Annotated in this window: 381 protein-coding genes, 1 tRNA gene, 14 pseudogenes and 1 riboswitch (1 of these 397 running past the window's edge); of the genes and pseudogenes, 187 read left to right on the top strand and 209 right to left on the bottom strand. The window is 64.2% G+C overall.

Annotated features, from left to right (window positions below; translation table 11 throughout):
- Positions 1–494: the 5' portion of a quinohemoprotein amine dehydrogenase maturation protein gene (gene peaB / locus VA602_RS21360; protein WP_197889663.1), read on the bottom strand. 937 nt of this gene lie to the left of the window's left edge; only the first 494 of its 1,431 coding nucleotides appear in the window; its start codon is at positions 492–494; its stop codon lies off the left edge, out of view.
- Positions 495–542: 48 nt separating this feature from the next.
- Complete coding sequence (gene peaA / locus VA602_RS21355; protein ID WP_323454257.1) at positions 543–2,108, bottom strand: quinohemoprotein amine dehydrogenase subunit alpha; 1,566 nt, start codon at positions 2,106–2,108, stop codon at positions 543–545.
- A gap of 483 nt (positions 2,109–2,591) precedes the next feature.
- On the opposite strand from peaA, the gene VA602_RS21350 reads away from it, so the two are divergent.
- Both VA602_RS21350 and VA602_RS21345 read left to right on the top strand, forming a co-directional pair.
- Complete coding sequence (locus tag VA602_RS21350) at positions 2,592–4,085, top strand: aldehyde dehydrogenase family protein (RefSeq protein WP_323454256.1); 1,494 nt, start codon at positions 2,592–2,594, stop codon at positions 4,083–4,085.
- Between the two features lie 83 nt (positions 4,086–4,168).
- A complete protein-coding gene (locus tag VA602_RS21345) occupies positions 4,169–5,482 on the top strand; it encodes an alginate export family protein (protein ID WP_323454255.1) in 1,314 nt (437 codons plus the stop codon).
- 55 nt (positions 5,483–5,537) lie between these two features.
- On the opposite strand, the gene qhpG is transcribed toward VA602_RS21345, so the two are convergent.
- Genes qhpG through VA602_RS21325 form a run of 4 tightly spaced genes read right to left on the bottom strand, consistent with a single transcriptional unit; the run spans position 5,538 to position 11,146 of the window.
- Positions 5,538–6,878 (bottom strand): flavin-dependent monooxygenase QhpG, encoded by a 1,341-nt coding sequence (qhpG, locus tag VA602_RS21340; protein ID WP_323454254.1) that lies wholly within the window; start codon positions 6,876–6,878, stop codon positions 5,538–5,540.
- Positions 6,832–7,509: a subtilisin-like serine protease QhpE gene (qhpE, locus tag VA602_RS21335; protein WP_323454253.1), complete on the bottom strand. Its 678-nt coding sequence runs from the start codon at positions 7,507–7,509 to the stop codon at positions 6,832–6,834. The genes qhpG and qhpE overlap by 47 nt, the downstream gene beginning before the upstream one ends.
- Positions 7,499–9,232: an ABC transporter ATP-binding protein gene (locus tag VA602_RS21330; protein ID WP_323454252.1), complete on the bottom strand. Its 1,734-nt coding sequence runs from the start codon at positions 9,230–9,232 to the stop codon at positions 7,499–7,501. The genes qhpE and VA602_RS21330 overlap by 11 nt, the downstream gene beginning before the upstream one ends.
- Positions 9,233–9,235: 3 nt before the next feature.
- Positions 9,236–11,146, bottom strand: coding sequence for a sigma-54-dependent Fis family transcriptional regulator (locus VA602_RS21325; protein ID WP_323454251.1), 1,911 nt, complete (start codon positions 11,144–11,146; stop codon positions 9,236–9,238).
- A 284-nt stretch (positions 11,147–11,430) separates the two neighbouring features.
- Here VA602_RS21325 and alkB point away from each other — a divergent pair, with 284 nt between their 5' ends.
- The gene (gene alkB / locus VA602_RS21320) at positions 11,431–12,075 is read left to right on the top strand and encodes a DNA oxidative demethylase AlkB (RefSeq protein ID WP_323454250.1); all 645 of its coding nucleotides are present in this window, start codon (positions 11,431–11,433) and stop codon (positions 12,073–12,075) included.
- Positions 12,076–12,291: 216 nt separating this feature from the next.
- On the opposite strand, the gene VA602_RS21315 is transcribed toward alkB, so the two are convergent.
- Both VA602_RS21315 and VA602_RS21310 read right to left on the bottom strand, forming a co-directional pair.
- Positions 12,292–13,227 (bottom strand): peptidylprolyl isomerase, encoded by a 936-nt coding sequence (locus VA602_RS21315; RefSeq protein WP_323454249.1) that lies wholly within the window; start codon positions 13,225–13,227, stop codon positions 12,292–12,294.
- Positions 13,224–13,694 carry a YbjN domain-containing protein gene (locus VA602_RS21310; RefSeq protein WP_065862836.1) on the bottom strand — a complete coding sequence of 157 codons (471 nt, stop codon included), beginning with the start codon at positions 13,692–13,694 and terminating at the stop codon, positions 13,224–13,226. The genes VA602_RS21315 and VA602_RS21310 overlap by 4 nt, the downstream gene beginning before the upstream one ends.
- Positions 13,695–13,988: 294 nt before the next feature.
- Here VA602_RS21310 and VA602_RS21305 point away from each other — a divergent pair, with 294 nt between their 5' ends.
- Together VA602_RS21305 and nemA are read left to right on the top strand one after the other, a co-directional pair.
- Positions 13,989–14,996, top strand: a complete 1,008-nt coding sequence (locus VA602_RS21305; protein ID WP_054891328.1) for an aldo/keto reductase — start codon at positions 13,989–13,991, stop codon at positions 14,994–14,996.
- Positions 14,997–15,232: 236 nt separating this feature from the next.
- The gene (gene nemA, locus VA602_RS21300) at positions 15,233–16,339 is read left to right on the top strand and encodes an alkene reductase (RefSeq protein WP_323454248.1); all 1,107 of its coding nucleotides are present in this window, start codon (positions 15,233–15,235) and stop codon (positions 16,337–16,339) included.
- A 78-nt stretch (positions 16,340–16,417) separates the two neighbouring features.
- Here the strand turns inward: nemA and VA602_RS21295 are convergent, their stop codons facing one another.
- The 3 genes and pseudogenes from VA602_RS21295 to VA602_RS21285 form a co-directional block, all read right to left on the bottom strand.
- On the bottom strand, positions 16,418–16,696 hold the full coding sequence (locus tag VA602_RS21295; RefSeq protein WP_054891326.1) for a DUF6555 family protein: 279 nt from the start codon (positions 16,694–16,696) through the stop codon (positions 16,418–16,420).
- A gap of 128 nt (positions 16,697–16,824) precedes the next feature.
- Positions 16,825–16,980, bottom strand: a pseudogene (locus tag VA602_RS21290) (general stress protein); the annotation flags it as partial.
- A 230-nt stretch (positions 16,981–17,210) separates the two neighbouring features.
- Positions 17,211–17,762: an ATP-dependent Clp protease proteolytic subunit gene (locus VA602_RS21285; protein ID WP_323454247.1), complete on the bottom strand. Its 552-nt coding sequence runs from the start codon at positions 17,760–17,762 to the stop codon at positions 17,211–17,213.
- Positions 17,763–18,013: 251 nt separating this feature from the next.
- Here VA602_RS21285 and VA602_RS21280 point away from each other — a divergent pair, with 251 nt between their 5' ends.
- On the top strand, positions 18,014–18,925 hold the full coding sequence (locus tag VA602_RS21280; protein WP_054891430.1) for a LysR family transcriptional regulator: 912 nt from the start codon (positions 18,014–18,016) through the stop codon (positions 18,923–18,925).
- A gap of 22 nt (positions 18,926–18,947) precedes the next feature.
- Here the strand turns inward: VA602_RS21280 and madM are convergent, their stop codons facing one another.
- The 9 genes from madM to mdcA are packed head-to-tail and all read right to left on the bottom strand — an operon-like array spanning position 18,948 to position 26,165.
- Entirely contained in the window at positions 18,948–19,712 is a 765-nt protein-coding gene (gene madM, locus VA602_RS21275; RefSeq protein WP_054891323.1) for a malonate transporter subunit MadM, read from the bottom strand.
- Between the two features lies 1 nt (position 19,713).
- Positions 19,714–20,136, bottom strand: coding sequence for a malonate transporter subunit MadL (gene madL / locus VA602_RS21270; RefSeq protein WP_063544829.1), 423 nt, complete (start codon positions 20,134–20,136; stop codon positions 19,714–19,716).
- A gap of 59 nt (positions 20,137–20,195) precedes the next feature.
- A complete protein-coding gene (gene mdcH / locus VA602_RS21265; protein ID WP_323454246.1) occupies positions 20,196–21,116 on the bottom strand; it encodes a malonate decarboxylase subunit epsilon in 921 nt (306 codons plus the stop codon).
- Positions 21,113–21,727, bottom strand: coding sequence for a malonate decarboxylase holo-ACP synthase (locus VA602_RS21260; protein WP_323454245.1), 615 nt, complete (start codon positions 21,725–21,727; stop codon positions 21,113–21,115). The genes mdcH and VA602_RS21260 overlap by 4 nt, the downstream gene beginning before the upstream one ends.
- A gap of 1 nt (position 21,728) precedes the next feature.
- Positions 21,729–22,520, bottom strand: coding sequence for a biotin-independent malonate decarboxylase subunit gamma (gene mdcE / locus VA602_RS21255; protein ID WP_323454244.1), 792 nt, complete (start codon positions 22,518–22,520; stop codon positions 21,729–21,731).
- The gene (locus VA602_RS21250) at positions 22,520–23,365 is read right to left on the bottom strand and encodes a biotin-independent malonate decarboxylase subunit beta (RefSeq protein ID WP_323454243.1); all 846 of its coding nucleotides are present in this window, start codon (positions 23,363–23,365) and stop codon (positions 22,520–22,522) included. Before VA602_RS21250 ends, mdcE begins: the two co-directional genes overlap by 1 nt.
- Complete coding sequence (locus tag VA602_RS21245) at positions 23,358–23,657, bottom strand: malonate decarboxylase subunit delta (protein WP_200602514.1); 300 nt, start codon at positions 23,655–23,657, stop codon at positions 23,358–23,360. Before VA602_RS21245 ends, VA602_RS21250 begins: the two co-directional genes overlap by 8 nt.
- A 1-nt stretch (position 23,658) precedes the next feature.
- On the bottom strand, positions 23,659–24,504 hold the full coding sequence (locus tag VA602_RS21240) for a triphosphoribosyl-dephospho-CoA synthase (RefSeq protein ID WP_323454242.1): 846 nt from the start codon (positions 24,502–24,504) through the stop codon (positions 23,659–23,661).
- Positions 24,504–26,165 carry a malonate decarboxylase subunit alpha gene (mdcA, locus tag VA602_RS21235; protein ID WP_323454241.1) on the bottom strand — a complete coding sequence of 554 codons (1,662 nt, stop codon included), beginning with the start codon at positions 26,163–26,165 and terminating at the stop codon, positions 24,504–24,506. Before mdcA ends, VA602_RS21240 begins: the two co-directional genes overlap by 1 nt.
- Before the next feature lie 322 nt (positions 26,166–26,487).
- On the opposite strand from mdcA, the gene VA602_RS21230 reads away from it, so the two are divergent.
- Entirely contained in the window at positions 26,488–27,243 is a 756-nt protein-coding gene (locus tag VA602_RS21230) for a PIG-L deacetylase family protein (RefSeq protein ID WP_112898179.1), read from the top strand.
- 25 nt (positions 27,244–27,268) lie between these two features.
- Here VA602_RS21230 and VA602_RS21225 read toward each other — a convergent pair whose 3' ends face one another.
- Complete coding sequence (locus VA602_RS21225; protein WP_054891313.1) at positions 27,269–28,168, bottom strand: helix-turn-helix domain-containing protein; 900 nt, start codon at positions 28,166–28,168, stop codon at positions 27,269–27,271.
- Between the two features lie 199 nt (positions 28,169–28,367).
- On the opposite strand from VA602_RS21225, the gene VA602_RS21220 reads away from it, so the two are divergent.
- The 3 genes from VA602_RS21220 (at position 28,368) to VA602_RS21210 (ending at position 32,230) form a co-directional block, all read left to right on the top strand.
- Positions 28,368–29,726: a glutamine synthetase family protein gene (locus VA602_RS21220; RefSeq protein WP_054891312.1), complete on the top strand. Its 1,359-nt coding sequence runs from the start codon at positions 28,368–28,370 to the stop codon at positions 29,724–29,726.
- Between the two features lie 105 nt (positions 29,727–29,831).
- A complete protein-coding gene (locus VA602_RS21215) occupies positions 29,832–30,920 on the top strand; it encodes a polyamine ABC transporter substrate-binding protein (RefSeq protein WP_065862826.1) in 1,089 nt (362 codons plus the stop codon).
- A gap of 14 nt (positions 30,921–30,934) precedes the next feature.
- Positions 30,935–32,230, top strand: a complete 1,296-nt coding sequence (locus VA602_RS21210) for an NAD(P)/FAD-dependent oxidoreductase (RefSeq protein ID WP_323454240.1) — start codon at positions 30,935–30,937, stop codon at positions 32,228–32,230.
- On the opposite strand, the gene VA602_RS21205 is transcribed toward VA602_RS21210, so the two are convergent.
- On the bottom strand, positions 32,231–32,536 hold the full coding sequence (locus VA602_RS21205) for a helix-turn-helix domain-containing protein (RefSeq protein ID WP_323454239.1): 306 nt from the start codon (positions 32,534–32,536) through the stop codon (positions 32,231–32,233).
- 198 nt (positions 32,537–32,734) lie between these two features.
- Here VA602_RS21205 and VA602_RS21200 point away from each other — a divergent pair, with 198 nt between their 5' ends.
- Positions 32,735–33,412: a DUF3313 domain-containing protein gene (locus VA602_RS21200; protein ID WP_323454238.1), complete on the top strand. Its 678-nt coding sequence runs from the start codon at positions 32,735–32,737 to the stop codon at positions 33,410–33,412.
- Positions 33,413–33,447: 35 nt separating this feature from the next.
- Here VA602_RS21200 and VA602_RS21195 read toward each other — a convergent pair.
- The 4 genes and pseudogenes from VA602_RS21195 to VA602_RS21180 all read right to left on the bottom strand — a co-directional run.
- Positions 33,448–33,699, bottom strand: a pseudogene (locus VA602_RS21195) (C4-dicarboxylate transporter DctA); the annotation flags it as partial.
- Positions 33,700–33,707: 8 nt separating this feature from the next.
- Positions 33,708–34,589, bottom strand: coding sequence for an alpha/beta fold hydrolase (locus VA602_RS21190; RefSeq protein WP_323454237.1), 882 nt, complete (start codon positions 34,587–34,589; stop codon positions 33,708–33,710).
- 127 nt (positions 34,590–34,716) lie between these two features.
- Positions 34,717–36,024: a serine/threonine transporter gene (locus VA602_RS21185; protein ID WP_323454236.1), complete on the bottom strand. Its 1,308-nt coding sequence runs from the start codon at positions 36,022–36,024 to the stop codon at positions 34,717–34,719.
- Between the two features lie 107 nt (positions 36,025–36,131).
- Positions 36,132–37,508 carry an L-serine ammonia-lyase gene (locus VA602_RS21180; RefSeq protein WP_323454235.1) on the bottom strand — a complete coding sequence of 459 codons (1,377 nt, stop codon included), beginning with the start codon at positions 37,506–37,508 and terminating at the stop codon, positions 36,132–36,134.
- Between the two features lie 146 nt (positions 37,509–37,654).
- Between VA602_RS21180 and VA602_RS21175 the strand changes: the two genes are divergently transcribed.
- Positions 37,655–38,590 carry a LysR substrate-binding domain-containing protein gene (locus VA602_RS21175; RefSeq protein ID WP_151924758.1) on the top strand — a complete coding sequence of 312 codons (936 nt, stop codon included), beginning with the start codon at positions 37,655–37,657 and terminating at the stop codon, positions 38,588–38,590.
- A gap of 243 nt (positions 38,591–38,833) precedes the next feature.
- The gene (locus VA602_RS26880; RefSeq protein WP_407682525.1) at positions 38,834–39,415 is read left to right on the top strand and encodes an Ig-like domain-containing protein; all 582 of its coding nucleotides are present in this window, start codon (positions 38,834–38,836) and stop codon (positions 39,413–39,415) included.
- Positions 39,416–39,514: 99 nt separating this feature from the next.
- On the opposite strand, the pseudogene VA602_RS26875 reads toward VA602_RS26880, so the two are convergent.
- A pseudogene (locus VA602_RS26875) lies at positions 39,515–39,753 on the bottom strand (hypothetical protein); the annotation flags it as partial.
- Between the two features lie 31 nt (positions 39,754–39,784).
- Between VA602_RS26875 and VA602_RS21170 the strand changes: the two are divergent.
- Positions 39,785–40,096, top strand: a pseudogene (locus VA602_RS21170) (LysR substrate-binding domain-containing protein); the annotation flags it as partial.
- 997 nt (positions 40,097–41,093) lie between these two features.
- Here the strand turns inward: VA602_RS21170 and VA602_RS21165 are convergent.
- The 5 genes from VA602_RS21165 to VA602_RS21145 form a co-directional block, all read right to left on the bottom strand.
- Positions 41,094–42,428, bottom strand: coding sequence for an LLM class flavin-dependent oxidoreductase (locus VA602_RS21165; RefSeq protein WP_323454234.1), 1,335 nt, complete (start codon positions 42,426–42,428; stop codon positions 41,094–41,096).
- A 16-nt stretch (positions 42,429–42,444) separates the two neighbouring features.
- The gene (locus VA602_RS21160; protein WP_323454233.1) at positions 42,445–44,553 is read right to left on the bottom strand and encodes a TonB-dependent receptor family protein; all 2,109 of its coding nucleotides are present in this window, start codon (positions 44,551–44,553) and stop codon (positions 42,445–42,447) included.
- Between the two features lie 400 nt (positions 44,554–44,953).
- Complete coding sequence (locus tag VA602_RS21155) at positions 44,954–46,369, bottom strand: aspartate ammonia-lyase (protein ID WP_323454232.1); 1,416 nt, start codon at positions 46,367–46,369, stop codon at positions 44,954–44,956.
- Positions 46,356–47,345, bottom strand: coding sequence for a LysR family transcriptional regulator (locus tag VA602_RS21150; RefSeq protein WP_323454231.1), 990 nt, complete (start codon positions 47,343–47,345; stop codon positions 46,356–46,358). Before VA602_RS21150 ends, VA602_RS21155 begins: the two co-directional genes overlap by 14 nt.
- Positions 47,346–47,367: 22 nt before the next feature.
- On the bottom strand, positions 47,368–48,720 hold the full coding sequence (locus VA602_RS21145; RefSeq protein WP_323454230.1) for an MFS transporter: 1,353 nt from the start codon (positions 48,718–48,720) through the stop codon (positions 47,368–47,370).
- Between the two features lie 268 nt (positions 48,721–48,988).
- Between VA602_RS21145 and VA602_RS21140 the strand changes: the two genes are divergently transcribed.
- Positions 48,989–49,306, top strand: coding sequence for a DUF2388 domain-containing protein (locus tag VA602_RS21140; RefSeq protein ID WP_054891299.1), 318 nt, complete (start codon positions 48,989–48,991; stop codon positions 49,304–49,306).
- An 81-nt stretch (positions 49,307–49,387) separates the two neighbouring features.
- Here VA602_RS21140 and VA602_RS21135 read toward each other — a convergent pair whose 3' ends face one another.
- Positions 49,388–50,206, bottom strand: a complete 819-nt coding sequence (locus VA602_RS21135) for an AraC family transcriptional regulator (RefSeq protein WP_323454229.1) — start codon at positions 50,204–50,206, stop codon at positions 49,388–49,390.
- Between the two features lie 124 nt (positions 50,207–50,330).
- On the opposite strand from VA602_RS21135, the gene VA602_RS21130 reads away from it, so the two are divergent.
- From VA602_RS21130 to VA602_RS21110, 5 genes are all read left to right on the top strand, one after another.
- The gene (locus VA602_RS21130; protein WP_323454228.1) at positions 50,331–50,849 is read left to right on the top strand and encodes a carboxymuconolactone decarboxylase family protein; all 519 of its coding nucleotides are present in this window, start codon (positions 50,331–50,333) and stop codon (positions 50,847–50,849) included.
- A 166-nt stretch (positions 50,850–51,015) separates the two neighbouring features.
- On the top strand, positions 51,016–52,029 hold the full coding sequence (locus tag VA602_RS21125; protein ID WP_125929807.1) for a zinc-binding alcohol dehydrogenase family protein: 1,014 nt from the start codon (positions 51,016–51,018) through the stop codon (positions 52,027–52,029).
- A 191-nt stretch (positions 52,030–52,220) separates the two neighbouring features.
- Positions 52,221–53,462 carry a multidrug efflux RND transporter periplasmic adaptor subunit MexE gene (gene mexE / locus VA602_RS21120; RefSeq protein ID WP_065862810.1) on the top strand — a complete coding sequence of 414 codons (1,242 nt, stop codon included), beginning with the start codon at positions 52,221–52,223 and terminating at the stop codon, positions 53,460–53,462.
- A gap of 12 nt (positions 53,463–53,474) precedes the next feature.
- Complete coding sequence (locus VA602_RS21115) at positions 53,475–56,654, top strand: efflux RND transporter permease subunit (RefSeq protein ID WP_054891294.1); 3,180 nt, start codon at positions 53,475–53,477, stop codon at positions 56,652–56,654.
- The gene (locus VA602_RS21110) at positions 56,651–58,066 is read left to right on the top strand and encodes an efflux transporter outer membrane subunit (protein WP_054891293.1); all 1,416 of its coding nucleotides are present in this window, start codon (positions 56,651–56,653) and stop codon (positions 58,064–58,066) included. The genes VA602_RS21115 and VA602_RS21110 overlap by 4 nt, the downstream gene beginning before the upstream one ends.
- 120 nt (positions 58,067–58,186) lie before the next feature.
- Here the strand turns inward: VA602_RS21110 and VA602_RS21105 are convergent, their stop codons facing one another.
- Entirely contained in the window at positions 58,187–58,735 is a 549-nt protein-coding gene (locus VA602_RS21105) for a TetR/AcrR family transcriptional regulator (protein WP_063544805.1), read from the bottom strand.
- A gap of 185 nt (positions 58,736–58,920) precedes the next feature.
- Between VA602_RS21105 and leuC the strand changes: the two genes are divergently transcribed.
- The 3 genes from leuC to VA602_RS21090 all read left to right on the top strand — a co-directional run bounded on the left by leuC (position 58,921) and on the right by VA602_RS21090 (position 62,368).
- Positions 58,921–60,345, top strand: coding sequence for a 3-isopropylmalate dehydratase large subunit (gene leuC / locus VA602_RS21100; protein ID WP_197889637.1), 1,425 nt, complete (start codon positions 58,921–58,923; stop codon positions 60,343–60,345).
- 3 nt (positions 60,346–60,348) lie between these two features.
- Positions 60,349–60,957 (top strand): 3-isopropylmalate dehydratase small subunit, encoded by a 609-nt coding sequence (gene leuD, locus VA602_RS21095; RefSeq protein ID WP_323454227.1) that lies wholly within the window; start codon positions 60,349–60,351, stop codon positions 60,955–60,957.
- 82 nt (positions 60,958–61,039) lie between these two features.
- Positions 61,040–62,368 (top strand): 2-hydroxycarboxylate transporter family protein, encoded by a 1,329-nt coding sequence (locus tag VA602_RS21090; RefSeq protein ID WP_323454226.1) that lies wholly within the window; start codon positions 61,040–61,042, stop codon positions 62,366–62,368.
- A 32-nt stretch (positions 62,369–62,400) separates the two neighbouring features.
- Here the strand turns inward: VA602_RS21090 and VA602_RS21085 are convergent, their stop codons facing one another.
- Together VA602_RS21085 and VA602_RS21080 are read right to left on the bottom strand one after the other, a co-directional pair.
- A complete protein-coding gene (locus VA602_RS21085) occupies positions 62,401–63,315 on the bottom strand; it encodes a LysR substrate-binding domain-containing protein (protein ID WP_323454225.1) in 915 nt (304 codons plus the stop codon).
- A gap of 82 nt (positions 63,316–63,397) precedes the next feature.
- Complete coding sequence (locus VA602_RS21080; protein ID WP_151924765.1) at positions 63,398–64,717, bottom strand: Na+/H+ antiporter family protein; 1,320 nt, start codon at positions 64,715–64,717, stop codon at positions 63,398–63,400.
- Between the two features lie 243 nt (positions 64,718–64,960).
- On the opposite strand from VA602_RS21080, the pseudogene VA602_RS26870 reads away from it, so the two are divergent.
- From VA602_RS26870 to VA602_RS21065, 4 genes and pseudogenes are all read left to right on the top strand, one after another.
- Positions 64,961–66,256 (top strand): annotated as a pseudogene (locus VA602_RS26870) (HAMP domain-containing protein); the annotation flags it as partial.
- A 102-nt stretch (positions 66,257–66,358) separates the two neighbouring features.
- Positions 66,359–67,114: a methyl-accepting chemotaxis protein gene (locus VA602_RS26865; protein ID WP_407682529.1), complete on the top strand. Its 756-nt coding sequence runs from the start codon at positions 66,359–66,361 to the stop codon at positions 67,112–67,114.
- 122 nt (positions 67,115–67,236) lie between these two features.
- Complete coding sequence (locus VA602_RS21070) at positions 67,237–68,262, top strand: ABC transporter substrate-binding protein (RefSeq protein ID WP_063544799.1); 1,026 nt, start codon at positions 67,237–67,239, stop codon at positions 68,260–68,262.
- Positions 68,263–68,412: 150 nt separating this feature from the next.
- Entirely contained in the window at positions 68,413–69,498 is a 1,086-nt protein-coding gene (locus tag VA602_RS21065; RefSeq protein ID WP_323454223.1) for a TerC family protein, read from the top strand.
- A gap of 23 nt (positions 69,499–69,521) precedes the next feature.
- Here the strand turns inward: VA602_RS21065 and VA602_RS21060 are convergent, their stop codons facing one another.
- A complete protein-coding gene (locus VA602_RS21060) occupies positions 69,522–70,751 on the bottom strand; it encodes an acyl-CoA dehydrogenase (RefSeq protein ID WP_112898160.1) in 1,230 nt (409 codons plus the stop codon).
- A gap of 142 nt (positions 70,752–70,893) precedes the next feature.
- On the opposite strand from VA602_RS21060, the gene VA602_RS21055 reads away from it, so the two are divergent.
- From VA602_RS21055 to VA602_RS21040, 4 genes are all read left to right on the top strand, one after another.
- Positions 70,894–71,832 (top strand): LysR family transcriptional regulator, encoded by a 939-nt coding sequence (locus VA602_RS21055; protein WP_054891282.1) that lies wholly within the window; start codon positions 70,894–70,896, stop codon positions 71,830–71,832.
- Positions 71,833–71,925: 93 nt separating this feature from the next.
- The gene (locus VA602_RS21050; protein WP_125929799.1) at positions 71,926–72,969 is read left to right on the top strand and encodes a hypothetical protein; all 1,044 of its coding nucleotides are present in this window, start codon (positions 71,926–71,928) and stop codon (positions 72,967–72,969) included.
- 159 nt (positions 72,970–73,128) lie between these two features.
- Positions 73,129–74,283 carry a cysteine desulfurase family protein gene (locus tag VA602_RS21045; protein WP_323454222.1) on the top strand — a complete coding sequence of 385 codons (1,155 nt, stop codon included), beginning with the start codon at positions 73,129–73,131 and terminating at the stop codon, positions 74,281–74,283.
- A gap of 105 nt (positions 74,284–74,388) precedes the next feature.
- Positions 74,389–75,021, top strand: coding sequence for a LysE family translocator (locus VA602_RS21040; RefSeq protein WP_153773542.1), 633 nt, complete (start codon positions 74,389–74,391; stop codon positions 75,019–75,021).
- Between the two features lie 6 nt (positions 75,022–75,027).
- Here VA602_RS21040 and VA602_RS21035 read toward each other — a convergent pair whose 3' ends face one another.
- Genes VA602_RS21035 through VA602_RS21015 form a run of 5 tightly spaced genes read right to left on the bottom strand, consistent with a single transcriptional unit; the run spans position 75,028 to position 81,527 of the window.
- Complete coding sequence (locus tag VA602_RS21035) at positions 75,028–75,405, bottom strand: response regulator (RefSeq protein ID WP_054891278.1); 378 nt, start codon at positions 75,403–75,405, stop codon at positions 75,028–75,030.
- 44 nt (positions 75,406–75,449) lie between these two features.
- Positions 75,450–76,676 (bottom strand): hybrid sensor histidine kinase/response regulator, encoded by a 1,227-nt coding sequence (locus tag VA602_RS21030; protein WP_063544794.1) that lies wholly within the window; start codon positions 76,674–76,676, stop codon positions 75,450–75,452.
- Complete coding sequence (locus VA602_RS21025; protein WP_323454221.1) at positions 76,670–77,245, bottom strand: chemotaxis protein CheB; 576 nt, start codon at positions 77,243–77,245, stop codon at positions 76,670–76,672. The genes VA602_RS21030 and VA602_RS21025 overlap by 7 nt, the downstream gene beginning before the upstream one ends.
- Positions 77,242–78,063 (bottom strand): CheR family methyltransferase, encoded by an 822-nt coding sequence (locus VA602_RS21020; protein WP_323454220.1) that lies wholly within the window; start codon positions 78,061–78,063, stop codon positions 77,242–77,244. The genes VA602_RS21025 and VA602_RS21020 overlap by 4 nt, the downstream gene beginning before the upstream one ends.
- Positions 78,060–81,527 (bottom strand): response regulator, encoded by a 3,468-nt coding sequence (locus VA602_RS21015; protein ID WP_323454219.1) that lies wholly within the window; start codon positions 81,525–81,527, stop codon positions 78,060–78,062. Before VA602_RS21015 ends, VA602_RS21020 begins: the two co-directional genes overlap by 4 nt.
- Before the next feature lie 260 nt (positions 81,528–81,787).
- Between VA602_RS21015 and VA602_RS21010 the strand changes: the two genes are divergently transcribed.
- Entirely contained in the window at positions 81,788–82,138 is a 351-nt protein-coding gene (locus VA602_RS21010; RefSeq protein WP_063544790.1) for a response regulator, read from the top strand.
- 8 nt (positions 82,139–82,146) lie between these two features.
- On the opposite strand, the gene cobF is transcribed toward VA602_RS21010, so the two are convergent.
- Together cobF and VA602_RS21000 are read right to left on the bottom strand one after the other, a co-directional pair.
- On the bottom strand, positions 82,147–82,896 hold the full coding sequence (gene cobF / locus VA602_RS21005; RefSeq protein WP_323454218.1) for a precorrin-6A synthase (deacetylating): 750 nt from the start codon (positions 82,894–82,896) through the stop codon (positions 82,147–82,149).
- 65 nt (positions 82,897–82,961) lie between these two features.
- The gene (locus tag VA602_RS21000; RefSeq protein WP_323454217.1) at positions 82,962–84,251 is read right to left on the bottom strand and encodes an OprD family porin; all 1,290 of its coding nucleotides are present in this window, start codon (positions 84,249–84,251) and stop codon (positions 82,962–82,964) included.
- Positions 84,252–84,604: 353 nt separating this feature from the next.
- On the opposite strand from VA602_RS21000, the gene VA602_RS20995 reads away from it, so the two are divergent.
- The 3 genes from VA602_RS20995 to VA602_RS20985 all read left to right on the top strand — a co-directional run bounded on the left by VA602_RS20995 (position 84,605) and on the right by VA602_RS20985 (position 86,069).
- Entirely contained in the window at positions 84,605–84,973 is a 369-nt protein-coding gene (locus VA602_RS20995; RefSeq protein WP_197889625.1) for a histone-like nucleoid-structuring protein, MvaT/MvaU family, read from the top strand.
- 227 nt (positions 84,974–85,200) lie between these two features.
- Positions 85,201–85,728: a lactoylglutathione lyase gene (gene gloA, locus VA602_RS20990; protein ID WP_153773538.1), complete on the top strand. Its 528-nt coding sequence runs from the start codon at positions 85,201–85,203 to the stop codon at positions 85,726–85,728.
- A 98-nt stretch (positions 85,729–85,826) separates the two neighbouring features.
- On the top strand, positions 85,827–86,069 hold the full coding sequence (locus tag VA602_RS20985) for a hypothetical protein (protein ID WP_054891269.1): 243 nt from the start codon (positions 85,827–85,829) through the stop codon (positions 86,067–86,069).
- Between the two features lie 42 nt (positions 86,070–86,111).
- Here VA602_RS20985 and VA602_RS20980 read toward each other — a convergent pair whose 3' ends face one another.
- Complete coding sequence (locus VA602_RS20980) at positions 86,112–86,933, bottom strand: shikimate 5-dehydrogenase (protein ID WP_323454216.1); 822 nt, start codon at positions 86,931–86,933, stop codon at positions 86,112–86,114.
- A gap of 161 nt (positions 86,934–87,094) precedes the next feature.
- Here VA602_RS20980 and VA602_RS20975 point away from each other — a divergent pair, with 161 nt between their 5' ends.
- The 3 genes from VA602_RS20975 (at position 87,095) to pbpG (ending at position 88,920) form a co-directional block, all read left to right on the top strand.
- Positions 87,095–87,433 carry a hypothetical protein gene (locus VA602_RS20975; RefSeq protein ID WP_323454215.1) on the top strand — a complete coding sequence of 113 codons (339 nt, stop codon included), beginning with the start codon at positions 87,095–87,097 and terminating at the stop codon, positions 87,431–87,433.
- 105 nt (positions 87,434–87,538) lie between these two features.
- Positions 87,539–87,721, top strand: coding sequence for a hypothetical protein (locus VA602_RS20970; RefSeq protein WP_054891266.1), 183 nt, complete (start codon positions 87,539–87,541; stop codon positions 87,719–87,721).
- Positions 87,722–87,993: 272 nt separating this feature from the next.
- Positions 87,994–88,920, top strand: coding sequence for a D-alanyl-D-alanine endopeptidase (gene pbpG / locus VA602_RS20965; protein WP_153773534.1), 927 nt, complete (start codon positions 87,994–87,996; stop codon positions 88,918–88,920).
- Positions 88,921–88,967: 47 nt separating this feature from the next.
- Here the strand turns inward: pbpG and VA602_RS20960 are convergent, their stop codons facing one another.
- Together VA602_RS20960 and VA602_RS20955 are read right to left on the bottom strand one after the other, a co-directional pair.
- A complete protein-coding gene (locus VA602_RS20960; protein WP_323454214.1) occupies positions 88,968–89,399 on the bottom strand; it encodes a hypothetical protein in 432 nt (143 codons plus the stop codon).
- A gap of 65 nt (positions 89,400–89,464) precedes the next feature.
- Entirely contained in the window at positions 89,465–90,166 is a 702-nt protein-coding gene (locus VA602_RS20955; protein ID WP_323454213.1) for an NrtR DNA-binding winged helix domain-containing protein, read from the bottom strand.
- A gap of 135 nt (positions 90,167–90,301) precedes the next feature.
- On the opposite strand from VA602_RS20955, the gene VA602_RS20950 reads away from it, so the two are divergent.
- From VA602_RS20950 to VA602_RS20935, 4 genes are all read left to right on the top strand, one after another.
- Positions 90,302–90,952 (top strand): nicotinamidase, encoded by a 651-nt coding sequence (locus VA602_RS20950; protein WP_112898154.1) that lies wholly within the window; start codon positions 90,302–90,304, stop codon positions 90,950–90,952.
- On the top strand, positions 90,949–92,151 hold the full coding sequence (gene pncB, locus VA602_RS20945) for a nicotinate phosphoribosyltransferase (RefSeq protein ID WP_054891261.1): 1,203 nt from the start codon (positions 90,949–90,951) through the stop codon (positions 92,149–92,151). The genes VA602_RS20950 and pncB overlap by 4 nt, the downstream gene beginning before the upstream one ends.
- Before the next feature lie 121 nt (positions 92,152–92,272).
- Positions 92,273–93,646 carry a nucleotide 5'-monophosphate nucleosidase PpnN gene (gene ppnN / locus VA602_RS20940; RefSeq protein WP_054925383.1) on the top strand — a complete coding sequence of 458 codons (1,374 nt, stop codon included), beginning with the start codon at positions 92,273–92,275 and terminating at the stop codon, positions 93,644–93,646.
- A gap of 244 nt (positions 93,647–93,890) precedes the next feature.
- Positions 93,891–94,517 (top strand): TIGR04211 family SH3 domain-containing protein, encoded by a 627-nt coding sequence (locus tag VA602_RS20935; RefSeq protein ID WP_054895397.1) that lies wholly within the window; start codon positions 93,891–93,893, stop codon positions 94,515–94,517.
- A 5-nt stretch (positions 94,518–94,522) separates the two neighbouring features.
- Here VA602_RS20935 and VA602_RS20930 read toward each other — a convergent pair whose 3' ends face one another.
- Positions 94,523–95,443 (bottom strand): LysR family transcriptional regulator, encoded by a 921-nt coding sequence (locus VA602_RS20930; RefSeq protein ID WP_323454212.1) that lies wholly within the window; start codon positions 95,441–95,443, stop codon positions 94,523–94,525.
- A 123-nt stretch (positions 95,444–95,566) separates the two neighbouring features.
- Here VA602_RS20930 and VA602_RS20925 point away from each other — a divergent pair, with 123 nt between their 5' ends.
- Both VA602_RS20925 and VA602_RS20920 read left to right on the top strand, forming a co-directional pair.
- On the top strand, positions 95,567–96,301 hold the full coding sequence (locus VA602_RS20925; protein ID WP_323454211.1) for an SDR family NAD(P)-dependent oxidoreductase: 735 nt from the start codon (positions 95,567–95,569) through the stop codon (positions 96,299–96,301).
- Positions 96,302–96,319: 18 nt separating this feature from the next.
- On the top strand, positions 96,320–96,526 hold the full coding sequence (locus VA602_RS20920; RefSeq protein ID WP_054895394.1) for a tautomerase family protein: 207 nt from the start codon (positions 96,320–96,322) through the stop codon (positions 96,524–96,526).
- Positions 96,527–96,613: 87 nt separating this feature from the next.
- On the opposite strand, the gene VA602_RS20915 is transcribed toward VA602_RS20920, so the two are convergent.
- A complete protein-coding gene (locus VA602_RS20915) occupies positions 96,614–97,495 on the bottom strand; it encodes a LysR family transcriptional regulator (RefSeq protein ID WP_063544776.1) in 882 nt (293 codons plus the stop codon).
- Between the two features lie 130 nt (positions 97,496–97,625).
- Between VA602_RS20915 and argC the strand changes: the two genes are divergently transcribed.
- Positions 97,626–98,561: an N-acetyl-gamma-glutamyl-phosphate reductase gene (argC, locus tag VA602_RS20910; RefSeq protein ID WP_063544774.1), complete on the top strand. Its 936-nt coding sequence runs from the start codon at positions 97,626–97,628 to the stop codon at positions 98,559–98,561.
- Between the two features lie 84 nt (positions 98,562–98,645).
- Positions 98,646–99,332 (top strand): GNAT family N-acetyltransferase, encoded by a 687-nt coding sequence (locus tag VA602_RS20905; protein ID WP_063544772.1) that lies wholly within the window; start codon positions 98,646–98,648, stop codon positions 99,330–99,332.
- A gap of 60 nt (positions 99,333–99,392) precedes the next feature.
- Here the strand turns inward: VA602_RS20905 and VA602_RS20900 are convergent, their stop codons facing one another.
- The 3 genes from VA602_RS20900 to VA602_RS20890 form a co-directional block, all read right to left on the bottom strand.
- Positions 99,393–100,712 (bottom strand): LLM class flavin-dependent oxidoreductase, encoded by a 1,320-nt coding sequence (locus VA602_RS20900; protein WP_054895390.1) that lies wholly within the window; start codon positions 100,710–100,712, stop codon positions 99,393–99,395.
- Between the two features lie 9 nt (positions 100,713–100,721).
- The gene (locus VA602_RS20895; protein WP_323454210.1) at positions 100,722–101,675 is read right to left on the bottom strand and encodes an ABC transporter substrate-binding protein; all 954 of its coding nucleotides are present in this window, start codon (positions 101,673–101,675) and stop codon (positions 100,722–100,724) included.
- 75 nt (positions 101,676–101,750) lie between these two features.
- Positions 101,751–102,821 (bottom strand): LLM class flavin-dependent oxidoreductase, encoded by a 1,071-nt coding sequence (locus VA602_RS20890; RefSeq protein WP_323454209.1) that lies wholly within the window; start codon positions 102,819–102,821, stop codon positions 101,751–101,753.
- Between the two features lie 259 nt (positions 102,822–103,080).
- Between VA602_RS20890 and VA602_RS20885 the strand changes: the two genes are divergently transcribed.
- Both VA602_RS20885 and VA602_RS20880 read left to right on the top strand, forming a co-directional pair.
- The gene (locus tag VA602_RS20885) at positions 103,081–103,689 is read left to right on the top strand and encodes a cysteine dioxygenase family protein (RefSeq protein WP_054895387.1); all 609 of its coding nucleotides are present in this window, start codon (positions 103,081–103,083) and stop codon (positions 103,687–103,689) included.
- Entirely contained in the window at positions 103,686–105,269 is a 1,584-nt protein-coding gene (locus VA602_RS20880) for a rhodanese-related sulfurtransferase (RefSeq protein WP_323454208.1), read from the top strand. The genes VA602_RS20885 and VA602_RS20880 overlap by 4 nt, the downstream gene beginning before the upstream one ends.
- 31 nt (positions 105,270–105,300) lie before the next feature.
- Here the strand turns inward: VA602_RS20880 and VA602_RS20875 are convergent, their stop codons facing one another.
- Together VA602_RS20875 and VA602_RS20870 are read right to left on the bottom strand one after the other, a co-directional pair.
- Entirely contained in the window at positions 105,301–106,209 is a 909-nt protein-coding gene (locus VA602_RS20875; protein ID WP_063544762.1) for a LysR family transcriptional regulator, read from the bottom strand.
- On the bottom strand, positions 106,206–107,171 hold the full coding sequence (locus VA602_RS20870; RefSeq protein WP_323454207.1) for a GlxA family transcriptional regulator: 966 nt from the start codon (positions 107,169–107,171) through the stop codon (positions 106,206–106,208). The genes VA602_RS20875 and VA602_RS20870 overlap by 4 nt, the downstream gene beginning before the upstream one ends.
- Positions 107,172–107,273: 102 nt before the next feature.
- Between VA602_RS20870 and VA602_RS20865 the strand changes: the two genes are divergently transcribed.
- Positions 107,274–108,059, top strand: a complete 786-nt coding sequence (locus tag VA602_RS20865; protein WP_112898144.1) for an SDR family NAD(P)-dependent oxidoreductase — start codon at positions 107,274–107,276, stop codon at positions 108,057–108,059.
- Between the two features lie 341 nt (positions 108,060–108,400).
- A complete protein-coding gene (gene pdxR, locus VA602_RS20860) occupies positions 108,401–109,834 on the top strand; it encodes a MocR-like pyridoxine biosynthesis transcription factor PdxR (RefSeq protein ID WP_323454206.1) in 1,434 nt (477 codons plus the stop codon).
- On the opposite strand, the gene VA602_RS20855 is transcribed toward pdxR, so the two are convergent.
- A complete protein-coding gene (locus tag VA602_RS20855) occupies positions 109,827–111,023 on the bottom strand; it encodes a cyanate transporter (protein WP_323454205.1) in 1,197 nt (398 codons plus the stop codon). The genes pdxR and VA602_RS20855 overlap by 8 nt on opposite strands.
- The gene (locus VA602_RS20850; protein WP_063544752.1) at positions 111,020–111,478 is read right to left on the bottom strand and encodes a nucleoside deaminase; all 459 of its coding nucleotides are present in this window, start codon (positions 111,476–111,478) and stop codon (positions 111,020–111,022) included. Before VA602_RS20850 ends, VA602_RS20855 begins: the two co-directional genes overlap by 4 nt.
- Before the next feature lie 207 nt (positions 111,479–111,685).
- On the opposite strand from VA602_RS20850, the gene VA602_RS20845 reads away from it, so the two are divergent.
- The gene (locus VA602_RS20845) at positions 111,686–112,123 is read left to right on the top strand and encodes a carboxymuconolactone decarboxylase family protein (RefSeq protein WP_054895379.1); all 438 of its coding nucleotides are present in this window, start codon (positions 111,686–111,688) and stop codon (positions 112,121–112,123) included.
- Between the two features lie 36 nt (positions 112,124–112,159).
- Here VA602_RS20845 and VA602_RS20840 read toward each other — a convergent pair whose 3' ends face one another.
- Positions 112,160–113,173 carry an AraC family transcriptional regulator gene (locus VA602_RS20840; protein ID WP_323454204.1) on the bottom strand — a complete coding sequence of 338 codons (1,014 nt, stop codon included), beginning with the start codon at positions 113,171–113,173 and terminating at the stop codon, positions 112,160–112,162.
- A 169-nt stretch (positions 113,174–113,342) separates the two neighbouring features.
- Between VA602_RS20840 and VA602_RS20835 the strand changes: the two genes are divergently transcribed.
- Genes VA602_RS20835 through VA602_RS20825 form a run of 3 tightly spaced genes read left to right on the top strand, consistent with a single transcriptional unit; the run spans position 113,343 to position 115,986 of the window.
- Positions 113,343–114,527 carry an acetyl-CoA C-acyltransferase family protein gene (locus tag VA602_RS20835; RefSeq protein WP_323454203.1) on the top strand — a complete coding sequence of 395 codons (1,185 nt, stop codon included), beginning with the start codon at positions 113,343–113,345 and terminating at the stop codon, positions 114,525–114,527.
- A gap of 13 nt (positions 114,528–114,540) precedes the next feature.
- Positions 114,541–115,389: a 3-hydroxybutyryl-CoA dehydrogenase gene (locus VA602_RS20830; protein ID WP_323454202.1), complete on the top strand. Its 849-nt coding sequence runs from the start codon at positions 114,541–114,543 to the stop codon at positions 115,387–115,389.
- Between the two features lie 12 nt (positions 115,390–115,401).
- Positions 115,402–115,986, top strand: coding sequence for a TetR/AcrR family transcriptional regulator (locus VA602_RS20825; RefSeq protein ID WP_063544744.1), 585 nt, complete (start codon positions 115,402–115,404; stop codon positions 115,984–115,986).
- 40 nt (positions 115,987–116,026) lie between these two features.
- Here VA602_RS20825 and VA602_RS20820 read toward each other — a convergent pair whose 3' ends face one another.
- Complete coding sequence (locus VA602_RS20820) at positions 116,027–117,019, bottom strand: bile acid:sodium symporter family protein (RefSeq protein WP_063544742.1); 993 nt, start codon at positions 117,017–117,019, stop codon at positions 116,027–116,029.
- Between the two features lie 127 nt (positions 117,020–117,146).
- On the opposite strand from VA602_RS20820, the gene ampC reads away from it, so the two are divergent.
- A complete protein-coding gene (gene ampC / locus VA602_RS20815; protein WP_407682524.1) occupies positions 117,147–118,286 on the top strand; it encodes a class C beta-lactamase in 1,140 nt (379 codons plus the stop codon).
- 697 nt (positions 118,287–118,983) lie between these two features.
- On the top strand, positions 118,984–119,319 hold the full coding sequence (locus VA602_RS20810) for a hypothetical protein (protein WP_054893774.1): 336 nt from the start codon (positions 118,984–118,986) through the stop codon (positions 119,317–119,319).
- Between the two features lie 85 nt (positions 119,320–119,404).
- Here VA602_RS20810 and VA602_RS20805 read toward each other — a convergent pair whose 3' ends face one another.
- The 4 genes from VA602_RS20805 to VA602_RS20790 form a co-directional block, all read right to left on the bottom strand.
- Positions 119,405–119,599: a hypothetical protein gene (locus VA602_RS20805; RefSeq protein WP_054893773.1), complete on the bottom strand. Its 195-nt coding sequence runs from the start codon at positions 119,597–119,599 to the stop codon at positions 119,405–119,407.
- A gap of 140 nt (positions 119,600–119,739) precedes the next feature.
- A complete protein-coding gene (locus tag VA602_RS20800) occupies positions 119,740–120,060 on the bottom strand; it encodes a YbjQ family protein (protein ID WP_063544738.1) in 321 nt (106 codons plus the stop codon).
- Positions 120,061–120,121: 61 nt separating this feature from the next.
- Positions 120,122–121,009, bottom strand: coding sequence for an EamA family transporter (locus tag VA602_RS20795; RefSeq protein WP_323454201.1), 888 nt, complete (start codon positions 121,007–121,009; stop codon positions 120,122–120,124).
- A gap of 313 nt (positions 121,010–121,322) precedes the next feature.
- Positions 121,323–122,234: a LysR substrate-binding domain-containing protein gene (locus tag VA602_RS20790; protein WP_323454200.1), complete on the bottom strand. Its 912-nt coding sequence runs from the start codon at positions 122,232–122,234 to the stop codon at positions 121,323–121,325.
- Between the two features lie 96 nt (positions 122,235–122,330).
- Here VA602_RS20790 and VA602_RS20785 point away from each other — a divergent pair, with 96 nt between their 5' ends.
- From VA602_RS20785 to yghU, 8 genes are all read left to right on the top strand, one after another.
- Positions 122,331–123,422, top strand: coding sequence for a tartrate dehydrogenase (locus VA602_RS20785; protein ID WP_323454199.1), 1,092 nt, complete (start codon positions 122,331–122,333; stop codon positions 123,420–123,422).
- A gap of 288 nt (positions 123,423–123,710) precedes the next feature.
- Positions 123,711–124,052 carry a BCCT family transporter gene (locus VA602_RS20780; RefSeq protein ID WP_323454198.1) on the top strand — a complete coding sequence of 114 codons (342 nt, stop codon included), beginning with the start codon at positions 123,711–123,713 and terminating at the stop codon, positions 124,050–124,052.
- Positions 124,037–125,311 (top strand): BCCT family transporter, encoded by a 1,275-nt coding sequence (locus tag VA602_RS20775; RefSeq protein WP_323454197.1) that lies wholly within the window; start codon positions 124,037–124,039, stop codon positions 125,309–125,311. The genes VA602_RS20780 and VA602_RS20775 overlap by 16 nt, the downstream gene beginning before the upstream one ends.
- Positions 125,312–125,456: 145 nt before the next feature.
- The gene (locus VA602_RS20770; RefSeq protein ID WP_323454196.1) at positions 125,457–126,578 is read left to right on the top strand and encodes an aromatic ring-hydroxylating oxygenase subunit alpha; all 1,122 of its coding nucleotides are present in this window, start codon (positions 125,457–125,459) and stop codon (positions 126,576–126,578) included.
- 60 nt (positions 126,579–126,638) lie between these two features.
- Positions 126,639–127,613, top strand: coding sequence for a PDR/VanB family oxidoreductase (locus VA602_RS20765; protein ID WP_054893766.1), 975 nt, complete (start codon positions 126,639–126,641; stop codon positions 127,611–127,613).
- Between the two features lie 82 nt (positions 127,614–127,695).
- Positions 127,696–128,751 carry a GlxA family transcriptional regulator gene (locus VA602_RS20760; protein ID WP_323454195.1) on the top strand — a complete coding sequence of 352 codons (1,056 nt, stop codon included), beginning with the start codon at positions 127,696–127,698 and terminating at the stop codon, positions 128,749–128,751.
- Positions 128,752–128,983: 232 nt separating this feature from the next.
- Entirely contained in the window at positions 128,984–130,186 is a 1,203-nt protein-coding gene (locus VA602_RS20755; RefSeq protein WP_323454194.1) for an NAD(P)/FAD-dependent oxidoreductase, read from the top strand.
- 169 nt (positions 130,187–130,355) lie between these two features.
- On the top strand, positions 130,356–131,195 hold the full coding sequence (yghU, locus tag VA602_RS20750; protein ID WP_323454193.1) for a glutathione-dependent disulfide-bond oxidoreductase: 840 nt from the start codon (positions 130,356–130,358) through the stop codon (positions 131,193–131,195).
- 70 nt (positions 131,196–131,265) lie between these two features.
- On the opposite strand, the gene VA602_RS20745 is transcribed toward yghU, so the two are convergent.
- A complete protein-coding gene (locus VA602_RS20745; protein ID WP_323454192.1) occupies positions 131,266–133,236 on the bottom strand; it encodes a BCCT family transporter in 1,971 nt (656 codons plus the stop codon).
- A 251-nt stretch (positions 133,237–133,487) separates the two neighbouring features.
- On the opposite strand from VA602_RS20745, the gene VA602_RS20740 reads away from it, so the two are divergent.
- From VA602_RS20740 to VA602_RS20730, 3 genes are all read left to right on the top strand, one after another.
- On the top strand, positions 133,488–135,191 hold the full coding sequence (locus tag VA602_RS20740) for an amidase (protein ID WP_112898130.1): 1,704 nt from the start codon (positions 133,488–133,490) through the stop codon (positions 135,189–135,191).
- A gap of 78 nt (positions 135,192–135,269) precedes the next feature.
- Positions 135,270–135,974, top strand: coding sequence for a helix-turn-helix transcriptional regulator (locus tag VA602_RS20735; RefSeq protein ID WP_323454191.1), 705 nt, complete (start codon positions 135,270–135,272; stop codon positions 135,972–135,974).
- Between the two features lie 14 nt (positions 135,975–135,988).
- Positions 135,989–136,900: a pyridoxal-phosphate dependent enzyme gene (locus tag VA602_RS20730; RefSeq protein WP_323454190.1), complete on the top strand. Its 912-nt coding sequence runs from the start codon at positions 135,989–135,991 to the stop codon at positions 136,898–136,900.
- A gap of 58 nt (positions 136,901–136,958) precedes the next feature.
- Here VA602_RS20730 and VA602_RS20725 read toward each other — a convergent pair whose 3' ends face one another.
- The 3 genes from VA602_RS20725 to VA602_RS20715 all read right to left on the bottom strand — a co-directional run bounded on the left by VA602_RS20725 (position 136,959) and on the right by VA602_RS20715 (position 141,983).
- Positions 136,959–138,635: an MFS transporter gene (locus tag VA602_RS20725; RefSeq protein WP_323454189.1), complete on the bottom strand. Its 1,677-nt coding sequence runs from the start codon at positions 138,633–138,635 to the stop codon at positions 136,959–136,961.
- A gap of 185 nt (positions 138,636–138,820) precedes the next feature.
- Entirely contained in the window at positions 138,821–139,249 is a 429-nt protein-coding gene (locus VA602_RS20720) for a VOC family protein (RefSeq protein ID WP_323454188.1), read from the bottom strand.
- A gap of 262 nt (positions 139,250–139,511) precedes the next feature.
- A complete protein-coding gene (locus VA602_RS20715; RefSeq protein WP_323454187.1) occupies positions 139,512–141,983 on the bottom strand; it encodes a UvrD-helicase domain-containing protein in 2,472 nt (823 codons plus the stop codon).
- A 220-nt stretch (positions 141,984–142,203) separates the two neighbouring features.
- On the opposite strand from VA602_RS20715, the gene VA602_RS20710 reads away from it, so the two are divergent.
- On the top strand, positions 142,204–142,902 hold the full coding sequence (locus VA602_RS20710) for a pirin family protein (protein WP_323454186.1): 699 nt from the start codon (positions 142,204–142,206) through the stop codon (positions 142,900–142,902).
- Positions 142,903–142,972: 70 nt separating this feature from the next.
- Here VA602_RS20710 and pgm read toward each other — a convergent pair whose 3' ends face one another.
- The 6 genes from pgm to VA602_RS20680 form a co-directional block, all read right to left on the bottom strand.
- Positions 142,973–144,610 carry a phosphoglucomutase (alpha-D-glucose-1,6-bisphosphate-dependent) gene (pgm, locus tag VA602_RS20705; RefSeq protein WP_323454185.1) on the bottom strand — a complete coding sequence of 546 codons (1,638 nt, stop codon included), beginning with the start codon at positions 144,608–144,610 and terminating at the stop codon, positions 142,973–142,975.
- Between the two features lie 80 nt (positions 144,611–144,690).
- Complete coding sequence (locus tag VA602_RS20700) at positions 144,691–146,952, bottom strand: ATP-dependent DNA helicase (protein ID WP_323454184.1); 2,262 nt, start codon at positions 146,950–146,952, stop codon at positions 144,691–144,693.
- Positions 146,949–148,601: a VRR-NUC domain-containing protein gene (locus VA602_RS20695; protein WP_197889599.1), complete on the bottom strand. Its 1,653-nt coding sequence runs from the start codon at positions 148,599–148,601 to the stop codon at positions 146,949–146,951. The genes VA602_RS20700 and VA602_RS20695 overlap by 4 nt, the downstream gene beginning before the upstream one ends.
- 78 nt (positions 148,602–148,679) lie before the next feature.
- The gene (locus VA602_RS20690) at positions 148,680–150,050 is read right to left on the bottom strand and encodes an aminotransferase class I/II-fold pyridoxal phosphate-dependent enzyme (RefSeq protein WP_323454183.1); all 1,371 of its coding nucleotides are present in this window, start codon (positions 150,048–150,050) and stop codon (positions 148,680–148,682) included.
- The gene (locus VA602_RS20685; protein ID WP_323454182.1) at positions 150,050–151,390 is read right to left on the bottom strand and encodes a hypothetical protein; all 1,341 of its coding nucleotides are present in this window, start codon (positions 151,388–151,390) and stop codon (positions 150,050–150,052) included. The genes VA602_RS20690 and VA602_RS20685 overlap by 1 nt, the downstream gene beginning before the upstream one ends.
- 473 nt (positions 151,391–151,863) lie before the next feature.
- Positions 151,864–152,886, bottom strand: coding sequence for a zinc-dependent alcohol dehydrogenase family protein (locus VA602_RS20680; protein WP_063544696.1), 1,023 nt, complete (start codon positions 152,884–152,886; stop codon positions 151,864–151,866).
- 209 nt (positions 152,887–153,095) lie between these two features.
- Between VA602_RS20680 and VA602_RS20675 the strand changes: the two genes are divergently transcribed.
- On the top strand, positions 153,096–154,010 hold the full coding sequence (locus tag VA602_RS20675) for a LysR family transcriptional regulator (RefSeq protein ID WP_054893748.1): 915 nt from the start codon (positions 153,096–153,098) through the stop codon (positions 154,008–154,010).
- 83 nt (positions 154,011–154,093) lie between these two features.
- On the opposite strand, the gene VA602_RS20670 is transcribed toward VA602_RS20675, so the two are convergent.
- From VA602_RS20670 to VA602_RS20655, 4 genes are read right to left on the bottom strand one after another with little or no spacing between them, the layout of a single operon-like run.
- On the bottom strand, positions 154,094–155,005 hold the full coding sequence (locus tag VA602_RS20670; RefSeq protein WP_323454181.1) for an SdiA-regulated domain-containing protein: 912 nt from the start codon (positions 155,003–155,005) through the stop codon (positions 154,094–154,096).
- Positions 155,002–156,435 carry an ArnT family glycosyltransferase gene (locus VA602_RS20665; RefSeq protein ID WP_323454180.1) on the bottom strand — a complete coding sequence of 478 codons (1,434 nt, stop codon included), beginning with the start codon at positions 156,433–156,435 and terminating at the stop codon, positions 155,002–155,004. Before VA602_RS20665 ends, VA602_RS20670 begins: the two co-directional genes overlap by 4 nt.
- Positions 156,432–157,373 carry a glycosyltransferase family 2 protein gene (locus VA602_RS20660; protein ID WP_323454179.1) on the bottom strand — a complete coding sequence of 314 codons (942 nt, stop codon included), beginning with the start codon at positions 157,371–157,373 and terminating at the stop codon, positions 156,432–156,434. The genes VA602_RS20665 and VA602_RS20660 overlap by 4 nt, the downstream gene beginning before the upstream one ends.
- A gap of 7 nt (positions 157,374–157,380) precedes the next feature.
- A complete protein-coding gene (locus VA602_RS20655) occupies positions 157,381–157,809 on the bottom strand; it encodes a GtrA family protein (protein ID WP_323454178.1) in 429 nt (142 codons plus the stop codon).
- A gap of 288 nt (positions 157,810–158,097) precedes the next feature.
- Between VA602_RS20655 and VA602_RS20650 the strand changes: the two genes are divergently transcribed.
- The 5 genes and pseudogenes from VA602_RS20650 to VA602_RS20630 all read left to right on the top strand — a co-directional run.
- Positions 158,098–158,775, top strand: coding sequence for a response regulator transcription factor (locus tag VA602_RS20650; protein WP_323454177.1), 678 nt, complete (start codon positions 158,098–158,100; stop codon positions 158,773–158,775).
- Positions 158,759–159,973, top strand: coding sequence for a sensor histidine kinase (locus tag VA602_RS20645; RefSeq protein WP_323454176.1), 1,215 nt, complete (start codon positions 158,759–158,761; stop codon positions 159,971–159,973). The genes VA602_RS20650 and VA602_RS20645 overlap by 17 nt, the downstream gene beginning before the upstream one ends.
- Before the next feature lie 81 nt (positions 159,974–160,054).
- Positions 160,055–160,792: a cytochrome b gene (locus VA602_RS20640; protein WP_323454175.1), complete on the top strand. Its 738-nt coding sequence runs from the start codon at positions 160,055–160,057 to the stop codon at positions 160,790–160,792.
- Positions 160,793–161,073: 281 nt separating this feature from the next.
- Positions 161,074–161,192: pseudogene (locus tag VA602_RS20635) on the top strand (IS3 family transposase); the annotation flags it as partial.
- Between the two features lie 18 nt (positions 161,193–161,210).
- Positions 161,211–161,497, top strand: a pseudogene (locus VA602_RS20630) (type II toxin-antitoxin system YhaV family toxin); the annotation flags it as partial.
- Positions 161,498–161,692: 195 nt separating this feature from the next.
- Here the strand turns inward: VA602_RS20630 and VA602_RS20625 are convergent.
- The 3 genes from VA602_RS20625 to VA602_RS20615 all read right to left on the bottom strand — a co-directional run bounded on the left by VA602_RS20625 (position 161,693) and on the right by VA602_RS20615 (position 163,072).
- Complete coding sequence (locus VA602_RS20625) at positions 161,693–161,917, bottom strand: hypothetical protein (protein WP_065863576.1); 225 nt, start codon at positions 161,915–161,917, stop codon at positions 161,693–161,695.
- A 72-nt stretch (positions 161,918–161,989) separates the two neighbouring features.
- Positions 161,990–162,703: a DUF72 domain-containing protein gene (locus VA602_RS20620; protein ID WP_323454310.1), complete on the bottom strand. Its 714-nt coding sequence runs from the start codon at positions 162,701–162,703 to the stop codon at positions 161,990–161,992.
- A 150-nt stretch (positions 162,704–162,853) separates the two neighbouring features.
- Positions 162,854–163,072, bottom strand: coding sequence for a hypothetical protein (locus VA602_RS20615; protein ID WP_323454174.1), 219 nt, complete (start codon positions 163,070–163,072; stop codon positions 162,854–162,856).
- Between the two features lie 304 nt (positions 163,073–163,376).
- Between VA602_RS20615 and VA602_RS20610 the strand changes: the two genes are divergently transcribed.
- Positions 163,377–164,705, top strand: a complete 1,329-nt coding sequence (locus VA602_RS20610) for an SDR family oxidoreductase (RefSeq protein WP_323454173.1) — start codon at positions 163,377–163,379, stop codon at positions 164,703–164,705.
- 117 nt (positions 164,706–164,822) lie between these two features.
- On the opposite strand, the gene VA602_RS20605 is transcribed toward VA602_RS20610, so the two are convergent.
- On the bottom strand, positions 164,823–165,347 hold the full coding sequence (locus VA602_RS20605) for a cupin domain-containing protein (RefSeq protein WP_323454172.1): 525 nt from the start codon (positions 165,345–165,347) through the stop codon (positions 164,823–164,825).
- Positions 165,348–165,491: 144 nt separating this feature from the next.
- On the opposite strand from VA602_RS20605, the gene VA602_RS20600 reads away from it, so the two are divergent.
- The gene (locus tag VA602_RS20600; protein ID WP_323454171.1) at positions 165,492–167,279 is read left to right on the top strand and encodes a thiamine pyrophosphate-requiring protein; all 1,788 of its coding nucleotides are present in this window, start codon (positions 165,492–165,494) and stop codon (positions 167,277–167,279) included.
- 130 nt (positions 167,280–167,409) lie between these two features.
- Positions 167,410–167,508 (top strand): annotated as a pseudogene (locus VA602_RS20595) (general stress protein); the annotation flags it as partial.
- A 295-nt stretch (positions 167,509–167,803) separates the two neighbouring features.
- Here VA602_RS20595 and VA602_RS20590 read toward each other — a convergent pair.
- On the bottom strand, positions 167,804–167,962 hold the full coding sequence (locus VA602_RS20590; protein WP_172964773.1) for a hypothetical protein: 159 nt from the start codon (positions 167,960–167,962) through the stop codon (positions 167,804–167,806).
- Positions 167,963–168,021: 59 nt separating this feature from the next.
- Positions 168,022–168,174 carry a hypothetical protein gene (locus VA602_RS20585; protein ID WP_155738204.1) on the bottom strand — a complete coding sequence of 51 codons (153 nt, stop codon included), beginning with the start codon at positions 168,172–168,174 and terminating at the stop codon, positions 168,022–168,024.
- Positions 168,175–168,193: 19 nt separating this feature from the next.
- On the opposite strand from VA602_RS20585, the gene VA602_RS20580 reads away from it, so the two are divergent.
- The 5 genes from VA602_RS20580 to VA602_RS20560 all read left to right on the top strand — a co-directional run bounded on the left by VA602_RS20580 (position 168,194) and on the right by VA602_RS20560 (position 171,320).
- Positions 168,194–168,733 carry a type 1 glutamine amidotransferase domain-containing protein gene (locus VA602_RS20580; RefSeq protein WP_323454170.1) on the top strand — a complete coding sequence of 180 codons (540 nt, stop codon included), beginning with the start codon at positions 168,194–168,196 and terminating at the stop codon, positions 168,731–168,733.
- Between the two features lie 87 nt (positions 168,734–168,820).
- On the top strand, positions 168,821–169,678 hold the full coding sequence (locus tag VA602_RS20575) for an SDR family oxidoreductase (RefSeq protein ID WP_323454169.1): 858 nt from the start codon (positions 168,821–168,823) through the stop codon (positions 169,676–169,678).
- A 166-nt stretch (positions 169,679–169,844) separates the two neighbouring features.
- Entirely contained in the window at positions 169,845–170,348 is a 504-nt protein-coding gene (locus VA602_RS20570) for a CinA family protein (protein WP_323454168.1), read from the top strand.
- A 66-nt stretch (positions 170,349–170,414) separates the two neighbouring features.
- A complete protein-coding gene (locus tag VA602_RS20565; RefSeq protein ID WP_323454167.1) occupies positions 170,415–170,867 on the top strand; it encodes a hypothetical protein in 453 nt (150 codons plus the stop codon).
- 9 nt (positions 170,868–170,876) lie between these two features.
- Positions 170,877–171,320 (top strand): DUF421 domain-containing protein, encoded by a 444-nt coding sequence (locus tag VA602_RS20560; RefSeq protein ID WP_063544662.1) that lies wholly within the window; start codon positions 170,877–170,879, stop codon positions 171,318–171,320.
- Here VA602_RS20560 and VA602_RS20555 read toward each other — a convergent pair.
- Complete coding sequence (locus VA602_RS20555) at positions 171,317–171,457, bottom strand: hypothetical protein (RefSeq protein ID WP_176717975.1); 141 nt, start codon at positions 171,455–171,457, stop codon at positions 171,317–171,319. The two genes, VA602_RS20560 and VA602_RS20555, sit on opposite strands and share 4 nt — an antisense overlap.
- A 376-nt stretch (positions 171,458–171,833) precedes the next feature.
- Between VA602_RS20555 and VA602_RS20550 the strand changes: the two genes are divergently transcribed.
- Entirely contained in the window at positions 171,834–172,298 is a 465-nt protein-coding gene (locus VA602_RS20550; RefSeq protein WP_054893723.1) for a hemerythrin domain-containing protein, read from the top strand.
- A 117-nt stretch (positions 172,299–172,415) separates the two neighbouring features.
- On the opposite strand, the gene VA602_RS20545 is transcribed toward VA602_RS20550, so the two are convergent.
- The 8 genes from VA602_RS20545 to VA602_RS20510 form a co-directional block, all read right to left on the bottom strand.
- Positions 172,416–172,811, bottom strand: coding sequence for a hypothetical protein (locus tag VA602_RS20545; RefSeq protein ID WP_063544660.1), 396 nt, complete (start codon positions 172,809–172,811; stop codon positions 172,416–172,418).
- Positions 172,808–173,398 carry a hypothetical protein gene (locus VA602_RS20540; protein WP_151924516.1) on the bottom strand — a complete coding sequence of 197 codons (591 nt, stop codon included), beginning with the start codon at positions 173,396–173,398 and terminating at the stop codon, positions 172,808–172,810. Before VA602_RS20540 ends, VA602_RS20545 begins: the two co-directional genes overlap by 4 nt.
- 338 nt (positions 173,399–173,736) lie before the next feature.
- A complete protein-coding gene (locus tag VA602_RS20535) occupies positions 173,737–174,960 on the bottom strand; it encodes an MFS transporter (RefSeq protein ID WP_323454166.1) in 1,224 nt (407 codons plus the stop codon).
- 95 nt (positions 174,961–175,055) lie between these two features.
- Positions 175,056–175,913, bottom strand: coding sequence for a LysR family transcriptional regulator (locus VA602_RS20530; RefSeq protein ID WP_323454165.1), 858 nt, complete (start codon positions 175,911–175,913; stop codon positions 175,056–175,058).
- A gap of 184 nt (positions 175,914–176,097) precedes the next feature.
- A complete protein-coding gene (locus VA602_RS20525) occupies positions 176,098–176,445 on the bottom strand; it encodes an MliC family protein (RefSeq protein ID WP_323454164.1) in 348 nt (115 codons plus the stop codon).
- 106 nt (positions 176,446–176,551) lie between these two features.
- Positions 176,552–179,470 carry a S8 family serine peptidase gene (locus VA602_RS20520; RefSeq protein ID WP_323454163.1) on the bottom strand — a complete coding sequence of 973 codons (2,919 nt, stop codon included), beginning with the start codon at positions 179,468–179,470 and terminating at the stop codon, positions 176,552–176,554.
- A 169-nt stretch (positions 179,471–179,639) separates the two neighbouring features.
- The gene (locus VA602_RS20515; RefSeq protein ID WP_323454309.1) at positions 179,640–180,293 is read right to left on the bottom strand and encodes a glycosyltransferase family 25 protein; all 654 of its coding nucleotides are present in this window, start codon (positions 180,291–180,293) and stop codon (positions 179,640–179,642) included.
- Between the two features lie 249 nt (positions 180,294–180,542).
- Positions 180,543–181,736: a D-alanyl-D-alanine carboxypeptidase family protein gene (locus VA602_RS20510; protein WP_323454162.1), complete on the bottom strand. Its 1,194-nt coding sequence runs from the start codon at positions 181,734–181,736 to the stop codon at positions 180,543–180,545.
- Between the two features lie 284 nt (positions 181,737–182,020).
- Between VA602_RS20510 and VA602_RS20505 the strand changes: the two genes are divergently transcribed.
- Both VA602_RS20505 and VA602_RS20500 read left to right on the top strand, forming a co-directional pair.
- Positions 182,021–182,404, top strand: a complete 384-nt coding sequence (locus tag VA602_RS20505) for a DUF4398 domain-containing protein (RefSeq protein ID WP_323454161.1) — start codon at positions 182,021–182,023, stop codon at positions 182,402–182,404.
- A 39-nt stretch (positions 182,405–182,443) separates the two neighbouring features.
- Positions 182,444–183,232: an OmpA family protein gene (locus VA602_RS20500; RefSeq protein WP_323454160.1), complete on the top strand. Its 789-nt coding sequence runs from the start codon at positions 182,444–182,446 to the stop codon at positions 183,230–183,232.
- 55 nt (positions 183,233–183,287) lie between these two features.
- Here the strand turns inward: VA602_RS20500 and VA602_RS20495 are convergent, their stop codons facing one another.
- From VA602_RS20495 to VA602_RS20440, 12 genes are all read right to left on the bottom strand, one after another.
- On the bottom strand, positions 183,288–183,971 hold the full coding sequence (locus VA602_RS20495; RefSeq protein WP_323454159.1) for a glycosyltransferase family 25 protein: 684 nt from the start codon (positions 183,969–183,971) through the stop codon (positions 183,288–183,290).
- Positions 183,972–184,157: 186 nt separating this feature from the next.
- Positions 184,158–185,111 carry a retropepsin-like aspartic protease gene (locus VA602_RS20490; RefSeq protein WP_323454158.1) on the bottom strand — a complete coding sequence of 318 codons (954 nt, stop codon included), beginning with the start codon at positions 185,109–185,111 and terminating at the stop codon, positions 184,158–184,160.
- A 33-nt stretch (positions 185,112–185,144) separates the two neighbouring features.
- Positions 185,145–186,848, bottom strand: coding sequence for a peptidoglycan D,D-transpeptidase FtsI family protein (locus VA602_RS20485; protein ID WP_407682523.1), 1,704 nt, complete (start codon positions 186,846–186,848; stop codon positions 185,145–185,147).
- Positions 186,845–187,246, bottom strand: coding sequence for a peptidoglycan-binding domain-containing protein (locus tag VA602_RS20480; RefSeq protein ID WP_323454156.1), 402 nt, complete (start codon positions 187,244–187,246; stop codon positions 186,845–186,847). Before VA602_RS20480 ends, VA602_RS20485 begins: the two co-directional genes overlap by 4 nt.
- A gap of 53 nt (positions 187,247–187,299) precedes the next feature.
- On the bottom strand, positions 187,300–187,788 hold the full coding sequence (locus VA602_RS20475) for an OmpA family protein (protein ID WP_323454155.1): 489 nt from the start codon (positions 187,786–187,788) through the stop codon (positions 187,300–187,302).
- Positions 187,789–187,837: 49 nt separating this feature from the next.
- Complete coding sequence (gene dsdC / locus VA602_RS20470) at positions 187,838–188,779, bottom strand: DNA-binding transcriptional regulator DsdC (protein WP_323454154.1); 942 nt, start codon at positions 188,777–188,779, stop codon at positions 187,838–187,840.
- A 233-nt stretch (positions 188,780–189,012) separates the two neighbouring features.
- On the bottom strand, positions 189,013–190,203 hold the full coding sequence (locus tag VA602_RS20465) for a pepsin/retropepsin-like aspartic protease family protein (RefSeq protein ID WP_323454153.1): 1,191 nt from the start codon (positions 190,201–190,203) through the stop codon (positions 189,013–189,015).
- 27 nt (positions 190,204–190,230) lie between these two features.
- Positions 190,231–190,464, bottom strand: a complete 234-nt coding sequence (locus VA602_RS20460; RefSeq protein ID WP_156343784.1) for a hypothetical protein — start codon at positions 190,462–190,464, stop codon at positions 190,231–190,233.
- Between the two features lie 118 nt (positions 190,465–190,582).
- On the bottom strand, positions 190,583–192,916 hold the full coding sequence (locus VA602_RS20455; RefSeq protein WP_323454308.1) for an ATP-binding protein: 2,334 nt from the start codon (positions 192,914–192,916) through the stop codon (positions 190,583–190,585).
- A gap of 23 nt (positions 192,917–192,939) precedes the next feature.
- Positions 192,940–193,632 (bottom strand): response regulator transcription factor, encoded by a 693-nt coding sequence (locus tag VA602_RS20450; RefSeq protein ID WP_323454152.1) that lies wholly within the window; start codon positions 193,630–193,632, stop codon positions 192,940–192,942.
- A gap of 139 nt (positions 193,633–193,771) precedes the next feature.
- Complete coding sequence (gene cprA, locus VA602_RS20445; RefSeq protein ID WP_407682522.1) at positions 193,772–194,923, bottom strand: cationic peptide resistance protein CprA; 1,152 nt, start codon at positions 194,921–194,923, stop codon at positions 193,772–193,774.
- 78 nt (positions 194,924–195,001) lie between these two features.
- On the bottom strand, positions 195,002–196,408 hold the full coding sequence (locus tag VA602_RS20440; protein WP_323454150.1) for a YadA family autotransporter adhesin: 1,407 nt from the start codon (positions 196,406–196,408) through the stop codon (positions 195,002–195,004).
- A gap of 1,186 nt (positions 196,409–197,594) precedes the next feature.
- Here VA602_RS20440 and VA602_RS20435 point away from each other — a divergent pair.
- Complete coding sequence (locus tag VA602_RS20435; RefSeq protein WP_063544656.1) at positions 197,595–198,086, top strand: DUF1543 domain-containing protein; 492 nt, start codon at positions 197,595–197,597, stop codon at positions 198,084–198,086.
- 29 nt (positions 198,087–198,115) lie between these two features.
- On the opposite strand, the gene xth is transcribed toward VA602_RS20435, so the two are convergent.
- Together xth and VA602_RS20425 are read right to left on the bottom strand one after the other, a co-directional pair.
- Complete coding sequence (gene xth, locus VA602_RS20430; protein WP_323454149.1) at positions 198,116–198,913, bottom strand: exodeoxyribonuclease III; 798 nt, start codon at positions 198,911–198,913, stop codon at positions 198,116–198,118.
- Positions 198,910–199,152: a hypothetical protein gene (locus VA602_RS20425; protein WP_054894654.1), complete on the bottom strand. Its 243-nt coding sequence runs from the start codon at positions 199,150–199,152 to the stop codon at positions 198,910–198,912. Before VA602_RS20425 ends, xth begins: the two co-directional genes overlap by 4 nt.
- 248 nt (positions 199,153–199,400) lie before the next feature.
- On the opposite strand from VA602_RS20425, the gene VA602_RS20420 reads away from it, so the two are divergent.
- Both VA602_RS20420 and VA602_RS20415 read left to right on the top strand, forming a co-directional pair.
- Positions 199,401–200,603: a zinc-dependent alcohol dehydrogenase gene (locus VA602_RS20420; protein ID WP_054894653.1), complete on the top strand. Its 1,203-nt coding sequence runs from the start codon at positions 199,401–199,403 to the stop codon at positions 200,601–200,603.
- 13 nt (positions 200,604–200,616) lie between these two features.
- Complete coding sequence (locus VA602_RS20415) at positions 200,617–200,850, top strand: PLDc N-terminal domain-containing protein (protein ID WP_054894652.1); 234 nt, start codon at positions 200,617–200,619, stop codon at positions 200,848–200,850.
- 90 nt (positions 200,851–200,940) lie between these two features.
- Here VA602_RS20415 and VA602_RS20410 read toward each other — a convergent pair whose 3' ends face one another.
- From VA602_RS20410 to VA602_RS20400, 3 genes are all read right to left on the bottom strand, one after another.
- Positions 200,941–201,465 carry a hypothetical protein gene (locus tag VA602_RS20410; protein WP_323454148.1) on the bottom strand — a complete coding sequence of 175 codons (525 nt, stop codon included), beginning with the start codon at positions 201,463–201,465 and terminating at the stop codon, positions 200,941–200,943.
- A gap of 171 nt (positions 201,466–201,636) precedes the next feature.
- Entirely contained in the window at positions 201,637–201,798 is a 162-nt protein-coding gene (locus VA602_RS20405) for a hypothetical protein (RefSeq protein ID WP_172964774.1), read from the bottom strand.
- A 78-nt stretch (positions 201,799–201,876) separates the two neighbouring features.
- Positions 201,877–202,764 carry a MerR family transcriptional regulator gene (locus VA602_RS20400; RefSeq protein WP_323454147.1) on the bottom strand — a complete coding sequence of 296 codons (888 nt, stop codon included), beginning with the start codon at positions 202,762–202,764 and terminating at the stop codon, positions 201,877–201,879.
- Between the two features lie 153 nt (positions 202,765–202,917).
- Between VA602_RS20400 and VA602_RS20395 the strand changes: the two genes are divergently transcribed.
- The 7 genes from VA602_RS20395 to VA602_RS20365 all read left to right on the top strand — a co-directional run bounded on the left by VA602_RS20395 (position 202,918) and on the right by VA602_RS20365 (position 208,421).
- The gene (locus tag VA602_RS20395) at positions 202,918–203,364 is read left to right on the top strand and encodes a PAS domain S-box protein (RefSeq protein ID WP_112898072.1); all 447 of its coding nucleotides are present in this window, start codon (positions 202,918–202,920) and stop codon (positions 203,362–203,364) included.
- Positions 203,365–203,464: 100 nt separating this feature from the next.
- Positions 203,465–203,887 (top strand): nuclear transport factor 2 family protein, encoded by a 423-nt coding sequence (locus VA602_RS20390; RefSeq protein ID WP_323454146.1) that lies wholly within the window; start codon positions 203,465–203,467, stop codon positions 203,885–203,887.
- Entirely contained in the window at positions 203,884–204,639 is a 756-nt protein-coding gene (locus tag VA602_RS20385) for an SDR family NAD(P)-dependent oxidoreductase (protein ID WP_153774692.1), read from the top strand. Before VA602_RS20390 ends, VA602_RS20385 begins: the two co-directional genes overlap by 4 nt.
- 3 nt (positions 204,640–204,642) lie before the next feature.
- Complete coding sequence (locus VA602_RS20380; RefSeq protein ID WP_323454145.1) at positions 204,643–205,890, top strand: NAD(P)/FAD-dependent oxidoreductase; 1,248 nt, start codon at positions 204,643–204,645, stop codon at positions 205,888–205,890.
- Positions 205,887–206,696, top strand: a complete 810-nt coding sequence (locus VA602_RS20375; RefSeq protein WP_323454144.1) for a DUF1365 domain-containing protein — start codon at positions 205,887–205,889, stop codon at positions 206,694–206,696. The genes VA602_RS20380 and VA602_RS20375 overlap by 4 nt, the downstream gene beginning before the upstream one ends.
- Positions 206,671–207,933 carry a cyclopropane-fatty-acyl-phospholipid synthase family protein gene (locus VA602_RS20370; protein ID WP_323454143.1) on the top strand — a complete coding sequence of 421 codons (1,263 nt, stop codon included), beginning with the start codon at positions 206,671–206,673 and terminating at the stop codon, positions 207,931–207,933. The genes VA602_RS20375 and VA602_RS20370 overlap by 26 nt, the downstream gene beginning before the upstream one ends.
- Positions 207,933–208,421 carry a DUF2878 domain-containing protein gene (locus tag VA602_RS20365; protein ID WP_153774696.1) on the top strand — a complete coding sequence of 163 codons (489 nt, stop codon included), beginning with the start codon at positions 207,933–207,935 and terminating at the stop codon, positions 208,419–208,421. Before VA602_RS20370 ends, VA602_RS20365 begins: the two co-directional genes overlap by 1 nt.
- Here VA602_RS20365 and VA602_RS20360 read toward each other — a convergent pair.
- From VA602_RS20360 to VA602_RS20340, 5 genes are read right to left on the bottom strand one after another with little or no spacing between them, the layout of a single operon-like run.
- The gene (locus VA602_RS20360; RefSeq protein WP_112898067.1) at positions 208,359–208,541 is read right to left on the bottom strand and encodes a DUF2256 domain-containing protein; all 183 of its coding nucleotides are present in this window, start codon (positions 208,539–208,541) and stop codon (positions 208,359–208,361) included. The two genes, VA602_RS20365 and VA602_RS20360, sit on opposite strands and share 63 nt — an antisense overlap.
- Complete coding sequence (locus tag VA602_RS20355; RefSeq protein ID WP_323454142.1) at positions 208,538–210,064, bottom strand: cryptochrome/photolyase family protein; 1,527 nt, start codon at positions 210,062–210,064, stop codon at positions 208,538–208,540. The genes VA602_RS20360 and VA602_RS20355 overlap by 4 nt, the downstream gene beginning before the upstream one ends.
- Positions 210,065–210,072: 8 nt before the next feature.
- Complete coding sequence (locus VA602_RS20350) at positions 210,073–210,378, bottom strand: DUF6482 family protein (RefSeq protein WP_323454141.1); 306 nt, start codon at positions 210,376–210,378, stop codon at positions 210,073–210,075.
- Positions 210,375–210,911: a DUF3833 domain-containing protein gene (locus tag VA602_RS20345; RefSeq protein ID WP_323454140.1), complete on the bottom strand. Its 537-nt coding sequence runs from the start codon at positions 210,909–210,911 to the stop codon at positions 210,375–210,377. Before VA602_RS20345 ends, VA602_RS20350 begins: the two co-directional genes overlap by 4 nt.
- 2 nt (positions 210,912–210,913) lie before the next feature.
- Positions 210,914–211,450 carry a chalcone isomerase family protein gene (locus tag VA602_RS20340; protein WP_323454139.1) on the bottom strand — a complete coding sequence of 179 codons (537 nt, stop codon included), beginning with the start codon at positions 211,448–211,450 and terminating at the stop codon, positions 210,914–210,916.
- Positions 211,451–211,675: 225 nt separating this feature from the next.
- On the opposite strand from VA602_RS20340, the gene VA602_RS20335 reads away from it, so the two are divergent.
- Both VA602_RS20335 and VA602_RS20330 read left to right on the top strand, forming a co-directional pair.
- Positions 211,676–211,903, top strand: coding sequence for a hypothetical protein (locus VA602_RS20335; RefSeq protein WP_054894638.1), 228 nt, complete (start codon positions 211,676–211,678; stop codon positions 211,901–211,903).
- A 76-nt stretch (positions 211,904–211,979) separates the two neighbouring features.
- Positions 211,980–216,107 carry a CheR family methyltransferase gene (locus tag VA602_RS20330; protein ID WP_323454138.1) on the top strand — a complete coding sequence of 1,376 codons (4,128 nt, stop codon included), beginning with the start codon at positions 211,980–211,982 and terminating at the stop codon, positions 216,105–216,107.
- Positions 216,108–216,283: 176 nt separating this feature from the next.
- Here VA602_RS20330 and VA602_RS20325 read toward each other — a convergent pair whose 3' ends face one another.
- Positions 216,284–216,679: a low affinity iron permease family protein gene (locus VA602_RS20325; protein ID WP_054894636.1), complete on the bottom strand. Its 396-nt coding sequence runs from the start codon at positions 216,677–216,679 to the stop codon at positions 216,284–216,286.
- A 300-nt stretch (positions 216,680–216,979) separates the two neighbouring features.
- Here VA602_RS20325 and VA602_RS20320 point away from each other — a divergent pair, with 300 nt between their 5' ends.
- From VA602_RS20320 to VA602_RS20290, 7 genes are all read left to right on the top strand, one after another.
- The gene (locus VA602_RS20320) at positions 216,980–217,123 is read left to right on the top strand and encodes a hypothetical protein (protein ID WP_153774704.1); all 144 of its coding nucleotides are present in this window, start codon (positions 216,980–216,982) and stop codon (positions 217,121–217,123) included.
- 74 nt (positions 217,124–217,197) lie between these two features.
- A complete protein-coding gene (locus VA602_RS20315) occupies positions 217,198–218,142 on the top strand; it encodes a DUF72 domain-containing protein (protein WP_239502749.1) in 945 nt (314 codons plus the stop codon).
- Positions 218,139–218,912, top strand: a complete 774-nt coding sequence (locus tag VA602_RS20310) for an endonuclease/exonuclease/phosphatase family protein (RefSeq protein ID WP_200602599.1) — start codon at positions 218,139–218,141, stop codon at positions 218,910–218,912. The genes VA602_RS20315 and VA602_RS20310 overlap by 4 nt, the downstream gene beginning before the upstream one ends.
- Positions 218,909–220,111 (top strand): cardiolipin synthase ClsB, encoded by a 1,203-nt coding sequence (gene clsB / locus VA602_RS20305; RefSeq protein WP_323454137.1) that lies wholly within the window; start codon positions 218,909–218,911, stop codon positions 220,109–220,111. The genes VA602_RS20310 and clsB overlap by 4 nt, the downstream gene beginning before the upstream one ends.
- On the top strand, positions 220,111–221,070 hold the full coding sequence (locus VA602_RS20300; RefSeq protein ID WP_323454136.1) for a lysylphosphatidylglycerol synthase domain-containing protein: 960 nt from the start codon (positions 220,111–220,113) through the stop codon (positions 221,068–221,070). The genes clsB and VA602_RS20300 overlap by 1 nt, the downstream gene beginning before the upstream one ends.
- Before the next feature lie 27 nt (positions 221,071–221,097).
- On the top strand, positions 221,098–221,526 hold the full coding sequence (locus VA602_RS20295; RefSeq protein WP_323454135.1) for a hypothetical protein: 429 nt from the start codon (positions 221,098–221,100) through the stop codon (positions 221,524–221,526).
- Positions 221,527–221,543: 17 nt separating this feature from the next.
- Positions 221,544–221,921 (top strand): Rho termination factor N-terminal domain-containing protein, encoded by a 378-nt coding sequence (locus tag VA602_RS20290; RefSeq protein WP_323454134.1) that lies wholly within the window; start codon positions 221,544–221,546, stop codon positions 221,919–221,921.
- A 1,981-nt stretch (positions 221,922–223,902) separates the two neighbouring features.
- Here VA602_RS20290 and VA602_RS20285 read toward each other — a convergent pair.
- Entirely contained in the window at positions 223,903–224,133 is a 231-nt protein-coding gene (locus tag VA602_RS20285; protein WP_081255230.1) for a metallothionein, read from the bottom strand.
- Positions 224,133–224,594 carry a hypothetical protein gene (locus VA602_RS20280; protein ID WP_054894177.1) on the bottom strand — a complete coding sequence of 154 codons (462 nt, stop codon included), beginning with the start codon at positions 224,592–224,594 and terminating at the stop codon, positions 224,133–224,135. Before VA602_RS20280 ends, VA602_RS20285 begins: the two co-directional genes overlap by 1 nt.
- Positions 224,595–224,749: 155 nt before the next feature.
- Here VA602_RS20280 and ligD point away from each other — a divergent pair, with 155 nt between their 5' ends.
- From ligD to VA602_RS20255, 5 genes are all read left to right on the top strand, one after another.
- Positions 224,750–227,221, top strand: coding sequence for a DNA ligase D (ligD, locus tag VA602_RS20275; RefSeq protein ID WP_323454133.1), 2,472 nt, complete (start codon positions 224,750–224,752; stop codon positions 227,219–227,221).
- Positions 227,221–227,469 carry a hypothetical protein gene (locus VA602_RS20270; protein ID WP_323454132.1) on the top strand — a complete coding sequence of 83 codons (249 nt, stop codon included), beginning with the start codon at positions 227,221–227,223 and terminating at the stop codon, positions 227,467–227,469. The genes ligD and VA602_RS20270 overlap by 1 nt, the downstream gene beginning before the upstream one ends.
- Positions 227,466–228,506, top strand: a complete 1,041-nt coding sequence (locus tag VA602_RS20265; protein WP_323454131.1) for an acyl-CoA dehydrogenase family protein — start codon at positions 227,466–227,468, stop codon at positions 228,504–228,506. The genes VA602_RS20270 and VA602_RS20265 overlap by 4 nt, the downstream gene beginning before the upstream one ends.
- A 68-nt stretch (positions 228,507–228,574) precedes the next feature.
- Positions 228,575–229,174: a class I SAM-dependent methyltransferase gene (locus VA602_RS20260; RefSeq protein WP_323454130.1), complete on the top strand. Its 600-nt coding sequence runs from the start codon at positions 228,575–228,577 to the stop codon at positions 229,172–229,174.
- Positions 229,171–229,833, top strand: a complete 663-nt coding sequence (locus tag VA602_RS20255; RefSeq protein WP_323454129.1) for a glycosyltransferase — start codon at positions 229,171–229,173, stop codon at positions 229,831–229,833. The genes VA602_RS20260 and VA602_RS20255 overlap by 4 nt, the downstream gene beginning before the upstream one ends.
- Positions 229,834–229,847: 14 nt before the next feature.
- On the opposite strand, the gene ku is transcribed toward VA602_RS20255, so the two are convergent.
- The 10 genes from ku to VA602_RS20205 form a co-directional block, all read right to left on the bottom strand.
- Positions 229,848–230,684 (bottom strand): non-homologous end joining protein Ku, encoded by an 837-nt coding sequence (gene ku, locus VA602_RS20250; protein WP_063544596.1) that lies wholly within the window; start codon positions 230,682–230,684, stop codon positions 229,848–229,850.
- A gap of 9 nt (positions 230,685–230,693) precedes the next feature.
- The gene (locus VA602_RS20245; protein ID WP_172964775.1) at positions 230,694–230,831 is read right to left on the bottom strand and encodes a PSPA7_2676 family Cys-rich small protein; all 138 of its coding nucleotides are present in this window, start codon (positions 230,829–230,831) and stop codon (positions 230,694–230,696) included.
- An 80-nt stretch (positions 230,832–230,911) separates the two neighbouring features.
- On the bottom strand, positions 230,912–231,817 hold the full coding sequence (locus VA602_RS20240; protein ID WP_323454128.1) for an SDR family oxidoreductase: 906 nt from the start codon (positions 231,815–231,817) through the stop codon (positions 230,912–230,914).
- A gap of 85 nt (positions 231,818–231,902) precedes the next feature.
- Positions 231,903–233,027 carry a carboxylate-amine ligase gene (locus VA602_RS20235; RefSeq protein ID WP_323454127.1) on the bottom strand — a complete coding sequence of 375 codons (1,125 nt, stop codon included), beginning with the start codon at positions 233,025–233,027 and terminating at the stop codon, positions 231,903–231,905.
- Between the two features lie 5 nt (positions 233,028–233,032).
- Positions 233,033–233,986 carry a class I SAM-dependent methyltransferase gene (locus VA602_RS20230; RefSeq protein ID WP_323454126.1) on the bottom strand — a complete coding sequence of 318 codons (954 nt, stop codon included), beginning with the start codon at positions 233,984–233,986 and terminating at the stop codon, positions 233,033–233,035.
- Positions 233,986–235,311: an iron-containing redox enzyme family protein gene (locus VA602_RS20225; RefSeq protein ID WP_323454307.1), complete on the bottom strand. Its 1,326-nt coding sequence runs from the start codon at positions 235,309–235,311 to the stop codon at positions 233,986–233,988. The genes VA602_RS20230 and VA602_RS20225 overlap by 1 nt, the downstream gene beginning before the upstream one ends.
- A 14-nt stretch (positions 235,312–235,325) precedes the next feature.
- A complete protein-coding gene (locus VA602_RS20220; RefSeq protein WP_054894166.1) occupies positions 235,326–235,511 on the bottom strand; it encodes a hypothetical protein in 186 nt (61 codons plus the stop codon).
- A gap of 126 nt (positions 235,512–235,637) precedes the next feature.
- The gene (locus VA602_RS20215) at positions 235,638–236,147 is read right to left on the bottom strand and encodes a flavin reductase family protein (RefSeq protein ID WP_323454125.1); all 510 of its coding nucleotides are present in this window, start codon (positions 236,145–236,147) and stop codon (positions 235,638–235,640) included.
- 78 nt (positions 236,148–236,225) lie between these two features.
- Complete coding sequence (locus tag VA602_RS20210) at positions 236,226–237,257, bottom strand: methionine synthase (protein WP_323454124.1); 1,032 nt, start codon at positions 237,255–237,257, stop codon at positions 236,226–236,228.
- Between the two features lie 29 nt (positions 237,258–237,286).
- Positions 237,287–238,270 (bottom strand): DUF1852 domain-containing protein, encoded by a 984-nt coding sequence (locus VA602_RS20205; RefSeq protein ID WP_323454123.1) that lies wholly within the window; start codon positions 238,268–238,270, stop codon positions 237,287–237,289.
- 247 nt (positions 238,271–238,517) lie between these two features.
- Here VA602_RS20205 and VA602_RS20200 point away from each other — a divergent pair, with 247 nt between their 5' ends.
- Positions 238,518–239,654 (top strand): MFS transporter, encoded by a 1,137-nt coding sequence (locus tag VA602_RS20200; protein ID WP_323454122.1) that lies wholly within the window; start codon positions 238,518–238,520, stop codon positions 239,652–239,654.
- A 15-nt stretch (positions 239,655–239,669) separates the two neighbouring features.
- Here the strand turns inward: VA602_RS20200 and VA602_RS20195 are convergent, their stop codons facing one another.
- Together VA602_RS20195 and VA602_RS20190 are read right to left on the bottom strand one after the other, a co-directional pair.
- Positions 239,670–241,100 carry an aldehyde dehydrogenase gene (locus VA602_RS20195; RefSeq protein WP_407682528.1) on the bottom strand — a complete coding sequence of 477 codons (1,431 nt, stop codon included), beginning with the start codon at positions 241,098–241,100 and terminating at the stop codon, positions 239,670–239,672.
- A gap of 104 nt (positions 241,101–241,204) precedes the next feature.
- Positions 241,205–242,587 carry an aspartate aminotransferase family protein gene (locus tag VA602_RS20190; RefSeq protein ID WP_323454120.1) on the bottom strand — a complete coding sequence of 461 codons (1,383 nt, stop codon included), beginning with the start codon at positions 242,585–242,587 and terminating at the stop codon, positions 241,205–241,207.
- Between the two features lie 372 nt (positions 242,588–242,959).
- On the opposite strand from VA602_RS20190, the gene VA602_RS20185 reads away from it, so the two are divergent.
- Positions 242,960–244,330 carry an APC family permease gene (locus tag VA602_RS20185; RefSeq protein ID WP_323454119.1) on the top strand — a complete coding sequence of 457 codons (1,371 nt, stop codon included), beginning with the start codon at positions 242,960–242,962 and terminating at the stop codon, positions 244,328–244,330.
- Positions 244,331–244,388: 58 nt separating this feature from the next.
- Here the strand turns inward: VA602_RS20185 and VA602_RS20180 are convergent, their stop codons facing one another.
- The 11 genes from VA602_RS20180 to VA602_RS20130 form a co-directional block, all read right to left on the bottom strand.
- Positions 244,389–245,192, bottom strand: coding sequence for a helix-turn-helix domain-containing protein (locus VA602_RS20180; RefSeq protein WP_054894158.1), 804 nt, complete (start codon positions 245,190–245,192; stop codon positions 244,389–244,391).
- A 153-nt stretch (positions 245,193–245,345) separates the two neighbouring features.
- Positions 245,346–245,966: a hypothetical protein gene (locus VA602_RS20175; protein ID WP_407682521.1), complete on the bottom strand. Its 621-nt coding sequence runs from the start codon at positions 245,964–245,966 to the stop codon at positions 245,346–245,348.
- Positions 245,966–246,664, bottom strand: coding sequence for a Fic family protein (locus VA602_RS20170; RefSeq protein ID WP_323454118.1), 699 nt, complete (start codon positions 246,662–246,664; stop codon positions 245,966–245,968). The genes VA602_RS20175 and VA602_RS20170 overlap by 1 nt, the downstream gene beginning before the upstream one ends.
- A gap of 97 nt (positions 246,665–246,761) precedes the next feature.
- Positions 246,762–247,523 carry a phosphate ABC transporter ATP-binding protein PstB gene (gene pstB, locus VA602_RS20165; RefSeq protein ID WP_054894178.1) on the bottom strand — a complete coding sequence of 254 codons (762 nt, stop codon included), beginning with the start codon at positions 247,521–247,523 and terminating at the stop codon, positions 246,762–246,764.
- A gap of 74 nt (positions 247,524–247,597) precedes the next feature.
- Complete coding sequence (pstA, locus tag VA602_RS20160; protein WP_054894155.1) at positions 247,598–248,491, bottom strand: phosphate ABC transporter permease PstA; 894 nt, start codon at positions 248,489–248,491, stop codon at positions 247,598–247,600.
- A complete protein-coding gene (gene pstC / locus VA602_RS20155) occupies positions 248,491–249,456 on the bottom strand; it encodes a phosphate ABC transporter permease subunit PstC (RefSeq protein ID WP_054894154.1) in 966 nt (321 codons plus the stop codon). Before pstC ends, pstA begins: the two co-directional genes overlap by 1 nt.
- A gap of 71 nt (positions 249,457–249,527) precedes the next feature.
- Positions 249,528–250,556, bottom strand: a complete 1,029-nt coding sequence (gene pstS, locus VA602_RS20150) for a phosphate ABC transporter substrate-binding protein PstS (RefSeq protein ID WP_323454117.1) — start codon at positions 250,554–250,556, stop codon at positions 249,528–249,530.
- 179 nt (positions 250,557–250,735) lie between these two features.
- Complete coding sequence (locus VA602_RS20145; RefSeq protein WP_323454116.1) at positions 250,736–251,443, bottom strand: anti-sigma factor; 708 nt, start codon at positions 251,441–251,443, stop codon at positions 250,736–250,738.
- A complete protein-coding gene (locus VA602_RS20140; protein WP_065863514.1) occupies positions 251,440–251,979 on the bottom strand; it encodes a sigma-70 family RNA polymerase sigma factor in 540 nt (179 codons plus the stop codon). Before VA602_RS20140 ends, VA602_RS20145 begins: the two co-directional genes overlap by 4 nt.
- 100 nt (positions 251,980–252,079) lie before the next feature.
- Positions 252,080–252,601 carry a DUF3455 domain-containing protein gene (locus VA602_RS20135; protein WP_112898043.1) on the bottom strand — a complete coding sequence of 174 codons (522 nt, stop codon included), beginning with the start codon at positions 252,599–252,601 and terminating at the stop codon, positions 252,080–252,082.
- A gap of 120 nt (positions 252,602–252,721) precedes the next feature.
- Positions 252,722–254,575 carry an ABC transporter ATP-binding protein gene (locus VA602_RS20130; protein WP_323454115.1) on the bottom strand — a complete coding sequence of 618 codons (1,854 nt, stop codon included), beginning with the start codon at positions 254,573–254,575 and terminating at the stop codon, positions 252,722–252,724.
- Positions 254,576–254,873: 298 nt separating this feature from the next.
- Between VA602_RS20130 and mrdA the strand changes: the two genes are divergently transcribed.
- Entirely contained in the window at positions 254,874–256,769 is a 1,896-nt protein-coding gene (mrdA, locus tag VA602_RS20125) for a penicillin-binding protein 2 (RefSeq protein WP_323454114.1), read from the top strand.
- A gap of 48 nt (positions 256,770–256,817) precedes the next feature.
- On the opposite strand, the gene VA602_RS20120 is transcribed toward mrdA, so the two are convergent.
- The 5 genes from VA602_RS20120 to VA602_RS20100 are packed head-to-tail and all read right to left on the bottom strand — an operon-like array spanning position 256,818 to position 262,582.
- On the bottom strand, positions 256,818–257,519 hold the full coding sequence (locus VA602_RS20120) for an NAD(P)H-dependent oxidoreductase (protein WP_323454113.1): 702 nt from the start codon (positions 257,517–257,519) through the stop codon (positions 256,818–256,820).
- Positions 257,516–259,159, bottom strand: a complete 1,644-nt coding sequence (locus VA602_RS20115; RefSeq protein WP_323454112.1) for an ABC transporter ATP-binding protein — start codon at positions 259,157–259,159, stop codon at positions 257,516–257,518. The genes VA602_RS20120 and VA602_RS20115 overlap by 4 nt, the downstream gene beginning before the upstream one ends.
- 2 nt (positions 259,160–259,161) lie before the next feature.
- A complete protein-coding gene (locus VA602_RS20110) occupies positions 259,162–259,989 on the bottom strand; it encodes an ABC transporter permease (RefSeq protein ID WP_054894145.1) in 828 nt (275 codons plus the stop codon).
- Positions 259,990–259,992: 3 nt separating this feature from the next.
- The gene (locus VA602_RS20105; RefSeq protein ID WP_054894144.1) at positions 259,993–260,952 is read right to left on the bottom strand and encodes an ABC transporter permease; all 960 of its coding nucleotides are present in this window, start codon (positions 260,950–260,952) and stop codon (positions 259,993–259,995) included.
- 28 nt (positions 260,953–260,980) lie between these two features.
- Positions 260,981–262,582: an ABC transporter substrate-binding protein gene (locus tag VA602_RS20100; protein WP_323454111.1), complete on the bottom strand. Its 1,602-nt coding sequence runs from the start codon at positions 262,580–262,582 to the stop codon at positions 260,981–260,983.
- 162 nt (positions 262,583–262,744) lie between these two features.
- Between VA602_RS20100 and VA602_RS20095 the strand changes: the two genes are divergently transcribed.
- Positions 262,745–263,185 (top strand): RrF2 family transcriptional regulator, encoded by a 441-nt coding sequence (locus VA602_RS20095; RefSeq protein WP_063544552.1) that lies wholly within the window; start codon positions 262,745–262,747, stop codon positions 263,183–263,185.
- A 51-nt stretch (positions 263,186–263,236) separates the two neighbouring features.
- On the opposite strand, the gene VA602_RS20090 is transcribed toward VA602_RS20095, so the two are convergent.
- From VA602_RS20090 to VA602_RS20045, 10 genes are all read right to left on the bottom strand, one after another.
- Positions 263,237–264,430 (bottom strand): pyridoxal phosphate-dependent aminotransferase, encoded by a 1,194-nt coding sequence (locus VA602_RS20090; protein WP_323454110.1) that lies wholly within the window; start codon positions 264,428–264,430, stop codon positions 263,237–263,239.
- A 12-nt stretch (positions 264,431–264,442) separates the two neighbouring features.
- A complete protein-coding gene (locus VA602_RS20085) occupies positions 264,443–266,050 on the bottom strand; it encodes a 5-guanidino-2-oxopentanoate decarboxylase (RefSeq protein ID WP_323454109.1) in 1,608 nt (535 codons plus the stop codon).
- Between the two features lie 10 nt (positions 266,051–266,060).
- A complete protein-coding gene (locus VA602_RS20080) occupies positions 266,061–268,160 on the bottom strand; it encodes an acetate--CoA ligase family protein (protein ID WP_323454108.1) in 2,100 nt (699 codons plus the stop codon).
- Between the two features lie 18 nt (positions 268,161–268,178).
- Positions 268,179–269,339: an acyl-CoA dehydrogenase family protein gene (locus tag VA602_RS20075; protein ID WP_065863505.1), complete on the bottom strand. Its 1,161-nt coding sequence runs from the start codon at positions 269,337–269,339 to the stop codon at positions 268,179–268,181.
- Between the two features lie 43 nt (positions 269,340–269,382).
- Complete coding sequence (locus tag VA602_RS20070; protein ID WP_112898035.1) at positions 269,383–270,165, bottom strand: enoyl-CoA hydratase/isomerase family protein; 783 nt, start codon at positions 270,163–270,165, stop codon at positions 269,383–269,385.
- A gap of 217 nt (positions 270,166–270,382) precedes the next feature.
- On the bottom strand, positions 270,383–271,795 hold the full coding sequence (locus VA602_RS20065) for an amino acid permease (RefSeq protein WP_323454107.1): 1,413 nt from the start codon (positions 271,793–271,795) through the stop codon (positions 270,383–270,385).
- 163 nt (positions 271,796–271,958) lie between these two features.
- A complete protein-coding gene (locus VA602_RS20060) occupies positions 271,959–274,211 on the bottom strand; it encodes an ATP-binding protein (protein WP_323454106.1) in 2,253 nt (750 codons plus the stop codon).
- On the bottom strand, positions 274,208–274,981 hold the full coding sequence (locus VA602_RS20055) for a substrate-binding periplasmic protein (protein WP_323454105.1): 774 nt from the start codon (positions 274,979–274,981) through the stop codon (positions 274,208–274,210). The genes VA602_RS20060 and VA602_RS20055 overlap by 4 nt, the downstream gene beginning before the upstream one ends.
- Positions 274,982–274,985: 4 nt before the next feature.
- Positions 274,986–275,702, bottom strand: a complete 717-nt coding sequence (locus tag VA602_RS20050; protein WP_323454104.1) for a response regulator — start codon at positions 275,700–275,702, stop codon at positions 274,986–274,988.
- Between the two features lie 70 nt (positions 275,703–275,772).
- Positions 275,773–276,417, bottom strand: a complete 645-nt coding sequence (locus VA602_RS20045; protein ID WP_063544536.1) for a TetR family transcriptional regulator C-terminal domain-containing protein — start codon at positions 276,415–276,417, stop codon at positions 275,773–275,775.
- Between the two features lie 97 nt (positions 276,418–276,514).
- On the opposite strand from VA602_RS20045, the gene VA602_RS20040 reads away from it, so the two are divergent.
- From VA602_RS20040 to VA602_RS20025, 4 genes are all read left to right on the top strand, one after another.
- Positions 276,515–277,255 carry an enoyl-CoA hydratase gene (locus VA602_RS20040; protein WP_323454103.1) on the top strand — a complete coding sequence of 247 codons (741 nt, stop codon included), beginning with the start codon at positions 276,515–276,517 and terminating at the stop codon, positions 277,253–277,255.
- A 298-nt stretch (positions 277,256–277,553) separates the two neighbouring features.
- Complete coding sequence (locus VA602_RS20035; protein WP_323454102.1) at positions 277,554–279,881, top strand: bifunctional diguanylate cyclase/phosphodiesterase; 2,328 nt, start codon at positions 277,554–277,556, stop codon at positions 279,879–279,881.
- Positions 279,869–280,741: a phosphate/phosphite/phosphonate ABC transporter substrate-binding protein gene (locus VA602_RS20030; RefSeq protein ID WP_323454101.1), complete on the top strand. Its 873-nt coding sequence runs from the start codon at positions 279,869–279,871 to the stop codon at positions 280,739–280,741. Before VA602_RS20035 ends, VA602_RS20030 begins: the two co-directional genes overlap by 13 nt.
- 66 nt (positions 280,742–280,807) lie before the next feature.
- On the top strand, positions 280,808–281,356 hold the full coding sequence (locus VA602_RS20025; RefSeq protein WP_054894128.1) for a lipocalin family protein: 549 nt from the start codon (positions 280,808–280,810) through the stop codon (positions 281,354–281,356).
- 10 nt (positions 281,357–281,366) lie between these two features.
- Here the strand turns inward: VA602_RS20025 and VA602_RS26860 are convergent.
- From VA602_RS26860 to VA602_RS20010, 4 genes and pseudogenes are all read right to left on the bottom strand, one after another.
- Positions 281,367–281,801, bottom strand: a pseudogene (locus VA602_RS26860) (methyl-accepting chemotaxis protein); the annotation flags it as partial.
- Positions 281,802–281,909: 108 nt separating this feature from the next.
- Positions 281,910–282,602: pseudogene (locus VA602_RS26855) on the bottom strand (PAS domain-containing protein); the annotation flags it as partial.
- A 693-nt stretch (positions 282,603–283,295) separates the two neighbouring features.
- The gene (locus VA602_RS20015) at positions 283,296–284,435 is read right to left on the bottom strand and encodes a glycerate kinase (protein ID WP_323454099.1); all 1,140 of its coding nucleotides are present in this window, start codon (positions 284,433–284,435) and stop codon (positions 283,296–283,298) included.
- 120 nt (positions 284,436–284,555) lie between these two features.
- Positions 284,556–285,653, bottom strand: a complete 1,098-nt coding sequence (locus tag VA602_RS20010; RefSeq protein WP_054893964.1) for a sugar diacid recognition domain-containing protein — start codon at positions 285,651–285,653, stop codon at positions 284,556–284,558.
- 161 nt (positions 285,654–285,814) lie between these two features.
- On the opposite strand from VA602_RS20010, the gene VA602_RS20005 reads away from it, so the two are divergent.
- The gene (locus VA602_RS20005) at positions 285,815–287,143 is read left to right on the top strand and encodes an MFS transporter (protein ID WP_054893963.1); all 1,329 of its coding nucleotides are present in this window, start codon (positions 285,815–285,817) and stop codon (positions 287,141–287,143) included.
- Between the two features lie 49 nt (positions 287,144–287,192).
- Here VA602_RS20005 and VA602_RS20000 read toward each other — a convergent pair whose 3' ends face one another.
- Positions 287,193–288,893 (bottom strand): sulfatase-like hydrolase/transferase, encoded by a 1,701-nt coding sequence (locus VA602_RS20000; protein ID WP_323454098.1) that lies wholly within the window; start codon positions 288,891–288,893, stop codon positions 287,193–287,195.
- Between the two features lie 385 nt (positions 288,894–289,278).
- Here VA602_RS20000 and VA602_RS19995 point away from each other — a divergent pair, with 385 nt between their 5' ends.
- From VA602_RS19995 to VA602_RS19920, 16 genes are read left to right on the top strand one after another with little or no spacing between them, the layout of a single operon-like run.
- On the top strand, positions 289,279–290,643 hold the full coding sequence (locus VA602_RS19995; RefSeq protein ID WP_063544520.1) for a UDP-glucose dehydrogenase family protein: 1,365 nt from the start codon (positions 289,279–289,281) through the stop codon (positions 290,641–290,643).
- Positions 290,640–291,704, top strand: a complete 1,065-nt coding sequence (locus VA602_RS19990; RefSeq protein ID WP_153774920.1) for an NAD-dependent epimerase — start codon at positions 290,640–290,642, stop codon at positions 291,702–291,704. Before VA602_RS19995 ends, VA602_RS19990 begins: the two co-directional genes overlap by 4 nt.
- Positions 291,701–292,447, top strand: coding sequence for a sugar transferase (locus VA602_RS19985; RefSeq protein ID WP_054893959.1), 747 nt, complete (start codon positions 291,701–291,703; stop codon positions 292,445–292,447). Before VA602_RS19990 ends, VA602_RS19985 begins: the two co-directional genes overlap by 4 nt.
- Position 292,448: 1 nt before the next feature.
- Complete coding sequence (locus VA602_RS19980; protein WP_323454097.1) at positions 292,449–293,096, top strand: CpsD/CapB family tyrosine-protein kinase; 648 nt, start codon at positions 292,449–292,451, stop codon at positions 293,094–293,096.
- A gap of 22 nt (positions 293,097–293,118) precedes the next feature.
- Positions 293,119–294,138 carry a polysaccharide biosynthesis/export family protein gene (locus VA602_RS19975; RefSeq protein WP_054893969.1) on the top strand — a complete coding sequence of 340 codons (1,020 nt, stop codon included), beginning with the start codon at positions 293,119–293,121 and terminating at the stop codon, positions 294,136–294,138.
- A gap of 14 nt (positions 294,139–294,152) precedes the next feature.
- Complete coding sequence (locus tag VA602_RS19970; protein WP_323454096.1) at positions 294,153–295,727, top strand: GumC family protein; 1,575 nt, start codon at positions 294,153–294,155, stop codon at positions 295,725–295,727.
- Complete coding sequence (locus tag VA602_RS19965) at positions 295,724–296,869, top strand: glycosyltransferase family 4 protein (protein WP_407682520.1); 1,146 nt, start codon at positions 295,724–295,726, stop codon at positions 296,867–296,869. The genes VA602_RS19970 and VA602_RS19965 overlap by 4 nt, the downstream gene beginning before the upstream one ends.
- Positions 296,866–298,236 (top strand): O-antigen ligase family protein, encoded by a 1,371-nt coding sequence (locus VA602_RS19960; RefSeq protein WP_323454095.1) that lies wholly within the window; start codon positions 296,866–296,868, stop codon positions 298,234–298,236. Before VA602_RS19965 ends, VA602_RS19960 begins: the two co-directional genes overlap by 4 nt.
- Positions 298,233–299,198, top strand: a complete 966-nt coding sequence (locus VA602_RS19955) for a glycosyltransferase family 2 protein (protein WP_323454094.1) — start codon at positions 298,233–298,235, stop codon at positions 299,196–299,198. The genes VA602_RS19960 and VA602_RS19955 overlap by 4 nt, the downstream gene beginning before the upstream one ends.
- The gene (locus VA602_RS19950) at positions 299,191–300,327 is read left to right on the top strand and encodes a glycosyltransferase (protein ID WP_323454093.1); all 1,137 of its coding nucleotides are present in this window, start codon (positions 299,191–299,193) and stop codon (positions 300,325–300,327) included. The genes VA602_RS19955 and VA602_RS19950 overlap by 8 nt, the downstream gene beginning before the upstream one ends.
- Before the next feature lie 9 nt (positions 300,328–300,336).
- Positions 300,337–301,347 carry a polysaccharide deacetylase family protein gene (locus VA602_RS19945; RefSeq protein WP_323454092.1) on the top strand — a complete coding sequence of 337 codons (1,011 nt, stop codon included), beginning with the start codon at positions 300,337–300,339 and terminating at the stop codon, positions 301,345–301,347.
- Entirely contained in the window at positions 301,344–302,648 is a 1,305-nt protein-coding gene (locus VA602_RS19940; protein WP_323454091.1) for a lipopolysaccharide biosynthesis protein, read from the top strand. Before VA602_RS19945 ends, VA602_RS19940 begins: the two co-directional genes overlap by 4 nt.
- A complete protein-coding gene (locus VA602_RS19935; protein ID WP_323454090.1) occupies positions 302,645–304,555 on the top strand; it encodes a hypothetical protein in 1,911 nt (636 codons plus the stop codon). The genes VA602_RS19940 and VA602_RS19935 overlap by 4 nt, the downstream gene beginning before the upstream one ends.
- A 34-nt stretch (positions 304,556–304,589) precedes the next feature.
- Positions 304,590–305,279 (top strand): GNAT family N-acetyltransferase, encoded by a 690-nt coding sequence (locus tag VA602_RS19930; protein ID WP_054893951.1) that lies wholly within the window; start codon positions 304,590–304,592, stop codon positions 305,277–305,279.
- Positions 305,280–305,282: 3 nt separating this feature from the next.
- Entirely contained in the window at positions 305,283–306,443 is a 1,161-nt protein-coding gene (locus VA602_RS19925) for a GNAT family N-acetyltransferase (protein ID WP_323454089.1), read from the top strand.
- Positions 306,415–307,176: a ChbG/HpnK family deacetylase gene (locus tag VA602_RS19920; protein WP_323454088.1), complete on the top strand. Its 762-nt coding sequence runs from the start codon at positions 306,415–306,417 to the stop codon at positions 307,174–307,176. The genes VA602_RS19925 and VA602_RS19920 overlap by 29 nt, the downstream gene beginning before the upstream one ends.
- Here VA602_RS19920 and VA602_RS19915 read toward each other — a convergent pair.
- The 4 genes from VA602_RS19915 to VA602_RS19900 form a co-directional block, all read right to left on the bottom strand.
- Positions 307,173–307,526: a hypothetical protein gene (locus tag VA602_RS19915; RefSeq protein WP_323454087.1), complete on the bottom strand. Its 354-nt coding sequence runs from the start codon at positions 307,524–307,526 to the stop codon at positions 307,173–307,175. The two genes, VA602_RS19920 and VA602_RS19915, sit on opposite strands and share 4 nt — an antisense overlap.
- A 136-nt stretch (positions 307,527–307,662) precedes the next feature.
- Positions 307,663–308,973: a hypothetical protein gene (locus tag VA602_RS19910; RefSeq protein WP_323454086.1), complete on the bottom strand. Its 1,311-nt coding sequence runs from the start codon at positions 308,971–308,973 to the stop codon at positions 307,663–307,665.
- 67 nt (positions 308,974–309,040) lie between these two features.
- A complete protein-coding gene (locus VA602_RS19905; RefSeq protein WP_323454085.1) occupies positions 309,041–309,925 on the bottom strand; it encodes an Ig-like domain-containing protein in 885 nt (294 codons plus the stop codon).
- 72 nt (positions 309,926–309,997) lie between these two features.
- On the bottom strand, positions 309,998–314,047 hold the full coding sequence (locus VA602_RS19900; RefSeq protein WP_323454084.1) for an RCC1 domain-containing protein: 4,050 nt from the start codon (positions 314,045–314,047) through the stop codon (positions 309,998–310,000).
- A 297-nt stretch (positions 314,048–314,344) separates the two neighbouring features.
- On the opposite strand from VA602_RS19900, the gene VA602_RS19895 reads away from it, so the two are divergent.
- From VA602_RS19895 to VA602_RS19880, 4 genes are all read left to right on the top strand, one after another.
- Positions 314,345–318,229 (top strand): leucine-rich repeat domain-containing protein, encoded by a 3,885-nt coding sequence (locus tag VA602_RS19895; protein ID WP_323454083.1) that lies wholly within the window; start codon positions 314,345–314,347, stop codon positions 318,227–318,229.
- 151 nt (positions 318,230–318,380) lie between these two features.
- Entirely contained in the window at positions 318,381–320,000 is a 1,620-nt protein-coding gene (locus VA602_RS19890) for an NADP-dependent glyceraldehyde-3-phosphate dehydrogenase (protein ID WP_323454082.1), read from the top strand.
- A 100-nt stretch (positions 320,001–320,100) separates the two neighbouring features.
- On the top strand, positions 320,101–320,568 hold the full coding sequence (locus VA602_RS19885) for a VOC family protein (protein WP_323454081.1): 468 nt from the start codon (positions 320,101–320,103) through the stop codon (positions 320,566–320,568).
- Between the two features lie 91 nt (positions 320,569–320,659).
- Positions 320,660–321,847: a hypothetical protein gene (locus VA602_RS19880; RefSeq protein WP_323454080.1), complete on the top strand. Its 1,188-nt coding sequence runs from the start codon at positions 320,660–320,662 to the stop codon at positions 321,845–321,847.
- A gap of 47 nt (positions 321,848–321,894) precedes the next feature.
- On the opposite strand, the gene yiaY is transcribed toward VA602_RS19880, so the two are convergent.
- The 3 genes from yiaY to VA602_RS19865 all read right to left on the bottom strand — a co-directional run bounded on the left by yiaY (position 321,895) and on the right by VA602_RS19865 (position 325,371).
- Positions 321,895–323,043 carry an L-threonine dehydrogenase gene (yiaY, locus tag VA602_RS19875; RefSeq protein WP_323454079.1) on the bottom strand — a complete coding sequence of 383 codons (1,149 nt, stop codon included), beginning with the start codon at positions 323,041–323,043 and terminating at the stop codon, positions 321,895–321,897.
- Positions 323,044–323,178: 135 nt separating this feature from the next.
- On the bottom strand, positions 323,179–324,741 hold the full coding sequence (gene ilvA, locus VA602_RS19870) for a threonine ammonia-lyase, biosynthetic (protein WP_065863476.1): 1,563 nt from the start codon (positions 324,739–324,741) through the stop codon (positions 323,179–323,181).
- A 195-nt stretch (positions 324,742–324,936) separates the two neighbouring features.
- Positions 324,937–325,371 (bottom strand): PACE efflux transporter, encoded by a 435-nt coding sequence (locus tag VA602_RS19865; RefSeq protein ID WP_054893942.1) that lies wholly within the window; start codon positions 325,369–325,371, stop codon positions 324,937–324,939.
- Positions 325,372–325,521: 150 nt separating this feature from the next.
- Between VA602_RS19865 and VA602_RS19860 the strand changes: the two genes are divergently transcribed.
- Positions 325,522–326,712 carry an MFS transporter gene (locus VA602_RS19860; RefSeq protein ID WP_323454078.1) on the top strand — a complete coding sequence of 397 codons (1,191 nt, stop codon included), beginning with the start codon at positions 325,522–325,524 and terminating at the stop codon, positions 326,710–326,712.
- Here the strand turns inward: VA602_RS19860 and VA602_RS19855 are convergent.
- Both VA602_RS19855 and VA602_RS19850 read right to left on the bottom strand, forming a co-directional pair.
- Entirely contained in the window at positions 326,662–327,717 is a 1,056-nt protein-coding gene (locus tag VA602_RS19855) for an alpha/beta hydrolase family protein (protein WP_323454077.1), read from the bottom strand. The two genes, VA602_RS19860 and VA602_RS19855, sit on opposite strands and share 51 nt — an antisense overlap.
- 129 nt (positions 327,718–327,846) lie before the next feature.
- Complete coding sequence (locus VA602_RS19850; RefSeq protein WP_323454076.1) at positions 327,847–328,458, bottom strand: FMN-dependent NADH-azoreductase; 612 nt, start codon at positions 328,456–328,458, stop codon at positions 327,847–327,849.
- Between the two features lie 133 nt (positions 328,459–328,591).
- Here VA602_RS19850 and VA602_RS19845 point away from each other — a divergent pair, with 133 nt between their 5' ends.
- Positions 328,592–329,494: a LysR substrate-binding domain-containing protein gene (locus tag VA602_RS19845; RefSeq protein WP_323454075.1), complete on the top strand. Its 903-nt coding sequence runs from the start codon at positions 328,592–328,594 to the stop codon at positions 329,492–329,494.
- Positions 329,487–329,849 carry an MmcQ/YjbR family DNA-binding protein gene (locus tag VA602_RS19840; protein WP_323454074.1) on the top strand — a complete coding sequence of 121 codons (363 nt, stop codon included), beginning with the start codon at positions 329,487–329,489 and terminating at the stop codon, positions 329,847–329,849. The genes VA602_RS19845 and VA602_RS19840 overlap by 8 nt, the downstream gene beginning before the upstream one ends.
- A gap of 18 nt (positions 329,850–329,867) precedes the next feature.
- Here VA602_RS19840 and VA602_RS19835 read toward each other — a convergent pair whose 3' ends face one another.
- Both VA602_RS19835 and VA602_RS19830 read right to left on the bottom strand, forming a co-directional pair.
- Complete coding sequence (locus VA602_RS19835; RefSeq protein ID WP_323454073.1) at positions 329,868–330,302, bottom strand: DUF1294 domain-containing protein; 435 nt, start codon at positions 330,300–330,302, stop codon at positions 329,868–329,870.
- Positions 330,302–331,132, bottom strand: coding sequence for an undecaprenyl-diphosphate phosphatase (locus VA602_RS19830; RefSeq protein ID WP_054893935.1), 831 nt, complete (start codon positions 331,130–331,132; stop codon positions 330,302–330,304). Before VA602_RS19830 ends, VA602_RS19835 begins: the two co-directional genes overlap by 1 nt.
- 201 nt (positions 331,133–331,333) lie before the next feature.
- Between VA602_RS19830 and VA602_RS26850 the strand changes: the two are divergent.
- The 3 genes and pseudogenes from VA602_RS26850 to VA602_RS19820 all read left to right on the top strand — a co-directional run.
- Positions 331,334–332,203 (top strand): annotated as a pseudogene (locus VA602_RS26850) (cache domain-containing protein); the annotation flags it as partial.
- Between the two features lie 138 nt (positions 332,204–332,341).
- Positions 332,342–333,076, top strand: a complete 735-nt coding sequence (locus VA602_RS26845; protein WP_370671098.1) for a methyl-accepting chemotaxis protein — start codon at positions 332,342–332,344, stop codon at positions 333,074–333,076.
- Positions 333,077–333,186: 110 nt separating this feature from the next.
- Positions 333,187–334,920: a DUF2599 domain-containing protein gene (locus tag VA602_RS19820; protein WP_323454071.1), complete on the top strand. Its 1,734-nt coding sequence runs from the start codon at positions 333,187–333,189 to the stop codon at positions 334,918–334,920.
- Positions 334,921–335,011: 91 nt separating this feature from the next.
- On the opposite strand, the gene VA602_RS19815 is transcribed toward VA602_RS19820, so the two are convergent.
- Complete coding sequence (locus VA602_RS19815; RefSeq protein WP_323454070.1) at positions 335,012–336,253, bottom strand: DUF2599 domain-containing protein; 1,242 nt, start codon at positions 336,251–336,253, stop codon at positions 335,012–335,014.
- 196 nt (positions 336,254–336,449) lie between these two features.
- On the opposite strand from VA602_RS19815, the gene pnuC reads away from it, so the two are divergent.
- From pnuC to VA602_RS19770, 9 genes are all read left to right on the top strand, one after another.
- On the top strand, positions 336,450–337,016 hold the full coding sequence (pnuC, locus tag VA602_RS19810) for a nicotinamide riboside transporter PnuC (RefSeq protein WP_323454069.1): 567 nt from the start codon (positions 336,450–336,452) through the stop codon (positions 337,014–337,016).
- Positions 337,013–337,534, top strand: coding sequence for an AAA family ATPase (locus VA602_RS19805; RefSeq protein WP_323454068.1), 522 nt, complete (start codon positions 337,013–337,015; stop codon positions 337,532–337,534). Before pnuC ends, VA602_RS19805 begins: the two co-directional genes overlap by 4 nt.
- Before the next feature lie 331 nt (positions 337,535–337,865).
- Positions 337,866–338,318, top strand: a complete 453-nt coding sequence (locus VA602_RS19800) for a hypothetical protein (protein WP_323454067.1) — start codon at positions 337,866–337,868, stop codon at positions 338,316–338,318.
- Positions 338,319–338,320: 2 nt separating this feature from the next.
- Entirely contained in the window at positions 338,321–338,902 is a 582-nt protein-coding gene (locus VA602_RS19795; RefSeq protein WP_153774901.1) for an adhesin, read from the top strand.
- Positions 338,903–338,953: 51 nt separating this feature from the next.
- A complete protein-coding gene (locus tag VA602_RS19790; RefSeq protein ID WP_323454066.1) occupies positions 338,954–339,919 on the top strand; it encodes a heme utilization protein in 966 nt (321 codons plus the stop codon).
- A 60-nt stretch (positions 339,920–339,979) separates the two neighbouring features.
- Entirely contained in the window at positions 339,980–340,660 is a 681-nt protein-coding gene (locus tag VA602_RS19785; RefSeq protein ID WP_186710429.1) for a C39 family peptidase, read from the top strand.
- Between the two features lie 35 nt (positions 340,661–340,695).
- A complete protein-coding gene (locus VA602_RS19780; RefSeq protein WP_323454065.1) occupies positions 340,696–341,442 on the top strand; it encodes a hypothetical protein in 747 nt (248 codons plus the stop codon).
- Positions 341,443–341,488: 46 nt separating this feature from the next.
- Positions 341,489–342,769, top strand: coding sequence for a transporter (locus VA602_RS19775; RefSeq protein ID WP_323454064.1), 1,281 nt, complete (start codon positions 341,489–341,491; stop codon positions 342,767–342,769).
- 145 nt (positions 342,770–342,914) lie between these two features.
- Complete coding sequence (locus VA602_RS19770) at positions 342,915–345,110, top strand: LTA synthase family protein (protein WP_407682527.1); 2,196 nt, start codon at positions 342,915–342,917, stop codon at positions 345,108–345,110.
- Between the two features lie 86 nt (positions 345,111–345,196).
- Here the strand turns inward: VA602_RS19770 and VA602_RS19765 are convergent, their stop codons facing one another.
- The gene (locus tag VA602_RS19765) at positions 345,197–346,522 is read right to left on the bottom strand and encodes a sigma-54 dependent transcriptional regulator (RefSeq protein WP_054893925.1); all 1,326 of its coding nucleotides are present in this window, start codon (positions 346,520–346,522) and stop codon (positions 345,197–345,199) included.
- 332 nt (positions 346,523–346,854) lie between these two features.
- On the opposite strand from VA602_RS19765, the gene VA602_RS19760 reads away from it, so the two are divergent.
- On the top strand, positions 346,855–347,124 hold the full coding sequence (locus VA602_RS19760; RefSeq protein ID WP_054893924.1) for a hypothetical protein: 270 nt from the start codon (positions 346,855–346,857) through the stop codon (positions 347,122–347,124).
- A gap of 102 nt (positions 347,125–347,226) precedes the next feature.
- On the opposite strand, the gene VA602_RS19755 is transcribed toward VA602_RS19760, so the two are convergent.
- The 5 genes from VA602_RS19755 to VA602_RS19735 form a co-directional block, all read right to left on the bottom strand.
- Positions 347,227–347,841: a vWA domain-containing protein gene (locus VA602_RS19755; protein WP_323454305.1), complete on the bottom strand. Its 615-nt coding sequence runs from the start codon at positions 347,839–347,841 to the stop codon at positions 347,227–347,229.
- 53 nt (positions 347,842–347,894) lie between these two features.
- Complete coding sequence (locus tag VA602_RS19750) at positions 347,895–348,893, bottom strand: ATP-binding protein (RefSeq protein WP_323454062.1); 999 nt, start codon at positions 348,891–348,893, stop codon at positions 347,895–347,897.
- A 1-nt stretch (position 348,894) separates the two neighbouring features.
- Positions 348,895–352,644 carry a cobaltochelatase subunit CobN gene (gene cobN, locus VA602_RS19745; protein WP_323454061.1) on the bottom strand — a complete coding sequence of 1,250 codons (3,750 nt, stop codon included), beginning with the start codon at positions 352,642–352,644 and terminating at the stop codon, positions 348,895–348,897.
- Between the two features lie 3 nt (positions 352,645–352,647).
- Positions 352,648–353,715, bottom strand: coding sequence for a cobalamin biosynthesis protein CobW (gene cobW, locus VA602_RS19740; protein WP_054893920.1), 1,068 nt, complete (start codon positions 353,713–353,715; stop codon positions 352,648–352,650).
- Between the two features lie 99 nt (positions 353,716–353,814).
- Positions 353,815–354,012, bottom strand: a riboswitch (cobalamin riboswitch).
- 45 nt (positions 354,013–354,057) lie between these two features.
- Positions 354,058–354,939 carry a LysR substrate-binding domain-containing protein gene (locus VA602_RS19735; RefSeq protein ID WP_054893919.1) on the bottom strand — a complete coding sequence of 294 codons (882 nt, stop codon included), beginning with the start codon at positions 354,937–354,939 and terminating at the stop codon, positions 354,058–354,060.
- Positions 354,940–355,102: 163 nt separating this feature from the next.
- Here VA602_RS19735 and VA602_RS19730 point away from each other — a divergent pair, with 163 nt between their 5' ends.
- Positions 355,103–355,750, top strand: a complete 648-nt coding sequence (locus VA602_RS19730; protein WP_323454060.1) for an ankyrin repeat domain-containing protein — start codon at positions 355,103–355,105, stop codon at positions 355,748–355,750.
- 130 nt (positions 355,751–355,880) lie between these two features.
- On the opposite strand, the gene pobA is transcribed toward VA602_RS19730, so the two are convergent.
- Positions 355,881–357,065: a 4-hydroxybenzoate 3-monooxygenase gene (gene pobA / locus VA602_RS19725; protein ID WP_323454059.1), complete on the bottom strand. Its 1,185-nt coding sequence runs from the start codon at positions 357,063–357,065 to the stop codon at positions 355,881–355,883.
- A 165-nt stretch (positions 357,066–357,230) separates the two neighbouring features.
- Here pobA and VA602_RS19720 point away from each other — a divergent pair, with 165 nt between their 5' ends.
- From VA602_RS19720 to VA602_RS19700, 5 genes are all read left to right on the top strand, one after another.
- On the top strand, positions 357,231–358,115 hold the full coding sequence (locus VA602_RS19720) for a helix-turn-helix domain-containing protein (protein WP_323454058.1): 885 nt from the start codon (positions 357,231–357,233) through the stop codon (positions 358,113–358,115).
- 53 nt (positions 358,116–358,168) lie between these two features.
- A complete protein-coding gene (locus VA602_RS19715) occupies positions 358,169–358,561 on the top strand; it encodes a MerR family transcriptional regulator (protein WP_054893249.1) in 393 nt (130 codons plus the stop codon).
- A gap of 20 nt (positions 358,562–358,581) precedes the next feature.
- Positions 358,582–359,481, top strand: a complete 900-nt coding sequence (locus tag VA602_RS19710; protein WP_323454057.1) for a hydroxymethylglutaryl-CoA lyase — start codon at positions 358,582–358,584, stop codon at positions 359,479–359,481.
- Between the two features lie 120 nt (positions 359,482–359,601).
- Entirely contained in the window at positions 359,602–360,510 is a 909-nt protein-coding gene (locus VA602_RS19705) for a LysR family transcriptional regulator (RefSeq protein ID WP_323454056.1), read from the top strand.
- Between the two features lie 136 nt (positions 360,511–360,646).
- Positions 360,647–361,441, top strand: a complete 795-nt coding sequence (locus VA602_RS19700) for a class II aldolase/adducin family protein (protein WP_323454055.1) — start codon at positions 360,647–360,649, stop codon at positions 361,439–361,441.
- A gap of 39 nt (positions 361,442–361,480) precedes the next feature.
- Here VA602_RS19700 and cuyB read toward each other — a convergent pair whose 3' ends face one another.
- Together cuyB and VA602_RS19690 are read right to left on the bottom strand one after the other, a co-directional pair.
- Entirely contained in the window at positions 361,481–362,941 is a 1,461-nt protein-coding gene (cuyB, locus tag VA602_RS19695) for a cysteate racemase (RefSeq protein ID WP_323454054.1), read from the bottom strand.
- 13 nt (positions 362,942–362,954) lie between these two features.
- Positions 362,955–364,238, bottom strand: a complete 1,284-nt coding sequence (locus VA602_RS19690; RefSeq protein WP_323454053.1) for a dicarboxylate/amino acid:cation symporter — start codon at positions 364,236–364,238, stop codon at positions 362,955–362,957.
- Between the two features lie 365 nt (positions 364,239–364,603).
- On the opposite strand from VA602_RS19690, the gene VA602_RS19685 reads away from it, so the two are divergent.
- Positions 364,604–365,506 (top strand): LysR substrate-binding domain-containing protein, encoded by a 903-nt coding sequence (locus VA602_RS19685; RefSeq protein ID WP_323454052.1) that lies wholly within the window; start codon positions 364,604–364,606, stop codon positions 365,504–365,506.
- A 50-nt stretch (positions 365,507–365,556) separates the two neighbouring features.
- Here the strand turns inward: VA602_RS19685 and VA602_RS19680 are convergent, their stop codons facing one another.
- The 6 genes from VA602_RS19680 to VA602_RS19655 are packed head-to-tail and all read right to left on the bottom strand — an operon-like array spanning position 365,557 to position 417,105.
- Entirely contained in the window at positions 365,557–368,535 is a 2,979-nt protein-coding gene (locus tag VA602_RS19680; protein WP_323454051.1) for an autotransporter outer membrane beta-barrel domain-containing protein, read from the bottom strand.
- Between the two features lie 45 nt (positions 368,536–368,580).
- On the bottom strand, positions 368,581–369,567 hold the full coding sequence (locus tag VA602_RS19675; RefSeq protein ID WP_323454050.1) for an alpha/beta hydrolase: 987 nt from the start codon (positions 369,565–369,567) through the stop codon (positions 368,581–368,583).
- Positions 369,568–369,627: 60 nt separating this feature from the next.
- Positions 369,628–378,225 carry a non-ribosomal peptide synthetase gene (locus VA602_RS19670; RefSeq protein WP_323454049.1) on the bottom strand — a complete coding sequence of 2,866 codons (8,598 nt, stop codon included), beginning with the start codon at positions 378,223–378,225 and terminating at the stop codon, positions 369,628–369,630.
- 12 nt (positions 378,226–378,237) lie between these two features.
- On the bottom strand, positions 378,238–390,618 hold the full coding sequence (locus VA602_RS19665) for a non-ribosomal peptide synthase/polyketide synthase (RefSeq protein WP_323454048.1): 12,381 nt from the start codon (positions 390,616–390,618) through the stop codon (positions 378,238–378,240).
- The gene (locus VA602_RS19660) at positions 390,618–401,621 is read right to left on the bottom strand and encodes a non-ribosomal peptide synthetase (protein ID WP_323454047.1); all 11,004 of its coding nucleotides are present in this window, start codon (positions 401,619–401,621) and stop codon (positions 390,618–390,620) included. Before VA602_RS19660 ends, VA602_RS19665 begins: the two co-directional genes overlap by 1 nt.
- Before the next feature lies 1 nt (position 401,622).
- Entirely contained in the window at positions 401,623–417,105 is a 15,483-nt protein-coding gene (locus tag VA602_RS19655; RefSeq protein WP_323454046.1) for a non-ribosomal peptide synthetase, read from the bottom strand.
- A 597-nt stretch (positions 417,106–417,702) separates the two neighbouring features.
- On the opposite strand from VA602_RS19655, the gene VA602_RS19650 reads away from it, so the two are divergent.
- The 8 genes and pseudogenes from VA602_RS19650 to VA602_RS19615 all read left to right on the top strand — a co-directional run bounded on the left by VA602_RS19650 (position 417,703) and on the right by VA602_RS19615 (position 423,784).
- On the top strand, positions 417,703–418,899 hold the full coding sequence (locus tag VA602_RS19650) for a PepSY-associated TM helix domain-containing protein (protein WP_197891524.1): 1,197 nt from the start codon (positions 417,703–417,705) through the stop codon (positions 418,897–418,899).
- Positions 418,896–419,439 (top strand): annotated as a pseudogene (locus VA602_RS19645) (thiamine pyrophosphate-binding protein). The gene VA602_RS19650 and the pseudogene VA602_RS19645 overlap by 4 nt, the downstream one beginning before the upstream one ends.
- The gene (locus VA602_RS19640; RefSeq protein ID WP_054893234.1) at positions 419,439–419,759 is read left to right on the top strand and encodes a hypothetical protein; all 321 of its coding nucleotides are present in this window, start codon (positions 419,439–419,441) and stop codon (positions 419,757–419,759) included. Before VA602_RS19645 ends, VA602_RS19640 begins: the two are co-directional and overlap by 1 nt.
- The gene (locus VA602_RS19635; protein WP_323454045.1) at positions 419,756–420,325 is read left to right on the top strand and encodes a DUF6162 family protein; all 570 of its coding nucleotides are present in this window, start codon (positions 419,756–419,758) and stop codon (positions 420,323–420,325) included. The genes VA602_RS19640 and VA602_RS19635 overlap by 4 nt, the downstream gene beginning before the upstream one ends.
- A gap of 15 nt (positions 420,326–420,340) precedes the next feature.
- A complete protein-coding gene (locus VA602_RS19630; protein WP_054893232.1) occupies positions 420,341–421,243 on the top strand; it encodes a metal ABC transporter substrate-binding protein in 903 nt (300 codons plus the stop codon).
- Positions 421,240–421,986 carry a metal ABC transporter ATP-binding protein gene (locus tag VA602_RS19625; RefSeq protein WP_323454044.1) on the top strand — a complete coding sequence of 249 codons (747 nt, stop codon included), beginning with the start codon at positions 421,240–421,242 and terminating at the stop codon, positions 421,984–421,986. Before VA602_RS19630 ends, VA602_RS19625 begins: the two co-directional genes overlap by 4 nt.
- The gene (locus VA602_RS19620) at positions 421,986–422,885 is read left to right on the top strand and encodes a metal ABC transporter permease (protein ID WP_054893230.1); all 900 of its coding nucleotides are present in this window, start codon (positions 421,986–421,988) and stop codon (positions 422,883–422,885) included. Before VA602_RS19625 ends, VA602_RS19620 begins: the two co-directional genes overlap by 1 nt.
- The gene (locus VA602_RS19615) at positions 422,882–423,784 is read left to right on the top strand and encodes a metal ABC transporter solute-binding protein, Zn/Mn family (RefSeq protein ID WP_323454043.1); all 903 of its coding nucleotides are present in this window, start codon (positions 422,882–422,884) and stop codon (positions 423,782–423,784) included. The genes VA602_RS19620 and VA602_RS19615 overlap by 4 nt, the downstream gene beginning before the upstream one ends.
- 148 nt (positions 423,785–423,932) lie before the next feature.
- Here the strand turns inward: VA602_RS19615 and VA602_RS19610 are convergent, their stop codons facing one another.
- Positions 423,933–424,256, bottom strand: coding sequence for a hypothetical protein (locus tag VA602_RS19610; protein ID WP_323454042.1), 324 nt, complete (start codon positions 424,254–424,256; stop codon positions 423,933–423,935).
- A gap of 252 nt (positions 424,257–424,508) precedes the next feature.
- The gene (locus VA602_RS19605; RefSeq protein WP_323454041.1) at positions 424,509–425,423 is read right to left on the bottom strand and encodes an AraC family transcriptional regulator; all 915 of its coding nucleotides are present in this window, start codon (positions 425,421–425,423) and stop codon (positions 424,509–424,511) included.
- Between the two features lie 334 nt (positions 425,424–425,757).
- On the opposite strand from VA602_RS19605, the gene VA602_RS19600 reads away from it, so the two are divergent.
- Positions 425,758–426,492, top strand: a complete 735-nt coding sequence (locus VA602_RS19600) for an SDR family oxidoreductase (RefSeq protein ID WP_323454040.1) — start codon at positions 425,758–425,760, stop codon at positions 426,490–426,492.
- A 99-nt stretch (positions 426,493–426,591) separates the two neighbouring features.
- On the opposite strand, the gene VA602_RS19595 is transcribed toward VA602_RS19600, so the two are convergent.
- The 3 genes from VA602_RS19595 to nikR form a co-directional block, all read right to left on the bottom strand.
- Positions 426,592–427,143 carry a P-loop NTPase family protein gene (locus VA602_RS19595; RefSeq protein WP_323454039.1) on the bottom strand — a complete coding sequence of 184 codons (552 nt, stop codon included), beginning with the start codon at positions 427,141–427,143 and terminating at the stop codon, positions 426,592–426,594.
- Positions 427,144–427,207: 64 nt separating this feature from the next.
- Positions 427,208–427,759 carry a GNAT family N-acetyltransferase gene (locus VA602_RS19590; RefSeq protein WP_323454038.1) on the bottom strand — a complete coding sequence of 184 codons (552 nt, stop codon included), beginning with the start codon at positions 427,757–427,759 and terminating at the stop codon, positions 427,208–427,210.
- Positions 427,760–427,855: 96 nt separating this feature from the next.
- Entirely contained in the window at positions 427,856–428,275 is a 420-nt protein-coding gene (nikR, locus tag VA602_RS19585) for a nickel-responsive transcriptional regulator NikR (protein ID WP_063544420.1), read from the bottom strand.
- Positions 428,276–428,417: 142 nt separating this feature from the next.
- Here nikR and nikA point away from each other — a divergent pair, with 142 nt between their 5' ends.
- From nikA to VA602_RS19555, 6 genes are all read left to right on the top strand, one after another.
- Positions 428,418–429,935, top strand: a complete 1,518-nt coding sequence (gene nikA, locus VA602_RS19580; RefSeq protein ID WP_407682519.1) for a nickel ABC transporter substrate-binding protein — start codon at positions 428,418–428,420, stop codon at positions 429,933–429,935.
- A gap of 1 nt (position 429,936) precedes the next feature.
- Positions 429,937–430,878 carry a nickel ABC transporter permease subunit NikB gene (nikB, locus tag VA602_RS19575; RefSeq protein ID WP_323454036.1) on the top strand — a complete coding sequence of 314 codons (942 nt, stop codon included), beginning with the start codon at positions 429,937–429,939 and terminating at the stop codon, positions 430,876–430,878.
- Positions 430,875–431,720 carry a nickel ABC transporter permease subunit NikC gene (gene nikC, locus VA602_RS19570; protein ID WP_323454035.1) on the top strand — a complete coding sequence of 282 codons (846 nt, stop codon included), beginning with the start codon at positions 430,875–430,877 and terminating at the stop codon, positions 431,718–431,720. Before nikB ends, nikC begins: the two co-directional genes overlap by 4 nt.
- Positions 431,721–432,491: a nickel import ATP-binding protein NikD gene (nikD, locus tag VA602_RS19565; protein ID WP_323454034.1), complete on the top strand. Its 771-nt coding sequence runs from the start codon at positions 431,721–431,723 to the stop codon at positions 432,489–432,491.
- Positions 432,488–433,312, top strand: coding sequence for a nickel import ATP-binding protein NikE (gene nikE, locus VA602_RS19560; RefSeq protein WP_323454033.1), 825 nt, complete (start codon positions 432,488–432,490; stop codon positions 433,310–433,312). Before nikD ends, nikE begins: the two co-directional genes overlap by 4 nt.
- Before the next feature lie 114 nt (positions 433,313–433,426).
- Positions 433,427–434,653, top strand: coding sequence for an MFS transporter (locus VA602_RS19555; protein ID WP_323454032.1), 1,227 nt, complete (start codon positions 433,427–433,429; stop codon positions 434,651–434,653).
- Between the two features lie 42 nt (positions 434,654–434,695).
- Here the strand turns inward: VA602_RS19555 and VA602_RS19550 are convergent, their stop codons facing one another.
- The 7 genes from VA602_RS19550 to VA602_RS19520 all read right to left on the bottom strand — a co-directional run bounded on the left by VA602_RS19550 (position 434,696) and on the right by VA602_RS19520 (position 440,510).
- Positions 434,696–435,748 (bottom strand): DUF1615 domain-containing protein, encoded by a 1,053-nt coding sequence (locus VA602_RS19550; protein WP_323454031.1) that lies wholly within the window; start codon positions 435,746–435,748, stop codon positions 434,696–434,698.
- Positions 435,749–435,774: 26 nt separating this feature from the next.
- Entirely contained in the window at positions 435,775–436,326 is a 552-nt protein-coding gene (locus VA602_RS19545) for a hydrolase (RefSeq protein ID WP_323454030.1), read from the bottom strand.
- Between the two features lie 61 nt (positions 436,327–436,387).
- A complete protein-coding gene (locus tag VA602_RS19540) occupies positions 436,388–437,107 on the bottom strand; it encodes a thioesterase II family protein (RefSeq protein WP_153775006.1) in 720 nt (239 codons plus the stop codon).
- A gap of 3 nt (positions 437,108–437,110) precedes the next feature.
- Entirely contained in the window at positions 437,111–437,332 is a 222-nt protein-coding gene (locus VA602_RS19535) for an MbtH family protein (RefSeq protein WP_054893211.1), read from the bottom strand.
- A 181-nt stretch (positions 437,333–437,513) separates the two neighbouring features.
- Positions 437,514–438,932 (bottom strand): short-chain fatty acid transporter, encoded by a 1,419-nt coding sequence (locus VA602_RS19530; RefSeq protein ID WP_323454029.1) that lies wholly within the window; start codon positions 438,930–438,932, stop codon positions 437,514–437,516.
- A gap of 188 nt (positions 438,933–439,120) precedes the next feature.
- On the bottom strand, positions 439,121–439,777 hold the full coding sequence (locus VA602_RS19525) for a CoA transferase subunit B (protein ID WP_197891504.1): 657 nt from the start codon (positions 439,775–439,777) through the stop codon (positions 439,121–439,123).
- 34 nt (positions 439,778–439,811) lie between these two features.
- Positions 439,812–440,510, bottom strand: coding sequence for a CoA transferase subunit A (locus tag VA602_RS19520; RefSeq protein ID WP_054893208.1), 699 nt, complete (start codon positions 440,508–440,510; stop codon positions 439,812–439,814).
- Positions 440,511–440,631: 121 nt separating this feature from the next.
- On the opposite strand from VA602_RS19520, the gene VA602_RS19515 reads away from it, so the two are divergent.
- Entirely contained in the window at positions 440,632–441,543 is a 912-nt protein-coding gene (locus VA602_RS19515) for a LysR family transcriptional regulator (RefSeq protein ID WP_063544394.1), read from the top strand.
- 103 nt (positions 441,544–441,646) lie between these two features.
- Here VA602_RS19515 and argE read toward each other — a convergent pair whose 3' ends face one another.
- Positions 441,647–442,807: an acetylornithine deacetylase gene (argE, locus tag VA602_RS19510; RefSeq protein WP_323454028.1), complete on the bottom strand. Its 1,161-nt coding sequence runs from the start codon at positions 442,805–442,807 to the stop codon at positions 441,647–441,649.
- A complete protein-coding gene (locus VA602_RS19505) occupies positions 442,800–443,477 on the bottom strand; it encodes a DUF1028 domain-containing protein (protein WP_323454027.1) in 678 nt (225 codons plus the stop codon). The genes argE and VA602_RS19505 overlap by 8 nt, the downstream gene beginning before the upstream one ends.
- A gap of 281 nt (positions 443,478–443,758) precedes the next feature.
- On the opposite strand from VA602_RS19505, the gene VA602_RS19500 reads away from it, so the two are divergent.
- The gene (locus VA602_RS19500; protein WP_054892747.1) at positions 443,759–445,078 is read left to right on the top strand and encodes a flavin-containing monooxygenase; all 1,320 of its coding nucleotides are present in this window, start codon (positions 443,759–443,761) and stop codon (positions 445,076–445,078) included.
- On the top strand, positions 445,078–445,494 hold the full coding sequence (locus VA602_RS19495; protein ID WP_323454026.1) for a RidA family protein: 417 nt from the start codon (positions 445,078–445,080) through the stop codon (positions 445,492–445,494). Before VA602_RS19500 ends, VA602_RS19495 begins: the two co-directional genes overlap by 1 nt.
- 64 nt (positions 445,495–445,558) lie before the next feature.
- Here the strand turns inward: VA602_RS19495 and VA602_RS19490 are convergent, their stop codons facing one another.
- From VA602_RS19490 to VA602_RS19475, 4 genes are all read right to left on the bottom strand, one after another.
- Positions 445,559–446,464: a LysR family transcriptional regulator gene (locus tag VA602_RS19490; RefSeq protein WP_197891494.1), complete on the bottom strand. Its 906-nt coding sequence runs from the start codon at positions 446,462–446,464 to the stop codon at positions 445,559–445,561.
- A 152-nt stretch (positions 446,465–446,616) separates the two neighbouring features.
- On the bottom strand, positions 446,617–449,010 hold the full coding sequence (locus VA602_RS19485; RefSeq protein WP_063544386.1) for a TonB-dependent receptor: 2,394 nt from the start codon (positions 449,008–449,010) through the stop codon (positions 446,617–446,619).
- A gap of 67 nt (positions 449,011–449,077) precedes the next feature.
- Positions 449,078–450,025 (bottom strand): FecR domain-containing protein, encoded by a 948-nt coding sequence (locus VA602_RS19480; RefSeq protein ID WP_323454025.1) that lies wholly within the window; start codon positions 450,023–450,025, stop codon positions 449,078–449,080.
- The gene (locus VA602_RS19475; protein WP_323454024.1) at positions 450,022–450,537 is read right to left on the bottom strand and encodes a sigma-70 family RNA polymerase sigma factor; all 516 of its coding nucleotides are present in this window, start codon (positions 450,535–450,537) and stop codon (positions 450,022–450,024) included. Before VA602_RS19475 ends, VA602_RS19480 begins: the two co-directional genes overlap by 4 nt.
- A 212-nt stretch (positions 450,538–450,749) precedes the next feature.
- Between VA602_RS19475 and VA602_RS19470 the strand changes: the two genes are divergently transcribed.
- Positions 450,750–451,874 carry a mechanosensitive ion channel family protein gene (locus tag VA602_RS19470; RefSeq protein ID WP_323454023.1) on the top strand — a complete coding sequence of 375 codons (1,125 nt, stop codon included), beginning with the start codon at positions 450,750–450,752 and terminating at the stop codon, positions 451,872–451,874.
- A gap of 190 nt (positions 451,875–452,064) precedes the next feature.
- On the top strand, positions 452,065–452,553 hold the full coding sequence (locus tag VA602_RS19465; RefSeq protein WP_323454022.1) for a DUF1097 domain-containing protein: 489 nt from the start codon (positions 452,065–452,067) through the stop codon (positions 452,551–452,553).
- A 33-nt stretch (positions 452,554–452,586) separates the two neighbouring features.
- Here VA602_RS19465 and VA602_RS19460 read toward each other — a convergent pair whose 3' ends face one another.
- From VA602_RS19460 to VA602_RS19450, 3 genes and pseudogenes are all read right to left on the bottom strand, one after another.
- Entirely contained in the window at positions 452,587–455,262 is a 2,676-nt protein-coding gene (locus VA602_RS19460; RefSeq protein WP_323454304.1) for a TonB-dependent receptor, read from the bottom strand.
- Positions 455,263–455,478: 216 nt separating this feature from the next.
- Positions 455,479–455,607: pseudogene (locus tag VA602_RS19455) on the bottom strand (FecR/PupR family sigma factor regulator); the annotation flags it as partial.
- 11 nt (positions 455,608–455,618) lie between these two features.
- Entirely contained in the window at positions 455,619–456,128 is a 510-nt protein-coding gene (locus tag VA602_RS19450; protein WP_323454021.1) for a sigma-70 family RNA polymerase sigma factor, read from the bottom strand.
- A gap of 360 nt (positions 456,129–456,488) precedes the next feature.
- On the opposite strand from VA602_RS19450, the gene VA602_RS19445 reads away from it, so the two are divergent.
- The 6 genes and pseudogenes from VA602_RS19445 to VA602_RS19420 all read left to right on the top strand — a co-directional run bounded on the left by VA602_RS19445 (position 456,489) and on the right by VA602_RS19420 (position 460,491).
- Positions 456,489–457,019 carry an autoinducer binding domain-containing protein gene (locus VA602_RS19445; protein WP_323454020.1) on the top strand — a complete coding sequence of 177 codons (531 nt, stop codon included), beginning with the start codon at positions 456,489–456,491 and terminating at the stop codon, positions 457,017–457,019.
- 170 nt (positions 457,020–457,189) lie between these two features.
- A protein-coding gene (locus VA602_RS19440) for an IS5 family transposase (protein ID WP_323454019.1) occupies positions 457,190–458,031 on the top strand; the annotation gives its coding sequence in 2 pieces (ribosomal slippage) (positions 457,190–457,528 and positions 457,531–458,031; 840 coding nt in all).
- A gap of 467 nt (positions 458,032–458,498) precedes the next feature.
- The gene (locus tag VA602_RS19435) at positions 458,499–458,984 is read left to right on the top strand and encodes an autoinducer binding domain-containing protein (protein ID WP_323454018.1); all 486 of its coding nucleotides are present in this window, start codon (positions 458,499–458,501) and stop codon (positions 458,982–458,984) included.
- Between the two features lie 272 nt (positions 458,985–459,256).
- A pseudogene (locus tag VA602_RS26840) lies at positions 459,257–459,558 on the top strand (conjugative transfer ATPase); the annotation flags it as partial.
- Positions 459,559–459,806: 248 nt separating this feature from the next.
- Positions 459,807–460,262: a DsbA family protein gene (locus VA602_RS19425; RefSeq protein ID WP_323454017.1), complete on the top strand. Its 456-nt coding sequence runs from the start codon at positions 459,807–459,809 to the stop codon at positions 460,260–460,262.
- Positions 460,263–460,281: 19 nt separating this feature from the next.
- Entirely contained in the window at positions 460,282–460,491 is a 210-nt protein-coding gene (locus VA602_RS19420; RefSeq protein ID WP_323454016.1) for a DsbA family protein, read from the top strand.
- A gap of 288 nt (positions 460,492–460,779) precedes the next feature.
- Here VA602_RS19420 and VA602_RS19415 read toward each other — a convergent pair.
- Both VA602_RS19415 and pgsA read right to left on the bottom strand, forming a co-directional pair.
- Positions 460,780–460,855: transfer RNA gene (locus VA602_RS19415), tRNA-Gly, on the bottom strand.
- A gap of 58 nt (positions 460,856–460,913) precedes the next feature.
- Positions 460,914–461,373: CDP-diacylglycerol--glycerol-3-phosphate 3-phosphatidyltransferase (gene pgsA, locus VA602_RS19410; protein ID WP_323454015.1), on the bottom strand; the 460-nt coding region annotated here is incomplete at its 5' end.

The raw sequence follows: 461,373 nt of genomic DNA, 5'->3' as shown, positions 1-461,373 counted from the left end.
AGCGGCTCGCCGCCGAAGAACACCACGCTGTAGCGGGTTTCGTCGGGGGACTCCTTGAGCAGCATCTCCACCGAAGCCTCGGCGGTGGCGGCGCTCATCTTGCGCCCTGCCGAAGGTTTGTCGAGGTCTTCCTTGTAGCAATAGGTACAACTCAGGTTGCAGCCCGTGTTGACGTTGAGCACCACCGTATTGAGTGCGGTGCGCTCGACCTGCTTGAGGGCGATTTCCGGGGTCAGCGGCGAACCGTCGCTGACCAGCTCCAGGGCAATCAGCTCGCGCAGGGTTTCCTGGATATCGTCGCCCGCGAACTGCTCGCCGAGGCGCTGCATCAGCTCTTCGGCCGAGCAGCCCTGCTGGCGCAGGGTGTCGATGATGCCGCCAGTCACCGCGTCGGCGGTGAACAGCGAACTGCTGGGGATATGGAACAGCATGCGGTCGGCATCGACCTGCACTTCATGCAGATTGCGTTCGACCAGATTCAGTAGTGCGCCCATGGTGATCTCCCGATAATCGATCCGTTGGAAAAACCGTGCCTGCTGCCCTTATGGCAGCGGCGGGTTGTTCCAGCGCTGGACGGTGACGATCATGTGGCCTTCACCCGTCTGCCCGCCGTCAGCCAGCGTGGCGATGACTTTCAGGTTGCCGGCGTTGTTGGTCATCATCTTGCGCGCCGGGTTCGGACCGGCACCGCCGGGTACGAACACGCCGTCGGCCTGCATCTGCCCGGCGAACTTGACGTCTTCGTCCTCGACGGCGCGCTCGTTGAACGGCTCGACCCTCCAGGTGGCTGGCAGATAACCAATGCGCAACGGTTGGCCATTGTCGTCCTTGCCCCAGGCCTCGGCCTCGAAGCGCCCCTGGACCTTGGGTACCGAAGCACCGTTCTCGCCGATGCGGGCAATGGAGAACGCCGGCACCACCTTGACCTCCTCGACCTTGTCGTAGACCGCAAGATTCACGCCCTTGAGCGTGCCCAGCGTCACCTCGCGCTGGCCAGGTGCGGCATCGGCTGCGGCGCGGGCCTTGAGCCGAACCAGGGTTGGGGTCTGCTCCAGAATCTCGGTCACCTGCACACCGGCACCCAGCTCGGGCTTGCCGGACAAGCCGTTGCCCACCAAGGTGATCTCGCGCTCGTCCCCGGCCTTGATGAAGGCCGGCTGCACCGCCAGCAGGCGAGCCTTGCCCTCCTTCGCTGCGGTGAAATCGAGGCCGCGCTCGTCGTGCTCGGCCTCGAACATGCGCCCTTTCATCTCGCCATCGAGGGCCGCGAAGACCTGGCGCATCGTGCTGTCGCCGATCTTCACGTTACCGCGCCACTCATAGCCGTTGTAGAGGATCGCCGAGCCGCTGCCGTTGAACGGCGTGCCGTCGGCGTACTGCCCCTTGACCTCGACCTTGAAACTGTCGCCCTGGTCGGCACTGACCGTCATCACGCCCCGGACATCGCCTTTGGCAAGCATATGACCACTGAACGCCCACTGCCCCGGCAACGCGTCAGCCTGGGGCTTGGCCTTCTGCCACGCGCTCCAGGCGGGGCTATCGAGCGGGAAGCGCTTGGCCAGGTCCGGCACCACCTGCTTGAGTGCGATTTCCAGCCAGTCACGGTCACGTGCCTGGGCCTGGTATTCGAGGGACGGCCACTGGCCAAGGTGGAAGTTGACCAGGTGTTCCCATTCCTGCGCAGGGCGCCGCTGCAATGCGACACGGGCACCGGAATGGCAGCGGCCGCAGGTTTCGGCCAGTTGCGTATCGAAGTGTTCGACGGTATTGAGCCGGCGTTCCATGGCATAGCGCACGCCATCAGTCTCGCTCGGCGCCAGGCCCTGCTTGTCGGCCAGGTACTTGACCAGGGTGCGGCGCTCGTCGTCGCTGATCTGCAGGCCGTGCATCACCTGCATGCGGGCGATGCTCATCAACCAGCCTTCAGGGGTCTTGCGCTGGTGGCTGATACGACTGTAGGCATCGTTGCCCTCGGGGATGTGGCACCCCATGCACTTGTTCTGCAAAATCGCCGGGCCCGGTTCGGCCGCCATGGCCTGGGCGCTCAGCAGGGCGGCGGCGACCAGCGCCAATGTGCCTGCCTGCTGCCGGAGTCGAGTCGTCTTCAAGATCAGACCTCCACGGTGTTGTTCTTATCGTTATCGCACGCTTGGGTACCGCCGGTGCATGTGACGGTGGCAATACAGAAAGCGTGCCAGGTGTTTGAAAGTGGCGTTTTTTCAGTGACTTGAGCTGCTTTGAGCGGTCTGCCCCGGTCAGTGGCGGCGGGTCGGAACGTCCCAATTCGCGACAGGTTGTTTCAGGTTGAGACAGGGGGTATCGGTGGTGGTCTTTTCGCGGGCAAGCCCGCTCCCACTGGTTGGTGCAGGATTCAATACCTGTTGGAGTGGGCTTGCCCGCGAAAAGGCCAGCGCGGTCTACCTGTTTCACCACCGTCTCACACCGTCTCAATGTGCAACAGCACAGCGCCGCAACCCACCCTATGCGTCAGAACAAAAATTAGCCTGATCAACGAGTTAAGCCCGCCAACCCACCTTGGCACGGCCATTGCGCCGCCCTTGCCACACTCCAATGACAAGAGGCACCGCCCCATGCTTTCCGACCTGCCCATCCTGCCCGATACCCAGGCGTTCCTCGCGCGCAAGCTGAAGATGCGCATCGGCGCCGACTGGCAGGACGCTGCCAGTGGCCGCACCTTGAGCTTCCGCAACCCGGCCACCGGCGAGATACTCGGCGAGGTTCCCTCGGCCGACAGCGAGGACGTCGACCGTGCCGTGCGCGCAGCCCGCCAGGCCTTCGACGACTCGCCCTGGAGCCGGATGCGCCCTCGCGAACGGCAGAACCTGCTGTGGCGCCTGGCCGACCTGATGGCCCGTGATGCCCGCGAACTGGCCGAGCTCGAATGCCTGAACAACGGCAAGAGCGCCAACGTCGCCCAGGTCATGGACGTGCAACTGGCCATCGACTTCCTGCGCTACATGGCCGGCTGGGCCACCAAGATCGAGGGCAGCACCGTCGAAGCGTCGATGCCGCTGATGCCCGACGAGCAGTTCCACGGCTTCATCCGCCGCGAAGCAGTAGGCGTAGTCGGTGCGATCGTCGCCTGGAACTTCCCGCTGCTGCTGGCCTGCTGGAAACTCGGTCCGGCGCTGGCCACCGGCTGCACCATGGTGCTCAAGCCTGCCGACGAAACCCCACTGACGGCGCTCAAGCTCGCCGAGTTGGTCGATGAAGCCGGTTATCCGGCTGGCGTGTTCAACGTGGTCACAGGCACCGGGCTCAACGCTGGCGCCGCCCTCAGCCGCCATCCGGGCGTGGACAAGCTCACCTTCACCGGCTCCACCGAAGTCGGCAAGCTGATCGGCAAGGCCGCGATGGACAACATGACCCGCGTCACCCTGGAGCTGGGCGGCAAGTCGCCGACCATCGTCATGCCCGACGCCAACCTGCAGGAAGCCGCCGCCGGCGCGGCCACGGCGATCTTCTTCAACCAGGGGCAGGTGTGCTGTGCAGGGTCGCGCCTGTATGTGCACCGCAAGCATTTCGACAATGTGGTAGCCGACATCGCCGGCATCGCCAACGGCATGAAACTCGGTAGCGGCCTGGACCCGGCGGTGCAGATGGGGCCGCTGATTTCCGCCAAGCAGCAGGATCGGGTCAGCAGCTACATCGCCTTGGGCCGCGAGCTCGGCGCGACCATCGCCTGCGGCGGTGAGCGCTACGGGCCGGGCTACTTCGTCAAGCCGACCGTGATCGTCGATGTCGACCAGCGCCATCGCCTGGTCCAGGAAGAAATCTTCGGCCCGGTGTTGGTGGCGATGCCCTTCGACGATATCGACGAGGTCGTGCGCATGGCCAATGACAACCCTTCCGGGCTGGGCGCGAGCATCTGGTCGAACGACCTGGGCGCCGTGCACCGCATGATTCCGCGCATCAAGTCCGGTTCGGTCTGGGTCAACTGCCACAGTGCGCTGGACCCGGCCCTGCCTTTCGGTGGCTACAAACAGTCGGGCGTCGGCCGGGAGATGGGTGCCGCGGCGATCGACTACTACACCGAGCTCAAGTCGGTACTGATCAAGCTCTGAACCTGAGCTGCCCCGGCCTCTTCGCAGCTTTGCCGGCAGAGAGGCCGACTTCCTGAAAACAACAAGAAAACATGGAGCACACCATGAGGCATCCGCTCGTCTGCGCACTGGCCCTTCTGCTGGCCACTCCCCTCACCCAGGCCCACGAGCTCTACAACCAGGATGGCACTGTCCTCAACGCCAACCTCGAGGCCTTGTTCGGCATCTTTCACAGTGACGAAAGCTTCAACCAGGCCGGCAACCGCTCGCCTGGCAGCAGCAACTGGCGCGAGGGCTACGTCAAATATGGCCTGAGCGCGAGCCAGACCTTGGCCGACACCGGCTCACTGTACGGCGCCTTCAGCCTGCTCAGCTCCGCCACCTGGGGTGACGGCGATGCCGCGGGCCTGACTCTTGGGGACGAACGCCGCACGGCCGTCGAGGATGCTTATCTTGGCTGGCGCTCGGGCACGCTGTTCCCGCTGCTGGGTGACGACGGCATCGATATTTCCGGCGGCCGCCAGGTGGTCACTTTGGGGGACGGCTTCCTGATCCAGGGCGATCCCGTCAACCTCGGCAAGGTCGACCTGGGTGCCAATTTCAATCGCGGCGGCGCCTACTACCTGGCGGCGCGCAAGGCCTTCGACCGCACCGCCGTGCTGCGCCTGGGCGGCAGCCAGGGTTGGCGTGGCGACCTGATGTGGCTCAAGTCCGATAACCACTATCAAGCCGACAGTTCCATGGCTGTCGCCAACCTGGAGCACGTCGGCGACGCGGGTACCGTTGGCCTGAGCTGGATTCACGGTCTGGATGTGGACCGTCGCTATGCCCAGATCATGGGCCTGGAGCACCGCGATGGCATGGACACCGTCAGTCTGCGCGGGCGCGGCAGCCTTGGCGTCCAGGACCTGGAAGTCGCGGGCGAATATGTCACCCAGGACCAACGAGGCACCCGTGAGAACGCCTGGTACCTGGAAGGCAGCTGGACCTTCTCGCAGCTGCCATGGACACCCACCGCCACCTATCGCTACAGCCGCTTCTCCAAGGACTTCGACCCATTGTTCTACGGGCTCAGCCGGGGTTACGGGACCTGGTTCCAGGGTGAAGTCGCCGCCAACTATGCCGGCCCGTTCAACACCAACACCCAGGTCCATCATGTGGGCTTGAAGGCCAAGCCGCGCGACAACCTGACCCTTGGCGCGCTGTACTTCGATTTCGACACGCTGGACACCGACCAGGGCAATGTCGGCGGGCGGGAACTGGACCTGTATGTGGAATGGATGGTCAACGATCACCTGCTGGTCAGCCCGGTGCTGGGTTTCTACAAGCCTGAGCGCAATGCCGACAATGGCGGCATGCAGCTGGGTAGTCGGGATACCGGGACCTATCTGCAACTGGTGATCGGGACTTTCTTCTGAGCCTTCGCCAAGCGTCGTGCAGGCGCTTGATTACTCGCAAAAGTATACGCGGCCCTCAGCGATAACCCTGCTCCAGCAACCAGCGCCGCACCATGGCGTGTGCCTGTTCAGGCTTGTCTGCCAGCGCCTCGACCAGACCCGAACCCGCCTGCAGGGCCCGCACAACCGGCGCCAGTTCGATGCCCTGCAGGTGCCATACCCCCAGCGGCTGGTCGGCCGTCACCACCACCTCGGCCTCGTCCACCCAGCCTTCGCGCAACACTGGCCTGCGTTCAACTCGAACCGCCTGCCAGTTTGCGGCCTGGTGCATGCCCTGGTCATCAGGCCATCTCTGGCGCGGTACCCAGAACCCCGCGTCGGCATGTCTTTGTTCCAGTCGATAGAAATCCCGCCCTGTGCGGGCAAAACGCAGGAACAACTGCTCGACCCGTTGCTGGTGGAAGCGTTGCGCCAACGCCGACCGCTCCGGTCGCCTCAACAAGGTGTTGATCACCACCGGCGCCTGCAAGGCCGACGACAGTGACTGGAAGATCCCGTTGCCCGACAAAGGATCGACGGCCATCGCCGCATCGCCCACACGCAGCCAGTCCGCGCCGGCACACTCGCCGGCAAGAATCGCCGTGCTGCTGCGTGCATGCACCTGAGCGGGCTCCAACGCCTGGGCATCGAACAACTGCGCAACCCCTGCCGACTGCCGCCGCCGGGTCGCGCAATACTCAGCCAGGGCGGCCTTGCCCGGCAGCGAGGCCGCGCTGGCATCGAGGGTGATCTGCCAGTAGCAACGCCCGTCTGCCAGGCGCGCCATCCATGCCCAGCCATCGTCGAGGCTTTCCACTGCAGAAGCTGGCGTGCCGCCTGCTGTCGATTGCCAGAGGTTGAGCAGGCTGACGGTTTCCGGGCCACGCAGGCGGCTGGCAGGCAGGGGCGCCTGGCGACCACGGGCTTCGACCAGAAAATCGCCGTGCAGCACCTGGCCGTCGTCGAGCTGCGCCTGGTATCGCCCGTTCTGCGTCAGCTCGCGGACACGCCCGTGAATGACATTCACCCCGGCGCACAGCAGATCCTCGCGCAGCGCTCGATCGAAGCGCGCACGATCGAGCAGAAATTCCTGATTCATCTGCATCCGTTCGCCGTTCCATTGCACCTGGCGCGCGGCAGCAACCGTCGCCACCCCCAACGCCAGGCCAAGCCCTGCGTGGCGCAGGCCGTCCAGCACCCGCTGCGATACCCCTTCGACGGCATCGAAACGGCGCCAGTCCGACACCAGCGTGACCGCATAGCCCATGCGCCGCAGGCCTATGGCGGTTGCGGCCCCGGCAGGGCCTGCACCAAGCACGAGGATCTGCGGGTCACGGCTCATCGACACCTCGACGCTCAGGCCCGACGAAAGCCGCATGCGCCTGCAGCCAGGCACGTAGCTGTGCAGGTTGCAGCTCGGGATGCTCGCGTAACAGTGCGCACATTCGCCCGGTCAAGGCCGCGCACGCCAGGCTGGCCCCTGCCTGGGCATTCCCCCCCACCGGCGCGCCGAAGTCGGCCTGCGCCGTGCCCAGCCATGACCACTGGCCTGCGCGGCAACGGGCGTCGCCCGTGATGCGCAGCACGTTCGGGTAGCTGGCCGGATACACCGCAGCGCCACGGGCTGGGCTGGCCGCGCACAACACGACGCCGGCAGCCTGGGCGGCGGCGCAGGCCTGGCGCAGCACAGCACGGTCCTGCTGCAGCCCCAGGCTCAGATTGACCAGAGTGGCGCCCTGCTCCACCAGCCACAGCAATGCTGCAGCCACCTGCAAGGCGCTGGTCCGCCCTTGGTCGCTGAACACCTGGGCTACCAGCACCGGTACATCACCGGCCCCCTCGCGCAGGCACTCCAGGACCGCACGTCCATGGCCAAGGGCATCAGGCTGCGCCTCGCCCTCCTGGAGCAGTCCCTCTTGCAGCCAGAAGCGCCGTGCGGCCACCACCGTCGGCATTTGCGACAACGTGCAGCCGCTATCGATCACCCCCAAACGCAGTTCAGTGGCCATGATCGACACGTACCTGCTGCAGAATCCGCAGTTGGCCGTCCTGCAGCTGCAGATGCAGGTCTGCATCGGCCAGGGTCGACGGCCTGTGGCTGATGAGAATGCGCGTGCGCCCGGCAAACAGCTGGTCGATAGCGGCAATCACCTCGCGCTCGGTCGCCTCGTCCACGGCCGAAGTCGCTTCGTCCAGTACCAGGATCGCCGGATCCTGTAGCAAGGCGCGGGCGATGGCGATACGTTGTTTCTGCCCGCCGGACAGCTGCTGGCCGCGCTCGCCGAGGGCGCCATCGAGCCCCATCGGCAGGCTGTGCACCAGGCCCTCCAGGCGGGTCAGGCGCACCACCTGCTCCAGTGCGCTGCGGCTGGCGTCAGGTGTGCTGTAGGCGAGGTTCTGAGCCAGGGTGCCACGAAACAGTACGATGTCCTGGCTGACCACCGCGATGCGACGGCGCAGTGCAGCCAGGTCGAGTTGGCGCAGGTCGACACCGTCGAGCAGGATACGCCCACGATCCGGGTCGTAAAAACGCTGCAGCAGGTCGATCAGGGTCGACTTGCCCACCCCCGAGGCTCCGCTGATAGCCACCTTCAGCCCAGCCGCGACGATGATATCGACCTGATCGAGCACCGCCCCTTGGCGGCCATCATGGGCGAAGCCAACGCCTTCCAGGCGCAACTCACCCGGCCCGTCGGGCATCGGCGTGGGCACCTGTGGCTCGCTGACCGCCACCGGTTCGCGCTTGAGCTCCATGACCCGGCCCAGGCTCACCGCCATCCGCTGCACCGCGACATACAGGCCAAGCAAGCTCTGCACCGGCCCCACCGCCATGCCCAGGTAGGTCGAGAAGGCGATCAGCGCACCCAGTTGCCATGTGCCCTGGATTACCCACCAGCCGCCTACCAGAAAGGCACAGGCGCGACACCATGAAGTCAGGGTGCCGGGCACGGCCTGGGTGAAGAATTCGGTGATCTGTACCTTGAGCAGTTGCTTCATGTAGCCCTGCCCCAGCTGATCCAGGCGCCCCGCTTCACGCCCCTGCTGCCCGGCGGCCTGGATGAACTTCATCGCGGGCAGCGTCTCGACCAGGAACGACGACACGTCTGCCGAACGCTCACGCAGGCTGCGCACTTCGCGTTCGACCTTGCGCCGCATCCAACGCAACCAGAGCACTTCGATCGGTACGAGCAAGGCCAGCAACAACGACAGTCGCCACGACAACATCAGCATCAAGGCCACCGCGCCAAGCAGGCCGATGACGCTGGAGACGGCCGCGAACAGCGAATCCACGGCAAAGCGCTGGATCTCGGCCACATCACCGTCCAGGCGCGAAAGGATATCGCCCGTACGGCGTCGCCCATAGAACGTCGGCGACAGTTGCTGCAAGTGTCGATAGAGGTCGTCGCGCAAGGCGAACAGGATGCGCCCCGACAAGCGCGTATGCAGGTAGCGGTTGACCCCCGACAGCACGGTACCCAGCACCCCGGCACCGATCATCAACGCCGCCATGTGCCAGAGCGTCTGGTAATCGCGTGCCAGCAGGCCCTCGTCGATCAGCGTCTTGACCAGCCAGGGCTGGGCCAGGGCCAGCAGCGAAGCGACCAGCGACAACCCCAGCAGCACGGCGATGGCCCGGCGCTGGGGCCGCACGAAACCGTACAGCCAGGCCAGGGCCTGGCGCATGAGCACGGGGTCGCCAGACTCGATCAGGCGCGAGAACACTCCGCCCATGGTCTATCCGCGCAACTGCTTGAGCTTGCGGTACAGCGTCGCGCGACTGATGCCCAGCGCCTCGGCGGCGGCCGATACATTGCCCTGGTGGCGCGCCAGGGCGCCCCGAATCAATTCCAGTTCATTCTCGCGCAGGCTACCGGCAGCAGGCGTACCACTGGACAACTCGTCGAGCAGGCAATCGGTCAGGTGATCGAGCCCGAGCACCTGCTCACCCGTCTCGCGCATGGCCAGCGCGGTGCGCAATACCATCTCCAGTTGGCGGATATTGCCCGGCCAGTCGAAGCCTTCAAGCAGGGAGGTCAATGCCGGATCCAGGGTGACGCCGCGGGCGCCGAGCTTGTCCAGCACCCCGTCGATCAGGGCGCCGAGGTCATCACGCTCGCGCAGGGCCGGCAGGCGCAGGGACACGCCGTTGACCCGGTAGTACAGGTCCTCGCGAAAGTGCTGTTCGGCTACCTGCCGCTTGAGATCACGGTGCGTGGCGCAGATGATCGCCACGTCGATGTCCTGCTCCTCGCCGGCCCCCAGCGGTGCCACACGGCGCTCCTGCAGCACGCGCAGCAGCCGGGCCTGCAGGGCCAGTGGCATGTCGCCGATTTCGTCGAGAAACAAGGTACCGCCATGGGCCTGCATCAGCCGACCGACCATGCCGCCGCGGCGCGAGCCGGTAAACGCGCCGTCGCGGTAGCCGAACAGCTCGGACTCGATCAGCCCTTCGGGAATCGCTGCGCAGTTGACTGCAACGAACGGTTTGTCCGCGCGCGGGCTGGCTTGGTGCAGGGCACGCGCCACCACTTCCTTGCCTGTCCCGGTTTCGCCCAGCAGCAGCACCGGCAGCCCGTTGACCAGGCCCTGGCGAGCCATGCGCAAACCCCGCGCCAGACGGCTGTCGCCACCGCCCAGTGCATCGAGCGCCGACCACTTGACCGCCGCAACAGGCTTTGTCGCGACGGTCGCGCCCAGGTTGCCATGGCGCGGCAGTTGCAGCACCCGAACGAAGAATTCCCCTTTGGCGGTCTGCACACTGCTCATCCCGCCCTGCAACAGGCGGTTGAGAAAGGCCGGCGAACGCTCGCCGAGCAAGTCGCTGCAACGTCGGCCGATCAAGCCAGGGCGCGGCAGCCCGAGCAACTGGCAGGCATTTTCGTTGGCCGCCATCACCTCACCATCAAGGCTCAGGGCCAGTAGCCCATGCCAGGCACTGCCCAGGTACTGCGGGCGACTGTGGAACGCCAGCATCAACTGCTCGGGGTGGTACAGGCCGAACAGCCGACTCTCGATGTTGCCGGCGGCAAGCATCAGGGTCGAAAGGCTGTCCTGCGGCTGGCTCATCACCCCTTCGCGGGTGATGTCGAGCACGCCGATCACTTCGCCGCGTGGATCGCGCAGGGGCACGGAGGTGCAGGAGAACGGGCTGAGGCGATCGAGGTAGTGTTCACCGCAGTTGATCAGGGTGGGCCGCCCTTCGACCACGGCGGTGCCGATGGCATTGGTGCCGCGCAGCGCCTCGCTCCAGCAACTGCCGGGGTGCAGGTCGCGCAGGCCATTGCGATTGAGCACATGGGTCTGCCCTTCGATGGCCAGCACATTGGCCTGGGCATCGCCGAGAATGATGATTCCGCCCTTGCCCTGGCGCTCGACCAGGTAGTCGAGTTCGGGGGTGACGGCGTCAATCAGCGTGCGGTTGAGCTCGAGCAGGGTCTGCAGGTTCTGGCCGTGCTCGACGCCAAGGCCGACCTGTTCGCCTTGCAGGCAGTCCAGGCCATGGCCGTGGCTGCGGCGCCATGAGGCATCGATCTCTTCGCGCAGCATGCCGGAAGGCAGCTCGCCCTCGTTGGCCAGGTGCAGGCGGACCTGGCGGGATTGCTGCATCGGGTCGTGGGCGTCTGTTATGGGTGATTGTCGCGCCATCGTTTACTCCAGCTGTACCCCGGAACTCTGCGCAGTGTGCGTCAGCCTGACGCATACGTAAAGCGGGCTGCGGCTGTGGGTGGCGCAGGCTGTGCCGGTGTCTGCGGGCAAGCCCGCTCGCACGACGAAAGCGCCCGGCCACCGCGTCTTTTTCGATCCGCGGGTGCACAGGGTCGCTTGCTCGGCCCGACCGAACCTGCGCTCAGGGCGCCCTCCGACCATTTGCCATGGGCTGGACGAATCAACAGCGTTACAATCCAGGCTTACCCACGCCAGTGCCCGCCATGATCCAGTCAGACCTCGACCTCTTCGGTTCTCAGCCGCAATCGCTGGCCAGCCAGGTCATGCTGCTGCCAGGCTTTGCCCTGCCCGAGGTCGAAGTCCTGCTCGATGCCCTGCGCCCAGTGTTGCGCGCGGCACCCTTTCGACACATGCAGACGCCCGGCGGGCTGCACATGGCCGTCGCGCTGAGCAATTGCGGCAGCCTGGGCTGGGTCAGCGACGCGCGTGGCTACCGCTACAGCCCGCTGGATCCGCTGAGCGGCAAGCCCTGGCCGGCGCTGCCCGAGGTGCTGTTGACACTGGCTGCGCGAGCCGCCTCCCAAGCTGGCTTCGAGGGGTTCGTGCCGGATGCGTGCCTGGTCAACCACTACCTGCCCGGTACACGTTTGAGCCTCCACCAGGATCGCAACGAGCAGGATTTCAGCCAGCCTATCGTGTCGATCTCGCTGGGGCTGCCCGCCGTATTTCTGCTCGGCGGCATGCAACGCAGCGACCGGCCGCAGCATGTGCCGCTCAGTCATGGCGATGTCATGGTATGGGGTGGCGAGGATCGCTTGCGCTTCCATGGCGTGCTGCCGATCAAGCCGGGCAAGCATGAGCGGATGGGGGAACGACGGATCAATCTGACGCTGCGCAAGGCAGGTTGAGTGGCCGTACCGAATGCAGATTCGGCACGATCACCCCTAGGCTCTGTACGAAAAGCCTTGATACTCGGTGATGCTGCGTTGAAAACAGCCTGGTGCGCCAGCCCGGTCGGAATGCTCATTTACAACCCGTAAAGTCGAGCGCGACTCCGACCGTTCCTCGGCTGTTTTCGCCTTGCCTGACCTTCGTCTCAAGACTTTTCATACAGACCTAGAGCATCAGCGACTGGCCTCCAGCACCTGGTTCAATGCCGCCCCGTCGATACTCAAGGTCGCCGAATCGAACATGCCGTTGACGTAATTGCGCACCAGTTGCTCCTGGCGTTGTGCCCTGAGCAGTTGGGTCAGTTGCGGTGTCACCTCCTCCAGGGTTGCCGCCCGCGCCGGTTGCTGTTCGACCAACTTGATGATGTGCAGGCCTGCCGCCGTGCGCACCGGTTCACTCACTCCGTCGACCTTGAGCCGCGTCACCACCTCGCGCACTTCAGGTAGCAACTGGTCGAGCGCCTGCAGCCCGCTATCGCCGCCTTGGGCGGCGGTGCCGGTGTCCTGGGAGTGCTCGCGGGCGAGCGTGGCGAAATTGCCGTCGCGTGCTTGCTTGGCCAGGGCCTGGGCCTGCTTGACCACTGCCTCGTCGTCCTTGGGATTTTCAACCCGCAGGAAAATCTGGCTCAAGCGATAGCGTACCGGCAGGCGCAGTTCGTCCTTGGTGGCTTGGTACGCCTGCTCAAGCTCTGCCTGGCTCGGGTAATCGTCAGGCACTCGGGTGACCGAAGCGAGGTAGTCGCGCAATACGATCTGTTCGCTCACCGCACGGGTCTGCGCCTCGACATCTGGACGCTGTGGCCAGCCCTTGGCTTCGGCCTGGCGATACAGCGCCTTTTCTGCCAGGCGTGCGCGAATCCATGCCTCCAATGCCGGACGATCGCCACGCAGGTGCTCGCGGGTCGGCTCCGGTAACTGCGCCAGCAGCGTCTTCAGCTCGTCGCTGCCGACCTTCTGTTCGCCCAGGCTGGCCAACACCGGTCCTTTGACCTCGGTCGCCGCCGGGTGCGCTGCGGCGATCGGCTCCTCCCCCGGACGTAGAACAAGGGCGACAGCCACGGCAATGACGGCCAGCGCACCCGTGCCGGCCCAGAAGGTACGGGAAGTCACGAAGCAGTCGCCGCGCCGGCTACCTGTTCGGTCTGGTCAGCGACATTGCGGCTGTAGTCGCGCAGGTAGACGATGAACTCCTGCAGCAGGCGATCCCACAGCACCAGGCTACCCAGCAGATGCTTCTCGCTGACGCCATCGGCCACCACCACGTCCTTTTCCATCACCAGGAACTCGCCCTGCACCGACAGCCGGGCGAAACGACGGCTGGCGTTCCAGCGCTCGGCCAGCCCGGCCGGCAGCTCGCCCTGGATGCGCAACGCGCAACTGAAGGTAAAGTCGAGGAACTCGCCCTCCTGGTCCTTGGCTCGATTGCCGAACCGTACTGCGTAACCCACGCCCTGGCTGGCGCTGAGCAGCTGCACGACGGCATTCTGCTCGCTACGATTGACCCGGCAGCCGGCATCCTGCAGCAGCTTGGTCAGGGAATCGGCGCTCACGGTTTCGATCAGGGTGACTTCGGTCATGTGTAGCCTTCCTTGTGGTGATGAAACAGCTCGGATTCATTCACGCGCAGCAGGAAGACGGCTATAGCGGGGGCTGGCAAGACATCAGCGCTGGCGAATTCCCTGCCTCTGCGACCGTCCATCTGCAATCGCGCGTGTCGATATCAAGTAGTAGCACAAGGATTGCGCTCGGCCAGAAATTCTCTTTGCCCTGGCATCGGCACATCGCGGCGAACCCTATCCTCCGCCCTTTCAAAGCCCGGTGCTTGTGTGTAAAACGGTCCAACCATCTTCTTCGACGCAAGGACCTCCAGCATGCGCTACCGCCCTCTCGGCCGCTCCGGCCTGCAAGTCTCAGCCCTGACCCTGGGCAGTATGATGTTCGGCGAACAGACCGATACCGAGGCTTCGCTGCGCATCATCGACCGCGCCTGGGACCAGGGCATCAACTTCATCGATACCGCCGATGTCTACAACGCCGGGCGCTCCGAGGAGATCGTCGGCGAAGCGGTGGCACGCCATCGCCAGGACTGGATCGTTGCCTCCAAGGCCGGCTACGGTCCGGCAGACGGCCTGCCCAACCGCAGCGGGCTGTCACGCAAGCACCTGTTCAATGCGCTGGAGGCAACACTGACGCGCATGGACACCGACTACCTGGACATCTACTACCTGCACCGCGAAGACCACAAGGTACCGCTGGAAGAGACCGTGCGAGCCATCGGTGATCTGCTGCAGCAAGGCAAGATTCGCTATTGGGGCGTGTCCAACTTCCGCGGCTGGCGCATCGCCGAGATCTGCAACCTGGCCGAACGCCTCGGGGTGCCCAAGCCTGTGGTGAGCCAGCCGCTGTACAACATCGTCAACCGCCAGGCCGAGCCCGAGCAACTGACCGCCGCGGCCTACCACGGGCTGGGCGTGGTGCCGTTCAGCCCCCTGGCCCGTGGCGTGCTCAGCGGCAAGTACGCGCCAGGCTCGACCCCTGACGCCGGCAGCCGCGCCGGGCGCCAGGACAAGCGGATCATGGAGGTGGAGTGGCGTCAGGAGTCGCTGGCCATCGCCCAGAAGATCCACGCCTACACCGACGCCAAGGGCGTGGGTATCGTCGAATTCGCCATCGCCTGGGTGCTCAACAACCAACTGGTCAGTTCGGCCATCGTCGGGCCGCGTACCGAGGCGCAGTGGGAAACCTACGCCGGAGCGCTGGAGGTCAACATCACCGCCGAGGACGAAGCCTTCATCGACTCGCTGGTAACACCGGGGCATGCCTCGACGCCGGGGTTCAATGACGTCGCACACTTTGTCAGCGGACGCTTGGCGCGCTGAAGTGCGCCGCCGTTCCTCCCGAACGAAATCGATGATCGCCCGTGACGCCGTCGACACTCGTCGGCGGCTCAGGTACTACAGATAGCCTCCCGGATAGGCGACTTCTGCTACTGGATACGCCCGAAACGCTCTATTGCAGGCCATTGGGGAGCGACAAGCGGGGATACCGGTCCCCCCTTTCCCCAATGGGACAGGTATGGTGCAGCCCATCGTATTTACTGCACCCAGAGGCTTCAATGACACTCGAGCACCTGTTCCGCCCCGTTCAAGTCGGCCCCCTCACCCTGCCAAACCGCGTCTTCATGGCGCCCCTGACACGCCTGCGCAGCCTGGAACCGGGCGATGTACCCACGCCGCTGATGGCCGAGTACTACAGCCAGCGTGCCAGTGCCGGGTTGATCATCAGCGAAGCGACACAGATTTCCTTCCAGGCTAAAGGCTATTCGGGATCACCCGGTATCCACACCGACGAGCAGATCGCCGGTTGGCGCCTGGTCAACGAACGCATCCATGCAGCAGGTGGGCACAGCGCGGTGCAGGTCTGGCACACCGGGCGCATTTCCCACACCTCGCTACAGCCCGGCCAGGCCGCGCCGGTCGCGCCCTCGGCATTGCCCGCTGATGCCCGCACCTCGCTGCGCGACGCACAGGGCAACGTGATTCGCGTCGAAACCTCCGCGCCGCGGGCCTTGAGCGAAGCCGAAATCGCCGACATCGTCGCTGACTTCGGCCAGGCCGCCCACACTGCGCAGCACGCAGGCTTCGACCTGATCGAACTGCACGCCGCCCATGGTTACCTGCTGCACCAGTTCCTCTCGCCCAGCGCCAACGTGCGTGAAGACCGCTACGGCGGCAGCGTCGAGAATCGCGCACGGATCGTGCTGGAAGCGGTGGACGCCGCCATCGCCGCCTGGAGCGCCGACCGCGTGGCGATCCGCATTTTCCCGCTGGGGCCGTTCAATGGGGTCGACAACGGTGAGGATCAGGAAGCCGCAGCGCTGTACCTGATCGAAGAACTGGCCAAGCGCAACCTGGCTTACCTGCATCTCTCGGAGCCGGATTGGGCCGGTGGCAAGCCGCTGCGTGACGAATTCCGCGAGGCGATTCGCGCCGTGTATCCGGGGGTGATCGTAGCGGCTGGCGGCTACACCCCGGAAAAAGCCGAGGCGCTGATTGCGCGAGGGCTGATCGATGCGGTGGCCTTCGGGCGCAGCTATATCGCCAACCCGGACCTGGTGGAACGCCTGCAGCAGCAAGCGCCTTTGAACGAGCACCGCGCACAGTTCGATTACGCCAATGGCGCCGAAGGCTACACGGACTACCCCGCGTTGCGCCGGGCTTGATACCGGAGCTATGCAGGCGCGGACTTGGCCGCGCCTGCAGGTGATAGCTGTGTGAAAGCAGGTTCAGCTGCGAAGCCGTTATCCCGCTGCGTGATCGGGTTTGCGTTCGCCTTGAGCAGGTGCAGGCTTGCTCCCAGACAACCGCCAGCTCACCCCGGTCACCCCATAACGCTCGGCCATGGGTCGACTCACCTTCTTGATCTTCTCTCGTCCGAACTTCGGAATGATCCCGACCCCTGCATCACAACTGGCCCAATGCCAAGCCTCGGCATTGTCCATTCGCTCCGATCGAATGATGAAGCTGCGCGCCTCGTCGTGCAGCGTGTATTCGATGATGTACAACTGTGGGGCTGGCATCACGGGCCTCCTCTTCTCCATGGATGACTACTGATTGATCAGGGTTTTCCGTGAAGATTCAAAAGATTATCGAACCCGCTGAAAAACCCTGCCAAGGCTGCACCGTCTGCAGCTGAGCAGCCGCTTGCTCATTGACTGCGACCACCGCCGTGGCTGTTCTGGCCACCCCGGCGCCCGGCTTCGGAAGCACGAGCTCGATCATTGGCGAAGTTGCCCCCCGAATTCTTGCCGCCCTTCTGGCCTGCACGGGAAGCCCGCTCGCGGTCGTTGGCGAAGTTGCCAGGGTTGGTTTCCTTGGTGCCACCACGTTGGCTTGGGCGATCCTGGTCGTGTGCCATGTCATTTCTCCTTTACGGTCTGTGGCGTAAGGCACGAATGCGCGCCCCACAAGAGTTCCGAGCGGATGTGCGACGATCTGCTCCATCACATTGCAGACGGGCTGACCGGCGGCGCTAAAAGGCGGCGATAGCGAACGCTTGCGCACCAACCTCTTGGCCGCCCTCCAGCGCAGGCTTCAGGCATGCACGCTCCACTGCACCACATCGGCCGCGACCGGCAGTTCATCGATGGCATGGATCATTCCGCTGGCCAGGGCCTCACGTGGCCCGAGGATGCGTGGATAGGCCATCAGATAGCGCACCACATCCAGGTCCTCGGCCGAGCCTTGCGTACGTTCGGCGACGATCTCGGCATACAGACGCAGGTCGTAGTCCAGGCTCATGGCGTACTCGGCCATGCGCGAGTGGTCCACCGAGCCGTGCAGGGTCCAGTGGAACGGGTGAAAGAGGAACTTGCTGTACTGGCAAGCCGTACGATGGCTGCCGGCAAGAAACAGGATATTGCCCATCGACTCGACGGTGCCGAGGTTATGGGTGTGCACCGGCACCGGCTGGCCAAGCAGGAAGTTGTACAGCGTGAAGCCATAGCTGCACTCGCCGCCCATGGTGGCGATGTTGATCTGCAACAGCTCGGCGCCCTGCTGCACGGCACGTGAGCAGGTACTGATCAGGTTGCCACAGGTCGAGGAATTGATCGGGCCGGTGAAGTGAATGATATGTCGGGCCATGCATACCTCCAGGGTCGTCCATCGAAGACGATGGTTCAGTCGGTCGGGCTGGCGATACCGGAGGCAGCGTGCAGCCGCTGCAGAAGGTCCGGCATTCGGTGGAATCGTCTGGCCCGGCAAAGTTCCCCCTGCAACACCCAGCCCCACGCCTGCCAGCGGACACCGACGGCGGCGCGCCCCTGCGCAAGGCTGCCTGGGCCGCGCCGTGCTGTGGCATCATCGGCGCTCCGACCGCCCGCGAGCGCCTGTGCATGCTGATCGACGAAGAACTGACCCTGAAGAAGCTCGAGACCTTCCTCGCCTTCATGCGCAGCGGCAACCTGGGCCGTGCCGCCAGCGAACTGTCGACCAGTGCGGTCAGCGTGCACCGGGCGATCCACTCGCTGGAAAACGCCCTGCGCTGCCCGCTGTTCAAGCACGAAGGCCGCCAGCTGATACCGCTGGAAAGCGCCTATGTGCTGGAGAAAAAGGCCCGACAACTGTTGCAGGACGCCGAGCAGATGGTGCGCCAGACCCGCGAGGCCGCAGGTTTCTATGCCGAACGCTTTCGCCTCGGGGCGCTGTACTCGCTCACGGTCAAGACCGTGCCCAAGCTGGTCATGGGCCTGAAGCTGCGCCGCAGCGAGCTGAACATCGACCTCACGCTCGGCTCGAACGTCGACTTGCTGCACCGTCTCAAGAACCATGAACTGGATGCCATCCTGGTCTCGCTCGACGACAGCATCAACGATCCGGCCTGCGAACACCTGGCGCTGTTTTCCGACGATATCTTCCTGGCCGTGCCGACCGACTCGCCGTTCGCCGAGCAGGCCGAAGTCGACCTGGCGGACCTGGCCGACTCCACCTTCATCACCCTCACCCAGGGTTTCGCCACCCACCGTGACGGCGCGCGGGTGTTCGAGCAGGCCGGCTTCGAACCGAAAGTGGCGATGCAGGTCAACGATATCTTCACCCTGCTGAGCATGGTCAGTTCCGGGGTGGGCTATGCGCTGCTGCCGGGACGTATCGCCGCGGTGTACGAGAACCGCGTGCGCTTGATCGCGCTGCAACCGCGCTACCGGTTGCAGCAGCACATCGGTGCGGTGTTTCTCAAGGCACGCGAGCGCGAGCCGAACCTGCTGGCGCTACTGGCTGAATGCCGGATGTACAGTCGCGAAGGGTGACAGCCCAGGCCGACTGTGCTCCTCATCCCACCAGGCCGCGTACACAGAAATACAGGATCGACGGCCCCATCAAGCACCCCAGCCCGGTATGGAAAGTGGCGGTCAGCGCACCATAAGGCACCAAGCGCCGATCCGTTGCAGCCAGCCCGGCCGTCACACCGGAAACGGTCCCGGCCAGGCCGCCGAACACCATCGCCGAGCGCGGGTTGTCCAGGGCCAGCATACGTGCCGACACTGGCGTGAACACCATCACCAGGATCGCCTTGATCAGGCCTGTTGCAATCGACAAGGCCATCACATCGGAGCTTGCACCCAGCGCCGCCCCGGTCACCGGTCCGACGATATAGGTCACAGCGCCCGCGCCGATGGTGGTGATACTGACCGCATCGCGATAACCAAAGGCCCAGGCCACCGCCGCGCCGACGATGAACGGCAGCACAGTGCCCAGCAACAGCGCCACCGCGCCAATCATCCCGGCCTTGCGCGCTTCGGTGGCCTGCACTTCGAAGGCGGTGGCGACGATGGCAAAATCACGCAGCATCGCTCCCCCCATCAGCCCGATCCCGGAAAACAGCGTCACGTCCGCCAGGCCTTTCTGGCCGCCGGTCAAGTTGCCGCCGATCCAGGCCAGCACCAGGCCGATGACGATGGCGATGGCAGAGCCGTGCACGCGGCCGAAGGTGAGGTATTTGGAGAGCATCACCGATACCCACATCACCGCACCGACGACGGCGAAAGCGGTGATCAGGTCATTGTGTTCCAGGGCTTTCTCAATGAGCGGCCACATATCAACGACCTCCCGCAGGTGCAGGCTGCACCGAGGCTGGCGGTGTCGCATCGAGCGCCGGCAGCGGCTCGCCGCGGTGACTGCGGCTGATCAGCGCGATGGTCGCGCCGCACACCAGCACCGCACCGACCGCGGCCACCACGGCCACAGGCCCGCCGTGCAGGGCAGTGACCACATTCTGCTGGGCCGCCATGGCCACCACTACCGGGATGTACATCGCGCCCCAGAACCCGACACCGAACTCGCACTCTTTGCTCATGCCACCCTTGCGATGCATGTACAGCCGCGCACAGATCAGCAGGATCATGGCGATGCCGACCCCGCCCACATTGGATTTGACGCCCAACAGCACGCCCAGGAAGTCGCCGACGATAACGCCGGCCAGCGTGCACACCGCCAGCAGAGCCACACCATAGATGATCATTGTTATTGTCCTCAGTTGTATCGAAGTTGTTTGTTGTTGTCCTTCGAGCTACAGCGCGGTCATCGGTTGTCGGCCACCTCCTGACGCAACAGTGCATCGATGCTGTCGGCACGGGTGGACTCCACGCTCAGCACCTTTCCAGGCTCGAAGACTCGCCTGGCAAGACCCGTGAGTACGCTGCCCGGCGGCAATTCGAGGTGCAGGCGCACACCGCGCTCCCAGGCGCCGCGCAGGGTCGCGCGCCAGTCGACGATGCGAGCCATGTTGCCGGCCAGGTCGTCGCGCAGGCGTGCCGGATCGAAAATCGGTCGTGCCGTGCTGCCGCTGAGGTAGGTGATGCGTGGGCGACGCAATTCGACCTCGCAGAACGCTGCGGCCAGGGTAGCCGCAGGCGCCGCCAACAGAGGGCAATGCGACGGCACACTGACCGCCAGGCGCCGGGCCACGCCCTGCCCCAGGCTGCGCGCGCGCGCGGCGACCTCTGTCATCGCTGCATCGCTGCCGGCGATGACGATCTGGTTGTCGCTGTTGAGATTGGCGAGGTACACCTCCCCCCCGACCGCCTCCAGCAAACGCTCGACACTGGGCAGGTCGAGGCCGCTCAAGGCCGTCATGCCGTAGCCTGTCGGATAGGCCTGCTGCATCAGCTCGCCGCGCAGCGATACCAGGCGTACGGCGTCCTCCAGTGCCAGCACATCGGCGGTGACCGCCGCGGCATAGGCACCGATCGACAACCCGGCCACATACTCCGGCGCCGGGCTGCGTCGCATCAGCCAGCGCGCCCATGCCACGCCGGTCAACAGCAGGCACAGCTGCACGGCGCGGGTATGGCGCAACGCCTCGGCGCTGTCGAGGGTTAGCACCTGCTCGCCCAGCGCCTCGCTGGCCGCTTCGAGCAGATCCGAACTGCCCTCCGGCAGGCAATGAAGCATCCCCACCTGCTGGGCGCCCTGCCCCGGGAACGCGAACAGGCTGCTCATGCCGCATCCTCCTGCAATTGCCACGGATCACTCACCAGACGCACGCCAGCCGCCGACTTGAGCAGCACCCGACGCGCCCCGCTGGCCCATTCGCGCAAGGCAACCGCCCCCTCGGGTGTTTCCAGTTGCGCATCGACGCGACAGGCCGCGCCTTCCAACTGTTTCAGCAGTCCAGCGGCCTGCTCACGAGGTATCGACACAGGGGCGCGCAGCAGCAGATCAAGATCGCTGCCAGCGTGCAGCACCTCGATCCCCGTCGCGAGCTGGAAACCCGTGCTGCCGGTAGGTCCCCACAGCCAATCGCGGTCGTTCAACCAAGCGCTGACCTGCGATAACGCACGCAAGGCTGGCGACGACAACTCGCCCTCCCTGCGCAGCGCTTCGGGGCTAACCCAGCGCTCGATGTCCAGCAGGCGCATCTGCCAGGCAAAACGCTGCTCGCGCCCTCTGCCGCGTACCCCGACCGCCACCTGGTCCGGTGCCACCAGCGCCCGGCGCACTACCACCGGCTCGCCGGCTGCCAGCACCGAGTGCACCCAGGCAGGCGCATCGGCAGGCAGCATGGCCGGAGTCATGCCCCAGAGCAGGTCATGTGGGCGCGGGGCGTACATCTCAGGCCTCCTGCCATTGGCTGCGCAGGCGCTCACGCACCTCGCGGGAGGCGCTGCGATGCTCGCCGTTCAGGCGACTACGCAGGTCGGTGGTATCGCCAATGTCGCGCACGACATCGATCAGGCAGGCACGAACCTGTGCCAGATCCCGGGCGGTCGGCGCCTGCGCGTTATCCACGGCAAGACGCGTGTGCAGCAGCCCCAGTGAGGCGTAGCTTTTCAGGTCGTAGGCCATCGGTGGCACTTCGGCGGCCAAGGCTTCCAGGTCCTCGACACTGCGCAGGGTGATACGCGCCGCTGCCGCCTTGCCCATCGCATGCACCATGACGCCACTGTCATCCAGCGCGATCAATCGTTGCGCCTGGTAGCCGTGGGCAAGAAACGCCCCGGACATCGCCTTGCCCACCAGCAGCCCGATCACCGGATGCCCGGCCAGGCGCGCCCGAGCATACGCTTCCACCGCACCGGCCAGGGCCTGGTGGATGCCCAGCGCTTCCTCACGCCGCCCGTAGGCCTGGCTGGGTACATCGATCAGCGCAACCAGCACGCGCTTCTCACTGTCACGATCGGCCTCCACCGCCTCGGCGACCGCCTTGGCCAGGCCCCAGCCTTCAAGCAGGCCAACCTCGCCGCTACGGGCGCGTACAAAGGGATTGCGCGCATCGGGCACCACGGCGATAAAGCGCGCCAGGCGATTGTCCAGCTCGCCATCGACCACCCGCACCGAGGCGGGGAAGCCCGGCAGCGACTCGCCGCTGGCAAGGCCCTGCAACCAGTTCTGGGCACGGTTCATCAGGCATCTCCTTGATACAGGGCACGCACGGCGGCGGCATCGAGTTGCGGGCAGTCATCACCCAGTTGCGCCAGGCGCTCGAGAAACCACTGATGGCGGCTGGCACGCTGCGCAGAAGGTGCGTCCAACAACGCCAGCAACTGGCTGCGAACAGCCTCGACGTCATCGGCGACGTAGCCGTCCGCCAAGCCGCTGGCGTGGCGCTGCTCGCCACCGGTCAGGCTCCAGATGAAAGGCCGGTCACGCGAGTCGTACTCACCGATCCCCGCTTCCTGCTCGATCACCTGTGGGCCATTGAGACCCAGGCGTGCTTCGCGGGTTACCAGCAGATGGCTGCACAGCCCGGCGGCAATGGACATGCCGCCGAAGCAGCCGACAGAACCCGCGATCACGCCGATGACCGGTTGGTAGGCACGCAGTTCGACGATCGCGGCCTGGATCTCGGCAATCGCCGCCAGGCCCAGGTTGGCCTCCTGCAGGCGCACGCCCCCGGTCTCCAGCAACAGCACGGCGCAGGTGGGGATGCCGTTACGGTTGTCTTCGGCGGCCAGTTCCAAGGCGCCGGCGATCTTCGCGCCTCCCACCTCGCCCATGCTGCCGCCCTGGAACCCGCCTTCGATGGCTGTGACCACGGCGGGACGGCCGTCGAGCGTGCCCTTGGCGATGACCACGCCGTCATCGGCCTGCGGCACGATGCCTTGGCGTGGCAGCCAGGGCGACATCAGGCGGTCGAAGGGGCCAAGCAGCTCGCGGAAACTGCCCGCATCGAGCAAGGCCCTGGCACGCTGGCGGGCCCCCAGTTCGACGAAACTGCGGCTGTGCAACAGGCGTTCGTTATCAGTCATGGCCGATCTCCTCGAAGCCTTGTTCCAGGCGCAGGCGCACCACGCCGGGCGTGGCGCCGAAATCATGGATGTCGATCTTCAGCGCGGGCAAGTTGCGGCCGTCGAACAGGCGCTGGAACAACTGGCTCCAGCGTGCCTGGCTGCCGTTGACCGAGGTCACGACCTGGATATCGAGGCTGCCGGCCTGGCCGGGCTCGATCAGCACCTCCAGGTCGCCGGAGCTGACGCAGCCGACCAGGGCACGGCCACGGCCCGGTTGCGCAGCGGGGAATTGAAAGTTCAGGGTTTCCATGTCACAGGCTCCCGGCTTTGTCGAGGAACAGGCAGGCGGCCAGCAGATCGGCAGCACCGCCTGGAGAGGCATTGAGTTGCAGCAGGCGCGCATCCAGGGCGCGCAGTTGACGGCGACCCGCCAAGCTCGCGCTGCCGCCTGCATCGAGCACCGCACGGGCCCCTTGCTGCAGGGCATCCAGGCCTTGCTGACCGGCACGCCACAGCACGCAGGTGTCGCCCAGCGAAGCCATGATCGCCAGCAGCGCATCCAGGCGTGCATGGGTCTCGCTGGCGCCAGCGGCGCGGCTGCGCCAGAGTTGCGGCAGAGCGTGACCGGTGATCGCCGGAAAGCCTTGCTGGGCCTGCTCGCGCGCACCACCTGCGCCATAGCGGCGGCGCACCTGGGTGCCGTGGCTGTCCTGTGCGGGGGCGGCCGGATCATCGATCAGCGCAAGGCGCCCGGCACGGGCGGCAAGAGTATGCGGGTCACTGCTCAGCGGGCTCAGCGCCCGCGCCGCAACCAGCAGCCCCAGCGCCCAGATAGCACCACGGTGGGTATTCACCCCGGCCGTGGTGGCGAGCATCGCCGCCTCGCCTTCGCGCCCAAGGCGCCCCAGCTCTGCACGCAGCGGCGCTGCAATCTCGCCATGGCGTTGCGCCGCTTCGGCCATCTGTCGCAGGCACGGCCACAGCGACAGCGCCGAGGCATGCATCAAGGCCAGGTTCATGTCGCCATGGGCGCCGCTGCCGCGCCGGTCCACCAGCCCAGGCTTGGGCGACAGGTCGGCCTCATCGATCAGGGCTTCGACGGCCAGGTCCGCCAGCTGGTCGGGCAAGGCCAGGGGCTGTAGGCAAAGTGCTTTCATCACCAGCTCCTGAAGCGTGCGGGCGGGTTGTACAGACCACCGGACCACTCCACCAGGTCGGCGATGCTGCGTGCGGCGAGCAACTCACGGGTGGCGTCGGTGCGGCGAATGCCCAGGTCTTCTGGCAAGGCCACCAGCCCTTCGCGGCGCAGGCGCTCGGTATCCTTGGGGTCATGGCGCAGGCCAATGGCGGTGACCCCGGCCACCGCCGCGATCATCTGCTGGCGTTCCTGCAGGCTGCGCGCATTGTACAGGTAGGCGATGCCCTCTTCGGTGAGCAGGTGGGTGACGTCATCGCCGTAGATCATCACGGGTGCCAGCGGCATGCCGGCCTTCTTCGCCACCTCGACCGCATCCAGGGTTTCGACGAAGGTAGGTTTACCGCCCTCCTGGTAGGTCTCGACCATCTGCACCACCAGCTTGCGCCCGCGCTCGAGCAGGGTGTCGGGCACGGTCATGTCCAGCCAGGCCGGCGTCGCGTGGCGTCGCCCGCGTGGGTCGTGGCCCATGTTCGGTGCCCCGCCGAAACCGGCCAGGCGGCCACGGGTGACCGTCGAAGAATGCCCGTCGCCATCGACCTGCAAGGTGGCGCCGATGAACAGGTCCACCGCGTACTGCCCTGCCAGCTGGCACATCAACCGGTTGGAGCGCATCGAACCGTCGCGCCCGGTGAAGAACACGTCCGGACGCTGGGCAATGTAGTCTTCCATGCCCAGCTCGGTGCCGAAGCAGTGCACGCTTTGTACCCAGCCGGTTTCGATGGCCGGGATCAGCGTCGGGTGAGGATTGAGGGTCCAGTTGCGGCAGATCTTGCCCTTGAGCCCCAGCGACTCGCCATAGGTCGGCAGGATCAGCTCGATGGCGGCGGTATTGAAGCCGATGCCGTGGTTGAGCGACTGCACCTGGTGTTTTTCATAGATGCCGCGGATCGCCATCATCGCCATCAGCACGTGCACCGGCTTGATATGACGCGGGTCGCGGGTGAACAACGGTTCGATGTAGAACGGCTGGTCGGCGACCACCACGAAGTCGATCCACGAGGCAGGAATGTCCACCCTGGGCAGGTCGTCGACACGGTCAACCAACTGGTTGACCTGGGCGATGACGATGCCATCGCTGAATGCCGTGGGCTCGACCAGCGCCGGAGTGTCCTCGGTGCTCGGGCCGGTGTAGAGGTTGCCATCGCGGTCGGCAGTGAAGCCTGCCACCAGCGTGACGTTGGGGATCAGGTCCACCAGCAGGCGCGAGTAGAGCTCGATGTAGGTGTGGATGGCGCCGACTTCGAGCAGACCGTCTTCGAGCAACTGGCCGATGCGCTGGCTCTGGGGGCCGGCGAAGGAGAAGTCGAGCTTGCGGGCGATGCCACGTTCGAACAGGTCCAGGTGCTCGGCGCGGCTGACGCTGGGCATGATCAGGTGCAGGTCGTGGAGACGGCCAGGGTCGGCCTTGGCCAGCGAGCGCGAAAGAAAGTCCGCCTGCTTCTGGTTGTTGCCTTCGAGCACCACACGATCACCCGGGGCGATCAGCAGTTCGAGGGCCTCGACGATCCGCTCGGTGGGCAGTACCACGCCATCGGCGAGGTGACTCACCCGCTCGAGACGGCGCTGCTTTTCGGCGCGCCTTCTCGACCATTGCGGCGGTGGATTCTTCGTTGTGGTCATTGGTGACTCCACGGGTTCGCTGTCGTGGGGTCACCTTAGGCCTGGGGATGGGAGGCATCAATCAAGCACGGTGGTTGATCGTTACGGTGAGCGTAATGTTTTTAACGTAAGGACTTGGGCCCTTGTCTTTCGCAGCAGTGTCTTGTTCGCGGCTAAATCCACTCCCCCGTCCTCGCCAGCTTTTTTGAACTCTCCCCTCACCTACTCCCTCAATTCTTCAGAGACCCGGGAGTCGTCCCGAAACCCGCCATGACCAAGCCGCAGCAGCATTACCAGCGCCAGGATTGGTTTGAGTTCGACTGACAGCAGGAGCTTGGCAACGATGAACGAGCACATGATCCAGGCTGACGCGGGAACCCCTTGGAGCGAATGGCAGAAATCCGCGCACCTGGCCCGGGCCGCCTGGATTACCCCCGAACAACTGTGCCCGCCGGGTCGGCGCCTGGTGTTGGTAGCGCCGCATCCGGATGACGAGGTGCTCATGGCGGGCGGATTACTGAGTGACTTCCATGGCCGCGAGCAGGATCTCGTGCTGATCTCTGCCACCGATGGCGAAGGCAGCCACCCAGGCTCGGCACAATGGACTGAACGACGCCTGCGCCACCAGCGCCCACTGGAGAGCCGCCATGCCTTGCAGCAGCTCGATCTGCGGGTCGGCGATCTGGATTGGCGACGGTTGAACCTCAAGGACGGCGCCTTGCCCCGGGACGAGGCCTTCCTGGTCAATTACCTGAACCAGTTACTGCAACCCGGCGATCTGCTGATGTGTCCCTGGCGCCACGACGGTCATTGCGACCATGACGCGGTGGGCCGTGCCTGCGCACAGGCCGCCCAGGCGCGCGGGGCAACGCTGGCCGAAGCGCCGATATGGGCGTGGCGCTGGTCGACGCCGGACGATCCTCGGCTACCTTGGCAACGCGCGCGTCGTATCCAGCTCGACGAAGCGAGCCTCGCGCGCAAGCGCCAGGCCATCGCTGCCCATGTCAGTCAGATGGAGGCGGATGCGGACACGCCGCCCGTGGTGCCGCAACAGCTGCTGGAATGCCTGCTGCAGCCTTTTGAACTGGTCTTCATCTGACAGCCAACCCCTCGCAGATGCCCCTTCAGCGCCCGCGCTTGAGCGTCTCGCTCGGCAATTCGCGGAACAACTGGCGATAGCTCTCGGAAAACCGCCCCAGGTGCCAGAACGACCAACGCATCGCCACTTCCGCTACCGTCACGTCGCTGGCGCGGCGCAGGAGGTCGCGGCGCGCACCGTTGAGTCGGCGCAGACGCAACCAATGCGCCGGGGGCATGCCGGTAAAGGCCTTGAAGGCCTCCTGCAATTGACGCAACGACACCCCGGCCACCTGCGCCAGCTCCATGAGATTGAGCGTCTCTTCTGGGCAGTCCGCCGCCCATTCGCTGACCCGCTGCATGATCGCCCGCTCTTCACCGCGCTTGCCCAGTGCCTGGCCTTGCAGGCGCTGGCAGGCGTTGTCGAGGATGAACAGGCAGTCATCGAGCAGTTGCTCGGCCAAGGCCTGCCCTTCGAGTGGGCAGTCAGCCTGCGCCAGACGTGTCAGGGTCGCGCTCAGCCAGCTGCCGAACAGCGCATTCTGGCCGCTGCCCAGCGGCACCATGAACAACCCCTGCAAACGCTCCAGATCCAGGCCGTGCCGCTGCAGGAACGGCTGGTCGAACACCACCGCCACTTCCTGGTAGTTCTCCGGGGTTATCCAGATGTTGCGGCTTTGTTCGTTGAGCAGGTACAGGCTGTTCTCGACCTGGTCGAAGCAAAAGGTCAGCGAGCCGCTCGGGGCGCGGAAGAACTGCTCGACTCGGGTATTCAGGCGCTCTTCGTACACCTCGACGCCATCGAGCCCCAGGCAGCGCAGCTGGCCGCTGAAATGCCCGGGTGACATCTGCCGGTACTGCTGCTGCCAGCCAGGGGTGGCACGCACCTGCTCGGTGACATCGGTGGTGTTGAAAGCCTGGACCTGCAAGGCGGTTTGCGTATTCACGCGACGTCCTATATGCACTCTTTTGGTGCATTGATTGACGGAGAAAACGGATAGATCACCCCGAGGGGCAGCGCCCAAGATAGTCCTCAGCGTGACCTGTGGGAAGTGGCGCCGTGAAAAGGTTTGTAATACCTCCTGGAGGTCGACGGCCTTCACGCGCTGCACATGCCCACCACCAAAACCCAACCAAGAGGTCTGTATGAACGCCCCCTTCGATCAGCTGTCCGCCTGGCTGAAAGAACACCGGATCACCGAAGTCGAATGCGTGGTCAGTGACCTGACCGGCATTGCCCGCGGCAAGATCGCCCCGACCAACAAGTTCCTCAACGAGCGTGGCATGCGCCTGCCCGAGAGTGTGCTGCTGCAGACCGTCACCGGCGACTTCGTCGATGACGACATCTACTACGGCCTGCTCGATCCGGCCGACATCGACATGATCTGCCGCCCTGACCCGGCGGCGGTGTACCAGATCCCTTGGGCGATCGAACCGACCGCCATCGTCATCCACGACACCTTCGACAAGCACGGCAACCCCATCGAGCTGTCGCCGCGCAACGTCCTGAAGAAAGTCCTCAAGCTCTACGCCGACAAGGGCTGGCAGCCGATCGTTGCGCCCGAAATGGAGTTCTACCTCACCCAGCGCTGCGAAGATCCGGACCTGCCGCTGCAGGCGCCATTGGGCCGTTCGGGCCGTGCCGAGAGCGGCCGGCAGTCGTTCTCCATCGATGCCGCGAACGAATTCGACCCGTTGTTCGAGGACGTCTACGACTGGTGCGAAATCCAGTGCCTTGACCTGGACACGCTGATCCACGAAGACGGCCCGGCGCAGATGGAGATCAACTTCCGTCACGGCGACGCCCTGGACCTGGCCGACCAGATCACCGTATTCAAGCGCACCATGCGCGAGGCGGCGCTCAAGCACAATGTCACCGCCACCTTCATGGCCAAGCCGATCACCGACGAGCCGGGCAGTGCCATGCACCTGCACCAGAGCGTGGTCGACATCGCCACCGGCAAGCCGGTGTTCGCCAATGAAGACGGCAGCATGAGCGAGCTGTTCCTGCACCACATCGGCGGCCTGCAGAAGTACATCCCCAAGGTACTGCCGATGTTCGCGCCGAACGTCAACTCGTTCCGCCGCTTCCTGCCGGACACCTCGGCGCCGGTGAACGTGGAATGGGGCGAGGAAAACCGCACCGCCGGCCTGCGCGTCCCGACCTCCAGCCCCGAGGCGATGCGCGTGGAGAACCGCCTGCCGGGCGCCGATGCCAACCCTTACCTGGCGATCGCCGCGAGCCTGCTGTGCGGCTACCTGGGCATGATCGAGAAGATCGAGCCGAGCGCGCCGGTACAGGGCCGCGCCTACGAGCGCCGCAACCTGCGTCTGCCGATCACCATCGAGGATGCGCTGCAGCACATGGAAGACTGCAAGGTCCTGGAAGACTACCTGGGGCGCCAGTTCGTCCAGGGCTACGTCGCGGTCAAGCGCGCCGAGCATGAGAACTTCAAGCGGGTGATCAGCTCCTGGGAGCGCGAGTTCCTGCTGCTGAGCGTCTGACCCCATGGAGGGTTTCTGTGGGAGCGGGTCGATCCGCTCCCACAGGCAACGCGCTGCCCCTGCTTCCGTTTCGAACCCGAAGAACAAGTCCAACGAGGTGCCGACATGCGTCATTTGCAAACCCTGATTCCCGCAGCCTTCGCCCTGATGTTCGGCGCGGCCGCCCAGGCCGAGCCCACGGTCAGCGTGTACAACTGGACCGACTACATTGGCGAGACCACCCTGGCCGACTTCCAGGCCAGTACCGGGATCAAGGTGGTCTATGACGTCTTCGACTCCAACGAAACCCTCGAGGGCAAGCTGCTCGCCGGCCGCACCGGCTACGATGTGGTGGTGCCCTCGAACCACTTCCTCGCCCGCCAGGCCAAGGCCGGCGCGTTCCTGCCACTGGATCGCAGCAAGTTGCCGAACTGGCAGCACCTGGACCCGAAACTGCTCAAGCAACTGGAGCAGAACGATCCGGGCAACAAATACGCTGTGCCGTACCTGTGGGGTACCAATGGCATCGGCTACAACGTCGAGAAGGTCAAGGCCGCGCTGGGCATCGACAAGGTCGACTCTTGGGCCGTGCTGTTCGAGCCAGAGAACCTGAAGAAACTCAAGCAATGCGGCGTGGCCTTCATGGACTCGCCCGACGAGCTGTTCCCGGCCATGCTCAACTACCTGGGCATGAACCCACGCAGCGAAGACCCGAAAGACTACGCCAAGGCCGAAGCACGGCTGATGGAGCTGCGCCCGTACATCACCTACTTCCACTCCTCCAAGTACGTCTCGGACCTGGCCAACGGTGACGTGTGCGTGGCCTTCGGCTACTCCGGCGACGTGTTCCAGGCGGCCAACCGCGCCGTGGAAGCCAAGAACGGCGTGAAAATCGCCTACAGCATTCCCAAGGAAGGCAGCAACCTGTGGTTCGACCTGCTGGCCATCCCGAAAGACGCCAGCAATCCAGACCAGGCCCTGGCCTTCATCAACTACCTGCTCGACCCGAAAGTGATCGCCAAGGTCAGCGCCACGGTCGGCTATGCCAATGCCAACCCTGATGCCAAGGCGTTCATGGACAAGTCGCTGGTGGAGAATCCCGAGATCTATCCGTCCCAGGAGGTTCTGGACAAGCTCTACGTCTCCAGCACCCCCAGCCCGCAGATCATGCGGGTGATGACCCGCTCCTGGAGCAAGATCAAGTCCAACCGCTGATTCGAGTGTTTCCGATGCCTCATCAAACCGAACACACCACCTCCTACTACGCCGCCACGGCCCGCGCCACGGCGCCCTACCCCGAACTCGAAGGCGAGTTGAGCGCCGACGTGTGCGTGGTCGGCGGCGGCCTGACTGGCGTCAACACCGCGCTGGAGCTGGCCGAGCGTGGCCTGTCGGTGATCCTGCTGGAGGCCCGCCGCATCGGCTGGGGCGCCAGTGGGCGCAATGGCGGGCAGCTGATCCGTGGTATCGGCCATGACGTTTCGGGCTTTGCTCGCTACGTGGGCCAGGACGGCGTGCGTTACCTCAAGCAGGCAGGCCTGGACTCGGTCGAGCTGGTGGCCAGGCGCATCGAGCAATACGGCATCGAGTGCGACCTGCGCTGGGGCTTCTGCGAGCTGGCCAACACCCCGGCGCAGTTCGCGGCGTTCAACGACGAACTGCAGGACCTGGCCGAACTGGGCTATCGCCATGAAATCCGGCTGATCGCCCCAGCGCGCATCCACGACATCGTCGCCAGCGACCAGTACGCCGGCGGCCTGGTGGACATGGGCTCCGGCCACCTGCACCCACTGGACCTGGTACAGGGCGAGGCCCGCGCCGCCAGCAGCCTTGGCGTGCGAATCTTCGAGCAGAGCGCTGTGCAACGCATCGAACACGGGCCCACCGTCACCTTGCACTGCGCACGCGGCAAGGTACGGGCCAAGAGCCTGGTGCTGGGGTGCAATGCGCACCTGGACGAGCTGGAGCCGCGCTTGACCGGCAAGGTGCTGCCCGCCGGCAGCTACGTGGTGGCGACCGAACCGTTGCCCGAGGCTCTGGCGCGCAGCCTGATTCCGCAGAACATGGCGCTGTGCGACCAGAAGGTCGGCCTTGACTACTACCGCCTGACCGCCGACCGCCGCCTGCTGTTCGGTGGCGCCTGCCACTACTCCGGTCGCGACCCGAAGGACATCGCCGCCTACATGCGCCCGAAAGTGCTGAAGGTGTTCCCGCAACTGGCCGATGTGCGCATCGACTTCCAGTGGGGCGGCATGATCGGCATCACCGCCAACCGCTTCCCCCAGGTCGGCCGCCTGAGCCAGCATCCGAACGTGTATTACGCCCAGGGTTACTCCGGGCATGGCCTGAACGTGACCCACTGGACCGCCAAGCTGCTGGCCGAGGCCATCGCCGTCGGCCACAGCCAGGGCCTGGATATCTTCAGTGCCGTACCGCACCTGACCTTCCCCGGCGGCAAGGCCCTGCGCTCGCCGCTGCTGGCCCTGGGGATGTTGTGGTATCGCGTGCGGGAGGTGCTGGGATGATCAGAGGATGGCCTGCAGGCCCTTGTCGGCAATGACATTGAGCAGTTTCAGCGCTGGCCCGGCTGGCCGTGTCTCACCCTGCTCCCATTTGCGTACGGTAGACGCACTGGTATGCAAATGCAGTGCGAAAACCGGCTGGCTGAAATTGAGCGCTTCGCGCTGGCGCCTGATATCTAAAGCGGTGAAGTCCCTGACAGGCGCAGGGCAGATGGCTTCGAATTCACGCATCGTCACCTTGCCGACAGCACCAGCCTGGTAAAGCACGGACAGATCGTCACGCAACGACTCAATCAACTTGCTGGTCACAAAGAGATCCTCAAAACATACCCGTAACGGGCATATATTTGCAGTCTTGCCGGTAATGTGACAGTACGACGGTTGAAGATTTCATGTGGGAATTCACATCACACAACAATGACGCCTACCAACCCACCTGCAAACTGGCCAATCGCCAAGCACCTGCTAGCGTTGATCTGGCCTCCCCCTCAATGGACGCTACCCATCATGAAACCGCTGCCTCGCGCCACCCTGCTGTGCGCTGCCGTGCTTGCCCTGGCCGCCTGTTCCAGCAACCGCGTCGATCCGAGCCAGTATTCCGGGTTTCTCAAGGACTACAGCCGGCTCAAGCCGGCGGAAAGTATTTCCGGGGCATCGGTAATGCGCTGGATCGACCCCGGGATCAAGGCCAGCCAGTATCGACAGGTCTATATCGAGCCCAGCCAGTTCTACCCCAGACCACAACCCACAGCGGTGATCTCGGCGCAGACCCTGCAAGCGATCACCCGCTACTTCGACGACGCCATGCGCCGAGAACTGGGCAGCGTGCTGACGGTGGTCAGCGCTCCTGGCCCGGGAACGATCGTGGTACGCCCGGCGATCACCGCGGTGTCAACCAAGACCGAGGGGCTCAAGCCCTATGAAGTGGTGCCCATCGCCCTGGTGGCCGCAGCGGTGAACACTGCGGCCGGTGGTCGTGACCAGGAAGTGGACATCGCCGTGGAAGCGGCCTTCCTCGACGGCGCCAACCAGAAGGTGCTGGCCCAGGTGGTGCGCAAGGGCACCGGCGAGGCGCTGGAGAACGACACCGCGCAGCTCAAGCTGGAGAACGTCAAGCCGGTGCTCGATGGCTGGGCCAGCGACATGCGTCGTAGCGTCGTGGAACTGCGCAAGAAAGGCCAGTAAACGGCGTCGGATCAGTCTTTCGCCGCAGGCATGCCCTAGGTTTCAGTCGTGGTCTGGGCGCTGGCAACCGCGCCCGGGCTGCGGCTGATTACCGCCAGCCGGTCCCTGTCGAGTTCGCCCTCCCAGGCTGCAACAGCCAGGGTCGCGACCGCATTGCCGATGATGTTGGTCAGCGACCGGCATTCGGCCATGAAGCGGTCGCCGCCCAGGATCAGCACCATTGCCGCGACCGGTACGCTCGGCACTACCGCAAGGCTTGCGACCAGCGCAACGAAACCCGCGCCGACAGCCCGTATCAGGCGTGCAGCAGGAACGGCAGGGCGTGCTCGAGCAAGGCTTGCGGGGCTTCTTCAGGAATGTAGTGACCACAGGGCAACTCGCTGCCGCGCACGTCCTCGGCACAGGCGCGCCATTCCTTGAGCGGTTCGAAGCACTTGCCGATGACGCCGTCACGGCCCCACATCACCAGTAGCGGAGTCTTGACTGTGTTCCCGGCATCGATATCGGCCTGGTCATGCTCCAGGTCGATGCCTGCAGCCGCCCGATAGTCTTCGCACACGCCACGCGCCGCGCCCGGTAGCGACAGGCAACGACGGTACTCGGCGAACGCCTCGGCGGTGAACGGCGCAAGGCCGGCACTGCGCCCACCCATGACACTGCGCAGGTAACCTTCCGGGTTGGCTTCGATCAGGGTTTCAGGCAGTGGCGCCGGGCGAATGAGGAAGAACCAGTGCCAGTAGGCACGGGCGAAGGCTTCGTTGGTCTGGCGGTACATTGCCAGGGTTGGCGCGATGTCCAGCAGCACCAGGCGGGTCAGGCGCTGGGGATGGTCGAGCGCCAGGCGGTGCGCGACCCGCGCGCCGCGGTCGTGGGCCATCAGGGCGAATTGCTCGAACCCCAGGGCATGCATGAGCCCGACCATATCTGCGGCCATGCGGCGCTTGGAATACGCCTCATGCCGGTCGTCGGCCTCAGGCTTGGCCGAATCGCCGTAACCGCGCAGATCGGCAGCGACCACAGTGAACTGCTCGGCCAGCTTCTCGGCCACCTTGTGCCAGATCACATGGGTCTGCGGGTGGCCGTGCAACAGCAGCAACGCCGGGCCCTTGCCGCCGATACGGTAGGCGATCTCGATACCTTCGACGTGCTGGAAGGCTTTCTTGAAACCCTGGAACATGCCAATCACTCCGTTCGTGTGCACTCAGGCCGTAAGACGACCCTTCAGGTGCCGAGCATAGCTGCGGCACCGAAGGCATCAACAACACAAATGCAGAGCGAAGCAACACGAATCGTGAAGCATGGCCTCAGGCAAAGAAGCCGTAGAAAATCGCAGACAAGGTGATCAACCCCACCAGCACGACGAACACGTTCGACAGCGCGCCCGAATACTTGCGCAGCGAAGGCACCTTGCGCACGGCATACATCGGCATCAGGAACAGCAGGCACGCCAGCACCGGGCCACCGAGGCTTTCGATCAGTCCGAGGATGCTCGGATTGAGGGTCGCCACGATCCAGCAGCCCAGCACCATGAACAGCGCGGTCACCCGCTCCAGGCGCTTGGCCGACCAGCTTTTACCGCGGCTGCGCAGGCTCTTGACGATCATGCCCTGGAAGCCTTCGCTGGCACCGATGTAATGACCCAGGAACGACTTGGTGATCGCCACCAGAGCAATCAGGGGGGCGACGAAGGCGATGACCGGCGTCTGGAAGTGGTTGGCCAGGTACGACAGGATCGAGATGTTCTGCACCTTGGCCGCTGCCAGGTCGGCAGGGCTCAGGGCCAGTACGCAACTGAAGCAGAAGAACATCACCGTCAGCACCATCATCACGTGGGCGGTGGCCAGGGTACGGCCGCTCTTGCGGTCGGCATCGGCGCCGTAGCGATGCTTCTGGTCGACGGCGAAGGCCGAGATGATCGGCGAGTGGTTGAACGAGAACACCATCACCGGAATCGCCAGCCACAGGGTCAGCAGCAGCTTGGAGGCGCTCAGGCCTTCGCTGGCCTGGGCGAAGAAGGCGCCGTTCCAGTTGGGGATCAGGCTCAGGGCCAGCAGCAGGAGCGAGGCGACGAAGGGATAGACCAGCACGCTCATGACTTTGACGATGATCTGCTGGCCGCAACGCACCACCACCATCAGGCCGGCGATCAACAGCAGCGACAACAGCGCACGCGGTGGCGCGGTCACATGCAGTTGGTGCTCGAGGAAGCTGGTCAGGGTATTGGTCAGGGCCACGCTGTAGACCAGCAGGATGGGGAAGATCGCCAGGAAGTAGAGCAAGGTGATGAGCTTGCCGGCACCCACGCCGAAATGCTCCTCGACCACCTCGGTGATGTCTTCGTTGCCGCCACGGCGCCCGGAAAGCACGAAGCGGGTCAGCGCACGGTGCGCATAGAAGGTCATCGGGAAGGCCAGCAGCGCGAGGATCAGCAGCGGCCAGAAGCCCCCTACCCCGGCGTTGATCGGCAGGAACAGGGTGCCGGCACCGATGGCGGTGCCGTACAGGCCCAGGGCCCAGGTGGTGTCGTGGCGGTTCCAGCTGCGCGTGGCTGTGGTCGAAGCCGGCGCAGCCGAATCCGCACGAACGGTCGTGGTGTTGTGTACATCAGTCATGGGTTTCGCCTTTGTAGTTGTTTTTGTTGCTCGGTGCAGCGGGTGTTGCAAATGGGTTCAGGCTTGTTGAGTCGAACGCCTACAGGAGCGGGTTTGAACCAGAGAACTCAGCACTCGACAAAGGCAACGGCCAGGCCGCCGCGCGAGGTTTCCTTGTAGTTGGCGTGCATGTCCGCGCCGGTGTCGCGCATGGTGCGGATCACCCGGTCGAGGGAGATGAAATGCTCGCCATCACCCCGCAAGGCCATCTGCACGGCATTGATCGCCTTCACGGCGGCGATGGCGTTGCGCTCGATGCACGGCACCTGGACCAGACCGCCGACCGGATCGCAGGTCAGGCCGAGGTTGTGCTCCAGGGCGATTTCAGCGGCGTTTTCCAGTTGCGGCGGGGTGGCGCCGAGCACTTCGGCAAGGCCTGCAGCGGCCATGGAGCAGGCCGAACCGACCTCACCCTGGCAACCCACTTCGGCGCCGGAGATCGATGCGTTTTTCTTGCACAGGATGCCGACCGCCGCAGCGGCCAGCAGGAACGCCACCACGTCGTCGTCGCAGGCCGCGGGGTTGAACTTCATGTAGTAGTGCAGCACCGCCGGGATGATGCCGGCCGCGCCATTGGTCGGTGCCGTGACCATGCGCCCGCCAGCGGCGTTCTCTTCGTTGACCGCCAGCGCGAACAGGTTGACCCACTCCATCGCGCTCAGGGTCGAGCCGATCACGTTGGGCTTGCCCAACTCCTGCAAGCTGCGGTGCAGGCGCGCAGCGCGGCGCTTGACCTTGAGCCCACCCGGCAGGATGCCTTCGTTGCGCAGGCCGTTATCGACGCATTCGCGCATGGCGGCCCAGATGCTCAGCAGGCCGCTGCGGATCTCGTGTTCGCTGCGCCAGGCGCGCTCGTTGGCCATCATCAACTGGCCAACGGTCAAGCCATGGGTCTTGCACAGCGCCAGCAGCTCGGCGCCTGAGGAAAACTCGTACGGCAGCTCGACGTGCACGTCGGCACTGGCCGGTGCATCGATTTCGGCCTGCTCGATGATGAAGCCGCCGCCAACGGAGTAGTAGGTCTGGGTCAGCAGGCTGCCCTGCCCCCCCAGTGCTTCCAGGCTCATGGCGTTGGGGTGGTAGTCCAGGCTCTCGTCGAGCAGGCGCATGTCGCGGCTGTACTGGAACGCCACCGGATGCGAGCCATCGAGCATCAGGCACTGCTCCTGCATCAACTGGTCGATGCGCGGCTCGATGCTGTGCGGGTCGATGCGGTCCGGCCACTCGCCCATCAGGCCCAGCAGGCAGGCGCGGTCGGTGGCGTGACCGATGCCGGTGGCCGACAGCGAGCCATACAGGCGCACCTCCACCCGCTGCACCTGGGCCAGCAGGCCATGTTCGCGCAGCCGTTGGGCAAAGGTGGCGGCGGCACGCATGGGCCCCACGGTGTGGGAGCTGGACGGCCCGATGCCGATCTTGAAGAGGTCGAAAACACTGATAGCCATGCTAATGCCTGACCGCTGCGACGTTGTTTGCCGCTGCGCGGCCCTCCGGAAAAATTGATGGGTGCTGCGAATTTGCGCGATACTGCCGCGCTCGCCTGGCGATGACCAACGAAAATTCCTAAGCAAGCCTTTAGCAGGACTAAACAATGAAAGGGCAACTCAACGGTCAGGTATTCGTCTGGCTGCATGTGTTCTCCTGTGCGGCACGGCATCTGTCGTTCACCCGCTGTGCCGAAGAACTGCACATCACCCCCGGGGCGGTCAGCCAGCAGATGCGCCAGCTTGAAGAGCGCCTGGGCTTCGCCCTGTTCCTGCGCCGCGCCCGTGGTGTGGAACTGACCGCCGAGGGGCAGCGCCTGGCACAGACTGTCGCCGAGGCCTACGGCAGCATCGAAGCCGAATTGCTGCGCCTGGACGCAGGCGAAATTCGCGGCACCTTGCGCCTGCGCTCGATCCCTTCGTTCCTCGCCAAATGGCTGACCCCGCGCCTGCCTCGCTTCCAGCAGCGCTACCCGGACATCGAGCTGCGCCTGGTGGCCGAAGACAGCAAGCAGGCCCTGCATGACGGCGACTTCGACCTGGCGATCGACCTCAATGACGGCAGCTATCCCGGGATGCTCTCGACGCCACTGCTGGACGAGCAGATCTTTCCGGTCTGCTCCCCCGCTCTGCTGCGCGGCCGCCCGCCGCTGCACGGGCCGGCCGACCTGGTCCACTACCCGCTGCTGCACGACATTACCGCCTGGCGCGGCAGTTCGGAGTACGCGGAGTGGGAGTTCTACCTGGAGGGCATCGGCGCAGGCGGCCTGAACGTGCGCCGTGGCCATACCTTCAACCGCAATCACCTGACCATCGAGGCGGCGATTGCCGGTATCGGCGTCGCGATTGCGCGCCGTACCTTGCTCAACGACGAGCTCGAGCGCGGCACCCTGATCGTTCCGTTCGGGGTACCGATCCCCAATCACAAGCGTTATGTGCTGCTCTACCCGCCTGGCGGCCTGACCCAACCCGGCGCCCGCGCGGTGCACGATTGGCTGGTGGAGGAGGCGCAGACCTTCCGGGCCCTGCATCCGCTGATGTAATACCGCTCCTGGCAAGCGCGTTCGTGCGTTATCACCCCCTGCCAACGCCTGCCAGGATCACTCGGGCGCACAACCGACACCTAGCATTTTTGTCAGTTTCGACCGATTTCAAGTCGGGCAATACTGCTGCCAGGATCACAAGAACCCCAGGAGCAGCCATGAGGTCGGTGATAGCAATGCCATCAACTACATCCAGAGCGTCCGAGCCTTTGCGCTTCAAGGTGGAGAGGTCGTTGTCCCTCGGTGGTGACCATAGCCAGACCCTGGGGACCGATTACATCATCGTTCAGACGCGTCCCCCTAACCCGCCCCGCCCCCCAAATCAATGCCTCTTATCGTCGGGCGGCGACAGGTGGTACCCCTCCCTATCGATATGCATCGAGCGACGAAGCTATCGCAGTTGTAAATCCGAACGACGGCACCGTGGTGGCAACGGGATCCGGCTCCGCACGCATTACCGCTACTGATAGTGTCGGCAATCACGCCAGTTACAACATTACGTTCCAGGGTGTCGTGCGCCTTGTGGAGCGACGCGATAACCAAACTTGGTTTTACCCTGTAGGTCATCCGAAACGACCCGAGATACATGCATTGACGCGAAGTCAAATGGACGCGTTCTGGCGGGTATATCGGGAGGAAGATCTCACGCGGTCAGTGCCGGCGATTCTGGGATGGGCTGCCGATACCATCTACTGGACGGGGGAAAACTACCTGCAGGACACCACCGCTTGGACGGTGAACTTTGGCGCAGTAACGCCTAATTTCGGTGGCGCTCTATATCACGGGTCAACTCCTTACCCTACCGTTTCCCGAGTAGGCTGGTAGCGTAATCAGGCCACAGCAAGGCCTGTGGCCTGACTTCTCCATCCGAGGTTGTGCTATTGCGCCGTAGGGGCAGTAGGCGGCACCTCGTTGGTCACCCGCAGGGTCCCCAGGGTTGCGCTTGCCGACGCTTTCCAGCGGGTAGGTCGCGCGGTGGAAAGTGCCGTCGGGGTTGGGGCCCATGACGATTGCGTCGGTTTCGCTGCTGAGGATCTCGTTGCCATCGACCATGGCAATGATCGGTTTGCGGCCTTGCCTTCGGCGATCCGCGGTTGAGCCTGCTGGTAGTGTAGCTCGTAGTCGATCACCTGCTGGCCGGTGGCGGTGCGGCCGGTAGTGGCCGCGATGTCGGCAACGCTTTTGACTGCCTGCAAGTGGGAGTTCTACCTGGAGGGCATCGGCGCGGGTGGCCTGAACGTGCGCCGCGGCCACACTTCAACCGCAATCACCTGACCATCGAGGCAGCGATTGCCGGTATCGGCGTCGCGATTGCGCCGTACCTTGCTCAACGATGAACTGGAACGCGGCACCCTGATCGTGCCTTTCGGGGTGTCGATCCCCAATCACAAACGCCATGTGTTGCTCTATCCGCCCGGCGGCCTGACTCAACCCGGCGCCCGCGCAGTGCACGATTGGTTGGTGGAGGAAGCGCAGACCTTCCGGGCCCTGCATCCGCTGATGTGATACCACTCCCGGCAAGAGCGTGGCCGCGTTACCACCCACGCCCCAAATGCCTGCCGGGACCACAAGCACCAGGGAACAGCCATGACATCGTCGATAACTGCGACACCCAGAATATCCGAGCCTTTGCGTTTCAAAGTGGACAACTCGTTGTACATCGGTGGTGACCATCGCCATGCCATAGGGCCCGATTACATCATCGTTTGGCAACGCCCCCCCGGCTGTACCTGCGCCCCAGTTCAATGCTTCTTTCCTGCGCTCAGCTAAAGGTGGACTCCCCCCCCTATCGCTATTCATCGAGCAACGGAAATATCGCCGTGGTGGATCCGAAGAGTGGATATGTGGTGGCCACAGGAATCGGCACTGCACGCATCACGGTGACAGACAGCCTCGGCGCCCAAGCCGGTTACAACATCACGTTTACCGGTATCGTACGTCCGGTAGAACGAATCGATAATCAAGGATGGCCACCTCCCGCCTCAGACCCAACACGTCCTGAGCACCATTCGTTGACTCGAGCTCAAATGATGGCGTTCTGGAATGTGTATAGGCTGGAAGACCCGAGACGATCAGTGCCACAAATTCTAGGGTGGCCTGAGTCAGACTACTGGTCAGGCGAAAACATTATTCCTGGCAGCTTTGCGTGGGCGGTGGAGTTCTCCAAATTATCCCCTGACTTTGAAGGTATTAGAGTACACGGGGGGTCCGTCTGCCGTCCATTAAACGGATAGGCTGGTGAACTAACAGCCAGACCAGAACATCTGTAGCCTGAGCTGCCCTCGAGCGCCCTCCATCATGTGCCGCACCACTGCGCTACGGCAGTAGTCGGCGGCAGTCGGTTGGTCATTGGCCGTCAGGTTGAGCTGGCACTGCGCGGTCGACGCGAGTGACGTCAGGATAGAGCCTCTGGGCGGGGCCTAATGTTGCACTTCCGGTACATTGGAAGTTCGCAGGGATCGCAGTAGGGAAGACTCCCCACTGCCACTCCCTTTATCTGGGATCACCTGCGCAGCGCGTAGTGATTCACCGCCTTGGGCAGGCCAAGGTGCTCACGCAGCGTGCTGCCCTGGTATTCGCGCCGGAACAACCCGCGCCGCTGCAGCAACGGCACCACTTCCTCGACGAACACCCGCGCGCCTGAAGGAAACATGTCGGGCATGATGTTGAAACCATCTCCGGCTCCGGCCAGAAACCACTCGACCAGGGTGTCGGCGACTTGCTCGGGCGTACCGACCGCCAGCCGATGGCCTACCAGGATGCGTCGCGACAACTGGCGAATGGTCAGGTTTTCGCGCCGGGCCAGGTTCAGTTGTGCCTCGAGAAAGCCATGGGAACCCTGCTCGAACGCAGCCACCGGGCCGATCCTGGCCCAGGGCAAGGGCGCATCCGGGTCCAGCTCGCGCGCATCGATACCGATGCGTCCGGCCACTTGCTGCAACAGGCCATGCTCGCCATGCCAGGCGTTGAGCTCGTCGAAACGCGCATGGGCCTCGGCCTCGGTGCTGCCGATCACCGTCGACAGGCCGGGCATGATCTTCAGGTGCCTCGGGTCTCGCCCCCAGGCCTTGGCGCGGGCTTTCATCTCCCGGTAGAAGGCCTGCCCGTCAGGCAAGGTGGTCTGGGTGGTGAAGATCGCATCGGCATAGCGCGACCCCAGCGCCTTGCCGCCTTCGGAAGAACCGGCCTGGACCAGGACCGGACGCCCCTGGGGCGAGCGCGGCAGGTTCAGCGGACCTTTGACCTGAAAGTGCCGGCCCTTGAAGTCGACGGTATGGACCTTGTCCGGGTCGGCGAAGCGCCCGCCTGCCCGGTCGCCGATCACTGCATCCTCCTCCCAGCTGTCCCACAGCTTGAGCGTCACCTCGAGAAATTCCTCGGCGCGACCATAGCGATCGACATGCAGCGGCGCACCCGCCAGGCCGAAGTTCTGCGCGGCAGCGTCGCCGGCGTTGGTGACCACGTTCCATGCGGCGCGCCCACCGCTGATGTGGTCCAGCGAGGCGATGCGCCGGGCCAGGTTGAACGGTTCGTTGTAGGTACTCGAACAGGTGGCGATCACACCAATGTGCTCAGTGGCGGCGGCCACGGCGGTCAGCAGCAGGGTCGGCTCCAGCCGCCCGCCCGGCTGGCTGGCGACATCGCCGGGCAGTGCCGGGCCATCAGCGAGAAAGATCGCATCCAGGCAGCCCTTTTCCGAAAGCCGGGCGATATCGCGGTAGTAGGCGACATCGACATACGCGTCGATGGCCGCCTCGCCCTGGCGCCAGGCCGCAGCATGGGCGCCGAACCCGAGGATGTTCATGCCCAGGCTCATCTGCGCTTGATCTGTGCTCATGAGACTCTCCCCGCACTCAGAATCGGAAGGCAACGCCAGTGGTCACGTTGAACGCATCCCCTGGGTAGAAGTTCGCAGAGTCGCGCCCGCCTGCGTCATAGGCGGTGTTGGTGGCGCTGGCATAGCGCTGGTTGGTGAGGTTGCGCAGATCGGCGAACACCTCCCACTTGCGGCTCGGCGCCTGGTAGCCGAACTTGGCGCCCCACAGCAGGTACGACGGCGTCTGCCAGGTGTTGGCGTAGTCGATGTAATAGCTGGACGCGGCACGCAGGTTAAGCGAGGCGTAGAACCCGCTGGCCTGGCGATAGGCGAGCTCGGCCTGGTAGACCTGACGCGGCAGGCCGGGCAGTTGGTTGTCGCCGAAGCGTTCGTCGTGGCGGTACTTGAAGTCGTTGAGGGTGTAGGCCTGGCGCAGGTCGAGGGTGTCGCCGTTGGCACCGGTCCACAGCAAGGCATTGAGCCCCGCTTCGATGCCTTGATGAAGGGTCGGGCTGGCATTGGAGGTGGCCGTGAGCTGGTCCTGGGTGGCGGTTGCCTGTTGCACGACCACGGTCAACAGCTCTTTCTGCACCCAGGAGCGGTACAGGGTCAGGCTGCCATCGAAGATCCCATGGCTGCCGCGTACCCCCACCTCGAAGGTGGTGGCCTTCTGCGGCCGGACATCGTAGAGGAAAGGATTGCTGGTGCTGCCCAATTGCCAGGTCACCGGCGGGTCGATGCTGCGGCTGACGTTGCTGAACAGCTGGAATTCGGGATTGATTTGGTAGCGCAGTCCCAGCCGCGGCGCCAGGTCGTTCTCGACGTATTCGACGCGGGTGGGGAAGTTGCTGGGGTTGGCCGCGGTCAGGGTACTCGCCTCGATCTCGCCCTTGCGACGGATGTTGACGAACGACAGCCCCGACGACAACCACAGGTCTTCGGCCAGTTGCAGCTCGTTGGCCAGTGTCAGCACAGTATCGCGCGAGCCGGTGTAGTTGGTTTCCTGGGTCCTGAGCCCGGTGGCGCGGCTGTGCGCCTTGACATCGGCCAGGTAGGCGCGGGTGTTGCTGAAGATCACGCTGCTGTCACTGGGCAGGCCGAGGAAGGTGTCGCCGGTACGCAGGTAGCGCAGGGTCAGGTTGATATCCTTCGAGCGCCAATCCTGCGGCGCCACGGCATAGCGCCAGCCATTGAGCAGCGGATAGTTGTTGTACGACGCGCCGACTTCGAGCCTGGCGCCATCGTCGAAGGTGTAGGTGGTCTTGTTGCCGATGAAAGTGGTGCCGTCCTTGCGCCGCCCGGTGGGCACCAGGTTGCTGCGCGGGTCATGCTTGAGCTGTGCGCGGGTCAGGGTGTTGCCGTTGATCAACTGCTCTTCGCGGTACTTGAAGAACATGCGGGTCTGCAGCTTGGGGCTGAACACGTGGCCGAAGTTGGCGGCAATGCCGCGACCTTCGTTGCTGGCGTGGTCCTGGTAGCCGTCGCGCTCGTTGTGCAGCACGTTGATGTAGTAGTCGCTGTCGCCCACCACACCGCCCGTGCTCAGCTGCTGCTTGCGGTAGCCATAGCTGCCGACCTCGAAGCGTGCATAGTTGCCAGGGTCGGTACGGCCGGTCTTGCTCACCATGTTGATCGCCCCGCCCAACGCCAACGCGCCGTACTCGTAAGCGTTGGCGCCGTAGAGCACCTCGGTGTGATCCACCGCCTGCATGTCGAGGAAGTCTTCCTGGGTGCCGCCGGGGCCGGTGATCGGCAGGCCGTCGAAGAGGAACTTGGTACCCAGCACGTAGCCTTGGTAGAAGGTGTTCAGGCCCGAGCCGCGGATCGAGATCTTGTTCGCAGCGGTACCGCTGGTGCCCTGGGCGAACACACCGGGCTGCAGCGCCAGTACGTCCTCGGCGTTGGCCGCACGGCCCTGCTCGACCTTGCGGTTGTCGACCACCGCGGTGTTGCCGGCAACCTTCTGCAGGCGCTTCTGGTCCTGCTGGGCGCCGGTTGCCGCGGCGCCGGTGACCGTCACCGTGCCCAAGGTGGATTCCTCGGCGGCCAGCGTTGCCGGGCTGAAGGCGGCCAGTAACAACGGCAGGCTGGCGGCGGTCACCAGGCTGAAACGCGGCTGAGTGGAAAATCGAACTTTCGCACGCACTACTGATACTCCCCATTTATATACAGTGGCCATGTTTCGCTGTTGTTCGCGACGTGCGGCCGGGTATTCAAATGGGGTTATTGCAGTTGTTGTGCCAAGGTACTAAGCACAATGTTTCAGGGCTTCATGTGTTGGATGACGGGCTATTTGTGCAACCCGCTGTTCAATAAACAACAGTTCAGGGCCACACGAAGAAATTCAGCTTTGATTCGGGTATTTCGATATAACGACCGCTGTTCGAAACTCAACAACCGGTCAACAGAAGTTCTCTGGGAACACAGAACCTTCAATCTATTCACGCGCTGTATTGGCCGTTCCGGCGCTTTCGTGGGCAAGTCGGGGCGCCGAACCGCCGCGCCGGCAGCCGGTGGTGACCTGTCTGCAGGCGCGGGTTCATCAATCAGCGCTGCTCGAACACCGGATACGACGCCTGCTCGATCGCTGCCATGGCCTGCGCCTCGGTCATCACACCGGACTCGGCCAGGATCGCCAGCAGCGAGCGCCCTTCACGCACCGACTGACGCGCCAGCTTGCTGACCTGGGCATAACCCAGGCGCGGCACCAGGGCCGTCGCCACCGCCATCGAATCGGTCAAATGCGCCAGGTTGCGGGCTTCGTCAGCCTGGATGCCGGCCACGCACTTCTCACGAAAACGCTGGATACCCTGGGTGAGCAAGGTGATGCTGTCGAACACCCGCGAGGCCACCACCGGCTCGAAATGGTTGATCTCGAGCTCGCCGTACTGCACCGCCTGGGCCACTGCCACATCGTTGCCAATGATCGCGAAGCTCAGCTGAATCATCGCCATCGGCAGCACCGGATTGACCTTGCCGGGCATGATCGAGGAGCCGGCCTGGGCTTCTGGCAACTTGAGCTCGCCCATGCCGCCCACCGGCCCCGAAGACAGCTTGGTCAGGTCGGCGGCAATCTTCGCCAGCGAGGTGGCGCAGGTACGCAGCTCGCCAGATACGCGGCCGAACACATCCATGTTCTGCATCGCATCGAAGGGGTTGGCTGGCGCCTGGTAGGCGACACCGGTGATCGTCACCAGATGCCGGTAGACCGCCGCGCGGTAAGCCTTCGGCGCGCCGAAACCGGTGCCGATGGCGGTGCCGCCCAAAGGCAGTGTGTGCAGCTTTTCACGCACGGCGACCAGTTCGTCGGCCAGGCGGTGAGTCAGCGCGGCGTACCCCCCGAACAACTGCCCCAGGCGCATGGGCTGGGCGTCCTGCAAGCAGGTGCGGCCCAGGTGCAGGATATCGGCGAAGTGCAGCGCCTTGGCATCGAACACCTGGGCCAGCAGGCGTACCTGCTCGATCAGCCCGGCAAGCATGGCGTGGGTGGCGATCTTCAACGCCGCCGGGTACACGTCGTTGGTGGACTGCGAGATGTTGACGTGGTCGTTGGGGTGCACCACCTCGTAGCTGCCTGGCGCATGGCCGAGGAACTGCTGGGCGCGGTTGGCGATGACTTCGTTGAAGTTCATGTTGGTCGAGGTGCCGCCTGATCCTTCCAGCAGATCGACGATCAGCGAGCCGTCACATGCACCGGCGATAACCGCCTGGCAGGCTTGGGCAATGGCGTCGGCCTGGGCCTGGGCGATCACCCCGCATTCATGGTTGGCCAGCGCTGCGGCCCACTTGCACTGGGCGAAGGCATCGCGAAAGGCCGGGTAATGGGCGATGCTCAGCGGCGACACGCTCAGGTTGTCGAAGCCGCGCAGCGAATTCACGCCATAGAGCTTGTCGGCAGCAATACGCACTTCGCCCACATAATCCTGCTCGACGCGTGCATCGAGGTGATCAAAAGTACTCACGGGTATTTCCCTCATCGAATTTGACTAATGCCTCGACGCCCTTGCCCAGCGCCGCCAGGCGCGGCAGGAAGCCATCGAGGATGACAGCACGCGCCGACTCGCAGGCATCTGCGAAGAAGGCGCCGTATTCGTTGCGCCGCGCCACCAGATAGAGCGAGCGCTCCAGGCTCAGCTCAGGGGTCAGGTGCGCGGTGACGTTGTCGACCCAGGGCATGGCCTGCAGAAAGCACATCGGGCTGGTCACCGCCCAGCCGATGCCTTCGGCGACCATCGCGGTCAGGGCGTCGGCGTTGTCCAGCTCCAGGCGGTTGGGCACCCGCACATTGAGGCCGCGCAGGTGCCGCTCGATCTGCAGGCCGACCTGCGACAGGCGATTGAACCGCACCACCGGCAGCACATTGGCCAGCGCCCGCACATCGTCGAGGCTGTGCAGCGCTCGCCCCAGCGCCTTGGGCGTAATCACGAAATAGCGCTCGGTGAACAAGCGATAGCGGATCACGTCGTTGGAATCCATCAGCGGATCGCTGGTGACGATCAGGTCCAGGTCGCGGCGCAGCAACGACTCGCCCTGCTGCGGGCTGAGGCCGGTACGCACCGACAACTGCGTGACCTGGCCAAGCATCTGCCGGGTGAACATCGAGCCACAGGTAGCGGCGAAGGAATCGACCAGGCCAATGCGCAGGTCCGGTTTGACCCCGCGCCCGGCATCGAGCACCTGCGCCTTGAGGTTGGACAGCTCCTCGCTGAGCAGCGCGCCTCGGTTGCGCAGGGCCAGGCCGAACGTAGTCAGGGTCAGCGGCCGCGTGGTGCGGTCCACCAGCACCACGCCAAGATCGTCCTCCAGCTGGCGTACCAGCTGCGATACCCCGGATTGGGAGATGCCCATGCGACTGGCCGCACCGGACATGCTGCCCTCCTCGGCCACAGCGATGAACACCTGGACCGCGTACATGTCGATGAGTCTGTTGCCAGGCATGCTCAAGCTCCCGTGTGGGTGATCAATGGGCGTTCAACGGCCGCTCTTCAGGTTTGCCGTCGCCCTCCTCCGGCGTGACCGCCGCCAGGCGCTCCTGGCTGGTTTCCGGGGCGAACAGGTGGCAGAACACACCGCCAAACAGCAGCACCCCGACGCACACGCCCAGCGCCGTATGCACCCCCAGATGCTGCACGGCGATCGGCAACAGGAAGGTGGCGAACGCCGAGCCGAAGCGGCTGGCGGCCACGGCCAGGCCGATGCCCGAAGCACGCAGGTGGGTGGGGAACAGCTCCGGCGGGTAGACGAACTCCAGGTTGACCGCTGCCGCCAGCACGCACGCGAAGAAGCCGAACGCAATGATGGTGCCCAGCGCCCCGAAGTTGGCCCAGGCCAATACGGCCAGGCCCACGGCGCTCAGGTAGAAGGTGCCGATCAGGAAGCTGCGGCGCGAAATGCGGTCGATGATCAGCAGGCCGAACAGAGCGCCCAGCATCAGCAACACGTTGTAGACCAGCCCGCCGACGAACTTGTCTTGCACGTTCAATGCTTCGAGCACACGCGGCGAGAAGGTGCCCAGGGCGAAGAAGGGAATCACCTGGCAGGTGTAGAACACGCAACCGACCAGGGTGTTCTTGCGCCAGCGGCGGCTGAACAGCACGCTGAAGCTGCCGCGTTGCTGCGCCGCTGCCGGTGGCGCGACGGGCAAGGTCACGTGCGCACCGAACTTGGCCTGGACGATGGCCAGCGCCTCGGCACTGCGACCGCGCGCCATCAGCCAGATCGGCGATTCCGGCACACCCAGGCGCAACGGCAGGATCAACAAGGCCGGCACACCGCTCAAGGCCAGCATCAGGCGCCAGGCGTCCGGGCCGATATCACGGATGGCGAAGCCCACCAGGTACGCGGCGACGTAACCTGCGGCCCAGGCGGCGGCCAGTACACTCAGTAAACGCCCGCGATATTGGCGTGGGGCGAACTCGGTGACCAGCGACTTGCTCACCACATAGTCGAACCCCAGCACCAGCCCGAGCAGCAGGCGCAGGGCCAGAAGTTGCTCGGGAGAAGTAACGAAGAACTGCGAAGCTGAAATAACCGCGAACAGCAACATGTCCCAGGCAAAGATACGGCGCCTGCCGAACTTATCGGCCAGGGGCCCTGCAAACAAACTGCCGAGAAACAGACCGGCCAGTGACGCCGCGCCGAGCAAACCCATCCATAGCGCATTCAATTGCAACGGCCCCGCTGCCATGCTGACCGCGATGCCGATAATCCCTAGCACGAATCCGTCACTGAATTGACCGCCCGTACCACTGAACACCGTCTTGATATGAAAACGGCTGAGTGGGAGGTCTTCGAACGAAACTTGGCTACTCATTCGTGTCTCCACTTGCTTCTTGTAGTTATGAGCCGGCTCGGATGGCCGGTTACGAATAAGTCTACGGTCACAACTTCAGCAAAACAGCAGGTGCGCTGACAGTATCAAGAATGCTGATAGTGTAAGCCGCAATTGTTGATGAAATCGGGCGGCCGATATGCGGTCGCTCGTCTGGCAATTGCTCGCAGGGGGAACTCTGGCCAATGGCCGCACCTCTTAATTGCATGCACGAGATCCCTTGGGCTGTGATGCTTCTGGAGGACTGATCATGCGTTATTCACTGCTTGTTCCGGCACTGCTGCTGTGCATTCCCGCAGGGTCCGCCCTGGCCCGTGTCGACGCGGGCGATGTGGCCACCTCGGCAGGGGTTTCTGCGTCGCTCTACTCCACATTCAAGGATGACAAACGGATCATTCCGGCGCGCGACGAGCTGTCTGCGTTCGTGGCCAGTGGTGGTGCGATTCGCGGGGCGTATGTGGAGTCGGCGCTGGAGCAGGTACGCCAGAGCCATCCAGGATTGCAGGCCAGTGATGAAGAACTGGCCAAGGCGCTGTTGTCGCAGGATGAGGTTGTCGCGGATCATTGATGACTGTGGTGTTCTTTTCGCGGGCAAGTCGCAGCGGCGGTTCACAGCTGCGACGTGCCCGCGAAAAGAATACCCATGATCTCAGGCTTCTCCACGCCACTGCGAAGGGCTCACCCCGGTCTTGCGCCTGAACACTCTCGCCAACGCCGAAGGGCTCTGGTACCCCACCTCATCCGCCACCAGCGCCAGCGGCCTGCCCTCGCGGATACGCTTCTGCGCAAGCCCGATGCGCCAATCCGCCAGGTAGTCCCCCGGGGTGCTGCCCACCACCGCGCGAAAGTGCGCGGCAAAGCTTGCCCGCGACATCCCCGCCAACGATGCCAGCGCCTCCACGCTCCAGTTGTGCGCAGGGGCGTCATGCATCGCCACCAGCGCCCGCGACAGGCGCTTGTCGGCCAGCCCGGCCAACATGCCCGAGGCCATCTGGCCATCGCCGAGCAACTGTCGCAACAGCTGGATCACCATCAGCTCGAACAACCGGTTGAGCACCAGTTCGCGTCCGCAATCATCGCCGAAGGCTTCGGTGAACAGCCAGTCGCTGCTGGCCTGCAACCCGGTCAGGGCGCTCAGCGGGCTGACCAGCGCGTCCGGCAATGCACGGGTCAGCGGATTGTCCGGGCCGCCGGTGAAATCCAGGGTGGCGCAGACCAGCTCGGCGTTATCCGACTCGCTGGCCAGCAGTTGGTGGGTCTGCGGCCGTATCAGCAAGATCAGGCTGGGTTCTTCCAATATCTGCTCGTACCCGGCCGGGCCTCTGAAACGCAGACGCCCTGCGCGCAGCAGATGCACATGACCACTGCGCTGCTCGCCATCGAAGCGCGATATGCCGCAGAAACCACCGTGGTGAAACGTCGAAGCGTTGAAGTCGAAATGGTTGAGCAGCGTGGCGAGGCGGTCCATGGCAGGTCCATATTTAGACGATCAGTCGCATAAGCTGGACGATCTGAACCCGAAAGGCAATTCCTGCTGGGTAATCTGTACCCAAGCTTGAACAACAAGCTCCCACTCAGACAGGAGATTCACCATGACTCGCATTGCCGCCCTGACCATCGAACAAGCCCCTGGAGCCGCCCGTCCTGCCCTGCAAGGCGTGGAGAAGGGCCTGGGCTTCCTGCCCAACGCCTTCGCCACCATGGCCCATTCGCCGGCCGCACTGAACGGCTACATGGCGCTGGCCCAGGCCATGGGCAAGAACAGCCTGACCCCGGCCGAACGCGAGGTCGTGGCTCTGGCCGCATCCCAGGTCAATGGTTGTGAGTACTGCGTGGCTGCGCACAGCTTCTTCGGCGGCAAGTCGGGGCTGAGCGAGGCTGATATGCAGGCAGCACGCGCCGGCACCCTGAGCCCGGTGGCCGTGCTTGCCCGCGCAGTGACCCTGAACCGCGGCCAGGTGCCCGACGGTGTGCTGGCCGAGGTACGCGCCGGTGGGTTGGACAATGCGCGGATCGTCGATGTGATTGCCCAGGTGACGCTGCTGACCTTGACCAACTACCTGAACAATGTGGCGCGGACCGAAGTGGACTTCCCACCACGCGGTGCTTGATTGGCCAACAGCAGCAGCCCTCTCGCGGGACAAGCCGCGAGGGGGCTGCTCTGTCAGCGCACACTTTCAAAAAAAAGCCGAAAGTCTAACTTCCATAACGATGTTTTTCAGCCAAACCGCGTTAGCTAAGGTATCCCCATCGCCCATCGATACCCAAGGAACCCCCATGAAAGCCATCGTCTTCACCGAACACGGTTTGCCCATCGACAGCGCCCAAGCCCTGTTCGACAGCGAACTGCCCCGCCCCACCCCAGGCCCACGCGACCTGCTGGTGGAGGTCCAGGCCATTTCAGTCAACCCGGTCGACACCAAGATCCGCGCCGGCGCCGGCAAGACGGCCCCGCGGGTGCTGGGTTGGGATGCGGTCGGCACCGTCCGTGAAATCGGCACCGAAGTCACCCTGTTCCAGCCCGGTGACCAGGTCTATTACGCCGGAGCCATTGATCGCCCCGGCAGCAACAGCCAATTGCACCTGGTCGACGAACGCATCGTCGGCCACAAGCCCCGCAGTCTGGACAACGCCAGCGCTGCAGCACTGCCGCTGACGTCGATCACCGCCTGGGAATTGCTGTTCGACCGATTGGGTGTCGTTGAAAACGCAGGCCACGGCCAGAGTTTGCTGATCATCGGCGCGGCCGGCGGCGTGGGTTCGATCCTGCTTCAATTGGCACGCCAGCTCACCGGCCTCACCGTGATCGGCACCGCCTCTCGCCCCGAAACCCGTCAGTGGGTGAGCGAGCTGGGCGCGCACCATGTGATCGATCACAGCCAGCCGCTGGTCGAGCAACTGAATGCCATCGGCTACCCCGAGGTTGACCTGGTGATCAGCCTGACCCACACCGATAGTCACTTTGCGCAACTGATCGCGGCGCTGCGCCCGCAGGGCAAGCTGGCGCTGATCGACGATCCGGCCAGCCTCGACGTGGTGCCGCTCAAGCGCAAGTCGCTGTCGCTGCACTGGGAACTGATGTTCACCCGTTCGCTCTATCAGACCAGCGACATGATCAAGCAGCACGAGTTGCTGGAGCGGGTGGCGAAACTGATCGACGATGGTGTGCTCAAGACCACGCTGGGTGAGCATTTCGGCACCATCAATGCCGCCAACCTGCGTCGGGCCCACGCGCTGATCGAAAGTGGCCGGGCCAAGGGCAAGATCGTGCTGGAGGGGTTCGGGGACTGATTTCAGTCATGCGGTGAGGGGGGCGCGAGCACGTCGCAACGCCGCTGCCCCCCACTGCCACATGTGTCGCCATCGATAAACAGGCTCGACATATCATTCCGCGTGATAATGACCTTCGCGCCATTCGATTCGTTCCTGTAACGCAACACACTCATGATCCGCCCACTATCAATACAGTGGCGGAGTTCTCCATGGAATATTCATTCAAGGCCCTGCGCTATCCCCTCGCTGCCCTGGCAGTGGCGGTGATCAGCGCTTGCGGTAAAACCCCCGACGCCATGCAGGCTCCCGCCGCCCCCAAGGTGAGCGTGGCCAAGGTGATCGAGCAGCCGATCAACGAATGGGATGAGTTCACCGGACGCCTGGAAGCCCCGGAAACCGTGGAAGTCCGCCCGCGCGTCTCCGGCCAGATCGATCTGGTGGCCTTCACCGAAGGCGCTCAGGTCAAGAAAGGCGACCTGCTGTTCCAGATCGACCCGCGCCCGTTCCAGGCTGAAGTCCGTCGCCTCGAAGCCCAATTGCAACAGGCCAAGGCCACCGCCATCCGCAGCGCCAACGAAGCCCGCCGTGGCGAGCGCCTGCGCGACAGCAACGCCATCTCCGCCGAGCTTGCCGAATCGCGCACCAGCGCCGCCGCCGAGGCTCGCGCCGGGGTGGATGCGATCCAGGCCCAGCTCGACCTGGCCCGCCTGAACCTGAGCTTCACCCGCGTCACCTCGCCGATCAGTGGCCGCGTCAGCCGTGCCGACTTCACCGCTGGCAACATCGTCACCGCCGACGTCACCCCGCTGACCAGCGTGGTGTCCACCGACAAGGTCTACGCCTACTTCGACGCCGACGAGCGCGTGTACCTCAAGTACACCCAGCTTGCCCGCCAGGGCCAGCGCGGCCAGACCACCCCGGTGTACCTGGGCCTGACCAACGAGACCGGCAACCCGCACCTGGGGCAGATGAACTTCGTCGACAACCAGGTCAACCCGCGCACAGGCACCATCCGTGGTCGCGCCGTGTTCGACAACCGCGATGGCCAGTTCACCCCAGGCCTCTACGCCCGCCTCAAGCTGGTCGGCAGCGCCAAGTACGACGCCGTGCTGATCAATGACGAAGCGGTCGGCACCGACCTTGGCAAGAAGTTCGTGCTGGTCATGGACAAGGACAACAAGGCCGCCTACCGCGCGGTGGAATTGGGTCCGAAGCTCGAAGGCCTGCGTATCGTGCGCAGCGGCCTGAGCAAGGACGACCGCATCGTGGTCAAGGGCCTGCAGCGTGTGCGCCCAGGCTCGCCGGTCACCCCGGAGGAAACCCCGATGGCCAGTGAAGAAACCCTCGCTACCCTCGCCCGTCAGCGCCAGGCGCTGGAAGCCAGCAATCCGGCACCGGCGGTGGCAGGTTCGAATGTGAAAGTCGCCAGTGCCCAGGCACCGCGCGGTTAAGGGACAACATCGATGAACTTCTCGAAATTCTTCATCACCCGCCCGATCTTCGCCGCCGTGCTCTCGCTCGTGCTGCTGATCGCCGGTGGCATCTCGCTGTTCCAGTTGCCGATCAGCGAATACCCTGAAGTGGTGCCACCGACCGTGGTCGTGCGCGCCAACTTCCCGGGCGCCAACCCCAAGGTGATCGGCGAAACCGTCGCCGCACCGCTTGAACAAGCCATTACCGGTGTCGAGAACATGCTCTACATGTCCTCGCAGTCCACCGCCGATGGCAAGCTGACCCTGACCATCACCTTCGCCCTGGGCACCGACCTGGACAACGCGCAGGTGCAGGTACAGAACCGCGTGACCCGGACCCAGCCCAAGCTGCCCGAGGAAGTGACGCGCATCGGTATCACCGTCGACAAGGCCTCGCCCGACCTGACCATGGTCGTGCACCTGACCTCGCCGGACCAGCGCTACGACATGCTCTACCTGTCCAACTACGCCATCCTCAACATCAAGGATGAGCTGGCGCGCCTGGGCGGTGTCGGTGACGTGCAACTGTTCGGCATGGGCGACTACTCCCTGCGTGTGTGGCTGGACCCGAACAAGACCGCTTCGCGCAACCTGACTGCCAGTGACGTGGTCGCGGCGATCCGCGAACAGAACCGCCAGGTCGCCGCCGGTCAGTTGGGCGCACCGCCCGCCCCCGGCTCGACCAGCTTCCAGTTGTCGATCAACACCCAGGGCCGTCTGGTCAGCGAGGAAGAGTTCGAGAACATCATCATCCGCGCCGGCGCCGACGGCGAGATCACGCGCCTGAAAGACATCGCACGCGTCGAGCTGGGCTCCAGCCAGTACGCCCTCCGCTCGCTGCTGAACAACCAGCCGGCGGTAGCGATCCCGATCTTCCAGCGCCCTGGCTCCAACGCCATCGAGATCTCCGACGAAGTACGGGCGAAGATGGCCGAGCTGAAGAAGGACTTCCCGGAAGGGATGGACTACAGCATCGTCTATGACCCGACCGTGTTCGTCCGCGGCTCGATCGAAGCGGTAGTGCACACCCTGTTCGAAGCCCTGGTGCTGGTCGTGCTGGTGGTGATCCTGTTCCTGCAGACCTGGCGCGCCTCGATCATCCCGCTGATGGCCGTACCCGTCTCGCTGATCGGTACCTTCGCGGTGATGCATCTGTTCGGCTTCTCGCTCAACGCCTTGTCGCTATTCGGCCTGGTCCTGGCGATCGGGATCGTGGTGGACGACGCCATCGTCGTGGTGGAGAACGTCGAGCGCAACATCGGCCTGGGCCTGCAGCCCATGGAGGCCACGCAAAAAGCCATGAGCGAGGTGACCGGCCCGATCATCGCCACCGCCCTGGTACTGTGCGCGGTATTCGTACCGGCGGCGTTCATTTCCGGCCTTACCGGGCAGTTCTACAAGCAGTTCGCCCTGACCATCGCCATCTCCACCGTGATCTCGGCGTTCAACTCGCTGACCCTGTCGCCGGCCCTGGCCGCGGTGCTGCTCAAGGACCACCACGCGCCCAAGGACCGTTTCTCGCGGTTCCTGGAGAAACTGCTGGGCAGCTGGCTGTTCGCACCGTTCAACCGCTTCTTCGACCGCGCCAGCAACAGCTACGTCGGTGGCGTGCGCCGGGTCATCCGCTCCAGCGGCATCGCCCTGTTCGTGTATGCCGGCCTGATGGGCCTGACCTACCTGGGCTTCTCGTCCACGCCGACCGGCTTCGTCCCGGCGCAGGACAAGCAGTACCTGGTGGCCTTCGCCCAGTTGCCTGACGCCGCCAGCCTCGACCGCACGGAGGCAGTGATCAAGCGCATGAGCGAAATCGCCCTCAAGCAGCCAGGCGTTGCCGACTCGGTGGCCTTCCCGGGCCTGTCGATCAACGGCTTCACCAACAGCCCCAACAGCGGCATCGTGTTCACCCCGCTCAAGCCGTTCGATGAGCGCAAGGACCCGAGCCAGTCGGCACAAGCCATCGCCGCAGCGCTGAACGCGCAGTTCGCCGATATCCAGGACGCCTACATCGCGATCTTCCCACCGCCGCCGGTACAGGGCCTGGGCACCATTGGCGGCTTCCGCCTGCAGATCGAGGACCGCGGCAACCTGGGCTACGAGGCGCTGTACAAGGAAACCCAGAACGTCATCGCCAAGAGCCGCAGCGTGCCTGAGCTCGCCGGGTTGTTCACCAGCTACCAGGTCAACGTGCCGCAGGTCGATGCTGCCATCGACCGGGAAAAGGCCAAGACCCATGGCGTGGCGATCACCGACATCTTCGACACCCTGCAGGTCTACCTGGGCTCGCTGTACACCAACGACTTCAACCGCTTTGGCCGGACCTACCAGGTCAACGTCCAGGCTGAACAGCAGTTCCGTCTCGACGCCGAGCAGATCGGCCAGTTGAAGGTGCGCAACAACCTGGGCGAGATGATCCCGCTGGCGACCTTCCTCAAGGTCAGCGACACCTCCGGTCCCGACCGCGTGATGCACTACAACGGCTTCATCACCGCCGAAATCAACGGTGCCGCAGCCCCAGGCTACAGCTCCGGCCAGGCCGAGGCGGCGATCGAGAAGCTGCTGAAGGAAGAACTGCCCAACGGCATGACCTACGAGTGGACCGACCTGACCTACCAGCAGATCCTCTCGGGCAACACCGCGCTGTTCGTGTTCCCGCTCTGCGTACTGCTGGCCTTCCTGGTGCTGGCTGCCCAGTACGAAAGCTGGAGCCTGCCACTGGCGGTGATCCTGATCGTACCGATGACCCTGCTGTCGGCCATCACCGGCGTGATCATTTCCGGGGGTGACAACAACATCTTCACCCAGATCGGCCTGATCGTACTGGTGGGCCTGGCGTGCAAGAACGCGATCCTCATCGTCGAGTTCGCCAAGGACAAGCAGGCCGAGGGCCTGGATCCGCTGGCCGCCGTGCTGGAAGCCTGCCGCCTGCGTCTGCGTCCGATTCTGATGACCTCGATCGCCTTCATCATGGGTGTGGTGCCGCTGGTGTTCTCCTCCGGTGCCGGTGCCGAGATGCGTCATGCCATGGGCGTGGCGGTGTTCTCGGGGATGATCGGGGTGACCGTGTTCGGCCTGTTCCTGACGCCGGTGTTCTTCAACCTGATCCGCCGTCACGTCGAACGTCGCCAGGCCCGCAAGGCCGAGCGTGTGCAAGCGCTGGAGAATCATGCATGAACCTGCTCAAACCCCTGACTCCTAGCCTTCTGGCGCTGGCCCTGGCGGCCTGCGCGGTGGGCCCGGACTACAAGACCCCAGACACCCAGCCTGCGCGTTTCGATACCGAAACGCCGGCCAAGGCCCTGGACCGCAGCCGCTTCGAAAGCAGCTGGTGGAAGCAGTTCGACGACCCGACCCTGAACCAGCTGGTGCAGGCATCGCTGCAGGGCAACCGTGACCTGCGCGTGGCCTTCGCCCGCCTCAAGGCCGCACGCTCGATCCGCGAGGACGTCTCCAACGACGACCTGCCGGTGGTCACCAGCCGTGCCAGCAGCGACATCGGCAAGGGCCAGGTACCCGGCCAGACCGATCGCCGAGTCAACACCGAGCGCTACGACCTGGGCCTGGACATGGCCTGGGAGGTCGACCTGTTCGGCCGCATCCAGCGTCAGATCGAGGCCAGCAAGGCTCAGGAGGACGCCGCCGAAGCCGACCTGCAACAACTGCAGGTCAGCCTGATCGCCGAGCTGGTCGATGCCTACGGCCAGCTGCGTGGCGCCCAGTTGCGCGAAAAGATCGCCCTGGCCAACCTCAAGACCCAGCAAGACTCGCGCAGCATCACCGTGACCCTGCGCGACACCGGGGTCGGCAACGAGCTGGATGTGGTGCGTGCCGATGCCCGCCTGGCGGCGGTCGAGGCCACCGTGCCGCAACTGCAGGCCGAGCAGGTGCGGGCACGCAACCGTATTGCCACCCTGCTGGGTGAGCGCCCGGACGCGCTGAGCGTGGACCTGTCGCCCAAGCAACTGCCTGCAATCGCCAAGGCGCTGCCGGTGGGTGATCCGGGTGAACTGCTGCGCCGCCGCCCCGACATCCGCAGCGCCGAGCGTCAACTCGCCGCCGCCACCGCCAATGTGGGCGTCGCCACCGCCGACCTGTTCCCACGGGTCAGCCTGAGCGGCTTCCTGGGCTTCACCGCTGGGCGTGGCTCGCAGATCGGTTCGTCCGCTGCCAATGCCTGGGCACTGGGCCCGACCATCAGCTGGGCCGCCTTCGACCTGGGCAGCGTGCGTGCCCGCTTGCGCGGCGCCAAGGCCGACGCCGAAGGCGCGCTGGCGACCTATGAGCAACAGGTGCTGTTGGCACTGGAAGAGTCCTCCAATGCGTTCAGCGATTACGGCAAGCGCCAGCAGCGCCTGCTGTCGCTGATCCGCCAGAGCGATGCCAGCGGCAAGGCGGCAGAACTGGCCTCGGTGCGCTACCGCGAAGGCACGGTGGATTACCTGGTGTTGCTCGATGCCGAGCGCGAAAAGCTTGCCGCCGAAGATGCCCAGGCCCAGGGCGAAGTCGAGCTGTATCGCGGCATCGTCTCGATCTACAAGGCCTTGGGTGGCGGCTGGCAGCCAGACACCGTGGCCAGCGTGAAGTAACCCTCACGCGATCCGTTGCAACGACTCCTTTGGTTGGTCCCTCCCCCAACCCTTTGCCCCGCCGACCTTGGTCCGCGGGGCTTTTTTTTGCAGCCCTGGCCGTGCGCACCGGCGTCAGGCTCATGACACCGCGCGGATCAATGCCAGGATGTCGTCCCGGCTTACCACCGTGCGGCTCAGCGCATTGTGAATGGTGAAGCCTTCGATCAGCGCATCCAGCGCCCGCGCGGTCTTCTCGTCGAAATGCACCTGCAGCGCCGCCCGCGAGCGCGCCATCCAGTCGTCCATGATGTAGGTGTAGTCGGGGTGGCGCGAGACGAAGGCATAGAGTTCGAAGATCAGCAGCATCTGCCCGGAAGCTTTCCACAGCTCGCCACAGATCAGGTCGGCCAGCAGTTCGCGGGCATGCTCGGCATCACGCGCATCGCCCAGGCGGGTGAAGTACTGATCGGCGATGCGGTTGGTCATCTTGACGAAGGCTGCCGCGACGATCTCCTGGATGGTGCTGAAGTGGTAGGTCATGGTCCCTGGCGAAACCCCGGCCTCGCTGGCGATGCGCCGGTAGGTGGCGCACACCGAACCGTCGCGCTGGATCACCCGCAATGCGGCATCGATGATCTGTGCCTTGACGTCGCTGTCGCTGCTGTCCTGTTTTCGCGGCCTTGCCATGGTGGTCTCTTGAGGTGGGTTCGCTGCAGAGCATACCAGCCAGGATGCTCGCCCGGCATGCTGCACGATTCGTGCAGCACAGCATTACGTTGGCTGCGTTGTTCCACGATCCGAACGGAATAAGCTGGACCCAGGCGCTTACCGTGACGCCTACGCCCATGACCATTCGATCGCGAGTGACAGCCATGCATCGCCCCAGAACGCTCTACGACAAGCACCTCGACGCCCACACCGTCTGCACCCTGGACGACCAGGGCCATGTGCTGCTGTACATCGACCGCCAGGTCGCCAACGAATACACCAGCCCCCAGGCCTTCAGCGGCCTGCGCGAAGCCGGGCGGCAGGTCTGGCGCCCGGCCTGTACGCTGGCGGTGGTCGACCACGTCAACCCCACCGCCCCCGAACGCATCGCCACCATGCCTGACGCTGGCGGCGCACTGCAGGTCTCCTACTTCGAGCAGAACTGCCGCGACTTCGGCATCGAACTGTTCGATGTGCTGGACAAGCGCCAAGGCATCGAGCACGTGGTGGCGCCCGAGCAAGGTTTCATCCTGCCCGGCATGGTGGTCGCTGCCGGCGACAGCCACACCACCACCTACGGCGCGCTGGGCGCCTTCGGTTTCGGCATCGGCACCTCGGAGATCGAGCACCTGCTGGCCACCCAGACCCTGGTCTACAAGCGCCTGAAGACCCTGCGCGTCACGGTGACCGGCGAGCTGGGCGCAGGCCTGGTCTCCAAGGACATCATCATGCAATTGATCCGCCGCATCGGTGCCTCCGGTGCGACCGGCTATGCCATCGAGTTCACCGGCCCGACCATCAGCGCCCTGAGCGTCGAGGCGCGCATGACCATCTGCAACATGGCCGTGGAGGCCGGTGCCCGAGGTGCCTTCATGGCGCCCGACCAGAAGGTCTACGACTACCTTGCCGACAAGCCCCGCGCGCCCAAGGGCGAGCTCTGGGAGCAGGCAGTGCAGAACTGGCGCGACACGCTGTTCAGCGACCCGGGCGCGCAGTTCGACCTTGAGGTTGCCCTCGATGTCGGCGAGCTGGCGCCCATGGTGACCTGGGGCACCAGCCCCGACCAGGCCGCCCCTATCGACCAGCAGGTGCCCGACCCGCTGCACGAACCTGACCTGATCCGCCGCCAGGACCTGCAACGCGCCTTGCGCTACATGGACCTGACACCCGGCATGCAGCTTGACCAGATCCCCATCAGCCATGCCTTCATCGGCTCGTGCACCAACGCCCGCATCGAAGATCTGCGCGATGCCGCCCGCGTGGTGCGCGGACGCCAGGTCGCGGCAGGGGTGCGCGCAATGATCGTGCCCGGCTCCACCCAGGTGCGTGAACAGGCCGAGCGCGAGGGCCTGGCGCAGCTGTTCGTCGATGCCGGTTTCGAATGGCGCCAGTCGGGCTGCTCCATGTGCCTGGCAATGAATGACGACGTACTCAGCCCCGGTGACCGCTGCGCGTCGAGCACCAACCGCAACTTCGAGGGCCGCCAGGGCGCCGGTGCACGTACTCACCTGATGAGCCCAGCGATGGTCGCCGCCGCAGCCGTCAGCGGCCACCTGATCGATGTCCGCACTTTCCCCCTGGAGGCCTGAGCCATGCAACCCTTCCTCACCGAAACGGGTATCGCCGCCCCATTCCTGGCCGCCAACGTCGACACCGACGTGATCATGCCCAAGCAGTTTCTCAAGGGCATCGATCGCAATGGCCTGGACCGTGGGGTGTTCTTCGACCTGCGCTTTGCCGCGGGCGGCGCGCCGAACCCTGAGTTCGTGCTCAACCAGGCACCCTGGCAGGACGCGCGCTTTCTGGTGGTCGGCCCCAACTTCGGCTGCGGCTCGAGCCGCGAACACGCGGTATGGGGCCTCAAGCAACTGGGGATCCGCGCGTTGATCGGCAGCAGCTTTGCCGGGATTTTCTTCGACAACTGCCAGCGCAACGGCGTGCTGCTGATCCAGCTCGAGGAGGCCCAAGTCAAAGAGATCGGGCAATGGGTCAGCGAACCCGGCAGCGCTGAACTGAGCATCGACCTGGAGCGACAACGGATCGCGCTGCACGACGGTCGCAGTATCGACTTTGAGATCGATCAGTTGCGCAAGCAGGCGTTGCTGCTGGGGCTCGATGCCATCGGCAGCACGCTGCAACGTACCGAACAGATCCGCGCCTTCGAAGCACGGCATCTGCAGGCTAATCCGTGGCTGGCCTGAGCCGCCAGGGACGACACAAGCCCGCCCGGACACGGGCGGCGCTTCACGGCTCCTCGTACAACAACAAATAGAGGACATGCACATGAACAAGACCCTGGCGCCCAGCGCCGAACACACGCCCGCCCAGCGCCGGCTCAACGCGCTGCTCACCTACCCGATCGGTGTGATTCCCCTGCCCTATTTCATCGGCATCGCCCTGATCGTGTTCTGCTCGGCACACTTCGGTTACCTGCCCAAGACCATGATCGGCGGCCTGGCGGTGATCATGACCATGGGCGTGTTCTTCGGCCAGCTCGGCCAGCGCCTGCCACTGCTCAAGGAAATTGGTGGCGGTGCGATCCTCTGCCTGCTGTTGCCCTCGGTGCTGGTGTTCCATGGCTTCTTCGGCAGTGCCACGCTGGATGCGACGAAGATGCTGATGAAGGATGCCAACTTCCTTTATTTCGTCATCGCAAGCCTGGTGGTGGGCAGCATCCTGGGCATGAACCGCTTCATCCTGGTCCAGGGCATGATGCGCATGTTCGTGCCGCTGGTGGCCGGCACCCTGGCGGCGATCGCGGCGGGAATACTGGTGGGCGTGCTGTTCGGCTATTCGGTCCACCACACCTTCTTCTACATCATCGTGCCGATCATCGGCGGCGGCATCGGCGAAGGCATCCTGCCCTTGTCGCTGGCCTATGCACACATTCTCGGCGGCAGCCCCGAGCAGTACGTGGCGCAACTGGTGCCAGCAGCCGTGGTGGGCAACATCGTCGCGATCATCTGCGCCGGCGCCCTCGCGCGCCTGGCCGGCAAGCGCCCGCAGCTCAGCGGTGACGGCATGCTGATCCGCGCTCGCGAAGAAAACGACAAGTTCAATGAGCAGGCCGACGACGAGGCCATCGACTTCCGCTACATGGGTGCTGGTGTGCTGCTGATCTGTACCTTCTTCGTCCTCGGCGGCCTGCTGGAGAAGCTGGTGCACATTCCGGGGCCGGTGATGATGATCGTGGTCGCGGTCCTGTTCAAATACCTGCGCGTACTGCCCACGCACTTGGAAAAAGGCAGCAAGCAGTTCTACAAGCTAGTGTCGACAGCCTTCATCTGGCCGGTGATGATCGGCCTGGGCATGCTCTATGTACCCCTGGAAAGCGTGATGGGCGTGTTCTCCATCGGCTATGTACTGGTCTGTGCCTCGGTGGTACTGGCCATGACCCTGGCAGGATTCCTGATCGGCAATCTGCTGAAGATGTATCCGATCGAGTCGGCCATCGTCACCTGCTGCCACAGTGGGTTGGGCGGCACCGGCGATGTGGCGATTCTTTCGGCATGCAACCGCATGGGGCTGATGCCCTTCGCGCAGATCTCCACGCGCCTGGGCGGCGCCGCGACGGTGATCGGCGCAACCCTGCTGCTGGGCCTGTTCAACTGAACGCAACAGGGGCCACCCCGTGGCCCCTGGCTTCACCCCAGCAACACCTTGAAGTGCCGCTCGAGAAACTCCACGCACACGCGCAGTTTCGCCGAGTCCGCCAGGCGCGTCGGGTACACCGCCCAGACGTTGGCACTCTGGGTGTAGTCGTGCAGCACCTGCACCAGCCGACCGCTCTCCAGCAGTGGCCGTACATCCCAGTACGAACGCAGCAGGATGCCCCGCCCGCCGAGCGCCCACTGCAGAACGATCTCACCATTGTTCGACGACAGCGGCCCGCTGACCCGCACCGTTTCGTCGCGACCGGCATGCTGCAACTGCCACACACCGAACGGGTTGTTGCGCTCCTTGAGCACCAGGCAGTCGTGATTGTCGAGATCCTTGAGGTTCAGCGGCGTACCACGCTGGGCAAGGTATTCGGGAGTGGCGCACAGCACCCGCTGGTTGCTCGCAAGCTTGCGCCCGATGTGCTGCGCCGGCAGGTCGTCGCCGATACGGATTTCAAGGTCGAAGCCTTCGGCGACGATATCCACCACGCGGTCGAACACATCCAGGCGAATCTCCAGAGCCGGATACGCCGCCGACAACTGCGCCACCGCAGGTGCGACATGGTTGCGGCCGAAGCCGAAGCTGCTGCACAGGTGCAGCACACCGCGCGGCTCCTGGCGCACCTGTTTCATCTCGCCGACGAAGTCGTCCATGTCACCGAGAATGCGGATGGCCCAGCGCTGGGCACGCTCTCCGGCGTCGGTGAGGGCAATGCTGCGGGCGTTGCGGTGCAGCAGCCGCGTGCCCAGCGCCACCTCCAGCAAGCGGATGCGCTTGCTGACATAGGCTGGCGACAAGCCCAGTTCGTCCGCCGCCGCTGCAAAACCTGACTTGCGGATCACCGTGAGGAAGACCCGCAGGTCTTCCGGCAGCGGCGATTCGGCACGAGGTGTGTTCATTGGAGGTGCTCCCGAAGCGATTGATTCACGCTTCGGGCATGATGCCAGCCCTACCGGTTAGCGACAATCGATCCGATCGGGCCTAAAGCACCATCGCCGCTACCCAGCCAAACGCCAGCAGCGGCAGGTTGTAATGAATGAAGGTCGGCACCACCGTGTCCCAGATATGGTGATGCTGGCCATCGACGTTCAGGCCCGAGGTCGGCCCCAAGGTCGAGTCCGAGGCAGGCGAGCCAGCGTCGCCCAACGCACCGGCCGTGCCGACGATGCACACCGTGGCCAGCGGGTCGAAGCCCAACTGCACACACAGCGGCACGAAGATCGCGGCAAGAATCGGCACGGTGGAGAAGGACGAGCCGATGCCCATGGTCACCAGCAACCCCACCAGCAGCATCAGCAAGGCACCGATACCCTTGCTGTGGTCGATCCACTGCGCCGAGGTCTCGACCAGACTCTTCACCTCGCCGGTGGCCTTCATCACTTCGGCAAAGCCCGAGGCCGCGATCATGATGAAGCCGATCATGGCCATCATCTTCATGCCCTCGGTGAACAGATCGTCGGTCTCGCGCCAGCGCACGATGCCCGACAGCGAGAAGATCAGGAAACCGACCATCGCACCGATGATCATCGAATCCAGCCACAACTGGATGATGAATGCCGCAGCGATGGCTGCGCCGGCCACCAGCAACGTCAGTGGGTTGTACTGCACACTGACCTGCTCGACCTCTTCGATGCGCGCCAGGTCGTAGTCACGCTTGCGCCGGTAGCTGATGAACACCGCCACCAGCAGGCCAACCAGCATGCCCGCCGCCGGGATGGCCATGGCGTGGGTGACGTTGACGCCGCTGATGTCTACGCCCGCGCGGCTGACGTTGGCCAGCAGGATCTGGTTGAGGAAGATGTTGCCAAAACCCACGGGCAGGAAGATGTACGGAGTAATCAGGCCGAAGGTGATCACGCAGGCGATCAGGCGCCGGTCGATGCGCAGGCGTGTCAGCACGTACAAGAGCGGCGGCACCAACAGCGGGATGAAGGCGATGTGAATCGGCAGAACGTTCTGCGACGACACCGCAACCACCAGCATCAGGCCGATCAACAGCCACTTCAGCTTACCGCTCTGTGCCTGCCCCTGGCGGTCGATCATCGCCAGGGCGCGGTCAGCCAGGGCGTGAGCCAGGCCTGACTTGGCGATGGCCACGGCGAAGGCGCCGAGCAACGCGTACGACAACGCCACCGTTGCGCCGCCGCCCAGGCCGCCATTGAAGGCCGCGAGCGTGCCCTCGATCCCCAGGCCACCGACCAGGCCCCCGGTCAGGGCGCCAACGATCAGGGCGATGACCACATGCACGCGGGACAGGCTCAGTACCAGCATGATACCGACCGCGGCGATCACTGCATTCATGGTGTGCAATACCTCATTACGACAGACAAAAAGCGGGCGCTCCGGCGACAAGCTGCGCTGGGCAGCGGCCGGACCAGGGGTGTTGTTATGGAGGGCGCACACTCTGAAGCACTGGGGGGAGGATGTCAAAACTGCCGAGGGATGGCGTTTGTATAGGCGCTTTTATCTTTATTGAACGTTCATATAAAGAAAAACCCGATTCCGCCGAAACAGTCGTCAGCCCCAGCTCTACTATTACAAGGGATGTACACCATGCCGTTGCGTCAACTTTCCATCCAATGGAAGATCACCCTGCTCGCCGGGCTGTGCCTAGCCAGCATCGTCACATTGCTCGTCGGCCTCTCGTTGTATCGCATGGACCACAGCTCGGATCTGGTCAAAGCCAGCAGCTCGCAGATGCTCACCGAATCCGCCCAGGCCCGTATCGAATCTCAAGGCGAGGTCCAGGCCCTGAGCATTCGCCGTCAGTTCATGGACGCCTACCAGTACGGTGCCGGCTTCGCCCGTCAGGTCCTGTTCCTGCGCGAACAGGCCGAAAAGCGCTTCATCGACGCCCACGACCTGCGCCAGGACATGACCGCCCAAGTCCGCGCCGCCCTGCAGGCCAACCCCGAGCTGCTCGGCCTTTCGCTGGTATTCGAAGCCAACGCCCTGGACGGCAAGGACAAACTGTTCAGCGGCCTCGCCGAGCTTGGCAGCAACGAAACCGGGCGCTTCGCCCTGTACTGGTCGCAGCCGCGCGCGAGCCAACTGACCGCCATGGCGTTGCCCGAGCGTGATATGGCCAACACCCAGATCGGCCCCAGCGGCGAGGCGGCCAATACCTGGTGGGCCTGCCCGCGCAGCACCGGCAAGGTCTGCGTGATCGAGCCCTACTTCTATGAGATCGCTGGCCAGCAAGTGCTGATGACCAGCATCGTCTTCCCGCTGATGGTGGACGGCAAGGTGATCGGTACCCTGTCCATCGACACCAACCTGAACAGCTTGCAGGCCCTGAGCGAAGACGCCAGCCGCAGCCTCTACGAAGGTCGCACCAAGGTCGGCATCCTCAGCCCTGCGGGCCTGTTGGCCGGCTACAGCCCGGACGCCGGCAAGCTGGCCGAGCGCTTCGACCAGGTCGATACCCGCCAGGGCGCCGAGCTGGTGCGCAAGCTGACCGCCGGCAAGCTGCAGGTGCTTCACGACCAGCAACGCCTGAAGGTACTGGCCGCGTTCGCACCGATTCCCGGCGGCAAGCCTTGGGGTGTGCTGCTCGACGTACCGGAAAGCGCCCTGACCGGCCCTGCCGACGCGCTCAAGCGCGAACTCGACGTGCTCAACACCAGCGGCACCCTGCTCGAGCTGGGCCTGGGCCTGGCTGCGGCGATCGCCGGCCTGCTGGCGGTGTGGCTGATGGCGCGCGGGGTAACCCGGCCGATCCTCGGCGTGGCAGCGATGCTCAAGGATATCGCCAGCGGCGAAGGTGACCTGACCCGTCGCCTGAACTACGACAAGCGCGACGAACTGGGTGAGCTGGCCGGCTGGTTCAACCGCTTCCTCGACAAACTGCAACCCACCATCGCCGAGGTCAAACGCTCAGTGCAGGCAGCACGCGGCACGGCCGACCAGTCTGCTGCCATCGCCAGCGAAACCAGTGCGGGCATGGAGCAGCAGTACCGCCAGGTCGACCAGGTCGCGACCGCCTCCCACGAAATGAGCGCCACCGCCCAGGACGTCGCCCGCAGCGCGGCCCAGGCAGCGCAAGCCGCGCGCGATGCCGACCAGGCCACCCGCGAAGGCCTGGCCGTGATCGATCGGACCACTGACAGCATCGATGCGCTGGCCGCCGACATGAGCAGCGCCATGGCCCAGGTCGAGGGGCTGGCGCAAAACAGCGAGACGATTGGTTCGGTGCTGGAGGTGATTCGCTCCATCGCCGAGCAGACCAACCTGTTGGCCCTCAATGCGGCCATCGAGGCCGCGCGCGCCGGGGAAGCCGGGCGTGGTTTCGCAGTGGTCGCCGACGAAGTCCGCAACCTCGCGCGGCGTACCCAGGAGTCGGTGGAAGAGACCCGCCAGGTGATCGAGTCGCTGCAGGCCGGCACCCGTGAAGTGGTTGGCGCCATGGACAGCAGTCATCGCCAGGCCCAGGGCGGCGTGGAGCAGGTCGGCCAAGCGGTCACCGCGCTGCAGCGCATCGGCCAGGCGGTCACCGTGATCAGCGACATGAACCTGCAGATCGCCTCGGCCGCCGAGGAACAGAGCGCGGTGGCCGAAGAGATCAACAGTAACGTGGCCACCATCCGCGACGTGACCGAATCGCTGTCAGGTCAGGCCAATGAGTCGGCGCGGGTCAGCCAGTCGCTGAACAGCCTGGCCAACCAGCAGCAGGGGCTGATGGACCAGTTCCGGGTCTGAACACGCCTGCGCGGTGCCAGCCTGGCATCGCGCAGGGATCGGCGCCAGCCGCCGAACCAAGCCACTGGCCTCGTCGTCTACACTTTGCCCGACCCCACGAATTGGCAATCGACGAGGCCATCATGAAGAAAATTCCAACCTTGCTGGCCGGCCTGATGCTTGCGCTGGGCCTGGCCAGTACCGACAGCGCCGCACGCGCCGAGTCAGCCAAACCCATCCAGTTCGGCGCCATTGGCTGGGAAAGCGGCGCCCTGACCACCGAAATCCTGCGCCTGATCGTCGAGAACGGTTACGGCTACCCCACCGATACCCTCCCCGGCAGCACCGTCAGCATGGAAGTCGCGCTGGCGAAAAACGACCTGCAAGTGATCGCCGAGGAATGGGCCGGACGCAGCCCGGCCTGGGTCGAGGCCGAGAAAAAGGGCGAGGTGTTCGCCTTGGGCGACACCGTGAAGAACGCAGTCGAAGGCTGGTATGTGCCGGCATACGTAATCGAAGGCGACCCGGCGCGCAACCTGAAGCCGCTGGCGCCAGAACTCAAGAGCGTCGCCGACCTCAAGCGCTATGCGCAGGTATTCAAAGATCCCGAGGCGCCGACCAAGGGTCGCTTCCTCAACAGCCCAAGCGGCTGGACTTCAGAGATCGTCAACAGCCAGAAGCTCAAGGCCTACGGGCTCGATGGGCTCTACAGCAATTTCCGCACCGGCTCAGGCGCCGCCCTCGACGCCGAGGTCAGCTCGGCTGTTCGCCGTGGCCAACCGGTACTGTTCTATTACTGGAGCCCGACGCCGCTGATGGGCCGCTTCGATTTCGTACGCCTGGAAGAGCCACCTTATGACGCCCAGGCCTGGGCCACCTTGACCGATCCGGCCAACCCCGCCCCACGTGGCAGCAGTTCGCTGCCCGCCAAACTGTCGATTGGTGTGTCGAAGGCCTTCAAGACCCAATACCCGGACCTGGTGGCCTTGTTCGAAAAGGTCGACTTGCCGATCGACACCCTCAACCAGGCCCTGGCCATCATGAGCGAGAAACGCCAGGACCCGCGGGAGGCGGCCAAGGTATTCCTGCGCGAGCATCCGCAGGTCTGGAAAGCCTGGATGCCGCCCGCAGTGGCGCAGAAAGTCGGCGACGCGCTTGGGAAACCGTGATCAGGCAAAGAAATGTAACACCCCTCCCCCTTGGCTCCGGCCCTCCATGGACTAGGCTTACACCCATGTGATGCCGGGCCCCTCTGACGGTTTGCGCCGCCATGTCGGAATCACTGTTGCCATGCAACGTCGACAATCAAGGAGGGGCTCATGACAGCTCTGCAGACATTCCTCACAACACCCCTGCTCGGCACCAGCACCTGGCTGTGGCTGGTATTCGTCACCATCGTCATCGCTCTGCTGGTCCTCGACCTGGGCGTGCTGCACCGCCAGGAACGCGAAATCGAAATGCGCGAAAGCCTGCTGCTGTACTCGGGCTACTTCAGCGTGGGCGTACTGTTCGGGGTATGGGTGTGGTACGAGCTTGGCGCCCAGTCGGCATTGGAGTTCTACACGGGCTTCCTGGTCGAGCAGTCGCTGTCGATGGACAACGTGTTCGTCATGGCGATGATCTTCAGCTTCTTCGCCATCCCTCGCCGTTACCAGCACCGCGTGCTGTTCTGGGGCATCCTCGGCGTGGTAGTGCTGCGTGCACTCATGATTGGCGTGGGCGCCGCGCTGGTACAGAACTTCGCCTGGGTACTCTACCTGTTCGGTGCGTTCCTGCTGTTCACCGGGGTGAAGATGGCGCTTTCCAAGGAAGACAGCCATCCGGACCTGGCCAACAACCCGGTGCTGCGCTTCGTGCGCAGGCACATGCGGGTCACTGACCAGATCCACGGCAAGCACTTCTTCGTCCGTCTCACGCCCCCCGGCCAGAGCAAGGCGCTACGTTACGCCACCCCACTGTTCCTCGCCCTGGTGCTGATCGAGCTGGCCGACCTGGTGTTTGCCGTCGACAGCGTGCCGGCGATCTTCGCCATCACCCAGGACCCGTTCATCGTCTACACCTCGAACATCTTCGCCATCCTCGGGCTGCGCTCGCTGTACTTCGCCCTGTCAGCCTTGATGCACCGTTTCGTCTACCTCAAGTACGCCCTGGCGATGGTGCTGATCTTCATCGGGTGCAAGATCTTCTATCACGGGTTGGTGGGCAAGGTGCCGGCGCTGCTGTCGCTGGGCGTGACATTCGGCTTGCTGCTGGGCGGCGTGGTGCTGTCGCTGTTCAAGACTCGAGGCAGCGAAGGACAAGAACCTGCCTTGGCCCAGGACAGCCCGAGCAAGGCCGAAGCGGAACCTGGCGACGCCGCGCCAGGGTCATCCACGGCCTCCACCACGAACCACACCGGTCCTTGACGGCAAGCACCTGCCCAGCGGGCTCACTGCCCGCCGCGCAGCATCTCCTTGGGCACATACTTGCCGATCTCGTACTTGCCGATCGCGGCCCGATGCACTTCGTCGGGCCCGTCGGCCAGGCGCAGGGTGCGCTGCATGGCATACATGTAGGCCAGCGGGAAGTCGCCGCTGACGCCCGCACCGCCATGAATCTGGATTGCCCGGTCGATCACCTTGAGCGCGACGTTCGGCGCCACCACCTTGATCTGGGCAATCTCGCTACGCGCCACCTTGTTGCCAGCGGTATCCATCATGTACGCCGCCTTGAGGGTCAACAAGCGCGCCATATCGATTTCCATCCGCGAGTCGGCGATCTTGTCGACGTTGCCGCCCAACCGGGCCAGCGGCCGACCGAAGGCGGTACGGCTTACCGCACGCTTGCACATCAGCTCCAGGGCACGCTCAGCCATGCCGATCGAACGCATGCAATGGTGGATACGCCCCGGCCCCAGGCGCCCCTGGGCAATCTCGAAACCGCGCCCTTCGCCAAGGATGACGTTCTCGTAAGGTACGCGCACGTTGTCGAACAGCACCTCGGCATGACCATGGGGTGCGTCGTCGTAACCGAACACCGGCAGCGGGCGAACGATCTTCACCCCGGGGGCGTCGGTGGGCACCAGCACCATCGAATGCTGCTGATGGCGCGGGCCATCGGGGTTGGACAGCCCCATGAAGATCATCACCTTGCAGCGCGGGTCGCAGGCGCCGGAGGTCCACCACTTGCGTCCGTTGATTACCCACTCGTCACCATCACGCACGGCGGTGGCAGCCATGTTGGTGGCATCGGAGGAAGCCACATCAGGTTCGGTCATGGCAAAGGCCGAGCGGATCTCGCCACGCAGCAGCGGTTCCAGCCACTGCTGCTTCTGCGCCTCGCTGCCATAACGCACCAGCACTTCCATGTTGCCGGTATCCGGCGCCGAGCAGTTGAACGGCTCTGGCCCCAGCAGCGAGCGCCCCATGATCTCGGCCAGCGGTGCGTACTCCAGGTTGGTCAGCCCCGCGCCGTACTCGGACTCAGGCAGAAAGAGGTTCCACAGCCCTTCAGTCCGGGCCTTGGCCTTGAGCTCTTCCATGATCGCGGTGGGCTGCCAGCGGTCACCCTCGGCAACCTGGCGCTCGAACACCGCTTCGGCGGGATAGACATAGGCGTCCATGAACGCTGTGACGCGCTCGCGCAGAGCCTGGACCTTGGGCGTATAGGCGAAATCCATCTGGGCTACCTTTGCGGAATGAAGAACATGCAGCAGAGCCTAGAGCAGTGCAGGTCAATCCACCTAGTCTATTTTCGGCGTGTATTAACATTCATAACCGATATATGATCGGCGAATAACATCAACAACGCGTGGCGCCCTTATGAACCTCAGCAAGGTCGATCTCAACCTGTTCATCGTCTTCGACGCCATCTACACCGAAGCCAACCTGACCCGTGCCGGGCAGATCGTCGGCATCACTCAGCCTGCCGTATCCAATGCCCTGTCACGCCTGCGCGAAACCTTCAACGACCCGCTGTTCGTGCGCACCGCCCAAGGCATGGTGCCGACACCGATGGCACAGAACATCATCGGCCCGGTGCGTAATGCCCTGGCCCTGCTGCGTACCTCGGTGCAGGAAAGCCGAATCTTCAATCCGCAACAGGCCAGCAAGACCTTCCGCATCAGCATGACCGACCTCACCGAAGCGGTGGTCTTGCCGCTGCTGTTCCAGCGTTTGCGCCGCCTGGCGCCGGGGGTGGTGATCGAGAGCTTCCTGTGCAAGCGGCGCGAGACCACCAAGGAGCTGGCCGCAGGTCGCCTGGACTTCGCTGTCGATGCCCCGCTGAACACCGATCCACAGGTGCGCCACGTCAAGCTGATGCAGGACCGCTATGTCTGTGCCCTGCGCCAAGGCCACCCCTTGGGCGAGGCCAAGCTGACCCTCGACAGCTACCTGGGCATGACCCATATCCATATTTCCAGCCGTCGCAACGGCCTGGGCTACGTCGATCTGGCACTGGGCAAGATGGGCGTGCAGCGCAAGATCGCGCTGCGCTCCCAGCACTACCTGATGGCCTCGCAGGTGCTGCAGCAGACCGACATGGTGATGACCGTCCCTGAGCGTTTCGCACGCCGCCATCAGTTGCGCTACCTGACGCTGCCGGTAGAAGTCCCGCCACTGGAAACGCACCTGTACTGGCATGAAAGCACTGACCAGGACCCGGCCAACCGCTGGATGCGCGAGCAGATCATCGAACTGTGCCAGCAGGTGGTGGCGCAGGATGAGCGGGAGATTGCCGCGCAGGCCGCTGCCGACTGAGCGAAGGCGGTGCATTCGATGATGGCACACTGGACGAACGGTGCCATCACCTCTAGCATCTGCGCCGCCCTCACCCAACGCTCAAGGACGATCATGCTCGCCACCGCAGCACGCTCCATCACTCTGGTTGCCGCTTGCGCACTGCTCGGCGCCTGCAGCTTCAACGGCACCTACCAGGACAGCAGCCGCACTGACGCGGCAAAACTGCGCTACGTCTCCAACACCTCCAACTCGACGCTGGATGTCTACCGGGGTCCCCGATGCGAGGGCAGCACCACCGGCCTGCTCAACAACTTCCTGGCCAGAGACACTCGCCGTCGCGCCGACATGCGCGTGCCGCCCACCGCCGACACCCGTGGCTACCTGGAGATCCGCCTGGAGCCCGACCAGCCACTCTATCTGTTTGTCAACACCTTGAGCACCGGTGGCGCGCCCTGCTCGATCGGGGTCACCTTCACCCCCGCCGCCGGTTCGGAGTACGAAGTGAGCGTCGACCGCAGCGACGGTTACTGCATGCTTCAACTCACCCGCCTGCAACGCATCGACGGCAAGGATGTACGCATCCCCTACCCGCTGAACGATGAGCCCCTGGCAAGCTGTAGCGGCACCTCGCCGCTGTTCCCGCTACCGCCCACTCCGCTGCCTGCCTCCGTGCAACGCAGCGCGATGATCGAAAGCCTCATCAATGACAGCCTGGCCTCGTCCGGCGCAGTGATCGACATACTGCAAGCCGGCAACCTGCAGCAACCTCCGGCCGATCAGCAGATCGCCGAACGTCGCAAGGCCTTGGGCAATGCCACGCTGCCCGATGCCTACTGGGACCAGTACCGCGCCAATCTGCAGCATTTCGAGCAAGCCCTTGGCCAGGTCAAGCCCCTCGCCCAGGCCAGATTCCGCGACAATAACCGCAAGTACCTCAACAGCGTGCAGGACCAGCAGTTGCAGATCTGGGCGGGTCTGGAGTTGGGTAACCGCTACAATAGCCGCGAGGTTCGCATGCGCGACATGAGCCGTTACTACGCGCGGGTCTACCGCCAGATCACCGCTGAAGCGAAGCTCGAACACCTGCGGGCCATGGCGCAGCTTGACCGGCAATACGGCGTTTGCGAACGCTTCGAAGGGTGCTGGAGGCTTTGATGCAACGGCCAGCCAGAATAGTTTTCTCCTGGCTGGCCTCAAGGAGAAAAATATTTCTACGGAACACTGAGAAAGGCGAAAACAAGAAAAACTTCTTCCCTCGCGGCTCCCCTAGCATGCTCACATCATTCTTCAGCCTCTGCTCGCACGGTCCCACCTATGCCCAACTCGCCGCTGTACCTCGACTACGCCGCCACCACCCCAGTCGATGACCGGGTCATCGAAAGCATGCTTGCCTGCATGGGCCGCCAGGCGCATTTCGGCAATCCTGCGTCCAGCGGTCACGCCTTCGGCCAGACCGCCCGCGAGTTGGTGGAACAGGCCCGTCGCCAGGTCGCCGAACAGGTCGGCGCGGCGCCCGAATCGCTGGTATGGACGTCCGGTGCCACCGAGTCGAACAACCTCGCCCTCAAGGGCATCGCCCAGGGCGCCGGCCAGCCCGGTCACTTGATCACCAGCCAGTTGGAACACAAGGCCGTGCTCGACACGGCCGCCGAACTGGAGCGCCAGGGCTGGGCGGTCACAAGGCTGGCGCCGGGTGCACAGGGGCTGATACAGCCCGAAGCCGTCCAGGCCGCCCTGCGTGCCGACACCCGCCTGGTATCGCTGATGGCGGTCAACAACGAGCTGGGCACCACCACCGACTTCGGCCGGATCGGCGAATGCGTACGCGCACACGGCGCACTGTTGCATGTGGATGCCGCCCAGGCCGTGGGCAAGGTCAGCATCGACCTGGCGCGCCAAGCCGTCGACCTGATGTCGTTTTCCGCACACAAGGCCTATGGCCCCAAGGGCATTGGCGCACTGTACGTCGGCAGCCGCGCGCGCCCCAGCCTGCAGGCGCAGATGCATGGTGGCGGCCATGAAGGCGGGCTGCGCTCCGGAACGCTGCCGGGGCATCAGATCGTCGGCATGGGAAGTGCCTTCGCCCTGGCCGGCGCCCTGGCCGCAAGCGAGCACGAGCGGATCAAGGCACTGTCGCAACGCCTGCGTGACGGCCTGCTGGCCTTGCCGGGTGTGAGCCTCAACGGTTGTGCCGAACACCGTATCCCGCACACCTTGAACCTGTGCATCGAGGCCAAGGGCTTCAGCAGTGCGGCATTGGCGAGCGAACTGGCCATTTCCACGACCTCGGCGTGCAACTCGGCCAGTAACGCCGCATCCCACGTGCTGCTGGCCCTGGGGCTGAGCGAGCAGCAGGCACGCAGCAGCGTACGCATCAGCCTGGGGCGCTACAGCACCGAGGCCGATGTGGACAAGGCGCTCGAGGTGTTCGGGCGGGTCATTGCAGCGGGCGCCGTGGCGCTCTGGTAGCGACGCCTTCTATCAGGTACGGACAGTGAAGAAAAACCCATTGCCATGGCATCCGGCGCCGATTACTGGCATCTTGGCGCTTTCCCCTGCGAAGGAACGCGTTCCATGGCATTGCATCTCTGGCTGACGTTTTCCCTGGCCTATCTGATCACCTCGCTCACCCCGGGCCCCAACGTCCTGCTGACCGTACGCAACGCTCTGCGTTACGGCCCGTCCGGCATGGGCATGACGCTGCTGGGCAACCTCAGTGCGCAGTTGCTGCTGATCAGCGGTGTGGCGATGGGCGTCGGTGCGTTATTGATCTCGCTGCCGGCGGCATTTCTGGCGTTGAAGCTGGTGGGTGCGGGGTATCTGATCTATCTGGGCCTGCGTCAGTTGCTGTCACGGGACAAGCCCAAGCTGCCCGCAGGCGAGATCACCCCGGTAGCGCCACGCGCGAAATGGCGGATCGGTGTCGAAGCCTTCCTGGTGTCGGCGAGCAACCCCAAGACCTTGGTGTTCTTCTGCGCCTTCCTGCCGCAGTTCCTTGAACCTGGCCGGCCGATCTTCGGCCAGTTCGCAGCAATGTTCATCAGTATCGCGGCCATCGTCGGGCTGGTGCATTCGTTCTACTGCTTCACCGCCTACCGCTTCGGCCAGCGCCTGAAGGCCTCGCGCCTGGCAGCCTGGTTCAAACGCGCCACCGGTGCGCTGTTCATCGGGCTGGGTGTGCGATTGCTCAGCACCAAGGCGGTGTAAGGCGCGTTATCTGAGCAATGCCTGGATCTGTTCATGCAGGGTGTCGAGGTCGAACGGTTTGGCCAGGATCGGCGCCTTGCGCGCGATCGGGCTGCCAGACTCGAGGATCTCCGCGGGATAGCCGCTGATGAAGATCACCTTGAGGTCCGGGCGCAGCTTGACCGCAGGCTCGGCGATATCAACCCCGGAAATCCCGCCTGGCAGGCGAAAGTCCGTGACCATCAGGTCCAGGTGCGGCTTGCTCGCCAGAATCGCGAACGCCTGCTCACCATTCTCGGCCACCAGCACGTGATAGCCCTCGCCCGCCAGGTAGTCGCGCAGGATCATCCGGATGACCGGTTCGTCCTCGACCACCAGCACCACATCTTGTGCATCTTCGCTCATGACAACGCCTTGAATTTCAAATAGTTGGCCATCTGACCACCAGGTCACACAGAGGTTGCCTGCGCCTGGTCACTTTGTTGATCGGCCGTCGCCAGCGGCAGCAGGATGCTGAACGTCGCACCCTGCCCCTCTTGGCTCTCGACCTGGATTCGTCCACCGTGGGCCTGCACGATCTGCTCGGAAATATACAAGCCAAGCCCCAATCCACCACTGGCCTGGTGCGCCGCAACCCGCTCGAACTGCTGGAAGATCCGCTGCTGGTTGGCGGCACTGATGCCGATGCCGTGATCCTGGACCTGCACACAGGCCATGCCGGTTTGTTCGAACACCCGCACCTGGACTGGGCGTCGCTCGCCATAGCGCAAGGCATTGGACAGCAAGTTGGCGAGCACCTGCTCGATACGGAACTCGTCCCACTCCCCCTGCAGCGCGTCGCAGCGTTGCAGCTCGATGTGGGTGTCCAACGCCGTTGCCTGGGCCGAGAAGTTCTCCACCAGGCCGCGCACCAACTGCGACAGGTCGAACAGCCGCGGGCGGATCGACAGCTTGCCGGTGCGGATGCGCGATACGTCGAGCATGTCCTCGATCAGCCGGATCAAGCTGTTGATCTGCCGTTCGTCACGCTCGACCATCGCATGCAGGTGGGTTTCGCTGAACGCCGCGAGGTTGCCCCGCGACAAATGCATCTTGCGCAGCTGGGTCTCCAGGATCAGGCCGTTGAGCGGCGTGCGCACTTCGTGGGAAACGATCGACATGAAGTCATCGCGCATGCGCACCGCACGCTCCAGCTCGCTGCGTGCCACCTGCAGCTGGGCAAGCAGTTGCTCCTGCTCCTGCCGGCTGCGCTCGAGCGCTTCCAACTGACGCCCGAGCACCTGGCGCTGGCGATAAAGGTCGACGAACACCGACACCTTGCTCTTGACCGCCTGGGTGTCCAACGGCTTGTGCAGGAAGTCCACCGCGCCGCTCTCGTAGCCCTTGAAGGCGTAGTTCATCTCGCGGCCAGCAGCGCTGACGAAGACGATCGGAATGTTCTTGGTCTTCTCCATGCCGCGCATCAGCTCGGCCAGCTCGAAACCATTCATGCCCGGCATCTGCACATCGAGGATGGCCAGGGCGAACTCGTGCTCGAGCAGCAGCGACAAGGCCTGCTCGGCCGACTGGGCGCGGTGCACCTCACGGTCCTCACCCTGGATCAGGGCATCGAGGGCCAGCAGGTTTTCCGGCAGATCGTCGACGATCAGCAGTTTGGCGATGATGTGGCTTAGCATGCGCTGGGTTCCAGGGTGGCGAGCAACTGCCCGATACCGCTCAGAGAAAGAATATGGTCGGGGCGATGCAGGGCCAGTGCGGCCTCCGGCATCAGCGCAACCTGTGCGTCGCGGGGGTCCTGGACCACGGTCCGGCCTCCGCACTTCTTGATGTAGGCAAGGCCCTCGGCGCCATCTTCGTTGGCACCGGTGAGCAGCACGCCGAGCAGCCCTTCGCCATAGGCATCGGCAGCCGAGGCGAAAAGGAAGTCGATCGCCGGGCGCGAAAAGTGTACCGGTGCCTCCTGGCTCAGCGACAGGCTCAGGTCGCACTCCACCGACAGGTGATAACCGGGCGCTGCAACATAGATCTGCCCGGCCTCGATCCGTTCCTTGTCACGAGCCTCGCGCACCGGGCGATGCAACCGGCGCTGCAGCACCTGGGCCAGTTGGCTGTGACGGTCATCCGGCAGGTGCAGCACACACAGCACCGGCTGGGCGAAGCCCTCTGGCAAGCCGCCAAGCACCTCGAACAAGGCCGCGACGCCGCCGGCCGAGGCGCCGATGACCACTGCGCGCACGCCGTTCATGTCTTGCGGTAGATCCGCTCGGGCCTGACCAAAGGCTCGAAGCGGTTGCTGTAGGCCGAAAAATCCACCGACTCCTTGCCGCCCAGGAACAGGAAGCCGCGATGGCACAACGACTCGTGGAACAGCCCCAGGGCACGGTCCTGCAAGTCTTTGTTGAAGTAGATCAGCACATTGCGGCATGACACCAACTGGGTTTCGGAAAACACGCTGTCGGTGGCCAGGCTGTGGTCGGCGAAAGTCACGTTGTCGCGCAGGCTGCTGTCCATGATGGCGTTGCCGTAGGCGGCAGTGTAGTACTCGGAGAAGTCGCGCCGCCCTCCGGCCTTGCGGTAGTTCTCCTCGTACTCGCGCAGGCTTTGCATCGAGTAGATGCCCTGCTTGGCCTTCTCCAGCGAGCTGGGGTTGATGTCGGTGGCGTAGATGATGGTGCGCTCCAGCAACCCTTCCTCGCGCAGCAGGATGGCCATGGAGTACACCTCCTCTCCCGTGCTGCAACCGGCGATCCAGATCTTCAGTGAGGGCCAGGTGCGCAGCAGCGGCACCACCTCCTCGCGCAAGGCGAGGACGTGGTCGGGGTCGCGGAACATCTCGCTGACCGGGATCGTCAGGTATTGCAGCAACTGCATGAACATGCCCGGGTCGTGCAGTACCCGCTCCTGCAGCGCAGTCACGGTACGACAGTCGAACTGTCGCAGGGCATGGAGGATCCGGCGCTTGATCGACGCGCCTGAGTAGTCACGGAAGTCGTAGCTGTACTTGAGGTAGATCGCCTCGATCAGCAGCCGGATCTCGATATCGGTGTTGCGTTCGCTAGTCAAATTCGCTCCAGTTGCGGCAGCCAGACGCGGATCAGGGAGAACAGGCGATCAAGGTCGATCGGCTTGGCCAGGTAATCGTTGGCACCCGCCTGCAGGCAACGCTGCTGGTCATCCTTCATGGCCTTGGCCGTCACGGCGATGATCGGCAGCTTGCGCCAACGGGGCTGCTGGCGGATCAGCCGGGTCGCTTCATAGCCGTCCATTTCCGGCATCATCACGTCCATCAGTACCAGGTCGACATCATCGTGCTGCTCAAGACGCTCCAGCGCTTCACGGCCGTTGCGCCCGATCTCGACGATAGCGCCCTTGTGCTCCAGGGCACTGGTCAGGGCGAAGATGTTACGCACATCGTCGTCCACCAGCAGGATCTTGCGCCCCTCGAACACCTTGTCGCGGCTGCGCGCGGTCTTGAGCATGCGCTGGCGCTCGTGGGACAGTTGCGACTCGACCTTGTGCAGGAACAGCGTCACTTCGTCGAGCAGGCGCTCCGGCGAGCGCGCGCCCTTGATGATGATCGAACGCGAGTACTTGAGCAGGTCGGCTTCTTCTTCGCGGGTCAGGTTCCGCCCGGTGTAGACGATCACTGGCGGGAAGCTGCGGATGTCTTCGGCCGTCATGCGCTTGAGCAGCTCGTTGCCGAGCATGTCGGGCAGCTTGAGATCGATGATCATGCAGTCGTAGATGTTCTCGCGCAGCAGCTCCAGGGCCTCCTGGGCCATGGCCACGGCGGTGATCTCGATGTCGTCGTCGCCGATCAGGCGGGCGATGCTCTCGCGCTGCAGGTCGTCGTCCTCCACCAACAGGATGTGCTTGAGCTTCTGCGTCAGCTTGGCTTCCAGGCGGTTGAACACCTCCTTGAGCTCCTCGCGGCTGGCCGGCTTGACCGCGTAGCCCACCGCGCCCATGTGCATGGCGGCCTCGACGCGGTCTTCCACCGAGATGATGTGCACGGGGATGTGCCGGGTGTTGGCCTGTTCCTTGAGGCGCTGTAGGACAGTGAGCCCGGAATGGTCGGGCAGACGCATGTCCAGCAGCACGGCATCAGGCACGTACTGTGCCGCCAGGGCGAAGCCTTCGTCGGCGCCATGGGCGACCAGGCAGTTGTAGCCCAGTTCATGGGCCAGGTCGTAGAGGATCCGGGCGAAATTCGGCTCGTCCTCGATCACCAGGATGCAGCGATTGGCGAACGGCGCCTGCTCGCGATCGTCGGCAAATGCGGGAATCGGCAGCGGCTGTTGAGGTGCAGCCAGCGCGCGCGGTGGCGGCGGCAATTGATCGAGGGTCGGGCGCAGGCTGTGGGCCTCTTCCTGTCCATCCACCGATTCGTAGCGCTCGGGAATGATCAGGCTGAACACGCTGCCCTGGCCGGGACTGCTGTCGACGCTGATCTGGCCACCGAGCAAGTGCGCCAGGTCGCGTGAGATCGACAGGCCCAGACCGGTGCCACCATAGCGGCGGTTGCTGGTGCCGTCGACCTGATGGAAAGCACCGAAGATTGCCTGTTGCTGGTCGGCGGCGATACCGATGCCGCTGTCACGCACGGCAAAGACGATGCCCATGCCGACCTGATGACTGATGTTCAGGCTTACCTGACCACGCTCGGTGAACTTGATGGCGTTGGACAGCAGGTTCTTGAGGATCTGCTCCAGACGCTGTCGGTCGGTGAACAGGGTCGCCGGCACCTGCGACTCCAGCTTCACCTCGAAACTCAGGCCCTTGTCATCGGCCAGCGGCTGGAACATGCCGCGCAGTCCTTCGACCAGGCGCACCATCTGGGTGGTCTCAGGACGCACTTCGAGCTTGCCCGCCTCGACCTTGGCGATGTCGAGAATATCGTTGATCAGGTTGAGCAGATCGTTGCCAGCCGAATAGATCGACTCGGCAAACTTGACCTGTTCCTGGCTGAGGTTGCCCTCGCCATTCTCGGCCAGCAGCTTGGCCAGGATCAGCGAACTGTTGAGCGGCGTGCGCAGCTCGTGGGACATATTGGCGAGGAATTCGGACTTGTACTTGCTGGAACGCTGCAAGTCCTCGGCACGCGCCTGCAGTTCCACTTGCGCAGCATTGAGCTCGCTGTTCTTGCGGTCCAGGGCGACGGTGCGCTCGGCCAGTTGCTCGTTGGTCTGCTCGAGCTCGGCCTGCTGGGTCTCCAGGTGGGCCTGGGACTCCTTGAGCACCCGCGACTGCTCTTCAAGCTCCTCGTTCGCCGTCTTGAGCTCCTCTTGCTGGACCTGAAGTTCTTCATTCAATTGTTGAGTTTCGGCAAGCACTTCCTGCAGGCGCTGGCGATAGCGCGCGCTCTCAAGGGAGATGCCGAGGTTTTCGCTGATCCGTTCCAGCAATTCGACATCACGCTCCTGCAGCGGTCGCAGGAAGCCCAGTTCGAGTACGCCATTGACCTGGTTGTTGTCACTGGCCGGCGCCAGCAAGGCACTGCGCGGCAGCCCGCTGCCCAGGCCGGAGCTCAGCCGGTAGTAATCCTGCGGCAGGTCATCCAGACGCAGCACGCGACGCTCGCGCACCACCTGGGCCAGCAGTCCATCGTGCTCGGCCATTACCTGCTCGCGCCCCTGCTGTTCGGCATCGAGCCCATAGCTGGCCACGCGCACCAGGCGCCCATGACTGTCACGGATATACAGTGCACCGACCACACTACCCAAGTAGCCGGCGAAGAAGCGCAAGATGTTGTCCCCCAGCATGGTCAGCGTCAGTTGCCCAATGACCTCCTGCCCCAACTGGGTCTGCCCGTTGCGCAACCAGGCCTGGTGTTCCAGACGCTCGGCCGAACGCTGCTGCGCCTGCAGGTTGCTGACATAGCTTTCGGACAGTGCCAACAAGTCACGCCGCCCCAAGTAGGCCAGCAGCGCACTGAGGCCGACGATGAACAGCACGAATGCGCTGATCGCGGTGATGGTGACCGTGCTGACCTTCTCGTTGCGCGCCATGCGCAACTGCTGTTCGGTGGCAACGAAGTCGTCGAATTCCTTGCGGATCTCGTCAGTGATGCGCTTGCCGCGACCATTGCCGATTATGCCGCGAAAATCGCCCTGGTCGCGGCGCACCTTGATCAGTTCGCTACCGAACTCGTTCCAGGCACGCTGAAGGGCCACCAGCCGGTCGATGCGATCGACCTGCGGTGGGTTGTCCAGGACCATGCCACGCAGGCTGTCCAGACTGCTGAAGATTCTCGGCTTGGCCACCTCGTAGGGGTCGAGGAAGCGCTCGTCGCCGGTGATCAGAAAACCGCGCATGCCGGTTTCCATGTCGATCGACAGCTTGACCGTTTCGTTGGCATTGCCAATCACCCGATCAGTGTGCTCGACCCACTGCATGGCCGAGAGCAAATAGTTGATCACCGCAACGAAGGCGACGGCGCCCAGCAGGCCGACACCCAACGGGAGGCCGACGTTACGGCTCAGCAGCTTGCGAAAACTGCGTTGATCCATGGAGGCTGCTTGAATCATCTGATAACGCCCGAGCGAAATAAGTCCATTGAACAGTGTGTGGCCACTACATTCAGTAATTGTTGTATGCCGCTGCCACCCCCGCACCTGGTGCGAGTCTAACCAGCTTTGCCTGATCTGGCAGGGCATTTAGCCAGTATTTGAAGCTCTCCGCAGCCAATCGTTCCATCCGATTGCAGGGGCCGCTATCCTGACGGAACTTCTGCCTGTGCAACAGGCACAGAGTAAAGACATTTCCCTTACGTGACAGGATTCAAACCATGCACCTTCTGGTAGTCGAAGACGACGACATCGTTCGTATGCTGATGGTCGACGTGCTCGACGAATTGGGCTACACCACCATCGAGGCGCAGGACGCCACCACAGCCTTGAGGATTCTCGAGGATGGCACGCAACCCCTGTCGCTGCTGATGACCGATGTCGGCCTTCCCGACATGCGCGGCGAAGCGCTGGCCGCCAAAGCCCGGGAAATCCGGCCGCTGCTGCCGGTGCTGTTCGCCAGTGGCTACGCCGAGAACGTCAATGTCCCCGAGGGCATGCACCTGATCGGCAAGCCATTCAGCATCGACCAACTGCGCGATAAGGTCGTGGAAATCCTCGGGACGCCCTGACGCGGGCCTCACCCCTCACGGCGCAACAGGTAGGTATCCATGATCCAGCCCTTGCGCCGCCGCGCGTCCTCGCGCACTTGCACGATCTGTGTCTTGACCTCCACCAGCTTGCCCGCCACCAGGATCTCGTCTGCCGTTCCCAGATAAGCCCCCCAGTAGATCGTCAGACCCGGGTCGTCCAGCGCGGTGAACGCGCACTGTCCATCGAGCATGACCACGACGTTGTCGATCACTGCCTGCTCGGCCAGGCGCCGCGCCGGCAGTACGATCAGGGGTTCGCCAATGCGGTTCAGCGCGATCCGGTGTCGCGCGGCCAAGGCCTGGACACTGCTGATCCCAGGGATGATTTCAAGCTGCAGCGCCACCCCGCGCTCGCGCACCAGGTCAAGAATGCGCAAGGTGCTGTCATACAGCCCCGGCTCGCCCCACAACAGGAAGGCGCCGATATCGTCGTCCGCCAGTTCATCCTCGAGCATGCGGGCGTACAGGGCTGCGCGCGCGCGGTGCCAGTCCTGCACCGCACCGACATAGTCCTGGTGCTGCCCGTCCCGCCGCGGATCCTCCAGTTGCACCAGGCGATACCCACCCTCAGGGACATAGCGCTCGAGCATGAGTTTGCGCAGTTGCAACAGCTCATGCTTGTCGCCACCTTTATCGAGCACGAAGAACACCGTGGCGCGGCGCAACGCGTCGACGGCCTCGAAAGTGACCTGACGGGGGTCGCCCGGGCCTATACCGATCAACAGAAGTTGCTTCATGGCATTGCCTCGCTACCCGTACCGCCGTTCATTGTTCATCGCCCAGGGGTATTTGGCAAAGTGCTTCAGAACACCGAGAAGTTGTAACTGACGATGACCCGTGTCTCGTCCATGTCACGCGCCCATCGTTCGTAGTTGCTGCGATAAGTGGAGTTGCGCAGACGCACGCTGAGATCTTTGAAGGTGCCGCTCTGGACCTGGTACTTGAGTTCGCTGTCACGCTCCCATTCCTTGCCTTGGGCGCTGCTGCCCGGCACCTGGATATGATCACCGTTGATATAGCGAGTGAAGAAGCTCAAGCCAGGAATGCCCAACGCCTTGAAATCGTAGTCATACCGCAATTGCCAGGAACGCTCATCGGCGGCTGCGAAGTCGTTGACCTGAGCGTAATTGACCAGATAAGGGTTGCTGCCATCCAGATAAGGCATGGCGCTGTCGCCATACATGCGTTGCCAGCCGGCACTGAACTTGTGCCCGCCCAGGCTGTAGCCGAGCATGCCGCTTAACGCCCGATGCTCGATCTCACCGGCGCGCGCGTTGCCGATATCGTCGCTCTTGATCAGGCGCACGTCCGCAGAAAGCGCGCCCACCGCCAAAGGTTGCGCGGCGACCAGCCCGAGGAAGTGCTGGCGGTAGATATTCTCGAGCTTCGACACCTGGTACTGGACACTGAGGCGATCATTGACGCGGTAATCGACGCCCGCCAGATCGAAGTGGTCGGCCTGGATATCGCAGGCGTAACGCTTGTTCTTGCAGTGCACGCGAATATCCTGGCGATCACTGGAGTCTCGCGCGGTGTACTTGTCCAGACGGGCCACGGTGAACTTCAGGTCGCGCAACTCTTCGGACGTCAGCATTGCACCATGGAACAGGGTGGGCAGTAGACGACCATCGTTGTACTTGAGCAGCGGCACGTCCGGCATCATCGCGCCATAACGCAGTACCGTCCAGGACACCTTCATCTTTGCCGCCACGCCCAGCTTGGCGTATTGATCGGCAGAATGGCGCGGGTCATGCCCACTTGAGGGCAGCAGACCACTGTTGCTGTCGGCGGAGCTGGAATCGAGCTTGAAACCTAGCATGCCCAGCGCATCGACACCGAACCCGAGCGTGCCGTCGGTGTAGCCGGAACGGACATCGAGAATGAAACCCTGCGCCCATTCCTCGCGCTTGGAAGCACCCTGGGCGGAACTGCTGTGGCCGTCACGAAAGTCCCGGTTGAAATAGACATTGCGCGCCTCGACCTTGGCGTGACTGTCTTCGAAAAAACCATCGGCCTGCGCACCGGCTGCCGCGCACAACAAGGACAGGCCGGCAATACTGCGGCCAGGGGCGATAGGAAAGGGAGAGCACATGCAGGGGAACATCCAGAAGAGGCGAGAAACATGCCGATGCACTATCGGGCACACATGCCGCGAGGCACTCGACATTAAACGAAGACGACGCGCCATTTTCACGCGGGCGTTCTAGTCGGGCCATTGGACCATGGTATGAACGCTGTTGCAGAGGCCTGGAAAGCGCACTGAGTTTGCGGTTCGTGACGCCCAGAAAGTTCCTTACTTGCCGCTAAAAGTTTGAGGTTTACCGAACACTGGGCCACGTCTACACTCTTGTTCAGCGAACAGTTTCACCCATCCGCGTGGCCGGCGTTTATTACTGTTGCATGTTCGTCACGCCATGCCACGGCCGACTGACAGGAGTGATGAAAGTGTCCAGACTTGCAGAGTTTCGTGCGGCCGAAAAAGCACTTCAGGAGCAAATCGCGCAACTGGAGACAATGAAAAAGGACGCCAGCCTTAAACGCGAGATCGAATTCGAGCAGAAACTACTTGGGCTGATGAAAAGCTATGACAAGGGCTTGCGTGACATTGTCGCGATCCTCGACCCCAAGGGCGTGAAAGCCAGCGCGAAAACCTCGACCAGCCCCGTCAAGCAGCAACGCCGTCCGCGCGTGGTCAAGGTCTACGAGAACCCGCACACCGGCGAGCTGATCGAGACCAAGGGTGGCAACCACCGTGGCCTGAAAGCGTGGAAGGAACAGTACGGTGCGGCCACGGTGGAATCCTGGGTACGCTGATGAAACATCCACGCCTGCTTCACAGTTTTTTCACATCGGCTGGGCGAGTATCGAACCAGCTAAAGGACTAGCGACCCCATCACGCGCCCGCACATGCGGGCCTCTAATTCCAGCGCCCTGCCTTCGTGCAGGGCGCTTTCATTTGCGCAATCGCTTCACTGCCGTATCATGGCCGTCCTGTTTTCACCGTCGGCGCGGTCTGCGCCGGCCTTGTCTCTGGAGCCCCCATGAGCCTGAACGATCTGCAAACCCTGCCCGGCGTCACCGCCCAGCCCGACACCGCCACCGCAAAATTCGTCTTCAATCACACCATGCTGCGGGTCAAGGATATCGAGAAGTCGCTGGACTTCTACACCCGCGTGCTGGGCTTTCGCTTGGTAGACAAGCGCGATTTCCCCGAAGCGAAGTTCAGCCTGTACTTCCTGGCCCTGGTCGACCCGACGCAGATTCCTGCCGATGACGCCGCGCGTCACCAGTGGATGAAATCCATTCCGGGCGTGCTGGAGCTGACCCACAACCACGGCACCGAGAGCGATGCCGAGTTCGCCTACCACAACGGCAACACCGATCCGCGCGGCTTTGGTCACATCTGCATCTCGGTGCCGGACGTACGTGAGGCCTGTGCACGCTTCGAAGCGCTGGAGGTGCCCTTCCAGAAACGCCTGCAGGATGGCCGCATGAACCACCTGGCGTTCGTCAAGGACCCGGATGGCTATTGGGTCGAAGTCATCCAGCCGACCGAACTGAAGGGCTGACCGACGCAGGTCACGCTCGTCGGGGCCGGGAACTTCCGGCCCCTCGCTGTGGTACATAGAGGTGAGCGCTTCCAAACCAGCACAGCGAGGTAAGGACGATGCAAACCCTTCACTGTGAGTACCGTGAGCACACCATCACCGCCAGTGTGATGCCCCACCCCGATTCTCCCCTGCCCTACGCCGCCGGCTGTCTGATCACCGATCCCGAAGGCCATACCAGCAGACGCCTGTCGATGCCGATGAAGTTCTTCTCCGACCTGGAAAACGCCCAGCACGTTTCCCTGGCGCACGGCCGCGCCCTGGTGGACGAGCGACTGGACAAAGGGCAGAAGGTGTTCTGAGCGCACTGAAGCCATCACGGGGATTCCCGTGATGGCGACCGTTCAGGCTTCACGGGCGTAAGCGACCGCTGCCTCCACCTGCTCCACGGTCGGTCTGATGCCGGTGTACAGCACGAACTGCTCCAGCGCCTGCAACGCAATCACGTCGAGCCCAGTGATTACCGGCTTGCCCAGCTCCTGGGCAAGAACGATCAGCGGGGTCATGGCCGGCATGGCCACCACGTCAAATACGAGTTGCGCAGCATCGACCGCCTCACGTGGGAAGGCCAGCGCCTGCGCCTGCGGCCCGCCGGCCATGCCAATGGGGGTCACGTTGACCAGCATCGGCGGACACAGGTCGCCCAGCTCGCGCTGCCAGCGATACCCACAGGTATCTGCCAGTTGCCGCCCGGCCTGCTCGTTGCGGGCAATGATCAGGCCCTCGCTGAAACCGGCGTCACGCAGCGCACTGGCCACCGCTTTGGCCATGCCGCCACTGCCGCGCAAGGCAAAGGCGGTGGCCGGATCGACCTGGTGCAACTCCAGCAGTTGGCGCACCGCCAGGTAATCGGTGTTGTAGGCCTTCAAGTGACCGTTGGTGTTGACCAGCGTGTTCACCGACTCGATGGCTGCCGCGGAGGGATCGATCTCGTCCACCAGGGCCATGCACGCCTCTTTGTAGGGCATGGACACACCGCATCCGCGGATACCCAGGGCGCGGATGCCACCCACTGCCGCAGGCAGGTCCTGGGTGGTCATGGCCTTGTAGTAATAGTCCAGCCCCAACTGTTGATAGAGGTGGTTGTGGAAACGCACGCCGAAAGTCCCCGGACGTCCGGCAAGGGAAATGCACAGTGTCGTGTCCCTGCTGGGTGCAATCGCCATATCTGCTCCTGTCGTTGATGACTGAATCGTTTCTGCGAGCGTACCAGACCTGACCGTCAATCGCCCCTTACACAACCTTTACCTTGCACCTGTGCTCTCTTTACCGATTTCGCGGTCTTATTGATAAGCCCCAAGTGTGGGGTTATCGCGAGGATTCATTCATGAACCGTCTCATCCCCGGAATCGCCCTGCTGGTCGGCGCACTGGCCGTCAGCGGGCAAGCAGCCGCCCATGGCGGCGGTTGGGGCCCAGGCCCTGTACTCGGTGCAGCCGTGGTCGGTGCCGTGGTCGGGGCAGCAGTATCCGGCGGCCATGACCGTACCGTCTATGTGGAGCATCAACCGGCCTATTATCCGCCGCCCCCGGTCTATGTGCAGGCGCCACCGCCGCCGGTGTATTACCAGCCCTATGTCGTCGAGCGCTATGTACCCGCGCCGCCGCCAGTGTATCGCCGCTACTACGGCCCGCCGCCGGTGTACTACGGCCCGCCGCGCTGGTGACCTGCTCTTAACGTTGAAAAAAGTAATGACCACTATCGAGCAAGTTGATTTCAAACAGCGTCGGCTGCTGCGTAAGGTAGGGCCATGTTTCACAGGAGGTCCAACATGGCCACTATCCACATCATGTCTGTCGTCGGCAGTGCTGTCCCTGCTCCCTTGCGCGCTCAAGGCCTGCTGGCCTGCTGGTACCTGATGCGCAACGGCGAGCCCGTCAGCGGCCCTCTGGATTCCCGCGCCAAGGCCCAGGCCATGGCCGAACAGCTGCAGGCCGGCACCCTTACCGCCTGACCACCGTTTTTGTTGACCGTTTCATGTGTTGTGCGTTGCTCCTTACGCTTCTTTCTGCCCGCCTCTGGCGGGCTTTTTTTCGCCTGTGCAAAAGCGCGGGGACCATTTGTCGCAACAGGCGGGAAAAACCGATACAGCATGAAGGTTTTTTCATTTCGACGCTGGGCCTGGACGAGCAATCGACAGCCGCTGAGCCATACTCCACAATGCAGCGGTTTTCGGGGGAAACCCTTGCACAGCCAACGACATACCAACTATTAGTGAGCCTCAACGTGAAAACTTCCCTGTCCATCCTCAGCCTGCTGCTGGCGCTCACAGGAACCGCGATCCTTCCGTCGACCGCTGCTGCACAATCCCCGGCCCAGGCACAACGCGATCCTTCCAAACTGCACCTGGCTTCCGGCAGCGCCTTGCTGATCGACCTGAATACCAACAAAGAGCTGTACTCCAGCCACGCCGACCGCGTGGTGCCCATCGCCTCGGTCACCAAGCTGATGACCGCCATGGTAGTGCTCGACGCCAAGCTGCCGATGGACGAGATGCTCACCATGACCATCGCCAACAACCCTGACCTCAAGGGTGTCTTTTCCCGCGTACGCCCCGGCAGCGAGCTGAACCGCCGCGAGACCCTGCTGATTACCCTGATGTCGTCGGAGAACCGCGCGGCCAACACCCTGGCCAACCACTATCCCGGCGGCTATGGCGCGTTCATCAAGGCGATGAACGCCAAGGCCCGCAGCCTGGGCATGACCCAGACCCGCTACGTCGAGCCGACTGGCCTGTCGACGCACAACGTCTCCACTGCCCATGACCTGGCCAAGCTGCTGATCGCCTCGCGCAACTACCCGATGCTCAGCGAGCTCTCGACCACCCGCGAGAAGACCGTAGCCTTCCGCAAACCCAATTACACCTTGGGCTTTCGCAACACCGATCATCTGGTGAACAAGAGCAACTGGGATATCAAGCTGACCAAGACCGGCTTCACCAACGAGGCGGGGCACTGCCTGGTACTGCTGACCAGGATGGACAACCGCCCGGTGGCGATGGTGATTCTCGACGCTTACGGCAAGTTCACCCACTTCGCCGATGCCGGGCGCCTGCGTCAATGGCTGGAAACCGGCTCGGCCAAGGCCGCGCCGGCGGTGGCGATGCAGTACAAGTCAGACCGCCAGAACCGCTCGCGCGTGGCGTCCGAGTAAGTCACCAGGTTCAGGGCGGCCCGTTGCGGTCCGCCCTGCCCTCACCCTCAGGCAATGGTGCTGATCAAGTTGCCGGAGCTACTGCTGTTCAGCTTGCTCAAGGCCTGCAGCAACTGCGCGGTCGCCTGCTGGATCTGACCGCTGATGGTCGCGATCTGCGACTGGACACCCGCCACCGCAGCCAGCTTGGCCTTCTCGTCCATCGGTTGCGCCTGAACCTCGGACAGCCGCTTCTGGGCGTCGGCCAGTTGCTTCTGCATTTGCTTGATCAGCTCACGCAACTGGCGGATGTGTGACGGCTCGCTGCTGTTGTCGCTGCTCTTGGCCTTGTCGGCCTTGTCAGACGGTGCCGGCATGGCGACCTGGGCGCCGCCAGCCGCGCTGCTGCTCTTTTCAGTGTCGCTGGCCTGGGCGGCCGTCTGCAGCGCAGACGACTGCCCATTCACGCCGGTGACATTGACACTTGTGATCCCTACCATTTCCCTTCTCCGCAAGGATTTTGACCTGACCGCTGTATCGGCCGCCAAACGCCATGCTTGAGCCTTCATGCTTCCGGCAACAGGCTGCGCTCGAACAGAAAGGGACCCACGCCTTGCGGCAGGTGCTCGTAAAGCTGTTGCGGCCGGCCCAGTCGCGGCTGATTGCGTTCGCCTGTATCACGCACCCAGCCTGCCTCCCTCAGACGCTCCAGGCGCTTGCGCAACGACGTGTTGTTCACCGGCCGCCCCAGGCACGCCTGCGCCGCACTCAACGCATCGAGCACCGTGAAACGCGTCGGCAGCAAGTACAGCGGCAGGCTGCTGTACAGGCTCTTGGCCGCCAGCCGCTCGCAGGTGCGCTGCACCAGCAGCCCATGATCGAACGGCAACAGCACTTTGCGGGTCGACAGACTGTCGAGGTCGAAAAAGGCCAATTGCTCTGCCTCGATGGACTGCGCCGGGTCGAGCAATGCCAGGTAGTAGGTACTCAACGACCACCCGCGCGGATCACGAAAAGCGTTGCCTTCCGTACCGACCTGCTCCATGTGCCGAGGCAGAGCCTGTGCCTTCTCTCGCAGCGCCCGCTCGGCCGCCGCATCCAGGCTATTGTCCGGTGTGCTGCCGTTGACGATGACACCCGGCAAGGCCCACTGGCCGCGATGCGGCTCTCGCTCGCGGCGGTGCAACAACACCTGCAACCCCTGCAAGTCCGGGGCAAGGCGCAATGCAACGATGTCCACGCTGGCCAAGACTTCAACTGCACTCATGTCGACTCCTTGTTCAATACGTCATATTCCACCAGGTGTTTTTTGTGATGCAAGCCCTAATCCCGAAAAAAGGCTGCTTGACACACTTATAATACCAGGTGAAATATATAGGCATTCCAGTGGAGGAACCTCCTGATGAAGATCGCCAGTTTCGACGTCGATGCCCAGAACGGCTTTACCGCTAACGCCCCGCAGGAGCTACCGGTACCCGGCGGCCACCTGATTGCACCGGCGCTCAATGCCATGGCCCGTCGTGCCGACCTGCGCCTGGGCAGCAAGGATGCTCACCCTGCCAATGCCGCCTGGGTGGTGAGCGATGCCGCACAGATGCTTCAGCCACTGGCATTGACCAACGCCGACCTCACCTGGGTCAGCCACTGCGTGCCCGGCACACCCGGTTTCGAACTGCTGCCCGGCCTGCCTGCCCCGATCGATTACGACTATTTCGTCTGGAAAGGCGTGGAGCCTGACCTGCACCCCTACGGCGCCTGCTACCACGACCTGGCCGAGCACCGCTCCACCGGGGTCATCGAGTACCTCAAGGTTCACGCCGTCGAGGTCGTGCTGGTCGGCGGCCTGGCTTTGGATTACTGCGTGCGCACCACCGCGCTGCAACTGAACCGCGCCGGATTCCAGGTGCTGCTCTACCTACCGGCCTGCCGAGCACTGAGCGACGCCGGCGCCCAAGCTGCCTGCAGCGAGCTGGCTGCCGCCGGGGTAGTACTGTGCGCCAATGAGGAAGAGCTGGACCGCCAGCTCGCATTGTTCAAGGAGCCCCGCCCATGAGCGACGACGTTTTTGCCCCACGGATCATCCAGAACCTGCTGGATACCGACTTCTACAAGATCACCATGATGCAGGCGGTGCTGCACAACTACCCCAACGCCGAGGTGGAGTGGGAGCTGCGCTGCCGCAACGACGAAGACCTGTCGCCCTACCTTGCCGAAATCCGCTACCAGATCGAACAGTTGGCCGAGGTCTCGGTGACCCACGACCAGCTCGCCTACCTGGAAAAAATCCCCTTCATCAAGCCGGACTTCATCCGTTTCCTCAGCCTGTTTCGCTTCAACCTGCGTTATGTCCAGGTCGGACTGGACGATGCCGGGCAACTGGCGATCCGTATTCGCGGCCCCTGGCTGCACGTGATCCTCTATGAAATCCCGTTACTGGCAATCATTTGCGAGGTGCGTAATCGCTACCGCTATCGCGAAGTGACGATGGCACAGGTGGGCGAGCGCCTGTACCAGAAACTCGACTGGCTCAAGGCGCACGCCAGCAGCGATGAGCTGGCGGGCTTCCAGCTCGCTGACTTCGGTACCCGCCGACGCTTCTCCTATCCCGTACAGGATCAGGTGGTGCATATCCTCAAACGCGACTTCCCCGGGCGTTTCGTCGGCACCAGCAATGTCCACCTGGCCCGAGAATACGAACTCAAACCCATCGGTACCATGGCTCACGAATGGTTCATGGCCCACCAGCAGCTCGGCCCGCGCCTGGTCGATAGCCAGGTCGCAGCGCTGGAGTGCTGGGTGCGTGAATACCGAGGGTTGCTCGGCATCGCCCTGACCGACTGCATCGGCATGGACGCCTTCGTGAAGGACTTCGACCTGTATTTCGGCAAGCTCTTCGATGGCCTTCGCCACGACTCCGGCGATCCACTGGCCTGGGCGGAAAAAGCCATCGCCCACTATGAGCGCCTGGGCATCGACCCGCTGAGCAAGACCTTGATCTTCTCCGACGGCCTGGATTTCGCCAAGGCACTGCAGCTCTACCGCGCGCTGCACGGGCGGATCAACGTCAGCTTCGGCATTGGCACCAACTTGACCTGTGACATTCCTGGGGTGACGCCGATGAACGTGGTGATCAAGATGACCGCCTGCAACGGAGCCCCTGTCGCGAAGATCTCCGACAGCCCTGGCAAGACGCAGTGTCGGGACGAAAATTTCGTCGCCTACCTGCGCCATGTGTTCAAGGTCCCCGCCTGAGCCATCGTGCACTGGCAATTGCCCAAGCGCCGAATCTTTGCCTCTCCCCCTCGTTGCCGCGTGCAATTGTCGGTATGGTGTTGTCAAAGAAGGATGTTTTACCCGCACAGGAAAGACTTAGATGCCCCAACGCAATGTCATCAACGCCTCCGTCAGCCCCAAAGGCAGCCTGGAGACGCTGTCGCAACGTGAAGTCCAGCAACTGAGCGAAGTCGGTACCGGCAGTCTCTACACCCTGTTTCGCCAGTGCGCCCTGGCTATCCTCAACACCGGCGCCCATGTCGACAATGCCAAGACCATCCTTGAGGCCTACAAGGACTTCGAGGTCCGCATCCACCAGCAAGATCGCGGCGTGCGCCTGGAATTGCTCAATGCCCCGGCCGATGCCTTCGTCGATGGCGAAATGATCGCCAGCACCCGCGAAATGCTGTTCAGCGCCCTGCGTGACATCGTCTACACCGAAAGCGAGCTGGCCAGCCAACGCATCGACCTGGAAAGCTCCCAGGGCATCACCGACTACGTATTCCACCTGCTGCGCAACGCACGCACCCTGCGTCCGGGCGTGGAGCCGAAGATGGTGGTGTGCTGGGGCGGTCACTCGATCAGCAGCGAGGAATACCAGTACACCAAGAAAGTCGGCCATGAACTGGGCCTGCGCAAGCTGGACGTCTGCACCGGCTGCGGCCCGGGCGTCATGAAGGGCCCGATGAAGGGCGCCACCATCGCTCACGCCAAGCAGCGCATGCACGGCAGCCGCTACCTGGGCCTGACCGAACCGGGCATCATCGCTGCCGAGGCGCCGAACCCCATCGTCAACGAGCTGGTGATCCTGCCGGATATCGAGAAACGTCTGGAGGCCTTTGTCCGCGTCGGCCACGGCATCATCATCTTCCCCGGAGGCGCAGGCACGGCCGAGGAATTCCTGTACCTGCTCGGCATCCTCATGCACCCGGACAACCATGACCTGCCCTTCCCGGTCATTCTCACCGGCCCGCGCAGCGCCGAGCCGTTCCTGCAGCAACTGCATGCCTTTGTCGGTGCCACCCTTGGCGAAGCGGCGCAGCGCCACTACCAGATCATCATCGACGACCCGGCCGAAGTGGCCCGGCATATGGTCGAGGGGCTCAAGACGGTCAAGCAGTTCCGTCGCGAGCGCAACGACGCCTTCCACTTCAACTGGCTGCTGAAGATCGACGGTGGCTTCCAGCACCCGTTCGACCCGACTCACCAGAACATGGCCGATCTTGCCCTGCGTCGCGACCTGCCGCCCCATGAGCTGGCCGCCAACCTGCGTCGGGCGTTCTCGGGAATCGTCGCCGGCAACGTCAAGGACAAGGGCATTCGCCTGATCGAGGAGCATGGCCCGTACCAGATCCGCGGCGACCAGGCGATCCTCGACCCGTTGGGCAGGCTGTTGCAGGCCTTTGTCGACCAGCACCGGATGAAACTGCCCGGCGGCGCGGCCTACGTACCGTGCTACCAGGTCGTGACCTGACTGCGGTCGCGGCTCCAGCGCCAATCTGCGCGGATCAATCGCAGCGGTGAACTGCCACTGCGATTGATCCGCGCACGCGTCACCCCATCAGCAAACCTGTTACCTGCAATATCTTGCAGACAATTCCCCCCCAAAGCAGTGAACCTGCCTACAAAAAAACGGTCTTTCGCTGACGGTCAATCCACCGACCGCTTCACGGCCCAGTCACCGGGCCTCCAACCGTACTGTTTCAGCGAAGACCACCATGCCCGAATTCCGCCGCGCCACCCTCGCCCTCGCCGCCCTGCTCGCCACTGCCCCGTCCATCCACGCCGAAGAATCCTCCAGCGACGCACGCTGGGTCAGCGACAGCCTGAGCACGTATGTGCGCAGCGGCCCGACCGATGGCCATCGCATCGTCGGCACGCTCAAATCCGGGCAGAAGGTGTCGTTGATCGGCACCCAGGGCAACTACAGCCAGGTTCGCGGCCAAAGTGGCGATCTGGTGTGGATTCTTACCAGCGACCTGCAGACGGTCCCTGGCCAGAACGAACGCCTGCCGCAACTCGATGCCCAGGTCGCAGACCTGTCCGGCCAGCTCAAGACCATCGACGACAGCTGGAAGACGCGCGTGCAAGGCATGCAGGAAACCCTGGATTCGCGCAAGGCGCTGATCGACGAGCTGGAGTCGCGCAACAAGGCCCTCAACGAACAGCTCGAGCAGTCGCAGTCGAGCCTGCGCGACACCCAGGCACGCCTGGGCGACGAGAACAAGCAGGTGATGATGCGGTACATGGTCTACGGCGGCAGCATCGCCGGCGCCGGCTTGCTGGCCGGTCTGATCCTGCCGGCGCTGACCCGCGGGCGCAAACGCAACGACCGCTGGTTCTGAAGCCCTCAGCTGGCGGGTAACTGCCCGCCCGCCACCAGAAAGTCGATGAACAGCCGCACCCGCAGCGGCATGTGCCGCGCCTGCGGATAGATCAAGGTGAATGGCCGCGCCGTGCCACCGAAAGCCGGTAGTACTTCGACCAGCTCACCGCTGTCCAGGGCGTCCTGCACGGTGAAGCGGTACGCCTGCATCAGGCCGGCGCCATGTCGCGCGAGGGTGGCGGTGGCGAGAAAGTCGCCCAGGCAGGTGATCGAGCCGCCGACCTCGATCTCCACCAGGCCACCGTCACGGCGAAAGGTCCAGGGCGCACTGCGTCCGCTGCTGGGGATCTCGAACAGGATGCACTCGTGCCGCGCCAGGTCTTCCGGTACCTGCGGATGGCCTGTTCGCGCCAGGTAGCCCGGGGTGCCCACCACCACCAGCTCGGCGTTTTCCAGGCGCCGTGCCACCAGCCGCGAATCGGCAGGCTCGCGTCCGCGAATGGCCAGGTCGAACTGCTCCTCGGCGAAATCGACATTGCGATTGCTGACATGCACGTCCACCTGCACTAGCGGGTAGCGCTCGCGAAAACGCGGCAGCCACGGCAACAGACGGTGATGGGCGTAAGGCGTCGGCGCACTGACCCGCAGGCGTCCACGCGGCTCAATCTGGCCACCTGAAACTTCACGCTCGGCCTCCACCAGTTGCCCAAGCGCCAGACGGCACTGTTGGTAGTACACCTGCCCGGCATCGGACAAGCGCATCTGCCGCGTAGTACGCACGAACAACCGTACACCCAGGCGTTCTTCCAGGCGCGCCACCGAGCGGCTGACCGCCGCGGGCGTGACCCCGGCCTCGGTGGCGGCGGCAGTGAAGCTGCCAGTATCGGCAGCCAGGCAGAACAGCTCGAGGCTGCCCAGTTGAAGATCATCGAAATGGCGGGTCATGATGGCTCTATTGATTACATGAGGTATCGATTGAAATGCCATCCGCCTTATTTTTCAACTTCAGATGAGGTCTTAGAGTGGCTCCACCCACGAACCAGCCGGTTCGCTTATCTGGAGACCACCATGAGCACTGCTAGAACCATCGTCATCACCGGCGCATCCAGCGGCTTGGGCTTTGCCCTCGCCAAGGCCTTTATCGAACGGGGCGACAACGTGGTCGGCAACGCCCGCACCCAGGCCCGCCTCGATCAGGCCGCCATCGAGCTGGGCAACCCGGCAGCCTTCGTCGGCGTCGCTGGCGACATCGCCGACGCCAGTACCGCACAACGCCTGTTCGATACGGCGCTGCAGGTGTTCGGCCGCGTCGATATCCTGGTCAACAATGCCGGGATCTTCATTCCCAAACCGTTCACCGACTACACCGAGCAGGACATCGACGCGCTGTTTGCCACCAACCTCAAGGGCTTCATCTACCCCTCCCAGGCCGCAGCGAAGATCATGAGCGCCCAAGGCCATGGACACATCGTTGCGATCACCGCCTCGGTCGCCATGCAGCCTAACGTGCGGGTACCCGCAGCGCTGCCGATCCTCGTCAAGGGTGGCCTGAACCAGGCGGTCAAGGGCCTGGCGCTGGAACTGGCCGGTAGCGGCGTACAGGTAAACGCCGTGGCTCCGGGGATCATCGAGACGCCCCTGCACAACAACGACGTCGCAGGCCTGGGTATCTTGTCGCCGAGCGGGCGCACCGGCAAGCCGCAGGACATCGTCGATGCCGTGCTATACCTGACCGACGCACGTTTCGTCAGCGGCGTCGTACTTCCAGTAGACGGCGGCAGTACCGCCGGTACCTGGCACTGAAAACCCAAGGAGCCTGCCATGCCATACGTTCATATCCGTGTGACCGAAGAAGGGGTCACTGCCGAGCACAAGCGTCTGTTGATCGAAGGCACCACCGAACTGCTGCAACGGGTGCTGAACAAACCGCCAGCGAGTACCTTCGTGGTGATCGAGGAAGTGCCCACCGACAATTGGGGAGTGGGTGGTGAGACGATAACGGCGGTGCGCAAGCGCGAGCGGGGTTGACCCACATCATCGCCGTGGTCTTTTGGCGGGCAAGCCTGCCCAAGGACCACGGCGGTGCATGCCCGTGTTGGCAGTCGACACAGACGGTCATTGCCGCAACCGTTCCAACGCCTCCAGCACATGCCCCGTGGCCCGCTCCACCTCACCTTCGCGGCAAGCGATTCCCAGCGCACGCCACAACCCCGGTCGCAACGGGCGTCGAGCGATGCGCCGATCCAGCTCAGGCGCCTCCCCCTCCTGGGGCAGCAATGTCGCGCCATACCCCGCAGCCACCAGGCTCTTGATCGCATCGTTGTAGTTCAACTCGATGCGCGCCTCCGGGTACAGCCCGGCCGCCGCGAACCAATCGCTGGTCACCCGCGAAAGCTGCGTGCTGCTGTCGTTGAGAATCAGCGCGCGCTGCCCGAGCCAGGCCGGTGTGACCCGCGCCGGAGGCTGCCAGTCGGCAGGCAGGTAGGCCATGATCGGGTCGCGTCGCCAGGGGGTGAGTTTCACCCCCTTCACTGCCACCTGCGGCAGCGCCACCAGGCCGATGTCCAGGCTCCCCTCACGCACACGCGCCAGTGATGCTTGCGACGTGAGCACCTGAACCTGCACATCGATCCCCGGATGCTCACTGCGCAGGGCCGCCAATGCACTGGGCAACAGATGAGCGATGGCGCCAGTGGAGGCGCCCAGGCGCACCCGCCCGGTCAGCCCGGCCACCTGGCGTTGCACTTCATCCAGCGCCTGGTCGGCATCGGCCAGCAGCCGACGGGCACGCGCCAGCAGGGTTTCTCCGACCACCGTGGGCCGAACCTGCCCGCGGGTACGGGTAAGCAGCGCAGCCCCCACCCTCGCTTCAAGTTCGGCGACATGCAGGCTGATGGTCGGTGGTGCCAGGTTCAACTGGCGAGCGGCCTCGGCGAAAGAGCCAAGGTCGGCGATCACCACCAGTGTGCGCAGGCGGTCGAGGCTGATTTCTCGCAGGGTGCTGCTCCTTGTCCTGTTGGACGTCGTGATTCATTTAATCTGAACATCGTCGTCATGATATTCAAATTTTCTTCAGATCAAACAACAGCGAGGATACACCCACTTCCTTCCTGAACGGATCCCCACCATGCACCAGCCCCTGATATTCATCGACGGCGACCAGGGCACCACCGGCCTGCAGATCCACGCCCGCCTGCACGGTCGCAGCGACCTTCGCCTGCTGACCCTGCCCGAGACCGAGCGCAAGGACCCGCAGCGCCGCCGCGAGGCCATCAACAGCGCCGATATCGCCCTGCTCTGCCTGCCCGACGCGGCCGCACGCGAGGCCGTGGCGACGATTCACAACCCGGCAGTACGGGTGATCGACGCCAGCTCTGCGCACCGCACCACCCCAGGATGGGTCTACGGCTTGCCGGAGCTGGACGAGCAGCAGGCCGAACGCATCGCCCAGGCCACACGGGTCAGCAATCCCGGTTGCTACCCGACCGGTGCCATCGCCCTGCTGCGTCCGCTGGTGCGCGCCGGCCTGCTGCCTGCGGACTACCCGCTGAGCGTGCATGCCATTTCCGGCTACTCCGGTGGTGGTCGGGCTGCGGTCGAGCGTCATGAGCAGTCGGGTGGCGATCCTGCCCCGGCGCTGCAGCTCTACGGCCTGGAGTTGGCGCACAAGCATGTCCCGGAGATCCAGGCCCATGCTGGCCTGAGCGCACGCCCGGTGTTCCTGCCAGGCTATGGCGACTATCGCCAGGGCATCGTGCTGAGCATCCCGCTGCAGTTGCGCCTACTGTCGCCGGGCGTCACCGCCGAGCATCTGCAGGCCTGTCTCGAACAGCACTACCAGGGCGCGCGCCATGTCCAGGTAATGCCCCTGCACCAGCAAGGCCCAGCGACACCCTTGGACCCGCAGGCGCTGAACGACAGCAACGACCTGCGCCTGGCACTGTATGCCAACCCCGAGCACGGGCAAGTCCTGCTGACGGCCGTGTTCGACAACCTGGGCAAGGGCGCTTCGGGTGCCGCAGTGCAGAACCTCGACCTGATGCTGGCAGCGATGCGCCAGTGAGGCCAAGCCGGTAAAAGCGGTTAGACTGTGCACCCCGCGTCATTCAGGCGCGGGGTGAGTTCAACCGCCGGAGCCTGTCCCCCGATGTTCATCCTGAGCCGCCTCGACGGCGTGCCGCCCGAGTCCTTCCAGAACCAGATCCGCCAGCTGGTGATCGAACATGTCGGCGCGCTGAGCAGCGTCGCCATCACCGCAGACAACCCGCTGTATCCGCTGTACCAGTACGGTGTCGGACTGGAAGTCCACCAATACCTGCAGGCCCTGGACGGCACTCGTGGCCTGGCCGTGGAGCTGGTCCTGGCACTGGACGCCGACGCCCCGGACCAACTGCTGGGTTTCGCCCTCGCCTTGCCCGCCCAGGATGACGCACACGCCTGCGTTCTGGCGTTTCTCGCCGTATCCCCTGCCCATCGTCGCCAGGGCATCGCCCGCGGACTGCTGACAGACCTGCGGGCACGCTACCGTTGCGTGGAGATGAGCGCGTTCGCCCACGCCGTGCCCTGGTTCGAAGCCATGGGCCTGCAGGTCGTGAGCGCCACCGGGCCGCAGGTGCTGATGAGCAGCACCGGCAAGGCCAGCGGCGCGCTGGTCGGACGCTTGGACATCGCGCCCATCTACCAGACCCTGGAAGTGCGCCAGATTCACGCCTACCTGCTCAAGCAGCATGGCGAAGAGGCGATGATCGACGCCGAACGCCAGCGCGATGAGCACCTTGACGAACTGGCGTTGCAGGCCCAGGCCTGCGTGGCGATGCGCAAGCGCGTGCATTGAGCCGAAATCGGTCGCCGCTCGCGGAAATGGCCTGTGATGCCATCGCCGCAGCGGCGACACTCAATCTGCGAAGCGCGGTATGGCCAGCCCCAGGCTCTCCCTCAGGGTCGTCCCTTCGTACGCCGTTCGGTAGACCCCTCGTTCCTGCAGCAACGGCACTACCTCCTGGGTAAAGCGGCGGAACTGCTCCGGATGCCCGATGTAGATATTGAAGCCATCCAGCGCCCGCGCTTCGAACCAGTCGGCCATCTTCGCCGCCACCGTCTGCGCCGAGCCCACGAAGGCACCCGGGCGTAGCTGGCGGCCGAACTCCACCGCCTGGCGCAGGCTGAAGCCCTTGTCCCGGGCCTGGTCGGCGATGCGCTTGGCATTGGTGAAGAAGCTGCTGCGGGCAAACTCAAGGCTCTGCTGCGGAAACGGCGCATCGAGGTCGTACTGGCTAAAATCGTGCCAACCGAAGTTACGCCCGAACTCCTTCAACGCCAGCTCGAAGCTGTGATCGGCCTGATGATAGTGACGCTCGATCTCACGGGCATGCTCGTCGGTGTCACCCACGTAGATCTCGGCGCCCGGCAGCACCAGCACCTGCTCAGGGTCACGCCCCAGGCGTGCGGCGCGAGCCTTCACGTCGCGGTAGAACGCCTGGCCCTGCTCGACGCTTGCAGCGTGGGTGAAGATCACGTCCGCCGTGGCCGCCCCCAGGTCACGCCCCTGCTCGGAATCCCCGGCCTGGAAGATCACCGGCTGGCCCTGGGGTGAGCGCTGGATGTTCAACGGGCCGACCACCGAGAAGTGCTCACCCTTGTGGTTGAGGGTGTGCAGCTTGGCGGGGTCGAGGAAGCGCCCGCTCTGGCGATCCCGCGGGAAGGCATCGTCTTCATAGGAATGCCAGAGTTTCTGCACCACCTCGACATGCTCATGGGCGCGACTGTAGCGGGTGTCGTAGTCGTAATGCTCGTCCAGCCCATAGTTGCCAGCGGTACCGGCATCGCCGCTGGTGACCACGTTCCAGCCGGCACGCCCCTTGCTGATCAGGTCCAGCGACGCCAGGCGCCGAGCGACGTTGAACGGCGCGTTGTAGGAGGTGGTCAGGGTGCCGACCAGGCCGATATGACGGGTGCTGACGGCCAATGCCGAGAGCAATGTCAGGGGTTCGAGGCGATTGAGGTAATGGGACGGCGAACCTGGCGTGATGAACTGGCTGTCGACGATGAAGATCAGGTCGAACAGCGCAGCTTCTGCCTGGCGGGCAATATCGATGTACCAGTCGATGTTGACGCTGGCGTCGGCAGGCAACGCCGGGTCCAGCCACAGGTTGTGTCGCCCTGGGCCGCCGCAGCCCATGGTCAGGGCACCCAGTTTGATCTGTCGTTTGCTCATGCCGGGGCCTCAGTGCTGGGTAACGGCGCTGTCCTGCAGCGCCGCCGAGAAGGAAGTGTCGAACAGACTTGCAGCCGGATAGCCCTTGATCAGGCCGATTCCGGCAAAGAAGTCCACGGTCTTCTGTGCATCGGTGATCACCTGTGCGTTGAGTGGTGCCAGGTCGGTGCGGGCGCGGGCGAACCAGGCGCGGGCGATGTCGCCGTCGGCACGGGTACGCTTGGCCCAGGCGTCGGCGTACGCTTCGGTGTGCGCCGGATCGCTCAGGGTCCATTGACGCGCCGTTTTCAGGCGCTCGAGGAAGTCGGCGATCTGCGCACGCTTTTCCTGCACGGCCTTGGCATTGGCGACCACGAAACTCTGCGCTGGGATGATGCCTTCGGCGGTGGCCAGCACCCGTGCACCCTGGCGCTCCTGCTGGGTGACATAGGGCTCCCAGGTGGCGATCACGTCGACCGATCCGCCATCCAGCGCGTGGGAGGCGTCCAGGGCGCTGAGGTAGCGCAGCTCCAGTGCGTCGCGGGGGACGCCGGCCTTGTCGAGGGCGCTGAACAGCAGTTGCTGGCTCCAGGAACCTTTCCAGATCGCCGCGCGCTTGCCCTTGAGGTCGGCCAGGCTGTGGATGTCGGAATCCTTGCGCGCGAGGATCGCCACGCCCTCGAGGTTCTGCCGCGACACCGCCACCACCTTGATCGGCGCACCGAGTGCGCCAAGGAACAACGGTGGCGCATCCCCCAACAGGCCCAGATCGAGACTGCCGACATTGAGTGCCTCGGCCACTGGAGAGCCGGCAGTGAACTGCTTCCATTCCAGGGTGTAGGGCAAATCTTCAAGCACACCGGCCGCTTCCATCACGGCACGGGCGTTGTAGCTCTGGTCGCCGACCACCAGGGTCTGCGCAGCCGCCGCAAGGCTGATCGAGGTGGCCAGCACACCGGCGGCCAGTTGTTTGAGATAACGCACGTTCGTCTCCAGATGCCACATCGGGCAAGTCAGGGCGATCCGCGCGTGCGGTCTCGTCGCGTGTAACAGTGAATATCAGGCGTTGCGCGCTGCCACCTTGGCGCGGGTCAACGGGATCAGTTCGCGGCCATAGTCTTCGGCGTCGGCCAAAGGGTCGAAGCCGCGAATGAGGAAGCTGGTCACGCCCAGGTCGTAATAGGCCAGCAAGGCATCGGCGACCTGCTCGGCGGTCCCCACCAGCGCCGTGGAGTTGTGACCGCCGCCCACCAGCGCAGCGATGCCGGTCCACAGGCGTTCGTCGACCCGCTCCCCCTTGGCCACGGTGTCGCGCAGGCGCTGGGCGCCCACGCTCTGCGGCTTGTTGGCGATCACCGGCCCTGCCTGCTCGAGGCGCTGACGAGCCTGACCCAGAATGCCCTCGGCCTTGGCCCAGGCCGCCTCCTCGGTGGCGGCGATGATCGGCCGGAAGGACACACTGAACTGCACCTGGCGACCATGACGCGCAGCCTGCTCGCGCACGGCGGCGATGGTTTCGGCGGTTTGCTCCAGCGATTCGCCCCACAAGGCGTATACATCGGCGTGCTTGCCCGCCACCGCCAGGGCGGCAGGCGAGGAGCCGCCAAAATAGATGGGCAGATGCGGCTGCTGCAGCGGCTTGATCGCCGAAAACGCCCCCGCGGCCTGGTAATGGTTGCCGTCATGGTCGAACGGCGTGTCATGGGTCCAGACCTTGCGCACCACATCGAGGAATTCATCGGTGCGGGCATAGCGCTGGTCATGGGCCAGGTGGTCGCCGTCCTTGCGCTGCTCGATGTCGCTGCCGCCACTGATGATGTGCACCGCCAGGCGCCCGTCGAGCAGGTGTTCGAGGGTCGCCAGCTTGCGTGCGGCCAGGGTCGGTGCAACGAAACCCGGACGGTGCGCCAGCAGGAAATGAATACGCGAGGTGGCAAGCCCTGCCAGGGCAGTCACCAGGAAACTGTCCGGCTGGTCCGACCAATAACCGACCAGGATGCGATCGAACCCGGCCTGCTCATGGGCCTGGGCAAAACGGGTGATGTAGTCCTTGTCGAAGACGGGCCCGCTGGGGGCCAGGATCTCCGATGACAGGCGATGGCCGATCATGCCGATGAATTGAACGCTCATTGCAGGTGCCCCAAGGTCAGAAATGTTTTTTATAGCGTTTGAATCTAAATGCCCACTGACTTATACGCTAACCACTTGATCACACCCTGTGAAATTCGTTTTAGGCATAACCTAATGCATTCAAAATGCAGAACTTGCAGATAATGTCTCATCATCAGTAAATGCTAAATTTGCATATTAGCTTATGAATAATTTGAATTTTGAGAATATTCAGGCAGTTGCTAGGGTTTGCCCATGACCGTCAGCCCGAGCCTGAACCATGAGCCAGACACCGCGCCTCGAGCGCCTGCGCCACTTCATTGGCGAACTCTCCGACCTGCTGGACCGCCACCCCGACGAAGCCACCCTGCTCGATCAGGGCCACACCCTGCTGCACAGCCTGGTCGCCCATGACGACTGGTTGCCCGAAGCCCTTGCCCAGCCGGACCCCGCCCGCTACCAGCAATACCTGCTGCATTGCGATTCGCGCCAGCGCTTCTCGGTGGTCAGCTTCGTCTGGGGCCCAGGCCAGAGCACGCCGATCCATGACCACCGTGTCTGGGGGTTGATCGGCATGTTGCGCGGTGCCGAGTACGCCCAAGGCTTCACCCGCGACGCCCATGGCGCCCTGGTGGCGCAGGGCGAGCGGCTGCGGATCGACCCTGGCCACGTGGAAGCGGTGTCACCGCGCATCGGCGATATCCATCAGGTCAGCAACGCCTTCGACGACCGGGTCTCGATCAGCATCCATGTCTACGGCGCCAACATCGGTGCGGTCAGCCGCGCCGTCTACCTGCCCGACGGTAGCGAGAAGCCATTCATCTCCGGTTATTCCAACTCCAGCCTGCCCAACATCTGGGACCTGTCCAAAGAGAACCCTGCCCCATGACCCGCCTCAGCACACGCAGTTTCCATGACATTCGCTCCGCCCTGCTGGCCCAGGAAGAAGTCGCCCTGATCGACCTGCGCGAGGAAGACCCCTTCGCCCAGGCGCATCCGCTGTTCGCGGCCAACATCCCGCTCTCGAAGCTGGAACTGGAAATCTTCGCCCGCGTGCCACGCCGTGACACTGCCATCACCGTCTATGACGATGGCGAGGGGCTGTCGACCATCGCTGTCGAGCGTCTGCAGGCGCTGGGCTATAGCGATGTGGCAGTGCTCGAGGGTGGACTTGGCGGCTGGCGCGATGCTGGCGGCGAGCTGTTTCGCGACGTCAACGTACCCAGCAAAGCGTTCGGCGAGCTGGTGGAGAGTGTGCGCCACACCCCCTCGCTGGCCGCCGAAGAGGTCCAGGCCCTGCTCGACAGCCAGGCCGACGTGGTGGTGCTCGACGCCCGGCGCTTCGACGAATACCAGACCATGAGCATTCCCGGAGGCATCAGCGTGCCTGGCGCCGAACTGGTGCTGCGCGTCGCCGAACTGGCACCCGATCCGGCGACCCGGGTGATCGTCAACTGCGCAGGGCGCACCCGCAGCATCATCGGCACACAATCGCTGGTCAACGCCGGCATCCCCAACCCGGTGGCGGCGCTGCGCAACGGTACCATCGGCTGGACACTGGCCGGTCAACAACTGGCCCACGGCCAGGCGCAGCGCTTCGCCGAGGTCGGCGACAGCGCCCGCAGCAGCGCTGCCGAGCGCGCCCGCGCCGTTGCCGACCGGGCCGGAGTGCAACGCCTGGACCGTCAAGGTCTGGCCACCTGGCAGGCAGAGACTGCGCGCACCACCTATCTGTTCGACGTGCGCACACCCGAGGAATACGTTGCCGGTCACCTGCCCAACAGCCGCTCCACGCCCGGTGGCCAGCTGGTGCAGGAAACCGATCACAACGCCAGCGTACGCGGCGCTCGCATCGTGCTGGTCGATGACGACGGCGTGCGTGCCAACATGAGCGCTTCGTGGCTCGCGCAGATGGGCTGGGAAGTGGCGGTGCTCGACGGTCTGAGCAAGGCCGACTTCAGCGAAACCGGCGAGTGGCAGGCACCCCGCCCGGCACTTGCGCGCAATACCGAGATCGACGTCGAGCAATTGCAGACCTGGCTGGCCGAGGAAGGCACCGTCTTGCTGGACTTCACCGCCAGCGCCAATTACGTCAAGCGCCACATCCCGGGCGCTTATTGGGCGATCCGCGCGCAGTTGCCCGAGACCCTGGAGCGCCTGCCCAAGGCCGAGCGCTACGTGCTGACCTGCGGCAGCAGCCTGCTGGCAAGCTTTGCCGCCACCGACCTGCAAGTCCTGACGCGCACACCGGTCTATCTGCTGGCAGGCGGCACGGCAAGCTGGATCGCCGCCGGCAAACCCCTGGAATCAGGTGAAACGCGCCTGGCAGCGGAGCGTACCGACCGCTATCGCCGGCCATACGAAGGGACCGACAACCCGCGCGAAGCCATGCAAGGCTACCTCGACTGGGAGTTTGGTCTGATCGCGCAACTCGAGCGCGATGGCACCCACGGCTTCAAGGTGCTGTGACCTGAAGCGCAACGGCTGCAGGCGTATCCGCTCACGCGAGATAGGCCTGCAGCCGTTGCGCCAGAAACCCATGCAAGCGCCGCACTGCCGGGCTCAGCGACTGTCGGTGCGCGCACACCAGCTGCAGTGGCGCCGCCTGCCCTGCATGGTCCGCCAGCAACTCCACCAACCTTCCGGCGCGGATGTCCTCGAGCACATCCAGGCGCGACTTGTAGACCACACCAAGCCCCGCCACCGCCCAGCGTCGCACGATATCGGCATCGTCGCTGCAGCGATCGCCACTGACCAGCACCGTGCTCGTTGCCCCTGCATCCTCAAAACTCCAGCGATCGTGGGTCTGCTCCCCCATCACATAACGCAGGCAGTTGTGCCCGGCCAGCGCCTGCGGAGTCTGCGGCGCGCCATGCCGAGCGATGTAGGACGGTGCCGCGCACAACGTGCGGCGGTTATCGGCGGCCAGCGGCAAGGCCACCAGGCTGGAATCCCCCAGCAGCCCATAGCGGATGCTGGCATCCAGTTGCTCGCCAAACAGATCGGCCACCTGGTCGCTGACTCGCAGGCGCATGTCGAGTCGTGGATATTCGGCCTGAAACTCCGTCAGCCAGGGCAACAGCAGGTTGCGCCCCAGGTCCGACGGCATCGACAGACGCAATGGCCCCGCCAGTTCGGCGCGTGCCTGCTCCAGCGCCATTTCGCCATCGACCAGCGCGTCCAGGGCCTGACGCGCGTGGGGCAGATAGCGCTCGCCATCGTCCGACAGGCGCAGCCGGCGTGTCGAACGCACCAACAGACGAATCCCCAGGCTGTGCTCCAGGCGCTGCAACGCGGCGCTGGCCAGGGCTGGCGAGATGTCCAGCTGTCGCGCTGCTGCTGAAAGCCCACCGGCCTCGACAGTGGTGACAAACACCTGCAGGTCGTCCATGCGTACCCGTTTCTTCATGCCACGACTCCTTCACGCCCCACGCGCCGTGCATCACGACGTATCGCCTGGGGCGGAATGCCGAACCCGCGTACAAAGGCCTCGCGCAAATGCCGACGGTCGCGAAATCCTGTCTCGCGCGCCACCACCTCCAGGCTGTGCCGACTTTGTTCGATCATCAGCCGCGCCGCCTCCAGGCGCAGGCCCTCGATGGCCCGCGCCGGCGATTGCCCGGTTTCGGCACTGAACACGCGGCTGAACTGGCGCGGGCTCAGGTGCGCAACCTCAGCCAGTTCCTCGACGCTCAGCGGCCGCTGCAGGTGCTGGCGAGCGTAGTCGAGCACACTCTGCATGCGGTCGGTGCGCGGTGCCAGGTCGAGCAGCTGAGAATGTTGCGACTGGCCTCCCGAGCGGCGCTGGTGCATCACCAGCCGATGCGCAACGGCTCGTGCGAGCTCATGGCCGTGATCCTGCTCGAGCATGCCCAGGGCCATGTCGATACAGGCGGTCATGCCGGCGGACGTCCAGATGTTGCCATCGGCAATGAAGATGCGGTCGTCCTCTACCTGGATCGCCGGGTGTATCTGCCGCAGCTCCCGGGCGTAGGCCCAATGCGTGGTCGCCCGACGCCCGTCGAGCAGGCCGGCTGCCGCCAAGGTGAAGGCCCCCGTACAGATCCCGGCGGTACGCCGCGCTTGCTCGCCCAGCCGACGTACCAGGTCCACGCTGGCCATATCGGCAGGTGAGGCGATCGGCGACAACGTGCCCGCCACCAGCCAGGTGTCGGCATGCCCCGGCGTATCGACCGCCTGGGTCTGCAACTGCATGCCCAGCGACGACACCAGCCCACCGCCGGCCACGCTGTAGTTGCCCAAGGCGTAAAGACGCTTGCCCGTCAGCACATTGGCGAACTCGAATACCGACTGCGACGCCAGCGCCATGACCTGGAACCCTTCACACAACAGATAGCCGACCCGATGCATGGCCCACCTCGCTTGATGTCCTGAAAACGTACTATATGCGTCATTTGCGCCACAATCAAAGGCGCGCATCATCGCTGCAACCCAACCCACGGAGCAGCAACCATGACTCGTACAGCCCTTATCACTGGCGCCTCTACCGGCATTGGCGCACTCTACGCCGAACACCTGGCCCGCCGCGGCCACGACCTGATCCTGGTCGCCCGCAACCGCGAACGCCTCAATCAACTGGCCTCGCGCCTGAGCAGCCAGACCGGACGCAGCGTCGAAGTCCTGCCGGCAGACCTGGCCGACAGCCAGGACCTGGCGCGCATCGAAACCCGTCTGCGCGAAGATGCCAGCATCGGCCTGCTGGTCAACAACGCGGGTATTGGTACCCACACCGCACTGCTGGAAAGCGACGTCGAACAGATGACCCGCATGATCGCGCTGAACATCACCGCCCTCACCCGCCTGACCTATGCCGCGGTGCCTGGCTTCGTCGAGCGCGGCGAGGGTGCGCTGATCAACATCTCCTCAGTGGTCAGCCTGCTGCCGGAACTGCTCAATGGCGTGTATGGCGGCAGCAAGGCATACGTCACCGCCTTCACTCAGAGCCTGCACAAGGAGCTGGCCGACAAGGGCGTGCAGGTCCAGGCCGTACTGCCAGGCGCCACCGCCACCGACTTCTGGAGCATCGGCGGCCTGCCGGTGGAGAATCTGGATCCAGCGATCGTCATGACTGCGCAGGACCTGGTGGAAGCGGCACTGGCCGATTTCGACGCCAAGCGCCTGATCTCGATTCCGTCGCTGCACGAAATCGAACGCTTCGAGGCGTTCGAGGCCAGCCGCCAGGCGTTGAACGGGCACCTGTCGAATCAACAGTTGGCGCCACGTTATCGTCAGGGTTGATCTGGGTGTGCGTGGGTAGGTTTTGTGATAGCAGGTTCTGTGGGGGCAGTCCATTTTGTGGGAGCGGGCTTGCCCGCGAAGCAGGCTCCGCCGATTTTCGAGCATTGAGCAGACTGTAGGCCTTTTCCAGGTTGAGATTCTGGAAATCATCTCAAGGTGTTCGAATGTGATCGCGTGAGGGCTGACAGGGGTTCGCCGACAGCTTTTTAGGGCCTGTGAGATCGAGCGCCGCGCGGGCGGAGCTCGATCTCACAGGCCCTAAAGAACTCCCGCCAAGCAACAAAACTTGCGAGCCACCCCCCAAAATCGCAAGCTAGGCCGTCCCCCATCCGGATAGCCCCATGGAACTACACATTCGCCTGGAGGGCCGCAAGGGCCTGGCCGAGCAGCTCTACCAGCAGCTGCGCAGCGCCATCGACAGCGGCCACCTGGCCGCCGGCACCCAGTTGCCGCCCACGCGCCTGCTGGCCGAGCAGTTGGGGATATCGCGCAAGACCGTGGCCGAAGCGTACTCGCGGCTGACCTACGACAACCTGCTCAGCGGCGTGGTCGGGCGTGGCACCTTCGTCAGCCCACGGCGGGCCCTGCAGGCCAGCGACGTCGAGCCGATTGCCCTGGCCGCCGCCAGCAGCCTCGAACGCTGGCAGCAACGCGCCACCGTGCTCGGCCGCTCCGCGCTCGAGGCGCCCTCGCGTTACGACTTCGTCGGCGGCGTATCGGCCAAGAGCCAGTTTCCCTTCGATCAATGGCGCGCCTGCATGCAGTACGCCCTGCGCTGCAGCCAGCGCCACAGCGAGCGCCAGTTCCCGGCCCAGGGTCTGCCCGAGCTGCGCGAAGCCATCGCCCATCACATTGCCTTCGCTCGCGGCGTGCACTGCAGCGCCGCCGATGTGCTGGTGTGCAACGGCGCCCAGCAGGCGCTCGACCTGATCGCCCGGGTGCTGGTCGAACCCGGTACACGCGTGGCCATGGAGGATCCCGGCTATCCACCGGCACGCCAGCTGTTTCTGGCGATGGGCGCTGATTTGCAGTCGGTGCCGGTGGACGATGAAGGGCTGTGCGTCGAGCAGATCGCAGACGGCACCCAGCTGATCTACGTGACGCCGTCGCACCAGTTCCCGCTCGGCATGCCGATGAGCGAACGGCGCCGACACGCCCTGCTCGCCCGCGCCGCTGAACTCGGAGCGCTGATCATCGAGGACGACTACGACTGCGAATTTCGCTATCAGGGCCCGGCCAGCGATGCGTTGCAACGCCTGGATCGACACGGGTTGGTGGCCTATGTCGGTACCTTTTCCAAGACCTTGCTGTCGGAGCTGCGCCTGGGCTATGCCGTACTGCCTCCCAGCGTCCTGAGCGCCGCCTGCGTGGCCAAGCACCTGAGCGACTGGCACAGCCCGAGCCTGCAGCAATGGGCGCTGGCGCGCTTCATCGGCGAAGGCCATCTGAACCGCCATATTCGTCGTTGCCACGACATCTATGCCGCACGGCGCGAGCGCATCCTCGCACGCCTGGAAAGCGACCTGGCGCCCTGGCTGAGCGCCGTACCGGCCAGCGCCGGCTTTCACCTCAGCGCCCTGGCCGCACCTGGAGTCGATGTGGAGCTGCTGGTCAGGCTGACTCGCCGGGTCGAAGTCGGCGTCTATTCACTGGCGCCGTTCTTCAACGACGTGCCAGTGCGTCCGGGGCTGCTGATGGGCTTCGGTGCCATCGAGCGGCTGGACATCGACCCGGCGCTGGACCGCGTGCGCGATGCCCTGCAGCAGCTCAGTTGAGCGTCGTCGCCTGCATCGAGCGCCCCCGCCGCGCCACGGCAGCGGTGTAGCCTCGGGGGGCAAAGCGTGCGGTCACCAGCAGCATCGCCACCACGGTCAGCGTCAGCAGCGTCCAGGCAGCCTGGAAATCGCCGGTGAACGCACGCAGCCAGCCCGTCACATAAGGCACGGTACCGGTGACGATGAAGCCGACACCCTGCACGAAGGCAGCCAGGCTCCCCGCTTCGCCCGGTGTTTTCAGATGCTCGAGGGTCAGGGTAAGGCTCAGGCTGAAGCACGCACCCAGCCCCAGGCCGATCATCGCCACCCAAAGCCCCATGGCCTGGGTAGGCGCCAGCAGCAAACCGAGAAACCCACCCAACTGGATCGCCAGCGCCAACCACAGACCAGGCCGCCGGTCATGCAGGCGCCTCAGCAGCAATGGCAGCCCCAGCGCACCACTGACCTGGAAGATGGTCATCAGCCCCACCAGCTCGCCACCGCCCTGAGCTGTACCGCCGTGCTCCAGGTGATAGGCCGGCAGCCAGGCGACCATGCTGGTATAGCCGCCGTTGATGAGGCCGAAATACAGCGCCAACAACCAGGCACGGCGATTACCGAACCAGTGACCGCCGCTGGCCGCGGCCAGGTGCGGCGTGTCGTGGCGCGGGCGTAGCCAGGCCCAGCCGCACAGCGCAAGTAGCGCGGGCACTGCCCAGATGCCAAGCCCCGCCTGCCAGCGCCCCGCCACCTCGCTGACAGTCGGCCCGAGCACCGCAGCCAGGCCGCCGCCGCTCATCAACGCTGCCGAGTACAGCCCCATCGTTGCAGCCAGGCGGCTCGGGAACCAGCGATTGACCAACCCGGGCATCATGCCCTGCACCACCGCCACGCCAAGGCCGGCGACCACGGCGCTGGCGATCAGCGCCCAGGCGCTGTCCAGTTGCAGCCGCCACAGGCACGCCAGGGCGATGGCCGAAAGTCCGGCGAGCATCCCGCCATGCTCACTGATCCAACGCCGCAGCCAAGGCTGCAGCAAAGGCACCAACCCCATGCACAGCACCGGTAGCGCCGTGAGCAACGCCGCTTGCTGGTAGCCAAGCCCGGTGCTGCTGCGCATGGGTTCGAGCAAGGGGCCGATGCTGGTCAGGATCGGCCGCAGGTTCAGGGCCAGCAGGATCACCAGCAGCAGGTTCAAGGCGCCTCTCATACCGGGTTCGCCTGCCGCCACTGCTGGTAGAGGCCGGCCTCGCCCTCAGGCTTGAGCACGTGCAGTGGCAGGCTCTGCTGCTGCGGTGCACGTGCCATCTGCGCGTAGACCGCCGCCGTAGACAGTCCGTAAGGCTCGCCCTCGTCGTTGTCATAGGCGAACCATGCCCGCTCGATGCCGCACAGGTGCATGGCGGCCAGGCACATCGGGCACGGGTGGCCGCTGGCATAGATTTCGGCACCGTCCAGACGCGACCGGCCCAAGGCCTGGGCGGCTTTGCGGATCGCCTGCAATTCGGCATGGGCAGTCGGGTCCTGAGTGCTGTGGATCTCGTTGACCGCACGGGCGACGATCTGGCCCTGGTGCACCAGCACCGCACCGAACGGGCGACCACCCGCCTCGATATTGGCTCGGGCCAGTGCCAGTGCTTCACGCATGAAGGTTTCGTTGGACATGAATCGGTACTCCTCGAACAACAGGCGGCCATTATCCCGGCTGCTGGCGCGCGGCAGAAATGACGAGATTGGATGAAAGTCAGTGGCCGCACGAATGCCGGCATTGGTCTCCCGGCAAATAGCGGGATTGGCTATCGGGCCCTGCAGGCAACGGCGCTACGCTGGCACCACGAATCACCCCTGACTTGAACTGACTGGAGAATCACCATGCACGATCGAATCGAATGGGCCAGGCACGCCCCTGAAGCCTACAAGGCCATGGTCGGCCTGGAGCAGGTCCTGGCCAAGTGCGGCCTGGAGCATTCACTGCTCGAACTGGTGCGCCTGCGCGCCTCGCAGATCAATGGCTGCGCCTATTGCGTGAACCTGCACGCCAACGATGCGCGCAAGGCGGGCGAAACCGAGGCACGCTTGCAGACCCTGAGCGTGTGGCAGGAAACCCGTTTCTTCACCCCGCGTGAACGCGCCGCACTGGCCTGGCTGGAAAGCCTCACCCGCTTGCCTGAGCGCGGTGCACCGCAGGTCGAGTACGAAGCGCTGCTGGAGCATTTCGAACCGAGCGAGGTCGCCAACCTGACCCTGGCGATTGCCACCATCAATGCCTGGAACCGCTTTGGTGTCGGCTTTGCCATGGTGCCGGCTTGAGGTGAGCCTTTAGGGCCGCTATGCGGCCCCGGCGGTCTACGGGTTCACACCCAGCCGGGTCCGATAACTCCCCGGACTCTGCCCCGTCCACTTCTTGAACGCCCGGTGAAAGGCGCTGGGCTCCTGGAACCCGGTCTGCTCGGCGATCTCGGCAATGCTCAGTTGCCCCTCGCGCAAACGCTCGAACGCCATGGCCCGGCGCACTTCATCCTTGATCTGCTGGTACGAGCGCCCCTCGCGCTCCAGTTGCCGGCGAAAGGTACTGGCGCTCAGGCCCTGGCGCTCGGCCATGGCGGTCAGGGTCGGCCACTGTCCATAGCCACGGCTGCGCAGATGGCGATAAACCTCCGCCACCAGGTCGCCCTGGTTGCGAAAACGGATCACCAAGCCCTGCGGCGCGCTGCGCAGGAAGGTCTTGAGCGCCGCCAGGTCCTGCACCACCGGCAGGCGCAGCCAGGCGCTGTCGAACTCCACTTCGGTACGCCCACTGCCCAGGCGCAGGTCCGGCCCCCACAGCAGCGTGTCGTCGTCCTGCGCCGGGCGCGCCACGGCAAGCTCGGTGCGGTCGATGCTGATGCGCCGTCCGGCCAGCCAGCACAGCAGGCCGACCACCAGCACCAGAAAGGTTTCCTCGGCATAGACCCGTGTCAGCGGATCTTCGATATTCGACTGCACGCTGATCACCGCACGCCCGCCGCGCACCGCGAAACTGCCGCGCAAATCGCGCAGGAACAACGCGAAGTTACCCAGGCACTGACGCAGCGCCTTTTCCAGGGTCGGCTCCTGGATCAAGCCACGGCAGATCAGGGCGAAGCTGCCCATCGGCATGCCATGGCTGTCGAGACGGAAGAACTCGTCGTCCAGGTCTTCGATCAGCGCCAGCCACAGCCGGGCGAACGCCTTGGCCGGTACCCGCGCCTGGGGGCGGGCCAGCAGCGCCGGGTCGATGCCGACCGCACGCAGTTGCGCATTGCGCTCATCGGGGCGATCGCGCAGGGCGTGGAGCATGGCATTGAGAAAGTACACCGCGACCGAATCGCTTTCGCGCATGACGGATATCCGCTGTCTATGCTGAGTGGCAAAAAATGCCAGGTTGACTGAGCAGTTTCGGCATAGGCCCGTTCCCGGCCTTTGCCTAGACTCGGACCCCATCCGCAACGGTCGCCATTCTCGCAGAGCCCGGCACCGTCCCGCCACGCCTTCGCAATCGGAGCTATATATGAGCAGCGCAGAAATCTATGTCGTCAGTGCAGTGCGTTCGGCCATCGGTGGTTTTGGTGGCTCACTCAAAGACCTGCCGCTGGCCGACCTCGCCACCGCCGTGACCCGCGCTGTCATCGAGCGCTCGGGCGTGGCCGCCGAGCAGATCGGCCATGTGGTGATGGGCAATGTGATCCCGACCGAACCACGCGACGCCTACCTGGGCCGAGTGGCGGCGATGAACGCCGGCATTCCCAAGGAAACCCCGGCATTCAACGTCAACCGCCTGTGCGGGTCGGGCCTGCAGGCGATCGTATCCGCCGCCCAGGGCCTGCTGCTGGGCGAGACCGACATCGCCCTGGCTGCTGGTGCCGAGTCCATGAGCCGCGGCCCTTACCTGCTGCCGCAAGCCCGTTGGGGGGCACGCATGGGTGACCTGCAGGGCATCGACTACATGGTCGGCATCCTCCAGGATCCGTTCGAAGGCTTCCACATGGGTATCACCGCCGAGAACGTCGCCGCCAAGCATGGCATCACCCGTGAAATGCAGGACGAACTGGCGTTGACCAGCCAGCGTCGCGCCGCCCGCGCCATCGCCGAAGGTCGCTTCGACAGCCAGATCGTGCCGATCGAGCTGAAAACCCGCAAAGGCAGTGTGCAGTTCGCCGTCGATGAGCACGTGCGCGGCGATGTCAGTGCCGAGCAGTTGGCGGGCATGCGCACCGCCTTCAAGAAAGACGGCAGCGTCACCGCCGGCAATGCCAGCGGCATCAACGACGGCGCCGCCGGCCTGGTCCTGGCGACCGGCGATGCGGTGCGCCGCCTTGGCCTCAAGCCGCTGGCAAGGCTGGTGGCCTACGCCCATGCCGGTGTCGAACCTGAGCTGATGGGCCTGGGCCCGATCCCGGCCACGCGCAAGGTACTTGAAAAGGCCGGCCTGTCGGTCAAGGACCTGGACGTGATCGAATCCAACGAAGCCTTCGCCGCCCAGGCCTGCGCTGTGGCCCAGACGTTGGGCTTCGATCCGGAAAAGGTCAACCCCAATGGTTCGGGCATCTCGCTCGGCCACCCGGTCGGCGCCACTGGCGCGATCATCGCCACCAAGGCCATTCACGAGTTGCAGCGCATTCAGGGGCGCTATGCGCTGGCGACCATGTGCATCGGTGGCGGCCAAGGCATCGCCGTGGTCTTCGAGCGCGTGTGACGGGAGCATTGACATGACCATCCAGCAGATCGCCGTGATCGGCGCCGGTACCATGGGCAACGGCATCGCCCAGGTGTGCGCGATAGCCGGCTTCCAGGTGTTGCTCATCGATGTCAGTGACGCAGCGCTTGAGCGCGGTGTCGCCACACTGAGCAAGAACCTGGAACGCCAGGTCAGCAAGGGTACCCTCGAGGCCGACAAGGCCGAAGCCGCCAGGACGCGCATCCGCACCAGTACCGACTACGCGCAGCTGTCGAGCGCGCAACTGGTGATCGAGGCCGCGACCGAAAACCTGGCGCTCAAGCAGCGCATCCTCCAGCAGGTGGCCGCCAGTGTCGATGCACAGTGCCTGATCGCCACCAATACTTCATCGCTGTCGGTCACTCAGCTGGCCGCCAGCATCGATCATCCTGAGCGGTTCATCGGTGTGCACTTCTTCAACCCAGTGCCGATGATGGCCCTGGTCGAGGTCATCCGTGGCCTTCAGACCAGCGACACGACCTACGCCCAGGCGCTGCTGGTCACCGAGAAGTTGGGCAAGACACCGATCACTGCGGGCAACCGCCCCGGCTTCGTGGTCAACCGCATCCTGGTGCCGATGATCAATGAAGCGATCTTCGTGCGTCAGGAGGGCCTGGCCAGCGCCGAGGATATCGACACGGGCATGCGTCTGGGCTGCAACCAACCGATCGGCCCGCTGGCACTGGCCGACCTGATCGGCCTGGACACCCTGCTGGCGATCATGGAGGCCTTCCACGAGGGCTTCAACGACAGCAAGTACCGCCCTGCACCGCTGCTCAAGGAGATGGTTGCCGCCGGCTACCTCGGGCGCAAGAGCGGCCGTGGTTTCTTCACCTACTGAGGAGCGCGAGTCATGCCGGTCACCGCTGCCCTGCGCTGCGCCAATTTCGAGGAACGCCGCGACAGGGCCATGGCGCTGTTCGCCGAAAAAGGCTTCGGCCAGGTCAGCATGCGCGAACTGGCCGCGCATGTCGGGCTGACGGCGGGCTCGCTGTACCACCATTTCCCGAGCAAGCAGGACCTGTTGTTCGACCTGATCGAGGAGCTGTACGAAGAACTGCTGGCCACGCTCGACCAAGGTCGCCGTGCGCTGGCCAGAGGCAAGCCGGCATTGCCTGGCCTGATTGCCGCGCACTGGCAGTTGCACAGTGAGCGGCCCTTGCAGTTTCGTCTGGCAGAGCGGGATTTCTGCTGCCTGAGCGAGGCTCAGCAGGCACGCCTGGGCGAGCTGCGCCACGACTACGAAACCGGATTATTGCAATTGGTCGCGCCCAAGGCGCGCCATGGCGGCGAGGTGCTGGCAGCGGCCGGGCACGTGCTGGGCAGCTTGCTGAACCAGCTGCCGGGCGTGCTGCAAGCGCGTGGCGTGCCCGAGCTGCAAGGCGTCGGGCTGATGGAGAGCCTGGTGGCGGGCGGGATAGAGCGAGCGTTGGTGTGAACGGTACGCGCTTCGCGTCCCGCTCACACCACCCTCTGCGTCAGGACGCCGCCGAAGCTTCCTCGCCCACCACTTCCCGCGCTGCGTAGCGCTGCGCCAGCACCGCACACACCATCAGCTGGATCTGGTGGAACAGCATCAGCGGCAGGATCATCGCGCCGATCCCGCTCCCCACGAACAATACCTGAGCCATCGGCACCCCGGTGGCCAGGCTCTTCTTCGAGCCGGCAAACAGGATGGTGATGCGGTCTTCGACGCTGAAGCCCAGCACGCGCCCCAGCAAGCGGGTACCGAGCAGCACCACCGCCAGCAACACGCCGCAGGCGACGAACAGACCCAGCAGGTGCTGCGGCGAGACGGTATTCCACAAGCCCGTCACGACCGCTTCACTGAACGCGGTATAGACCACCAGCAGGATCGAACCCTGGTCGACGATCTTCAGCCAGCGTGCATTCTTCTTGACCCAGGCGCCGATCCAGCGACGGGCGATCTGTCCCGCCACGAAGGGCACCAGCAGTTGCAGGGTGATCTTGAGTACCGCATCGAGCCCCGAACCGGTATCGCCGTCAGCACCCAGCAACAGCATCACCAGCAGTGGCGTGAGGAAGATGCCCAGCAGGCTGGAGGCCGCCGCACTGCAGATCGCTGCCGGGACGTTGCCGCGTGCCAGCGAGGTGAAGGCGATGGCCGACTGCACGGTCGCAGGCAAGGCGCACAGGTAGAGCAGGCCCAGGTACAGCTCGTTGCCCACCAGCGGCACGAACAGTGGCTTGAACGCCAGGCCCAGCAACGGAAAGAGTACGAAGGTGCAGGAGAACACCAGGATGTGCAGGCGCCAGTGGCCGGCGCCGGCGATGATCGCCTCGCGCGACAGCTTGGCGCCGTGCAGGAAGAACAACAGGGCAATCGCCAGGTTGGTCAACCAGCCGAAGGCCACCGCGCCGTCACCCGAACAGGGCAGCAAGGTCGCCAGCAGGACCACCGAGAGCAGGGTCAGGGTGAATTTATCGAAAAGCATGCGCAGGTACTTCATGAAGTGTCCGTCTTGTCATGGTGCAAGGGCTGACGATAAGGTCTGCGCTCTCTCGGCGCTAACGCCGGAACCCCCGCCAGTGTCGCTGAACGGACATTGGCCCTCTTCCAGGCAAGGAAACCTATCGATGTACAACCTCCGCCCCGCCCTGCTCACCCTGGCCCTGGCGATGACCGCAACCCCGGCGCTGGCCGACGACCTGCAACGCCAGGTCGACGCCATCGTCCAGCCACTGATGCAGGCACAACGCATTCCCGGCATGGCCGTGGCGGTCTACGCCAATGGCCAAGCGCACTACTTCAGCTACGGCGTGGCCGACAAGGCCGACAATCGCCCCGTGACCCGCGACACGCTGTTCGAAGTGGGTTCGGTGAGCAAGACCTACACCGCCACACTCGTCGCCCTGGCCAGCGCCCAAGGCAAGCTCGACCTCGATGCCCCGGCCAGCCGCTACCAACCGGCACTGGAAAAGTCCGCGCTGGGCTCGGCGAGCATCCTGGAACTGGGCGCCTACAGTGCTGACTGCCTGCCGTTGCAGTTTCCCGACGAGGTGAGCAACGACAAGCAGGCGCTGGTGTTCCTCCAGCAGTGGCAGCAGAAAACCGAGCGCGGCACCCGCCGTTGCTATTCCAATCCGAGCCTGGGACTGTTCGGTAACCTCGCAGCGCAGGCGCAGAAACGCCCGTTCGCCGAACTGATGCGCCAGGACCTGCTCCCAGGCCTGGGCCTGAAGCACACCTACCTGCAGGTCCCGGCAGCAGAGCGCAGCCACTATGCCCAGGGCTACGATGCCAATGAGCGCCCGATTCGCGTCAGCCCGGGGCCCTTCGCCGACGAAGCCTACGGCATCAAGACCAGCGCCACCGACATGCTCGCCTACCTGCGCGCGCAGCTCGACCCGCAGGGATTGTCGGCCGATATGGCCAAGGCGATCGCCATCACCCACGGCGGCTACTTCCAGGTGGGCGACATGACCCAGGGCCTGGGCTGGGAACGCTACCCCTATCCGGTCGCACTCGACACTCTGGTCAAGGGCAATGGTGTGCAGATGATCCGTGAGGCACAGGCCACCAAGCGCCTGCAACCCGCGCAACCGGCCGGTCCGGCGTACTGGTACAACAAGACCGGTGCCACCACCGGGTTCGGCGCCTACGTGGTGTTCGTGCCGAGCAAGGGCATGGCCATTGCGTTGCTTGCCAATCGCAATTACCCCAACGATGAACGGGTTCGTGCAGCCCACGCGATCCTGTCTGCCGTGACGCCTTGAGTGGCATGCCTTTCAAGGTGGTTGGGTAGAGGCTGTAGGGTTCGCCGGAAGATTTTCAGCGCCTATGAGATCGAGCGCCGCCCGCGGGGCGCTTCGCGGGCAAGCCCGCTCCCACAGTTTGTTTCGGGCCAATGAGTCCTGTGGCATTTTCGCGCGCCCCCTTTTGCGCACGGCGCGATATCGAGTCGTACACACCAGGCGGTCGCGCGCCTGTGGCACAGGCATAACTGGTCCGAAACAAATGTAGGGGCGGCGGTTCGGCGCTCCGACTTGCCCGCGAAGCGCCGCGCGGGCGACGCTCGATCTCATAGGCGCTAAAAACCTTCAGGCAAGCACCTACCACCCCTCACACAATCACCTGCGAACGCCTTGAAAGCAATGACCTCAAGTACACGCTATTCCCCTGCCTAAGCAGGATTGTCCGACAAGATGTAGTGAGAAAAAATTTTCACTACAAAACCATTGACGCCCTTCCCCAGCCTTGTGCATGATGAGGCCGTCTCCCTGATCGGGAGCGGTGGCAAGGGTATTCCAGACGGCCTGCGCGGTAACGCAGGCCGTTCGTGGAGAGGGAAACTGTCCAAAAGGCAGCGTGAGAAAGCCCCTGTTGCGATGCTGCTGTAGCAGCCTTGGTAGAGCGCTACACCGCTGTGGCGCCAACTGTGAAAATCACCAACGAATGGGTAATGGGGGCTTTATGATGAACTTGAACAACAATCCTACGATCGACCAATTGGCCCAGCTGTTCGCCGCGCGCAAGGACAGCCTCGACGACCACCTGCTGTGGGTCAGCCAGACCGGCGAGGTCCGCCTCGACCGCCTGCCGGCCAACACCGTCGAAGACGAATCCGACCTGCATATGCCCGACAGCATGTGCGCCCGTTTCAAGGTCTACCGCCGTGGCCAGGGCTACGTCGGCAAGAAGGCCGCCGCCGACACTCAGTTCGTCGAACGCGTGCTCATGACCCTGCAACAAGAATGGCCCGCTGCCCGTGAGCAGCAGGCCGTCAAGGTGATCGACCCACTCAACTGAGTTGTACACCGCTACTTGAGCCCGGCCCGCAAGGCCGGGCTTTTTCATGCCCGGCGCGGTCTCACGCAATGGGATCAATGAGGCGTCAGGATGATTTCTTGGCTGGCACCCGCGGCGTGAAGCGCCCTTTCTTGCTGCGCTGCAAGTGGGCCGGCTGAAGCTGCTCGGATTCGTCGAGGGTCATGTTGGCAAAACCCAGGTGAAAGGCCGTCTGGCCGCAACGCACCTGGTTATTGATCGGGAATGCGTCGTTCAGGTCTTCGATATAGGACTCGCTCATGCCCTGTCTCCCTCCAAAGGCGTCCGCGTCGGCAAGCAACCTGCTTGCCCAGAGAAACACGGCCCGTAGAAATGAGACTAGTCGGTCATTTGCAGACCACTCGGACGAAAGTCCTTTGCCCGACCAATGGCACCTGGCCGCTATCTAAGGCGCACAGCCGTGCCGGTGGCGAACACCACGACCATTCCGCCCTGTACGGACGGCATGCTGATTTCGAAGTCCACGCCAACCACTGCATCGGCCTGCAAGCGACGTGCCCGCTCCAGCAACTCCTCGGTGGCCTGCTCGCGCGCCTGGCGCAATGCGCTTTCCAGGGTTTGCGAGCGACCGCCGAAGAAGTCGCGCCAGCGTGCGAAGAAATCGCGCACGAAATTGACGCCCTGCACCGATTCGGCGCTGACCACGCCGAGGTACTCGGCGATCGGGCGACCTTCGAGCTGGCTGGTGGTGGAAATGATCATGGGCGCGGCTCCGTGGTTCTGGAAAACCCCAGATCCTAACAGAGCCTTGCGCTGAACAGCGCTAGTGCGCGCTGGCAGCTCGCAGGCGCTGGCTCAGGCGAGGCCCGAAGACATTGATCAGCAGCCCCAGCATCACCAGCAGCGCCCCCCAACCCTGCGCGGCGCTGAGGCGCTCGTCGAGCAGCCAGGCCGAGGAGCTCAGGCCGATCACCGGCACCAGCAGCGAAAATGGCGCGACCTTGCCGGCCGGGTGACGCGAGAGCAATGTGCTCCACAGGCTGTAGCCGAGCATGGTGGCGACCAGCGCCAGGTAGAGCAGCGCCAGCACCGAACTCATGCCGATGTTGGCCAACGCATGGCCGATGCGCTCCGGCCCCTCCAACCACCACGACAGCGCCAGGAACGGCAGCGGCGGAACCAACCCGCCCCAGATCACCAGGGCCACCAGATCCACCGAGCCGAAGCGACGGGTAATGATATTGCCCATGCCCCACATGGCGCCGGCGCACAGGGTCAACAGCAGCGCCACAAATGGCACATGGCTGCTGTCTTCGCTGCCGATCACCGCGAGGCCGCCAGCCGCCACCAGCAACCCGAGCACACTGGCCGGGCGCAAGCGCTCGCCCAGAAACAGCGCGGCGAAACCCAGGGTGAAGAACGCCTGCGACTGCAGCACCAGCGAAGCCAGACCTGGGGGCATGCCGCTGTACATGGCCTGGAACAGGAAGGCGAACTGCCCCAGCGAGATGGTCGCGCCATAGGCAATCAGCCAACGCCAGGGCAGGTTCGGACGCTTGATGAAGAGGATTGCCGGAAACGCCACCAGCATGAAACGCAAGGCACCGAGCAGCATGGGCGGAAGGCCGTCGAGCCCGACCTTGATGACCACGAAGTTGACGCCCCAGGCAATGATCACCACCAGAGCGATCAGCAGGTCCTTGACTGGCATTTCGGTGTTCCTTCTCTCAGGCTTTACTAGACATATTTCGTTACAGCATAAGGGTATTCCGTCGACAGCGACCAGCACAGTTGCGGCCCAGGGTTGCGCAACAGTCAGCTGTTTGCGCAAGGGTTGAGCGGTTTTGCAGCGGTCGTCTCGCGGCAAGTCGGAGCGCCTAATCGCTGCTTGTGTCCTGAAAGGTGCCGCGTTGCGGGTCCAGGATCTGTGCAGGTACACAGAGTATCGGGGGCTGCTGCGCAGCCCTTTCGCGACATGAGGCCACTCCTGCAGGGCCGATGGCCGTCGAGGGCAGAGACCGAAGTCACCCCGGCAACCGATACCGTTCGGCAAAGTACTGCCGGAAGAACTCCACCGCCACCCGCACCTTGGCCGATCCGGCCAGGGGCGCGGTGTACACCGCCCAGATGTCCGCCGCCTGCTGGTAATCCTCCAGTACCTGTACCAACCGGCCATCGACCAGGTTGTCGTGCACATCCCACCACGAGCGCAGCAGGATTCCGCGCCCATCCAGGCACCACTGGTGCGCCACCTCGCCATGGTTGCTCGACAGCGGCCCGGTCACCCGCACGCTTTCTTCGCCACTGGGCCCCTTCAGGTGCCACAGACCGAATGGATGATCGCGTTCCTTGATCACCAGGCAGTCGTGGCTGGCCAGTTCCGCCAAGGTGCGCGGTGTACCGTGCCGGGCCAGGTAGGCCGGCGCCGCGCAGAGCACCCGGCGATTGCGCGCCAGAGGCTTGGCAATCAGGTGCGGTGCGATGACGTTGCCCACGCGAATGTCCAGGTCGACACCTTCGGCGATCAGGTCCACCAGCCGATCGTGCACGTCCAGACGGATGTCCAGGCGCGGATAGCGCGCCGCCAGCTCCGACAGTGCTGGTGCCACGAAACGTCGCCCCAGCCCCAGGCTGCTGGCGATGCGCAGTTGCCCGGCAGGCTCGCGCTGGCCGGCGTTGAGATCGTCGTCCATGCCCTGGAGCGCATTGAAGATCTGTTGTGCCCACTGATAGACCCGTTCGCCCTCCTCGCTCACCGTCACCCGTCGCGTGGTGCGATGCAGCAGGCGTACGCCCAGGCTTTCTTCGAGCAGCCGGATACGCTTGCTGACGAACGCCGGCGACATGCCGCGCTCGTCCGCCACTGCAGCAAAGCTGGCACGACGGGCCACGTGCAGGAAGATATCGAGGTCGTCGAGGTTCGGCAGATTATTCACGATACGTACACTAAGAATAAATGAATGGATGGATTATCTCTGAATCGCCTCCTTATAGCATGAGCCGCATCTGTTCCCACACACGAGATGCACGTCATGACCAAGACCTTCAAAATCGCCGCCATCCCGGGTGACGGCATCGGCAACGAAGTCCTCCCCGAAGGCATCCGCGTGGTTGAGGCCGCGGCACGCAAGCACGGCCTGGACCTGCAATTCGAGTTCTTCGAATGGGCCAGCTGCGACTACTACCTGGCCCACGGCAAGATGATGCCCGATGACTGGTTCGAACAGCTCAAGGGCTTCGATGCGCTGTTCTTCGGTGCCGTCGGCTGGCCAGACAAGGTGCCCGACCACATCTCGCTGTGGGGCTCGCTGCTCAAGTTCCGCCGCGACTTCGATCAGTACGTCAACATCCGCCCGGTGCGCCTGTTCCCTGGCGTGCCCTGCCCACTGGCCAACAAGCAGCCGGGTGATATCGACTTCGTGGTGATCCGCGAGAACACCGAGGGTGAATACTCCTCGCTCGGCGGACGCATGTTCGAAGGCACCGACAACGAATTCGTGCTGCAGGAATCGGTGTTCACCCGCCGCGGCGTCGACCGCATCCTCAAGTACGCGTTCGAAGTCGCCCAGACCCGCGAGCGCAAGCACGTGACCTCGGCGACCAAGTCCAACGGCATGGCCGTGAGCATGCCCTACTGGGACGAGCGCACCGCCGCAATGGCCGCGCACTACCCCGAGATCAGCTGGGACAAGCAGCACATCGACATTCTCTGCGCACGCTTCGTGCTGCAGCCAGAACGTTTCGACGTGGTGGTGGCCTCCAACCTGTTCGGCGACATCCTCTCCGACCTGGGCCCGGCGTGCGCTGGCACCATCGGCATCGCGCCCTCGGCCAACCTCAATCCCGAACGCGTGTTCCCATCGCTGTTCGAGCCGGTGCATGGGTCGGCGCCAGACATCTACGGCAAGAACATCGCCAACCCGATCGCGATGATCTGGTCCGGCGCGCTGATGCTCGAGTTCCTCGGCAAGGACGGCGACGACGCGCGCTATCAGGCCGCTCACGACGACATCCTCAAGGCCATCGAGACCGTGATCGCCAACGGCGACACCACCCGCGACATGGGCGGCAGCCGTTCGACCCAAGAGGTCGGCAAGGCCATCGCCGAACTGCTCGACGCCTGACCAGCAGTATGGATATCCGTGAGAGCGGCGGGTCGCCGCTCTCATAGGGATAGAGCCGGCTTCGCGCGATCACCGGAACTGCACCAGCCTCGCTTTGACCACATCGCCACAAAACCCGCCATCAGGATTGTCCGACGATCCTCTTGCGGCCCTCGACAAATCCATGCACACTTTCCGTTAACCAATGGATTTGTGTTAATCAATGGTTAACAGAATAAAAAAGCCTCACCGATACGGACTTCCCCAACGCCTGACTCCTACTACAAGAAAAGCTCCAGGAGACAATTGATGTCCCCCGATAACAAAAAGATCGACGTGTTCCTGATTGCCATGAGCCTGCTTGCTGTACTGCTCACCGTGATCGGCCTCGCAGCCTTCCCTGTTCAGGCAGAAGGCATGGCCAACCAGCTGTTCGAACTGTCCACCCGTACCTTCGGCACCAGCGTCCAGGTGCTGGTGTTCGCCAGCACCCTCGCGGTGCTGTACATCGCCTTCAGCAAGTACGGCAACATCCGCCTGGGCAGTGGCAAACCCGAATATGCCACCACCACCTGGGTGTTCATGTTCATCTGCGCTGGCATGGGGTCCTCGACCCTGTACTGGGGCGTGATGGAATGGGCCTACTACTAAACCAGACACCCGGCCTGAACATCGCACCGATGTCCGCCCAGGCCCTGGAATACAGCGTCAGCTACTCGTTCTTCCACTGGGGCATCAGCGCCTGGTCGATCTACGCCTTGGCATCGCTGGCCCTGGCCTACCACTTCCACGTACGCAAGAAGACCGGCCTGAACCTGGCCTCGATCATCGAAGCGGTGACCGGCTTCAAGGCCACCGGCCCCGTTGGCCGCGCAGTGGACCTGATCTTCCTGCTGACCATGATGGGCGCGCTGACCGTGTCGCTGGCATTGACCGCCTCGACCCTGACCCGCGGCCTGTCGGACCTGGCCGGCACCCCCAACACTTTCACCGTGCAACTGCTGGTGATCGGCGCGGTGGCGCTGCTGTTCTCGCTCAGCTCCTACATCGGTATCGATGGCGGCCTGCAGCGCCTGTCGAAGATGGTCTGCATCGGCGCCCTGGTGTTCGCCGGCGTGGTGCTGCTGGTCGGCCCGACCCAGTTCACCATCAACACCACGGCCAACGCCGTCGGCCTGATGTTCCAGCACTACGTGCACATGAGCCTGTTCACCGACCCGGCCGGCGACGGCGCCTTCACCCGCAACTGGACAGTGTTCTATTGGCTGTGGTGGGTATCCTATGCCCCAGGCGTTGCCATGTTCGTCGCCCGTGTATCGCGCGGCCGGCAGATCAAGGAAGTGGTGTTCGCCCTACTGATGGGCGGCAGCTTCGGTTGCTGGTTCTTCTTCGGCGCGCTGGAAAGCTACAGCATGCACCAGTTCATCAACGGTCAGATCGACGTGCCGAAGATGCTCAGTGAACTGGGCGGCGAAGCAGCGGTAACCGACCTGCTGCTGGCGTTGTCGTGGGGCACTCTGTTCCTGGCGGCATACCTGTTCATCATGGCCGTGTTCTGTGCCTCGCACATGGACGCCGCCGCCTATGCCGTGGCCGCGACCAGCACCCGCAACCTTCGTGAAGGCGATGATCCAAGCCCGACCCTGCGCCTGTTCTGGTGTGTAGTGCTGACCCTGGTACCGCTGGCCATGCTGTTCGCCAAGGCCTCGCTGTCGACCATGAAGACCGCAGTGGTCCTGACCGCGATACCGTTCATGGTGATCCTGCTGGTGAAGATCTACGGATTCTTCAAATGGCTTGCCGCGGACTACGGCGACATGCCGGCCTACCGCATCGAGGAAGAAGCGGCGCGCCTGGCCGGTGAGCAAGCGCCCGCGAAAGCACCGCGCAGCGCGGCGACGGTTCACTGATCGCCGGTGAGTATGTGGTGAGTGGGTGGGCCCTTCGCGGGCAAGCCCGCTCCTACGAAGATGCTCGACACGGGATCGAAAATTTTTTTGCCCTGATTGTTAACTGACAGATACGCGTTAACCAAAATAAAACCGAGAGACCGCCATGAACGATTTCAAACGCCTGCCCGCCGACTTCTGCACCAACCCTGAAGAGGCCTATACCCTCCCGGCCAACTTCTATACCAATGCCTCGGTGTTCGAGCACGAAAAGGAAGCGATCTTTGCCCGCAGCTGGATCTGTGTCGGCCACGGTAGCGAGGTTGCCGAGAAGAATGCCTACATCACCCGCGAAGTGATCGGCGAAAGCATCATCGTCGTGCGCGGCCGCGACGATGTACTGCGTGCCTTCTACAACGTCTGCCCGCACCGCGGCCATCAGTTGCTCGAAGGCAGCGGCAAGGCCAAGAACGTCATCACCTGCCCCTACCACGCCTGGACCTTCAAGCTCGACGGCGAACTGGCCCATGCGCGCAACTGCGAGAACGTGGTCAACTTCGACAAGCAGAACTCCACCATGGTGCAGCTGCGCGTTGAAGAGTACGCAGGCTTCATCTTAATCAACATGGACAACGATGCAGGCTCCGTCGAAGACCAGCTTCCAGGCCTGCAGCAGCGCATGCGCGCGGCCTGCCCGGTGATCGACGACCTGCACCTGGCGGCGCGCTTCGTCAGCGACACCCCGGCCAACTGGAAATCCATCGTCGACAACTACCTGGAGTGCTACCACTGCGCCCCGGCCCATCCTGGTTTCTCCGCGTCGGTCGACGTCGGCCAGTACAGCCATAGCCTGCACGGCAACTGGACCCTGCAGTACGGGGTGGCGACACCTTCGGAGCAGTCGTTCACGTTCGACGAATCGGTCAAGGATCCGTCCTTCGCCGGCTTCTGGGCCTGGCCGTGCACCATGTTCAACGTGCCGCCAGGGGCCGACTTCATGACCGTGATCTACGAGTTCCCGGTCGATGCCGAAACCACCCTGCAACACTACGACATCTACTTCCTCAACAAGGACATCAGCGAAGAGCAGCAAAAACTCATCGACTGGTACCGCGAAGTGTTCCGCCCAGAAGACTTGCGCCTGGTGGAAAGCGTGCAGAAGGGCTTGAAGTCGCGCGGCTACCGTGGCCAGGGCCGGATCATGGTCGACCAGCAGCGCAGCGGTGTCAGCGAGCACGGTATTGCCCACTTCCACAACCTGATCGCCGTCGCCCACCTGGACGACTGATTTCCCTGAAGTTCGTCCCGCGCCAGGGCCTGGCGCGGGGCTTTGCTGTCGAGGTACGCCATGGCCAAGCAATACGAGATGTTCAAGGTAAAGGTCACCGGCGTGGAGCAAGCCACCCCGCTGATCAAGCGCTTCACCCTGGCCCGCGCCGACGGCGCCGCCCTGCCGGCCTTCACCGGTGGCAGCCACGTCATCGTGCAGATGCAAGGTGCCGACGGGCGCCAGTTCAGCAATGCCTACTCACTGATGAGCGACCCGCGCGAACTGTCCAGCTACCAGATCGGCGTGCGCCTGGAGGAGCAGTCCAAGGGCGGCTCGGCGTTCATGCATCACCAGGTGGAGGTGGGCAGCGAGCTGACCATCTCCAGCCCCAACAACCTGTTCGCCCTGGAGCCGGAGGCCGGTCGCCATGTGTTGATCGCCGGCGGCATCGGCATTACCCCGTTCCTGGCGCAGCTGCACGAACTCGAGGGCGGCGCGACGCCCTATGAATTGCACTACGCCTTCCGCGCCCCCGAGCACGGCGCCTTCCAGGCCGACCTGGAAAATGGCCCGCATGCGCACAGCACACGGTTCTACATCGACAGCCTCGAGCGCAAGCTTGACCTGGCCGCCCTCTGCGCCAACCTGCCCGATGATGCGCACCTCTATGTCTGCGGCCCCAAGCCGCTGATCGACGCAGTGATCGCCAGTGCCGCAGCGGCCGGGATCGCCGAGTCACGCGTGCACTGGGAGCAGTTCGCCGCTGCCGCCCCTGCCGCCGGCAGCGCTTTCACCGTGGTGCTGGCGCGCTCGGGCACCGAACTTGAAGTCGAGCAAGGCATGACCATCCTCCAGGCCATCGAGAAGTCCAAGGCGGCCAAGGTCGAGTGCCTGTGCCGCGAAGGTGTGTGCGGCACCTGCGAGACGGCCATCCTCGAAGGCGAAGCCGAACATTTCGACCAGTACCTGAGCGATGAGGAAAAAGCCTCGCAGCAGACCATGATGCTGTGCGTGTCGCGCGCGCGCAGCGCACGGCTGGTGCTGGACCTGTAAGGCACGCCACCCGGCAGCTCGGCACCGCGGCCTCGCCCGCGGTGCAGTACCATGTAGACGTCCTTCCAGCGTCGACATGCCCATGACCCATCCCGCCAGCTTCCCGGAACCCCCCCACGTCTGCCACGACCTGCCGCGTCGGGTGCTGTTCCTCGCCTACCCGCAAATGGGCCTGCTTGACCTGACGGGCGCACAGACCGTGTTCTGGGCGGCGAGCAAGGCCCGCAACGAACGAGGGCTGCCAGGCTATGAAGTGCGTACGGCAAGTCTTGGCGGCGGGCTGATTACCACAGCCGAGGGCCTGGCGGTGGCCAGCGAATGCCTGCAGGTCCTGCTCGATCAGGCCCTGGACACGCTGGTGGTGCCCGGTGCTCCGCAGATGATCGGGCTGCTGCCTGACCAGGGCGAGTTGATCGAAGCTCTGCGACACGCCAGCCACAAGGCACGACGCACGGCATCGGTGTGCAGCGGCACCTTCCTGCTTGCCGCGGCCGGTTTACTGCAGGGGCGTCGTGCCGCCACCCACTGGGCGATGTGCGACGACCTGCAGCGGCTGTTCCCTGAGGTGCAGGTCGATGCCGAGTCGATCTTCGTCGAACAGGAGCATTTGTGGACCTCGGCCGGCGTCAGCGCCGGCATCGACCTGGCACTGGCCCTGGTCGAGGCCGACTGTGGCCGAGAGGTCGCCATGCAGGTGGCGCGGGAACTGGTGGTGTTTCTCAAGCGACCCGGCGGCCAGACCCAGTTCAGCCAACTGCTCAAGGTCCAGGGCGAAGACAGCGCCGCCTTCGAAGCCTTGCATCTATGGATCAACGACAACCTGGGCGACCCCCGCCTGAGCGTGGAGCGCCTGGCGGACCAGGCGAACATGAGCCTGCGCAACTTCACCCGGGTGTACAAGCAAAAGACCGGTCGCACCCCGGCCAAGACCCTCGAGCTGTTTCGCGTGGAGGCCGCGCGCCGCCTGCTGGAGACCTCCGCGCAGCGTATCGAGCAGATCGCCCGCCTGTGCGGCTTCGGCAACGAAGAGCGCCTGCGCCTGGCCTTTCAGCGCCACCTGCAGGTCAGCCCACGCGACTATCGCGCCCGTTTTGCCCGCAGCGTACCACTGGCCGAAATCCAGGGATCTTTGACCTAGGGTCGCCCCGGCAGCGCACGTAGCATCGCCGCGACAGATCGAGCCTTGCGGCTACGCCTGTCGGGCCACGGCCGTGCGCCGCCAGCAAGCCTTATCATCGACTTCGGCCAGTCAGGCGAACCGCACTGCGCCGCCAGCCGTTCGAGCGACCTTTCTTGCGTCATCGCATGCCGTGCCCGTTACCGACAACACCCACAATTTGCGGTATCCGGAATTTTCCAGGAGCACAACGATGAAACAGATCCTGATCCTCGGCGCAGGCTTTGCCGGCCTCTGGAGCGCCCTGGGCGCTGCGCGCCAGCTCGACCTGCACGGACGCGACGACGTCCAGATCACGGTGCTCGCACCACAGGCCGAACTGCACATCCGCCCACGCTTCTACGAGCCTGACGTTCACCAGATGGCCGCCCCGTTGCAGGCGCTGTTCGACGCCGTGAACGTGCGCTTCGTGCAAGGCACGGCCCACCACATCGACGAGGCAGGCCAGCGGGTCGGCTATCGCAGCGCAGATGGCAGCGAGGCGACCCTGGCCTACGACCGGCTGATCATGGCGTGCGGCAGCATCCTCAATCGTCCTGCGCTTGCGGGTATCGAACGGGTATTCGATGTCGACAAGATCGACAGCGCCACACGCCTGGAAGAGCATCTCAAGTCGTTGCCGGCCCAACCCGATACACCGGCGCGCAATACCGTGGTGGTTGCCGGGGGTGGTTTCACCGGTATCGAGACGGCCACTGAACTCCCCGCGCGGCTGCGCAAGATCCTCGGCGACCAGGTCAAGCATCGCGTGGTGGTGGTCGATCGCGGTGCGCGGATCGGAGCTGTGCTGGGCGACGGCATCAGCCCGGCGATCGTCCAGGCATCGCAAGCGTTGGGCGTGGAGTGGATCTGCGGCGCGTCAGTGGCCGCAGTGGACGCCGCTGGCGTCACGCTGGACAACGGGCAGCGCATCGATGCAAATACCGTGATCTGGACCGTCGGTTTCGTGGCCAATCCGCTTACCGCGCAGGTCAGCGGCGAGCACGACCGTCAGGGCCGTCTGCATGTGGACGGCACCCTCAAGGTCAAGGGCAATGCGGCAGTCTACGCGGCAGGTGACGTCGCCTATGCCGCCTGCGACGAGGTGGGCAATTTCGCGGTGATGTCGTGCCAGCACGCCATCGCGCTGGGTCGCTACGCCGGCAACAACGCCGCCGCCGAGTTGATCGGCGTGGCGCCGATGACCTACAGCCAGCCCAAGTACGTGACCTGCCTGGACCTCGGTGCGTGGGGCGCGGTATACACCGAAGGCTGGGACCGCAAGGTCAGCCCGCCGGAAGACAAGCACGAGGCCAAGGCACTCAAGAGCCAGATCAACAGCATCTGGATCTACCCACCTGCGGCCGAACGCGCGGCCGCCCTCGCCGCAGCCGACCCCTTGATCCCCGTGGCCTGATGCAGCCCGCTGCGCGTCTGCAAGCCCCTGGCAGACGCGCAGCGGTTATAACCCCTGCGCAATACTTCACTTCCCTTGACCACTTCTCCTGCCCTAGTCTTGGCCAATCGCACCCTGATCGCATCAGGCGATCGCAATGGGATCGAAGACCATCAGGAGATTTCATCGGATGAGCAACAGCCCCTACGTCCCACCGAAGGTCTGGAAGAACGACGCCGCAGCCGGCGGCCAGTTCGCCAGTATCAACCGCCCGATCGCCGGCCCCACCCACGACAAGGTCCTGCCCGTCGGCAAGCATCCCCTGCAACTCTATTCGCTGGCCACGCCCAACGGCGTCAAGGTCACGGTCCTGCTCGAAGAGCTGCTGGTCCTGGGGCACAGCGGCGCTGAATACGACGCCTGGCTGATCCGCATTGGTGATGGCGACCAGTTCTCCAGCGGCTTCGTCGAGGTCAATCCGAACTCCAAGATACCGGCCCTGCTCGACCGCAGCGTCGAGCCGCCGGTGCGGGTGTTCGAGTCCGGTTCGATCCTGCTGCACCTGGCGGAAAAGTTCGGTGCCTTCCTGCCGAAAGATCCAGCCGCCCGCGTCGAAAGCCTGAACTGGCTGTTCTGGCAGATGGGCTCGGCGCCTTACCTGGGCGGTGGTTTCGGCCACTTCTACGTGTATGCGCCGGAAAAGATCGAGTACGCCATCAACCGCTTCACCATGGAAGCCAAGCGTCAGCTCGACGTGCTCGAGCGACGCCTGGCGGTGAGCCGTTACCTGGGTGGCGACGAGTACAGCATCGCCGACATCGCCGTATGGCCGTGGTACGGGCAGTTGGTGCGCGGCAACCTGTACGGCGCGGCCGAATTCCTGGCGGTGGACGAATATCCGCACGTGCAGCGCTGGGCCGAAGAAATCGCCGAGCGCCCGGCCGTGCAGCGCGGCACCCGGGTCAACCGCACCTGGGGTGACGAACAAAGCCAGGTGCCGGAGCGACACTCGGCGGCAGACCTGCAGTAACGGCTCTACCCGCGAACACCGGCCATCGTGATGGCCTTTTCGCGGGTAAACCCGCTCCCACAGGTACGCGTCAACGCACCAGGTGCAGGAAGTGCAGGTGCCGTTCGAAGTGATCGAGAATGTCGCCGATCACTTCGTCCTTCGACCAGCCCATCACATCGTGGTCCTGCCCGCCCTCACGCAAGTGCACTTCGGCACGGAAGTACTTGCGCTCCTCCCCGGCGGCATCGCTCAGCACGAAGCTGGGCATGGCATAGGCGCGTGGGCGAATCTCGTAGACGAACACCTCATCGCTCGGCCCGACCTTGAGCGTCACTCGGCCAGCCTCGCCTTCCTCGACGCTGCACTCATAACCCTGGCGACGCCACTCCTCGGCCACCGATTGGCAGGCCGGCAGCGCTACGTCAGCGATGAAGCGCTGCACATGTGAACGGCGCGGGAACATCGCCAGCGTGCGCAGACGTCGCTGCCAGTTGCCCGCAGCACGCGAAGCGGTCGGCGAGATAGCCAGCGCCTGGTAGCGCAGGTCACGCTTGGTGGCGTCGAGTTTGAGCGCCTTGAGCAGTCCGCGCATGCTCAGCAGCAACGCCAGGGTAAACGGCAGCGCACTGGCGATGGTCGCGGTCTGCAGCGCCTTGAGGCCGTCGGCCAGCAGCAGTGCGATGGCGACGATGCCCATGCTTGAGGCCCAGAAGATCCTCTGGCGGATCGGTGTGCCCTCCTTGCCGCCGGAGGCCAGCATGTCCACCACCATCGCGCCGGTCTCGGCCGAGGTGACGAAGAACACCACCACCATGACCACCGCCAGGGTGCTGATGATGCTGGCGAAGGGGAAATGCTCGAGGAAGGCGAACAGCGCCAGCGACGTATCCTGCTCCACCGCCGCGGCCAGGTCGGTCAACCCCTCGTCAAGGATCATGTGGATCGCTGTGTTGCCGAACACCGTCATCCACAGCAGGGTGAACGCAGTCGGCACCAGCAGCACGCCGGTCACGAATTCACGGATGGTGCGCCCGCGCGAGATGCGCGCGATGAACAGCCCGACAAAGGGCGACCAGGCCAGCCACCAGCCCCAGTAGAACAGGGTCCAGCCACCGATCCAGTCGGTGGGCTGATAGGCGTAGAGGTTGAGCGTGCGACTGACGATCTCGCTCAGGTAGCCACCCGTGTTCTGTACGAAGGTCTGCAGGATCAGCACGGTCGGCCCCAGCAGCATCACCATCAGCAACAGCAGCACCGCCAGGCCCAGATTGAGCTCGGACAACCGCCGAATGCCCTTGTCCAGCCCGGACATCACCGACAACGTGGCCAGGAACGTGGTACCGATGATCAGCGCGATCTGCACCGGAATGGATACCGGCACACCAAACAGGGCATTGAGCCCGGTGTTGATCTGCGACACGCCAAAGCCCAGCGAAGTGGCGACGCCGAATACCGTGCCGATGATCGCAAAGATGTCGACCGCATGCCCCAGTGGCCCGTGGATGCGCTCGCCGATCAGCGGGTAGAGCGCCGAGCGCAAGGTCAGCGGCAAGCCGTGGCGATAGCTGAAATAGGCCAGGATCAGTGCGACGATGGCGTAAATCGCCCAGGCATGCAGCCCCCAGTGGAAGAAGGTGATACGCATGGCCTCGCCCGCCGCCAGCACCGTGCCGCCCTCACCCAGCGGTGGCTTGAGGAAGTGCATCACAGGCTCCGCGACACCGAAGAACATCAGGCCGATGCCCATGCCTGCGGAGAACAGCATGGCGAACCAAGTGGCATTGTTGTAGTCGGGGGTGCTGTGGTCGGGGCCGAGCTTGATATCGCCGTAGCGACTGATGCCCAGAAACACCACAGTGCCGAGAATCAGCGCCACACCGAGAATGTAGAACCAGCTGACATTGACGATGATCCAGCCCTGGATATGTGCGAACAACGCCTGTGCATGGGCCTGGAACACGCTGGCGTACAGCACCAGAATCAGCAGCAGGACCGCGGAAATCCAGAAAACCGGTGGGTTGATGGTGGGCTTGCGAGGTTGTTCGGGCGGACTTGCCATGTACGGGTAATCTCCATCAGGGCGCTTCATGCGCACGGTTAGCTACGACAAACGGTAGACGCTGATGGTTTTGCCCGTCGTGACATATCGGATGTTTCTGAATTTTTCAAAGCGCGCCCTCCTGAGCACACGCCCTCCTGCCCGCACATGCCGTGCTGCAAACAGGTTTTTCCCTGGTGCAAACCTGCGCCCGCGCAGGGCTTCTTGTACACTCGCCTGCATAAAATCCACCTGTACATTTTGGTGACAGCATGATCGAGGTAACCGAGGTTTCCATTGCCGAGCTGCGCAACGCGCTCGAGTCCGGCCGCACGACGGCGGTCGAACTGGTCAAGGCCTACCTGGCCCGTATCGACGCCTACGATGGAGCCGACACCGCCACCGCGCTGAACGCCGTCGTGGTGCGCAACCCCGAAGCGCTCAGGGAGGCCGAGGCCTCCGACGCCCGCCGCGCCGCCGGCACCACGCTTGGCCCGCTGGACGGCATCCCCTACACCGCCAAGGACAGCTACCTGGTCAAGGGCCTGACCGCCGCCTCCGGCAGCCCGGCGTTCGAGCATCTGGTCGCCCAGCGCGACGCGTTCACCGTCGAGCGCCTGCGCGCCGCAGGGGCGATCTGCCTGGGCAAGACCAACATGCCGCCCATGGCCAACGGCGGCATGCAGCGCGGCGTCTACGGCCGCGCCGAAAGCCCGTACAACGCGGCTTACCTCACCGCGCCCTTCGCCTCTGGCTCCTCCAACGGCGCCGGTACCGCCACGGCGGCCAGCTACAGCGCCTTCGGCCTGGCCGAGGAAACCTGGTCGAGCGGTCGCGGGCCGGCGTCGAACAACGGCCTGTGCGCCTACACCCCATCGCGTGGGGTGATCTCGGTGCGCGGCAACTGGCCGCTCACGCCAACCATGGATGTGGTCGTGCCTTACGCACGGACCATGGCCGATCTGCTGGAAATTCTCGACGTGGTGGTGGCCGACGACGCCGACACCCGTGGCGACCTTTGGCGCATGCAGCCCTGGGTGCCAATCCCGGCAGCCTCGAGCGTGCGCCCCGCCAGTTACCTCGACCTGGCCGTCGGTGCCGGCGCGCTTAAAGGCAAGCGCTTTGCCGTACCGCGCATGTACATCAATGCCGACGCCGAGGCCGGCACGTCGGAAAAACCCGGCATTGGTGGCCCGACTGGCCAGCGCATCAACACCCGCGCCAGCGTCATCGACCTCTGGGAGCAAGCCCGCAAAGCGCTGGAGGCGGCAGGCGCCGAAGTGGTCGAAACCGACTTCCCGTTGGTCTCCAACTGCGAGGGTGATCGTCCGGGTGCGCCGACCGTGTATAACCGCGGTATCGTCAGCAAGGAATTCCTGCACGACGAGCTGTGGGAACTGTCCGGCTGGGCGTTCGACGATTTCCTGCGCGCCAACAACGACCCCAAGCTGAACCGCCTGGCTGACGTCGACGGGCCGAAGATCTTCCCGCACGATCCGGGCACCCTGCCCAACCGCGAGGACGACCTGGCCGCCGGCATGGACGAATACGTCAACATGGCCAAGCGTGGCCTCAAGTCCTGGGATCAGATCGCTACCGTCCCGGACGGCCTGCGCGGCCTGGAGCAAACGCGCAAGATGGACCTGGAAGACTGGATGGACGAGCACAAGCTGGACGCGGTGCTGTTCCCCACCGTCGCCGATGTCGGCCCGGCCGATGCCGATATCAACCCAGTCTCGGCAGACATCGCCTGGAGCAACGGGATCTGGGTCGCCAATGGCAACCTGGCAATCCGTCATCTGGGTGTGCCGACAGTGACCGTGCCGATGGGCGTGATGGCCGACATCGGTATGCCAGTGGGCCTGACCTTCGCTGGCCGGGCCTATGACGACAGTAACCTGCTGCGCTTTGCCGCAGGTTTCGAAGCCACCGGCTCGCGCCGGGTGATTCCACCGCGCACGCCACCACTGAGCTAACGTTCGAGCGCAATCCACACTCGCCAGATTCAACTATTTGTGTAAAATTCAACACAATTAAGAATCTGGCGATTTCCCATGCCCGCACTCCCTCTTCAGCAAGAACGCCAGCTCACCCTCACCGTCCTCAAGGCTGCGCTCCAGGCCTTGGGCAGCGTTGCGCCGCGCAACCTGGAAATCCTCCTGCACGACCTCGACAATCCCGAGCACTCGGTGATCGCCATCGTCAACGGCCATCTTTCGGGCCGTCGAGTGGGCAGCCCGATCCTGGCCGCACCGGAACAGGACCAAGGCTTCAAGGCACTGATGCACGCCGGCCGTACTCAGGACGGCTGCGAGCCGGTGGTGCTGCCGGACTACCCCACAACCCTCAAGGGGCGCACGCTGCGCAGCGCCACGGCAATCTTTCGCGACAGCGGCGGCCACCCGTTCGCCAGCCTGTGCGTAAACACCGACATTACCGGCCTTGATGCCGCCATGACCTTTCTTCAGCACTTTCAGCCACTCGGCGCCCTCGCGGACACACACCCGCCCCGTGAGACGGCCGACATGACGCTGCTGATGAGCGAGATCATCCAGGACTCGCTGCAGCGCTCGGGCCGAGGGCGGATGAACAAGCAAGCCAAGGTCGAGGCCGTACGAGTGATGCAGGAGCGCGGCCTGTTCATCGTCAAAGGTGGCGTCGAGAAGGCTGCCGACGCCCTGGGCGTGACCCGCTACACCATCTACAACTACCTGGAGCAGCTGCGCGGCGACGCCACGCCGGCTGCCCGCGAACGCTGAATGCGGAGCCCGCCATGACCTTGCATATCCAGACCCCTTTGATCGAATCCCGCCCACTCTCACTGGCCGCCGGCCGTACCCTGTGGCTCAAGCTCGAGGCACTGCAGCCCTCTGGCTCTTTCAAGCTGCGCGGCGTAGGCCATGCCTGCGAAGTGCACCATGCACGTGGCGCCCGGCACTTCGTGTCGTCTTCCGGAGGCAACGCCGGCCTCGCCGTCGCCTATGCCGGGCGCAAGCTCGGCGTGCCGGTAACCGTGGTGGTGCCGGAAACCACCAGCACGCGCGCCATCGAACTGCTGAAACTCGAAGACGCCCAGGTCGTGGTCAAAGGCAGCTCGTGGCAAGAAGCCAACCAGCATGCGCAAGGCTTGCTGGGCGCGGGTGATGCGTTCGTCCACCCGTTCGACGACCCGCTGCTGTGGACCGGACATGCCAGCATGATCGACGAAGTCGCCCAGGCCGGACTCAAACCCGATGCAGTGGTGTTGTCGGTAGGGGGCGGCGGACTGCTCAGTGGCGTGGTCGAGGGGCTCAAGCGCAATGGCTGGCACGACGTGCCTGTGCTGGCGGTGGAAACCGACGGTGCCGCATCACTGCACGCCGCCATCGCTGCGGGCCATCCGGTGGAACTGCCGGCCATCACTTCGGTGGCCACCTCGCTGGGCGCCAAGCGTGTGGCGGACCAGGCGCTGGCCTGCGCACAAAACCATCCACTGCACAGCGAGCGAATAACCGACCATGCGGCGCTCCAGGCCTGCGAGCGCTTTCTGCACGATCACCGGATACTGGTAGAACCTGCTTGCGGCGCAGCGCTGGCCTTGGCCTACGCACCCGAGCGCCTGGCGCAGTACAACAACGTGCTGATGATCGTCTGCGGTGGCGCGACTGCCACGCTGGAGCAGATTCGCGACTGGCTTGCAGCCTAGCGGCCAGTGCTCGCGAAACAAGGCCACTCCTGCAAGAACTGCAGGAGTGGCCGTTTCTTCAGGCGTGGTTGATATCCCGGTCCTTGGTCTCAGGCAGGAAGAAGATACCCAGCACCGCAGTCATCACCGCGATGACGATCGGGTACCACAACCCGTAGTAGATATCCCCCGTGGCCGCCACCATGGCAAAGGCCACCGTCGGCAGGAAACCGCCGAACCAGCCATTACCGATGTGGTAAGGCAGCGACATCGAGGTGTAGCGGATACGCGCCGGGAACAGCTCCACCAACCAGGCAGCGATGGGGCCGTAGACCATGGTCACGTAGATCACCAGAAGGGTCAGCAGCAGCAACACCATCGGGTAATGGATCTTCGCCGGGTCAGCCTTTTCGGGATAGCCGGCCTCCTTCAGCGCGCCGGTCAGGGTCGCGGTGAACGCATCGCCCTGGGCCTTGAGCTCGGCCGCCGCCAACCCTGTGCCTTCGAAGCTTGCAATGACCCGTTCACCGATACGCACCTGCGCCACACTGCCGGGCTGTGCACGTTCGTTGTCATAGGGAATGGCGCGCTTGGCCAGCAGGCTCTTGGCGATATCGCAGGAACTGGTGAATTTGGCCTTGCCCACCGGATCGAACTGGAACGAGCACTGCGCCGGGTCGGCCACCACCACGACGGGATTCTGCTCCTGAGCGACGAACACGTCCGGGTTGCCGTACTCTGTCAGGCCCTTGAAGATCGGGAAATAGGTGAGCGCGGCAATGATGCAGCCCGCCATGATGATCTTCTTGCGCCCGATGCGATCGGACAGGCTGCCGAACAGGATGAAGAACGGCGTGCCGATCAACAGCGAACCTGCAATCAGCAAGTTGGCGGTCTGGGGGTCGATCTTCAGGGTCTGCAACAGGAAGAACAGCGCGTAGAACTGCCCGGTGTACCACACCACGGCCTGGCCGGCAGTGCCGCCGAGCAGCGACATGATCACCACCTTGAGGTTATCCCAACGCGCGAAGGATTCGGTCAGCGGCGCCTTGGACGCCTTGCCCTCGGCCTTCATCTTCAGGAACACCGGCGACTCGTTGAGCTGCATGCGGATGTACACCGAAATCACCAGCAGCAGGATCGAGATCAGGAACGGAATCCGCCAGCCCCAGGCTTCGAACGCTTCGGTACCCATCACCGTGCGGCAGGTCAGGATCACCAGCAGCGACAGGAACAGGCCCAAGGTGGCGGTGGTCTGGATCCACGACGTGAAAAAGCCACGCTTGCCGGGCGGTGCGTGCTCGGCCACGTAGGTCGCTGCGCCACCGTACTCGCCGCCCAGCGCCAGGCCTTGCAGCAGCCGCAGGGAGATGAGAATGATCGGCGCCGCCACGCCGATGCTGGCGTAGCTGGGCAATATGCCGACCACGGCAGTGGACAGGCCCATGATGATGATGGTGATGAGGAAGGTGTGCTTGCGCCCGATCATGTCGCCGAGTCGGCCGAACACGACGGCCCCGAACGGCCGCACGGCAAAGCCTGCAGCAAACGCCAGCAAGGCGAAGATGAACGAGGTGGTTTCGTTGACGCCGGCGAAGAAGTGCTTGGCGATGATCGCCGCTAGCGAGCCGTAAAGGTAGAAGTCGTACCACTCGAACACGGTGCCCAGGGATGAAGCGAAGATGACCTTGCGCTCCTCCCGACTGATGCCGCGTTGGGGCGCACTGCCCGTCGATGTGCTGTCGATTGCCGCCATGGGTTGCCTCCGTCTTGTTCTTGTCAGGCCGGAGTACCTCAGAAAAACAGCATCGCACCCTGGCCCCGGGTCTAAGCAGGACTACGGTTGCGCGAAGCACGACAGGGCGGGCTGCCCAGAATCGCAGCAAGGTACGTTGAAGCATAATCGGGATTGCGCGGATATCCACTGCGCCCTTGATGACGCTAGGGACGGGTAGCCTGCTCGCCAACAGGCCCTTTCAGCTCGACCTGGTTGCCATCGGGGTCATAACAGTACAGCGACAGGCCCTCGCCCTCGGCGCCATATCGCACTTCGGCGGCATCGACCGCAACCCCGGCGGCTTGCAGGTAGCGGGTCAACGCCTGCTCGTCGAACGGTTCGATACGCAGGCAGAAGTGATGCAGGTTACGCCCGCTCTCGCCTGCCGCAGCACCGCCCGGGCGTCCCAGCTCACCGTCCAGGCTCACCAGATCGATCATCGCGGTACCGGTGGCCAGATGGATTATGCCCAAGTCCGGCCGCTCCTTGCTCACCCGGCAGCCAAGCACGTCACGGTAAAAGGCGACACTGCGCTGAAGATCGCGCACTCGCAGCACCAGATGATCGATATGACGAATGGCAAAGGGACGCATGGGGGCAGCTCCTGGTCGTCGCTCCGAAAGGGCATCGCAGCACCATAACCGATCCCTCGCAGACAGGACAATTCACGATCAGGTGCTAGCCATCTACAGGCGCGCGCCCTGCAAGCCAGCCTTTCGGAGCGGAAGGGCATCAGCGGTTTCTGTCGCACACGAGGCGGCATACAACGCGCTGCGCGATGAGCAGACCAGCGTCGAGCGCGGCCTGTTCGACAGCCTGACCCGTGAGGTCGAAACCCCCTGACGCTGTCCACCCTCACTGGCCGCGCAAGTCCTCGAAGAAGGCTTGCCGGCCATGTACCTGGCTGGACGCACGATGCAGCGACGCTGCATCGCCGCTGACCGCTTCCACATGCCAATAGCAGTGCCTGATCGCCCGCGTCAACCCGACGTAGGCCAGGCGCTGCGCTTCGTCTTTCTGCGCGCTGTCGAACGGCTGTGCATCCCCGGTACGCCCTAACCCGGCCATGCGATACACCTGGTTCTTGTAGGGTGAACTGGTCAGGTACTGACAATCACCAAGCATGAACACGGCATCGGCCTGCAGGCCCTTGGCGCTGTGATAGGTGAGCTGACGCAGACGACGCTGCTCAGGTGGCAAGCTCGAATCAACCCTGACAACCGTTTCTATATGGTTTGAAATCAATAACTTATCGCTGCTTTTTCGAAACAACATCATCACCGTTTCGCCCCGTAGGTAATGCTCGATCAGGGTCTGCCCGAGAGCCGCTTCGTCGCGCTCGAACACCTTGACTGGCGACAGTGGCAGCGCGGCGGCGCCACCGCAGGCCCTGGCTTTCTTGCCGTTGATCGCCGTTGTACCGCGCACAAGGTGTTCGGCCGCATCGATGATGTGTTGCTGGCTCCGGTAGTTCTCGACCAGCATCACCCGGGTATTGGCCGGTGATGGGAAGGTCTTGCCAAACTCCATGAAGTACTTCGGAGAACTGCCGCGCCAGCCATAGATCGACTGCCAGTCATCACCCACGCACATCAACGACGAATGCCCGGCGTTGCGCCCGGTATGCATGCCAGGGCCACGCCTGCGGATCTCGCCCAATGTAGCGCGCAACCAGCTGACGATCTGTGGCGAGACATCCTGGAACTCGTCGATCATCAAGTGCGCCAGCGGGCGTAGCAGCCGGTCTGGCAGCAGTTGCAGGTTCTCGGGGTTGTTCTCGCCGAACAGGGCGAACATGCGGTTATAGGTCATCACTGGCGGCGACTGCCCAAGCAGGTGAGTTTCCAATGCCTTCCAGTACAGGGCCAGCGCTTCGAAAAACGGCGCATCGCTGTCGCCTGGCGCAAAGCTCATGCGAGCCACGGCGCTCCCCACCTCAAGCCCCAGGTTCTCGATGAAGCTCGCCGCACCGACGAAGGCATCGAGCAACGGCGCAGGAGCCAGTTCGCCCTTGACCTTGAACTCGAACCCAGGCCCCGCCACCGCATCACCCGCCAGCGACGCGGCGAGACGTTTTGCCGAAGTATAGTTATCAAGCCAAATCAATGGCTTATCACAGAAAGCTTGAAACAACGTGCGCTTTACAGCCCACTCGGCACGCACCGACAGCTTGGCGTTGGCACGCTGATACTGGGCGCTTTCCGACGGATCGAAGCCCAGCACTACCCAGGCATCGAGCCCTTCGAGACGCCCATGCACATGGAAACGCTGGCCACGGATCTGCACGGTTTCCCGACAGGGCTCGATGCCCTTGATCGGCCAGGCGCCCGCAGCGAACCACAGGTCTTCGATCACGTCGCACAGTTCTTCGTCGCGCTGGGCAGCCAGTTGAGTCACCTGCACGCGCTTCTGCACATCGGGATGATCCGGATCGAGGGGCTTGAGTTGCAGGGCCTCGCGGCGCATCGTCGCGACCAGTTCGGCAAAGCGTGGGCTGTCACGCAGCAGGTCGCGATAACACAGATTGAGCTGCTGGCGCTGGGCATCGTTCAGGCGCAGGTCGAAAGGATTACCTTCGCTCTCGGCTTCGCTGCCAGCCGGTAGATCGTTGCCCAGTGTCTCGAATGCGCGCAGTTGGGAGAACCCCGGCAAGCTGCGCACCAGCGGCAGGATGCGCGAATGGAAGGTGCGAACCAGGTCACGAGCACGGGCCGGCGGCAGGTCGATCTGCCAGATGGCGAAGACCTGCACCAGCCGCTTGATGAAGTCCTTGCGCGACTCACGCGTGAAGGTGACCACGGTCATGGCGTCCAGCTCGAAGCCCAGGTAGTGGCGCAGCAGCAGGATACGCAGCACCAGCGAAGTGGACTTGCCGGCACCGGCACCCGCCACCACGCAAGTAGATGGCGTGTCGCTGAAGATCAGCTTCCATTGCGCGGCGCTGGGCTGGGCGTCGGCAGGCAGGCGCTGGGCGACATCGGCCTTGAAGCGTTTCTTCAGCTCTGCTGTCAGCGGCAGGCGCCAGTCGTCGAACAGCTTGTCATCCTGGCCTGGCACTGCAGCGCTGTCAGGGCGGCTGTCGCGGATCACCAGGACCTGCCGCCCGGCCTCGTACCCTTCGGCACGCCCACGTTCGTAGCCGTCACGCAGGCCATCGGCATGCCCGCTGCGTTGGCCGGTGGCGTGGCCGAGGAACCATGAGTCGCGGTGCTGCGCCTGCAAACGGCTCAATCCTCGCCCAAGCAGGCGTGCGGCCAGGCGGCGCAACCAGGGTAATTGCGCGGGCGGGGTCAGGTCCGGTGGCGCCGGGGGCTGCTCGAGAGACACGGTCACTCCATTGCTAGTCGAATCAGTGGAGCATGTTCCACCGAACCGCTGAAAAGCGCCAGCTAATGCTTGCAGATCATAGGATTAGGCGATGAAACGCAGAAAGTACCGCAACGAAAAACATCGATTTATCAGATAAAAACAAGTCGATATTTACGCTTATTTTCGATACTTGAAAAAGGCATCATCAGCCCATTCCCACCTACCGAGGACCCTGATCATGCTGCAACTGCGCCCCTTCGAAAGCCTCGGCCATGCCAACCACGGCTGGCTGGACGCCCATCATCATTTTTCCTTTGCCGAGTACTACGACACCGAACGTATGCATTGGGGCAACCTGCGAGTGTGGAACGACGACCTGATCGCCGCCGGCAGTGGCTTCCCACCGCATCCACACCGGGATATGGAGATCATCACTTACGTACGCGAAGGTGCAATCAGCCACCAGGACAATCTGGGTAACAAAGGCCGCACCGAAGTCGGTGACGTGCAGGTGATGAGTGCGGGTACTGGCATCGTGCACAGCGAGTACAACCTGGAGCAGGTCGACACCCGCATCTTCCAGATCTGGATCGTGCCGGACAAGGTCGGAGAGGCGCCGTCCTGGGGCACTCGACCCTTCCCTAAAGGTGACCGCGGCGAAGGCTTCGTGACCCTGGCCAGCGGCCGTGTCGAGGATCAGGATGCCCTGCGCATCCGCGCCGATGCCCGGCTGGTGGCCGCGACCCTGCGCGCCGGCGAGAGCGCCGAGTATCGTTTTGATGCCGGGCGGCGTGGGTATCTGGTTCCAGCCAAAGGCGTGGTCGAGGCCAATGGCGTGCGCGCCAAAGCCCGGGACGGGGTTGCCGTAGAGGGTGAAGAGGTGCTGCGCGTCACGGCGCTCGAGGACAGCGAGATCGTTCTGGTGGACGTGGCCTGAGGCAGATGACCGAACCGTGCGTTTCGCGGGCTGGCCCGCGAAAAGCACGGTTCGGCATGCGCGTAGGCAATCAGCTGATCGCCGCATCCACCAGTGCCTGGGCCTCTTGCACCAGGCGCTGCAGATGCGCCTCGTCAATGAAGCTTTCGGCGTAGATCTTGTAGATGTCCTCGGTACCCGAAGGACGCGCGGCAAACCAGCCATTGGCGGTCATCACCTTCAGGCCGCCGATGGCCTGGCCGTTGCCTGGTGCGTGGCTGAGGATCTGCTGGATCGGCTCGCCGGCAAGCTCGGTGGACTTCACCTGCTCAGGCGCCAGCTTGCTCAGCAGCGCTTTCTGCCGCGCATCGGCCTTGGCCTCGACGCGGGTGGCGTAGGGCTTGCCCAGGGCTGCGGTGAGATCGGCGTAGGCTTGGCTCGGATTGCGTCCTGTGCGTGCAGTCATCTCGGCCGCCAGCAAGGCGGGAATCAGGCCATCCTTGTCGGTCGCCCAGACGCTCCCGTCCAGACGCAGGAACGAAGCACCCGCACTCTCCTCCCCACCAAAACCAAGCGAGCCCTCGAACAAGCCCTGGGCGAAGAACTTGAAGCCCACCGGCACTTCATGCAGCTTGCGCCCTAGCCGCTCGGTAACCCGGTCGATCATGCCGCTGCTGACCACGGTCTTGCCGACAGCGGCGTCGTTGCGCCACTGCGGGCGATGGCGGAACAGGTAATCGATGGCCACGGCGAGGTAGTTGTTCGGCTGCAGCAGGCCGTCACTGGTGACGATACCGTGGCGGTCATGGTCCGGGTCGCAGGCAAATGCCACGTCGAAACGCTCGCGCAGGCCGATCAGGCCCTGCATGGCGTGTGGCGACGAAGGGTCCATGCGAATCTGCCCGTCCCAGTCGACGGTCATGAACCGGAAGGTCGGGTCGACCTCGGTGTTGACCACTTCAAGGTTCAACTGGTATCGCTCGGCAATCGCCGACCAATAGCGCACGCCCGCACCACCCAGCGGATCGACACCCAGGCGCAGGTTGGCGTTGCGGATGACCTCGAAATCGATGACGTTTTCCAGGTCTGCCACGTAGCTGCTCACATAGTCGTGACGCTGCGTGGTGGCAGCCTGCAGAGCCTGGGCGTAATCAATGCGCTTGACACCCTCAAGGCCTGCAGCCAGCAGTTCGTTGGCCTTGGCTTCGACCCACTTGGTCACATCGCTGTCGGCCGGGCCACCATTGGGCGGATTGTATTTGAAACCACCGCTCTGGGGCGGGTTGTGCGAGGGGGTGATGACGATGCCGTCGGCCAGGCCCTGTTGACGCCCGCGGTTGTAGCACAGGATCGCATGGGACACCGCCGGGGTCGGGGTGTACTCGTCGTCCTTGGACAACCGCACCTGCACGCCATTGGCCGCCAGGACTTCCAGCGCGCTGGCCGTGGCCGGCGCCGACAAGGCATGGGTGTCAGCCCCGATGAACAGCGGGCCATCGATGCCCTTCTCCTGGCGGTACAGGCAGATCGCCTGGGTGATCGCCAGCACATGATGCTCGTTGAAGCTCAACTCGAACGAGGTGCCTCGATGTCCGGAAGTGCCGAAGGCCACGCGCTGCGACGCGACCGTAGCGTCCGGGCGACCGGTGTAGTAGGCGGTCAACAGGCGGGGAATATCGACCAGCACGCTGGCCGGAGCCGGCTTGCCTGCCAAAGGACTGAGCGTCATGCAAAACCTCGAGTTCAACGGATGTAGATGTTGGAACGCGCAGTGTACTGGGAGTTGCAACGGCGCGCGATGGGGCTGGCTCAGTTGATAGCGGTCTGCCACCAGATGGGAAACATCTGTTGTACCCGCGGCTCATTGAAACGCTCATCGATCAGGAACAGCACGCCACGGTCCTGGTCGCCGCGAATGACCCGACCGGCCGCCTGGATTACCTTGCGCACGCCAGGGTACAGGTACGCGTAGTCGAACCCGCTGCCAAACTGCCGGGCCAGACGTTGCTTGAACTGTTCGTTGACCGGATTGACCTGAGGCAACCCCAGGGTGGCGACAAAAGCACCAATCAATCGGGTGCCTGGCAGGTCTACCCCTTCAGCGAAGGCCCCACCCAGCACGGCGAAGCCTATCCCTCGCCCATCCGCCACGAAACGCGCCAGGAATCCCTCGCGTGCGGCCTCGTCCATGCCCGGCGCCTGCCGCCAGTACGGCACTTCAGGATAGCGTTCGGCAAACAGGGCCATCACCTGCTCCAGGTATTCGAAGCTGCTGAAGAACGCCAGGTAGTTGCCCGGCTGACGCTGGTACTGCTCGCCGATCAGCCCGACGATCGGTGCCAGGGACGCATTGCGCTGCTGAAAACGGGTCGAGACCTCACTGACGATACGCACCTGCAGTTGCTCGGCACGAAATGGCGCGGCCACGTCCAGCCAGGCGGTATCTGCCGGCATGCCCAGCAAGTCGGCGTAGAACTGTCGTGGCCCCAGCGTCGCCGAAAACAGCGTGACACTGCGCGCCGCAGCCATGCGTGGGCCGAGCAGGCGCGCGGGCACCACATTACGTAGGGTCAGCGTCGCCAGACGACGGCTGCGCGGGCCGTTGCGCAGGCTGATATCGAACAAAAAATGCTCATCGAACAGCTCGGCCACACGGCTGAACTGCAGAGCCTGGAAGTAGAACTGCAGGACCTGCGGCTCGATGTGCGCAGGCGCCTGCTCCATGCCCTCCTGAATCAGGCCGATGCACTGTTGCAACGCCCGCAGGAACGCCTCGGGCAGTTGCTCACTCGCCTGGTACGGTGCCACCTGAGCCTTGTACAACGCATTCCACTGGCGATTGAGGCGCTCCAGTGCACCGCTCAAGCCCGCCGGCTTGGTCTTGCGCAAGGCGAGCAGCTGCCCCTGGTCGAGGCTGGCGCTGTACATGGCGCGGCCGCGCTCCACCAGGTTATGCGCCTCGTCCACCAACACGGCAACCCGCCACTGGTTGAGCTGGGTGAGGCCGAACAGCAGCGCATGGGCGTCGAAGTAATAGTTGTAGTCAGCGACCACCAGATCGACCCAGCGCGCCATCTCCTGCCCCAGGTAGTACGGGCAGACCTGGTGTGCCAGCGCGACCTCGCGCAAGCCGACACGGTCGAGCAACACCACCTGAGACGCTGCTTCGCGAGCCGCTGGCAGCCGATCGTAGAAACCCTTGGCCAGCGGGCAGGACTCTCCATGGCAGGCACTGCCCGGGTACTCGCAGGCCTTGTCCCGGGCAATCAACTCCAGCGCGCGCAGGCTGGGCTGTGCAGTGGTGTCGGTGATCTGACGCAGTGCGTCGAGCGCCAACGCCCGGCCTGGTGTCTTGGCGGTGAGGAAGAACAGCTTGTTCAGTTGCTGCGGGGCCATGGCCTTGAGCAGCGGGAACAGTGTGCCGAGCGTCTTGCCAATACCGGTGCTGGCCTGGGCCATCAGGCAGCGACCGGTGGCCACTGCCTTGTACAAGGTTTCTGCCAGTTGGCGCTGGCCCTGGCGGAACTGTGGGTAAGGGAACGCCAGCCCCTGCAGGTCGTTGTCCCGCAGGCGCAGCCGTGCGGCCTGGGCCTGCGCCCAACCAAGAAAGCGTTGGCACAGGGCCTCGAAGAATTGCTGCAACTGCGCGGCATGTTGCGGCTCGCTGAACAAGGTCTGCCGGTCGCTGTCGACATCCAGGTACACCAGCGTGACCTCGATCCGCTCCAACCCACGCGACTGGCACAACAGCCAGGCGTAGACCCGGGCCTGCGCCCAGTGCAATTGCCGGTGGTTGTCCGGCTGGCGGTCGAGATTGCCACGGTGGGTCTTGATCTCTTCCACACGATTGCGCAGCGGATCGTAGCCATCGGCTCGCCCCCGCACCCGCAACCCCTGGTACTCGCCCTCCAGCGACACCTCCGCCTCGTAGCCAGGCCCGCGCCGGGCAACGACCCGCCGATGGCCATCGATGCCCTGCTGGGCGGTGGGCGACGGCGTGAAGCGCAAGTCCAGGTCACCGACCTTGGCAGCAAACTCACACAGCGCACGCACCGCCACACTCAGACTCACGGCGCAACCTCGCACCACCGCACATGACATACCGCGACCGGCATGCCGTGCTCACGGCAGAAGTCCAGCCAGCGCAACTGGTTATCCTGCAGGCGATCACCCGGCCCCTTGACCTCGATCATGCGGTAGCGCCCTTGCCCCGGCCAGAACTGGACGAGGTCGGGCATGCCTGCGCGGTTGTTGCGAATATCCTGCAGCAGGCGCTGGAAACACCGCTTCAGATGCTCGGCAGGAATGCAGGCCAAGGCCTGTTCGAGCAGCACCTCATTCAGTACCTGCCAGAACACGAACGGTGACTGCAGGCCGTGCTTGGCGGCAAAACATTCGCGTATCGCCTGTCGGTAGCTGCCATCGTCGAGCCGCCCCAAACAGGTTTCGAACAGCGCGGCGCGGCGCGTCAGGAAATCACTGTCGTGCAAATCCTGCGGCGCCGCCTGATAAGGGTGAAAGAAAGCGCCGGGCAGTGGCGCGAAAATCGCCTCCCAGCACAAGAGGCCGAACAGGCTGTTGAACAAGGTATTCTCGACATAGTGGACCTCCCCGTCAGCGTGCGCCAAGTGCAGGCGCACCGCCTCCTCCACACCCCGTTCGGCCATTTCCACGGGCAACTCCAGTTCGATGAGCGTTTGCGCGGCAGGCGACGGGCGGCGTCGGGGCGGCCCTCCGAGCTTGCGTGCAAGGCGCGGCAGCATGCGCGCCAACGCCTGGCTCTCGAGAGGATTGGCCACGGTCTGGGCCATGTGTGACGCCAGTGCCTGCGCCCTCTGCCACTGCTCGCTGCGCTCGAGCACGCGCACCTGACGAATGCGCGCCTCGGGGTGGTCGAGCCCATCGTAGACGCTCAAGGCCAGGTCCCACTGCCCAAGCCGCTCGCAGCGCTGGCCAATTGCAAACAACAGACGTGCACGACGCCGGGCCAGCCAGGGATTGGTGCTGTCGACCCGTTCCAGTGCCTGCAGCAACGTACTCGGCGCCTCTCCCTGCTCCAGACGCTCGGCGCAAGCATGCAAGGCCATCGCCAGATCGACCTCATCGCGCTGGCGCAAGGCGCGTGAATCCGCACTGAAGTTCACCTGCTCGTAGCGCAGCACGCCCAGATCGGCCAGTACGAACTCCGACCAATCCTGATAAAGATTGCCAAAGAACAACAGGCGCAGGCGGTCGCACAGGGGTTGCAGGCGCCATTGCAGGATCTGCACCGGCGCCTGCGCGAACCAGGCAGAAAGAGGCCTGCCCGGCAGATCCAATGGCAGCAGCGTGGCCAGCAACTGGGTCTTGGTCGCGCGAGGATGGGCCAGGTGATCGGCAAAACAGGTGAGCAGTTCGTCCCGGCGCAACAAGGCGAACAGCTGTTCCAGACCCAGTACCGGCCTCGGGCAGACCCATCCCAGGGTGAGCAAAGGCTGCAAGGCCGCGTCCGTGTCGCCGATCTCGGCATACTCAAGCCGGTCGCCGCGAAACAGCTCGCCTTTGCGCATGACCATGCGCACCAGCAGTGCCTGCGTCGGCTGGGCTAGCCCGCTGAAGACTCGGAGAAAGTCTTGCTCGTGCGGGTCAAGGATATCGGCGTATCGGTGTTCGACCCACCTCAGCACCTGGCGGAAGTTATGCAGGTAATAGAGCGGATCTTCGACGGAATGGGCAATCACGGCATGGCGTCGCAGGCTGGCATGAGCACTGGTTATACATACAGATACAGCCGCCTGGCAAGCGCGCCGGATCGACGGTCAGTCCGACCTGTCCTTTGCGTTGGCACGCAAGCACTGCAACCGCTGCCCGAGTTCCCCGAGTGCATCCTCCAGCTCGCCTGCATCGTCCCCCTGCCAGGCCAGCAGCAGGTGGCGATCGTAACTCTCTTGCAAACTGAACAGATTTCCAGGCGCCGCCAGCAGCGCCGGGGTATTCGAGGCCTCCAACAACTGACGCACATCCACTGCCAAGTCCAGGCGACACCAGAGCACACGTCCGCCTTCAGGCACGCTGAACGCCAACAGGCTGCCCAGATGCTGTTCGACGGCATGGCATAAAATCGCCATGCGCAACTGCAGCCGGTCGCGCATTTGCTGCAGATGACTGTCCACATCACCTCGGGTCAGCAGACAGGCCACAGCCTGTTGGCGCCGAGGGGGCAACACAAAGCTGCGGCGCACGAAAGCCTCACACACTGCTGGATGCCGACTCAGCACATAGGCATAGGGCGCTTCGGCACCGATCATTCCTTCCAGCGAACCCATGACCAGCAGCCAGTGCGGATCGACCCAGTCGCGCAGGCGTGTCGCAGGTGGCGCGGCAAAACACTGCTCGCTATCCAGGTCATTCTCCAGCAGCCATGTCGGATATCCCGCGAGCAAACGCGCCACTTCACGCTGTTCCTCCAGCGACATCAGGCGTCCGGGAGGTGTCGCCAGACACGACGGCATGAGCAGCAGGCGCACGGTTTCACGCTTGAACAACTGCGCCAAGGTACCCAGATCCAGCCCCCCCTGGTTATCCAACGGCCACTCGATAACCCGCACTCCCAGCTGTTGCAAGACCTGCAACTGCTGCCAGCAACAGGGCGTCGCCACCAGCACCGTGCCGCCCTGCAAGTCCAACGCAAGCAGCAATGTCTGCAGCAGCGCCTGGACATCCGTCGCCAGATGCACGTCCTCAGCCCGCCAGAACTGCCTGGAAGAACGGGTATGGCGGGCCGCCAGCGCACTGCGCAACAGCGCGTTGCCGGTCTGCGTCGTCGCGGATTGACGCGCCAGACGCCGCTCATGCGCCAGCAACAGCGGCTCGAGCGCCTCACATGGCAATGGCGGGAGAATGAACGGTGCGCACTGGCCAGATCTCGCAATTGCCCTCGGCGCACTGACGCCCCCATCGGCTGGCACCAGTGCAAAATATCCGGACTTGGGCACCGAATGTACCCGTCCCTCGCGCTCCAACAGGCTGTAGGCATACTGCACCGTGGCCAGGGAAACCCGCAGGCGCCGGGCCAGGTCACGCAGCGATGGCAAGCGCGGGTCCCCTCCCTCGCAGGCATGGCTGATCAGCGTTTCGAGGTAGCGATAGACCGTTTGATAGGCGAACTCGCGCCGCACGGAACGCCCCATCAACTGGCGGCCTGCGCCATCTCGGCCCGGGGCGAGGGGCGTCCCAGCAATCGCAACCGCACATCGCGCCGTGTCAGCTTTGCCATCAGGCGTGATGCCGTCTGCGGGAGCTCACCCGAATAAATGACCCGCAACTGTGCCAGGCTCAGCCCGCTGGTGCCAATCAGCCAATGGACCACGGCTTCCGGGCAGGGTTGCCCCTGAAGCGCGCGGTGCAGATAAGGCAGTGCGACACGCATGGCCGGGTGACAACGCTGCAGGAATGCCGGCAATCCACGGCCCTGCTCGGCGAACGGGGCGTACAACAGACAGGTCAACTGGTTGTCGTCGATCGCAAAGGCCTCCTGAAACAGGTGCCTGCCCTCCCCCGAGCGGACGGCGTCGCACTTGCCCAACTGCCATTGATCACGCAGCCGCTGCAGGTGTGTCAGGTACATCGGGTCGAAAAACGCGGCCAGCGGCTCTTCACAAGCCGACACAGGCAACTCGATACCCAGCATGTGAAACAACGTGTCGTCCGCTCGACTGTCGTTGATCAGATCATCGACCGCGATCACTCGCAAGGTTGCCTCGCTCTGGCATGACGGAACTCTTGCCTCGACATGCTCCGTCGGCTTGGCAGCCAGCGTTCGCAGGCGCCCCAGCGTTTCGCACAACACCGCGGCGCACTGGTGCATGGCATGGCTTCCGCGCTCGCCGGTCAGGCGCATGAGCGTGCGACTCCACGCCAGGTACCGACGCCGCTGCCGCACCGGGATCGCCGTGACCAGCGCGCTGGGGAGCGTCCCTTGGGACAGGACGCAGCGCAGCGTCTCGGCCAGTTCAAGGTACAAACGGCTGCCTAGCAAGGATTCTGGGCGCCCGGCAGTAAGATGACCGAACGTCAGCAGCGCCTCGCGCTCCAGCGGTGTGCCGGCAACCGTCGCGGCGTGGCGGCTGAAAGGCTGCAGTTGTTGGCCGCCAGCCAGCAGTAACTCCACACGGGGGTCATCCTGCAGGAACAGTGCATTGAAGGTGCTCTCCAGGCTGCGAAGCACTGCTGCCCCCGGTGCGGGCTGGCACGCGATCACTACTTGCAGGCGAAAGGTATCGGGCGCTCGCAGCGCGATGCTCAGTTGCGCAGCACGTAAAAATGCCAGCAGGCGTGTGTTACATCGGTCATGCCCGTGTATGACCAGCACACGGAAGTCCCCGATGTACTCCACACCACCTGCCGCCACCAGCAGACGCTGGATCAGCAATTGCACGCAGGCCCGTTGCGCCTGGGACATATGCTCCAGCAGACGATCCAGTACTTGCTGGTATATGTAGTGCATGGCCTGCTCATGGATATTACTCATATAGTCCACTCCATTCCTTGAGCACAAAGAAAGCCGGCATTAACCGACGTAAGAAACAAGTCGCGATTCACTTCAAAGAACTTTCCCACAAAACATTGGGAGATTTCTAAGCAACAACAGGCCGGCATTCATTGGAAGCAAGAGCAATTACCATGCCCTGCATGCGCCCTGTGCCTCACCAGCAGTGGCCACGTACTTGATTCCGCCGAGCCGCGCCAAGTATCACAGCGCCATTATCGAGGGTTGTCGACTGAATAAAAGATACAGATCCTGGTAAAAAAACCATTCAGTGGTGCAGCATTGATCTACAGACAATAAAGAAAAACCCAAGCATGGAATCATGGCCGCAGTGGCAATTAACCGTCGTTGCCGCGGCAGTGTTATTACGTCGGATAGTTATTAATTTTTTGTAGGAAATATCAGAAAAAAACCGGGCCTAAGCCCGGTTTTTCATGCAACTCGACGCGCTGGAATCACGCAGATCCCATGTCCAGCACAATCCGCCCACCACATGGGCACTCATCCATCAGGCGATGGGCCTCGACAACCTGCTCGAACGGGTAGACCTTGATGATCTGCGGCGTCAGCAGCTTGTCGGCGGTGAACTGGTTGATGTCTCGCAACGCCCGCTGCAGCGCGACCTGGTCCTGGGCAATACCCAGCTCCGGCTTGCCGGTGAAGTTGCCAATGCAGTGCACGTAGAACTGGATGTTCTTCTGGAATGCCGCACAAGCCGGGAATGGTGTCTGGTTACCACCCTGCAGGCCGTACAGCACCAGGCTGCCACGCGGCGCAAGCACATCGCCGAGCAGCGACATCTGCGGCCCACCCATGCCGTCCAGGACCATGTCCACACCGCGGCCATCGGTGTATTTGCCGATCTGCATCAGCAGGTCCTGCTCCTCGGTGACGATCACCTTGTCAGCCCCCAGGCCCAGCAGGTATTCACGCTGCTCCGGCTCCTTGGTGGCGGCGAACACCTTCAGGCCCAAGGCCTTGCCCAACTGCACGAAGGCGGGCCCTGCGCAATGGCTGGCATCGGTAACCAGCGCCGTCTGCCCAGCCTTGGCCCGCGCCAGGTCGACGTAGGCGAAGTAGGCAATCAGCAGCGGTGTGTAATGCACGCTGGCCTCGACCGGGGTGAGGTGCTCGGGATAGCGGGTAATGGCCGTGCGGGGGAGCACGATCACATCCCCATAGACCGGATGCTCATTGGGGCTGGTCGCCGGGAAACTGGCGACACGGTCGCCCACGACGATATCGTCGACACCCTCCCCGACCTGCGTGACCACCCCGGCCATTTCGTGACCGATCCCTGCCGGCAGGCGCGCCTGCGACGGTGCCAGGTTCTGGCGCCAGAGCACGTCATACCAGCTCAGGCCGATGGCCTCGACGCGCACTTGCACCTCGCCCGCTGCGGGAGACGGCTCGGCCTGCTCCTCGCAACGGAGCACATCGGCCGGGCCGAACTTGTGGAAACGGATCATGCGGGACATCGCATACCTCGCCTTTGTGAACCTCGTATTACCACGGACTTTATCCGGGCTTTGCACGTTAGACCATCAGTGGCCGTTAATAGTCGACATGCCTGTCATTGATTGGGCTACGGGCAAATCGCTGCATTGGCTCCCGTAAACCCGTGCAGGGTAACAGCCTTTGGCCTTAATATTCACCCCGACCCACCTGAGCAAGGCGAAACGCACCGATGAATCGTAACGACCTGCGCCGCGTAGACCTCAACCTGCTGATCGTGTTCGAGACGCTCATGCATGAGCGCAGCGTAACCCGTGCAGCCGAAAAACTGTTTCTCGGCCAGCCGGCGATCAGTGCGGCACTGTCACGTCTGCGCAACCTGTTCGACGATCCACTGTTCGTCCGTACCGGGCGCAGCATGGAGCCCTCGGCTCGCGCCCACGAGATCTTCGCCCTGCTCTCACCGGCCCTGGATTCGATCTCCACCGCCGTCAGCCGCGCCGCTGACTTCGACCCAGCCACCAGCACCTCGGTATTTCGCATCGGCCTGTCGGACGACGCCGAGTTCGCCTTGCTGCCGCAGTTGCTCAAGCGCATCCGCGCCGAAGCGCCAGGCATCGTCCTGGTGGTACGGCGGGTCAACTATTTGCTGATGCCGACGCTGCTCGCCTCTGGGGAGATTTCGGTGGGTGTGAGCTATACCGCCGACCTCCCGGCCAACGCCAAGCGCAAGGTGCTGCGGCGCAGCAAGCCGAAGCTGCTGCGCGCCGACAGCGTACCGGGCAACATCACCCTCGACGACTTCTGCGCCCGTCCGCATGCGCTGGTCTCGTTCGCCGGCGACCTCTCCGGCTTCATCGACGAGACCCTCGAGGAAATCGGTCGCAAGCGCCATGTGGTGCTGGCCGTGCCGCAGTTCAACGGCCTCGGCACCCTGCTCGCCGGCACCGACATCATCGCCACGGTACCGGACTATGCAGCAGAAACCCTCACCGCCGCCGGCGGCCTGCGCGCCGAAGACCTGCCATTGGATGTGCGTACCTTCGAACTGCACATGGCCTGGCGTGGGGCGCAGGACAACGACCCGGCGGAGCGGTGGTTGCGGTCGCGGATACAGATGTTCTTCGGAGATCCGGATAGTTTGTAACTGAGTTCCACCAAGCGCCGCAAAACTTCCAGTACCTGAAGTCATGAGGTTCTCCGGCCCCGACGCAGCGCAGCGACCCGCCATCAGCGCCTGTACCTGTACAACAGGTTCGGCTCACTAACTATCACGATCTCTCGCCGTGGCCCCAAGGTGACACCTTCGGCTTGAGGGACGCTCTCGTCCAGTCCATGCAATCCACGCTGCAAATCCAGAAAGCTCAACGGCGCATAACCGCTATCGACCTCGACCAGGCGCTTGGACTCGTCACTGAGCACAAGCAGGTGCCGGGTCTGAAGGTCGTAATGCAGCGCCGAGATATCGCTCAAGCGCAAACGCCACAAGACCAAAGCCGACAACTGCGTACGGGGTAGACGCCTGGACGGCGTATCGGCGGTCGGGACGCCATTGACCACTTCGAACAGCCGCATAGGCTGTTTTTCCCGGGAGGCGAACAGCACTGCGCTGTCCGAATCGAAAGCGATCCCCTCTACACCCCGGTTATTGTCAGCGCGCTCACCGAGTTCGAACGCGGGCAACGTAGCGCGTACGATTGGCTGGGACAGTTGCTTGATCGCCAGCCTTACCACTGTCTGGCGTCGCTCCTCGGCGATCAGCAAATGGCCGTTGCCATCGTAGCTCAACGCTTCCGGGTCCTCAAAACCCGGCAGGTCGTAGCGCGCCATCAGCTGGAAACTTTCGCTGTACTCGAAAAGTCCGGCGGGCTTGTTCACCAACACGAAGTAGCGCTGCAGCGCGGGGACATGGACGATATCCGAAGCATTCGCATCAATGCCGGGTAACCGCAAACGCTCGATGAACTGGTATTGCCCGAGCCAGATGCTGCGCTGGCGTATGGGTTCAGCTACCGTGTATCGCTGCCACAACTGCCCCAGTTGTTCGCCTAGCTGCAAATGGGTCACAAGCCATAGCGTGCACCCCAGCACAACGGCCATGCAGCCCCAAGGATAGAGTCGGTTCGAGAGGGTGGGTGTCATTGCGTGGTATTCCTCGGAGCATGGGAAGACACCGCCAGCAGTATCGCCTGGCAGCGCAACAGTTCACTGGCATTGGCTTGGGCGACCGGGTGGCAGTCCAGCGAAGGGGGGAGCGGCGACGTGAGGTCTCGCAGTCGCCGCGTCAGGTAGAACACCGAGTCAGTGGGCAACTGCAGCACCGACTTGGCATGGTGCACCTGGCCGGCGCTGTAGAATTCGGCGGAATAGGAGCGCCGCCCGAGGTAGAACAGCGGTGCAGGTTGCATCAGGCTCGCCCGCTGCCAGGCCAGGACGATCTCGCGCTGGTTCTGCGGGCGCTGGTCCAGGTTGCCCAGCACGATCAGAAACAAGCCCAGCACAGGCAAGGCCAGTGCAGTGGCGATGATCGGGCGCTCGGCGATTCCCCGGTCACGGATCAGGCTATCGGCCAGCAACAACGCCCACGCGGGCAGCGCCGGCAGCACGTAGGTCCAGAGAATGTTACCGGCCAGGCTGAAGAAGACCGGAGTCGTCAGCGCCCAGAACCAGAGAAATAGACCGAACGCATCGACGGGGGCACTCCTGCGCCGCAGATACAGTACCGGCAGCAACAGGCTCCAGGGGAACAACGCGCCCAGCAGGTACAGCCAGATAGTGCCCAAAGGCTTGGCATGGGCGTTGCCGTACAGATCTCCGCTCCATTCGCTGATCACGTAGCGTTTCCAGTGCTCCCCCACCAGGAAGTAGTCGAGAAATCCTGGAGTCTTGATTTCAGCCAGGACATACCAGGGCAGCGCAAGCACCAGCAAAATGAGCAGGCCGCTCAGCCAGGGCAGCCGAGCGAGCTGTCGCCATTGCTGCTGGAAGGCGACCCATGCCAGCGCCGGTACGGCGAACAACACCAGCACCAGAGGCCCTTTGGCCAGCAACCCTAAACCCAGCCCGGCGAACCCCAGACGCGCCGCGCCGATTTCATTGCGTGCCATGGCACGCCAGAAGCCGACATAGGCCAGCAGCAGGCCAAAACCCAGGGTCGGGTCTGTGAGGACCACGCCGCTGGCGACCAAGCCCAGGGAGCAGGAGCTGTAGATAATCGAGGCGAGCACGCCCACGGCGAGGCTACGCTCGCGCCGGGCGACATGAATGATCAACAGACAACTGAACACCTGGATCACCCAGGCGGGTAAACGAAGCGCGAACTCATTGACACCCAGCCACTGCATGCTTGCCGCCTGGGTCCAGAACGACAGGGGCGGCTTGCCCCAAAACGGCAGCTCATAAGTGAACATCGGCGTGATCCAGTCCCCCAGCTCAAGCATCTTGCGCGCCATCTCGCCGTAGCGCGCCTCGGAGGTGTCCATCAGGGGATAGGCGCCCAAGCCCACCAAACGCAGGGCTAACACCGTGATCAACACGCCCCAGAGCAGCGGCACTCGCAACCGCGCAATCATGGGCGACCCCCGTGGTGCACCACCCCGTTGCGAACCTCATGCTCGGTGCCCCGCTCGCGCTCGGTCTGCAGCAGGTACAACGGACGACGCTTGACCTCCAACAAGGTTGCCCCCAGGTATTCGCCAAGCATGGCCACCCCAAGGCAGAGCAAACCCGTCACGCCCAACAGCACATGCAGCAGCGAGACGCTACCCGCCAAGATGGCCGTCAGAAGCACGCCATTGCAGATCAGAAACGTCGACGCACAGGCAATGCTGTACCAGCGCAGCGGTTTGCGTGAGAAGGCCAGCGCACCTTCCAGCGCCAAGTCCAGGAGTGCCGGATAGTTCCACTTGCTCGTACCCGCAACCCGGCCCACGCGTGCGTAGGGCAGCTCGATGCTGCGAAAGCCGACCCACCCCACCCGCAGTTTGAATACACCAACCTGTTCGGGCATCGCCCGCAGAGCTGCCACTGCTGCGGGCCCTATCAGTCTGAAATCACTGACTTGGGCTGGTAGGCTGCCTTGCGCCATCAGCACACGCATGGTCCGGTAATACAGCGTGGCAGTGAGTTTTTTCAGCCATCCATCCCCGTCGCGCCGGGCCCGCTGCATGTTCACCACGTCATACCCCTGCAGCCAGTGATCAACCATCGTGGCGATGAGCTCCGGGGGGTCTTGCAGGTCGGCATCGATGAATATCAATGCTTGGCCGCGTGCATGATCGAGCCCGGCCCTGAGCGCCGCCTCCTTGCCAAAATTACGACTCAAGCGCAGGCAGCGGACCCACGAATGGGTTCTGAACTGACGCAGCAGATAAGGGGTTGCATCAGTGCTGCCATCATCGATGTAGAGCAACTCGCAAGACACGGGCAGACGGTTGATGACCGCAGCAACGCGTTGGTGGAATGTCTGCAGTACCTGCTCTTCCTGATAGCAGGGCACGATGATGCTCACGCGCGGCTCAGTGTCCGCGACAGGCAAGGGGGAGATCGGCATGGCTATGGGTCCAATGACGGTGGATGAAGAAAACGACCAGGGTCAGGCTGGCGGTAGTCAGGGCCTGGGCCAGGCCTGGCGCAAGGGAGGTGGCCTGAAGGAGCAGGGCCATCGCCAGCGCATTGCACAGGTTGTGCATCAGGGCGACACAAACGAACTTTCGCGGTTGCAGACGCTTGCCGTCGTGCCTTGCAAAGCAGCTGCGGCGGGCAAGCAGGAAACTGATCAGCGCGCCGATTGCCGCGCCAATGACACTGCCCAACAGGGGTTGTCCCAGCTGCAGGGCAAGCACGAACACCAGCTGGTGTACGAGGGTCGCCAGCACGCCCGCACCGAGGTAGCGTCTCAGGGCTGGCACGATGGTCGCAGGGGAAAGGATCGAGGAATTGGTCATGCCGCCATGCTAGGCAGCACGCCTGTGAACCGGACGTCACTCCAGATCACATTCATGTCACATTCGCTTCGTTAGGGTAGCCACACCTACACGCTGGAGTGTCTGCATGAAGTGGGCTGCCTCAACAGCTTCGATTCTTGTGCTATGCCTGAATGGAGCATTGCTGCGAACCGACCATCAGGTGCCCTCGGGCATCGATGCCGACATCCAGGCTGCGGTCGATGCCTGGTGTCTCTGCAGCTCGAGCGCAGTACACCGCCAGTTGTCGTCAACAAAGGTTCAGCCACGATGATTGAGATACTGCTGGTCGAAGACGATCATGCTCTGGCCGGCTCGCTGGCCGACTACCTCAGCGAGGTCGGCTTCGAAGTCGACTTCGCTTTCGATGGCCAGACCTGCCTCGAACGCACCCTGCTTCAGCGCTACGACGTGATCGTGATGGACATCACCATGCCCAAGCTCAATGGCCTGCATGCCTGCAAGGCGCTGCGCAAACGCCAGGACCACACGCCCGTGCTGTTCCTGACCGCTCGCGACACCCTTGCCGACAAGCTGGACGGCTACGACGCAGGGGCCGACGATTACTTGGTCAAGCCCTTCGAGCCCCAGGAGCTGGTGTGTCGCCTACAGGCCTTGTTGCGTCGCGGCAAGCTGAGTGCAGACGCAGAACAGCTGCGTTGCGCAGAACTGGTGATCGACTTGCGGCGCAACCAGGTCCACCGCGACGGCGTGGTCATTGATCTACAGACTGTGCCCATCCGCCTGCTGGCATTGCTCGCCGAAGCGGCTCCGAATGCAGTCAGCAGACGACAGCTCGAAAGCGCGCTGTGGCCCGATGAACCGCCTGAAAGCGATTCGCTGCGCACGCATATCTACCGACTGCGCCAGGTGCTGGACCGCCCCTTCAAGCGCGAACTGATAAAGACCGTACACGGCCGAGGGTACCGCCTTGCCATCCCCGACTAGCTCCTTTTTCGCCCGGGTACTGTGCATCCTGTTACCGTTCACCGCCTTCGTGGTGCTGCTCTACAGCGTGCTGGTGTTCACTTCGATCACCATGACCGAAGACTACGTGGTCAACGGCTACATCGATCAGGAGGTGCAGCGGTTCGAGCAGATTTACGCCAGCAATCGTAGCGAAGCAATGCTGCCCACGACCAGCTACATGCGCAGCTACTGGGCCGACGACACCGACCTGCCCCAGGCATACCGTGCGTTTTTGCCTGGCAGCTACGAACTGGATGACGAGCGCACCCATGTGCGGGTCGTCCATATACCGGCAGCCGGTCAGAACCTGTATGTCGAAGTCGACGAATCCCTGCTCAGTTCCCTTGGCAATCACATCAGCCTGTTGTGCAGCATCTTGTGGGCCGTCGCCGGACTGGTAGTGATTGCCGGGGCATGCCTGGCGGTGGTCGGCGCTCGTCACCTGGCCCTGCCGGTAACGCGTCTGGCCGAGGCCGTGAAGGATGGCTGCCTGCCGGGAAAAGAGCTGCCCGGACATGAGCGCGATGATGAAATCGGTACCCTGAGCCGTGCCCTGACCCAATTGGTAGACCGTCTGCACAGCACATTGGACCGTGAGCGTGCATTTACTCGCCACGCCAGCCATGAGCTGCGCACCCCCTTGGCAGTCATGCGCAACGCGCTGGCAGTGATCCGCCTGCCGCAATGCAGCGCAGAAAAGCGCGCACGCAACATCGACCGCCTGGAGCAGGCCAGCGGCGAGATGGAAATGATGGTGCAGTTGTTCCTGTGCCTTGGCCGAGAAAGCGAGCAGATGCCTACCGCGCCAGTAGCGCTGCGGCCAATGCTTGAAACCTGCTTGCAGAAGTTCGAAGGTCGCCTGGCCGGCAAGCAACAGCGGATCGATCTGCAGGTCGAGGCCGACACGGTGATCGATGCGCCGCCCAACGTCTTGCAGGTGCTGATCACCAACCTGATTGGAAATGCCGTCCAGCATGGCGAACGCTACCTGCAGATCCAGGCGAACGCCTCGACCCTGACCTTGGCCAATGCGCTGTTCCCAGGTGACAGCGGCACTCCAGGGTTCGGCTACGGCCTGGACATTTCACAGCGCCTGAGCAGCCATTGCGGCTGGCGCCTGGAACTGAACCGTGAGCCAGGGTGCTTCGTAGCCCGGGTGCACTTCTCGAACCACTGATTGCCCACTCGACATCATGAGCGCATGCCCGCGCTACACGGATGTGTGCGCGTCATTCAACCCACCGTGACAGGAGCTCCCATGAAAACAACAAGCCTCCCCCGTTCCGACAGCCCACTGTACTACCACCCCATGCTCAGGGCCTTGCATTGGATCATGGCCTGGGGGTTCATCATCATGTGGCTGACAGGCGTACTGGTAACCAACATCGAAGGTGTACCGTTTTTCGTCGACGAAGATCGCCAGGGACTGATTCGCGACTTTCACAAGTCGGTTGGCTACACCCTGCTGATGTTGCTGTTGCTACGGCTGGGGGTAAAACTCACCCAGCCCGCTCCGGCAGCGCCATTGGCAATGCCGCTGCGCGACAGGAGGCTCGCGCTCGCAGGCCATGCAGCGATCTACCTGATGGTAGTGGCCGTGTGCATGACCGGCATCGCCATCGCAGACCTGCATGAATACGGTAACGCCTACTTCGGCATAGAACTGCCACAGTTGTTCCCAACCCGCGAGCAGGTGCTGGGTTGGGCTTCGACGCCGTGGGCCTATGTCCTGCATGCCGCGCTCGCCTACGGACTGCTTGCCCTGAGTGCCGGACATATCGCTGCGGTCTGGCTTCACGCCCGCTCACACAAAATCGAGCTGTTGCCACGGATGTATGCCAAGGCCGGAAAAAACCCTGCGCAGACAAGACGCAAGCTGACATTTGTCGCCTGCTGCATCGTGCTGCTGGTCGCGGTATTTGCACTACGAGGGTTCGTGACCCTGGGTGAGCTGGAGGAGCCGCGCGACTACCGTACAACAACGCCGTTCCGATGAAATGGCAGCGTGGGTGCTGTATCGCCCATGCGACGCCTTCATGGGGCCTACCCCTTCAAAGATTTCAATACTTCTACAGAGGAGGCCTGTTTCGCCCACCGATGGTTGATCGGCTCATTTGTCCGGCCGCTTTGATTGTCACTGAGTATCAGATTCAAATTTCCCAAGATTAGAGTGTGTTCACTATACGCAAAATGAAGCGCCCCTGGTTTCCTAGACACCTCCTAGTTGGGCCTCATAATGAGGCCCAACTAGGAGGTGCCATGAGTCGTCAGCGTTACAACGAAGCCCGAAGTGATATTTTCGATTACATCGAGATGTTCTATAACCCAGCAGCGCTATGCAGCTGTCTCCAGTAGAGCATGAGAAACGCTATTTTCTGCGCTTGGAGAGCGTCTAGGAAACCAGGGGCGATTCAGACCCAAGCCGCGATGAGTTCCGCCAAGCCAGCACGCTCGGCACCGCTTATCGACATTGGCGGCGGGCAAAAATCGGTAGGCGCTTTCGGCTGTTCTTTCGCTACGACTCAAGATCCAAGGTCATCGTCTATGCATGGGGCAACGACGAAAATACCCTACGGTCCGCAGGCAGCAAAACCGATCCCTACGCCGTATTCGAAAAGATGCTGGGCCGCGGCAACCCTCCTGATGACTGGGATGGCTGACGGCTGCGACGCGTAGCGACTGGGACAAGCCCAAAGCGTAAGCGGCACGCTTTGGCATCGTCCACTCGTAACCACCACCAAAAGGTGTGTTTCCGGGAGGCGAATGAATTCCTTACTCAGTCCGTGAACAAGCGAATAAGGGCGGCGGCGATGCGCGTAAGAACGATCAACCGTTCATCTTCAGCGCTGCCGAAAGGACGCGACCGGGCGTAGCGCCCGGCCACCTGCACGGATATTCAGCGACGGGCTTTCCTGTCGACCTCGGCCAAACGCTTTTCTATCTGGCGCGTCTTTTCCTCCTGTTCCTTGATAGACGTGGGCGTAATGACCTTGTCCACCGCCTCGGTATCCTGGTCCGGGCGCTCAAGCACCGGGCCTGGCACCCGCTCGCCTTGCTGTGCTTCTTCAGAAGAGAGCGGCCGTGGGACTTTGTCGCCGTTCTTGCCATCGTCAGCTTTCATGGACTGTTCCTCGCGGTCTAATGTGTTCTCAGAAGAGCCCTAACGCAGCCAAAAAGTTTGATCCGGTTTGCATCAGCGCAGATACCGCTCAAGCGTCAGCGCGTTACCCAGTGCTGCGCCGGAGGCCGTGTTGTCGAAGATGCACCAGGTATCTGCACCTGCAGCGTGACTGCGCTGCAGCCGCTCAGCCAGCTGTTGCAGGTATTGTTGGGAATACTCGCTGTGGTAGATCCGCGGCTCGCCGTGCAAGCGCCAGTAGACCAATCCAGGCCAGCCAGCGGGTTGCGCGTCGGCAGCGAAGCGTGAAGGGCTCGCCGCCACCTGGGCAATACGCAAGTCGATCAGCATCGATTGCGCCGCTTGCCAACTGGCGTGCCTGGGCTCGACCGCTACCGGCCCGACATAGTGTTCGCGCAGGGCTTCAAAGAAACGCCGGTCGCGCCCGGCATCATGGGCGAGCGACGGCGGCAACTGAACAAGCAGGCAGCCCAGGCGGTCCCCCAATTGCCGGCATTGGCCAAGAAACGCATCAAGCGCAACCTCGCAGCCTTCCAGGCGTAGCTCGTGGGTGATGAGCCTGGGCAGCTTGACGGCGAAGCGAAAATGTTCCGGAACCGAGCAAGCCCAACGGGCATAGGTCGCAGGTAAATGCGCACGGTAGAACGAACTGTTGATCTCCACGGCATCAAGCCGCGCGGCATAGCGCTGCAGGTGGCTGCCCGGCAGCGGGAACTCGTCGGCGTACTGGCGGGACAAGCTCCAGCCCGCGCACCCCAGATGAATCATCATGGCATTCCGAATGCACTGTGTTGCTGCAATGGAGTCGTCAAGGCAGGTCGTCGTTCAATAAGCGCAAAGCGCCGAGCAAGAGGCGCCAGAGACGAGTCGGCGCTCTGCCTGGCTTATTTCGATTATCGCGTTCATCCCGGCAACCCCTCAGGGTTGCTGGTAGTGTCCTGGCGATGTGCCGGGCTCGTGGTCATGCTCAAGACGCTGCACTTGCACATCGGTGAATGAAGACGCTTCGTTGCGGTACAGGCCTTGCAAGTATTCGCGCGCAGCTTCGCGGCTCAGGTCTTCCTGGTCACTGCGGAACTCGCAAGTACCGGGCTGGTTGTCGAGGATATAGCTGATCAAGTACAGGTAGCTGGGCATTTTGAAGGTCCTAGGGCGGGTGGAGTGAGAAAGCGAATCTTCCAGGTTGAGCCTGACTCCGTTGCCTCCGTTCACCCCGATTGACGACTGGCGTTGCCATAACGGCTTAATGCGCCATACCGCAGGGGTCCAAGTGCTGCGCCTGTCCCTTCACCATGCTCTCAGGTTGTCGAGGGAACCAGCTTCGAAGTGCTTGTCACGTCATCCATGCCTGCATCACACCACCACTGAACCAGTTGCTCTGAACTTTGCCCGCCTAACAGCCTTCCCCTGCATACCCCCCACGTTTCAGGGAGCTTGCACCATGATTGATCAAGCAACAGGCATGAAGCCAGGTGAACGGTACAGCGTTGAAAACCTTGAACGCGCCCATCAGTTCCCAGGCTTTTTCCAAGACGGCAAGTATTACCTCAGCCCAGAGCTTCTGACGGCTATCGGATGGCTGGAAGGCGACCGATTCATCTACGACAGTCTCGATGCTGAAGGCGAGCCCATTTTCCCTGGGCGGGTGGCCGGCACCATCAGCGACTTGACCTTGAATCTTGTGGACGGTACCCCCCTCCAGCTCTCGCGCATCGAAGCCAGTGAGACCTTAACGGCGCCGATAAGCGAGCCCATTTCACCCGCCGATGAGCCGCCCCCGTTGACTCACTCGCCGATCAGAGGTCCGCTGCGCGGCAAGGTGGTGGTGATCACCGGAGCGTCCAGTGGCATAGGCCGCGCCGCAGCCCATGCCTTTGCCTGCAAAGGCGCGCGTCTGGTTCTGGCCGCACGAGATGAGCAGGCGTTGTTCGAAACGCTGGACGAATGCACCGATTGCGGCACCGATGCTGTCGCCGTAACGACCGACATGACCCAGAGCGATCAGGTACTCGCCTTGGCGGAACGTGCTGCCGAGTTTGGTCATGGCCGAATAGACATCTGGATAAACAACGCGGGCGTGGGTGCGGTGGGCAGTTTCGAGGAGACGCCGCTCGAAGCCCATGAGCAGGTCATCCAGACCGACTTGGTGGGTTACCTTCGAGGGGCCTACGTAGCGCTCCCCTACTTCAAGAAACAGGGCAGCGGTACGCTGATAAACACCTTGTCGCTAGGGAGCTGGGTTGCACAACCCTATGCCGCAGCCTACTCAGCCAGCAAATTCGGCTTGCGCGGGCTCACTCAGGCACTCAGGGGCGAGCTCACTGAATTCCCCGACATCCACGTCTGTGACATCTACCCAGCCGTAATGGATACCCCGGGCTTGCGCGATGGCGGCAACTACACAGGCCATGCGCTCAAACCGCCAGGGCCCATCTACGATCCAGAGCTCGTGGCAAAGGCGATGGTGGCCTGCGCTCTTTCACCTCACGCCAACACCACTGTCGGTGCAAGCGCCCGCCTCGCGCATTTGGCCAGCTATCTGATGCCTGGGTTACCGGCGCTATCGGGATGGCTCACGCGCTGGGGATTGAACCGTAGTCCTGGCGCAGCGAAGTCTTCAGGCAACCTCTTTGAACCGCCGATTGGTCGGCGAAGTATCGAAGGCGGATGGAGAACCCCGAAGGCCAAAACTCCTTTGTTGCTGAGTGCCGCAGTGATCGGGTTCCTCGCCGGGTTCGTCATTACCCATGCCCAACGCCGGCGCCGGTGAACGATCTCGATGAGGCATAGGTTCGGTTGGCGAGCTGATCTCGCCTGGGTTTCTCTCAAGCGGAAATCCAGGCGTTCTTTTGACAATCGGGTTGGCTCTGCAGGCGTTTGCTGCTAATCACTGCCAGAGCCTCATCAGCGCACCATGTGCGCCAGACACCGGGTCTTGCTCAGGGTGCGGCACTCGGGCAATACGCGCCAGCGCCTGCTGGTGAGCGCCGGTTTCTGGCCGCTGGGTATCGTAATCTTCCTGCCCTTGGGGATAGGCGCCCACGACCAGGAATTCGTCGCTGGACGAGATGCAACGATGGCCTGTCCCTGCCGGCAAAACCAGAACATCACCCGCCTTGACCGTCAGCGCCTGACCCGCTGCGCCGCCCAGCATGATCCGAGCCTGGCCGCGGGCAACGCCGAGCACCTCGTGTGCATTGGGGTGGAAATGATGGTAGTCGAAAATCCCGGCACGCCACAGCGGGGTCCACTGATGAGCGGCGAACAAGGACTCGAACGCGCTGGCGTTGTCATGCACAGGCGCAAGTTTCAGCTGGTAGAGCAACACGGGGAAACGGTTATTGGGTGTCGCGCCGTCGTCCTCGAATCGCAAGGCCTGGATGGGCTGGGCGCTACTGTCGATGGCAATCATGAGGGCATCCTGATCAGGCTGGTAATGTCCTTGAGAAGCCATACCCGTGCCGAGGTTCCTATGGACTGACCACCTACAACCTGTTGAAACTTTACCCTCCGCGGCCCAGTCCAGACCCTATTGATCACAGATAGGGAGAAGACGATGACAACGACGGTAGGCGACTTCCTGGTCGAGCGCTTGTACCAGTGGGGCGTTCGACGCATCTTCGGCTACCCGGGGGACGGCATCAATGGCGTATTTGGTGCATTGAGCCGAGCCAACGGGAAGATTGAATTCATCCAGGCCCGCCATGAAGAGATGGCCGCATTCATGGCCAGCGCTCACGCCAAGTTCACCGGTGAGCTCGGTGTGTGCATCGCCACTTCCGGACCCGGCGCCTCGCACCTGCTGACCGGCCTCTACGATGCACGAATGGATCACCAGCCGGTACTGGCCATCGTCGGCCAGCAAGCGCGTGCGGCGCTAGGCGGGCATTACCAGCAAGAGCTGGACCTGTTGTCGATGTTCAAGGATGTGGCCGGAGCCTTCGTACAGCAGGCCTCGACCCCGGAGCAAGTGCGGCACCTGCTCGACCGTGCAGTGCGTACCGCCGTCGGCGAACGCCGAGTCACCGCCATCATCCTGCCCAATGACTTACAGGACCTGCCCTATCAAGAGCCGGCAAGGGTACACGGCACGGTGCATTCGGGCATCGGCTACAGCAAGCCCAAGGTCGTGCCGTTCGACGCTGACCTGCAGCGGGCGGCCGAGGTGCTCAATGCCGGGAAAAAGGTGGCGATCCTGGTCGGTGCCGGCGCCTTGCAGGCCACCGAGCAGGTCATCGATGTCGCCGAAAAGCTCGGTGCCGGCGTGGCCAAGGCACTGCTGGGCAAGGCCGTGCTGCCTGACGATCTGCCCTGGGTCACCGGTGCCATCGGCCTGCTCGGTACGGAACCGAGCTACCAGTTGATGAACGAGTGCGACACCTTGCTGATGATCGGCTCAGGCTTTCCCTATGCCGAGTTCCTGCCCAAGGAAGGTCAGGCCCGTGGCGTGCAGATCGACCTGCAACCGGACATGCTCAGCCTGCGCTATCCAATGGAAGTCAATCTGGTCGGCGATGCCAGCGAAACCTTGCAAGCATTGCTGCCCTTGCTGCAGCACAAAAGCGAGCGGCGCTGGCGCGGCAAGGTCGAACGCTGGCGCACACAGTGGGACAAGACCCTGGAAAAGCGCGCGCTGGCCAAGGCCGACCCGATCAACCCGCAACGCGTGGTATGTGAACTCTCCCCGCGCCTTCCGGATCACGCCATCGTCACCAGCGACTCTGGGTCGTGCGCCAACTGGTTCGCCCGCGACCTGAAGATCCGCGAAGGGATGCAATGCTCATTATCCGGCGGCCTTGCCAGCATGGGCGCGGCGGTACCTTATGCCATCGCGGCGAAGTTCGCCCACCCTCAGCGCGCGGTGGTGGCGTTGGTGGGTGACGGCGCGATGCAGATGAACAACCTGGCCGAGCTCATCACCGTTGCCAAGTACTGGCGCCAGTGGGACAACCCGCAGTGGATCTGCGCGGTGTTCAACAACGAAGACCTCAACCAGGTGACCTGGGAACAACGGGTCATGGAAGGTGACCCCAAATTCGAGGCCTCGCAATCGATCCCGGACGTGCCCTATCACCTGTTCGCCATTTCCATTGGCCTGCAAGGCATCTATGTGGAGCGTGAAGAAGACATTGCCAGCGCCTGGGAGCGCGCCCTGGCAGCCGACCGACCGGTGCTGATCGAGTTCAAGACCGACCCGGACGTCCCGCCGTTGCCACCCCACATCAAGCTTGAGCAAGCGAAGAAGTTCGCCAGCGCGTTGCTTCATGGCGATCCGAATCAGGGTGGTGTCATCGTCCAGACTGCCAAGCAAGTGTTCAGCTCAGTACTGCCGAGTAAAAAATAGACCCTGCCCGAGACCCGCGCTCAGGCGCGGGTTGCGGTTCAGCTATCCGGGGCGGCGCTCATCTTGTGGATGAGGCGTCGGACCGCTTTTCAGGATGCGGATCTATCAGATATTCGACGAGCGTGACGTCCAGAATAACCCTGGCAATTTTGCCAACGACCGTGAACGCGCCTCGGAGGCTGGCCGCAAGGGCGGACAAAACAGTCGCGGCGGCGGTCGCAACAGCTAGGGCCGCTGGCCAATGTTGAAGGTGCCAGGGCGAATGATCGCCCTGGCGCTTTTATTGGATAAGATTTTCAACGAGCAATCGTCCTAGGCTCTGTATGAAAAGTCTTGAGACGAAGGTCAGGCAAGGCGAAAACAGCCGAGGAAGCGGAGTTTACGGTTTGTAAATGAGCATTCCGAGGCTGTTTTAACGCAACATCACCGAGTATCAAGGCTTTTCGTACAGAGCCTAGCGTTCTTCAGTTCCAATCCGTCAGAGGTGGGGTTGAGGTGATACTCGTCGATCACATGCCCCTTACTCAGAGAGATTGGCCATCGTCTTCGATGTCTTCCTCAGCCTCTGCAGCGCCAGTGGCGTCAGCGTCATTCAAAGGCGGTGAAGTCGGTTTTTCTGGATCGTTGATGAACGGCACACCACTTGGGCCGTGCTCTTCAAGACCTTCGGTTTTTGGTTGCATAGCAAAGCCTCCCGGCAATATTACTCATGTGCCTGTGAGGGACGAAGGACGAGAAAAATTCAAAGGAAACGCCAGGCGGCAAAATACGACGCCACGCCAGCAATCACGCCTGCAATTTTTTTCAATTGCTGCCCATTGGTCAGCTTGACGCGATTCGAAGCATCGTCTTTGAACTTCGCGGGTGATGGAATGGCCTTCCCTTTCAGGTCCATCGTAAACGGAGAATTCACAATGAATGCGCAACTGAGCGGCAAACGCGTGGCTTTCCTGGTCACTGACGGGTTTGAACAGATAGAGCTCACCGGCCCGCGTGAAGCCCTGGAAAAAACTGGCGCCGTGGTCGACATCCTGAGTGACAAGGAGGGAACTGTACGCGGCTGGAACCATGACAAGCCGGCAGACGAGTTTGCCGTGGATGCAACGTTCGACAGTGCCCACCTGGATCTCTATGACGCCATTGTGCTGCCGGGCGGCGTGCAGAATTCCGACACCATCCGACTGATACCCGGCGCCCAGAAACTGGTAAAAAGCCACAATTCAGCAAACAAGCCATTGGCGGTCATCTGTCATGGCGCCTGGCTGCTGGTATCGACCGATCTGGTCCAAGGCAAGCGGATGACCAGCTACAAGACGCTGCAGGATGATATTCGCAATGCGGGCGGTGACTGGGTTGATGAAGAGGTAGTGGTGGATGGCAACCTGATCACCAGCCGCCAGCCGGACGATATCCCGGCATTTAACGAGCAACTGATCAAGATGCTGGTCGGTTGAGCCTTTTCTCAGCACACCCAACAAGGCAAGGCGCGCTGACACGATCAGCCTTAAAAAATCCGTGGCACAACCGCAGGAGCTTTTACCATGCGAGACTTCCCTACGCCGCCCTTTCCTTCGCAACCGCAAAGCGTCCCCGGCTCACAACGCAAGATGGAGCCTTCTCCAGATTGTGGTGAGCACTCCTATACCGGCCACAACCGCCTGGAAGGCAAGATTGCGCTCATCACCGGTGCTGACAGTGGCATCGGGCGGGCAGTCGCCATCGCCTATGCACGCGAGGGTGCTGACGTCGCCATCGCTTACCTCGACGAACATGAAGATGCGCAGGACACTGCGCGCTGGGTCGAAGCAGCAGGTCGAAAATGTCTTCTGCTCCCTGGAGACTTGGCGCAGAAACAGCACTGCCATGACATCGTCGAGAAGACCGTCAAACAGTTCGGGCGCATCGACATCCTGGTCAACAACGCCGCCTTCCAGATGTCCCATGAAACCCTGGAGGAGATCAGCGATGAGGAATGGGTGAAAACCTTCGATACCAACATCACTGCTATCTTCAGGATATGCAAAGCAGCATTACCCTCCATGCCCAAGGGCAGCTCGATCATCAACACGAGTTCGGTCAACTCCGACGACCCATCCCCCAGTTTGCTGGCCTACGCCACGACCAAGGGCGCCATTGCCAACTTCACGGCTGGGTTGGCTCAGCTACTCGGGAAGAAAGGGATTCGAGTCAACAGCGTTGCGCCTGGCCCCATCTGGACGCCTTTGATCCCGGCTACCATGCCCGACGAGGCCGTAAAAAACTTCGGCTCCAGCTACCCTATGGGGCGGCCAGGACAGCCGGTGGAGGTCGCGCCAATCTACGTACTGCTCGGCTCCGACGAGGCGAGCTACATCAGTGGTTCACGGTATGCCGTTACCGGCGGGAAACCGATCCTCTGACGAAAAGAGGCTCGCCAGAAGGCGAGCCTACTTCCTGATTTTCGGGATGGAATCAGCGTTTCGCTGCCCTTCCTCACGTACCGTTTTGCGCCGTGGACACCGATTGCGCTGAACCAATCACCGCGTGATTGCGTCCACCGCACAACAACGAGCGAGTCGATGTCGTATGGCAAGCGAACCCGTATTGACTGCCCTCAGCTATCTCAAAGACAACAAGTTGATCCTGACGACTGCAGAGTCGTGCACGGCAGGTTGCATGGTCGCGCTTCTGGCGGCGGTGCCCGGCACCGGGGAGGTGCTGGAAAGTGGCTATGTGGTCTACTCCCCCAGCGCCAAGAAACGCTTGCTTGGCGTCAGCGCCGAAACCATCGAACGCTACGGTCTGACCAGCGAACCAGTAGCCTGGGAAATGGCGCTGGGGGCGTTGAGAGACAGCGACGCCAATGTCGCGATCGCTACCACTGGCGTCGCGGGGCCCGCGCCTGAGTCTGGCGTGCCGCCGGGCACCCTGTGCTTTGCCTGGGCTTTTGCCGGGGAGCCCACAGCCGTATTTACCCGTACCCAACGTTTCTTCGGTGAGCGGTCTGAGGTCATGCGACAGGGAGCGTTGTTCGGGCTGACGCGGCTTGCTCACTATCACCGACGCTGGCTTCGCGGCGAGCGCGCCTGAGGGCAAGGGATCATGCCGGAAGACGAATGGGCGTCCAGACGCAATCCTGTTCAAGAAGACATGTCGATGCAGCAACGCGTCTGGCGCTTCGAGCGCGTTGGCTGGTATGTACTCGTCATCATCGTCCTGCTGGCCTTGGCAGGGCTGTTCGGCAACGGCCCGCTCAGCGATGCTGAGGTGGTCAGCCCGGATGGTCGTGTCAAAGTCGAGTATCAGCGCCTCAGTCGCAGTGGTACGACCGACAACCTCTACATCACTGTTCGAGGCGAGCCTGGGCAGCCGGTGGAGGTAGAGCTCGAGGGCTCTCTACTTCGCGCTGCCAGTATCGAGACGATGCAGCCGGAACCGCAACGTTCGATGTCGCACGGCCCTGCCCTGTTACTGCAACTGGGTACCCGCAAAGACGGCGTGGCCACCTTGTACCTGACGCTTCGAAATGATCACGTGGGTACCCTGGAGGGCGTCGTCAGGGCAGGCCCCCGAAGCGCTGTCCACTTCTCCACATTCCTTTACCCATAGGAGTGCGTCATGGATTCGATCCTCCGCGCAGCTGGGATGTACCTGGCCCTTATGCTGGTATTCCGCGTAGCCGGACGACGCTCTCTGGCCGACCTGACCACCTTCGACTTCGTCTTGCTGCTGATTATTGGGGAGGCGACTCAACAGGCGCTGCTGGGTGAGGATTTTTCGTTCACCAACGCCATGCTGGTGATTGCTACGCTGATCGTCCTCGACGTAGGGCTGTCGTTGGCGAAGCTCAACTCCAAGCCCTTGGCGCGGCTTCTGGATGGGCACGCTACCCTGGTCGTCGAAAACGGGCGCTTTCTGCATCACCGAATGCGCCGCGCGCGCCTCACGGAAGACGACATTCTTGAGTCGGCGCGGGATAGCCAGGGTATCGAAAACATCGAGCAGGTGAAATTTGCCATCGTGGAGCGCAATGGCAAGATCTCGATCATTCCAGCCGACTAAAGCACCCATATCGCCTGGGCATGATCGATGCTGGGAACGGGCATCCTGTCGCGATGGGACATCAGCCATTCGCGCATACGCTCGGCATCGAAAATCTGCCCCTCTTCCATCATCATCAGAATGAGTGAATGGGACATCCGGTAACAACCACATCGGGAGCATCGCCGCTCCTCCCAGCCGCTGATGCATTCGACGGACTCAGCCTGACCCGCGCAGATTAGACAACTCATGTAAGCCCCCTTTTGTTCTTGTTCAGTTGAGGGTGGGTGAAAGGATCTGGCGCATTCAATGTCTCTCGCATGACATATGATTTCCACGCCACGCCTAAATTCCTTCTACTTGGCAACCCATCACAAGACCTTATCCATCTGGCTGTTAATCGGGCAGCGCTGGTCATCGCTGATCTGTGCCCGGATCGATGATGCCACCCATCGTGAACGTTGAACCCCGCCGCTTCGCCGTGACTCAACCCCAGGCAAGTTTTGTATTCTCAACCCGTGATGAGGTAACGCCATGAACGCTATCGATTTGCTGATTCAGGATCACAAGCTGGTGAAGAAGCTTCTTGAAGAACTGTCCGCCACCACAGAGCGAGCCGTGAAAAAACGTGCCGAGCTACTGCAGAGAATCGAGCAGGAATTGCAGATTCATACTGCGCTCGAGGAGGAAATCCTCTACCCGGCCATCAAGGAAGCCGGGGGCAAGGAAGAAGCGAAGATGTACTACGAGGCCAAGGAGGAGCACCGCACTGTCGACTCCCTCGTCATCCCTGACCTTCTCGGCACTGACACCGGCACCGTTGAGTTTGCCGGTCGGGTCAAGGTCATGAAAGAGCTGCTGGAGCATCACATCGAGGAAGAAGAAGGCGAACTCTTCCCGACCGCCAAAAAACTCCTTGGCAAAGACATGCTGGAACAGCTCGGGCAAACCATGGAAACCCAGAAAAAGTTGCTCAAGGGCGAGCAGCGGGCCGCCTGATGGGGCCACTCCCTGCCAGCCTGATGAAGCTGGCAGGGAATTTCTCATCGAGCTTGTGTCACGGGAAGCAGTTGCAACGGCTCAGGAAGCAGGTCTGAGCGCCCCGAGCTGGCTTGCTCAGGCGCTGGGGGTGAGCTTGATGCCACCACAGCGCCCCCGAGTCAGCAGGTAATCCACCTGCCTGGCCCGATTGACCGCCACGCGGATTTCACAGCTGGCCGAGTTGACAACATCGCCCCAATACTCGGTATGCACCAGTTGGCCGTTCTGCGGACCGGTGTAGGTACCCAGCGCTTCACGCGACACATAAGAGGTGTCGCGGCGATAGATCAGCACCACCCAGTCCTTCTCCGGTGCCAGCGCGATCTCGCTGGGTGTACCGAAGTGATCGACCGCCTGGGCCACCGGGCGGTTCTTCCAGTAACTGCGGGCCTGGGCTTCGGGCAGGGTCGGAATGGCAGAGCAGCCGACGAGCAGCAGTGCGGTGATCATCAGCGAGAGCAGTGTTTTCATCGCACCACCTCCTTGGCAGGTGCATTCCGGGCGGGCATCTGGTCGAAGGCCTGATCGACCATCTTCAGGATGAGGTCCCTGCCATGCTCTCGGTTACGCAACTGGAACAGGCCTGGAGCGGTAGCCACCATCTGGGTGGGCAGCATCTTGCCCATCGGAATCATGAACTTGGCCTGGCGCTGGCTTGGCTGGCAAAGAAAGTCACGGCTCTGCGCCAACCACGTCTCGGGCTTCTTCTGCCACTGAGTGGAGACCTTCACCGGCCGGATATCGTTGTAGAACTTGTCGACGTTCTGCGCACCCTTGAGGCGCACACGATTCTTGGCGCAATCGACCTCGACGTCATAGGCGGTCATGGTTGGTTTGGCGCCCTCTTCGTAAAGCCTGAATACCCCAAGCGAACGGATACCGCCCGGGCGCTGGAAGATATTGGCAGGCTCGCCATCGACGACGAAGGCTTCGTTCTTGTACATGCCGCCTTGCTGGTGGATGAGCCAGTAGTCGCCGACCGAGGAAGGTTCGGCCTGTGCAGTAACTGCACCGCAGCAGAGCAATGCCGCAAGCCCGTGCTTGAGGGGAATGGTCATGACGCAACAGTCCTTGTCAGTGTTATCGCCCAGACGCAGCGCATCGGAGGAAGTAGGCATGGAAAGCTAGTTGCCTGACAGGGTTACGTCAAATCAAGTGTCGACGACTGTGAGCGGGAGCACACATGGTTGCGGCGTCAGCATGCCGCTAGCATCACCTCAAGAAGCCACGCAACCAAAGGCACAGATTCCCCCACGCCCGGCTCAGCCATCCGCCCTCGGGTACGGCATGCTGCCCGTAAGTACTGCAAGCGTGACCGGGGTCTGCAACCCAATTTCCACGCGACTGGTCATATCCTTGCAGACCTTGATGGAATCCAAATATCTCGACGCTTGCTCTACTTGCCACGACATTTATCAGGCTCTATCTCAAGCTGCCCGGTGCTAGTGCGGCTTCGCCAGTGGACATGAATAAGGGCCAAGCATCCCAAGGATCCGATGATGGCTACCAATGTCGTGATACCCGTGGACAATCCGAAGAAGTCGATCAAGTAGCCGGTGACCACTGGAATTGTTCCAGCTGGAATGTACCCACCCATATTGAAAATCGCATTGGCTTCAGCCCTCCGCTCGCTGCGGACATTGTCTGCGATAAGTGTGAGGCCACCCAATTGGCCTAGCCCTTGTCCTGCTCCGGCGAAGAGGGCTGAAGCAATCAGCCAGGACACAGAGTTCATTTCCATGGCGATCCAGACGCTACTCATCGACGCAATCGTGGCCGCCCCGCTAATGGTGAAGATCGTGCGATGGCCAAATCGTTTGGCTGCGAACTGGACACCTACCGCGACAATGAACATGAAGAATGCCATGCAGCCGGTAATCAACGGACTGCTCATTCCCATGAACGTGGCGATCAGCTTCGGGCCCAAGGAAAGGATGAACGAAGTAGATGTGAGGCCGGGCCCAAAGAAAGCGATGCCCAGCAGCACGATACCTACGCTCTCTTTCGGAACGGTTGGTAAGCGCAGCTTGAACGAACCAACCCCCAGCTTGCGGTTTTTTTGGCCTAAAAGAGCAAAAAACGCCAGGCAAAGAAGAGCGATCTCAATCTCAAAGACCGTGTGAATGGGAGTGGCGAAATACTGCGCGACGATGCCAGCCAGTAACGGCCCTGCACCTGCACCGGTAACCATCGCCACAGACGCCATCAACGAAGCAAAGTGCTTTCGGTGCGGTTGAGCGTGCTCAACGACGTTGGCCATACCTCCGGATACCACCAATCCAACAGATATACCGGTGAGGAAGCGAGCCGCCATGAGGGCACCAATGCTTTCGGCCTGGTGGAACAGGATAGCGCCGATGATTGCCAAGCCGATGCAGGGCAGCAGCAGAGCTTTGCGTCCGTAGTGGTCGGATAGCTGTCCTGCCACCGTCAGAGTGAACAGCAGTCCGATGATGTAGCAGGCGAAAATCACGGCCAGGGTTCCAGACGTAAAGCCTAAGGTCTGCTGCCAGATGCTGTAGAGCGGAGTAGCGGCGTTGGAGAGGATAAAAATCGCGGTGACGATCCATGCTGTTCGATACACAGCGAGTGTTCCCTGTTGGGGTGTCGTGCTGTTCATGAGCGAGGTCTCTCTGGTAACTGGTTGCGGGCCAGATTAATCAGAGGACTGATGGACGCCCATTCGCTGGAGGCGCAAACGGGGTGTGAAAAAATTCACATTGATGTGGTTTTTGCCAAGCCTTCAATGAGGAAGTCGAGTACCACTCTGATCTTCACTGAGTTTCGCAAGTCCTCGTGAAAAGCGAGCCAAATTGGAAGCTCAAGGGCAGGGATATCCTTGTCAGCTCTCACAAGCCCATACTCGGCAGCCAAGAAGTCCGGCAGGTAAACCACTCCCGCTCCCCCAACTGCTGCGAGTGCCTGGATCCGCAAGTCGTTGCTGGTCACCGAAAGCTCCCGGCCATCGAGATGATCCATAAGCCATCTCTGCTGTGTTGACTCCACCATGCTTTGGTCATAGCCAATGAACTCGAAGTATTCAGGAGATCGCTTCGTCAAGTAGGCCTCGCTTGCACAAGGGTAAAAGCACAATGTTCCCAGGTTTTTGGCAACAACACTTCGCTCTTCAGGTCGATTGAAAGTGATCGCGATATCCGTTTCTTTTCTCGCCAAGGACGCAGTCGATTTTGCTCCCACCAACCTGATCTGAAGTCGAGGATGACGCTCACGTAGCTCCCCCAATCTGCGAGCTACCAGAGTGCCTAGGTAGGCAGGAGGCGCTGACAAAACGACCTCACCTTCCACTCGACACTCCTCGCCATCGACAAAGCGTTCCAGCGCGAACGATGCCGACTCCATCAGCGCTGCATACTCGCCCACTCGGAGGCCGTCCTCGGTGAGTGCGTACATGCGCGCTCTCCGGTCGACAAGCTTCATGTTCAGTGCGGTTTCGAGGGCAGAGATCCTTCTTGCAACCGTGGCATGCTCGACACCTAAAGACCGAGCTGCTGCTGCCAATGATCCTTCTCGAACGAAAGCGATAAAATAACGGAGGCTTTCCCAATCAAACATAGCGACTCAATAGATGGTTGATCAACAGTCGTGAATGTATCAGCACCCACTCAACTAGGGCACTGTCAAGGCTAGCAAAGCACAGGGTTGGCGATTTTCTAGGAAAACTCCGAACACGTTGCCCATCAGCCGGAAATGGATGGCTTAGGGATGCCGAAAAGGTGCTGACTTGATCGGAGAATCCCTAAAGTACAGCAGTGCATTTACGATCTCCTTGTCCACTCAATGTCAGTAACGCTTCAACCTCGCCCTCCGTCCAGAAACTATTTCCTTTTCCGTCGGAATACTTGACCCCTGAAGCTGTGCGCTCTTCCTCTAAAGTGAAAAGTTTGCCACCGACGAAAACATTTGCAGCGTCCTCTCCAATGAAGGCTACAGCCACCTCCATGCCTTCACAGTTGTAATCGGCCTTATCTTGAGCCGCCAATGACGCACTAACATCTTCTCGCTCATTGCCACGATCATTACAGGCAGACAGGACCAAGCAGACCACACTCGCACCGATCACTAAAGGAAGTTGTTTTAGCCACATACTACAGCGCCTCCAAAAAACGAGAGAGCATCATCAATGTGTGTATCATGCCCTCCAAAAGCCGCATGAGCAGTTGAAGAGCAGGTCAAGAACGATATATCTTGCGTCAGAACTCGTAACTTAATTTAAGCGTAGCGCCAGCACTGTTTCCGATCTTTTCTCCGAGGGTTTCTTTGAGCGCCAAACTCGCCTGTACACTTCCGTGACGCGCACGCACGGCCAAGCCTGCACTTAAAAGATCGCGAGACTGTTCGGCCGAGTTCTGTTTCACCTCAATGCCTTCAAGGGTAGCGGTGCTGCTTGCCCCTCGTGAACTCAAAGAACGATGGTAGCCAAGGTTAAGCTCAGGCTCGAGTGACCAACTGCCCATGGGTATGCCGCGCCCAATACTCAGTTCAACGGTAGCGAAGGTAGCGTCCTTACTCGCTTTGTTCACGCCCAGCGCCAGCTCGCTGTTCTTTTCTCGCCTATCGTTCCATTGGGTATGTGTTGCCACCAGCCCGACCCTGGGCTCCATACGCCATTCTGCATACCGCTGCTGGTACCCAACGTTGATGCTCGCATGATAGAGCTGGCCATTGCTGTCCCCTTTTGCACTCGTGAACCCGGTCAGATCCCTTTTACTCTTAGCATCAAAATAACCGGCCCCGAGGATACCGCTCAGGTAGGGGCCTTGCTGCAGGCTGTCGAAAGCATGAATGAAACCGACAGAAAGCTGAGTGATATCAAATTCAACTTTTCCACCGGCGCTGCTCACGCGCCCTTTAGTCTGGGCTAGCGTAGCCCCACCTTGATTTCGCTCATCGATTTTTTGGATGATGCCAATTGCTATGCCGTCGCTTCGCTCTCTGCTGTTACTGGCACTCGAGCCGCCCTCATTGCGCTGTCCAGAGGTGAGGCCTTGCATCCACAATCGAGTCGTCTGGCCAGGAGAGACATTGGAAAGTTCGGAAGACATTGCACTGTTTACGGCGATAGGTTGCCGACTCAAGTACGCTAAACTGTCGGCATAGACCTGACCACCCGCGTTGCGAGGCAGGTTGTCGAGATAGCCTCTCGATAAATTGCTTTGAAGCCATTCGTTATAAGCCCCCGCACGCAGTGCGATAGGTCGATCTCGTAACGCGTTTAGCGCACTTGCAGTTCTCGCCGTATTTCCTCTCAAGTCTTTTTGGCCGGGCAGCTCTGTCGATGCCAAGATCAAATCGACAGCGTGCTGGCGGAATCTCAGGTCATATCGCATGCCTCGCTCGGCGAGTCCCGGGGCTTGTTGCAAGCTATCGAAGCCACCGCCGTAACCTGCACCTTGGCTCGCAACGATGAGCGGTTGTACGGTTCCAACGCTATGGGTAGACCCAGCGGTGAGCTGAATTCGACCGCCGAGATTAGCGAATGCCGCTGGCCCTTCAAGGCGGATTGGCGCATGTTGGCTGTCCGTGGTCTTGAGGACGCTGGTAGTCGACAGTTCCAGCGAGCGAGTGAAGGATAGTGCGCTGACCTCCCGTTCGACTACGAGCGTACCCTCCAATCTGGTAGGTGCATTCACCTGGCCCCTGCCGCGCAGTTCACCACCTTCAGCGACCGTCAGTCCTGGGCCCGTCAACGCGCCATTCACGACCAGCCGCCCACTGCGAACATGGCTGGTTGTAGAGAACTGGTTGGTACCGTCAAGCGCCAACTCGCCCTGGTCTATAGCAACACCAGAAAAACGGTTGTTGCCTGCAAGGGTCAAAGCACCTGCACCGCTTTTGGTAAGTAGGCCGCCAGACGTTATGTCGTTACTCCAGACGTCACGATCACTCCAGCGAAGCGCGGTGGGGTTCATCGTCACGGTTTGATCGGCAAAGAGCATCGCGGGCCCCTTGATTGCTTTTCCCAGGTTTAACAGCCCCCAACCGAATTCGTTATCAACACCAGGACTGCCAAGATCCGACGCCGTCGTGAGCAACGTCATTCTTACCTGCGCCATACTCAGATAAGGAAACCGCTCAGCAATCAATGCTGCACCTGAACTCACCAGCGGAGTTGAAAAAGAGGTTCCACCATTCCGCTCATAAACATACTCGACATTACGCTCGCCGCTCACGCTCGCGCCCACCACATACAGGTCGCCTGGAGCCGCCAAGCACCAGTCTCTTGAAACGCCGCACTCATTTGAATAGTCCGTCAACCTTCCGTCTGCCCCAACTGCAACCACGCTCAGAAAGCCACTCTCCAGCTCTGGCCTATATCGAGGCAATGTCGCGAGCAACCCAGGTTGAACGTTACTTTCGTTACCTGCAGCGAATGTGAATAGGCGCCCACTTTTCACGCCACTGACGAGTTCGTCAATGAAGGGGTGCTTAGCGGCGGGGTCAATTCTTGAGTACGCCAGATCGACCGATTCGGGCGTCTCGCCAATAGGGTTATCATTATAACTATTGCTGATTATTCTAATCGAGGGTGCTTTCTGCTGAAGCGTGGACAGTGCGCCGTAAAAGTATTCCTCTTTTCCGGGCGTCAGCATGGAGGATGGGGGTTCTTCTGCATTGTCATCCGACCCATCCTCGTCTTCATCCACTTCTCCCACCTCTGTTTGAAATAGTCGAGACTCAGGCGCAACGCCACCTACAAATGTGAACGCACCAAGGCTTTCTGTGCGCGATGCGATAATTCCACTAACACTCGCCCCATGACTTTTAATCGTGGGCAGTCCGGTTTCCTTGTCTGTACCGAATTTCGGAATTGAGAGATCCGAGTCAAACGCCATGTCATTGATGATGGTACGGTTGATCAGTGGTCGAATATCCAGCCCGAAAAAAGCAGGGTGCTGCGGAAGAAACCCGCGATCAATGACACCCACGTCGACTCCGCGACCGAAAAGTTTTAGTTCGCGAGCGGCAGATACGTCAACATAATCCTGCTCCCACCCACTAGAGTTATTCGCTGCATTTGCGTGACTCGATAATGCGGCCAGCAGGGGTGCCAGGGCGAGCTGTGTTAATGATTTTGCGTCTAGAGTGCATTTGTTCAAGGACGGCTTCATTGTACGTTCTCATTCAAGTATAGGAAATCGAGTCAAGAGTAGGCGCCAGCATGACTTCCGAAAACGCCCACGCCTGGCTAGATAGTCTTGACCCTGCCAAGCTGAATACGGTGCCAGTGAGAGTTCCGAAATACCGCTGCTTGTCGACATCCACACATCGTCACCCGACTTAAAAGTCAAGCCGCAATAGTGTGCGCCAGAAGTTTTTTATGGGCGAACGCCAGTGCTTTCGCCAATTGTTTTCCCACCATTCATCTTCGTTTTTGATCACCCCCTCGATATCACTGCTCGCCTCGCTAGCGGAATGCTGACGGAACATCATCGGAAATACGCAGTGTTGCCGAACCCGCTGTTTGAACATCACGTCCACAGGGATACCGGCATAGGGAGTTTTTGCCAAAATCTCACAACCCGCTCGCGAAAGCACATAGGCATGCAGAGCGACTACGCGCCCTCTCGCGATGAAGGGGCACCACGTCAGCCACGTTCGACCCATGCTGTAACCCAGGTGCAAGGATTCGAAGCGTCGCGTGCGCATGAAACGATTTATCCACGCGACACGACCCGCCTTGAAGTCGTAGGATTTCGCGTCATCCTCAAAGATGAGAATCCTGTCGAGCCCCTCATCGAGCGCTTGTTGGGCAAGTTTCTGATGAGACAAATAGCAGCCGCGCTGTGGGTTGCTGTCCTTTTGCGCGATGTGGAAGATCACTTGCTGGCCGAGTCGCTCACCGATCCCGCGCCTGAATAACTCTCGCCTGTCGCTGCGCACATCGAGCGAAATGCAATAAACAGCGTCAACATCAAATTTAATTTTACTCAGCATTCCAACCACCCGACTCAACTGGTTGGAAATATTGGAGCTGCACCCACCCTCCAATATATAGGAGGATTCTTATATCGTTCCTCGCTGAAGCTAGCGCCGTCCGTACAGCCGAGCCTGCCAGGTCGAGAACATGAGTATCAGTTGCGAAACACTAACGAGTTGCCTGACAGCATTGGGGCAGATCACGCATCGCCTAAGGTGACCCGTCGTGCACATGTCCCCGGCATTAACAACATTCCACGAGCCTCACTCCAACAAGCCGTGCAACCAAAGGCACAGACTCCCCCACGCCCGGCTCAACCATCCGCCCTCGGGTACGGCATGCTGCGCGATGATCGGCTCGGCTCTGATCAGGCCGCCCAGCAGACTCCAACGCACCACACCTACCTGCTGACCCTGCTCGACCGGCGCGATGATCGGCTCGAAATACTCCACCTCGCTCCTCAGGCCCGCCTGCTGTCCGGTAGGTACTGAAAGCGTGACCGGCGCCTGCAATCCAATTTCCACGTGACTGGTCATGCCCTTCCAAACCTTGATGGGATCGAAAGATGTCACGGCTTGCTCTGCCTGCACCTGCTCGAAGGCGCGATAGCCCCAACTGATCAGGCCCGCCGCCTCTTCGGCCCTGCGCTTTTCATTCTCGGCCCCCAGCAGCACCAGCAGCATGCCGCGCTCATGCGTGGCATCGACTCGCCGCTGTGCAGTCGCCACCAGACAGTAACCTGCTGCCGCGGTGTAGCCCGTCTTCATGCCCGTCACGCTCGGATCGCTGAACAGCAATGGATTACGATTCTTGCGATTGGCCGTCGGCGTTCCGGGATAGTGATATTCCTTGATCGCGAAATAGTGCGCATATTCAGGAAATCCGTTCACCAACGTCAGCGCCAAGGCACCCAGGTCGACGGCGCTGCTGAGGTGGCCCTCTTCAGGCAGGCCAGCAGGGTTCATGAAATGGGTATCGAGCATACCCAGGCGTTGCGCCTCGGCATTCATCATGATCACGAACTGATCGACCGTACCGCCTACCACCTCAGCCAATACATAGGCCGCGTCGTTGCCTGATTGCACCAGAAGGCCTTTGATCAGATCGTCCACGGTGACCTCCATGCCGGCGTGAAGGTACATGGTCGTGCCCGATTGTTTCCAGGCAGAGCCACTGATGAACACCTTTTGCTGCAGGTCGATGTGCTGGGCACGCAACGCCTTGAATACCAGCAGCGCCGTCATCAATTTGGTGGTGGAGGCGGGTTCGAATCGCCGATTCCCGTCTTTTTGCGCGAGCACTTGTTTCGCATCGGGGTCAATCAACACATAAGCCTTTGCAGACACATTAGCGCCGCCGGCAAGTACCGCCTGACTCAGGATCAACAGCGTGGCGCTGCAGGCGGCCATACTCAGGTGGTTGCGAAAACGCGCCGTGGGTGTCACGCAAGACTTCATCAGGTCTCCAGATTATCGAACAGGGCATGGATGCACCCGATAAAAACCCAAACAACAGTAATTTGCCAAATGATCGCTCATCATCGATAGCGTGATGCCTGCGCACCCGATAACGCCTTAACCACCATCACGCCAAACATGAGCAAATATCACGTATTTACCCGCTAACGCGCAGTACTTATAGTTTTTGCGCAAGATGAACTTCAGCAATCCCGAACAACTACAACTTACGGCACGCATGATTCCTCTGCACACATTGAACTCTCGTAAAGGAATAATTCGCCATGATAAAGCCCTATGTACTTATCGGCAGGCAGCGCACATTGATATTGGCATTGGGGTGTTCCGCCCTGCTCACAGGTTGCGCCAGCGACTCACCGAGCGCCCAGTACGCTGTCGCCCAGTCCCAGGTGGACGCCGCCGTCGGCGCAGGGGGTACCGAGTTTGCCGCCATCGAGATGCGCGCGGCCCAGGACAAGCTCAAGCAGGCCGCAATCGCCATGCACGGTGCTGACAACAGCGAGGCCCGCAGGCTTGCCGAGCAAGCTGAATGGGACGCCAGGGTAGCAGAGCGCAAAGCCCAGGCCGCCAAGGCTGTGAAGGCGGCAAGCGACGCCCAGCGCGGTGCCCAGGACGTCCTCGGCGAGGCCATGCGCAGCGCCCGGTAAACAGCGCCCTACCTATTGTGTTTGAAAGGAACTGCATTCATGCAAAAGACCATCTTGATCCCCGCCCTGCTGACACTGGGCGCTATCGCTGGCTGCTCGCACGCGCCCAACGCTCAATTGGAGCAGGCACGCGTGAACCTCGCCACGCTGCAGAGCGATCCGCAGGCAAGCCAGGTCGCCGCCGTCGAGACCAAGGAGGCCGAGCAAGCTCTGGACCAGGCTGACCTGGCCTACCTCGATGGAGAAGACGAACAGAAAGTCAGTCACCTGGCCTATCTGGGTAACCAGCGGGTAGAGGTTGCAAGGCAGACAGTGACACTGCGTGTTGCCGAAGCAGACCTGAGGAATGCCAGCGCCCTGCGGGCACAGGCCAAACTCGAAGCCCGCGAAGCGCAGATTCGAAAGCTGCGCGAAAGTCTCAATGCCAAGCAGACACCACGCGGCACCGTGGTCACCTTCGGTGATGTGCTGTTCGACTTCGACAAGGCTTCGCTCAGGACCAGTGCCCAAGCCAACATCGAGCGTCTTGCGCAGTACCTGAATGAAAATCCCGAGCGCAAGGTGATCGTTGAAGGCTTCACCGACAGCAAAGGCCCGGCGCCTTACAATCTGAAGCTCTCCGATCGGCGGGCCACCAGCGTCCAGGCGGCCTTGGTGCGCGCTGGGGTAGACCCGCGGCGCATTGTGGTCAGGGGTTACGGTGAGGAGTTCCCGGTGGCGGACAACGCCGATAGCACTGGCCGTGCGCAGAACCGTCGTGTGGAAGTCACCATTTCCAATGACGATCAGCCAGTCAAGGCTCGCCGCCTTTCGCCTACACACTTCTGAAAGCCAAGCCGATAATGGCCCTGGCGCTGTCGTCGACAGCGCCAGGGCCATTGGCCTACATATCCCGATACAGCAGCGTCTTGCCGATATTCTTAAGCACCTGGATGTACTGCTTTCGCCAGTTGGCTTTCCAGAAGGCGTCGTCGGGATAGGTTCCATCCAGTGATCGAGAGGTGACGATGTCGCTGGGGGCCAGGTTTTCCGACTGCTGCTGACTTAACATCGGGAACGCCATGAACGCCTTGAATCGCTTCGAGAAAACCTTGTCAATCGCCTCCCCCGCATAGGGGGCATGACTCACCAGGCGCTCACAACCCGCGCGGGACAAGATGTACGCATGTGTCCCCTTGGCACGGACCCGTGCGATTCCCCGGCACCAGGTAAGCCAGACCTTGCCAAGGTTGGCGCCCAAGTAGAAAAGTTCTGGCTCATGGCGGCTCAGGAACGCGTTTATTTGGGACACCTGAGTCAACTTGAACGGCACCAGCGTCGCATCGTCTTCCAGAATAAGCACTCGCTGGTAACCCCGCTTCAACGCTAACTGGGCGCAGGCTGCATGAGAAGTAAAACAGCCTCGTTCCGGGCATTCACTGTCACGTTCTACCAGCAGGAATTCGATAGGTAATTGGCTGCAGGCAAACTCGCTGTTGAAGAGCGACCGACGATCTGAACGCTCCCGGATACTGATACAGAAAACCCCATCGACTTCCAAGTTGCCGAGGTCCGTAGTTTTGAACATAGCTGTTACTTCCTGATATCGCGCACATCATGAATAAACGGCGACGCGCTGAACGCCGAATCTGGGTTCGTCGATTTTCTGAAACATCAAGGCATCCTGTATTTAGGATGCCTCCGAAAAGAGCGTGAATAATCAGGGCGCAATGCGCGCAGAGCATGCACCGTGGATAGGCTGCTCTATCGATATCTACAACCGTCGAGCGGTAGCGCGTGTGTTGAAGCAGAACAGCATTTCGGATGGCAGCAAGGCGTAGCGATCGAATCGCGCCAGGAAATCCATGCCGACTCCCTGTTCGTCATCGGTAGAGCTGGCGAAGAGCACCTCACCCACAGGCCAGTGGTCCATCTCCAGCCCGTCTACCCGAAAGTCTGCCCACAGTTTGGCATTCAGGGGCACGGTCATCCCGCCTTCGATGGCTAGATCCGTCACCCGGCCACCCAGGCTCCTGAGCTTTTCAGCCGCTTGCTCCGGCAGCGAGTTTTCCTCGAGGAGCGTATTCAATTGCAGCGGTACAGGTTGTCCTGAATAGTTGAACCAGAGCGTCGGGGAGTTGCCGTGACTATCGCTGTAGCCGCTGCAGTGGTCGTATTCGGAGAGCGACGGCGTGCCTTGTGCGATGAGCAGCGTCTGCTCGAGGTTGTCGACGATCCAGTTGAAACGCCTGAAGGTATCCATCCCCAGAAGACCATCGATTCGCACTCCCATGAGCTGCTCATAGGCGGAAAGATCCAAAGTCAGCCACGGATCACTTCCAATGACCGTCTGCGTACCAATCTGCAATGGCAAGGGATGAGCGACGCCAAGCCGGTCGCTGCCGAGAGTGGCTCTGATGGTCTTTACGCCCTCACGGTAGATTTCCGGTATCTCGCTCGGGGCCATAGCCAAGACCACGTCATCTGCAAGCCGCTGGTCGAGGATGGTGAAATTCGAACCCGTCGCCAGCAGGAATCTGTAACGTTGACCGCCGATGGTCACTGGCACGACCAGTCCGTTCCGGGTCTCGACCTTCAACACAGGCTTGAGCGCCAGATCTACCCGATCACGCGAGTCGCCGGGCTGGTTGCAGCCTGTCGCCATGAATGCGAGCAGAGCAAGCAGGAAGATGGTCGTGATGCTGCCGCCAGGGGCGATCTTCGCCATGGTTACCTCCGTTGAGTACATGATTGAGCTTCATTACTGCACCGCTGGCCGCAAGCCATCGCCAGGGACATTGTTCAATCGCAGCGCCGCGGCCATGATCCGGCTGAATACGGGAGCTGCCACCAGGCCGCCGTAATAGCCACGCTTGCTGGGTTCGTCGATGACCACGACCACCACGAAGCGAGGTGCACTTGCCGGAGCGAATCCGGCGAAGATGCCTTGGTAGGCATTGGCTCGATAGCCACGAGCATCGGCTGCGGTCTTCCGGGCGGTGCCGCTCTTTCCGGCTACCTGATAACCAGGGACGCGCGCGCGAAAGGTGCCACCATTGGCCTCCACCACACGGGTCAGCATCTGGGTGATCGCCCTGGCCACATCGGCAGGTAACACCTGCGCACTGCCCTGCGATGGCTGCCGGGCCACAAGCGTCGGCTCCACCAACGTCCCTTCGTTGGCCAGCGTTGCGTATGCCCTCGCCAGCTGGACCGCGGTGACGGACAGGCCATAGCCATAAGACAGCGTGGCGGTTTCTGCAGGGTTCCAGACCCGATACGCAGGCAGGACTCCAGCCCGCTCACCCGGAAAACCCAATTGCGTATCGACGCCAAAGCCGACCCTGCTCAGCAAGGAATGGACCCGCTCTCCACCGATGTCGAAGGCGATCTTGCTCATGCCGACGTTGCTCGAGCGCAGCAAGACATCACTCAAGCCCAGGACCCTGCCCTGGCTTCTTGATACATCGCGCACGGTATAACGGCCGATCTTGAGCGTACCGTCACCTACGTCCACGGTGTCCGTAGGCTTCCAGCGGCCACTTTCGAGCGCCGCCGCCATGGCGAATGGTTTCACTGACGACGCTGGCTCGAAGACATCGGTCAGCGCGCGATTGCGCATGGCCTCACGGGGCAACGATGCGCGATTGTTCGGGTTGTAGGTCGGCAAGCTCACCAGCGCCAGCAACTCACCGGAGCGGATGTCCATTACCACAGCGGAGCCGGCCGTTGCCGCCTCTTGTTCGATTCCACGCTTGAGTTCGCGAAAGGCCCAATACTGCAGGCGCATGTCGATCGACAGCTTCAGTGTCTGGCCAGGCCGCGCGGGACGAACAGTACCAAGATCACTACTGAGATTGCCCTTGCGGTCCTTGATTACCTGGCGGATGCCTGGTACGCCTTGAAGCGCGCTATCGAATGCCAGCTCGACACCTTCGATGCCCTGGTCATTGTCATCGGTGAAGCCGGTGATGTGCGCGGCTGTCGCGCCGGCCGGATAGAAGCGCTGGGACTCTTCCAGCCCGGCGACACCCTGAATGCCCGCGTTCTTCAGACTGTCGAGCCGTCGTTGCGCGTCATCAGGAGGCAGACGTCGGCGCAAGTAGACGAACGCCTTTTTTGCATTGTCGTCCAACTGCCGGTTCAGCTTCGCCGGGTCCATGTCCAACAGCCTGGCGAGTTCCGGCCAGCGTGCACGCTGCGATTGCAGCATCCGCGGGTCCGCCCAGAGCGTGGTGACCTGCGTGCTGACCGCCAGCGGTTGGTCCCTGCGATCGGTGATCACGCCTCTGGACGCCGGCAATTGCAGATGCCGCAGGCTTCTGGAGTCGCCCTGCTGGATCAGGAAGGCGCTGCCCGAGACCTGCAACTGGAACAGCCTGATGCACAAGACTGCCGAGAGCATCATCACCAACGCGACAGCAACACGGAACCGCCAGGGGCTCGAAGCTTGCGCAGGTCTCATGGCGATGTCGGGCTGCTGCTGGGCGACTGAGCGTTATCCGGCGTGGCGGGTGCGTCCTTGTGGTGCAACAACCACGCAGGTACCGGTATCCCCAGATGAGTCAAGGTAGGTGCATTGATTGCACCCGTGGCGGCCAGGCCGTTGTCACGCTGGTAGCTGTAGAGCGCTTGTTGCGTTGCACTGCCAACACATCCATCAAGCGGCTCCCGATAGTAGCCTTGCTCGGCGAGCATTCGTTGCAGGTCGCGCGTCACCCTTGTACCCAACGCAGCAAAGGCATGCTCGTCCAGGCGCTGGCAGACCTCGCTCAACGCAGGCGTCTGCTCGTTCAACGCGGGACCGGCAGCGTCCTGCTCTGGCATGACGGCCTGACGCAACGACGCGACTACGGTGTACATGAGCATAAGGATCAACAGTCCGGCGCACGTCGACCCCGCAACAACAACCGGCCTCATTGGCATGCCACTCCCCTGCCCGGTTCGGACCACGTCACGCCCACACGTCTATTTACCTGCTGATGACGCTCGTCTGGCCGGGTCTCGATAGGCAGGCGATTGCCGACCGCCCGTGTGGCGATCTGCCGAGCCTGCACCCCCTGCTTGAGCAAGACATACCTGACCATCTGCACCCTGGCGCGCGATAACGCCACACTGGGCTCGTACTGATCGAACTGATCGGCATGGCCTCTGATGCAAACTCGCTGACCTGGATTCTGCGCCAGTTGCCAACCCAAGGCTTGCAGGTCGTACAGATCGTCCTGGCTCAAGGTGGCCTGGTCGGATTCGAAGTACAGAAAGTGATCTCCTCCTTCCACCACGTCGGTAGCTGCACGAGACTTTTCGCCTGCATGCAGCGCAGAGGGCTTGGACGCGGACTGCCCGGACATGACCGAAAGGCTCGCCATGACCAGCGCAAGTGCCAGGATATTTTCTGAAGCCATCGGTCTACCTCCGTCTGGATCAAATTCGAGGAAAGGGTCGGCCGGCCGCTCACGCAAAGGCATGCTGCTTCAACCAGTCGACCAGCACTTGCATACGCCTTGGCAGCGGATCCAAGGGTGGATGCACCAAGTAATAGGCGTAATCGTTGGCCTGCTGGAAACTGCCCCAGGGCGCTATCAGTTCCCCGCGGGACAAAGCGTTCTTGACCAACTGTTCGCGGCCTATCGCCACACCCGCATGATTGATCGCCGCGAGCATGCACAGGTCGGAACGGTCGAAAGTCAGGAACCGCGAGCTCAACGGGGCCTCGCTGCCTACCGCCCTGAGCCACAGTTGCCACTCGGCGTCGAAAGACGAGTTGTGCCAGGCGGCGCAGTCATGGATCAGGGTGCAGCGCTGCAGTTCGTCCATCCGCCCATCAAGGCCATGGCGGCGGGCATATTCGGGGCTGCAGACCGGCGCGATGCGCTCGGCCATGATTCGGCTGCTCACAAGCCCTGGGTAATCACCGTCGGAATAACACAGCACAAGGTCGACGCTGCGGGTGCGATAGTCGACCCGCTCGTTACCCACGCGGATATCCAGCTGCACATCAGGGTATTGCTCTACGAAGCCCGCGAGCCTTGGGATCAGCCAGCACTGCACGATGGAAGGACGCACATACAGGCTCAATTGCCCACGCACCTGTTCATCGGCGCGTGACTGCATGGCCTGGTCGAGCGCATCCATGGTGTTCTGCATGATCTGGTAGAACCGCTCGCCGTCGGCCGTCAGGCTTACCTGGCGGGGCAACCGATGAAACAGCTTCAGCTTCAGGCCTTCCTCCAGTCGGGCAATCCGATGGCTTACAGCGCTTGCGGTCAGGAACAATTCATCGGCAGCCTTGGAAAAGCTCAGGTGCCGTGCGGCAATCAGAAAGGTATGCAGATTGGACAGGTGTGCACCCTGTACCCGTGGTAAACCAGGATCTTTTCGAATCAGGTAATTCATTAACCGCTCACGACTCATTGACTGTTGCGCGAACTGCGCTGGTTATAACTCACCGATGTTCTTATCAGTGCCGCACCTGTGGTTACTGCCTCCTCGGACCGCACTGCGTCACCTGGAACGGGATTGCACACGCGCAACGGTAAACACTCACGCGATACATCGGCAAATGATCCGTGGTCAGGTGACTGTTAACGCAGTTTCAATTGTCCTGCCAACGCCCGCACGCCCAAGCGTTATAAATCGACCTGCATAACCTGATGACTGCGAAGAATGTGCAAATTGAGTTTCCCAGGCGGGGTCGTCTTCAATAGATTTCTCACCGTCTCTATTTGACGTGGCACATACACTTGACCGTTGACCTGCTTGATCACATCTCCATTGAGCAAACTCGACTCCCTCAACTGGTCAACCGTGTTGTAATCGAGCGTGATTTGCCCATCTCGCACTTTTATCCGTATGTCACGATAGGCCAGCGGCAAGGGATCTACTGGCTTGAGTCCGCTGTAGCAAAACATCATCTTCGATGGAATGAAGGCATAGCGACTGAAGCGACTCAACACATCCATGCCCGCGCCATATCGATCAGGCACTTCGTGCACTTCCATCATGCCCAGTGGCTGATTGTTAAGGGTGACGGCATTGACCACATAACGCGACAACTCTGAGATTCCGTTGGCGTTGGCGACAACGTCCATACCCGGATTCACCTGCAGAGCCCCCTTCTCCGTGCTCAGGTGATCGACAAGCTCTTTGGCGATATAGCTCCTCGACGCACCGGTATCAATGGGCATGAGCACCTGCTGCTCACCCATTGCCAACAAGAGCTCCGGCTGTGAACCGTATTTATCGGAGTAACCAATGCACTCATCGAACGCACTCACTTCAAGCGGACGCTGAGTAATCTGGATGACCTTTTTTTCGTTGGACACATCCCAACTGAACTGCCTGAACGTGTCCACACCCAGTATCCCGCTGACCTGCACGCCAATCGCCTCACTCAGCGGAGATAGATCCGTAGACACCCAGACATCCTGGCCTACAAGCGAGAATGACCCCAGTTTCAAAGCGACGGGCTTGATAAGGTCGAACCGGGAAGGATCCACCGCACCACGCGTACCCTGAAGTTTGGTGAGATCCTGGTACACGGTCTTGTCGACGAGGGTGCGGGTGTCCAAGGGCACTGTGACCTGACGAGCCAACTGCCTGTCAAGGAGCACCACCGGGACACCACTGTCGAGGAGAAAGTTGTAATACTTACCGGCAACGTGCACGCTCACCAGCGGCACAGTGTCGAATGGCTGCTCGTAACTTTGACTTTGAGATGGCGCACCCTCCTCAAGGTGCGAGCTGTGCAACCACTCCGTGCAGAGCAGCATGAAGATCAGTGCACTTATGCAAAGAAAGAGTTTGTTATCCCAGATCACGTTGCGGTGCCTCGACGAATGGCGGGTTCAGTTTGAATGCTTGCGGCGTTTCTTGACGTTCTCTGCATCCCGTACCGCACGGTCAAACCGTTCACCGGCATGTTCACGTTCGCTGCGCATATCATCACGTTCGGCTTGATAACAGACGTCCCGGCTTACACCGTACGCCTGACACTCATCCAATCGTTGATCCATCGTTTTACAACCGCTGCACAATATGACGAATGCAATCGCCATCCCCTTGGAAACTGTGATCTTCATCAATGACCTCTTTTCGTACACTCAGTTAATCAAATTGCGCACGCACGCACCCGCCCGGCCAATAATGGCCAGCGTCAAATCAGCGATGGGTTGGAACGGTGTATTGTTTTTAAAAGTGTCAGCGGGCGATCTTTTCCGCCAGTACCTTGCGAAGATGCATCACGTCGTTGCCGGCCTGATCGAAACGCTCTACTTGCACATGAGACTGAAGATCTTTAAGGCAAAGAATCATCCTGGGGTAACCGAGTACTGCACAGGCACCGAGCAATCGATGAGCGCGATAAAGCGCTGCTTCCTTGTCGTACCCCTCGATCGCCACCTCCAGTGCGTCTACATCGATCTGCAGCGAATCGGCTGCTGCCTGCAGAGTACCGACCGACAGAGCGTCCTCGAACGCTTCGGCGATGTGCATGTCAGCCCATAGCGCAAGCGTGTCCCTGAGCTTGCCCAGCCTTATCGGCTTGCCCAGCACACCATTCATCCCCGCGTCGAAACAGGCGATCGTATGTGCCGCGTCGTTCTGCGCCGACACTGCGACGATAGGTGTTGGCGTCGCGCCGCTCACCACCTCTGCCTGTCGCCAGCGACGAGCTACCTCGTAGCCGGTGATATCCGGCAGTTGGCAATCGAGCAGCACGATGTCGAAGCGGTTCTGCTCAAGTGCCAGCAACGCATCGCCCCCGGTTTGTGCAAGCATCGAGTGACAACCCAGAACCTCCAGCTGTGCTTGCAACACGATCTGGTTGGCGGGCGTGTCCTCCACCAGCAGAACTTGCAAAGCCTGCTCGACTTGACGCACTTCGAATGCGCCTGCTTCGGGAACTGTTTGTGCAGCATGATGCGTTGCGGGCTCATGAAGCTCACAGGGGATCACCACCGTGGCCACTGTGCCCTTGCCAGGCTCGCTCGACAGCCCGATCGACCCGCCCATCAGCTCGCACAGTTGGCGGCAGATCAACAGACCCAGTCCGGTACCCCCAGAGCGGTGGCTGGCGGAACCCGAGGCTTGTGTGTAGGGTTCGAACAGTTTTTCCAGACTATGGGAATCGATGCCGATACCCGTATCGATGACCTGGATCCGCAACTCGCCCATCCCCGGTGATGAAGCCTCGGTATTCAGCCCGACCGTCACCTTCACGCCACCGGCCACCGTGAATTTGATCGCATTACTGATCAGGTTCTGCAGAATCTGCTCCATGCGTACCTTGTCCAGCATCAGCCACTGCTGGATGTCAGATGCCTGTACCAACTCCAGCGTCAGCCCTTGCTCACGCGCCTTTACAGCGAGCAAGTCGACCACCGAACCTATCAGGCGCATGACGTCCACCGGCGCAGGGTCAAGCTGCAGGCGCCCAGCTTCCAGCTTTGAAACGTCAAGCACATCATTGAGCAGATACAGCAAGTTTTCCGACCCGCTTCTGGCCAGGTCCAGCAGACGGCGCGATTCGGCTGAAAGCTCTTCGCCGCGCCCCAGCAACTCGATGGACGCAATGATGGCGTTCATCGGTGTACGTATTTCATGCGTCAGTACTGCAATGAACATCTTTTTCTCACTTTCACTGCGGATCGCCTCGCGCCGTTCCTTACGGGCATGCCAGGCGAAGAAGAGGATCAGCAGAAGGCTGACGACAAGCATTCCCAGGATTGGCCCGTAATAGCTGAACATCACCCTGAGCGTCGGCGCACCATAGGTAGCGTAATCGAAGCTGCGCTCCTCCATTTCATAGGCGCGCTCGGCACTGACCGAAGCGAGCGCCTTGTCGATGATCCCGTGCAGAATCACCAGGTCGCGACGGACACCCATCGTCAGCTCTATCGGAAGGCTGGCGATACCGCCTGATACCTGCAGCAACCCACCGTACTTCCTGCGCAGGTAAGGCAGCATCGTCTGCCCCACGCCCATGGCCGCATCGGCCCGCCCCTCTATCACTGCGATCAGGGCGTCTTCGGGGGTGCGGGTCGCCAGTATGGTTATTCCCGGATATAGCGCGCGGACCCTGGCCTCGTATTCACCACCGCCCTTGACCGCGACCACTCGCCCTTCGAGTTGCTTGACATCGAAGACCATCGAATTGTCTTCGAGCGCGACAATGAAGGTATTGCCGATGTAGTACGTACGAGTTTCGCTGACCAGTGCGGCAAAAGCCGGCTGGGCAAAATCACGCACTAGCGACGACACCAAATCCACTTCACGCCGTTCGAGCAGGCCGGCCACGGTGGACCAGTCACCACTTGGTACCGGGACGAAGTGCAGCCCCGTGTTCTGTTCGATGAAGGCGAGCAACTCTCCCGCCAACCCCTTGATTTCCCCATCTTCCATGTACTCGATCGGCATCCAGTGGCGGTCGGCTGCAACCCTGACTACTGGGTTGGCCTGAATCCAGGCCCGCTCCTCCTCACTCAGCCTGAATTTCTGCGCGGCCACTGGCGGTGCCAAGCTCGCCAGAATCACCAAGCTGAGCAGCGCCAGACACCTCAAAAGGCACCCGACTGATGCTTGAGGTTGAACAGCTCGGCATCCGAGGTCACCCCCAGCTTGCGGAAGGCCGACCATTTCTGGGTGCTGATGGTCTTTTCACTGCGTTGGAACTTGCGGGCGATCTCACTGACCGTAAGGCCTGCAAGAAAACACCGAATGACCTCGCTTTCCTTGGCTGACAGCCGCACCCCCTCGACTCGCACCGCATTGCATTCCACCGCGGGCGTCGGTGCTCGCTGCAGGGCCGAATTGACGCTGACCTCCACCAAGCGGTAGGCCATATCCGGGTCGATGTAGGTTTTGCCTCTGGCGACGGTGCGGATGCCGCTGATCATATGCGCCATGTCCTGGGTTTTGCCGACGAACCCGCAGGCGCCCACACGCATGGCCAGGCTTACGATCGCAGGCTCATAGTGCGAAGAAAAGATCAGTACCGCACTGGCGGGAAACCTGGCCATGAGGGCGCGGATCAGTGAAACGCCATCGAGCTCGTTCGGACTGAGGGTGTAATCGACCAGCAATACATCGGCAGGCGCAGTGCGCAAGCCGGCAATCATCTCCAGGCTGGAGGCGTAGCTGCCCACGACTTGGATATCCGGCTCCTCGCCGATGCGCGCGACCACCCCACAGCGCACCACGGCGTGATCATCGAGCACGGCAACACGTATGACGGTGGAATCAGCGCTCATGTCAGCTCCATCTATGATTGGCACCTGTTTGCATCCCGATGCTTGGGCACCACACCTGAGCGAGCGCCAGGCAAGCGCTCAGCCATTGCCAGGCAATCCTGACTGAAATACTGGCCATACGCCAATACTGCGCAGTTCTTCACTTGAAGTCCCACTGCATCTGCTGCGTGATCGCGACGCCTCTGGACGTTCGAACACAGGCTTCAAGATAGTCGGTAAAACGCGGCGGCGGTGAGATGCCTTCATCCAGCAAACGGCTGTTGTCGAACACGTAGTTGAGATTGGCGAAACCACTGTACAGGCGCAAAGCGCGCATGATCAGACGGGGGTTGCCTGGCCCGATGCGAGACTCGAAGTCGGCCGCCAGCGCCGGCAGATCCTCGACACCCACTTTCTGGTAGCGCTCGCTCACCGGCTGCGTCGTGCAGGCAGCAGCATAGGCCTGGTCGATGTCGGAAAACGTGCAGGCAGCGTCCCGGCCTGCGGAGATATGATAGAGGTCATGCCGCAGATGGCGCTTGAGTGCAAGATTGATCAGCGCATCGGCGCAGTAGTCGACCGGGATCACATCGATCTTCTCTTCCAGATCACAGGTGAAGCTTTCCAGGGCCAGCCCCATGCGGAACATCCAGAAGATGCTGCCCGACGGCTGGCATCCCAGGGTGCGGTGCCCGACCACGATCGAAGGCCTGGCCACGACCAGGGGTAGATCAGGCAACTCCTGGCGCATGCGTCGCTCGATTTCGGCCTTCGAAGCGGTATAGGGCACCAGTTGTGCCTCGGCCTGCGGAAAACGCCAGGATTCGCTGACCAGCGAATCGCGATCAGGGCCGCAGCTCATCGCCGTGCCGACATGCACGAAGCGCTTCAGGCGCGGCATGCGACTCATCGCCTTGGCAAAGGCAAAGGTGCCTTCCACGTTCACCGGCCAGATGTTCGGATTTTTCGAAAAAGATGCCACGGCCGCGCAGTTGAGGACCCGATCGATCGTCATCAACCTTGCTGACTCAGGCTCGAGCCAGGAGGTATCCAGCAGGTCTCCACAAATGACCTGATTGGCGTTGAGCGACATCCGCCCGACTTCACCTACACCGTGCAAGCTCAGATTGGTACGCACACGCTCCAATCCCTGCTCTGGGCTACTTGCCCGAACCAGGAAGCACAATTGGCTGACGTAGCCGTATGCGATCAGCTGAGCGGCCACCGAACCACCGAGAAAACCGGTTGCACCTGTGATCAACAGGCGTTCACTGATGGCAGCCCGCGTTTTCGCTATAGCATCGATCTGCATGTTCATACACTCCTAACCATCCGGCGAGGCAGGCGATTACACCCGCCCACCTCGCGATTCAACGTTGATCGAAACGAATTACCACTGATAACCGACGCCCACTGCCGCACCAGCGTCGTTACGGGTGTTGGTGGACCCGCTGAAGTTCGTCGACCAACGACCGCTGGGCGAGACGTACGAGACACCCACCGCCAGGGCCGACTCGCCCCGGTAGTTGCCCACCGCCACGGAGGTCATGCTGCCGCCGGCGACCATCGACCGTGGCAGGTTGGCCATCGCCATGGCGCCGGCGATACCCGCACTGAGCGTGCTGTCCTGCTGCTTGAGGTCGCGGTGCAGTTGCGCGTAACGCTGGTCGGTGTAGGCATTCGCCTGCTCGGTGGCAGCGGCTGTGGCGCGAGTCAACTGGGCGATGTTGGCGGCATCCGTGCCGCGGCTGCCCGCAGCGACATGGGTAATCTGCCGCTCGGCACCGGCTTGCCCCACAGAGACCGTGTTGCTGCGGTCGGCAACCGAGTTGGCGCCCAGGGCAACGCTGTTGCTGGCAATGGCCTTGGCATCACTCCCCACCGCAGTGGTGCCACTGCCTTCGGCACGTGCTCGGGCGCCCATCGCCACGCTGTTGTCACCCGCAGCCTGAGCAGCACCGCCACCGGCCACGGCGTCTTTCCCCGAAGCCTGGGGCTGACGCAGGTTGCTGCGGGCGCTGGTCTGGAAAGCGCCGCCCGCGCCTTTCTGCAAGTTGGCCACCTCAGCACTGACTTTGCTCACCGATTGCGCGGTCTGGGTCGCAACGCCCTGCACCGCCTCGATGGATTGGCGCACTGTGACGACGTTGGCATCGGTGTAGGCCTTGGCCGCAGCGATGTCATTGCCGGTACGTGTGGCCAGCTCGCCAAGCTGGGTGCCAAGCTGACCGATACGCTCGTTCGAGGACGACAACTGGCTACCATTGACCGCATCGGTGCTGCTGGCGGTCAGTGCGCCGGCCTGGACGTTGGACAGGCGCGCGGCCTGACCACCAGGATTGAGGGTCAGCTGCGCCCTGTTACTGGCGTCGTCATATTTGACAGCTGCTTGCGCGGTCTGGGTCGCAACGTCCTGGACCGCCTCGATGGACTGACGCACCGTGACGACATTGGCATCGGTGTAAGCCTTGGCTGCAGCGATGTCATTGCCGGTACGTGTGGCCAGTTCGCCAACCTGGGTGCCGAGCTGACCGATACGCTCGTTCGAGGACGACAACTGGCTGCCATTGACCGCATCGGTGCTGCTGGCGGTCAGTGCGCCGGCCTGGACGTTGGACAGGCGCGCCGCCTGACCACCCGGATTGAGGGTTAGTTGAGCCTTGTTACTGGCGTCGTCGTATTTGACGGCAGCGTTGGCAGTGTTCTTGACGCTTTCGCCGACGGCAACCAGTGCATCGGCTACGTTATTGCGGGTCGAGACTGAAGCTTGGGCATTACCGTTTGCATCGACATCCACGGTAGTAAAGACCGGAGCACTGCGAGCGTCCTGCGTCTTGACCGAAGGAATCTTTGCACCACCACCCAGCGAGTCGGCAATTAACTTGTTATTAGCATTGGTCTTTTCATGGAGCTCCTCAAAACCGTCAGCTAACCTCTCAAAACCGGCAGTGAACCCCTTGATTCCCTTCTCAACACGGTCAGCCAAGCTCTCAACTCCGAAATAGTCGGCCACCTTATTCGCGTCTTGTACGCGACGTTCGAACAGATCGCGCGTCGTAACGAACGTGCCATCGCCTTTACCTAATGAGCCGACCATAGCTGTAAAAGCACCAGGCTCACTGCCAGGCAGCGGAAGGACCTTGCGAATATCTGCGTTAATCTTTTCCCATTTTTCGGTCAGTGCCTTGATATTGGCATCAAGACGTGCATCATCCGCAGCGGTTGGCGCCGGCCCCTTCACATCGGTAACTTGCACAGCCCATGCTACTGGCGAGCCTCCCATTCCCAACACACACGAGACCAGCACACCACCCATCCACCGCTGCCTGCCCGGTGCAAACTTGATATTCATTTTCGACTTCATGACCAACCGCCAACCCCTTCAATCCAATAATTAATCGAGGCCATCACCTCGACCTGCTTGTGATAGGGAGTCGCTCTTCGCGCATAGGCATCCAATCCAGTGACGAAAAATCGCCTGGAAGTTCAAAATGCAATATCAGCGCCCGGATGAACTACCTGCACTTCAGCGACCGAAAAAACGAATGCATCGAGATACCTTCAAGTCGCGCGAGCAACTCGAACAGTGACTGTGTACAGGTGGGCGAAATTAAAGGCTTTCATAAAGAAAATGCCCATCCCTGGGCATTAATGCACCCAGCACCCGCATCCATCAGGCGCTTTCTTCAAAGAGCGAGCCCTTCCGAGCTGACGCAAGTCCTTGGCATTTCAATAAGCTTCGTCACACGCTCAGTGCACACTTAAAGAGCCCAGAAGCACCCACCCCCTGAACACGAGCGCTATCTTCCAGTAAATACCCGGGCGAAAATATCGGAGGATTCCTAAAAACTAAGAAAAAGCCTATTTAACTATCAGACAAACCCTCATGCGCATGAGCAGCGGCACAATGCCGACACGCCGCCGAGCACTCAACCACGCGCTGTGCCACCATATGCCCCCTGCCCCTCACCACAGGCTCACCCATGCTCTACGTTGTCATGCTCGGAGGAAGACATCCTCGGGCCAGCATCGAAGTCCACGACGTGGTCTTCGCCCACGCCGACACGCTCGACCAGACCTACCCGCAGCTGCGCAGCGCCTGGTTCGGTAGCCCTAAAGGCTTGCACATCGATTCCTGGCTGGAAGTCCATGGTGTGGATGGCTATCGCGTCGAGCTCGGCCACGCCGCACCACCGCCCGGCGCCATGCGCTTGTTCTTGCTGAACCTGGGAGGCTACGCACCTGGCGTGTTTGGCGAGGATCACCGCTACTTGCTGGTCACGGCTACCGACAAGGCCGCCGCCAAGCAGATTGGCAAGCGACGCATGGCAGCCGGTTGGCTGAAGCCGCATACCGACACAGTGGTGGATGTCGACGACTGCCTGCCGGTGGACCTGGTCGACGGTCGCTACGTGCACCTGGTCGAGGGCGAACATCGAGGCACGCTGCAGCGCAGCGACTACATCGTCATCTGAGCGACGGTGGTCGACCGAAGCGCTGACCGCTAACGTTGCTGGCGGCGCCTGCCCAATTCGATCCAGACCGGCGCATGATCGCTGGCCTTGGCCTCGTTGCGTACCCAGGCATCCACACCCGCCCGTTTCAGATAGGGGGCGAGGTCGGGATTGAGCAGCAAGTGGTCGATCCGCAGCCCGGCATTGCGTGCCCAGTGATTGCGAAAATAATCCCAGAACGTGTAGATGCGCTGCTCTGGGTACAGGTGGCGAACAGCATCGACCCAGCCTTGCGCCAGCAACTGCTCGAAACACGCCCTTGACTCAGGTTGCAGCAGCGCGTCCTTCAGCCACGAACGTGGGTTGTAGATATCCAGATCAGTCGGCACGACATTGAAATCGCCCGCCAGCACCGTGGGATGGCTGCTGCCATGCAGTGCCTGGGCATGCTTGATCAGGCACTCGAACCAGCGCAATTTGTACTCGAACTTCGGGCCGGGTTGCGGGTTGCCATTGGGCAGATACAGGCAGCCCACCAGCACGCCCTGCACCGCAGCTTCGAGATAGCGGCTCTGCTGATCGTCCTCCATGCCGGGCAGCCCACGACGGACCTCCAGTGGTTCGCTATCGCGCGCCAGGATTGCAACACCGTTCCAGGAGGGTTGCCCTTGGTAAAGGCAGCCATAACCCGCCGCTTCAAGCGCCTCGCGAGGAAACTGTTGGTCGGCCGCCTTCAATTCCTGCAGGCAGACGATGTCCGGTTGCTCCCGCGCCAGCCAGGCCAACAACGCGGGCAGGCGGCTGCGGATGCCATTGATATTGAAGGTGGCAATCTTCAGTGCTTTCATGCGTCAGGGTCGTTCACGTGGGCCTGGACGGCGTCTTCCAGTGCCCGGACGTGGGCCTGATCGGCCAACGCCTTCAGCGCCAGCCAGTCATCCCAGTCGATGGCACCATCGTCACGCAGCGCCTCGGCGGTGCGAACCAGTTCATGGTGGTAGGCATCCGGCGACTCGCGACGGTAACTGACGTCGTCGTACTGTGCGTACCAGGCTTCTAGTTCAGGAATGCTGCGTTCGATGCTCATGATGACGGCCTCGTTGTACCCCTGTTTGTGAGAGCCCACCCTGCGCGCAATGTTCCAATCAGCAGTTGATCAGAACCGCTGATGCTGACCGGATACGGCATGCTCCGGCTTGCCCCGATCGAACAAAGGCCGCTATTTAGCGAGTCAGTATTTAGTACCACCGGACTTACTCACCTGAACTTTGCTGACCGTCATGGCTTCCCCTGCATACCTACCACGCAGACATGCACTTGCAGGAGCAGACACTCATGAGAGCACTGACCTACCACGGAGCACACGACGTCAGGGTCGATAACGTCCCTGATCCCATCATCCAGGAACAAGACGACATCATCCTCAAGGTGACCGCCACCGCCATCTGCGGCTCCGATCTGCACCTCTATCGAGGCAAAATCCCGCAAACCGAAGCGGGCGATATTTTCGGGCACGAGTTCATGGGTATCGTCGAGGACACTGGCAGTGCCGTTACCAATCTGAAGATCGGCGATCGCGTCGTGATCCCCTTCGTCATCGCCTGCGGCAGTTGCTTCTTCTGTCAGCACGATCTGTTCGCGGCTTGCGAGACTACCAACACCGGGCGCGGCGCGATCATCAACAAAAAAGGCATTCCCCCAGGAGCTGCCCTGTTCGGATACAGCCATCTGTATGGCGGTATCCCTGGCGGCCAAGCCGACTATGTCAGGGTGCCCAAAGGTAATGTCGGCCCGTTCAAAGTGCCCACGGACCTTGCCGATGACAAGGTGCTGTTTCTTTCCGACATTCTGCCGACCGCCTGGCAGGCGGTGATCAATGCCGACATCGGCCAGGGTTCGTCAGTGGCTATCTACGGGGCCGGGCCAGTGGGCTTGTTGAGTGCTGCCTGCGCGCGGATGCTCGGCGCGCAGACCATCTTCATGGTCGACGACAACGATTACCGCCTGGCGTATGCCCAGGAGGCCTACGGAGTCATACCCATCAACTTCGAGCAGGACGACGACCCTGCAGACAGCATCATCCGTCAGACACCGGGCATGCGCGGCGTGGATGCCGTGATCGACGCGGTCGGCTTCGAGGCCAAGGGAAGCACTGCAGAAACGGTGATGACAGCGCTGAAAATCGAAGGCAGCAGTGGCAAGGCGCTACGCCAGAGCATTGCTGCGGTTCGCCGTGGCGGGGTTGTCAGCGTCCCCGGTGTGTACGCCGGCTTCATCCACGCCTTCATGTTCGGCGATGCCTTCGACAAGGGCCTCACCTTCAAGATGGGTCAGACCCATGTCCAGAAATACCTGCCAGAACTGCTGCAGCACATCGAAGCCGGACGCCTGCAACCGGAACTGATCGTCACCCACCGCCTGGCGCTCGAGGAGGCGGCGATGGGATACAAGATCTTCGATCAGAAGCAGGACAACTGCCGCAAGGTCATCCTCGTGCCAGGCGCTGCGGCGGGCACCCTGGGCCCTGACTACGTGTAGAGGAGGCAAGGTCATGAACGGTTTAGCCAGTTACTTCTGGATTGCCGTGGCGGCAATTCTGCTACTCATCGACCTGTGGGCAATCGTCAGCGTGTTCAGGAGCGACAAGACGGATGCCGTCAAAGCGGCTTGGGCCCTGCTGATCCTGGCGCTACCGCTCGTGGGTCTGGGTATCTGGGGCGTTGCTGGCCCACGCGGCATCAAACGAGGCACCGGGCCCACTTCTGACGAGCACAGCAAAGGCTGACGTTACTGAGGTTGGCGCTACGGCACACCTCGCCCGCTGAGCCCGCGTCGAGCCCTGCATGCTCGAACCGAACGTCCAGGATCGACGCGCTCAGGCCAGTTGGATGTAGACCGAGTAGCTACCCAGCAGCACCCAGAAGACCAGAAAGATCCACGGCGTGCGTAACGAAAACAGCAGTGATTTTCGATGCCCTGCACGAGAGGTCTCTGCCTCGGAGAACAGCGGCGACTCGTCGTAGGCCAACCCCCTCAACGGCTCGCTGCGCAGCAGGTGGCTTTGCTTGAGCTGCCAGTGATCGATGATGTTGTACGCAGCCCGGATGCCAGGCCAGGCGTTGAGCGAGCTCAATACCCCGAGCAAGGCAAGGAACGCCGGCACGATCAGGGTGAACATTTCGCCCCACCCTTGATTGAGGTTGCCCATGGAAGAAACGAACGCGATGACCAGGAAAGATTGCGCCGCCAGGTAGGCATCCGTGCGATTGGCCAGGATGCTGGTTTCGTACTGGATCTCGCGGCGGTAGAAGTCCAGGCGCTCCTTGGGAGAGCCAAACATCCTCGCATTGTGCTCGTTGATCTCGTGTTCAGGGGTGGTTGGGGTAATGATTCGAGGCATTCGCTGCTCCGGAAAGTGGGGTCCGAGCTACGAGATGAGCCAGGAGCTGAATCCGGTAGAACAGGCGATGGGACCGAGAATTCCATTGAATTGACGTCTCACCTGCGATTTCCCTGCTCCGCCCCAGAGGCTCGCCAGCGTGGCGAGCCTCAACCCTGTCGGGTGGCAGTTTCAGCGTTTGTGCTGACCATGATCACGGGCCGTTTTTTGCGCCGTCGAGTCATGTGATGTACCGGTAGATCCGTCCGGACGATGGGCGTCGTTGTCTCGCTCCTCTTCCCCCTGGGTCCCGGTCTGCGTCCCCGGCTTTTGAGTCTGGATCTCTTTCTTCATGCTGCTCTCCTCGGCTTGGCCTTTGAACAAGGGAAGCCAATCCGTGGGGCAAAGTTCCATGTTTGGAGCCCAGACCCGCTAAAGGTCAAGCGCGCCACGGTGCAACGCACTCAGCCTGCGCGCAGCGTCAACGCCTCCCTCGTCCAGCAGGCATAACGGGATTCCGCTCAACGCATGCAGCGAATCAGCCAACCCCTGGCCAACCAAGGCCAGCGGGCAGGCAATGTCCATCTGCAAGGTACGCAAGCGCCTGGCCAAGGCGGGGCTCACCGGCGCCTGGACTTTTATCACCAGCGCCGCAGGCTGCATGGCGGTGCAGAGCAACGGCAACTCTTCCAGCGACTGTCCGCAGCCCAGTACGTCGATGCGCTGTTGCTCGCTGCTCAACATCAGCCCAGCGCACAGCACCTCGAATTCAGCCAGCCCCTCGGTGCTTGCCAGCAGCACCCGCGGCGCGGGGATCTGATTCAAGTGCAGGCGCGCCAGCAAGCGGGCACGCAGGAACGTATCGAGAAACAGCCATTGGCTACGCCGGCCTGGAGCAGCCCCTGAAGCCAACTCATACCAAACCGGCATCAGCACTTCGCGCAGCACGGAGGTCTTGGGGAACAGGGTGAACAACTGGCCATGAATCCCCTCCAACGCCTGTGCATCGAATGCCTCGGATGCACGCACCACAGCGTCTCGCCATTCGTCGAAGGCCGAGGGCTGCTGCACTGGTGCCTCAGGCCGGCCGGCGAGCCTGTCGCCGACCTTGCTGATAGACAGGCCGTTGGCAGTCCAGCGCAGGATGTCGCGTATGCGTTGCACATCCCGGGCGGTGTACAAGCGATGGCCGCCCTCGGTGCGCTGCGGGCGTATCAACCCATGCCGCCGCTCCCAGGCGCGCAACGTGACCGGGTTGATGCCGGTCAAGCTGACCACATCGCGCATGGGTAGCAAATCGGGTGGGGTGGTGTCAGTCATAATCAGAGAATATCCGGGAGATCGAGCATTCTAAACTCATATGGACTTTCTGCGGCGAGCCTTCATGGTCCATCATGCAGACAACGGCGCCGAGGTCTTCCACATAGAAGCAATCTGCGCATCTTGCTTATAAAACGCCTGTAGGTGGGCCCTATGATCACCGCGAAACTCCTTCAACTGATGGTCGAGCATTCGAACGATGGCATCGTCGTTGCCGAGCAAGAGGGCAACGACAGCATCCTCATCTACGTCAACCCCGCTTTCGAGCGCCTGACCGGCTATTACGCCGACGACATCCTCTATCAGGATTGCCGTTTTCTGCAGGGCGAGAATCATGACCAGGAAGGCCTCGCAAGCATCCGCGATGCGATCCGTGAAGGCCGCCCCTGCCGCGAGGTGCTACGCAACTATCGCAAGGATGGAAGCCTGTTCTGGAACGAATTATCCATCTCGCCCGTGTACAACGAGGCAGACCAGCTGACCTACTACATCGGCATCCAGCGCGATGTGACAGCGCAGGTTTGCGCCGAAGAAAAGGTGCGCGAGCTCGAGGCCGAAGTGGCCCGCTTGCGCCGCCAACTCGGCCAAGACGAGCGCTAAAAAAAGCTATACACAACCCTCAATCTGTATAGATTAATCTCGGCGCTTCAGCTATACCTGTACAACAAATATATTTTGTACAGGATTTCCTGGAGCCCACATGTCAGCATACCTACAGCAATTCGCCGAGCGCTTCGCCAGCCTCGATGGGGCTAACCTCGGCACGCTGGAAAACCTGTACAGCGAAGACATCACTTTTCGCGACCCTCTGCACCACATACAGGGCCTGCCGGCGCTGCGAGCCTATTTCGAGCAGCTGTACGCCAACGCCACCGATATCCGCTATGCCTTTCTCAGCGCCGACGAGGTGAGTCCCGGACAGGGTTACCTGCGCTGGACCCTGCAGTTCCGCCACCCACGCCTGGCCCGCGGGCAGCAGATCTCGTTGCAAGGTTGCAGTTGCCTGCACTGGCGCGACCGTGTGCATTTTCACCAGGACTATTTCGACGCCGGCGCCCTCATTTATGAACACCTTCCCATCATGGGCGGCGCCATTCGCTGGCTCAAAGGCAGGCTGGCATGAGCCGCTGCTGGTTGACCGGCGCCAGCAGCGGTATCGGTGCCGAGCTCGCTCGCATCCTGCTGGAGCAAGGCCATCAAGTGGCCCTGGGCGCACGCCAGGCCGATCGCCTTGCGCCCCTGGCCGAACAGTTTCCTGGGCAGGTACTGCTGGCCATCGGCGATCTTGGCAACCCTGAGGATATCGCCGCGATCGCCGCGCGGATCGAGCAGGCCTGGGGCGGGCTGGACATGGCCATTTTCAATGCCGGCACCTGCGAATACCTGGAGCCGGGGCAGTTCGATCCGGCGCTGGTCGAGCGCGTGATGCGCACCAACCTGCTCAGTGTCGCCTATTGCCTGGCATCGGCACTGCCCCTGCTTCGCAAGGGCCAGCGCCCTCACCTGGTGGTGATGGGCAGTTCGGTGACCTGGCTGGCTTTGCCCCGCGCCGGTGCCTACGGCGCCTCCAAGGCCGCGGTGCGCTATTTGATGGAGTCACAGCGGATCGACCTGGCTCGCGAAGGTATCGCAGTCACCTTGGTCAGCCCTGGCTTTGTCGACACACCTTTGACACGCCGCAACGATTTCCCCATGCCGCAGCTGTGGAGTGCGCAGCGCGCCGCCCGACACATCGCCAGGCGCTTGCCCCACCGCCCCGTGGAAATCAACTTCCCCGGTCTTTTCACCTGTGTATTGCGCCTGCTCGGTGCGCTACCGGCGCGCCTGCGTCTGGCCCTGGGGCAACGCCTCGCCCGTCATGAACAGGAAGGTTGATTCATGCGTATAGCAATCATCGGCAGCGGCATCGCCGGGCTGACCTGCGCCCATCTGCTGTCACGCAACCACCAGGTCACGGTTTTCGAAGCCGAGCGCTGGATCGGTGGCCACACCCACACCCTCGATGTGGTCTGGAAGGGCCAGCGCCATGCAATAGACACCGGCTTCATCGTGTTCAACGACTGGACCTACCCCAACTTCATTCGGCTGCTCGACCAGCTCAAGGTCACCTCACAGCCCACCGAAATGAGTTTTTCCGTGCATGACCCGGCCACAGGCCTTGAGTACAACGGCCACGACCTGAACACACTGTTCGCACAACGCCGCAACCTGATCTCCCCAGGCTTCTGGGGAATGCTGCGGGATATTCTGCGCTTCAACCGCCAGGCACTGACCGACCTGGACAGCCAGCGCATCGATGCCAACACCACGCTGGGTAGCTACCTTCAGGCACAGGGTTATGGGCAGCGCTTCATCGACCACTATATCGTGCCGATGGGATCGGCCATCTGGTCGATGTCCCGCGCCGACATGCTCCACTTCCCCCTCGCGTTCTTCGTCCGCTTCTGTCGCAACCACGGCTTGCTGTCGGTCAACCACCGTCCACAGTGGCGGGTCATCAGCGGTGGTTCGAGCAGCTACATCGCGCCACTGTGCCGCCCCTTCGCTGACCATATCCGCCTTGACTGCAAGGTTCACCGGGTCAGCCGCGACGAAGGTGGGGTAACGGTGGTGAGCGCGGCCGGCACCGAACGCTTCGACAATGTAGTGTTCGCCTGCCATAGCGACCAGGCCCTGGCAATGCTGGAAAGCCCCAGCGCACAGGAGCGTGCCGTGCTCGGGGCCATCGGCTATGCCAGTAACGACGTCGTACTGCACACCGACACCCGCCTGCTGCCGCGCCGCAAGCGCGCCTGGGCGAGCTGGAACTACCGCCTGGGAGGCCCACAGGAGGCTCCCGCCGCGCTGACCTACAACATGAATATCCTGCAAGGTATTCAGGCACCGACCACCTTCTGCGTGAGCCTCAACCAGACCGCATTGATAGACCCTGCGCAGGTGATTGCCCGCTTTCAGTACGCCCATCCTCAATACAGCCTCGCGGCATCCGCGGCGCAGGCTCGGCAGTCAGAGCTGCAAGGTCAGCAGCACAGCTACTTCTGTGGTGCCTACTGGGGAAATGGCTTTCACGAGGACGGTGTGGTCAGTGCGCTGAAGGTGGCCGCGCATTTCGGGGTGCAACTGTGAACAGCAGCCTTTGCCTGGGCTGGATCAGCCACCATCGGTTGACGCCGCGCGCCCACGCGTTCCGCTATCGAACAGGCATGTTCTACCTGGATCTGGACGAGCAAACCTGGTTGATGAGCCTGTCACGCTGGCTAGGGCGCTGGCGCCTGGCACCGCTCAGCTTTCGCCAGACCGACTACCTGCCAGCACTGACCCAGCAGGGACACACGTTGGCACAGGCCGCGCGCTTGATCGTCCACCAAGCCACGGGGCATATGCCCGAAGGCCCGGTCCACCTGCTCACGCAATTGCGCTGCTGGGGGCTGTCGTTCAACCCGGTGAGTTTCTATTTCTGCCATGACCGCGACGCGAACCTGGTGGCGATCCTGCTGGAAGTACGAAACACCCCCTGGCGTGAACGCTTCCACTACGTGCTGCCGGTGCACGACAACCTGGGCACACCCTTCACGGTATCCAAGGCCTTCCATGTGTCGCCGTTCATGCCACTGGACATGGACTATCGCTTTCGCTTCTCCCTGAATGCGCAACATATACGTATCCACATGGAGAACCACCAACACGAGCGCACGGTGTTCAAGGCAGACCTCGCCTTGCAGCGCCAGCCTTTGGACCGCACCAGTCTGCATCGATACATCCTGGCCTTCCCGTGGATGAGCCTGCGCACCCTCTCGGCTATCTACTGGCAAGCACTGCGCCTGCTGTTCAAACGCACCCCCATCCATGACCACACTGCCCGCCAGAATCACTTGGCGCTCGGCCACTCCTGCGAGGACACGAATGATGTCGAATCACACCCTGAGCGTTAGCAAGTTCGCCGGCCTTGCGCCGTTGCTCGGCGGTCTGGCACGAAGCGCCGTACTCGCCCGGATGGGCAAGCTGCGCCACGGTCACTTGCGCCTGCTGTGCCACGGCCAGCAGTGGAGTTTTGGCGATACCGAGAGCCCGTTGCAGGCCGAGGTGGAGGTGCTCGATGACGCCACCTGGAGCCTGATCGCCGGCAATGGCTCGATCGGTGCCGGCGAAGCCTACATTCACGGCTATTGGCGCAGCCCGGACCTTGCACGGGTGACGCGCCTGTTCGTCGCCAACCTTGAAGTGCTCGACGCGCTCGAGGGCGGCCTGGCGCGCCTCGGCCGCCCTGCCCTGCGGCTGTTGCACCAGCTCAACCGCAATAGCAAGCGCGGTTCCCGGCGTAACATTCTGGCGCACTACGACCTCGGCAACGCCCTGTTCGAGCGACTACTGGACCCCACCATGATGTATTCGGCAGCCCAGTTCGAGCATCCCGGGCAGACACTGGAACACGCTCAGGTGCACAAACTGGAGCGTATCTGCCAGAAGCTTGAGCTATGCCCTGACGATCACCTGCTGGAAATTGGCTGCGGTTGGGGCTCCCTGGCGATTCACGCCGCCACCCGATACGGCTGCAGAGTCACCACCACCACGCTCTCCGAAGCGCAGTACAGCCATACCCTGGACCGCGTTCGGGCGCTGGGCCTGGAGCAGCGCATAACGGTACTTCGCGAGGACTACCGCGACCTGGAAGGCCGTTTCGACAAATTGGTTTCGATCGAGATGATCGAGGCGGTAGGCCATCGTTATCTGCCGGTGTATTTCCGCCAGTGCGCCGCGCTGCTCAAGCCCGATGGCCTGATGCTGCTGCAAGCCATCACCATTCGCGACCAACGTTACGACCAGGCACGGCGCTCGGTGGACTTCATCCAGCGCTACATTTTCCCCGGAGGCGCCCTGCCTTCGCTGAGCGTGATGCTCGATACCGCCAGCCGGCACACCGCGCTGAACCTTGTACATATGGAAGATTTCGGCCAGGACTACGCCCTCACCCTGCAGCATTGGCGGGAAAACCTGCGTCAGGCACGCACGGCGCTGGCCGACCTGGGCTACGACGACACGTTCCAGCGCCTGTGGGAATTCTACTTGTGCTACTGCCAAGGCGGCTTCGAGGAGCGCGCCATCGGCGTTGCCCACCTGCTGTTGGCCGCGCCCCAGGCACGTCGTGCGCCCTTGCCAGGCCATGCCTGATGCACGGCGGCAGGCTGGTCGCCAATGCCCTTTGGTTGCAGGTTGGCTGGTGGGCCTGCGTACTGGGTGCCGAACGGCCCTGGCTCTTGCTGCTGGTGATCCTCGGCCTGGGCGTGCATCTGCGCCTGAGCAGGGACGTCAGCGCCGAGTTCAAGGCGCTGTGGCGCGTTACCTTGGCCGGCTGCTTGCTCGATACGGTGCTGGGAGCGCTGGGGGTATTCGCGTTCGATGCCTGGCCGCTGCCACTGTGGCTGGCGCTGCTGTGGCTGGTGCTGGCCAGCGGCATGCGCCACAGCCTGGCATGGATCGCCAGGGACTGGCGGCTCGGTGCACTGCTAGGCGCAATCGGCGGCCCATTGGCTTACCTGGCGGGCGCCAGGCTGGCCGGGGTGGGATTGCCGTTGGGCACGCTGGAAACCGGCCTGCTACTGGCGCCCATCTGGGCCTTCACCTTGCCCCTGCTCTTGCGCCTGGCGGCGTGGCGCTGACCTGCGGCATCGCTCGGAGCAATAGCGCACCGCTTCCCAGCAGCGCGCCCAGCGCTTGCGCCAGTTGAACGGCCGGCCGCACACCACACAGACTTTGCTGGGCAACAGGCTCTTCTTCATATTGCCTGCCCGGCATCCAGTCGCGCCAACAACGACTGGCCGCGTTGCCATACGGCATCGCGACGGCTGGCCGACATGCCATCGAGCCCACGATAGGCCAGAGCCAGCCGCGGGTTAGCTGACAGCAAGGTGCGATGGCGCATCAGAAAATGCCAGTACAGAGCATTGAACGGGCAAGCATCCTCCTCGGTTACCTGACCAACCCTGTAACTGCAGGACGCGCAATGGTCGGACATGCGCTGGATGTACCGACCACTCGCACAATAGGGCTTGGAGCCCAGGTAGCCACCGTCGGCATGCATCACCATGCCAAGCGTGTTGGGCAGCTCGACCCAATCGAAGGCGTCCATGTAGACCGCCAGGTACCACTCACAAATCGCCGTTGGCACGATACCGGCCAGCAAGGCGAAGTTGCCGGTGATCATCAGCCGTTGGATATGGTGTGCGTAGCCCAGCCGCAAGGTCTGCCCGATGGCTTGCGCCATGCAGCGCATACGGGTTTGCCCGGTCCAGTAGAATTCCGGCAACGCGCGCTCGTTGTCCAGGTGATTGAGCCCGGCATATTCCGGCATGCGCAGCCAGTAGATCCCGCGCACGTACTCGCGCCAGCCTATCAACTGGCGGATGAACCCCTCGGCTGCATTGAGCGGCACTCGCCGCTCGCGCCACGCCCTGTCGACGTCTTCACACAGGCAACGCACATCCAGTAGCCCGATGTTGAGCGCCGCACTGATGCGTGCATGAAACAGGTAAGGCTCGCCCTCGGCCATCGCATCCTGATAGTCCCCGAAAGCCGCCAGGCCAAACTCCAGAAAGTGTTGCCAGAGCTGCTGGGCCTGGGCATGGGTTACTGGATAGTCGAAGCCTTCGGTGGCCCCGTAGTGATCGCTGAAGCGCTGACCTACCAGCGCCTGTACCGCTGCTGTGATCTCGTCCTGCGCAAAATGCGCAGCGAATGGACCACGTAGCTGACGCGGCAACGGCTTGCGATTGTCGACATCGAAATTCCAGGCCCCACCTGCGGGGCTGCCATCGAGCTCTATCAGCAGGCCGGTGCGCTTGCGCATGCCACGGTAGAAGTGCTCCATGCGCAGTTGGCGCCGCTCACCGGCCCAGCGCGCAAAGGCTTCGCGCGAGCACAGAAAACGCCGGTCACGGTGCCACACCAGCGGCAACCCGGCATCACGCAATGCCTGCTCCAGACGCCACTCGCCGCACTCGGTCAGGTGGATCTGCGTAGCGCCCAAGGCCTGTTGCCAGCGACACAACTCACCAACGATGCTGCCGCTGTTGCCTGCCGCATCGAGCTCGACATAGTGCACTTGCCAACCCCGCTCGCGCAGGCACCCAGCGAAGTGCCGCATGGCACTGAAGATCAGAACGATCTTCAGTGGATGGTGCGGCACGTACCGGGCCTCACCCTCCACCTCAGCCATCAAGATAGCGTCACGGGCAGGATCGAGAGCGCTCAGGCTCGCCAGGTCGAACGACAGCTGGTCACCCAGCACCAGGCCCAGGCGCATCGTTTCGCCTACCACTGGGTGGCCAGCGTTATCGGGACGCGCAGTGGTTCGATGGGGCCGTCACGTTGCCCGCACATCTCATCATGTACCACGTGCTGCACCAGCGTGCAGGGCACGGCTGGCAGGCCCGTCAGCAACTGGCGTAGCTCGGTGGTGGAGCGCACGCGCAAGGGCTGCCCATGGGCATCGTTCAGAGTCACGGGGCCAGCGTCGGTCAAGGCACGCAGAAGGTAGAAGCCGCCCTCCAGCGACAGCAGTTCCAGCGCCTTCGCTTCGCCGGTCGAGACCCATTGAAACAGCGTGACCAGGTTCACGGCGTACCCTCCGGGAGGCGGCGGAAGAACAGGGTGATCTGGCCGATTTCCACGCCCAGCTTGCTCATACTCGAGCGATTGATCAGGGTGTCGTCATCCATCAGGTACATCCAGTCGTCCAGGTCCACTTGCCAGTTACGCCCGTCGACAGGCAGGTCAAGCTGATAACGCCAGCGCAACGCGTTACCCGCCACTTCCCCCCTCGCCTCGCCAATGACGTCCCCCGCCGTTCCGCGCCAGCGGCCAGGACCATCGGGCACCAACCGCCAGGTGCGTTCCTGACGGGTGCCATCGCTATAGAGAAAATGTTCTTCGAGGATCAGATGCTCACCTTCACGACGGCTATCGATGCGCACATGAAAGCGCTTGACCACCTCACCGGAGCGCTTCTGGAACATCCCCCAGGCCTGTACCGGCCGCGAGAAGAACGCCACCAGGTCGAGCTTCGGCTGCTCCTGGGCATAGCGTTCGACCCCGACATTGCCACAGCTGCCCAGAAGCAGACACAACGCCAGCAACAGTGCTTTGTACATGTTCAGCGTCCTCGTTCACTGCCAGTCAGCCCGAGCAGGCGCTGACGCAGTTGTGGGTCCCTGGCACGTGGATCGAGCCAGATGGCAAAGAATGTCCGGGCAAAGGCCGGGTCGTTGATTTCGCGGCTCAATTCACCCTCGACGTAAAAGCGGCACCCCTGCCCCGGCAGGTACAAGCCTGTAATTCGTATCCCGGGGCGCACGTCCACGAATGCCGCTTCGAGCGCCTGGGTCCAAGCCGAGCGTTGCTGTGGCGCAATGCCGCCAGCGTTGAGACGATGCATTTCCTCGAGGCTGGCCTGTACCAGCGTGTCCTTGGACAACGACCGGTGATAGAGAAGCTCGAGGGCGAACGGCTGATTCCAGTCCAGCGCCGGCCCCAGCGTCCATAACTGGGCGGTGTAAAGACGCAGGCCGAACCAAGTGAACTCACCCGCACCCAACCGCTGCGCTCCGGGCAACTGCGAGCGCCAGTCCGCCGTCGCCGAAAACGCAACGATCAGCAGGCAAAGGCACGTCCAACGAGCACTGTGAACCATATTGACCTCGAGCGCGGCCCAATACTGTACAAAGATAGCACGATGTACAGATATTCTACCTTCATGTACAGATTTTTCCATTCGCCTCCAAGCCACGGGCCCAGTCGGTGGTCGCAGCTGAAATCAAAAAGAGCTGCCCGTTGAGCCATCCGGTCAAAACGTCCGCACTTATTTGCCTGCGCGGTAGTCATAGGTCTGAATACCACCTCGCCTACCGGAGCTCCCATGCCCACGACCCGCGCCTGCCAACAGCTCGCTCTGGAGCAGAATCGCCGGCTGTTCGCCAGCGCCTATGAACTCGACCACGCAGCCTTTGCCCTGCTCGAAGGCGTCGGGCTCGACGCCTTTGACTTCGACCATTACCAAAGGCTGCGGCGCAAGGCAGCCGAGCGTTATCAGGAGGCCATCGAGCATCTGGCCCTCCTCGAGGGCAACCGCTCATCGCCAAAGTGAGCGCCAACCTATAATCTGCGCCCAGTGCCCGGGGATTCGCACCAGGCCATTTCCCAGTCCGTACAAGGCTGATGCCATGAAGTCGTCCAGCAAAACGTCCCTCGCCTCGCCGCACAACTCGGCGCTCAGCCCCAGCCACCTGGATTTCCCCGTGGTCGGCATCGGCGCCTCAGCCGGCGGCTTGGAGGCGATCCGTCGTTTCTTCCAGCACGCCCCGGACGACTCCGGCATGGCCTTCGTCGTCGTTCTTCACCTCTCCCCGGACCACCAGAGCCAGGCCGACCGGATCATCCAGGCTGTCACCCGCATGCCGGTACGCCAGGTCAGCGAGCCGGTGCCGATCGAACGCAACCATGTCTACGTGATCTCGCCGGCCAATCGCCTGTCCACCAACGACGGCTACCTGCGGGTAACCCCGGCCAAGCGCAGCCGCGGCGATCATGTGGCCATCGACCTGTTCTTTCGCGATCTGGCCGACGTGCACAAGGACCATGCGTTCTGCGTCGTGCTCTCGGGAACCGGTAGCGACGGCGCCGTAGGCCTGACACGCATCAAGGAGCAAGGTGGCGTGACCCTGGTGCAGGCACCCGATGATGCCGAGCACCCCGACATGCCCCGTGCGGCGCTGGCCACCGGCATGGTCGACCTGCTGCTGCCGGTGGCTGAAATGCCTGGGCGCCTGGTCGAGTTGTGGCGCACGGCGCGCCAGGTGAAACTGCCGGAAATCGAAGACGACAGCCTGCCGCCGCCACTGGGAGAGCGTGAAGGCGACCCGGTGGCAAGTGACCCGTTGCTGGATGAGATCCTGCTGACGCTGCAAGGCGATACCGGACACGATTTCAGCCATTACAAGCGCGCCACCGTACTGCGCCGTCTGGAACGCCGCCTGCATGTCACCGGCCAGACAGAGCTGGCCGGCTACCTCGACTTCCTGCAACGCCATCCGGAGGAGTCGCGGGCACTGCTGGCCGACATGCTGATCGGAGTGACCAATTTCTTCCGCGACCGCGAAGCGTTCGAAGCGTTGCAGCGCCATGTCATGCCCGGCCTGGTCAACAAGGATGCCAGCGAAGAGTCCGCGCACGAGGTACGCCTCTGGTCAGCGGGCTGCTCCACCGGCGAGGAGGCCTACAGCCTGGCGATGTTGGTGACCGAACAGTTGGCGGTGGAACAGCGCAGTGCCCAGGTGCAGGTATTCGCCACCGACCTCGACGAACGCGCCATCGCTATCGGTCGCGCCGGCCGGTATCCGGATGCCATCGCCACCGACGTGTCACCGGCGCGCCTGCGCCAGTTCTTCATCAAGGAAGAACAGCACTTGCGGGTACGCAAGGAAATCAGGGAAAAGGTCCTGTTCGCCCGTCACAACCTGCTATCCGACCCGCCGTTCTCCCAACTTGACCTGATCGTCTGCCGCAACCTGCTGATCTACCTGGACCGCGAGGTGCAGCGCGATATCCTGCGCCTGTTCCATTTCGCCCTGCGTCCAGGCGGCCATCTGTTCCTCGGTAGCTCCGAATCGACTGACCTTGCGGCCGAGCTGTTCGTCGCCGTGGACAAACGCAACCGTATCTTCCGCGCCCGAGAAGTGCCGACCACCAGCCATCCGCCGCGCCTGCAGGCCCCGGAGCCTGCGCTCGCGCCACCGGCCCGCGCGCGTAGCACTCGCCGATTGTCCTACGCCGAGATCCACCACCGCGCACTCGCCCGCTGCACGCCGCCCAGCCTGGTGGTCGATAGCGAGGGCAATATCCTGCACATGAGTGAAGGTGTCGGACGCTTTCTGCGCCATGCGGGTGGCGAGCTCAGCCACAACCTGCTCAGCCTGATCATCGCGCCTTTGCGGCCGGCCCTGCGCAGTACCATGCTGCAAGCGCAAGGCAGCGGCCAGGCGGTGACCTCGCGCAGTGTCGCGGTCAACCTCGACGAACAGCCCACTACCGTGCAAATCCTGATCCAGCCGCACCAGGATGACCCCAGTGGTACCGATTGCCTGCTGGTGGTGTTCCAGACAATCGAAGTCGATAGCAGCGCCAGCACCAACGCGGCCGCCGAGCAGACCGAAGGCATGGTGCTGAGCAACCTGGAGCGCGAACTGCACCGCACGCGGCTGCAACTGCAGGAAACCATCGAGCAATCGGAGTTTTCCAGCCAGGAGTTGACCGCCTCCAACGAGGAAATGCAGGCGATCAACGAGGAACTGCGCTCGGCCAGCGAGGAACTGGAAACCAGCAAGGAGGAGCTGCAGTCGATCAACGAAGAGCTGCTGACGGTCAACTACGAGCTCAAGACCAAGGTCGAGGAGACCGACAAGGTCAACGACTACCTGAGCAACCTGATCGCCTCGACCGACATCGCCACGGTCTTCGTCGACCGTAACCTGTGCATCCGCTGGTTCACCCCACGGGCCACCGACATTTTCAGCATGCTGCCGGTGGACACCGGGCGCTCGCTACTCGATATCACCCATCGTCTCGACTACCCCGGCCTGGCCGACGACGCCCGTGCAGTGGTCGAGCGCGAGACCACCATCGAACGCGAGGTCGTCGGCCACAACCAGCACTGGTACCTGGCCCGCTTGCTGCCCTACCGGGCCAGCGAGCGCAACGTCGATGGCACCGTGCTGACCTTCATCGACATCAGCCAGAGCCGCGCCGCGGAAGAACGCTTGCGCCAGGGCGAGGAACGCATGCGCCTGGTGGCCGAAAGCACCCATGACTTCGCCATCATCCTGCTTGACGAGCAAGGTCTGATCACCGACTGGAACACAGGCGCCGCGCTGATTTTCGGTTATGGCAAGGACGAGGTCCTCGGCCAGCACTATCAGCTGATCTTCACAGAACAGGATCAGGCCAGCGGTGTGCCGGAACACGAGCTGCGCAGCGCCCGCCTTCATGGGCGTGGTCAGGACGAGCGCTGGCACGTGCGCAAGGATGGCAGTCGCTTCTACTGCAGCGGCGAGGTCTCCCGCCTCAAGGGCAGCAGCCTGCGCGGCTACGTGAAGATCGCCCGCGACCTCACCGGCCACAAGCGCCTGCACGACGAGCAGAGCAAGCAACTGGCCGAGTCGCAGAGCAGCAGCCACATGAAGGACGAGTTCTTCGCCGTCATGTCCCACGAGCTCAAGCATCCGCTGAACCTGATCCAACTCAACGCCGAGATCCTGCGCCGCTCGCCGGCGGTGAAGTCTGCCAGCGCCGCCAGCAAGGCTGTCGGGATCATCTGTGACGCAGTATCCAGTCAGGCGCGGATCATCGACGACCTGCTCGACGTCGCCCGCATCCGCACCGGCAAGCTCAAGCTCAAGACCCAGTTGATCGACCTGTGCGCAGTGCTACAGGGCATCCATGCGGTGGTGCTCAACGAGCAGCATCCTTGCACCGTGCGCCTGGCGTTACCGGCCGATGGCGCGCCGGTCTACGTCGAAGCCGATGGCACGCGGCTCGAACAGATCATCTGGAATCTGCTGAACAACGCCTTGAAATTCAGCCCAGCAGGCAGCGAGATTCGCGTGGCGCTCGCCAGGCGAGATACTCAAGCCCACCTGGAGGTGATCGACCAGGGCGTGGGCCTGACCGCGGATAGCCTCGAGAGCGTTTTCGACCTGTTCACCCAGGCTGCCCCGCAGTCGTCCGGCAACCACCGCGACGGGCTGGGCATCGGCCTGTCGCTGGTGCGCCAGTTGGTCGAGGCCCATGGCGGGACGGTGGCGGCTTATTCTCCGGGGCTTGGTTGCGGCAGCACCTTCACGGTCTCCCTGCCATTGACCGCACCCGAGCACCAGGCCACGCCAGATGCGCCCGAGCAGGCCAGCGACGGCCGGCTGGACGGTATCAAGGTGCTGCTGGTAGACGACTCGAAGGAAATCCTCGAGGTCATGCAGCAGTTGCTGGAGATGGAAGGTGCGAACGTCGAGGCCTACAGCGACCCGCAAGCAGCGCTCGAGGCCGCCGCCGAGGGACGCTACGAGATCATCCTGTCCGATATCGGCATGCCGATAATGGACGGCCATGCCCTGATCAAGGCGCTACGGGGCCTGGAACACCTGCGCTACACACCGGCCATTGCCCTGACCGGCTACGGCGCCAGCGCCGACCAGTACCGCTCACGCCAGTCAGGCTTCGATCGCCATCTGAACAAGCCGGTGGGCTATGACGAACTGGTCGAGGCCATAGAGACACTGTGCGGATCGGTGCCGTATTGACCTGGCTCTGCGCCGTCAAAGCGCGGGCCATGGGCACCTGGCTGGATTCGCCGCCCAGTGTGGCGATGTTCATTCGCCTCTACTGCAGTGCCGTGGAACAGCGCTTTTAGAGGAGATCACGGAGTCGATCGGGTCAGTTGGGTGAATCATTCGACTGGCCCTGTCTTCTTCCAGGCTCAGTCAGACGTGTCCTTTTCCTGAGCATCACGGCTCGCTTTTGCCGAGTCGTGCTCACCCATTCGCTGGTAATGCTTGCGCAGCGCATGCAGTTCCGCCGGCCCCATGTCCTCAAGGTCCAGCAGCGCCTTGTGCGCCCGCTTGGTGGTGCGCAGCAGCTCGTCGATCTTGATGTGCAACTCGTCGTTGTCGCGGTTCTGGGTGTTCTGGATCAGGAACACCATCAGGAAGGTGATGATCGTGGTCGAGGTGTTGATCACCAGTTGCCAGGTATCGTTGAAGTCAAACAACGGCCCGCTCACCCCCCAAACAATGATGAGCACTAGTGCGATGGCGAAGGTCATCGGACGTCCACTGCGGTTGGCCAACCATTGGGCAAATCGATCGAATTTCATGGTTTACCTCGATGTGTGCTCCTGCATGCGGTGGAGCCCCGCAGCACGGGCAAAGTTCCGGCTTTCTTGCCCCACCGGCGAGCGTGCTCGCAACGCAGGCCATGCGCGGTACTGCTGTTGTTCGCCCGCTAAATGTTTGTCCCGCGGTCCTTCAGGCAACTGGTCTGGAAATCCGAGAATCCTTGCAGTGCGATGACTCGCGCCCAGGTCACAACTGAACACAGGCCTTCCTGTGTTCGACCAGAGGTAGACCCTCATGGCTGACAAAAGCGACTGACCTACTTGCCCAGGAGACCGACCATGAGCGACCCCAATCATCCAGATCCTTATGTCGATGAAGTCCCGCACGATCCCGGCGAGAAGATACCTGCGCCCGATCCGCAACAAGAGGCACCCGACTGGCCGGAAGGCCAGGTACCTCCAGAAGAGCAATCCGACGGCTGAAGGCCCGGCGCTTTCCAGGTAACGCCACTCGTCAATCCTGCTGAACCCTCTCGATCCGCCACGGGTCGCTACTGATGAGTACATCAATCCAGGGGGCTGTGGTGAGCGAGATCCGCATTGGCATTTCCGGTTGGCGCTATGGCCCATGGCGCAAGGACTTCTACCCCAAGGGGCTGCGTCAGGACGACGAACTGGCGTTCGCCTCGCGGGCAGTCAACAGTATCGAGATCAATGGCTCGTTCTACGCGCTGCAGACCCCTGAACGCTACGAGCGCTGGCGTGACGAGACGCCCGACGATTTTGTGTTTTCGGTCAAGGCGCCGCGCTATATCACCCATGTGCGCAGGCTTCGCGAGATCGACGAAGCGCTGGCCAACTTCTTCGCCTCGGGCCCCTTGCTGCTGGGTGACAAGCTTGGACCTTTTCTCTGGCAGTTTCCCCCAAACCTGAAATTCGACGTGCAGCGGTTCAGCGATTTTCTCGCCAAGCTCCCACATGACCGCTCGGCCGCCCGCCGCATTGCCCGCGACGCCGCCGAGCGCCTGCAAGGCAGCGGTGGGACTGCCATCAAGGGCAACGCACGCCTGCGCCACGCCGTGGAAATCCGTCACCCCAGCTTCCTTTGCGACACCTTCATCGACCTGTTGCGCAAACACAAGGTCGCCTTGGTGGTCGCCGACAGCGCGGGCAAATGGCCTTATGTCGAGGAGGTCACGGCCGACTTCATGTACCTGCGCCTGCATGGCGATGTCGAGCTCTACAGCAGCGGCTATACCGCCAGCGCGCTGCGCCGCTGGCGCATGCGTATCCAGGCCTGGGCGGCAGGCGGTCAGCCGGAGGATGCCCAGCGCGTCGTGCGTCGCGCGCCGGCAAAACGTGCCTCCCGTGACGTGTACTGCTACTTCGACAATGACCAGAAAGTGCATGCCCCTTACGATGCCCGCCGCCTGCTGGGCAAGCTCGGCCTTGACGGCGAGCTGGTGACCGAGCCCGGCGTCGAACCGCAGGAGTCGCTATGAACGGAACCTTGCCTGCCCCCCGCTGCATCATCGACAAGGTGACCGCCGTGCACCGCCTGACGGTGCTGACCCTCAACGTGCACAAGGGTTTTACCCTGTTCAACCGCCGTTTCATCCTGCCGGAGTTGCGCGAGGCGGTACGCGCTACCGGCGCCGATCTGGTGTTCCTGCAGGAGGTGCACGGCAGCCATCAGCAGCATGCCGAGCGCCACCCGACCTGGCCGACGGCACCTCAGTACGAATTCCTCGCCGACAGCATGTGGCCGCAGTTCGCCTACGGACGCAACGCGGTCTATCCCCATGGCGACCATGGCAATGCCCTCCTGTCCAAATTTCCGATCCGAGTCCACGACAACCTTGACGTCACGATCCACGGCAACGAAGAGCGCGGCCTGCTGCATTGCCAGCTCGAAGTGCCGGGCCACGAGCAGGTGCACGCGATCTGCGTGCACCTCGGGCTGCGCGAGGAGCACCGGCAACGGCAGGTCGATCTGCTGCTGGCGTTGCTTGACAGCCTGCCCTCGGACGAGCCGGTTATCGTCGCAGGTGACTTCAACGACTGGCGCCTGAAAGCGGATGTGCGGCTCTCGGGGCATCTGGTCGAAGCCTTCGGCAAGCCGGCGCGCAGCTTTCCCGCGCGCCTGCCGCTGCTGCGCCTGGACCGCATCTACCTGCGCAACGCACAAGCCAGCGACGCCCGGGTACTGTCCAGATACCCGTGGTCACACCTCTCCGACCATGCCCCGCTGGTCGCGCAGGTGACGCTATGAAGCTGCCCTGGAGCGAAGGCAATCACGTCCAGTTGCTGGTCAACGGCGAGCAGTACTATCCGCGCGTGCTCGAGGCCATGGCTCAGGCTCGCGAGGAAATACTCCTGGAGACCTTCATCATCTACGACGACAAGGTCGGCCAGGCCTTGCGCCAGGCCTTGATCGACGCCGCTCGGCGCGGGGTAAGGGTCGAAGTCGCCGTGGACGGTTACGGCACCGCCGACCTGCCCGACGCATTCATCGCCTCGATGACCGAGGCCGGGGTCCGTTTCCATTCGTTCGATCCGCAACCACGACTGGCCGGCATGCGCACCAACCTGTTCCGTCGCCTGCACCGCAAGATCCTGGTGATCGACGGACAACGCGCGTTCATCGGCGGTATCAACTACAGCGCCGACCACCTCGGAGACTTCGGCCCACAGGCCAAGCAGGACTACGCCGTGGAGGTCGTCGGCCCGGTAGTGGGCCAGGTGCACGCGTCCTCCTGCCGAATGCTCGCCCCCGTGCTGGATGCCGCCAGCCGAGTCCAGCCGAACAACATCGCCGCAGGCCCGGCCACCGCCGTGCTGGTGGAACGCGACAACCGGCGCCACCGCACCGATATCGAGGCCTGTTATCTGCAAGCCCTGCGCGAAGCCAGGCAACGTATCGTCGTGGCCAACGCGTACTTCTTCCCCGGCTACCGCCTGCTGCGCGAACTGCGCAACGCCGCCCGGCGCGGGGTCGAGGTGACCCTGATCCTTCAGGGGCAACCGGACATGCGCTGGGTCCGCGCACTCTCCCGGCTGCTCTACAACTACCTGTTGCGCGACGAGGTGCGCATCTACGAATACTGCCAGCGCCCGCTGCACGGCAAGGTAGCGTTGGTGGACGACGAGTGGACCACGGTGGGCTCGAGCAACCTCGACCCACTAAGCCTGTCGTTCAACCTCGAAGCCAACCTGCTGATCCGCGACCGGGCGTTCAACGATGTGCTCTACCAACACTTGAGCGAACTGACACGCGAGCACTGCAAAGCCGTGACGCTCGAGCGCATGGTGCGCGGTTACTGGTGGCGTGCCCCCTTGATCTTCCTGGGCTTCCATATCACCCGCTATTTCCCGCGTATCGCCGGCTGGTTCCCGGCACACCGGCAACGCCTGCAGTCGCTGCAAAGCGAAAGCGAGGCTCCGGCCGACTACCAAGAGGGCAAGACCTGATGGCCACGCCACGCTGGAAGACCTGGGGCAAACGCCTGCTGACCGTGCTGTTCCTGGTATTGATCCCGGTGCTGCTGTTCACCCTGGCGCGCAACCTGGACTGGAACGAAGTCAGCCAGTCGCTGCGGGCCTACCGGCCCTCGACGTTGATCCTGGGGTTGCTGCTGGCCCTGTGCAGCTACCTGGTGTTCGCCAGCTACGACCTGCTCGCCCGCGCCTATACCGGCCACCGCCTGCCGGCCCGCCAAGTGCTGCCGGTGGCATTCGTCTGCTATGCGTTCAACCTCAACTTCACCACCTGGGTCGGTGGCGTGGCCCTGCGCTATCGGCTGTACGGCAGGCTGGGCCTGGATACCCCGACCATCACCCGCATCCTCACCCTGGGCCTGTTGACCAACTGGATGGGCTACCTGCTGTTGGCCGGCACCGTATTCGCCTTGGGCCTGGTCAAGCTGCCGGAGAACTGGACGGTAGGGGCCGGCGGCCTGCGTCTGATCGGCGTCTTGATGGTCGTGGTCGCGTTGGCCTACCTGTTCGCCTGCGCCTTCGCCAAGCGGCGCACGTGGGAGCTGCGCGGGCATGAAGTCACCCTGCCGAGCCTGCGCCTGGCGTTGTGCCAGGTGGCCCTGGGTGCAAGCAACTGGGCGTTGATGGCGGCGTTGATCCATCTGCTGCTGCCACCGGAGCTGTTCTATCCCTCGGTGCTGGGTGTGTTGCTGATCAGTTGCGTGGCGGGCGTGGTCGCCCATATTCCGGCCGGGCTTGGCGTACTGGAGGCCGTCTTCCTCGCCCTGCTCCATGGCCAGCTCGGACAGGGCACGCTGGTGGCCGCGTTGCTGGGTTATCGAACGTTGTACTACCTGATCCCGCTGCTGTTGGCGGTGGTCACCTATCTGATCCTCGAGAAACGCGCCAAGGCCTTGCGCCGACAGGTCGAGCCAGCCCTCGACAAGCGCTGATGGGCCGTGGGGCCCGGGAGGTACATCATGCGGATCGTTCCATGTATTGCACTGCTGGCCACCCTGGCCAGCGGCCAGGCAATGGCCGAAGGCTGCGACGTGGTCACGCGCTCATCCAGCGAGGCGGTCAAACCGGTGCAGCAGCACACCTGCTACAGCTACGCCAACATGCCGGCCGAAGCGATTGCCTGGTCGTGCAGCAATGAAAGCAAGGAGATGCTCAACAGCCAGAAACGCCGAGTCGAGCGTTGCGCCGACGGCAGCATCGGCAGCTGCATCGCACCGCTGACCCAGGAAACCCTGGCCAACCCCGATGCCGCGGGGCGCAACGAGCCTTCCACCCGCCCCGCCGTGCCCAAGGAGGCGCGGATCATCACCTACTACTACGACACCCCCAGCCTGGGCCAGGCGCGTAGCGATTGCGAGCGCAGCAACGGTGTCTGGCAGACCCACTGACGTAGAGGAGAACGACCATGCCACGTGGAGAAAAAGACAAGTACACCGATAAACAGAAGCGCAAGGCCGAGCATATCGAACAGAGCTACGAGGCCAAGGGCGTGTCCAAGGACGAAGCCGAAGCCCGCGCCTGGGCCACGGTCAACAAGCAGTCCGGTGGCGGTGAGCGCAAAGGCGGTTCCGGGCAACAGAAAAGCCCGGCGGCCAAGGCCAAAGCGCGGGAGTCCTCGGCCCGGCGCGCAGTCGCGACAAAGCATGGCGTGCCCCGCTCCAGACAGCAGCTGGAGGACATGACCAAGGCCGAGTTGATGGACCGTGCGCGCAAGCGGCATATCGCCGGGCGCTCGACCATGCGCAAGGGAGAGTTGATAGAGGCCTTACGCAAAGTGGCTTGAGCCGCGCCGGCGTCCTTACAGGGCAATTTCAGTGCCGTTGCCGTTGCCGATCAAGAATCGAGCCTCATACCTACTAGCGACAGCTGCGCCAGCCCAGGCACCACCCGTACCTCCGCGACTTCAGGAGGCCGAGCGCAGGACTTGCGCAGGGAGGTGACGGGCATGGATGCCCGTCAAGCGCTGGGGCCCAGGATGGGCCCTGCAGCGCGGTCCTCCCGGGAGCAAGGCCGGAGTGAGGGAACCCGGAGCGAAGCGTAGGGCCGGATGAACGGAGCACAGCGTTTTTTGGTTACTTTTTGTCGCGTCTGACAAAAAGTGACTCGCCGTAAGGGCGAAAAGGTGACTCTGCGTCACCCTCGCGAACGGATATGCTCACAACTGTAAAAACCCACCCCTCTAGCATTCAACTTTCAAAGTGTGTGTTTTGAAAGTTATAAACATATTCATTTACGAGGGAGACGCACAGTCACCTTTTCGCCTTTACGGCGACCTTCTTTTGCACGCGGGCAAAAGAAGGCAAAAACCGCTGGCTCCATTCATCCGGCCCCTACGCTTCGCTCCGGGGTTCCCTCGCTCCGTTCTTGCTCCCGGGAGGACCGCGCTGAACGCCCCTCCTGGGGCGCAGCGCTTGACGGGCATCCATGCCCGTCACCTCCCTCCGCAAGTCCTGCGTTCGGCCTCCTGAAGTCGCGATTGGCGGCGCCTGATCAATCGCGCACTTAGAAGCCTTACGCAAAATGGCTTGAGCCGCGCCTGCGTCCTTACAAGGCAATCTCAATGCCGTTGCCGTTGCCGTTGCCGTTGCCGTTGCCGTTGCCGATCAAGAATCCAGCCTCATACCTCACAAGCGACAGCTACGCCAGCCCAGGCACCACCCGTACCTCCGCGACTTCAGGAGGCCGAACGCAGGACTTGCGAAGGGAGGTGACGGGCATGGATGCCCGTCAAGCGCTGGGGCCCAGGATGGGCCCTGCAGCGCGGTCCTCCCGGGAGCAAGGCCGGAGTGAGGGAACCCGGAGCGAAGCGCAGGGCCGGATGAATGGAGCGCAGCGTTTTTTGGTTACTTTTTGTCGCGTCTGACAAAAAGTGACTCGCCGTAAGGGCGAAAAGGTGACTAAGCGTCACCCTGGCAAATGAATACACTCACAGGTGTAAAAACCAACCCCTCTAGCATTTGACTTTCAGAGCGTGTGTTTTGAAAGTTATAAGCACATGCATTTACGAGGTTGACGCTTAATCACCTTTTCGCCCTTACGGCGACCTTCTTTTGCACGCGGGCAAAAGAAGGCAAAAACCGCTGGCTCCATTCATCCGGCCCCTACGCTTCGCTCCGGGGTTCCCTCGCTCCGTTCTTGCTCCCGGGAGGACCGCGCTGAACGCCCCCTCCTGGGGCGCAGCGCTTGACGGGCATCCATGCCCGTCACCTCCCTCCGCAAGAACTCCACTCGGCCTCCTGAAGTCGCGATTGGCGGCGCCTGATCCATCGCGCACTTAGAAGCAAGATCAAGAGCATCCAGTCTCATACCCCACGAGCGACAGCTACGCCAGCCCAGGCACCGCCCGTACCTCCGCGACTTCAGGAGGCCGAACGCAGGGCTTGCGGAGGGAGGTGACGGGCATGGATGCCCGTCAAGCGCTGGGGCCCAGGATGGGCCCTGCAGCGCGGTCCTCCCGGGAGCAAGGCCGGAGTGAGGGAACCCGGAGCGAAGCGCAGGGCCGGATGAATGGAGCGCAGCGTTTTTTGGTTACTTTTTGTCGCGTCTGACAAAAAGTGACTCGCCGTAAGGGCGAAAAGGTGACTAAGTGTCACCCTCGCAAACGGATATGCTCACAACTACAAAAGCCCACCCCTCTAGCATTCCACTTTCAGAGTGTGTGTTTTGAAAGTTGTAAGCACCTTCATTTACGAGGGAGACGCATAGTCACCCTCGCAAACGAATAAGCTCACATCTGTAAAAACCACCCCGCTCGCAAAGCAATCCTACGGCGAAATAGGATCACTCGCCGGGAACGTTTCATCCAGCGCATTATCGACCGAGCTGTCCTTCGGCTGAGTCAGCTCACCACAATTACAGTCGGCCATACGACAAGGCTCCCCATTGCGATGCCCCGTAGCACAGGCCTCGCAGCAATAAGCCTTGCCATCCTGGACCACGGTATTGGCATCCACGGTGCAAGAACAGTGGTTGCAGGAACATCGTTGCTCGTTCATCAGGGTTCTCTCCTGTCATCTTCAGAGCTCACCTCGTCGGTCCACGGCTCACCGTCCAACGGCGCCGAGCGAGCCAGCTCCGCCTCGTCCAGCCCGATGCCGCCTCCGATCTCATGAGCGTCCACATGGCGCAGGGTCTGGTCAGCAGGTCTGCTACCACTACCAGGCTCATCAGGGTCGCGAGCACCGGTTTCATCGAACAACGTGTCCGGGCTCAGGTCGTCCAGGGTGACGTTGTCCTCGTGCAGGCTGTCGCTCAAGGCCTCGCCACCGGTCATGCCGCTTTCGGCAACACGTCGGGGTGGATAGTCCTCGGCGATCTCGCGCGCCGGACGCTCGTCACCGACACGCCCCTGGCGTTCATCACGACGCTCACTGAAATCCAACTCGTGGACGCTTCCCATGCGGTCCTCGGTGTCGTCGATCTCGACCTGCGGTCTTGGGTCATCAGGTAGGGTCATGAGCGTTCTCCGTTTGTGGGCTTCACTCGGTCGACTCCGCGCACACACAAATGATTCAGAGTTTCTTGCCTTGCCCTACCCCGCGCTTTTTTTGAACTCCGCGCCGCCTCGCCGCCTCCCAATCTTGAGACCCGCGAACCCTCCCGGAGCCCGCCATGGCCAAGCCCCTGCAGGAGTACCATCGCAAACGCGACTTCAACGCCACATCCGAACCGGTGGGCACACACGCCAGAACACGGTCGGGCCACGCGCTGCAGTACTGCATTCAGAAACACGACGCCAGCCACTTGCACTACGACTTCCGCCTGGAACTCGACGGCACCTTGAAAAGCTGGGCGATCCCCAAGGGACCCTCCCTTGACCCGAAGGTCCGGCGCCTGGCGGTGCATGTCGAGGACCACCCGCTGGACTATGCCAACTTCGAAGGGCACATCCCGGAGGGTCACTACGGCGCTGGCGATGTGATCGTCTGGGACCGGGGCATCTGGGAGCCCGAAGGCGATCCGCATCAAGCCTATGCCAAAGGCAAGCTGCGCTTTCGCCTGCAGGGCGAGAAGCTGTCGGGGGTCTGGAACCTGTTCCGCACCCAGCTGGCCGGCAAGAAGGAACAATGGATGCTGGTCAAGTCAAATGACGGGCAAGCGCGCAGCGAGGTCGACTACAGCATCGTCGAAGCCCTGCCCGACAGCGTCCTCAGCGAGCGCAGCCTGCCGCCAAGGCGTCCGGCCAAGACAACCTCCGCTACCCCGCGCAAGCACAAGGCCCGCGCCAAAGCCCTGCCCGACAAGCTCCAGCCGCAACTGGCCACCTTGGTCGACTCCCCGCCCAGCGGCGACTGGCGCTATGAAGTCAAGTTCGATGGCTACCGCATCATGGCGCGCATCGACGGTGACGACGTACGCCTGTTCACCCGCAATGGCCACGACTGGAGTGCGAAGATGCCCCGTCAGGTCGAGGCGCTCAAGGCGCTTGGGCTCGACGCCGCGTGGCTGGATGGCGAAATGGTGGTGGTCGATGACAACGGCGTCGCCGATTTCCAGGCGTTGCAGAATGCCTTCGACACCGAGCACGACGAACGCATCACCTATTACCTGTTCGACCTGCCCTGGCTGGGGCGCGAAGACCTGCGCGAACTACCGCTGAAGGCGCGTCGCGACACCTTGGCCCGGCTGCTGGAAGACAACGCATCGCCAGTGCTCAGGTACTCCGCAGACTTCGAGGAGCCGGTCGACTCGCTGCTCGACAGTGCCTGCCGGCTGGAGCTGGAGGGCCTGATCGGCAAGCGCGCCGACAGCCCCTACGTGGGGCGACGCAGCAGCGACTGGATCAAGCTCAAGTGCAAGCAGCGCCAGGAATTCGTGATCGTCGGCTATACCGATCCCAAAGGCAGCCGCCAGGGTTTCGGCGCTCTGCTGCTAGCCCTGCATGACCACGATAGCGGTCAGCTGCGCTACGTCGGCAAAGTCGGCACCGGCTTCAGCGCCGCCACCCTGGACAGCATCCTCGCCCGCCTGAAGCCGCTGCGGGTCGCCAAAGCGCCGTTACCCAGCCCCCCCACCGGCGCCGAAGCCCGCGGGGTGCACTGGCTCAAGCCGCACCTGCTGGCAGAAGTGGCCTATGCCCAGATGACCCGCGAAGGCATCGTGCGCCACGCGGTGTTCCACGGCCTGCGCGACGACAAGCCCGCCACCGCCATCGATCTGGAGAAAGCGATGCCCGCCAAGCGCGCAGCACAGCCACAACCCGAGGGCCTGGACACCCTGCGCCTGACCCACCCGGACCGCGTGGTCGACGCAACCATCGGTGCAACCAAGCGCCAGGTCGCCGAGTACTACGCGCAGGTCGTCGACTGGCTGCTGCCACAGCTCAAGGATCGGCCCGTCGCCCTGGTCCGGGCACCGGATGGCCTGGCTGGCGAGCTGTTCTTCCAGAAGAATGCCGGCCAGCTGCATATTCCCAAGGTGCTCAGCTACAGCAAGGCCCAGGCCGGCCAAGCGGCCATGGTGCTCAATCGCGCCGACAGCCTGCTCGGCGCGGTACAGATGAACACCCTCGAACTGCACACCTGGAACGCCACCAACAAGGACTTCGACAAGCCCGACCGCTTCGTGCTCGACCTGGACCCTGATCCCGCGCTGCCCTGGAAAGCCATGCTCGAAGCCACCCAACTGACCCTGACCCTGCTGGATGAACTGGGCCTGAGGGTCTTTCTCAAGACCAGCGGCGGCAAGGGGATGCACCTGGTCGTGCCGCTGACCCGGCGTGCTGGCTGGGACGAGGTGAAGGACTTCAGCCATGCCTTGGTCGAGCACATGGCCAGGCTGTTCCCTGATCGTCTCAGCGCGGTTTCCGGCCCGAAGAACCGCGTCGGGCGGATCTTCATCGACTACCTGCGCAACGGCAAGGGCGCGACCACCGTGGCGGCCTATTCGCTGCGCGCTCGTGAAGGCCTGCCGGTCTCGGTGCCAATCTGGCGAGAAGAGCTGAGCCAGCTCAAAGGCGCCGATCAATGGAACATCGGCAACCTGCACGAGCGCCTTGCGCAGGTCGAGGACCCTTGGTCCGAGATGGCCAGCACCCGCCAATCGATCACCGCGCGCATGCGCAAGCAACTGGGGATCGACTGATGGAGCGAATGCTGGATCTGCTGCAATGGCCCGCCATGCTGCTGACCATCGCGGCGGCATGGTGCATCGGCTCGCGCCGCCCGCGACGCAGACGCATTGGCTTCTGCTGCTTCATCGCCAGCAATGTGCTGTGGGTGGTCTGGGGCTGGCAGGTACAAGCCTGGGCACTGATCGTCCTGCAGTTCTGCCTGTGCGCCATGAACCTGCGTGGCTGGAAGAAGAACACCCAAGGAGCGCCAAGCCCATGAGCATCGCCCATGACTTCGACCTGGAGCGCCTCGATCACCTGTTACGCCCTTTCAGCGCGCGGGCGCAGGCCATCGACCTCGATACCCAGTTGCCAAAGCTGCTGCACCTGCTGCAGGCCGATCATCTCGACCGACTGCCACGGCCTGGCCAGGGGCGCACCCTGGAGCGCTGGAGGACCCTGGCGCGGGTCGCCGGTTGCGACCTGACCCTGGCCAAGCTCTACGAGGGCCACACGGACGCTTTGGCAATCCTCAGCGAATGCGCCGCCGAGCACCACGCCGGCAACGGGATCTGGGGCGTGTGGGCCGCCGAGCCACCGGATGCCCGCACCCGCATCGTTGCCCGCGACGGCGATCAAGTCCGGCTGCAAGGCTGCAAAGCCTGGTGTTCGGGTGCGTTGCAGATTGATCGCGCGCTGGTGACCGCCTGGGAAGGCGAGCAACCGCAGTTGGTGGCCATCGAGCTGTCCCATCCCAGCCAACGCATTCAGGCCGAGCACTGGCAGGCCGTGGGCATGGCCACCACCGCCAGTGTCACCCTCGCATTCGATGATTCGCCGGGCCTGGCCATCGGCGCGCCCGGCCAATACCTGTCCCGCCCAGGATTCTGGCAAGGCGGCGCTGGCATCGCCGCCTGCTGGTATGGCGCGGCCGAAGCCCTCGCGGCCTACCTGCGCGAACAGTGCGCCAAACCCCGGCCCGACCCGCACGCCGACGCCCACCTGGGCGCGGTGGATGCCGCCTTGCTCGGGGCCCGCGCCGCCCTGCGCGAATGCGCCGCCTGGATCGACCGGCACCCTCAGGACGATGCCAGTTTCCAGGTGCGCCGCACCCGCGCTCATGTCGAGCACGCGGTCGAGCAGGTCATTCGGCATGTCGGCCGAGCGCTGGGCGCCACGCCGTTCTGCCGCAGCAGCCATTTCGCCCGGCTCAGCGCCGACCTGCCGGTGTACCTGCGTCAAAGTCACGCGGAGCGCGACCTCGCCGAATTGGGCCAGCAACTGACCGGCATGCCGGCAGGGGCATGGCAACTTTGACCAGCATCTGCCTCAGCCGACCACCGGCTGCAACCTTTGGAACCGGTCTTGCCCTCAACGGAGTCACCATGAGCCTCGATGCGCAGTATTTCGCCGACCTGTATGCCAGCAACGATGATCCATGGGCCTTTCGTACCCGCTGGTACGAACGGCGCAAACGTGACCTCACCATGGCCAGCCTGCCCCGCCAGTGCTACGAACGCGTGTTCGAGCCTGCGTGTGCCAACGGCGAGCTCAGTGTGCTGCTGGCCGAGCGCTGCGCCGACCTGCTATGCCAGGACATCGACGCCACCGCCGTGGCCCTGGCCCGCCAGCGACTGGCGGGCGTAAGCCACGCCCGTGTCGAGCAAGGGCACCTGCCGGGCGACTGGCCCGGCGGACAGTTCGACTTGATCGTTCTCAGCGAAATTGGCTACTACCTCGATCCCACCGACTGGCTGCAGGTGATCGAACAATCGGTGGCCAGCCTGACCTATGACGGCGGCCTGCTGGTGTGCCACTGGCGCCATCCCATCGCCGGTTGCCCCCAGGATGGCCGTGAGGTCCACGCCCTGCTTGCCCGGCATCTGCCGCTGTACCCGCTGTTACGCCACGAGGAGGCGGATTTCCTGCTCGAATACTGGTCGTGCCAACCCAGCGTCGTGGACCTGGACGAGACCTGCCTATGATCGCCGTCATCATTCCCGCCCACAACGAAGCCCGCCGCCTCGGGCACTGCCTGCGCGCCGTCAAGCGGGCGGTGGCACGGGCCGGGGCGGCGGGCCTGGTGGTCGAGGTGCTGGTGGTGCTCGATCGCTGCATCGACGCCAGCGCACGCATCGCCCGCCGCCATGGCGTGCACACTCTGGAGCTGCAGGCCGGCAACGTCGGCATTGCCCGGCGCGTGGGCGCCGAGTGGATGATCGAGCGCGGTGCGCAGTGGCTGGCCTTTACCGACGCCGACAGTCGCGTGCCCGAGCACTGGCTGGTGTCGCAGTTGCAATGGCACGCCGACGCAGTCTGCGGCACCGTGCACATCGAGCGCTGGCAGCCTTGGCAGAACGCCGCGCTGCGCCAGCTATACCGCAGCCGCTACCAGGCTCGGGACGGGCACCGGCACATCCATGGCGCCAACCTGGGCGTGTGTGCCAAGGCCTATGAGCGCGCCGGCGGATTCCAACCATTGCCAGCCGATGAAGATGTGCAACTGGTGCTGGCCTTGGAAGCCAGTGGCGCGCAGATCGTCTGGACCGCAGCACACAGCGTGGCCACCAGCAGTCGGCGGGACAGCCGCGCCCGCCAAGGCTTCGGCGATTACCTGAGCGCTCTGGAGGGACTGGTGCGGTAGGGTGCGCTCCCGCCCTAGGACGCCTTGCGCGGTCGCTTGCTCGCCGGCTTCTTCGCCTTGGTCTTGCCGCCAAGGCTGCGCTTGAGCAGCTCGGTGAGGTCGATGATGTCGGCGCCCTTCTCCGCCGTTGTCCCCTCACCTTTGTCCACCGTCGCGATCTTGCCTTTGCTGGCCTTCTCTTCAACCAGGTCGAGGATGGTCTGGCGGAACGCGTCGTGGTACTCGTCTGGCTTCCATGGCCCACTCATGTCCTCCACCAGTTTCTTGGCCATGTCCAGTTCGCGCTTGTCGATCTTGGTGTCGGTCACGCTCTTGTCCAGCTCCAGCGACTCCAGGCCACGGACTTCCTCGGGCCAGCGCAGGGTAATCAGCACCAGCGCATCCTCCAGCGGGCGCAACAGCGCCAGGTGCTGGCGGGTGTGCAGCACCACGGTGGCCAAGGCCACCTTGCCGGTGCTGTGCAAGGTCTCGCGCAACAAGGCATAGACCTTGCCGCCACGACGGTCGGGGCTCAGGTAGTAAGGCGTGTCGAACTGTTGCAGCGGGATCTCACCGGCGTCGACGAAGGAAAAAATATCGATGGTCTGGGTCGCCTCGGGCCGCGCCTTGCGAATCTCCTCTTCGCTGATCACCACATAGCGGCCCTTCTCGTACTCCACACCTTTGACGATGTGTTCCTTGTCGATCTCCTTGCCAGTCACCTTGTTCACCCGCTTGTAGCCCACCGGCTCCATGCTGCGCTTGTCGAGCCAGTCGAAATCCACGCGCTCGGTGCGCACGGCGGTATTGAGAGAGACAGGGATATGCACGAGGCCGAAGCTGATCGCGCCTTTCCAGATTGCCCGGGCCATGGTCGGTTCCTACGCATCGAATGGTTGGCCGGGCTGGCTGTAGCGCAGCGCGCCGCAGCGTTCGCAGCACTGGCAGTCAAGCCCGGCGATTTCACGGATCAACAGGCTGCGCCACTGGCAGCCACGCAGCAGGCAGACGAGTTTCATCAGCCACCTCCCTGGCCCGCATGAAGGGCCTCTTACAATGACTGACTGCGCGGCGCAGCCAAGGTTTACTCGACGTTGCCCTATGGCAGTGGATCGCCGCCGGTGACGCCGAACACCTCACCGGTGATATAGCTCGACTCCTGGCTGGCAAGCAGTACGTACAACGGGGCGCACTCGGCGGGCTGGCCCGGGCGTTTCATCGGGGTATGCCCACCGAAGTCGGGGATCTTTTCCGGTGGTTGGCCGCCACTGGGCTGCAGCACGGTCCAGATCGGGCCTGGGGCCACCGCGTTGACGCGGATGCCGCGCTCGATCACCTGCTTGGCCAGCGCCTTGGTGAAGGCCACGATGGCCGCCTTGGTGGTGGCGTAGTCCAGCAGCGTCGCCGAGGGCTGGTAGGACTGGATCGAGGCGGTGTTGATGATGGTCGCTCCGGCCGGCATCAGCGGCACTGCTGCCTGGCACAGCCAGAACAAGGCGTAGACGTTGGTCTTGAGGGTGTGATCGAACTGCTCATGGGTGATCTGGCCAATGTCCTTGCGCGCCTCCTGCTTGCCGGCCACGTTGACCAGGATATCCAGGCCGCCGAGCTGTTCGTGGGCCTGGTCCACCAACTGGCGACAGAAGCGCGGGTCCTTGAGATCACCGGGAAGCGCCACGGCTTTGCGGCCTTCGCGCTCGATCAGCTGGACCACTTCACGGGCATCTCGCTCCTCCGTGGGCAGGTAGTTGAGCGCAATGTCGGCACCCTCGCGGGCGAAGGCGATGGCCACGGCGCGTCCGATACCCGAGTCGGCGCCAGTGATCAGGGCGCGACGTCCGGCCAGGCGCCCGAAACCCTTGTAAGTGGTTTCACCGTGGTCGGGCTTGGGCTGCATGTGCGCATCCAGGCCCGGAGCGGCTTGGCCCTGGGCCGGAAAAGGCGGATGGGGGTATTGGGTCAAGGGGTTTTGCAGGGTGAACTGATCCTGGGGCTTGCTGGGCATGGGTTAGACTCCTTCTGGTTTGGCTGGGTGTTGCCTGATCGCGAATCACACTGCGTTCGAGGCAAACGATCTGCGGATGGTTTATTCAACCCATCCCGGGCACCGACAACTGGTGCTCCATCACCTGTTTCACCACGTTGCGCATCGCCTGTCGGTCATTCAGGCCCTGCTCGCGGGCCAGCGCATAGGTGTCACGCTGGTGGTCGGCACTGGTGCCGTCGCGCAGGATGCGCCGGGCGTGCATGAAGGCGCGGTCAGCGTCGGCGGTGTCGGGCGGACATTGCATCTGCAGTTGCGTCAGCCAGCCTTCGGCGTTCACCGCCTGCTGGTCGTGCACGCCGATGAAAGTGCCCCGGCGGCCTTCACGCAGGGCGCGCCAATAGTTTTCGTGGGTGATCCAGCGCATTTCACGACTGGCGATAGCGTCGTTGCGCTGCACTGCATGCTCGACGAGATGGCGAAACAGCGCGGCGATGGCCAAGGCATCGTCCAGCCGGGGGCAGCCATCGCAGATGCGCAGCTCGACTGTCGGAAACCGCCGCGAGGGCCTGATCGCCCACCAGAAGTCACCATCCTCGGCCAGGCTGCCAGTGCGTTGCAGCAGCGCCCGGTAACGCTCGTAGGCGCGCCAGTCCGGTAGCGGTTCGGGCAGCCCCATGTGCGGCCACTCCCCGCACACCACGCGTCGGTAGCTCATGTAGCCGGTGTCCTGTCCGCCCCAGTACGCAGAGGAGGTGCTGAGTGTCAGCAGCAGGGGTAACCAGTACAGCACCCGGTTGATCACCTGCATGCGATCGACGCCCTGCGGCACGCCGACATGCACGTGCAGGCCGTTCAACAGGCTGCGTCGGGCCACCAGCCGGTAATCGTCGAACAGCTGGCGGTAGTGGGGGGTTTCCCGCGGGAGCTGGCGCAGCCATTGGGCACTGGGGTGGCTCCCCGCGCCGTAGAAGCCGACGCCCTCGCCCGCCAATGCCTGACTCAGGCGCTGGCGCTGCTCGGTGAAAAAATCACGGGCCTGGTGCAGCGTATCGAACACCGGCGAGGCGATCTCCACCTGGCTGCGAAACATCTCCTCGGCGAACCATGGCCCCAGCGCATCGCGGCAACAGCGGGCCACGGCCGTGGGCGGCGCGGCCATGACCCGCCCCGTGGCCAGATCCACCAACAGGTATTCCTCCTCGATGCCGAACGTGCAAGGCCGCGCCATGGGCATCAGCCTCGGCGGGTGACGGTCAGGGCCACGGCAGCGATGCGTTCGACCTGCTCGTATCCTGGCTCGAGCAACTGCTCGCCGAATACGTCGGGGTCCAGTTCCCGGTAGGACCAGCCGAACGCAGGCCCGGCCAGGCGCAGGCGAACGGCTTCGAGCAGCGCGTCGCGCCCCTCGACGATGGCGACACCGGTGTACAGCAGCAACGTGCCGCCGACCGACAGCCGCTCACGGGCCTGCTCGACAATCCGTAGCGACAGTTCGGCGCCCAGCGCGCCACCCCCGTGGCGGTAGGCGCGCTCGCCGACGTCGAGCATGTAGGGTGGATTGGCGACGATCAGATCGAACGTCCCGGCGATGCCGCCGAGCAAATCGCTGAGCTCTACCGAGACATTGGCCACCCCGGCCAGCGCGGCATTGACAGCGGTATGACGCAAGGCCACAGGGTTGATGTCCACCGCAGTGACCTGCGCATGCTGCGCGGCTCGGGCGATCAGCAACGCGCCGACGCCACTGCCGCAACCGATGTCGACGGCATGCTGCACACGCTGGGGGCTGTGCTGCAGATGATCCTGGATCACCTGGGCGAACCGGTAGCTGTCCGGGCCGAAGAACACCGCGTCGCGGCTGTCGGTCGGCCAGGCGGAGTGCACCAGCAGCAGGTCGTCCAGGGTCGACCAGCGCACCCTGCTGCGCCACAGCGCACCCTGTGGCTCCAGCACGCCAGCGATACGCAGTTGTTCCAGTTCGTCGGCGCTGAGCAGAGACGCCTCGAACGGTCGACTCCAGCCAAACACATCGCGCAGGGTTCGGGCCTGGTGCGCTTCGCTGCGAGCATTGACCCTGGCCTGGGTCGCCGGGGTCACGCAGGTGAAACGATAGCCGTCGGCGCGCAGCCGACGTCCCAGCTGGAGCAATGCCTCGTCGGCACGCCTCTCGTCTTGGTCGAGCAGCATCAGTTCGGCCCTCCGCTCATCAACCCGGTAGCCTGGATGAATGCGCGGGTGGCGCGCAGGCCCTGGGGCGTGGAATGTCGATTGCCGGCCATCGCTTCGATCAGCACAGCCATGTCCGCCGCCTGCGCTTCGCCGGGCGCCTCTTCCTCCAGTTGCAACGCCTGCTCCCACTGCCCCGGCGGCACCCGACGCATCGCAGCACCCTGCCAGGTGCCGGCGATCCAGTCGTGCCAGAGCTGCTTTTCATAGGCATCGAACACACCGAACATGGCTGCCACCGGACCGTCGATCAGCGCCCAGAAGCGGCTTTCCCTGGGATCGCTGTCGCGCTTGATCCAACCCTGGGCTTGCAGTGCATCCAGAAAACCGGGCATCGCACCGGGTTCGGCGAGCCACTGGTTGATGGTGCGCCCTTGCAGGCGGCATCTGTCCGAATGCATGCACTGCCCGTACACACGCTTGCGTTCCAACGCGCCGAGCAACTCGGCCTGCAGGTCGAACGAAGCGATCAGCGACGGTGTGTCGATACCCAGGTCATTGAGCCGATAGCCATGCCGGACACGCTCGTAGAACGCCGGCCCCTGGTCCTGACCGAGTTCGGTGAAGCACTCCAGGGCGCGCCGCGCATGACCGCTCGCAGCATTGTCGATGGTCACATGCAACTGGAAGTAATGAGCGTCGATGCCCAGCTCGGCCAACTCATGGGTGGTGATCAGCAGGTGCAGCGGGGGCTGCTCGTACCCCAGGTTGTAACCGATCACTTCCGGCAGGAAGCGCTCGCAGTGCTGCCCCAGGGCCAGTTGCAGCGTGCCCTGCAGGTAACGTTCAGCGGCTAGCGGTGCGCTCTGCAGGCAGCCAAGACGGCTGAGCAGGCGCTGGTAGATCAGCACGTGGTTGCGGCGCAGGTCGCCATCACCCAGCTCTTCGAGGAAGGTGCGAATCAATCCATGAAACCGTGGGTCGCGCCAGTGCCACAGGGTGCCGTGCAGCCATGCGCCATCGACCGCCTTGGTCGGGGCGACCTGCTGCAGAAACCACAAGGCCTGCGCCCGGTTGTGAAAGTACCGGCGTGGGGCCCCTTGACGCCGTTGTTCAAGATAGGCCGCGTGTTCACTGGCGACCCGCTGCGCATGGGCAGCGGCCCAGTCCGGCAGGTGCCGAGGATCATCCGGCAAGTCGTCCGCCAAGGTGCGGACATGGCTCAGTTGCTCGCTAAGCCAGGCCTCGGTCGTCGGGTCACTGCCCTCGAGCAGTGCCCGATAGCGATGTTCAAGCCCATCGGTCGCCTTGCTGGTTGCCGCCCTACCCTTTGTCAGCTCCACCATGCCCGCTACCTCGCTCATTGATTTTGCGGTTTGGTCTCGGGGGACGGATTGGTCGTGGGTGTATCGGGCTGCTGCATCTGCAGCGAAGGTTTGCTTGGATCGGCGTCCTTGGCCGGGTGGTCGTTATCACGGTCGAAACAGCCACCGAGCAAGGTAAAGCAGGCAGTTAGCAGCGCTGTGGCCAGTAGATTGGTTTTCATGGGGGTTCTCGCTTTTTTATGAGGGCCTACATAAGCGAGTTCGATACACCCAGAAGGATTCGTTTTAATTGCGGCGCAACGGATGAGCGGTGCTACGGATGCCAGCCACCCTTTCGCCGCGCGGGCTCAAAACGCGCCCTGTGCGGCGAGATTGCAATACTGCCCCTTGAAATACAGCAAAGGCGTTGCTGCGGCTGCCGCCTGCAGGCTCACCGCTTTCACTTCACCGATCACGATCAGGTGATCGCCCGCAGGATGCTCGGCGTGAATTTCGCAGTCCAGCCAGTGCAGGCTGTCGCGGATGATCGGGTTCCCCAAGGGTGAAACCTGCCATTGCACGCCGTGCCACTTGTCCGTGCCCCGTCGAGCGAACTGGTTGGAGAGGTCGTGCTGCCCACACGCCAGGATATTCACCGCAAAGCGGCCAGCCTGGCGGATCTTGGGGTAGCTGGCCGAATTGGACATGACGCTGAATGACACCAGCGGCGGGCTCATCGACACGCTATAGAACGATTGGCAAGTGAATCCAACCGGCTCGTCATCGAGCCGAGAGGTGATCACCGTGATGCCGGAGGCGTAGTGCCCGAGCGCTTGGCGAAAGCGCGATGGCTCGACAGCCGTACAGGGAAGTGACATGCGTAGATCCTGGATAAGGGGCCGTTCGCAACGGTCAGGGAAGGCCTGAAAGCGCCCGCCTTCGGCCTCCCGAATTCATCATGCGTTCAACAGTTCTCGTCGAACGATGTCTGCACCCGCCGTCAGTGCCCTCAACTTCCCACTGGCAACCTGACGTGGCAAAGGCGCCATGCCGCAGTTGGTGCAGGGGTAGAGTTTGTCGGCGTCAACGAACTGCAGGGCTTTGCGCAGGGTCTCGGCGACTTCATCAGGCGTTTCGATGGTCGAGGTGGCCACATCGATGGCCCCGACCATTACTTTCTTGCCGCGAATCAGCTCGATCAGGTCCATGGGCACACGCGAGTTGTGGCATTCCAGCGAAACGATATCGATGCTGGATTTCTGCAACTTGGGGAAGGCTTCCTCGTATTGCCGCCACTCCGAACCCAAGGTCTTTTTCCAATCGGTATTGGCCTTGATGCCGTAGCCGTAGCAAATGTGCACCGCGGTTTCACATTTCAGTCCTTCGATGGCCCTCTCCAGGGTGGCCACGCCCCAGTCGTTCACCTCATCGAAGAACACATTGAATGCCGGTTCGTCGAACTGAATGATATCGACGCCCGCAGCTTCCAGCTCCCGGGCTTCCTGGTTGAGAATCTTGGCGAATTCCCATGCCAGTTTTTCACGGCTTTTGTAGTGGCTGTCATACAACGTGTCGATCATCGTCATGGGCCCCGGCAGCGCCCACTTGATCGGCTGCTGGGTTTGTTGGCGCAGGAACTTGGCGTCCTCGACGAACACAGGCTTCTGCCGAGCCACGGCGCCCACGACCGTCGGCACGCTGGCGTCGTAGCGATCACGGATCCTGACCGTTTCCCGCTTCTCGAAATCCACACCGCTCAGGTGCTCGATAAAGGTCGTGACAAAGTGCTGACGGGTTTGCTCGCCATCGCTGACGATATCGATACCGGCCTGCCGCTGCTCTTGCAGCGACAAACGCAAGGCATCTTGCTTGCCCTCGATCAACTCCGCGTCCTGCAACTTCCAGGGGGACCAAAGGGTTTCAGGCTGGGCCAGCCACGAAGGCTTGGGCAAGCTGCCTGCGGTTGAAGTGGGTAACAGCTTTTTCATGACAGATAAACCTTATGCATTTTGTTCAATCAGAGCGCGCACTGGGACGACCACTGTTCAAGCACCGCCTGGTACGGCTTGATGAAGTGTTCCTCGGCGAACTTGCCCTGCTCGATCGCCAGCCGACTGCGTTCTTCACGGTCGTAGACGATGCGCGTCAGTGAGTAATCCTGATGTTCGAGGCTTGGCCGGTAGGCTTTGCCAGCCGACGAGTTCGCGTTGTAGATCTCTGGCCGATAGATCTTCTGGAAGGTGTCCATCGTGCTGATGGTGCTGATCAGCTCGAGAGGGCTGTAGTCCTCCAGCAGATCGCCGGCAAAGTAGAAAGCCAAGGGCGCGACGCTGTCAGGCGGCATGAAGTAGCGGACCGTCAGGCCCATTTTCTTGAAGTATTCATCGGTCAAGGAATAGGCGTCCTGCTGGTACTCGACGCCCAATACCGGATGCTGGTTGTCCGTGCGGCGATAGGTCCTGCTGCTCGACACGCTCAGGCAGATCACCGGTGCCTTGGCGAAATGCGTTTTATAAGCACTGGAGTTCACGAACGCCTTGAACAACTTGCCGTGCAAATCGCCGAAGTGCTCGGGAATACTGAAGTCGGGCTGGCCTTTGTTATGCCCCAGCAACAGCACGCTGAAATCATAATCGCGCACGTAGGACGAGAAGTTGTTGCCAACAATGCCCTCGATACGCGCCTTGGTTTTCTGGTCGACGATCGTCGTCTTCAGCAACTCGATCAGCGGAAGGCTGTGATCGGCCTGTGGGGCCTCCATGGTCATCTCGACTGAAATGATTTCAAGTTCAAGCCTGTAGCGGTCGCCCTCGGGATTGTCCCAGTGCGCCAAGGCATTGAACCGGTTGTCGATCATGCTCAAGGTGTTGCGCAGGTTTTCCCGGCGATTGCGCCCACGGGCCAGGTTGGCAAAGTTCGTCGTGGTACGCGTGTTTTCCGCGGGGCAATAGTCTTCATCGAAACGCGTGCGTTTGATGGCAAAGGTAAATTCGTTGTTCATCGGTCTCTGACGTCCTGTTGGGCGGTGATGGCCTGCATCACCTCACCGGAGCAGCGAACGGCTGCCTACCCTGGGGGAAAATTCGATGGGGGGATTGTCAGGATTACCGAGCCTTGAGACAAACTCATTATTTTCGCGATGATCTGTAATTTTCCTCATGATCGTTCTGCGCGCCCGGTCAATGCGGTGTTACCGGCATGACCCTGCAGGTTATGCTGCGTACCCCCGCCCTTGCCACGAGACTGTCATGTCGTCCGCTGCCGTACCGGCGCAAACCCTGCGCGCCGACCGAGAGTCGCGCAACGCCGCCCAGGTACTCGGCCTGTGCCTGCCCAGTGACGTACTGCTCTATCTGCTACTGCCCATGTACGCTTCGGACTTCGGCGTGACCCTGGTCGAGGCGGGTGTATTGCTGGCGGCCAATCGCCTGGTACGGATCATCGGCTATGGCTGGGTGGTGCGGTTCTATGCACGCCATGGCGATCGTGCGGCGTGCAGCCTGGCGGCCTTTGCCGCAGCGGTGTGTGCACTGGGTAACGCCACCCTTGGCGGATTCGCCGCACTGCTGGTGCTGCGCCTGGTCTGGGGGCTGTGCTTCGCGACCTTCAACCTCAGTACCCAGACGCTCGCCACTGCCGAAGCACAAGGTGCAGCCCGCCGCGCCGGGCGTTCGCGGGCGACCCTGGCCATCGGCCCCATGCTGGCCTTGCCGCTGGGGGCGCTGATGGCCCAGGCCTACGGCCCGCGCGCAGTGTTCTACGTGCTGTGCATCAGCGCCCTTTGCGGGCTGTGGCGTGCCCGCGCCTTGCCTTGCGGCGGCCATGACATGGCCGTGCGCAGCGGTCGGCGTCTGCGCCTGCCGGACAGCATCGCCACCTGGTCCTTCATCGAGGGGGTGACGCTGGACGGCCTGTTCATATTCGGCCTCTCGCTGTATGCGCAAGTCCATATGGGCGAATCGGGGGTACTGGTGGCCGGTGTATTGATGGCGGTGCGCTATCTGAGCGAGATGCTCTTCAGCCCCTTCGGCGGACGCCTGGCAGACCGCTTCGGCGCACTGCGCATGTTGGTGGTGCTGTCGCTGGCCACTTCACTGGCGCTGCTGGTATTCGCCAGCCATTGGCTGTTCATCGGCGCCTTCTTCGTGTTGGTGCTGCGCGCCTTGCAGTTGCCGCTGTTGATGACCCTCGTCTCGCTGCGCAATCCACACGCGCGCATTCAGGCGCTGGCCAGCAATGCCGTGTGGCGCGACATCGGCGCCGGGCTCGGGCCGATGCTGGCCGGTGTGCTGCTACCGCAGGTGCCAGCGATCTGGGCTTACGCCGGGGCGGCGCTGGCGGTCGCCGTGGCGGCACTGAACTGTGCCAGGCCGCCACGGCATTGAACGCTGCGCCCGAGATCAGCGCAGCTGGATCCAGGTGGTCTTCAACTGGGTGTACTTGTCGAACGCGTGCAGTGACAGGTCACGCCCAAAGCCCGACTGCTTGTAGCCGCCGAACGGGGCGACCACATCGAGCGCATCGACGGTGTTGACCGAAACGCTGCCGGCCCTGAGCTGCCTGGCAACCCGATGCACGCGGTTCAGGTCGTCGCTCCACACCGACGCGGCCAACCCATAGAGGCTGTCGTTAGCCAGGCGGATAGCCTCCTCTTCAGTGTCGAAGGCCGTCACTGCGAGCACCGGGCCGAAGACCTCGTCACGCGAAAGCGACGACTGCGGGTCGACATGGGTGAAAATCGTCGGCTCGATGAAGTTGCCGGAGCCGTTGAAGCTGAGTTGACGCCCACCGGCCACCAGAGACGCCCCCTCCTCGTGTGCACGGCCGATTGCGGCCATGATCTGCGAAGTCTGCTGCGCATCGACGATAGCGCCGGCGCGGCTGGCCGGATCGAGCGGATCACCGGGTTGCCACTCGCGCGCCTTGGCGATCAGACGCGCGATGAACGCGTCATGGATCGAGCGCTGCACGTAAAGTCGCGAGTTGGCCGAGCAGACCTCACCCTGGTTGAAGAAGATGCCGAATGCGGCTTTCTCTGCGGCCAGGTCCAGGTCCTTGCAGTCATCGAACACCAGGTTCGGGCTTTTTCCACCGCACTCCAACCACACCTGTTTCAGGTTCGACTGCGCCGAGTACTGCATGAAGTACTTGCCCACCTGGGTGGAGCCGGTGAATACCAGGCAATCGACGTCGGGGTGCAGGCCCAGTGCCTTGCCGGCGATCTCGCCCAGCCCCGGCACGACGTTCAACACCCCTTCGGGAATGCCCGCCTCCAGTGCAAGCTCGGCCAGGCGCAGCGCCGAAAGCGGCGACTGTTCGGCGGGCTTGAGCACGACGCTGTTGCCCGCTGCCAAGGCCGGGGCCAGTTTCCAGGCCGCCATGTCCAGCGGGAAGTTCCATGGCACCACGGCTGCGACCACACCGATCGGTTCACGGGTGATGGTGACCACGGCATCGGCCGCAGTGGGCGCAACCTGGTCGTAGAGTTTGTCGAGCGACTCGCCATACCAGGCGAAGACATGGGCGGCGCCCGGCACATCGATGTTGTAGGCGTCGAGCACCGGCTTGCCCATGTTCAGCGACTCGAGCAGCGCCAGTTCCTCGCGGTGAACCAGCATCAACTCGGCCAGGCGCAGCATCACACGCTTGCGCTGGGTCGGCGCCATCCGGGCCCACGGGCCTTGCTCGAACGCCTGCCGAGCACTGGCCACGGCACGGTCTACGTCCTCATCGGAACAGGCGGCGACCCGCGCCAGCAGCTGGTTGTTGGCAGGGTTGATCGCATCGAACGTTGCGCCACCTGTGGCGGCCACGAAGCGGCCGCCGATCATGGCTTGATCGCGAAAAGTCAGGTTGGCGGCTTGATGCCGCCAGTAGGTTGAATCGTGCACGTTGTGCTCCAGGAACCGTGGGTAGGAAAGGTAGCGCAGCCGCTTCAGAGCTTGCCCAGGGCCTGCGCGGTGCGGTCGACCGCTTTGCGGGTCTTCTCCACCAGCTCGTCCAGCTCGCTGTGGTTGGCCACCAGCGCAGGCGCCATGATCATCCGCCCCAAGGTCGAACGAATGATCACCCCCTCTTCGAAGCCAAAGGTCCGGCACTGCCAGGCCAGCTCGTTCTCGTTGGCGTAGCGCTTGCGGCTGGTCTTGTCCTCGGCGAACTGCAGTGCCGCCACCAGCCCGGCGCCCTGTACCTGGCCAATCAGGGGATGGTTGGCGAACACCTCACGCAAGATGCGCTGCAGGTAGGGCCCGGTGTCGTCTTTCACCTGGCGGACGATGCCTTCGTCACGCAGGGCCTTGAGGTTGGCAATCGCCACCGCAGCGGCCACCGGGTGCCCGGAATAGGTCAGGCCGTGAGCGAATACCCCGCCGCGCTCGACCAGTGCTTCGGCGATGCGCTTGCTCAGCACCAGCCCGCCCATCGGCACATAGCCCGAGGTGAGGCCCTTGGCGATCGACAGGGTGTCGGGCTCGAAACCGAAGTACTCATGGGCGAACCATTCGCCGGTACGACCGAACCCGCCAATCACCTCGTCGGCGCACAGCAGCACATCGTACTGACGGCAGATGCGCTGGATTTCCGGCCAGTAGCTTTCTGGCGGGAAGATCATGCCGCCGGCGCCCTGGAACGGCTCGGCGATGAAGCCGGCGACATTCTCGGCCCCAAGCTCAAGGATTTTTTCTTCCAGCTGCAAGGCGCAGCGGCGACCGAACTCGGCCGGACTCAGCTCGCCACCGGCCGCATACCAGTACGGCTCATCGATGTGCGCCACATCCGGAATCAGCCCGCCCATCTCGTGCATGAACTTCATTCCGCCCAGCGCCGTGGCCGCCAGGGTCGAGCCGTGGTAGCCGTTCCAGCGACCGATCATGATCTTCTTGTTCGGCTGGCCAAGCACCTGCCAGTAGCGGCGCACGGTACGGATCAGCACCTCGTTGGCCTCGGAGCCGGAGTTGGTGTAGATCGCGTGGCTGTAGTGCCCCGGCAGCAAGCTGAACAGCAGCTCGGACAACTCGATCACCGCCGGGTGAGTGGTGTGGAAGAACATGTTGTAGTACGCGAGCTGGTCCATCTGCGCCGCCGCGGCGGCGGTCAGGTCCTTGCGCCCGTAGCCGAGCTGGGTGCACCACAGGCCCGACATACCGTCCAGGTAACGCTTGCCATCGCTGTCCCACAGATGCAGCCGCTCACCGCCGACGATTACCCGTGGGCCTTCGGCGTTGAGCGCCTTCTGGTCGAGGAAGGCATGGATATGGTGTGCAGCATCGGCGGCCTGGTAGTCACGGGTCTGGCGTTGGGGTACGAAAGGCGCGTTCATGGGCGGTTTTCCTTGTTGGTATGGAGACGCCACTGAAGCTTGCAGCAGCCAGCAGCGGTGTGAAATCACCCGTTGGGGTGAGGTCTCCAGCCCAGTCAGCGGCTCACCCCAACGGGTGATTTCGAAGACGAATCGGCTATGGGAGCATGCGCCAAGGCCCCCAGATGCGGCCTTACCTTTCGTGCCAGGTCAATAAAGAGAACAACGCCATGAACGCACGCTTCATCACCTCACGTCGCACTCGCTCCCGCCCTCGAGATAGCCACAGCGCCTGAACGAAGGGCCCTCGCCCCGCCTTCAGCCCAATCGCCCTCTCCCTCGACAGTATCGAGCCCGCTCGCATACTGCGGCGTCCTGCACCCGGAGTCAGCCATGCATACAACAACCACAACCGCTGCGCATTCCACGGCACATACGAGCGCTGCCAGTACCCGCTTTCGCAAATCCATGGGCATGACCGCCCTGGTGCTCTTCGGCCTCGCCTACATGGTGCCGCTGGCAGTGTTCTCCGCCTACGGGCTGGTCGCCCAGATCACCAAGGGCCACCTGCCAACCGCCTACCTGCTGACCCTGGGCGCCATGCTCTTCACCGCCTACAGCTACGGCCGCATGGTCCAGGCGCATCCCTACTCGGGCTCGGTCTATACCTACACGCGCAAAGCCTTCGGCGCCCACGCAGGGTTCATGGCGGGGTGGACGCTGCTGCTCGACTACATTTTCCTGCCACTGCTCAGCTACCTGCTGATCGGCATCTACATGTCGGAATACTTCCCGACGGTCCACGCCTGGGTGTGGGTACTGGGCGCCATCGGCGCGGTGACCTTCCTCAACCTGATCGGCATCGAGTCGGTGACGCGGGTCAACGGCATCCTGGTGGTCGCACAATTGGTGTTCATCGTGGTGTTCGTGGCGTTGTCGATCAACAGCCTGACCACACAAGCGCAGCCGATATCGCTGACCGCGCCCTTCTACCATGAAGGCTTCAGCGCCTCGGCGATCATGGCCGGCGCTGCCGTGCTGTGCCTGTCGTTCGTGGGCTTCGACGCGGTCTCGACCATGGCCGAGGAAACCAGCGATCCGACCCGGCGCATCCCGCGGGCGATCATGGCGGTGTCGCTGATCGGCGGCCTGCTGTTTCTGCTGGTGTCGTACTTCGCGCAACTGGTGCACCCGGACTGGAGCAGCTTCGCCAACCCGGACTCCGCCCCGGTAGAGGTGATGAACAGCGCAGGGGGGCGCCTGCTGGCCAGCGCCTTTACCGCCACCTATGTGGCAGGCTGCTTCGCCTCGGCGATGGCCTCCCAGGCCAGTGTGTCGCGGGTGCTGTTCGCCATGGGCCGTGACGGCGCCCTGCCCCGTGCCTTCGGCCAACTGGTGACGAAAAAACGCGTCCCGGCCTTCGCAATCCTGGTGGTTGGCCTGGTCTCGCTGAGTGCGCTGTTCATCAGCCTGGACACCGTCGCCAACATGATCAGCTTCGGCGCGCTGTTCGCCTTCTCGGCGGTCAACCTGGCGGTGGTCAAGCACTACCTGGCCGACCAGAAACTGCGCGGTACGGCAAACTGCATGCGTTACGGCCTGATCCCGGGGTTGGGTTTTCTCAGCACGCTGTGGCTGTGGACCAGCCTGTCGAGCATGTCCTTCACCATTGGCCTGTGCTGGATGGGGCTGGGCCTGGTGTTGCTGATCGGCCTTACTCGGGCGTTCCGGGTGAAACTGCCTGAGTTGCAGATGGCCGATTGACCAGCGTCACGCTGACCTTGAATGACAACGCCGACGATGACTCGTCGGCGTTTTCGCTTCAGCGCGGCTTGCTCATGTAGCTTTCCAGCGGATCCCGCTCCAGCACACCATGGGCATTGGCCAGGGCATCGATGAACAGGGAAAACAGCTCGGACTGCGTACCGATGTCGAGCTTGGCGTAGACATGCTTGCGGTGGGACTTGATGGTGTCTTCGGAAACCTTGAGACGCTCGGCCAACGACTTTGTCGAATGCCCGCGCAGGATGAGCTGGGCAATCCGGCACTCGCGCTCGGTCAGCAAGGACGACCCGAAATTGCTCAAGGCTGCATGCACACGCTGCTCCCAGACCTTCTCCTCGCGCCCGCCACGGCCCTGATACCCCTCGAAATGCTTGGTCAGCACCGCCAGCACCCATGGGCTGATGCACTTGAAACGCGACTTTGCCGCCTCGTCGAGCTCATCGGTGAAGGCCAACGAAACCGCCAGGCTCAGGCTCTCGTCCAGCTGCAGGAGGTAGTTGATCTCGTCCTCCAGGTGCGAGTGCCGGTAGAACGCCAGGTAGTACTCGCTGAGCTTGAAGTGATCGGGTGCAACATCGGCCAGCGCATAGCAGCCTGAGTCGGACCTTTCCATGCACTGGTCGTAGAACGGATCGAGCAGGTAGAAACCGGACAGGTATCGCCGTACGTTGCCTTCCGGCCGCCATGGGCCGGGTCCATCGCATTCCGACCAGGCCGATGGCAAGCCCTCGCGCGGATAGAGGTAGACCGTGCTGGCCTTGACCGGGCCGACCAAGGCCAGCGCGTCGAACAGCGCCGTGGCGAAACCCTGGGCGCCGATGGCGGCGGTGACTTTCGCCATCGCCTCGAACCACTGGACTGATGAGAGCTGATCGATTTGCACGTCTGTGACCCCTGGAATTCCGCTGATCGGATGGTGCCATGGGCTTGTGCGCCGGGGAATCACCCGTTGGGGTGAGCGGGTCGGGATCGCCGGCCAGACGCTGGCGCACTGTCAGGACAACAGTGCCTCGGAGGATGACTGGACTGGCACCTGGTGCCTGAGCGGCTGCTGCCAGGCCAGGGTTGCCTGGACTTCGACGGCAGCGTCCATGACCTTCTGCGCCCAGTTCTTGTCCTTGGGGCAGACCACGACAACACGAAAACCATGGTCGTCGCCTTCGATGCGCACGCCCTCGGAATCATCGACATGCAGGTCGATATCGAATGCCGGCGGGAATTTCGAGGGAGGGTTTTCAAGACCGTTGACGTTCAGCACGTGCTGGTGCCGATCGCTGTTGACCACGCCGTCGACACGGATGCCGTAGAGCAACAGCCAACGACGGATGTAGGAAGGTGTGCGGCCGGACGAGGTATAGATCCAGACGCTATAGCCCTGGCGGCGCAGATCGCGAATCAGCGCGCGGGTGCCGATGCGCAGCGGCTCGCCCAGCCAACGATGAACGAAGCCCGGCAGTTTGCTGTGCTCTTCGGGGCTGTGGTGCGGCAGGCAAGCCAGCGTGTCGTCGATGTCGAACGAGATACGCACCCGCGGGCGCCTGAAGGCCCGGGTAACGCCCTGCCAGGCCTGGCGGCTGCCGGCGCGCCATTGCTTGAGCATCGGATAGCGACCCATCAGCGAACCTCCCGGTAGGCAGGCGTTGCTGCTTCGCCCAGGAAGAATTTTTCCGGATCGGGCGACTGCGCTTCCAGGAACGCCGCATACTTTTTCTTGATCTTGGGCAATTCGTACAAGGCCTTTACACCATGCTTGGCAGAGTTGCGTATGACCGAGGACGGGTTGAAATAGCCCTCGGCGTTGTCCAGCGTCAGCACGAACGGCGGTAGCCCTGCGCGCATCAGCAGATAACTGACGATGAGCGACCCCGTGCGGTTGTTGCCTTCAATGAACAGCTGCGGCTTGCTCAGGATGCGAACATACACGCCTGCTGCGCGTTTCCACACCGAATCGCTGCCATACGAGCAATACCAGTTGTACAGATCCTTGATGCCGCCTTCGACGTTGTTGAAGAAGTGCACTTCGGTGGCGATCAGGTGCTGGGCGAACTCCACTCGACGTTCAGGATCGCTACCACACAGCACCGTGGCGTTGATCTCCAGCATCAGGTTCAACTGCTGCAGGTCGAACAGGTCGATACCCCGCGCGACATAGTCGTCAATCAGGGCATAGCCTTCAAGCACATTTTGCAGCACCTCATCGGTGAACGGGTCACGCGGTTCGGTAAAGTGCTTGCTGAGCTCGGTGAAACGCCGCTGCACATCCCGCAGTGCACGTTCTACCGCTGACAGGTCAAGACGACGCGTCGCACGCATAAGTAATCTCTGGAAACACTAAAAAAGTAAAAGCGGTCGGACTGTCGCAGCGGCCATCCTGGCCTGCGACATCCAACCGCTTCGGTCGAGTGAACGATCAGCTGAACTTGCCGCTGATGTAGTCACTGGTCAGTTGTTCGCGCGGGTTCTGGAAGATCTGGGTGGTTGGACCCATCTCGACCAGGTAGCCGGTGCGCGAGCCTTGCGAGATGTCCACCGAGAAGAACGCGGTGGTGTCGGCAACACGGATCGCCTGCTGCATGTTGTGGGTCACCAGGGCGATGGTGTAGTCCTTCTTGAGCTCCACCATCAGCTCTTCGACGCGCCGGGTCGCGATCGGGTCGAGTGCCGAACAGGGTTCGTCGAGCAGCAGCACTTCCGGCTCTGTGGCAATGGCACGGGCGATGCACAGGCGCTGCTGCTGCCCGCCGGACAGCGACAGGCCGCTGACCTTGAGCTTGTCCTTCACCTCATCCCACAGCGCTGCACCTTGCAGGGCATGCTTGACGCGGTCGCCCAGGTCGCCCTTGTAGCGGTTCAGGCGCAGGCCGAACGCGACGTTGTCGAAGATGCTCATCGAGAACGGGTTCGGTTGCTGGAACACCATGCCGATGTAGCGGCGCACGACCACAGGGTCCACACCCTTGCCATAGACATCCTGGCCGAGGAAGTGCACGTGGCCTTCGAAACGGAACCCCTTCACCAGGTCGTTCATGCGGTTGAGGCTACGCAGCACGGTACTCTTGCCGCAGCCGGACGGGCCGATGAAACCGGTGATCTTGTTCTTTTCGATCGGTACATGGCTGTCGCGGACCGCCATGAAGTTGCCGTAGAAAATCTTATCCAGTTTGCAGTCCATGACCACTGGTGCCTGGTTGACCAACGGAGCGGCTCTTTGCGCAGTCGATACGTTCAAGTTGGATGCTCCCGTTCTCAATACTTAGGCTTGCCGAAAACACGGCTGAGAATATTCACGACCAGCACGATCATCACCAGTACCAGCGAGGCCGCCCAGGCGAGCTCCAGCTGGTTGTCGAAAGGCATGCCGGAGAAGTTGTAGATCAGTACCGCCAGCGAGGCCGTGGGGTTCATCACCGCCAGGCTGCCATCGTGGTAGATCCAGTAGTTGCTGAACAATGCGGTGAACAGCAGCGGCGCGGTTTCGCCTGCGGCGCGGGCCACGGCCAGCATGACGCCCGTAAGGATGGCCGGCATGCCGGTCGGCAGGATGATCTTCCAGATCACCTGGGCGCGGGTACAGCCCATGCCGTAGGCGGCGTCCTTCATGATCTTGGGCACCATCTTCATCGCCTCTTCGGCGGTCAGCACGACGATCGGCAGCATCAGTACCGCCAGCGCCACACCACCGGCCGGTGCGGAATACGTGCCGGTGGTCATGACCACCAGGGCATAGGCGAACACGCCAGCCAGGATCGACGGCAGGCCGGTCAGCATCTTGGCGGCGAAGCGCGATGCGTTGGCAAGCTTGCTGTCCGGACCGAGCTCAGCGAGGAAGATCGCCGCCAGGATGCCGACCGGCACCGCGATGGCAGCGGCGATACCGACCATGACGAAGGTACCGGCCATGGCGTTGCCGAAACCACCGCCCATCTCGAAGCCGGTGGGCGGCAGCTCGGTGAACACCTCCAGGCTCAGGCGTGCACCGCCGCGGGTGATCAGCATGTAGAGCACGGAAATCAGCGGCACGCTGGCCAGCAGGGCCACGCACCAGACCATCGTGGTCAGGGTCAGGCTGCGCAGGGCGCGGCCTTCGAACCGGCGCTGCAGGCTGGGCAATGCAGTTGCAGGGGTCGTGAGGTCGGTCATTATTTATTACCCCGCTGGGCGTAGAGCATGATCAGCGATCCGATGACGTTCACCAGCAGGGTGATGAACATCAGTACCAGCGCCGCGTACATCAGCACCTCGACCTCGTTCGGCCCGGCTTCAGGGAAGTTCAGGGCCAGCAAGGCCGCCAGCGTGTTGGCCGGGGCGAACAGGGAAAGCGTGATGGTGTTGGCGTTGCCCACCAGCATGGCCAGCGCCATGGTCTCGCCAAGGGCACGGCCCAGGCCGAGCACCAGGGAGCCGAAGATGCCAGTGGCGGCAGACGGCACCATCACCTTGAGGATGGCTTCCCAGTGGGTGGTGCCCATGCCGTAGGCTGCCTGCTTGGTCTTCATCGGCACGCTGGTCAGCGCATCCTGGGACACGGCAGCCACGGTGGGCAGAATCATGATGGCGAGCACCAGTGCCGCTGGCAGCAGCCCGGGCCCACTCAAGGAGGAACCGAAGAACGGAATCCAGCCCAGTTCGCTGTTCAACCATGCGGTCAGCGGACGGATCGCCGGGATCACCACATAGATGCCCCACAGGCCGTAGACGACGCTGGGGATGGCGGCGAGCAGCTCGACGATGGTGCGGAACACCGCAGCGAGTTTTGCGGGCAGGAAATCCTGGGTGAGGAAAATCGCCATGCTGACACCGAAGAAACCGGCGATCAGCAATGCAATCAGGGCGCTGTAGAGCGTGCCCCAGATCGCCGGCAGAATGCCGTATTTGCCTTGGTTAACGTCCCACACGCTGCCGAAGAGCACATCGAATCCGTGCTTCTCCATACCCGGCAGCGCCTTGCGCCCTACTTCGTAGACCAGCGCAAAGACCAGTGCCAGCACCAGCACCACGCCGATACGTGCAAGTGCACGGAACGTACGGTCGACCAGGAAGTCCTTGGTTGACGGCGGCTGGCATGCAGAGTCGGGGTTATCCGGAATGGCAAAAGGTGTGTTCATGGATTATTTCCGGGACAGGGGCAGAGGCGCCCGGCATGCCTGCAAGGCAGGCCGGGCGCAACCTGGCAGTCTTACTGGATGTTCTGGGCCGCTTTGCGCACCTGGTCGACAACCGACTGCGGCAGCGGGATGTAGCCCATCGAGTCGGCGATCTTCTGACCTTCGGTCAGGCTGTACTCGATCATGTCGCGCATGGCCTTGGCCTTGGCCGGGTTGCCGTTGTCCTTGCGGAAGATCATCCAGGTGTACGAGGTGATCGGGTAGGACTTGGCACCGTCCGGATCAGGCAGCCAGGCCACCAGGTTTTCCGGCATCTTCACCGCAGCCAGTGCTTCGGCACCGCTTTCGGCGTTCGGTACGACATACTGGCCGGCCTTGTTCTGCAGGGCAGCGAAGTCGACCTTGGCCAGCTTGGCGAAGCCGTATTCGATGTAGCCGATGGCGCCCGGGGTCTGGCGTACGGTGGCGGTCACGCCATCGTTCTTCGGCGACTTGATGAACTTGTCGGTCGCCGGCCAGTTCACGGTGTTGCCCTCGCCCAGCGCTTCCTTGAAGCCAGGGTTGATAGCCGACAGGTGCTTGGTGAAGACGGCGGTGGTACCGCTGGAGTCTGCACGCACGACCACGGTGATCGGGGTGGCAGGCAGCTTCAGCTCAGGGTTGGCAGCGGCGATCTTCGGATCGTTCCACTGGGTGATCTTGCCCAGGAAGATGTCGGAGTAGACGTCGCGCGGCAGCTTCAGGCCCTTGGGGTTGCCCGGCAGGTTGTAGGCCAGGACGATTTCACCAGCGGTCATCGGCAGCAGTTGCACACCTTCGGCAACCTTGGCGATTTCTTCGTCTTTCATGGCCGAGTCGCTGGCGGCGAAGTCGACGGTCTTGTTCAGGAAGTCCTGGACACCGGCACCACTCCCCTTGGACTGGTAATCGACGGTGACACCTTCGGTCTTCTTGCTGAAATCCTTGAACCAGGTCAGGTAGATCGGTGCAGGGAAGCTCGCACCGGAACCGGTCAGGCGGACGTTTTCTGCGGCGAAGGCCGAAGTGGCGCTAAGCGAAACGGCAACGGCGAGTGCAGCAGACTTCATCAGGCGTATCATGGAAAAGCGCTCCGTGTGATGGCCGGAACACTTTGCAGCAGCTGTATTACAACTTTGTGACTGTTGGGTGGCAAAGCGCCTGTTCAGCCCTCATGATTCGGGCCAACAAGGCAATTTGATGCCATTTCGTAGTAACTAAATGTGACTAGTCTCCATCGGCAGTCACCAGCAACTGAAAATCAAATGACCTTCACCGAACGCCCGATGAACTTCACAGGGCCAGTCGGCCGGCCCGTGGGTGAGCCGCCAGCCTTCTCCAGCGTCAGTTCGAACAGCTGATTGGGTTCAAGAGGCGGCAGGTCGCGCAGCGGAACGCGATACTGCTCGCCAGGCTTGACCAAGCCCAGGGAGACTGGCGCCTGCCATTGTTCACCCTTGGTCCAGAACTGCAGGGTCATCCCTTCGGGCACCTGATCCCGGCCCAGCGGGATCAACGCGATAGTCTGCGCATCGCTGGCCTGCACGACCCAGCCGGGCACCTGATCGGTCGGCGCTACAAGCACCACCAGGTAGTGGGTCGTCGCAGGCCGAGTGGTCAGCAGGGCCAGGCTCAGCAACACCGTGGCCGCCAGACCGGCGACGCTCACGCCTTGCCATAGGCCCAGACGACTCCACCATCGGTTTGTCGGACGCACCTGCCGGGCCTGCTCCGAAATACTGCGGTCGATCCGTCGCCACAGACGCGTGCTTGGCTTTTGCGGCTCTGCCAGCGTGGTCAACTCGAGCAGGCGCGCTTCCCAACGGTCGACAGCCGCCCGCAAGTCCGGCTCGCGGTCCAGTCGCGCAAGCACCGCAGCGCGCTGTTCGGCAGACAGCGTCCCCAACACATACTCCCCCGCCAGCACGTCGAGCAGTTGCGTAGGGTCATCGGTTGAACCCGGCGTCATGTCATGCACTCCCGCAGCGCCTCGAGGCTTCGCTTGATCCACGCCTTGACCGTACCCAGCGGCGCCCCCATCAGGCTGGCGATTTCCGCGTGGCTGCAGCCGTCTACATAGGCATGCAGGACACACCGCTGCGGTGCAGGCTGCAGTTGCTCAAGGCAGCGATAGATCTTCGCGGAGCCTGACCAGATGGCGCCCTCGTCGAATTCCCCAACCAAGGTCGCGATGTCCGCGTCGTCCAACGCCGTCTCCTGTCGGCTGTCGCGCACGGCATTCAAGGCCAGGTGGCGGTTGATGCTGTAGATCCAGCCCCGGGCCGAACCTCGCGTCGCATCGAAGCTGGTCGCCCGCGTCCAGATGCGAATGAACGCGTCGTGGACGATATCCTCGGCCATGGCGTCATCACGCACGATGCGCCGCACCACCCCGAGCAAACGCGAACCTTCATGGTCGTAGAGCGCCTGCAAGGCGCTGCGGTCACCCCGCGCGCAAGCGGCAAGGCAACCCTGGAAATCGAAAGGCGTAACGGATGAATTCACTCTCGGCACGGTCCTGTGTCGGCGCTGACACCCGGCCTTGCGGCCGGGGCTCGTAGAGCAGCGTAGATGATCCATTGCCAAGCGTGGGTTCAACCACGCGTCATTTGGCAGACCAGAAGATGTAGTCGGCCTGATACTTGACGATCTGCTGCGCCCCTTTGTTCTGCGCTGTACAGGCCATTGCCGGCGCCACACCGCCCTGGGTGGCTAGGCGCTGGATGTAGCTGACCCCGTGCATTGCCCCTTTACCCTCGGCCGGATTCGCCTTGACCAGTTGGTAAGGCAGATCGCCTTTGCCCGCAGGGGCCACGGCAAGCTGGGTGCCGGTGACTTTCGAGCCGTCCTTGGCCTGCCAGGTGGCGGGCGGGCCAAAGTAGTCGCCGACAGCCTTGCCACTGCGGTCGCTGAGGGTCGCCTTGGGACCGACGAAGAACCACTCGGTCTCGCCCGGCGCATTGCTCTTGTCACGGCACTCGTAGGTGATTTCACCGACGCCGACGGTTTCAAGCATGACCGTGTGGCCTGCGGGCACCTTGACGGCATCGGGCACCGCAGCATGGGCAGCCTGTTGCGCGAGCGTGAAGCTCGATACGAGCAGGATCGTGGCAAACGGGATTTTCATGGGATGGACTCCTGGTGGGCACTCGGTTGGACAGTCGATGACTGTTGTCTTCCTGTACCCGCCAGCAGCCGTTGTGGATGCAAGACCAGGCAATCCTGGCGACGAACGGTCGCAGGACGCCTATTCGGTAGGCTCCACCACGCCCTGATCCTCGCCCAGAAACCCACCGCTCTGATGCTGCCACAACCGCGCATAGGTGCCGTTCCTGGCCAGCAGTTCAGCGTGGGTGCCCTGCTCGATGATGCGCCCTTCATCCATCACGATGAGCCTGTCCATGGCCGCAATGGTGGACAGCCGGTGAGCGATGGCGATCACCGTCTTGCCCTGCATCATGTCATCGAGGCTTTCCTGGATGGCGACCTCGACCTCCGAGTCCAACGCACTGGTGGCCTCGTCGAGCAGCAGGATCGGGGCATTCTTGAGCATCACCCGCGCAATCGCGATGCGCTGGCGCTGGCCACCGGACAGCTTGATGCCACGCTCGCCGACCAAGGTGTCGTAGCCGGTGTTACCTTGGCGGTCGCTCAACTGGCTGATGAAGCCATCGGCCTGGGCACTGGCGGCAGCACGACGGATCTGCGCCTCGCTCGCCTCGGGGCGCCCGTAGGCGATGTTGTCGCGAATCGAGCGGTGCAACAGCGAGGTGTCCTGGGTGACCATGCCGATGGCGCTGCGCAGGCTGTCCTGGGTGACCTGGGCGATGTTCTGCCCGTCGATGCGGATCTCGCCACTGTCCACGTCATAGAAACGCAGCAGCAAGTTGATCAGCGTCGACTTGCCCGCACCGGAGCGGCCGACCAGGCCGATCTTCTCGCCGGGGCGAATCTCAAGGCTCAGGCCATCGAGCACCTGGCGCTCGCCGTTATAGTTGAAACGCACATTATCGAAGCTCACCGCCCCGCCGTGGGTCACCAGCTCTCCCGCGTTCGGCACATCCTGGACCTTGGGGCCGGTGGTCAGGGTCACCATCCCGTCCTGCACGGTGCCGATATTCTCGAACAGCGAGGTCATCTGCCACATGATCCAGTGCGACATACCATTGACGCGCAGTGCCATGGCAGTGATCGCCGCCACTGCGCCGGCGCCCACTTCGCCCTGGTGCCACAGCCACAAGGCGTAACCGCCCGCGCCCATGATCAGGCCGACCACCAGCGCCTGGTTGGCGATCTCGAACAGGCTGACCAGGCGCATCTGGCGAAAGCCGGTCTGCTTGAAATCTTCCATCGCCGCACGGGCGAAGTGTGCCTCGCGCCGGGAGTGGGAAAACAGTTTCACCGTGGTGATGTTGGTGTAGGCATCCGAAACCCGCCCTGTCATCGACGAGCGGGCATGAGCCTGTTCCTGGCCAACCTTTCCCAGGCGCGGGACGAAATACACCATGGTCAGGCCGAACAGCACCACCCACGCAATGAACGGCAGCATGAGCTTGAGCGCAAAGCCGCCAGCCAGGGCAATGATCGCCACGAAGTACACGCCGATACCCGGCAGGATCTCGATCAGGGTGAACAGCACCTCACGCACCGCCAGCGCCGTCTGCATCACCTTGGTGGTGACCCGCCCAGAGAACTCGTCGGAGAAGAACGACAAGCTCTGGCGCAGCATCAGGCGATGGAAATCCCAACGCAGCCGCAGCGGCAGGTTGATCGCCAGCACCTGATGCTGCACCAGCGTGCGCCCCGCCACCAGGGCGATACTGACCAGCAGCACGGCCCCCGCGCCCCACAGCACCCTCGCTTCCTCGGCGGTCACCGCATCGCCCACTTTCCAGGTCGAAAGCAGGTCCACCACCTGGCCGAGGAAGGCGAACAGCCAGGCCTCGTAGATCGACACTGCAGCGCTGAGCAGCGCCAGCGCCACGATATAGCCCCGGGCGCCGCGCGTGCAGGCCCACATGAACCGGGCCAGGCCCATGGGCGGTGGTGGGGCTTCGTCGGGTGGGAAGGGGTCTAGCCAACGCTCGAATATGCGCAGCATGGAAGTCTCCGAATAAGCCAAACAAGAGATTGTGCCAGTTCATGACGACAGGTGGCGGAAATTGACATCGACAGCGGTGCGCAGCCGGCGACCGGGCGCCAGCGGTCAGATGAAGGAATTTTCATCTTCCACGCCAGCGCGCTGCTACCGGGGTGGGCGGCGCGTCACGGTATTCGCTGGCCGTGGCCGACCTTGAGCCGACCGCCGAGCTTGCGTAGCATCCCCGGCCCTTGGGGCCGCAGACGGCCCACTGCGGGCCAGCCCTCGCCTTCACTCGCCATCACTTCACCGAGCCCCCATGCCACAGCCGATTCCCCTCAAGGACCACGAAAAGGAAAAGCACCTGGTCAACCGCCGGCTGCTGGTCTGCGCCGCGCTGACCCTGGGCCTGGTTGCCGTGCTGATCGGCAGGCTGTACGTCTTGCAGGTGCTGCAGCACGACCAGCAATCGGCGGTATCGGAGAACAACCGCGTGCACGTGCTGCCCATCGCCCCCGAGCGCGGGTTGATCTACGACCGCAACGGCGTGGTGCTGGCCGACAACAAGCCCAGCTTCAACCTCACCATGACCCGCGAGCGCACCAACGGCCAGACCCCCGCCGTGCTCGATGCCCTGGCCAAGGTCCTGAACCTCTCCGACGACGACCGCGCCCAGTTCGACAAAGACCTGCGCCGCGGCCGCAAGCCGTTCGAACCCGTCACCCTGATGTTCGGCCTGAGCGAAGAGCAGATCGCGCTGATCGCGGTCAACCAGTTCCGCCTGCCCGGCCTGGATGTCGAGCCGCAGTTCATTCGCGAATACCCGCTGGCCGAACACTTCGCCCATTCGGTCGGCTACGTCGGGCGGATCAACGAAAAGGAAGCCAAGACCCTCGACAGCACCGAGTACCGCGGCACCCAGTCGATCGGCAAGACCGGCGTCGAGCGCTTCTACGAAAACGAGCTGCACGGCCATGTGGGGTACGAGGAAGTCGAGACCAATGCCCAAGGGCGGGTCATGCGCGTGCTGCGCCATCACGATCCGGTGCCGGGCAAGGATATCGTCCTGAGCCTGGACGCCAAACTACAGCAGGCCGCCGAAAAGGCCCTGGGCGATCGCCGCGGCGCGGTGGTGGCGCTGGACCCAGCCACCGGCGACGTGCTGGCGATGGTCAGCAACCCCAGCTTCGACCCCAACCTGTTCGTCAAGGGCATCAGCTTCAAGCAATACGCAGCACTGCGCGACTCGATCGACCGTCCGCTGTTCAACCGCGTGCTGCGCGGGTTGTATGCGCCAGGCTCGACGGTCAAGCCGGAAGTGGCCATCGCCGGCCTGGACAGCGGCGTGATCAACCCGGGTAGCCGCGTGTTCGACCCCGGTTACTACGAGCTGCCCAACTACGACCACAAGTACCGCAACTGGAACCGCAGCGGCGATGGCTGGGTGGACATGTACACCGCCATCATGCGTTCCAACGACACCTATTTTTACGACCTGGCGCACAAGCTGGGCATCGACCGCCTGCACGACTACATGGCCGAGTTCGGCCTGGGCCAGAAGGTCTCGCTGGACATGTTCGAGGAAGCGCCCGGCCTGATGCCGTCTGCACAATGGAAGCGCGCCACCCGCCGCCAGGCCTGGTTCCCCGGCGAAACCCTGATCCTCGGCATCGGCCAGGGCTACATGCAGGTCACCCCGCTGCAACTGGCGCAGGCCACCAGCCTGCTGGCCAGCAAGGGGGTGTGGCACCGTCCGCACCTGGCCATGACCGTGGGTGGCGAGCACCCGGTCGACCCGAACCCGATGCCGGACATCGTGCTGCATGACAAACGCGCCTGGGACCAGGTCAGCCAGGGCATGCAGATGGTCATGCACGACCCGCGCGGCATCGCCCGTGCGGCTGCCGCCGGCGCGCAGTACCGGATAGCCGGCAAGAGCGGCACCGCGCAGGTCGTGGCGATCCGCCAGGGCGAGCGCTACAACCGCGACAAGACCCTGGAGCGGCATCGCGACAACGCCCTGTTCGTTGGCTTCGCCCCCGCCGAGCATCCCTCGATCGTGGTGGCGGTGATGATCGAGAACGGCGAGGCGGGTGGCCGGGTGGCCGGGCCCGTGGTGCGCGAGATCATGGATGCCTGGTTGCTGGATGACCAGGGGCACCTGAAGGAGCAGTACGCCGGGAGCGCGGGCAAGGGCGCGGTACCGCACGGCTGACGCCAGGTTGCCCGCCTCCTGTGGACGCGGGCAGCGCGATTTCAGCCATCATCGCAACGGATACAGCGCCTCGTCGAACTGCGCCAGACGCGGGAACACCAGTGGCTGGTCATCCGAAAGCTGTTCCAGACGCTGACGATACTGCACCAGGAACTCACCCCGCGCCTCGTCGCTGATATAGGGCACGTGCCAGGCCACGAACGGCGCCAGCACCTCGAAACCGACATAGGCCAAGGTGCCGCGCAGGATCGGCCGCAGCATGTCCTCCAGCGGTCCGTGGATCGCCCCCTCGCCGAACATGTGCTCACGCCCGCCCAGGGTCACGGTCACCAGCGCCTTCTTGCCCGCCAGGCCGCCCTGGTCGTAGAAGCGCTTGCCGCCATAGCACACCCCCGACACCAGCACCCGGTCGATCCAGCCCTTGAGCATGGCCGGGGCGGAGAACCAGAAGATCGGGAAGTTCAGCACCAGCAGATCGGCCCACAGCAGCTTGTCCAGCTCCTGCTGGATATCCGCGGCGATGGAGCCGCTCTTGACGCCCAGGCGTTGTTCCAGCGCATAGACCAGATACTCCGGGTTTTCACGGGTGCTGAAATCCTCGGCGCTGGCCACCGGGTTCCAGCCCATGGCGTACAGGTCGCTGACCTGCACCTGGTGTCCCTGGGCCTTGAAAGTCTCCACCGCCTGGTCGCGCAGGGCGGCGGTGAAGGAATGCGGTTCAGGGTGGGCGTGGACGATCAGTACGTTCATGGAAGCTGTCCTTCGGCAATTGGCTGGGTAGTGGCAGCGGCGCGACCGGCCAACAGGCGGTCGAGCCAGTCCGGATCCATCTGCGGTTCGGAAGAGAACAGCAGCCCGGTGTAATCCTGATAGGGCGGGGTGAAGATCGACTCGCGCCGCCCCTGGTCCACCACCCTGCCCCGCTGCATCACCATCACCTCGTCGGCGATGGCGCGCACGGTGGCCACATCGTGGGTAATGAACAGATAGGCCACGCCGAGCTGGCGCTGAATACGGTCGAGCAGCTTGAGCACGCCTTCGGCCACCAGTTGATCGAGGGCCGAGGTCACCTCGTCGCAGATGATCAGTTGCGGCTCGGCGGCCAGGGCGCGGGCGATGCACACTCGCTGTTTCTGCCCGCCGGACAGTTCGCGGGGCTGGCGCTCCATGAACCTGGCAGGGTCCAGCTCGATCATCTCCAGCAGCTCGGCGACCCGCTCGCGCAGCGCCCTGCCCTTGAGCCCCAGGTAGAACGCCACCGGCCGGCCGATGATGTCGACGATGCGCTGGCGTGGATTGAGCGCGGTGTCGGGGATCTGGTAGATCATCTGGATGCGTCGCAACTGTTCCTTGCTGCGCCGCCGGTAGTCGGCCGGCAAGGCTTCACCGTCGTACAGCACCTGGCCGCTGCTCGGTTGCAGGAGCCCGGTAATCAGCCGCGCGGTGGTGCTCTTGCCGCTGCCGGACTCGCCAATCACCGCCAGCGTCTGGCCGCGCTGCAGCTTGAGCGACACATCGTGCAGCACCGGCTGGGCGCCGTAGCTGGCCGAGGCATTGCGCACCTCGAGCAGTGGCCGGGCCTGCGCCTGGCTGGGCTTGGGTTCGGTATGGAAGCTGCGCACCGCCCACAGCGAACGGGTGTAGTCCTGGCTCGGGGCGCCGAGCATGGTGCGGGTGGCAGCCTCCTCGACCAGGCTGCCGTGGCGCAGCACCATGATGCGGTCGGCGATCTGCGCCACCAGGGCCAGGTCGTGGCTGATGTACAACGCTGCGCTGCCGAAGCGCTTGACCGCATCGCGAATGGCGGCGATCACCTCGATCTGGGTGGTCACGTCGAGCGCAGTGGTCGGCTCGTCGAACACGATCAAGTCCGGGTGGCAGGCCATCGCCATGGCGGTCATCACCCGCTGCAGTTGGCCGCCAGACACCTGGTGTGGGTAGCGCCGACCGATGTTCTCCGGGTCCGGCAGGCGCAGCACGCGGTACAGTTCGACCGCCTCGGCCTCGGCGGTGGCACGGTCGATTCCGCCGTTGATCACGGCGGTTTCCACATGCTGGTCGATCAACCGATGCGCCGGGTTGAACGACGCCGCAGCGCTCTGCGCCACGTAGGCCACCCGTAGGCCGCGCAGCTTGCGCAGTACTTCGGGGGCCGCGCCGACCAGTTCCTGGCCGTCGAAGCACACCGAGCCACGAGCGATGCGGCAGCCGTCGCGCACGTACCCCATCGCAGCGAGGCCAAGGGTCGACTTGCCCGCCCCCGACTCACCGATCAAGCCCAGTACCTCGCCGCGCTGCAGGGTCAGGTCGATGCCCTTGACCAGCGGGTGCCAGGCGTCGTCGGAGTGACCTTCGATATGCAGGTCGCGGATTTGCAGTAGCGGTTTCATGCTCAGCACTCCTTCAGGCCGCTGGACTTGTGCAGCACCCAGTCGACGACGAAATTCACGCTCACGGTGATCAACGCCACCGCCAGCGCCGGCAGCAGCGGGCTGACATCGCCGAAGGTGATCAGCACGGCGTTGTCGCGGACCATGCTGCCCCAGTCGGCGGTGGGCGGCTGGATGCCCAGGCCGAGGAACGACAGTGCACTGATGAACAGGAAGACAAAGCAGAAGCGCAGGCCGAACTCGGCAATCAACGGCGCTGCGGCATTGGGCAGCACCTCGCGGGTGACCAGCCACCACAGCCCTTCCCCGCGCAGCCGCGCCGCCTCGACGAAGTCCTGCACCACCACGCTCATCGCCACCGCCCGCGACAGGCGGAACACCCGGGTGGCATCGAGCAGCGCGATCACCAGCACCAGCGAGGTGGTGGTGGTGCCGACCACGCTGAGGATCAGCAAGGCGAAGATCAGTTGCGGGATGGCCATGAGGATGTCCACCACCCGCGACATGCCCTGGTCGATCCAGCCACCGCGAATCGCCGCCACCAGCCCGCAGAAGCCGCCCAGGGCGAAGGCCAGCACGGTAGTCAGGAAGGCGATGCCGAGAGTATTGCGTGCGCCATAGACCAGGCGGCTGAACATGTCGCGGCCCAGGTTGTCGGTGCCGAGCAGGAACTGCCCGCCCCAGGGTGCAAAGCCCTCGCCGACCACTTCGGTTTCGCCGAACGGCGCCACCAGCGGCGCGAACAGCGCCACCAGCACATACAGCAGGATCACCAGCAGGCCGAACTTGGCGCTCAGCGGCGCACGGCGCAATTGCGTGTACAGGCTCATGGGCTACCCCTTCGGATGCATCAGGCGCGGGTTGCTGGCGATCGACAGCACATCGGCACTGGTGTTGAGCAGGATGTAGGTGGCGGCGAAGATCAGGCTGCAGGCCTGCACCACCGGGATGTCGCGCTTGGCCACCGAGTCGACCAGCAACTGGCCCAGGCCCGGATAGACGAACACCACCTCGACCACCACCACGCCAACCACCAGGTACGCCAGGTTCAGCGCTACCACGTTGACGATCGGCGCCAGGGCGTTGGGCAAGGCATGACGGAAGATGATCCGCGCCTGACCGATACCCTTGAGCCGGGCCATCTCGATGTAGGGGCTGGCGAGCAGGTTGATCAGCGAGGCGCGGGTCATGCGCATCATCTGCGCCACCACCACCAGGCTCAGGGTCAGCACCGGCAACAGCGAGCGCTCCAGCACCTCGCCCAGGGAGGCATCCGGGGAGAGGTTGGAGATGCTTGGCAGCCAGGCCAGCTTCACCGCGAACACCAGGATCAGGATGTAGGCGACGAAGAATTCCGGGAACGACACCGCACTCAGGGCGCTGGTGTTGAGCAGCCGGTCGAACCAGCTGTTGCGGTACAGCGCCGCCAGCATGCCCAGCAGCAGCGCCAGTGGCACCGACACCAGGGCCGCCAGCAGCGCCAGGCTGAAGGTGTTGCCCAGGCGAGCGCCGATCAGCTCGGCGATCGGCCGCTGGTTGGCCAGCGACACGCCGAGATCGCCTTGCAGCAGTTGCCAGCCCCAGTGGAAGAAGCGCGTCAGCGCGGGTTGGTCCAGGCCCAGTTGGCTGCGCAGTGCAGCCACGGTTTCCGGGGTGGCGGCCTGGCCGAGCATGGCCTGGGCCACGTCGCCCGGGAGCATGCCCACCGCCAGGAAGATGATCACCGACACCGCCAGCAGCGACAGCAGGCCCAGGGCCAGGCGCTGGGCGAGCAGTTTGCAGAGACTATTCACCGTACGGTCCTCGCGACGAAAGGGGGATTCAGGCCTGCCACCAGCGCTCGATCAGGCGCAGGCCGTCCAGCTCACCGTAAGGTGCGGTGACGCCGCCATGCATCACCCGCCGGGAGCGGGCCGCGACGGAGCTTGCGAACAACGGCACGATGGCGCCGCCGTCATCGCGACACAGCGCCTGCATTTCGTTGTACATCTCCTGGCGCAGCGGAGCGTTCATCTCGCCACGGGCGGCGTTGAGCAACTGGTTGAAGCGCGGGTTGTCCCAGTGCGTCTCGTTCCACGCCGCGCCCTTGGCGTAGCCGATGCTGAACATGCGGTCGGCGGTCAGGCTCGAGTACCAGAACGAGGTGGTGAACGGCTGCTTCATCCACACGTTGGTGAAGAAGCCGTCGGCCGGCTCGCGCACCACGTCGATGTCGATACCGGCCTTGCGCGCCTGCTCCTTGAACAGCACCGAGGCATCGACCGCGCCGGTGTAGGCGGCGTCGGAGGCCTGCAGGCGCACCTTGAGGCTGTCCATGCCGGCCTGCTTGAGGTAGAAGCGCGCCTTGTCGGCGTCGTACACCCGCTGCTCCAGGGCCGTGTTGATGAAGCGGCTGCCAGGCTGGATCGGGTGGTCGTTGCCGATCTGGCCATAACCGTAGAGCACCGAGGTGAGCAAGGCCTGGCGGTCGATGGCGTGCTTGAGCGCCAGGCGCACGTTGTTGTCCTGAAACTGCGCGGTGTCGCAGAGCATGGGGAAGGTGTAGTGCTGGGCGCCTTTGGTTTCCTCGATCACCAGTTGCGGGTTGCGCTTGAGCAGCGCCACGGTCTTGAGGTCGACCTTGTTGATCACATCTACCTGGCCTGTGACCAGGGCATTGACCCGCGCCGCGCCGTCGGCGATCGACAGCAACTCGGCCGTGGCGAAATGCGCCCTGCCCGGCTTCCAGTAATCGGGGCTGCGCACCAGGTCCATGCGCACACCCGGTTCGAAGTGCTTGAGACGATAGCCGCCGGTGCCGATGCCGGCCTGCCAGTCGGCGGCGCCGTCCTTGGCGGGCATGATCACCAGGTGGTAGTCGGCGACCACATAGGGGAAGTCGGCGTTGCCCGAGTGCAGCTCGAACACCACGGTGGCGGCGTCCTGCGCACGCACCACGGCAACATCGCCGAGGACGGTCTTGGCCGCCGAGGTGGATTTCTCGCCCAGGTGATGCTGGATCGAGGCGACCACATCGCCGGCATCGAGGCTCTTGCCGTCGTGGAAGGTCACGCCCTGGCGCAGGAAGAAGGTCCAGACCTTGGCATCGGGGCTGGACTCCCAGCGCTCGGCCAGTTCAGGAATGGCGGTGCCGTCGACGCTGATTTCGCTGAGGGTGTTGTAGACCGCCGAGAAGCCGACGAAGGTGAAGGTGTCGGCCCAGGTGCCGGGGTCACGCGAGTCAGTGGTGCTACCCCCGGCCAGCCCCATGCGCAGGGTGCCGCCAGCCTTGGGGGTGGCCTCCTCGGCCCAGCCCGGCATGGGCAGGCCGAGGGAGAAGGCACCGGCAAAGGTCGCCGCTGCCGCGCTGTACTTGAGGAACTCCCGACGTGGCAGGCCGCCGTCGGGCATCGCTTGAGTGATCTTGTTGTTCTTATCGCTCATGGCATTGCCCCTGTTGAACCGCTGAAAGAAGGATCGCAGGCATCGATGACCGAATATTTGTAATTGTCATCGTGACAAATACATTAGACTCATTGGCATGCCCCTGCCAAGATGGATTTTCACAGGGACACCGACTTTGCGATTCACCAGGGATTTTTACCGATGAGCCAATCGACCCGCCTGATCACCGCCTCGTACATCCTCTCGTTCGTGGCCGCCAACGCGCCGCAGAAACTGCGCACCGAGACCATCGCCAAGTGGGTCAAGGTGCACCCCACACGGGTGCGCAGCCTGGCTTCGCAGATGGTCAAGGCCAACATTCTCAAGTCCTGGCGCGGCGCCCAGGGCGGCCTCACCCTCGCCCGCCCGGCCAGCGAGATCACCCTGCGCGAGGTGTACGACGCAGTGCAGGAGAGCTCGCTGATCGCCGAGAAGATCGACAACCCGTTCTCGGGGATGGAGGATCACTGCAAGGTGTTCGAGGTGTTCACCCGGCTGTTCGCGATGCTGGAGGCGAACATGCGCCTGGATCTGGGGGCGATCACAGCGGATCAGTTGTTCGTTGCGTTCGATCGGCCGGTTGAGGGGGCTGTGGAAGGTTGATTGGCAGGACCGGCCTTTTCGCGGGCAAGCCCGCGAAAAAGGCGATCCGCCTCAACCTGTAACTACCCTGCCCTCCAGCACCTGCGAAGCACACTGGGCAATCCGCCGGCAAGCCTCGGTCAGGGCCTCGGCACCCAGCACCAGCCCCAGGCGAATATGCCCCGCCGCACTCGGCCCGAACGCCTCCCCCGCCAGTACCGATACGCCATGTTCCTCCAACAGCAGGCTGGAAAACGCCTGGGCGCTGAGGCCGGTCTGGCGGATATCGACCATCACGAACATCCCGCCATCAGGCTTGAGTGCCTTCACCCCCGGGCAATCGGCCAAGCGTTCGCAGACCAGGTCGCGCCGCTGTCGATAGGCCTCGCGCATCGCTTCGAGCTCCGGCAGGCGCTGCTCCAGCGCCACCACGGCGGCATCCTGGATGAAGTCCGGCGAGCCATACAGCATGCACAGCGCCAGGTTCTCCAGATGGCTGGCCAGCGCTGGCGAGCCGACCACCCAGCCAACCCGCCAGCCGGTCATGGCGTGGGACTTGGACAGGCTATTCAGGGTCGCGGTCCGGTCGGCCATGCCTGGCAGGCTGCCAGGGCTGATGTGCTCGCCTTCGTACAACAGCTCGCTGTACACCTCGTCGCTGATCAGCCACAGGTCATGGGCCACGCACAGTTCGGCCAGCGCCTTCCAGGTGCTGCGCGGCAGGCTGGCACCGGAGGGGTTGTGCGGGCTGTTCAGCGCCAGCGCGCGGGTACGCGGGGTGATGCGCGCGGCAACATCCTCGGCCTGCACGCGAAAGCCATGCTCGGGCTTGACCGGCACCGGCACCACCGTGGCGCCACAGGCGCCGAACACGGCCTCGTAGGTGACGTACATCGGTTCTGCGACAATCACCTCGTCACCCGGGTCGAGCACGCACTGGGCCACGCAGAACAACGCGCACTGGGCACCGGCCAGCACCGTCACCTGGTCGGCATCGACGGCTTGGCCGCTGCGCTGCTGGTGGCGCCGGGCGATGGCCTGGCGCAGGGCGAGCTTGCCGCGTACATCGGAGTAATGGGTGTGGCCGTCCTGCAGGCTGTCGATGGCGGCCTGGACGATCGGCGCCGGGGTATCGAAGTCCGGGTCGCCCACCGACAGCAGCAGGATGTCGCGGCCCTGAGCCTGCAGCTCAAGGGCACGGTAGTGAATCTCCCAGGCCGCAGCGCCGTCACCGGCGATGCGCTGGGTCAGCTTGGAAAAACGCATGAAAAGCCTCCATCAATGGGCGCAGGCATGCCTGAGTTCGATCAGGGTGACGCCGTTGCGCGCGAATCCGTTCCTGAGTTCCTGCTCCAGTTCATCGAGGCTGCCCGGCTGCGCCACGGCGCAACCGAAGGCGCGGCCCAGGCCGATGAAGTCGGGGTTGCGCGGCAGCACGCCGATGGGCTCAATATCCAGGCCCAGCATATCGTCGCGGATCTGCCCGAGCGCATCGTTGTTCCACAGCAATACCACCAGCGGCCGGTCCAGCTCCTCGACCGCCGTGGCCAGTTCCTGCGCGGTGTACAGGAAGCCGCCGTCACCCACCAGCACCAGGCCCGGACGCTCGCCACCGGCGAACATGCCGCCGATGCCCGCCGGTAGACCATAACCCAGGGTTCCGTACCCCGTGGGATGCAGCCAACTGCGCGGCGCCTTGCTGGGGAAGGCGTAGTTGCCGGTATAGGCCAACTGCGTCATGTCGGTACTGATGAAGGCATTGTCCGGCAATGCCCGGCCCACACGGTCGAGAATGCCTTGGTGCAGCCGCTGCAACGGACCATGCCCTGCCCTCACCGCCTCGCGCAGGCCGGCAACCGCCTGGATGACCGCCGTGGCGTCGCGGCGAACCTGTGGAAGATGCTCCAGCACCCCGGCCAGGGTGAGCCGCGCATCACCCTGCAATGCCAGCGCGCAAGGGTAGAAATCGTTGAACTTGCGCGGGTCGATATCGATACGGATCAGCTCGCCGTTGATCGGCAGGCGCTCGCGCCAGAAATCGGTGTCGGCCATCTCGGTCCCCACCGCCAGCACCACATCGGCCTCGGCGATCATCTGCCAGCCAGGCTCCACACACAGGCTAGCGCCGGCACTGAGCGGCGCCTCAGGCGGCAGCAGCCCCTTGCCTGCCACACTGGTGAACACCGGTGCCGCCAGGTGCTCGCTCAGCGCGGCCAGTTCAGCACCCGCCTGCAATGCCCCACCGCCAGCGATGATCATCGGGCGCGTGGCAGCGGCCAGCCTGGCCGCCACCTGATCCAGCACCGTGCGATCCGGCACGCTGCGACCAGGGCGGCGTACCACCTCGGCGCTCCAGTCACGCGCCACCGCTGCCGACAGCACATCCAGCGGCACCGAAATATGCACCGGCCGCGGTCGCTCGCTGTCGAACACCGCCCAGGCGCGGGCGATCAGCTCAGGCAGGTCTTCCGGGCTCAGGGCCAGCGCCGAGAAGGCGGTGATCGGCGCGGTCATCGCGCGTTGGTCCTGGGTCTCGTGCAGGCAACCCCAGCCCTTGCCCAGGCTGGCGCTGTGGTTGACGCTGGAAATCACCAGCAACGGAATCGAGTCGGCATGGGCCTGGCCGATGGCGGTGGCGGCATTGGTCACACCGGGGCCGGTGATGACGAAGCACACACCCGGCTTGCCACTGATGCGCGCATAGCCGTCGGCCATGAAGCCAGCGCCCTGTTCATGGCGGGTCAGCACATGGCGGATGCCACTGCCAGGCAGGCCGCGATACAGCTCCAGCGTGTGCACGCCGGGGATGCCGAACACGGTGTCGACGCCATAGTTGGCCAGCAATCGGACCAGGGCCTGGCCGCCGGTCAAGGGTTTGTCATGCATGTTCATCTCCTCAGGCCTGGCCCAGGCGGATCAGCGCATCGACCGCCGTGGTGGCGTTGGCGCCGACCATCAATGGGTTGACGTCCAGTTCCAGCAACTGGCTGGCGTTTTCGTAGGCGTAGTCGGCCACCGCGCGTATCGCGGCCACCAAGGCATCCAGATCGGCCGCCGGGCGCCCGCGGAAGCCCTGCAGCAATCCGGCGCTGCGCAGCCCGAGCAAGGCGGCGCGGATGGCGCCATCGGTGGTGGGCAGCAGCAGGCTGGTGCTGTCCTTGAGCAGCTCGACCAGCACCCCGCCCGCACCGATGACCAGTGCCAGGGCAAAGCCGTTCTCGCGCTTGATGCCGACGATCAGCTCGGCCAACGCGGGCTCGGCCATCGGTTCGAGCAGTACTCGATCGAACGGCACCTGCGGCGCATGGGCGTGGATACGTTCGCGCATCTGGTGCAGCGCTGCCTCGAGCGCCCGGCCATCACGCAGGTTCAGCGCCACCGCGCCGGCTTCGGTCTTGTGCGGCAACTGTGCGCTGACGGCCTTGAGCACCAACGGAAAGCCGACAGTGGCCGAATCGGCCAGCGCCGAACCAGGGGTGCTCAGCCGACCGTCCGGGACCGGCAAACCAAAGGGCCGCAGGGCCTGCTTGGACTGCCACTCGTCCAGCAAGCGCGCCTTGCCAGTCAGCGCCTGCGGACACAACGGCACCAGTGCGGACTCGCCCAATGCCAGCAGGCGCTGTCGATTGGCCTGGTACGCCACGATCCGGCTCCAGGCCGCCAGGCCATCTTCCACGCCCTGCAACGCCGCGATGCCGTGGGCATGCAGATGCTCACGGGCGCTGGCCGGCAGCAGCTCGGGGAAGGCCGAGGTGACGAAGCCGATCTTGCCGTGACGCGCCAGGGCCTGGCAGTACAGCGCCAGCAGCAGGTCGCACTCCTTGCGCTCGCCGGTGAACTCGGCCGGATAGTCGAGCACCAGCATCGCCGCATCGGCGTCGCTGCGCAGGGCGCTGTCGAGCATGCGCTGCAGCGCCTCGCCATCGCCCCAGATGGCCGTGGTGAAGTCCAACGGGTTGACCAGATTGGCGTAGCTGGGCAGCACCTGGGCCAGTTCATCGACCTGGCCCAGCTCGAGCTTGGGCAGGCTCAGTTGGTTGCGCTCGGCATAGTCGGCGATCAGCCCGGCATCACCGCCCGAGCAGGCCAGGGCAATCAGCCGCCCGCCTTGGGGCAACTGCCCGCAGGCGGCGGCCTTGAGCGTCTCGACGAAGCTTACCGGGCCGCTTACGCGGATCACGCCCAGGCGTTTGAACAAGGCGTCGTACAGCGCATCGGAGCCGGACAACGAGCTGGTGTGGCTGAGCGCAAGTTCGGCACCGATCTGCGACACGCCCGTCTTCAGCGCGATGATCGGCGTGCCGCGCTCCAGCGCCTTGTGTGCGGCGCGAGCGAAGCCGGGTACGTTCTTCAATCCTTCCAGGTGCAGGCCGATGGCGGTGACGCGTGGATCGTCCAGCAGCACGTCCATCAGCTCGGCCACGCCCAGTTGCGCCTGGTTGCCGACCGACGCCATGTAGGCCACAGGCAGCGAGCGGTCGCTCATCGACAGGTTGTAGGCGAAGTTGCCGCTCTGGGTGAGGATCGCCACGCCCTTCTCGACCGTCTTGCCACCATGGGCGACCGGCCACAGCGCGGCGCTGTGCAGGTAGTCGAGCAGGCCATAGCAGTTGGGCCCGAGCAGGGCCATGTTGCCGGCCGCCTGCAGCAGGCGCTGCTGCAAGGCCTCGCCCTCGGCGCCACTTTCGGCAAAGCCCGAGGCGTAGCAGATCGCCCCACCGGCACCGAGCGCGGCGAGTTGTTCGACGCAGCTCAGGGTCAGCTCGCGGTTGGTGGCGATGAACACGGCATCCGGGCCGCACGGCAGCTCGGCGACGCTGGCCACGCACGGGATGCCATCGATGCTGGGGTGCTGCGGGTTGACCAGCCACATCGGGCCCTGGAACCCGCCTTCGGCGCAGCGCTTGAGGGCGCGGGCCATGCTGCGGCCACCGACGAAGGCCAGGTGCTGCGGCGCCAGCAGACGCTTGAGGTTGTCACGAATCGACTGCGACATGAGTATTCTCCAGCCCGATCAGCGCAGCAGAGGGCGCAGCAGTTCGCGGGAAATGATATGCCGCTGGATCTCTGACGTGCCCTCCCAGATCCGCTCGATCCGCGCGTTGCGCCAGATGCGCTCCACCGGTCCCTCGTCCATCAGGCCCATGCCGCCAAAGATCTGTACCGCTTCATCGGCGACCTTGCCCAGCACTTCGCTGGCGAACAGCTTGGCCATGCCGGCCTCGCCATCGGTCATGCTGCCCTGGTCCATTTTCCAGGCGGTGTGCAGGGTCAGCAGCTCGGCCGCGCGGATCTGGGTGGCCATGTCGGCAAGCTTGAACGACACGCCCTGGTAACTGCCGATCGGTTGGCCGAACTGCTTGCGATCCGCCGACCACTGCAGCGACAGGTCCAGTGCACGCTGGGCCTGGCCGACGCAGTTGGCAGCGACCATCACCCGCCCGGCGGTGAGCCAGGCGTTGGCCACTTCCCAGCCCTTGCCGACCTCGCCCAGCACCTTGCTGGCGGGCACCTTGCAGTCGTCGAAGAACAGCTCATAGGTGTGGTAGCCGCGATTGCTCACGCACTTTGGTCCACGGCGGATGGTCATGCCGGGGGTGCCGCGATCGACCAGGAAAGCGGTCACGGCATTGCGCTTGCGGCCGTTGTGTTCGTAGGTGTCGGTAACGGCGAAGACGATGGCGAAGTCGGCGTGCCCGGCATGGCTGATGAAATGCTTGCTGCCATTGATCACGAAGTCGTCGCCCTGACGCACGGCGCGGGTCTTGATGGCGTTGGCATCGGAGCCGGCGCCAGGCTCGGTGAGGGCGAAGCAATCGATCTTCTCGCCCTGCACGCTGGGCAGCAGGTAATCGTTGATCTGCTCGTCCTTGCAGGCCATGAGAATTTTCGAAGGGCGTGCGACGAACACGTGCACGGCCCAGGACACCTTCGACAACTCACGTTCGATCAGCGCCTGGGACAGGTAATCAAGCCCGCCACCGCCGACTTCCTCGGGCATGTTGAAGGCATAGAAGCCTGCGGCGATGGCCTTGCCGCGAATCTGCGCGGCAAGCTCGGGCGACACCGCGTCGGCGCGGTCGACCTCTTCCTCGTGGGGCAGCAGCTCCTTGGCAACGAAACTGCGTACCGCTTCCACCAACATTTCTTGTTCTTGGGTCAGTTGGAAATTCATCTGGCATGGTCCTGGAGAAGGTACTGAGGGAGGTGCTGGAAGGTCATTTGCCGACGAAGCGCGCGGGCCTGCGCTCGACGGAGGCGCGCAGTGCCTCGGCACCGTCCTCGCTGCGCCCGCACAGCAGCCCGGCGGCCAGTTCTGCAGACAATTGCTCGGCCAGGGTGCGCTGGGCACCGTCGCGGATCAGGCGCTTGGTCTGGGCGAAGGCGAAAGTTGGGCCCTGGGCCAGGCGCGAGGAGAGTTCTGCGGTCACGGTCAGCAGTTGATCGTCGGCACAGACTTCGCCCACCAGGCCTGCGGCGAGCGCCCGTTCGGCGCCCCACAGCTCGTCGAGGAACAGCAGGCGCTTGGCCTGCTCGCTGCCGATCAACCGCGGCAGGTGCCAACTGGCGCCCGCGTCAGGGCTGTAGGCCATGCTGGTGTAGCCGGCCTTGAAGCGCGCCGAAGCGGCGGCGATGCGCAGGTCGCAGCACAGGGTCAGGTCCATGCCGGCGCCGACGGCGGTGCCGTTGATCGCGGCGAGGGTGGGTTTGTCGAGGGTGTGCAGGCGCTGCATCAAGGCATGGGCGGTTTCGGTCCAGCCGTAGCTTTCCAGGGCGCCGCGGGCTTCGGCCTCGGCCCATTCGGCCAGGTCGGCCCCGGCGCAGAAGCTGCGCCCACTGCCGGTCAGCACCACCACGCGCACGGCGGGGTCGGCATTGAAGTCTTCGAGCAGGCTGTGCAGGTGTTTGAGGGTGGGGATGTCCAGGGCATTGCGCTGGTCGGGGCGGTTGAGCGTGATCCAGGCGACACCGGCTTCGAGGGTGGTCAACAGGCTGGTCATGGGAAGCCTCGAGTTGTTGTGGTTGGGGTGGGCTTGGAGAAGATACTAAACGAGTGTTCAACAAGGCGGCAATTGGCGCATATGGGGCTGTTACAACTTCGAACAATCGGGGTTTGGGGGTGTTGCGGAGGGCCTCATCGCGGGACAAGCCCGCTCCTACAGAGATCGCATCTGTAGGAGCGGGCCGCGCGATAGGGCCAGTGGTTTCAGCGAAGATTCAAACCCCAGGCGCCGTCGGCACGAGGGTCTGCGAACGCTTGCGGTTCATCACGAAGTACGCCAGGTAGCACAGGGCAATGAAGCCAAAGCCCCAGTACAGCGACGGCCTCTGCGTTTCATCCAGCGCCAGGAACACGAACAGCGAGCTGCACAGGGTGATGCACAGCAGCGGGATCAGCGGGTACAACGGCGCGCGGTACTTGATGTCCTCGAGCTTGCCACCCTCGCGCAGGAAGGCACGGCGGAAGCGGTACTGCGCCAGGGCGATGACGATCCAGGTCACGGTCCCGGACATTCCGCTCACCGCCATCAGCACCATGAACAAGGTGTCGGCGGCAATGAAACTGGTCATCAGCGACACCAGGGCAAAGCACAGGGTGATGCTCAGCGCCCGCAGCGGCACGCCGCGCGAGCTCAGGGGCGACAGGGTTTTCGGGGCCATGCCGCTCTTGGACATGGCCCAGAGGATGCGCGTGGAGGCGTACAACCCCGAGTTGCCCACCGAGAGAATGGCGGTGAGAATCACGAAGTTCATCAGGTCGGCCGCGTACGGGATACCGACCATGTCGAACACCTGCACGAACGGGCTCTCCATCAGCCCCGCCTGCTGCCACGGCACGATGGCCGACAGCACCGCGATGGCCAGCACGTAGAAGATCAGTACGCGGAACACCACATTGCGCACCGCCCGCGGGATGCTCTTTTCCGGCTGGTCGGTCTCGCCCGCAGCCACCCCCATGATTTCGCAGCCCTGGAAGGCATAGACCACAGTCATCATCACTGCGAACACCGCAGGCAGCCCGTTGGGGAACAGCGAGTCGCCAACCAGATTGTCGAGCATCGGTGCCGGTGCGCCGCTGGTCAGCGGGATGGCGCCGAAGATGACCAGGATACCGACGATGATGAAGCCCAGGATCGCCGCGACCTTGATCCCCGAGAACCAGTACTCGGCCTCGCCGAAAGCCCGGGTGGCCAAGGCGTTGAGGCCGAACAGCACGGCAACGAACAGCGCCGACCAGTACCAGATCGGCACCTCGGGGAACCAGCGGGTCATCAGCATGCCGGCGGCGGTGAACTCCAGGCCCACGGTGGTGGCCCAGCTCATCCAGTACACCCAGCCAATCATGAAGCCCGTGGCCGGGCCGATGTATTTTGTCGCGTGGGCCTGGAACGAGCCCGAGACCGGCATCTGCACCGACAGCTCACCCAGGCAGACCATCACCAGGTACATCAGGAAGCCTGCCACCAGGTAGGCCAGGATCGCCCCCATCGGGCCACCCTGGTTGATGGTCACCCCCGAGCCCATGAACAGGCCGGTGCCGATCACACCGCCCAGCGACAGCATGAAGATGTGCCGGCTCTTGAGCGCGCGAGTGAGGTGGATGCCTTTGCGTTCGGAGGGCTCAGACATGACGCACCTCCAGCATGGCGTTGGGCTGAGCTTTGGGACCTTTCATTATTCTTATCTCCAATAAGCCTGACGGACCGCGAACCACGCGGTTGTCAGGGATTATTGGAAAGCGATGTAAGCGGACGTTGAAGCTTGGGATCGAAGATGTAAAAAGTCGTAAGAATTATGTACGAGCGCTCTGGATCAACTGTTCCAGCAGGATGAGCGCGGCATCCAGGGCGGTTCGCGTACTGTCTGCCAGCGCTTGCAGCGCCTGGCTGTCCAGAGCCACTGCTGCTTGCTCGACCTGCCTCAACGCCGTCGCCAACCCGCTCAGCCCCAACGAATCGCTGCTGCCCGCCAGGCGATGGGCCAAGTCTGCGGCCTGGGTGCAGTCCCCCAGGTGCAGGGCGTCGAGCAAAGCCCCGCGCTGCGCCTCGAGGCTCTGGCGCAGGGTCGCCAGCAGCCCCTGCACCTTCTGCTCGCCGAGCAACTGGCGATGGGTTTGCAGCAGGGCCAGATCCAGGGCGGCGTGTGCACCGGGCTCGAGCACCAGCGGCTCGGCCTGGGCCAGCGCACGGCGCAGTCGATCCAGGCGCAACGGTTTGGCCAGCACCCCCTGCATCCCGGCTTCCAGGTAGCCGCGTACCACGGCCGGTTGCACGCCCGCCGTCAGGGCCAGGATTCGCGTCTGCCGATTCGGCCCGGCGCCCGCGCGCAGTTGCCGGCACAACTCGACACCGCTCATGCCTGGCAGGTGGACATCCAGCAGCAGCAGGTCGAAGCGTCGTTGTGCGCAGACCGCCAGCGCCTGCGCCGCATCCTCGGCGAAGCTGACACGGTGCCCGTCACGCTCGAGCAAGCCGCCCGCCACCTCGCGGTTGAGCGCCACATCCTCGACCACCAGGATCTCGAGGGCAGGCGAAAGCCCCTGGCTGGCGGACTCGGCGGCAACGTCGTGGCCCGCGGGCAGCTCCACCTCGAACCAGAAGCAACTGCCCTGCCCTTCGCGGCTGTCCACGCCGATCCGACCGCCCAGGCGTTCGATCAGGTGCTTGCAGATTGCAAGCCCCAAGCCCGTGCCGCCGTAACGCCGAGCCACGGTTTCACTGGCCTGGGTGAAACGCTCGAAGATCCGCGCCTGCATTGCCGGGGCGATGCCGATGCCGTCATCGCTGACCTGCACCCGCAACCACTGCCCCTGCAGCACGCGCACCTCGAGGCTGACCCGGCCGCCTTCGGTGAACTTGATCGCATTGGCCAGCAGGTTGCTCAGCACTTGGCGCAGGTACTGCTCGGCGCCGAACTGATGGGGCGCCAGCCGGGCATCGATATGGCAGTCCAGCTCGGTGCCATTGGCGGTGGCGCGCGGCTCGAGCAGGGTCAGCACCTCGTTGCACAGCTGGCGCAGGGCAAAGTCCACAGGCTCCGGGTGGCTTTCACCTTCTTCCAGACGGGCGAAGAACAGCACCTCGTTGAGGATGCTCGACAGCCCTTCGCCGGCCTTGTACAGCGCCTCCAGACGCTTGCGGCCCAACGTGTCGAAGCTGCTGGTGCGCAGCAGTTCGGCCATGCCGAGAATGCCGTTGAGCGGAGTGCGCAACTCGTGGCTCATGGTCGCCAGGAAGCGCGACTTGGCCAGGTTCGCCGCCTCGGCTTCGTCCTTGGCTCGGGCCAGGCTTTCGGTGCGCCGCTCGACCATGGCCTGCAGTTCGTCACGCTTGTCCTGCAGGGCCAGGCGATCCTGCTCGCGGCGCTCGATATCGCTGAGGATCGCCTGGCGCATGTCGTCCAGGGCGTGGGCCACGGTGTCGATCTCATCGGCGCGTGGCGAACGCCGCTTGTCCAGGCGTAGCGGCTCCTGCCACTGGCCCGCCGCCACGCGCCGGGCAAACTCGGCCATCACCTGCAAGTGGCGGGTGACCAGGCGGTAGAACAGCCCGGACAGCGCCACCGCCAGCCCGCAGAGAAACACGCTCATCCATAGCAGGCTGGTCAGCCCGGTGGCGAACAGGCGCTGATGCACCGCGCCCAAGTCGATGCTTACCTCGAGTTCCCCCAAGTGCCTCGGCGGCCCGGAAGGCGGCTGGAAGTCCAGGGCGAACCGCTCGACGCGCAGTGGCCCGGCAGGTTCGGCCTGGCCTTGCAGCAACTGAAAGTCGCTGCTGTCCAGCCGCACCCGAGCCACATCGGAGAAGTCCACCAGCCCGCGCAACTGAACGTTGAGCTGCTCCTGGTCCAGGTCCCACAGGCTGCGCTCCAGGCTCGCCAGGTAACCGGCGCGGATCAGTTCCATGCGCGCGTCGATATCGCGCATTTCGCGGCGGTACTCGAAATACAGCTGCACCGCGCTGGCCAGCACGGTGAAGCACAGGCTGAACAGCAGGATGAACAGCAGCAGGCGGCGCAGCAGGCCGTCGGCGCGCAGACGAATCATCGCGCACCTGCCGGTTGCCCGATCATGTCGCGGTAGGTCACTTCGCTCTGATGCAGCCAGTTGTCGATTTCGCCGCGCTCGCTCATCTGCTGCAACTGCGCGTCGATCTCATCCGTGCGCTGGCTCAAGGGGCTATGGCGTGAAACGGCGACTCGCAGATAGTCGACACTCAGCGCCGCGGGCAGCGCCTGGATATCGCCTGCGCCAGGCAGGTGCTCGACGAACAACTCGCCAGTGCGCCGCTCCTGGATCACGAAGTCGATGCGCCCGCGAATCAACTTGCCGAAATTCTGCTGGCTGGACGACACCCATTCGATGTTCTGGTGGCGGGCAACGAAACGGTCGAAGGCCGGGCCGTAGCTTTCGCCGAACAGCAGCCCGCCGCGATAGCTGGCAAGATCGTCGAGCAGTTCGAAACGTACCGGTCGCTTGCGGTTGACGAATACCGCGACCTCCTCGCGCAGTACCGGCACTCGGGAGAAGCGCATGCCTTGATCACGTTGGTCGCTGCTGTAGGCCAGCACCACATCCACCCGCCCTTCGGCTGCATCCAGCAGGCAGCGCTTCCAGTTGCCCAGCACCACGATCTCGACCTCCAGCCCGAGCCGAGCGAACAACTCGCGCACCACGGTCGGCGCCAGGCCACGCACCTGCTTGCCATCGCTCCACGACACCGGCGGGTACACCGGGTAGTCGCAGTAACGCACCGGCGCTGCCGCCAGCGCCTGCACGCTCAGCAGCAACAGCCAGGCGAGGCCCAGGCCGCGCATGGCCTCAGGCCGCCACGCTGGCGGTGAACAGGTAGCCGGTGCCGTGGATGGTGATGATCAGTTGCGGCTCGGCCGGGTCGTCGTGCAACTTGCGCCGCAGACGGCCAACCAGCACGTCGATGGAACGGTCGTTGGGCACCCACTCGCGGTTGCGGATCTGGTCCATCAACTGGTCGCGGCTGAGGGTGTGGCCACTGTTGCGCAGGAACACGCTGAGCAGCTGGAACTCGCCATGGGTCAGCAGGGTTTCACCGCCCTGCGGGTCGATCAACCGGCGTCGGTCGCTATCCAGCGCCCAGTCGGCGAACTGCTTGAGGCAAGGGCTGGCGATGGCGCCAGGGCGGGTTGTCTGGGCGTGGCGCACGCGGCGGATCAGGTTCTTGGCCCGCGACACCAGCTCACGCGGGTTGAGCGGCTTGATCACATAGTCGTCGGCGCCGCATTCAAGACCGACAATGCGGTCGATATCATCGTTGCGGCCAGTGATCAGGATGATGCCGACCTCCGAGCGCACCCGCAGCTCGCGGGTCAGGGTCAGGCCGTCCTTGCCCGGCAGGCGGATGTCGAGCATGACCAGGTCCACCGACTGGCTGGCCAGGTAGCGCTCGGCCTCTTCGGCGGTGTCGGCGCAGCGTACGTCGTAGCCTTCCCGCGCGAGATAGGCCTGCAACAGGTCACGAATGAGCGGATCGTCGTCGACGACCAGTACCCGAGGTGTCATTGCGTGTGGTCTCTTCTTTGATGTTGTTCTGAAACCCGCGCCAGCAGCCTACCCGGTACTGAACGACCGATCAACAGCCTCCCGGCAGGCTGAAGCGCCGACGCCCGCCGGCCTGCAGGCCATCGACCCAGGCCTCGCAGATCTGCACGCCCTGTTCCGGGGTGAAGGTATTGGGATTGAGCCCCGATTCGAGCCACAGCCCATCGAGCAAGGCGCTCAGGCTGATCGCGGCGAGGTCCGCGTCGAAGGCCTGCCAGCCCTCCTCGCCGGCCAGCGCCGCCAGCAGTGCGGCCAGTTCGTTGCGGTATTCGGAGTAGGAGTGGTCGTGCGCCTGATTGATCGCCTCGGCGGTTTTCACCGCGCCCCAGAAGGCCAGCCAGGCGTCGAGCAACTGCGGGTCGAGCAACTCGGCGCAGAACGATCCGCGAAAGAACGCCGACAGGCGCTCGCGGGCATTGGGTGCGGCCTGCGCCATGGCCTCGCGCAGCAGGCCCATGACCCGCCCGGTCACAGCGCGGTAGGCCTCGGCGACCAGTTCGTCCTTGCCCGAATAATGGTGACTGATCAGCCCTACCGACACCCCTGCCTCGGCGGAGATCTTGCGGATCGACGCGCCCTGGAAGCCATCGCGCTTGAGACAGGCCAGGGTCGCCTGGACCAGGATGGCCTTGCGTTCTTCGGGCGCCATGCGGTTGTAGCGGGCTTCCTGGGTCATGCAGATTCTCGTCGCGGCGGGTTGGACTGAACGACTGTACAACAAGGCGCAGCGCGTGATAAACCCTGTGCTCCGGCCAATAACAAGAATCCCAGCCATGCCCGACCTGATCACCTGCAGCCTCGACCAGGGTTTACTGACCCTGACCTTCAACCGTCCCGACAAGCTCAACGCGCTCAACAGCGCGATGTACAGCGCGCTGGACCGCCATCTGCGGGCGGCCAGCGAAGACCCGGCCGTCGAGGTGATACTGCTGACCGGCGGCACGGCGTGCTTCAGCGCCGGCAATGACCTGCGCGACTTTCTCGACACCCCCCCACGTGATCTGGACAGCCCGGTGTTTCGCATGATGCGCACCGTGCTGACACTGGACAAGCCGCTGCTCGCCGCCGTCAACGGCCCCGCCATCGGCATCGGCTGCACCCTGTTGGTGCACTGCGACCAGGTGCTGGTCAGTCGCTCGGCGAAACTGCGCATGCCATTCGCGCCCTTGGGCGTGTGCCCGGAATTCGGCTCGAGCCTGCTGCTGCCACGCCTGCTCGGACATCAGCGGGCGGCGCGACTGCTGCTGGCCAACGAGTTGCTCAGCGGCGAACAGGCACTGGCCTGGGGCCTGGCCAATGAGTTGCATGACGACGGCGAACAGTGCCTGGCGGCCGCGGTAGCGCTTGCCCGACGCTTGCAGGCCATGCCGCAGCAGGCCCTGCGCATCAGCAAACGCCTGCTCAAGGATGGGCAGCGACGGGAGCTGGAAGAGACCGTTCGGCGCGAGGGCGAACTGTTTATTCAGTGCCTGGCCAGCGATGAGGCCCGGGCGGCGTTGCAGGCGTTGGTGTAGGAGCGGGCTTGCCCGCGAAAAGGACACCGCGCTGCCCGGCACGGGCTCCGCCCGTGTTCGCGGGACAAGTCGCAGCGGCGAACCGCCGCTCCCACAGGGATTGGGCTGGCTTCTAGATTTTGAGCAAGACAGTTGCTCCCACAGGGACTTGCGCTGGCCTTTAGATTTTGAACAAGACGCTTGCTCCTGCACACAGAGGAGCAGCCTGCGGCGGATAGAAGCATTTCGCCACTAGTCATTCCTTTGTCATCTTGCTGTCTTATTTTTGCTGCACCACAGGGCTCGGGAACAACACAACGTGAACCGCCGCTCCCCCTCGCCTGCAGGCTTGTTGCCCCTGCTGCTGCTGATGCTGTGCACCGTCACCCTGGCCTTTCTCTGGGGGCTGCATTTCACGCAAAAGGCCGCCGCCCGTCATGATGCCCTGGCGGCCAAGGCCGCCGAGCACCTGAACCTGGCCAGCATCGTCGGCGAAAGCCTGCGCCAACTGGTCGATCGGGCCCAGGCCGTAGGGCGTGTCACTCAGGATGACCTGCTCAGCATGCGCCAGGGCAACCTCAGCCTGGCGCGGCTGTTGGCCGAAGACCCCGTGTTCAAGCGCATGAGCCTGTACGACCAGCAGGGTAGGCTGGTCTCTGCCAGCCCTATCGACGAAGTCCAGCAACTGCCGCAAGACTGGCTCAAGCAGCTCAAGCAACATGTCGCGCGCCATGGTTTCAAGCCCTTCATGCCCCAGATCGCCCCCGACAACGCCCCCAACGCCTTGCCAAAATGGCGCCTGCCCTTCCTGCTGCCGCTGACCGACCCGAGCGGCCGCGAGATCGACAACATCCTCGTGGTACAGCTGGACATCGGCTACCTGGCGGTACTCTTCCAGCACATCGACCTGGGTCACAGCGGCCTGATGCGCCTGCTCCAGGCGGACGGCCAGGAGCGCGTACGCATCGACAGCAGCGGCGTGGTGGTGGCCGCCGAGTCGCTGGAGCCGGAACTGCCCAGCGGCAACAGCGACGCGGGGCAGTTCACCCAGTACACCTACGCCAGCACCTACCAGAGCCTGTACCGCCGGGTCGCCGACCGCGGCTTCAGCGTGGTGGTCAGCCAGCGTCATGACGAGATTCTCGCGCCCACCACCCTCGCCTACGACCGCCAGTTCTGGCTGAACCTGTGCATGACCTTGCTGATCCTCGGCGGCCTGTTCTGGAGCCTGCGCCTGCTGCGCAAGCGTCAGGAAGCCTTCAGCGAGCTGGAGCAGACGCAACAGGTCAACCAGCAGTTGATCGGGCGCCTGGAGGATGAACATCGACGCAGCAGCCACGCCGCCGCCACCGACCACCTCAGCGGCCTGCACAACCGCCGCCAGTTCGTCGAAGTCGCCGCCCAGGCCCTCGCGCGCCAGCGCGCCCGGCGTCGCCTGACGGCGATCCTGTTCATCGACATGGACCGTTTCAAGTCGATCAACGATTCACTCGGTCACAAGATCGGCGACCTGTTGCTGCAAGCCGTCGCCGGGCGCATCCAGCGCATGCTCGAACCCGAAGACGAAGCCTCGCGCTTCGGCGGCGATGAATTCGTGGTGTTGCTGGCCGGCAACCGCAGCGAGGAACAGATCGACGCCTGGGTCCGCGCGCTGGTGGTCAAGCTGTCCGCGACCTACGCCCTGGACGGCAAGGAAGTCAACACCAGCCCCAGTGTCGGGGTGAGCATCGCCCCGCGCGATGACCAGGAAATCGACAGCCTGATCCGCTGTGCGGACGCGGCGATGTACTCGGCCAAGCAGGCTGGGCGTGCGCAGTACCGCTTCTTCGACCCTTCGCTGAACCTGCCCGACATCCAGGCCTTCACCCTCGAACAGGCCTTCGGCAGCGCCCTGGCCGAGCACCAGTTCGTGCTTCACTTCCAGCCGCAGATTCGTCTCGACACTCTGCAGGTACTGGGCTACGAGGCACTGGTGCGCTGGGAGCATCCGGAGTTCGGCTTGCTCTACCCGGACCGTTTCATCGGCATGGCCGAGCGCAGCGGCTTCATCGTCGAGCTGGGCTGGGAGGTGCTGCGCCTGGCCTGCGAGGCGTTGGCGAGCTGGCAGGCCCAGGGCCGTGATACGCGCCTGGCGGTGAATGTCTCGGCGCTGCAACTGCGCCAGGCCGACTTCAGCGAGCGCTTGCTTGAAACCCTGGCGCAGCATGCCATCGAAACTCGGCAACTGGAGCTGGAGATCACCGAAACCACCGTGCTCGACCCCGAAGGCACGGCCCTCGAGCACCTGCACCGGCTGCGCGCCGCCGGTATCGGCATCAGCCTCGACGACTTCGGTCGTGGCTATGCGGGCTTCGCCCACCTGCAGGCGCTGCCGCTGTCGAAGCTGAAGATCGACCGCGCCCTGATCGCGCCGCTGTGCAACAGCCATGATGACAGCCCCATCGTCTCCTCGACCATCATCCTGGCCAAGCGCCTGGGCCTGGAGGTGGTGGCCGAGGGCGTGGAGACCCGCGAGCAGTTGGTGTGCCTGAAGCTTGCCGGTTGCGACATTGCCCAGGGCTATCACTTCAGCCGTCCGCTGTCGCCGGCACAACTGCGCGACTACCCGCCCTTCAATGCCCTCGAGGAGAAATCATGCGTGCATTGAAGGCACTTACGCTGCTGGCCCTGATGCTGCCAGCGCTCGGCGCGCTGGCCGACTGTGCGCCCCGCAGCCTGCGCCTGGCGGTGATCCCGCTCAAGGGCGCCGAGGCGATGCTGCGCGAAAACCAGCCACTGTTGCAGCGCCTGAGCGAGGCCACGGGCGTGCCGGTGGAGCTGGTGGTCGCGCCCTCCTACGAGGGCGTGGTGGATGCCATCGTCTCCGGCGGCGCCGACATCGCCCGGCTGGGGCCGGCCTCCTATGTACTGGCGCACCGTCGCGACCCGCAGGTCGAGGCCTTCGCCACCTTCACCCTGAGCGCCGGGCCCTATACCCCGGCCGGCAACCACTACCAGGCATTACTGCTCACCCGCAGCCCGGGGCCTGCGGACCTGACGGCACTGCGCGGCAAGCGCGTGGCACTGAGCGACCCGGCCAGCACCTCCGGCAGCCTGGTACCGAGCGTCGAGTTCGCAGCGCAGGTGACCACGCCCTTGCAGCGCTACTTCGGTGCGCTGGTGTACGCCGGCACCCATGACAAGGCGCTGCAGGCCCTGCTGGAAGGGCGCGTCGATGCCGCCTTCGTCGCCAGCGAGCGCGCCGACGCCTACCTTGCCAGCCACGCCATCGACCCCGCCAGGCTCCAGGTGCTGTGGCGTTCAGCGCCGATCTACTACGACCCCTACGTGTTCCGCGCCAACCTGTGCCCGGCGCTCAAGGCCCGCATTCGCCAGGCCATGCTCGACGACCCCGAAGCCCTCGCCGCCTTCGCCCACTCCCAGGACGCCAGCGGCCTGGTTGCGGTCAGCCATGCCGAGTATGCCGCGCTTGAGCGGATGATGGACGCCGCGCTGGAGCCACGCTGAAAGATTCAACTTTCGCCAGTGTCCGGCGTCCAAGCAATGACACCACAGTCATTGCGGAGGTTCTTCATGGCGATTCGCGCCACCTTGCTGGTTTCCTGCCTGGCCCTGGCGCTGGGCGGTTGCGTCGGCTCCTCGGCGGACAAGCCGCCACCCAAGACCATGCCGGTCAATCTCGAGCAGTACCAGGGCAAATGGTACGAACTGGCACGCCTGCCGATGTTCTTCCAACGTGACTGCGTGCAGTCCGAGGCCAATTACCAGCTACGCGAAGATGGCCAGGTCGATGTCACCAACCGCTGCCGAGACGAAGACGGCGAGTGGCAGGAGGCGACCGGCATTGCTCAACTGCAGCAACCCGGCCAGACCGACAAGCTGTGGGTGAGGTTCGACAACTGGTTCAGCAAACTGGCGCCGGACACCGCCAAGGGCGAATACTGGGTGCTGTACCACGATCCGGACTACCGCGTGGCCGTGGTTGGCCATCCGAACCGCGAGTACCTGTGGCTGCTGTCGCGCACGCCTACGGTGAGCGAACGCACGCGCAACCAGTTGCTCGAAGTGGCCCGCCAGCGCGGCTACGATACTCGCGAGCTGATCTGGCGCCAGCCCGACTGATATCTGCGGCTCAGCGCAGGTCCTGGGTCACCTGCCCGACCGCCTGCACCACGCGGCGTGCGCCTTCCTGAATATCGGTGATGGCGCTGCCCGCCTGGCCTGCCAGGGTCAGCCCGACCCCCGCCTGCTCGCGGCTGTGTTCGATCTCCACCACCGCTTGATCGGCCAATTGCTGGTTACGCGCCACCACCGCGACGATCTCTTCGGTCGCCGCGCTGGTGCGCGCTGCAAGCTGGCGCACCTCATCGGCGACCACGGCAAACCCGCGCCCCTGCTCGCCCGCACGGGCCGCTTCGATGGCAGCGTTGAGCGCCAGCAAGTTGGTCTGCGAGGCGATGCTGCCGATGGTCTGCACGATCGAGCTGATGACCAGCGACTGCTTGCCCAGGGCCTCGATGGTGGTCGATGTGCTGTGCATCTGATCGGCCACCGCCTGCATCGTCTGCACCGCTTCCTGCACCACGCTCGCCCCCTCGCGGGCACTGATGTCGGTGTTGCGCGACACCTCCAGCGCCATTTGCGCAGCGCGGCGGATATCGTCCTCCTTGCGCACCTGGTCGGTGATCACCGAGGCGAACTTGATCACCCGGCTGATCTTGCCCTCGGCGTCGTAGACCGGGTTGTAGCTGGCCTCCAGCCAGACTTCCTGCCCCCGGCTGTCCAATCGGCGGAAGCGCCCGGCGACATAGCGCCCGCTGTTGAGGGTCTTCCAGAACTCCTGGTAGGCGGGACCTGCAGCCTCTTCCTTCGGGCAAAACAGGCGATGGTGCTGGCCGACCAGTTGCGTGAGCGAATAGCCCATGGCGCCGAGGAACTGTTCGTTGGCCGTGAGGATATTGCCTACCAGGTCGAACTGGATCACCGCAGTGGAGCGCAAGAGCGCCTCGACGAATGCACCGTTCTCACGGCTCTTGTCGATCTGTGCCGTGACCTCGCTGCCGTAGCCCTGTACGTAATCCAGACGGCCATCGTCGCCGCGCACCGGTAGCCAGGTCAGGTGCAGCCAGATCAACCGGCCTTCGCGGGTGAGGAAGCGGTAATCGTCACGAATCGGCTCGAAGCGTGACAGCGCCTCGTTGAAGCGCCGATAGCACGGCAGAGCGGTCACGTAACCCGGCACCACATCAGCCAGGGCCTGGCCGATCAAGGCGCCATGCGGATGCCCCAGCGCAGCCGAACAGGCTTCGTTACAGGCGCTAATCCGGCGCTCGGCGTCCAGGCGCAGGGCCAGGTTGCCTCGTTCCATTGGGTCGAGCAGCGCGCGCAGGCGTTTGACCTCGGCTTCGCTTGCCGCGAGCCGAGCTTTGATTTTGCGATCGAACATGGGACACCTTGCAAACAGTTGTGTGGTAGAGCACGCACGCATCCTGCAAGCCAGCTTCCCTGGTGGCCGTCAGGCCCCGACTTCCGGGGGCCCGTCACTTTCAAAGGAGAATGTGATGCAGCATCTCAGGAAAGACCGAGCGCCGCTATCAAAGTGCTATTAGCCGTTACAAAATAACGTTTTGATCCGATGAACGGTCGTGCGCTATTGGGGGGATGGGGAGCTAGAGGAGGTTGGCTGGAAGGGGGGTTGGGGCTGGAAGGTGCTCGCCGGGAGATTTTTAATGGCCATGAGATCGAGCGCCGCCCGCGCGGCGCTTCGCGGGCAAGTCGGAGCGCCGAACCGCCGCCCCTACAGTTTGTTTCGGGCCAATGAATCCTGTGGCATCTTCGCGCGACCCCTTTGGCGCACGACGCGGTACCGAGTCGTACACACCAGGCGGTCGCGCGCCTGTGGCGCAGGCATAACTGGCCGGAAACAAATGTGGGGGCGGCGGTTCGGCGCTCCGACTTGCCCGCGAAGCGCCGCGCGGGCGGCGCTCGATCTCATGAGCACTAAAAATCTCTCGGCGAGCACCTGCCAGCCCCCACACAAAACCCTTGAAAAAGATGTCTCCTACACCCCCCGCGCCAACTGCCACAACCGTGCGATATCCCCCGCCCGCCCCTCAAGCAGCGCCCCAGCCTCGGCACAAGCGCGCTCAAGCGTCATCGGCCCGCTGGTCACGGCGAACGCGGCATCGATGCCATGGGCATACAACGCCTCGTAGCCCTCCCCCAAGGTCCCGGCAATCACCACCACCGGCACACCGTGACGCTTGGCCACGCGGGCCACGCCCATCGGGGTCTTGCCGCGCAGGGTCTGGGCATCGAAACGGCCTTCGCCGGTGATCACCAGGTCCGCGCCCTGCACCAGCCCGTCCAACCCGGCGAGCTCCGCCACCACTTCGACCCCAGGACGAAAACGCGCGCCCATGAAGGCCTTGGCCGCAAAGCCCATGCCGCCCGCCGCACCGCAACCGGGCGATTCACGCAGGTCTTCACCCAGCAACTGCGCGCAATGATCAGCGAAATGCCCCAGTGCCTGGTCCAGCTGCAATACCTGCTCGGGCGTTGCGCCCTTCTGCGGGCCGAAGATCGCCGAGGCACCATTGACCCCGCACAAGGGGTTGTCGACATCCGCCGCCACCTCGAACTGCACCTCGGCCAGGCGCGGATCGAGGTCGCTGGCGTCGATGCGTGCCAGTTGCGCCAGGGCCAGGCCGCCCTCGGCCAGTGCCTGGCCTTCGCGGTCCAGCAAGCGCAGGCCCAAGGCCCGCAGCATGCCGCTGCCAGCGTCGTTGGTGGCGCTGCCGCCGATGGCCAGCACGATGCGCTGCGCACCTGCCGCCAGGGCTGCGGCAATCAGATCGCCGGTGCCCCAGGTACTGCTGCGACAGGCATCGCGCTGTGCGCTGGGCAGCAACTGGATGCCACTGGCCTGGGCCATCTCGATCACCGCGGTGCGGCTTTGCGCCAACCAGCCCCAGCTCGCCTCCACTGGCGCCCCCAGCGGCCCGCGCACCACCTGGCGGCGCTGCTCGCCCTCGGTGGCCGCGACGATCGCCTCCATGGTGCCCTCACCGCCATCGGCCATCGGGCACTCGATTCGCTCCGCCTCGGGCCAGACCTTGGCCAGCCCGGCGCTGATCGCCCGGGCGACACCGGCGGCATCGAGGCTGTCCTTGAACGAATCGGGGGCGATGACGACTTTCATGGGGAATCTCCTGGTCCTGTTAGCCCGCATGCTGACAGCTGCGTGCCAGAGCGGCCTCGGTCGGATGCACAAAACACCCGGCTGGTTGTTTGGGCAAATGCCACTGCCCGGATCCGGGATTCACTCGGCGGGTAGCAGTTGCAAGCCCAGGTACAGGCTCAGCATCCCTTCCAGACGCAGCGGATCCACCTCGCCCAGTTCAGCGATTCGCTCCAGTCGATAACGCAGGCTGTTGCGATGGATCCCCAAGGCATCGGCGCATGCCTGGCTCTGTCCGTCATGGGCGCACCAGGCACGCAAGGTGGCGAGCAATTGGCCGCTGGCATCCTTGGCGCGGATGCGTTGCAGCGGTTCGAGCAACTCGTCCAGGGCATCATCGTTGCGGTGGCGCCAGAGCAACGCCGGCAAGCGATAGCGCGACAAACTCAGCACGCGCTCGCCGGGCACTACCTCGCGGCCATACGCCAACAGGTCGCGGACCCGACGGTAACCTCGTCGCAGTTGTTCCAGGCTCTGCGCCACACTGCCCAGGGCCAGGCGCTGGACCTGCCAGCCATGGCGCTGCAAGCGTTCGATCAGACGCACCTCGTCCAGCGCCACGCTTGCCGGACGACACCAGAGCAACGATTGACGCGCCGGGCTTACGCACCAGCTGTCGGGGTAGCGGCTGGTCAGCCAGGCCGACAGCGCTTCGCCCGGTGGCCCAGCCTCCAGTTCGAACAGGCAAGGCACCCTAGGCAGTTGCGGCTTGAGCCCCAGTTGCCGGGCTTCGTCCACCAGCCGGGGGGACTCGCCACTGCCACCGAGCAGCAGCGCCAGCAGATCGTCGCAGCGCTGCCGGCGCCACTGTTGCTCGATCTGCAGGTGACGCTGGGCCAGGAGCATCTCGGCGGTCATGCGCACCAGCTCGCCGTAGGTGCGCAGTTGCTGCGGATCGCCGGTCAGGCCGAGCACGCCGATCAATCGGTCGTCGAGCATCAACGGCAGGTTCACCCCTGGCTGCACGCCCTTGAGACATTTGGCCGCCTCGCTGTCGAGTTCGACGATGCGCCCATTGGCCAGGACCAGTTGCGCGCCCTCATGGCGGGTATTGATGCGCTCTGGCTCGCCGCTGCCCAGGATCAGGCCCTGGCTGTCCATGACGTTGACGTTGCACGGCAGGATCGCCATCGCCCGGTCGACGATATCCTGGGCCAGGTCGTGGTCAAGCTCGAACATGTGGGTTCCTTGCAGTGACAGACTTTGTTCCGCAGCACAGCCGTGCGTGCCCTACGCTGTGCAAAAGCACAAAGACAGCGGCGCCCTGCTCGCCGAGACTCGTTTAAGGCGAGCGCCGGGACAGGCGCCGCGTGACAACCATAACAACAGAGAATTTCATCATGGCACACAGCCCTGCCCCTGACCAAGGCCAAGACCCCAGCCGCAATGCGCTGTACCGGCGCATCACCCTGCGGTTGATCCCGTTCATTTTCATCTGCTACCTGTTCAACTACCTGGACCGCGTCAACGTCGGCTTCGCCAAGTTGCAGATGCTCGACGCGCTGAAGTTCAGCGAGACCATCTACGGCCTGGGCGCCGGGATCTTCTTCATCGGCTACGTGCTCTGCGGCCTGCCCAGCAACCTGGCGCTCAACCGCTTCGGCCCACGGCGCTGGATCGCGGTGATGATGATCGCCTGGGGCACGCTCTCGACCTGCCTGCTGTTCGTCACCACGCCGATGGAGTTCTACGTGCTGCGCCTGTTCACCGGCGCCGCCGAAGCCGGCTTCTTCCCCGGCGTGGTCCTGTATCTCTCGCGCTGGTTCCCGGCTGACCGCCGCGGCCGCATCATGGCCCTGTTCATGTCGGCGATACCGGTCTCGGGCCTGCTCGGCGGGCCGTTCTCCGGCTGGATTCTCGACCACTTCGCCGCCGGCCAGCACGGTCTGGCGGGCTGGCAGTGGATGTTCCTGATCCAGGGCTTGCCGACCGTGGTGCTGGGCATCCTCGCGGTGTTCCTGCTCAGCGATGGCTACCAGAAGGCGGCCTGGTTGTCGGACAGCGAGCGCCAACTGATCGCCAGGGACCTCGCCGCCGATGCCGCGAGCAAGCCGAGCACCACCGGCGACAGCGTGTGGGCCGTGCTGACCAACCCGCTGATCTGGACCTTCGGCTTCGTCTATTTCTGCATCCAGAGCGGCGTCTATGCGATCAACTTCTGGCTGCCATCGATCATCAAGAACCTGGGCTTCGACAGCCCGCTGCTGATCGGCTGGCTGAGTGCGATCCCCTACCTGCTGGCCGGTGTGTTCATGATCATCGTCGGTCGCTCGGCGGACCTGCGCAACGAACGCCGCTGGCACTTGGTAGTGCCGATGCTGATGGGCGCTATCGGCCTGCTGATCGCGGTCAACTTCGCCAGCAACCCAACCGTGGCCATCCTCGGCCTGTCCATCGCCACCATGGGTGCCCTGACCGGCCTGCCGATGTTCTGGCCGATGCCGACCGCGCTGCTCAGCGCCAGTGCGGCCGTCGCGGGCCTGGCGATCATCAACTCGGTGGGCCAGATGGCCGGCTTCCTGAGCCCGTACCTGGTTGGTTTCATCAAGGACCAGACCGGCTCGACCGACGCTGCGCTGTACTCGCTGGCCGGAGTGATCGTGCTGGGCAGCCTGGTGGCCCTGCGCGTGTCGCGCGCCGGGGCACTGAACGCCGCACGAGCCAACTGACGCCTGGAGGCGCGGGCTTGCCCCGCGCCTGCCGCAACGGCATCTGCGCTCAGGGCGCCGCAGTCACCGCAACACCCTTGGCCTGTTCAGGGGTCACCACCTGGCTGAGGTCGATGTGACGAAAGTCCGGCTTGGCGCCCAGCCGTGCGTTGAAGCGCACGTTGAAGGTGAACGGGTCATCGGTCGGCACATCCAGCGCCTGGCCGTAGATACGGGTGACGGCTGCGGCGTCATAGCCCAGCAGCTTGAGCAGCGTCGGATAGATGTTGTAGTGGCTAGAGGCGTTGCGGTTCTGTGCCAGGTGCGCCTGCCAGTCCAGGGCCTTGACGCCCGTGCCCTGGATCACCACCAGCGGTACCAGCCCCTCCTCCATCACCGGGTCGCTGTCGCAGTGGGTGTTCAGGCCCGGATTGCCGCGCTCATGCAGGTCCTGGCCATGGTCGGAGGTGTAGATCAGCACCGCCTGGCTCAGGTCGGCCTCGGCGAACAGGCGGCGAAAGAACTCGCCCACGTTCCATCCCAGCGTATTGCGGTACGCGTTGCGATACAGCACCCAGTCTTCGGGGCGGCCATCGAAGCCGTCGCGGGTGGCGGTGTCGGCCACATCGGCGAAATGCCCACGCGGCAATGCCGGCTGGTAGGTCAGGAAGGCGTCGGGGTACTTGTCGTGCACCGGGAAATGCGCGCCAACCTTGTTGATCACGATCAGTTGCGCCTGGCCATCCTTGAGCAGGCTGACCAGTTGCTCCAGCGCCGCCATGTCGCGCTGCACCACGGGGGTGTCGTCGAACTGGACGAAGCGGTCGATGTCGCGCTTCTCGGTTTTGTCCATCAGGTTCTGCAGATTGCCGCCGGTGCGCTGGGCATCGATGTACACCGTGCCCAGCCCTGCTCGCTTGGCGTATTGCCAGATCGACGGCTGGGTCGAATTGATGCGCAGGTAATCGCTGCGGGTGCCGCCGTAACGCAAGGTGACGTTGGTGTCGGCGCTGCAGTTGGCCACCGAGGCCGCGTAGCCGTAGTTGACGATACTCACCCCTGGGTGCGGCTGCAGCAGGTGAGTCGCCACGCCGGCAGGGGTGTTGAGGTCCAGGTAGTTGCCCGAAATGCTCTCGTCGATGATCAGCACGATATCGCGCGCCATCGGCTTGCCGGACTGCGCCAGGCTCACCGGCTCGCGTGGGCCGACACGGTCATGCAGCGCCTCGTAGCCGAACAGGCTCACATAAGCCAAGGGTGTGTACATCACCGGCAGGCCGCGGGCCCCCTCGCCAGCGCGGATGAACAGCACACCGACCAGCAACGCCAGCGCCAGAAATGGCGCGACCACGGGCACCAGGCGCGGCAGGCGCAGCACAGCGCCCGGGCGCAACCCCACACCCAACAGCACCAGCAGCGCGTTGAACGCCGCCAAGGTGATCGCATAGTGGTACTGCTGTAGCGCTTCCTGGATGAAGCCACCGGCATACACCATGGACACGAACGCACTGTAGGTGAGGTAGGAATCGGTGATTCGCATATAAGCATCGAAGAACAGCGCACTCACCGCAAAAGCCAACGCCAGCACCCAGCGCAGCCAACCTGGGCGAATCCACGCCGCCAGCAGCAGCCCCACCACCAGCACCCCCGCCACGCCCAGGTAAAGCAGCAAAGGCAGGCCAAGACCCAGCGCTTCTATCCGCTCCCGGTAATAGCCATGAAAGCTCGCCAGGTAGAGGAACAACAGGGCCAGCTTGATCCATCCGCGCATGATTCAACCACTCCGGTCATGGGTTTTCATTCAAACCGTAGCAGTCTTGAAACAAATCACAAGCCGGAAAAGTCAATTTTCCGACGGTATCTCAACGCCATATTCTGGCGCAAAAAACGTATCGCGGTTGAGACGCTCTATCGTCATGACCCCGTATTATTCGTGGCCTGCAACCGTTCATCGGTTCATCGAACGGCCAAATGCCAGTAGCTTTCAACGCTAAACCCCGGATTGGAAAAGGGTTGGTGGCCAATGGCCGTTTTGTTTAGCGTCTGTAAATGCGACGAAACATGCCATTGGTTTGACGCATTTCCCGCGAGCTGAGCTATACAGAAATCACACCACTGTTTCATACCCCTTACTCATCCATACGAGGCACGCCGACATGGACGTGAGCGTTTTTGGCACTGGCTACGTAGGACTGGTACAAGCGGCGGCACTTGCCGACGTCGGCCACCGGGTCCTGTGCGTGGACGTGGATGCCCACAAGATCAACCAACTGCGCCAGGGCGTCCCGCCGATCAGCGAGCCGGGCCTGTCGGGCCTGCTGGAAGACAACATCAAGGAAGGTCGCCTGCTGTTCAGCACCCAGGCCAGCGACGCGGTCAGCCATGCCGAACTGATCTTCATCGCCGTCGGCACCCCACCTGACGAGGACGGCTCGGCCGACCTGAGCCATGTGCTCAACGTCACCCGACAGATTGCCGAGCTGATGGAGGCCGACCGCACCCTGATCGTCAAATCCACAGTACCGGTTGGTACCGCCGACCAGGTCGTGACCCTGGCCCGCGACGAACTGCAGCGCCTGGGCAAGGGCCATTTGCAGGTGCGCGTAGTGTCCAACCCAGAATTTCTCAAGGAAGGCAGCGCCCTGGCCGACTGCATGCGCCCCGACCGGATCATCGTCGGCACCCATGACGAGGTCGCCCATGACCAGCTTGCCGAGCTTTACGCGCCCTTCTGCCGCAACCACGAAAAGCTGATGTTCATGGACAACCGCAGCGCCGAGCTGACCAAGTACGCCGCCAACGCCATGCTCGCCACGCGCATCAGTTTCATGAACGAACTGGCCAACCTCAGCGAACACCTGGGGGCCGACATCGAAGCGGTGCGCCGCGGCATCGGGTCGGACCCACGCATCGGCTACCACTTCATCTACCCCGGCTGCGGTTTCGGTGGTTCGTGCTTTCCCAAGGACATCAAGGCGCTGCTGCACACCGCCGAGCACAGCGGCATGCCCCTGCGCCTGTTGCAGAGCGTCAACGAAGTCAACGACCAGCAGCGGCGCATCCTGTTCGCCAAGCTCAAGCAGCGCCTGGGCGGGCTGCGCGGCAAGTCCATCGCCCTGTGGGGCCTGGCCTTCAAGCCCAATACCGACGACATGCGCGAAGCACCGAGCCGCTACCTGATGGAAGCGCTGTGGGACGAAGGCGCCACGGTGCGGGCCTATGATCCCGAAGCGATGGACGAATGCCGGCGCCTGTATGGCTACCGCGACGACCTGCAACTGTGCGCCACCCGCGACGACACCCTGCAGGACGCCGACGCCCTGGTGATCTGCACCGAATGGAAGAACTTTCGCGTGGTGGATTTCTCGCTGCTGGCCAGCAAGCTGCGCGCACGGGTGATCATCGACGGCCGCAACCTGTACAACCCCGAGCAGGTCGCCGCCCACGGCCTGCACTACAGCGGCATCGGCCTGCGCCAGGTCGCGCCCGACCAGAGCGCCCCACAGGTCGGCGCGCCATGAAAGTGCTGGTCACCGGCGCGGCCGGTTTCATCGGTGCCCACACCTGCCTGCGCCTGCTGCGCGACGGTCATGAGGTGCTGGGCCTGGACAACTTCAACGACTACTACGATCCGTCGCTCAAGCACGCTCGCGTGCACTGGGTGCGTCAGAACGTCGGTGACTTCCCCCTGCACTGCCTGGACCTTGCCGACCGCGACGCCATGGCCCGGCTGTTCGCCCAGGAGCGCCCCGAGGTGGTGGTGCACCTGGCTGCGCAAGCCGGTGTGCGCTACTCGCTGCAGAATCCCCAGGCTTACCTGGACAGCAACCTGGCGGGCTTCCTGAACATTCTCGAAGGCTGCCGGCGCCACCCGGTGCAGCACCTGCTGTACGCCTCGTCCAGCTCGGTGTATGGCGCTAACCAGCGCACGCCATACCGGGTGCAGGATGCAGTCGATCATCCACTGTCGCTGTACGCCGCCACCAAGAAAGCCAACGAGGCCATGGCGCACAGCTACAGCCATCTGTTCGGCATCCCTTGCAGCGGCCTGCGCTTCTTTACCGTCTATGGGCCCTGGGGCCGCCCGGACATGTCGCCGATGCAGTTCGCCCGTGCCATCAGCGAAGGCCGGCCGATCCAGCTGTTCAACCATGGTCGGCACCAGCGCGACTTCACCTACATCGACGACATCGTCGAAAGCCTGGCGCGGCTGCTGCCCTACCCGCCCCGCGCCGATGCGCAGTGGGATGCCTTCAGCCCCGACGCGGCCAGCAGCGCAGCGCCCTGGCGCCTGTTCAACATCGGCGGCCAACGCCCGGTGGAACTGCTCGACTACCTGGCCCTGCTGGAAAAACACCTGGGGCGCGATGCGGTGATCGAGTTGCTGCCGCTGCAACCGGGCGATGTGCTGGCCACCTGTGCCGATGCCAGCGCCTTGGCCCGGGTCACCGGCTTTACCCCAACGATTTCCCTTGATGAAGGGCTCGGGCGATTCGTCGCCTGGTTCAAGCACTACTACTCGCACGGCGCCACAGATGGCGAACCTGCAGGCGAGCAGCCGAAACAACGGAGGGTGATATGACAGGACAACCGAAAAGCGCCCAGCTGCAGGCGCTGTACCAGGATAAACGCATGGATCCGGCGCACCGCCAGCGCATCGATGCCGCCATCCACATGCAAGGCCGTGGCTGGATGACCGGGCGGGTCGGCGGGCGCCCTTGGACGCTGTCGCGGACCAACCGCGTGCTGTCATGCCTGGCGGCGCTGAACCTGCTGCTGTTGCTGTCGCCGGTATTCCTGGCACTGGCGGTGATGATCAAGAAGTCCAGCCCGGGCCCGGTGTTCTTCGTGCAGAAACGCACCGGCTACCGCGGCCGCCTGTTCGGCATGTTCAAGTTCCGCACCATGGTCGCCAACGCCGAGGCGCTGAAAGACTCGGTACGCCACCTGAACAAGCACGGCGCCGACTCCATCGATTTCAAGATCGACAAGGACCCGCGCATCACCTCGGTGGGCAGTTGGCTGCGGCGCAGCAGCCTGGACGAGCTGCCCAACCTGATCAACGTGGTCACCGGCGACATGCGCCTGGTCGGCCCGCGCCCTACCTCGTTCAACGCCTACCGCTACAAGGATAACCACCTGGCACGGTTGTCGATCTACCCCGGCATGACCGGCCTCTGGCAGATCTCCGGACGCAGCAACATCGATTTCGACCAACGCGTAGAGCTTGACCTCAGCTACATCAACGAACAGAGCCTGCTGCTGGATCTGAAAATCCTGCTCAAGACCCCGTTCAAGGTTTTCACTGGCCACGGAGCAAGTTGAGATGGACGGTTCCACTTCTAGAAGCCTGAGTATCGCCAACCCGAGCGAGACCAACCTGACCGCCACTGTCCTCGACCTCGACCAGCGCACCCTGCTGCTGACCGCGGCCAACACCGGCACCGGCACCAGCACCAGTGCCCTGGCCTTCGCCAGCCAGCTGGCGCTGATGAGCGCGGGTGCGGTGCTGCTGATCGACGGCAGTTCCAGCAGCAATGGCCTGAGCCAGCAACTGGGGCTGAACAAGCTGCGCGGCTACACCGACCTGTTGTTCGACGAGGACACTCCACCCTTGGCGCAGGACTGCGTGGTGCACCTGTCCGACCAACCATTCGACGTGCTCCCGGCGGGCACCTGGAAGCGCGGCCGCGACCGCCTCGACCCGGAGCGCCTGCGTATCCTGTTGCGCCAGTTCGCCGCCTACTACCGCTTCGTGGTGATCGACGGCGAAGCCATCTATGCCAGCGCCGACAGCCTGGTGATCGGCACCCTGGTCGATGGCGTGATCCTGGTGGTGTGCGCCGAGGAAACCCGCTGGGAAGTGGCCCAGGCCGCCGCCCAACGGCTGACGCAAGCTGGCGCGCGGCTGATCGGCAGCGTGTTCAACAAGCGCAAGTACTACATGCCCAAGTGGCTGTACGACAACCTGTGAGAGGACGCACGCCATGATCGCCATGAGATACCCCTCGATTGCCCTGTGCGTGCTCGCCCTGGCCGGTTGCGCCAGCCAGGAAAGCCGCGAAATGCCGGTACAGATCCTCACCGCACCAGCGGCCGAGAGCCAGGCCACCGAAGTCGCCCGCCGCGAACAGGTGCTGCGGCCACAGGACGTGCTGGAAGTGATCTTCCACGTCAGCAACCGCTCTGCCGGGGTGTACCGCATCCAGTCCGGTGACACCCTGGACCTCAACTTCATGGCCGCCAGCGGCCTGAACGGCCAGCAGCTGGTGCAGCCCGACGGCAGCATCACCCTGCCATCCACCAACGCGTCGGTGCGCGTCGAGGGCCTGACCCCGAGCGAAGCGGAGAGCGCCATTCGCCAGGCCTACAACGACAAGCGCGTGTTCAAGCCCAACCGCGACCAGGTAACGGTGCGCGTGCTCAGCCCCATGACCGACGAGGTCAACCTGAAGAACGCCCTGAGCCACCCCGGCACCGGCATGAGCCGCGACATCACGGTGGGCAACGACGGCCGCGCGACCTTCCCGGAAATCGGCTCGGTGCCGCTGCAGGGCATGACCGTCAACCAGTTGCGTGACTACCTCAACGAGCGTTACGCCAGCCTGCCGGGGCGCATGAGCGTGGATGTGCTGCTCAAGTCCACTGCCGCCAACGAGATCTACGTGCTCGGCGAAGTCGGCCAGCCGGGCGCCTTCCAGATCCGTCGTCCGGTGTCGGTGCTCGAGGCCCTGACCCTGGCCCGCGGCCCGACCCTGAAGGCCAAGCTCGGCTCGGTGGTGATCATGCGCCGCGAAGGCAACACCGTGCATGCGGTCAACTACGACGTCGACCAGGCCCTCTCCGGCGGTAGCCAGAAGCTCGCCTATCTGCAGCCCGAAGACATGCTCTATGTACCCAAGACCAAGCTTGCCAGCGCTGCCGAGCTGTCCCGGCAACTGGCTGACGTGGTGCTGTTCCAGGGCTTTGGCTTCAGCTTCAGCTACCGCGTCGACAACAAAGAAAGCAACGACTGACCAGGGGACGGACCATGACCACGCAACCGAAAGAAAACTATGTGCATGAGTTCTTCCGCATCTTCTTCGCCAACCGCCAATTGGTGAAACGGGTGTTCCTGATCTTCGCGGTGATCGCGGTGATTCTGCCGCTGGTGCTCAAGCAGAGCTTCGACATCACCGCCGAAGTCATCGTGCAATCGAAGAAGCTCTCGCAAAGTGATACCAGCTCCTCGCTGGCGCAGCAGGCGGACCAGTTCATCCCGCCGTCGCTGGCCGACATGGAGACCGAGAGCAACATCCTGCGCTCGCCCACGCTGATCCGCCAGACCATCAGCCAACTGCGCCAGGAAGGCCAGTACCAGGCCGAACCCGGCTTGCTGCGACGCACCGTGATCGACCCGCTGCGCCATGGCATCGTCGATCCGCTGCATCGCCTGCTGGGCAAGTCGGTGGCCGACGAGCGTGATACCCAGCTCGACGAGCTCACCGATCAGGCGGTCAAGGACCTCAAGATCGAGACCCTGCCCGGCTCCAACGTCATCTCGGTCACCTACAGCGCCGATGACGCCCGCCTCGGCACCCTGTTCGTCGCCCGCCTGCTGGACAACTTCCTGAAGAACCGCCAGGACCTGCAGTCCAACGAGCTGCCCGAGACCTTCTACGAGCAGAAGAAACTGCACTACCAGGCGCGCCTGGGCGACCTCGAGGGCCAACGCCTGGCCCTGCTGACGGCGATCGGCTCGTCCGATCCGAAAGAAGAGATCACCTTCCGCCTCAATGCGATCAACACCGAGGAACAGGCACTCAACCTGCAGCGCGACCGCAAGCTGGAGAACCAGCAGTGGCTCGACTACCTGCAGAGCAGCCTGGCCGCGGCGAGCAAGGCGAAGATGGCCGACTATGCGTTCCCCTACACCTTCACCACCACGGTCGACAACGTCGCCTTCGAAGACCGCGAGATCAAGCAACTGGGCGAGCAGCTGACCACCCTGTTGGCCCGCTACAACGGCGATGCCACGGTGTTCCAGCCCGGGGCCGAGCAGATGGTCCTGGCACGCCAGCAGATTGCCCAGCTGCGCGGCCAGTTCCTCAAGATCGTCGAGAACCGTATCCGCGAACGCCAGCAGGACCTGGCCGTGACCCAGCAGGTGATCGACCAGAAGACCCAACGCATCGGTGAATACAAGAACCGCATCACCGAGCTGCGCGAGACCCAGAGCAAGACCCGCCAGCTCGACACCGAGATCGATGCCCTGCACAAGGCCTTCTCCACCTATGCCCAGCGCTATGAGGAAAGCCGCGGCCAGGGCCTGCTCGATGGCAGCCAGTCCAACGCGCGGATCCTCAGCGCACCCTATGAGCCGGCCACCGCGTCGTTCCCCAAACCTGGCCTGATCATCCCGTTCGGCCTGGTCACCGGTCTGCTGCTGGCCATCGCGCTGGTCTACGTCAAGGAGTTCTTCGACCACCGCTTCAAGCACCCTGCACAAATCAGCCACGAGCTGGGCCTGCCGGTGCTGCTGGTGATCAACGACCAGACCCCGGCGCTGTCCAACCCGCACAAGTCGTGGTCGCTGCCTCGCCTGATGCACTGGGTGCGCAATTGAACGCTGCCGTGCCCGCTACCGGCCAGTTGATCCTGCACCTGCTCAGCAGCGGCGGATTCTACGGCGCCGAGCGCATGCTCCTGGACCACTGCCAGGCAACCCCTGGCAGGCACCGGGTGCTGTTCCTCGACGCGCCGCAGGATCTGGTGATGCGCTTTCGCGAAGCCGGCATCGACTGCCAGAGCTGCCATGGCCTGGGCGCACTGCTCAGGCAAGTGGCGGCCGTGCGTGGCGAGCGGCCGTTGATCAACACCCACAACTTCAAGGGTATGGTCTTCGGCTGGCTGGCCGCGACACTGTGGCGCCTGCCACTGGTGACCACCCAGCACGGCTTCACGCCGCGCAGCACCAAGCAGCGCTTCTACACCTGGCTGAGCCTGCAACTGTGCCGCACACCCACAGTGGCGACCGTGGTGTGCGTGGCCGAGAGCATTGCCCGCATCCACCGCCAGGCGGGTGTTCCAGCCAGTAAGTTGCAGGTAATCCCCAACGGCCTGCCGGACCCTGTGGCATCTGTGCAATCTGCCCCTGTGGGAGCGGGCTCGTCCCGCGATGGCAACACCGCGGTACAGAGCCAGGGATCGCGCCAAGCCCCTTGGCTGGCAGGCTATGTCGGGCGGCTGTCCAGCGAAAAAGGCCCTGACCTGTTCCTCGATACCCTGATCCCGCTGTGCCAGCGCCACCCGCACCTGCACGCGGTGATGCTCGGCGACGGCCCCGAACGCGCCACGCTGCAGGGGCGCATCGATGCCGCTGGGTTGTCCGAACGCATCACGCTGCCGGGTTTCCAGCGCGATATGCAAGCCTGGATGACCCGACTGGATGCCCTGGTGATCAGCTCGCGCACCGAAGGCACGCCAATGATCCTGCTCGAAGCCATGCAGGACGGCGTACCGGTGGTGGCCTTCGGTGTCGGCGGCATTCCCGATGTGATCGAACACGGCCGCAGCGGATTGCTTGCCGCACCGCTGGCGGTCGATGAACTCGCTGCCCACCTGCAGGCGCTGCTGGACGATCCGCAACAGGCTGAAGAACTGGTGGCCCGCGCCCGCCAGACCCAGCGCGAACGCTACCACCTGCCGACCCTGGCACAACGCTGGGCCCTGGTGTACCAGGGCACGGCCATGGAGGTTGTCGCATGATCATCCCCCTGTCGCTGGTGGGCCTGGTGGCCCTGCTGTCGCTGGGGCTGCTGGCCAGCCCCTACCCTTACCTGGCCCCTGGCGCCGTGGTCGGCCTGGCCGGTGCCTTGGTGCTGTACCGCAAGCCAGCCTGGGGCCTGCTGGCGATCGCCGCGCTGGTGCCGCTTGAGGGGCTGCTCAAGGACACCATGGTCTCCGGCGCCAAGCTGATCGGCCTGGGCCTGGTGCTGATCCTCACCCTGCAACTAGCCGTGCGTCAGTTGCCGGCCGAGCGCCTGCGCAGCAACCAGTGGCGGTTGCTGATCCCGTTCATGGCCCTGTACCTGCTGAGCCTGTGGACCAGCGACAGCGTCGAGCTGTCGGTGCTGCACCTGCGTGAACTGCTGGTGGGGCTGGTGGTGTTCGTCATCACCCTGCTGGTGGGGCGCGACCTCAATCTGCGGATGCTGGCGCGGCTGATCACCGTCAGTGTCTGCGTGACCTGCCTGTTCGCCATCTTCTCCACCAAGTACCAGGAACAGGGCCGCGCCTCGGCCATGCTCGACCCCAACGCTTTCGCCCTGCTGATCACCATCGCCATGCCGCTGGGGTTGTGGCTGGCGATCAAGACCCGGCAGATTCCACTCAAGCTGTTCTGGGCCGGCTGCTGCCTGTTGCTGCTGGTGGGCATGACCAAGACCGAGTCGCGCTCAGGCCTGGTGGTGCTGCTGATCAGCCTGGGCATCGTGCTGTACAACTACCGCGAGCAACTGACACGGATCCGTCCGCGTCACCTGGGCTTCGCCATGCTCGGCCTGGCCATTGTCCTGCCGCTGGGCGCGGCCCTGATGCCGGCCGGCTACGCCGATCGCATCCAGTCGCTGATGCTGCTCAAGTCCGGGGTCAATGCGCACCAGGACGAATCCCTGGGCCGACGCGCCTCGTACCTGGTGGTGGGCAAGGAGATGATCAGCCACAGCCCGATGCTCGGCACCGGCCCCGGCACGTTCCCGCTGCACTATGCCGACACCGGTTTCTCCAAGGCCTTCGCCCCGGTCAACAGCAAGACCACCGACCTCTATCGTCGCGCCCACAACACCTACCTCGAGCTGTTCAGCGAAACCGGCCTGCCGGCGGGGCTGGCCTTCGTCGGCATGATCGCCCTGGCCCTGCGCAACTTCTGGCAGGCCCGCGCGGCCTGGCGTGCCACCGGCGAGCACGACAACGCCGACCTGATGACCCACCTGACCATGAGCATGCTGGCCATCGGGCTGTTCCTGATGTTCCTCAGTGCCCCCAGCCACAAGTACCTGTGGCTGATGCTGGCGCTGTCCAGCGTGCTGCTGCGCCAGGCCACCGCGTCGCGAGACGTGGAGGCGCAGCGATGAACCAGGTGAGCATCGTCATCCCGATGTTCAACGAAGCCCGCCATATCGGCCGCACCCTCGATGCCGCACGCAAGGCTGCGCACTGTGCCGGGCTCGGTTGCGAGCTGATCGTGGTCGACAACGGGTCCAGCGACAACGGCCCTGCCATTGCCCGCCAGCACGGTGCCCAGGTGCTGAGCCTGCCTGGCGTGGCCATCGGCGCCCTGCGCAACCAGGGCGCGCAGGTCAGCCACGGTGAATGGCTGGCGTTTCTGGATGCCGACATCGAGGTGCCGGACAACTGGCTCGACCTGCTGCTAGGCCTGCAGCGCCGCGGTGAAGGCGACGTGTTCGCCCTCGACTGCGACACCCCGCGCCAGGCGCCGTGGTTCGCCCACGCCTGGCAACGCCGCACCCTGCGCGCCGGGCAGACGGTGCAGGACTGCACCTGGCTGCCCACGCCCAACCTGCTGATGCGCCGCACCTGGTTCGACCAGGTCGGCGGCTTCGACGAGCGCCTGCGCACCGGCGAAGACAAGGACTTCACCCTGCGCCTGCACGAAGCCGGCGCGCGCCTGCGCGTGCTGCGCCAGCCGGTGGTGCTGCACTGGGGCTTCGAGGGCAGCTGGGGCGAATGGCTGGGCAAGGAGATGTGGCGTCAGGGTAGCCACTTGCAACTGCTGCGCAGCCATGGCGTGAGCCTGCGCCTGCTGCGTTTCCCGCTGCTGTCGGTGGGTGCCTGGGTACTCGACGCCATGGCGCTGTCGGCCCTGCTCGACGGCTTCCCCCATGTGGCCCTGGCGCTGCTGCTGATCAACGCCCTGCCTGCCCTGGTGCTGAGCCTGCGCCAGAGCCTCAAGCACCACGACACGTTGCTGACCCTGCAGCTCTGGGGCCTGCATTGGCTGCGCCTGCACCTGGCCGGCGCCGCGTTCATCCTCAGCCTGTTCAACCGCACTGCAAGGAGGCCCGCCCGTGGCTGAGATCATCTTCTGGTTGTGCCTGCTGTTGCCGCTGTACGCCTGGGTCGGCTATCCCGTGCTGCTGACCCTGGCGGCGCCGTTCTTCCCTGTGCGCACACCCGGTCCGCTAGCGCCGCAGCGGGTCAGCGTGGTGATCGCCGCGCACAACGAGGAGCGGCATATCGAAGCCAAGCTCGCCAGCGTGCTCGCCCAGGACTACCAGGCCGCCGAACTGCAGGTGGTGGTGGCCAGCGACGGCTCCAGCGACCGCACCGTGGAACTGGCCCGCGCGGTGAACGACCCGCGGGTACAGGTGCTCGATCTGCCGCGCCTGGGCAAGACCGGCGCGCTGAACACTGCGGTGAGCGTCTGCCGCGGCGATATCCTGGTGTTCACCGACGCTGACAACCAGTGGTCCGGCAACACCCTCGGCCTGCTGCTGGCGCCCTTCGCCGACGCAGATGTCGGCGGGACTGCCGGGCACATGATCATCCCCGACCCAGGCAAGGGCCTGAGCCTGGGCGACAGCCTGTATCGCCATTACGAAGCCTGGGTGCGCAAGGTCGAAAACCGCACCGGCTGCATGGTCTCGGCCGACGGCGCCCTGCTCGCCCTGCGCCGCCCGCTGTACCAGGCGATTCCCAAACAGGTCAACGACGACTTCTACATCAGCACCTGCGCCCCGGCCGCCGGCCAGCGCATCGTCTACGTGCCCGAGGCGGTCGTCCTCGACCAGGGCGTGGACGAGGCCGACAAGCAGTTTCGCCGTCGCCAACGCGTCACCGTCGGCGGCCTGCAGAGCCTGGCCGCGCGCAGCGAACTGCTCAATCCGGCACGCCACGGCCTGTACGCCATTGCCCTGATCAGCCACAAGCTGATCCGCCGCCTGGCGCCGGTGCTGTTGCTGCCGCTGCTGTTGGCCAACCTGTGGCTGGTGGGTGAATCGCACTTCTACCACCTGACCCTGGCCGCGCAACTGCTCGGCTATGCGGCCGCGATCGCCGGCCTGCTCGATGCTGGCCACCGCCTGCCCAGGCCATTCCGCCTGGCCGCCTTCGTGCTGGTGACGCTGGCGGGCATGAGTGTCGGCCTGTGGCAATTCCTGCGCGGGCACAGCTACAGCCAATGGAATCCCGACCAGAATCGATGAGCGATGGACATGCCGATCAAGACGACGATCAAACAGGCCAGTGGCTGGCTGTATTTCAAGTCGCCCAAGGGCCGCGCCGAATTGCGCGGCGCCGGGGTGATCCTCATGCTGCACCGGGTACTGGCCGATGACGCCAGCGCCGCCTTGCCGCACCGCAACGAGCTGTGCGTCGGGCCGCGCGCCTTCGAAGGGCTGCTGCGCTGGCTACCGCGGCACTTCGACTGCGTCAGCCTCATGGACCTGCTCAAGGACCATGAGACACCCCGCAGCAACCAGCGCCCCAAGGTTGCCCTGACCTTCGACGACGGCTGGCGCGACAACGCCAGCAACGCCTTCCCGCTGCTGCGCAAGCACCAGGTGCCGGCGAGCATCTTCCTGTCCACCGACTATATCGGCAGCCGCCAGCGCTTCTGGTGGGAAAGCGTCGGCGAAACCCTGTGGGGCAGCCACGGCGAACCTGCGCGGCACAACCTTATCGAGTACCTGCGCAAGCTCGGCCGACCGCTGCCGGCCGCCTACTTCATGAACGACCGCTCGCAAGCGCGCAGCCAGGTGCTGGCGCACTACCTGCAAAGCCTCAAGAGCCTCAGCCCGCAGGCCCTGCAGCAACTGACCGATGCCTGCCCGGCCGAATCGCTGCCCCAGGCCATGGACTGGCAGCAAGTACGCGAGCTCGAGGATTCGGGCCTGGTGCGCTTCGGCCCGCACGGCGCCAGCCACGCCTTGTTGCCCTATCTCGACGACCGGCGCCTGGACGAGGAACTGCAACGCAGCCACGCCGCCCTGAAGCACGGCTGCCAGCACCCCCTGCCGGTGTACTGCTACCCCAATGGCGATCATGACGATCGCGTGCGCGCACGCGTGGCGGCGCACCGCTACCCCTTCGCCCTGAGCACGCGCGCCGGCATCTGCCAGGGGCATGACGATCCGCTGGCCCTGCCACGCATCGGCGTCAGCCAGCGCAATGCCAGCCGCCCATCGCTGCTGGCCTGGCGCATCAGCCGCGGGGGCCGCTCATGAGCCGCAACCATTACCTGCGCTATCTGGCCCTGAGCATGGGCACCAAGCTGGCGATGATCGCCCTGCGCCTGCTGCGCAACGTGCTGCTGGCGCGCATCCTCGGCCCCAGCGAACGGGGCTTGTTCGCCCTGCTCAGCACCCTGCCCGACCTGATCAGCGCCGCCACCAGCGGCGGGCTGAACAGCGCGGTTGGCTACCAGGCGGCCAAGCAGCGCGACATGGGCCTGCTGCTGACCCAGGTGCTGGTCTACGGTTGCCTGCTGGCGGGGCTGTTGACGCTGGTCTGCGTGCTGCTGGTGCGCGAGTTCGGTGCCGACCTGGACATCACCCTGCAGCTAGGCCTGCTGGCCTGGCTGTTACTGCTGGCGGTGCCGATGACCGTGCTCAAGAGCGGCCTGCTGACGCTGCACAACGCCAGCGGTGGCGTCGGCGCGTTCAACGTGCTGCGCCTGACCGAATCGGCGGCACCGCTGCTGCTGTTTCTTGCGCTGTTCTGGATGTGGCGTGAAGAGGCGCTGGAGGCAGCGCTGATCAGCTGGCTGGTGGGCATCGCCCTGGTACTGGTGCTGGGCCTGTGGTGGCTGCGCCGCCAGCACCCGCTGGCCCTGCGCTGGGACCGCGGCGGCCAGCGCGAGCTGCTCAGCTACAGCGCCAAGAGCCACCCCGACCTGCTGTTCCAGCAAGTCATCCTGCGCTCGGACTACCTGTTCATAGGCGCCATGCTCGGCAGTACGGCGCTGGGGCACTACGCCATGGCCAGTGCCGCCGCCGAACTGCTGCTGATCGTCCCGGAAGCGGTGACCACACCGCTGATGACGCGCCTGCTGCAGCAGGACGCCGGCATGGAAAAACTCACCCCCCTGGCACTGCGCCTGACCGCCACGGTGATGCTCGGCGCCTGCCTGTGCATGGCGGTGATCGGCGACTGGCTGATCGTCACCCTGTTCGGCATGGCCTACCAACCGGCCTACCCGGCCCTGCTGGCCTTGCTCCCAGGACTGCTGGGGCTGTGCTACGCCAGCATCCTGCGCCTGGACCTGCTGGGCAAGAACCGCCCCGGCACGGTATCGCTGATGATGGGCGCAGGCGCTGCGTTGAACCTGGTGCTCAACGTGCTGCTGATTCCGACCTGGGGCATCGTCGGCGCCGCCGCGGCGTCATCGATCGCCTACCTGGCGGTGACCGTGGCCATGCTGGTGCTGTACTGCCGCCTGAGCGGCGTGCCGGTGTTGCACACCCTGATCATCCTGCCCAGCGACTTCGCGCCGCTGCGCCAGATGTTGCAGCGCAGGCCAGCATGAAACGCTGCCTGCTGCTCTGTGCCCTGTGGGTGCCGCTGGCACCTGCGGCACCCCTGCAATGGGGCGATATCCGCGATGGCAGCCTGTACCTGCAACCAGGACGCAACGATGAACTGCGCCTGCGCTGGCACCCGGCCTGGCAGGCCGACGCCAATGCCGAGCGCATCTTCCTGCTCGACGGCCGTGGCCAGCTGCGCGGCGAGCGGGCGATCAAGGCCGAGGAATTGCGCGGCGAGCAGCGCTGGCCGCTGAGCGCCGACGCCGGTCCCTATCGCCTGGAGGTCCCTGGCTACAGCTTCCGTGGCTACCGGATCGAGCACAGCGACACCACGCGCGCCCTGTTCGCCCCCGCCAAGGTGCACTTCAGCGCCGAAGTCGGACCACGGGTCGAGCTGTATTTCCGGGTCAAGGCCGGTGAGCAGGCGACGCTGGCCGGCAAGTTCCACGGCGGCGTGCGCGGGCTTTCGGCGCAACGCCTGAGCGACGGCCAGCAGGTGGAGCTGGCGCTCAAGCCCTACCCTGCCTATTGGCGCTTCGACCAGCAGGCGCTGCCGAAAAGCACCCGTGACGAAACCTGGCGCCTGCGCCTGCAAGGGCGTGGCAAGGCGGCATTCTGGCTCGACGGCAGCGCCAACCTGTTCGCCCAGCGCGCCGATCATCTGGGCGACGTCGCCAACCTTGCCGGGCAGGTGCGGCTCAAGCTCCAGGCCAAGGTGCTCGGCCCCACGCCGCTGCTGGGGGTCAACCTGCCCTACGTACTACCGCCACCGTCGAGCTTCGCGGCCCTGGACGCCCTGCGTCCGCAGGCGGCCGGCTACTACAGCTTCATGGACGTGCTCGCCCGCCAACCCGGCTATGAAGACGCCTGGCGACGCCTGTACCAGCAGCGCTTCGGCATCACCCAGGACATCACCCTGCTCGCCGGCACCGGTAGGCGCGCCGACCTGGCCGCCGATCGCACCAGCCACGACGGCCTCGATGCCTGGCTGGCCGGCACCGCGCGCCTGGGCGGCAAGGGCCTGCACTACCTGGCCTTCGCCGACGAGCCGAACCTCAATTACCGCGACTATGAAAGCTACCGCGACTTCTTCACCGGCATGGCCCAGCGCGTAAGCGCCTGGCCGGGCGCTCGGGAGGCAGGCGTGCGGATCGCCATGCCCGCCTCGTCACGCCTGCTCGGCGGCCCCTTCACCCAGGGCAGCAAGGACCTGCGCGGCATCGACTGGGCCCGGCGCCTGCTCCGGGAGCACGGCGCGCAGATCGATGCCCTGGCCTGGCACGAATGGATGGTCCGCGACCTGCTCGCCACTCGCAGCTACCGCGACAGCGTGCGCCAGGCCGCGGCCTTGGTCGGCCTCGACAACCAGGGCCGCCCGCGCAAGGCGCTGCTGCTCGACCAGACCAACCTGTCCAGCGGCTCCAGCCTCAGCCCCTATGACCAGAACACCCACTACGCTGGCCTGTGGTGGGCGTCGGTGGTGATCAACGCCTCCGCCGACGGCCTGTTGGACATGCTCAACTGGTTCCATGTCGCCGACGAGCCCGAATGGCCGAAGGGCATGATCCGCGTGCTGGGCGATGAGCGTTTCGAGCTCAAGCCGGTGGGCCTTGCCCAGCAGTTCATCCAGCGCCACTGGCTGCGCCAGGTGCTGGCCCTGGACAACGACGCCTTCGAGGTCGACGTCCTGGCCATGGCCGACGGCCGTCAGCGCAGCCTGCTGGGGGTCAACAAGGCCGAGCGCGTGCAGCAGGTCGAGCTGGCACTCGGCGACTGCCCGGCCGCCCGGCTCGAGCTGTTCGGCCCCGATAATCAGCCGCGCCCTGCCCGCGTCAGCTGCCAGCAGGGACAGATCCGTTTTCAACTGCCAGGGCAGACCTTGTTTGCCCTGACCTGGAGTGCGTCATGAAACGCACCTCGATCTGCCATGAACAGGAGGCAACATGCGTGCATTGAGCAAGATCCAGGATCGCATCAAGCGCAAGGGACTGCGCAACACCTTGAGCAGCGCCTGGCGACACTACGTCTTCTATCATTGGGAGCTGGTGTGGATGGAACGCGACCTGGAAACCCCGGTGCCCCCGCACCGTCTCAAACCCTATGCGCGACTGCGCCTCGAGAACATCACCGTGAACAACGTCAAGGCCTTCACCCGGCATTTCGGCGACCGGGTCGAGACCATGCGCGAGCTGGCCGCCGAGGGCTACACAGGCTTGATGTTCGTAGATGACGAAGGCGACACCGTGGCCTTCATCTGGGGCAGCGCGCGCAACTACCATGACCGCCACTACTACGGGTGCTGGTTCCCGGTCGGTCCGGGCGAGTTCTTCGAATTCGGCGGCGAGTTGATCCGCAAGTACTGGGGCAGCGAGCTGTCGGTGGACTTGCAAGTGGCGTTGTGGAAGGCCATGGCCGCGCAGGGTTGCACCAAGGTGGTGGACGTCTGCGAACAACACAACATCCCGGCGCTCAAGCTGCACCTGCGCATGGGCTACCAGGAGCAAGGGCGCATCATGAATGTCTACTGCCTGTTCGGGCGCTGGAAGTTCTTCCGCGAGAGCCGCTACAGCGAGTCGCGCCTGGAAACCTTGCGTAAACCGGCGTCCGAAAGCGCCACGGCCACGGCGTCCTGACCCATGGCCCTGCAACTGAGCTGGTGCGCCTCGCTGCGCACCCCCAGCTTCCCCGCCGCCGGCTATGAGGCGCTGCGCCAGCGCGTGGCCGGCAGCACCCCGTTCAATCACCTGGGCTGGCTGCGCGCCGCCGAGGCCGCACTACAGCCGGGCCAGCAACTGCAGATCCTGCTCGGCCACCTCGATGGCCGCCTGTGCCTGTGCCTGCCGCTGGTGCGCGAGCGCCAGGCGGTCGGGCCACTGAATGTCCCGGTGGTGCGTCACCTGGGCCACCCGCTGAGCGACCGCATCGCGTTGTTGCTCGACCTGCCAGCGCACCACGCCACACAAGTGCTCCAAGCCATCCGCAAGCACCTGCCCCATGCGCTGCTGCAATTGAGTGAAGTGGTGCAAGGTGGCGATGAGGACTGGCTGCGCCAATGGGCTGCGGCCTGTTCGACCTTCGAGCGCCGCCTGACCTGCCGTGTACCGGTGCACCGCATCAGTGAAGCCGACCGCCAGGAGGTCAGTGGCGACCCACGCTACAAGCTGCGCCGTGCACGCAAGCGCATTGCAGCCTGCGGCGCGCAGGTGCGCCGGGTGGTCGCCGACCGCCACAACATCACCGCCCTGCTCGATGCGATCAGCGCCGTGGAAGCGGCGAGCTGGAAAGGCGACGACGACGTCGGCATCTTCTCGGGCAGCCAGCGCCGCGAGTGGATGTACCACGCCTTCACAGAGCTGGCTGGCGAAGGGTTGGTGTGCCTAGTGTTGCTGGAGCTGGACGGGCGCTGCATCAGCTACCGCCTGGGCCTGCTCGAACACGGTCGCATCTACGACTACAACCTGGCGTTCGTGCCCGAACAGCGCGAGCTGGGCAGTGGTCGGGTGCTGCTCGAAGAGTGGATCCACTGGGGCCTCGACGAGGGCTGGAGCTGGGTCGACGCCTCGCGGGTAAGCCTTGAAAACTCCAGCCACCAATTGCATGAACGCCAGACCGGCCAGGTCGAGCAATGGCGCCTGAGCGGCTACAGCTGGCGCCCCGACGGCATCGCCCTGGGCCTGGCCCTGCGTTGCTGGCGCTGGCTCAAGCCGCGCCTGCGCAAGGCCGACAGTGCAGCCACCGTCACCCCGAACCCCACACAGGAGCGAACGGATGCCATCCCAGGTCATAGTCAACGCTGACGATTTCGGCCTCAGTGCCCCCATCAACGCGGTGATCCTGCACGCGTTCCAGGCCGGGCTGATCAGCTCGGCGACACTGATGGCCAACATGCCGGCGTTCCAGGCCGCGTGCGTACTGGCCCAGCAGCCGGCGTTGAAGGGCCGCATCGGCCTGCATTTCAACCTGACCTACGGCCGCCCCCTGAGCCAGGCGATCCTCGCCGAACCGCGCTTCTGCACCGCCCAGGGCGAGTTCGACCTCGGGCTGCGCCAGCGCACCCTGCGCCTGTCACGCAGTGAGCGCGAGGCGGTACGCGAGGAGCTCGAGACCCAATGGCAACGCTGTGTGGCCCATGGCGTCATGCCCAGCCACCTGGACTCGCACCAGCACGTGCACAACATCTGGCCGGTCGGTGAGGTGGTCGCACGGTTTGCCCGTGAGCAGGGCGTGCCGGTGCGCCTGGCACGCAACCTGGGGCGCAACATCGGCCCGGCGAAGCGGCTGTTCAAGACGCTGCTGAACTGGCGCCTGCGCCAGTTGAGCGGGGCCACTGCCGACTACGTGTGCACCCCCGCAGACCTGAAGGCGGGCCTGGCGCCACGCGAGGGGGTGCTGGAAGTGGTCGCGCACCCCAGCGCGCTGGGCGGGCATGATTTTGGCGATGCCTACCTGGAGCGTGGGGAATCGTTGAAGTCGTTGATCGATGCGCGCTTGGAGGACGTACCGCGAGTGGGTTACGCCGCCGCGCTTTAGGTACCGACATTTCGAGGGGCGAGCAGTCGCGCTGGAACCCACCGCCCCTGGCCGGGCTGTCGCGCCAACGGATCGAGCGTCTCTTGCTCGTCGAAACCTTTGGCTAATGGCGCGTCGCTCATTCTGGCCACCCCAAGAGGTTCTGGTCTTGCGCCACAAAGGTGAACACCTGGCCATTGCCATTGGCCAGGTTCACACGCACTGTGATAGGCGCGCTGGTCTCGTTGGGCCGCCAGCAGTTCACCCGGCCGGTTGCCGCCGTCATCGCCTTGCACGCTGTAGTCCTTGCCCTGAGCCATGGCCTCGAAGCGGTTACTGAAGATGTAGCCACTGGGCTCGCTGGCACTCATTCCCCCACGTCATGGCGCAACCAACTGAAGCGCTCGGCGCCCAGGCAACGGGGGCCAGCAGGCAAGCCAACAGCGCACAACAAAGAGACAGCCACGGCACTCTCATGGGGAAACCTCTGCACTATGCAGGTTGTGATCAATTGAGGACCTGGTCTTCCAGCCGATAAGTCACCAATTGCCCCTCTACCGCTGCCGGGCTGAATTGCAGCACGGGAAGATAGCGACGGGTTTCCTCGATGTACTGGCGCTGAAACTTTTGAGCGCCCTCTATTCCGGGCCGCGGCCCTGGCGAATAAACGGCGTCGCTATAGATGAAGGCTTCCAGGGGCAACTGCGCCGGCACGTCCTGCGGCCAAGCCGCCAGCATGGATTCGTTCCAGCCAATCGCGTCATTTACGCCCTGGCTGCGAATATCGATAGCCAACTGAAATGACTCCGGGTCGGTGGCGAACGAGCAGGTGTGATGGGGTGAGTTTCGATACCGGGCTAGCCAAAGGGCCACGGTGTTGAGTCCCAGCGAGGCGCAGGTCGAACGGAAGGTGCAAGGGCTGGTCTGCCCGGCTGTACTGGCGTCGAAGGGGTAGATGCACATCAAGGGTAGCGGCTGGGTCACCGGGTAGTCCGAGGGAAAGAGGATAAAGCCCTGGTTCTTGTAGGTTTTGCTCACGTTGCCATCTTGGGAGAACCAGGTAAACGAAACGCCCTGGTTAGGGTTGTCGGTCGGCACCGGGTTCCAGGCCTTGTACTGGTCATTGTCGACCGTGCGCACCCACACGCCCTGGCAATAGAAACGGGCACGGCCACCCGGGCATTGCAGGTCAGTCTTGGCGAAGCGCTGGTTGATCGCCGAGGCCACTTGATAGCCGTTGTACAGTTGTTCGCGCTGGTCGAAGCCAAAGCCATCGCCCTCCATGCGCAGCAGTGGCAGCCAGCCACCGGTGGCCTTGAACCATTCGAGCTGCGCGCGTTGCCCCCTGAGCAGGCCGCCCACCTGTGCCGGGTCGAAATACAACGCCTCCACCGCCAGTTGCCCGGGTACCGAGGCGTCCCAGTTGCGCACCTGCACGTCATCCGCCGCCGGTCGAGCACTGACCTCGTAGGGCTTGCCCTGGGCCAAGGCGTCGAAGCGGTTCATCAGCACGTAGCCGGTGCGCTGCGGCAATGGCCCTGTGTTGCCGTCGCGGCGCAGGTACACGAACAACTCGCTGCCGCGCTCGGTGCTGTCGGTATCGTGCTCCCAGAACTTCACCGGGTGCAGCTCGGCCATGGGCCTGACCAACACACCACTGCAGGCGTAATCCGGCTGGTTGCCGGCACACCGCTTGGGCGTCGCGGCCATTCGCTGGTTGAGGGCGGTTGCGGTTTCCGGGCCGTTCAAGGCCCAGGCGCTGGCAGATAACAGACAGCACAGCAGCGTGCCGCGCAGGAGCAGCCACAGGTATCGCATAATCGAACTCCTTACAGAAGTGGGCGGCGGAGGTTCGCCGCCCCTTAGCGATGAGGCACTCCGCAGGTCAACCGATACCGGCGACCTGACGCAGGATGTTGACGTCAGTGCTCTCTGAGGTCAGGACCTGGGTGTAGGGGTCATAGGTCCAGGCCGTGCCGCCACCGAGCGAGGCCCCCCAGATGGGGTAGTTCGGCAGGCCCAGGCCCGCCATCTGTGCGCCGTATAAACCCTGGAGCGTGATGAAGTCCGCCTGGGTCGGTAACTGCATGCCCACGCTCTTGCACAAGGTGTCCGCGCTTTGCCAGGTAGAGCCTTGACGCGCGAGAAACTCTAGGCCGCGAATCCCCTTGACCGTCAGCACATAGCTCTGCGGCCCGCCAGGCGATTGCGCGGTGATGGTGGCCTGGCCGTTGCGCAACGCGGTGACCTGGCCTTGGTCGTCCACCGTGGCCACGCTCTCGTCGTCGCAGGCGTAGCTGGTCGCGCCCGGAGCGGCCCGGGTGAAACGCAAGAACGCCGGCAACTCGCCAGGCAGCTTGAGCTCACCGTCGAGGTACACCGGCGTAAAGCGCTGCGCCGTCAGGTCGAACTCATAGGCTCCAGCGAACCCCTGGTCGATCTGAAACGCCAGCTCGGAGCTATCCCCTACCGTACTGATCCGGTAGAACACCTTCACCTGGGCCCCTAGGTTGTCGGTGAAATGCTGCTTGGGAATACGCAGCGTGATGGGACGCCCCGAAGAGCCGATGGGCAGATCCTGGGTGAAAAGCTCAGTTCCTTCGGCAAGGGCCAGCACCAACGTGAGGGTCCTACCGGCATGTTCCGCCCCCACTGTCATGACCACCGGGGCACCGTTGCTCGGTACCTGGGCCGGGTCGAGCTTGCCATCGGCCACGTTCACCATGGAGGGTGCGGCGAGGTCGTTCTGCGCTGCTCGTACTGTTTTCATATCGTGCATCGTGTGCTCTCCGACACCCTGGCGCCGTCGGGCGCCAAGGTGCTCATCCAATTATGCAAGGGATCAGCTGAAGTCACGCAGCTCGTTGTCCGCAGCCTCGATCGCGCCCAGGGTCGGATCAGGGCGGCCCGTCAGTAGCCGCCCACCAATGACCGGCTGCGCGGCCGAGCTATCGCCCCCACCTGGGCCATTGCCCCAGGTGACCACGCGCCCGTCGCGGGTCAGTGCGGTAAAGCCGTGGCTGTTGGCATACACCGCCCTCACCTTGGTCAACTGCGCCGCCACGGCACTGGTATCGCCACCAGAGGCCGCCTGGCCCCAGGCCACCACGGTGCCGTTGCGGCGCAAGGCGGCGAAGCTCCAGGCACTGCCCGTCACTTGGACGATGTCCGACAGTTGCGCGATGTCCGCAGGCACCGTACCTCCATTGGTTGCGTTGCCCCACGCCACCACATGGCCATTGCGACGTCGTGCGCAGAATGCGTGCCAGGTGCTGGTGACCTCGACGATATCGCTGAGCGCGGCAATTTCCGCAGGGACCGTTCCGCCATGGCTGACCTCCCCCCAGGCGAGTACTTGCCCCGCCGTGGTCAGGACGCTGAAAGCTAGAGCCGTGGCACCTTCCAGGGTTTCGATGTCGGTACGTGCCGCGATAGACGCCGGTACCGTTCCGCCATGGGCGGCGTGCCCCCAAGCCACTACGCGCTTGTTGGCCCGCCTGGCGGCGAAGGCTACGAAGTTGCCCTTGACGATCTGGATGTCGCTCAGCGCCGCGATATCCGGAGGCAGGACGCCCCCATTCGAGGCAGAACCCCAAGCGACCAGTCGCCCATTCGCGCGTTGCGCAGCGAAGGCCGTGCCAGAACCGAACACCGCCGTGATGTCGGTTAGCGCGAGGATCTCCGGCGGCACCGTTGCGCCATTGACGGCAACGCCCCACGCAGTCAGTCGGCCGTTGTCGCTTCCCGGCGTTACCTGGAGGCGGCCAACGAACGCCGTGTTGTTGCTGCGCACATCAAGGAATTGCTGCCCCATGTCTTCAGGTCGCATTGTCCCGCCTTCGGCAGCATTGCCCCAGCAGGCCACGGAGCCGTTCTGCAGACGTGCCGCGAAAGCGCTGCGGGTGCCACTGACCTCGACCACATCGTCATAGGTGATCATGGTCGGCGGCACGTTGGCGCCATAGGCCGCAGCCCCCCAACCATAAAGGCTGAACAGACCAGGGGTGGGGTTGTCGAGCATCACTGCATAGGCTGCCATACCCTGAACCTGCGAATCGGTGCCGTTGCCAACGACATTGGCCGGGTTCAGCCAAACCGCATCGGTGGTGCTGCGTACACGCAGAGGCCTTTGAGGTTGACGGTCGAGCCAGGTGTAGCCTGCCGTCCAGGCTACGTCGCCGGCGTACTGCCATTCCACGAGAATGGGCTGGTCGGTAGTCGAGTTGAAGGCACTGATAATCCGTGACGAGCCCGACGCACGGTAGGTACTGGCGCCATAACGGGCACCGAAGATACGGATGAGGCCGACACCGATCACCCGGCTCACGGAGTAGGTATTGGACGGTGAGTTCTCCGGCGGGCCGCCTGCGGCGCGATCAATGCTGTATTCAAGGGTGATAGTCGCGCCACTGCTGGCGTTGATCACCGCATAGGGCACCCCTACACGCAATGCCTGATTGTTACCACCGGTCGGCACAGATACCGGAATCGTCGTACTGCCGCCTGGCGCCGGGCTGATGATCTTGACCGTCACCACATCACGCTCACGTAATTTCGCCAACGCCTCGACGACCACCGTCGCGCCACCGACCACGTCGTCCGGGTTGATATTACCCTCCCTGGCTTCGAAAACGGTCGGCAGTGGCAAGGCGGCGCTTTGCACACGGATCGGCAGAACCGACGACTTGTCCTCTGCGCCAGTCACCCGATAGATCGTGTAGCGGACATTGACGTTGCCATCGACATTGGCGATTACGAAGGCATAGTCGATGGTCAGGTCCAGGAAACCACCATCCGTCAGCGCGAAATCGGACACTGAAGTCACCCCGCCCGGCTTGTCGCCGTCCCAGAAGACCTCTACCTCGTCGCCAGCCTTGAGATCGGCCGTAGCCAGCACCCGCACCGTCGCACCGTCGGTGACATCGATAGGGTTGAGGATGCCGTCCAGGGCCTCCAGAACCTCCGGCGCGGGCAAATCGACGTTCCCGCCGGCACCTATCTGCAACTCCAAGTACCCGGAATAGCGGTCCGGTTGCCCAAGCTCGGTGATCCGATAGCCTACCCGCACAGCGCCGCCATCATTCTCTCGCAGTTGGGTTGGGCTGATCTCGAAGCTGGTCTCGTGCCCCGGATTAACCGGCACATCGTCGTAGTACGACGGCCCCACGGTGGATATCCACTCCAGGAACATGTCCTGGTTCTGCGTCATGTGCGTGTAGGGCAGTACGATGACCTCGATACCCCGTGGATAAGCGTCTGGGTCCAATTTGCCATCGGGAACAAGTGGGCGCGTCGAGGGTGCGGGCAATGCCTCACGTGCTTCACCCACCCGCAGCACTTCATGCTCGGAATCCAGCGGATCACCCAGGTCACGCCGCACGAGTTGGTAGCTCAGGTCGAGAGTGCCGCCGTCAAGCGGGGCCAGGTTGTCAGCGCCTTGAACATAAAACAGCAAGGCCTTGCCCGCCTGGGAGGTAGTGACAGTCTTGGTTTGCGTATGCAGCAGCGGCGTACCGCTGGCACGTGCACCCAGCCAGGTCAATGTCACTATGTCCCCCCGCATGAGGTTCGCCTGCGCAGGCACCTGGACGGTGACCTCGGCCAGTTTGGGGTCCACATTACCCTCAGTAGCCTCGAGCAGGTCAGGTTTGGGCAGCACGGGGACAACACCGGCGAAACTGACGAACGAACGGTTGGAGGGGGTATCGTCAGCGCCACGTGTCCTGACTAACGATGCAACGCCGCGCCCGCCGCCCAAGGCGAACAGTTTGTCGTTGGGAATGCTGAACCGCAGCGTGCGCCCAACCCGGCTTACAACCTGAGCCGGTGGGGTGAATTCTGTGGTTTCGCCGTGCGCGGAGCTACCTAGCCAGGTGACGGTGATCACGTCGCCCCTTGCGAAGTCCGCGCTCGGCGTGTCCACTTCGATTTCCAGCTCAGCATCACCCAGCGCATCCAAGTCGATGACGTCCTCAGGATCGGCGTCAGGATCAGGATTGACGATGTACAGTGCCGGCAGTTGCCCGACACCGACCTTCGTCTTCAGCGTGCTGCGCTCAGACCAGTCGCTGGACTGGTTGTGCACCTCGTCGGTCACCCGGTAGGAGAGCACCAGGGCATCACTGTCGCCTGCGGCCCGAATGGTCGCTTCCGACACAGTAATCAACACAGGTGCCCCCACCTCTGCAGGCTGCACATCGTGGAGCACGGACTCCCCGCCCCAACTCAGGCGGATCTGGTCATACTCGCGCATGTTAGGGTACGCCTCGATCTCCACCTCGACGCCGGCTTTCGCTTGCTCCTCACCGATGACGCCAGAGGGCGGGATTTTGGCTTTCGGCGGTGACAGATACGAATGACCTAGTTTGCCCGGCTCGGGGTCGGTACCGCCGGGGAAAATGAGGCGGGTCAGCACGCTCAGCGGCTTGGACTCGTCTTCGTTACCGCCCCCGGCACGGGTGACCTTGCACCACAGGTCGAAAACCCCCGCCTTCATCTTGCCCGAGGGTACGTACATCGGGAAAACCTGGTCAATCTGCTCTGGGATTTGAAGTCTGTCGGACGCTACAGGGACAGTGTCATCTCCCCAGAACACCTCGATCCAGTCACCAACGCGCATGTTCGAGTAGCGCTGGATGATGATCAACAACCCCCTGGCATTCGTGTGCGCCATCTTGTAGTTGACGCCGACCTGGACACCTGGGGTTTTCACCGAGGTGATCTGCCCTGGGATGTAGATCCGCTCCAGCTCCGCCAGGCGGGCACCGCTCACGGAGGACATACCCCTCTCCTGCGACGCCAGTTGCTGGTTGAAGGCCTTGATCATCTCATCGAGGGTTACCGCGGCGGCGCCCTCGTCGTCTGGCTCATTGAACTGCTCGTCAGTCGGCATAGCTTTCTCCTAATCCCTTGGACCCGGCATGTTTGGTGAGCTAATTAATAGGGCAGTGGCCAACACCGGACAACTGACAGAAATGCCAGGTGACAGCCCCTATCAAATCTACCCAGAATGGCGGCTCCCGCCTTGCGCCAAGATTGTGGCTTTACCCTAACCGAGCCACCGCATGCCCCTGAATCACCTCTGGTTTCCTGGCGATCTTCAAGCTCCATAATCAAGCCCCATCTATTTACCGCCTACGCCATCCATCGATGGCGTCAGCTGTCGCGTTCCACAACAGGAGCGACAGCCATGCCTTCAACTCTCCCCTCCACCCACCAGCACCTCATCACCCAGCGCTTGCCTTCATGGGCGTCAAGACTCAGTGAAGAACAATGGCAAACCTTGCGCGCCAGCACCCTGCCTCTGCAGGGCCTGCCAGGGCAGCACGCCGACGGCTTCGAAAACGCCTTGCCCGAACTGCGCGAGGCCGTGCTGGCCAGCCAGGCGCAGTTGGCCACGGCGCAGCAGCGCCTGGCCCGGACGCTCAAGGGCCTCCAGCAGATCGACGAATTCGCCGAGCCACTGCTCGCCGCGCAATTGAAAGCCGAGCACGGGTTCCAGGCCCCGCTGCGCACAGCGGAGCTGATCCATGTGCATGACCGTTACACCCATGAGGTCTACGTGAGCACCTACGAGCGTCGCACGTTGCTCGAAGCTGCCCTGCACAACTTCGCCGATGACGTCAGTTTCAACATCAAGAGCGCACTGGCCCTGAAGGGTGATACCGAGATCACCGACATCACGGTGACGGGCACCACCACCCTCGGTGACAGCGAAACCCGAGTGCCCTACCCCCTGGCCTCCAAAGCCTTCAGTATCAAGGCGTTGCCGCTTTCACCCGCGGCGTTCGCCAGCACCTGCCGCAATCTCGACCTGGGCCAGCGCTACCAGGAACACCTGCAAGCCAGGTTCAGCCCGCCCAATGTCCGCCCTGCCGCGATCAGGCTCTACCAGAGCAACCTGCAACTGGCGGCAGACCTGGCGCGGCTGCAGCATCGGATCGGCGGCAACGCACGAGATTGCATCCAGCAGTTGCTCGATGACGGATCGGCCCTGCCTTGCCAACAGTTGCAAGTGTTCGGCGTGACGCTGCACGAGGCCCTGCTGATCGATGCCGGTGACGTCGGACTACTGCTGTATCTCCCGGGTCAGGAGGCCGCCGTCCAAGCCTTCAGCAGTGACCAGGCACTGGCCGCGCAATTGCAGACCGACCTTTGCGACCCCGTCTTTCGCAAACGCTGCCTGGCGCTCATCGCCAGCGAGGAACGCCTGCAGTTCCTCGATCGTGCCCGGCAGAACCTCAGCAGCGATGCGCACGCGGGCTATGATCAGGCCTGGGCACTGCCTGATGGCGCCGATCTGCACCTGGAGCGGCACGATATCGAAGGACCGCTGTTCGACTTCCTGTACACCGACCATCTCGCCTGGCTCAAGGCCGAGGCAATGCTGTTCGCCGTGCCCACGGCCCAAGCCGACGAGCAGGCGCGCAAGAAGCGCCTGCAGATGTGGGAGAGCCTGGGCTTGAATGCCCTGATGACCATCGGCATGTTCATCCCCGCAGTGGGTGTACTGATGGTCGCGGTAACGGCCTGCCAACTACTGCATGAAGTCTACGAAGGCTACGAGGCCTGGGATGTCGGTGATCGCGACGAGGCATTCCAGCACCTGAAAGTGGTAGGCCTCAACCTGGCAATGATCGCCGGGCTGTATGTCGGCGGGCAGGTGGTACGCACGCTTACCCGCACACCGTTGCTCGAGAGCCTCGATCCGATCACCCGCGCCGATGGCAGCCAACGCCTCTGGCGCGGCGACCTGACGCCCTACCGTGTCCAGGCCTCCGAGACCACGCCGGAGTCCTTGCACATGGACGGCCACCGATATCTGCGGCGCTTCGACGCACAGTTGCAGCGCTGGCGGCTCGTTCATCCTGATGATCCTGAGGCCTACCAGCCGCTGCTGGAGCACAATGACGAAGGCGCCTGGCGCGCCGAGCACGAACAACCACGCGACTGGCCACTGGCGACACTGGTGAGGCGCCTGGACAGCCGTCTCGAAGCCTTCACCCCGGCGCAACTGGAGCAGGCAGCACGCATCAGCGGCATGGACGAAGCACAGCTGCGCCAGGTACACCTGACCCACGCCAAGACCCCACCGCTGCTGGCCGACACCTTGGCACGCCTGCGCGTGCAACGGCAGGTGGGGCAACACTATCCGACAGCGAGCGCCGTCGAACGTGACAGGCTGTTCGCCGAAAGCTACGAGGCCAGTGTGCCGGCCCATGTCGACGAAGCGCGGATGCTGCAGGACTACCCCAGACTCGGTGCGCCATTGTGCAGGCGCCTGCTCGGCTCGATGACCACGACCGAACAAGCGGCCTGGAGCACAGGTCAGGTCCTCCCCGCACGCCTGGCCAGACTTGCGCAGGGCCTCGAGGCGCAGCTGCCGGTTGTCCGCGGCCTCGAAGGCCTGTACCTGCCCGAGCTGGCCAGCGCGCACAGCGAACGCCTTGCGCTCAAAGCCATGACCGCGCTCAAAGGCTGGCCACAGGATGTGCGCATCGAGCTGCGCGCAGACAGTCCCCATGGGCCTACCTTAGCCGCAGCTGGCCGCCGCTACGCTACGCGCTTGCGGGTCATCATCAAGTCTGCTCAGGGGTACGAGCCCTATCTGGGCGAGCGCCCCGCCCCCACACCCGCCACTGCCGATCTGTGCCAGGCTGCGGTGAAAATACTGTCAGCCAATGAGCGTGCGGCGCTGGCGCTTGAGGCCAGCACCGGTGACAGCCTGCGAGCGCGCCTGACAGCCCTGGTCGACGCCGACCGCCAGGCCTGGGCCCGGCAACTGCGCCCATTCGGCGACTTCGCCTGGTTAAGGCAACAGGGGCTTCGTGGAGGAACGCCGATGGATCCGAACCCTGCACCCGGGATCGAGCCTGAGCCGGCAGTCGTCCCTGCGCCACCTCCTGAACCGATCGACCGGGCGCTTTACCGCCAGGTGCAGCAGATCTACCCCGCCATGAACGACGAAGGCGTCGAAGCCTTCTTTGCCGCGAGTCGCGAGCAAGGAGTGAGCCCGGATCAGGCCGTGGCGTCTCTGAACGCGCAGTACCAAGTAGTGACGGCCAACTTCGCTGCCTGGGCCGAGGGCTCACCTGCCCGAACCCAGGCCATGACGCGACTGCTGAACAGCTGGCGCGGCATGAGTCGACAAGCGCTGGGCGAACAGTGGCTGTTTTCACTGGAGCTGGCCGACCTCGATCTCACCGACGCCGACCTCGCCAGCCTGGAACTCCCCCACCACTTCCCGCATGTCCAGCTTCTTGACCTGGCCCGCAACCCGCAAATCAGCACCCTTCCCGCTTCGTTGCTCGAACGCCTGCCCAATCTGCACACGCTGAGCCTGGAAGCGTGCTCGCTGCAACACTTTCCGCAACTGCGCAACCCGCAAACGCTACGCCTGCTGGATCTGGAGGAAAACAACCTGATCTGGAACGAACAGGCACAACAAAGGCTGAACCAGATGGTCAACCTCAGGACCCTGGACCTCACCAACAATCCGCTGCAGGCAAGCCCTGCTCTGGAAGCCCTGCCCAACCTGGAATCGCTGCTGCTCGGCAATTGCGAACTGAGCGAAATGCCCGCTGGCCTGGCGAACATGCGCAACCCGCACATCGTCAATCTGGGCGAAAACCGTTTCACCGAACTGCCACAGCCGCAACCTCTGCCGCGTCCGCTCGCTATGGTCATGCGGCTGGAAAGCCAACACATGGACGACGGCATGATTGCGCAGCTCAATGCCTACTATGTGCGTTTCGGCGTAGACCTGATGGTCGCCGAGCATGAATACGAAGCCTTGCTGTCCACGGCCAGCGACGAAGACTTCAGCGTCTGGAATCGCCTGCCCCTCCAGTACCGCAGGGACCTGAGGACGCTGATCGAGGATGATCAGTTCAATGCGGCCCCCGAGGCGAACCTCACGGAAATCTGGCGACGCCTTCACCTGATGGATCAAGACGCGGTATTGGGCGAGCAAGCGATTGCCGCGGGGGCCGAGCAGTTGCTGGAACTGCCGTTCCCACCGGCGCCCGAAGCCGAGCTCGCCGAGTCGCCTGAGCCGCCGTCACCAGAAGAGTAGACACCGTGGCCACCCGTCGGCGCCTGTCGGGTGCCGACGGCTTGGCGATGGCGAATCATCGCACTTCAACCAGACTGGAATATTTCCGACAGCAGGTGCATGCTCGGCTGAAGCGTTTCACCTGATCAGCTAAAAGTGAGGTGCAGTACCCATGGACCGTCTGCTCGATTCGCTGTTTCCCAACCCAGAAGACATCCCCGAGGCCTGGCGCCTGGGCGAGCCGCTGGAGCAACGCGACTATCTGGTGGCAGGGCAGCTCAGGCGCTGGGACGGGCCGCTGGCCACGGTGCGTAGCCCGGTGTGGCTCAAGGAAGGCGATCAGGAGCGTCAGGTCATCCTCGGCAGCGCGCCGCTGCTCGACGCCGACACCGCCCTCACCGCCCTCGATGCCGCGGTGCAAGCCTACGACAAGGGCCGCGGCGTGTGGCCGAACATGCGTGTGGCCGAACGTATCCAGCATGTCGAAGCCTTCCTGGCGCGCATGCGCGAACAACGCAGCGCCGTGGTCAAGCTGCTGATGTGGGAGATCGGCAAGAACCTCAAAGACTCGGAAAAGGAGTTCGACCGCACCTGCGACTACATCGTCGATACCATCAACGCCCTCAAGGACCTGGATCGACGTTCCAGCCGCTTCGAGCTGGAACAGGGCACACTCGGCCAGATCCGCCGCGCACCACTGGGCGTGGCGCTGTGCATGGGGCCGTACAACTATCCGCTCAACGAGACCTTCACCACGTTGATCCCGGCGCTGATCATGGGCAACACCGTGGTATTCAAGCCAGCGAAGTTCGGTGTGCTGCTGATCCGCCCACTGCTCGAAGCCTTCCGCGACAGCTTCCCGCCAGGGGTGATCAACGTCATCTATGGTCGCGGCCGCGAGACGGTCAGCGCGCTGATGGCCAGCGGCAAGGTCGATGTGTTCGCCTTCATCGGCACGCACAAGGCCGCCAGCGACCTGAAAAAGCTCCATCCGCGCCCCCATCGACTGCGGGCGGCGCTGGGCCTGGATGCCAAGAATCCGGGGATCGTGCTGCCCGAGGTGGACCTGGACAACGCAGTCGATGAAGCCTTGACCGGCGCCCTGTCGTTCAACGGCCAGCGCTGCACGGCACTGAAGATCCTGTTCGTGCACGAGGATGTGGTCGAGCCGTTCCTCGAGAAATTCCAGCGCAAGCTGGCGGCACTCAAGCCAGGCATGCCCTGGGAGCCCGGCGTTGCACTGACGCCGCTGCCGGAGCCGGGCAAGGTCGACTACCTCGATGGCCTGGTCGCCGACGCGCAGGCGCACGGCGCGAAGATCCTCAACCCGGGGGGCGGCCAGAGCCGGGGGTCGTTCTTCTACCCCGCCCTGCTGTACCCGGTGGCGCCGTCGATGCGCGTCTATCACGAAGAGCAGTTCGGCCCGCTGGTGCCGGTGGTGCCCTACCGCGACCTGCAGACGGTGATCGACTATGTGCTCGACTCCGACTACGGCCAGCAACTGAGCCTGTTCGGCAACGACCCGCAGACCGTCGGTGCGCTGGTCGATACCTTCGCCAACCAGGTCGGGCGCATCAACCTCAACGCCCAGTGCCAGCGCGGCCCGGACACCTATCCGTTCAACGGCCGCAAGAACAGCGCCGAAGGGACCTTGTCGGTGCATGACGCGCTGCGGGTATTCTCGATCCGTACCCTGGTGGCCACCAAGTTCCAAGAGTCCAACAAGACGCTGATCAGCGAGATCATTCGCAATCGCCAGTCCAGCTTCCTGACCACCGACTACATCTTCTAGCCAGCGGCCGCTTAATCGGAAAACGGCATTTGCGCATTCGTCGAAACTGTACAAATATACAGTTTCGACGAATGACCACCTTCCACAGGAGGTATGCGCAATGCCAGCCAAACCCATACCCGAAGGCCAGCACAGCATCACGCCCTACCTGGGTATCAAGGATGCCGCCAAGGCCATCGCCTTCTACAAGCAAGCCTTCGGCGCCGTCGAGATGTTTCGCCTCGATGGCCCCGACGGTCGCGTCGGTCATGCCGAGCTGAAAATCGGCGACTCCTCGCTGATGCTCGCCGATCCCTGCGACATGGAAGGTGGCCTCACCGCCAGCCAGTCGCTGCCCGGTGCAGCCATCGGCTTGCACCTGTACGTCGAGGACTGCAACGCGGTCTATGCCCAGGCCGTCGCTGCCGGCGCCACGCCACTGCGAGAGGTACAGGACCAGTTCTACGGCGATCGCAGCGGTACCTTGAAAGACCCGTTCGGCAACCTCTGGTTCGTGTCCACCCACAAGGAAGACTTGAGCCCCGAAGAGATCCGCGCCCGCGCGGCCAAGCTGTTCGGCGGCAACTGAACGGGCGACGAGTCGCAAGCCGCACGCTTGAAGTTGAAAGCGCCGCGGCTTTGCTTGAAGCTTGAGGCTTGTAGCTCGGAGCTGCTATTGAATGCGAATCATCGAAAAGAACGGCGCGCAGGTGCGCACCCTCACCCCGGCCGAAGAAGAACTGCTGGTCGGGTTTGCCAGTGCCACGCTGGTTGGCCCGCGCCTGCTGCAAGCCAACCAGTGGCTGATGAAGGTGCGCAGCGCCAACCAATGGCTGGCCTGCGATTGCCGCAAGGATGCCCTGCCGGTGCTCAATGTCAGCCTCAACGGCAACACCGGCACCTTGTTCCTGCGCAATAACCCCGACACCCCGGAGCATGCTCCCGGCTGCCCTTTCACCAAGGACGAGCGCGAAGCCATGGAGCGCAGCGAGGACGTACCGCCGCCCGCCGCCTGGCTGCCACCCGACACGCCGCTGCGTCTGCTCGGCGATTTTCGCCGTGACAACGCGGGTAACGGAACCGGCGGGGAAACCGGTGAGCGCCGCGAGCAACAGCGCCTGTTGTCGCTGCTGCTGACCTGGATCGAAGCCAGCGGCCTGAACGTCTACGCCACGCACCTGAAAAAGGACCTGACCGCCCAGTTCGCCGAACTGCGCGGCGTCGCTGGTCGCTATCCGCTGCTCGAGCGAGTCCCGGCGAGCAACTACCTGGAAACACGCCTGGACATGAAGCACATGATGATGCTCAAGGCGCGCCTGCGTGAATCCAGCGTATTCGGCAACCACCGCCGCCACGGTCTGCTGCTGGACTGCGTCGAGCAGATCAAGGGTCGCAAGGTGCTTAACGCCCGCAGCGAGGACGGTTTCGATTTCCAGGGCCATCACTTGCTCTGGGGCGGTAGCAAGACCGGCGGCCCGCTGCTGGCCTTGGCGCTGTACTCGCCCGCCACTGCCGGCAGCCACTACTACGAACTGATCCATGTCGCCAGCGTACCGGTGCTCTCACGTGCGCACTTGTTCCCGGTATACCGTGACGAGGAGCGCGAACCGCTGAAAGCCCTGGTCTCGCTGATCGACTGGATGGCGGGCAAGGGGGTCAAAGTGCTGATGCGCCGCCCGGTGATCGGCGGCGAGGTGATGGACGAGCTGGTACTGACTTCCGACCAGGACCGCGTGCTGTCGGTGTCGCTGCTGGAAAAGCCGCTCGGCCCGGAGCCCGACACGGAAAACTTCAAGCGCTACGCAGACTTCAAGAGCCCGGAAACCTTCCGCAAGTACGTGGCGGGGTTCTTCATGCGTGAGCGCTGAAGCACGGCCTTGTGCTGCTTGCCAAGGCCGTCTGTTCCTTGAATCAACTAGAACGCCGCCTCGAAAATCGCTTCGATCTCCCCCTGGCTGGCAGTGCGCGGATTGGTCAGCCCACAGGCATCCTTCAACGCATTGGCCGCCAACACCGGCACATCTTCGCGCTTGGCCCCCAGCTCTGCCAGGCCGGAAGGGATCCCTACCGCCACGGCCAGATGCTCGATCGCCGAAATCGCCGCCCCCGCGCCCTGCTCTGCCGTCAGCCCACACACCTTCACGCCCATGGCCTTGGCCACATCGCGCAGACGCGCGGCGCTGACCTGGGCATTGAAGCGTTGCACATGCGGCAGCAACACCGCGTTGCAGACCCCATGCGGCAGGTCGTAGTAGCCACCGAGCTGATGCGCCATGGCATGTACATAACCCAGCGAAGCATTGTTGAAGGCCATGCCGGCGAGGAACTGGGCGTACGCCATGTTCTCCCGGGCTTGCAAGTCCTGGCCGTCGGCAACCGCCTGGCGCAGGTTGTCGTTGATCAAGGTGATGGCCTTGAGTGCACAGGCGTCGGTGATCGGGTTGGCGGCCGTGGAGACATACGCCTCGATGGCGTGGGTCAGCGCATCCATGCCGGTGGCGGCGGTCAGGCCCTTGGGCATGCCGACCATCAGTGCCGGGTCGTTGACCGACAGGATCGGCGTGACATTGCGGTCGACGATGGCCATTTTCACGTGGCGCGATTCGTCGGTGATGATGCAGAAACGGGTCATCTCGCTGGCCGTACCGGCCGTGGTGTTGATGGCGATCAGTGGCAATTGCGGCTTGGCCGAACGGTCCACGCCTTCGTAGTCGCGAATATGCCCGCCGTTGGTTGCGCACAGGGCGATGCCCTTGGCGCAGTCATGGGGCGAGCCGCCACCGAGCGAGATCACACAATCGCAGCGTTCGCGCTGCAACAGTGCCAGGCCCGCCTCGACGTTGGCGATGCTCGGGTTGGGCTTGGCGCCGTCGTAGATCGCCGAGTCGATGTCGCGCTCGGCCAGTAGCCCAGCGATGCGCTTGGCGACCCCAGCCTTGGACAGGCCTTCGTCAGTCACGATCAACGCCTTGCGCAAGCCGTAGCCGGCAATCGCCGCCATGGCTTCGTCCAGGCAATCGAGGCCCATGATGTTGACGGGTGGAATGAAGAAGGTGCTGCTCATGGCCGAGATCCTCTCAGGTTGTTGTCTGTCTACCCTCGAGGATCTGCCCTAACTGCTGGACGAATGTTGATCCAGGGCAAGCCGCCGTGACTGAACGGTCGACATCGCAGGCAATCCGCGATGAGCGGCACTCGTTTACCCCAGAAACAACCGATACGCCGGATTGTCCGTCTCATCCCAATAGCGATAACCCATGGCCTGCAGCGCCTGGGGCATGAGGGCCTGCTCGTCGGCTGGCACCTCCAGCGCAGCGAATACCCGTGCCTCGGCAGCGCCATGGTTACGGTAGTGGAACAGACTGATGTTCCAGTTCTGGCCCAGGCGCTCGAGAAAGCCCAGCAACGCACCTGGGCGTTCGGGGAACTCGAAGCGCAGCACCCGCTCGTCGGCGCTCGGCGCAGCATGGCCGCCGACAGTGTGGCGCACATGCAGCTTGGCCAGTTCGTTGTCGGTCAGGTCGAGTACCTCATAGCCCTGCGCCCGCAAGCTGTCCAGCAGGCCCTCGCGCGGGTCGTGCTGCGGATGGGTTTGCACGCCGACGAACAGCCGGGCTTCCTTGCCAGGGTGGTAGCGGTAGTTGAACTCGGTCACCTGGCGCTTGCCCAGGGCCTGGCAGAACGCGCGAAAGCTCCCCGGCCGCTCAGGGATGGTGACCGCGATCACCGCCTCACGCTGCTCACCGAGTTCGGCACGCTCGGCCACATGGCGCAGGCGGTCGAAATTGATGTTGGCCCCGGAGTCGATGGCGACCAGGGTCTGCCCACGGACGGCGTCTCGCGCCACGTACTTCTTGATCCCGGCCACGGCCAGCGCGCCGGATGGTTCGGTGATCGAGCGAGTATCGTCGTAGATGTCCTTGATCGCCGCGCACAGCTCATCGCTGCTGACGGTGATCACTTCGTCGACGAAATGCCGGCACAACTCGAAGCAATGGGCACCGACCTGGGCCACCGCCACGCCGTCGGCAAAGGTCCCGACCTGCGCCAGTACCACTCGCTCGCCAGCGGCCAGCGCGGCCTGCAGGCAGTTGGAGTCCTCGGGCTCGACACCGATCACCTTGACCTGCGGACGCAAGTACTTCACGTAGGCGGCGATCCCCGCGATCAAACCTCCGCCACCGACCGGGACGAAGATCGCATCCAGGGCGCCCGGGTGCTGGCGCAGGATCTCCATGGCCACGGTGCCCTGCCCGGCGATCACGTCGGGATCGTCGAACGGCGGCACGAACGTCGCTCCCTGGCGGTCGGCCAGTTGCAGCGCATGGGCCAAGGCATGGGGGAAGCTTTCGCCATGCAGCACCACGTTGCCGCCGCGCGAGCGCACACCGGCGATCTTCAGTTCAGGGGTGGTGGTGGGCATGACGATGGTCGCCGTCATGCCCAGGTGCGCTGCGGCCAGCGCCACGCCCTGGGCATGGTTGCCGGCGGAAGCGGTGATCACGCCACGCTCGCGCTGGACCTGGGACAGGCGCGACAGCCGGGTATAGGCACCGCGAATCTTGAACGAGAAGGTCGGTTGCAGGTCTTCGCGCTTGAGCAGCACCTGGTTGCCGAGGCTGGTCGACAGCGCCGGGGCCGCCTGCAGCGGGGTCTCGATGGCCAGGTCGTACACGGGCGCTGCAAGAATGCGCCGCACCTGCTCCGACAGCAGTTGCTGGGGCGTGACGGGGGAACGGGGGCTGACGCTCAGATTGCTCATCGATGACTCCTGGGGTTTGCAGATGCCCAGGAGTCGAGAAGAAAAAACCCGCCTCCAGGGCGGGTTTCGGTGCCAGTGCGCGCTAGCCCGCCAATCCGATAATGGCGGTAATAATAATCAGGCCGAAGGTGCGCACAGGCGAGTAGGTATTCATGGAGTAGGAACTTATCCCGCCAAACCGTAGGAAGTCAACATTCAGCAACGCGCCTGTTGCTGTGCCGACAGCGGCACGTCGAAGACCTTGTCAAAGCCCCACTGGAAGACGAAGGCATAGACGAAGAAGAACACGAACAGGGCCAGATTGGTGAGCAACGCGCTCCACAGGCTGATATCCAGCCAGAACGCCACCAGCGGCAGCAGGATCAGCACCAGCCCACCCTCGAAGCCCAGCGCATGCAGCAAGCGGCGGAACCAGGTACGGGTACGCTGCGCCTGGCGTGCTTCCCAGCGCTCGAAGGCCCAGTTGTAGCCCATGTTCCAGCTCATGGCGATACCCGACATCAGGATCGAGAGTATCGTCGAATGGGCCATGCCGGCGTCGAACATCAGCGACAGCGCAGGCGCCACGCACGCCACGGCGATCACTTCGTAGAGAATGGCCTGGACAACCTTGCGGGCCTTGCCTTGCATGGAGCACTCCTTGGCGGAAACGGAAGGAGACGGTACGCCGGTTCAGGCACCGGTTCAAGCACAGGAATCGTGTGGGAAAATCGTTAGGCTGCTTTCTTTTATCCCTCCAGCCAGCCATGATTGCTGCACCGCCCGCCCGCGAACACCGCCATGACCGCCCCAGCCCCAACGCCTGTCAGCACCACCGCCCTGACCCTGCAGATCCTTTCGATCGTCTTCTACACCTTCGTCGCCTTCCTGTGCATCGGCCTGCCCATCGCGGTGCTGCCCGGCCATGTACACGACCAGTTGGGCATGGGTGCGGTGATCGCCGGCCTGACCATCGGCTTGCAATACCTCGCCACCTTGCTCAGCAGGCCCTTCGCCGGTCGCGTGGCCGATAGCCTGGGCGGCAAGCAGGCGATTCGCTATGGGCTGTATGGCATTGCCGGTTGCGGCGTGCTGACCCTGCTGTCGGCCTGGTCCCTCGCCCTGCCCTCGCTGAGCCTGGCGTTGCTGCTGGCCGGGCGTGTGCTGCTGGGGGTCGCCCAAGGCCTGATCGGCGTCGCCACGCTGAGCTGGGGCATCGGCCAGGTCGGTGCCGAGCACACCGCCCGGGTGATCTCCTGGAACGGCATCGCCTCCTATGGCGCCATCGCCATCGGCGCGCCCGCCGGGGTGGTGATGGTCGGCCAACTGAGCTTCGTTGCCCTCGGCCCGGCCTTGCTGGTGATGGCGCTGCTGGCCCTGTGGGTGCTGCGCGGCCGCCCGGACGTAGTAGTGGTGCGCGGTGAGCGCCTGCCCTTCTGGTCCGCCTTCGGCCGCGTTGCACCCTGCGGCATGGGGCTGACACTGGCGTCGATCGGCTACGGCACCCTGACCACCTTCGTCACCCTCTACTACCTGGAGCAAGGCTGGGTTGGCGCGGCCTGGTGCCTGAGCGCCTTCGGCCTGTGCTTCATCGTCTCGCGGCTGTTGTTCGTCAACGCGGTCAACCGCTTCGGCGGCTACAACGTGGCGACCGCGTGCATGGCCACCGAAGTGCTGGGGCTGACCCTGCTGTGGCTGGCGCCTGCACCGGGATGGGCTTTGGTTGGGGCGGGGCTCACCGGCTTTGGCTTGTCGCTGGTGTATCCGGCGCTGGGCGTGGAGGCGATCAGGCAGGTGCCCAGCACCAGCCGGGGCGCGGGGCTCGGGGCCTACGCGGTGTTCTTCGACCTGGCATTGGGCCTGGCCGGCCCGGTAATGGGCGCGGTAGCCGTGCACCTGGGGTACGCGTCGATCTTCTGCGTGGCAGCGCTGCTGGCACTGTCAGGGGTGGGCCTGGTCCTGCTGCTGGCCCGCCGCGCCGACCGCCGCTGAGCGCTCGGCGGGCTCCGGGGCTCCCAGCGCCTGGCTGAAAAACGCCGCAGCCTCGCTCTGCAGGCCCCGGTGCACCTGGCGACGGTCGATGCCGTCGGCATCCTTGCACAACACCGCCATGCGCTGGCGCTGTTCGTCGTCGCAGGGTGCCATGAACACGAAATGCCCAGCGCCAGACAACAGACGGTAGTCGGGCGTGACCGGCAACTTGCGCGCCAGGGCGCTGGCGTTGCGGTCGACTGCAAGCAACTGGTCCTGGTCGCCGCTGTAGATCAGTGCGGGCACATGCACGCCGGCCAGGGCATGGCGGCCAAACATCAGGCTCAACGGCGCCATCAGCATCACCGCACCGACACGCGGGTCGGACTGCGGGGTCAACTCGCTGCGGTCCGCGATCAACACGCCATGGGTCTTGCAGGCATCGGCATCCATCGGCCGTTCCAGGCAATAGTTGCGCAGTCGCTCAAGGTCTGGCTGGGCGCCCGACAGGATCAATGCGGTCTCCCCGCCTGCCGAGTAGCCGATCACGCCAACCTTGCCCTGGCTGAGGTAGGGGCTGAGCAGGTGATCCGCACGGGCAGCGGTGATCGCGGCGCTGACCTGCAAGGGGCGGCCGTAGAGGTTGCTGAGCTTGCCCAGCCGACTGTGGTCACGAAGGTTGTCGCCCGGGTGGGTGACGGCCACCACCACGAAGCCCTGGCGGGCCAGCGAGGTCGCCAGATCGTGCAACGCCACCGGGGTGCCGGTATTGCCATGGGAGACTACCAGCAGCGGGAACTGGCCCATGGCGACCGGCGCCTCTTCGGCCACCCGCAGGGTGTAGCCTTCGATGCGCGTAGGCCGCGCCGGGCTGCTGCTGGGATAGAACACCAGGGCCTGCATGGGCTGGGCATCCACCGGGTCGGCAAGCGTGAGGCGATGCAGGCCGGCCACCCAAGGTGAAGCCTCGGCACGGGCCAGCAGGCCGCCGAGCAGGATCAACGTCAACAGGGCACGGGTTTTCATCGCGAGCGTCTCTCCCCTCGAGGCGGACGAGTAGCATAAGCATAGAAGCTACGCGATGGACGACAGATGAAACATCCATGAAAAAGCCGGCTGTCGCACAAGGCGACAGCCGGCTTTTTCGGGGTTCGATCAGGCTGCGGCGAACAGCTCGTTGGCAATCTGCGCCTGGGCAGCGTCGATGGCCTTGCTGCGATGCTCGGGGCCATACGCCAGGCCGTGGGCGCGGACGATTTCCAGGTCGGTGATGCCGATGAAGCCCAGGAACACCTTGAGGAAGTCTTCATGGCCGACACCGCTTGGCTGGCCCTGGTGCAGGCCACCGGCAGTGGACACCAGCACGACTTTCTTGTCGCCGCACAGGCCTTCCGGGCCCGCTTCGGTGTAGCGGAAGGTCTGACCGGCGACGGCCACGCGATCGATCCAGGCCTTGAGCTGGGTGGGCACGGTGAAGTTGTACATCGGAGCACCGATGACCACGGCGTCGGCGGCGAGGAATTCGGCCAGGGTTTCGGCACTCAGGCGGGCTTCGTGGGCCAGGGCGGCGTCACGGGCTTCTTCGGGGGTGCCGGCGGCAACCAGGGTCGCGGCCGAGAAGTGGCTGATGGCATTGGCAGCAAGGTCGCGGTAGATGACTTCGACGCTAGGATCGGCGGCCTTCCAGGCATCGACCACTTCGCGGCTCAACTGGCGGGAGGCGGAATTGTCGCCCAGGATGCTCGAATCGATGTGCAACAGTTTCATGGGACTCTCCTGTGAATGAAGACCGCGGCGGTGGGCGATCACGATGGAGAGAATCCTACACAGGCGACGAATAGCTGATTAGTCGGCAAAAATGCGTTAGTTTGTTCCACTGATGGAACAGTGAGATATCCATATGCAAGACCTCAACGACCTCTTCTACTTCGCCCGAGTGGTCGAGGCCGGTGGCTTCGCCGCCGCCGGACGCCAGTTGGGCATCCCCAAGTCGCGCCTGTCGCGGCGTATCGCCGAACTCGAGGAGCGCCTGGGCACGCGCCTGCTGCAGCGCACGACCCGGCAACTGAAGCTGACCGCCGTCGGTGAACGTTACCTGCACCACTGCCAGGCCATGCTGCTGGAGGCCGAGATGGCCGACGAAGCCGTCGCCAGCATGACCAGCGAGCCGCGTGGACGCCTGCGGGTATCTAGCCCGGTAGCCCTGGCACATGCCTTTTTACCCGACATCATCAGCCGCTTTCTCGCCCAGTACCCGCTGGTCCAACTGGAGATGGTGCTGCTCAATCGCCGTGTCGACCTGATCGCCGAAGGTATCGATGTGGCGCTGCGGGTGCGCGACCTGGGGGACGAGGACCCGGCCCTGGCCACCCGCCGCCTGCGCCAGGCGCAGATGTACCTGGTGGCAGCACCTGGATTCGCCGACGGGCTCGAGCACCCGTCGCAATTAGCGGGGCTGCCGGTGCTGGGAGCAGCGGATGCCGATCGCCTGGTGCACTTTCGCCTCATCGGGCCGGGCGGTGAGGAGCAGGAGATCGCCCTGGAACCGCGCCTGACCATCGATGACTTCGTTGTGCGCAAGGCCTCGGCCCGCGCAGGCCTGGGCTTCACCGCCCTGCCAAGCAACTATTGCGAAGAAGAACTGGAACGCGGCGAACTGGTGCACCTGCTGCCGGAATGGTCACTGCCAGGGGGTTACCTGCAGGCAGTGTATCCGCACCGACGGGGTGTGTTGCCTGCAGTGCGGGTATGGATCGACCACCTGGCGACCTCGTTCGAGGCCTGTGGAGAGCGTTATGTCTGAACGACGCATGAGCCCCGAGCAGGTGGCAGCGTTCTGCCTGAGCCTGCCCGGCGCGCGGGAGGATTACAAATGGGGCGGACTCCGGGTGTTCTCGGTGGCCGGCAACAAGATGTTCGCCGTGCTTGACCTGCCGGGAGCAGGCTTGATGTTCAAGGTCGCCGACGAGCTGTTTCTCGGTTATTGCGACCGTCCCGGCGTACGCCCGGCGCCTTATCTGGCAAGGGCGCGCTGGATCAGCATGCTGCCTCCCTACCCCATGGGCCGAGAGGAGTTGACCGAGCTGCTGCAGCGTTCGCACCAACTGGTGGTGCGACGCTTGCCCAAGCGCTTGCAGGTGGGCTTGTTGGCGGATTGAGGATTGCGCGGCGCTCGCTCAGCCCATCAATCCCAGCCAGCGCCCACCCAGCACCAGGCGATCCAGCCAGAACACCTGGTGCAACGCGACGATTGCCCAGAACACCATCTGGTACGACAGCTTGCGGGTCTTGTGCCGGAACAGTTGCTGCGCCAGCAAGGCCCCCGGCCAACCGCCGAGCAACTCGCAGGCATGGAGGATTTTCTCTGGCGTGCGCCAGGCCTGGGTGCGGGCCTGCTGCTTGTCCTGCCAATACAGCAACAGGCAGACCAGGCTGGCCACCGGATACAGCGCCAGGGGCAGCCAGGACTGGCCGCTCCAGGCCATCTGCGCCACCCCCACGCCCGGTAGCAGGCACAAGACCAGCAGCACCAGCAACTTCAGGCGCAGGTTGCGCACGCCCTCGCCTGCCTGGCCAGCGTCGCGCCGCCCGGCACTTTGCCCACGTGCCATCAGCCGTGCGCCGTGGCCCAGTCAACCCAGCCGAACTGCCAGGTCGCCAGGATCAGCAGGCCGAAGGCAATGCGGTACCAGGCAAAGACCGCGTAGCTGTGGTTGGCGATGAACTTGAGCAACGCACGCACCGCGATCATGGCGAAGATGAACGACACCACGAAGCCGATAGCGAACACCGGCAGGTCGGCCGGCTGGAACAGGTCGCGGTACTTGTAGCCCGAATACACCGCGGCACCGACCATGGTCGGCATCGCCAGGAAGAACGAGAACTCGGTCGCGGCCTTGCGCGACAGGCCGAACAGCAGGCCGCCGATGATGGTCGAGCCCGAACGCGAGGTCCCCGGGATCATCGCCAGGCACTGCACCAGGCCAACCTTCAGGGCATGGGACCAGCGCATGTCATCGACATGGTCGACCTCGATACGGTGATCGCGGCGCTCGGCCCAGAGCATGATGAAGCCACCCACCACCAACGCCACCGCCACGGTGATCGGGTTGAACAGGTACTCGTGGATCAGGTCGGCGAACAGTACGCCAAGCACTACCGCCGGCAGAAAGGCGATCAGCAGGTTGGCCGTGAAGCGCCGCGCCCTGGGCTGGCTCGACAGGCCGAATACCACTTCGAAAATCTTGCTGCGAAACTCCCACACCACCGCCAGGATCGCGCCCAGCTGAATGATGATGTTGAACGCCATCGCGCGCTCGCCGCCAAAGTCGATCAGGTCGGCCACGATGATCTGGTGGCCAGTGCTGGAAATCGGCAGGAACTCGGTCAAGCCCTCGACGATACCCAGGATGATTGCCTGGAAGGCACTCCAAAAATCCATCAACTCCCCCAATGGACACTGCTCCTGGCAGCATCCTAGTTCTTTTCGATTACAAATATTCACCGCACGCGCGGCGACGCGTGTTTTACAGCCTTCGTTAGTCACAACACCAGCGAAAAAGTGCGCCGCGGCTAAAGGTTTCATCTTGCGCGGCCGAAATCCTATCAGAGGCCCTGCACGAAGGCTTGCGCGGGATGCAACATGGATTGTCGAGCCCGGCACTTAGCCGTTGGTCGACTGGGTTGCAGGCATCCGGTCATGCTTGGATGCTGCTCATATAAAAAGAACAAGACATGGAGTGACCTTTTGATGAAGACCTTGAGATCGATGTCGATCAGCCGTCGTCTGTGGCTGATCCTGCTCGTGGCCGTCGCCATGCTGTTGGTCCTGGGGCTGCTGATGCTGCGCCAGATCCATGGCGACCTGTACCAGGCCAAGGCGCAGAAGACCCAGCACGTGGTCGAGACTGCCGTGGGCGTGCTCGCCTACTACCAGGGGCTGGAGGCTGCTGGCAGCCTCGATCGGCAAAGCGCCCAGCAGCAGGCGCTGCAGGTGGTGCGCAGCCTGCGCTACGACAAGGATGACTATTTCTGGATCAACGACCTGCAACCGAAGATGGTCATGCATCCGGTCAACGCCAAGCTCGATGGCCAGGACCTGTCGGCGATCCGCGATCCTGACGGCTTTGCCGTGTTCAACGAGATGGTGACCCTGGCCAAGGCCCAGGGCGCAGGTCCGGTCAACTACCGCTGGCCCAAGCCCGGCGCCAGCGAGCCGGTGGCCAAGACCTCCTATATAGAACTGTTCAAACCCTGGGGCTGGATCATCGGCTCGGGAGTCTACGTCGACGACGTCCAGGACGAATTCGCCCGCCAGGTCCGCGAGGCCTCGCTGGTCGGGCTGGTCATTGCCCTGGTGATGGGGCTGGTGGTGTGGCTGATCGCCCGCAGCATCGCCCGTCCGCTGCACGAGGCGGTGCAGGCCATGGGCAACATCGCCAGTGGCGAGAGCGACCTGACCCGCCGCCTGGACACCCACGGACGCGACGAAATTACCCACCTGGGCGAGTATTTCAACCGCTTCAACGGCAAGCTGCAGGGCGTGGTCGGCCAGTTGCAGGGCACAGCCCATGCCCTGGCCCAGTCTGCCGGGCACGTCGGCGATAACGCGGGCAGCGCCCAGCAGCACAGTGCCCAGCAATCGCTGCAGATGGACCAGGTGGCCACGGCGGTCAACGAGGTCACCTACGCGGTGCAGGATGTGGCGAAGAACGCCGAGCAGGCGGCCGTGGAAATGCGTGCCGCGCAGCAGCAGGTCGGTCAGGGCCAGCAGGCGATCCATGGCAGCCTGCAGCAGATCGACCGGTTGTCGGCGACCATCGATCAGGCTCAGGGGGTGATCCGCGACCTGGCCGGGCACAGCACCAAGATTGGTGGCGTACTGGAAGTGATCCGCTCGATCGCCGAGCAGACCAACCTGCTGGCCCTCAACGCCGCCATCGAGGCCGCGCGTGCTGGCGAACAGGGCCGCGGCTTTGCCGTAGTCGCCGACGAGGTACGCCTGCTGGCCCAGCGCACGGCGCAGTCCACTGCCGAGATCCAGACCATGATCGAGCATCTGCAGGGCCAGTCGGATGCCGCCGTCCGGGCCATCGACACCAGTAGCGAAGCATCGCGCCAGACCGTCGAACAGGCCCGCGAAGCCGGTACCAGCCTTGCAGCCATCGAACAGGCACTGCATACCCTGGCAGCGCTGAACACCTCGATCGCCAGCGCCACCCTGCAGCAGTCCCATGTGGTCGAGGAAATCAACCGCAACGTGCTCGACACCGCGGGCCTTTCGCAACAGACCGCCGAGGCGGCGCGCCAATCCAGCGATGCCGGTGTCGCCCTGGCCCGCCTGAGCGAGGAGCTCGAGCAGTTGCTGCGCCAATTCAGGGTCTGAATCACAGCTGGATAGCCGCAACGCAAGCGGGCCGCCTAGCAACTTTGCCAGTAGACGCCCGCTGTGCAATTCGCAGACGTTGGACCTCCACCAAAACAGTCGAGGTCAACATGTACCTGCGCACATTCACGGCAGCACTTTCCCTGGGTTTATCGACCGCACTCACGGCGGCGCCGGTGGCGGTCGATACTCCAGAAAACACGCTCAAACGCATCAACGACAACTACAACCGCCTCGACAATGCCTGCAAGGAGCCTGGCGGCGCGCCACGAGGCCATTACTATTGCAGCGGCGTAACGTTGCGCATGGTCGATGACGGGCCGTTCAATCCCTGGGACTACAGCCCATACGCGATCAGGACGGGCGCCACATCCTTCAGCTGGATTCGCCGAGATCTGAGCACCAACCGGCTGATACGTCCCGCGGGCTTCATCCTGCGTACCCCGGAAGATTCCAGAGCACTCAAAGCACCGGTGATGGAGCAAGGCTTCATGTGCATCTACAGCTTCGATGGCTTCACAGGCCCAGATCGACAGGTATGGGGCTGTGGCGCCTTGAAGCAGCCGGTTGCCGGCACACCCTGGGCCAACACCCGACCGGAGGGCTACCAGGAACGCTCGGCAACCAACCCACCCAACAAGAATGCAGACTTGGCATGGGGCTCGTGCGATCGGAGAAACATCGATACAGCCGCACAGTGGCGCACCCAGTACAGCGGGGTGCGACCGCCTTTGCTGGCCCCGACAAGTCTCAACCGTATACAGGTGCAACAATGTTCATGGAACGCCGAGCAGCCCTCAGACTGGGACGCAATGATTCAGGTTCATGAAGCGCCCGGTACCAGACACCGAGATCCTTTCGCCTACAAAGAGGCGTTGAACGAATTTCTCCTGCGCAACGATCTGACCGGAAAATCCAAGGATGATGGCAGCGCTCGCGCGCCATTCATCGATGCCTTCGTCTGGGACGTCAACAGTACCTTCGTTGCCAACACCCGCGGCGACACGCGCAAAGCCAGACCCACGATCGGCCTGAAGCCTGCGCAGGCGTTCCAGCGCAAACTCTACGAGCAAGGCTATGCGGTGCCCATCCTGCGCATGGACTTTACCAAGCCCCCCGCACAACGCTTCAGCTACGAGCCCAAAGATCAAGTTGTAGTCTTGAGCGCTTCCCCGGCAGAGGCAGAACCCGCTCAAGCGACAGACTTCATCGCCTCCGCCGACTGGGTGGATCGAGGCGCCGAAGAATTGGGAATGGGCCGAACCGAGAAATCGCTACTGCTGAAACTCAACCCCGGAGTCAAACTCAGCCCGGCAAATGCGGACGCCATCTACGCTGCGCTCGAGGCGCGCTATGGTGACAGCCCGCAGTGGATACACGATGAAATCCATGAAGGCAGCATGCGCGCGCAACTGCAGTGCCTGGCGGTACGTCATCCAGACAATAGCGAGTGGCAGTTGGAGCCTTGGCGCCCTGCCCTGTCCGCCACCGACATGCAGAAAGCCAACTGCAATCCGCTGCGCAGGCTGATCCAGTCCACTCAATGGACGGTATTGACCAAGAATGGCCAACCCCTGACCAATCCAGCGACCGGCGAGGAGCTGTTCGGTCTGCAGGTCATTCCAACCACTCTGGGCCGTAGCGTCACCGCGCAGGAGCTCTATGCAGAGTTGTTCCGCCAGGAGGGACGCGATCCGCGCTGGCAGGAAGGTGTGCCCGGCAGCATGCAATTGCAGGTGAGCTGTCTGCATGACAACTACAACAAGAAAAAGGACTGGAACCTGGAGCCCTTCCGCATGGCAACTTCCGCCGCCCAGACCAAGTCGGCCGACTGTAACCCTTGACTCTGCAACACAACGATAACCCCACGAAAAAGCCCAGCGATACCTTCATGGTTATCGCTGGGCGAGCAACGTGGTGAAGCGTGAGCGAGTTTCAATAGGGGTTGCAGTTCATCTTCAACGAGGTCTCATGGTCAACGTAGGGCCGCGCAGGCTCGAGGTTCCACTCAGGTTTGTCACGCACAGGCCTGCCGGCGCTCACCAACGTCAGATGGCAGACCATCTGCCGGCGCATGGAACCGCCGTACTGGCTGTATTCGCGCCACTGCTCGTCATCCTTGTGCAGGTTGTATAGCTCGGCCCACATACGGTCGGTCTGATCGTCCTTGATTTTCCGACCACAATCGGTAGGGACTACCTGAAGCGTCCAGGTGTCCTTGCCCAACTTGGGATCATCGCGCCTCACCCATTTGCTCGACTCGATGTACTTGCTGCAGTACTGGTTTTCAGGCGGTACAGGTGTCGGGCTGATACAGGAAAAGCGGGCTTTGCCGTTGGGTGTCCTGGGGAAGTCGATCTTGACGATATTGCGCTCCTTGCCCGTTTTGGCTTTATAGTCGGCCGCATTTTTCTGCGCATCTGCCAAGCCTCTGGGCTCGCTGTAGAAAAAGGCCAGGATCGGCAGCTCATCGGTTTTCGGGTTACCGATACGCAGCTCGGTCTGAGTCTGGAATTCGCGCGTATTGATCACCTGCCGCGCCTTGATGAATTTCTGGAATGCTGCGGTGCGGGCCTCATTGGCGTCGCTGCCGCGACCGCGCATATCGAAACCACATTGGCGCTGATCCTGTTTGCGATCACGTTGGTATTTGTTGAACAACTGCACCCAGGCCTGCGCGCTGTCGATCGGAGGCTTCATCGATTGACACACAGGTTCCTGCGTCGAGGTGCTGTTCTTGTTGTCACCGCAGCCCTGATCGTCGCGAAAATCTGTCCAGGCATCATTGGGGAACGCGCAGTAGATATGAACAGGGGTCTCAGACTTCCTGACTTCGTCGAACGGCGCGATGATATAGCCGTTATTGGTTTTGAGCCCCGGATCCTCGTAACTGATGCCGTCCGAGCGCATCCAGGAAGCAGCGAACGTACCTAGCCTCTGCGCCGTAGCGCTTGGATTCCATACGTCGTAAGCACCATCAGGGGATCGGTGCGTACCTCGAATGAGAAGGCCTGAGCAGTTCGACGCCGGGCCGGACCGACATTTGTCGACCGTGTTGTCGTACAGGGTCTGCACCGTTTTCAATGTGTCTTTGCAGCTTTCGGCGCTGGCTGCCAATGGCTGCAGCAACAGAGCCGGTACGAAGTAAGGCATCAGCTTCGCCAATCGTCCATTCATGTCTTCGTCCTAAAACAGTTGATTAACCAGCGCAGAAACCCTGGCTTTCGTATCTGTGCGCTGCCACTTCTAAACTGCCAGCTCTCGATAAAGGTCGAAACTGACAAAAATGACAGGACGCCCGCATGGCCGCGGCGTTACCTGCCTGGCATTTGCACGTTACAATCGCCGACTTCGCATACTTCAGGGATCGCCGATGTCCGGCCTCGAACTCTTCGCCGCCGCGCTCGGCGTCATCGCCGTCTGGCTCACGGTCAGGCAGAACATCTGGTGCTGGCCGATCGGCCTGGTGATGGTGCTGCTCTACAGCTGGATCTTCTACGACGTGAAGCTGTATTCGGACATGCTCCTGCAAGTGGTCTATGCCGTGCTCAACCTCTATGGCTGGTGGCAATGGACGCGGCCGGACCGCGTCGAGGACGCGCGCCGGGTATCACGCCTGGACACCGCCACGGTGCTGCGCGGACTGGGCTTGGGCCTGCTGGCGAGCGCCGCCCTGGGGGCCGCCATGGCCCACTGGACCGACGCCGCCCAACCCTGGCTGGATGCAGCGCTGACCGGGTTCAGTCTGGTCGCGCAGGTGTGGATGGCACAGAAACGCCTGCAATGCTGGGCGTTGTGGTTCGTGGTCGATGTGATCTTCGTCGGACTGTTCCTGTACAAGGGCTTGCACCTGACCGCGGCGTTGTACGCCCTGTTCACCCTGATCGCCGTGCGCGGTTGGCTGGAATGGCGGCGCGATCCGGCGCTGGCCGGCGCATGAAGGTCCTGGTCCTGTGCGGTCCTGAATCCAGTGGCAAGAGCTGGCTCAGTGGCGAGATCCAGCACCGTTTCGGTGGCATCACCGTCGGCGAATACGTACGCCATTTCATCGACACCGAGCAGCGCGATACCTGCTACGCCGATATCCCGGCCATCGCCCGCGGGCAACTGGCCTGGGAAGACCAGGCGCGGGCAGCCTCGCCTTCGCTGCTGATCCTCGATACCCACCTGCTGAGCAACATGTTGTGGAGTCGCGTGCTGTTCGGCGACTGCCCGGCGTGGCTGGAACAAGCGCTGCTGGCCAGGCACTACGACCTGCACCTGCTGCTCAGCCCCGAGGGCGTGGAATGGATCGGTGATGGCCAGCGCTGCCAACCGCGGATAGAGGAGCGCCAGGCGTTCTTCGATGACAGCCTGCACTGGCTACAACAGCATCGCCAGCCACTGCGGGTCATTGACGGGGACTGGCAGCAGCGCCGGGATGACGCGCTGGCGGCGGTGGCCGAGCTCCTGGGGTGAGCCCAGCCAGGCCCCTCAGCACGGCCGGGCTGTTAACTCACTGATACACCCACTCGCCATCAAACCCCTATTGCCGGGGCCTTCCCCACACTTTCGGGGGAACTGTCACAGCGCTGATACACCCCCTGCGCACCCCGCCAGATCGCCCGTGCTTCGGCCCTTGACGGGCGGCGACCCGGCACCTTGTATCAACGCTGATACAGCAGAAAACCGGCACTGCCACCCCCCTCGCACAACCCACTGATAAATCGGCAAAAAGCAAAACCGGCACGGCTTTCGCTCTCTGTTCTGGCAACGCTCAAGGGCCAGCGCACAGAAAGGGAGCACCGCCGTGGGGAACCAGCACAACACACTGCCTGCACTGCTCGTTCTGGCTTGCCTTGCCGCCACATCGATTGCACCGCCGGTCTTCGCTGGTGGCAACGGGGTGATCGTCCTCAACCGCGATGTCCAGCCGCGTCAGGCTGATCGCCGAACCGGCACGCCAGACCCCTACCCGACCACCGCCAACACCAACGAGTCGGCACGCATCCAGGCCCAGACCAACAACGAACTGACCGATGGCGACTTCGCCAGCGTCGCCAGCGGTTCGACCGTCAGCCGCATCTTCCAGCCCGACAACTCCGGCAATCTGCGCGGCATGGGCACCGCCCAGTCGCAATTGCCCGGCATGCCCGGCGGTTCCAGTGCCGGGGCGTCCGGCGCCAACAGCATCTCCAACACGGTCAACCAGAACGTTCAGCGCGGCATGGCGCCGCTGCAGATCCTGACCCGGGGCCAATGATCATGCAGACCCTCAACCTCTCTCTGCTGTGCCTGGCCCTGGGCTGCAGCGCCAGCGCCTTCGCCGGCTCCCCTGTGGTCGACAACGCCACCCTCGACGCCAGTGGCCGCGCCTACCAGGGCAACCTCAACATCAACCAGGCCGCGGGTGACGCCCTGCAACAGGCCAACGTGAAAGCTATCGCCATCGGCACCGAAGGCCAGGCCAGCACGCAGATCCGCCAACGCAACGACTTTCGCGCCAACAGTGCGCTCGACGCCCACGCCAGCATCAATGGCAACGCCTTCAGCAACGGCAACGGCATGCTGGGCATCAACCAATCGGCGGGCGCCGCCACGCAGCAGGCCAACGCGGTGCGCATCAGCATCAGCGCAATTGCACAGAGCATCGACGACAGCATTCTCAGCCAGCAGAACGTCTCGCTGGCCAACAGCTCCGACGCAACTGATCACACACCCGGCAGTCGCCAGGTCACGACCAGTGACCAGGCCTTCACCGGCAGCCGTGGCGTGATCCAGTTGAATCAGAGCGCCGGGGTGGGCAACCGAATGGCCAACACCCTGAGCGTCCGGGTCGCGGATTGACCCGATCAGCAACACAACACTTAACAACGAAAATATAAGCGGAGAAACACCATGAAACCAAAAATGGCACTCAAGCCTCTGGTATTCGCCCTCGCTGCGGTCATGGCAGTTGCTGCACAAGCCGGCGGCCGTGGCAACGACAACCACGGCGGCCACAACAACGGCCATAACAACAACGAAAGCCTGCTGCTGTCCCTGCTGGTGAACGCCGGTTCTGCCGCTACCGTTCTGGACACCCAGAACAACTCCGGCAACCGTGTGCTGAACCAGGGCACCCGCAACGATGCCCGCATGGACAACTCGGCCAACGGTTCTCAAGGCAACCTGGGCGCCAACGTTGCCGCAGGCAGCGGCAACCAGCAGGACAACGTTGCGGCAATCGCCACCGCCGATGAGAACTTCATCTTCGGCAGTGCCGTGGCCATGGCCCAGGCCACCCAGACCAACGCCGGCAACACCGTCAAGAACTACTCCACCTCCAACAACGCCAACCTCACCGGTTCGGCCAACGGCAGCTCCGGCAACATCGGCATCAACGTGACCGCCGGGGACTTCAACCAACAGAAAAACAACATGGCCATCGCCGTGTCGGGTGGCCGTGTCGCTGCCGCCACCGGTGCAGCCAACCAGAACGTCGGCGGCCTGAACGTCACCAACAAGGCCGACCGTACCTACAGCAAGGAAACCCTCACCTCCACCTTCGCTGCAGTGGGGCACTACCAAGGCAATGGCTACGGCTACGTCGAAGACGAGAGCAGCCGCGATCGCCATGGCAACACCCATGTCGACAAGGACCCGCTGAAGTTCCACGAAGAAGGCACCTTCGGCCTGGCCGGCGTTGCCTCCTATCAGGTCCTGACCCCCACCGGCTGGCGCAACCCTGTGACCAACAACGCCAACCTGAGCAACTCGCTCAATGGCGTGTCGGGCAACGTCGGCGCCAACGTCTCGGCCGGCAGCGGCAACCAGCAGACCAACTCGCTGTCCATCGCCGCAGGTTGCAAAGCCTGCATGTAACAGCAGCCGATCGGGGCCCTTCGGGGCCCCTTTCCCTGTCTCTACCCGGTGGAGAAGGTCATGCGCATTGTCCTGCTTGCCACACTCATGTTCCTGGCCGGTCTCGTAGAAGCGGCACAGATGCCGATTGCCGCCTTGCCAGGCGGCACCCTCGTCTACAAGCCGGTGCAGAGCCTGCGTGAGCGGCGCTTCGCCGACCTTGTGCAACAGAAGACCGATTTCAGCTGCGGCGCCGCCGCCCTGGCCACCGTCCTCAAGCAGGCCTACTGGCTCGACGTGGACGAACACCAGGTCATCGAAGGCATGCTCGCCCATTCCGACCAGGACACCGTCAAGGTGCAGGGTTTCTCCATGCTCGACATGAAGCGCTACGTCGAAAGCATCGGCATGCGCGCCCGGGGCTATCGGGTCGAACCCGACACCCTGGAAAAGGTGAGCATTCCGGTGATCGTGCTGATGGACATCCGTGGCTACAAGCACTTCGTGGTGCTGCAGCGCATCGACAAGGGCTGGGTCTATATCGGCGACCCTGTCCTGGGCCACAAACGCTACAAATTCGACGATTTCCTCAAAGGCTGGAACGGCATCATCTTCGCCGTCATCGGCCCCGGCTACGACAAGGCCAACGCCCTGCTCGACCCGCCGGCACCTCTGACCGCGAAGAACCGCGTCAACGGTTTCTATCCGGTAGAAGACGCGCAACTGATGGAGTTCGGTTTCATCCAGAGCGATTTCTTCTGAAGATTACAAGGGGCACGAAGTCCCGGGGAGCAGCGATGAAGACTACCACCTGGCTGGTCGCAGCATGCCTGGCTGCCAGCCTCCCCGCCCACGCCCAGGTGTTCAAGCCCATCGAGGTCAAGGACCAGGAGCTTGCCCAACTGCGTGGGAAGTACGTGATGCCGGGACGGATCATCAGTTTCGGTATCGTCATGAGCAGTACCTGGCAGAACGCCGCCGGTGATCGCATCGGCGCCACGACGACCCTGCAGGTACAGCAGAACGTGATCAAACCGCAGTTCTACGTGTCGATGACCGGCGAGAACGGCTCGGGCAACGCCCCTGGCCGCGGCAATGGCCTGGTCAACGGCGGCGCAGGCCTGGTCAACACCACCCAGGGCGTGACCCAGTCGGTGCGCGCGGCCGGCGACAACAACAGCGCCTATAACGATGTCGCCATCAATGTCCGCGAGGCCAGCCAGGTCGCTGATGCCGGCGTACCGCAAGGCCAGGTCCTGGCCGCAGGCACCACCCTGAGCACCAGCAACAACGCCGGCACGCTCAGCGTCTCGAACAGTGGCAGCGGGATCCAGATGGCCATCCAGGCCAACAACAATCAAGGGCAAAGCCTGCAACGCCTGGCCGATGGTGGGCTGCTCCAGGCCACCACCTTGCTGGGCGGCAGCAACGCCGTCAGCAACCTGACACAGCTCAATGTGGTGCTGCGCGACAACCTGCCTTCGGCAGGTGCGCTGAACTGCAATCTTGATCAACTCAAGGGCCTTCGTGTTTCAGGATATTGATCTACGCTTCGTCTCAATCATCGCAGTTGGAAGGGACGGCTAACTTATGCATCGATCGTTGTCATTGGGGGCAGTTGTCTGCCTGGGGACGTTGGTACCATCGTCACTGCTCTATGCAGCCAGTGACCCTCAGGTAGACGCGCTGAAAGCCGAACTGGCTGCGCTCAAGCAGCGCTACGAAGCGCAGCAACAGGCGCTGATGGTGCTCGAACAGCGCGTTCGCCAGGTCGAAGAGCAACCCGCCGCCCCACCCCCCAAGCGCCTGACCCGCTCGCCGGCCTCCGAGCCGCGCAACAACCAGGCGATCGCCGCATCCGGCGGCAACGGTTCATCCTATGGCGAGTCGCTCAAGGATGATTCGGAGCCGGCGCAGAGTGTGTCCAACCTCTACGACGAAGCCAGTGGCTTCTTCGGTGGCGGCAAGTTCAGCGTCGAGACCGGCATTACCTATGCCCGCTACGACACCCGCCAACTGATCCTCAACGGCTTCCTGGCGCTGGACTCGATCTTCCTGGGCAACATCAACCTGGACCGGATCAAGGCCGACAACTGGACGCTCGACCTCACCGCGCGCTACAACCTCGACAACCGCTGGCAGTTCGACGTGAACGTGCCGATCGTCTACCGCGAGTCGACCTACCAGTCCGGGGGTGTCGGCGGTAACGCCCAGGGTATTTCCGAACGCACCATCACCCGCGACCCAACCCTTGGCGACGTCAACTTCGGCGTGGCCTACAAGTTCCTCGACGAGTCGGAGAACACCCCGGATGCGGTGTTCAGCGTGCGGGTCAAGGCACCGACCGGCAAGGATCCGTTCGGTATCAAGCTGCTGCGCGACACCGAGAACGACAGCCTCAGCTACCCCGAAGACCTGCCCACCGGCAACGGTGTCTGGTCGATCACCCCGGGCATCTCGCTGGTCAAGACCTTCGACCCGGCAGTGCTGTTCGGCAGCCTGTCGTACACCCACACCTTCGAGGATTCGTTCAGCGACGTCAGCTCGACGATCAACCAGAAAGTACCGGGCAAGGTGAAGATCGGCGACAGCTTCCAGATCGGTGCAGGCGTGGCCTTCGCCCTCAACGAGAAGATGTCGATGTCGTTCTCGGTCTCGGACCTGATCGCCCGGCGCTCGCGGATCAAGTCCGCGGAAACCGGCGACAGCTGGGCCGACGTCAAGAGCAGCGATGCCAACGCTGCCTACTTCAACGTCGGCATGACCCTCGCGGCCACCGACAACCTGACCATCGTGCCGAACCTGTCGATCGGCTTGACCGACGATGCACCGGATTTCACCTTCAGCCTGAAATTCCCCTACTACTTCTGATCCATCCAGCCCGGGGGCGCCTCGCGCCCCTGCACTTCAATTGGTAACCAACCTTGTCGCTTCCGGCCTTCCCGTGAGGGTCCTGTTATGATGCAGCACATTTTTGTGACTGTTTCATGGCAAGGAAGGACGTTTCGTGAAGAACATGCTTGGCCATCCCCGCGCTCGGCTCGCCACCCTGGCAGTGCTGGTCGTGGTGATCCCCCTGGCCGCCCGCGCACTGCTGGGTTGGTCCGATCCGCTGGGGTACCTGTCGGACCTGGCGATCGGCATCCTGCTGGTACTGCTATTGCAGCGCAGCCCCTGGTGGCTGGCACTGCCGGTGCTGCTGGCCTGGGGTGGGCTGCTGGTGGCTTCGGCCGAGCTGGTCAGTGCGGTCGGGCGTCTGCCAAATAGCAGCGACCTGGGCTATCTGTTCGACCCACAGTTCATGGAAAACTCCACCGGCGGAGCCCTCGCTCATCCCTGGCTGCCCTGGACCCTCGGTGCCGCCCTTTCAGCCTGGCTGCTGACCCGCTGGCTGCAGCGCGGCCAATCCGCCCCGGCGTTGCCACGTGCGGCCTGGGCCGCCCCTGCAGTACTGCTTGCCGCGCACTGGGGTAGCGAGCACCTGATACCGTCCGATGCCGACCAGTGGCGTCAGTACAACCTGTCCCATCAACTGCTCTCGGCAGGCACCAGCGACCTGCAACTCAAGGCACAGGCCTGGCTGGGCCACGACCTGACGGTCACACCGCTGCCCAGCGCCGGCCTGACCCAGGCCGACCTCGACGGCCGCAGGCTGTTCGAAGCCTCCGGCAGCGCACGCAACCTGCTGGTCATCACCCTCGAAGGGATCCCCGGCGCCTATGTGCGCGCCAACCGGCAAGCCCTGCACAGCCGTTTCGATGACGACCTGATGCCCAACCTCAGCCGCTGGGCCGAACGCGGCATGAACACACCCGATTATGTCCTGCACACCCATCAGACCATTCGTGGCCTGTACGCCATGCTCTGCGGCGATTACGACAAGCTCGCCAACGGCACGCCCAAGGGTGTCGAGCTGCTGACCCAGGACCTGCGCAACCAGGCCTGCCTGCCCGCACAACTGCGCCAGGCCGGCTTCAGCACCCACTACCTGCAGGGCGCCGGCCTGCGCTTCATGGCCAAGGACCGAATCATGCCGCACATCGGCTTCGACTCGGTGCACGGCCTTGAGTGGTTCCGCAACGACAACTACCTCGAGTTCCCCTGGGGCAAGGACGACAAGGCCTTCTTCGAGGGCGCGCTGGGCTATGTCGGTGAGCTGCGCAAACAGCGCCAGCCATGGATGCTGACCCTGCTCACGGTCGGCACCCACCAGCCCTACTCCGCACCAGACGATTACCTGCAACGCTACGACAGCGCCAAACAGGCGGCGGTCGCCTACCTGGACGACGCCCTGGGCGCGTTCCTCGACACCCTGGAGCGCCAGGGCGTGCTCAAGGACACCCTGGTGGTCATCACTTCGGACGAGTCCCACGGCATCGACGGTGTGCGCCTGGCCTCGTCCTGGGGCTTCAACCTCACCCTCGCACCCGAACAGGCACAGTTGCCGAAGATCAAGCACGGCACCTACGGCCATGTCGACCTGGCCACTTCGCTGCTCGACTACTTCGCGCTGCCGATTCCCGCCGCCCTGGCCGGCCGCTCGCTGTACCGCGACTACGACAGCGGCCGGGAAATGATCTCTTTCACCAACGGCATGCTGCGTTACCACGATGGCCGCGGCACCTTCAGCGAATGCGACTTCCAGCAACGCTGCCGACGCTACGCAAGCGAGGGATTCATCGCCGACCAGGCGCAGTTCCTCGGCCGCGGCGAAGCCCCGCTGGGGCGCCAGATCACAGCGCTGGCCGGCGTGCTGGACCACTCGTTGCTGCAAACCCCGTTGAACCTGCGCTACCAATTTGGCGGGCCGTCGGCCATTCCTCTGCACAAGCGCATTCGTGATGACTGGGCCGACAATCTGATCGGCGCGCAGTACCTGGAAATGCCCCAAGGCTCGTACACCCGGGTGCGGGTCAAGGTGCGCTCGCTCGACCCTGCCCACCGGGCGCACATCCAGCTCAAGGCCAAGCAGCAAGAACAGGACGTACCGCTGGGGTTGCCCGAGGAGATCCTGGTCACGGCCGACCAGCCGATGGAGCTGGAGTTCGGCTTCGACAACCCCATCGAGCGCAAGGCGTTCTCCTTTCACCTGCTCGGCTATGGCGGGGGTGAAGTGGAAGTCAGCGATTTCAGCGTGATCACCGCCCTGCCGGGAGAAGAGGACGTGATCGAGGAAATACAGGACGACGGCCACATCGCGCAGTCGAGTTGAATCAAAAGCGGGCGTGATCCGTGCCAGGCATCGCGGTGTCTTTTTCGCGGGCAAGTCGGAGCGCCGAACCGCCGCTCCTGCAGGATTCAGCGGATCTGATGCTTGTGCAGCAAGCGGTAGAAGGTCGGTCGGGAAACCCCCAGCACCTTCGCCGCGATGCTCATGTTGTCACTGTGGCGGTTGAGCACATCGCACAGCGCCTGGCGTTCAGCCCGGTGCTTGTAGTCCTCCAGCGTCCCTAGCGGCGCCTCAGCTTCCTCCAGCACCTGCAACCCCAGATCCTGCGCCTCGATCTGCCGCCCCTCGGCCAGCACCAGTCCGCGACGTACACGGTTGGCCAGTTCGCGTACGTTGCCGGGCCACTCGTGGCGCCCCATGGCCGCCAGGGCATTGTCGCTGAACGAACGCGGCCGTCGCCCGGTTTCCAGGCTGTAGAAATGCGAGAAATGGCTGGCCAGCATCGACAGGTCACCGTGGCGGTCACGCAGAGGCGCAGTCACCACTTGCAGAACATTGAGCCGATAGTACAAGTCTTCACGAAACCTGCCACGCTCGATCGCCTGCTCCAGGTCCACGTGGGTCGCCGCCAGCACCCGCGCATCCACCGGAATCGGCTGGCTACCGCCGACGCGCTCGATGTGCTTTTCCTGCAGAAAACGTAGCAGATTGGCCTGCAACTCCAGAGGCAGATCGCCAATCTCGTCGAGGAACAGCGTACCGCCGTGCGCCGCCTCGATACGCCCGACCTTGCGTTGATGCGCGCCGGTAAAGGCGCCTTTCTCGTGGCCAAACAGCTCGGACTGGATCAGATGCTCGGGGATAGCCCCGCAATTGATGGCAATGAATGGCTTGTCATGCCGCTGCGACTGACGATGCAGCGTACGCGCCACCAACTCCTTGCCGGTGCCGCTCTCGCCACGGATCAGTACGGGCGACTCGGTCGGCGCCAGCTTGCCGAGCAGCTTGCGCAACTCGCGGATGGGTCGGCTCTCGCCGAGCAGTTCGTGCTCGGGCTCATCGACCCGCACTGCCCCCTTGCCACGCAGGCGCGCCATGCCGAACGCCCGCCCGAGGGTGACCTGCACCCGGGAAACATCGAATGGCAGGGTATGGAAGTCGAAGAACCACTCACAGACGAAATCGCCGACGTTCTGCATGCGCAACTCTTCGGCGCTGAGCACGGCGATCCATTCGGTATTGCTGCGCTTGATCAGATCCTTGACGGCATCCTGGTGACGCAGGTGCGAGGCCTGCAATCGCAACAGGCCGACGTCACAAGGATGTTCGAGCGCAGCGCCCAGGGTGCAACTGCGCACATCCCAACCGGCGCCCCGCAGGCCCGGCAGTAGACGGTGGCAATCGTCGCAGGGGTCGACAATCAGCAGACGGCGTTGGGATGCAGGTTCAAGCATGACCTATCCTTGGCGCCAATTTTCAGTTTTTTAATTAGAAACAGTAAGTTGCGGCGCCCGAATTAACAGTAGCAACGAACCTGACGGTGCCCACTACCGTTTGTCTGCCAAATGCCGTCACACAAAGCGAACCTGGAATTTTTGCCAATAACCGGCGTCACAGGCGGCACATACAACGGATAACTTTTATCGTTATAAAAAAATTTTCGACTGCCATGTGACTTCACCCACGACCCGGAGCATCAGTACCAATAACCCCGCGCTGCAATCGTTCATTTCTTTACCCGCGCGGACACACATTTGCTGTTTGGGACTACAAGAGAGACCGAACCATGAATGCCCCGCTCCGTGTCAACGAAGCACTGCTGATCGCCGACCACGCCTTCGAACCCTTCCAGTGCGTTGCCTGGGATGCACCCAACGGTACTGGTGAACTGAGCCTGGCAGTGATCGACCGGACCAGCACCCGCATCGGCAGCAAGCAGGTATCCTCGCGCATCTATTCGGACCCGGCACAATGGGCCAGCCTGATCGAGGAAGTCCGCGCCGAGCTGTTCGAAAAAGGCTACGACCTGCAACCCTGGTCCATGCCCAAGGCATAACTTGCCGTCGCACAGGTGCGCGTCTTGTCGCGCACTTGTGCAACTTTCCCCCTGCCGCTACGGCAACTTTCAGTTTGTGCGACTTATTGTCGCGCGCCCACTTTATTCAACAACGCTGAACTGCTCGACATGCTGGTAATCCGCCTGCAGTTGCGCAGCAAGTTGCCGTGCCCGCCCCAGGCGCACCGGCGCCGTTTCGATATCGACCAGCACGCAGGCACAGGGCATCGGCTGCACAGGCTTCCAGCGTTGCAGGCGACCGTCGGTCAGTACCAGGCAGCGCTGTACCTCCCCAGGGTGCGCTTTGCCGCGGCGCAGCAACCACTGGCGCGCCTCCTCCAGGGCCGCGAGCAACGGCGTGCCGCCTCCCGCCCCGAGCGCCCGCAGCCACGGCTGAAGCGCAGCCGAGGCCTTCAGGCCATGACGCTGCCACTGTGGCGTGCTGCCGCTGGCGGTCAGCAACGCCAGGCGCGCACGCTGGCGGTAGGCCTGGTCGAAGAAGGTCTCGAGCAGCCCCTTGGCTTGCGCAAGGGATTGGTGGCGGCGGGTTGACGCCGACGCATCGACGATCACCAACCACAGTTCCGGCGCTTGCCCACGGCGTTGCTGCCAGCACAGGTCCTCGACACGGCGAGGCCGCCCCTTGAGCAGGGTCGGCAGCCAGGCGACCCGACCGTCAGCGGCTGCACGGGCGCGTCCACGGCTGGCACCTGTCAGTTTTCCGGCACGGGGCCTGGCATCCGCCGCTGAACCACTTCGTGCGCGGATGCTCAGGGCTTTTTTGCCCAGTTCGGCACCTCACGCCGGGCACCTGCGCTCACCGGTTGTGCCTCCATTGCCCCCCAGTCACCTTGTCCACTCGGGTCTTGCGACTGCTGGCCGCCCTGAGGTGGCGTGTTCGAGCCAGCGGGCGGCTCTGCGCTACGGCGGCGATGGCGCAAGGCAAATTCGGCCACAGCCTCTACATCGTCCTCGCCGATGGCCGCAGCACCGCGCCACGCGGCATGGGCGCGTGCCGCCCGCAACCAGACCAGGTCGGCACGCAGGCCATCGACACCCGCAGCGAAACAACGCTCGGTGATCCAGGCCAGCGCCTGGTCGTCCAGGGCAATGGCCGGCAGGCGCTCACGCGCGTGCTGGCAGCGTTCGCGCAACTGCGCCTGGGCCGCCGCCCACTGCGCGCAGAACGCCTCGGGGTCGCTGTCGAATGCCAGGCGGCGGCGGATGATCTGTTGACGGTCGTTCGGCTCAGGCGCGCCTTCAAGGGCGATGTTCAAGCCGAAACGGTCGAGCAACTGCGGACGCAGCTCGCCCTCTTCCGGATTCATGGTGCCGATGAGCACGAAACGCGCGGCGTGACGGTGCGAGATGCCGTCGCGCTCGACGCGGTTGGTGCCGCTGGCCGCCACATCCAGCAGCAGGTCTACCAGCGGGTCGGGCAGCAGGTTGACCTCATCCACATAGAGCACCCCACCATCCGCCTGGGCCAGCACGCCCGCCGAGAAGCGTGCCTTGCCCTGCCCCAGCGCAGCATCAAGATCCAGAGTACCGACCAGCCGCTCTTCGGTCGCGCCCAGCGGCAGGGTGACGAAAGGGCCTGCGCCGAGCAGGTCGGCCAGGCCCCGGGCCAAGGTGCTCTTGGCCATGCCACGCGGACCTTCGATCAGCACACCGCCGATCTTCGGGTCGATGGCGGTCAGGCACAGCGCCAGCTTGAGGTCTTCGGCACCGACCACGGCGGCCAGGGGGAACTGCAGGGGTTCGGTCATTTCAGGCCTCTTCCTCGCCGTCGAGCAACTGCTGCTCGAGGGCCTCGCGGTAATCGCCCGGCGCCTGCCACAGACCGCGCTGCTGGGCTTCCAGCAACCGTTCGGTCAGATCGTGCAAGGCGTGCGGGTTATGCTCGCGCATGAATGCTCGGGTCGCCGGATCGAGCACGTAGGCATCGGCCAGCGACTGGTAATGGTGATCGTCGATCAGGTGAGTGGTGGCATCGAAGGCGAACAGGTTGTCGACCGTCGCCGCCAGTTCGAAGGCACCTTTATAGCCGTGACGCTTGACCCCGTCGATCCATTTCGGGTTCAGCGCACGCGCGCGGATCACCCGGTTCAGCTCCTCCTTGAGGGTGCGGATACGCGGGCGATCGACCTGGCTGTGGTCGCCGTGGTAGCTGGCGACCGTGGCGCCGGCCAAAGTTTCGGCTGCCGCGAGCATGCCGCCCTGGAACTGGTAGTAGTCGTTGGAGTCGAGCAGGTCGTGCTCGTGGTTGTCCTGGTTCTGCAAAACCGCCTGGACCTGCCCCAGGCGCTGGGCGAACTGTGCCCGTGCAGGTGTGCCCTCATCGGCAGCACCGTAGGCGTAGCCGCCATGGTTGAGGTAGACCTCAGCCAAGTCCGCGCGCCCCTGCCAGAGGCGTCCGTCGATGGCGTTCTGCACACCCGCGCCATAGGCACCCGGCTTGGCGCCGAACACCCGCCAACCCGCCTGGCGCGAGGCCTGCTCGGCATCGACGCCCTGCGCCAGCAGCGCCTCGCGCTCGGCACGCACGCGGGCAGCCAGCGGATTGAGGTCGTCTGGCTCATCCAGCGCCGCCACGGCCTGTACTGCCGCGTCGAACAGGCGGATCAGGTTGCCGAAGGCATCGCGGAAGAAACCCGACACGCGCAAGGTTACATCGACCCGCGGGCGATCGAGCAGGCTCAGGGGCAGGATTTCGAAGTCATCGACCCGCTGGCTGCCGGTGGCCCATACCGGCCTCACCCCCATCAGCGCCATGGCCTGGGCGATATCGTCACCGCCGGTGCGCATGGTCGCCGTACCCCAGACCGACAGCCCGAGCTGACGCAGGTGATCACCATGCTCCTGCAGGTGACGCTCGAGGATCAGGCTGGCCGAGGCAAAGCCCAGGCGCCAGGCGGTGGTGGTGGGCAGGTTGCGCACATCCACGGTGTAGAAGTTGCGTCCGGTAGGCAGCACGTCCAGACGCCCGCGACTGGGTGCGCCGCTGGGGCCTGCCGGCACAAAACGCCCGGCCAGGGCCGCGAGCAGGCCGTCGATCTCGGCGGCGCCACAAGCATCCAGGTTCGGCGCGACTTCGTCGGCGAGTGCCTGCAGCACGGCATGCACCGCCTGCCATTGCGCGGTATCGGGTGCTGCCAGGCGCCCTTCGATCAGGGCCAGGGCGAGCATCTCCAGACGTTCACGGGTATCACCCTGGGTGCGCCACAACGCAGCATCCAGCGCCTGCAGCAGCTCGGGACGCGGCCCTTGCCAAGCCTGGCCAAGGTCGCAGTCCAGCGGGTCGAACGCCAGTTCCAGAGCGCGTGCCAGTGCGCGCAGCAGGCTGGCATTGCCACCGCGGCCGTCACCCCGATCGACCCGCAGCAGCGCCAGCAGCGTATCGCTGCGCAGGCGCCCCTGCGGCGACTGACCAAAGACATGCAAGCCATCGCGAATCTGCGACTCTTTCAAGTCGCATAAATAAGTGTCCAGGCGCGGCAGCCAGACAGCCGCATCGTCCAGCTGGCCTTCGAGCTGCAGGTCACGGTCGATATGGTTGGCCTTGACCAGTTCGAGAATGTCGCGCTGCAGCTCGCGGGCGCGGCGCGGGTCGAGCAGTTGCGCCTCGTAGTATTCGTCGGCCAGCTGCTCCAGATGCCGCAGCGGCCCGTAGGTTTCGGCGCGGGTCAGCGGCGGCATCAGGTGATCGATGATCACCGCCTGGGTGCGGCGCTTGGCCTGGGCACCTTCACCGGGATCGTTGACGATGAACGGGTAGATGTTCGGCAGTGGGCCGAGCAGCGCATCCGGCCAGCACTCGGCGGACAGTCCGACACCCTTGCCGGGCAGCCACTCCAGGTTGCCGTGCTTGCCGACATGGATCAGCGCATCGGCGGCAAAGCCGTTGCGCAACCAGAAATGGAACGCCAGGTAGCCGTGCGGCGGCACCAGGTCCGGGTCGTGATACACCGCGCTCGGGTCTACCTGGTAGCCCCGGGCCGGCTGGATGCCGACGAAGGTCAGGCCGTAGCGCAGACCGGCGATCATCATCCGGCCGTTGCGGAACATCGGGTCTTGCTCGGGCGAGCCCCAGCGTTCGCGCACCGCCTGCTGGTTGGCCTCGGGCAGGCAGGCGAAGGCCGCCAGGTAGTCGTCCAGGGACAGGCTCTGGGCACAGGGACGCTGGTCGAGGTGGTCCAGGTCGTTGGTCACGCCGCCGAGCAGTTCGTGGATCAGCGCCGTGCCCGTCTGCGGCAGGCCCGCAACCGGGTAGCCCTCGGCCTGCAGGGCATGCAGGATGTTCAGCGCGGCGCCCGGCGTGTCGAGCCCCACGCCATTGCCGATACGCCCGTCGCGGGTCGGATAGTTGGCCAGCACCAGCGCCACACGCTTCTGAGCATTGGGCAGTCGCGCCAGCTCGACCCAGCGCCGCGCCAGTTCGGCGACGAAATCCATGCGTTCGGGATGGGCCTTGTAGCAGACCACATCGGACTGGCTGCGCTCGCTGCGCCAGGCCAGGTCCTTGAAGCTGACCGGCCGGGTGATGATGCGCCCGTCCAGCTCCGGCAAGGCGATGTGCATCGCCAGGTCGCGCGCGCCCAAGCCCTGCTCGCTGGCTTCCCAGCCGGGCTGGTTGTCCTGGGCGCAGATCGCCTGCAACACCGGCACGTCGCGGCGCAGCGGGCGCAGGTTGGGCCGCTCCGGGCTGGACAAGGCAAAGCCTGTGGTGTTGATCACCACCTCGGCGCCGACCTCGTCGAGCCAGGCCTCGACCTGTTCCAGACAGGCCGACTCCTTGAGGCTGGCGACTGCGATCGGCAATGGGTTCAGCCCGGCCGCCTGCAAGCGCTGGCAGAACACATCGATGAACGCGGTGTTGGCGGCCTGCAGGTGCGAGCGATAGAACAGGATCGGCGCTACCGGATGCTCCGGGTGCCACTCGGGGAACCAGTCTTCAAGCCCTGCGCTGGGCTTGCCAGGGTGGTAGACCGTAGTGCGCGGCAGCGGCTGGGGTTCGTCCCAGGCATAGTCGCGCCCCAGCCACTGGCTGGCCAGGCAATTGAACAGGTTGACCGCATTGGCCTTGCCGCCCTGGCGCAGGTAGTGCCAGAGCCGCTCGGCCTGCTCGGTCGGCACCGTGCCCAACTGCGTCAGCTCAGGGTCGGGGCGGTCATCGCCGGGCACCAGGATCAACTGCACCCCACGCGCCGCGAGTTCGACCAACTGTTCTACGCCGTAGCGCCAGTAGCCGACACCGCCGTGCAGCGACACCAGGATCACCTTGGCATGGCGCAACACCTCATCGATGTAAAGGTCGACGGAGGCGTGGTTCTGCACCTGCATGGGGTTGGCCAGGCGCAGGCTGGGGAAATCGTCCGGCAGCTGCTCGGCGGTTTCGGCGAGCAGTGCCAGGTGAGAGTCGCCGCTGCAGAGAATCACCAGCTCGGCGGGCGTCTGGCCGAGGTCGGCAATGCTGTCGTCCGGCACGAAGCCGCCGGGCTGGGTCCGCAGCAGGTGCATGGATCAGGCGCCCAGGGCCTGGCGCAGGCGCGCTTCCAACTGTGCCGCGTCGAGGTCCTGGCCGATCAGCACCAGGCGGGTGATGCGCGGTTCGTCGCTGCGCCAGGCGCGGTCGAAGTGCTTGTCGAAGCGCGTGCCCACGCCTTGGATCAACAGGCGCATCGGCTTGCCGGGGATCGCGGCAAAGCCTTTGGCGCGCAGGATGCCGAACTCGGTGACCAGTTGCGTCAGGGCATCGAGCAGCAGGCTTTCGTCCGCTTCAGGCAGGTCGATGGAGATGGAGTCGAAGGCGTCATGATCATGATCGTCGTGATCGTCGCCATCGTGGTGCGAGTCGTGGTGGGTGCGACGGCCATCGATATGCACTTCGGACTCGGCCCCCACGCCCAGCAACACATCCAGCGGCAGGCGACCGCTGCTGGCCTCGATCACCTTGACGGCCGGCGGCAGTTCTTCGGCGACTTCGGCGCGGACCTTGGCCAGGCCCTCGGCGTCGATCAGGTCAGCCTTGTTCAGCACCACCAGATCGGCACTGGCCAGCTGGTCGGCGAACAGCTCGTGCAGCGGGGATTCGTGGTCCAGGTTGGGGTCCAGCTTGCGCTGGGCGTCGACCTGGTCCGGGTAGGCGGCGAAGGTGCCGGCGGCCACGGCCGGGCTGTCGACGACGGTGATCACCGCATCGACGGTGCAGGCGTTGCGGATTTCCGGCCACTGGAAGGCTTGCACCAGCGGTTTGGGCAGGGCCAGGCCGCTGGTCTCGATGAGAATGTGGTCCAGGTCACCGCGACGGGCGACCAGCTCACGCATCACCGGGAAGAACTCTTCCTGCACGGTGCAGCACAGGCAGCCGTTGGCCAGCTCATAGACGCGGCCGTTGGCCTCTTCCTCGGTGCAGCCGATGCTGCACTGCTTGAGGATCTCGCCGTCGATACCCAACTCGCCAAACTCGTTGACGATGACCGCGATGCGTCGCCCCTGGGCGTTGTCGAGCATGTGGCGAAGCAAGGTGGTCTTGCCCGAGCCGAGGAAGCCGGTGACGATGGTGACGGGAAGTTTGGCCAGTGTTTTCATGTGGCGATGCCCTTGGCAGCAATGGTGCGGGCATGCGGGACGAAAGCCGCGGCCGACCGGCCGGACTCGCTCGCCACCGGATCACCCCGCCCGGTTGAAAGTCGAAAACGTTGCGAGGCAGGTCTCCTGGCTTGCACTGCACGACGTCCAGCCGTCAGGGCGACGCCTTCCCGCGCGTGGGCGCAGTGGCTGTGTCGAACCTGTTCAGTGCTTACAGTTGCGGGGGCAGCCGCGGCTTGTACCGCGTTCCCGTCTTAGCTCCGGCAGCGCCGGAGAACCTCGAAGCGGCAAGGCTACGCAGTGGTGCGCAGGTGGTCAACCGTCTGACGCTGATCGGAGCCTTCAGATGCCATCCCCGGCCAGCAGCTCGGTCAGCACCTGCGCCAGTGCCTTGACCATCACGTCGGCGGTTGGCCGGTGGACGATGACGATCTCGTAGCTGTCCACCTCCGGCAAACCTTGCGCCGCCCCCAGCACCCGATGCTCGGCGGTGGCCGCACGCGGCGGCAGCAGGCTCACGCCCATGCCGTCGGCCACCGCGGCCTGGATCCCGGACAGGCTGGAGCTGGTGAAGCTGATGCGCCAGCGGCGGCCCATGCCTTCGATGGCATGGATCATGTCTTCGCGGTACAGCCCGCGCGGCGGAAAGGTGACCAAGGGCACCGGGTCAAGCTCGAAGGCCGGCATGCGTACGCTGTCGATCCATTGCAGGCGCTCGGGCCAGCAGGACACGCCCTCGCGGCTGTTGCGCCGCTGCTTGAGCAGCACCAGGTCGAGTTCGCCATTGTCGTAGGCCTGGCTCAGGTCGCGGCACAGGCCGCTGGTGACTTCCAGCTTGACCTGCGGGTGCAGGCGGCTGAACGCCGACAGCGCATTGGTGGTTCGCCCGCCGACGAAGTCTTCGGGCACTCCAAGGCGTACGGTCACACCAACCATGGCCCCGGCCAGGGCTTCGAGCATCTGGTCGTTCAGCGCCAGCATGTGCCTGGCATAGCCGAGCAACGTCTGCCCGGCGTCGGTGGGCAGCACATCGCGATTGCCGCGTACCAACAGGCGATGACCGACCATCTCCTCGAGGCGTCGCACCTTCTGGCTGATGGTCGATTGGGTCGAATGCAGGCGCGCCGCAGCCGTGGTGAAGCTGCCGCAATCGGCGACCACGACGATGGCGCGCAACAGGTCGAGGTCGAACAGAGCCCTATTCGGTTTTACGCTGATGGACATGAGGGTATTGGGTTTTCAAATGATGAGCCTGACTTCTAGCATGGCCCTTCAAGACGGGCAACGTTGATGCATTCGGAAATCCACTACCGGTCATCCAGATAATTCGTTTCAGTCGCCGGCAACTTTTTCCCTAGGATGAGGTTTTGCCTCAGGAGCCCCACGCATGCGCCACACCCTCGCCGCCTGCCTGCTGGCCTTCACCTGCCTTGCCGCCCACGCCGAGACCACCTCCATGGATACCCGCCTGCTTTATGCCGCCCAGCGCGGCGATGCACCTGCCATCCGTCGCCTGCTCAAGGAACCGGTGGCGCTCGACAGCCGCGATGGCCAAGGGCGCACGCCCCTGCTGGCGGCGACCCACGGTAACCATGTCGAAGCCGCCAGGGTGTTGATCGAAGCCGGGGCGGATGTGAACGCCAAGGATGACATCCATGACAGCCCCTACCTGTATGCCGGTGCGCGCGGCTTGAACGAGATCCTGCAACTGACCCTGATCCACGGCGCCGACCTCGCCAGCACCAACCGTTACGGCGGCACCGCGCTGATTCCGGCGGCCGAGCGTGGTCATGTGGAAACGGTGCAGATGCTGATCGACGCGGGCGTGGACGTGAACCACCTCAACCGGCTGCACTGGACCGCCTTGCTGGAGGCGGTGATCCTTGGCGACGGCGGCCCGCGCCATGTGGACATCGTGCGTCGGCTGCTGGCGGCAGGCGCGGACCCTGCGATTGCCGACAAGGATGGCGTGACGGCGCTGGAGCATGCGCGCACACGCGGGTATACAGAGATGGTGGCGTTGCTGGAGCGTTGATGAACCGCTGGTCGGCGGTAGGTGAAAGACAGTTGGCTCCCACGGGTAACACCACCGTATTCAGAAGCTATGGGGCCCGCTCCCACAGGGGGATTGGGCTGGCCTTTAGATTTGAAAGAGACAGTTACTCCTACACCTCCTCGTACGGCAAGCCCACATAGTTCTCGGCAATGTTCACCAGGCCGGCCTCGGACGACAGGAAGTACTCCCGGTCCGCCTCCTGCATCTTCTGGTCCCAGGCATCCTTGTGCTCGCCAAAATCATGCAGCAACTGGGTCATGAACCAACTGAAACGCTCGCCCTTCCAGACCCGCCGCAACGCCAGCGGTGAGTAGCGCTCCAGCAAGTCGGTGCGGCCTTCGCGGTAGACCTTGACCAGGATGCGATACAGGTAGTTGACGTCCGAGGCTGCCAGATTCAGCCCCTTGGCCCCCGTCGGTGGCACGATATGCGCCGCATCCCCCACCAGGAACAGGTGCCCGTACTGCATCGGCTCGACCACCAGGCTGCGCAGCGGCGCGATGCTCTTTTCCAGCGCGGGGCCGGTGACCAGGCGCGCCGCGACATCCTCGGGCAGACGCGCCCTCAGTTCGTCCCAGAAACGCGCATCGGGCCAGTTCTCCACCCGCTCGTCCAGCGGCACCTGCAGATAGTATCGACTGCGAGTGGTGGAACGCTGGCTGCACAACACGAAACCACGATCATGATGCGCATAGATCAGCTCGTGGTTGACCGGCGGGGTATCGGCCAGCAACCCCAGCCAACCAAACGGATAGACCCGCTCGTACTGCTTGAGCACGCCCTGTGGAATGCTCTGGCGCGAAACGCCATGAAAACCGTCGCAACCCGCGATGTAATCGCACTCGACGCGGTGCAACTGGCCGTCCTTCTCGTAGGTCACGTAGGGCCGCTCGTCCTTGATCCCGTGCGGCTGCACGTTGCTCGCGCCATACACGATCGGCGCCCCGCTCTGCTCGCGGGCCTGCATGAGGTCGCGGGTGACTTCGGTCTGGCCGTACACCATCACCGTCTTGCCGCCGGTCAGGGCCTTGAGGTCCAGGCGCTGGCGGCGCCCTGCCACCAACAGTTCGACACCCTCGTGCACCAGCCCCTCACGGTCCATGCGCGCCGATACCCCGGCCTCGCGCAGCAGGTCAACGGTGCCCTGCTCCAGCACACCGGCGCGGATACGGCCAAGCACGTACTCAGGGGTCTGGCGTTCGAGAATGAGCGTGTCGATGCCCGCCTTGTGCAGCAGTTGACCAAGCAGCAGGCCAGAAGGGCCGGCGCCAATGATTGCAACCTGGGTTTTCATTGTTGTTGTCTCGCCTTGTCGATGCCGTACTGGCGGCAGCCGGCATACGTTATTCGGGTTAGCCCCTGCATTTTTACTGGCGCAAAAAGCTGAAAAGGTGTCATATCCGATGGAAAATCTGCACTTTTCAAAATTCCGTGCGATCAGCGGACAGGTGTCCCGACCATGAAATCCTCCCTTCCCGGCGTACCGCTGTTCCAGCTCTATGGCGAGAACCACGCCTGGCCCGGCACCGATCTGCTGCACTGCGAATCGATCCCCGCACGCAGCCGCCTGCACCACTGGGAGATCAAGCCGCACCAGCATGCCGAACTGTTTCAGTTGCTCTACGTGCAGCGCGGGCACGCACTGGTGGAAATCGAAGGCCGACGCAGCGAGATCCAAGAGGCAGCGATCCAGGTGGTACCACCGCTGACGGTGCATGGCTTTCGCTTCAGCGCCGACATCCAGGGCCATGTGCTGACCTTCGGTACGGCGCTGGTGGCCGACCTCGAGCAACGCCTGGGTGCACCACTGGCGGTGCTGGCATCGGCGGCCTGCTACCCGCTGGGCCGCGACCGCACCCGCCTGCGCGGGCTGATCGACACCTTGCAGCAGGAATACCAGGGCAGCGCACCCGCGCGAGCGGCCATGCTGCAGGCGCTGGTCACCGCGCTGATGGTGTGGATCAGCCGCCGCCAGCAGCTGGGCCAGGCGCCGCGCAACCGCGACGAGCGCGACCGCCACCTGCTCGGGCACTACCTGCGCCTGGTCGAAGCGCATTACCGCCAGCATCTGTCGGTCGATGAGTTTGCTGCACGCCTGGGCGTCACCAGCCTGCAGCTCAACCAGCTGTGCCGTGCGCTGAGCGGGCAGACCGCGCTGCAGGTGATCCACCAGCGCCTGCTGCTCGAAGCGCGGCGCAACCTGACCTACACGCGCATGAGCATCGGCCAGTTGTCCGACAGCCTGGGTTTCAGCGATCCCACCTACTTCGCACGCTTCTTCAAACGCCTCAGCGGCCAGACGCCCAATGCCTACCGACGCAGCGGTACTGCGCAATCACCTTGACGTATACGTCAACCTGCCTTTAGCTTACTCACATTCCACCCCCGAGCCCGAGCATGAGCAGCCAGACCTACAGCATCTCCGACCTGTCCCGCGAGCTGGACATCACCACCCGCGCCATCCGCTTCTACGAGGAGCAGGGTCTGCTGAGCCCCGAGCGTCGCGGCCTGGAGCGCATCTATTCGGCGCGTGACAAGGTGACGCTCAAGCTGATCCTGCGCGGCAAGCGCATCGGCTTCTCGCTGGCCGAATGCCGCGAGCTGATCGAGCTGTACGACCCCAGCGGCGGCAACCTCAAGCAGCTCACCAGCATGCTGGCCAAGATCGCCGAACGCCGCGCGCAACTGGAGCAGCAGATGCTCGATATCCAGCAGATGCACCTGGAGCTGGACACCGCCCAGGAGCGCTGCGAGCAGGCGCTGGCCGCCACCCTGAACAATAACCGCTGATTCGCCACAGGAACCCCGCCATGTCATTGCCCGCACACGTGCGCCTGGTCGAAGTCGGCCCGCGCGACGGCTTGCAGAACGAAGCCCAACCCATCAGCGTCGCCGACAAGGTGCGGCTGGTGGACGACCTCACCGACGCCGGGCTCTCCTACATCGAGGTGGGCAGTTTCGTCTCGCCCAAGTGGGTGCCGCAAATGGCTGGATCGGCCGAGGTGTTTGCCGGTATCCGCCAGCGTGCCGGGGTGACCTACGCAGCCCTGGCGCCAAACTTGCGCGGTTTCGAGGATGCACTGGCAGCCGGGGTCAAGGAGGTGGCGGTGTTCGCCGCGGCGTCCGAGGCGTTCTCCCAGCGCAACATCAACTGCTCGATCAGCGAGAGCCTGCAGCGCTTCGAGCCGATCATGGACGCCGCCCGCGCGCAGGGTATCCGGGTGCGCGGCTATGTATCCTGCGTGCTCGGCTGCCCTTATGAAGGCAAGGTCAGCGCCGAGCAGGTCGCCCCGGTCGCCCGGGCCCTGCACGACATGGGCTGCTACGAAGTGTCGCTGGGCGACACCATCGGCACCGGCACCGCCGGCGATACCCGGCGCCTGTTCGAGGTGGTCTCGGCGCAGGTGCCGCGCGAGCAGCTTGCCGGCCACTTCCACGACACCTACGGCCAGGCCCTGGCCAATGTCTATGCCAGCCTGCTCGAAGGGATCAGCGTGTTCGACAGCTCGGTGGCCGGGCTCGGCGGCTGCCCCTACGCCAAGGGCGCCACAGGCAACATCGCCACCGAAGACGTGCTGTACCTGCTGCAAGGGCTCGGCATCGAGACCGGTATCGACCTGGACAAACTGGTCGCCGCCGGCCAGCGCATCAGCGACGTGCTGGGGCGTGCCAACGGCTCGCGGGTGGCACGGGCGCGCAACGCCCGCTGACGCTCGCCACGGGCGGCGAAGGCCGCCCTGCCTGCCTCGCTCATCGAACTGTGACAATCCCGACCATCAGGATTATGCTCTGCGGGTATGTCCTCCAGTCTCAATATGTGAGCGCCGAATATGAAAATCGATGACATGGACGCCTTCGTGGCCGTCATCCGTTGCCAGTCGACCAACCTTGCCGCCGAAGCGCTGCAACTGACCCAGCCGGCCATCACCCGGCGCGTGCAGAACTTCGAGGAAGACCTCGGCGCCACCTTGCTCGACCGCAACACCAAGCCACTCAAGCCCACGCCCATGGGCCTGCGCGTGTACGAGCAGTGCAAGGCCATCCTGCGTGAAATCGACGCTCTGCGCGAACTGGTGGCCAACGATGGCGCGCCGTCCGGCACCCTGCGCCTGGGCGTGCCGCAGACACTGGGCGATGTGGTGCTGCTCGAGGCCCTGGCGCAGATCCGCCAGGCCTACCCCGAGCTGCGCACCCAGGTCACCAGCGGCTGGGGCAGCAGCCTGATCGCGCGCATGGAAAACGGCGAGCTGGATGCCGCTGCCGCGCTCTTCCCACCGGGCAAGATCTTCCCCGAAGGCATCGCCAGCCATTCCATCACGCGCATGCCGCTGCGCGTGGTCGCGGCCAAGGGCAGCGCCGGCAAGCGCAGCTACAAGTTGCGCGACTGCTATACCCGTGGCTGGGTGCTCAACCCCGATGGTTGCGGTTTTCGCGCCGGCCTGCAGCGCGCATTGAGCGAACAGGGGCTGTCACTGTCGATCAACCTCGAAACCTTCGGCACCGAGTTGCAACTGGGGCTGGTCGCCAACGGCCAGGGCCTGGGCCTGGTGCCTGAACCGCTGTTGCTTGCCAGTCGGCACCGAGACCTGCTGGATATCGTCAACGTCAGCGATTTCAAGCCACAGGTCGACCTGTGGCTGTTCCATCCACGCTACCTGGGCAACCTGCAGGAGCCGGTGGAGCTGTTCGGCGCCGTGGCGGGCACCCGGCTGAACAGCGCAGCGAGCCAACCCGATTAAATGATCATCTTGCATAACAAGAAAAAAGATAATTCTTAAATCGAATAATTAGCATAGAACCAAAAAGACTTTTACAGCGTTGCGCCAGACGCCTACGGTCCTGTTCACACCGTACTGCCTTGCACTGGAGCACCGCATGAGTTCACTGTCCGTCGTACCTCCCAGCCAGGAGGCCGTGCGCCTACGGGTCAGCGCCGAGGAATGGGAGGTGCGGGTCAAGCTCGCCGCCGCCTATCGCCTGGCGGCCCTGTTCCGCTGGACCGACCACATCTACACGCACTTCTCGGCACGGGTTCCCGGCCCGGACGAGCACTTCCTGATCAACGCCTTCGGCCTGCTGTTCGACGAAATCACCGCGTCGAACCTGGTCAAGGTGGATGTCGACGGCACGATCATCGACGACCCGCTGGGCCTGGGCATCAACCAGGCCGGCTACGTCATCCACAGCGCCATCCACCGCGCCCGTCCCGACCTCAAGGCCGTACTGCACACCCACACCCGCGATGGCGCGGCGGTGTCTGCTCAGCGTGACGGCCTGTTGCCGGTCTCCCAGCATGCGTTGGCCTATTACAGCCGCGTGGTCTATCACGACTACGAGGGCGTCGCGCTGGACCTCGATGAACAGCAGCGCCTGGTGGCCAACCTGGGGCAAAGCAACATCCTGATCCTGCGCAATCATGGCCTGCTCACCGGCGGCATCAGCGTCGAGCATGCCTTCCGTGAGCTGCACGGCCTGGAGCGCGCCTGCAACATCCAGATCGCCGCCCAGGCCGGTGGCAACGACCAACTGCAGTACGCCTCCCCGGCGGCGATTGCCAAGGTGCATGAGCAGTCGAAGCGCTTTTCCGACGGGCTTGGCGAGGGGATCCAGCGGCACTGGGATGCGTTGGTCCGGCAACTGGATCGCGAGGGGCGCGATTACCAAAGCTGACCACAGCCCCTCCTGCGGCAGCGGGCATGCCCGCTGCGCTTACCTCAGCCCCCGCGCCAACGCCACGCAGCGGCGCGCCAGCACATCGGTCGGGTCCACCAGTGCCACCTGTACCCCGTCGATGGGGAAGCCATCGGCCTGGGCCAGAATCAACGGCAATTCGGTACAACCCAGGATCAACACCCGCGCGCCCTGCCCGACCAGTTGCCCGGCGCCTGCCAGCAGGTCATCCCGACACTGCCCTTCGGTAAATCCCGCCTTGACGCCTTCCTCACCATAGATCGCACGCATCACCCGCGCCTGCGCCGCATCGTCCGGCACCAGCAACGACAGGCCGACGCGTTCGGCCGCCGCGTGATAGACACCACTCTGCAACGTGCCCGAGGTCGCCAGCAGCCCCACCCGCACCTCACGACCATAGCCGTGCAGAATGAAATCGATGGTCTCGCTCAGCATGTTGACGATCGGCACCGCCAGATGCTCCTGGATCCGCTCGACATAGGCATGCGCGGTGTTGCACGGGATCGCGATGGCATCGGCGCCCTCCTCTTCCAGGCGGCGACAGGTCGAGTACATCGCCACGGTCGGGTCGGCCTCCTGGCGCAGCAGGTTGGCGGTGCGATCGGGGATCTGCGGGTTCTGTTCGACCACCATCCTGATATGGTCCTGGTCACGCCCGGCCGGGGTGTTCTTCACTACCTTGCCCATGAAATCCACGGTCGCCGCCGGCCCCACGCCACCGACGATCCCCAGCTTGAACGGCGCAAGGCTGGGCAGCGAGTCGGTGGCGCTGGCGAAGTCGGCATACACCTGGTTGGCATCGACGCAGTGAATGCCACGGCGCATCAGCTCCGGCGCCAGCAACGACAGCTCGGTCATGCCCGGCAGCAACAGCGTCGCGCCCTGGCCTTCGAGCTCCAGGCAAACCTGATGCAACAGCTCCAGCGCCACCCCATCCAGATGTCCGGCCTTGATGCCTGCAGGCCCGTACACCGCCTCCATCAACGCCGCCTGCTGCACCGGCGAGGGATGGATCAGCTCATAGTCGTCGGCAAAATGCCGCTCGAACAACCCCGAAGCGCGCACATAGTCCGAAGCCAGCACGCCCAGGCGCGCACCGGGCGGGGCGATGTGCGCCACATGGGCCTTGAGCGCCGCCATCAGGTCGACGATGGCGATCTGCAGCTCGGCGCGCAGTTCGTCGATGAAGGTATGGCTGGCGAAGCACGGCACCAGCACGGCGTCGGCACCGCTGTCGGCATAACCCTGGCAGACCTGGAACACGTAGAGCTTGCGCGAGGTCATGCTCGCGCCCGCGCTGAGCGGCAGCGCCAGGTCCTTGAACGGGTGCTGCTCGAACAGCAGGTGGTAGCGCCCCTGCTCGGCCAGCAGGGGCTGGCTCTTGAGCAGCTTGAGGAACAGGTCGCCACCGGCCAGCGAGCCGAGGCCACCGATGATACCGAGGGTGCGCGCGTTGGCGGTCTTGCGTGGGCTTTTCATGGGACGGTCCGGATCAGGCGTGGGTGGCAGGTTTCAGCGCAGGTTCGACGGGCGTCGGGGCATCGTCATGGCGCCGTTCGAGGTCGGCGATCACCGCCGTGGCGATGCTGTTGCCAACCACGTTGGTCGCGGTACGGCCCATGTCGAGGAACTGGTCGATGGCCAGGATCAGCAACAGCCCGGCCTCGGGCAGGTGGAACATCGGCAGCGTGGCCGCGACCACCACCACCGAGGCCCGCGCCACCCCGGCCATGCCCTTGCTGGTGACCATCAGGGTCAACAGGATCAGCATTTGCTGGGTGAAGCTCAGTTCGATGTTGTAGGCCTGGGCGATGAACATGATGGCGAAGGCCTGGTACATCATCGAGCCGTCGAGGTTGAACGAGTAGCCCAGCGGCAGGACGAAGCTCGACACGCGCTTGGGTGCACCGAATTTCTCCAGCGCATCGATGGTCTTGGGGTAGGCCGATTCGCTGCTCGCAGTGGAGAACGCCAGCAGCACCGGCTCGCGGATCAGCTTGCCCAGGGTGAACACCGGGCGCCCGAGGAAACCGTAGCCCACCGCGAACAGCGCCAGCCACAGCAGCAGGATGCCCAGGTAGAACTGGCCGATCAGCTTGCCGTAGTCGAACAGCAGGCCAATGCCCTGAGTGGTGACGGCAGCGGCCAGCGCGGCGAAGACGCCGACCGGAGCGAACATCATCACGTAGTCGGTGATGCGGAACATCACCTTGGCCAGCTCGTCCACCAGCTCGCCGATGCGGGTGTTGCCACGTTGCTTGACGAACGCCAGCGCCAGCCCGAAGAACAGCGAGAACACCACGATCTGCAGGATCTCGTTGTTGGCCATGGCTTCGGCGATGCTGCGCGGGAACACATGGCTGATGAAGGTCTTGAGGCTGAAGTCCCCGGCATTGACCGCCACCGCGCTCACTGCCTGGCCCGACTCCACGCTCAGGTTCAGGTGGGCGCCAGGCTGGAACAGGTTCACCAGCAGCATGCCCAGGGCCAGGGAGAACACCGAGGCGCTGACGAACCAGATCATCGAGCGCAGGCCGATGCGCCCCACCGAACCGGAATTGCCCAGGCTGCTGATCCCTGCGACCAGGGTGGCGAACACCAGCGGGGCGATGATCATCTTGATCATGCGCAGGAAGATATCGGTGACCAGGCTGAAGTAACCGGCAATCTGCTTGGCGGCGTCCGCGGAGCCTGCGTAGGTGTTGCACAGCCAGCCGACGACGATGCCGAGCAGGATCGCCACGGCGATGTAACGGGGTAGTTTCTTGTTATTCATCTCGACCTCTGTCTGTCGAATGCGGGAGGGACAGCAACAGGCTACGACGCACGGCCGGAGCAGTTGATGAGGATGCGCGATGGGTTCATGCGAAATTCGCATAGTTGTCGAATGGTGGTGAATTTGGGTCGAAGCGGGAATAAAATGCCGGCATTGAACCGCGCCACATAACCTGTAGGAGCGGCGGTTCGCCGCTGCGACTTGTCCCACGATTGGGCGCGCAGCGGCCATAACACCGGACACCGAGTCACATCAGAAAGATCTCGGTTGCCTGGCTTGCGGCCGCTACGCGCCCGATCGCGGGACAAGCCCGCTCCCACAGGGTGCGGCTGCAGAATCTACGCACCAACCACAGGCCCACCACCATGCAGACCAAATGGATCGATGACCTGCTGGCCATCGCCGAAACCAAGAGCTTTTCCCGCGCGGCCGAGATCCGCTGCATCACTCAGTCCGCGCTGTCGCGACGCATTCGCTCGCTGGAGGAATGGGTCGGCGTCGAGCTGGTCGACCGCAGCACCTATCCGGTGCAACTGACCGCCGCCGGCAAGACCTTCTGCGACGAAGGCCGAGACGCGCTGTCGATCTTCCATGACCTGCGCTCGGCACTGCGCCGTGGCGAGCGCATGCCCGGGCGCTCGATCCAGGTGGTGGCCGGGCACACCCTGTCGATGACCTTCCTGCCCACCTGGTTCGCCGGTTTCCAGCGCCGCTACGGCTACTTCAATGCGCGGGTGCTGGCCGCCAACGTGCAGGAGGCGGTCATCGCCCTGGCCGAAGGCAGCTGCGACCTGATGATCGGCTACAGCCACCCGCGTGCACCGATCATCCTCGACCCCGACAAGTTCGTCGGTCTGCGCCTGGGCAGCGATGCCTTCTTCCCGGTGTCGGCCCCCGACGCAGATGGGCGCCCGCTGTTCGCCCTGCCGGGGGCGGCGGGCAAGCCCATCCCCTACCTCGCCTACACCTCTACCTCGTTTCTCGGGCGGGTGGTGGATGTGCTGCTGCAGGGCAACGCGCAACCTCACCTCAAGCGCTTCTACGAAGCCGACATGGCCATGCACCTGATGCGCATGGCCCGCGAAGGCTATGGCATCGCCTGGCTGCCGGAGTCGGCGGTCGAGGAGGAACTGACCAGCGGTCGGCTGGTGCGCGCAGGCGGGGACGAGTGGAGCGCGGAACTGGAAATCTGGTCATTCCGCTCGATCGGCAACAGCAACCCGACCATGCTCGAGCTGTGGAAGTCGCTGGAACGCGACCTGCGCTGAAACGCTGCCGGGGCCTTTGCGGCCCCGGCTTCAGGTGTATCGACGGGCGATCAGAACTTCAACTGCCATTGCCCCATCACGGCGTGATTACGCGCATTGCTGCCCAACTCGCCGTTGTAGCCCAGGCCCACACTCTGCCGTGCACTGAGCCCCAGCTCCAGCCCGGCCTCGACGACCAGGCTGTCACGGTCCAGCGCACTGCCCTGGACGCTGAACGCATCGCCGCCGGCCAGGAAAGCCTGGCGCGTGCGGGTGTCGAGGTTGCCATAGGTGTGGCGCCAGCCCAGGCTGGCGCGGGGCGTCAGGCTCATGCCGTTGTCCAGTTGCCCCAGGTGTGCGATGCGCACGCCGAAGGTACTGGTGACGTTGTCCTGCGTGTCGGCATCCACCGCCAACGCAGCATCGCCGCCCTTCTCGCGGTAGCTGTCGCGGTGATAGCGCTGGTAGCCCAGGTTGGCGAAAGGCTCGGCACTCAGGCGCCCACTGCCCAGGGCATAACCCAGCTCGGCGAAGGCCTGCTGGCTGTCGGCATCGTAGTTGCCCTTCAGGCGCTCATCGAAGCCATCAAAGGCCACGCTGCGCTTGCTGTCGCCGTCATGGCTGCTGTACGCCGCGCCCAGGCGCAGGGCCAGCGGGCCGCTCTGGCGTTGGGCGTAGAGGCCGGCATGCCAACTGCGCACCTTGCCGTCCAGGCCGCTGGCGTCCAGGCGGGTGCGCGAGTAGCCGCCCAGCACACCCAGGCGCCAGTCGCTGCCCACCGCCCAGTCCAGGCCCATCACCGCGCCGCCGGTGCGCTGTTCCAGGCTGCTGGCGCCGTGGCTGCCATCGACCTTGCCGTAGCTGCCCAGCGCCTGGCCCCACACTCGCCCCTGGGCGTTCGGGTCGTTGAGGTTGCGCACGCCCTGGGGCAGGCCGGTGGCAGCGAGCACCGGGGTGTCCTGCTGATCCAGGCCCACCAGCAACCCGGCATTGCTGCCCATCGACTGCAAGGCGCCGAGCATGGTGCTGCCCACCTGGGCGCTGCCGGCCAGGGTGGCGGCGGCGAGGTTGGCGGTGTTGCTGCCCGACAGTTGCTCGATGGCATTGCCGGCGCTGGCGTTCGAGGTATTGAGCAGCGCGCTGTACAGCGCACTGCCGCTGCCCAGGCTGGCCAGGCTGCGCGCCGCAGCGCCAGCGTTGGCGCTGCGGGCGAACTGGTCGAAGGCGACGTCGTTGCGGGTGTAGGTCAGGCCCACCGAGTGGCTGCTGTAGCTCAGTTTCGGGGTGAGGAAGGCGTAGTCACTGGTGACCTGGCCAAAGGTGCCGTCGATCGCACCGGCGTTGAGCACGGTGTACTGGCTCTGCCAGGGATACTGGCCAGGGGTCGGCTGGATGCGCAGGGTGGCACCGCCCAGATTGGCGGTACCGGTGACGGTGATCGGCGCGCTGCTGCCGTCGGCGTTGACGCCATAGACCAGGCTGGCGCCCGAATCGAACTTCAGGTCGCCCTTGACCGTGGCCACGCCCAGCCCGGTGTTGGTCAGCATCGTGCCCCTGACGTCGAGACCACCGACCACACCACCGCCCGCGTAGGTCGCCCCCCGGTCTACCCGCAAACTGCCGAGCACGCTGCCCTGGTTGACCAGCGCCGCGCCCTGGGTGATCTCGCCACCCTGGCTGAAATCGTTGACGCTGCTCAGCGTCCAGGTGCCCCCGGAGACCAGCAGCTTCTCGAAGTTGGCGCTGTTGCCGAACTGGCCGCTGCCCTCGAGCTGCAGCGTATCGACGCCATCGCCTGCATCCACCAGGCCATTGAACACCCCGCCGGTACGCACGATCAGGCGGTCGTCGCCGCCGCCCATGCTCAATGCCAGGCCGTTGCCGCCGCTGATGGTGCCGCTGTTGATCACGGTGTCATCGAAGTTGCCGACCAGCTTGATGCCGAAGCCGCGCTCGCCACGAATGGTACCGGCGTTGTCGATGGTGGTGGCACCGACACCCGAGCCTTCGGCACCGTCGTCCACCAGGATGCCGTTGTCGACGCTGCGGATCAGGCCGGTGCTGGTGTTGGTGACCGTACCGCCGCCCATGGCGATGCCTTCGCTGCCGTTGGGCCGCCCGCCGCTGTCCACGCCCTTGGCGCCCAGGCCCTGGATGGTGCCGGCGTTGTAGACGTGGCCGATGAAGTCGATATCGACGCCATCACCGTCGCCATTGATCTTGCCATCGGCGATGGCACCGGTGATGGTGCCCCAGTTGTACACGGTGCCGGTACCGTCGGAGCCGAAACCCGAGCCGTTGCGCCCGGTGACGCTGGCACCGGCATAGTTGTAGAGGGTGGCGTCGGTCTTGAGGTCGACGCCGTGACGGTCGGCACTGATGCTGCCGTAGTTGTACACGGTGACGCCGGTCGAAGTACCGATCTTGATGCCGTCGTATTTCTGGTCCAGGCCGTTGGCATCCTGGGGTGCGGTGTCGGTGTAGATACGCCCGTAGTTGGTGATGGTGGCGTTGGAGCCGGTCTTGATCGCGTCGTTGCCCACGGCGTGGATCACGCCGCTCGCCTCGTTCACCAGGGTGGTGCTGAAACCTGGGTTGTTGAGGGCCTCCAGATCGATGGCCTGGCCATCGGTGATGGATTCGATGGTCCCGGCGTTGCTGATCTTGAGGCTGCCGCCCGCGGTGGGGTTGGTCTGGAAACGGATAGCGTCGTTGGTCCCCTGGATCAGCGCCCCGGCGCGGTTGGTGATGACGAAGAAGCTCTGGTCGGTGCCGCCATCCTTGGTGTCGATACCACGGGCCACGGTGGAGCGAATGATGCCGGCGTTGTCGACGCTGACCGTGGTGCCACTGGTCTGCTTGGGCAGGATCACCCCGTCGTCGGCACCCGAGACGATGCTGCCGGTCGGCGTCACCTTGAGCGTGTCGCCCTTCTTGAGTTCCAGCGTGCTGGTACTGGCATTGCCAACCTGGTAATCGGTGGCGTTGGCGGCCAGGGCAGCACTGGCCAGGGCGACACACAGGGCCAGACGGTGCGGCGTGAAATGCATGTTTGGGCGACCATTGTGATTGTTGATGGCCGGCCAATATGGCTATTAGATATTACCGTTTGATTGACAACCTGCGCCGACCGCCTTCAACCAGCGCCCCACCTCGGCATAGATCCCCTCCACGGCCTCGACCATCCCCTGCATCCGCAGGAAATCGTGGGTCAGTGCCTCTTCCACTCGCCACTGCAGCGGCACGCCGGCCTTTTCCAGGGCATGCGCCCAGGCAACACCTTCATCGAGCAACGGATCATGCCCGGCCAGGGCCATCCAGGTGGGCGCCAGCCCTTCGAGCGCCGTCAGGTGCAACGGCGACACCCGCCAATCGAGGCGCTGCGATGGGTCACGCACGTAGTGCCGGTAGAACCATTCCAGGGTTTCACTCTCGAGCAGGTAACCCTCGGCAAATTTCCCATGGGACGGCCGCTGGCAACTGATATCGGTGACCGGATAAAACAGCAACTGCGCCAACGGACGCAACGCCGCCTTCTCCGGCTGCTGCGCGGCCACGGCGGCGACGACGATGGCCAGGCTGGCCCCGGCGCTGTCGCCACTGACCACCACCCGGCGGGCATCCAGGCGCTGTGCCTCGCCGTGTTCCACCAGCCAGCGGGCACTGGCCAGGGCATCGTCCGCAGCCGCCGGGAAGGGTGCTTCCGGCGCCAGGCGGTAGGCTGGCGCGAGGACCGCAAAATCGCTGCACATCGCCAGGCGGCGACATACCGCATCGTGGGAGTCCAGGCTGCCGACCACATAGCCGCCACCGTGAAAATACAACAGCACCGGCTGCAGACCGTCCACCGGCGACTGCCGACGGTACAACCGTGCCGACAGCGGTTGGCCCTCGCCATCCACCATCTGCAGGTGCTCGACCTGCAGGTCATCAGGCGGGCTCGGGTCGAGCACCTGGGAGCTGCGTTCGAATTCGGCGCGGGCCTGCTCGACGCTCATCTGGTGCATGGGTTGGCTGGCACCGGTCAGTCGGCCCAGTTCGACCAGTTCGAGAAAACCGGCCAGGTCAGGATGCAGAGACATTGGGAAAATCCTCGGAAGACGCGATACGGGCGCCCGCCTTGGCGGCGGGCGCCCGAGGTTTCAATGACTGAACGTCGGTGCCAGGCTGTCGCGCAGATCCGCCAGTACGCTGGGGTGCTGCAGCAACTCGAAGTGCCCTGCCGCCAACACCGCACTGGCCTGGCACTGCCCAAGCGCCGCCTCGAAACTGGCACGCTCACGGCTGCCGACGCCTTCGCCCCACCAGCAGCGCGCCTCGGCCGCCACCGCCGGCAGGCTGTGCAAGGCCTCACCCAGGGCTTTCAGGCGCATGGCCACGACGAAGGTGTGGGCCAGGTCCTGTGCCTCGATCCGGGCATACACCTCGGAGGTGCTGCCCTGCTCGCGCAGTTGCCCGATCTGCACCGCCAATGCATCGGCGTCCAGTTCCGTCAGCGTTGCGGGGTCGAGCGCCGCTGCGGGCGCATCGCCCAGGGTGACCGCCACGAAACCGTGGAAGTCGTCACGCCAGTCGCCGCCCGCTGCGGCCAGCCCCGGCAGGTAACTGTCCACCAACCCCAGCAGGCTGACTTCGCGGCCAAGCCGGATCAGCTCGGCGGCCACCAGCACCGCCAACGGCCCACCCAGCGACCAGCCCAACAGCCGCAGCGGCCCTTCGGGCTGCTTGCGCAGCACGACCTGGGCATAGTCGCCAGCCATTGCCGCCAACGAGCTGTCCTGCCACTCGCGGTCCAGCAGCATGCGGCATTGCAGGCCATAGACCGTGCATTGCCCATCCAGGTGGCGGGCCAGTGGCTCGTAGTCGAACACCGTGCCGAAGCCGGCATGCAGGCAGAACAGCGGCGAGCTGCCGTCGACGATACGGTTGAGCGCCAACAGCGGATCCGGCGTCTGCGGCTTGCGTTCGCTGCCGCACAGTTGGGCGATGGTCGGTTTGCTCATGATGTCGCGCAGCTTCAGGCTCAGGCCCAGCTCAGGTGCCGCGCGGACCTTGCCCAGCACCTTGAGCACGCGCAGCGAGTCGCCGCCCAGTTCGAAGAAGTTGTCGGTGATCCCGACCTGGTCGAGCTCCAGCACCTCCTGCCAGATACGCACCAGCGCCTGTTCCTGCGGCGTACTGGCCGGCACGTGCTCACGCGCCTTGAACTGCGGGTCAGGCAGGGCCTTGCGGTCGAGCTTGCCATTGGCGCTCAGCGGCAGCGCTGCGAGCAGGATGATCTGCGCCGGGACCATGTAGTCCGGCAGTTCATCGACCAGGTGCGCACGCAGGCTTTCGGCCAGGTTGTCACCCGCCTCGGCCACCACGTAGGCAACCAGTTGCTTGCTGCCATTGACCTCCCGCGCGACCACCACGGCATCGCGCACCTCGGCCCGCCCACGCAGGCGCGCCTCGATCTCGCCCAGTTCGATACGGAAACCGCGGACCTTGACCTGGTTGTCGAGGCGGCCGAGGTAGTCGAACACGCCATCGGCGCGACGGCGCACCAGGTCGCCAGTGCGGTACAGACGCCCGCCCCCCTGCGCGAACGGGTCACAGACGAAACGTTCGGCCGTCACGTCCGGACGTTGATGGTAGCCGCGCGCCAGACCCTCACCGCCGATGTAGAGCTCACCGGCAACCCCGTCCGGCACCGGATTGAGTGCAGCGTCCAGCACATACAAGGTGCGCTCGCCGACGCGGGTGCCGATCGGTGCGTACACGGCCTCGCACGGTTGGTTGGCCGCAACGCGCCAGAGCAACGGCGTGACCACGGTTTCGGTCGGGCCGTAGCCATTGGTCAGCGCCTGCGGGCGCAGGTTGCGGCGCACCAGGTCGTAGTTGGCCTGGGCCACCGCATCGCCACCGAAGCAGTAGATGCGCACTGCCGGCGGCTCGCGGCCTTCGGCGTACTCGGCCAGTTGCTGCAGGTAGGCCGGCGGGAAGCAGGCGATGTCGATGCGCTCGGCATGCAACGCTCGCCAGGTCTGTTCGGGCGTCCACAGTTCGCCCGGACGGATCACCAGGCAACCGCCATTGCTCAGGGTCGACAGCCAGCGCTCCTGGGCGCCGTCGAAGGCGAACGACATGAACAGCAGCTCGCGGGTGCGCGCGTCCATCTCGTAGCGCTCGGCGATCGCCGCGCAATGCATGGCCAGAGGGCCATGGGTGACCGCCACGCCCTTGGGCTTGCCGGTCGAACCCGAGGTGTAGATCAGGTAGGCCAGGTTGTCGGGCGACACTGCCGCTGCGCCACGGGTAATGCCCGCAACGTCGAGGTCAAGGCTGTCGAGGGGCAGCCAGTTCACCCCCTCGCGCTGCGGCAGGCGTGCCTGCACGCTGTGCTCGGTGAGGATCAGGGCAGCGTTGCTGTCTTGCAGGATCCAGTCCAGGCGCTCGCGGGGGTAGTCGATGTCCAGCGGCACGTAGGCGCCACCGGCCTTCATCACCGCGTAGAACGCCACTACCATGTCCACCGAACGCTGCAGGGCCACGCCCACCCGCACTTCCGGGCCGACACCTTGCGCCACCAGCAACTCGGCCAGGCGGCTGGCCCGCTGTTCGAGTTGGGCGTAGGTCAACTGGCGACCGGCGCACACCAGCGCGACCTGCGTCGGGCGCTCGCGGCTGTGGCGGGCGATCTGCTCGCCCAGCAGCGCCGTCGGCGCCTGCCCACCCAGGCGGTTGGCTTCGACCAACTGCCGCTGCCCGGCCTGATCGAGCAGGCCGAGATTGCCAAGCCGAGCGTGCGGCTGGTCGAGCATCGCCTGCAGCAAGGTCTCGAAGCTGGCGAGGATCTGCTCGACGCTGGCCGGCGTGAAACGCCCGACCAGATAGAGGAACTCGATCTTCAGGGTCGCGCCCAGGTGCACCGCGAGGTCCATGGCGTAGTTGGTCACATCACGCGTGCTCACCTGGCCGAACTGCAACTGCTGGTCCTGGGCCTGGGCGAGGCGCTCGTCCACCGGATAGTTCTCGAACACGATGATGCTGTCGAACAGGCCACCGGCGCCCTGCCCGGCCCAGCGCTGGATATCGGCCAGCGCCGTGTGCTCATGGTCGCGCACCTCCAGGTTCCAGGCCTGCAGGGCCTGCAGCCATTGGTCCAGCGGCTGCTGGTCGGACAGGGTCTGGACGATCGGCAAGGTGTTGATGAACAGGCCAAGCATTTCACCCGAACCTGCCAACTCCGCCGGGCGCCCGGCCACCGTGGCGCCGAAGCACACGGTCTGCTGCCCGGTATGGCGCTGCAACAGCAGCAGCCAGGCCGCCTGCACCAGTGTGTTGGGGGTCACCCGCAATTGTTGGGCGACCTCGCGCAGGCGTTGGGTGCGTGCGCCATCCCAGTCCAGGTACAGCGCCGCATGGCCTTCAGCCTGCGCATCGGCCGGCAACGGCAGGCTGCTGCTGAGGCTGGTCGGCCCCTCCAGCCCTGCCAGGCGCTCGCGCCAGAAGGCTTCCTGGCGCGCCGCCGGCTGCGCGCGCAACCAACCGATATAGTCGCGGAAATGCCCGCGCTTGGTGGGCAGCGGATGCCCGGCATAGCACTCGAAGACCTCGCCCATCAGGCGCGAATTGGACCAGCCGTCCATGAGGATATGGTGGCTGGTCCAGATCAGCTGGGTGGTGTCGTCATCCAGGCGCACCACGCTCAGGCGCGCCAGCGGCGCCTCGAGCAGCTCGAAGCCGCGCGCACAATCCTCATCGGCCAGCGCCTGCAAAGCGCCTGGCTCGACGGTGCGCTCGCGCCAGTCCAGGCAGCGCGCCGGCAGGCTGCCCTGGCGGTAGACCACCTGCAGCGGCTCGGCCAGGTGGCTGGCGGTCCAGAAACCGGTGCGCAGGATCTCGTGGCGCGCCACCACCTGCGCCCAGGCGGCGATGAACGCCTCGGCGTCGAGGCCCTTGACCTCGATGCTGGTCTGGTTGATGTACAGGTTGGCCGCCGATTCCTGGGTGTGGAACAGCATGCCCAGCTGGGTCGGCGATAGCGGGTAGATGTCCTCGACCTGCTCCAGCAGGCCGGGGAAGCGCTCGAGCTGGGCCTGATCGAGCCCGCACAGCGGGAAATCCGAAGGCGTCGCGCCGCGCACCGGCAGTTCCACGCAGTGACGCACCAACGCGCCGAGCTGCTCGATGTAACGCTCGGCCAGGGCCTGAATCTCGTCGGGGGCGAACTGCGCACGGCTGAAGATCCAGTTCAGGCTCAGCTCGCCGCCATACAGCTGGCCATTGACCGTCAGCCAGTTGCCCAGCGGTGCATCCTCGCCCTGCTCCGCCCCGGCAGACTCGTTTGCCGGGGTGAACAGTGCACCGTCGTCCACGGCAAAACTGCCGTCGAACTGGCCCAGGTAGTTGAAAGTCACCCGCGGCTGCGGCAACGCCGCGAGCAGCGCACGCACCTGCGGCTCGCCGTAGTAACGCAGCGCACCGAAACCGACGCCCCGATGCGGAATGGCGCGCAGTTGCTCCTTGACCTGCTTGATCGAAGCCCCCAATTCGGCAGCCGGCGTCAGGCACACGCTGAACATCGAACTGAACCAACCGACCGTACGGGTCAGGTCGATGTCGTCGAACAGGGCTTCGCGCCCGTGCCCTTCCAGTTGCACCAGGGCGTGCTCGTCACCGGTCCAGGCCACCAGGGTGCGCGCCAGGGCCGTCATCAACAGGTCGTTGATCTGGGTGCGATAGGCCGCAGGCGCCTGCTGCAGCAATTGCCGGGTCAGGGCCGCGTCCAGGCGCACTTGCACCGTGGCGGCGTCGCGATTGAGCAAAGGTTGCGTCGGCGCGGCTACAGGCCAGTGCACCTGCACCTCGCGCAGGCGCTCCCAGTACGCAAGCTCCGCCTGGCCCTGCTCGCTGTGCGCATAGCTTTCCAGGCGTTCGGCCCAGGCCTTGACCGAGCTGGTGCGTGGCCCAAGGTCCGGTGCCTGGCCAAGCAGGCTCTGCTGGTAGGCGCTCTGCAGGTCGTCGAACAACACACGCCACGACACGCCGTCGACCACCAGGTGGTGGATCACCAGCAACAGGCGCTGGCTGTCGTCGGCAAGGGTGACCAGCACGGCGCGGACCAGCGGGCCGTCGGCCAGGTCGAGGCTGCGCTGCACCCGCTCACCCAGGGCTTGCAGGGCGTCGGGCTGTACCCCCTCGACCCGCTCCAGCAACGTACCGACCGTGGTCACCTCACGGAAGTGTGCCTGCCACTGCCCGTCCACCTCGGTGAAGCCCAGGCGCAGCGCGTCATGCTGCACCAGCAGCGCCTGCAAGGCGCGCTCCAGGGCATCGGCGTCCAGCGCCCGGGTTGGTTGCAGCAACACCGATTGGTTCCAGTGCGCGCGCTGCGCCAGCGGCAGCTCGAAGAACGCCTGCTGGATCGGCAGCAGTCCCGCCCTACCCGTCACCGGCCCCTGCTCGGCTTCCTGGCCCCCGGCCTCGATGCGCACCGCACCGGCCAGGCCCTGGATGGTCTGGTGGCGGAACAGGTCCTTGGGCGTGAAGCGGATACCGGCCTGCCGCGCACGGCTGACCACCTGGATGGAGATGATCGAGTCGCCACCCAGTTCGAAGAAGTTGTCGTTGACCCCGACCTGCTCCAGCTTGAGCACGTCCTGCCAGATCCCGGCGAGGGTCTTTTCCACGGCGCTCTGCGCCGCGACATAGGCCTGTTTCGACTGGCCGACCGCAGGGTGCGGCAGCGCACGACGTTCCAGCTTGCCGTTGGGGCTCAGTGGCAGTTGCTCGAGCAGCAGCAGGTGTACCGGCACCATGTAGTCCGGCAGCACCGCACCCAGGCGCTCGCGCAAGGTGGCGCGCAAGGCTTCAGCCGCCGCGTCGTCCGCCACTGGCGTGCTCGGCACCAGGTAACCGGCCAATTGCAGGCCGCCGGCACCCGGCACCGCCAGCACCACGGCTTCGCGCACTTCGTCCTGCTCCATCAGCCGTGCTTCGATCTCGCCCAGCTCGATGCGCAGGCCGCGAATCTTCACCTGATGGTCGATACGCCCCATGTACTCGATCACACCGTCGGCGCGGTAGCGCGCCAGGTCACCGGTGCGGTACAGCCGCTCGCCGTCACCGAAGGGGCTGGCGACGAAGCGTTCGGCGGTAAGCCCCGGACGGCGGTGATAACCGCGCGCCAGGCCGGTGCCGCCCAGGTACAGCTCGCCTACCACACCCACCGCCACCGGGCCAAGGCCGGCGTCCAGCACGTAGGTCTGCAGGTTGGCGATCGGCTCGCCGATCGGCACGCTGTCGCGGCCTTCTTCGCGGCAGGTCCAGTGGGTCACGTCGATGGCCGCTTCGGTCGGGCCGTACAGGTTGTACAGCCCGGCATTCGGCAGTTTTTCGAACACCTGGCGCTGGGCATCCACCGGCAGCGCCTCGCCGCTGCAGACGATGCGGGTCAGGCTGGCGCAGCCCGCCACCGCTGGGTCGGCAACGAAGGCCTGCAGCATCGACGGCACGAAGTGCAGCGTGGTGATGCGCTCGCGGCGAATCAGCTCGATCAGTTGCGCCGGGTCACGGTGCAGCCCCGGCGCGGCGACCACGAGGCAAGCACCGGTCATCAGCGGCCAGAAGAACTCCCACACCGACACGTCGAAGCTGAACGGAGTCTTCTGCAGCACGCGGTCGCCGGCAGTCAGGCCATAGGCCTGTTGCATCCAGCACAAGCGGTTGGTCAGCGCCCGGTGGCGGTTGCCCGCGCCCTTGGGCTTGCCGGTGGAGCCGGAGGTGTAGATCACGTAGGCCAGGTTCTCGCCCGTGACCTCGATCACCGGCGCGTGCTCGGCATAAGCGCTCAGTGGCTGGTCGAGCAACAGGCACTCCAGGCCCTGCGGCAGCGGCAACTGCTCGCGCAGGTGCGACTGGGTCAGCAGCAGTTCGATGCCGCTGTCCTCGATCATGTAGGCCAGGCGCTCGCGCGGATATTCCGGGTCCAGCGGCACATAGGCGCCACCGGCCTTGATCACGGCCAGCAATGCCACGACCATCTCCACGCTGCGCTCGGCCGCCACGCCCACCAGCACATCCGGGCCCACGCCTGCCGCCTGCAGGCGGTGCGCCCACTGGTTGGCCAGGGCATCGAGCTGGCGGTAGCTGAGCTGACGCTCGCCGAACACCAGCGCCGTGGCCTCCGGCGTGGCCTCGACCTGACGCTGGATCAGCGCCTGGACGCTGTGCTCCAGCGGGTACTCGACCGCCGTGGCGTTCCAGCGCGCCAGGGTGTCGCGCACTTCGTCGGCAGCGATCAACGGCAGGTCGTCCAGCGTGCAGTCGAGGTTGGCGACCATCGCCTGCAGCAAGTTCTGCCAGTGCCGGGCCAGGCGCTGCGCGGTCGCCGGCTCGAACAGGTCCAGGGCGTAGGTGAACTGCGCATCCAGCGCATCGCCCTGCTCCAGAATGTTCAGGGTCAGGTCGAACTGGGCGGTATGGCCCTCGCTCTTGAGGTTTTCGATACGCAGGCCGGACGCCTGGGCGCCGTCACCGCCAGCGCCCAGCGCCGCGCCGCCCTGGTGATTGAACATCACCTGGAACAGCGGGCTGTGGCTGAGGGTACGTTGCGGGCGCAGTGCTTCCACCAGCTGCTCGAACGGCAAGTCCTGGTGCGCCTGCGCGCCCAGGGCATCGGCCTTGACCTGCTGGAGAAACGCCCGCACGGTCGTCTGCCCCGAGATCTCGACGCGCTGCACCAGGGTGTTGACGAAGAAGCCGACCAGTCGCTCGGTCTCCATGCGATTACGGTTGGCCACCGGCACGCCGATGCGCAGGTCGCGCTGGCCACTGTAGCGGTACAGCAAGACCTGATACGACGCCAGCAACAGCATGAACAGGGTGACGCCCTGCGCCTGCGCCACACTGCGCAGTTCACGGCACAACTGCGCCTCGAGCTTCACCTCAAGGCTCGCACCGCGCAGGCTCTGCTCCGCCGGGCGCGGATGGTCGAACGGCAGCTCGAGCACCGGATGCTCGCTGCCCAGGCGTTCGGTCCAGTAGGCCAGCTGACGCTCCTGCTCACCGGCCTCCATCCACTGGCGCTGCCACAAGGCGTAGTCGGCGTACTGCACCGGCAGCGCCGGCAGTTGCACGGTCCGCCCTTCGCACGCGGCGGCGTACAGCTGGACCAGCTCGTCGATCATCACCTGCATCGACCAGCCATCGGTGACGATGTGGTGCTGGGTGAGCACCAGCACATGCTCCTGCTCGCCGAGCCGCAACAGCTTGACCCGCAACAGCGGGCCGGCCTGCAGGTCGAAGCGGCGCTGGATCTCCTCCTCGACACACGCCTGCAACTGCGCCTGGCGTCGTTGCGGCGCGTCGTCAAGGGCCAGGGTCTGCTGCTCGATCCCGGCCCAGTTCGGCGCATCGATCACCTGCAGCACCTGCTCGTCATCCTCGACGAAGCGGGTGCGCAAGGTTTCATGACGGGCCACCAGCGCAGCAAAGCTGGCATCGAGCGCAGCGATGTCGACCGCGCCCTGCAATTTCAGGGCGGCACTGATGTGATAAGCACTGCTTTCAGGGCTCATCTGCCAGAGGAACCACTGCCGCTCCTGGGCATAGGACAGCAGTTGCGGTTCCTCGGGCTGACGCTTGAACACCGGCGCGACGCTGAACAGATTGATGTTCTTGTGCTTGAGCATCACCGCCAAGGCCTTGCGTTCCTTCGGCGACAGCTCGCCCACCCTTTCAATCAACGCTTTCACACCGGTTCCCCTTCACTCAGAAATTAGCTTCTCAAGCTCATCTCCTGTTAAACGTTCCAGGGCCTCCAAGGATTTAGCCAGTTCATCCATCAAAGGATCGTTGCCCACATCCAGTGCTTGCACCGAAGCACTGAACTCGCCCAGGTGCCGCGCGTTGAACAGGGTCTTGAGCGGGACCTCGATGCCCAGGTGCTCGCGAATCCGCACGATCACCTGGGTCGCCAGCAGCGAATGTCCACCGAGGGCGAAGAAGTCATCGTCCAGACCCACCTGCGGTACTTGCAGCACGTCCTTCCAGATCTGCGCCAGTTGTTGTTCGCGCTCGCTGCGCGGTGCCACGTAGCGGGCCTGGGCCAGCTCCGGAGACGGCAACGCACGACGTTCCAGCTTGCCGTTGGGGCTCAGCGGCAGTTGCTCGAGCAATAACAGGTGTACCGGCACCATGTAGTCCGGCAGCACCGCGCCCAGACGCTCGCGCAGAGTAGTGCGCAAGGCCTCGGCCGCCGCGTCGTCCGCCACTGGCGTGCTTGGCACCAGATAGCCCGCCAGTTGCAGGCCACCGGCACCCGGCACCGCCAGCACCACGGCTTCGCGCACTTCGTCCTGCTCCATCAGCCGTGCTTCGATCTCGCCCAGCTCGATGCGCAGCCCGCGAATCTTCACCTGATGGTCGATACGCCCCATGTACTCGATCACCCCGTCGGCGCGGTAGCGCGCCAGGTCGCCGGTGCGGTACAGCCGCTCGCCGTCACCGAAGGGGCTGGCGACGAAGCGTTCGGCAGTCAGCCCCGGGCGGCGGTGATAACCACGCGCCAGGCCAGTGCCGCCCAGGTACAACTCGCCCACCACGCCCACCGCCACCGGACCGAGGCCGGCATCCAGCACGTAGGTCTGCAGGTTGGCGATGGGCTCGCCGATCGGCACGCTGTCGCGGCCTTCTTCGCGGCAGGTCCAATGGGTCACGTCGATGGCCGCCTCGGTCGGGCCATACAGGTTGTACAGCCCGGCATTCGGCAGCTTGTCGAACACCTGGCGCTGGGCATCCACCGGCAGCGCCTCACCGCTGCAGACGATCCGGGTCAGGCTGGCGCAGCCCGCCACCGCAGGGTCGGCAACGAAGGCCTGCAGCATCGACGGCACGAAGTGCAGCGTGGTGATGCGCTCGCGGCGAATCAGCTCGATCAGTTGCGCCGGATCGCGATGCAGCCCCGGCGCGGCGACCACCAGGCAAGCACCGGTCATCAGCGGCCAGAAGAACTCCCACACCGACACGTCGAAGCTGAACGGGGTCTTCTGCAACACCCGGTCCCCGGCAGTCAGGCCATAGGCCTCTTGCATCCAGCACAAGCGGTTGGTCAGCGCCCGGTGGCGGTTGCCCGCGCCCTTGGGCTTGCCGGTGGAACCGGAGGTGTAGATCACGTAGGCCAGGTTCTCGCCAGTGACCTCGATCACCGGCGCCTGCTCGGCATAACCGCTCAGCGGCTGGTCGAGCAGCAGGCACTCCAGGCCCTGCGGCAGCGGCAACTGATCGCGCAGGTGCGACTGGGTCAGCAGCAGTTCGATGCCGCTGTCCTCGATCATGTAGGCCAGGCGCTCGCGCGGGTATTCCGGGTCCAGCGGCACGTAGGCGCCACCAGCCTTGATCACGGCCAGCAGCGCCACGACCATTTCCACGCTGCGCTCGGCCGCCACGCCCACCAGCACATCCGGGCCCACGCCCGCCGCCTGCAGGCGGTGCGCCCACTGGTTGGCCAGGGCATCGAGCTGGCGGTAGCTGAGCTGACGCTCGCCGAACACCAGCGCCGTGGCGTCCGGCGTGGCCTCGACCTGACGCTGGATCAGCGCCTGGACGCTGTGTTCCAGCGGGTACTCGACTGCGGTGGCGTTCCACACCTCCAGCGGCAGGGCACGCTCCCGTGCGTCGAGCATCGCCACCTCGCCCAAGGCCCGTGTGGCCGAAACGGCCAGGCCTTCCAGCAGCAGGCCCAGGTGCGCGGCCAGGCGCTCGATGGTTGCGGCCTCGAAGCTGTCGCCATCGTAGCTGTAGTGCAGCAGCAGGCTCGCCCCCTGGTTGACCGCCAGGGTCAGCGGGTAGCTGGTCTGCTCATGGTTGCTCACCGCATCGAAGCGCAGCGCCTCGGGCGCAGCCTGCTCCAGCACTTCGGAGACCGGGAAGTTCTCGAACACCAGCAGCGTGTCGAACAGGGCGCCACCGCCCTGCCCGGCCAGGCGCTGGATCTCGTACAACGGCGCATGCTCGAACTCGCGCAGCGCCAGGTTGCGCGCCTGCACGGCCTGCAGCCAGTCGGCCACGGTCTGTTGCGGGGTCGGCGTGGCGACCACTGGCAAGGTGTTGATGAACAGCCCCATCTGCTGCTCCATGCCCGGCAACTCCGCCGGACGCCCGGCCACCGTCGCGCCGAAGCACACGCTCGCCTGGCCGGTGTAGCGCTGCAGCAGCAACAGCCAGGCCGCCTGTACCAGGGTGTTGAGGGTGACTTTCTGCTCACGGGCAAAGTTCGCCAGGCGCGCAGTGACGGCCTCGTCCACGGCGATGCGGTAGTCGCCATGGGCAGCGCCGGCCGCTCGGGGCTCCTGGCGGATGGCACGGGCCAGGTGGGTCGGCTCGTCGAGCTCGGCCAGTTGCTGGCGCCAGAACGCCTCGCACGCCTCGGCGTCCTGCACCTGCAACCAGGCGATGTAGTCGCGGTAGCGCCCGATCGGCGCGGCCACCGCCTCACCGGCGTAGCGCGCCAGGACTTCGCCGAGCAGCTGCGAATGGCTCCAGCCATCCATCAGGATGTGATGGTGGGTCAGCAGCAGGTGATGACGGCCCGGCGCCGTGGCGATCAGTTGCACACGCAGCAGCGGCGCCTGCTCCAGGTCGAAGCCCTGGGCGCGCTCGGCCAATGCCAGTGCATCCAGTGCGCCAGCCTGGTCGGCGCGGCCCTGCCAGTCGTGCAGCGCGAACGGCACTTCGACCTGGCGTGCCACCACCTGCAGCGGCTGGCTCAGCCCACCTTGCCAGAGGAAACCGGTACGCAGAATGTCATGGTTGAGCAGCGTAGCCTGCCAGGCATCGCGGAAACGCATCGGCTCCAGCCCGTCGATGTCCACACGCATCTGGTTGACGTAGTCGCCGCTGGCCTGCTCGTAAAGGCTGTGGAACAGCATGCCCTGTTGCATCGGCGACAGCGGGTAGAGGTCCTGGACACTGGCCGCCGCCAGTGGCAAGGCATCCAGCTGGGCCTGGGACAAGCGGGCCAGTGGCACGTCCGAAGGGGTCAGGCCGCCCGCCTGCGGTTGGCAGCAGTGCTCGATCAAGGCCAGCAACGCCTGGGTATAGGCATCGGCCAGGGCCTGGATGGTGTGGCTGTCGAAACGTGCGTCGCTGAAGGTCCAGCCCAGGCTCAACTCGCCATCGAACACCTGGCCGTTGATGCTCAGCGCGTTGGCCAAGGGCGCGTCGGGGTGTTGCTCGGCGCCACGGGCCTCGTCGCAGGGCAGCCAGAACGCTGCTTCGCCGCTGGCGAAACTGGCATCGAACTGGCCCAGGTAGTTGAAGGTGATCGACGGGGTCGGCAGGCCGGCCAATCGCTCGCGCACCTGCGGCGCGGCAAGCTGCGACAGCACGCCAAAGCCCAGGCCTTTGTCAGGGACCGCGCGCAGTTGCTCCTTGATCTGCTTGAGCGAGTCGCCCAGGCCTGCCGCCGGAGTCAGGCGCAGTGGGAATACACTGGTGAACCAGCCGACGCTGCGGGTCAGGTCGAGGTGCTCGAACAAATCTTCGCGGCCATGGCCTTCCAGTTGCACCAGCGCATGGGCCTGGCCGGTCCAGGCACAGACGACCTGGGCCAGGGCGGTCAGCAGCAGGTCATTGACCTGGGTGCGATAGGCGGCCGGGGCATCCTGCAGCAAGCGGCGGGTCTGCTGCTTGTCCAGTCGCGAATAGAGCGTGCTGCCGTCGCGATTGCGCTGGCCACCCTCGGCTCGGTCCCAGGGCAGTTCGGCGCTCAGCTCACGGCCCTGGGCCTGCCAGTACTCCAGTTGTTCCAGCGCATTCGTGCTGGCGTGCTGGCGCAGTTGCTCGACCCAGTCGCGCTGCGAGCTGGTCTTGCCTGGCAAGGCCAGAGGCTTGCCGCTGCTCAGTTGCTCGAAGGCCAGTTGCAGGTCTTCGAACAGGATGCGCCACGACACGCCATCCACCGCCAGGTGATGGATCACCAGCAACAGGCGCTGGCTGCCGTCCGGCAGATCGGCCAGCACAGCGCGCAGCAGCGGGCCATCGCCCAGCGACAGGCTGCGCTGGGCCGATTCGGCCAAGGCTTCCAGTTCATCGACAGTGTTCAGGGTGCGTTGCCACAGCAGCTCAGTCGGCTGCTCGCCGAGCGGGCGGTAATGCGCCTGCCAGCCAGCCTCGCTTTCGGTGAAGCTCAGGCGCAGCGCATCGTGGTGTGCAACCAGTGCCTGCAACGCTTGCTCCAGGTAACCCGCATGCAGCGGCTGGGCCGGCTTGAGCAACACCGACTGGTTCCAGTGGTGACGCTCGGGGATGTCGGTGTCGAAGAACGCCTGCTGGATCGGCAGCAGCGGCATCTCGCCAGTCAAAGGGCCCTGCTCGATCAGTTGCGCACCCTCGCCTTCCTGGGCAACGGTCGCCAGCCCTTGGACGGTCTGGTGCTGGAACAGCGCCTTGGGCGTGAAGCGGATGCCCACCTGACGCGCCCGGCTGACCACCTGGATCGAGATGATCGAATCACCGCCCAGCTCGAAGAAGTTGTCGGTCACGCCAATCGGCGAAACCTTCAAGACTTCCTCCCAGATCGCCACCAGGCGTTTTTCCAGCACGCTGCGCGGTGCCACCTGGCGCGTCGGGGCAGTGGCCTGCGGCGCGGGCAGCGCCTTGCGGTCGAGCTTGCCGTTGGGGGTCAGTGGCAGACGTTCGAGGAACAACCAGTGGGTGGGCACCATGTAGTCGGGCAGGGTCTGCTTGAGCCAGGCCTTGAGCGGCTCGGCATTGTCGTGCAGCGCGGAGGCGACGACATAACCCACCAGCTGGGTGCTCAGCTCGCCCTGATGCGCGATCACTGCCACTTCACGCACGTCGGCATGAGCCTGCAGGCGCGCTTCGATTTCACCCAGCTCGATCCGCAGGCCGCGCACCTTCACTTGATGGTCCACACGCCCGGCGTACTCCAGCACGCCGTCTTCGCGATAGCGCGCCAGGTCGCCGGTGCGGTACAGCCGCGAACCGTCCGCCGCGAACGGGTCCGGCAGGTATTTCTCGGCGGTCAGCCCCGGACGCAGCAGGTAGCCACGGGTGATGCCCTCGCCTGCCAGGTACAGTTCCGCCGTCGCCCCGACCGGCACCGATTGCAGTTCCCCGTCCAGCAGGTAGCTGGCGGTGTTGTGCAGCGGGCGGCCGATGTTGGCCTGCCCGCCCGCTTCGCGGCGGGTCCAGGTCGAATAGGTGGTGTCTTCCGAAGGGCCGTAGAGGTCGTAGACGTGCTGGATGTGCTCCAGCGCGTAGAGCGCCTCCACCACCGACTGCTTCAGCGGCTCTCCCGCCAGGTTGACGATGCGCACGCCCGCCGGTATCTGTCCGGCGCGCAGCAGCGCACTGGCTGCCGACGGCACGCTGTTGATCAGACGCACCCGATCCCGCGCTGCCAGCTCCGGCAGCTCCAGGGCATTGCGCGCCCCCACGATGAAACCCCCACCGGCCAGGGTCACGAACAGCTCCCACACCGACAGGTCGAAGCAGATCGAGGTGCTGGCCAGCACGCCTTGGATATCCGCCTGGCTGTACACCTGCTGCGACCAAGCCACCAACGCGGCGACGTTGCGATGAGCAATCGCCACGCCTTTCGGGCGGCCAGTGGAACCGGAGGTGTAGATCACATAGGCCAGGTTGTCGGCCACGGCGCGGGCTGGCAGGTCACTGTCGTCGCCGTCCAGGTTCAGCTCATCGAGCAGCACGCTCGCGAACGCGCCATCGACCGCCAGTGCATCGAGCACCGCGCGTTCACTGATCAGTACGCGGGCGGCGCTGTCGTCGAGCATGTAGCTGACGCGTTCGGCCGGATAGTCCGGGTCCAGCGGCACATAAGCACCACCGGCCTTGAGCACCGCCAGCAGCGCCACCAGCATCGACATGCCGCGCGGCAAGGCCACGCCGACCCGCATTTCGGGGGCGACACCCAGGCTCACCAGGTGGCGGGCCAGGCGGTTGGCGCGGGCGTTGAGGGTGGCGTAGTCCAGCTGTTCGTCGCCCCAGATCACGGCCAACGCCTGCGGCGTGCGACGTACCTGGGCTTCGATCAGGTGATGGATGCACTGGCTGCGGTCGAAGTCCAGGCCATTGGCGTTCCACTGGCGTTCGATGCGGGTACGTTCACGGCCCTCCAGCAGGGTCAGCCGGTGCAGCGGCGCCTGGGCGTCGGCACAGAACTGCTCCAGCAAGTGCAGCAAGTGACGCGCCACGCCCTCGACGGCGCTGTCGCGCAATTGCGTGCGGTCGTAGTTGAAATGCAGCGTCAGCTCCCGCCCGGCGGCCACCGCCAGGGTCAGCGGGTAGTTGCTTTGCTCGTGGGCACGCACCGCGCTGAAGCGCAGGCTCTGGTCGCCGCCCTGCTCCAGGGCCTCGGCGATGGGGTAGTTCTCGAACACCAGCAAGGTGTCGAACAGGCCCTGGCTGCCCTGCTCGGCCCACCGCTGGATTTCGAACAGCGGTGTGTGCTCGTGCTCGCGCAGGGCCAGGTTGACGCTCTGGACCGTCTGCAACCACTGCGCCAGCGACCCCTGTGGATCGGGCGCGGCGATTACCGGCAGGGTATTGATGAACAGGCCGATCTGCTGCTCGATGCCCTTGAGCTCGGCCGGGCGACCCGCCACGGTGGCGCCGAAGCACACGCTGCGCTGCCCGGTATAGCGCTGCAACAGCAACAGCCAGGCGGCCTGTACCAGTGTGTTGACGGTCACCTTGTGCTGGCGCGCCAGCACACCGAGGCGCGCCATGGCCTGGGCATCGAGGCCGGCATGATGATCGGCATAACCTCCCTGCCCGCCAGCCTGCGGCGCCGGCAAGGCACGCGACAGCCAGGTCGGGGCCTGCAGGCCGTCCAGTTGCTGGCGCCAGAACGCCTCGCGGGCCTGCGCCGGCTGACGCTGCAGCCAGCCGATGTAGTCGCGGTAATGCCCGGACGGCGCCGCGATGGCCTGGCCGGCATAGCGCTGCAGCACCTCGCCCAGCAATTGCGCGGTGCTCCAGCCGTCCATCAGGATGTGATGGCTGGTGAAGATCAGGTGATGGCTGTTGGCACCGTTGCCCACCAGCAACAGGCGCAGCAAGGGCGCCTGTTCCAGGTCGAAACCCTGCTCACGGGCTTCGCGTGCCAAGGCATCGAGCCGTGCACTGTCCGGCACCTGGCCATCCCAGCGCACTTCGGTGAACGGCACCTGCACCTGGCGCTGCACCACCTGCAGCGGCCGGGTCAGCTCGCCCTGCCAGCGCAAGCCGGTGCGCAGGATCGCGTGGGCCTCGATGGTGGCCTGCCAGGCGGCCCGGAAGCGCGCCACATCCAAGCCCTGCACATCGGCGCGCATCTGGTTGATGTAGTCACCGCCCGCCTGGTCGTAGAGCGAGTGGAACAACATGCCGTGCTGCATCGGCGACAGCGGGTAGATATCCTCGACGGTGCTGGCGTCCAGCTGCAGCGCATCCAGGCCGGCCTGGTCCAGCTCGGCCAGCGGCACGTCGGACGGGGTCAGCCCGGCGTGGCCGGCCTCGGTGCAGTGCTCGACCAGGGCGCTCAGTACATCGCGGTAGGCATCGGCCAGGCCTTGCGCGGTGGCGACTTCGAGCATCTGCGGGCTGAAGGTCCAGCTCAGGCTCAACTGGCCGTCGTACACCTGGCCATTGAGGGTCAGCCAGTTGCCCAGTTGCGCAGCATCGCCCTGCTCGCGGCCACGGGCCTCGCCACTGGGGCGCAGCAATGCCTGTTGCGGGTCGAAGCTGGCGTCGAACTGGCCGAGGTAGTTGAAGGTGATACGCGGCTGCGGCAGCGCCTGCAGTGCCGCACGGTCATCGGCGCTGCCAAGGTAACGCAGCACGCCGAAGCCCAGGCCCTTGTCGGGCACTGCGCGCAGTTGCTCCTTGACGCGCTTGATCGCGCTGCCCAGGTCGGCGCAGTGGTCCAGGCGCACCGGGAACAGGCTGGTGAACCAGCCGACGGTACGGGTCAGGTCGATGTCGTCGAACAGCTCCTCGCGGCCATGGCCCTCAAGCTGGACCAAGGCACTGTCGCTCCCGCACCAGGGCGCCACGACCCGTGCCAGGGCGGTCAGCAACAGGTCGTTGACCTGGGTGCGATAGGCCGCCGGTGCTTCTTGCAGCAGGCGCCGGGTGGTCTCGGTATCCAGCCGGGTGTGCACGGTGTGGGCCAGGGCGTTGGCCAGCGAGCCCTGCGGGTCGTTCACCGGCAAGTCGCGCGGTGCGCCGGCCAGTGCCGTCTGCCAAAAGGCCATCTGCCCGCGCATATCGCCCTCGGCCCCAGCCGCCAGGCGCTCGGCCCAGGCCTTGAGCGAGCTGGTCTTGGCCGGCAGCACGCACGGCTGGCCAGCGTCCAGTTGCGTCAGCGCCTGTTGCAGGTCATCGAACAGGATGCGCCAGGAAATACCATCGACCACCAGGTGGTGGATGACCAGCAGCAGGCGTTGGCTGCCGTCGGCGAGCTGCGCCAGCACCGCGCGCAGCAGCGAACCGTCTTCCAGCGCCAGGCTGCCCTGGGCGCGGTCGGCCAAGGCCTCCAGCGCAGCGTCGTCCTCGACCTCGGCCTGCCACAGCAAGGCCGACTGCTGGTAGAGCGCCTGCATCGCCTCTGGGGTTCGGAAGTAGGCGCCCTGGGAGCCGAACGACAGGCGCAGGGCATCGTGGTGGTTCACCAGTTGGCTCAGGGCTGCGGTCAGCGTCTCGGCCGACAAGGCGCGGGCGGGCTTGAGCCAGACCGACTGGTTCCAGCGCGCAGGTTCTTCAGGCAACGCGGCGAAAAACGCCTGCTGGGCCGGCAGCAGCGGCAGGCTGCCGTGCACCGGGCCCTGGTCGATGACCAGCCCCTGCCCGCCCAGCTCGGCGACCTGGGCCAGGGCGCGGATGGTCTGGTGCTGGAACAGGTGTTTGGGGGTGAAGCGAATACCCGCCTGGCGCGCACGGCTGACCAGCTGGATGGAGACGATCGAGTCGCCGCCCAGTTCGAAGAAGTTGTCGGTCACGCCCAGCGCCTGGCACTTGAGCACGTCCTGCCACAGCGCGTGCAGGCGCAGTTCTAGGTCGTTGGCCGGTGCGACCTGCTCGCTGCCCGCGTTGGCTTCAGGCAGCGGCAACGCCTTGCGGTCGAGCTTGCCATTGCTGGTCAACGGGAACGCGTCCAGCAGCAACAGATGGTTGGGCACCATGTAGGCAGGCAGCTGCCCTTGCAGCGCCTCGCGCAGGGCCACCGCCAATGGCTCGTCCTGGCCCGGTTCGGGCACCACGTAGGCCAGCAACTGCTGCTCACGCGCCAGCACCAGCGCCTGTCGGACACCCGGCAGCGCGACCAGGCGCGCCTCGATCTCGCCCAGCTCGATGCGCAGGCCGCGGATCTTCACCTGATGGTCGATGCGCCCGAGGTAGTCGATCACCCCGTCGTCAGCCTGGCGCACCAGGTCGCCACTGCGGTACAGGCGCGCGCCGGGTCGGCTGGAAAACGGATCGGGTACGAAGCGTTCGGCGGTCAGGGCCGGGCGCTGGTGGTAACCGCGCGCCAGGCCTTCGCCACCGATGCACAGCTCGCCGGCAGCGCCCGCCGGACACACCTGCAACGCCTCGCCCAGCACGTAGGCGCTGGCATTGTCGATCGGCGTGCCCAGCGGCACTACCGCCCCTGCCAGCACGGCCGGGACTTCGCACGCGGTGCTGTCGATGGTCGCCTCGGTCGGGCCATAAAGGTTGACCAGGCGCCCTTGCCAGCGCTCGCGCAGCTGTGCACACAACTGCGCACTCAGGGCCTCGCCGCCACACAGCACGGTGCGCAGGCTGGCCAATTGCTCAGGGCGCGCCTGCGGCAGCATCGCCTGCAACAGCGACGGCGCCGATTGCAGCACGGTGATGCCGTGCGCCTGAACTTGCTCCCACAGTTGCGCCAGCGACTCATCCTGCCCCGGCGCCGCCAGCACCAGCCGCGCGCCGCAGATCAGCGGCAACCAGAACTCCCACACCGACGCATCGAAGCTGATCGCGGTCTTCTGCAGCACGCGGTCCTCGGCCGTCAGCGGCAAGCACTCGCGCATCCACGCCATGTGGTTGCCAAGGCCGGCATGCCGCACTGCCACCCCCTTGGGCTGGCCGGTGGAGCCGGAGGTGTAGATCAGGTAGGCCAGGTGCTCGCCATCCACCGCAACCTGCGGGGCGATGAAATCGCCATCCTGCACCGCGCTCGCAGGCGCGAGCGCCAGCACGTCCAGGCCCTGCGGCAGTGGCAGTTGCGCCAGCAGGGCTGGCTGGGCGAGCAGCAGGCCGATGCCGCTGTCGTCGAACATGTAGGCCAGGCGCTCGGCAGGATAGGCCGGGTCGAACGGCACATAGGCCGCACCGGCCTTGAGCACGGCCAGCAGCGCCACCACCAGCTCCAGGCTGCGTTCGGCAGCGATGCCCACTCGCACCTCGGGGCCGACGCCACGGGCGATCAGCTCACGTGCCAGGCGGTTGGCCCGCGCGTCGAGCTCGGCATAACTGTACTGCTGCCCGGCGCAGACCACGGCGACGGCCTGCGGCGTGCGCTCGGCCTGGGCCTGCACTTGCAGGTGCACCGGGCGGGCATCGGCATGCACCACCTGCGGCCCCTGGGCACGCAAGCGCACCTGCTCGGTTTCGGCGGCGCTCGTCAGCGCCAGCTCGGCGCAACGCTGGTCAGGCTCGGCGACGATGGCCGCGAGCAGCGTTTGCCAGTGAGCGACCAGGCGCTGCACGGTGCCGCGCTCGAACAGGTCGGTGGCATAGGTGAAGGCGGCGATCAGCGCGTCGTCGGACTCATGGGTTTCCAGGGTCAGGTCGAACTGCGCGGTGGGGTTGTCCCAGGCCACCCCTTCGACGCGCAGGTCACTGCCCGGTGCAGCCTGGGCCTGGCCGCGCGCCGGGGCACTGCGCTGGTGGTTGAACATGACCTGGAACAGCGGCGCATGGCTGAGGCTGCGTTGCGGTTGCAGGGCTTCGACCAGTTGCTCGAACGGCAGGTCCTGATGCTCCTGGGCGCGCAACGCGGTGTGCTTGACCTGCTCGAGGAAGGCGCGGAACGGCTGCTGCCCGTCGATCTCGGCGCGCAGCACCTGGGTGTTGACGAAGAAGCCGAGCAACCCCTCGGTTTCCGGGCGGTTGCGGTTGGCCACCGGCACCCCGACACGGATGTCGTGCTGACCGCTGTAGCGGTGCAGGAACAGTTGGAAGCTTGCCAGCAACAGCATGAACAGGGTCGCGCCCTGCCCCTGGGCCAGGCTGCGCAGTTGACGGCTGAGGTCGGCATCGAGGCTCACCTCCAGGCGCTCGCCACGCAGGCTCTGCACCGCCGGTCGCGGACGGTCGCCCGGCAGCGCCAGCAGCGGCTGCTCGCCACCCAGTTGCTCACGCCAGTAGTGCAACTGGCGCTCGCGCTCGCCGGCTTCCATCCAGTGCCGCTGCCAGATCGCATAGTCGGCGTACTGGATCGGCAGCGCCGCTGCCACTGGGACCTGCCCCTGGCTGAATGCACCGAAGGCCCGCACCAGTTCGCCGATCATGATCTGGATCGAGGCGCCGTCGGCGATGATGTGGTGCTGGACGATGGCCAGCACATGGTCGTGCTCACCCACCTTCAGCAGGCTGGCACGCACCAGCGCGCCGTCGAACAGGTCGAACACCTGCTGGGTCAGGGCTTCGACCCGGGCCTTGATGCAGGCATCCAGCGCCGCATCGCCCGGGGTGCCGGAAACCAGTTGCTCGTGCGCCAGGGGTAGCCCCGCGGGCGGCAGGATACGCTGGCTCAGGCGCCCGTCCTGCTCGGCAAAGCGGGTGCGCAGGCTTTCATGGCGCTGCTCCAGCCAGTCGAGGCTGCGCTGCAGGGCGTCGATGTCCAAGTGGCCGCGCAGACGCAGCACGGTCGCCAGGTTATAGGCGGTGCTGCCAGGGTCCATCTGCCAGAGGAACCATTGACGCTCCTGGGCATAGGACACCGGCAGCGTTTCGAAGGCCGACTGCACCTGCGGGATCGGCAGGTTGGCCGGGGACACCCCCTCCGCCAGCATCTTCTCCAGGTACAGGCGGCGCTTTTCCAGCGGCAGGGTAATGAAGCGCTGCGCAATTCTCAGGGCTGCTTGGGTTTCCATCAAACTTCCTCCATTTCGTCAAGCAGCCATTCGAGCTTGCTCAATTTCGATTCATCCACCACCTGCCCACCTGCCTGGCCCAGCGCCTCGGCGAACTGCTCCAGCACCGGCGCCTGGAACACCAGCTGCGGCGACAGCTTCAGGCCCAGCGCCAATTGCAGGCGCGAGACCACGCTGACGGCCAGCAACGAATGCCCGCCCAACTCGAAGAAGTGGTCGTGCACCCCAACCTGCTCCAGTTGCAGCACCTGCTGCCAGACCTCGGCGACCTGGCGTTCCAGGTCGGTACGTGGCGCCTGGTAGACCTGGCGTGAAGCGCTGGCGTCGACGGCCGGCAAGGCCTTGCGGTCGAGCTTGCCGTTGGGGGTCAACGGCATGCGTTCAAGCACCTGGATATGCGCCGGCACCATGTAGACCGGCAGCCGCTCGGTCAGGCACTGGCGCAGCGCCTCGCGCAGACCGTCGCTGCCCGCCTCGGCGGCCTCCAGCGGCACCACGTAGCCCACCAGCTGTGCGCCGCCCGCGCCGTCGCGGGCAATCACCACGGCCTCGCGGACCTGCGGATGGTCCTGCATCAGGGCCTGGATCTCGCCCAGCTCGATGCGGAAGCCGCGGATCTTCACCTGATGATCCAGGCGTGCGAGGTACTCCAGGGTGCCATCGGCCAGGTGGCGCACCAGGTCGCCCGTGCGGTACAGCCGGGAGCCATCGTCGGCGAACGGATGTGGCACGAAGCGCTCGGCACTCAGTGCCGCGCGGCCGTGGTAGCCGCGGGCCAGGCCTTCGCCGCCGATCAGCAGCTCACCGGCCACGCCCGGCGCCACCGGTTGCAGGTCGGGGCCGACGACGAACAAGGTGGTATTGCCGATGGCCTCGCCCAGCAGCGGTGCCGGCTGTGTGGCATCCAGGCGTCGCCGTGCCGACCAGATGGTGGTCTCGGTGGGACCATACAGGTTCCACACTTCGCCCCCCAGGGCGAGCATGCGCAGGCTCAGTTCCGGTGCCAGCGCCTCGCCGCCGCAGAGCATGCGGCAACCACGCAGCAGCTCGGCCTGCGGGTTGTCGAGCAGCATGCGCCAGGTCGACGGCGTGGCCTGTACCACGTTCACGGCCTGCTCGCGCACCACCTCCAGCAGTTGCTCGGGATCGCGTGCAGCCTGACGATCCACCAGCACCACACGTGCGCCGCGCACCAGCGGCAGGAAGATTTCCAGGCCGAAGATATCGAACGAGAAGGTGGTCAGCGACAGCACCCGGTCTTGCGCCTGCAACCCTGGCGCAGCCGCCATGCTGTCGAGGAAGTTGCCAAGCCCCCGGTGCGCAACCATCACGCCCTTGGGCCGCCCGGTGGAGCCGGAGGTGTAGATCACATAGGCCAGGTGGTCGTCAGCCACCGCCACCTGCGGGTCATGTGCCGCCCGCGCGTCCAGCGCATCCGACTCCGCTGCCAGCAGCATCTGTTGTACGCCCTGAGGCAGGGTGCGCCGTTCGGCCAGGTGGGGCTGGGTCAGCAGCAGGCCGATGCCGCTGTCCTGGATCATGTAGTCCAGGCGCTCTTCAGGGAAGTCCGGGTCCAGTGGCACGTAGGCGCCACCGGCCTTGAGCACGGCCAGCAGTGCGACCAGCATTTCCAGGCCGCGGTCCAGGCACAGCCCCACCAGGCGGTCTGGCCCCACGCCCCGGGCGATCAGGGCGTGGGCCAGGCGATTGGCGCGCAGGTTGAGCTCGGCATAGCTGATCGATTCAGCGCCATGGACTGCGGCGATGGCCTCGGGCTGGGCCTGAGCCACGGCCTCGAACTGGCGGTGCACCGGTAGCCAGCTCAAATCGTCGCCGACCTGGCCGCTCCAGTCGTGCAGCACCTGGCGGCGCAGGGCCGCTGGCAGGCTGTCGACCTCGCCTAGTGGGCGTTCGGCATCTTCGACCAGGGCGTCGAGGATCTGCGCCAGTTGCGCCGCCAGCCCGGCGATCTGCGCCGGGGTGAAGCACTGCGGGTCGAAGCTGTATTGCAGGCTCAGTTGCGCACCGGCGTTGACCAGCAGGGTCAAGGGGTAGTTGGTCTGTTCGAGGTTGTCGATGGCGCCGAAGCGCAGGCCATCCGGCGCACGCGCCTGCAGCACGTCCGACACCGGGTAGTTCTCGAACACCAGCAGGCTGTCGAACAGGGCTTCACCGCCCTGCCCGGCCCAGCGCTGGATGTCGAACAGCGGCGTGTATTCATGCTCGCGCAGACTCAGGTTCTGCGCCTGCAGGCCCTGCAGCAGGCTGGCGACGCTGTGCTGGGCGTGCAGGGTCAGCGCGACCGGCAAGGTGTTGATGAACAGGCCGACCTGCTGCTCGACGCCCGCCAGCTCCGACGGGCGCCCCGCCACCGTGGCACCGAAGCACACGGTCTGCTGCCCCTGATGCCGTTGCAACAGCAACGCCCAGGCTGCTTGCAGCACGGTATTGAGGGTGACTTTCTGCTCGCGGGCAAAGGCCGCCAGGCGCGCGCTGCGCTGGGCATCGAACACCTGGTCGTGCTGGGCGTGGGCCTGCTCATCGCTGGCAGGCGTGGCGCCACGGAACACTTGGGCCAACAGGGTCGGCTCGTCCAGCTCGGCCAGTTGCGCGCGCCAGAAGTCCTGGTTGCCCTGCTGATCCTGGCGAGCCAGCCAGTCGATGTAGTCGCGGTAGCGTCCGCGCGGCGCCTCCTGTGCCTGGCCGTTGTAGTGCTGCAGCACTTCGGACAGCACCTGCGCGTGGCTCCAGCCATCCATCAGGATGTGGTGATAGGTGTAGATGAAGTGGTGACGGCCTTGGCCAAGGTCCACCAGCAGCAGACGCAACAGCGGCGCACTGGCCAGTTCGAAGCCCTGCTGGCGCTGGGCATCGGCCAGGGCCTGCAGGGCCGGGGCTGGCGCGTCCAGGTCACGCAGGTCATGGACGCTGAATGGCACCTCGACCTGCTGGCGAACCACCTGCAGCGGCTGGGCCAGATCGCCTTCCCAGACGAAGGCGGTGCGCAGGATGTCGTGGGCCTGCACCGTGGCCTGCCACGCCGCATGGAAGCGCTGCGGGTCGAGGCCATCGATGTCGACACGCATCTGGTTGATGTAGTCGCCGCTGGCCTGCTCGTAGAGGCTGTGGAACAGCATGCCTTGCTGCATCGGCGACAGTGGGTAGAGGTCCTGGATCGTCTGCGCCGCCACTGGCAGGGCATCGAGCTGGGCCTGATCGAGCCCGGCCAGGGGGAAATCCGACGGCGTCACGCCGGCGACACCGGCCGTGCAGCAATGGCCGACCACCGCCACCAGCTCACGCTGGTAGTCCTCTGCCAGACGCTGCAGCGTGGCGACATCGAAGCGCTCGCGGCTGAAGGTCCAGCTGATCTGCAAGCGCCCGTCGAACACCTGGCCGTTGAGGTTGAGCCAGTTGTCCAGCGGCGCCTCGGGTGAATGCTCGGCGCCACGGTTCTCCCCGGCAGGCAACCAGGCAGGCGACTCGTCGGTGAAGCTGGCATCGAGCTGGCCGAGGTAGTTGAAGGTGATGCGCGGGGTCGGCAGCGCACGCAGGGCGTCGCGCACCGAGGCGTCGCCCAGGTGGCGCAGCACACCGAAGCCCAGGCCGTTATCGGGGATCGCGCGCAGTTGCTCCTTGATCTGCTTGAGCGAGTCGCCCAGGCCTGCCGCCGGGGTCAGGCGCACCGGGAACACACTGGTGAACCAGCCGACGCTGCGGGTCAGGTCGAGGTGCTCGAACAGGTCTTCGCGGCCATGGCCTTCCAGTTGCACCAGGGCGTGGTCGTGGCCAGTCCAGCGGCAGATCACACGGGCCAGGGCCGTCAGCAACAGGTCGTTGATACGGGTGCGGTAGGCGGCGGGCGCCTGCTGCAGCAGTTGCCGGGTCTGCTCGGCATCCAGCGTGCTGTGCACCGTCACGCCGTCGCAGTTGCGATTGGCGGCGTCCAGGCGCTGGCACGGCAGGCTGTCGTGGGCGCCTTCGAGGGTTGCGCGCCAGAAGTCCAGCGACTGCTGCAGGCGCGGGCTTTGCGCGGCGCGTTGCAGTTCGCCGGCCCAGTCACGCTGCGAGCTGGTCTTGCCCGGCAAGGCCAGGGGTTTGCCGCTGCTCAGTTGCTCGAAGGCCAGTTGCAGGTCTTCGAACAGGATGCGCCACGACACGCCGTCCACCGCCAGGTGGTGGATCACCAGCAGCAGGCGCTGGCTGCCGTCCGGCAGATCGGCCAGCACGGCGCGCAGCAGCGGGCCATCGCCCAGCGACAAGCTGCGCTGGGCCGATTCGGCCAGGGCTTCCAGTTCGTCGGCGGTACTCAGGGAGCGCTGCCACAGCAGTTCGGTCGGCTGCTCGCCAAGCGGACGGTAATGCGCCTGCCAGCCGGCCTCGCTTTCGGTGAAGCTCAGGCGCAGCGCATCGTGGTGCACGACCAGCGCCTGCAGCGCCTGCTCCAGGTAACCCGCGTGCAGCGGCTGGGCCGGCTTGAGCAGCACCGACTGGTTCCAGTGGTGACGCTCGGGGATGTCGGTGTCGAAGAACGCCTGCTGGATCGGCAGCAGCGGCATCTCGCCACTTAGCGGACCCTGCTCGATCAGTTGCGCGCCCTCGCCTTCCTGGGCCACGGTCGCCAGCCCTTGGACGGTCTGGTGCTGGAACAGCGCCTTGGGCGTGAAGCGGATGCCCGCCTGACGCGCACGGCTGACCACCTGGATCGAGATGATCGAATCGCCGCCCAGCTCGAAGAAGTTGTCGGTCACGCCAATCGGCGAAACTTTGAGGACTTCCTCCCAGATCGCCACCAGACTTTTTTCCAGCACGCTACGCGGTGCCACCTGACGCGCCGGGGCAGTTGCCTGCGGCGCGGGCAGCGCCTTGCGGTCGAGCTTGCCGTTGGGGGTCAGCGGCAGACGTTCGAGGAACAACCAGTGGGTGGGCACCATGTAGTCGGGCAGGGTCTGCTTGAGCCAGGCCTTGAGCGGCTCGGCATTGTCGTGCAGCGCGGAGGCGACGACATAACCCACCAGCTGGGTGCTCAGCTCACCCTGATGCGCGATCACTGCCACTTCACGCACGTCGGCATGAGCCTGCAAACGCGCTTCGATCTCACCCAACTCGATACGCAGGCCACGTACCTTCACCTGATGGTCCACACGCCCGGCGTACTCCAGCACGCCGTCTTCGCGGTAGCGCGCCAGGTCGCCGGTGCGGTACAGCCGCGAACCATCCGCCGCGAACGGATCCGGCAGGTACTTCTCGGCAGTCAGCCCCGGACGCAGCAGGTAGCCGCGGGTGATGCCCTCGCCTGCCAGGTACAGTTCCGCCGTCGCCCCGACCGGCACCGATTGCAGTTCCCCGTCCAGCAGGTAGCTGGCGGTGTTGTGCAGCGGGCGCCCGATGTTGGCCTGCCCACCCGCTTCGCGGCGGGTCCAGGTCGAATAGGTGGTGTCTTCCGAAGGGCCGTAGAGGTCGTAGACGTGCTGGATATGCTCCAGCGCGTAGAGCGCCTCCACCACCGACTGCTTCAGCGGCTCACCCGCCAGGTTGACGATGCGCACGCTCGCCGGTATCTGCCCGGCGCGCAGCAAGGCGCTGGCCGCCGACGGCACGCTGTTGATCAGGCGCACCCGATCCCGCGCAGCCAGCTCCGGCAACTCCAGGGCATTGCGCGCCCCCACGATGAAACCGCCACCGGCCAGGGTCACGAACAGCTCCCACACCGACAGGTCGAAGCAGATCGAGGTGCTGGCCAGCACGCCCTGGATGTCCGCCTGGCTGTACACCTGCTGTGACCAGGCCACCAGCGCGGCGACGTTGCGATGAGCAATGGCCACGCCTTTCGGGCGGCCAGTGGAACCGGAGGTGTAGATCACATAGGCCAGGTTGTCGGCCACGGCGCGGGCTGGCAGGTCACTGTCATCAGTGTCCAACGTCAGCTCATCGAGCAGCACGCTCGCGAACGCGCCGTCCACCGCCAGTGCATCGAGCACCGCGCGTTCGCTGATCAGCACGCGGGCGGCGCTGTCGTCGAGCATGTAGCTGACGCGTTCGGCTGGGTAGTCCGGGTCCAGCGGCACGTAGGCGCCACCGGCCTTGAGCACCGCCAACAGCGCCACCAGCATCGACATGCTGCGCGGCAAGGCCACGCCGACCCGCACTTCGGGGCCGACACCCAGGCTCACCAAGTGGCGGGCCAGGCGGTTGGCGTGGGCGTTGAGGGTGGCATAGTCCAGCTGCTCATCACCCCAGATCGCCGCCAACGCCTGTGGCGTGCGGCATACCTGGGCTTCGATCAGGCGATGGATGCACTGGCTGCGGTCGAAGTCCAGGCCGTTGGCATTCCACTGGCGTTCGATGCGCTCGCGCTCGCGGCCCTCGAGCATCACCAGCTCGCCGACGCGCTGCTCCGGCGCTGCGACGATCGCCTGCAACAGGTTCAGCCAGTGCTGCGACAAGCGCTCGATGGTCTCTGGCAGGAACAGGTCGGTGGCGTAGGTCCAGATCGCCGACCACGCCGTACCCGATTCGAAGGTATTGAGGGTCAGGTCGAACTGCGCGGTGTGGCTGTCCCACGCCAGCGCCTCGACCTGCAGGCCCGGCACCTGCGCCATGGACGCCTCGGCGGCGCGCTCGCCCTGGTGGTTGAACATCACCTGGAACAGCGGGCTGTGGCTCAGGCTGCGCTCAGGGTGCAGGGCCTCGACCAGTTGCTCGAACGGCAGGTCCTGATGGACCTGGGCTTCCAGGGCGCTGTGGCGTACCTGCTCGAGCAGGCGGGTGAAGGCCATGCCCGGCTCGACCTCGGCGCGCAGGACCTGGGTGTTGACGAAGAAGCCGATCAGACGCTCGGTCTCCAGGCGGTTGCGGTTGGCCACCGGCACGCCGACGCGGATATCACCCTGGCCGCTGTAGCGGTGCAGCAGCACCTGGAAGGTGGCCAGCAGCAGCATGAACGGCGTCACCCGCAGTTCACGCGCCCGTTGTTGCAGGCCCAGGGCCAGGTTGTCCGGCAGCGCCAGCGCAAGCTGCGCGCCACGGAACGACTGTTCGGCCGGGCGTGGATGATCGGTAGGCAGTTGCAGGAACTGCTCGCCGGCAAGGCGTTCGGTCCAGTAGCCGAGCTGACGCTCGCGCTCGCCGGCCTCCATCCACTGCCGCTGCCAGATCGCATAGTCGGCGTACTGCAGCGGCAATACCGGCAGCGTCGGCGCTTCGCCCTGGCTGAAGGCGGCGTAGCATTGCACCAGTTCCTCGACCAGCACCTGCATCGACCAACCATCGGAGACGCTGTGATGCTGGGTGACGACCAGCACATGGTCGTCCTGCGCCACACGCAGCAGGCGCACACGCAACAGCGGCCCCTGCTCCAGATCGAACACCTGCGCCACCTCGGCCTGCACCCGTGCGGCCAATTCGGCCTCGGCGACCGTTTCGATCGGTAGCGCCAGCGGTGCGGCGGCGTGGATGCGCTGCTGAGCACCCTCGGGCGTCTGGACGAACGTGGTACGCAGCGACTCGTGACGCGCCAGCAGGCTGTCGAAGCTGCGCTGCAACGCCGGCACATTCAGCGCGCCGCGCAGGCGCAAGGCGCTGGGGATGTTGTAGGCGCTGCTGCTCGGGTCGAGTTGCCAGAGGAACCACTGGCGTTCCTGGGCGTAGGACAGCGGCGCCAGCTCGCCACGCGGTACTGGCAGCAGCGCAGGCTGTGCGGCGTCTGCAGTTGGCGTGAGGCTTGCGACGAACGCCTGCAGGGTGGTCTGTTCGAACAGAGTGCGCAGCGCCACTTGCAGGCCTAGGCCGTGACGCAGGCGCGACACCACCTGGGTGGCCAGCAGCGAATGCCCGCCCAGGGCAAAGAAATCGTCCTGCAGACCGACCCGCTCGACCTCCAGCACCTGCTGCCAGATTTGCGCGACTTGCTGCTCCAGCGCCGTGCGCGGCGCCTGGTAATCCTCCTGGCGCAGGGTCGGGGCCGGCAGCGCCGCGCGGTCGAGCTTGCCGTTGAGGGTCAGCGGCAGGCTGTCCAGGCACAGGATATGCGCTGGCAGCATGTATTCCGGCAGGTCGGCCTTGAGGCCGCTGCGCAGGCGCTCGACAAGCGCCGACGCCTCGCCGCTGCCCTGCTGCGCCACCACATAGGCCACCAACTGCGTACCGGCACTGCCGTCGCGAACGAGCACCACCGCCTCGCGCACACCCGGCAGTTGCAGCAAGCGGGCCTCGATCTCGCCCAGCTCGATGCGGAAACCACGGATCTTCACCTGCTGGTCGATACGTCCGACGTACTCGATCACCCCGTCGTTGCGATAGCGCGCCAGGTCACCGGTGCGGTACAGGCGCCCGCCATTGCCGAACAGGTCGGGCACGAAGCGCTGGGCGCTGAGGTCGCTGCGGCGATGATAGCCGCGCGCAAGCCCGGCTCCGCCGACATACAGTTCGCCGATGCATCCCGGCGCGACCGGCTCCAGCTGGCCGTCGAGCAGGTACCAGGACAGGTCGTCGATCGGCTCGCCGATCGGGCTGCTGGCTGCCCCTTCGAGATCACGCGGGCTCAGCGGACGGTAGGTGACATGCACGGTGGTTTCGGTGATGCCGTACATGTTCACCAGGCGCGGCCCCTGCGCAGCGAAATGCCCGTACCACGGGCGCAGCGCCTGCACTTCCAGGGCCTCGCCGCCAAAGATCACCTGGCGCAGGGCGCCGAGCTCGGCGGCGTCACGGGTGCAGGCCACCTGCATCAGTTGCTTGAACGCCGAAGGGGTCTGGTTCAGTACCGTGACGCCTTCGCGGTGCAGCAGCGCATGGAAATCCTCGGTGCTGCGGCTGGTCTCGTGCGGCACGATCACCAGTCGCCCACCATGCATCAGGGCGCCGAAGATCTCCCACACCGAGAAGTCGAAGGCATAGGAGTGGAACAGGGTCCAGACATCGTCGGCACCGAAGTGGAACCAGCGCTCGGTGGCGGCGAACAGGCGCATGACGTTGTCGTGGGGCAGCAGCACGCCCTTGGGCTGGCCGGTGGAACCGGAGGTGTAGATGACATAGGCAAGCTGGCGCGGGTCGCAGGCCAGCTGCGGCGCGCCGGGGTCGGCAAGCGGCTGCGGCGACAGCGGCTCCAGCATCAGCTGGCGCACGTCCTGCGCACCCTGCACACGTGCCGCCAGGTGCGGCTGCACCAGCAGCAGGGCGATGCCGCTGTCGGCCATCATGTAGGCCAGGCGCTGGGCCGGCGCGCTGGGGTCCATGGGCACATAGGCTGCACCGGCCTTGAGCGTGGCGAGAATGGCCACGATCATCTCCAGGCTGCGCTCGGCCACCAGGCCGACCCGTACCTCAGGGCCGACACCCTGCGCCAGCAGGCGATGGGCTAGGTGGTTGGCCTGGGCTTCGAGCTGGCCGTAGCTGAGCTGGCGATCATCCAGCGTGACCGCGATGGCCTCGGGACGCAGGCGCGCCTGCTCCTCGATGCGCTGGTGAATGCAACGCTGCACCGGATACTCAGCCGGCCGCGGATTCCACTCGGCGATGATGTCCGCGCGCTCCTGCGCAGTGAGCAACGGCACCTGCACCAGGGGCGTATCCGGCGCTGCGACCATCTGCCCGAGCAGTTGCAGCCAGTGCCGCGCCATGCGCTCGACGGTGGCCCGCTCGAACAGGTCGGTGGCGTAGGTGAAGGCTGCCGACAGCTGCTCGCCAGCCTCGGCGGTGTCCAGGGTCAGGTCGAACTGCGCGGTGACCGTGCGCACGTCCAGCCCCTCGATGTGCAAGCCCGGCAGGTTCAGCGCCGAGGCGCCATCGCCACCGAGGTGGTTGTGCATGACCTGGAACAGCGGATTGACCCCAGCATTGCGCTCCGGCGCCAGGGCCTCGACCAGTTGCTCGAACGGCAGCGCCTGGTGGGCCTGGGCGCCGAGCACTGCCGTACGCACCTGATGCAGCAGTTCACGGAAGGTATTCTGCGGGTCGATGCTGACATCCAGCACCTGGGTGTTGATGAAGAAGCCGATCAGCGCCTTGGTATCGGGGTGCTGACGGTTGGCCACCGGCACGCCGACGCGGATCTCGCGCTGGCCGCTGTAGCGGTGCAACAGCACCTGGAAGCTGGCCAGCAGGAGCATGAACGGCGTCATCCCCTGCGACTGGGCCAGGCTGCGCAGACCTCGCTGCAACTCGCCCGGCAGCGTTACCGCCAGGCGTTCGCCGCGATGGCTGGGCTGCTGCGGGCGCGGGTGATCGAGCGGCAACTCCAGCACCGGTTGCTCGCCGCCCAGACGCGCAGCCCAATAGCCCAGCTGGCGTTCGCTCTCCCCCGCCTCCATCCAGGCCTGCTGCCAGATCGCGTAGTCGGCGTACTGGATCGATGCCGCCGCCAACGTAGGTTCGCCACCGCCGCTGAAGGCCGCATAGGCGTGCACCAGTTCCTCGACCAGCACCTGCATCGACCAGCCGTCGGAGACGATATGGTGCTGGGTCATCACCAGCACATGGTCGTCATCGGCCAGGCGCAGCAGGTCGACCCGCAGCAGCGGGCCCTGCTGCAGGTCGAACAGCGCCTGGGTACGGGCCTCGACGAAGTCGCGCACGGCCTGCTCGGTATCGGCGCCGGCATCAGCGGGCAGGTGCTGCAGCGGCAGCTCGAAGGCCGATGCCGGCGCCTCGATCACCTGGCGCACGCCCTCGGCCGTCTCGACGAAGCGCGTGCGCAACGACTCGTGCCGCCCGAGCAGCCACTGGAAGCTGCGGGCCAGGGCCGGCACATCCAGCGTGCCCTTCAGGCGCAGGGCACTGGGGATGTGGTAGGCACTGCTGTGCGGCTCCAGTTGCCAGAGGAACCACTGGCGCTGCTGGGCGTAGGACAGCGGGATAACATCGAGGCCTTCACGGGCCGCCGGAATCGGCAACTGCCCCAGGGTCAGGCCCTTGCCGGCCAGCTTTTCCAGGAAGGCCCTGCGCTGTGACAGCGGCAACCTGATGAATCGCTGAACCAGCGCGATGTTATCCATTACAGCCATCTCAGTTCGTCTCCAACTCGGTGAGGAAGTCATGCATATCGCTCAGATCCTGCTCGAGATCGGTGGTCCGCAACCCTTCCAGCGCTTGCGCATAGCCCTGCAGGTCGTCGGCCTGGAAGATCAGCTCCAGTGGCACCTGTACCTGTAGTTGCGCCTGTGCGGCTGCCGTGGCTTGTGTCGCCAGCAGCGAATGCCCGCCCAGTTCGAAGAAGTTGTCGTCACGCCCCAAGCGGTCGACCTTCAGCACCGCAGCCCAGATATCGGCGATGGCGCTTTCCAGCTCGCCTTGCGGCGCGCGGTAGTCGCGTTGCATCACGCTGGCATCCGGGGCCGGCAGGGCCTTGCGGTCCAGCTTGCCGTTGGGTGTCAGGGGCAGTGCGTCGAGGAAGACCAGATAGGTGGGGACCATGTAACCCGGCAGTGTCTCCTTAAGACGAACGTTGAGCTGCTCGCGCAATTTAGCCTCGCCGAGCGCCAGGCCTTGCGCGCTGGCCAGCACGTAGCCCACCAGTTGCGGGCCACCGACGCCAGGGCGGGCCAGCACCACCGCCTCACGCACGCCGTCCTGGGCCTGCAGGCGCGCTTCGATCTCACCCAGTTCGATGCGGAAGCCGCGGATCTTGACCTGGTGATCGACCCGTCCCAGGTAGTCGACCACACCATCGGCGCGCTGGCGCACCAGGTCGCCACTGCGGTACAGGCGCGCGCCCGGCACACCGTATGGGTCCGGCACGAAGCGCTCGGCGGTGAGGGCGGCGCGGTGCAGGTAGCCGCGCGCCACCCCCGTGCCGCCGAGGTACAGCTCGCCCGCGACGCCCTGGGGCAGCAACGCCGCCGAGTCGTCGAGCACATAGGCACTGCGGTTGCCGATGCGGCTGCCGATCGGCGCATAGGCCGCCTGGCAACGTTCGGCGCGATCGGCTTTCCAGATCAGCGGGGTGACCACGGTTTCGGTCGGGCCATAGCCATTGATGATGTGCTCGGGCGCAAGCACCGCCTTGACCAGTTCGAACGACGCTTCCGGCACCGCGTCGCCACCGAAGCAGTAGATGCGTACCGGCGGCGGGTTGCCGTGCTCGCGCACGTGTTCGGCCAACTGCTGCAGGTATACCGGCGGGAATGCGGCGACGGTGACGCCATGCCGGTGCATGGCCGCACAGGCCTGCTCGGCGGTCCACAGCTGCGGGTCGCGAATCAGCAGGCGGCCGCCGTGCAACAGGCAGGTCAGCCAGCGTTCATGGGCACCGTCGAAGGCGAACGACATGAAGTGCAGCTCGCAGTCGCGTGCATTCATGGCGTAGCGTTCACCGATCGCCAGGCAGTGCATGGCCAGGGGGCCATGGGCCACGGCGACGCCCTTGGGCTGACCGGTGGAACCGGAGGTGTAGATCACGTACGCCAGGCCCTCGGCGTGCACCGGGCGCTGCGGCGCGCTGCTCGGCAGCGAGGCGCTGGCCAGCTGGTCGATGCACAAGGTCGCCACGGTTTGCGCGGCAGGCAGGCGCGCCAGCAACTGCGAATGGGTGAGCAACAGCGCCATGCGCGAGTCCTGCATGAGGTAGGCCAGGCGCTCTTCGGGGTACTCCGGGTCGAGCGGCACATAGGCCGCGCCGGCCTTGAGCACCGCCAGCAACGCAACCAGCATCTGCGGGCCACGCTCCAGCGCCACCCCCACCAGCGCCTCGGCGCCCAGCCCTGCCTCGATCAAGCCATGGGCCAGGCGGTTGGCCTGCTGGTCGAGTTCGGCATAACTCATTTGCTGCTCGCCGAACAACACCGCCACCGCCTCCGGCGTGCGCTGCGCCTGGGCCTCGAACAGCTGGTGCACTGCACGAGGCGAATCGAAGCGTGCATCGACGTGATTCCACTGCTCCACCAGTTGCGCACGCTCCTGCCCGGTGATCAGCTCCAGCGCACCGATGGCCTGGCCTGGAGCCGCCTCGAGCAGTTGCTCGAGGACCTGGCGCAGGTGCCCGGCGACCTGCACGATGCGCGCATCGTCGAACGCTTCGCGCAGGTAGCTGTAGTGCACCTGCAGGGTCTGCTCCAGGGCGATGGCCAGGGTCAGCGGGTAGTTGGTGCGCTCGTGGCTGTCGATGGCGCCGAAGCCCAGGGCGGGCACCTCGGCCTGGCGCAGGGCCTCGGCCACCGGGTAGTTCTCGAACACCACCAGGGTGTCGAACAGCGCCTCGCCGCCCTGCCCAGCCCAGCGCTGGATATCGTACAGCGCGGTGTGCTCGTGCTCGCGCAGGGCCAGGTTGTGCTGCTGCAGCTCGGCAAGCCATTCGCCCAGCGCCTGCTCGGCACGCACCTGCGCCACCACCGGCAGGGTGTTGATGAACAGCCCGACCTGGCGCTCGATACCGACGATCTCCGCCGGACGCCCCGAAACCGTGGCGCCGAAGCACAGCGCCTGCTGGCCGGTGTAGCGCTGCAGCAGGATCAGCCAGGCGCCCTGCAGCAGGGTGTTGACGGTCACCTTGTGACGGCGCGCCAACTCGCCCAGGCGCTGGGTGAACGCGGCATCGAACTGCTGGTAGTGGTCGCCAAACGGCGCTTGCGCCACGGCTTCGCGGCGCACGAAGGCCTGGGCCAGTCGGGTCGGGGCCTCGAGCACACTCAGTTGCTCGGTCCAGAAACGCTCGCTCAGCCCGGCATCCTGGGCCTGCAGCCAGGCCAGGTAGTCGCGGTAACGGCCGACATGGCCGATCTCGCGGCGCGCGGCGTAGCGCTGCAGCACCTCACCCAGCAGCTGCGAATTGCTCCAGCCGTCGAGCAGGATGTGGTGATGGGTGTAGATCAGGTGATGACGCTCATCAGCCGTACGCACCAGCACCAGGCGCAGCAGCGGCGCGCGGGCCAGGTCGAAGCCCTGGGCCTGTTCCTCGGCCGCCAGGCGGTCGAGGGCGGCGGGCAGGTCCTGTTCACCGCGCAGGTCGAGCACGCGGAACGGCACCTCGACCTGCTTGTGCACCAGTTGCAGCGGACGCTCGACATCGCCCTGCCAGAGGAACACGCTGCGCAGGCTGTCGTGGGCGTCCAGCGCCTGCTGCCAGGCCTCGCGGAAACGCGCCGGGTCCAGGCCGTCGATGTCTACCCGCATCTGGTTCACGTAGTCGCTGGCGTCCTGCTGGTACAGGCTGTGGAACAGCATGCCCTGCTGCATCGGCGACAACGGCACGATGTCTTCTATCTGCCGCGCGGCGACCGGCAGCGCATCCAGTTGCGCCTGGGCCAGCGGGTAGAGCGGGAAGTCCGAAGGTGTCACACCTGCTTGTCCGGGCTGGCAGCAATGCTCGACCAGGGCCTGCAACTGCTCGGCGAAATCGCGGGCCAAGGCTTGCAGGGTGGCGTGGTCGAACATCTGCGTGCTGTAGGTCCAGCTCAGGTCCAGTTCGCCGTCGTACACCTGGCCGTTGATGCCCAGCCAGTTGGCCAGCGGCGCCTGGGCGCTCTGCTCGGCGCCACTGGCCTCGCCGCTCGGGCTGAACAGCGCGCCGTCTTCGGCCTGGAAGCTGCCATCGAACTGGCCCAGGTAGTTGAAGGTCACCCGTGCCACCGGCAAGGCCTGCAGCGCTTCACGGGTCGCGGCATCGGCGAAGCGGCGCAGGGCGCCGAAGCCCAGCCCCTTGTTGGGTACGCCGCGCAACTGCTCCTTGATCTGCTTGAGCGAGTCGCCCAGCGCTTCGGCCGGGGTCAGGCACACCGGGAAGACGCTGGTGAACCAGCCCACGGTACGGGTCAGGTCGAGGTGCTCGGCCAGTTCTTCACGGCCATGGCCTTCGAGCTCCACCAGCACGCTGCCCTGCCCGCTCCAGCGGCACAGGGTGCGGGCCAGGGCGGTCAGCAGCAGATCGTTGACCTGGGTGCGATAGGCGGCGGGCGCTTCCTGCAACAGGCGCTGGGTCGTGGTTTTGTCCAGGCGCGTATGGACCATCGCCGCATGGGCGTTGTCCAGCACCGCCGTTGGTGCGGCGCACGGCAACTCGGCGGCACCCTGCAGGCGTTGCTGCCAGTAGCCCAGCTCAGCGCTGTGCTCGGTGGCGTAACGCCGCAATTGCTCGGCCCAGTCTCGCTGCGAGCTGGTCTTGCCGGGCAGAGCCAGGGGCTTGCCGCCGCTCAGTTGTTCGAAGGCCAGTTGCAGGTCTTCGAACAGGATGCGCCACGACACGCCATCCACCGCCAGGTGATGGATCACCAGCAACAGGCGCTGGCTGCCGTCCGGCAGATCGGCCAGCACGGCGCGCAGCAGTGGGCCATCGCCCAGCGACAGGCTGCGCTGGGCCGATTCGGCCAGGGCTTCCAGTTCGTCGGCAGTGTTCAGGGTGCGCTGCCAGAGCAGCTCGATTGGCTGCTCGCCGAGCGGGCGGTAATGCGCCTGCCAGCCAGCCTCGCTTTCGGTGAAGCTCAGGCGCAGCGCATCGTGGTGTGCAACCAGTGCCTGCAACGCTTGCTCCAGGTAACCCGCATGCAGCGGCTGGGCCGGCTTGAGCAACACCGACTGGTTCCAGTGGTGACGCTCGGGGATGTCGGTGTCGAAGAACGCCTGCTGGATCGGCAGCAGCGGCATCTCGCCAGTCAAAGGGCCCTGCTCGATCAGTTGCGCACCCTCGCCTTCCTGGGCAACGGTCGCCAGCCCTTGGACGGTCTGGTGCTGGAACAGCGCCTTGGGCGTGAAGCGGATGCCCACCTGACGCGCCCGGCTGACCACCTGGATCGAAATGATCGAATCGCCGCCCAGCTCGAAGAAGTTGTCGGTCACGCCAATCGGCGAAACCTTCAAGACTTCCTCCCAGATCGCCACCAGGCGTTTTTCCAACACGCTGCGCGGTGCCACCTGGCGCGCCGGGGCAGTGGCCTGCGGCGCGGGCAGCGCCTTGCGGTCGAGCTTGCCGTTGGGGGTCAGTGGCAGACGTTCGAGGAACAGCCAGTGGGTCGGCACCATGTAGTCCGGCAGGGTCTGCTTGAGCCAGGCCTTGAGCGGCTCGGCATCATCGAGCAATGCCGCAGCAGCGACATAACCGACCAGTTGCGTACCCAGTTCGCCCTGACGGGCGACCACCGCCACTTCACGCACCTCGGGGTGCGCCAGCAGGCGTGCCTCGATCTCACCCAGCTCGATACGGAAACCACGCACCTTGACCTGATGGTCGATACGCCCCAGGTATTCGATCGACGCGTCTTCGCGGTACCGCACCAGGTCGCCGGTGCGGTACATGCGCCCGCCTTCACCGGTGAACGGGTCGGCGACGAAGCGCTCGGCACTCAGCCCTGGCCGGCGCAGGTAACCGCGCGCCAGGCCCTCACCGGCCAGGTACAGCTCGCCCGCCACACCCACCGGCTGCGGCTGCAGGTGGCCATCCAGCACATAGGCGGCGGTGCCCGGCAGCGGCCGGCCAATGCTGGCCCGGCCGTTGGCCTGGCGCAGCACGCAGGTCGAATAGGTGGTGTCTTCGGACGGCCCGTAGAGGTCGTGCACGCGCTCGATGCCCGGCAGCGCATACAGCGCATCGACCAGCGACTGCTTCAGCGGTTCGCCCGCCAGGTTGATGGTGCGCACACTGGGCGGAATCGCCCCGGCCTGCAGCAGCGCGGCAATCGCCGACGGCACGGTGTTGATAAGGGTCACGCGTTCGCGCGCGGGCAGCTCCGGCAGCGCCAGGGCGTTGTCCGCGAGGATGAAATGACCGCCGCCGGCCAGGGTCACGAACAGCTCCCAGACCGACAGGTCGAAGCAGATCGAGGTGCTCGCCAGCACGCCTTGCAGGTCGTCCTGGCTGTACAGCCCCTGGGCCCAGCGCACCAGCGCCACGGCATTGCCATGGGTGATCGCCACGCCCTTGGGCAGGCCAGTGGAGCCGGAGGTGTAGATCACGTACGCGAGGTGCTCGGCATCGTCATGCTGGACCGGCGCATGGGTCGGTTGCAGCGCCAACTGCGGATCGTCATCGAGCAACAGCAGCGACTGGCCTTCGCTGATCACCGACGCCAGTTGCGCGGCCTGATCGGCCTGGGTCAGCAGCAGGTGTGCCTGGCTGTCGCCGAGCATGTGCGCCAGGCGCTCGCGCGGGTAGGCCAGGTCCAGCGGCACATAGGCGCCACCGGCCTTGAGCACCGCCAGCAGGGCCACCACCAGTTCGGCGCTGCGCGGCAGTGCCACGCCCACCCGCACTTCCGGACCGACACCCAGGGCGCGCAGGCGATGGGCCAGGCGGTTGGCCTGCGTGTCGAGCTCGCGGTAGCTCAGCTCGCGCTCGCCGCAGATCAGCGCCAGGGCCTCGGGGGCCTGCGCGGCGCGGGCCTGGACCAGGCCGTGCAGGCTGGCGTGGGTCACCGGCGGCAGCGCTGCCGAGTTCCACGCCTCAAGCATGCGCTGCTGTTCATCGGCGGCCAGCAGCGGCAGCCGCGCCACCGGGCACTGCGGGTCGTGCACCACGGCCTGCAGCAGGTGCTGCCAATGGTCGGCCAGACGCTCGATGGTGGCGTGGTCGAACAGGTCGGTGGCATAGGTCAGCGACACTTCGATGCGTGCCTCGACCTCGGTGGTGTCCAGGCTCAGGTCGAACTGCGCGGTGCCGCTGTCCCAACTGAGCGGCTCGAGCGTCAGGCCTTGCAGGGAGGTCGCGGTGGCAGGCGTCACCTGATGGTTGTGCATGACCTGGAACAGCGGGCTGTAGCTCAGGCTGCGCTGGGGCTGCAGGGCGTCGACCAGTTGCTCGAACGGCAGGTCCTGGTGGGCCTGGGCGCCGAGCACGGCCTGGCGTACCTGTTGCAGCAGTTGATCGAAACCGGCCGCGCCGTCGACCTGGGCGCGCAGCACCTGGGTATTGACGAAGAAGCCGACCATCGACTCGGTCTCGGCCCGGGTGCGGTTGGCCACCGGTACGCCGACGCGGATATCGGACTGGCCGCTGTAGCGGTGCAGCAAGGCCTGGAACGAGGCCAACAGGTAGACGAACAGGGTCACGCCCTGGGCGCTGGCCTGCTCGCGCAGCGCGGCCACCAGCGGCTCGGCCAGGCTGAGGTCGAGCCGTGCGCCGCGCTGGCTCTGCTCGGCAGGCCGCGGGCGGTCGAACGGCAGCTCCAGCACGGGCTGCTCGTCGCCCAGTTGCTCGCGCCAGTAGGCCAGTTGCCGGGCGCCCTCGCCCGCCTCCAGCCATTGGCGTTGCCACTGGGCGAAGTCGGCGTACTGCAAGGCCAGCGGTTCGAGCGCCGCGGCCTCGCCACGGCAATGGGCGAGGTAGCGCGCCTGCCACTGCTCGACCAAGAGTTGCATCGACCAGCCGTCGGAGACGATGTGGTGCTGGGTCATCACCAACACATGGTCCTGTTCGCCCAGCACCAGCACGCGAACCCGCAGCAACGGCGCCTGGAACAGGTCGAACGGACGACGAATCTCGCGTTGCACTTCGCGGCGGATGGCCGCCTCGTCGGCCTGCGCCTCCATGGCCTGGTAGTCGATCGCGAAGGTCAGCGCCGGGGCGATGACCTGACGGACCTCGCCGTCCTCTTCGACGAACGCGGTGCGCAGCGAGGCATGGCGATCCACCAGGTCCTGCACGCTGTGCGCCAGGGCGTCGCGATCGAGCACGCCGCGCAGGCGCAGCGCCGCCGGAATGTGATAGGACGCACTGTGCGGCTCCAGTTGCCACAGGAACCACTGGCGCTCCTGGGCGTACGACAACGCCAGCGGCCGGTCATGGCCAACACTGACCAACGCAGGCCCTGCCTCAGCGGCCTGGGCCTGGCAGGCCTCGGCGAACGCCTCAAGCACCGGCGCCTGGAACAGCACCCGCACCGGCACCTCGCGCTGCAACTGCTGGCGGATGCGCACGACCACCTGCATGGCCAGCAGCGAATGCCCGCCACGCTCGAAGAAATGGTCGGCCAGGCCGATCTGCGGCACGTCCAGCACCTGGGCCCAGATGTCCGCCAGCGCCGCCTGCAAGGCATTGCGCGGAGCGATGTAGGCAGCGCTGCTCGCGTCTGGCTCGGGCAGTGGCAAGGCTGCGCGGTCGAGCTTGCCGTTGTTGTTCAGCGGCAATTGCTCCAACACCACGAGATGGGCCGGCACCATGAACTCCGGCAGCGACTGGCGCAACGCGTCGCGCAGCGCGGCGACGAAGGCCGTGCGCGCATCGCCCTGCACTGCCTCGCTGGCAACCGGCACGACGAAGGCCACCAACTGCGCCCCCTGGCCGGTCGCCTGGGCGATCAGCGCAGCAGCGCGCACCCCCGGCTGGGCCTGCAGGCAGGCTTCGATCTCGCCCATTTCGATGCGCATGCCGCGAATCTTCACCTGGTGATCGATTCGCCCGACATACTCCAGTGCCCCTTCGGCGTTGTAGCAGGCCAGGTCGCCACTGCGATAGAGCCGTGCGCCCGGCTCGCGGGCGAACGGGTCGGGCAGGAAGCGTTCGGCCGTCAGGCCCGGACGCTGGTAATACTGCTGGGCCAGGCAGGCCGGTGCGGCGATGCACAGCTCACCGACCGCGCCGGCGGGCAGCAGCTCGCCAGCGCCGTCGAGCACATAGAGCGCACGGCCAGCAATGGCCCGGCCAATCGGCACGCCGTGGCTGTCGCTGGCATCGCCCAGGCGGCAGGCATGCACGCTCGAGACCACGGTGGCCTCGGTCGGGCCATAGGTGTTGATCAGCGCGACCTCGCCCAGGCCCGCGGCGTGCCAGAGGCGCAGCCCTTCCACCGACATCGCCTCGCCGCCGACGTGCACCTGGCGCAATGCGCCCAGGCCGCGGCCCGGCTGCGCGGCGCACTCTTTGGCCAGCAGGTACCAGTAGGCCGCTGGCAGGTCGGCCAAGGTGACCTTGTGCTGCACGATGTGCTCGGCCAACTGCTGCACATCCCACAACGCCTCGCCCCGCATCACCAGCGCCGCCCCCAGGGCCAGCGGTGGATAGCACTGCTCGACGAAGCCGTCGAAGCTGAAGGTGGCGAACTGCAGCACGCGGTCGTTGGCGCCCAGGTGCGAATACTGCGCGCCGCTCTGGCAGAACTCGCGCAGGGCGGCATGGCTGATGGCGACGCCCTTGGGCCGGCCGGTGGAACCGGAGGTGTAGATCACGTACGCCAGGTCCTGGGCGTGAGGCTGCACGAGCGGGTCATGCTCGGGCTGCACGTCCAGCGCCAGCTCGCCGGTCACCAGGCGCGGCACCTCGGGTGGCAGGCTCAGGCCCTGCAACAGGCCGTCGTCGCACAGCAGCAAGTCGAGCTGGCTGTCTTCGATCATGTAGCGCAGGCGCTCATCCGGGTAGGCCGGGTCGAGCGGCACGTAGGCTGCGCCACTCTTGAGCACAGCCAGCAGGCTGACGATCATTTGCGGGCTGCGGCGCAGGGCCAGGCCGATACGTTTGCCTGGGCCCATGCCCTGGGCGATGAGCAGATGCGCCAGGCGGTTGGCCTGGCGATTGAGTTGGCCATGGCTGAGCGAGCGGCCCTCGCACAATACGGCCAGAGCGTCGGGGCTGCGCGCGGCCTGGGCGGCGATGCGCTGGTGTACCAGCGGCGTGGCCGACAGGTCGATCGCTTCGCCCTGGCTGTGCGCCAACACCGCCTGCTGCGTGGTGTCATCCAGCAAGCGCAGGCTACCCAGCGCGGCCGATGGCTGCTCGATCATCTGCTCGAGCGCCTGGCAGAAAGCGGCGCACAACTGCTCGACCCGCGCAGCATCGAAGTGTGCCAGGTCGTAGGCGAACTCCACGCTCAATCGCGCGCCCAGCTCGATGCCGAGGGTCAGTGGGTAATGGGTGCGCTCGTGATTGCGCAACGCGCCCACCTGCAACCCGGCCGGCGCGCCATCACGCAGGGCCTCGGCCACCGGGAAGTTCTCGAACACCATCAAGGTGTCGAACAGCACACCGCCCTGTTGACCTGCCCAGCCCTGGACCTTGTACAGCGGCACGTGCTCGAACTCGCGCAGGTCGAGGTTGAACGCCTGCAGCGTTTCCAGCGCCTCGCCGACCGACTGGCCAGGTGCTGCGCTGCACAGGACCGGCAAGGTGTTGATGAACAACCCCAGTTGCTCCTCGATCCCCGGCAATGGCGCCGAACGCCCACTGACGGTTGCGCCGAACGCCACGCAGGCCTGGCCGGTGTGACGTTGCAATACCAGGCCCCAGGCCGCCTGGAACAGGGTGTTGAGGGTGACTTTGCGCTGGCGGGCGAAGTGCCCCAGGCGCTCGGCGAAGGCGCCGTCGAATACATGCAAGTGCTCGCCACTGCCCTGCCCTTGCGCCCGACGCAACGCCGAGGCCAGTAAGGTCGGCCCCTGCAACGGCGCCAGTGCGGCCTTCCAGAAGCGCTCGCTGGCGTCCAAGGGCTGGCGCTGCAACCAGCCCAGGTAGTCGCTGAAACGCCCGCTGGCGGCGGCCACCGGTTGCCCGGCGTAGGTCTGGATCACCTGGGCCAGCAGGCTGGCATTGCTCCAGCCATCCATGAGGATGTGATGGCTGGTGTAGATCAGGTGCCAGCCACCGCCCTGCTGCGCCACCAGCTGCAGGCGGAACAGCGGTGCCTGGCGCAGATCGAAGCCGCGACGGCGTTCGGCGGCGGCCAGGGCATCGAGGTCATGCACGCCCTCCAGCACCTGCAACGGCAGGTCGAGATGGCGCTGCACCAACAGCTGCGCCTCGCTCAAGCCTTCCCAATGCACGCTGGCGCGCAGGATCTCGTGGCGCGCCATCGCCTCGCTCCAGGCCTGACGCAAGCGCGCGGGCTCCAGCCCCTGGATATCCAGGCGCAACTGGTTGATGTAGGCACCGGCCTCGGGCTCGTACTGGGCGTGGAAGAACATGCCCTGCTGCATCGGCGACAGCGGATAGAGCGCTTCGATAGCGCTGGCAGCGACCGGCAGCGCATCGAGCTGCGCCTGGTCGATGCGTGCGAGCGGGAAGTCGGACGGCGTCGCCTGGCCGGCCGGGGTTTGCAGGCAGTGGGCGATCAGTTGCGCCAGCTCGTCGCTGTAGGCCTGGGCCAGGCCTTCGACGGTGGCGTCATGGTACATCTGGCCGCTGTAGCCCCAGCGCAGCGACAGCTCGCCGGCATAGACCTGGCTTTCCAGGGTCAGCCAGTTGGCCAAGGGGGCCTCGGGGTCCTGGGCCTGGCCGCTGCGCTCGGTGGCGGGCGCCCAGAGGGCCTGGGCATCGAACTGCTGGTCGAACTGCCCCAGGTAGTTGAAGGTGATGCGCGCAGGCGTGGCCTGGCCGAGCGCCTGGCGCTGGGCCTCATCGCCCAGGTAGCGCAGCAGGCCGTAGCCCAGCCCCTTGCCCGGCACCGCACGCAACTGCTCCTTGACCGCCTTGATCGAGGCGCCCACCTCGTCACTGACGCTCAGGCGCACGGGGAACAGCGTGGTGAACCAGCCCACGGTGCGCGACAGGTCGACATCCTCGAACACCTCTTCGCGACCGTGCCCTTCCAGCTGCACCAGCACCGCTTGCTGCGCGCTCCAGCGCGCGACCACCCGAGCCAGCGCGGTCAGCAGCAGGTCGTTGATCTGTGTGCGATAGGCGGCCGGGGCAACGTGCAGCAACTGACGGGTCAGCTCGGCGTCCAGGCGCGTTTCCAGGGTGCGGCCATGGCGGTTGAGCGCGGCGCCCTGGGGCATGTCGCACGGCAGGTCATGCTCGACTCGCTGGGCGCGCCAGTAGTCCAGCTCGCCGGCCTGCTGCGCGGCCAGCGCAGGCAGCCGCGCGGCCCAGGCCTGCCAGGCACTGGTCTTGGCGGGCAGCGCCTGTTGTGTGCAGGCGTGCTGCAAGTCTTCGAGCAGTACGCGCCAGGACACGCCGTCGACCACCAGGTGGTGGATCACCAGCAGCACGCGCTGGCTGCCATCGGCCATGTGCACCAGCACCGCGCGCAGCAGCGGCCCGTCGGCCAGGTCGATGCTGCGCTGGGTGGCGTCGCAGAGCGTCGCCAGCGCCTGGGCGTCGGCGGCCGTCTCTTCGCGCAGCAGCCCGGCGGGCAGCGCACCGTGCTCGGCTTGCCAGTGGCCATCGCGCAACTGGAAGCGCAGGCGCAGGGCGTCATGTTGCTCGACCAGACGCACCAGCGCCTGCTGCAGGCGAGTGCCATCCAGAGCCTGGCGTGGCGTCAGCAGCAGCGACTGGTTCCAGTGCGCCCGTGCAGGCACCGCCTGCTCGAAGAAGGCGCGCTGGATGGGGGTCAGCAGCGCCGGGCCCTGCACCGCGCCCTGCTCGGCCTGCACCTGCGTCGCACGCCCGGCAGCGCCAGCCAGGCCGCGCAGGGTCTGGAACTGGAACAGGTCACGCGGGCTGAACTGCAAGCCTTGGCGCCGGGCGCGACTGACCACCTGGATAGCGATGATCGAGTCGCCGCCCAGTTCGAAGAAGTTGTCGTCCAGGCCGATCTGTTCGACCCCGAGCACCTCGCTCCAGACCTGCGCGAGGATCTGCTGCACCGGCGTTTGCGCGGCCACGTAGGCGCCGCGTGGCGCCGCATCGGGCTGTGGCAGCGCCTTGCGGTCGAGCTTGCCGTTGGGCGTCAGCGGCAGGCGCTCGAGCGGCATCAGGTGGGTGGGCACCATGAACTCGGGCAGCGCCTGCAACAGCCAGTCCTTGAGCCCCTGCTGCCAGCCATCGGGCTGTTCGTTGAGCACCAGGTAGGCCACCAGCTGCTTGCCGTCCAACGCCAGCACCACGGCCTCACGCACCCACTCATGCTGGGCCAGGCGCGCCTCGATCTCGCCCAGCTCGATGCGCAGGCCGCGAATCTTCACCTGATGGTCGAAGCGGCCGAGGTATTCGATCACGCCATCGTTGCGCTGGCGCACACGGTCGCCGGTGCGGTACAGGCGCTGGCCAGACACGAAGGGGTCGGCGACGAAGCGCTCGGCCGTCAGGCTCGGACGGCGGTGGTAGCCTCGGGCCAGGCCGACACCCCCCAGATAAAGCTCGCCGGAAACACCGGGGGCAACCGGCTCGAGGCCGGCGTCGAGCACGTAGGTGCGCAGGTTGGCGATCGGCAGGCCGATCGGTACGCTGTCGCGGCCTTCGTCGCGGCAGGTCCAATGGGTGACGTCGATGGCTGCCTCGGTCGGGCCATACAGGTTGTAGAGGGCTGCGCCCGGCAGGCGGGCAAACACCTGCAACTGGGCATCCACCGGCAGGGCCTCACCGCTGCAGACGATACGTCGCAGGCTGCTGCAGGCTTCGACACCCGGCTCGTGGATGAACGCCTGGAGCATCGAAGGCACGAAATGCAGGGTGCTGACCTGGAAGCGGCGAATGGTCTCGATCAAGCGCGCCGGGTCGCGATGTTCACCCGGCGCGGCCACTGCCAGGCGCGCGCCGGTCATCAGCGGCCAGAAGAACTCCCACACCGACACGTCGAAACTGAAGGGGGTCTTCTGCAGCACGGTGTCGTCGGCGCCGATGGCGTAGGCCTCCTGCATCCAGTGCAGGCGGTTGGCCAGGGCCCTATGGCTGTTGCCAGCGCCCTTCGGCCGCCCGGTCGAGCCGGAGGTGTAGATGACGTAGGCCAGTTGCTCGGGGTCGATATCCACCCTCGGGGCACTGGTGGGCTGCTCGTCCAACGGCAACCGGTCGAGCGCCACGCACTGCACGCCCTGGGGCAGCGGCAGGCTGTCGAGCAGTGCCTGCTGGGTCAGCAGCAGGTCGATGCCACTGTCCTCGATCATGTAGGCCAGGCGTTCTGCGGGGTACTCCGGGTCCAGCGGCACATAGGCAGCACCGGCCTTGAGGATGCCCAGCAGCCCCACCACCATTTCGACGCTGCGCTGCACGCTGATGCCGACCAGGCTGTCGCCCCGGGCGCCCTGGGCGCGCAGGTAGTGGGCCAACTGGTTGGCGCGGGCGTCGAGCTGGGCGTAGCTGAGCGCGTGCTCGCCAAACACCAGGGCCGGGGCCTGTGGCGCGCGGCGTGCCTGGTCTTCGAACAACTGGTGCACCGGGCGTTCGAGCGGGTAGTCACGGGCGGTGGCGTTCCAGTCCTGAAGCACGGTGGCAAGGCTGGCGTCATCGAGCATCGGCACCTGCCACAGCGCTTGCTGTGGCTGCTCGACCAGGCCCCGCAGCAGGGCCTGCCAGTGCCGGGCCATGCGCTCGATGGTGGCGGCATCGAACAGGTCGCTGGCATAGGTGAAGGCTGCGTGCAGCACCCCACCTTGCTCGTAGGTGTCGAGGCTGAGGTCGAACTGGGTGGTGCGGCTGCGCCATTGCAGCGGCGCCAGTTGCAGGCCGGACGCCAGGGTGACGGTGGTCAGGTCGGCGACCTGCGGCTGGTGGTTGTACATCACCTGGAACAGCGGTGCGTGGCTGAGGCTGCGCTCGACCTTGAGCGCCTCGACCAGGCGCTCGAACGGCAGGTCCTGGTGCGCCTGGGCGCCCAGCACGGTCTGACGTACCGCTTGCAGATAGGCCAGCACGTCCTGTTGCGCTTGTGGCTGCAGGCGCAGTACCTGGGTGTTGACGAACAGCCCGATCAGCCCTTCGACCTCGGCGCGGTTGCGGTTGGCCACCGGGCTGCCGATGCGCAGGTCGCATTGGCCGGTGTAGCGTTGCAGCAGCATGCCGAAGCTGGCGAGCAGGACCATGAACAGCGACAGGTTGTGCTGGCGGGCAAAACCGCGCACCTGCTCGGTCAGTGCCGCGTCGAGCGGGAATGACTGGCGGCTGCCGCTGAAGCTGGGGGTGGCCGGGCGGGCGTGGTCCAGCGGCAGCTCCAGCACCGGCTGCTCCTCGCCCAGCTGGGCCTGCCAGTACTGCAACTGGCGCTCCATCTCACCCGCTTCGAGCCAGCGGCGCTGCCACAGGGCGTAGTCGAGGTACTGGATGGGCAGCGCTGGCAACTGCGGTGCCTGGCCTGCAGCAAAGGCGTCATAGGCGCGGCTGAACTCATCGATCAGCACATTCATCGACCAGCCGTCGGAAACGATGTGGTGCAGGGTCAGCAGCAGTACGTGCTCCTGCGCATCGAGGTGCAGCAGGCGCACCCGCAGCAGTGGTCCGTGCGCGAGGTCGAACGGGCGTAGCGACTCGGTTTCGGCTTCGGCACGAACCTGTGCCTCACGCTGGTCGGCGGCGAGATTGCGCAGGTCGACGCGCTCGATGTTCACGCGGGAGAGCGGGCGATGGGCCTGCTCCAGGCGATCATCGGCCTGGGGTTCGAAGACGGTCGTCAGGCTTTGGTGACGGGCCAGTACGGTGGCGAAGGCCTGCTCCAGGGCGGCGGCGTCCAGTTGACCTAGCAGGCGTACGGCGCCTGGGAGGTTGTAGGCGCCGCTCTGGGGGTCCATTTGCCAGAGCACCCACATGCGTTGCTGGGCGTAGGACAGCGCCTGGCGGTCTGGGGCCTCGACACCGGCGGGGATGGGGAACTGGGAAAAGTCGATGCCCTCCTTGGCCAGGGTCTCGAGGAACACGCGGCGCTTTTCCAGCGGCAGTTCAATGAAACGGCGGGCCAGTTGCAGGGACTTCTCGGCATTCATCAGATTGCTTCCGTACGAGTGGGGTATCGGGCGGGGCCCGGCTATCCCTACGAAACGGATACATCTTGCAAAAAGTTAGGTTTTGGGGGGCGCTGGGTGGTGCTTGTTTCGCGTGAATATTCGATTTGGGGGGCGACGCGGAGTCACCTTTTCGCCCTTACGGCGACCTACTTTTTTTCTTGGAAAAAAGTAGGCAAAAACCGCCTGCTCCCACATACGGCCCCTGCGCTGCGCTCCGGGGTTCCCTCGCGCCGGCGCCTTCCGGGCCTTCGCGGACTCCGACTTGCTGCGCAAGTCTACTTCTCGCGACTTCGGCGGGACGCCGAAGGGCGCTGCGCGCCAGGGCCCTACAGACGCCTCTGCTCGGCCTCCTGAGGTCGCGATGGGTGGTGGCTGGGCTATCGCGCGCTTAGAAGCAAGGGCAAGGGCAAGGGCAAGAGCGGGAGCGGGAGCGGGAGCGGGAGCGGGAGCGGGAGGGAGCTTGAAACATTTGCTTGCATTTGAGGCTTCAGGTTTTTGATTCTCATTCGTCCTATTAGATGCAGCCTTCAAGGTTGAGATGAAACTCGACCGCAATTTTCCTCAGAAGAACGACTGATGGCCCGACAAATTAAAAAATCCAAGTCCAAACTGTGGTTTCTGGTGCACAGTTGGCTTGCCCTGCCGATCTGGTTCTTTGTGCTGATCGTCTGCTTTACCGGGATGCTTGCGGTGGTCAGCCAGGAGATCGTCTGGTTGGCGAACCCCGACGTGCGCGCCAGCCAACCGGACAACAACGCCGAGCGGCTGAGCTTCCAGCAGGTCTTGAGTGCGCTGAACAAGGCAGAACCGGACATGGCGGTGCGCTTCATCAGCCAGCCGGATGGCTCGCACTTCGCCCTCGAAGCGGCAGTCACCTACCCCGACGGCACGTCGCCGACGCTCTACGTCAACCCCTACACCGGCGCCATCCAGGGCAAGACCCCCGACTTCAACTTCCAGGCCTTCACCCGCGCGCTGCACGGCTGGTGGCTGGTGCCGTTCACCAACGGCTATAGCTGGGGCTGGTACCTGGTGTCGTTGCTTGGCCTGCCGATGCTCGCTTCGCTGGTCACAGGGCTCGTGGTGTACAAGAAATTCTGGCGCGGGTTCTTCAAGCCGGTACGCACACAGCATGGCTCGCGGATCTTCTGGGGTGACCTGCACCGCCTGGCCGGGGTGTGGTCGATCTGGTTCATCGCGGTGATTTCGATCACCGGCACCTGGTTCCTGATCCAGGCCATTCTCGGCGACAACCACGTCACCATTTCCACCGAGCCGATCGTGCCGGTCATCGCTCGCGAGCAGGTGCCACAGAGCCCCGACGGCAATCCGGTGCCGCGTATCGACCTGGACGAGGCCGCCCGCATCGCCCAGGAGGCCATCCCCGGCCTGGACATCAGCTTCATCACCCTGCCCGCCACCGCCTACAGCCATATCAGCATGGGCGGGCGTGGCTGGTACCCGTTGATGTTCCAGACCGCCGAGGTCAACCCGTACACCCGCAACGTCGACAGCCAGTTCCTGCTCGGCGACCGCTCGACCCTGGAGTTCGTCACCGAATCCATGCGCCCGCTGCACACCGGTGACTTCGGTGGCCTGCCGATCAAGCTGATCTGGTTCTTCTTCGGCCTGGTACTCACCCTGATGGTGCTCAGTGGCCTGCTGATCTGGACCAAGCGCACCGCACAGGCCACCGCCGCGGCCCTCAAGCGCAGCGAGCGTCCGGCGCGCGTGCGCAGGCATGAAGACACCCCCGTGGAGGCCCAGCCATGAGCCAGACCCAGACTCAAACCCTGCCGCCCAGCGGCCTGAAGCAGTGGTGGCTGAAATGGCGCTTCCACTTCAACATCCTGCTGATCCTCATCCCGCTGGGCTTCATGCCCAAGTACTTCGCCGATGCCAGCCTGTTCCGCGGCGACAGCGGCCTGGGCGCCAACGTGGTCAAGGATATCCAGGTCGACCGCTGGCGCCTGGACCTGGCCGAGTTGCGTGACGAAGCGCCACGCGCCGACGGCCCGGCCGGGCACTTCAAGGTGTTCAACGCTGCGCTCTGCCAGACGTGCACCGAGGGCGCCAAGGCCATCTACCTGCGCATCGGCAAGCCGCGCAACCTGCGCGCCGCCGGTTCGATCTTCTTCGGCTCGCCCTACCGCATGAGCACCTCGCTGCCGATCCCGCCCCCGCACCCGCCCAGACGCCGAGATCTGGATCACCATCGAAGGCTGGGACGGCAGTATGCACCAGGCATCCGTACCGCTGGCCAAGGCATCGCCGGCCACCGTCGCCTGGCTCGAGAAACAAGGAGGCAAATGATGAAACACCTGTTGCGCAGGCTTGCCCTGCCCCTGCTGACCTTCACCGCCCTGCCGGCATTGGCGCACAACCCGATGTGCGACTGCGTATCGGTGGCGGGCGATCAGATCACGTGCACCGGCGGCTTCTCCGACGGTAGCGGCGCGCCGGGGGTGACGCTGGATGTGATCGGCTACGACGAGCAAGTACTGGTCGGCGGCAAGCTCGGCGACGACTCGACCCTCACCTTCAAGCGCCCCGACGGCGAGTTCTACGTGCTGTTCGACGCAGGCCCCGGCCACGTGGTGGAAGTCGACCATGCCGATATAGGCGCGCCATGAGCCGCGCCCAGGTCATCCGCCCGGCCGGCGCCGGGCACGAAACCCTCTATGTGCTGCTGGCCGCCGTGCTGATCGCCGCCCTCGCCGCGACCGTGGTCGGCCTGCGTGGTGAACGGGTCGACGAACAGACCATCGCCAGCCACCAGATCGGCGCTCGCCGTGACCTCAACGCCGCCGAACAGGGCGTCTACACCGACCTGCACGTGGCCACCGAGGAAATCCTCGCGCTGCGCCAGGAAAACGGCCAGGCGCCCGCTGTGCAGGCATTGGCCGATGATGCGCTGCCGCCCTTCGTCGACGACACCAGCAGTGCCAGCCGGGGCCGCCATCAGTGGCAGTGGCTGGACAGTGGCGCCTACCTGGGTTCGAGCCAGGACGCCGACGTTGCCGGCAGCTTCCTGTTGATCCTGCCGCAGGCCGACACCGCACCGGCCCAGGTGTGGCTGCGCCGCGACCGCAGCACCCGGGCCCCCGACGATCTTGGCCAGGCCGCGCTGATCGCCGCCGGCTGGCAGGAAATCGTCAGCCACTACGACGCCGGGGTCACCCGCGAACACCGTCACTGAATCAAGGACCGCGCCATGCTCCGCTCCGCCCTCGCCTTTCTCCTGGCCTGCCTGCTCCCGGCACTGGCCCTGGCCGACAGCGGCAAACCGCTGCGCATCGGCATCACCCTGCACCCCTACTACAGCTATGTGAGCAATATCGTCGGCGACAAGGCCGAAGTGGTGCCGCTGATTCCCGCAGGCTTCAACCCGCATGCCTATGAGCCACGCGCCGAAGACATCAAGCGCATCGGCACCCTGGACGTGATCGTGCTCAACGGCATCGGCCACGACGACTTCGCCGATCGCATGATCGCCGCCAGCGAAAAACCCGACATCAAGACCATCGAGTCCAACCAGAACGTCCCGCTGCTGGCCGCCACCGGCATCGCCGCGCGCGGCGCTGGCAAGGTGGTCAACCCGCACACCTTCCTGTCGATCAGCGCCAGCATCGCCCAGGTCAACAACATTGCCCGCGAGCTGGGCAAGCTCGACCCGGACAACGCCAAGTTCTACACCCAGAACGCCCGCGCCTATGCCAAGCGCCTGCGCGTGCTGCGCGCCGAAGCCCTGGCCAAGGTCACCGAGGCACCGGGCGCGGAGTTTCGCGTGGCGACCATCCACGCCGCCTACGACTATCTGGTGCGCGACTTCGGCCTGGAGGTCACCGCCGTGGTCGAACCGGCCCACGGCATCGAGCCGAGCCCGGCGCAGTTGAAGAAGACCATCGACCAGCTCAAGGCTCTGGATGTGAAGGTGATCTTCTCGGAAATGGACTTTCCCTCCGCCTACGTCGAAACCATCGAGCGCGAATCCGGGGTGAAGATCTACCCGCTGACCCACATCTCCTACGGCGAATACACCGCCGACAAGTACGAGGTGGAGATGAAGCGCAACCTCGAGACCGTGGTCAAGGCCATCCAGGAGAACCGCGCATGACCGCCGCGGCCAACCTGGTCAGCGCCCAAGGCCCGCGCATCGACTTCGCCGGCATCGACCTCACCCTTGGGCGCACGCGCATCCTCGAGCAGGTGAGCTTCAGCGTTGCCGCCGGCAGCGTGCATGCCATCGTCGGCCCCAACGGTGGCGGCAAGAGCTCGCTGATCAAGACCCTGCTCGGGCAGATGCCGCACCAGGGCCAGTTGACCCTGCACTGGCCCAGCCACCGCGAGGTGATCGGCTATGTGCCCCAGGCGCTGGAGTTCGACCGTGGCCTGCCGATGACCGTCGATGACTTCATGGCCGCCATGTGCCAGCAGCGCCCGGCGTTCCTCGGGCTGTCGCGCCGCGTGCGCCCCGACATCGACGCCGCCCTGGCCAAGGTCGGCATGCTCGACAAGCGCAAGCGGCGCATGGGCGCGCTGTCCGGCGGCGAGCGCCAGCGTGTGCTGCTGGCCCAGGGGCTGATCCCGGAGCCGCAACTGCTGGTGCTGGACGAACCCATGTCGGCGCTGGATGAAGCCGGTATCCAGGTGTTCGAGCAACTGCTGCACGGCTGGCGCCAGGCCGGCACCACGGTGCTGTGGATCGAGCACGACCTTGAAGCGGTACTGCGCCTGGCCGACCGCGTCACCGGGCTGAGCCGCAAGCTGCTGTTCGACGCCCCGCCCGCACAGGCCCTGACCCCGGAGCGCCTGCTCGGGCTGTTCTCCGTCCACCCGCGCAGCGAGAGCCTTGCCTGATGAGTTATGAAGCCTTCCGCCAACTGGTCCAGCAATGGGCCACCGCTGGCTACCTGCCCGAGGCCCTGGCCTATGGGTTCGTGATCAACGCCTTGATCGCCGGCCTGATGATCGGCCCGGTGCTGGGCGGGCTCGGCACCCTGGTCGTGGTCAAGCGCTTTGCGTTCTTCTCCGAGGCCGTCGGCCACGCCGCCCTCACGGGCGTGGCCATCGGCATCCTGCTCGGCGAGCCCTATACCGGGCCCTACGGCAGCCTGTTCGGCTACTGCCTGCTGTTCGGCATCCTGCTGAACTTCCTGCGCAACCGCACGGGCCTTTCACCAGACACCCTGATCGGCGTGTTCCTCTCCGTCTCGCTGGCCCTGGGCGCCAGCCTGCTGCTGATGCTGGCCGGCAAGATCAACGTGCACATCCTCGAGAACGTGCTGTTCGGCTCGGTGCTCACCGTCAGCCCCCACGACCTGCTGGTGCTCGGTATCGTTGCCGTGCTGGTGCTGGCCCTGGCCCTGCCGCTGTACAACCGCATCATCCTCGCCAGCTTCAACCCACAGCTGGCGGCCGTACGCGGCGTGGCGGTGAAGACCCTCGACTATCTGTTCGTGGTGCTGGTGACCCTGGTGACCGTGGCCTCGGTGAAGGTGATCGGCGCCATCCTGGTCGGTGCGCTGCTGGTGATCCCCGCCGCCGCCGCGCGTCTGGTCAGCCAGTCGCTCAAGGGCTTCTTCTTCGCCTCGGTGCTGATCGCCACCCTCAGCACCTTGCTCGGCATCCTGCTGCCGATCGTCTTCGACCTGCCCGTGCCCTCCGGCGCTGCAATCATCCTGGTGGCCGGTGTGTGCTTCGCCCTCGCGGCCCTCGCCCGCGCCCTCGTCCCCCGCCTGCAAGGAAACCCGGCATGAACCTTACACTCAAACGTCTCACCCTGGCCCTGGTCCTGGCCGGCGCGCCCACCCTGGCGCTGGCCGCACAGCCCGCCAGCAGCGCCGCAGCCACGCAAGTGCTGACCACCCTGCCGGTGACCCACAGCCTCGCTGTCGCGTTGCTCGACGGTACCTCGGTGCAGCTCAAGCGCGCGGCACCGGCCAACCTTCCAGCCAGCCGCCAGCCGTCGTACTTCGAGGGACGTGGTGGCGCGAGCCTGCAGAAGGATGCACGGCAGGCCACGGCGGTGATCGGCGTGCGCTCGATCTGGCATGACGACCCGCTCTATCCCATGGCGCGGCGCAGCAACATCCGCATCGTCGAGATCGACGCCGCACGCCCGGTCGATGGCGCCCTGCCCGGCATCGCGGTGGATGGCGACAATGCATTCGCCAGCTATCCCTGGTTGAACCCGATCAACCTCGGACGCATGGCGGATGTGGTGGCCAACGACCTGGAGCGCCTGTCCCCCGCCGACAAGGAGAAGATCCAGGCCAACCTGGCCGGGCTCAAGCGGCAGATGCTTGAGCTGACCTCCAGCAGCCAGACGCGCCTGGCCGAGGCGGATAACCTCAGCGTGGTGAGCCTGTCGGAGCGTTTGGGGTACCTGGCCAGCGGGTTGAACCTGGATGTGGTGTCGCAGGCACTGCCGGCAGATGGCAAGTGGGATGAAGCGGCGCTGAAGGCGCTGGGAGAGGCCCTCAAGACGCAGGATGTGGCGTTGGTGTTGCACCATCGTCAGCCTGAACCAGAGGTGCTCAAGGTGATCGAAGCGGCAGGCGCCAGGTTGGTGGTGATCGAGAGCGATCCGGAGGATACCGTGGCGGGATTGAAGAAGAGTGTCGATGAAGTTGTGAAGATATTGGTAAAAGGTTGAAGGAGGCGTGGCGGGATTGTTTTTTTGGTTTAGGCCAGACCATTACAGTGCCGGGTACCCGCCATTATCAAAAGCCCGAATTAATGCAAATTCGGGCAAATGCAGAATCATCAGCTGCCTCGCTTCAAATGTTGTCGGAGCGGGGCTTTTAAGTGTTCACAGGGCCAATGATGATCGTGACCGGGTCTGAGAGAATACTTTCTTCTGAATCCGGATCAAACAATCCCCACTGCAATTGATAAACGCCATCAGGGCCCAAGCTGGAGGCTGGAATATCAAGGACAATCGGTGCAACCCAGTCCACAGGCACCGGCACCTGAAATATTAAATTCCAGTCCAAATAAACTCCAACATTCAGAGTAGGCAATGCTTCCTGGGTGGGCCTCACCTTTAATTGAAGACCGGATGACCGATCCGGCAAATAATACTGAACATTCAATGCTTCGGGCAGTGGAAAATCATAGGCTTTCATTGCAACCTCACAAAATAGGAAATTGAAAAATTAAAACCCTTAGCTTCCAATCTGGCACTCAACGAACGCTGCACAGACAGTCGAAACTTTGGGAAGTTGGCGCCCCAAAGCATTCCTACGGAGTAGGCATATAGATCAGAAACTGCACCTAGCTATATCACACGCCTTAACGCTTGCGCACCTGACAAAATTATCAGGTAACTTCCCGCCGGGGCCTGCTCATCCAACATGCTTTTCTGGGCCAAGCACGCCCTACGTCCTGCGAACCAAGCCGATATCCCGAGACGGCGCACACCCAAACTGGCGGCTGTACTCGCGACTGAACTGCGATGGGCTTTCATAGCCGACCCGGTAACAGGCGCTCGACACATCCAGCCCCTCCCCCAACATCAGCCGCCGAGCCTCCTGCAGGCGCAATTGCTTCTGGTACTGCAACGGGCTCATGGCGGTGACGGCCTTGAAACGGTGGTGCAAGGTCGAGCTCCCCAGATTTGCGATCCGTGCCAGCTCTTCGATGCGCAGCGGCTGGGTGTAGTGGTTGTTCAACCAGTCGATGGCCTTGCTCACGCGCCGAGTCTGCGAGTCGCCCATGGCCAGCTCGTACAGCCGGCGCCCATGCACGCCTCGCAGCAGGCGGTAGTGCAGTTCGCGCAGTGCCAATGGCGCGAGCATGCCGATATCCCGTGGCGACTCCAGCAACCGCACCAGACGCAACATGGTTTCCAGCAGCGACACATCGATCTGCTCGAGAAATAACCCGCGCTCGGGCTCATCCGGTACGCCCGCGGGCGGCGCATCGGCGATCACCTGGGCAAGCTCGGTCGGCTCGAAGTCCAGGCGAATGCACAGGTAAGGCGCCTGCGCGCTGGCCGTCAGCACCCGACCAGACACCGGTAGCGTCACCGATACCACCAGGTAGTTGAGGGGGTCGTACAGATAACGGTCCTCGCCCAGGCCCACCTCTTTCTGCCCCTGCACGATCAGGCACAGCGCCGGTTTGTGCACGGTATGGATGATGTCTGACGGCGCATCCATTCGAATCACGTGCAGCGGCGCGATGGCGGTTTCGTAAACGCCCGGAGCGTTAAAGCGCTCGGTCAGCGAGCGGACGAGTTCGCCACGGTACAAGGCAGTGGTTTGCAGGAGAAAAGCATCGTTCTGCGCCATTCAAGGGCTCTCGCATGTCGGTATTTGGCGTTGTATCACGGTCTTGGTGTGACGGCAGACCATTGGGGCTACCTGGCGGCTTCGCCAGGGCCAGGCACCCATTGTCCCCCGCGAAAAGCACCGGCGTTAGGTCGAAACTGTCGCCGAGTTGCCTGATCCTTCCGTTCCGGCGCGCGGCACGGGGCTGTGCGGATCACCGACACGAATAGGCAAAGGTCGCGCAGGTTTCGGCACGCATCGTACCGCCCCACAACCTTAGTCTTTTCTCCGTACCCAGCAGGAACGTCTGCCTTCCCTGCAGACGCCTGAACCTTCATGTACAGGAGATACGCACATGTCCAACATCAACGGCAAAGTCGTCCTGATCACCGGCGCCAGCAGCGGCATCGGTGAAGCCGCCGCCAGGCTGATCGCTGCCAAGGGCGCTCACGTGGTACTCGGCGCCCGCCGTATCGATCGCCTGCAACAGCTGGTGAGTGAAATCCGCGCCGAAGGCGGCTCGGCAAGTGCCCGCGCACTGGACGTGACCGACCTCGACTCCATGCACGCCTTCGTCGAATTTGCCAAGGCGCAGCATGGCAAGGTCGATGTGATCATCAACAATGCCGGGGTAATGCCACTGTCGCCACTGAGTTCGCTGAAGGTCGAGGAATGGAACCGGATGCTCGACGTCAACGTGCGCGGCGTACTGCACGGCATCGCCGCGGTGCTCCCGGGGATGGAAGCGCAGGGGCATGGTCAGGTCATCAACATCTCGTCGATCGGCGGGCTCTCGGTCTCCCCCACCGCCGCAGTGTATTGCGCGACCAAGTACGCCGTCCGGGCGATCTCTGATGGCCTTCGCCAGGAAACCGACAAGATCAGGGTGACGGTGGTGTGCCCTGGGGTGGTGGAATCGGAGCTGGCCGACACCATCACCGACGACACTGCCCGCGAGGCCATGAGGACGTTCCGGCGCGTGGCGCTGGAGGCCGATGCGATTGCACGGGCGCTGGTCTATGCCATCGAGCAGCCGGACGATGTGGATGTCAGTGAGCTCGTGGTGCGGCCGACTGCCAGTCCTTATTGAGGACGCCTGAGCGAAGGGGGGTGGGTCGACGGGGTGGATGCGGAAAGCTGTTCATGAGGCGTCCGCCGCCGCCTGTTACAGGCTATCGAGCCGATCTGCTCAGCGCTGCTGACTACACCGCTCAACCCGCCCCTTCAGCGGCTCCATGCTTGCGAGAAAAGCCCTGGTATCCCGGTTGGAGCGCAAGCACACCACCCGGCAACCCGCGGGTGCGCTTGCCGCAAGTTGCTCCATCTTCATTCGCGCCGAGCGTCTGGTCTGCCACATGAACGTGAAGAACGCCGGCAAGTTGGCCAGCCGCTCCGGGCAGTCGTGCGGCAGGTCCGGCCGGGACTGCCCGTGATAACGCAGCGCTCTGCTCAGCACCCGCCAGAATCGCAGCGACGCCGAACGATCGATCCAGATCAGAAGATCCGCACGAGCCAGTCGATTGCTCCAGGTGGTTGAATGGCCACCTTCGAATATCCAGCGATCACGCGCCTCGACCTCATGGCACAACCGTGTCTTCTCGTCTCGGCTTCGCTCGACCCAGCCTGGCTGCCAGTGAATGGTGTCGATGTGCACGACCGGCAGCCCCGTGCATTCGCCTAGTTTGCGCGCCAAGGTGCTCTTCCCGGAGCCGGGTTGGCCGACAATCATGATCCGTTGCATCGAAGCTCCTTTTCGCCATGCCTGTTGAATGGGGCGCGCGATTCTACGGAAATGTCCGGCAGCGTCAACCCAAGGAGCGGGCGAGCCAATCACGGCGTGTCATCTCCCATATCTCGACCTCAAACGGCCCGGAGACGAAATGCCCGTCGCGCCTGTCCACCAGGCGCATGCCTTCATGCTCCGACACTTTTCGAGAGGCGTGATTGGCAACGGCCTTGGGCACCTGCATGACGGGGCGAGACAATGTCTCGAACCAATAGGCGTTGACCACCCGGCAGGCTTCGCGCATGTAGCCCTGCCCCCACCACTGCGGCGCAAGCCAGAAACCCCGGTTGTTCCCGGGTTGGTCGTACAGGCTGATGCTGCCGATGATGGGTTGCTCTGCGCCGCGCAGGCGGATCATCCAGTGCCATTCACGGCCCGCCGCCATGGCCGGTAACGCCATGTCACGCACGTAGACCAACGCGCCGTCTTGCGGATAGGGCCAGGGCACACGGCGATCGAGATAACGGACCACCTCCCACTGGGGAAACAACTGCTGGATCGCAGGCGCGTCTTCCAGTTGAAGGGGGGTGAGCACAAGGCGTTCTGTATACAGCGTCGCGAGGCAATCCATGGCGGTCGTTCCTGAGTACCGTTATGCCGAGGCCTTGATGGTCCGGGATTGAACCGCCGGTGTCGAGCGCAGAAGGGATGAGTCAGCTCGGCGCATTCATCGCGTCGTTGCAGGAGGCAGTGGCGCCGGTATCACTTGCACCTGTCCATGCTCCACCCCGCGCTCGACCATCAATTGACGCGACAACTCGCCGATACGCCCACTGGGGCCCTGAAGCACCGAAACCTCCAGGCAATGTCCTGCATCCAGGTGCACGTGCAGCGTCGAGCGGGTCAGGTCGTGGTGCGCGTGCAACGTCTGGTTGAGGCGCTTGGGAAGCTCACGCGTGGTGTGGTCATACAGATAGCTGACCACCGCCACGCAGGGGTCATCTTCCGGCAAGGCTTCGGCTTCGCGCAGGCCGTTGCGCAGCAGGTCGCGGATGGCCTCCGAACGCCCTTGATAGCCCTGCGTTTCAACCCGTCGATCGATCAGACCGAGCAGCTCTTCATCCAGAGTGATGGTGATCCGTTGCATTTTCACTTCCAGTAAGATGATTTTTAATAGACATCATACCCACCGCTCTTTAGCCTACGGCCTCCAACGAAGTGGGGGACGCAGTGTGAAGCAGCAGCCTGGCAAACGAAAGCCTGCCCTGTGGGGCATTGTTCTTCTCGCGATGAGCGCCTTCGCGCAGGCCGCCGCCCCCACGGCGCCGGGTCAGACACTGGTGTACTCGTGGCCGGTCAACGCCGGCCCCATTGACCCGCGCGGATATGCGCCGAATCAGATGTACGCCCAGGCCATGGTCTACGAACCGCTGGTGCGCTACACCCACGCCGGCACCGTCGAGCCGTGGCTGGCGACGGGCTGGAAAGTGTCCGAGGACGGCAAGACCTACACCTTCACCTTGCGCGACGGCGTGCGTTTCAGCGACGGTACGCCGTTCGATGCCGCGGCCGCCAAGGCCAACCTGGATGCGGTCCTGGCCAACAGCCAACGCCACCGCTGGATGGAGCTGGTCAGCACCCTCGACCATGTCGAGGCCCCCGATCACCTGACCTTGCGCCTGGTGCTCAAGCACCCTTACTACCCGACGCTGATGGAACTGGCCCAGGTCCGTCCGATGCGCTTCGGCGCCCCTGCAGCCAAGCCCGGCCAGCCAGTCGGGACCGGGCCCTGGATGCGGGTCGAGTCGCGCCTGGGCGAGTTCGATCGTTTCGTGCGCAACCCTTACTACTGGGGGCCGCAACCGGCCTACGGCGAAGTCATGGTGAAGGTCATTCCCGACCCCAACAGCCGTGCCCTGGCCTTGCAAGCCGGTGAAATCGAGTTGATCCAGGGTGCCGCCGGCGAGATCAGCGCCGCCACCTTCGTGCGCCTGCGCGACCAAGGCTACGCCACTGCCCTGTCGGCGCCGTTGGCTACCCGCACGCTGGCCATGAACACCGGCCGTGGCGCCACTCGCGACCTGGCGGTGCGCCAGGCGATCAACGAGGCGGTGGACAAGCAGGCGATCATCGACAAGATCCTCTACGGCCTGGAGCCGCGGGCTGACACCCTGTTCGCCAGCAACATGCCGTACTCGGACATCGGCCTGAAACCTTATCCATACGACCCTGCGCAGGCCAAGCAGGCGCTAGAGTCCGCAGGCTGGACACTGGCTCCCGGTGCCAGCGTGCGCAGCAAGGGCGGCGAGCCGCTGTCGATCGAACTGGTGTTCCTCGGCACCAGTGCCTTGCAGAAAAGCCTGGCTGAAGTCCTGCAGGGCGAGTTGGCCAAGGTCGGTATCCATATCGAGTTGCGGGCCGTTGAAGAAGGCGCCCTGGTGCGGCGCCAGCGCGAGGGTGACTTTGACATGATCTTCGCCGACACCTGGGGCGCCCCGTATGATCCGCATTCGTTCGTCAGTTCCATGCGCTATGCCGGCCACGCCGACTACATGGCCCAGCGCGGGTTAGCGATGAAGGATGAACTGGACCGGCGCATCGGCCAGGTGCTGGCCAGCACCGACGAGCAACAACGCGCCGAGCAGTACCGCTTCATCCTGACCACCCTGCACGAGCAGGCGGTGTACTTGCCCATCTCCCACCTCACCGCCATCAGCGTGCACCGCGATTCGGTCGATCACGTCGAATTCGGCAGCACCTTGTTCGATGTGCCCTTCGAGGCCATGACCCCCAAGCAGGCCCACTGACATGCTGCGCTACATTCTGCTGCGTCTGGTATTGCTGGCCCCGGTGATGCTCGGCGTGTCGTTGCTGGTGTTCGTGTTGCTGCACCTGGGCAGCACGGACCCGGCTCTGGATTACCTGCGCCTGTCGCACATCCCGCCGACAGATGCAGCCATCGCCGAGGTGCGCCATGCCCTGGGCCTGGATCGGCCCTTGTACGAGCAGTACCTGAGCTGGCTGTGGAAGGCGTTGCACCTGGATTTCGGTGTTTCCTACCTGACCGGCCGACCGGTACTGGACGACCTGTTTTACTACCTGCCGGCGACCCTTCAACTGGGCGGCCTGGCGCTGGCCTGCACGTTGTTGCTGTCGATCCCGCTGGGGCTCATCGCCGCGCGCTGGCAGGGGCGCTGGCCCGACCATGCAGTTCGGGCGGTGACCTTCCTGGGCGTGTCGATGCCCAATTTCTGGCTGGCGTTCCTGTTGATCGCACTGTTCTCGCTGTCGCTGGGCTGGCTGCCGCCGCTCGGTCGAGGGGGCGCCGGGCACCTGGTGATGCCAGTACTGGCCATTGCCCTGATGTCGATGTCGATCAATGCTCGCCTGCTGCGCGCCAGCCTGCTCGAAGCCAGCGGCCAACGCCATGTCACCTACGCCCGCGCCCGCGGCCTGCCCGAACGCCGGGTGTGGCGCGACCATGTGCTGCGCAACGCCTGGCTGCCATTCGTCACCGCCACCGGCATGCACGTGGGCGAACTGATCGGCGGTGCACTGGTGATCGAGACCATCTTCGCCTGGCCCGGCGTGGGGCGCTTTGCCGTCTCGGCGGTGCTCAACCGCGATTTCCCGGTGATGCAGTGCTTCACCCTGCTGCTGACCGGCCTGTTGATGCTCTGCAACCTGGTCGTGGACGTGTGCTACGCCTGGCTCGACCCGCGCAGCCGGCTGGAGGGCGCACGCGCATGAGTACGCGCTGGGCAATTCGTCGGTCGGCCTTGCCCGGCCATGCGGGGCTGGTCCTGGGCCTGGTGCTGGTTGGCCTGCTGGCGGTACTGGCCCTGTTCGGCCAGTGGCTGACCCCGCACGACCCCGATCTGGTCGACCTCGGCCAGCGCCTCATGTCACCCGATGCCAGCCACTGGCTGGGCACCGATCACCTGGGCCGCGACCTGCTGTCGCGCTTGATCGTCGGTACCCGCCTGTCGCTGGGCAGCGTGATGTTGACCCTGGCCCTGGTACTGGCGCTCGGGCTCGCCGTGGGAGGCCTCGCGGGCTTTGTCGGCGGGCGCACCGACCTGCTGCTGATGCGCCTGTGCGACATGTTCATGACCTTTCCGACCCTGGTGCTGGCGTTCTTCTTCGTCACGCTGCTCGGTACCGGCCTGACCAACGTGATCATCGCCATCGCGTTGTCCCATTGGGCGTGGTATGCGCGCATGGTGCGCGGCATGGTGATTGCCCAGCGTGGTCGTGAATACGTGCTGGCCTCGCGCCTGGCCGGTGCCTCGCGCAGCACCCGCCTGCGCCAGCACGTGCTGCCGAACATCGCAGGCCCCCTGCTGGTACTGGCGACCATGGACATCGGCCACATGATGCTGCACGTCTCGGGCCTGTCGTTTCTCGGCCTGGGTGTGGCACCGCCTACGGCCGAGTGGGGCGTGATGATCAACGATGCCAAGGAGTTCATCTGGACCCACCCGCACCTGCTGCTGTTGCCGGGGCTGATGATCTTCTTCTCGGTGATGGCCTTCAACCTGCTGGGCGACGCGCTGCGCGACCGCCTCGACCCGACCCGGGAGCACCACTAGATGATGCCAGCGACCCTCGAAATCCAGGGCTTGCGCATAGCGGCCCACGCAGGTTTGCTGGTGCATGGCGTCGACCTGCGATTGCGTCGCGGCGAGGTCTGCGCACTGGTCGGGGCCAGTGGTTCGGGCAAGTCCCTGAGCTGCCTGGGCATGCTTGACCTGTTGCCTGCGGGCCTTGTGCGTACCCAGGGCCAGTTGCTGCTCGACGGCCAACCGGTGAGCGCCGCCCAGGTGCGTGGCCGCCTGGCCGGCCTGGTGCTGCAGAACCCGCGCAGTGCCTTCAACCCGGTAAGCAGCATGGCCAACCACGGGCTCGAAACCCTTCGCCAGCACGGTATCACCGGCGCCGCCGCCCGCGAGCGCATGGCCGACTGCCTGGCGGCCGTGGGCCTGACGGATCACGCCCGCGTGCTGCAAGCGTTCGCCTTCCAGCTCAGCGGCGGCATGCTGCAGCGCATGATGATCGCCTTGGCGCTGATGGCCGAAACTCCGTTCCTGCTGGCCGACGAGCCCACCAGCGATCTCGATGCGGTAAGCCAGGCACGCTTTCTCGACGTGCTGATGGAGCTGGTTGGACGGCATGGCCTCGGGGTGCTGCTGGTGACCCATGACATGGGGGTGGTGGCGCGCTGCGCCGATCAGGTAGCGGTGATGGATGCCGGCCACATCGTCGAGCGCCAAGCCGTGCATGCACTGTTCGACCGCCCTGTCAGCGACACTGCTCGCACCTTGCTCGAAGCCCATCGAATCCTCTGCGGGAGCCAAGCATGAGCCTGCTGCATGTCCAGCAACTGAGCCATCGCTACCGCACCGGCGGCTTGCTGCGCAAACGCGGCTGGCTGCAGGTGCTCGACGGTATCGACCTGCAACTTCAAGCGGGCGAATCGATTGGTCTGCTGGGCTGCAGCGGCAGTGGAAAGAGCACCCTCGCCCGCCTGCTGCTCGGGCTCGAAACTCCGAGCCAGGGGCAGGTCACCTTCGCCAGGCAAGCGGTCAGCCAACTGCGCGGCGAACAGGCACGAGCCTTCCAGCGGACCGTGCAGTTGGTGTTCCAGGACGCGCCGGGGGCATTCAATCCACAGCGCAGCATCGGTTGGAGCATTGCCGAGCCACTGCGGCACCTGAGCGATCTGAGTGAGGCAGCCCAACGCCTGCGGGCCATCGAGCTGCTGGAGCAGATGGGCCTGCACGCCGAGCATGCCGAACGCTTGCCACAGCAACTGAGCGGCGGCCAGCTACAGCGCGCCAACATCGCCCGGGCGCTGGCAATCTCGCCAAAGCTGGTGGTGCTCGACGAGGCGCTTTCGAACCTGGATCGCGTGCTGCAACTGCAACTGCTGCAACGGCTCGACACACTGCGTCGCGACAACGGCACGGCCTTCCTGCTGATCAGCCATGACCTGAGCCTGGTGCGGCACTTCTGCCAGCGGGTTGTGGTGCTTGACGCAGGGCGCATCGTCGAAGATCGGGCCGTGGAGGGTGAACTGTCGTTCGAACACCCCGTGGGGCGCCAGTTGCAAGCCGCCGTACTGCCCGAGCGCCCGGCAAGGCGTGGTGCTCAGGTCAGCCGAGCGTTCCATCGATCACACTGATGATTACTATCGAACGGCCTGCCTATAGGCCTTTCGGAACCGACTTCTATAATCGCCCTCCTATTTTCCCGCCTCCTGCGCCTGCTCCAGGCGACAACACTTGGAATCCGTACCATGCCAAGCGTCAATCAGGCCCCCGATGGCCTTCTTGAACACAACCAACAGAGCGTCAAACAGCAGTGGCTGGCGATTCTCTCGGTCGCCGTGGGCGCCTTCGCCCTGGTGACCAGTGAATTCCTCCCGGTAGGCGTTCTCAACGATGTGGCCAGCGACCTGGGCATCAGTGCCGGGCAAGCCGGCATGATGGTCACCCTGCCCGGTATCATGGCCGCCCTCGCCGCTCCGCTGCTGTCGGTGGGCATCGGTGCCATGGACCGCCGCTACCTGCTGATCGGCCTGACGCTGATCATGATCATCGCCAACTCGGTGGTGGCCTATGCCAGCGACTTCAGCCTGCTGCTGTTCGGCCGCGTGCTGCTGGGTATCAGCATCGGTGGCTTCTGGGCCACGGCCATTGCCCTGAGCGGGCGCCTGGCGCCCAAGGGGGTGGGCGTGGCACAGGCGACTTCGATCATCATGGTCGGCGTCACCCTGGCCACGGTGCTAGGCGTGCCGGTCGGCACCTGGCTCAGCGGCCTGATGGGCTGGCGCATGACCTTCCTGGTGACCGCCCTGCTGGGTGTGCCGGTGCTGCTCGCGCAGGTCTTCCTGCTGCCACGGCTCAACCCCGACAAGGCCATCCGCATCAGTGACCTGCCGGCGCTGTTCATCAACCCGCTGGCACGGGTCGGCCTGATCGCGGTCTTGCTGATTGGTCTGGCGCACTTTGCCGCGTACACCTATGTCGCACCGTTCTTCAAGCAAAGCTCGGGCTTCGACGGCGCAACCATCGGCTCGCTGTTGCTGCTCTACGGCGTCGCGGGCGTCATCGGCAACCTGTTCGCCGGCTTCGCCGCCAACCGCAGCGTGCGCTACACCCTGCTGCTGGTGGCCTTGCTGATCGGCATCAGCACCGCACTGTTCCCTTACTTCGCCACCGGCATGACTGGGGCGGTGATGCTGATCGCACTGTGGGGCTTTGCCTTCGGTGCCTTCCCGGCCTGTGCCAGCATCTGGATGTTCGTGGTCGCGCCCAAGGATGTCGAACGCGGCATGCCGCTGTTCGTGGCCATGTTCCAGGTGATCATTGCACTGGGCTCGTTCTTCGGTGGGCGAATCGTCGACCAGATGGGCAGCTCGGTGCTGCTGAGCCTGGCCACGGCGCTGGTCGGCTGCGGGTTCGTCACCATGCTGGTACTGGGGCGTAACGTCAGCAACAGCCTGGCGGCCCAGCCTGCCTGACCCTCGCAGGGGCTGCCTTGCGGCCCCTGCAGCTTGCGGCGGTCAGCGCGTCATGCAGCGCTGGTAGCGCTCCTCTACCCTCCCCGCAAACCACGCCGTGGTCAGCTTGCGGGTGATCTTCGGGCTCTTGAGCACGATCCCCGGCAGCACCGCACGTGGCAGTGGCTTGCCCGCCTTGGCGTCAGCGAGGGCAAATACGCCGCGGTACAAGGCGCTGTCCTCGAGCGCCAGGCTGTTCTCCAATTCCAGCTGGCTGCGAATCTGCGGATTGCGCAGCCCCAGCTTCACCCCAAGGCTGCGCGCCGCGCGCTCGGTCGTGCCTGGCAGGATCGCACCCGGTGCGATCAGGTCGCCGTCCAGGGCCAACTCTGCACCCGTCACGCTGTTCAGCGCCGCCTGGAATGCGGCGTTGCGGCTGGCGTACCAGCCTGCGTTGAAATCGGCGAAGCGGTACAGCGGCCGCTCGTAGTGGGCGGGATAGCCCAACAAGTGGGCGATGCCGAAGTACAGGCCGCCGCGACGGCTGAATACCTCCTGGCGAATCGTGCCCTGGCGCTGGTAGGGATAGTCCTTGGCATGGCGTTCGGCAAAGTCGATGCTGACCTGCATCGGCCCGCCGGTACGTACCGGGTTGAGCCCACCGAGCAACTTGTCCCCGAGCGGCAAGCCGGCGATGAAGTCGTCGAACAGGGCGCTGAGCTGCTTCTCGCTGCGTACCGCCAGCAGGCGCTGCTGGTAGCTCTGGCCGTTCGCCGAAGGCGTCGCCAGGGCGCCATCGACCAGCAGCCTGGGGATGTGCAGACGCGCGGCGCGACGGTCGATTTCCTCGCGGGCGGTGCGGCCCAGGTTGGGCACCTGGGGGTCGGCGGTGAAGGTGGATTCCTGCTCGGTCACCGCCAGCACCGCGCACAGGTTGCTGCGGCTGGGCGCGATGCCCTGGGCGGTGAACGCGACCTGGATGTCCTCGGCCCAGCCCTGGCGGTCCTTGACCGAGGCAGGCAGCAGGCGCATGAGCTGGGCGCGGACCTGGGCAGGGTCGACTTCGGGCGCCTCCTCGCGGCGCCCGGCACAGCCTTGCAGCAGGGCCAACAGCATCAGCCCAGCGCCCAGCAGCCGCGGGTTCAGGATGGGCCACCGACGATGTAGGTCTTGCTGATATGGCGGAACAACGGGTGGCTGGCGCTGCCCAGCAGTTCGAACAGGACCATCTCGCGGGTGACGATCTGCGCCCCGGCATCGCGCATGCGCGCAAGGCCTGCCGCCTTGTTTGCCGGGGTGCGGCTGTCGCAGACGTCCTCGACCACGAACACCTGCTTGCCCAGGCCCAGCAGGCCAAGCACTGTCTGCAGCACGCAGACGTGGGTTTCCATGCCACAGACGATCACCTGCTCGCGCGCCAGCAAGCTGGCGGGCAGGCATTCGGCGGCCACGCAGGAAAAGTGCAACTTCTCGACGATCTCGGCCCCTGTAGCGGCGGCCTTGAGTTCGGCCAGGGTCGGGCCCAGGCCCTTGGGGTACTGCTCGGAGATCACCGTGGGCAGTTCGAGTTCGGCGGTGGCGGCCAGCAGCCCGCGGGCCCGCGCGCGGGTGCCCTCGGGGTCGCTCATGGCACCGATGAGGCGTTCCTGGATATCGACGACCAGCAGCGTGGCCTGGCGGGGATCGATCAGCATGGGGACAACCCTTGTCCTGTGGGAAAGCCCCCAGCCTCCCCCAGGCAAAGGCCTACGTCAATCATGCCGAAAGTCGATGAGGTTCCAGAGAGGCGGTCAGCAGGCTCAGCACCCGGTCTTCGTGCTCATGGATGAAGAAGTGCCCGCCGGGGAAGACCTCCAGCGAGAAATCGCCCAGGCTTTCGCGACGCCAGGCCAGCAGTTGCTCTTCGCTGGCGCGGTCGGCCTCGCCGCCCAAAACATGCAGCGGGCAGTGCAACGGCGCGCGTTGGCGATAGTCGTAGCGGCCGCACATGAGGAAATCGGCACGCAGAATCGGCAAGGTCAGGCCCATGAGCTCTTCGTTGGCCAGCACCTCCTCGGGGGTGCCCTGCAACTGGCGCAGCTCGTCGATCAGCTCGGCATCGGTCTTGGCTTCGCGCCAGCCCTTGCCGTCGTAGTCCTCACGTCGGGTCGGTGCCGCCGTGCCGCAGGCAAACAGTGCGACCGGCGCCTTGCAACCCAAGGCTTGCAGCTCGTGGGCCAGCTCGAAGGCGAGCAGCGCGCCCAGGCTGTGCCCGAGCAGCGCATAGGGCGTGCTCGCCGCCAGGCGTTGCTCGCTGGCCAGTTGCCGGGCCAGTGCCTGCATGTCGGTTTGCAGCGGCTCGCCCAGGCGCGCGCCGCGCCCGGGCAACTCCACCGGGCGCACCTGCAACCAGGCCGGCAGCTTGCGCCGCCAGCGGCTGTAGACCATGGCACTGGCGCCCGAGTACGGCAGGCATAGCAGGTTGAGTGCAGTCACGCCTTACTGCACCGCAGCTTCGGCCATCTTCTGGCGCAGGCTCAGGGGGCGCATGTCGGTCCACACTTCATCGATGTAGGCCAGGCAGTCTTTCTTCAGGCCACTCTTGCCTGCGGCGCGCCAGCCGTTGGGGATCGCCTTGTAGTCGGGCCAGATCGAGTACTGTTCCTCGTGATTGATCACTACCTGGAACACGATGTCGTCGCGGTCGAAAACGGAAGTCATTGCCTGTCTCCTTGGGGTGATGATGGCCCGGTCCGCCTGGACGCAGGGCAGCTCTCAGGAAAACGAAGGGAGACGGGGGAAAATTACGCTTTTTTCTCGGATCGACATGCCAGGACGTCGAGCGGCGGGCAGCGCTTGCGGGCCATTGCGGCCCGCAGCGCGATATTGCGCGGTGAAGCTGCTACGGCATCACTGGCGGCACGTACTGCAAGGTGGTGCCCAGCGCCCAGAGCAGCACCAGCACCAGGGGCACGTGCACCAGCAGTTGCACGAAGGAGAAGCCGATCAGGTCACGCGCCTTCAGGCCCAGCACGCCCAGCAACGGCAGCATGTAGAAGGGGTTGATCAGGTTCGGCAGCGCCTCGGCGGCGTTGTAGATCTGCACCGCCCAGCCCAGGTGGTACTGCAGGTCGTTCGCCACCAGCATCACGTAGGGCGCTTCGATGATCCATTTGCCGCCGCCAGACGGAATGAAGAAGCCCAGCACCGCCGAATACACGCCCATCAGCAAGGCAGAGGTGTCATGGGTGGCGATCTGGGTGAAGAATACCGAGATGTGGTGCGCCAGGGTCTGTGCGTCGGCGCCCTTGACCTGGGTGAGGATGGCGGCGATCGAGCCGTACAGCGGGAACTGGATCAGCACGCCGGTGGTGGTCGGCACCGCACGGGCCACGGCGTCGAGGAAGCTGCGCGGACGCCAGTGGAGCAAGGCGCCCAGCATGATGAACAGCAGGTTGTAGGTGTTCAGCCCGGAGATGGCGGTGATCGCAGGCTTGGTGGCGAACTCCTGGTACAGCCAGCCGGCCGCCAGGGCCACCAGCAGCAGGATCAGGATCGGGCTGTGCTCCAGCCACTCGCCGGGGCGGGTGCGCTGCGGCGCAGGTGGGGCGGTGAAGGTCGGATCGACACCACAGTCCTGGGCGCTGCGCGCACTGTTCGGTCCGGGCGCGGTGGCATAGGCGACGACCAGCGAGACGATCACCAGCGCAGCCAGCATCACCCCGGACTGCCAGAGAAAGATGGTCTCGGTGAACGGAATGACGCCGGTGATCGACAGGATCGACGGCGGCAGGCTGGCCGGGTTGGCCTGCAACTGTGCAGCCGACGACGACAGGCCCAGCGCCCACACGGCACCCAGGCCCAGGTAGGCAGCAGCGCCAGCGGCGCGGTAGTCCATCTTCAGGTCCGTGCGACGGGCCAGGGCACGCACCAGCAGGCCGCCGAACACCAGCGAAAGGCCCCAGTTGAGCAAGGAGGCGAGCATCGAGATCAGCGCCACCCAGCACACCGCCGAGCGGCCGTTCTTCGGCAGGCGCGCGAGGCGGTCGATCAGGCGCGCAGCAGGCGGGGAGCTTGCGACCACATAGCCGCCAATGACCACGAAGGCCATCTGCATGGTGAACGGGATCAGGCTCCAGAAGCCGTCACCAAAGGCCTTGGCGGTGTCGGTGGGCTTGGCGCCCATGGCCAGGGCCCCCAGGCACACCAGCATCACGGCCAGGGCGGCGAACACCCAGGAGTCGGGGAACCAGCGTTCGGCCCAGTTGGAGCAGCGCAGGGCGAAGCGGGCGGAGCGGCTGTCTTGGATTTCAGCGGCCACGAGTGTTTTCCTTTTTTGGTCTTATTGGTGGATGTTGCTTGTTTATCAACGCAAAACCCCTGTAGGCGCGGGCTTGCCGTGGGAGCGGGCTTGCCCCCGAATACGTTGGTGAATGTACCGGCGCATTCGCGGGCAAGCCCGCCCCTACAACTGGCCCGCCCTCACAGGGGGGAGGTAAAGCAATAGCGTTAGAACGTCATCTCTTTCACATCGTCCGGCACGATCAGCTTGCCGGCGGTTTTCTCGACGATCTCCTGGACGCTCACCCCGGGCGCGGTCTCGCGCAGGATGAAAGCACCGTTCTCGATCTCGAGGTAGGCAAGGTCGGTGAGCACCTTGCGGATGCAGCCAGCGCCCGTCAGCGGCAGGCTGCAACGTGGCAGGAGCTTGGACTCGCCGTCCTTGGAGGCGTGGGTCATGGTGACGATGATGTTCTCGGCGCCGGCCACCAGGTCCATGGCGCCACCCATGCCCTTGACCAGCTTGCCGGGGATCATCCAGGAGGCGATGTTGCCCTCCACGTCCACCTCGAAGGCCCCCAGCACGGTAAGGTCGACATGGCCGCCACGGATCATGGCGAAGGATTGCGCCGAATCGAAGATCGATGCGCCACGGCGGGCGGTCACGGTTTGCTTGCCGGCGTTGATCATGTCGGCGTCGAGGGTGCTCTCGGTGGGGAACTCGCCCATGCCGAGCAGGCCGTTTTCCGACTGCAGCATCACGTCCATGTCGGCGGGCACGTAGTTGGCCACCAGGGTGGGGATGCCAATGCCGAGGTTGACGTAGTAGCCGTCCTTCAGTTCACGGGCGACGCGTTGAGCCATCTGTTCGCGGGTCAGTGCCATGGTCAGGATCTCTTTGTTGTTCTGTGGACGGCGCTCAGGCCTTGACGGTGCGCTTCTCGATGCGCTTCTCGAAGGTGCCGACGATGACCCGGTCGACGAAGATCCCCGGCGTGTGGATCTCGCTGGGCAGCAACACGCCCGGCTCGACGATTTCCTCGACCTCGACCACGGTGATCTTGCCGGCGGTGGCGGCCAGCGGGTTGAAGTTCTGGGCGGTGTTGCGGTACACCACGTTGCCGTAGTGGTCGGCCTTCCAGCCCTTGACGATGGCGAAGTCGCCGGTGATGGATTCTTCGAGGATGTACTTGCGGCCGTTGAACTCACGCACCTCTTTGCCTTCGGCGACCGGGGTGCCGTAGCCCGTGGCGGTGTAGAAGGCTGGGATACCGGCACCGCCGGCGCGCATCTTCTCGGCCAGGGTGCCTTGGGGGGTGAGCTCCACTTCCAGCTCGCCGCTGAGCAACTGGCGCTCGAACTCGGCGTTCTCGCCGACGTAGGAGGCCACCATCTTGCGGATCTGCCGGTCTTCGAGCAGCACGCCCAGGCCGAAGCCGTCGACGCCGCAGTTGTTGGAGACCACCGTCAGGCCCTTGACCCCGCGGCGCTTGATCTCGGCGATGAGGTTCTCGGGGATGCCACACAGGCCGAAGCCGCCGGCCAGTACCGTCATGTCGTCGGTCAGGCCTTCGAGAGCCTGTTCATAGGTTGCTACGCGCTTGTCCAGTCCGGCCATGCTGATCCGCCTTTGTAGTTGTTTGAGCGTGTGGAAGGCATCTTCACCGCTGGCGACTGATTTGTTAATTTTGTTTTCGTCATCGATTGATAACTTTTGCAAAACAACTTGCGGACCCGCCATGAACGTCAAGCAACTGCGCGCCTTCGTCACCGTGGCCAAGTACCAGAGCTTCGCCCAGGCCGGCGAACACCTGCATATCTCGCAACCGGCACTGAGCCTGACCATCAAGGCGCTGGAGGACAATCTCGGCGGCGCCCTGCTCACCCGCACCACACGCAGCGTCAGCCTCACCGCCGAGGGCGAAGTGCTGCTGCCGCTGGCCCGGCGCCTGCTGGCCGACTGGGACGATACCGAGGAAATGCTGCGCCAGCGCTTCACCCTGCAACTGGGGCGGGTGTCGGTGGCGGCGATGCCGGCCTTTGCCGGCAACCTGCTGCCGCAGTCACTGAAAGTGTTTCGCCAGCGCTACCCCAAGGTCAACGTCACCGTGCACGACGTGATCAACGAGCAGGTGCTGGAACTGGTACGTCACCGCCGCGTCGAACTGGGCATAGGTTTCGAGCCCGAGCGCAGCGATGCCTTGCAGTTTCACCCGTTGTACCTGGACCGCTTCGTCGCCGTGGTGCCGGGCGATTCACCCTTGGCGCAGCAGCCCCAGGTGAGCTGGCGCGAACTGTTGACTCATGACTTCATCGCCCTGCAACGCCCTTCGGCGGTACGCCTGCTGCTCGAGCAACACCTGGCCGCCGAGCATGGCCGACTGGCGGTAGCCTTCGAAAGCCACCAGTTGTCCACGGTCGGGCGCATGGTCGCCAACGGTTTGGGCGTCAGTGCCGTACCGGCGCTGTGCATCAACCAGATGCAGGAACTGGGGGCACGCTGCGTACCCTTGGTCGAGCCCACCGTCGAGCGGCGCATCGGGGTCATCGCCCTGAGCGACCACAAGTTGTCCACTGCGGCGCAGGCGTTGCTGGATGTGTTGCTGTCACATACCCGTGCGCCGGAGGTGTGGTCGCATGGGGTTGCGTGAGGGCTGAAAGGTGCTTGCCTGAGGTTTTTCAGCGCCTGTGAGATCGAGCGCCGCGCGGGCGGCGCTCGATCTCACAGGCGCTGAAAATCTTTCGGCAAGCACCTCAATTACCAACGAGATAATCACGCAAGCGCAGCAACATCGCATCACAACCCTGCAGTTGCATGACGCTGACAAACTCGTCCGGTTTGTGCCCCTGATCCATGCTGCCCGGCCCGCAGACCACGGTCGGGATCCCCGCCTGATCGAACAGCCCACCTTCCGTGCCAAAGGCCACGGTGCCGAAATCTTCCGAGCCGCTGAGCAGCGCCACCAGGCGCGCCGCTTCGCTGTCTTCGGACGTTGCCAGCCCGGGGTAGGCACTGAGCGGCTTGAGGCGGATATCGCTGGTTTCACTGACGGCACGCATGCGTGGCAGCAGGTCGGTTTCGGCGTAGGTCTGCAGGCGCTCGGCCACGACCTTGGCCTCGAAACCCGGCAAAGCACGCACCTCGAAATCGAACTCGCATTCCTCAGGCACAATGTTCAGCGCCCGCCCGCCCTTGATCACGCCAGTCTGCACGGTAGAGAACGGTGGATCGAAGCGCGCGTCATGGTGCTCGGGACGGGCCAGTTCGCCGCCGATCTCGCCCAGCTTGCCGATCAATTGCGCTGCGTACTCGATGGCATTGACGCCATAGGGTGCATAGGCCGAATGACAGGCGGCGCCGTGCACCTGGCAGCGCATGGCCAGCTTGCCCTTGTGCCCGAGCACGGGTTTGAGCTCGGTGGGTTCGCCGATCAGGCACAGGCGTGGCTTGTTCGGGCGCTGTTCGAGCGCCTCCAGCATCGAGCGCACACCGAGGCAGCCGACCTCTTCGTCATAGGAGAATGCCAGGTGCACCGGCGTCTTCAGCGGCTGGGCGAGAAACGCCGGCACCGCCGCCAGCACCGAGGCGATGAAGCCCTTCATGTCAGCCGTGCCACGGCCATACAGGCGACCATCGCGCTCGCTCAGGCGAAACGGCTCGACGCTCCAGGCCTGGCCGTCCACCGGCACCACATCGGTATGCCCGGACAGCACCACGCCGCCACGATCGGTCGGGCCGATGGTGGCGAACAGGTTGGCCTTGGTGCCCTCCACGTTGAGGAACAATTCGCTCTCGACCCCCAGCCCCGCCAGGTAATCGCGGATGAAACCGATCAGTTCGAGGTTGGAGTCGCGACTGACCGTGGCAAAGCCGATCAGGCGCTCCAGCACGGCGCGGCTGGAGAGATCACTCATCGCCCGGCACCCCGTAGCTGGGTGCGGTGGTCGGGTTCAGGGCGCGGGTGACGTAGTCCTGCATCTGTGGGCGATAGGCCTGCCACAGGCCGTCGAGTTCGCCGATCGGGTCGTGCTCGGCCCAGTCCACACGCAGGTCCACCAGCGGCCAGGTCAGCTCACCGGCGATCTTCAGGGCGGCCGAGTGCACAGGGCCTGCCTCGCCACCGGCGGCCATGGCCGCGTGCATCGCCGCCAGCAAGCGATCGGCCAGGTGCCCACCAGCCTGCTCGAACGCGTGCACCATCGCCTCGATCACCTGCGGCGAGGCCAGCAGGTTGCCCGCGGCTGCACACTGCTCGCCGGCGAGCGCGTTATGTACGCCGAGTGCTTCTTTGCCGGTGAACAGCGCGACCTGGCCGTGGCTGTCGATCACCGTCACCTGGCGGTACTCGCTCCAGCCGTTGGCGCTGAGCACCCGGTCCAGCGCTGCGGCAGGCGGCAACTGGCCCTGCTCGAGGGCGTCGAGGATCTGCGGGCCGAGGGCCGGCAAGGTGATGTTCTGCGTCGCCACCGCCCCGACCCCGGCGCGCACCCACGGGCAGCGGGCACCGACGGCGATGCTGGACGAGCTGATGGCGATGCCGACCTGGCCGGTTTCCTGGCAGCGGCCGATGATGGAGAAGGTCATGGTGCAGCTCCTTTCTGGGTTTACCGGCATTCTCGGCAAGCCCTGGCGGCGGCGAAACGAGCATTTTGCTTGGCAATGGCGAGGAAAAAACTGGGCACCGCGGGTTTGCTGGGCAAATCTGCCGGGCTGCTCGCTGCAGCGCTGCCACCCTTCGCCAATTTATCGGCAAGCCCCAGCTAAATACTATTTTCGCGAAATTCCGTGCATCCCTAGTCTGGCCCCAGGTAACGGCGGTCCTCCAAAACCGACCTGACAAAAACCGCCTGAACAAGGGCTCGGACATGACACTGAACAATCTCGAAATCGACACCCTCGTGGTCGGCGCCGGCCAGGCCGGCGTGGCCATGAGCGAACACCTGAGCAAACTCGGCGTACCGCACCTGGTACTGGAACGCAACCGCATCGCCGAGGCCTGGCGCACCGGGCGCTGGGATTCGCTGGTGGCCAACGGGCCGGTCTGGCACGACCGCTTCCCTGGCCTTGAATTCGACCTCGACGCCGACGCCTTCGCCGGCAAGGACCAGGTCGCCGACTACTTCGAACGCTACGTGCGCAAGTACAACCTGCCCGTGCGTACCGGCATCGAAGTCAAGCGCGTGGTACGCAACAGCGACCGCCCGGGCTTCACCATCGAAACCAACGAAGGCGTGATCCGCGCCAACCGCGTGGTCGCCGCCACCGGGCCGTTCCAGAAACCGGTGATCCCGGCCATTGCGCCAAAGGATGAGCGGCTGCACCAGATCCACTCCGCCGCCTACTACAACCCGCAGCAGTTGCCTGACGGTGCGGTGCTGGTGGTCGGTGCCGGCTCTTCCGGCGTACAGATCGCCGAGGAGCTGATGCGCGCCGGGCGCCAGGTCTACCTCTCGGTCGGTGCCCACGACCGCCCACCACGCGCCTACCGCAACCGCGACTTCTGCTGGTGGCTGGGCGTGCTGGGTGAATGGGACGCGGAAATCGCCAAGCCAGGCCGCGAACACGTGACCATTGCCGTCAGCGGTGCCCGTGGCGGCCATACCGTGGACTTCCGCGCCCTCGCCCACCAGGGCATGACTCTGGTCGGCCTGACCCAGTCGTTCGAGGATGGCGTGGTGCGCTTCCAGGATAACCTGGCCGACAACATCAACCGCGGTGACGAGAACTACCTGGCCCTGCTCGATGCCGCCGATGCCTATATCGAGCGCAACGGCCTGGACCTGCCAGAAGAGCCCGAAGCGCGCCAACGCCTGGCTGACCCGGACTGCGTCAGCAACCCGCTGCTGGAGCTGGACCTGGCCAAGGCTGGCGTCACCAGCATCATCTGGGCCACCGGCTACGGCGTGGACTTCAGCTGGCTGCAGGTCGATACCTTCGACGCCAACGGCAAACCCCAGCACCAGCGCGGCGTGGCCCGCGAGCCAGGGGTGTACTTCCTCGGCCTGCCCTGGCTGTCGCGCCGCGGCTCGTCGTTCATCTGGGGCGTGTGGCACGACGCCAAGCACGTCGCGGGCCACATCGCCACCCAGCGCACCTACCTGGCCTATCGCGACCGCGACCAGCGCGCAGCGGATGAACAGCCACACACCTCGATCAGCAACGTCAGCACCCTCGGAGCCCACTGATGCCTACCCATACCCGCATCCGCATGTTCAACACCAAGGTCACCTACCCCAACCAGACCTTGGACAACGACCTCTGCCAGGCCGTGCGCGCCGGCAACACCATCTATGTGCGCGGCCAGGTCGGCACCGATTTCGAAGGCCGGCTGGTCGGCCTGGGCGACCCGCAGGCGCAGGCCGAACAGGCGATGAAAAACGTCAAGCAACTGCTTGAAGAGGCCGGCTCCGACCTGTCGCATATCGTCAAGACCACCACCTACATCACCGACCCACGCTTCCGCGAGCCGGTGTACCGCGAAGTCGGCAAGTGGCTCAAGGGCGTGTTCCCGATCTCCACCGGGCTGGTGGTCGCGGGCCTGGCGCAGGCCGAATGGTTGATGGAAATCGATGTGATCGCTGTGGTGCCGGATGAGCAGTAAGCACTGATTGCCACCGCGGTGTTCTGTTCGCGGCGGTTCGGGTAGCCGAACCGCCGCGAATCGTTTACAGCTTCGCCAACTCTTCGCGACAGAACTCGACGAACAACTGCGCAGGCTTGGTCAACTGCACACGCTTGAGGTGCGCCGCCGCCAGCCCCGACAACGCCACCGGCTCGGCGATATCCAGTGTCACCAGGCGCTTGCCGTCATAGGTGAATTCCGAATGCGGCCGGGTCACCAGCAGCGAAAAACCGAACCCCTGCCCTACCATCCCGCGCACCATCTCGATCGATGGCGAACTGAAGACGATGTTCGGCGTCAGCCCCATCTCGTTGAACAGGCTGACGAAGTAGGTCCGGCTCGGTGCGACGTCGAGCAGGATCATCGGCTCCGGGCACAGGTCGCGCAGCGACACCTGAGCCTGGCTGGCGAAGCGGTGCTTCTCGGGCAGCAGCACATAAGGCTTCTGCGGCGGCATCAGCGGCTCGGCGTCGATGGTGCCGTCCAGGTCGTGGTCGTAGAGAAACGCCAGGTCGAAGGTGCCGGCGGTCAGCCCCTGGATCAGCTCCTGCTGCTCACCGTCACGCAGGCGGATGTCGACACCGGGGTAGCGCTCGCGAAACCCTGCGATCAACCGTGGCAGATAAAGCGGCGCAACGGTCTCGAAGCAGCCGATGTCGATCTGTCCGGCCACCGTATCGTTGTCGGCCAGGGCGTTCTGCTCGAACTCATGGGACATCTGCAGCAGCGCCTTGGTCTTGGCATAGAAACGCTTGCCGCTGGGGGTCAGCGACACGCCCTGGGCGTGGTGACGAATGAACAACTGCACACCGAAGCTCTCTTCCAGGCTCTTGATCGCGGTCGAGATCGACGGCTGGGCGATGTACAGCTGGCGCGAAGCCTCGGCAACACTGCCGGCCTCCACGGTGGTGACGAAGTACTTGAGTTGTCGCAAGGTGTAGGAAGCCATGGGCACCTCTGGGGCGCCGTGGGCGGCGCGCGGAATTTTCCTCTCACCTTACCTTAGTGGCTGGCGTGCGTGCGGCCAGTGCAGCCTAGGATTTGCCTGGGGGCTGAGCATATTTTTGCTCGCTTGTTGCCCGCCCCCAGGGCAACGGCCCCTCAGAACCCGACCGTCGCCGACAGCAGCCACGTGCGCGGGGTCGACAGGGTCAGGCCGGTGGCGGTGCCGTCGGGGACGTTGGCCGAGGCCCAGTAGGTCTTGTCCAGCACATTCTCGACGCTGGCCCGCAGGGTGACGTCCTTGTCACCGAGCTTGAGCGCGTAGCGCGCGCCCAGGTCATAACGCTGCCAGGCGTCGACCTTCTGCCGGTTGGCGGCATCCAGGTACTGGTTGCCGGTATGGATGACACGCGCGCTGAGGGTCAGCCCGTCGATGGCCGGCAGGTCCCACTCAACGCCAAGGTTGGCATTGACCACCGGCGCGCCGATGGCCCGGTTGCCATCGTTGCGGCCATTGGCCGTGCGGGTCTGCTCGGCATCGAGGAACATCGCCCCACCCAACACCCGCACCCCGTCCAGCGGTTCGCCGAACAGGCTGATTTCCAGGCCCTGGTTGCGCTGCTCGCCGTCGGCGCTGAGGTTGTTCTGGGCATCGGTGAAGTACGACGGTTTCTCGATGCGGAACAGGCTGACCGTGGTGCTGAAACGCCCCATGTCGTACTTGGCGCCGACCTCCAGTTGCTTGCTGCGGTATGGCGCGAAGACCTTGCCGGCGTTGTTCGCCGTTTCCGGTGCCACCTGGCCCTGGGTCAGGCCCTCCATGTAGTTGAAGTACAGCGACAGCTGCTCGGTGGTGCGCCACACCAGGCCCATGGCCGGCGAGGTGGCGCGCTCGTCGTAGCGCTGGTCGGGCTCGCCGGGCTCGGAGCTGTCGACCTCGACACGCTGAAGGCGCGCGCCGAGGGTGAGCAGCACGGTGTCGTCAGCGAAACTCAGGGTGTCGGCCAGGGCCAGGCTCGACAGCACCGTGTTGGTGTGGGTCGGGTTATCGTCGGCCAGCGGCGCGCCCGGTGCGGGCAAGGTCACCGGGTCGAACAGGTTGCTTACGCCGTTGGCATAGCGCGCACCGCTGTTGTCGAAGGTCAGGTCGAAGCGGTTGAGGCTGATGTTGAGGGTATGGCCGACCGCGCCGGTGTTGAACCAGCCGCGCACGCCGACGGTGCCGGTGACCACGTCCTCCTCGCGCTGGAAAGCTCGCGGGCTGACGGTGAAGCGCCCGGCTTCGTTGACCACCTGCACGGCATGGCGCATGAAGTCGTAGTCGCCCTTGCGCGCTCCCAGGGCGCCCAGCAGCATCCAGTTGTCGCTCAGGTCGTACTCGCCGCGCACGGCGCCGAAGGTATCCTTGGCCCGCGAGTAGCTCCAGGGCTGGGCGAAATTGTGGTGAACATCCTTGGCATCCGGCACCTTGAGCCCTGCGGCAAGGCCCACACGCTCCATTGGCGCATCCACGTCACGCGCCTGATGGCCGATATCCAGCGACAGGCGGGTGCGCTCGCCTTTCATGTCCAAGCCCAGCACGGTCGCCTCGCGGTCCATATGCTGGTGATCCCATTCGGTGTCGCCGGCCTGGCGCACCGCGTTCAGGCGCACGCCAAAGCGTTGGTCGTCACCGAAGCGCCGACCGATGTCCAGATGACCGCCCCCTTGTCCCGCCGAGGCGTACAGCGCGGTGAACTCGGTCAGCGGCGTCTCGCCAGCGCGCTTGGGCTCGATGTTCACCCCGCCGCCAATGCTGCCATTGGGCGCCAGGCCACCAAGCAGCGCCCCCGGCCCCTTGAGGATATCGACCCGCTCGACCATCTCCATGTCGATCGAATAGGTCGGCAGCACACCATACAACCCACCGTAGGCGACATCGCTGTTGTACAGGCTGAATCCGCGCACGGAGAACTGTTCGAAGCGCCCGCCCGCCGGGTTGGTGCTGCGCACCGAGGGATCGTTGGCGACGACATCGGCAAGGGTACGGGCCTGCTGGTTCTGCAATATCTCGCGGGTGTAGGAGGTCATGCTCAGGGGCGTCTCCATGTAGTCACGCTCGCCCAACATGCCGAGGCTGCCCCGTCGTGACACCTGGCCGCCGGCATAGGCGTCTGCTGCCGGCGCAGCGCCCTGGCCATGGACATTGATGTCGGGCAGCACATGCGCGCCCTCGACCGGCGCGGCCTGGCGCACCAGGGTGAAGCTACCGGGCCCTGCCGAGACCAGTATCAGGCCCGAGCCCTGCAGCAAGGCGGCGAAGCCCTCCTCGACCCCGTATTCGCCTGCAAGCCCCAGGCTGCTGCGCCCGGCGACCAGCGCCGGGTCCACCGACAAGCTGACCCCAGCCTGGCCAGCAAAGCGTGTCAGCACCGCACCCAGGCTGCCGCCCGGCACCTGGTAGCTGCGCCGCGCTTCATCGGCCCAGCCAGACGCGGGCAGCCCCAGCGCAAGCAGCAGGCCAGCGCGCATCAGGTGCAGGGATAACGGGCGAAGCAAAGGGGTGCGGGACATCCGGAACGCTCTCAGATCAGGGGTGGATACCCTTGATGACAAGCGGGCGCCAGAAAAGGGACAGCGGTCAGGCAATTTTCTTGCGCGGGGTCAGCGACACCCAGTAGCGGGTGCGGTAATGCACCTGAAGCGGGAGGCTCGCCGCCAGCAGGGCCAGAATGCGGTCGGTGTCGTCGAGCTGGAAAGTACCGGTCACCGCCAATTGCTCCAGCGCCGGATCCCAGCGCAACAGCCCGGGGCGGTAGCGATCCAGTTCACGCAGCAGATCGCCCAGGGGCTGGTCGTCGACGATCAACAAGCCCTGCTGCCAACCGGGCAGTTGGGCGTCGAACGGCTGGCTGGCGGTCACCCCGGAGGCGCTCAGCGTCGCCCGCTGACCGGCCTCCAGGCGAACCGCTGGCCCGGCCAGCGGTTGCAGGCTGACCTGGCCACGTGTGACCGACACCACACAGCCCTGCGCACGCTCACGCATGCACACCCCTGCCCCCTGCATGCGCACCAGGCCGTCGCGGGTCTGCACCTGCAGCGGGCCAACGGTGTCGAGGGCAATCTCGCCCTGCACCAACTGCAGCCAGTGGCGGCCTTCGGCGAAGTCCAGATTGACCGCCGTGGCGGTGTTGAGCTGCAACCGGCTGCCATCTGGCAAGGTCAAGCCGCGGCGCTCGCCTGTGGCGGTACGCAGATCGGCACGCCAGCCGTCCAGCGGCAACTGCCGATAGCCCAGCCAGGCCAGCGGCAGCAGCGCGCCAAAACCCAGCATCTGCTCCAGCACGCGGCGGCGATCTGGATCGGGGCGGTCCAGGCAAGCCACCGCCAATGGCGCCGGTACCTGGGCGAAGCGCTGGCGCAGCCCCTCGGCCTTCTGCCACAAGGCTTCATGGGCGGCACTGCGGGCGCGCCAGCGTTGCAGCGCAGCAGCCTGCTCCGTGTCGAGCTGGCCGGCATCCTGCAAGGCCAGCCACTGCGCTGCCTCACGGGCCAACTGGCGTGCGCCGACCTCCGCCGGGGCGCTCACAGGTCCACCAGCAGGCAGTGTTCGTATGCCTTGGCCATATAGCGTTTCACCGTACGCTCGGACACCTCCAGACGCCCGGCGATGCTGGCGTAGTCCAGCCCTTCGAGCTGCGACCAGAGAAAGGCCCGGCGTACCACGGCAGGCAGGCCATCGAGCAGGTCATCCAGGGCCTGCAAGGTTTCCAGCAGCAACCAGCGCTGCTCCGGTGACGGTGCAAGCGCCTCGGGCAGGTTGGCGAGGGCGTCCAGGTAGGCCTGCTCGAGGCTGCGCCGCTTGTAATGATTGACCAGCAACCGGCGCCCGACCGTCAGCAGGTAGGCCCGTGGCTCGCGCAGGCTCGGCACGGCCTTGGCCTGCTGCGACGCGAGCACCCGCAGGAAGGTGTCGTGGGTCAGGTCCGCCGCCGTCCAGGCATCGCCCAGGCGCCGGTGCAACCAGCCTTGCAGCCAGCTGCGATGGTCGCGATAGAGGGTGTTGAAGCTGGGTTCGGGTGCCGCGGCGGGGTCGGACATTCGGAGGCACACTGGGGAAGGATGAGATACGAATGCGAGTGATTCTAATTATTTCTCATGCGCTCGCCAAGGTGCTCTGCTCTGATCCACCCGCGAAGCGGCGGCAAGAGCCACCGGCAAAATCCGATTAAACCCTCACCTACCTCCCCCTTCTAAACAGTTTGTGCACCACGGCACAGCCTGCAATCAACACCACCTCGGAGGGGGACCCGATGGACGATCGATTTCTGCAGTTGCTGACCACCACCACGGTATTCGGCATCTCCATCCTCAACCTGCTGCTGGCCCTGACGGTGACCGTGATCACCTTCCTCGTGACGCGCTGGGCGCTGAGTTTCCTCAAGCGCCGCGCCCGCCAGTGGTCCAGCCATGACGGGCAGCTCAGCAAGGTCATCACCCAGGTACTCGAAGGCACCAGCAACTTCCTGCTGATGCTCGCCTCGCTGCTGGTCGGCCTTGGCGTGCTGGACCTGCCGGAACGCTGGCTGGACCGGGTCGGCAGCCTGTGGTTCGTGGTCGCAGCCTTGCAGATCGGCCTGTGGGCCAACCGCGCCATCGCCATTGGCCTGACCCGCTACTTCGCCCGCCACGACACCGGCAATGCCTATCGTGGCAGCGCGCTGGCGACCCTGTCGGGCTGGGGCGCGCGGGTGCTGCTGTGGTCGGTGGTGCTGCTGGCGATGCTGTCGAACCTGGGCGTGAACATCACCGCCTTCGTCGCCAGCCTTGGCGTCGGCGGCATCGCCGTGGCCCTGGCGGTGCAGAACGTGCTGGGCGACCTGTTCGCCTCGCTGTCGATTGCCGTCGACAAACCGTTCGAGGTCGGCGACTTCATCGTCATCGGCTCGCTCGCGGGCACCGTGGAGAACATCGGCTTGAAGACCACGCGCATCCGCAGCCTCGGCGGCGAGCAGATCGTCATGGCCAACGCCGGCATGATCAGCAGCACCATCCAGAACTACAAGCGCCTGCAGGAGCGACGCATCGTCTTCGAGTTCGGCCTGTCGTACGACACGCCCACGGAGGCGGTGAAAAAGGCCCCGGCGATCGTCGAGGAGTCGATCAAGGCCCAGGGCCAGGTGCGCTTCGACCGCGCCCACCTGCGCGGCTTCGGCAAGGAAGCGCTGGAGTTCGAGGCCGTCTACATCGTCCTCGACCCCGGCTACAACCTGTACATGGATATCCAGCAGGCGATCAACTTCCAGTTGCTCGAGCGCTTCGCCAAGGTCGGCGCCAAGTTTGCCGTCGGCGCGCGGTCGATCAAGGTGACGGGCTTGCCGGAGGCCTCGAATCAGTTGGACCAGGTAACTGCTCATGCACGGGCAAGGGACGTCTGAATGATCGGAGGACGCATGGCGTCCTCTGCTTCTACCGAGACATGAATTGTTACATAATCTTCAACAAACAATTTATTACACTTTGATTGCTGTTAAGAATGGAATTCACAAACCGACGCATCGCTGATTATCCCGCCGGGGAAACGGACCAGAATCCTGCTCCGTCAACCCCACCCACAGGAATCAGACGATGTCCCAACGCCACGCCTCACGCAGCAGCTTCCTGACCGTCACGCTGGTCGCCGCAGTCACCGCCGCCCTGGCGAGCGCCGCCGCACTGGCTGTAGAACTTCCGGTCTGGGCCATGTTCATCGGCTGGATCGCCTTCTTCACCCGTGGCCTGACCACGCGTTCAACGCTGGAAAACCTCGGGTGCGTCTGGCTCGGCCTGATCTTTGGCGCACTGGCAGCCACCAGCGTCGGCCTGTTCGCACCCACCTTCGGCACGCTGCTGGCCATTCCGCTGGTGGTCTTCGTGGTCGCGTTGATCGTGGTCAGCCTGCGCGGCCTGCCGGCGATGAACAACCTGCTGTGCTACTTTCTGGGCCTGGTGGCCTGGTTCGCCGCACACCTTGAGCCGTCGCTGGAGAGCCTGGCGCACATGGCCGGCGCCAGCACCCTCGGTTCGCTGGCAGGCTGGATCTCGCACTACAGCCCACGCAAGATCTTCGTGGCCTGATCTGACCCCGCAGTGGGTTCGTGCTGGCAGGCCTCACCATGCATAGGTCAGGCGCGCATAGTAGAAGGCCCCGCTGTAGCCATACGGCGAGAACGTCGAGTACTCGAGGTTGCCACCCGAGCTGTTGGCGAAATCCAGCTTCTCGGGTACCTGGTTGGTCACGTTGTCGCTGCCCACGGTGAACAGCCAGTTGTCATGGCTGTAGTCCAGCGCCAGGTCCAGCACCCACTGCGCGGCGAAGGTCTGGTCCGGGAAGCTGGTGTCGTTCTGGTAGCTGGTATAGCTGCCATAGCGCACCAGGTTGCTGCGCAATGTCCAGTTGCCAAGGTTGAAGTCGTTGCCCAGGGTCAACTTGTGTTCGGGCGTGGTATCGCCCAGCAGGCCAAGGCGCTCGCGACGCTCCAGCAAGGAGGTGGTCGGCAGCCCCAGTTGGGCGAGGATGGCCGGGTCTTCCTTGGTGTCGGTGACCTTGGTGTGGTTGTAGTTGTAGCCCGCCGTGGTGTTCCAGCGCACACCGTTGTCGAACTGGTAGCGATAGCTGGCCACCAGGTCCACGCCGGTGGTGCGGGTATCCGCGCCATTGGTGAAGTAGCGGGCGCTGGTGTAGTTGATATCGCCCACACCACCGGCCCGTAGGTAGTCGATGGCCGTCTGGTTCAGGCGCAGGTTCGACGACAGGGTGATGCGGTCGCGGATATCGATCCGGTAGACGTCGGCGGTGATCTGCAGGTCGTCGGCCGGGCGCAGGACCAGGCCGAGGCTGTAGTTGCGCGACTTTTCCGCCTTCAATTCGTCTGCCCCGAGCAGGCGGGAAACCGGCGCATCCACCGGGAAGATCCCTGCCTCCTGGATCACCCCGTCGACCAGTTGCGAGGAGGTCGACGCGAAGTGCTGCTGCGCCAGTGACGGTGCGCGAAAGCCCGTGGACAGGCTACCGCGCACCGCCACCGCCGGGGTGAAGTCGTAGCGCGCCGAGAGCGAGCCACTGACGTTCGAGCCGAAGTCACTGTAGTCCTCGTGACGGGCGGCGGCGGAGACACCGAGCTTGTCGCTGAACTTGGTTTCCAGGTCCAGGTACTGGGCGAAGTTCTGCCGGGTCCAGTGCCCGGCATCGGCATCGCGGAAACCGGCGTAGCCCTGGCTGCCGCTCTTGTAGTAGGAGGCCGGCTCCCCGGCGTTGACCTCGTAGCCCTGGTGCAGGTACTCGGCCCCCACCGCCACCGACACCGGATAAGGCAGCCAGCCCAGTTCGACATCGCGGGCCAGGTCCAGGGTCACTTGTTTCTGCTCGCTAGTCAGGCGGCCATTGTCGAAACTCAGCGGGGTGCTGCCGGTGTCGTTGAACAGCGCGCGGTTGAGCGTGCGGGTATTGATGCCGTAGTCGTTGCGACCGTAGCTGGCCGAGAGATCGTAGCGCCAGTCCTGGCCCAGGTCGCCGCGCAGGCCGGTGGTCAGCGAGGAATCCTCCAGCGTGCCGTTGATCAAGGGCAGGAAGCCATTCGGGTAGAGGCTCTGCACGTTGCCGGAGTTGTTGCTGGCGCGATAGAAGGCCGCCGTCTGGCCGTGGGTCTTGCGGTAGCCGCCAAAGGCATAGAGCTGGGCCTGTTCGTTGAGGTCGAGCTGGCCATTGAGGAAGAACTTGAGGTTGTCGTTGGCCGGCTCGCCCTGGCGGAACACCTGCTGGCCGTAGGTCGTGGAGCCGAAGCTGCCGGGGCGCAGGTCATCACCGGCGCGGTTGGTGTAGTCGTTGTCGCTGCCCTCGGCGGACAGGTTCAGCCAGCCCTTGTCGCCCAGCGCAAGACCGGTGTTGGCCGACGCCTGGCGCTGGATACCATCGCCCTTGTTGTATTGACCGAAGCGGGTACTGACCGAACCTCCGCTGGCATCGTGCTTGAGGATCACGTTGATCACCCCGGCGATGGCGTCGGACCCGTAGCGCGCCGACGCACCGTCGCGCAGCACTTCGATATGGTCGATCGCCGAGATCGGGATGGCGTTGAGGTCCACCGGCGCCGAACCGCGCCCAGCGGCGCCGCCGAGGTTGACGAACGCCCCGCTGTGCCGGCGCTTGCCGTTGACCAGCACCAGCACCTGGTCGGGCGACAGACCGCGCAATTGCGCCGGCCGCGCCAGCTCGGCACCGTCGACCAGGCTCGGCCGCGGGAAGCTGATCGAGGGAATCAACCGCGCCAGCACTGCGCCCAGTTCCTCGGAGCCGGTGGCGCCCAGGCTTTCGGCGGAAATGATGTCGATCGGCGACAGCGACGCGCTGGCCGTGCGCTCCTGGGCACGGGTGCCCGTGACGATCACCTGCTCCAGGCGGACGTCCTGGCTGGCACCCTGAGCGCGGGCTTTACCTACCGCAGCGGAGGCGGCAGGTGCCGCGGAAATCACCACGCCGTCCTCGCCCTGGCGATATTCCAGGCCACTGCCCTTGAGCACCTGCTCCAGCGCCTGGTCGCTGCTGTAGCGCCCCTGCAGCGCGGGCGCGCGCTGGCCATCGACATGCTGCGGATCGAAGGCAATCGGTACCCCGCTCTGGCGTGAGATCTGCACCAGAGTCTGGCTCAGGTCGCCAGCAGGCAGGGCGTAGTCGACCAGGGGCTCGGCAGCCAGTGCGTGGCTGCCAGGCGCCAGCAGGCTACTGCCCAAGGCGACGGCGAGGGCAAGGCAGGAGTGGCGGAACGTGGCGTGAATCGGGTTGGGCATGGCGGGCCTTTTCTGCAGTGGGGTTTGCGCTAATGAGCAACCAGCGGGCGAAACCTGCAGAAAAGGCTTGGATCGATTGGTGCTTAGCTTATGCATCACGCGAGGTCGATACTTACCCACAGCGCCCCCACGCTCTCCCAATGCCGCGATCACCTGCTCTTCGGGCAGGCGCTGCAAGCCTGGCCGCTTGGCCTCGCCCAGCCCCTGGCTCATGCGGCGAAACACCTGGGCATGCATGGCATTGCCGTCGTGCCAACGCTGGAAGGCGGCGGCATCTTCCTCGCTCAGGTGCCCCGAATGCAGCAGCGCCATCCACTGCGCCGCCTCGTCGATCACCTGGGCCATGGGCTGCTCGCTCACGTGTCCAGCGCCTGGTAGCACAGGCGAAACGCTTCGCTCATGTACTGCTGTACGCGGCTGACGGAAATACCCAGCCGATGGGCAATATCGCGGTAGGTCATGCCGCCGAGCTGGCTGTGGATGAACGCCGCCTTGCCCTGGCCTGGCAAGCCATCGAGCACACGGTCCAGGTGCAGCAGGCTGTCGATCACCAGGTGCGCCTCTTCCGGGGAGGGCTGCACCTGTGCTGGCAAGTCGCGAACCCAGCGCACATAGGCACGCTCGAGGTCGCGGCGGCGCCAGCTTTCTTGCAGCAGGCGCTGGGCAATGGTCGTGAGCATCGCCCGCGGCTCGCGGATGGCCGCCGGATCCGGCAGGCCGAGGATACGCACGAAGGCTTCCGAGGCGATGTCTTCGGCGCTGTGCGGGCATGCCATGCGGCTGCGCAGGCGAGCGCAGAGCCAGGTGTAGTTCTGCGCGAACAACTGCCCGAGCAGTTGTTGGGGCGATGACGGCCGCAAATCCATATCCAACCTGCCAAGCTAAAGGCTGGCACTGTGCCTCAAAGTGAAAGCACGAAAAAGGAATATAAAATTAGATAAATATTCCTTTAAGAGATATACAGTTTGTAGCCACGTTCCACTTCCGCTAGCAGGCGCTCAAACGCCTCCAGCACCTTCCCCGGGCACGCCGCAACCGTCGCCCACCGGCGCCGCGGGCAAGACTTGGGAGGCCTGATAAACAAAATGTTTATATCCTGCTACACCAATGGACGATACAGTTTTCGAAAACACTCCACTACGCTGTGAGTGTGCTATCCAGACGGTTAACGTCCCTATCGACGAGGGCACGGCCGAGGGTAGGTTCTTTCCGATACGGGAGCAGCGATGGATCGCAAAAGCGTTGCCCGATGGCAACAGCTACAAGGGCTGACTGCCCTGCTGGACGAGCTGCCCAGAGAGCTCTGTCGACTGGGTTTCAACTCTTACAGCTTCGCGTTCAGCGTCCGAGCGCATCGACTCCACTCAAGCAATATCGACCCAGGCCCAATCACCCAGGAGGCACTTGCAGAAGTAATGCAGCCCGCCTTGTCTCACAGCGTGAACTCCAACTCTCCTCTCCTTTGGACCGCCAGCCTGTTCGCGGACAAATCACGCTTGTGGGATCGCGCGCAAACCTATGGGCTTCGCCACGGCTGGGTGCAACCCCAACACAGCATCGATGCACATAGCCACCTGGCCATATTCCGCCCCTATGTCGTCGTTTCGTCTGCAGAGATGTACCGAAAAGCGATGTGGGTGATGTGGCTGAGCGAACGACTTCATCAGGCCGCCACTCAGTTGCTCAGCAAAACTACCGACCCTGGCAATCCTTCTCACCCAGAAATGCACCCTTGCGGCAAATATCAGGTGCGGTGAATGGGGTCTGAATTGAGCCACGGAAATGAAAAAAGACGCCGAAGCGTCTTGACCGTTGACGCTTCTCAACGGCCCTAGGCTCTGTACGAAATTCGTAGAAACCCAGTTACCGCCCCGCATCCCTAAGGATTTTGTACATTCCCCAGCCATCAACGGAAAGGAATCCTGTGATGGCAAAGCGGTACGAAATCTCGGACGAGGCCTGGGACGTGGTCTCCGATCTTTTCATCGAAACGCGCAGGCGTGGTCGGCCTCGAGTAAGTGACCGGCTGATGCTCGATGGCGTGCTTTGGGTACTTTGCTCCGGCGCTGCCTGGCGTGACATGCCCGAGCGTTTTGGCCCCTGGTCAACCGTGTATCAACGGTTTCGGGACTGGCGAAACGACGGGACATTTGATCGGATGTTCAAGCGTTTGCATCTGAAGCTGAACGAGCAAGGTTTGATTGATCTGCAGACTTGGATGATCGACTCGACCGCAGTACGCGCCACCCGGGCCTCGTCAGGTGCTCGAAAAAAAAGGAATCTGACGAGCCTGCCGATCACGCTCTAGGCCGCAGTCGCGGTGGCCTGACGACCAAGATCCACATGCTTTGCGACGCCAACGGGGTACCGTTGCGCTTCCTCCTTTCTGGCGGTCAAGCCAGTGATATCAGCTATGCACAGCCGTTGCTCGATGGCGTCAGCATACCTTCCGCCCAGCGCGGGCGACCTCGTAAACGCTGCAAGTGGTTGCTCGCCGACAAAGGCTACGACGCAGAGGCGCTGCGCCAATACTGCGACCGCTGCCGCATACAGCCCGTCATTCCGATGCGCTCGATGAAACGCAAGCCCAAGCCAGGCTTGCCCAGGTTGTTCGACCGGCCCAAGTATCGGCAACGCAATGTCATCGAGCGTATGTTCGGCTGGCTGAAAGAGAATCGCCGGCTGGTAACGCGCTTCGACAAGCTCGCAAAAAGCTATGCGTCGATGGTCTCACTGGCTTGCGCCATGCGGTGTCTAGGCTCTGTATGAAAAACCTTGATACTCGGTGATGCTGCGTTGAAAACAGCCTGGTGCGCCAGCCCGGTCGGAATGCTCATTTACAGCCCGCGAAGTCGAGCGCGACCCCGGCCGTTCCTCGGCTGTTTTCGCCTTGCCTGACCTTCGTCTCAAGGCTTTTCATACAGAGCCTAGTGTCAGAGGACTCGGCTTCTGCGGACATTCATCCATGCGCTCAAGCAAACAAGACTGGGAGACCAACGAAGACGCGCCGCTGTTTTATGCACCAAAGGTCTACCGCTTGCGAGGCACCGAGACGCCCCAATGCCGAGCCGTCAAAAAGGAAATCAGGAAAAACCGAAAAACGGAAGTAAACGTTATGTTTACTTCGCAGCGCATGTTTCCACACTATAGTTGAGCGATACCCTAGCAATTTGGGCTGCGGTTCCACCCACTGCCCGCAGTAGCGCCAATCAGGAGCAATCCTACAAGGAGGTTCGATGCTCGACCGAACAGCGGAGGACTGGCAACGCCTGGGCCACCTCCCGACGCTACTCGAAGCGCTGCCCGCGCTCGTTGGCCAACTGGGGTTCCGCTACTCCAGTTTCAGCTTTGCAAGCTGCACGCATGCGGCCACCGCAGGCAATTTGTTATCGGGCTCGGAAGCGATTATTCAGGCCGCGCTGGATTTGCGACCCCATCACCTGCAGGGCTCAAACATCCCGTTGATATGGGAGCCCAAGGCCTTCGCTACAGCGCCCTTGCTGTGGGCCCAGGCCCAGCGTCTCGGTCTTCGTCACGGCTGGCTACAGCCTTTGCATGAAGGCGCTGCCCACAGCTGCCTGGCGCTATTACGGCCTCACGTCAGCGTGTCTACTGCAGAGCATTATCAGAACGCAGCAACAGCGCTGTGGCTGGCTGAATTCCTCCACCGCACGGCATCGCAAAGTGATGCAGCGCTCAAGCCTAATCGCGGGTGCGTTTGAAGACAGCGCATACACAAGCAAGGTAACGGCGACAGGAAACCACAACGTCTCCCAAGGCGGGCAACGACGCTCGTCACCTGGACTTGAGATGAGGGGCGAACACGAAGCCCTATTGCTATGTGCAATCCTCATCAACGTGCCGAGCAGCTCAGGAACGCAAGAAACTCGTTGTAAGCTCTTTACCCAACGCTCCGGCGGCGGCCTCTCCGAGCAACGCTGCGTTCTCTGCTTCAAGCGCCGTAATAAGGTGCCTGGCCTCACCGCGATCGATCCCCCGGCTGTTCATCGTCGAAGCAGGCAACTCGTTCGGCCTGTTCGGCGACTTCACTGGCGTCTGGGCTTGAGCATGAACGGGTCAAACTCTCAGCAGGTGCCGGCGCCTCCCTGGCCTCTTCGCCGACGCCCGACGAATGGTCGCCCACCCGTGGTCAAGTGCAGACCCTCGACGCCGATAGCTTGGTTGGACTGGCCGAGGGCGGCAAGCAGCGCGAATCTCTCGGCGAACTGAAGCCGAACCGACCGCAGTCTGATTCGACAGTGCATCCTCGATGCCGCTCATAGCTGTTCAGTCGAGTAGCGCAGCGTGCTGACCGGAGACGTTCGCAATGCGCTGCGTAAGTCGATGGAGCTGCTGTTGCGCACCTCTTCACCCTGCCTTTATCTCGCCCTTGCAACTACGGAACCCAAGGAAAAAGCCACACGTCATACCTTGATGCAGCAACACGGGCACTGTGAGCTGGACGCGGCTATACGCATGACCCAGCAGATCGACCAGGCCCGCGGGACCGAACCTCTGCACTTCGACCTGCCAGGAGAGGCACCATGCTCAAACGGATGAGCAAGACCAACACCCAATGGGCACTGGGCTGGTGTGCCCTGATCGTCCTTGTGGTACTGCTGTGGCAGCCGTTTCACGCGCAGATGATCGACAAACCCGACGGCCCACCCTGGATCTACGGCAATCCCGAGGCCCGGTTTACCGTGGCGCTCTACGCCGACCTGGAGTGCCCACATTGCCAGGTGTACCTGCCCCAGTTGCAGCGCTGGGTCGTCACCAACGATCACGTCAACCTGGCCTGGCATCATCTGCCACTACCCCAGCACGAGCCCGCCGCCAGCCGCGAGGCCGCGCTAGCCGAGTGCAGGTCAGCTGGAAGGACGCGAAGCGTTCTGGGGCGAGGTGCCGTGGGTATTCCTGCACACCCAGGGCAATGGCCTTGGACTGCCCAGCGACACGAAGTACCCCAAGCACTCCCCCGCCCTGCAGATCTGTCTTGAAGGTCAGGAAATAGCTCAGGTGGTGCAGGCGCATCAAAGGGATGCGCAGCGCTACGGATTGAATGTCACCCCTGCCCTGCGCCTGATCGACAATCACAGCCAGCGGATCCTGACCTTGCGCGGTACCGTCGAGCCCGATGCCCTGCTTTCGGCAATCGACCTGCTGGTCCCGCCCGAAAGCCCAAACACCGAAATGCCTGCTAACACAGTCAGCGAAATGCCCAGGTAACTCATCGAGGGACGAAGCCGGGCTCTTCTCCAGCTCGGGCGCCTTGAGCAAGGCACGGTATAGCCGCGTCCCCGCTCGATTCTGGCAAGCATGTCGAGCAGATAGTGGCGCTTGATGGTGTAGATCGACAAACAGCGACGGCGCAAACCCGGATTTCATGGCTAATCTCTGGACTAAAAAGTCCGGATGCCCATGGATGGGAGTGGCTTTGACTGAAACGAAAAAAGACGCCGAAGCGTCTTTTTTCAAGGACCTACAGACTTCCATGGAACTCTGTAGATCGATATTTGGAGCGGGAAACGAGACTCGAACTCGCGACCCCGACCTTGGCAAGGTCGTGCTCTACCAACTGAGCTATTCCCGCAAAATGGCGTCCCCTAGGGGACTCGAACCCCGGTCAACCCCTTGATTCAAAAAAAGTTTTACTTCTGCTCGGAGCCTTCGCGCAGGTGCGGCCAGGCCGCCAGCAGGTAATGCACCATCGACACCAAAGTCAGGCCTGCGGCCACCAGCAACAGCCCGTAACCGAGTGCGACCCAGAAGGTCAGCACCGGCGGATTGCCCAGCAGAATGACCAGCGCCAGCATCTGCGCGGCGGTCTTCCACTTGCCCAGGTTCGACACCGCCACATGCGCCCTCGCCCCCAGCTCGGCCATCCACTCGCGCAGAGCGGATACCACGATCTCACGCCCGATGATCACTGCTGCGGGCAGCGTCAGCCAGAAGTTGGCGTGCACCTGCACCAACAGCACCAGCGCCACGGCAACCATCAGTTTGTCGGCGACAGGATCCAGAAACGCCCCGAACGGCGTGCTCTGCTGAAGACGACGGGCCAGATAGCCATCGAGCCAGTCAGTTGCGGCGGCGATGGCGAACACGCTG

The sequence above is a fragment of the Pseudomonas machongensis genome (assembly GCF_034961125.1).
GTDB lineage: Bacteria > Pseudomonadota > Gammaproteobacteria > Pseudomonadales > Pseudomonadaceae > Aquipseudomonas > Aquipseudomonas machongensis.
Note: the sequence above shows the minus strand (reverse complement) of the source record. Positions and strands in the feature narration are given on the sequence as shown.

What these genes read in the sequence shown, in the direction of transcription:
- VA602_RS21350 (WP_323454256.1), top strand. Translation starts at nt 2,592, where the DNA reads ATGCTTTCCGACCTGCCCATCCTGCCCGATACCCAGGCGTTCCTCGCG.
- VA602_RS21345 (WP_323454255.1), top strand. Translation starts at nt 4,169, where the DNA reads ATGAGGCATCCGCTCGTCTGCGCACTGGCCCTTCTGCTGGCCACTCCC.
- qhpG (WP_323454254.1), bottom strand. Translation starts at nt 6,878, where the DNA reads ATGCGGCTTTCGTCGGGCCTGAGCGTCGAGGTGTCGATGAGCCGTGAC.
- qhpE (WP_323454253.1), bottom strand. Translation starts at nt 7,509, where the DNA reads ATGGCCACTGAACTGCGTTTGGGGGTGATCGATAGCGGCTGCACGTTG.
- VA602_RS21330 (WP_323454252.1), bottom strand. Translation starts at nt 9,232, where the DNA reads ATGGGCGGAGTGTTCTCGCGCCTGATCGAGTCTGGCGACCCCGTGCTC.
- VA602_RS21325 (WP_323454251.1), bottom strand. Translation starts at nt 11,146, where the DNA reads ATGGCGCGACAATCACCCATAACAGACGCCCACGACCCGATGCAGCAA.
- alkB (WP_323454250.1), top strand. Translation starts at nt 11,431, where the DNA reads ATGATCCAGTCAGACCTCGACCTCTTCGGTTCTCAGCCGCAATCGCTG.
- VA602_RS21310 (WP_065862836.1), bottom strand. Translation starts at nt 13,694, where the DNA reads ATGACCGAAGTCACCCTGATCGAAACCGTGAGCGCCGATTCCCTGACC.
- VA602_RS21305 (WP_054891328.1), top strand. Translation starts at nt 13,989, where the DNA reads ATGCGCTACCGCCCTCTCGGCCGCTCCGGCCTGCAAGTCTCAGCCCTG.
- nemA (WP_323454248.1), top strand. Translation starts at nt 15,233, where the DNA reads ATGACACTCGAGCACCTGTTCCGCCCCGTTCAAGTCGGCCCCCTCACC.
- VA602_RS21295 (WP_054891326.1), bottom strand. Translation starts at nt 16,696, where the DNA reads ATGCCAGCCCCACAGTTGTACATCATCGAATACACGCTGCACGACGAG.
- VA602_RS21285 (WP_323454247.1), bottom strand. Translation starts at nt 17,762, where the DNA reads ATGGCCCGACATATCATTCACTTCACCGGCCCGATCAATTCCTCGACC.
- VA602_RS21280 (WP_054891430.1), top strand. Translation starts at nt 18,014, where the DNA reads ATGCTGATCGACGAAGAACTGACCCTGAAGAAGCTCGAGACCTTCCTC.
- madM (WP_054891323.1), bottom strand. Translation starts at nt 19,712, where the DNA reads ATGTGGCCGCTCATTGAGAAAGCCCTGGAACACAATGACCTGATCACC.
- madL (WP_063544829.1), bottom strand. Translation starts at nt 20,136, where the DNA reads ATGATCATCTATGGTGTGGCTCTGCTGGCGGTGTGCACGCTGGCCGGC.
- mdcH (WP_323454246.1), bottom strand. Translation starts at nt 21,116, where the DNA reads ATGAGCAGCCTGTTCGCGTTCCCGGGGCAGGGCGCCCAGCAGGTGGGG.
- VA602_RS21260 (WP_323454245.1), bottom strand. Translation starts at nt 21,727, where the DNA reads ATGTACGCCCCGCGCCCACATGACCTGCTCTGGGGCATGACTCCGGCC.
- mdcE (WP_323454244.1), bottom strand. Translation starts at nt 22,520, where the DNA reads ATGAACCGTGCCCAGAACTGGTTGCAGGGCCTTGCCAGCGGCGAGTCG.
- VA602_RS21250 (WP_323454243.1), bottom strand. Translation starts at nt 23,365, where the DNA reads ATGACTGATAACGAACGCCTGTTGCACAGCCGCAGTTTCGTCGAACTG.
- VA602_RS21245 (WP_200602514.1), bottom strand. Translation starts at nt 23,657, where the DNA reads ATGGAAACCCTGAACTTTCAATTCCCCGCTGCGCAACCGGGCCGTGGC.
- VA602_RS21240 (WP_323454242.1), bottom strand. Translation starts at nt 24,504, where the DNA reads ATGAAAGCACTTTGCCTACAGCCCCTGGCCTTGCCCGACCAGCTGGCG.
- mdcA (WP_323454241.1), bottom strand. Translation starts at nt 26,165, where the DNA reads ATGACCACAACGAAGAATCCACCGCCGCAATGGTCGAGAAGGCGCGCC.
- VA602_RS21230 (WP_112898179.1), top strand. Translation starts at nt 26,488, where the DNA reads ATGAACGAGCACATGATCCAGGCTGACGCGGGAACCCCTTGGAGCGAA.
- VA602_RS21220 (WP_054891312.1), top strand. Translation starts at nt 28,368, where the DNA reads ATGAACGCCCCCTTCGATCAGCTGTCCGCCTGGCTGAAAGAACACCGG.
- VA602_RS21215 (WP_065862826.1), top strand. Translation starts at nt 29,832, where the DNA reads ATGCGTCATTTGCAAACCCTGATTCCCGCAGCCTTCGCCCTGATGTTC.
- VA602_RS21210 (WP_323454240.1), top strand. Translation starts at nt 30,935, where the DNA reads ATGCCTCATCAAACCGAACACACCACCTCCTACTACGCCGCCACGGCC.
- VA602_RS21200 (WP_323454238.1), top strand. Translation starts at nt 32,735, where the DNA reads ATGAAACCGCTGCCTCGCGCCACCCTGCTGTGCGCTGCCGTGCTTGCC.
- VA602_RS21190 (WP_323454237.1), bottom strand. Translation starts at nt 34,589, where the DNA reads ATGTTCCAGGGTTTCAAGAAAGCCTTCCAGCACGTCGAAGGTATCGAG.
- VA602_RS21185 (WP_323454236.1), bottom strand. Translation starts at nt 36,024, where the DNA reads ATGACTGATGTACACAACACCACGACCGTTCGTGCGGATTCGGCTGCG.
- VA602_RS21180 (WP_323454235.1), bottom strand. Translation starts at nt 37,508, where the DNA reads ATGGCTATCAGTGTTTTCGACCTCTTCAAGATCGGCATCGGGCCGTCC.
- VA602_RS21175 (WP_151924758.1), top strand. Translation starts at nt 37,655, where the DNA reads ATGAAAGGGCAACTCAACGGTCAGGTATTCGTCTGGCTGCATGTGTTC.
- VA602_RS21165 (WP_323454234.1), bottom strand. Translation starts at nt 42,428, where the DNA reads ATGAGCACAGATCAAGCGCAGATGAGCCTGGGCATGAACATCCTCGGG.
- VA602_RS21150 (WP_323454231.1), bottom strand. Translation starts at nt 47,345, where the DNA reads ATGCCTGGCAACAGACTCATCGACATGTACGCGGTCCAGGTGTTCATC.
- VA602_RS21145 (WP_323454230.1), bottom strand. Translation starts at nt 48,720, where the DNA reads ATGAGTAGCCAAGTTTCGTTCGAAGACCTCCCACTCAGCCGTTTTCAT.
- VA602_RS21140 (WP_054891299.1), top strand. Translation starts at nt 48,989, where the DNA reads ATGCGTTATTCACTGCTTGTTCCGGCACTGCTGCTGTGCATTCCCGCA.
- VA602_RS21135 (WP_323454229.1), bottom strand. Translation starts at nt 50,206, where the DNA reads ATGGACCGCCTCGCCACGCTGCTCAACCATTTCGACTTCAACGCTTCG.
- VA602_RS21130 (WP_323454228.1), top strand. Translation starts at nt 50,331, where the DNA reads ATGACTCGCATTGCCGCCCTGACCATCGAACAAGCCCCTGGAGCCGCC.
- VA602_RS21125 (WP_125929807.1), top strand. Translation starts at nt 51,016, where the DNA reads ATGAAAGCCATCGTCTTCACCGAACACGGTTTGCCCATCGACAGCGCC.
- mexE (WP_065862810.1), top strand. Translation starts at nt 52,221, where the DNA reads ATGGAATATTCATTCAAGGCCCTGCGCTATCCCCTCGCTGCCCTGGCA.
- VA602_RS21115 (WP_054891294.1), top strand. Translation starts at nt 53,475, where the DNA reads ATGAACTTCTCGAAATTCTTCATCACCCGCCCGATCTTCGCCGCCGTG.
- VA602_RS21110 (WP_054891293.1), top strand. Translation starts at nt 56,651, where the DNA reads ATGAACCTGCTCAAACCCCTGACTCCTAGCCTTCTGGCGCTGGCCCTG.
- VA602_RS21105 (WP_063544805.1), bottom strand. Translation starts at nt 58,735, where the DNA reads ATGGCAAGGCCGCGAAAACAGGACAGCAGCGACAGCGACGTCAAGGCA.
- leuC (WP_197889637.1), top strand. Translation starts at nt 58,921, where the DNA reads ATGCATCGCCCCAGAACGCTCTACGACAAGCACCTCGACGCCCACACC.
- leuD (WP_323454227.1), top strand. Translation starts at nt 60,349, where the DNA reads ATGCAACCCTTCCTCACCGAAACGGGTATCGCCGCCCCATTCCTGGCC.
- VA602_RS21090 (WP_323454226.1), top strand. Translation starts at nt 61,040, where the DNA reads ATGAACAAGACCCTGGCGCCCAGCGCCGAACACACGCCCGCCCAGCGC.
- VA602_RS21085 (WP_323454225.1), bottom strand. Translation starts at nt 63,315, where the DNA reads ATGAACACACCTCGTGCCGAATCGCCGCTGCCGGAAGACCTGCGGGTC.
- VA602_RS21080 (WP_151924765.1), bottom strand. Translation starts at nt 64,717, where the DNA reads ATGAATGCAGTGATCGCCGCGGTCGGTATCATGCTGGTACTGAGCCTG.
- VA602_RS26865 (WP_407682529.1), top strand. Translation starts at nt 66,359, where the DNA reads ATGGAGCAGCAGTACCGCCAGGTCGACCAGGTCGCGACCGCCTCCCAC.
- VA602_RS21070 (WP_063544799.1), top strand. Translation starts at nt 67,237, where the DNA reads ATGAAGAAAATTCCAACCTTGCTGGCCGGCCTGATGCTTGCGCTGGGC.
- VA602_RS21065 (WP_323454223.1), top strand. Translation starts at nt 68,413, where the DNA reads ATGACAGCTCTGCAGACATTCCTCACAACACCCCTGCTCGGCACCAGC.
- VA602_RS21060 (WP_112898160.1), bottom strand. Translation starts at nt 70,751, where the DNA reads ATGGATTTCGCCTATACGCCCAAGGTCCAGGCTCTGCGCGAGCGCGTC.
- VA602_RS21055 (WP_054891282.1), top strand. Translation starts at nt 70,894, where the DNA reads ATGAACCTCAGCAAGGTCGATCTCAACCTGTTCATCGTCTTCGACGCC.
- VA602_RS21050 (WP_125929799.1), top strand. Translation starts at nt 71,926, where the DNA reads ATGCTCGCCACCGCAGCACGCTCCATCACTCTGGTTGCCGCTTGCGCA.
- VA602_RS21045 (WP_323454222.1), top strand. Translation starts at nt 73,129, where the DNA reads ATGCCCAACTCGCCGCTGTACCTCGACTACGCCGCCACCACCCCAGTC.
- VA602_RS21040 (WP_153773542.1), top strand. Translation starts at nt 74,389, where the DNA reads ATGGCATTGCATCTCTGGCTGACGTTTTCCCTGGCCTATCTGATCACC.
- VA602_RS21035 (WP_054891278.1), bottom strand. Translation starts at nt 75,405, where the DNA reads ATGAGCGAAGATGCACAAGATGTGGTGCTGGTGGTCGAGGACGAACCG.
- VA602_RS21030 (WP_063544794.1), bottom strand. Translation starts at nt 76,676, where the DNA reads ATGCTAAGCCACATCATCGCCAAACTGCTGATCGTCGACGATCTGCCG.
- VA602_RS21025 (WP_323454221.1), bottom strand. Translation starts at nt 77,245, where the DNA reads ATGAACGGCGTGCGCGCAGTGGTCATCGGCGCCTCGGCCGGCGGCGTC.
- VA602_RS21015 (WP_323454219.1), bottom strand. Translation starts at nt 81,527, where the DNA reads ATGATTCAAGCAGCCTCCATGGATCAACGCAGTTTTCGCAAGCTGCTG.
- VA602_RS21010 (WP_063544790.1), top strand. Translation starts at nt 81,788, where the DNA reads ATGCACCTTCTGGTAGTCGAAGACGACGACATCGTTCGTATGCTGATG.
- cobF (WP_323454218.1), bottom strand. Translation starts at nt 82,896, where the DNA reads ATGAAGCAACTTCTGTTGATCGGTATAGGCCCGGGCGACCCCCGTCAG.
- VA602_RS21000 (WP_323454217.1), bottom strand. Translation starts at nt 84,251, where the DNA reads ATGTGCTCTCCCTTTCCTATCGCCCCTGGCCGCAGTATTGCCGGCCTG.
- gloA (WP_153773538.1), top strand. Translation starts at nt 85,201, where the DNA reads ATGAGCCTGAACGATCTGCAAACCCTGCCCGGCGTCACCGCCCAGCCC.
- VA602_RS20985 (WP_054891269.1), top strand. Translation starts at nt 85,827, where the DNA reads ATGCAAACCCTTCACTGTGAGTACCGTGAGCACACCATCACCGCCAGT.
- VA602_RS20980 (WP_323454216.1), bottom strand. Translation starts at nt 86,933, where the DNA reads ATGGCGATTGCACCCAGCAGGGACACGACACTGTGCATTTCCCTTGCC.
- VA602_RS20975 (WP_323454215.1), top strand. Translation starts at nt 87,095, where the DNA reads ATGAACCGTCTCATCCCCGGAATCGCCCTGCTGGTCGGCGCACTGGCC.
- VA602_RS20970 (WP_054891266.1), top strand. Translation starts at nt 87,539, where the DNA reads ATGGCCACTATCCACATCATGTCTGTCGTCGGCAGTGCTGTCCCTGCT.
- VA602_RS20960 (WP_323454214.1), bottom strand. Translation starts at nt 89,399, where the DNA reads ATGGTAGGGATCACAAGTGTCAATGTCACCGGCGTGAATGGGCAGTCG.
- VA602_RS20955 (WP_323454213.1), bottom strand. Translation starts at nt 90,166, where the DNA reads ATGAGTGCAGTTGAAGTCTTGGCCAGCGTGGACATCGTTGCATTGCGC.
- VA602_RS20950 (WP_112898154.1), top strand. Translation starts at nt 90,302, where the DNA reads ATGAAGATCGCCAGTTTCGACGTCGATGCCCAGAACGGCTTTACCGCT.
- pncB (WP_054891261.1), top strand. Translation starts at nt 90,949, where the DNA reads ATGAGCGACGACGTTTTTGCCCCACGGATCATCCAGAACCTGCTGGAT.
- ppnN (WP_054925383.1), top strand. Translation starts at nt 92,273, where the DNA reads ATGCCCCAACGCAATGTCATCAACGCCTCCGTCAGCCCCAAAGGCAGC.
- VA602_RS20935 (WP_054895397.1), top strand. Translation starts at nt 93,891, where the DNA reads ATGCCCGAATTCCGCCGCGCCACCCTCGCCCTCGCCGCCCTGCTCGCC.
- VA602_RS20930 (WP_323454212.1), bottom strand. Translation starts at nt 95,443, where the DNA reads ATGACCCGCCATTTCGATGATCTTCAACTGGGCAGCCTCGAGCTGTTC.
- VA602_RS20925 (WP_323454211.1), top strand. Translation starts at nt 95,567, where the DNA reads ATGAGCACTGCTAGAACCATCGTCATCACCGGCGCATCCAGCGGCTTG.
- VA602_RS20920 (WP_054895394.1), top strand. Translation starts at nt 96,320, where the DNA reads ATGCCATACGTTCATATCCGTGTGACCGAAGAAGGGGTCACTGCCGAG.
- argC (WP_063544774.1), top strand. Translation starts at nt 97,626, where the DNA reads ATGCACCAGCCCCTGATATTCATCGACGGCGACCAGGGCACCACCGGC.
- VA602_RS20905 (WP_063544772.1), top strand. Translation starts at nt 98,646, where the DNA reads ATGTTCATCCTGAGCCGCCTCGACGGCGTGCCGCCCGAGTCCTTCCAG.
- VA602_RS20900 (WP_054895390.1), bottom strand. Translation starts at nt 100,712, where the DNA reads ATGAGCAAACGACAGATCAAACTGGGTGCCCTGACCATGGGCTGCGGC.
- VA602_RS20890 (WP_323454209.1), bottom strand. Translation starts at nt 102,821, where the DNA reads ATGAGCGTTCAATTCATCGGCATGATCGGCCATCGCCTGTCATCGGAG.
- VA602_RS20885 (WP_054895387.1), top strand. Translation starts at nt 103,081, where the DNA reads ATGAGCCAGACACCGCGCCTCGAGCGCCTGCGCCACTTCATTGGCGAA.
- VA602_RS20880 (WP_323454208.1), top strand. Translation starts at nt 103,686, where the DNA reads ATGACCCGCCTCAGCACACGCAGTTTCCATGACATTCGCTCCGCCCTG.
- VA602_RS20875 (WP_063544762.1), bottom strand. Translation starts at nt 106,209, where the DNA reads ATGAAGAAACGGGTACGCATGGACGACCTGCAGGTGTTTGTCACCACT.
- VA602_RS20870 (WP_323454207.1), bottom strand. Translation starts at nt 107,171, where the DNA reads ATGCATCGGGTCGGCTATCTGTTGTGTGAAGGGTTCCAGGTCATGGCG.
- VA602_RS20865 (WP_112898144.1), top strand. Translation starts at nt 107,274, where the DNA reads ATGACTCGTACAGCCCTTATCACTGGCGCCTCTACCGGCATTGGCGCA.
- pdxR (WP_323454206.1), top strand. Translation starts at nt 108,401, where the DNA reads ATGGAACTACACATTCGCCTGGAGGGCCGCAAGGGCCTGGCCGAGCAG.
- VA602_RS20855 (WP_323454205.1), bottom strand. Translation starts at nt 111,023, where the DNA reads ATGAGAGGCGCCTTGAACCTGCTGCTGGTGATCCTGCTGGCCCTGAAC.
- VA602_RS20850 (WP_063544752.1), bottom strand. Translation starts at nt 111,478, where the DNA reads ATGTCCAACGAAACCTTCATGCGTGAAGCACTGGCACTGGCCCGAGCC.
- VA602_RS20845 (WP_054895379.1), top strand. Translation starts at nt 111,686, where the DNA reads ATGCACGATCGAATCGAATGGGCCAGGCACGCCCCTGAAGCCTACAAG.
- VA602_RS20840 (WP_323454204.1), bottom strand. Translation starts at nt 113,173, where the DNA reads ATGCGCGAAAGCGATTCGGTCGCGGTGTACTTTCTCAATGCCATGCTC.
- VA602_RS20835 (WP_323454203.1), top strand. Translation starts at nt 113,343, where the DNA reads ATGAGCAGCGCAGAAATCTATGTCGTCAGTGCAGTGCGTTCGGCCATC.
- VA602_RS20830 (WP_323454202.1), top strand. Translation starts at nt 114,541, where the DNA reads ATGACCATCCAGCAGATCGCCGTGATCGGCGCCGGTACCATGGGCAAC.
- VA602_RS20825 (WP_063544744.1), top strand. Translation starts at nt 115,402, where the DNA reads ATGCCGGTCACCGCTGCCCTGCGCTGCGCCAATTTCGAGGAACGCCGC.
- VA602_RS20820 (WP_063544742.1), bottom strand. Translation starts at nt 117,019, where the DNA reads ATGAAGTACCTGCGCATGCTTTTCGATAAATTCACCCTGACCCTGCTC.
- ampC (WP_407682524.1), top strand. Translation starts at nt 117,147, where the DNA reads ATGTACAACCTCCGCCCCGCCCTGCTCACCCTGGCCCTGGCGATGACC.
- VA602_RS20810 (WP_054893774.1), top strand. Translation starts at nt 118,984, where the DNA reads ATGATGAACTTGAACAACAATCCTACGATCGACCAATTGGCCCAGCTG.
- VA602_RS20805 (WP_054893773.1), bottom strand. Translation starts at nt 119,599, where the DNA reads ATGAGCGAGTCCTATATCGAAGACCTGAACGACGCATTCCCGATCAAT.
- VA602_RS20800 (WP_063544738.1), bottom strand. Translation starts at nt 120,060, where the DNA reads ATGATCATTTCCACCACCAGCCAGCTCGAAGGTCGCCCGATCGCCGAG.
- VA602_RS20795 (WP_323454201.1), bottom strand. Translation starts at nt 121,009, where the DNA reads ATGCCAGTCAAGGACCTGCTGATCGCTCTGGTGGTGATCATTGCCTGG.
- VA602_RS20785 (WP_323454199.1), top strand. Translation starts at nt 122,331, where the DNA reads ATGACCAAGACCTTCAAAATCGCCGCCATCCCGGGTGACGGCATCGGC.
- VA602_RS20780 (WP_323454198.1), top strand. Translation starts at nt 123,711, where the DNA reads ATGTCCCCCGATAACAAAAAGATCGACGTGTTCCTGATTGCCATGAGC.
- VA602_RS20775 (WP_323454197.1), top strand. Translation starts at nt 124,037, where the DNA reads ATGGGCCTACTACTAAACCAGACACCCGGCCTGAACATCGCACCGATG.
- VA602_RS20770 (WP_323454196.1), top strand. Translation starts at nt 125,457, where the DNA reads ATGAACGATTTCAAACGCCTGCCCGCCGACTTCTGCACCAACCCTGAA.
- VA602_RS20765 (WP_054893766.1), top strand. Translation starts at nt 126,639, where the DNA reads ATGGCCAAGCAATACGAGATGTTCAAGGTAAAGGTCACCGGCGTGGAG.
- VA602_RS20760 (WP_323454195.1), top strand. Translation starts at nt 127,696, where the DNA reads ATGACCCATCCCGCCAGCTTCCCGGAACCCCCCCACGTCTGCCACGAC.
- VA602_RS20755 (WP_323454194.1), top strand. Translation starts at nt 128,984, where the DNA reads ATGAAACAGATCCTGATCCTCGGCGCAGGCTTTGCCGGCCTCTGGAGC.
- yghU (WP_323454193.1), top strand. Translation starts at nt 130,356, where the DNA reads ATGAGCAACAGCCCCTACGTCCCACCGAAGGTCTGGAAGAACGACGCC.
- VA602_RS20745 (WP_323454192.1), bottom strand. Translation starts at nt 133,236, where the DNA reads ATGGCAAGTCCGCCCGAACAACCTCGCAAGCCCACCATCAACCCACCG.
- VA602_RS20740 (WP_112898130.1), top strand. Translation starts at nt 133,488, where the DNA reads ATGATCGAGGTAACCGAGGTTTCCATTGCCGAGCTGCGCAACGCGCTC.
- VA602_RS20735 (WP_323454191.1), top strand. Translation starts at nt 135,270, where the DNA reads ATGCCCGCACTCCCTCTTCAGCAAGAACGCCAGCTCACCCTCACCGTC.
- VA602_RS20730 (WP_323454190.1), top strand. Translation starts at nt 135,989, where the DNA reads ATGACCTTGCATATCCAGACCCCTTTGATCGAATCCCGCCCACTCTCA.
- VA602_RS20725 (WP_323454189.1), bottom strand. Translation starts at nt 138,635, where the DNA reads ATGGCGGCAATCGACAGCACATCGACGGGCAGTGCGCCCCAACGCGGC.
- VA602_RS20720 (WP_323454188.1), bottom strand. Translation starts at nt 139,249, where the DNA reads ATGCGTCCCTTTGCCATTCGTCATATCGATCATCTGGTGCTGCGAGTG.
- VA602_RS20710 (WP_323454186.1), top strand. Translation starts at nt 142,204, where the DNA reads ATGCTGCAACTGCGCCCCTTCGAAAGCCTCGGCCATGCCAACCACGGC.
- pgm (WP_323454185.1), bottom strand. Translation starts at nt 144,610, where the DNA reads ATGACGCTCAGTCCTTTGGCAGGCAAGCCGGCTCCGGCCAGCGTGCTG.
- VA602_RS20690 (WP_323454183.1), bottom strand. Translation starts at nt 150,050, where the DNA reads ATGGGGCGTTCCGTGCGGCGCGAGTTCGCCTATCAAACGGTCTATCGC.
- VA602_RS20685 (WP_323454182.1), bottom strand. Translation starts at nt 151,390, where the DNA reads ATGAGTAATATCCATGAGCAGGCCATGCACTACATATACCAGCAAGTA.
- VA602_RS20680 (WP_063544696.1), bottom strand. Translation starts at nt 152,886, where the DNA reads ATGTCCCGCATGATCCGTTTCCACAAGTTCGGCCCGGCCGATGTGCTC.
- VA602_RS20675 (WP_054893748.1), top strand. Translation starts at nt 153,096, where the DNA reads ATGAATCGTAACGACCTGCGCCGCGTAGACCTCAACCTGCTGATCGTG.
- VA602_RS20670 (WP_323454181.1), bottom strand. Translation starts at nt 155,005, where the DNA reads ATGACACCCACCCTCTCGAACCGACTCTATCCTTGGGGCTGCATGGCC.
- VA602_RS20665 (WP_323454180.1), bottom strand. Translation starts at nt 156,435, where the DNA reads ATGATTGCGCGGTTGCGAGTGCCGCTGCTCTGGGGCGTGTTGATCACG.
- VA602_RS20655 (WP_323454178.1), bottom strand. Translation starts at nt 157,809, where the DNA reads ATGACCAATTCCTCGATCCTTTCCCCTGCGACCATCGTGCCAGCCCTG.
- VA602_RS20650 (WP_323454177.1), top strand. Translation starts at nt 158,098, where the DNA reads ATGATTGAGATACTGCTGGTCGAAGACGATCATGCTCTGGCCGGCTCG.
- VA602_RS20640 (WP_323454175.1), top strand. Translation starts at nt 160,055, where the DNA reads ATGAAAACAACAAGCCTCCCCCGTTCCGACAGCCCACTGTACTACCAC.
- VA602_RS20625 (WP_065863576.1), bottom strand. Translation starts at nt 161,917, where the DNA reads ATGAAAGCTGACGATGGCAAGAACGGCGACAAAGTCCCACGGCCGCTC.
- VA602_RS20620 (WP_323454310.1), bottom strand. Translation starts at nt 162,703, where the DNA reads ATGATTCATCTGGGGTGCGCGGGCTGGAGCTTGTCCCGCCAGTACGCC.
- VA602_RS20615 (WP_323454174.1), bottom strand. Translation starts at nt 163,072, where the DNA reads ATGCCCAGCTACCTGTACTTGATCAGCTATATCCTCGACAACCAGCCC.
- VA602_RS20610 (WP_323454173.1), top strand. Translation starts at nt 163,377, where the DNA reads ATGATTGATCAAGCAACAGGCATGAAGCCAGGTGAACGGTACAGCGTT.
- VA602_RS20605 (WP_323454172.1), bottom strand. Translation starts at nt 165,347, where the DNA reads ATGATTGCCATCGACAGTAGCGCCCAGCCCATCCAGGCCTTGCGATTC.
- VA602_RS20600 (WP_323454171.1), top strand. Translation starts at nt 165,492, where the DNA reads ATGACAACGACGGTAGGCGACTTCCTGGTCGAGCGCTTGTACCAGTGG.
- VA602_RS20590 (WP_172964773.1), bottom strand. Translation starts at nt 167,962, where the DNA reads ATGCAACCAAAAACCGAAGGTCTTGAAGAGCACGGCCCAAGTGGTGTG.
- VA602_RS20585 (WP_155738204.1), bottom strand. Translation starts at nt 168,174, where the DNA reads ATGGACCTGAAAGGGAAGGCCATTCCATCACCCGCGAAGTTCAAAGAC.
- VA602_RS20580 (WP_323454170.1), top strand. Translation starts at nt 168,194, where the DNA reads ATGAATGCGCAACTGAGCGGCAAACGCGTGGCTTTCCTGGTCACTGAC.
- VA602_RS20575 (WP_323454169.1), top strand. Translation starts at nt 168,821, where the DNA reads ATGCGAGACTTCCCTACGCCGCCCTTTCCTTCGCAACCGCAAAGCGTC.
- VA602_RS20570 (WP_323454168.1), top strand. Translation starts at nt 169,845, where the DNA reads ATGGCAAGCGAACCCGTATTGACTGCCCTCAGCTATCTCAAAGACAAC.
- VA602_RS20565 (WP_323454167.1), top strand. Translation starts at nt 170,415, where the DNA reads ATGCAGCAACGCGTCTGGCGCTTCGAGCGCGTTGGCTGGTATGTACTC.
- VA602_RS20560 (WP_063544662.1), top strand. Translation starts at nt 170,877, where the DNA reads ATGGATTCGATCCTCCGCGCAGCTGGGATGTACCTGGCCCTTATGCTG.
- VA602_RS20555 (WP_176717975.1), bottom strand. Translation starts at nt 171,457, where the DNA reads ATGTCCCATTCACTCATTCTGATGATGATGGAAGAGGGGCAGATTTTC.
- VA602_RS20550 (WP_054893723.1), top strand. Translation starts at nt 171,834, where the DNA reads ATGAACGCTATCGATTTGCTGATTCAGGATCACAAGCTGGTGAAGAAG.
- VA602_RS20545 (WP_063544660.1), bottom strand. Translation starts at nt 172,811, where the DNA reads ATGAAAACACTGCTCTCGCTGATGATCACCGCACTGCTGCTCGTCGGC.
- VA602_RS20540 (WP_151924516.1), bottom strand. Translation starts at nt 173,398, where the DNA reads ATGACCATTCCCCTCAAGCACGGGCTTGCGGCATTGCTCTGCTGCGGT.
- VA602_RS20535 (WP_323454166.1), bottom strand. Translation starts at nt 174,960, where the DNA reads ATGAACAGCACGACACCCCAACAGGGAACACTCGCTGTGTATCGAACA.
- VA602_RS20530 (WP_323454165.1), bottom strand. Translation starts at nt 175,913, where the DNA reads ATGTTTGATTGGGAAAGCCTCCGTTATTTTATCGCTTTCGTTCGAGAA.
- VA602_RS20525 (WP_323454164.1), bottom strand. Translation starts at nt 176,445, where the DNA reads ATGTGGCTAAAACAACTTCCTTTAGTGATCGGTGCGAGTGTGGTCTGC.
- VA602_RS20520 (WP_323454163.1), bottom strand. Translation starts at nt 179,470, where the DNA reads ATGAAGCCGTCCTTGAACAAATGCACTCTAGACGCAAAATCATTAACA.
- VA602_RS20510 (WP_323454162.1), bottom strand. Translation starts at nt 181,736, where the DNA reads ATGAAGTCTTGCGTGACACCCACGGCGCGTTTTCGCAACCACCTGAGT.
- VA602_RS20505 (WP_323454161.1), top strand. Translation starts at nt 182,021, where the DNA reads ATGATAAAGCCCTATGTACTTATCGGCAGGCAGCGCACATTGATATTG.
- VA602_RS20500 (WP_323454160.1), top strand. Translation starts at nt 182,444, where the DNA reads ATGCAAAAGACCATCTTGATCCCCGCCCTGCTGACACTGGGCGCTATC.
- VA602_RS20495 (WP_323454159.1), bottom strand. Translation starts at nt 183,971, where the DNA reads ATGTTCAAAACTACGGACCTCGGCAACTTGGAAGTCGATGGGGTTTTC.
- VA602_RS20490 (WP_323454158.1), bottom strand. Translation starts at nt 185,111, where the DNA reads ATGGCGAAGATCGCCCCTGGCGGCAGCATCACGACCATCTTCCTGCTT.
- VA602_RS20485 (WP_407682523.1), bottom strand. Translation starts at nt 186,848, where the DNA reads ATGAGACCTGCGCAAGCTTCGAGCCCCTGGCGGTTCCGTGTTGCTGTC.
- VA602_RS20480 (WP_323454156.1), bottom strand. Translation starts at nt 187,246, where the DNA reads ATGTACACCGTAGTCGCGTCGTTGCGTCAGGCCGTCATGCCAGAGCAG.
- VA602_RS20475 (WP_323454155.1), bottom strand. Translation starts at nt 187,788, where the DNA reads ATGGCTTCAGAAAATATCCTGGCACTTGCGCTGGTCATGGCGAGCCTT.
- dsdC (WP_323454154.1), bottom strand. Translation starts at nt 188,779, where the DNA reads ATGAATTACCTGATTCGAAAAGATCCTGGTTTACCACGGGTACAGGGT.
- VA602_RS20460 (WP_156343784.1), bottom strand. Translation starts at nt 190,464, where the DNA reads ATGAAGATCACAGTTTCCAAGGGGATGGCGATTGCATTCGTCATATTG.
- VA602_RS20450 (WP_323454152.1), bottom strand. Translation starts at nt 193,632, where the DNA reads ATGAGCGCTGATTCCACCGTCATACGTGTTGCCGTGCTCGATGATCAC.
- cprA (WP_407682522.1), bottom strand. Translation starts at nt 194,923, where the DNA reads ATGCAGATCGATGCTATAGCGAAAACGCGGGCTGCCATCAGTGAACGC.
- VA602_RS20435 (WP_063544656.1), top strand. Translation starts at nt 197,595, where the DNA reads ATGCTCTACGTTGTCATGCTCGGAGGAAGACATCCTCGGGCCAGCATC.
- xth (WP_323454149.1), bottom strand. Translation starts at nt 198,913, where the DNA reads ATGAAAGCACTGAAGATTGCCACCTTCAATATCAATGGCATCCGCAGC.
- VA602_RS20425 (WP_054894654.1), bottom strand. Translation starts at nt 199,152, where the DNA reads ATGAGCATCGAACGCAGCATTCCTGAACTAGAAGCCTGGTACGCACAG.
- VA602_RS20420 (WP_054894653.1), top strand. Translation starts at nt 199,401, where the DNA reads ATGAGAGCACTGACCTACCACGGAGCACACGACGTCAGGGTCGATAAC.
- VA602_RS20415 (WP_054894652.1), top strand. Translation starts at nt 200,617, where the DNA reads ATGAACGGTTTAGCCAGTTACTTCTGGATTGCCGTGGCGGCAATTCTG.
- VA602_RS20410 (WP_323454148.1), bottom strand. Translation starts at nt 201,465, where the DNA reads ATGCCTCGAATCATTACCCCAACCACCCCTGAACACGAGATCAACGAG.
- VA602_RS20405 (WP_172964774.1), bottom strand. Translation starts at nt 201,798, where the DNA reads ATGAAGAAAGAGATCCAGACTCAAAAGCCGGGGACGCAGACCGGGACC.
- VA602_RS20400 (WP_323454147.1), bottom strand. Translation starts at nt 202,764, where the DNA reads ATGACTGACACCACCCCACCCGATTTGCTACCCATGCGCGATGTGGTC.
- VA602_RS20395 (WP_112898072.1), top strand. Translation starts at nt 202,918, where the DNA reads ATGATCACCGCGAAACTCCTTCAACTGATGGTCGAGCATTCGAACGAT.
- VA602_RS20390 (WP_323454146.1), top strand. Translation starts at nt 203,465, where the DNA reads ATGTCAGCATACCTACAGCAATTCGCCGAGCGCTTCGCCAGCCTCGAT.
- VA602_RS20385 (WP_153774692.1), top strand. Translation starts at nt 203,884, where the DNA reads ATGAGCCGCTGCTGGTTGACCGGCGCCAGCAGCGGTATCGGTGCCGAG.
- VA602_RS20380 (WP_323454145.1), top strand. Translation starts at nt 204,643, where the DNA reads ATGCGTATAGCAATCATCGGCAGCGGCATCGCCGGGCTGACCTGCGCC.
- VA602_RS20370 (WP_323454143.1), top strand. Translation starts at nt 206,671, where the DNA reads ATGTCGAATCACACCCTGAGCGTTAGCAAGTTCGCCGGCCTTGCGCCG.
- VA602_RS20365 (WP_153774696.1), top strand. Translation starts at nt 207,933, where the DNA reads ATGCACGGCGGCAGGCTGGTCGCCAATGCCCTTTGGTTGCAGGTTGGC.
- VA602_RS20360 (WP_112898067.1), bottom strand. Translation starts at nt 208,541, where the DNA reads ATGAAGAAGAGCCTGTTGCCCAGCAAAGTCTGTGTGGTGTGCGGCCGG.
- VA602_RS20355 (WP_323454142.1), bottom strand. Translation starts at nt 210,064, where the DNA reads ATGCGCCTGGGCCTGGTGCTGGGTGACCAGCTGTCGTTCGACCTGGCG.
- VA602_RS20345 (WP_323454140.1), bottom strand. Translation starts at nt 210,911, where the DNA reads ATGTACAAAGCACTGTTGCTGGCGTTGTGTCTGCTTCTGGGCAGCTGT.
- VA602_RS20340 (WP_323454139.1), bottom strand. Translation starts at nt 211,450, where the DNA reads ATGGTTCACAGTGCTCGTTGGACGTGCCTTTGCCTGCTGATCGTTGCG.
- VA602_RS20335 (WP_054894638.1), top strand. Translation starts at nt 211,676, where the DNA reads ATGCCCACGACCCGCGCCTGCCAACAGCTCGCTCTGGAGCAGAATCGC.
- VA602_RS20330 (WP_323454138.1), top strand. Translation starts at nt 211,980, where the DNA reads ATGAAGTCGTCCAGCAAAACGTCCCTCGCCTCGCCGCACAACTCGGCG.
- VA602_RS20325 (WP_054894636.1), bottom strand. Translation starts at nt 216,679, where the DNA reads ATGAAATTCGATCGATTTGCCCAATGGTTGGCCAACCGCAGTGGACGT.
- VA602_RS20320 (WP_153774704.1), top strand. Translation starts at nt 216,980, where the DNA reads ATGAGCGACCCCAATCATCCAGATCCTTATGTCGATGAAGTCCCGCAC.
- VA602_RS20315 (WP_239502749.1), top strand. Translation starts at nt 217,198, where the DNA reads ATGAGTACATCAATCCAGGGGGCTGTGGTGAGCGAGATCCGCATTGGC.
- VA602_RS20310 (WP_200602599.1), top strand. Translation starts at nt 218,139, where the DNA reads ATGAACGGAACCTTGCCTGCCCCCCGCTGCATCATCGACAAGGTGACC.
- clsB (WP_323454137.1), top strand. Translation starts at nt 218,909, where the DNA reads ATGAAGCTGCCCTGGAGCGAAGGCAATCACGTCCAGTTGCTGGTCAAC.
- VA602_RS20300 (WP_323454136.1), top strand. Translation starts at nt 220,111, where the DNA reads ATGGCCACGCCACGCTGGAAGACCTGGGGCAAACGCCTGCTGACCGTG.
- VA602_RS20295 (WP_323454135.1), top strand. Translation starts at nt 221,098, where the DNA reads ATGCGGATCGTTCCATGTATTGCACTGCTGGCCACCCTGGCCAGCGGC.
- VA602_RS20290 (WP_323454134.1), top strand. Translation starts at nt 221,544, where the DNA reads ATGCCACGTGGAGAAAAAGACAAGTACACCGATAAACAGAAGCGCAAG.
- VA602_RS20285 (WP_081255230.1), bottom strand. Translation starts at nt 224,133, where the DNA reads ATGAACGAGCAACGATGTTCCTGCAACCACTGTTCTTGCACCGTGGAT.
- VA602_RS20280 (WP_054894177.1), bottom strand. Translation starts at nt 224,594, where the DNA reads ATGACCCTACCTGATGACCCAAGACCGCAGGTCGAGATCGACGACACC.
- ligD (WP_323454133.1), top strand. Translation starts at nt 224,750, where the DNA reads ATGGCCAAGCCCCTGCAGGAGTACCATCGCAAACGCGACTTCAACGCC.
- VA602_RS20270 (WP_323454132.1), top strand. Translation starts at nt 227,221, where the DNA reads ATGGAGCGAATGCTGGATCTGCTGCAATGGCCCGCCATGCTGCTGACC.
- VA602_RS20265 (WP_323454131.1), top strand. Translation starts at nt 227,466, where the DNA reads ATGAGCATCGCCCATGACTTCGACCTGGAGCGCCTCGATCACCTGTTA.
- VA602_RS20260 (WP_323454130.1), top strand. Translation starts at nt 228,575, where the DNA reads ATGAGCCTCGATGCGCAGTATTTCGCCGACCTGTATGCCAGCAACGAT.
- VA602_RS20255 (WP_323454129.1), top strand. Translation starts at nt 229,171, where the DNA reads ATGATCGCCGTCATCATTCCCGCCCACAACGAAGCCCGCCGCCTCGGG.
- ku (WP_063544596.1), bottom strand. Translation starts at nt 230,684, where the DNA reads ATGGCCCGGGCAATCTGGAAAGGCGCGATCAGCTTCGGCCTCGTGCAT.
- VA602_RS20245 (WP_172964775.1), bottom strand. Translation starts at nt 230,831, where the DNA reads ATGAAACTCGTCTGCCTGCTGCGTGGCTGCCAGTGGCGCAGCCTGTTG.
- VA602_RS20240 (WP_323454128.1), bottom strand. Translation starts at nt 231,817, where the DNA reads ATGCCCAGCAAGCCCCAGGATCAGTTCACCCTGCAAAACCCCTTGACC.
- VA602_RS20235 (WP_323454127.1), bottom strand. Translation starts at nt 233,027, where the DNA reads ATGGCGCGGCCTTGCACGTTCGGCATCGAGGAGGAATACCTGTTGGTG.
- VA602_RS20230 (WP_323454126.1), bottom strand. Translation starts at nt 233,986, where the DNA reads ATGCTGCTCGACCAAGACGAGAGGCGTGCCGACGAGGCATTGCTCCAG.
- VA602_RS20225 (WP_323454307.1), bottom strand. Translation starts at nt 235,311, where the DNA reads ATGGTGGAGCTGACAAAGGGTAGGGCGGCAACCAGCAAGGCGACCGAT.
- VA602_RS20220 (WP_054894166.1), bottom strand. Translation starts at nt 235,511, where the DNA reads ATGAAAACCAATCTACTGGCCACAGCGCTGCTAACTGCCTGCTTTACC.
- VA602_RS20215 (WP_323454125.1), bottom strand. Translation starts at nt 236,147, where the DNA reads ATGTCACTTCCCTGTACGGCTGTCGAGCCATCGCGCTTTCGCCAAGCG.
- VA602_RS20210 (WP_323454124.1), bottom strand. Translation starts at nt 237,257, where the DNA reads ATGAAAAAGCTGTTACCCACTTCAACCGCAGGCAGCTTGCCCAAGCCT.
- VA602_RS20205 (WP_323454123.1), bottom strand. Translation starts at nt 238,270, where the DNA reads ATGAACAACGAATTTACCTTTGCCATCAAACGCACGCGTTTCGATGAA.
- VA602_RS20200 (WP_323454122.1), top strand. Translation starts at nt 238,518, where the DNA reads ATGTCGTCCGCTGCCGTACCGGCGCAAACCCTGCGCGCCGACCGAGAG.
- VA602_RS20195 (WP_407682528.1), bottom strand. Translation starts at nt 241,100, where the DNA reads ATGATCGGCGGCCGCTTCGTGGCCGCCACAGGTGGCGCAACGTTCGAT.
- VA602_RS20190 (WP_323454120.1), bottom strand. Translation starts at nt 242,587, where the DNA reads ATGAACGCGCCTTTCGTACCCCAACGCCAGACCCGTGACTACCAGGCC.
- VA602_RS20185 (WP_323454119.1), top strand. Translation starts at nt 242,960, where the DNA reads ATGCATACAACAACCACAACCGCTGCGCATTCCACGGCACATACGAGC.
- VA602_RS20180 (WP_054894158.1), bottom strand. Translation starts at nt 245,192, where the DNA reads ATGGCGAAAGTCACCGCCGCCATCGGCGCCCAGGGTTTCGCCACGGCG.
- VA602_RS20175 (WP_407682521.1), bottom strand. Translation starts at nt 245,966, where the DNA reads ATGGGTCGCTATCCGATGCTCAAGCAATGGCGCGCCGGCAGCCGCCAG.
- VA602_RS20170 (WP_323454118.1), bottom strand. Translation starts at nt 246,664, where the DNA reads ATGCGTGCGACGCGTCGTCTTGACCTGTCAGCGGTAGAACGTGCACTG.
- pstB (WP_054894178.1), bottom strand. Translation starts at nt 247,523, where the DNA reads ATGGACTGCAAACTGGATAAGATTTTCTACGGCAACTTCATGGCGGTC.
- pstA (WP_054894155.1), bottom strand. Translation starts at nt 248,491, where the DNA reads ATGACCGACCTCACGACCCCTGCAACTGCATTGCCCAGCCTGCAGCGC.
- pstC (WP_054894154.1), bottom strand. Translation starts at nt 249,456, where the DNA reads ATGAACACACCTTTTGCCATTCCGGATAACCCCGACTCTGCATGCCAG.
- pstS (WP_323454117.1), bottom strand. Translation starts at nt 250,556, where the DNA reads ATGATACGCCTGATGAAGTCTGCTGCACTCGCCGTTGCCGTTTCGCTT.
- VA602_RS20145 (WP_323454116.1), bottom strand. Translation starts at nt 251,443, where the DNA reads ATGACGCCGGGTTCAACCGATGACCCTACGCAACTGCTCGACGTGCTG.
- VA602_RS20135 (WP_112898043.1), bottom strand. Translation starts at nt 252,601, where the DNA reads ATGAAAATCCCGTTTGCCACGATCCTGCTCGTATCGAGCTTCACGCTC.
- VA602_RS20130 (WP_323454115.1), bottom strand. Translation starts at nt 254,575, where the DNA reads ATGCTGCGCATATTCGAGCGTTGGCTAGACCCCTTCCCACCCGACGAA.
- mrdA (WP_323454114.1), top strand. Translation starts at nt 254,874, where the DNA reads ATGCCACAGCCGATTCCCCTCAAGGACCACGAAAAGGAAAAGCACCTG.
- VA602_RS20120 (WP_323454113.1), bottom strand. Translation starts at nt 257,519, where the DNA reads ATGAACGTACTGATCGTCCACGCCCACCCTGAACCGCATTCCTTCACC.
- VA602_RS20115 (WP_323454112.1), bottom strand. Translation starts at nt 259,159, where the DNA reads ATGAAACCGCTACTGCAAATCCGCGACCTGCATATCGAAGGTCACTCC.
- VA602_RS20110 (WP_054894145.1), bottom strand. Translation starts at nt 259,989, where the DNA reads ATGAGCCTGTACACGCAATTGCGCCGTGCGCCGCTGAGCGCCAAGTTC.
- VA602_RS20100 (WP_323454111.1), bottom strand. Translation starts at nt 262,582, where the DNA reads ATGAGCGATAAGAACAACAAGATCACTCAAGCGATGCCCGACGGCGGC.
- VA602_RS20095 (WP_063544552.1), top strand. Translation starts at nt 262,745, where the DNA reads ATGAGCCAATCGACCCGCCTGATCACCGCCTCGTACATCCTCTCGTTC.
- VA602_RS20090 (WP_323454110.1), bottom strand. Translation starts at nt 264,430, where the DNA reads ATGCGTTTTTCCAAGCTGACCCAGCGCATCGCCGGTGACGGCGCTGCG.
- VA602_RS20085 (WP_323454109.1), bottom strand. Translation starts at nt 266,050, where the DNA reads ATGCATGACAAACCCTTGACCGGCGGCCAGGCCCTGGTCCGATTGCTG.
- VA602_RS20080 (WP_323454108.1), bottom strand. Translation starts at nt 268,160, where the DNA reads ATGTCGCAGTCGATTCGTGACAACCTCAAGCGTCTGCTGGCGCCGCAG.
- VA602_RS20075 (WP_065863505.1), bottom strand. Translation starts at nt 269,339, where the DNA reads ATGAATTTCCAACTGACCCAAGAACAAGAAATGTTGGTGGAAGCGGTA.
- VA602_RS20070 (WP_112898035.1), bottom strand. Translation starts at nt 270,165, where the DNA reads ATGACCAGCCTGTTGACCACCCTCGAAGCCGGTGTCGCCTGGATCACG.
- VA602_RS20065 (WP_323454107.1), bottom strand. Translation starts at nt 271,795, where the DNA reads ATGTCTGAGCCCTCCGAACGCAAAGGCATCCACCTCACTCGCGCGCTC.
- VA602_RS20060 (WP_323454106.1), bottom strand. Translation starts at nt 274,211, where the DNA reads ATGATTCGTCTGCGCGCCGACGGCCTGCTGCGCCGCCTGCTGCTGTTC.
- VA602_RS20055 (WP_323454105.1), bottom strand. Translation starts at nt 274,981, where the DNA reads ATGCGCGGCCTGGGCCTCGCCTGGCTGTTGCTGCTGAGCGTGCAGGCG.
- VA602_RS20050 (WP_323454104.1), bottom strand. Translation starts at nt 275,702, where the DNA reads ATGACACCTCGGGTACTGGTCGTCGACGACGATCCGCTCATTCGTGAC.
- VA602_RS20045 (WP_063544536.1), bottom strand. Translation starts at nt 276,417, where the DNA reads ATGACCCAGGAAGCCCGCTACAACCGCATGGCGCCCGAAGAACGCAAG.
- VA602_RS20040 (WP_323454103.1), top strand. Translation starts at nt 276,515, where the DNA reads ATGCCCGACCTGATCACCTGCAGCCTCGACCAGGGTTTACTGACCCTG.
- VA602_RS20030 (WP_323454101.1), top strand. Translation starts at nt 279,869, where the DNA reads ATGCGTGCATTGAAGGCACTTACGCTGCTGGCCCTGATGCTGCCAGCG.
- VA602_RS20025 (WP_054894128.1), top strand. Translation starts at nt 280,808, where the DNA reads ATGGCGATTCGCGCCACCTTGCTGGTTTCCTGCCTGGCCCTGGCGCTG.
- VA602_RS20015 (WP_323454099.1), bottom strand. Translation starts at nt 284,435, where the DNA reads ATGAAAGTCGTCATCGCCCCCGATTCGTTCAAGGACAGCCTCGATGCC.
- VA602_RS20010 (WP_054893964.1), bottom strand. Translation starts at nt 285,653, where the DNA reads ATGTTCGAGCTTGACCACGACCTGGCCCAGGATATCGTCGACCGGGCG.
- VA602_RS20005 (WP_054893963.1), top strand. Translation starts at nt 285,815, where the DNA reads ATGGCACACAGCCCTGCCCCTGACCAAGGCCAAGACCCCAGCCGCAAT.
- VA602_RS20000 (WP_323454098.1), bottom strand. Translation starts at nt 288,893, where the DNA reads ATGCGCGGATGGATCAAGCTGGCCCTGTTGTTCCTCTACCTGGCGAGC.
- VA602_RS19995 (WP_063544520.1), top strand. Translation starts at nt 289,279, where the DNA reads ATGGACGTGAGCGTTTTTGGCACTGGCTACGTAGGACTGGTACAAGCG.
- VA602_RS19990 (WP_153774920.1), top strand. Translation starts at nt 290,640, where the DNA reads ATGAAAGTGCTGGTCACCGGCGCGGCCGGTTTCATCGGTGCCCACACC.
- VA602_RS19985 (WP_054893959.1), top strand. Translation starts at nt 291,701, where the DNA reads ATGACAGGACAACCGAAAAGCGCCCAGCTGCAGGCGCTGTACCAGGAT.
- VA602_RS19980 (WP_323454097.1), top strand. Translation starts at nt 292,449, where the DNA reads ATGGACGGTTCCACTTCTAGAAGCCTGAGTATCGCCAACCCGAGCGAG.
- VA602_RS19975 (WP_054893969.1), top strand. Translation starts at nt 293,119, where the DNA reads ATGAGATACCCCTCGATTGCCCTGTGCGTGCTCGCCCTGGCCGGTTGC.
- VA602_RS19970 (WP_323454096.1), top strand. Translation starts at nt 294,153, where the DNA reads ATGACCACGCAACCGAAAGAAAACTATGTGCATGAGTTCTTCCGCATC.
- VA602_RS19960 (WP_323454095.1), top strand. Translation starts at nt 296,866, where the DNA reads ATGATCATCCCCCTGTCGCTGGTGGGCCTGGTGGCCCTGCTGTCGCTG.
- VA602_RS19955 (WP_323454094.1), top strand. Translation starts at nt 298,233, where the DNA reads ATGAACCAGGTGAGCATCGTCATCCCGATGTTCAACGAAGCCCGCCAT.
- VA602_RS19945 (WP_323454092.1), top strand. Translation starts at nt 300,337, where the DNA reads ATGCCGATCAAGACGACGATCAAACAGGCCAGTGGCTGGCTGTATTTC.
- VA602_RS19940 (WP_323454091.1), top strand. Translation starts at nt 301,344, where the DNA reads ATGAGCCGCAACCATTACCTGCGCTATCTGGCCCTGAGCATGGGCACC.
- VA602_RS19935 (WP_323454090.1), top strand. Translation starts at nt 302,645, where the DNA reads ATGAAACGCTGCCTGCTGCTCTGTGCCCTGTGGGTGCCGCTGGCACCT.
- VA602_RS19930 (WP_054893951.1), top strand. Translation starts at nt 304,590, where the DNA reads ATGCGTGCATTGAGCAAGATCCAGGATCGCATCAAGCGCAAGGGACTG.
- VA602_RS19925 (WP_323454089.1), top strand. Translation starts at nt 305,283, where the DNA reads ATGGCCCTGCAACTGAGCTGGTGCGCCTCGCTGCGCACCCCCAGCTTC.
- VA602_RS19920 (WP_323454088.1), top strand. Translation starts at nt 306,415, where the DNA reads ATGCCATCCCAGGTCATAGTCAACGCTGACGATTTCGGCCTCAGTGCC.
- VA602_RS19915 (WP_323454087.1), bottom strand. Translation starts at nt 307,526, where the DNA reads ATGAGTGCCAGCGAGCCCAGTGGCTACATCTTCAGTAACCGCTTCGAG.
- VA602_RS19910 (WP_323454086.1), bottom strand. Translation starts at nt 308,973, where the DNA reads ATGCGATACCTGTGGCTGCTCCTGCGCGGCACGCTGCTGTGCTGTCTG.
- VA602_RS19905 (WP_323454085.1), bottom strand. Translation starts at nt 309,925, where the DNA reads ATGAAAACAGTACGAGCAGCGCAGAACGACCTCGCCGCACCCTCCATG.
- VA602_RS19900 (WP_323454084.1), bottom strand. Translation starts at nt 314,047, where the DNA reads ATGCCGACTGACGAGCAGTTCAATGAGCCAGACGACGAGGGCGCCGCC.
- VA602_RS19895 (WP_323454083.1), top strand. Translation starts at nt 314,345, where the DNA reads ATGCCTTCAACTCTCCCCTCCACCCACCAGCACCTCATCACCCAGCGC.
- VA602_RS19890 (WP_323454082.1), top strand. Translation starts at nt 318,381, where the DNA reads ATGGACCGTCTGCTCGATTCGCTGTTTCCCAACCCAGAAGACATCCCC.
- VA602_RS19885 (WP_323454081.1), top strand. Translation starts at nt 320,101, where the DNA reads ATGCCAGCCAAACCCATACCCGAAGGCCAGCACAGCATCACGCCCTAC.
- VA602_RS19880 (WP_323454080.1), top strand. Translation starts at nt 320,660, where the DNA reads ATGCGAATCATCGAAAAGAACGGCGCGCAGGTGCGCACCCTCACCCCG.
- yiaY (WP_323454079.1), bottom strand. Translation starts at nt 323,043, where the DNA reads ATGAGCAGCACCTTCTTCATTCCACCCGTCAACATCATGGGCCTCGAT.
- ilvA (WP_065863476.1), bottom strand. Translation starts at nt 324,741, where the DNA reads ATGAGCAATCTGAGCGTCAGCCCCCGTTCCCCCGTCACGCCCCAGCAA.
- VA602_RS19865 (WP_054893942.1), bottom strand. Translation starts at nt 325,371, where the DNA reads ATGCAAGGCAAGGCCCGCAAGGTTGTCCAGGCCATTCTCTACGAAGTG.
- VA602_RS19860 (WP_323454078.1), top strand. Translation starts at nt 325,522, where the DNA reads ATGACCGCCCCAGCCCCAACGCCTGTCAGCACCACCGCCCTGACCCTG.
- VA602_RS19855 (WP_323454077.1), bottom strand. Translation starts at nt 327,717, where the DNA reads ATGAAAACCCGTGCCCTGTTGACGTTGATCCTGCTCGGCGGCCTGCTG.
- VA602_RS19850 (WP_323454076.1), bottom strand. Translation starts at nt 328,458, where the DNA reads ATGAAACTGTTGCACATCGATTCGAGCATCCTGGGCGACAATTCCGCC.
- VA602_RS19845 (WP_323454075.1), top strand. Translation starts at nt 328,592, where the DNA reads ATGCAAGACCTCAACGACCTCTTCTACTTCGCCCGAGTGGTCGAGGCC.
- VA602_RS19840 (WP_323454074.1), top strand. Translation starts at nt 329,487, where the DNA reads ATGTCTGAACGACGCATGAGCCCCGAGCAGGTGGCAGCGTTCTGCCTG.
- VA602_RS19835 (WP_323454073.1), bottom strand. Translation starts at nt 330,302, where the DNA reads ATGGCACGTGGGCAAAGTGCCGGGCGGCGCGACGCTGGCCAGGCAGGC.
- VA602_RS19830 (WP_054893935.1), bottom strand. Translation starts at nt 331,132, where the DNA reads ATGGATTTTTGGAGTGCCTTCCAGGCAATCATCCTGGGTATCGTCGAG.
- VA602_RS26845 (WP_370671098.1), top strand. Translation starts at nt 332,342, where the DNA reads ATGGACCAGGTGGCCACGGCGGTCAACGAGGTCACCTACGCGGTGCAG.
- VA602_RS19820 (WP_323454071.1), top strand. Translation starts at nt 333,187, where the DNA reads ATGTACCTGCGCACATTCACGGCAGCACTTTCCCTGGGTTTATCGACC.
- VA602_RS19815 (WP_323454070.1), bottom strand. Translation starts at nt 336,253, where the DNA reads ATGAATGGACGATTGGCGAAGCTGATGCCTTACTTCGTACCGGCTCTG.
- pnuC (WP_323454069.1), top strand. Translation starts at nt 336,450, where the DNA reads ATGTCCGGCCTCGAACTCTTCGCCGCCGCGCTCGGCGTCATCGCCGTC.
- VA602_RS19805 (WP_323454068.1), top strand. Translation starts at nt 337,013, where the DNA reads ATGAAGGTCCTGGTCCTGTGCGGTCCTGAATCCAGTGGCAAGAGCTGG.
- VA602_RS19795 (WP_153774901.1), top strand. Translation starts at nt 338,321, where the DNA reads ATGCAGACCCTCAACCTCTCTCTGCTGTGCCTGGCCCTGGGCTGCAGC.
- VA602_RS19790 (WP_323454066.1), top strand. Translation starts at nt 338,954, where the DNA reads ATGAAACCAAAAATGGCACTCAAGCCTCTGGTATTCGCCCTCGCTGCG.
- VA602_RS19785 (WP_186710429.1), top strand. Translation starts at nt 339,980, where the DNA reads ATGCGCATTGTCCTGCTTGCCACACTCATGTTCCTGGCCGGTCTCGTA.
- VA602_RS19780 (WP_323454065.1), top strand. Translation starts at nt 340,696, where the DNA reads ATGAAGACTACCACCTGGCTGGTCGCAGCATGCCTGGCTGCCAGCCTC.
- VA602_RS19775 (WP_323454064.1), top strand. Translation starts at nt 341,489, where the DNA reads ATGCATCGATCGTTGTCATTGGGGGCAGTTGTCTGCCTGGGGACGTTG.
- VA602_RS19770 (WP_407682527.1), top strand. Translation starts at nt 342,915, where the DNA reads ATGCTTGGCCATCCCCGCGCTCGGCTCGCCACCCTGGCAGTGCTGGTC.
- VA602_RS19765 (WP_054893925.1), bottom strand. Translation starts at nt 346,522, where the DNA reads ATGCTTGAACCTGCATCCCAACGCCGTCTGCTGATTGTCGACCCCTGC.
- VA602_RS19760 (WP_054893924.1), top strand. Translation starts at nt 346,855, where the DNA reads ATGAATGCCCCGCTCCGTGTCAACGAAGCACTGCTGATCGCCGACCAC.
- VA602_RS19750 (WP_323454062.1), bottom strand. Translation starts at nt 348,893, where the DNA reads ATGACCGAACCCCTGCAGTTCCCCCTGGCCGCCGTGGTCGGTGCCGAA.
- cobN (WP_323454061.1), bottom strand. Translation starts at nt 352,644, where the DNA reads ATGCACCTGCTGCGGACCCAGCCCGGCGGCTTCGTGCCGGACGACAGC.
- cobW (WP_054893920.1), bottom strand. Translation starts at nt 353,715, where the DNA reads ATGAAAACACTGGCCAAACTTCCCGTCACCATCGTCACCGGCTTCCTC.
- VA602_RS19735 (WP_054893919.1), bottom strand. Translation starts at nt 354,939, where the DNA reads ATGTCCATCAGCGTAAAACCGAATAGGGCTCTGTTCGACCTCGACCTG.
- VA602_RS19730 (WP_323454060.1), top strand. Translation starts at nt 355,103, where the DNA reads ATGCGCCACACCCTCGCCGCCTGCCTGCTGGCCTTCACCTGCCTTGCC.
- pobA (WP_323454059.1), bottom strand. Translation starts at nt 357,065, where the DNA reads ATGAAAACCCAGGTTGCAATCATTGGCGCCGGCCCTTCTGGCCTGCTG.
- VA602_RS19720 (WP_323454058.1), top strand. Translation starts at nt 357,231, where the DNA reads ATGAAATCCTCCCTTCCCGGCGTACCGCTGTTCCAGCTCTATGGCGAG.
- VA602_RS19715 (WP_054893249.1), top strand. Translation starts at nt 358,169, where the DNA reads ATGAGCAGCCAGACCTACAGCATCTCCGACCTGTCCCGCGAGCTGGAC.
- VA602_RS19710 (WP_323454057.1), top strand. Translation starts at nt 358,582, where the DNA reads ATGTCATTGCCCGCACACGTGCGCCTGGTCGAAGTCGGCCCGCGCGAC.
- VA602_RS19705 (WP_323454056.1), top strand. Translation starts at nt 359,602, where the DNA reads ATGAAAATCGATGACATGGACGCCTTCGTGGCCGTCATCCGTTGCCAG.
- VA602_RS19700 (WP_323454055.1), top strand. Translation starts at nt 360,647, where the DNA reads ATGAGTTCACTGTCCGTCGTACCTCCCAGCCAGGAGGCCGTGCGCCTA.
- cuyB (WP_323454054.1), bottom strand. Translation starts at nt 362,941, where the DNA reads ATGAAAAGCCCACGCAAGACCGCCAACGCGCGCACCCTCGGTATCATC.
- VA602_RS19690 (WP_323454053.1), bottom strand. Translation starts at nt 364,238, where the DNA reads ATGAATAACAAGAAACTACCCCGTTACATCGCCGTGGCGATCCTGCTC.
- VA602_RS19685 (WP_323454052.1), top strand. Translation starts at nt 364,604, where the DNA reads ATGCAGACCAAATGGATCGATGACCTGCTGGCCATCGCCGAAACCAAG.
- VA602_RS19680 (WP_323454051.1), bottom strand. Translation starts at nt 368,535, where the DNA reads ATGCATTTCACGCCGCACCGTCTGGCCCTGTGTGTCGCCCTGGCCAGT.
- VA602_RS19675 (WP_323454050.1), bottom strand. Translation starts at nt 369,567, where the DNA reads ATGTCTCTGCATCCTGACCTGGCCGGTTTTCTCGAACTGGTCGAACTG.
- VA602_RS19665 (WP_323454048.1), bottom strand. Translation starts at nt 390,618, where the DNA reads ATGGAAACCCAAGCAGCCCTGAGAATTGCGCAGCGCTTCATTACCCTG.
- VA602_RS19660 (WP_323454047.1), bottom strand. Translation starts at nt 401,621, where the DNA reads ATGGCTGTAATGGATAACATCGCGCTGGTTCAGCGATTCATCAGGTTG.
- VA602_RS19655 (WP_323454046.1), bottom strand. Translation starts at nt 417,105, where the DNA reads ATGAATGCCGAGAAGTCCCTGCAACTGGCCCGCCGTTTCATTGAACTG.
- VA602_RS19650 (WP_197891524.1), top strand. Translation starts at nt 417,703, where the DNA reads ATGGCCCGACAAATTAAAAAATCCAAGTCCAAACTGTGGTTTCTGGTG.
- VA602_RS19640 (WP_054893234.1), top strand. Translation starts at nt 419,439, where the DNA reads ATGAAACACCTGTTGCGCAGGCTTGCCCTGCCCCTGCTGACCTTCACC.
- VA602_RS19635 (WP_323454045.1), top strand. Translation starts at nt 419,756, where the DNA reads ATGAGCCGCGCCCAGGTCATCCGCCCGGCCGGCGCCGGGCACGAAACC.
- VA602_RS19630 (WP_054893232.1), top strand. Translation starts at nt 420,341, where the DNA reads ATGCTCCGCTCCGCCCTCGCCTTTCTCCTGGCCTGCCTGCTCCCGGCA.
- VA602_RS19625 (WP_323454044.1), top strand. Translation starts at nt 421,240, where the DNA reads ATGACCGCCGCGGCCAACCTGGTCAGCGCCCAAGGCCCGCGCATCGAC.
- VA602_RS19620 (WP_054893230.1), top strand. Translation starts at nt 421,986, where the DNA reads ATGAGTTATGAAGCCTTCCGCCAACTGGTCCAGCAATGGGCCACCGCT.
- VA602_RS19615 (WP_323454043.1), top strand. Translation starts at nt 422,882, where the DNA reads ATGAACCTTACACTCAAACGTCTCACCCTGGCCCTGGTCCTGGCCGGC.
- VA602_RS19610 (WP_323454042.1), bottom strand. Translation starts at nt 424,256, where the DNA reads ATGAAAGCCTATGATTTTCCACTGCCCGAAGCATTGAATGTTCAGTAT.
- VA602_RS19605 (WP_323454041.1), bottom strand. Translation starts at nt 425,423, where the DNA reads ATGGCGCAGAACGATGCTTTTCTCCTGCAAACCACTGCCTTGTACCGT.
- VA602_RS19600 (WP_323454040.1), top strand. Translation starts at nt 425,758, where the DNA reads ATGTCCAACATCAACGGCAAAGTCGTCCTGATCACCGGCGCCAGCAGC.
- VA602_RS19595 (WP_323454039.1), bottom strand. Translation starts at nt 427,143, where the DNA reads ATGCAACGGATCATGATTGTCGGCCAACCCGGCTCCGGGAAGAGCACC.
- VA602_RS19590 (WP_323454038.1), bottom strand. Translation starts at nt 427,759, where the DNA reads ATGGATTGCCTCGCGACGCTGTATACAGAACGCCTTGTGCTCACCCCC.
- nikR (WP_063544420.1), bottom strand. Translation starts at nt 428,275, where the DNA reads ATGCAACGGATCACCATCACTCTGGATGAAGAGCTGCTCGGTCTGATC.
- nikA (WP_407682519.1), top strand. Translation starts at nt 428,418, where the DNA reads ATGAGCGCCTTCGCGCAGGCCGCCGCCCCCACGGCGCCGGGTCAGACA.
- nikB (WP_323454036.1), top strand. Translation starts at nt 429,937, where the DNA reads ATGCTGCGCTACATTCTGCTGCGTCTGGTATTGCTGGCCCCGGTGATG.
- nikC (WP_323454035.1), top strand. Translation starts at nt 430,875, where the DNA reads ATGAGTACGCGCTGGGCAATTCGTCGGTCGGCCTTGCCCGGCCATGCG.
- nikD (WP_323454034.1), top strand. Translation starts at nt 431,721, where the DNA reads ATGATGCCAGCGACCCTCGAAATCCAGGGCTTGCGCATAGCGGCCCAC.
- nikE (WP_323454033.1), top strand. Translation starts at nt 432,488, where the DNA reads ATGAGCCTGCTGCATGTCCAGCAACTGAGCCATCGCTACCGCACCGGC.
- VA602_RS19555 (WP_323454032.1), top strand. Translation starts at nt 433,427, where the DNA reads ATGCCAAGCGTCAATCAGGCCCCCGATGGCCTTCTTGAACACAACCAA.
- VA602_RS19550 (WP_323454031.1), bottom strand. Translation starts at nt 435,748, where the DNA reads ATGCTGTTGGCCCTGCTGCAAGGCTGTGCCGGGCGCCGCGAGGAGGCG.
- VA602_RS19545 (WP_323454030.1), bottom strand. Translation starts at nt 436,326, where the DNA reads ATGCTGATCGATCCCCGCCAGGCCACGCTGCTGGTCGTCGATATCCAG.
- VA602_RS19535 (WP_054893211.1), bottom strand. Translation starts at nt 437,332, where the DNA reads ATGACTTCCGTTTTCGACCGCGACGACATCGTGTTCCAGGTAGTGATC.
- VA602_RS19525 (WP_197891504.1), bottom strand. Translation starts at nt 439,777, where the DNA reads ATGGCACTGACCCGCGAACAGATGGCTCAACGCGTCGCCCGTGAACTG.
- VA602_RS19520 (WP_054893208.1), bottom strand. Translation starts at nt 440,510, where the DNA reads ATGGCCGGACTGGACAAGCGCGTAGCAACCTATGAACAGGCTCTCGAA.
- VA602_RS19515 (WP_063544394.1), top strand. Translation starts at nt 440,632, where the DNA reads ATGAACGTCAAGCAACTGCGCGCCTTCGTCACCGTGGCCAAGTACCAG.
- argE (WP_323454028.1), bottom strand. Translation starts at nt 442,807, where the DNA reads ATGAGTGATCTCTCCAGCCGCGCCGTGCTGGAGCGCCTGATCGGCTTT.
- VA602_RS19505 (WP_323454027.1), bottom strand. Translation starts at nt 443,477, where the DNA reads ATGACCTTCTCCATCATCGGCCGCTGCCAGGAAACCGGCCAGGTCGGC.
- VA602_RS19500 (WP_054892747.1), top strand. Translation starts at nt 443,759, where the DNA reads ATGACACTGAACAATCTCGAAATCGACACCCTCGTGGTCGGCGCCGGC.
- VA602_RS19495 (WP_323454026.1), top strand. Translation starts at nt 445,078, where the DNA reads ATGCCTACCCATACCCGCATCCGCATGTTCAACACCAAGGTCACCTAC.
- VA602_RS19490 (WP_197891494.1), bottom strand. Translation starts at nt 446,464, where the DNA reads ATGGCTTCCTACACCTTGCGACAACTCAAGTACTTCGTCACCACCGTG.
- VA602_RS19485 (WP_063544386.1), bottom strand. Translation starts at nt 449,010, where the DNA reads ATGTCCCGCACCCCTTTGCTTCGCCCGTTATCCCTGCACCTGATGCGC.
- VA602_RS19475 (WP_323454024.1), bottom strand. Translation starts at nt 450,537, where the DNA reads ATGTCCGACCCCGCCGCGGCACCCGAACCCAGCTTCAACACCCTCTAT.
- VA602_RS19470 (WP_323454023.1), top strand. Translation starts at nt 450,750, where the DNA reads ATGGACGATCGATTTCTGCAGTTGCTGACCACCACCACGGTATTCGGC.
- VA602_RS19465 (WP_323454022.1), top strand. Translation starts at nt 452,065, where the DNA reads ATGTCCCAACGCCACGCCTCACGCAGCAGCTTCCTGACCGTCACGCTG.
- VA602_RS19460 (WP_323454304.1), bottom strand. Translation starts at nt 455,262, where the DNA reads ATGCCCAACCCGATTCACGCCACGTTCCGCCACTCCTGCCTTGCCCTC.
- VA602_RS19450 (WP_323454021.1), bottom strand. Translation starts at nt 456,128, where the DNA reads ATGGATTTGCGGCCGTCATCGCCCCAACAACTGCTCGGGCAGTTGTTC.
- VA602_RS19445 (WP_323454020.1), top strand. Translation starts at nt 456,489, where the DNA reads ATGGATCGCAAAAGCGTTGCCCGATGGCAACAGCTACAAGGGCTGACT.
- VA602_RS19435 (WP_323454018.1), top strand. Translation starts at nt 458,499, where the DNA reads ATGCTCGACCGAACAGCGGAGGACTGGCAACGCCTGGGCCACCTCCCG.
- VA602_RS19425 (WP_323454017.1), top strand. Translation starts at nt 459,807, where the DNA reads ATGCTCAAACGGATGAGCAAGACCAACACCCAATGGGCACTGGGCTGG.